The sequence below is a fragment of the Saccharolobus solfataricus genome (assembly GCF_900079115.1).
Classification (GTDB): domain Archaea; phylum Thermoproteota; class Thermoprotei_A; order Sulfolobales; family Sulfolobaceae; genus Saccharolobus; species Saccharolobus solfataricus.
Map to the genome: position 1 here is coordinate 1,412,979 of NZ_LT549890.1, position 461,373 is coordinate 1,874,351.

Sequence of the window (461,373 nt, forward strand, 5' to 3'; positions counted from 1 at the left end):
GTTAGTAGGATGGCAGAAATAATTGGACGATTAATTAACGCTAACCCATTTCTAGCTATACTTCTTTACCCACTAATTTATGGTACAATATCATTAATTAGTGCGCTATTATTCTATTATATAATTAGAGTAAGTAAATAAATAATGTACTCTTGTTGGCTTTACGATAATCGTTTCTTTTTGTCTTATTTGGTGTTGTAGTAGTATTTTCTTACATAACCTATCTGTTATTCTCGTAATTTCTCACCTCTCCTTATCCCAAGGATGTGAAGAGGGAAGACTTTTACTCGTCCTTTTATTTATAACATTAATATCAGAGGATAATTCTATTAAAATAGAGAAAACGCTTAATAATATTACTGATTTATTTTCAAAAGGATGATTTTGGGTCTACCAGTGAGGGCGGAGTAGTTCACTAATATTGAGTACAATCAGATCAACGAACATATAATTAAGGGATTACGCTGAGAAATGCCTAAAGCTAGTTTGCCTTACTATTCCGAAGTGTTGATAGGAGTTAGGAAATGTATGAACGTTTTAGTTACCAAGAGTTTGGTAGAGGTTAGAGAAACTGAAGACTACTCACTACTTTTCTTCCTAGGTGCATTCTTCGGAGCTTTCCTAGTATTGTTTGAAGCTAGAATTGCAAATTGCTGTACGTTTGGTCACATACTGTCCGGAAACCTACAGATGGTGATTTCGAGTTTCGCATTCCTAATTGCAGTAATGTTAGGAGTGTGGATAACTTTAAGCTTAGTGTTGAGACTGAGAATTAACAGCATAGGATATAGGTGAACTACTATATAGATGATAAGGGATACTTTCTCTCTTTATGGAAATATATATATAGCAATATCTTTTTTCCTTTCACTTTTTCCTATTCTCATGTGCTTTCACTTCCCTTAACGTTTCATACACTAAAATTCCTATAAATAGCGTAACAACACCTATTTCCAAAGAGTTTAAGCCGAGTGAAATCATGAATAGTGCTGAAAGTATTATTGCGAAAACTTGGATTACTGGAAAAGCGGGAGATCTGAAACTTCCCCTTAGACCTTTCCTTCTGACAATTATGACTTCCAGACCAGTAAGCATATAGGAAAATATGATCCCGAAATTACTGGCTAACGCTATTGCCTCCACGTTCCCTAATAGTAGCGATGCTAACATTATCCCACCTACAACTAATAGCTCGTGTTTTACTGGTAATTGGAAATCCCTTGACAATTGCCTTAAAGTCCTTTCACTGGCAACAATGATGGATAAGGTTACGCTAATAGTTGCTAGGATTGCTGATATTGAAGTAATTAGGAACAACCATGTGGGAGCGTGAATTTGGGATAGGGCTAAGGAGAGAGGGGCTGAAGTTTGACCGTAATAGTACCAAGGCATTGCGTCAACCATGGAGAATATAACTGAGATATAGATTATTGAGGTTATTATTAACGACATCACAATCGCCCTTGGGATTACCTTTTCACCGTTTTTAGTTGATGGCGTTAGTGTGACAATTGTGTTAAAGCCGGAATAGGAGAAAAAGGCCAAATTCGACGTTGTCAATACTCCTTGTATTCCATGGGGAAACAACGGTACGAAATTATGTACTTTTATCCCTACTATAATGGGGATTGTTAATGAGAAGAGTATTAGACTTGAAATGTTTATTATCACAAATATCGTATCGACTTCAGCAACTGTCCCTATCCCGAAATAGTCCAAAACCAGTAAGATTACGATGAGTATCACAGCTAAAGTGTAGTAAAGCGTTTTGGGTAGACCAAATAGTAGGAGATAGCCCGAAAAGCCTAGAGCAGTTGCAGCTCCGCCAATTACATATGATATTACCCTAAACCAACCCACTAGGAATCCGGACATTTCCCCTAAGGTCTTTAAGGTAAAACTGTAAACTCCTCCTTCAACGTCAGTGAAAATCGAGGATAATTCTGCACTATTTAATCCAATTGACATTGCGAAAATTGCAGTAAATATAAAGGCTATTATTGCTCCAGGCCCAGCGACGCTTATCGTCGAACCCGCCATAACGAATATACCAGCTCCTATTATGTTTCCTAAACCAATGAATAAAGCTTGCCAAAAGGTCAGTAGTTTCTTTTCACTCATTGGTTTAACTAGTTTTCTCCAGTTTTAAATATCCATCTTTCAATTTTATATTAGATTTGGGAAAAAGCTTAAAAAAGGGAAATATCTTCCTTTAAATCGATAAAAATGAATAAATATATTTTAGTTTCTGTATTATTAATCTTGGTAACTGTAAGTGGAGTTATAGGTTACCTAGTGGGAAGTACAAACCACGAAACTACGCAAACTATAGTACAAGGGCAAAAGATAATAGTATATCCACAGAGTGATCCTGCGAATTTAGGAAATGGTGAAGACTACCTAATAAACCCAGTATTTCCATATCACACGATAGCTGCACAATATGCCTATGTTACTCCAGGTGAAGGTTTAGTATTTATAGGAAATCCCTACATTTCTGGTAATGGCTATTTAGCAGGTGCTAAAGGGGCTGCAGTAGTTTCCTCAATGTTAGCCTACCAACCCTTAACTAGCTATAACTATTATCTGTATATTAATTCTCCGAGTTGCATTAACGTGGGTGGTGCAGTAAAGACTGATTCCGCTACAGTTATGTATTTAGCATCAATGCTAAATGAACAATCTTCATTAAATAAGTCGTTATACTTCTTAGGGGATGTTGGCTTAGAAGGTTACATGTACTCAACTGGTGTTGTATACCAAAGGATTGTACAATTGTATGAGGGAGGAATTTATTACTTGGTAGTTCCTCAAATGATGGCTCTGGCTGAGGGTCAAAATTACCAAATGGCATTACAATTCGCTAAAGAGCATGGAGAAGTTTTGTATACAGTCTCATCAATACCACAAATTTATCAAATAGTAACACAATCACAATTACCCCAACAAAAAGGTTACATTGATTTCCCAATCAATTTCAGTGCTGGTTTTCAGTACTTAAGCCAAATTTACAGTACGTTGTACAATGGAAGTATTAATGCTACTGCAAAGGCTATGGCTCAAAAGTATTGGAGTGAAGCTGAGAGTTTAGCAAAGAGTGGAAATTATACCACCTTTTACTTCTTACCGAACCCCGCAGTTAACGCAATTGAATTACTTTATCAGAACAATTATAATTTATCAGCTGAAGTTGATAAGGCAATTTTAGAAGCAAGTAATTTGAGCAATTTGTGGAAGATCGAAACTGCTAGCGAAGCTGCATATTTATTTACCGGTAATTTATCAGATAAGATATTGGCTAACGCTTGGGCTTCCTTGAGTTTGTCCATAAATGTAGGATCGTCCATTACACCCTATGGTTTCTATCGGGGATTGTATAATGCGTTTATAATTGATTTATACGCAGCTGAGTATGTTGATAGTGTTACCAACTCTCAATATGGTAACATTTCGCTACTATTACAAACGTATAGAAATCCTAACGTGATATATGACTTTGGTTTCTTCTCCAACTACTACGCTAAGATGAGTATAAAGTTTAGAGATTACTTCTTAAAGCAGTTGAACACTACGGATCAACAAGTAGTGTTGAATTCAATTTACTCATATATGGCAAACGAGACTCAAATACTTGAGAACGCAGCAGCCTATTACGATGGACCTTCAGTTGTCGGCTATTTAATGATGAGTCATGGAATGCAGACTCACAATTTGGCTCTACTTTACTATTCAATGCCCTTCACGAGGTTTGTCATGAATATGGAGGAGCTAACTTGGCAACTAGGATAAGGTAAGATTCTCTTTTTTATTTTTATTTGTTAATATAAATTCTATTGATAACTTTATTCCCCTTATCATAGTATCTAAACTCATGGATGGAATAGATCGTTGTATTCTCGCGGCATATGACTCGTGTAAGGGAACGTGAATGAAACCACCTAAGCTATTGTACTTTCTAGCTTCCCTAATTATGATGTACATTGCGTTATTACAAAGATAGCTACCAGCACTTAAGCTTAATTCAGCTGGTATTCCGTTTTCATTTAATAAGTCTACAAGGTCCTCTACTGGTATATTCGTAAAGATACCGTCTTGCCCTAAGGGGTCAATCTTCTCTCCCCTATACTTCTTTCCAGCGTTATCTCCTTCCCTTGAATACCTATAGTTTATGGCTATCTTCTCTGGAGTTATCTTCGCTCTACCCGGGGCTAAACCAATTCCCAAAGTTAATATTGGTTTCGTCTCCCTAATTTTCGTAACTATCACATCCTCTATCTTCTTATACTCAACTGGCAGTATCACACCTTTGACCTCTTCCTTTAATATGGTACTTCTATTTAAGGCTTCAACAATTAACTGAGATGGATTTTCCTTGTATTCCAAAAAGGGTTCAAAACCAAACAAGAGAACTGTCATACTAATCTCTTTAACGCTCAGACTATTAACTTTATTTTTTTTTCTTTTCTCTCTCCTCTTACGAAGGTTGGGGAGAGTTTAGAAAAGACCTTTCTCTAGCATTTTGGAAAAGTTCTTAGACTATGATCTAGTGGTATATCCTTTGCCTATAAGCCATAAACTTTCTGAAAGCACTATCGTTAAGCCGGAACATTCAGCAATTGCAGTTGCAAGTAGAAGTGTTAACAGTGGTGTTTCACCAAATTATTTCATTTGAAAGATATAATATTAGTCCTTTCAAAAAGAGATTGATATAGAGAAAAACAATAAAATTATTATGAAACATAACATGTTAAGGTAATTTGCAAAAAATATAGCGTACAATTCTAATAATAAGAGGAGAATTCTGAATTTTTCTCACGTGGTGAAAACGACGTGCATAGTCTCCTCTGAACACCGAGAAAGTTAGAGAAGCTTGACGAATGAATCGAAGGACAAAACCTTCTTACACGTGGACTTGAAGTTAAAGAGAAGATGATTCACTAGATTCCACGCAGAATCCAGAACCGTGTAATAGAGGAACAAGAAGATCTTGTTACTCAACTTCCTAACATACCTTATCCTTGCCTTCCTAACCTTAAAACCCTCCTCAACCTGCCACCTCAACCTATAGAGTTCAGCCAGTTCATAGGGATCTCCCTCGAAGTTCGTCACGAACATAAAGTGCCTCGGCTTTCCCTTAACGTAAACCACATCGTAATAATAAAGCCCTTCAAATTTCAAGACCCTATACGCAACGTAAACCTTGTCCTTAACCTCGTATCTCTTCTCAACTAATGGAACGTTAGATAGTTCCTTGAATCCCTTCAAGTTCGACTTTCCTCTCACAATGGTCTTCACGGGCATTTCCTTGATGACCCCTAGGTTCAAGAATCCGGCGTCAGCTACAACGTAATCTATTTCCATGTATTGGCTTACTTCCCTCACGCTCCTGAGTAGGAACTGTGATGGACTGTCGCTTCTCAAATCTGCTACCTCCACTAGGAGGGGTAACCTTAAGGGATATACGAGGTCCAAGGATCTCATCTTTACTCCTTTTCTCTTCCAGTTGTAGAGTAGAAAGCCCTCTGCTTTTTCTTGTTCCTTTTCTCCCACGGTTAATCCGGTCTCATCTACAGCGACTACGTTGATCTCTCCCTTTACTTCTCTGTAGATTGGGTAGAACTTGAAGGTTCTCTGACCTTTACTAATTACTTTCTCGCCTCGTCTTACTACCTTCAAGTAGTATTTTCCTCTGTTTCCGGTTAGCAAGGATGGTGCTGCTTTCACTATTTCCGGGTCTAGATCTTGAGAGATAACGTTAATATTGTTTGTTGCTAAATTTATAGCGAGGGACTTCAGCTCCGTTTTGGATACTTGTATGGTTTGCATAACGGAGTTATGGAGTCCCTCGCTTTAACCTTTTCTTGTTCATCTCGTCCTTCCACCTACTTTCCTCTATTGATAATACTAGACAAATGGTATTACTCTTTATATATAAACTCGTTTTCTGTTAGTTTCTTCAACAAATATGAAAATTTTTTGCTTCTTGTGTTGAAATAAGCCGATTTTTCTAACTCCGCTCTGATATTTTTCTCTTCCATAGAAATTGTATCATTTTGAGTAAAATTGGTGAAACACCACTGAAGTGTTAACGTTTTATCAACTCCCATGATGATTGTCTTTATGGAAAACGTCTTCATGGAGTTGGTACAAAAATATTTAAAAAAGGGGAAGACAGCTGTAGGCTATCGCGTAGACGTTAAGCACTTAATGTCAGTTGGTATTGGTAAGGAAATAAGAGTGAAAGCAACGCTAAAAGAGGTTAATGGTAGAAGGTTTAAGTTCGAGGTTGAAGCCTTTTACGAAGACAAGAAAATTGGTGAGGGATTTCATGAGAGGGTAATAATTTATGAGGTTGAATTCATGAAGAGGGTTTTATAATATTTCTCAGAACCTCTGCTTTGTGGACTTGTTGAATTTTTAGCAAACGTTTAAGATATCTTACAGGCCTAAATTGTAGACCTTGAGATTAATTGAAAGGAAGATAATAGCGGTTTAGTTAGAAATATTCAACAGATCAACTAAGCACAGAACCTCTAAAACTTATGTGTAATTATATTTAGTATCTGACGTTTCAACGTTTACTGTTAGTAAATCCTCAGTATTATAACTGATCTTAGCTACGTCTTTTCTCTCAAGTTCTAAGTATAAGTCTTTCCTAATTCCCTTATTGAAACTGTGTTAGGGGTAATAGCTTAAGCAATGTAAGAAATCACCAATATCGTATTGTTGGGAGTGTTCTCATGCAGTCATCTTATTCGAACGGATTTCTATTATTTATTACGAGGCTTTATGTCCTAACCCATTTCTTTCGTCTCTTTATTAAGTAGCTTAATGAAGATATTAGTCCACAATCTTTACTAAAAGTATCTAACGGATCTTACAAAAATTACTCGAACTTAATCATAGTCGTAGAGATCAACATCTTCTTTTAACTCGGTAGGTTAATAGGAATCATTCAAGAAGGAACCTGTATAGCGGTAGTACTTCTATATTAACTCCTTCTACTTGGATTTTCTCCTCTAGATCCCAAGTGATTATTAGTAATTTTTTAGCCTTAGTTAGTCTATAACCTTCAATGAGCCCTCTAATTTCCCTATTTTCAATTTTATCACTAGTATAAGTTACTTGTATTAACCTAGAGTTCTTTTCGTCATAAAAGTCAACCTCATAATTATTCCTCATATAATATAATTTCTCCTCACCTTGTAATTCCCTCAAGAGTTTTATAGCTACTAGATTCTCTATTATCCTTCCTTTATCCTTCCCTTTTATTGCTAAGTTTGAAACTATCCCAACATCAACCACATAAACTTTCTTGTTATAAGTAAGTCTTTGCTTCAATTTTTCACCGTATCTAGGTATAAAAAAGGTCAAGTATGCTTCTCTTAACCCGCTCGCCCATTTCTCTACAGTCCTCTTATTTAATCCTAATATCTTTGCGATACTCGAAAGTGAAATCTCATTAGAGTAATAAGAGATTACAGTCCTCGCAAACTCTCTGAACTTCTCTATCTCCCTAATTTTATACCTACTTACAATATCTTTAAAGAGGATGTCATTGTAAATTACATTCACTTGTTCTTTCCCCAACATTAATGCTTCTGGAAAACCTCCAACTTCTGTGTATTTTTCCAATTCATTTTTTAACGTCGAAATAACCCTAGTTGAAAAGTATTCTACTTTCACCTCTTTATACTTTAAATATTCCTGAAAAGAAAAAGGGAAAAGGATATAATCGCTATGCCTACCAGTTAAATACGTAGCTAATTCTCCAGAAAGCATTTTAGAATTACTCCCAGTAATTATAAGCTTTTTAACATCCCTTAACCTTGAGACAAAAAGCTCCCATCCTTTTACGTTATGAATCTCGTCTAAAACTATATAATCTACATCAACACCATAAAGTTCGTAAATTGCTTGTAAAACCTTATTAAGATCGCCGATGTTAAGGTTATAAAATCTCTCATCGTCAAAGTTTACATAAGCGAATTTCTTTCTCTTGAGAAGAAGTAGGGAAAGTGTCGATTTCCCGGATCTTCTTACACCTAAGATTGCTAAAGCGTTTGGCACTTCTAAATACTTTAATAAGTTCGGTACGTCTCTTTCAACTAACTTCCTACTCATTTTCTCTTCTAAGACATCCCTCTGGTCACTAAGAACTCTCTTTATTTCTTCAATATACATGGTATATTATACTGCACCAAGTTATTTAAAAGTTGGTATATTATACTGCACCAAATTACCTCTTCCTACCAGTAGGAAGATTATGATAATAATTCCCATAGCCATGCCTATAATTGATCCTACAACCACGTAGTTAATACTTTCCACTAATGTTTCTTGAATAAGTTGATTAACAATTACAAATATCCAGAGCCAATTCAAAAGTATGGTAATATGGAAAGTATCCATATTATGTTATAATGGCAATTTTTTAATATTATCATCAAAGTTATTATCAGATTCTATCTTGTTCTTATCAATTTTATCAAAAATTTTAGATGCTATATAGTAAGTTCCTAAGGAATGTTCAAATCTTGTATGCCTTATGGATGGAAATACCATGTATGCCATTCCATTCTGAATTATATGCCTTAACCTCTGAAAATAAGGATTGTCACCTCACTTAGACTCAATTTTTATATTCCCATGTATAGGATCATTAATATACTTATACTTCTCCATATTCTTACCTTATAGATATATTAATTTTTAAATTAGGTAGGGGAGTGTTCTCATGCAGTCATCTTATTCGAGAAGTATTAGTAAAATTATATCATGCTAGAAACTTTTCACAATTAGTCGTTTCGATCGAGATGCAGCCAATGAATTAGAACATGAAAACAGCCTCTGAAAAAGGTTTATTTGCGAGGGTTATGAGATCTTTTGCAGTAGTATTAGAATGGATCTCTAAAACCCTTGCACATAAGTTTTTCTAAAATATACTTGCTTATAGTCTGAAGGGCAACAACATTTCTAAAACTACACAAGACCTTTCCGTATGATAGGAATAGAGTCTTGCCCTTTAAAGTCTCAGAAAGTATAATGTCTTTGTTCAGATTTCTATATCTTAAACGTTAAACGAGCGTTTTTCCATACTACTCCAATATTTTTACAAACATTTTTTGAATCTCATGACTGTTTGAGAACACTCCCCCAATACTTTATATCATAAACCTCGAGGGAAGGAAGGATAACAACAAGAAGCTTAACTAAAAAGAGATTATAACTTAATGAATAGATGCCATAATTTTTTATGGTAACGGAACATAAATTTCTTCATAGAATTATACTAAGCTAGACAATATTACGATTGACAGAAGATACTTAAATCCCCTCTTTACACCAAGTTACGCTGTTTATTCTTCACTTCTTCAAAAAAAGTTTCGTAGAAGAGGAAAAGCATAACTACTTGATCACATGAGAAGCTATAACTTCTACCCCTTCCTCTTCAAGTTTCTTCTTCACTTTCTCATCCACAAAGTTCGCCACAACAAATATCTTTATCTTCTTATTCTTATACTTTGCAGAGAATAGCTTTTTTCTAACAATGATTTGATCATATGTCCCCTTATCCGCAAAATTCTTTATCTCAAACACATAAACATACTCATTCGTTTCATAAAAGTCTACCTCAAACACTTTACCCTTCTCTATTACTCCCTCATCATCAACTATCTTACCGTGAGCCACCTTCTTAGGGTCAACACTATGAAGTTCTAAAGATTTTCTATAAAGCTTTAGCATGGCCTTCTCCATGCCCTTTCCTGCCCTATTAGTAAAACTACCCAACTCTATCGAAAGTTTCTTAACTTCCCGACCCAATCTAAGCACAGCCTTTTGTAATGCTTCAATGGCTTCTCCCTGCTTTTTGACCGCCTCTTGTAAGGACTGAATAGCCTCGGTATGCTTATTCACAGTCTCTTGTAAGGATTGAGTAACTTGCTGTAGTGCTTGAATAGCCTTCCCTTGTTCTTTGACCGCCTCTTGTAAGGACTGAATAGCCTCGGTATGCTTATTCACAGTCTCTTGTAAGGATTGAGTAACTTGCTGTAGTGCTTGAATAGCCTTCCCTTGTTCTTTGACCGCCTCTTGTAAGGACTGAATAGCCTCGGTATGCTTATTCACAGTCTCTTGTAAAGCCCTTATAGCTTCACTGTTTTCTTCTAATTTCTTTATCACAATTTCGTCTTTAAGCCTGCCGTAAATTTTTTCAGCTAATACTGAAAGCAACTGAGGATTATTAAGTAACTCGTCAATAATTTTCTCACTCATATTTGATTACTTTAAAAATGAGGATTATAAACCATTCGGAGCAATCAGAGGATTATTCTCTGTCAAGCTTTTAGACGACAAGATATTCCCTTTAGGTCTCATATTAGCTTAGAGAGGCAGTAGACTTGCATTTAGACTGGGTTGAGGTTGATACTGTTGATTCATTTCAAGGTGGGGAAAAAAATTTAGTAATGTTTTAGTGTTACTGCTACTAATCCTTAAATTCACTACAAATAAGCGTGTAGATTAAGCGTAGCTTTCACACGACCAAAGTACAAACTAATTGTTCTGGGAAATGAGGAGTATATACTAAATTTAAAGGACGATAATTTAATCAAAACGTTTGTTAAGTATGCTTATAGTGAAAACAACGTATGGAGTTTTGATAAGGATTTTATACGTAATGCTTTGTTGAATACTTCAATTTTCTAAGAGGTTAAGCTCATCAATTTTTCTTAAATTCGAAATCAAGCGTTGATTTAAAAGTAAACTCCACTAGTATTTTGGAAAAGTTCTTAGACTATAATCTAGTGGTATATCCTTTGCCTAAAGCTATAAACTTTCTGAAAGCACTAACGTTATCTCAGATAAAAATTGAAGAGATCCACAAAGCATATACGTAAATAACGTTTAAAGTATCAACCCTTTCTTGTCTTGATTTAACTTATTTAATTTCGTTATACAGTTTGAGTGATAACTCATATACGTACTTTGCTGATTCTAATGCTTTTCTGCAATAACTTTCAGTATAAAGCTCTGTAGGAGGTATTCCTTCAACTTCGTCACCGTACATTGATGGTTCTCTCTCAGCCCTTAACCATCGTGAGATATAAGCTATATTTTCAGCTTCCTTTTTTAACCATGATGGTAATCTATCCATATTTTCAACTAATATCTTACCCGGATCGTGGATCTTTCCATACTCAATTCCCAATAAGCGTAAAATTGCTTTTATAGACAATTCAACTATTTCTTGTGAAGCTCTAACACAAAAAGCGTAATCCTTATCCTCATTAAGGCTAAGTTCCGCATACTTAATCCTTATTTTAGCTTCTCTTAAATAACCTTCAGCAATTTCCTTACTATTCATACTTTATAACCTCTCCAGGTTTTACCTTAGTTAGTATCACATAATATATTCTCCCTTTCTTCTTCCTCACTGCACCTAGCTCCTCAAGTCTTTTTCTAACTCTCTCAAAAGTGTTTTTCATAACATCGTTTTTATCATAAAGTATCTTAGCATCAAACACTATGTCAATGTATAGTGGTCTAAACTTAGTAGCTTTTTCAACATCAAGGAAAATTGGCGAAACGTAGGGATTATAACCCTTTTGCCTTAACTCCTTATATACAGTGAGATCTAGGATCTTTTCTACTTCAAAGAATTTTTTGAATACTTCATATCTATCTTCAATTTTATCAAGAACTATAAGCAAATCAATGTCACTATCTTTCCTCTGATCCCCTCTAGCATAAGATCCAAAAAGGACGATGGAGACTAAGTTGTCACCGTAAACTTTCAGAAATGCTTCAACAATCTCTTTTTCCATAGTAAAAGAGTACTGATCTACTAATTTTATTTTTATTGCCTTTGTAGTAGTTGAGTGCGATTCATGTGTCTTCTGCGAATTGTAATTTGTAAATAATACGTTGTAAAAATGTTAACATTTGGTAAGCATGTTTCTCTACTAATTAGTTATCTTCGTTTAGTTAATTTCGTAGCTTCTTTGAAATAAAGTGAGTTCGCAATCAGTGGTGTTTCACCAATTTTACTCAAAATGATACAATTTCTATGGAAGAGAAAAATATCAGAGCGGAGTTAGAAAAATCGGCTTATTTCAACACAAGAAGCAAAAAATTTTCATATTTGTTGAAGAAACTAACAGAAAACGAGTTTATATATAAAGAGTAATACCATTTGTCTAGTATTATCAATAGAGGAAAGTAGGTGGAAGGACGAGATGAACAAGAAAAGGTTAAAGCGAGGGACTCCATAACTCCGTTATGCAAACCATGATATTACCCAAAACGGAGCTGAAGTCCCTCGCTATAACTTTAGCAACAAACAATATTAACGTTATCTCTCAAGATCTAGACCCGGAAATAGTGAAAGCAGCACCATCCTTGCTAACCGGAAACAGAGGAAAATACTACTTGAAGGTAGTAAGACGAGGCGAGAAAGTAATTAGTAAAGGTCAGAGAACCTTCAAGTTCTACCCAATCTACAGAGAAGTAAAGGGAGAGATCAACGTAGTCGCTGTAGATGAGACCGGATTAACCGTGGGAGAAAAGGAACAAGAAAAAGCAGAGGGCTTTCTACTCTACAACTGGAAGAGAAAAGGAGTAAAGATGAGATCCTTGGACCTCGTATATCCCTTAAGGTTACCCCTCCTAGTGGAGGTAGCAGATTTGAGAAGCGACAGTCCATCACAGTTCCTACTCAGGAGCGTGAGGGAAGTAAGCCAATACATGGAAATAGATTACGTTGTAGCTGACGCCGGATTCTTGAACCTAGGGGTCATCAAGGAAATGCCCGTGAAGACCATTGTGAGAGGAAAGTCGAACTTGAAGGGATTCAAGGAACTATCTAACGTTCCATTAGTTGAGAAGAGATACGAGGTTAAGGACAAGGTTTACGTTGCGTATAGGGTCTTGAAATTTGAAGGGCTTTATTATTACGATGTGGTTTACGTTAAGGGAAAGCCGAGGCACTTTATGTTCGTGACGAACTTCGAGGGAGATCCCTATGAACTGGCTGAACTCTATAGGTTGAGGTGGCAGGTTGAGGAGGGTTTCAAGGTTAGGAAGGCAAGGATAAGGTATGTTAGGAAGTTGAGTAATAAGATCTTCTTGTTCCTCTATTACACGGTTCTGGATTCTGCGTGGAATCTAGTGAATCATCTTCTCTTTAACTTCAAGTCCACGTGTAAGAAGGTTTTGTCCTTCGATTCATTCGTCAAGCTTCTCTAACTTTCTCGGTGTTCAGAGGAGACTATGCACGTCGTTTTCACCACGTGAGAAAAATTCAGAATTCTCCTCTTATTATTAGAATTGTACGCTATATTTTTTGCAAATTACCTTAACATGTTATGTTTCATAATAATTTTATTGTTTTTCTCTATATCAATCTCTTTTTGAAAGGACTAATATTATATCTTTCAAATGAAATAATTTGGTGAAACACCACTGGTTCGCAATGGATATCTGAATCTCCCTCATTAACACTTCAGAAAAAAGTAAGATTCAATTACCCATTAATTAGATACTCCTCTCAACGTCTCTATACATATCTATAATCTGAATTAGCTGGTCCTTAGTAATTAGTCCTTTGTAATACATATCTATCGCATCTGCTATCTTAATTGATACACTTCTTATTCTCCGTCCTCTAGTTGCAAAATAAATTGGAACAAAGAATCCCCACCCTAAGACCATACCCCTGCTATTATGTAACCATAGATGTCGGAGATGCTTGCAATTCCAGTTACCACTAGTTTACCCTCTACGAAAGAAAAATATAGATCCACTATTAGCGTCCCTACTAACCCTGCTATTAGTATAGTAATAAGTATTAGAATAATCCTAATTAACGGGTCTTTGATGAACTCTTTTGATAAAGGAAAGGCAAGCCTCGCCTCTTCTAGGGGCGGGGTAAAGCTTTTAAACTCAGAATACTTTAAAGTGTTGTGGAACTAAAATCTACAAGACATACAAAGTACCTATGCAACTACCATTTCGTATGGATACCAAAACATCGTAGAAACACATTAGTCAACGAAATCGCCGAGTACACTAAAGAGGTACTGAAGTCCATTGCAGAAGAACTCGGTTGCGAAATAATAGCCCTTGAAGTAATGCCAGATCACATACACCTCTTCGTAAACTGCCCACCAAGATACGCACCATCATATCTAGCAAACTACTTCAAGGGGAAATCGGCAAGACTTATCTTAAAGAAATTCCCACAACTGAATAAAGGGAAATTATGGACTAGAAGCTATTTCGTGGCAACAGCCGGTAACGTATCCAGTGAAGTTATCAAGAAGTACATAGAGGAACAGTGGAGGAAAGAAGGTGAAGAGGAGTAACACTGTTAGGCTAGTAGTATCTAAAGAGCAACATGAAGTGTTAAAGAGGCTTGGTATAGCTACGGCTAAGTGTTGGAATGAGGTTAATTGGTTAAGGATGAAACAGTACAAGGAAGGAAAGAGAGTAGATTTTGGAATTACAGAGAAGGCAGTGTATGAAAAGTATAAGAGTGTGCTGAGGGTTAATGCGCAACAAGTAGCTAGGAAGAACGCCGAAGATTGGAGGAGCTTCTTCTCATTAACCCGTGAGAAGAAAGAGGGAAAACTACCCAGTTGGTTTAAACCGAGACCACCGGGTTATTGGAAAGATGGAAGATTAATCGTAATTATCAGAAATGATAGGTACACTGTGGATGAAAGGAATAGGGTGGTTTATCTTAAGGATTTTAATCTCTCATTGAAGTTTAAGGGTAGGTTAAAGTGGCATGGGAAACAGGGTAGGCTGGAAATAATTTACGACGAGGCGAGAAAGATCTGGTACGCACATATACCAGTTGAAGTTGAAACTGAGAAAGTTAAGGAAGGAATAAAGGCATCTATTGATTTAGGTATTGTGAACCTAGCCACGGTTTATGTTGAGGACGGCTCGTGGTACTTATTCAAAGGTGGATCTGCTTTATCTCATTACGAGAACTACAGTAAGAGAATTACTATAGTTCAGAAGACTTTGCATAGACATAGGCAGAGGAGGAGTAGAAGGCTTAAGTTGCTTCACGAGAAGAGGAGTAGGTTCCTCAAACACGCCTTGAACAGTATGGTGAGGAGGATAATGGAAATACTGAGGGAGAAAAACGTTGGTGAGGTGGTTGTAGGTTATCCTAAAGAAATAGCTAAACATCATGGGAATAAGCTGACTGTTAACTTCTGGAATTATTCGTATATAATAAAGAGGCTTGAGGATATTGGTGAGGAGTTGGGGATAAAAGTAATAACAGTGGACGAGGCATATACTTCTAAAACGTGTTCCTTGTGTGGGGAAGCCCATGAGGATGGACGTGTGAAAAGGGGATTATTTGTGTGTCCCCGCACAAGGAAGGCAATAAATGCGGACTTAAACGGAGCAATAAATATTCTACATATCCCCGAGTCCCGAGGAAGCGAGGGCAACTTCCACAGAGGGATAGGGGTAATTGGGCTGAAGACCCAGCCCGTGACGTTGTCCGATTTGAGCAAAATTAAAAACCATTATAATTACAGCATTTCTGATTATACTATTCTTCATTATATTCAGCCATAAAGAATAATATAATATGTATTAATAAGGGAAAATACAGATAATTGTACAATCTTGCAATAAAATTTGCCATAACAATAAGTAAACACGTAAACGAACCTCGTTAATTAACGAGTACCTTCGTCCTAATCCTCGTCGAAAGAATTTCGAGATCACGATAGAAGTTAAGGAAGAATACCTCCATAACCACTCCCCTTAAAGTTGTAGACGAAGCCTTACCTTCCCTAATCTCAACACCACTACCCTCAACCGGAAGTCCAGCACTACCAACACCCTTAACTAAGACGTCCTCCCTAAAAATCCAAGCCCTATCAGCCATTAACTTAACGTTATCAAATGAAAAGGCTAGATCACTTAAATTGGCCAATCCAACCTTGAAGTCCCTAACGAAATTAGTCCTCCTTTCCACAAGATTACAGACCTTAAACCCGAAGTAGGACTTACCGTGCTTCCTACCCCAACTACCCTTATACTTCCTAAAGGCTGTGAAGTTCTTGAGCTTGGAAGTAGTATAACCCATGAGGAGAAAAACGTCATTGAACCCCATCTCCTTAAGGTCAAGTGAGATCTTCTCAAGACCGTTTTGAAGACTCCTCTTTCCGGGGTAGGCCTCACGGAAGAATGTGTCAATTATGTGGTAGTCCTCGAACCTATCGTTTTTTCTCTCCCAACTTCAAGTTCAAAGCCCTTTTCCCTATACTCGCTGATCACCTTGTCCAAAGCCTTGTTTAACTCATCCATCAGTGTTGTTCTCATCGTCTCGCCCTCTTGAATAACTGTTTGTTGAAGTTTCTTGTAGAAGAAGAATACTGTGCTCTTTGGTGGAACTTTCCCGCCCAAGAAGTCCATAAACCTCTTACTGTCCCTAATTTCTCCCTCCAAGTTATTCCAAGAGATGTCGAAAACGAACTTGATTAGGAGGACTTTGAGGAGTAAGATGACGTCCCACTTGGGCTTCTTGGAGTAAAGGGACTTAAGCTTACTCCTAAACGTTTCCCAAGGGAAGGATTTATCCACCTTGAGTAAGAGGTCCTTTTCAGTTGAAATTGCCTTTACCATAATATTATCTCATCCTAATTTCTTATTAATATTACTCATGAATTGCCATTTTAATCAACTTGGATAACGTCCCGTGGTCTACCGCTGGACGAACAGAGTGGGGTGGGTGTCGAAAGCACTCACTAGCTATGAAGTGATGAGAATGAAGGCGGTAAACCGCAAACCTATGAACCGCTCTAAGGGAACCATTGCCCTTTACGGTAGACCCAAAATCACCTCCATAAAAATAAATCTATAGTATTAATAAGTGTTTCCTCAAGATTAAATATAAAATCCTTTAGATCAGATAAATCGTCTAGAAAGCAGAGGATGAGCAGCAATCTAAACTCCTCTCTTGTCATGACGTTCTTAAACACGGTGTAAAGCGAGTAGAAGATCATGGCCAGCACGAAGATCAACTCGCGGAAGATGAACTTGGTGGAGCTCGTGAAGGGAAGGAAGGCCTTGATGTTCCTGTAAGACGTCTCAATGGGACTCCTAACCTTGTTGTACAACTTCAGCACTTCCCTCTTGGGTAGGTCGAGGTTGGTCGCCCTCGCGAAGTACACCACGGTCTTCTTCCTCTTCTTAACGATTTCCTTACCATACACCAGGAGTCTGAACTTGACCTGCTCTTCCTTCTTATACCTCTTACTGTTTGTCGTGTACTCTCCGTCGAACTCCTCGTAGATCTTCACGTCCCCCACAGGGACTCCTATCACGAACTTGAACTGCGATATGAACTTGAGGACTTCCACGGTGTAGAATCCCGCGTCCAAGGTTACGAGCCCCACCTTGAGGCCCATTCCCACAATTTGCTCCATGAGAAGCTTCACGATCTCATCCTTGCTCATCCCGTTAACTTGGGGAACGAAAGCTAGGAGGAGCACCATATTCTGATACTTCGTGATCGCGGTAGCGTAGTTCCACGAGTTCCCCTTGGCTGAACTACCCAGTCCCTCCACCGGCTTACCATACCACGTCTTGGTTGTCCAGTCTATGGAGATGTCGACTTCCTTCACTCCCTTGAGTATCTCCATGGAAATCCTCCTCATGGACTCTAATAGCTTCTCGATCACCTCAGTTCCCTGCTCCTCCACGTAGTTCCTCACGGTCTGTGGTGACACGTGAGAGTGTCCGGAATGTAATTATCTGAACGAATAGATAAACAGAATGATAAATATTAATATTGCCAGAAGGGTAGGACCTGGATCACCGAGAAAAACTTTATAATGGAAAAATATCAAGACGAGAGGATTTACCTATCGCGCATAGCGTTGCTTGATCGCGAGGAGGCGCGTCTCAGAGCTGAACGGCTCTACGTCCTGGAGGAGTCCTCCGTTGGATCGCGAGGAACATCTTGATGTTGTAGATCACTCCCAGGACGTGAAGGAAGACGTCGTTCCTCCAGGTCGTGGTCCCGTAGGGCCTCCAGAACGCGTTCAGGTAGGTGCCGAAGAACTCCACGTGGGCCCTCAGGGTAGTGAAGGGCTTCTCCCGCGCTATGAGCTGTGTCGGGGAGGGAGAGAATCCCCTGTCCGCGATCTTAATCCCCTTGAGCGGTGACTTGAACCTCTTGTCCGAGAAGTTGGCCGGCTTCACCGTGATGGACCTCACGAAGAGGGAGACGGAGATCACGGCTATGGCCTTGAGCCCGTAGTGCGAGACCCCTCTCTTCTTGGTCCACCTTCCCTCGAACCTCCTCTTGGTTCTCCCCAGGGAGAGCAGCTTCCTGGCCCTCTCCAGGTTACCTTCCCTCCTCTCCAGCTCCGCCTTCTCCCGAAAGGTCTCCACGCTCCTCTTCCCAGGAGGTAAGTCCAGTAGGAAGGAGTCCACTAGCCACGCCATGAAGTCCACGAGATGCGCGCTCGCAGGGAGGTAACTGGGTAGGCACTTCTCCTCAAGCTTGAAGGAAATCTCCAACAACTTCTTCCTCACCCCGTACAACCTGCCCACGAAGTCGTGCAGCGTGCTCTTCCCCACCTTCCTCCCCACGAACCAGGCCACGACCACGTTCACGTTAACCATTTTCACCGCGTCCCTATAGGAGCAAGAGTAGAGCACCATGACGATTAACAACTTCAAGTAAACCAGCGCGCCCTCGCCCAGAACCCTCTCCAAATCCATGGCGTCCAGCACGGGCTTGATCTCCGTTAACCATTTTTCCCTCCACGGCATATCCTCTATTGGGGGAAGAGGGTAGTACATCAGGTTTGGTATGTGTCTTAATGTTCTTGCCATGGTACTACCCTCTACTCCCATAACTTAAGTGTTACTCCAATTTAATCCAAGATAATGCTAAAAACCAATTTATTCTTGCCAATAAAAATTCAATTTTTTACATTCCGGACACTCTCACGTTATACCCTTTGGACTTGCTTTCCACGGAGTCGTTCCACAAGCACGCGGAGACCAGAACTCTCGATACCTCCTCAGCCTTTCTTCCCTTGAAGCTCAACATGGAAAGTAATTTATACCCTACTTGTTGTATATTATTTTGGTGGGGAAGACCAGGTGTTATCACCTTGTCTTCACCACGTGATAATACCGGCTTCCTCACCTTAAATCTTTCTTCAATTAGTTGCGTTCTTGTTAAAGCTATAAATTCTATTATTTTTCAGAATCTGATATTACCCAACCAAAATTATTTTTTGTAAAATGATTTTGGGTCTACCGTTTAGGGCGGTGAGGAGGTCAGATTATGACCATTATATATTCTATATTCACAAACATATAAGCACAGGAGGTCAGATTATGACCATTATATATTCTATATTCACAAACATATAAGCACAAAGGAAAGTTCAATTTCTGAACCGTATTAAATAACGTAACGGCAGTTATCTTATTTTTCCTTAGTAATAATGGAAAAACGTCAATATCTAGAAAGCTTTTTGATGCAATTCTGGAGCGATATATATCAAGATCTCTGACCCTGCATCATAACTACTAGAAAGATTTATATATTACTTACACCTAAAATTTACTATGGAAAGAATGATATCTAAGGTCACCAGGAACTTTCAAGTCACAATTCCTTATGAGATTAGAAAAGTGCTAGGAATAAAAGAGGGAGACTATATTGAGTTCGCAATAGAAAACGGTAAGGTCATGATAAAACCTGTTAGAAAAGTTTGGTCAACTATTAGACTTGGAAGAGAAGTTACAGTGGAGGAGATTGAGGAAATCGCAAGTAAGGCCTTTAAAGATGATAGTAGTTGATACGAATGTCCTAATTTACGCCACTCTTGAAGACAGCGAATTTCATACTCAAAGTCTAGAGATAATTGAGGGATCAGACATAATAGTTCCCCAAATTGTAGTCTTCGAATACATAAAGGTACTATCTGAAATTGTACAGAACTTAGATTTCATAAAAACAAAAATCTCAGAGTTAAACAATTTTGTCGTTGTTTGCGAAGACCTTAATACTATAGCACTAGCGTTGAGACTATTAGCAGAGTTAAAACTTTCACTGAAAGACATTAACGATATGATAATCTTAACCGCAGCAATTAAGACAAACAGCTCCATAGCCACATTTGATCAGAAGCTTAGAAAGATTGCAGACAAGAAGGGAGTTAAAGTTTTGCCTTGATTATTTTTTAAAGTAACAGTCATTAAGCTTTGTGGGATTGTTGAATATTCATAAAGGGTTATGAGATGTCAATCTGAATTGTGCATCTTATCATTAATTGAAAGGAAGATAATAGTGGTTTAGTGTAAAAATATTCAACAGATCAACTAAGCACAAGGATCGAGTCTGGGACAAATTAGTATAATGGGTTTCCAAATTTATATAGCATTTCGGGATTTTTAATCTAGCGCTTTAGACCACAGTAGATCGTGAATCGCGACCCTCGCTAAGACCGTCAAGTGGATCCTCTCTTCCCTGACCTTATTTATGATCCACCCTGTCCTCCTTTTAATGAAGATCAGAGCCTCTCACGCTTAAAATACTCCTCCAAATACTCCAGTGGGTTCTTCATGAACTTCAATATCATCTCCCTCCACCTTTTCCCTCCCTTGATCGTAGCGTTAGGGTATCAAGTTCTCAGAATCAGGGAAGTCATCCAGTATAGACTTGCTATAGTACTTGTCAGCCCTCAAGGAGTCAACCTTTACACCAAGATCCCTCAGGACCTCGAGGACCATCTCATAAGCCTCCCTCTCACTCTTAAGCGAATAACCGTAAGCGACAATCAAGTTACTACCCAAGTCAAAGATGAAGAAGGAGTACGCGAACTCCTTCCTTCACATCTTCCCCAGACTTCTCCCTTTCACTCCTTTAATGCTTGGTTACTACTAGGGAATAACCTGTCCTGTCCATGACCACCTTGAGGCCACTAGCGGTCTTTGAGAGTAGGTTGTAGAGGATGACGAAGATGTGGGGTGGGAGTATAGTCTCTCTACTGTCTTGTGGCTTATCTCCTCCTTCGTTAGGTTCAGTAGTAATGCTAGTTCTGCGGTTTCCCTGTTGGATAAGCCTAGATATTCCTTGATTATCAGTATGTATGCCTTCTCTTGTGGGGTTAGTTTGCTTTTTCTCCCTTGTTCTTTCTTGATCTTGACGAACTTTGCCTCCTCTAAGTCTTAACTCTCGACCGAATCTTCTTAATCTGGCTAACCTCTCTTCTTCGCTCTCCTTATTGTTCTCTATCTTACTGAGCCTACTTTCCTTGTGCAACTTGATCAAGTCCTCTATTGACTCCTTGAAATTGTCGAAGTCTTTCTGAGTTAACTTCTTATTCATGTGTTCATGATACAAAATAAGGGGTATCTAAAGTTTTTGTCCCAGAGTCACAGGGATCAAAAAACTTTTTATAAAAATGACATGCTGTTGCTAATAACAAATTTATAGAGGAATACGGAATTAATTATATTCAAAAGAATTAGCTTCTCCTTATGAGCAGTATAACCAAACCTGCTAGGAAAGAGAATAGTGCCATCATGTAGACTCCATCTATAAAAGATCCAGTGAATGACTTCAGAAATCCCACTACTATAGGTCCCACAATTCCTCCTAAGTTACCTACTGCATTTATAAGACCTATTGCTGCTGCAGCTGCATCACCATGTAAAAACTTCTGTGGAACTGCCCAAAATGTAGCTATAAAACTGTATATTCCAATTGCAGCTATTGCGAAGAAGATAAACGATAGAACAAATATATTCTGCGTTAATGCACTTAAACCCAAGCCGACACCAGCAATTATAAATACTATGGAGGTAATAGATCTGTGCCTTTGGGTTCGATCAGCTAAATGCGCTATAAATATTAGTGAAATTGAAGCTATTACATATGGTATTACCGATAAGAAGCTTGCAACAGTCGCGTTAACTTTTCCAAATGAACTTATAATAGATGGAAGCCAAATAGAATAACCATAAAGACTTGTTACTCCTAGAAAATATACAATAGCAAGGATTATTACATCCCTATTAGTTAACGCCTTGGTCCATTTAACGTTTACCTTTTCCGTTTCTTCCTCTTTAAACGCATTTTGAATAGCAATTTTTTCCTCATTACTTAACCATTTTGCATCTTTAGGAAAGTCAGTTAGAATAAAATATGCTAATATCCCACCAATAATTGCTAATATACCTTCATATATGAAAAGGTACCTCCAACCAGGGTAATCGCCATATGTTGCAAATATGGCACCAGCTATTAGTCCACCAAATATTCCAGAAACGGGAATTGCTGCAGTGAAAAAACTATTAGCTGTAGCTCTCTCCGGCTTTAAAAACCACAGACTAAGATAAAACATAACGCCAGCAAAGAAAGGTCCTTCAGCTATTCCAAGTAAAAATCTTAATACGTAAACTTGTGATACCGAGGAAACAAATCCTGTCAATATGGTAATTATTCCCCAGACCGTAAATGCTGCTAGAAATATTTTTCTAACACCATACCTATTGATACCCAAGTTAGAGAAAATTTGAGGAATGAAATACCCTATAAAGAATAGGGATGATGCGAGAGAAGCAATTATACCAACTTGTCTAGTTGGGACACCTAAATATTGGAACATATGAGCATCTATTGCATATGAAATATTTACTCTGTCTAGGAAGTTTACAATATACAGGAAAAAGAGAATTGGAAGGATCCTAAGATATCTTTTATGTCTGGAACTCTCAACAAGGGACTTCATATTTTAAAGATTGTTAAAACTGGTTAATAATCTTTATGATAGATATAAGTGCTATTCTTAAGTTTAAATTAATATTCTGCTCAAAAGATTTAATTATTTAGAATCTTTTCATGATAATTGCAAAGAGGACCATGAGTACTAGAAATTTTTGTAATATTGGTTTAATTGTGAATAATAAATTCTAGTTTCCATAATATTGCTTATATATTCTCTGTTATTTCTAAGTAAAGCATTGCTTTTCTTGCATCGGGGGAATTCAGATACCAATTGTGAACTCACTTTATTTCAAAGAAGCTACTAAATTAACTAAATGAAGACAACTAACTATCAGAGATGCATGATTACCAATATTAACATTTTTACAGAAAAGTTATTTACAAATTACAATCCATAAAGAAGACTTGAATCACCCTTACCAATTCTAAGGGAGGAGATTAATAAATATGAAAGATAATTTTTACAAAAATGAAAAGCCTTTAGAGCGAGGTCAGTTGTTGAGCCTTTTCCCACTTAACTGTTACGTACTCTCATTATCAATTAACCTCAAGGTGTACAGTTTACGTTTGTAATGATCCTTAGATGCTCTCAATAACCCAATAAATCGTCAAACTGTATAAAGAATAAAAATAATTTTCTCGGTCACTTTTGAATAAGATAGAAATTGCAAACGTTCAATGAGGTTTACGCAGATTAGTAAGATAGTCATTCTCGGTATCAGACACGCTTTGTCTTTATAGCGGAAATCATAATTATTTACTCTTAAAAAAAGGAATGTAGGTGCTTTGTTGAATACTTCAATTTTTTAAGATGCTAAGCTCATCAATTTTTCTTAAATTCGAAATCAAGCGTTAATTTAAAAGTAAAATCCACGTTAACTCAGATAAAGATTGAAGAGATCCATAAAGCAAGAATGTAGGAGTTTTCTCGTTATATTATACTTAACTACCTTATAACAGACGGGGGTTCAAAGGGAGCGGAAAACTTCTCTTTGAGGCGGATCCCTTTGTAGAAAAGTTAAAAATAGGAAAATAACGAAATACACATCAATGCCCACCTTAGGGTTTCGCTTCCGTGCATACACTGACGAACAAACCCTTAGGGCGTTAAAGGCCCAGTTGAAGTCAGCGTGCAAAATCTACAACACCTTAAGGTGGGCAGACATATACTTTTACCAAAGGGATGGGAAAGGACTAACACGAACTGAGTTAAGACAGTTGGCTCTAGATCTGAGAAAACAAGATGATGAGTATAAGCAACTCTACTCGCAAGTAGTTCAACAAGTAGCTGACCGTTACTACGAAGCTAAGAAGAGGTTCTTTGAAGGTTTAGCACATTTCCCGAAAGAAAAGAAACCTCACAAGCACTACTCCCTAGTCTATCCCCAGTACGGTTGGAAAATACTTCAAGTTAGAGAAATAAGAAAAGGAAGCAAGAAGAAACTAATAACGCTTAAACTATCAAATCTTGGTACGTTCAAGGTAATAGTTCACCGAGACTTTCCCCTTGACAAAGTAAAGAGAGTGGTAGTGAAGCTAACAAGATCTGAGAGGATTTACATCACTTTCGTAGTTGATCACGAATTCCCCAAGTTACCTAACACGGGTAAGGTAGTGGCGATAGATGTTGGTGTAGAAAAGTTGATCGTAACGTCAGATGGTGAGTATTTTCCTAATTTGAGACCTTACGAGAAAGCGTTATGGAAAGTGAAGCATCTACACAGAGAACTTTCAAGGAAGAAATTCCTCTCTCATAACTGGTTTAAGGCTAAGGTTAAGCTTGCTAGGGCTTATGAGTATTTGAAGAATCTAAGAACGGATCTTTACATGAAGTTGGGTAAGTGGTTTGCTGAGCATTATGACGTTGTAGTCATGGAGGGTATTCATGTTAAGCAGTTGATAGGTAAGTCATTAAGGTCTCTGAGGAGGAGATTGAGTGACGTCGCGTTCAGCGAGCTTAGAGATTTGATTAAGTATCAGTTGGAAAAATACGGAAAGAAACTCATCCTGGTCAACCCAGCATACACTTCCAAAACTTGTGCTAAGTGCGGGTACGTAAAAGAAGATCTATCACTTTCTGATCGTGTTTTCGTTTGTCCCAACTGTGGTTGGATTGCAGATCGTGACTATAATGCTTCTCTTAACATCTTACGTGGATCGGGGTCGGAGCGACCCTTAGTGTGGAGCTCCGCCCTCTACCAGTACTCTGGCATGGCAGAGCTGTGAAGCAGGAAGCTCCCTCATTTATGAGGGGGTAGCTCACCTATCCTTCGTGAATCTTAACTTTATCAGGGAATAGTTTCATAAATTTTTTTACTTTAGGGCTTATAACTAATCTACAGTAAGGATTGTACTTATGTTTGTCATAGAAATCGTGATGATAATCCTCTGCCTCGTAAAATACTTCGAAAGGCTTTAGTTCAGTCACAACTTTCTTTCCTATCCTTTTCTCAACCTCTCTTATCATTTCCTCAGCTATTTTCCTCTGCTCTTCATTATGGTACAATATTATGGACCTATATTGTGTTCCAACATCGTTTCCCTGCCTATTAAGCGTAGTAGGATCGTGAATCTCGAAGAAGATTTCCAGAATTTCCCTATATGAAATAATAGAGGAATCAAAGGTTATCTGAACTACCTCCGCATGTCCAGTTGTATCTGTGCACACATCCTCATATGTAGGATTAGGTACGTGACCACCAGAATAGCCTGGCTTAACACTTATCACTCCCTTAACTCTCTTATATACTGCTTCTGTGCACCAAAAGCAACCTCCTCCTAATGTGGCAACTTCCATAATAATACTAACGAAAACTAACCTTTTAACTTATGTTAAAAAAATCTAATGTGGCAGTTCTTCTTCTTTCACCATTGAAAAAGGAAGAGAGGGTTAGAAGGAAAAACGCTACCATACCGACATTTTCTGAAGATAAGATAAATTATAAAATATTCAAGCAGATTCGGTGTAAGATATATAATATTTAGATTATACATTCTTTAATATTTATAACTAGCGTAGTCTAGTGGAGGAGAATTTACGTAAATATTTAAGGCTTAAGGAATTTAATGAAAATCACGTAAAGTGTTACAGCATTTCAGACAAAAGATCAGAAGTTCTTCCTCATATGCATTAGTAATGAGATATACTTATTGTTGAAACTGTTGAGGTTTAAGCTTTATAGGAATGTTTACATAAAGTCTTACTATTGACAAGAACATGAACAAAATTAATAAAGTATGCTTAGTTGATATATTGGATATTTTTAAACTGGACCTATGTTATTTTCCTTTCAAAAATCTCAAGGAGTTAATTTCCGTTTACAAATCTCTTAAACCGTTGTGAAAACTCAAGAACTCACAAAGCATCTCCGACAATACGATATTGATACTTGATGAGGCACAGAATCTTAAGCAAGGGACAATTCACCTACTCTCAGTCTTTTACGAAAACTCTTAAACTATTACTCTACACTTCTCAATTTCTTAAATTAAATTATAGGACTCCAGTGAATTTGATGGATAGTAATGTGATAATAAATGCAAGCATTTCAAATGGACGATAATGTTATCAGTGTTTATGACCATACCCTAATACGTAAATTCTGTTTAAGAGAGCTTACTTATGAGAAGTAATTCCCCTACTATTATTAATTTCACTATTAGATAAGACTGAATTAGAACGCTGGTGGAACGACTACGATTTTTCTTCTTCTTTTTCCTTCCCCACTAACAATTTTATGATCAAGTTTAGATCATTCTTTAGCTCATTGAATTTTGAATCCATATCTGAACGTAAGTCGTTAAACCTGGTATCCACGTGCTCAAATTGCTTATCTACGTACTCTTTAAACTTAACAAATTGAACATCAGTGTAAGCCCTTGACTCTTCGAATTTCTTGTCTGTATATGTTCTTAGTTCTTGAAACTTAGTGTCAACGTAGTTTCTAAGGTCTTCAACTTTCTTATTAGTTTCCTCGAATTTCTTGTCTGTGTAGACTCTAGTTTCCTCGAATTTGTTATCGACATAGTGTCTGAGATCCTCAACTTTCTTATTAGTTTCCTCGAATTTCTTGTCTGTGTACGCTCTCGACTCGTCAAACTTCCTCTCCGTATAGTCTCTAAGGCCTTTTATGTCTTCCTTGACACTTATGATTTCAGCCTTAGTATCATCAAATCTCTTATCAACGTAACTCTTGAGGTCGTCAAACTTCTTATTCATATCTTGCCTTAAGTCATCAGTTCTTTTACTGTTCAAGTACATCATTAGAAATAGGTAATCTTGCTCAGATAACTTCTTACCCTGCTTTGATTTCTCCACTAAACTCTTAGCGTACTCAGTAACAGCGTCACTAAGCATTTGTATGAAAACGTCAGCCATGAATATAAGTTCGAAAAACTGCTATATAAGTATAGAGATCAGCGAAAGTAACAACTTTAGGGGGTTCGCGTTGAGGCTATTCCTTATAGAGGTTTGAATTTCAAATGAATTCGATACCAGTTCATAAAATGTGGATAACACTGAAATATAAACGTTTATGGAGAAATTATACATCGTTGAGTTGAATCAAAGAACATTCTAGGATTCCAACAGTTATAGTTAAAATCTATTTTTGACACTTTATTATAACATGAGGGAAATTCTCAAAGTCAGTGAGATCAGAAGATTGATTAGGAGAAATAAGGCATTGATTGGAGGTCTCCCCTTTAGTGGTAAGACTACGATGATAAAAAAGGCTTGTGAGGGTTATTGCGAAGAGAACGGAATACAATTTATCGAACTACCTAAGAAGTTTGTCAGTATTGAGGAGTTAAACCAATGGAAGGAAAAGGTTAAAGGAGTGGAAAAGGCTATTATAGAAGGGAGAAGTTATGTAATAGAACTTTTATTAGGTAAGGTTTCTATAGCTGATACGCCATCCCTTCAGTCCTTGAACTTGGATTTAACGGGAAAGGTAGTTAGCATGAAAAGTTTAGATGCAATTAAAAAGATATATAATAGCGGTATAAGGGACGATAAAGCTGTTTCAAAAATTTTGATGTATTCCACTGTTGCCGTGCCTAATTATTATACTGTTATACCCAAGCTAGTTAACGAGGGCATTGAGCTATATAACCAAGGTAAGCTGGACAAAACACTGGAGTTTGTCTTAGGGTTAAAGAGGTTGTATTATTCTTTTCCTAAGGGAGATGTAAGCGGGGAGGATAGTGTTATATTTGCCTTGCAACAAGTTGTACCGAGGGATATAGATTTTAAGACTGCGTGGGATGAGTTAAGCGAAACTTGGAAGGAGTTGGTATATTACAGACTCGATTCTGTTCTCAAGCTTTTGCCTGGTTCTGCAGAGAGAATGATTAATCAGAAAGAGATAAAACCCATGGGAGATAAGGTAAACATTTCTGATATAGACCCCTTTTTCGTTGGCTTAGCTGAAGAAGGAGTGTCAATACTCCTTAGCGGAGAGAATCTTTGTATTGTTGGTCCTATACGATCTGGTAAGTCTACTTTAGCAAACTACGTTTACTCGATGGCTAATTTAGGGAATATTGAGGTTGTAGACTATAATAATTATGACTTACTTGGACTGAAGCAGAAACTATCTTCGGAAAGTAAAAGGTTTATTGCAGTCCTAACAGAAGATATTTACATTTCCCTACCTTTAACCTGTAAAGTAATAAACTTAAATACTTATATTAATGACTTCATCAAGTATCAATATTTAAAGGAAAACAAATATATAAGGGTCGGCACCTATGAGATACCTCGTTATTACTATAGTCTCTATAAATTAAAGTACAATATGAGTGATGACCAAATTATTGATGAATATAAGTCAGATATGACTAAATATATTATAAACACAATTTTCGGAAACAATAAAGAACTGATAGATAATTACCTCCCTCTTCTAGTTCTAGGCAAGAGATATTTGCCTTTTCCTCCAAGGGTAAGTGAGATAATACTTAAGTACTTTAATAGGCAAATAGACGAGACCTTTGTTAAATGGTTCTCTGCATTCGATTTTATGGGTTATAAAATAGAGGAAAACAAGGAAATAAAAGCTAAGGAGAATGAGGTTCTTCGAAAAGTTAGGGATGAGCTCATCAAAGAGGTTAAGGAGAAGAAGCTCGAAGATGACTTATTGAAAGTATTTTTTCACAATCTAATGGCCTTTAAGGTCGCTATCGCCAATTTAAATGGTTTTATAGCTACTGCACAAGGTAGATATTCTCCTATTGTAGAGAAACTACTCTATAAGCCGGATATAGTGGATAAATTGGATCTTGATTTGGACAGAAGACTGCCTGAAGTGTGCAACTCTTTAAAGAAAATTGAGGATGAATTTGATAAGAAAAAAGATAAAATTACTATAGCCGGCTTTCTCCTACTACCAGAAAAATTAAAGGAGGAAAAATTAACCTCTTACCGCTTAAGTATAGATTATTACGCTTCTATTTACCGGATATTGTCTTCAAAAGGTGCTGATATAGAGTGTTTGAGGAGAGCGTTTAGGGTGCTTAAACTGTTCGAAACGTATTTCAGTGATATTTTCACATACTCTAAATTCGAAAACAAGATATACAGCACTGCACTGACGACTAGAGATGAGGAACTTATACGCGACTATCTGAAAATAACTTTTATGCACTTTGTCCGTTACAGTATAGCTTATATTAATAAGGAACATTTGGAAAGGATTGCTGAAATTTCGGACTATGCCAAATTAGGAGTAAAGCCGATACTTATACCATATGAGATTTTAGCTGAGGACTTGCCGATTGAAAAAATAGGAGACCCGGTGGACATCTATGCTTCTTTAATCACCTTCCTCTATATAGAGAAATTATATTCAGAGATTCAGAAAATCGATTTATTTAGCCGTTCCTATCAATATATAGAGATTCTATATGAAAAATTTACCAAATCCCAAAGAAGTATTAGCGATAAAATCCTTTCTACTATATTCGACGTTGCATTTTCTATGTGGTGGGATAGGAGAGATCTAATATTAAAATATATAAACGACCTTGTCGGATTTTGCGGGATAAAGGCTGGCATTTCAACGTTTTACAGTTATGGCAAAAAGAGCGATTTTGAGAAAGCTTTAGAGTATGTAAATATGATCATTAATAGTAGATACGCAATTATTAGCAAAGAAGGGAAAAATACGGAAGAAATAACGAAAATGTTATTCGATATATATAAGGTGAGACTAGCCAGTGCACTTCTCGCATCAAGGTATGAATATAAGACAGTACTGCAGGATATTATGGAATTGCAGTCTAAGGCTAATATAATAAATGATAGGTCAATAAGAGAGAACATAAGGTTAGCATATCTCATATCTAAGTTGTTATTATATAAGGAGGTTGAGGAAACTATCCCCATGTCGCGAAAATTGATTCTTTACAAAGCAGCCTTGGCGTTAATGGGTGGTGAGAAGGAAAAGGAGGAATTCTTTAAGGAAGTTGAGAGTAGACGAATAGGACGTAGACCTATTACGGATATAGAACGCGTACTACCAAGGCTATTAACAAAGGAGTACTTAATACCAGTTCTTAAAGCCTACTTTTACTTGAAAGGGAAAGGAATAGAGATGACAGAGTTAGACGACTACTTAGAAAACGAAACAATAGGGATACCGATGCTTGTAACAAATAAAATATTTGATAAAATTTACGCTAAGGAAAACAGAAACAAGTTCATCGCATCGCTTATACTTTTTATATGAGTAAAATAGGGAAGAGGGGTTTGGGCTTCATTGAATTTTCATGAATTTGTATCCAATCCTCAGCCCTTGGGCTTCACCAAAGTCACGGACGTTCATCCCTCTCCGCCCCATTAGCGGAATAACCCCAACCCCACCCTCACGGATGTGAGGGAATCCGCACATCTTGAGGTATATGTTTAGAGAAGCATTCAATTGCCTATCCAACTTGAACCCACACCTCTCACACTCAAAGGTCTTACCAACCTTTCGGGATACAAACCCACATCTGGGGCAAGACCTAGATGTAAAGCGTGGGTTCACTTCCTTCACGAAGGAGCCGTAAAGCGGAGCCTTATACCTCAACACTCTGTGTATACTCCCCCAAACCGTTAAAGAAATCTTCCTCGAAAGAGACTCATTAGCATCTACAAACATACCCTCCTTATCAAGCTTTTCAACAGCAAAAAACGTCATGGGGTACAAGTCCAGTAACGCATTTACAAACTTGTGAACAAAATCTAAAACGCGATTCCTCTCCCTATGTGAATACTTCCTTAACAACTCTCTCCCCCTCTTCGTGTGCTTAGATGCAAACGATTGCACCTTAGCCCTCTTCACCTCCATGGAGTACTTAAGGGAGTACAACTGCTTCAGAGAGATTGTAACGAATTTCTCACCATCATAAGCATCTAGAGTATAAAGGTTGGAGTCAATGGCCAGGAAGTTCACTGGTGTTGCCCAAGGTAACTTGTAACGAAATGACAAATACACTTTCTCCTCCTTAATTACAGGTTCACCAAGTTCCAACTCCCTAACCCTTCTTGAGAACCATGACTTACTCCACGAGAAGGTGATGTACTCATAAGGTCTTACCGTTATTCTAACGCTTTCCCCAACAACCTTCCTCAGAGTCGTCTTTATCCTAACGTAAGCCTTCTTCACCCTTGGTTTTCCAATTGATGCCCTCCCCTTTATGGCCCTTTTCCTCCACGACTTCAAGATCGAGAATGCGTCATTAATTGCCTTATCGACGTAGTGTGACGCGAGGTGATTGATCTTCTCCAACTCTTCCCTAAGTGGTTTATACACCTCCCTCTTCTTCGGTAGTGTTATCTTGTAATTACCGTTCTTTCTTACTTGTATTTTCGTTAAATTCCACAAGTAGTCAATTGCTTTCTGTAGTAGTGTTCTGTATTCTTTAATTAATTCTTTGCTCTTCTCCCTCTTGTCGTTCTTGATGGAGTACGTGAAGTATGCGTATTTCTCTTCCGGTTCAAATTTTCTAATTCTTAAGTTCTTCAACACATTTCTTCACCTTTTCGTACTTGTGACTTCTCATGCCATACAGTTTTCCGCTGAATGAGAACAGAATGGAGATTAGGTCTTCAATCATCTCCTGTTCTGGTGTTTTGTCCTTCTGGTTTAGTACTACTATTTCGCAGTTGTGTGCTTTGCACACTTCCTCTAAGATTTCGAAGCCTAACAAGTCTGTCTGGGTAGGCAACAACTACGCGTGATACTTCGTTGTTTAATATCATTCTCAACAGCTTCAAGAACCCCTTTCTCTTCATGTTTAACCCGGAACCTATGTCACTAATTACTTGATCATATTCTTTGACTTGTTCCTCTAGATATTTTACTTGGTTTACTAGTTCGTCTTTTTGTGTGGAAGATGGTACTCTTGCGTATAATATTACTTTTCTTTTTCTAATAATTCCCATTAGTCTCTCTATGTCTTCTTCTCTGAATCTTTGTTTTCCGCTCTGTAGTATAATTGGTTTTATGTATCCTTTCTTTACGTAGTTCTGTAGTGTGCGGTAGGATATTCCCAGTCTTTGGCATACTTCCTTATGGCTTTAACATTATAATTAAATATTCATACAAAGTATATAAATTTCACGGTTTAACGGAAACTGTTAGCACCGGCGATTCAAGTGTCTTTTGCGAATTGTAATTTGTAAGTAATGTGGTTGTAAAAATGTTAACATTGTTATTTGTGTGTCTCTGCTAGTTAGTCGCCTTCATTCAGTTAAATTCGTAACAATCTTTAAATAGCATTTATCGGAAAATCCTTGCAGTTTGAGGAGACCTTAAAAACTTTTAAAAATTAACCAAATAAATTATCGTGTGGATAAAATTCCGGCAATACAACTCTTACTACAGTAAAAGACTTGAGGGCAAACGAGGCCTACGTAGTAACAATAATACCGTATATACCACAAAAGGTTGTTGAGGTGTTAAGGGAGAGGAAGTTGAGTTTAAGACCAAAATACAAGAATACTTGGAAACTTTGCCAATGCTCGAGAAGGAGTTTAGTGTTGTATGCAAGGTTTTTGATTCTTGATACGTTAATTCCAAAGCTCTCTTAAAGGATACTGTGGGGGAACTCAAGTCCAACGCGCGGGTCAACGAGGGTGGTAGATCCGTGCCCGTTGGCGAGTTCCCCCAAGGGGAATACCTAGTTGAGTATCTAGGTGTTCCCATAAAGTTACTTGTAGTAGATGATTATAAGGGTTTGGGTAAGAGGTACTTCTTCTCTACTAATGTAAATGATACTTCAGAGGACATAATAACTTCATGGGAGAGTCGTTGTTGGGGTTTTGATTAGGGAGTTAAAGGCGTTGGGGTTGGATAAGGGTTCTTTCCTCACTTGGGTTAGGAATAAGGGTTTTGTGACCTTGAAGGTCCTCTCTTGGTCCTCTCGTTCAAGTACTCCCTTGGTTTGAAGTTAGGTGCCAAGAGGATATCAAGGTTGATAAAAAATATTTATCAGTCTTTGGGTGGGATTAAGAAACTGTTTAAGAGAAGGAAAAATACGTAAAATGCCATTCAGTTATTAGAATATATCTAAATAGAAAAAAGTGGCAAAAATATTATTTTTTATAAAATTTTATATATTAGTAAAACCTACTACCAACCAAATATATAAAAAATTAATCACTTAAAGTGAAATTCTAGAAATATTACTAAAAGAACCGATAATCTGAGAGTGTTCTCATAAAGTCATCTTATTCGATATCAAATATCAAAATTATATCAAGTTCTCTAACATACTCTACCCCTTTCAAGTGGGATTTTCTTATTCTTTTGTAAAAGACTAAAGATAATCAAGATAACAAACTTAAAGATTGAAAGAAAATACCTCCTCACCATCCTCATATACTGTAATTTTATCGTTTTCTAATATTCCATAACATTTATAAGTTTGAGAACTATCAACTCTAAGATATTATGTCCCTGAAGGGAATTGGTAATATGAATAACAACCTGCTGTCATGTGCCCATTAAAGAATAATCTAGGTTTTAAATATTCCACTGCATCAAACATTAATTCGTTATATTCATCTTTTTTCATTTTAGGGTATATTTCAGGGATATATGGAGGTTGATGAGCTATCAAAATATCTACTTTTATTCCAGAATTTTTTATCTTATAAATTGCATTCATAAATTCTGTAGGCTTAGTTAAAGGTACTCCTTTTGAACTTCTTTCACCAATAAGCCCATTTATTCCAGCAATTTTTAAACCACAAATATCGAAAACTTTACTATTAGGCATAGCATAATTCATTATTACTGGGAAATTCTCATGATTACCATAAATAGTTAATAGCTTAACTTTAGAACTTATTCTCCTAAAGTCCTCCAGTGTCATTCCTTCATCCCAATCCCCTGCTGAAATAAGTACCTCGGGTTCAGTCTCACTTATAACTTCTAATAACCAGTCCACTGCAACTGACTCATCGTGTCCTCTAAAAAAGTTAAAAGATTTGTGAATATCACTAACTAATAGGAATCTCACGATTTTTATGTATAGAGGAGTCCTTAATTAACCTTACTTTAACTTCTTCCTTAGCAACTTGATTAACCGCTATGAATAAGTCTTTAATTGAAAGTCTTACTAGGTAGACTACTTCGTCCTCACTAATGACCCAAAATCATTTTCCTAGAATAATACTTGTCAGCTAAAGAGGATAATAGAGTAAATTGCATAATAAGAATTAAAGGTGAGGAAGCTAGTATTATGTGTTTGAACATCATGTTATCTTTAAGGAGATGATTTTTTGGGTCTACCGTAAAAGGTGAGTCCTTCAGCAGTTACCGATATAGACCCATTTTTCATTGGCTTAGCTGAAGAAGTGTCAATAGGGGAGAGAATCTTTGTTCCTATACGATCTGGTAAGTCTACTTTGGCAAACTGTGTCTGAGTGTGGATAACAATTTTGTTTTAATATAATAAAGTAAAAATTTATTTTCAACTTATGATTAGATTTATCAGATGGTAATAAAGAATGCTACAATTTTAATCTATGTACCAGAGATAGAAACGTTTATATTTCCCGTATACGTGTATTATAATATGAAAACCGTATACAGTTTAAGGTTAGATAAGGAATTACGTGAGGAGATGGAGAAATATAACGTCAAGTGGAATGAGGAGATAGAGAGCTTTATAAGAAAGAGAATTGAGGAATTGAAGAAAGAGGAGATCTTAAAGAAGATTAATGAAATCCTCCAAACAATGCCAGAAACTAAGTCAAATAGTGCAGATTTGGTGAGGGAAGATAGGGATAATAATTGACGCATCTGTCCTAGCTAAATTTGTAACTAAGGAGAAAGGATGGGAGAAGATTAGAGAGATTTTGAAAGACGCTGAGACATTAGACTTCGCATTAGTGGAAGTATCTAACGTAGTATGGAAGAAAGCTGTATTAACTGGGGAATTAACTGGGAAAGATGTAATTAAGGCAATTACTATTGTTAAAGAGTATTTACCACAACTGCTTACAGTTAACAAAAGCATTGACTTAATTGAAAGAGCTATTGAGATTTCCGTTAACGAGAAAATCACAGTATATGATTCACTTTATATTGCACTGGCTGAATGTAAGGGGAGTAAATTGGTAACGGGGGATAAGAAACAATACGACGTAGCTAAAAAGTACGTCATCTCTGAGCTCATATAGACGAAACAGTTTAGAGCCTATGCTTAAAGAGCTCCATTACCTCTGAGCTTATATAAGTACGATAAGGTCATAGAGGTATTTCTGCGTCGTAGTTGAACTATAGAAGAGGTAACTTGAGTTTGTAGCTACGTGAGGAACTATCTCTTTAATAAACCTTGAGAACAGTCTCATATATACTTAAATTTCCCCTTTACAGAAGGTATAACTATGAGTATGATTGTTTACACTACTGTAATTGATGGGGAAATAAACGTTAAGAACCAGCAAAAATTTTTCAGCAATCTAGCTACAGCAGTTAACGTTATTTCTCAGTCATTTGATGTGGAACCTTTGAAGTCCCTCCATGAGAAATACAGCGATGTTACAAAAGGGCTAGATGAAGTGGAGCGTAAGGACGGTGCATTCTATGCTTCCTATTTATTCCACAAAGTGTTCGACGACTACTTTAATAACGGCAGGCTAAAGGCACTATTAGAAGAGGTAAAAGAATCCAATATCGAGAAAAAAGTTAAGGAAGTTATTAAGAGAAGTGAGGAAGAGGCTAATGATGAGGTCGACGATAACTTACCTGTCGTTTGGTCTTTCAAGACTCCAGATATATTCAGTGTATTTAAAAAAATTGATTCTGTGTCAGGTAAGGAGTTCGAAACGGAATATTTAGGAATAAAGGTCTACCTTACGATAAGACCCTATTCGGATGAACTGGGCTATTATGCCCCTTTCCTTTTCTTTACAAAGAATAAGCCTAGGCTTGGAGTAAAATTCGGTGATATTTCAGTAGACCCCTACGAGATTAGAGTCCTTCAGTTAAATGAGGAAAGAGAGAACTTCGTACTAACCTTTTTAGAAAAGATATTGGGCAACCTAACTTTAAAATCAAAGACCAGGTTAGAGATTAGGGAGGTTTCACAGTTCTCAAATACGGAGTATTTATTAATAGCGTTGAGATATACACATTGGCTATTAAGGAGAACAAAGCTGACTTTAGAAAAGGCTGTTAACTATTTCCCATTTCTTCTAGCATCCGTAGATAAACCTGTAAGGTTTGTACAGAATATAAAGGACCTCTATCATAGAATAGAAAAGGATGGGGTAGATTTAGATACAATAAGGAAAGAAATTGAAAATTTGGGTTGGTATAATATAACCTTACCCAGTAAAGTAAACATACAGCAAGTTAAGGGGATTAATAAAATCGATGAGTTGCTTAAAATAGGTATGAAATTAGGAAATCCCATAATGATGATAGTGTACGTTGGTATGTCTATAATTTATGTATATAAAGTTAACGGATACGACTTTGACAAAGTGCTTAAAGTCTAAAGCCTTACGGTATAGCGATTTTTGATTGATTAGTAGTTGTTCTACTTTAACGTAGCTTAAACATTTTCATCAGATCCGGTGCACCACCTAAATGATTTTCAACGAATCTGAGGAGCTCCTCCACTAGTATTTCCAGAAAGTTCTTAGACCTCAATTTTATCTAATCCTAAGTATGTTATTGCATTAAGATTAAATCTATACTTATTTTCTTCAAAGAACTGTTTAATACAGTTTTTAACGTCTTCTATCGTATAGAATATTTTATTGCTCATGTAGTTCTTGAGGGACTTGAAGACCGCCTCAGCCATATTAAGCTCAGGCGAGTAAGGAGGAGTAAACACGGGATGAATACCCTTCCTGCAACAAACCTCAAGCGTACCCTTAGTCTTGTGAGGAGAGTAATTATCCATGACCATGTAAACCCTACCACTACCCACACGCCTCTTAAAGTACCTCAAGAAATACTTAACAGATTCAGAGTAGCATTTATAGGAAAATCGTTACACTTTTACGTTACGTTAAAAATATATAACGAATCTTTCCTGGTTAGATGAGAAATGTTTATTGATAAGCTATAATATTAAGAAGTACAATGAAAGATATTTATAAATACATGGATAAATATTTTGACTTTTTATGATAAGGGAATTTCCTAAAACTACTATCAGAGTTAGGCCTTTTAGCAAGAGAAACCACTACTTCGCCAGTCCAAGCGTTTATAGAGTAACATAGATTGAGGAAAAACCTATATTGACGCGCATTACGGGCTTACTGCCAACCTTAGCTAGAACTTTCTTAATTGACGTTAGTATTTTGGAAAAGTTCTTAGACTATGATCTAGTGGTATATCCTTTGCCTAAAGCTATAAACTTTCTGAAAGCACTAGGGAACTATATACCTTGGCTGGAGATAACAAGTATCTTAGCTCTGCCCAACCAATAGTTAATAGTGGTAAACTTGGGAGGTTGACTTTCGCTTATCCCACCCCTAGAAGGGGTAGGGCTTTCGGTCTTTTGTAATTAGGGATTATATAGCGAAAGCTTAATCAATCACAGCCTACACTACTTGCACAGAGTTCTAGACATCCTGCATAACATGCTGCATCTGTACCAAGGGGGTAAACTTCAACTTATGGTACAAGCATCTTCACAACCTCCGTCAATACATATTTCAGTTGTCCATTCATCTAACCCAGCCATCATTACGTCACCTTATGAAAATTAGTTTTCTTTACAAGATCTGTAAGCCCTGATGATCCATTTACTTCCAAGAACCTAGAGAACATTTCGTTCTCAGTACCTTTAGTTATAGCCTTCAATAACACCTCTTTTTCTTCACCCGGGTTAGACTCAATCAACGGTGATTTCACTTCTGCAGGTCCACCTTCAAATATTTCTACGTTATCCCCCTTAATATTTATGTAAATTCCCCTACTCTTAATTGTGTAAAACCCTTGTTCATCCTTATCTCCGACTACCTTATACATGAAAAGAGTAATTCTTAGTGATCCGTCATCGCGTTGTGTAACTGTAGTTATTACTTTAGTATCATCTAACGAAGTTTTTATTTTATGAAGTAAGCTATGTGTTAAAACATGCCTATCTTCCATTACGTAGTATCCATCCTTAAGCTGTACTTGCTTCAGCACTTTAACATCTGATTTTTCAACTAACTCCTTATAACTCTCTTTTTTTGACATCGTTATGCTGTTCAAGTCTTGCTTTATAAACTTTGTGGTATATACCTACTTTGTTGATTCGTTCAATTTGTCTCATTAAAACGATATTGTATAACACTAATTTTTCAGTAATTAATATTTATTTCAACGTTCTTCTCAAGCTTACACCCTAATGCCCGGAGCCCTACCGACTACAGAATTCGCCAAGTTAACCATCCACGCTAGTATTTTGGAAAAGTTCTTAGACTATGATCTAGTGGTATATCCTTTGCCTAAAGCTATAAACTTTCTGAAAGCACTAGCGTAAGCCCAGAACTTGAGCTTAGCCTCAACTACTTGCCCAGCAAAACTTGTCTAACCGATTCCCCAAAAGTACGCTTCACCGCAGAGAACAAGGACTCGACCCGCCACCTAACGCCATAACCCTTCTCCTCCTTCCAACGATCATAACCCAACTTCCTAAACTCCCGCACAGCCTTACGTCTAGCAAGATGGCGTTTAGTAGAAGCGTTCTTCTTGGGAGGAACTACAACCTCAACTCCGGTCTTGTAAACCTCATTGGCGTCATATGCCTTATCTCCATAAAACTTCTTGACCTTCTTTCCCTTATCTTGAAGATCCTTAACTGTTTTTACAGCACTTTCAACCTCGTTGCTAGTGACCTCAGCGTTTATCACGTTGAATTCGTTATTGTCCATTACTATCTCGATCTTGAGGAATTTTGAATCCCTAGTCTTACCCCACTTGGCAACAATGTATTGTCCTCCCGTGTTTGTGCTAATGCCGGTAGCGTCTGCAATTACTTCAAGTTCGTCACTTGTCTCGGGGAAGGTTATGTTCATGTTCCTCACTCTCTCCCATATTGTTGAGTAGTCGAGGCTTGTGGGGATGATCTTCAATTGTTCTAAGGCTCTCAATACTCCTTCTATTGCTCTGTAAGGTAGGAAGATGTGTAAGAATGCTAGGAATTCGTTGAACTCCTTCGGAGCTTTATACTTTGTCCTAGCGTTCCTGTTCTCCTCTGCTAATAAGTCCCACCAATGTTCGAATACGTAGAAGGGGAACATCAACTTATATCTAGTTATGACGTTCTCGTCGTACTTGCTCCAGTCCCTCTTGTACTTACTCTTTTCCATAGGTAATACTTAAACGAATAATTTATAAACTTTTTGTACAATTCTGAAGCAATCCACAAAGCAGGTATATACTTGGACTCTGGGACAAAAACTTTAGATACCCCTTATTTTCTATCATGAACACATGAATAAGAAGTTAACTCAGAAAGACTTCGACAATTTCAAGGAGTCAATAGAGGACTTGATCAAGTTGTACAAGGAAAGTAGGCTCAGTAAGATAGAGAACAATAAGGAGAGCGAAGAAGAGAGGTTAGCCAGATTAAGAAGATTCGGTCGAGAGTTAAGGCAAGACTTAGAGGAGGCAAAGTTCGTCAAGATCAAGAAAGAACAAGGGAGAAAAAGCAAACTAACCCCACAAGAGAAGGCATACATACTGATAATCAAGGAATATCTAGGCTTATCCAACAGGGAAACCGCAGAACTAGCATCACTACTGAACCTAACGAAGGAGCTTCCGGTATAAAAACCTTTCCGTGAAAATCGAGCATAGTACACACTACTTATTCAAGTGATGTCACCTGCTTTACTCGCTAGCATCAAAGGGCTTATTATAATACAGCACAGCCCAAGTAATAACAGCAAGCTTCCTGGCACAAGCAGTAATCAACTTTTTACCCTTCAAATTCCCCTTGTGCTCCTCATAAAACCGCTTAATAATAGGATTAACCTTGATAGCAGTTAAAGCTGCAAGATAGAAAGCCCTCCTCAAAACAGCATCACCCCTCCTAGATATGCCTCTCGATACAACACTCTTCCCACTGGATTCAACAAGAGGATCGAGACCACAATAAGCGACAAACCTCTTCTTGTCACCAAAACGCTTAACATCACCAACCCTTGCTAAAATTATACAACCCAACGTTCTGCCAATACCCGGAATCGTGAAGATCAAACTATCCTTAGGAACAAGATCCTCAAGCTCTTCCTCAATCTCCCTCTTCCTAACCTCAAGCCTCTCCAACTCATCCAAGAGGAACCTAACCTCAGATAATACTATATTATCCTCCCCCCTCAATACCTCATTCAAGTTCTTCTTGGACAAACTGTCCTTATAGCCTAGAAGTATTAAATCTCTCCTTAGCCTATTCTTAACCCTAACAATGCTCCTTGTGATAAAATCCCATTGGCTTGTTAACTCCTTAGCCTCACTCGTTGTAAACTCACTGCCCATACTTATAACTAGTTCAGCGAGCTTTTTAGCGTCATTCTTATCACTCTTCTTACCCCTAATGTCCTTGAACTTCTTGAGTATGAGGGGATTAATAATCCTCACGTCGTACTCCTTACCCAAGTACTTAGCCAAGTTGATGTGGTAAATTCCAGTACTTTCTATAGCAACTTTACAACCCTTTGGCAAGACTTGCTTTACTCCTTCAAAACCTTGCTTATTATTTTGAAATTCATAGTATTTACCTTGGAAGTACACTACTAATTTATCTTTTGAAACATCTATTCCGGCGACTGGGGCCTCCATGTATACTCACCCTTATGTTTTATTCGGGCTTCAAGCCCAACTTCCGGTCCGAATTGGAGGAGGCCAAGCTCCCTCTCGAGCTCTAAGCCCAAGGAGATCAACGGCCTCAACCCCAGTCAGATCTGTAATACGCAGATCTGACTAATATGTTTTATATAAGGAGATAAGCCACAAGACAGTAGAGAGACTATACTCCCACCTCACGTCTTCGTCATCCTCTACAACCTACTCTCAAAGACCGTTGATGACCTTAAGATTGACGCGACCATGGACGGGCTGTTCCCCAGTAGTGACCAAGCATTACAAGAGTGAAAGAGAGAAATCCAAGGAAGAGATAAAGGAAGGGAGAACTTCGTGTACTCCTTCTTCATCTTTGACTTGGGTAGTAACTTGATTGTCGCTTACGGTTATTCGCTTAAGAGTGAGAGGGAGGCTTATTAGATGGTTCTCGAGGTCCTGAGGGATCTTGGCGTTCAAGTGGACTCTTGAGGGCTGATAAGTACTATAGCAAGTCTACACTGGATGATTTCCTTGATTCTGAGATCTACTTGATACCCTAACGCTACGATCAAGGGAGGGAAAAGGTGGAGGGAGATGATATTGAAGTTCATGAAGAACCCACTGGAGTATTTGGAGGAGTATTTTAAGCGTGAGAGGCTCTGATCTTCATTAAAAGGAGGACAGGGTGGATCATAAATAAGGTCAGAGAAGAGAGGATCCACTTGACGGTCTTAGCGAGGGTCGCGATTCACGATCTACTGTGGTCTAAAGCGTTAGATTAAAAATCCCGAAATGCTATATAAATTTAGAAACCCATTAGACTAATTTGTCCCAGACTCTCAAAATTTTCTTAGACCTTGGCTGTAAGAGCTGGGTCAGTACCCTCGGGACTGGGGGATCTTAAGCCTGTGGAGAGAAAACCCTCCGTAACCTCTCTTTCACACGGGGTATTAGAGAACGATTCCGTTCGATGGAACCTCAGCTGTGGGTGAAGGGGGATCGAGGTTTCTCTGAGAAGCAGGAAATCTTCACCGCGAGGTGGAGATACCCCGCCCTTAGCGGTAGACCCAAAATCACCTCCATAAAAATAAATCTATAGTATTAATAAGTGTTTTCTCAAGATTAAATATAAAATCCTTTAGATCAGATAAATCGTCTAGAAAGCAGAGGATGAGCAGCAATCTAAACTCCTCTCTTGTCATGACGTTCTTAAACACGGTGTAAAGCGAGTAGAAGATCATGGCCAGCACGAAGATCAACTCGCGGAAGATGAACTTGGTGGAGCTCGTGAAGGGAAGGAAGGCCTTGATGTTCCTGTAAGACGTCTCAATGGGACTCCTAACCTTGTTGTACAACTTCAGCACTTCCCTCTTGGGTAGGTCGAGGTTGGTCGCCCTCGCGAAGTACACCACGGTCTTCTTCCTCTTCTTAACGATTTCCTTACCATACACCAGGAGTCTGAACTTGACCTGCTCTTCCTTCTTATGCCTCTTACTGTTTGTCGTGTACTCTCCGTCGAACTCCTCGTAGATCTTCACGTCCCCCACAGGGACTCCTATCACGAACTTGAACTGCGATATGAACTTGAGGACTTCCACGGTGTAGAATCCCGCGTCCAAGGTTACGAGCCCCACCTTGAGGCCCATTCCCACAATTTGCTCCATGAGAAGCTTCACGATCTCATCCTTGCTCATCCCGTTAACTTGGGGAACGAAAGCTAGGAGGAGCACCATATTCTGATACTTCGTGGTCGCGGTAGCGTAGTTCCACGAGTTCCCCTTGGCTGAACTACCCAGTCCCTCCACCGGCTTACCATACCACGTCTTGGTTGTCCAGTCTATGGAGATGTCGACTTCCTTCACTCCCTTGAGTATCTCCATGGAAATCCTCCTCATGGACTCTAATAGCTTCTCGATCACCTCAGTTCCCTGCTCCTCCACGTAGTTCCTCACGGTCTGTGGTGACACGTTATACCCTTTGGACTTGCTTTCCACGGAGTCGTTCCACAAGCACGCGGAGACCAGAACTCTCGATACCTCCTCAGCCTTTCTTCCCTTGAAGCTCAACATGGAAAGTAATTTATACCCTACTTGTTGTATATTATTTTGGTGGGGAAGACCAGGTGTTATCACCTTGTCTTCACCACGTGATAATACCGGTTTCCTCACCTTAAATCTTTCTTCAATTAGTTGCGTTCTTGTTAAAGCTATAAATTCTATTATTTTTCAGAATCTGATATTACCCAACCAAAATTATTTTTTGTAAAATGATTTTGGGTCTACCGTTAGGACGGGGTAGTTCACCGTAAGAATGTAACGATTTTCTAAAAAGTTTATTGGTGGTTTCTCACTCACCATGACACTTCACGTCCATCTCCTTTATATCTAAACTTCCATATCCTCTAGTTACTTTTCTCCCCCAGCCTATTCTCATTGAAAAAATCATAGTCTTAAGTAATAAATATAAGGAATCCTTTCCACACTCATTCAACTCTTTATTATCGAAAGCTAAATACGTCTTGAACGTAATACCCTTATTTATAGCTAAGAACTTTATAGGAATTGGTTTAACATTGTATTCGTCTTTAGCTCCATTATAATGCGGAGTTATTATATCATACGTTAAGACGTTCTTACCATCTATGGGGTATGCGTTGAAGAAAATCACCTTTCCCATCTTTCCTTCATCACCGTATAAACAAGATTCTACTTTATCGTTACTGGTTACTTCTTTAAAATAATTCTTCACAATCCCCTTTATTTCGGATCCGGCAATATAAGGAGTATCTAGTATCATATCCCATGCTAGTGGAACTTCTGTTATGAAATATATTGGACTCCAACCCGTTAGCAATTTACTTAGAGTTATAAAGGTAATTTTCACATAACACAATCCCGATCTATCTAAAGCTCTTTCCACATCATCGAGGTAAGATTTTATAAGATTGTATCGTGGTGTGAAATTTACTAAATTCTCCATTGTATTGTCTTTCGCTAACTTCTGTCCTTTTTCTTTAAGATTAGTCATATATTCAGATATTATTCTAAGTAACTGATTACCTCTTTGTCTTTCCATAATTATCGACACTCTTTCATTATATTATCCTTTAATGCAGTAGTATAAACTTGAATCAATTTGCTCACATTATCTGGGAAGGATAGATCCTTGTTATTTATAGCAAGCTCTTTTTCTTTGTCGAAGAGATAACTATCAGCTTTATTCATGCTAATTATTTCCTTTAACGGTACTATGTGAATTGTTCTACCATCATGTATGCCTATGTGTACTAAGTTATCGAGGGCTTCTTCGTTATCCTTAAGAGACAAGAACGGCAATATGGAAATGGTGTAACTGTTATTACTTGTTCTTATCGGTGAAATGATAAACATTGATTCTCTTTTAACGTCAGTAAGTTTAGAGCCTTCCAGTTTATAATATCCAGAAGGAGAGCGTAAATAATGCACTTGTTTATTTGCCCTTTTATCATATCTTTCAATAATTTTGATGTTACCGCTTTTCTTTAAATTTTCGAAGAGATCTTCAATTTCCTTTCTAACGTTATTCTCTCCCACCTTTTCCTTTATTTCGACATCGCGTATATCTGTTAGCGTAGTGGATACCGTTATACTTGCGTTCCTCGGCAATCCGTAAATCCATGTGTGTATGTGAGGTGCAGGATCTCTGATATTAGATTTAAAGGAACTCTTTAGGACAGATTTATGTATGACGTTAAGTACATCGATGATATCGTTTTTATTACAAGCCTCTATAATTTGAATTCTGTCTGGGCCGTTGCTTTCAGTTAAAGGAGCCAGAGGAACGTGAGATTCCTCCCAACCATTTATCCTATTACAACCTTTTTCTATTTCGCGGAACTTCTCATAAAACTTATTGAATGCATCTATTATTTTACCTTCTATAACTGAACTACATATATCCTTAGCTACAGTATCATTACATTCAGCCGGAATAAATCTACCGAAACCCCTATTGGGGCTAAATCCTATACCCAAAAAGGCTATGGTGATTAAAACTCCTCCGACTACTATTTCGTCATATTTAGGATCGTCATTACTTCTGAAGATTTCTAGCGTGAAATTCATATCTCTTGGAATTAAATTTTCCTGCTCTTTGCCTCTAATTATAACGTTTACTCTGTTTAACTTTTCATATTTCTTGTTAGGTATTGATCTAGAGTCACTTACTTTGAAAATATAGAGCGATTTTCGATTTCCAGAGCCTAAATATTCAAAAACGTAACTATCGGCTTCATCATAACTATTCAAATTCTTGACGCAAAACCTATTGTATACAGTTCTCAAGAACCACCTGAGCTTACCTACAATTCCGTCCTCATCTACGTGATCTGACGTATAACCCCTATGATCCCTTCCCCACCAAGGGGTTACTCCAACGAAATTAATTCTAGCAACTCTTTTACTCCTAATTAACTCTTCTACTTCTTGTTTTAACTCATCTAGATTAACCATATGGTAACGCCTCCAATACCTTTTTTATCTCATTTAAGTATGGAAGAATTAGCCTTTCTTCTTTAGACCCAACGCTAGAGGCTACGTCTAGTAATGAATAATATATATCCTTAGGGTCATCTCCTATCCTTATCCGTTTACCTATATTATTTAATACCAAGAGTATAATTGCTACGTAGCCAGCATAACCCGAACCTTCTCTTTTATCCAACTCCTTGCAAATTGAGGCAGGATTTCCTTTACCGCCTGATAGATAATTGTAAATGTCCTTAAAACGATTGTAATCCTCTATTTTTGAAATGTAGAATGTAAATGCAGGAGAAAACCCTATACCTAACATTAGTGATGGAAAATCTGCGGATCTCCTAAGCAATCCGGGTTTAGAAGGCCCGGATTGTATTTTACATTGGGCTGAAACTATTCTCTTACCTATCTCTGTAGCGAATTTAACGTATTCTGATTCCAAACCTAACTCACCCTTTTTAATTTAATCTTAGTTAATCCCTTACCTATGCTCTCCTTACCACCTATAAATACTGAAACATTATCAATCAATTTTAAGAATTCATTGTCTATATTAACATTATTTCTATTTAATTCCTCACAATAACTATTACTTATTTCTCTTTCGAATATCCCGCTAAGCAATATCGTACCTTGAGGTATATATTCCTCAGACCATATGTTTTTCGAAGTCTTCGTATTATCATCTAATTCAGTTCTAGTAACTCTTGTTAAAGCGGATTCGACGGCCGATAATCCTATACTATTATCTAAAACGTAGACTCTATTTTTATCTTTGATTAAATTACCTAAAGATCTCACCTCATCACTTAACTGAAGAGATAATTCAGTACTGATTTTGCCCAGAAATATCCTTACCTCGCTCTTCTCCTTACTTTCTTTGTATAAACTGCCTATACCCAGTCTACTCATCAAATCTTCGATATGATTTATTAAATATCTGGTGGTAATATAAATGTATCCTTCATCAATACTTGAAACGGGATAAAATACTGGAATGAGGTCAGTGAGTACGTATTTACTCGTTAAAATATTTTCCTCCTCTGGCTTTCCGCCGAAAACGCATTTTGCTAAACTTTCATTTTTCGCTATTAAGAACGACTTTAATGAGCCTTTAAGACTTGAGCCGTAAACTATGGGATAACCGATAGAGTCTCTTACAAGGGGCGAATCAACTACCCCAGTAGAGGATTTCCCTGCACCTACGTGTATGGGTGTTATTGCATACGCCAATACTAGATATTTAGGAACCACATTTTATCTAATCTGAAGATAGCTTATAAATATATAGTTTCAATAGCTGATTGTACTTTCATGTAGTGTGAAGGACAAGAATATCTCTAAAGCCTCAACTCTCACCAATAGTTTAGGAAACCTCGCCCTTTACGGTACTCCTAAAATCATCTTACAAAAATAATTCTGATTGAGCAATATAGAATTTGTTGAACACAACCAAGTTTATAACAATATTAAGAATTCAACAAATTGAAAAAAGGTTTAAAGCGAGGGAATCGGTATTACCATAAGGGCTCACGATATGCCAATTCCCTCATTAAACATTCAACAAATAGGGTATAAATTACTTTCCATGATTATAGCCTTTTTCCTAATAGATGCGAAGTAGAAATTAATATTTCTCAATACAAAATATAGAAGAACACTCGAATAAGTCTGAATAGTTAATGAACTAAACTTGATAGAACTTGAGAATAAATAATAAAGGAGAATCGATAAAAACTTTTTCATACTAACCTCTTCCTCCAGTTTCTCGAGCACGTCGCGAAACTTATCAACCCAATAGCTCGTATAATCATGCGTCAAAAGTGAATAATAGAACTCCTTCTCCATTGAATCAAGGAGAATAGCTAGGAAAAGATTGAAAATCCCCTACATATAACAAGAAGAGGCCCTTTAACGCAGATAACATCTTGAGGGATAGACTAAAGGGTGTTATTAAGAAGGGTGTTAAGGTGTTTTTCACGGATGAGTCCGGTATTCATCACAATCCTTCTAGGAGGCCCCGTATATCACCCCTCTCCCCTTAATTATTAATAGTCTGAAGACTAAGTTTTTAGCCAGATTGCTAACACTTTGAATAGACTACGAGGTAAACTATTTCCCTATTATATTTATTACATTATCCAACATTTCCTTAACTTTTCTTAAATGTTCACTAATGTCTGCAGTTGAAAGCTTAGCCTCATGAAATCCCCATACGTGAAGAATATAGGCAGAATTCCAACCGTTTAAAACCCAATCTCCTAAATCTTTAGCTAGTCTATTAACTGCTGAAGCTAACCAATAAGTATACCACCTTCCCTCTTTCAATGCTTGTTGATATTCTGGAATATTGAACTTCTCTGCTAGTGCTTTAACGATCTCTTCAGCAGTTTTATAAGCCTTTTCCGAGGCTTGTACCGCATCACCTTTCTTCAAATAGTCTTCTGTTTCTGTAATGTATTTCTTTGCTAGCTCTATTCTTAAGTTAATTGCCTCCTTAGGATCTTTCCTTGAAATAGCGTCAATTATTAAGTCGTTAATATCAATGTCGTACTCTTTAGCCTTTTTAATTAGTTCCTCCATGCTTAGAGTATTATATCATGCAGTTTTAAGTGTTATTATAGTATACTTCAATTCTCTTTAACCAACACGGTATAGTTAGGACTTTAAAGAAAAGTTAATTAATCTGATAGATCGTGATCTTGTTATAGTCAATTTCTTAGTAAGTGTGAAGAGTAATAGCTTTTGTCTATACAAAATATAGCCAGTTAAACTCCTTAACTTACTCATTCCCAACATTCCCCCATTTAATAGCCCTTTTTACTCCTTTGCAATTATTATGAAAATTATTATGAAAAAGATTATAAAAAATTTGTAGAAATTCAAAGACAATTTATAGTTTATGTGAATATTCTAATTACTGTGGTTGACGTTATGCTCGTATAGCATTTATCGGAAAATCCTGGCAGTTCAAGAGGCCCATAAAAACTTTTTAAAATTAGAGCCTTTAATTTTAGTATGACCAAAGAATTGACGAGGGAGGAGTACTATAAGGCATTGGAAAAGGCAGTTAACGAGGTCATACTATCCATGACTGGAACGAGGAAGGATGTTGCCAAGAGGCTCGTCCTGGGGGCGGTTGTGGGAAGAAATGCTACCGAGATAGCTCAGGAGGCCGAGATGGACTACGAGACCGTACTGAATAACTTGGACAAAGCAGCTCAAGCCAAACTAATCGAGGTCGTGAAGAAGTTAGTCGGGGATCATCCTGTCCTTCTCATAGTGGACGACACCCACGACCACAAGCTCTACGCTAGGGCCATGCCGGTCTCCAGAAACGGGGCGCAGATCTTCTACTGTAGGGCGCACAAGAGGTTCGAGTCCGCGATCCAACTCCTTGTGATTGGCGTCAAGGATCTGGTGAACAACCAGATCTACGTGATCCACATAATTGCCTACATACCCCGAAAGGTGGAGGAGGAGCTCAAGCGTAGGGGTGAGGAGGTGAAGTTCAAGACCAAGATAGATGCCCTCTTGGAGTTTCTGTCCTCCCTCTCAGGTTTGAATGTGAAATCCAAGGTCTTCGACTCGTGGTACGTGAACTCGAGGACTCTCCAAGGGAATACTGTGGGGGAACTCAAGGCCAACGCGCGGGTCGTCGAGGGTGGCAGATCCGTGCCCGTTGGCGAGTTCCCCCAAGGGGAGTACTTAGTAGAATACTTGGGTACTCCCATAAAGTTACTTGTTATAGATGATTATAAGGGTTACGGGAGGAGGTATTTCTTCTCCACCGACCTTAACGACACGGCTGAAGATATTATAACAACTTGGGAGAACCGTTGGGACATCGAGGTCTTGATTAGAGAGCTCAAGGCCTTGGGACTCGAGGGTGGGTCCTTCCTTACCTGGGTTAGGAACTCAGGTTTCGTGGCCTTGAAGGCTCTCTCCCTCCTCGTTGTCCAATACTTCAAGTACTCCACGGGTCTGAGGCTCGGGGCCAAAAGGTTGGCCAGGCTGATAAAAAGTATTTATCACGAGGTGGGTGGAATCAAAAAACTGTTCAAGAGGAGGAGAAAACCGTAAAGTGCTACTCGTAGCCTACAAGTTTTCAAAAACTTTTTATGTAAACCCTCTACGGATTAATTATGAGTGTATTTAGAAATTGCGAATTCTCATTTCTCTCCATCTCATTTATAATTTCATTTTCATTACAATTAATGGGTGCTTATTTAATTTTATGGTTTTATAGTATAGGATTGACTTTCACTAGTATTTCCTGAAAGTTCTTAGACTTCAATTTTATCTAATCCTAGGTATGTTATTGCATTAAGATTAAATCTATACTTATTTTCTTCAAAGAACTGTTTAATACAGTTTTTAACGTCTTCTATCGTATAGAATATTTTATTGCTCATGTAGTTCTTGAGGGACTTGAAGACCGCCTCAGCCATATTAAGCTCAGGCGAGTAAGGAGGAGTAAACACGGGATGAATACCCTTCCTGCGACAAACCTCAAGCGTACCCTTAGTCTTGTGAGGAGAGTAATTATCCATGACCATGTAAACCCTAACCCACACGCCTCTTAAAGTACCTCAAGAAATACTTAACGGATTCAGAGTTAGGCCTTTTAGCAAGAGAAACCACTACTTCGCCGGTCCAAGCGTTTATAGCTAGAATAACATAGATTGAGGAAAAACCTATATTGACGCGCATTACGGGCTTACTGCCAACCTTAGCTAGAACCTTCTTAATTGACGTGCTAATTACTGTCCTACACTCGTCTAGAAAGAACAGTGCCTTTCTTTCCAATTTCTTTATTTTTTTTTTAAAATCTTCCCACTTGTCCTTTTCTGCTTGGATGTTGGTAGGTCTGGGTTTTACTAGGTTGTATCCTAGTTCGTGGACTAGTTCGTATAGTCTGGATTTCTTGTATTCTATTCCTTATTCTTGTAGTGCTATCTTGAGTGTTTTCATTGTCCAATATTCTTGTTGTATTCCGTATTTTTGGGGCTTATCTTCCAGAATTTGTTTTATCTTTTCCTCTTCTACTTTTCTGGGTCTTCCTGATCTGGGCTTGTCCTTTAGTCCATCAAGACCTTCTTTCTTGTACTTGCCAATCCACAATTTTATCGTGGAATAGCCCTTGTTAAGCATTTTCGAAACTTCTTTCTCCGATTTACCATCAACTACGTGCAGCTTCACCGCAAGAATCCTCTCCTTAATTCTCGCGTTCTTCTCTTCCTTATAAGCTTGAACCAAATCTTGCATAGTTCAATCTGGTAATACTAATCTATAAACTTTTCGGAAACACTACCGTATACTGCTCTCCAAATCTCTCTGCTAATATTTTCCCTTAACTTTATTTATCTCTTTTTCTATCGCATAAATTCTCTTTCTTCTCCTTAGGTTTATAACGAAAAGCATATAACGCCTCGATAATAATTAAGACGGCGTAAAATTAAATTTTAACTAGATGGGTCCTTTCACACTCTTAACCTCATCAAGTTAAATCAGTTTTAAGAATCTTAAGGTAATTCTGAAAACAGCATTAACTGCAATTTCCCTTCTTGCCTTAATCAATTCCTCTTGCTTATGCAGTTCTATTAAAGGCATATCTGAAATTCGTAATACTGCAACAGCTCTTTTACCGTAAAATCTAGACATCTTATAAAAAGCACTGACTTCCATATCTATCGTAGAAACGCCGATATTTAATAAGTAGTTTAGGAACTCAGTAGTTTCGGAATAAGGGAAAAGTAGTGTTGCATGTAAGGTTGAGTGGGTTTTAACTCCAGTTTCCTCAGCGTACTCATAAACTTCGTTCAGCAACTTTTCATCAGCTTGTGGAATTGCTATGGTAGGATCAGCGTAAAAATCACTTACGTTTTCGAATGGGATGGCGTATTTTGGTATATTTAGATCTCCTATTAATATTTCATTAGATAACGATCCTGCAGTACCAATAAATAATATATCTTTAATGCGCGAAACTGTAGCTAAAATCCTTATCCTCTCAGTGAAATCTATCAGACCTCTGCCTATGAACGCAATAAATCCTCTATTACCGTCTTTTTCAAGCAATAAATTTCCTCCGAATTGTCTAAGTATTTGGTCTTCCACTTTTAACCTATTTACTTTAATTCCTAAGTTAGTTAAAGTATCTTCAAAGTTTTTAGGAAATTGAGTATTAAATGGCATAGGTGTTACAACTACCCTTTCCGGGATTTCGTCTTCTTCTATCCCAAGTTCTTCCTTTGTAATTCTTTTTCTTACCTCTTGATTTCTAATGAAATCACCATATACCATGGAACCATTTTCTAAAAATGGCACATATAAATATTTTCTTTCAATATACTTTGTTTAATCCTTCAATTTTCTTAGATAGACATTAAACTAGTTAAATTTTCTTAAATTTAAAATTAACAGTAAACATTTGACTTTTCATTATAAATTCATTATATTTCAAAAATTATGACGAATTCAATTAAATGAAGATGGTTCATAAAGGGAATACATGCTTAATCGTGTTAACACTTTTTATTCACAAATTACAACTATCAGTGTATTCCTGAATCCCCTTGCTAACGGATAAATCTTGTGGTGAATCGAAACTAGATTTATACCATTTATGATTTATACTGAATTAACAAAATTGTTACCTATATGCTGATACGATTCATTAAAGATATCTAATTTGGACATGTTTATATTCGATATTTATTAAAGAAGGATAGATTTTCACGTAACTACTTATAAAGAATTATAGAGTATAGGAATTCTTCGCCAAATGCTACATATGAAGCTTCCCTCAATTTTTTATAAAAAACTATTTTCCCTCTATTTCCAACTATACTTGTGAGTGGAAATAGGGTTAGATTACTTAAAAAGAGAGCGTTACGCTTTTTAGATGAAGCAAAAAGAGATCTTAACGAAGGGTATTATGATATAGGTGCCTTTCATGTGGAGCAAGCATTACAATTATATGTTAAAGCTTGTGATCTTTGAACTTTTCGGAAAGGAGTATGAAGGACATGGAATAAGAGAATTGATAAGCTATTTATCAAAGCTACTTAAGGAAAGCGAATATGAAGATTTAGCCAAAAAGATTAACGAATTAATTGGAGAATATAGGCAACAGTTGATAGCTATTGAGGATGCTTATATAGATTCTGGGTATGAGAATATCGAATATGAAAGTGAGGATTTAAAACACTTAATTGAAGTCACAGAAATTATAGTAAAATTCTTGGAGAAGGTGATAAAGATTGTCAAGCTGGGTTTAAGTTCAGATTTTCGCATTTAAGGGGTAGATTCTCTAGAGTGTATAAACCCACAGTGTGGTTAACACCAAAGCTAAGTTACTCAATAAACTTTGAAAGAATGACTGTTAGGATTGCAAATGTTGGTGAACTACCAATCCTAGGTTATCCAAGTAACCTCTCCTTCTACAAGGACTGGAAGATGAAGGAGGCTAGACTTGTAATTAAAGATGGTAAAGCATTCCTTAAGGTTGTTTTCGAGAAGAAGCCGGTAAGGGTTGAAGCTAAGGGTAGTGTTGTTGTTGATATTAATATTGGCGAGATAGTTGTAGGGAAAGATGATACTCATTACGTTAGGATACCAACCCGCTTATCTGAGGTTCATCACTTGAAGTCTTTAGCTGAGGGTTTGCAGAGAAAGTATCCAAGAAGGTGGAGGGAGAATAAACACATTAGAGCAAGGATTTCTCATTTTCACGCTAAGGTTAAGCGTATTATGGAGGATTTTGCCAAGAAGGTTGGCAAGTGGGTTGTTGAGATTGCTGAGGATTTTAATGCTAATGTTACCAAACTGGAAAGGTTGACTAACTTGATTAAGCGTTAGTGCTTTCAGAAAGTTTATAGCTTTAGACAAAGGATATACCACTAGATCATAGTCTAAGAACTTTTCCAAAATACTAGTGTGAAAGATCTGCCTTCAGAGTTTAGGGATAAGTTATATTTGATGCAGTATCGTAGGGTTCGGTATTGGGTTGAGTGGCAAGCTAAGAAACACGACTTGTTGGTTCAATACGTTAATCCAGGTTATTCTTCCGTCTCATGTCCTAAGTGTGGGAAAAGGATGGTTGAGGTTTCTCATCGTTGGTTTAAATGCGGTTGTGGTTATGAGAATGATCGTGACGTTATTGCAATTACGAATTTGAATGGGAGGGGGTCTCTGATCCTCTCGACTGCCCTCAAATGAGAGATGTAAGAGCGAATCGATGAGGGAAACATCCGCCATTTATGGTGAAGGAAGTCAGATTGGACTTTAAATATTTTAACTAGTTTAACTAGTTAAACTATATGAAAGTACTTATAAAAGATGTTGATGAAAAGCTTTACAGAATGTTAAAGGCTAAAGCGTTAATTGAAGGTATTTCCGTAAGTGAGGCAATAAATGAGGCAATAAAACTTTGGTTAATAAATAAAGATTTAGATAGAATTATGGTAATAAAGAGTAAGGACTTTTGGGACGCTGTAAATGAGGGAAAGTATGCGTTATTCTGTGATAATAATTTCATAGGCAGTTTTGAAAACGAGGATGAAATGATAAAAGAGGCTAGGAAATACAAGAAGTGTTACGCTTTAAGCGAAAAGTGGTTAGTTGGAGAGGGTGAACTCACTGGAGTGTTTTGATATAAATGAAAAGCCTTTACTTCACGTAAAAGTATCTGACTTCAAGAATGAAAATTCTGTTGAGATAGATGCACTAATTGACACTGGATTTTCTGGTTGGTTACTCCTCAACTACGAAATTTATACGAAACTTAACTCTCTGGAGATTCCTATTACTAGGAAATATAGAAGCATTTTAGGTAATATTGAAGTTTTCATGTCCAAAGCAAGTATTACCATTAATCGTTTAAATATAGATGCATTTATTGAGTCCTCTCCTTATATAGAAATGAATCTACTAGGGAGAGAAATATTGAAGAAACTAAATATATGTTTCTATAGAATGAATAAAGTATGCATTCTGCTCTGACGTCTTCCCGTCCTGTACGGTACTCCCAAAATCATTTTACAAAAATAATTCTGATTGAGCAATGTTAAATTTATTGAACATAATCAAGTTTATCCTAATATCGTGAATTCAATAAATTGGAAAAAGAGGTAATAATAACGATAAAGAAACAGAAGAATGATTCAATCATAATATTGAATATACAAGCGAAAGTAGAGGAAGAAGAGAGCGAAGATATCGTATAGCATTTATATTCGAGAAATTGAAGAATAATATTATGAAAGTTGTAATAATTGGTGCAGGTCCAGCAGGAGTTTACTCAGCATTAACCTTATCCAAACACGCAAAAGTTACACTTATAGAAAGGGAAGAAAAACTAGGGGGTACTTGCGTACTTTACGGATGTATACCCACAAAATCCATACTAAGCCAGCTTATCATATCTAGGCAAGCATCCAATATGAGTTTAAATACGCTCAGAGAATACGCATTGACTTCAATAAATACTATAAGTAAGAGTTTAGAACACTTGCTAAATAGTCATGGGATAGAGGTTATTCATGCTAATGGCTTTCTAAGATCGTCTATGGTTCACGCTTCAAATACTTCACTTGCGGCTGATAAGGTTTTAGTTTCAACCGGAACCAGAAGAGAAAGATTAGGAAAGGTAAAATTCACAGAGGATTTAGCCTATACTAATGAGGATTATAATAAGGTGGTTATAGTAGGAGGAGATGCAGGTGGGATAGAATTAGGTTGGATGATGAAGAAACTGGGTAAGGAGGTACATCTTATAGACAAGAACGATTTACTTTTACAAAACATTGATAGGACCCTCTCTGAGATAGTTACAAATTTTCTAAGTCAGATAGGGATTAAATTATACTTAGGTAAAAAGGTCTCTAAAATTGACGAAACGTCTGTTACTCTTGAAGATAATCAAAAGATCTCTGGCGATGCTGTATTCGTAACCTTCGGTCGTAAACCAAATATTGAAGGATTCGAGGAAATTCCCCACGAGAAGTACATATACGTTGACGAATATTTGAGAACTCAAATTCCTAACATCTATGCAGCAGGGGATATAATAGGTACGTTTACTGCACATGAAGCCATATATGCTGGTATTATAGCTGCGAAGAACATGTTAGGCGAAAAAAGGGAGTTCATCGTAGAAGGAATACCGAAGGTTATATACATTTACCCACAAATAGCCTATGTAGGTACTACTAATGGTAATTGTGTTACTTTTAACACGTTAAATTTAACTAGAACAATAGTAGAAAGGGAAAGTGAAGGATTCTTAAAGATATGCGAGAGAGATAACAGAGTAATTGGGGCGGTAGCGTTCATGCCCTATGCAGAAGACGTAATTTCTCTTATTTCGGTATTAATACGATACCAAATAAGTTTGAAGGATACGATAGATCTTGTTATGCCTCATCCTTCTTATCTGGAAGCAATTACTGAGGCTTTAAATATGTTACAAAGTAAAGGGTAAAGAAATGTTCATTGCTGAGTGGAACTCATAGTTTCATTATTAACCTATTTTTGTATTACGAGTATTAGGACGTAATCAAGTATTCCATTGCCCTAGTCTTGCGGAACAAATCGCTAATCCTTGAGTTTATTGGTCAATAATTACACTATAATATGTTGTACGTCATTTAGAGATTGAAAGCAGATCCATATAAGTTTTTTATATGAATTTTTAGGGGTGAGGTTCACTACTTAACAATAAAAGCATATTTTACGATTTATCAAATAGCAGTATTTTTAGAGAAATTTCAAGGAATTAATGATCTTTATGAAAATATCGATAAAAATTTTAGAGTTTCTAATTTGAGACCCATTATTTGCGTTACTGACTTAAAGAGAAGTATAAATTTTCTCATGACTATTCATTGGAATCTTTAAATTTAACGATTTTCTGATACCGCAAATCTAAAATTGCTTGCAACAACGACGTTTTACCCTCTCATAGCTATTTTGTTAACATTTAAATACTTCAATTTTAATATACTTTTATTGAGATAATGTTTCAAGATATCCCTAAAAGTAAATTATTAGACATGTATAAAAAGATGCTATTAATTAGATACCATGAGCTTACTGCTAAAGAGCTCTTCGCATCTGGTAAGATTCCGGGATTTGTGCATCTCTATGTAGGTGAAGAGGCTGTAGCTGTAGGGGTTATGAGTACGCTAAGAGATGATGACTATATAACTAGTACGCATAGAGGACATGGGCATTGTATAGCTAAGGGTTTAGACGTAAAGAGGATGTTAGCAGAGATAATGGGTAAGAAAACTGGAGTGTGTAAAGGAAAAGGTGGATCGATGCACATTTTTGATTATAGTAAAGGTATGTTAGGCGCAAACGGTATAGTTGGTGGAGGAGCTCCTCATGCTGTAGGCGCGGCATTAGCGTTTAAACTTAAAGGTTTGGATCGTGTAGCTGTGGCATTTATTGGAGATGGGGCTATGAATCAAGGTGTGGTTTTGGAGTCTTTAAATCTCTCTGCTATATGGAAACTTCCAGTAATATTTGTAGTAGAAGATAACATGTATGCGATGTCAACTAGAAGTTTAGTACCTGGTAAATTACAGCCTAGGCATTCAGCTGCTAAAAGTTATGTTGAGAGGGCCTTAGGTTTTGGAATACCAGCTGTAGAAGTGGATGGGATGGACGTACTAGCAGTTTATGAGGTGGCTAAAGAAGCTGTTGATAGGGCTAGAAGAGGAGGAGGCCCATCCTTATTACATTGTAAGACTTACAGATTCTTTGGACACTTTGAGGGAGATCCTTTAGTTTATAGAGATAAAGAGGAGGAAGAGATGTGGAGAAAGAGGGATCCTATTACTCTATTTAGAGATAAACTTGTTTCAAATAATATTATAAATTCAGAGGAATTGGATAAGATAGACAGAGAGGCTAAAGCGGAAATAGAGCAAGCATTGAAATTTGCTGAGGAAAGTCCATATCCAGAAGTAGAAGAAGCTCTCACTGACGTTTTTACAGACAACTCGTATTAGGGTGCATGTAAATGAGGCAGATAACGTTTACTGAAGCAATAAATGAGGCCTTAAGGCAAGAAATGGAAAGAGATCCCTCAGTCATATTAATAGGGGAAGATATAGGTGTTTATGGCGGAGCTTTTGGAGTAACTAAGGGTTTAATTGAGAAATTTGGCTCCGATAGAGTTATTGATACTCCAATATCTGAGGCTGGGTTCATAGGTGCAGCAGTAGGTGCTGCATTAGCTGGCTTAAGACCAGTAGTGGAGTTAATGTTTGTAGATTTCTTTGGAGTTGCAATGGATCAGATCTATAATCAAATGGCTAAATTAAGGTATATGTCTGGAGGGCAATTGAAAGTACCCCTTACTTTAAGAGCACCAATAGGTGCGGGAATAAGTGCTGCAGCTCAACATTCGCAAACCCTTTACTCAATTTTCGCTCACGTACCTGGTTTAAAGGTAGTTGTACCCTCTACTCCTCACGATGCTAAAGGTTTGTTAATCTCATCGATACGTGATGATAACCCAGTAGTATTCTTAGAACATAAGGTGTTATATGGGATAAAAGGTGAAGTACCGGAAGAAGAGTACACTATACCTCTAGGTAAGGCAGAGATAAGAAGAGAAGGAGATGACGTAACAGTAATTGGAATAGCCAGAACAGTATGGCATAGTTTAGAGGCTGCGGAACAACTGTCTAAGGAAAGTATAAGTGTGGAGGTTATTGATGTGAGATCAATAGTTCCTTTCGATAAGGAGACCGTTATTAAATCGGTTAAGAAAACGGGGAGGGTTGTAATTGTGGATGAGGATTATGACAGATGTGGCTTCGCCTCATGGGTTTCTTCCATAATCGCAGACGAAGCCTTTGAATACTTGGATGCGCCAATAAAGAGAATAACTACTCCTAACGTCCCTATACCCTTCAGTCCTCCCTTAGAGCAATATATATTACCAGATTCTAAAAAGATTGTTAATACAGTTAAATCAATATTGGGGTAAATTTTGATTGCCGGCTGTAGGAATTATTGTTAACCCTGAATCTGGAAGGGATATTAGAAGGCTAGTTGCAAAAGCTACCTTTGTCTCTAACTACGCTAAGATAGATACAATAAAGCGTTTTCTTTATGGGCTAAACATAACTAACTCTGTCGATGAGGTCGTATTTATGCCAGACTTTTACGGAATTTCCTTAGATATAATAAGTGATATTAAGGATGATGTTAAGTTTAAGTTAAGTACTCTAGATATGAGGGTAGAGAATACCGCAGATGATACTATTAACGCTTCAAAATACATGATAGAGAGTGGAGTAGATGTCATAGTAAGCGCTGGTGGGGATGGCACTCTACGGGCAGTATACAAAGGGGCAGGGGACAAGGTACCAATACTTGGTCTCTCCTTAGGAACAAATAACGTCTTAGGTGCCTTATACGAACCAACAGTTTTAGGGATGATGTTGGGGTTCCTCCTTAAGGAGAATAAGGCTATCTCAAATGTAGTTGAAAGAATAAAGACCATAAAGCTTTTTGTTAATAATGAATTTAAAAATCTGGCATTAGTGGATTTAACTTTTATGAGCGGTTGGTATGTAGGGGCTAGAGCGATATGGGATGAGTACTCATTAAGGTATGCTTTTATATCCAAGGGTGAATTAGGTGATATTGGAATACCTTCAATAGCCAGTCTCATTAGACCCATAACTTTTCAAGATGATTTAGGTCTAATGGTGAAATTCGGGTTAGGTAAGATTAAGGTCGCTGCAACACTTGCGCCAGGGTTGGTAAAAGAGGTATTCATAGACGGAATTAGTATACTTAAACTGGGACAAGAGGTACACTTACCTAGTGGTAGCTACGTTATTGCATTTGACGGTGAAAAGGAAATGGTAGTGAATTCCAAAGATGAGGCAATGGTTAGAATTGATAGAGATGGTCCTCTCTTAGTTAGTATACCTAAGTCTTTAAATTATATAAATAGTTATTATAGAGAGGAGATGGGTGAACTAAGATGGGCAAAGAAGTATTAATGCCTAAGTTAGGCTTAACCATGACAAAAGGGAAAATAGTTCAATGGAAGAAAAAGGAAGGTGACAGAGTTCAAGAAGGAGAGGACTTAGTAATAATAGAAACTGAGAAAATAACAACTACAGTAAAATCACCAGTTAGTGGTATCCTACTTAAGATTTACGCTAAGGAAGGTGAAGAGGTACCCGTTGGTCAAATAATAGCGTACATAGGCGAAATTGGAGAACAACCTCCACCCTCACCTACTAAACCCGCTTTAGCTACTCAACAACAACAAGCGCAACCAATTCGAACCGAAGAGGTAAAGGTAATAGGCGAAGTAAGAGCTTCACCTAGGGCTAGAAGACTTGCCAAAGAAAAAGGAATAGATCTAAGTAAAATTAGGGGGACAGGACCAGGCGGTATGATAACGGAAGATGATGTAATTAGAGAGCTGGAAAATATCGAAAAAGGAATGAAATTCACCGCAACTGGTCTTAGGGTTAAAGAAGTGATACCAATGAGTGTAATAAGACAAGAAATAAGTAGAAGAATGGTTCAGAGCCTTCAGACAATGGCCCAAGTAACACTAAGTATTGAGATTAATGCAAATTCGTTAGTTAAAATGAAAAATGAAATAGAGTCTAAGTATAGCATGAAAATTACCTATACAGATATTCTAGTTAAGGTAGTAGCTAAACTCCTCAGGGACCATCCATATTTAAACGCAACATTAGAGGGAGATCAAATAAAGATAATTGAAGAGGTTAATATAGGAATAGCTGTGGCTTTGGATCAAGGATTAATAGTACCAGTAATAAGGAACGCAGATACTAAGCCAATTACTGAAATAGCGAAAGAAAGTCATGAACTCGCTGATAAGGCCAGAGAGAATAAGTTAAACCCTGATGAAGTATCTGGAGGCACGTTTACGATAAGTAATTTAGGAATGTACGATATAGACTCATTTACACCAATTATAAATCCTCCTCAAACTGCCATATTGGGAGTAGGTAGGATAAGAAGGGCACCAGTAGTAGTAGGCGATAACATCTCAATTGGTTATATTATGTGGCTGAGTTTAACGTTCGATCATAGAGTGATGGATGGACATACTGCAGCCAAGTTCCTAAAAGAGCTTACTGAAATATTAGAGGATGAAAACAAATTGAGAACGTTTCTAAGTTAGGGGAGATTCAGTTATCCATTGTATATTCACTTTATTTTAAAGAAACTACGAAATTAACTAAATGAAGGCGACTGATTAGCAGAGATACATGATTACTGATATTGACATTTTTATAAGCACATTATTTACAAATTACAATTCGCAAAGGAGAATTGAGTAGCACAATCATTAACTAAAACGAAAATAATAGTGGCTCAGCACAGAAATATTCAATAGATCAACTATGAATCACTGGCCGAAAAAATTATTAATGTTCTTCAAGATTATGTTTTAATGCAGGAGTTTATAAATGAAATTCAGAGGAATTTTTCAAATTGCGTAGTGGAAGACTTAGATAAGTATAAAAGGGACTGGACACCACTCTTAATTCTAGAAGAACATTTAGGAAAAAATTTAGGAAAACCGTTGTTAGTTCTCTCTCCATCAACTACCGAGGAGGTTTCAAATATTGTTAAGTTGGCTAATAAGTATTATGTCTGCATCGTTCCTTACGGAGGAGGTTCTAGCGTAGTGGGTGGGTCTTATCATAATAATTGCGTAATCCTTGATTTATCTAAACTAAACAGAATAATAGAGTTCAATGAGGAAGACCTAAGCGTAACAGTTGAGGTAGGAATAAAAATTAAGGATCTTGAAGAATGGTTAAATAAAAGAGGATATACTCTGGATTATCATCCTCAATCCTTTTATCTAGCTACCATAGGTGGGGCTATAGCTCATAAAGGATCTGGATCACATAGTAGTAGTAACATAGAGAATTTAATATTGTGGTTAGAAGTGATTTTGCCTAACGGTAAAGCAGTTAAAGTCGGTAGTTCCATAAGAACTTCCATGAGTCCAGATCTTGTAAGGTTATTTATAGGCTCCGAGGGAACTTTAGGAGTAATAACTAAGGCTAAACTGAGAATATTCCCTCTTGCACCATATCATACTGACCTTTCCTTTCTCTTTCCTAATTTTCATAATGCAATAAAGTTTACTAGGGAATATGTTTTGAGGACCTCTCCTCCACATAGGATAGTAGTTCACGATAAGGAAAGCAGTGAAATGATGTTGAATATCCCTTATAATATTGCATTAATAAGAGTTAGGGGATATGACGAAGATTTAGTTAACGTGAATGAGAAGATAATTAGACAGCTTGCTATGAGACATAACGCAAATGAGGGCGACAGAAGTCTGATAAGAAGCTGGAGAGAGGTCTTTGCTAGAAAGTATGAAGAGCAAATGACTAAGATAATTTCACAAGGTTTATGGAATGACACATTAGATTTAGGTGCTACTTGGAGTGCGATGCCTAAGCTTTATGATAAGCTAAAGGAATCCTTAAACTCCATGAAAGGTATTAAAAATGTTCTGTCCAGAGTGACTCATGTCTATACTAACGGTGCCTCACTATATAACGTGGTGGTTATGGAACAAGACCTTGAGTTATTAAAAAGAGTTTGGGAGACTGCTGCTAGAGTTATAATGCAATTAGGTGGTACAATTTCCCACCATCATGGAGTTGGCATTTTAAAGAAAAATTGGGTTAAGGAAGAATTAGGCGAGCAATACGACTTATTGCTTCTAATTAAAAGAATGATTGATAGTAATAACATAATGAATCCAGGTAAAGTGTTTTCATAAATTTCTTTTTCTCTAAATCATTATTTTATTAGCCTTAATATTAACATCCATAACTGCGATACCTTTCATATTTTTTTAAATTATATTAATTTTAGATATTCTAGTATTTGAGAACGTTTATAATGTACAAATTTCTAACAATATACATCTATTATCCTTAAGAAAAGCTCATAACTTTATACTGGTATTATATTAAAACTAGAAATGAAGTTGTAGCTAAAAGAAATGCGTTATAAGCTATTACAGAGCTATGCTACTTTATTGACCCATTAAATTTTTGCGGGAAATATAAGAATTATTTCGAACTTAATTTATACATCTTTACATTAATAGGAAATGCAAAGATAATAGCGGTTATGTTCAGAAATATCCAATTAGATCAACTATGAATCACATACTACTTTCTTTAAATTTGCATGATATTTACATTATTCTACACTTTAGCTCTCCAAAAATCAGACAGTTATTGGAAAATTGTTTTTTTTTTTATTTAAAGATTATAATGAATAGTTATGACAAACTCTATACTTCCTATAAGTCAATAATAGCAAATATTGGGATAGGATTAAATACTTTAAAATCCATATGTTATTTTCAGAAATATTATTGATTCCTTGAAATATCCTAAAAATACTAATCTAGGAGTATAACGATTACACTAAATCGCTATCTAAATTTACGTTATAAAGTCAAGCTCTATACCTCTCTCTTCAAGAAGTTTAGCTACTTTCTCTCTAATATTAATAAGGATATCTTGTATCAAAGCTAACGGCTTCATACCGTAATCTACTAGGAACATTAATCTATTAACCTCTGTTAATTTCCATATTTTATAGATCTGATTTGCGACATCCTCTGGACCTCCGAGTAATAGTAGTCCACTGTTATAAAGGTCGTCTAACGTTCTCCTTTTTGCATAAAGCCTAGAGAATACATATCTATGTAAATATTCTTTACTCTCCTCTACTGCATCGTGAAATGACTTAGAAATGTGTGTATGAAAGGCTAAAGAGATCTCGGCATTAGTGTTTTCTTTCAGCCCTTGTTTATACGAATCTGTTACTGGTTTTACATCATCGATTTTATCTACTGTAGCATAGGGTATCATCATTAAATTAAATCCCTTCTTTCCAACGTGATATGCAGCCTCAGCCCTTAGTACGGCAATCCAAATTGGTGGATAGGGTTTCTGCAAGGGCAGAACATTTATTTTTATATTCTCATATTTGAAATATTTACCATTAACTGATACACTTTCTCCACTCATCAGCTTCAGAATTATGTCTAACGCCTCGTCGAAAATCTCCCTCTTAGCCTCTTGAGGTATGTTAAATCCCGCGAACTCATGCTTTAAATACCCGCTTCCCATGGCTAGATTAAGTCTCCCATTTGATAGCGTATCAAGTAGTGAATATTCTTCAGCAACTTGTATGGGATTCTTAAATACTATTGTTGCGACTGCAGGGCCAATTCTAATATTCTTTGTCCTAGATGCTATGTGAGATAAGTATACTGATGTCGATGGGACTATACCATAGTCAATAAAATGATGTTCTGCAATCCATACTCCCCTATATCCTAACTTTTCCGCAAATTCTATTTCTTTTGCGACTTGTTCATAATACTCCCTTTTAGTAAGTCCAGATTCTGAGTAATAATCCATAACCCAGAACAGTTCAGGTTTTATCTTATTTTCGACCATATATATTCCTAGCTGAATTCCATAAAATAAACTTTACATGGAAACTTTTCCATTATACGCTTAAATATTTCTTTTACCCTTTTATATTATTGATAGAGTATGGTATTTTATCATAGACAAGGTGAATTGCCTAAGAAGAGGCATACTGTATTCATGAAAGATGGGAAGTTAATGAGGGAGGAAGTATTTGGGCTTAATGGGTTTAATGGGAGATATTCCCTTCTCTATCATTTAAATCCCCCCACAAGGATAATGAAATTAGGGGAGTGGAAAAGTAATACAATAGGGGAGTGGAAGGACGCTGAGTATAGACACCATAAACTCTCAACCTCAAAATTAAGGAAAAGTAGCGATGTTTTCCTAGATCGTATAGCTCTAATATTTAATGATAATCTCATCATATCCTTTTCAAAAGTAGACGAGGGAGATACTAAATTGTTTTACAGAAACGCCGATTTTGATGAGATATATTACGTACACTCAGGGGAAATATTATTTAAAAGCGTATTTGGGGAAATAGAGGTAAAAGAGGGAGATTATTTAGTAATTCCCAGGGGAACTACTTATACACTCTCCTTTAAGAAGAACGCAGAGCTTTTTATTATCGAAGGCAAGCAGATAGAAGTGCCTAAAGACTACAGAAATGAATATGGACAATTAGTTGAGGGCTCCTTCTATTATAATAGAGATCTAAAATTACCTGTTTTAAGAACTTATGACGAAAATGGTAATTACAAGCTAGTTATCAAAACAGTTAATGGTTTTCAACTGGTAGAGTTAGATACGCATCCTTTTGACGTTGTTGGTTGGGATGGTTATCTTTATCCTTTTGCCTTAAGTGTTTACGATTTAGAACCCATTACCGGTAAACTACATCAACCACCAACAGCCTATACTACTTTTGCAGCTGACGATTTTGTTGTATGTACGTTTGTGCCTAGATTATTCGATTATCACCCCCAGTCTGTTCCGATATCTTATTATCATAATAATATTGATGCTGAAGAGATAATCTTCTATTCCTCTGGACAATTTATGAGTAGAAGAGGAATAAATAAGGGTGACATAACCCTACATAGGGGAGGCCATATACATGGACCACAGCCAAGTGCAGTTGAGGCAAGCCTTAACAAGAGAGGTACATATAACGATGAGGTAGCCATTATGGTAGAGACACAGAAAAGAGTGAAAGTGTCTATTTACGCAAAAGAGATAGATGATCCAACATATCCATTATCATGGTATACCTCATAGGGACATTTTGTGGAATTCATCAGATAATAATATTTCATTTAGCTTAGATCTATTTTATTGTTTTTAATTTTAATAAGTAAGAATGTGAAGGGATTTGGGCTTCATAGGATTTCACGATATTTAATCCTCAATCTTTTGACTTCACCAAAGCCAAACCCGTTCATCTTTCTTCGCCTCATTAGCGGAAAGTCCCGAGTAAGATAAACTCCCTTTTACTAGTCATGAAAAACTTTATAGACTTTACTGTTCGTCTGAAACTGCTGACCACAGCTTAAAAACTAAAAAATGAAAAGTTAATTTTCGTCTCAAATTCAGTCTAGCTTTCATTACTTAAGCATAGGTTGTAGTAGAGGGTCTTTCCCTTATCCTAGTCGCTAAGATAGTCACTAAAACAGTTGTAGCCATAGAGATTAAAAATGCATATTCAAAGGCCAATCTGGAAGGAACAAATGCAAATATCGGTATATTATTTAAATACCCCTCAAATATTGGAGTCTTAAATGTATCCTCTAATGACCCAACAACTATTGGACCTAAAGTATTACCCATTAACCTCATTGAAGTATTAGTTCCAGTTAAGGTGCTCATCCTTTCTCTTTTTGATGAAGCGATTAGCAAAGTTACCCTTGTCACATTCATTCCAGAGATAAAAAACAAGATTAATGACAAGAAGCCCATTAATTCTAAAACGGAAATTCTAAGGGAAATTATATATGCGAGGAAAAGTAAAAGGAAAGATGAGACTGAAGACGAGGTAAGGATTACTTTCATATAGCCAATCTTTGTGACTAATCTTCCAAAGAAGGGACCAGCAATTAGAATTATTAAAGCAATTGGTGCCATTGTCTCTCCCGTCTGTAAAATAGTCATACCGTAACCTATTGGAGACGGGAGTTCAAAAATGAAGACTAAAGACTGGAAAGTTAAGAATAAGCCAAAACCAGTAATAAACGAGGAAATAAGTGGGACAGCAACATTAGGATTCTTAAAATCATAAGGGTCAATTATCGGGTTTCTACTTTTGCTTATATGAAGTGCAAAGAGGTAAAACAGAAGAATTGAGAGAAGTAAAGAGGTGAAGAACTGTAAAGATGTCCATCCCCATGTAGGAGCTTCGGTTAAACCAATACCAAGGATTAGGAAAGATAGGGAAAGAAGAATAACTCCCACATCGTCTATTTTCCTATCACTACCCTTTGACTCGGATGAAGGTAATATCACATAGATAATTATAGTAGAAAGAATTAAGAGTGGTATTGCTGTTTCGTAAGCGAATTCCCATGAGAAATATTGTGAAATGTAACTACCAATAGGAAGTGCTACAGCTGCACCTATCGCAAATGTTGATGCAATTATACCTTGGGCTATTGGTAGTTCTCTATCCGGTATTCTTTCCCTTAGTATCGTATAAGCTATTGGATTTATACTTAAACCTATCCCTTGTATGCTCCTTGAAATTAAAAGGATGGAATAGTTTGGTGAGATCGCAGTTAAGAATACACTTAGTATATATACAACTAGGATCGAAATTAAGACCTTTTTCCTTCCATAACTATCAGCTAATTTTCCTAAGAAGGGAGCTAAGGTCATACCAGCTAATGTTTCAGAAGACAAGACCCATGATGCTTCTGATGATGTTATTGAGAATTGGTTTTCTATTTCTGGTAAAGAAGGCAAAATTACCATTTCTACATACATTGTCATTATTGTTATAAATGCTAGGATAGGGACATATCTCAGAAATGCTCTCTCCATAATAGATATATCTACTTGATGATACTAAACTTTTACTCCTCAAATAGAGTACTTTTACGATCATTAATCGTACAGTATAAACGAAAAGTGAAATATTATTCATCTACTACGTAGAGTTAACATCATATTGTAAAATATTACCTCGTAAGTTAATAAAAACCACCAAGCACATCAGTGATGTTTCACCAATTTTACTAGAAATGATATATTTTATTGAAGAGAAAAAGGCGGAGAAAGAGGAAGTGGAAAATCAGAGAAGACGATTAGAGAAACTAATGGGCATATGGTAAGAATTGATTGATGTATGCTTAGTTGATATATTGAATATATTTTACGTTAAACTGGTATTATATTCCTTTCAATTAATGATAAGATACGCTATTTAGACTTATGATGTCTCTTAACTCATTTGCGGAAACTCGACATATCCACAAACCATCATATAGAAGAATATTTTTATTCTTTAATCTATTAAAGTAATTTATGGAAAAGCTGTCATTAATATCTGCAGATCTCGTACATCCTGATTGTTGGACTGAACGTACTGAAAAATACCTCGTCAATGTCAAACTATTATCTCAGCAATTCAGTGACGATAAGTTTTTCGTCTCCAAAGTTTTGATTTTAGGCAAAGATTCCAGAAACCTAATTGACGAGCTTAAGAATTTTAAAGGGGTTAAAATAAATAAATTATATTGCTTGGATGAAGATTCTTTTGTAATGGACTTCATTTATCCTAGATACAATTCTGTTTCTAGCTTATTTTATGATACCAATTCCATAGTTATATCTCATAGAATAGTTGATGGTATAGAAAAATGGAAGATAATTGCTAGCTCCTCAATGGTAAGTCACATATTGGAGAAATTAGAGAATACCACTAATTTGATAGATTTTAAAGAAATAAATCTAAAGAAATTGGAAAGACTATTGGATAAGTTAACGGATAGGAATTTAAGTTTTCTTAAAATTGCCCATAAGCAAGGTTTATTTGATTATCCTAAGCGTAAAACTCTATTATCCTTGAGTAAGGAGCTAGGAATCAAACCTAATACGCTTCTCTATCATATAAGAAAGTCTGAAAGTTCGTTGTTGGAGATCTTGATAGATGAGTACTATAGTTTATTATAGTAAATTTTTTAAATAACAAGAAACTTGTTTATGATATGAGTGTAAGTAAAATTTACCTTTTAGATCACGGAAAAATTAGCGCAGATCTAGCGTGGTTCCTTCCGAATCCAATGACAATAGAGGACATGAAGAATCCTAAACCTCGAAATTGGGTTGACGTAAGTGTAATGAGTGCAGTAATTGAACATAAGGATGGCGTAATACTCTTCGATACTGGAATACCAGATAATGTAAGTGGGAAATGGCCTCAGATTGCGTTGAGTGTATTTCCAGTTACTAAATATTCAGAAGAAAATAAAATGGAAAATCAGTTAAAGAAAATTGGGTATAAACCAGAAGATATACACTTTATAATACTTTCTCATTTACATTTGGATCATACTGGAAGTCTAGAGCTATTTAAGAACTCTAAACCTGATGTAATTGTTCACGAGAAAGAATTAAAGTACGCATTACTAAATTTGTGGTTAAATAAACCTGTTCCTTATCTATTAAGAGATTTAGAGATCTTACGAGAAATGAACATTGTCCCAATGTCTACCGAGTATTTGGAAATACTGCCCGGCGTTGAATTGCTCTTGATTGGGGGACATACACCTGGGTCAATATTGCTAAAGGTAAGAACGCAAAATGATAACAATTATATATTTACTGGAGATTTCATACATGTCCCAGAAGAATTAAGCTTTGAAAGTAAAGGCTGGTTATTGGGCAATGCAGAAGAATACTATACTAGAATAAGGCTTCTTAAATCAATGCAAAAGTTACCTAGAACGAATATAATAATCTCACATGATCCGAAACTATGGGAGAAGTATCCAAAAGCTCCAAAAGAACTAAAATAGTTCATAAATTAGACTAGAGGATTATGGAATTTCCAGAGAAAATGAAAGAGGAAATTTAAGCCTTGTGAATCTATTGAATATTTTTTACAGAATTTCTATTATCTCCTTTTCAATTAATCTCAGAATTTACAATTGGTGTTTGTAATACCCCTCAATTCTTTGTAAAAATTCGATAAGTATATAAAGTTAGAAATTTACTAATTTTTAAAAATCTTCAAACACGTTTGCAGTATTTATTTCGTCTTATTGGATAGTTCTAATACTAATAGTCCTAAAACCTTGATGGAATCCAGTAGGTCCTTCACATATATGTACTCATCATTAGCATGAGCTAGCTCAATTCTTCCTGGACCGTAATTAATACTTTTTATCCCTTCATTAATAGTGAATCTAATATCAAATGTCCCTGCTGATAATACGGTTCTAGCCTCAACTCCTCTTACCTCTCTAATCTTTTCCCTCAATGCACTTATTAATCTCTCATCATCGCAACGCATAGTATTTACCGCATAAAATTCGTCATATTCGTACCTTACTCCAGTACTTTTACTTATGTTATCCAAAACCCTAATTATGCTATGTCTCACCTCCTCTAAATTTTCCTCTGGGATTAGCCTTCTTACTATACTAAATTCACAATAGTCCGCTACCGTATTTACCCATGTTCCGCATTTAACCACGCCAACTAATATGGTAGGCTTTTTACCCGACTCTGGAGATATCTCGTATTTAGATACAATATCGGGAATTGCCTTATAAAGCTCTTCTATCATTAGGGAGGTAGCTTTAACCGCATCGATTCCCAACTGTGGAAACCCACCATGACTTTTCTTACCATAAACCCTTACAATAGCCCATATTGCACCCCTATGACCATTACACACATTATCTGGCCCAGTAGGCTCAGTGAATATGACGTAATTTACATTCTTAAATATACCCTTTTGGACCAAATAATAAGTTCCTGCATTCCTATTACCGACAGTTTCCTCATCTGGAACAATTGTTTGAATCACTTGGATATTTGATGGTAACAGTTTAGCTCTCCTTAACATCTCTATTGCGTAAATTTGCGCAACTATACCAGACTTCATATCTGAGGCACCTCTCCCGTAAATTTTACCGTCCTTCTCTATTCCTTTATAGGGATCTACACTCCATCCCTCTCCTGCAGGGACTACATCGTAATGAGCGTTAAAGGCTATTCTATTGTTACCATTACCTAAATATCCAACTAGATTAGGTCTTTTACCATAACCAAATCTAATCAGACTTTTCAACTCTTCATCAGTGGGCTCTATTACTTGAGTTTTATAACCAAATTCATCCAATTTATTTTTTATAACATTAACAATTTTCTCATAATTCAATCCAGGGGGATTCTCAGTGGGGATTCTTATCAACTCCTTTAAAAAATCGACTATCTCCCCTCTTAGTTCTTCAATAATCTCATCAATTTTTGACATATATTTAATTAAAAATTTCCCCTTAATAATGTTTTGCGGGCAAAACTTTAGAAGTATACAGAAATTTATAATTAATCATTAGTATTTTGGAAAAGTTCTTAGACTATGATCTAGTGGTATATCCTTTGCCTAAAGCTATAAACTTTCTGAAAGCACTAACGTTAAGGATGCTCTGTGAACTTGTTGATTTTTCTTGAGCCTTTGAAGGTATTTTTAAACATAAATTGCACATCTGATCATTAGTTGAAAGGAAGATAATAGTAATTTAGTGGAAAATGTTCAACAGATCAACTAGGCGTTAAAAACATGCTTTGTGGACTATTTCAAATTTTATAGGGATCAACGCTAAACCCATTTTCAAATCGACGTCGAATTTTGAATTTAGGAGTATACAATGAGTTTAACATATTATAAAATTGAAGTGATCCACAAAGTTTTAAAAACAGAAAAATTTTTAAATTGTTTATATTAGTATATATTGAAGATACAAAGTGGTATACGGCCTAAATAAACAACAATGGCTAGCAGTGTTCTCTACATGGTTAGGATGGTTAATGGATGGTTATACTTCTATAGCTTATGCTCTAGTTGCAGTTACTATTTCGAAAATATTTTTCCCTTCAACCATAGGAATTCTAGGTTTAATAGCCACTTTTGGAGGATTCGCAGTTGGTGCATTAGCTAGGCCCGTAGGATCTTTAGTGTTTGGAAATTTCATAGGAGATAAGATAGGTAGGAAAAATATGTTAGTTCTAACGATTTTAGGTTTTTCCTTAATAGCCTCTTCTAAAGCCCTATTACCTTCATACGAAACCGCGGGAATTTTAGCTCCACTATTTCTTTACATCATATTATTTGCTGAGGGCATGTTTGCAGGTGCAGAATATGGAGGAGGAACCACATTGGCGTTAGAGTCTGTACCTGTAGGCAAGAGAGGATTTATTGGCTCTTTTGTGCAAAGTGGTTTTGGTACAGGTTATTTCGTAATATCGTTAGTATACTCAGCTCTGTATAGTATGTTTGGGAATGAAGGATTCCAAACTTTAGGATGGAGAGTCCTTTTTGCAACTTGCATATTGCCTGGATTAATTACGTTAATAATTAGAAAAATGACAGACGAAAGTCCAATCTTTAAGGATATGAAAAGTGGGAATGAAGTGGTCAAGATACCTATAAAGGAGTTGTTCAAAATGTCTTATTCCTCAGTATTAATAGGGTTAATGATAACAAGTGGATTGTTATACATAAACACTGCTACCTTTTCTTTCTATCCTACAGTGTTGACTATTCAAGGAATACCAGGGACAATTGTGGGATTAAGCGTTGCTATAATAAATTTGGTTTCCCTTTTTGGAGTTTGGTTTGGCGGATTTCTAGCTGATGTCATTAAAAGGGGAAGAAAAGTTCCAATGCTAATTTATTCAATAATATTCATTTTCACCGTATACCCAGTTTTGTATCTGGGATTGCTAAAGAACGTGTATTTATCCACTATCGTATTTAGCTTACAAGCATTTTTAGAAGCTATGATATTCTCCACTTTACCTGCATTTCTTGCAGAACAGTTTAGTAAAAAATATAGAACTACGGGAGTAGGATTTACATATAATGGGGGAGCAATAGGAGGTGGTTTTGCTATATCTGCTACTTTAGCGTTATCAACGTACTTAGGCTTACTTTACTCATGGTCGATAAACATTATTATAGCTGGGATAATAATGATAATGGGTATTGTCTTAGCAAAAGAAACTTATACTGGAAAAGAAGATCCAATTTTGAGGTGAGATTTTGAAAATAGGTATAAATGGAATAAAAGTAGGTGGATATACTGATGAGAAGTCCAAGTCTGGAGTTACAGTAATATTAAGCGAGATTGAAAATAATACTGCAGGGATTTCTCAAAGAGGAGGGTCACCTGCAACTTTGGGTACAGATTTGCTAAGACCGAAACATAGAGGTAATCAATCAGTAAATGCAATAGTGTTAACTGGAAGAAGTGTTTTCGGAATAAGAGTAGTTGATGCGGTTTTAATGAAGTTGTTTGAATTGGGAGTAGGGTTTAAAATATCTCAAAACCTAAAAATTCCAATCGTGGTCTCGGCATCTATATTTGACTTTTACGATAACACTATTATGCCTACTCCGGATTGGGGATATAACGCCATGAGCAATTTAGGCTATGACATACCGATAGGTAGATATTGGGCTGGTAGAGGTGCAACAGTCGGAAAGCTTAAGGGAATAAAATATGCTAAACCATCTGGACAAGGCTATTATGAGATAGAAAACAACAACTTAAAAATAGGTGTTATTTCGGTGGTGAATAGTATAGGTAATATATACGATGAAAAGGGGGAATTATTAGTAGGAGAAGAAACCGAAGAGTTCAAAATCAATACTCCGGGAACTACGTTAGGCGTTGTAATAACTAACTCAAAGTTAAATAACTCAGACGCTTGTAGAGTTGCCAGCAGTGCAGAAAATGGATTTTCCTCAGTGATAAAACCATATAACCTTTCTCTTGATGGAGATACAGTATTCACTATAGCAACTAATGAAATGGAGGTCCCAGTGGACAAAGTAATAGCACTAACCTACGAAGCATCTAGGGAATCAGTACTCTCCATTTTCAAGTGATAAGAATGGAACTATTTTCACTGAAAGGTAGAACTGCTGTAGTAATAGGAGCTGGAAGCGGAATTGGGAAGGCTATAGCCAAACTATTTACAGATTTAGGAGGAAAAGTAGTCGCTAGTGACGTAAAAGGCTTAGAGGATCTCCAAAGCACATATGACACATTCAAGGCAGATATAACTAATGTTAATGATGTGAGACAATTAGTAGAATTTAGTCTAAACAAACTAGGTGAAATTTACGCTCTATATATAACCCCTTCCATTAACATTAGGAAACGAATAGAGAATTACACATTGGATGAGTTCGATAGAGTTGTCAATCTAAACCTTAGAGGAAACTTCATAGTATTAAAGGAATTTCTAAAAGTTATGAAGGAAAACAAAAACGGAGGCAGCATCGTACTCTTTTCATCGATAAGACATCTAGTTACGGAACCTGGACAAGCAGTATATGCATCAACTAAAGCTGCAATAGTCCAGTTAGCCAAAACAGCAGCTGCAGAATATGGTAAATACGGGTTAAGAGTTAACGTTATAGCACCAGGGGTTGTCGATACTCCATTTACACAACAGATAAAGAATAATCCTGAATGGTATAGAGCATATACTGAGAAAACAATTCTCAAGAGATGGGCTGATCCGATGGAAATAGCAAGTGTCGCAGTGTTCCTAGCTATGCCAGCCTCATCTTACATAACGGGTACAGTCATTTATGTAGATGGAGGATGGACCGCCATAGATGGAAGATATGAACCAGATATCTAAAATCACAGTAGAAATATTATTTTAACGTAGTTTAAAGATTTCCATCAGCCCGCTACCGGTCATTTTACAAAATGTTGAAAGCCTCGTCCCTTCTCAATAGACCCAAAATCACATCCCTAAAAATAAATCTATAGTATTAATAAGCGTTTTCTCTGGCTTAAATAGAGAATTTTCCAGATTGAATAAATCATCAGGAAACAAAAGGATAAGCAATAACCTAAACTCCTCCCTCCTCACCACACCCTTAAATAAGGAGTAAAGAACCATAGCACGAAGATCAACACGCGGAAGACGAACCTAGTGGAACTGGTGAAGGGAAGGAAAGCCTTTATGTCCCTGTAAGAGGTCCCTATCGTACTCCTTACCTTGTTGTACAACACCTCATTCTTCGGTAGGTCAAGATTAGTCCTCCTAGCGAAGTAAACAACCTCCTTCTTTCTCCTCTTGATCTCCCTACTATAGACCAGAAGCCTGAACTTAACTTACTCATCCTCACTATGCCTCTTACTATTCGTAACATATTCACCATCAAACTCCTCATAGATCTTGACATCGCCAACGGGAACTCCAAATTATATAATTGAACCTAAATGAAGTTGAGCACATCAACTGTGTAGAAGCCATCAAGAGTTATCAACCTTATCTTGAACCCCATTGCAATTGCTCCACGAGGATCTTCACGATATTATCCTTGGTCATCCCGTTCACTTGTGTGACGAAAGCCAGTAGGCCATCATGTGTAGTAGTATAGTTCCACGAGTTTCCCTTTTCTGAGTCCTTTCACCGGTTTTCCGTACCAAGTTTTAGTGGTCCAGTCTATTTCCTTTTCTCCTTTCATCGTCTCCAAGGATTCCTCACTTGTTTCAAGAGTTTCTCAACTATCCACTCCTTGCTCCTCCGCGTAGTTTCTCACGGTTTGTGGTGATATGTTGTACGCGCTTGACTTGCTCTCTATGGAGTCGTTCCATAAACATGCTGAGATTAATGTTTTTCTAGGTTTTCTGCCTTTTTCCCTTGGAAGTTTAACATGGAAAGTAATTTATATCTTGCTTGTTGACTATTTAATGAGGGAATTGGTATTCTCATGAACCCTCATGGTAATACCGATTTCCTCGCTTTAAACCTTTTTTCCAATTTATTGGATTCTTAATGTTGTTATAAACTTGATTATGTTAAATAGATCTAATATTATTCAATCCAAATTATTTTTATAAAATGATTTTGGGTCTACCGTTTAGGGCAGGCAGGAGTCAGAAAAACGATTAAGAAAAGGCTAAACTAATTAGAGGCTCTGAAGGGCAATATTTTTCACCCTCCTTAATTATCCATGAGTGTTTTGTTAATTGTGTTAAATAGTTATAAATTTCTGAGTCAGATATTTCTATTCCCTCTTCCAATTCCAAAGCCCTCTTGACATCACTCCATTTACCGCATTTTGATAAGGTCCTCATTATATTTAAATACCTCTTTCTAGCGATTTCTCTGCCATGTAGAAAATTCTCAAATTCCTTTAAGATAAGCTTTTTAGCGTACTCCAATGTTTGATTTATTGCAAAATCTAAATTCTTATTATCTAAATAGATAAAACCAAAGTAGGTTAGCCAACCTGGTATTCCTCCAATTTTCTCATAAACGACTTCGTAATCCTTAAAATCAATATCTGCCTCTTGAAAACCTCTCCTCAAAAACTCTATAGCTTCTTCTCTAGAAAAGGGCTTTAATTCAACCGTTGAAAAGGCTCTCCCGAAAAGCGGACTTTCTGGATCTTCAACTCTTAAGTAATCGTAAAGCAAACCCATCTCTGAACCACTCATAATAAATTTAATTCGCTTTAAATTATCATACGCATAAGCTAGTGCTGGTAAAAGATTAACTCCTCTTAACTTAACCAGCTCCTGAGCCTCATCAAGGACAATAATCACATTATCCTTTGATGCCTGCTCAAAGCTCTCCAATAAATTCGCAAAACTTAACCTATCCTTCCTATTCCAATTGAACTTAATTTCATTTCCCATTATCACAATCCCTTGAATGTTTTTTAGCGCCTTCAGTAATGAAGGAAGTCTTTTTACCAACTTGTTAATCTCCTTTTGAAGTTCAAGTAGGAAATCCTTATAGGAAATGTAATTTCTCTCTTCGAATTTTCTTAGATCCAGATAGATGTAAGGGAGATTTAACTCATTTATTCCTATCTTTATTATGGATGATTTCCCTGTTCTTCTCAATCCTAAAACTAAGGTTATTGGCGCCCTCAATCCTTTCAACTTCTCAATTTCTTTTTCTCTATCAAAGAAATCTTTTCTGTTATCCTTAGGTGAAGTATCGAATAGCACTTCTACCCCCAGAAGTAACTTCTACCCCCAGAAGTTAAAAAACTTCCCTCGACTTTTTTGGCTTTACCAGCAACTCGTTAAGTTGGTTAATCGGTTTCCCAGAAGATACTCGAATAGCATTTATAGGAAAATCGTTACACTTTTACGTTACATTAAAAATATATAACGAATCTTTCCTGATTAGATGAGAAATGCTTATTGATAAGCTATAATATTAAGAAGTACAGTTGTGTTTCACCAATTTTACTAGAAATGATGTAATTTCTATGGTAGGGGAAAATATCGAGTTATGGTTGTGAAAATCGGCTTATTTCAACATGATTATCAAAAAATTTTTAGATTAAACGAGAAGCATGGTTAAAAAGGAGTTTGTATATAGAGGGTAATATCATCTGTTTAGCATTATCAAGCGGGGAGGGGAGGTCTAGGGAGGAGGTGAACAGGAAAGGGTTAAAGCGAGGGACTCCATGACTCCGTTATGCAAGTTTATGAAACGGGATTCAAAACGGAGTTGAAGTCCCTCGCTAGTTATTTCATCGTCAATAATCTTAACGTTATCTCCCAAGAGTTGGACACGAGGATCGCGGACGCAGCTCCGTTCCTGTTGACAGGGAACAGGGAAAAGGAGTACTTGAAGGTCGTTAGGGAAGGAGAGAAGGTGATGAGTCAAGGGGAGAGGAGCTTCAAGTTCTACCCTCACGTGAAAGTTGAGGGAAAGACTACAATCGTTGCAGTGGACGAGACCGCGATAACCGTGGGAGAGAAGGAGTCGAGGAAGGTGGAAGGATTTCAACTCTACAACGGGAAGAGGAAGGGAGTTAAGTTGAGGTCCGTGGACTTGGTGTTCCCCTTGAGGTTGTCCCTCCTCGAGGAGATAGCTGACTTGAGAAGCGATACTCCCTCCCAGTTCCTGATGAGGGCCGTGAGCGAAGTTGCTCAGCACCTCAAGATAGACTACGTTGTTGCTGACGCGGGTTTCCTGAACTTGAAGGTAATCAAGGAGATGCCTGTGAAGACCGTGGTAGGAGGTAAGACCAACCTGAAGGGCTTCAAGGAACTCTCCAACGTCTCTCTAACCGAGAAGAAATGCGAGGTAAATGACAGGGTTTACGTTGCGTATAGGGTCCTGAAGTACAATGACCTTTACTACTATGAAGTGATATACGTCAAGGAGAAACCCAGGCACTTCATCTTCGTTACCAACTTCAATGGAGATCCCTACAAGCTAGCTGAGCTCTACAGGTTGAGATGGCAGAGCGAAGAGGGCTTCAAGGTCAGGAAGGCCAGGATAAGATACGTTAGTGCTTTCAGAAAGTTTATGGCTTATAGGCAAAGGATATACCACTAGATCATAGTCTAAGAACTTTTCCAAAATACTAACGAATATAGGTGTGACACAAGGGTAGGGGTAATTGGAATAGACGTATCAAAAGAACACTTGGTAACAAGTAAGGGGAGGGTGAGGAAATTCACAAACAACGAGAAGGGCTACGAAGAAATACTAACCATGAAGCCAAACATCATCGTAATAGAACCCACAGGAGTATACTCAACAAGACCTTGCCAATACTTCAAAGAAAGAGGAGTGAAAGTCCTACTAGTCAGCCTTGTTATGGAAAGAAAAGGACGTAAGGGGAAAGAAAACAGATTTTTACGACGCAGAAAAACTTGAAAACATGGTAAATAAGGCTAGAGAATACGTTAACAACCCCTTAAAAGAATTAGTATCACTCTACCTCTTCATGAAGGATGTGCAAACGAAACAAGAGAACAGGTTAAGGAGAGCTCTCTTCCTCGTGAGCGACGAGGAGAAGTTGAGCGAGGAGAGATTGGAGAAGTTCTCTAAGGGAGACTTCTCTGACGTAAAACTGTATCAACTGGAATACACTGGTACAGTACTACGTGAGATTCAAGTCCTAGCGAGAACACTACTTCAAACGCGAGAAGAGTTGAAGGAGGTGAGGAAAATGATAGAGGGTAATGTGCCTCAAGACCACGTGTTACTCACGATTCCCGGAATAGGGAAACTGGCAGCTGGGATTATAATTGGGATTGTGGGTGATATTAAGCGCTTCCCAAGACCTGAATCCTTCGTTGCTTATTGCGGTTTAGACCCGGTAGTTGAGAGGAGTGGTAGGATTGAGGTTAGAAAGGGTATCTCTAAGAGGGGTAACAAGTATTTGCGTAGCTTGTTTTATTTCCTCGCCGAGACTCAATATTCGCGTAACCCAACTCTCCTTAAGTTCTACGAAGCTCACAAGGATAAACTGAAGGGTAGGAAACTGTACACTGCCTTAGCTAGGAAGTTGGCTAGGATAGTGTGGAGTGTTTGGTATAATAATAAGCCTTATGAGGTGAAGTGACCCTCCCCTAATCGCCACGCGGATTGAAAGAGTCCGCGTGGCAATAGTAGCTGATACTATGCTCAAAATTTGACCGAAAGATTTATTACTGAACGCCCTCGCACATAAGCTTTTTCAGAGGCTGTTTTCATGTTCTAATTCATTGGCTGCATCTCGATCGAAACGATTAATTGTGGAAATTTCTAGCCTAATTTAATTTTACTATATGATATCGAATAAGATGACTGCATGAGAACACTCCCCAAATGATATTAGAACGTTTTCTAAGTGTAGTCAGCGATATTTAGCTTAGCGGGTACACTATGGACATACTCAAAGTAAAAAGCTAACATGAAGTAAATTGTCTGAGAGGCTACGCAGTTTTTATTGCTTAAACACATTCTTAAACACCCACAAGGCGAGGACAATATAACCAAGTAAGAGTTCTGAGACGACTATCACAACGTCCTTTTGTCCTACCAATAAATCCAGAAAAGACAACAAAATATTCCCCAAAGCACCGAAAATACTGCCTAAGGTCGCGAGTAGGCCGTTATAAGACGCAATAATTTCTTTAGGTAACTTCATCTGGAAAATAGGACTTGCAAATGAGCTGTAAAGGGTCAAGGAAAGCCAATAAAACACTATAAGGATTAAAGAAAACTGAGGCTGGACAAAAGCCAGAGAAACCAAAAGTATCGCGGGGATAAGACCCCTGAAAAATATAAAGATATAATATAGATTATTTCTGTATTTTTCTACCTTAATTTTAGTAAAAATTAGAAGTGAAATACTACTGTACGCGATTGTCATCGAGTAGTAGATCATGTAGTTGAGGACGAAATAGGACTGTGGAAAAAACACTAGAAAGGTCGGAAATAGACCGCCTATAAAGTTTGCGAAAAGTGTATCTATGAGGAAGAACGTTATCGCCCGATCCTTTTTAAACGCTGAAATTGAAAGGGAGAAGAGGAGTTTAGCATTACCAGTGCCTTTAGGGTATTTAATCTTGAAAATTAAAGGAGTATGTATTAACAACATGAATAAGCCGAGGACTAAAAGCAGTGATCTTAAGCCGATTATGAAAAAGGTTAGGTACAAGAATACGATCGCCGAAGCCGTTCTTACAATGTTTACAGTAATCCACACCACTCTGTACTCTGATGCAGAATTTACCAAATTCCTTAATACCTTTACGTGGTTTGTCCCCTTAAAAGAGTGTATGGTGACAATCACAGTATAAGCTAGGAAAATAAAACCTAGTTCAAAACGGTAAAGGAAATAAAATAGTAAAAAAGAAGTCCCGCTTAACAGTGAAAGTATTAGATCGTACCTCCTAGTGTTTACTATATAATCTGTTAGGAAACCTGATATACCGCTCAAATGCCCCAGAACGTAAGAAATGCTGAGTAAAGCTCCTACCAGTAACGGGTTTTTAGTCTGTAAGAAAAGGTAAGCCGGAAATACTGCCGAGATGATTATTACAGGCTGTAGAAAGTGCTGTAAAAGGTAAAACTTGACGTTAGTATTAGATAGTATTTTACTCGGCTTCGACTCCAACAACTTCACCTAACTCATGTAATCTAGGACACCCCCTACTCAACGGTGAAAGGATATATTTAGCCCATCTGTTGATTTTACTTTCATCAAGTACTATGCTTCCATCTTCTTCTATGTGGCCTACTGACTCATCATCTATCATTACAGTTAGAGGACATTTAAATAATTTACCATCATTTCTTATAATTATAGAAAACGGATACAGCGCTTGACATAAATCATCCATCGCTGGAACACCATCAATTTGAAGTAACGTGTCTTTATCTGGAATATTCAAGCCTAGTTGCGTAGCATACATATATAATTCTTGAATTATTTCCATTCTTTTTTTAGGTTCTATGACTTTTAGGTTTTTATCGTTGTCCCCACCAGATCTAGTCACGGGGAAAAAAGTAAAGTAATATCTTCTATCTCTGCTAAAGTAATTCGACGCTAAGTCTAAGAATTTCTTAATTGAGTCTAAATTATCTGGCATTACGTTTGATCTTATAAACATAAAGAAATTATCAGTTACATTTCTTGTTTGAATAAGATTTTCGAATATTTTATCAAACGTAGGCTTACCATTTAATAATGGTCTAAGCTTATCATGAGCATCTTTATAACCATCTATTGTCACCTGAAATATCTTTACACCTTTTTCTAATAAGATCTTGAATTTTACTATATCTAAGAGGTAACCATTAGTTATAATCTCACCAATTATATCCGTTTTATACGTTTTTCCTATCGAATTAGTGAAATCCATAATATCTATAATAGTTTTAAAATCTAGTAACGGCTCTCCTCCATACCATCTGATGTGAACTTTTCTGAAAAAGCCAGTTTTAATATTATTTTCTAAAAATAATTTTATTCTTTTTGTCATTTCTGATGTAGTTATCATATTTTTAATTTTATAATGGTCATTCTCGTAGCAGTACACACATCTAAAATTACACCAACTAGATGGAATGATAGTTATCGAAAAAATTTTCTTATCTTGTATTTTTCCTATCATCCCACTCACCTAACTTACATATATGTATTATTAGGTTTCGGAATTTCGAAATCTTGTATGTGTCAGCATGCACTATATAAATCTGAACCTCCTCCTGGCCCAGCTTCACACACTATTTCATTCGCTGCTCTTATTTCTGGATGGCGATATATTTCTTCATATATTGGCTCTATTTGTAGTACATTCTCCATAGATTTTATTCTTTTAGCCATCGTTATTTAACTTAGAATTCGTCCTTTTTATTTTTTACTATTATAATACCTTATATGTTTTTAGAAATAATAATGATATAAATTTTAAGTATCTTATATAAAGCTGGTTTATGATCTGATAAAAATAAAAAAAAGTTTTTATCGTTTCCTATCTACTGTAATCAGGGCTATTCACGGATCCATCGCGATTTCAATTTGTTTCTCTAAATATAGTACTGCTTCTTAAGTAATACATAAATATTAAAGTATTTAGTAAGATTTTTACTTTAAATTTTAGCTAGTTGTCAGATAGTTATAAACTTTAATTGCTTAATTTCTATAATATTTCGAAGTGGATTATTTCTGGAAATAGATTTTGGGTCTACCGATATACAACTGATAACGGGATTGAATGTATGAGGAGTACCTAGAGTAAAATTCCTCTTTCGTTAGACCTACCCTCTCTAATGTCCTTTAACGAGGCAATTCCCATGGGATTTTTAACTTCCTCAAACACCTTATCGAAATCTATCTCTATGGATTGGCCTAACTTTTGAAGAATAATGTCCAATTTTTTATTAATCTCTTTCAGTAGTGATGTAATTTCTGAACTATCACTTTTCCCCTTCTCTTCTTCAGACTGCTGCGCACTATTGGTGCTATTTCTTTCCTGAATACCTTTATCTAATAGTTGGATACTACTACCATTTGACCTTCTTATAACACTTATTATCCCTTCTTTTTCTAGCTCATTTAGTAGTTCCTCAGAAGCCCATTTAACTTTAGATCTCGCTATTTTTCCTCCATGATCCCTTAAATACTTAATTAGTTTCTCCTTACTATTCACAATATAATAAATATAAATGGAGATTTTTAACTTAATGGGGTTTGCCTTTAGGAGACTAAGATGGCGAAAGTCCATTCTTGGAACTGCTATCTTCATTACCTTCATTTCAATTAACACTACATGGAGTTAAGGGGGTGAAAGTCCACTTCCGTGAGAGATGAATAACCCCTTATAGAAACGTTTTTACATAGTCTTTTTCATATTAGGCACTACATGCTCCGCCTCTAACAAAGTGACCGTAGCAGATCGGGATTCTCTGCCACCGTAGGAGATGCGAAGGGGGACTGGAAGGGATTATTAAACTTAGTGGGGAGATGCTGGAAAATGGACGTGCTTAGAACACTAAAAAGGAGGATCAGAAAGCTGATCGAAAAGAAGCCCAAGAACCTAAACGAAACCAAAGCAAGAGGAATATTACTATACTTGAAATGAAAACTAAAAAATAGCCGAGATACTACAAGTACACTTGAGCACAGTTTACAGATGGATCAACCAATTCGAGAAAGAAGGAGAGAAATGCCTATTCTACAAAGAGAGAAAAGGAAGAAACAAGAAGATAGACGAAAAGGAGATAAAAGTAGAAGAACTTCAAGGTAAAACCATATGGGAAGCAAAGGCTTATATAGAGGAGAAGTTTCACGTTAAATTAAGCTACGTAACAGCTTGGAGAATAGCTAGGAAAAGATTGAAAATCCCCTACATATAACAAGAAGAGGCCCTTTAACGCAGATAACATCTTGAGGGATAGACTAAAGGGTGTTATTAAGAAGGGTGTTAAGGTGTTTTTCACGGATGAGTCCGGTATTCATCACGATCCTTCCAGGAGATTGGGGTTGTATAATGTTCCCGTTGATTATCCCAGTAGGAAGCTTAATGTTCTCGCTTCTATTCCCTTGTTTGGCGGTGTTCCTTGTTTCATGTTCACCTATTCCAATGTTAATTCCGAGATCTTTGCTGAGTTTCTTCGCTTGTTTAGGAATTCCGGTCCTATTGTGTTGATCCTTGATAATGCTAAGTTTCACAAGAATGCTTATGTTTTCTCCGTTGCTTCTCAGCTCGGCATTATCTTGCTTTTCTTGCCTCCGTATTCTCCGGATTTAAACCCTATTGAGTTTGGAAGGACTTGAAGCGTTGGGTTAATACTTATTATAATCTTGAATACACTCTTGATTCGATGGAGGAGGAGTTCTATTATTTGTTTTTGACGCGTGATTATACAAGCTATTGGGTTAATAAGTTTCGCGACGTGCTCGAGAAACTGGAGGAAGAGGTTAGTATGAAACAATTTTTATCGATTCTCCTTTATTATTTGTTCTCAAGTTCTATCAAGTTTAATTCATTAACTATTCAGACTTATTCGAGTGTTCTTCTATATTTTGTATTGGGAAATATTAATTTCTCCTTCGCATCTCCTACGGGGAATTCACGCAAAACTAGAGAACGAGTAAAACCAAGTATTACAAGAGAAAAACAAATAAGCAAGGAAGGAGAAAAACAACATAAGCCCAGTCGCAACATGGGGATAAAAACCCCAGCTAATAGGCTGGCTGTGAAGCCCCTAGAACGATCTAACAAGAGGGGACAAAACCCCGAGTAGGAGTGCGCAAGTAAATTTTTCTAGGGGCTGAAGGTAGTTAATATTATGCGAGAAAAACGTGGTATTATGATAGTAAAGAATATCTCGCATACACGAGCAATATTCTATCATGGAAAGTGAGATTAAGACAAGGGGTTTCGCAATAGACGTTTCAAGGGACAAGTTGACGGTAGCGAAAGCTGAACTTGTAATAACGCAAGAGAAAAGGGAAGTAGAGGTCAACGAGGTGAGGGAATTCAAGTACGACAACGAGGGAATAGAAGAACTAATCAAATTCCTTGGCGAATATAAGGAAGGGATAATGGAGTCAACCGGACCGTACTTCTTCTACCTACACGAAGAACTAACAGAAAAGGGATATAAGGTAACATTAATAAATCCCTTACACTTGAAGGAAGTATTCGGAAAGAAGACCGACAAGCTAGACGCGCAAAGACTGGCAAAAGCCTTCATCCTGGGAGCAGTTAAGGGGTCATACATACCGACCGGGGAAATAAGGGAATTGAGGGAGTTAACGAGGTATAGGGAGAGTTTGATGAGGAAGATAACACAAGTAAAGAACGAGATAAGGAAGTTTCTAGAAATGGCGGGATACAAGATAGAGCCCTTTGATAAGAGGGGAATAGCGTTGCTGGAGAAGTTAAGTAGGGGAGAAGGGCTGAGCAAGGAGGAAAGGGACGAGTTGAAGGAGAAGTTAGGGAGAAGTTTGAATGATGCTGAGAAGCTAGCTTTGAAGCAGCTGGTAGACTTACTGAAGAGCTTGGAGGCTATGGTTAAGGAAGTTGAGGACATGATAATTTCTAAGATTCCTCAGCCTGTGGTCGAGTTGAGCCGGGAGTTGGTTTGATCAGTGCTGCAACCATTTACGCTGAGTTCGGTGATGTTTCTCGTTTTTCCAGTTCTAAGGCTGCAAGGGCTTATGCTGGTTTTGCTCCCAGGACTAAGCAGAGTGGTGAGAGCGAGTCTCACTCTGGTATGGGTAATAAGTATTTGCGTAGGGCTTTTTTCTTGGTTGCTAGGGTTGCTAGGAAGTCTGAACGTTTTAAGGAGTATTACGATAGGCTTGTCTCCAAGTGGAAGAGTGCTACTAAACTTGTGCTCTTGGTGGGAAGCTTGCTTGTATTTGTTATCACGTTATAAAGGATGGTGTTTACAAGGGCGATGTTAAGAAGAGTTTTAGGGCACCTAGGGGGAAGGACGTTAACGTTCAAGATGTTGATGTGGGTGATGTGCTGGACTCGTTGTCCCAGTAGGTTTGTTAGAGGCGGAGCATGTAGTGCCTATTAAGAAAAAGACTATATATAAAGGCTTAAATTTTTAACCTATAAGTGGAACATATTGTCTTTTATGATTGAGGGGCGGTTTAGGGTAAAATATTGAATAAGCCAATTTAACATATAATAAGCTAAGCTTTATATTCCTATTTTCGCTCTCTGTAATATGAAAGTGGGTTTCATTGGCTTAGGAATAATGGGTTTCCCAATGGCAAGTAATCTACTAAAAGCTGGATACGATTTAACGGTTTATAATAGAACAATTGAAAAAGCGGAAAAATTAGGAAAAATGGGTGCAAAAGTTGCTCACTCACCAAAAGAAGTTGCTGAAGTCTCGGAAATTGTCATATCAATGGTAACCGACGCTCCAGATGTCGAGGAGGTGCTATTTGGAGAAAACGGAGTTGTGAAAAGTAATAAGAGGGGTTTAATTTTCGTTGATATGAGTACGAATTCACCGGAGTTTGCCAAGAAGGTAACTAAAAGGTTAAGCGAATATGGAATGGAATTCTTGGATGCTCCAGTTACTGGAGGGGATAAGGGGGCTAGAGAGGGAACATTAACCATAATGGTGGGAGGAAAGGAAGACGTATTCAAACGAGTCGAACCCATATTTAAGGCAATGGGTAAGAATATAATTCACGTAGGAGATGTGGGATCTGGGCAGGCGTTAAAACTATGTAACCAGGTCGTTGTAGCATTAAATATGGTATCAGTAGTGGAGGGTCTATTGTTGGCTAGATCATTGGGGATAGATGATGATAAATTATTTTCTGTACTTTCTACCGGAGCAGCTAATTCATTTACAGTACAGTATTATTTACCTAAGATAATGAAGGGCGATCTAAATCCTGGATTTAAGGCTGCACATTTAAAGAAGGATCTGAAATACGCAATGGAAATCGCTAACTCGAAATCACTTCCACTTCTAGGGACTTCCCTAGCGCTACAGTTATACAATGCAATGGTGTCCTTAGGAATTGGCGAATTGGGTACTCAAGGTTTAGTAAAGGTTTATGAAAAATTGGTTAAATGATGTTTTATTGATCTATTTTACACTAAACTGCTATTATCTTCCCTTCAACCAACGTTAGGGTGATTCAGGTCTCCTTTGTGAATTGTAATTTGTAAATATGTGTTTATAAAAAATGTTAATACTGGTAATCATGCATCTTTGCCAGTTAATCGTCTTTGTTTAGTTAATTTCGTAGAAATATTCGAAATAAAGTGAATTCACAATTGATAACTGAATTGCCCTTTAATCTGAAGATAGTTACGGGATTAGAAAGTGAAAGGACTGACAGAAAAACTCATGTGAGAGGTTTTTGTGAGGGTTAGCAAGACGGATCTAGTAACCCTCGCACATAAACCTTTTTCAGAGGCTGTTTTCATGTTCTAATACCTTAGCTACATCTCGATCGAGACGATTAATTGTGAAAATTTCTAGTCTGATTTAATTTTACTATATGATATCAAATGAGATGACTGCATGAGAACACTCCCGTCAAATTCCAATCATTTACTATAAGTTTGTACACAAAATTAAATGTAAAATAAAAATTTTAAAGTTTGACGCAAGATAATTAAGAGCGATAATTTTTGGGCATTGAATTAGAGGACATAAGAGAAGCAATTGAGAGGGCTATCGTTAAAGAGTGAATAGCATTTATATTAGAAAATTATTGCACTTGATAATTTTTAATGAGCACTTTCCTTAAGATTCAGACTTATTTCAAGATGGACAATATGTACTAACAGTCTTACTATAAAAATATTATGATTTTAAACATAATTTTATTAAAAACTATCTAATCCTAGGATTTTACGTAAAATGCTAAGTGAAACATTTGACTTTCCTGGAATCTCGCTTTTTCTGTCAATTCTTCCGGAAAAGTTGATAGCATACTGTCAAAATTTATTTAAATCTTGACACTAACTATTGTTGTGTCATACATTTCACAGATGAGCTTCCAAAACCCTTGGTGGGTTGATAAGAACAGGATACTTGAAGATGAACACGTGAAAAGGGCAAGGGTCATAGTACCACCAATCGATGAGAGTGCTTTGATATTAGGACCTAGGCAAGTGGGTAAAACTACTTACCTAAAGACTACCATAAAGACCTTGCTTGAGAGGGTAGACTCTAGGTCAATTCTCTTCTTCTCTTGTGATGCGTTTTCCAAGAAGGAGGAGTTAATAGGTTTAGTTAACGAGTACAGAACGTTAGTCAATAGGGAGGAAAGTGCGTACATATTTTTAGATGAAATAACTTCAGTGAGCGATTGGAATACAGCTTTGTTACACTTGTTCAATGCTGGTTACTTTAACAACTCATTGGTTTACGTCACTGGTTCTTCCTCTATAAATTTGAGGAAAGAGATGCTACCGGGGAGACCCATAAAGAAGTACGTGTTTTATCCCTTGAATTTTAGAGTTTATTTCGACAGTTTTTATAAAAAATTAATACAAGATCACGTGAAAGTTGACGAAAAGGATGAGCTTTACGAAAACGCTTTGAAGCTTTTACCATATATTTCAGAATTAAACAAGGCCTTATTGGAATACGTTAGGCGAGGGGGTTTCTTCGCGACTTCATTTTCCGAAAACCCATTATCGCTTTACGAGACTTATAAGGACGCTATACTTTCAGAGTTTTTAAAAACTGAGAGAAAGGAGAGCGTGTTTAAGGTAATTATTAGGAAAATAATTGAGAGCTATGGTAGTAGGATTTCTGAAAACACTAGTGCTTTCAGAAAGTTTATGGCTTATAGGCAAAGGATATACCACTAGATCATAGTCTAAGAACTTTTCCAAAATACTAACTATTGCTAAAGACGTTAATGTTTCCCACACCACTGTTGGCGACTATTTAGACGTTTTGGAGAAGTTGTTCATTATAAGGACTTTTAGGAAGAGAGAGAAAGGGGGAAAGACTAATTATAGGAGTTTGAAGAAGGTGTATTTCATAGACCCCTTCTTCTTTAGGGTAATGAAGATTTATAGTGTTGGCAAAGACGTAGATGACAATGAGATACCTTTGATCATTGAGGGAATTGTTGGTGAGCATTTGGCAAGGGAATACAAAGAGGTTGGCTATTTACACTTCAAGAGCGGAAAGGAGGTTGACTTCTCTGTTGGTAATGTAAAAGTTGAGGTTAAGTGGAGAGAGAAAGAGAGGAAGAGATATAACAACGTTAACTACGTTTTAACTATTGATGAGTTTAAGAAAAGCGATGAGCAACTAACTTTGCCAGTCTCAATTTTCCTCTATTTAATCTCCTCTAACAAGACCTTTTATGAGTTAACGTAATATCTTCGCAATACTTTCCTTTTTATCCAATTCTTTATGGCGTTCCATATAACGTGATACTGCTGTCCTAATGGCGTATGCTTCATTTCTGGAATTATGTATAGCTTACAATCACCACCGTGGTTCTTTATCATTTCACAATTCTCTAATTAACTCTTTACTCTTCTCCCTCTCACTATTCTTGATGGAGTACGTCAAGTGCACGTTACTACTTCCAGTAAGTCTATAGTCTAGTATTATTTTATAAAATATTATTGAAAATAATTCCATTGTATTGGCCTTAATGAATACATAAAGCTTATCAACTTGATTAATTGATTCCTTGTTATCACTATTTATAAGAAACTTATTAATGAATTATAAAGTATAACAAATTTCTGGAAACAGTAGTGTTCTTCATCTGGTTCAAATTTTCTAATTCTTAAGTTCTTCAGCACATTTCTTCACCTTTTCGTATTCATGACTCCTCATTCCGTGTAGTTTCTCGCTGAACGAGACTAGTACTGATATTAGGTCTTCAACTAGTTCTTCCTCTTTCTCCTCTTGGTTTAGTACTACTATTTCACAGCCATGTGCTTTACAAGTCTCCTCTAGGATTTCGAAACCGAATCTGACTAGCCTATCTGGGTAAGCAATAACTACGCGTGATACTTCGTTGTTTAATATCATTCTCAGCAATTTCAAGAATCCCTTTCTCTTCATGTTTAACCCGGAACCTATGTCAGTAATTACTAGGTCGTATTCTTTCACTTGTTCCTCTAAATACTTTACTTGGTTCACTAGCTCGTCTTTTTGTTTTGATGATACTCTAGCGTAAAGTACCACTTTTCTCCTTTTTACTATTCCCATTAATTTCTCTACGTCTTCCTCATTGAATCTCCACTTTCCGCTCTGCAATATGACCGGTTTTATGTATCCTTTCTTCACGTATTCCCTAAGTGTTGGGTAGGATATTCCTAGTCTTTGGCATACTTCCTTTGGTCTTAGCATTATATAAAAAATTTATAATGAACTAATATAAACTTTACGCTCAATGCGAAACTGTTATCCACGGCGGAATGATTTGCTAAAGGTAGTAGTCGTTTTTATTAAATAGGGGCTTATTAACGTTAAAAGATTAAAAGGAAAAAATTAGGTAATTATATGACCTTCCTAGCCGTATAAGATATAATCTCGTTCGTAGATGGATGTTGCTCAGCGAAACTAGCAAGTTGTTTAGCGTTTAGTCCGTAAGCTACTGCCAATCCCAATTCGTTAATTAAGTATTGAGAGTGGACTCCAATCATCCAAGCCCCGATTAACCTCATACTTCCCCTTTCAAATATTAGCTTAAGTACGCCCTCTTTCTGTCCGTAGATTTGCGCTGACACATCCTCTTCCATGTTGTATTCCGCCTCAACTATCTCAATGCCCATTTTTCTAGCCTTGCTAGGTAATATTCCAACATAGGATAGTGAAGGAATCGTGTATATCGTTACTGGTATGCTCTTAACGTCCACATAATCCACTGGCATTCCATTAGCCATTATGTTGTTTGCTGCAGCTATACTCATTCTCACTGCAGCGTGATAATATGGGGCTAAACCATTTGCGTCTCCTGTCGCGAAAACATTTGGAATGTTAGTCTTCATTGTCTCGTCGACAACTATCCCAGTCTTGCTTATTGAAAGTCCTATTTCCCTTGCCCCTTCTGGGATAACCGGTCTTCTCCCAGCAGCTAACACTACAGAGTTTGTGAAAATGCTCTTTTTGGAACCATCTTTGGTCGAATAAATTACTTCGTACTCATCATCCTTAATTTTCTTAACTTCAGTTACGGGAGAGTTGAACTTTATGTTAAGTTTAAGTATTGATAGTAAAGTATTGACGATATCTTGATCCTCAAGCGTTATTAAGGCTCTATCTAGCATTTCTATAATGTGAGTTTGTACACCCATTAATCTAAAGATTGACGCAATTTCGAGTCCTATATACCCAGCTCCTATGATCACCATGTCCTGAGGTAGCTTTCTAAATGACGTCTTATACCCAAATATATCGTCGCTTGTTAAACAGTATTCAACTCCAGGTAACCTCAGTTTAGCGGTTTCAGCACCACTGGCTATTATCATATACCTAGTCTCAGCCTCAATTTCCTTTCCCTCATCCGTTTTAACTATCACGTGGGTTGGGTCCTTAATCTTAACGTATCCCTTATAGAAGGTTAGAGTTTCGTATTGGGACATGTTCCTCTTATGCTGCTTGAATCTCAACTCTTGAACGTAATCTTTGCGATCTTGAACGGTTGAAAAATCTAGGGGGATCTTTACGTTAGCTATGTTTGTAAGTCTCCAGGCAGTTTGTATCACTTCTCTAACTGTCTTAGATGGTACACATCCACTATACAAGCAATTCCCTCCTAATTCACCTTTGGGATCAGCCATCAATACGTTGTATTTTGCCTTTGCAAGCCTGAAGGCCCCATGATATCCTGCTCCTCCAGCTCCTATAACAACTACATCATATTTCATAATTATAACTATTAGTTATCAAAGTATTTATTATTTTTTCTTGTTTAACAGTATCTAATAACATTCAAACTATGATGAGATTAAATACTTATTCTTCACGTAGGAAAAACGTTGTATAACACTAGAATATATGGGTCTTAGCATAGATGAATATGCGTTTAGTCAATATTTTTACGCAATTACATTTACTTATTCATTATAACACGAGAAAAATTATTAGACTCTATTTCCATTTTAGGTATTTCGCACACGTTAGACCTCATCGACTTTATCATTATTATTATAGAATATTTTATCTTTTTAATTAGTACTTCATAATACTGGCTAAATGCTGTCAATTACGCTAATGGTTCTCTTTTTCAATATTAAGTTTAAATGTAATTAATCATATCTAGCCTATCGGGTGAAAAAATGGAGGCAATCCTACAGACCAAAAAGATAGTTGTAATAGAGAGGAAATATGGTAGATGTGGATATTCTCCAAGCTGGGGAGACTGAGGTTATCTCCCCATGGCTCTCTCTAAATTCAACCTTTTTATTGGCGATATTCTTTTTAATACCCTTACTGGGTACGCGATTAAGCTGGAATCATGGGAAATTGAGAAGTTAAGGAAAGGAGTTGTGCCAGAACATTTAAAGGATATAATAGAGGAAGGTTTCTCCGCTACGGATGAGGACTTAGATGAGGAAATTGAGAAGTTTTTAAGGAAGCCCGTTCTAGAACCTACTCTCGTATTAACTTATAATTGTAATTTTGATTGTATCTACTGTTTCCAAAAGGGGTTTAGAAAAAACATTTCGGTATCGGATAAGGTTACAAGGGGATTCGTAAACTACATTAGGAAGAACGAGAAAGGTAGGAAGGTAAGGGTAACTTACTTCGGTGGAGAACCAATCTTACAGCTTAGGAAAATAGAGGAGATATCTAGGGAATTATCTGACTTAAAGTACTCGTTTAGTGTAGTAACTAATGGTTCTCTTTTGACTAGAAAGATAGTAGAGAGACTGATTCCACTAGGACTAACTCACGTCCAGATAACGTTAGATGGACCAAAAGAAGTTCACGATAAGAGGAGGTTCTTTGTTAGCGGTGAGGGTACGTTTGATGTGATTGTGAAGAATCTAAAGGAGATACAAGATATGGTAAAGGTTGTATTGAGGATAAACATTGATGTGAAGAACTTGAACGAAATAGGGGAGTTATTAAACGAATTGAAGATGGAGGGAATAAATAGAGTGAGATTAGATCCTCATTTGGTTCATTCAAATGTGTTCAGAAATGAGTGGTGGGATTTCACAATATCTAGTAAGGCTGAAGGAGATGTTATGGTTAAGTTCTGGGAGATTGCTAGGAAGTATGGATTTGAGGTTCCACAAGACGTGCTTAGATTAGGGTTATGTGTAGCTTATTCAAGTGAAGACATTGTTGTTGACCCAGAGGGAAACATTTATCCTTGCTGGGCTTTCACTGGAAACCCCCTTTACGTTAAGGGTAAGCTGGAAGAGGATGGGAGTGTTAAAGTAACTAATAAGTCGTTGTGGTGGAAGGTTAAAATTGAGGATAAGTGTAGGGAATGTCCATTTTTGCCGTTATGTATGGGTGGTTGTAAGTTCTTAGCAACTATTAATGGAGATGATTGTAAGAGAGAGGCGTATGAAAAGATAGTTAGGTCAATACGTTGGGTGATGGGCTAATGGTTAAGGTAGGTAAGGTTAGGATAATGGAGTTATTGGAGCCTGAATTTTTCGGTACTGTACTTAATCACAATATATCTGTTATCGAAAATGGTCCTTGTGGGGGATTAATGATGATTGATACTGGCTTACCGGGATATCTCGATCAGATTGAATCCTATCTTAAGGCATGGGGTTATTCCTTGGAGGATATTTCAGATATCGTAATAACGCATTGGCATCACGATCATGCAGGAAACGCCATGGCAATAAAGAGGATAAGTGATGCTAAGATATACGCCCACGTGGATGAGTTAGGGGATTTGGAAAATCCTCCAAAATACAGCACTATATATAGTGATGAATTAGGGGTTTCTTTACCAGTGTTTAAGAGGACCATGGAGAGGATTAACAAGTTACACTATGAACCAGTTAAGGTTGATTTTGCATTAAAAGGTGGTGAGGATTTGGGAGGGTTTAGGGTTATACATGTTCCGGGGCATACAAAGGGACATATTGCCTTATTTGATGGTAAGTGTTTAGTAGTTGGCGATGCTGTTAGGAACGTTAGAAATAAATTATCTCCACCCCTTAGAATATTCTCTTGGAATTACGAATTAGCAGTGAACTCGTTCAATTATTTAATATCACTTCCCTATACTGTACTAATACCATTTCACGGTGATATCGTAATTAGGAATTTTTAACCTTGATGGGGGTTAAGGGATGAAAATCCACTTCCATGAAGGTAGACCCAAAATCTTTTATAAAAAAAATAATGCTAGTTAATTAATATCCAGCTTATAAAGAATAATAGAGTAAATTGAATAGTAAGAATTCAACAAATTGAAAGGAAAAATTTTAGGTGAGGAGATCTGTGTTACCAAGAGTGAATTCCAAATGATAATACTCAACTTTCCCCACCCCAATTCATCAAATAAGGGAAGAAAGGGAGAAGAAGTAGCCAAAACACTCGTCACAGCCGTGGAACGGCTCAATCGAGAACAAGTCAAAGATGTTCAAGACCTCAAGCCAAACAGTGAGAAACTACGCCGAGAAAAAAGAAGTAGCCGAGAAATTACTCGAGCGAGTGAAGCAACTATCCCTTGAAATGCTAAAAGCAGTGAAGAAAGTAAACATATCAATAGATTGGACCACGATAAAGTACCAGACCAATAGAGAGGTTAGGTAGCTCAGAAGATGGATACTCATGGAACTACGCAACTGCAACGACAAAACACAACGGGAAAATACTAGCATTCATTGAACAAGAGAAAGGGATGACAAAAGACCGCATAGTCAAGCTACTTATTGAATAGATCTCAGTAAACTTGATAACACTTAACGCGGGATTCTACTCAGCAGACGTGTTGAACTTCATCTCCAAGTTCAAGTTGCAGTCCCAGTAGGTACCTTGAAAATCCACAACGATTTCGATGAAGGTGAAGAATAGCAAGAGACATAGGAGGTAAAAGCAGGTGAAGTTCAAGTCAATTGTTCAAGATAGGGATTAGGAGGAAGAATTGAGTACTTCGCTAGGGCCACAAACCTAGATCTACCCAAGGATGTGGTGTTTAGGCTTTACAACAAGGTGAACCCAATAGAGACTTCCTATAGGAATATCAAGTCGTTTCTCCCGGTTATAAGCTCAACCAAGTTAGCGTTTCGTAAGCTGATGTTCATGATAGCTCTCTACTTCCTCCTCACCATATTCAAGGATGTGAAGAGGGAAGACTTTTACTCATCCTTTTATTACATTAATACCGGAGGATAATTCCATATAAAACAAAGGAAACGCTTAATAATCTTACAGATTTATTTTCAAGGGGGTATTTTGGGTCTACCGGTGAAGGCGGGCTAGTTCACCGTGCTGTCCATGCTTTGAATATTTATATTAGAAAAATTTAAACTTTTTTATTTAATTAAAAGACTTTAACAGTGTTAAATAGCATTTAGAGTAGTTTAAGATGGTTAAGTATTTATTGGAAAAAGAAGATTAGTATTGTATATGTGTCTCCTTATAATCAACAATGTTACAAGGCCAATAATTTCAAATGACATTGTATTACTTAGGGATAACAGTTTCAGCAAGGTAAAAGATTACTTAAGGGTTTTAAGCAGTGATAAGAGGGACGGGGAGATAAGTAAGAGTTATTTCTATTTTATCGTTGATAGACTAAGGAGGATGGAATTACTAATAGATAATGCAATCGGTTTTAAGGCAATACTTCCCTTTACGGTAAATAACAAAGGGATAAGTTTGAAGGAGGGGATAATGTATATCACTAACGATAAACAGTTGATATATTTTAACTATTACGATGCTACATATCAATGTGATAGGTGTTCTATTACAACTTTTTCATGCGTTCCATCACTGAAGAAGATTGCTCGTGAGTTAGACGTTAAAATAAGGAGCGATATTCCGGGTATAGCCTGGTATGAGTTATTGGAGGATATTCAACATTATCTTCTCGAGGCATCCATATCTTTAAGAGTAAAGATAAGTGAAATTGGGAAATCGTTTGAGGCGATTAAAGTTGGTGAATATGCGAGAGATTTATAAATATTCAATTTTTAGTATCATCATAATGTTTTTAGCATTCTCATTTGGGCTAGTTAGGGCAATGTATGATACTGTTCAAAATACTTTCTCAACTAGCATATTAATATTTCACATTATCTTTGCAGGGCTCACTGGAGGATTTGGAGTTTACCTTTACGTTTTAGCTAATAAGACCGGTTTACTATTCCCAAAATTCATTGGCCTAGGCAATTTAGTGTCAATTGGAATAGCTGGGTTTAGTGGTTTAAGTTACTTGTTAACAAATTACGAGTGGCTCACAAGATTAATGCTTTACGGGTTTGAGTTTTCTTTAGCTTTAACTTCAATGCTTATAGGTTACTTATATTGTTTTATGAGATATCGCTAGATTTTTTAATTACAATCTTTATTTTCACCTATGGTTGACTATTTGGTTTCAAATGTTAAGGAAGTTAAGATGGATAGAGTACCAGTTAATGGTTCTAAAAATGCGTTTATTCAATGGTTAGTTACGAAAGAAAATGGTGCTAATTACGCTGTAAGAAAGTTCACCCTATTGAAGGATGGAATTATACCAATGCATATTCATAAGTACCAAGAGACTGTTATTGTAACTAAGGGGAAATGTAAGGTATGTGTAAGCGATAAAGTTTACGAGCTAAGGGAGGGTGACTACATTTTTATAAACTCTAACGTAAAACACGCAATTATTAATGAAGGGGATCAGTTGGAGTTTTTCTGTATAATTGATTATTCAGATGATATGAGGATAATTACATTAGATGAGGATTGCAATAGGTAATAGAGGGTTAATTTGAGTCAAAGTACGTCTTTATCAAGTTTTATCCCTTTTTATTTCTAAAACCTTTCAATTGGCATAAATTCCTTTACAACGGGCGATTTAGGTCTTCTTTGCAACTTGTAATTTGTAACTAATGTAGTTGTAAAAATGTTAATATTGGGAATCGTGTTTCTCTACTAATTAGTCGTCTTCATTTAGTTAATTTTATAGCTTCTTTGAAATAAAGTGAATTCGCAATGGATATCTGAATCACCCGATTTAACTTAACTGGGAATTACCTTACGGAAGGTAATAACTCAAAATATGGATTAAAAGAGTTTAAAAAAGAAGTAATTTATCTTTTATATTTTGATCTTGTAAGATTTAATTACACCCTTGAGCGTGTAAATTATAATTACAGTAGCAGCGAAACCTGCGACTATATCGCCAACTATTCTAAGCCAAACTATCAAATTTAGAATAGGTTGTAGATAGAATAGTGTACCTTTAGCCGCCCAATAACCTACCCTTAAAACTGTAGCTAATTGAACCGCGCCCAAGGCCCATAAGTCTATTCCTTGAAGTATGAAACCGATAGCGTAAATTAATATCATAATTCTTAACGTCTTTAGCTCGTTTTCTTTAATCCCATTGGAGAGATATAATGCTGCAATCCACATTAGAATAGCAGTTAAACCCCACACTAATGGGAACGCAAGATGCGCATGGGCCATGGTAAATTGTAACCCATGGACATAATAGTTTATTATTGGAGCGTTCAATATTGAAGCTCCGCCGATAATCGCACCTACAAATCCCCCTCCAATGGCTGAAATTAAAGTTGTAGCTACTAACGTCTTTTGAAATTCGGTCTTAGCTTCACCTCTTCTCCACAGCAAAAATGCGTAATAAGTTAAGAAAAGAATAGGGACAACCTCTAATATGGCTGCTGATGCTCCCAAATACATCCAGAATACTGGTTCACCTCCAAAATAATAGTGATGCGCAGTACCTATCATACCTGAAAGTATTTCGCTAGCGGAATCTATACTCGCTGCCATCGTAGCTAGACTTGGTGGTACTAAATTGTTGACAACTAAAAGTATTAATACTACTGGTATTACTATAGAGGGCCAGAATCCCTCAACGAACGAGTGTATCATAATCCATAAGAAGAACTGGTCTTCGGTGAAGTTAGGCCATGGAGCAATTATTGGTAATGATCCGAAGATTGCACCTATTCCAGATCCCAAGAGACCTATTGCAGTAATTCTCGTTAATGGTCTTAAAGGTTCCGCGGTTGACTTTGAAGCTTTGAAGAATAATGAAGAGGCTAGAAGGAGTATTAGCGCAACTAGGAGCAACCAGAAGGTACCTTGATCAGCGTCATTTGGCCTTCCTTGAGCACCGAAAATGAACCAATAGGGTGATGGGATCAATTCATTATAGGAGAGCAATATTCCTAGAAGCAGACCTACTCCGGCAAATAGCGTTAAGCCTAAAATTGCAAATGAGAGCTTTCTGGATAAGGGAACACCCAGATATGGTAACGCAAAGATTGAAAAGGCAATCCATGTAAGTGCTATCCACACCACTGCCATGTTTAAGTGTAAGGCCCTAGTAATGTTAAAAGGTAGGAAGTTTATTAAACCTAATATTCCCTCTGGGTCTACGTAATAATGCATAGCCAAATATCCTAACAAACCTTGTATACCCGCGAGGACTGAGGCGAAGAATACTCCTATTAAACCTATCCTTTGTGATGCAGATGGTGGAGGAAGGGGGACAGATATTCTAGGATCTCTCCAATGGTCAAGTATTTTTAGACTAACGTAGCTCACCATTGAAACTAAGACCGCTAAAAGGACGATTACCATTATCCACGTTGATAGACTAACGTTTACGGATGGTTGAGTTTGTTGAGGTATGTAGGGAAAACCATTAGTATAGCCTAGGAGAGAAATCATAGCACCCCATGCAGTGGTGTTTCACCAATTTTACTCAAAATGATACAATTTCTATGGAAGAGAAAAATATCAGAGCGGAGTTAGAAAAATCGGCTTATTTCAACACAAGAAGCAAAAAATTTTCATATTTGTTGAAGAAACTAACAGAAAACGAGTTTATATATAAAGAGTAATACCATTTGTCTAGTATTATCAATAGAGGAAAGTAGGTGGAAGGACGAGATGAACAAGAAAAGGTTAAAGCGAGGGACTCCATAACTCCGTTATGCAAACCATACAAGTATCCAAAACGGAGCTGAAGTCCCTCGCTATAAATTTAGCAACAATCAATATTAACGTTATCTCTCAAGATCTAGACCCGGAAATAGTGAAAGCAGCGCCATCCTTGCTAACCGGAAACAGAGGAAAATACTACTTGAAGGTAGTAAGACAAGGCGAGAAAGTAATTAGTAAAGGTCAGAGAACCTTCAAGTTCTACCCAATCTACAGAGAAGTAAAGGGAGAGACCAACGTAGTCGCTGTAGATGAGACCGGATTAACCGTGGGAGAAAAGGAACAAGAAAAAGCAGAGGGCTTTCTACTCTACAACTGGAAGAGAAAAGGAATAAAGATGAGATCCTTGGACCTCGTATATCCCTTAAGGTTACCCCTCCTAGTGGAGGTAGCAGATTTGAGAAGCGACAGTCCATCACAGTTCCTACTCAGGAGCGTGAGGGAAGTAAGCCAATACATGGAAATAGATTACGTTGTAGCTGACGCCGGATTCTTGAACCTAGGGGTCATCAAGGAAATGCCCGTGAAGACCATTGTGAGAGGAAAGTCGAACTTGAAGGGATTCAAGGAACTATCTAACGTTCCATTAGTTGAGAAGAGATACGAGGTTAAGGACAAGGTTTACGTTGCGTATAGGGTCTTGGAATTTGAAGGGCTTTATTATTACGATGTGGTTTACGTTAAGGGAAAGCCGAGGCACTTCATGTTCGTAACGAACTTCGAGGGAGATCCCTATGAACTGGCTGAACTCTATAGGTTGAGGTGGCAGGTTGAGGAGGGTTTCAAGGTTAGGAAGGCAAGGATAAGGTATGTTAGGAAGTTGAGTAATAAGATCTTCTTGTTCCTCTATTACACGGTTCTGGATTCTGCGTGGAATCTAGTGAATCATCTTCTCTTTAACTTCAAGTCCACGTGTAAGAAGGTTTTGTCCTTCGATTCATTCGTCAAGCTTCTCTAACTTTCTCGGTGTTCAGAGGAGACTATGCACGTCGTTTTCACCACGTGAGAAAAATTCAGAATTCTCCTCTTATTATTAGAATTGTACGCTATATTTTTTGCAAATTATTTTAACATGTTATGTTTCATAATAATTTTATTGTTTTTCTCTATATCAATCTCTTTTTGAAAGTGCTAATATTATATCTTTCAAATGAAATAATTTGGTGAAACACCACTGCACCCCATAAAATAAATGCCGTTATATTTCTCAAATCATTGGGACTAACCAAGTTAGGCTTAAGTCCATAGTTGGAGGAATTGTTGTACAAAATATTGCAAAGCTCATTGTAAAGCGTGTTGTAAGCTTTTACGTAATTGTTGGACACTACCCATCTACTTGTCTCTGAATCAGTTATGGAGGAGTAAGCTGGACCGTCTACCTTTATCGTAGGTGGATCTGTAGTTTGATTTATAACTTTTAAGGCTAGAGCAGTAAAATCGGTTCCATAATAACCTCCGAATCCCCAAAAGCTACCGTAATCGAATAGTCCATATTTCTGCATTAGTACCTTTCCGCTTATGACTTCACCTCCCGTAAATAATACAGTACCGTTTTCGGTTTCAACTACTGATGGAATTGGAGGTAAATGCGTTAACGTATAACCAGCTAACGCAATGTAAACTACGTATACAAGGACTGTCGCGACCAACACTAAGTTTGACCATACGTCACCCTTAATTCTTTTAGCCATATTTTCCTCCTCAAAGATAATAAAAGGAAATTTGTTGATATATCCTGAACCCCTAATAACTTAGGCACATCAAGAAATAAAGTGTAATATCGTTTAAATAGGATTTTTTAAATCTTGTAAAAAGGTAAATAATCAAAGATAAAAATTTATTATACATTTAAAAGAAAATAGAACTATCTATTGACTACAAAGATAGTTTGTATTGTGTAATCTAAGAATTGCTTAAGCGCTATACCTAACAGTTTTGTATACTCCCCTTTACTGTTTGCTAGAATATCCTCAATTAATTTGGGAACCCAGCTTACTATATGCTCTTTTATAAACTTTCTAGCTTCGTCTTCTTGTTCTACGAACAAGAGGAATGATGTGAATTCCAATTCTGTAGATATGTGATCAGCTAGTTGTTTCTTTGGATAAATACCATATTTGATGTACTCTTCTAATACTCTTTGTACTGAAATGCCATACACAGTTCTCTCCCTATACCACGATTCGTAAGGTGGGCATTTAACGTGTTTGTAATCATTTATAAAACATGAAGTGAATTCTGTAGCTACCTTATCATAGTTACTTTCTGCCAATTGAATTATTTGTTTTAATGTATTATAATATGGCTTATCCTTTATCTCCTCTACAAGCCCTTTAACCTCTTTAATATATCTAGGACTTAGAAATAAAAAGGAAAAGATCTTGAAATCCGTAGAGAGAGACTTTATCGTAGATCACCTCTAGGTTTAAATCTTGCATTAAATGAAAATTGTTTCTGAAACGCGTACTCTGCCCTATGCTTAGGGCATCTCTCCAACCATTCATCTTCACAAGAAGCCCCCTTTTCAATCATTATTTTCTTAACATGATTAAGACTTTTCCTCGAACCTATTGGTGCTCCACAAACCCTACATCTAACTAATTCATCGCCCACTAATTTCCTTACCTCTTTGTTAACGCTTTTACTCTTTTCCACCTTAATAACCTTAGTAAGAGATGCTATATTTGGAGGAATCTCACTTGTTTTACCTTCTTCTAATTTGCACGATTCTGGGCAAACATTGACGCATATATTACAGCCTATGCATTTCATGGGATCAAAGTCTATTTCTTCCACTCCACTACTCCTTCTGAGCATTATTGCTGATGTGGGACACCAATTAACGCAGCTTTCACATAAAGTACATCTGTTATTATCAATACTCACATCAAATAATATGTATGGCAATTCATCACTTATGTTCCTTCTAGCCTCAGCCCTATTGTAAAATGATTGTGGAGTAGTATTTAGTTCCTTTGTCTCTTTTGCCTCAATTTTTTCAGATGGGGAATAAAAGCTGATTCCTCCTATTCTCTCATTATATTCCTTGATCACTTCAATGAAATCTTTTAGATTATCTTGTAATTCACACCCTACGCATTCAAAGGTTAAATTCCCACTGCCTCTCAATAATACTATGTCTACCTCCGATAGCATTGCTAGACAAGGTATCTTGACTCCTCTATTTTTAGTATTTCTATAGCATGTAATCCTCTTTTCCCCTTTTACCTTTGCTAACTCAAAAATCGAATTTTGAGAAAGTGATGGAAATTGTATAGCACTAACTGGGCATGAAGCAACACATAGACCACAAGACGTACATTTTGTGTAATCAATATTTACTCCAGTTTTCTTATCAACTTTAATAGCGTTGTAAGGACATGAAAACTCACATACATTACATGCCTTATATAAGCCATTACAATATTCGCTAAGGTAAATTGGCTTGTCAACCTTTTTAGCCTTTTTTACTTCTCCGCGTAAAAGACTTCGTCTATCAATGGATTTTATCTCTTCAACTGGAGCTAAATCTGCTAGCCAAGCGTTTTCTAGAACTACTTTGTTGTATTCTACCTCTTCCTTACTACTATCCTTGCCAACTATTCTTACCAGCAAGGGGTTTAGCTCTAGATCTTCTGAAATTTTTTCCCTATTAATTCCATCTCCTATAACGACTAAGGCTTTGGTATTAATGTTTTCCTTTTTCAACTCAGATGAGGGCAAAACATCTACTCGGTATTTAATAAGGGGTGAATAAAAAAGGGATGTCATATGACTTCACTTGAATATAAGGTGTCTTGGCTTTTCATCTTCTTCTAATGGTAATAGTATTACGCCCAATGTGTAAATCCCAAGTAATAGTAGTACTGAGCCAATGAAGAACACTATATCGTAGAACGATATATTAAATGGCAGGTGCGTCCACGATGGACCGTTATTGAAAATGCTGCGCAATTCGTAAACCCAGTTGGAATTTGATGGAGATATTGGTGAGACTGAATAATACCACGTTATTGATTGAGGTATAATATCAGCAATCGTAATTATCGAGAACATTCCAAGTAATGTGAATATCGAAGATGTTACTAACATATGGCTACTTCCCCTCTTATATACAAGCCCGTAAAGGATTATTGGAATTATCACACCAACTAGTACTCCACCTATTAGAAAGACTACACTATATGGCCCAGAAATCATAAGCTCTGCCCAAGCTGAAGTTTGCTGATTCGTTGCTGTTAACCATAACCACCACAGTAGTGAAAAACCTACTGCTATCGTAGCTAATACACCGTCTCTTCCTAGTATTTTATACATTTCATGTATACTCAAACTATTCGGATCTTCTTTAACTTTTCTAAATCTATTATATAACGGAGTCATAAATGATAACATCGCAATACCGGAATAGAATGATAATATGACGAATAACATTGACATGAATGGACCGAACTCGTAGACCCATGTTGATAAGTAGCCGAATACTGAGCCTAAGTTCGCATCCAGTATTAACTCCATTAGTATTGCATAGCCAACTATTAATATCAATACTGATTTAGATGATAGCCAAGCCAAGAGTCTACTAATAGGGTCCTTATATTCCCTTCTCTTCTCCCCTATTAATGCTAGTATTTCTAGAATTATACCAATACCCACAAGTGCGTACAATAAACCGTTCCAAGCTATTCTTGAGGTATCTCTAAAGCTCGTGTAAATATAGACAGCTTCTCCAGGCTTATAAGTTGATGCAAAGACCATAATCCAGCCCGGTATTAGTACAGTTAGTGCTATCCACTCGTTTCTTAATGAGATATTCTTAAACGGATTCTTTTCTGGATGATTCTTATTAAACAGTTCATATAGTGAATTGTAAGTGCTAACGCCAGTACCTATAACTCCGAAAAACATATAGCCAATTACTAAAAGTCCCCAAGGTATTGGCTCGTCATTAGGCTCAGTAAATGTCACTAGGCCATTAGCCCATGACATGGGATTAAAGCTCATACCGTAAAGTAATATCCCTCCTCCAATTATTATGAATATTATAGTCCAAGCTAATAGGAATTTATTCATGAGTTACCACCTCCTCCCCTACCCAACTGCCTATTAAACACGTAAAAAACTTTAGGTTGAACGTTTAATTCCGGATTCAACACTACTGCTTGCCCAGTATTAACTAATATACTAACCTCACTATTAGGATCATCAAGACACCCAAATACTCTGGCATGACCCGGACAAGTTCTTACACATGCAGGAGTATAAGTGCCTTCTGGGGCTGTACCGTAGCAGAAAGTACATTTATCTACGTGAGGAACCACGTGAATTGAATTCAATCCAAAATACTCCTTGGACTTCTCAATATCCTCGTAAGTGTAGAAGTATCTAGCACCATATGGACATGCCTCAACACAGTAAAGACATCCCATACATTTATACTCGTCAACCACTACAATACCTCCAGCAACAATTTGGGTAGCGCCAGTTGGACATACATAATAACATGGCGGGTTTTCACATTGCATACACAATCTAGGTACGAAGACTCTCTGAGTGTTGGGATATTCTCCTAATTCTAGATCTTCAACATGAGTTCTAAATAGACCTCGCCAGAATGGCGTTTGATTCTCTATTGTACACGCAGCAACACAAGCATCACAGCCTAGACATTGGTCTACCTTAACCACGAATCCCCAGTGTTTACAAGGTTGAGTATTCCCAAATTGTATATATGGGTTTGAAACTTGTGTGGACATGAGGGATCACCCTAATGTGGAAACATTACCGTATGAGACGTATTGTTGCCAATCATTTTGAGAAGCGGAATTGTTAGGAGTGGTAACTTTAGCCTGCTGTGAAGGTAATGTGTCTGGAGTTTGCACACTTGCCAATTGTGTTGCAGCTTGAATCTCATCAGACGTCGCTTTTCTAACCCTAACAGTGAATTGCTCATTCATGTGATAACCACCTAAAGGATTTCTACCTGGTGCCCACATTACTGATACTGGCTGATTGCCAAACTCGTTTACAGCTTTGGTTGCAGTAGTTAATGCTGGGTTCCTTTGACCAAAAGGCTCTGGTACTCCTATTGTATCTGGTCTTATCCACTGAGTCAAATGGGCCCTAACAATTAGTTTAGGTATGCTACCATCTGGGTTTGGTAATTTCCATCTTTCGATAGCGATCCAATCTCCTTCGTTAATTCCTAATTGTGCTGCAGTAGTTGGATTTATCCAAGCCCTCATTAAGATATCTTTATGATAACTATTAGAAGTAATAGCCATCAACAGCGGATTGTCAGCGCTAGACGTGTAAGCGAATTGTGGGATCTTATACTCTATGAAGAAGAGTTCTGGTGGTGTTGGTTTAAACGTTGGATAGTTATATGGTGTTGGTGGTGAGAGATAAACGCCATCTTCAACTGCATAACCTCCATTCCAATTTGGTGGTATTTCAGCTATTATTGGATCCCATACTGGGTCATATCCATAATTCTGTATAACGTAATAGTATAATATAGTTGAATATATCTCAATTCTACCAGTTGGAGTTGCAGCTGGTAAGTCCCATGGTATTCTTTCATGGTTTGCAAAATAATCATCAACAGTCTTAATTACAATCACACCATTATTTCTTAAGGTTTGCAATATTTGCTCTTTAGGCATGTTTAGTTCCTCTGACAATACGCTAAGTTGAGCCTCTCTCCACGCTTTAGCTGTGAAACTACCCCATTGTGGATAACCGTTATTCTTCATTAAATATTGTTGATAATTGGGCATCTCTTGTTGTATAACTGACTTTAATATATCTAAAGGTACCCCAGCGAACCTAGCCATCCATTGTATATAGGCGTCTCCAGCTTGTGGATTTAACATGTACGCAAACATTATGAATAAATCCAAACCATTTGCGGTATTAGGCCATAACACTGGTATTGTTTGCCATCTGCCCCTAATTGCCCTATCCATGGCTGGGCCATCATCCCAGAAGAATTCATCTCTTTCTAGATAAGTTACATCCGGTAAAATCACATCTGCATATAAACTAGCCTCTGTCGGTAGTATATCTATCATAATGTAGAATGTGGTCTCCAACACTTGTTTATACTCATCCCATTTGAAGTTAAATGGTGAACCTCCATAGGACATTGCAACTTTAGGTTTATAGGGTTGGCCATTCCAAGTAACTTGTCCCTTAATTGCGGCATATGATCCCGATTCTTCAAATAACGTATAAGCTCCAGCTGGTTTCTTCCCTTGTTGCTTTAGAACTTGATTATAGGCATAGCTAAGTGCTGGAACACCAGTTATCCAGAATGAAGGGTTGTTATAAACATATATGATAGGAAACATGGCGAAGAAAGCTCCTGGTAATTCATTGACTGGTAGTTGTTCCAATACCTCAGGCCTTTGTAATAATATACCAGGCTTCGTCTTCCCACTACTGACCATGTTATTATAAGCATTTACCACTTTCTTAATACCTTCTCTATAAACTGCAGAGTACACCCAACCTCCTCTAATGTCTATGTTACCAGTTAACGCCATTATAGTTGCGTAAGCTTTTCTAAATTGTACAGCTTGATCGTTGAAGAAACCTTTTAACCCGGTAATTATCGTCATTGGTTTCATTGTTGCAATTCTAAATGCTAACTCTTGAAGTTGTGATAGGGGAACGTCTGCAACTTGAGCCGCGTATTCGAGCGTATAATTACTAACTTTTTGTGCTAGGAATTGGAATACTGTTTGTACTTGTTTACCATTATAAGTTAAACCTTGAGGAGCGTTTAATGCTGGCTTGATAAAATTACCATTAACGTCGTATTTATTAGTATTTGTAAACGGTGGTACCTCTATAATTTGCCCACTTATCTCATCGTAAACGTAATATGCCTTTACAGTACCATCATCATAATCTTCCTCTAGTAATTTAACAACATCGTTTTCTTTATAGGCTAAGAAGGGAGCATTAGTGTAATACCTTACAAACTCGTCATCATAATAGTTATTTTGGATTAAGTAGTTAATAATAGCCATGGCAATATAAAGATCAGAACCAGGTTTTGCTGGAATCCATAGATTAGCCTTAGATGCGGCTTCAGACATCCTGGGATCGATTGCTATAACATACGCACCGTTTTCTATACCTTTTGCATACCTTATTGCCCTATTTACGAATATTCCTGCAGGGATTCCACTGGTACCCCACGCAACTATTAAAGAAGAATACGTCATATCATCCATCATATCAGTGGCATGTAGATCGAATCCACCTATTACGAAACCTATTGGCACTTGATCACTAAATAAGCACGTTTGCATCGGAGTACCATTTATATTAGGTATTTGTGTACCTAGAGTAAACGGAATGAAATAGGGCTTATAATTTGCACATGGTATTCCACCCCCAATTAAAAGGAATTCGTATGGTTGTGGATTCAATTGTTTTATGTTCTGCATTATGTAATTAATTGTCTCCTCCCAAGTGGCCTCTCTAAAACTCCAAGTACCTTTTGGACCAGTTCTAATTAGTGGTGTCTTAAGCCTATCTACATTGTAAGTTCTGAAAATCCCAGCTCTTCCTCTAGGGCAAACTTTACCCTCATTTAGAGGTGAAAGGGGATTACCATCGATTTCGAGAGCTCTCATATAACCATTTATATATTCAGTTTCCACTAAAATGTCACAAGTTGACGAACAAAACGCGCATATACTGGGTACATAGGAATACTGCCAACCCGGTTGTAACTCTTCATCATTTACGGCATCCCGTGTGACGAATATGTTAAAATTATATTTTGATGCAAAATAACCAAGCCCCATTACAAGACCGGCTGCGGCAGAAGCTTTCAAGAAGTCCCTTCTATTCAGTCTAAGACCTTTATTTTCTACCATTATGTTACTATCGTAGTTCATACTTAAAAATTTTTAGAAAAAATGAGAAAAACGATAATTACAATAATTAAATAAGACCATTAGATCGAAAATTCTTAAAAAATTGAATTATCTATATAAATTAAATTTCATATAAAAGATTAAATTGATCAGACGTCATTAATGTAGGAAATTTAATTCATACATTAGATTTATTTTGATGCTAAATTGCTTAAAAGTGAAAAATAGTACTATAATATTATTTTTCCAATGTTATTTCAAGTAAAACTTAAATTTTTGAAACTTGAATAGACCATATGGAATATGAGACTATACTCAAGTTGTTCTCTCTTGTTTACATTATTATAATGATGACAATTGATTTTTGGATATTTGGTTTGATTTTAAGAAGAGAATACGTAAGGGTTAAGGGTTTGTTAATAATTCTTTCGATAGTATTGATGATGGGTTTGGAAAGTTTAGCGTTAGCTCAGCTTAATGTATTACTTTTCATATCTGGAATGCTTCTAGTATTGATACCTCTGTTTATATCATTCCTAATAAAGGACCATAGTATTAACGTTAATAGAAATTGGAAATATGGGTTATTATTATCATCGGTTATAGTTTTCGATGAGTTAGCAATGGGTTATCTTTATGGTAATTACTTCACTCCCTTACCTAATCCTTTACTTACCGCGATTAATAATCCAGCCTATGGTGCCATGATGTTAGGTGATGCGATTTTCTTCCTCTATATATTGAGGAGAAGAAGCATTATGGAGTTCGCTATAACCACATTTGCCATTTCCATGGCTTTCATGCCCTCCCTTTATTTGATGGATAGAATGCTTGAGTTCATAATGTCAATTTTGACCTCACTTTTTATGATAGTAAACATCGTGTTGTTATACTTAACAGAAATGAGAATGTTAACATTTCAAGGACAATTAGTTGCGATCTCTCTATCCTTGTTCAATCTCCTAATGATGCTCGGTTTAACCTTTTTTGCTTCACTTAGCAACTTATATTTCCTTACCCTATCTATGATTGCGTCAATGGTTTGGTACTTCTTTTTGATATTTTACAATGTTCCTGCTAAGAAAATCTCACCTAAACCTTTCCTCTTCCTTGTATTAGTAAACTTAACAGAATTGGCAATGGGTTTTGGAGAGAGTGTATTAGGGTTTAATCTGACTAACTCACTCTTCGTTAATACGATGAACTGCGAGATGATGATAGGTTCACATATGATGAGATCGCCTTTCAATAATCCGTTTTGGTGGTTATTCCCAATTAATCCTTTAACAATGATTACTATGACAATAATGAAGTACAATTTACTTGGTAAACTAGTGATGGTACCATTCATGACTATAATGACAACTACCATGGCCCCATTTTACGTAATAATGATGGGCGCTGAGATGAGTTATTTAGTTTATGAGAGGTTTAAGAAAGTTAAGACAAGATATTTAAAGGCGTGGACTTTAGGTATTCTAACCGGGATACCAATATTCGTAGTTTTGATCCCTTACTATACAAACTATTATATTTTCGGAATGAGTGGTATGATATTTCCCGTGACTTTAGCACCTTTCGTAATTTCCCTAGTCGTTATTGCATTATTTTCAACATTATTTGGCAGGGGTGTTTATTGTAACCTTGTTTGTATGTCCGCTCACATGTGGTCTAATGTGTTCTATGAACAATTTTCAGCTAAGAAAAACAGTAAGTTTTGGGACTACTTGAGGTGGATTTTTCTCGTGCCATTGATCATCGCATTTTACCTTTTCGTGATGATGGGTTTAGGGAAAATTAAGCTTCCTATTGATCCCTTAGACTTTTACGGTATGTTTACGTTAAACTACATATGGTGGTTCTTTTACTTTTTAACTCCAATTTTTGGAATATATTCATGTGCTAGGCAAGGCTGGTGTGGTTTCGGCACTTTCAATGGAATATTTAACAAGGTGTTGTTTAAGATTAGGGCCAAAGACGTTAATACTTGCAAAGAATGCGTTAGTAAGGAATGTGATACTTCTTGCCCAGTTAAGATACCTATTAGTAACGATATTTTGAAAAAAGGTTATTCTAATAGGATAAGTTGTATTGTATGTGCTAGGTGTGTCGATGCTTGTGACAATGTTGAAATTGTTAATGTTGTAACTATTCTGAAAAATAGAGAAAGTAAAAGTTTTTAAATTAGTAATTAGAATATCTTATATGTCACAACAGAATACGGAATTGGAAGGAATAGGAAAATTAAGGAGCGGCTCCCTCTTTATGATACTTGCCGTGTTACTTGCCGCAATAGGAATTCTAGTAATTATATCTGCAGGTATGCTCGGTGGTATGTTTTCCGCTGCGAGCGGTAACGTTAGCGGAGTAATCGCCAGTGGTATTGGCCTTTTAGTAGGAATTGCTATAGTAATACTAATTGGCGCTATTATAGGGCTAATAGGTATATTGAGAATAAGGAGTGGTTTCGGTATTTTGAAAAGCCTAGGTAGAGATGTAGGAATAGGTGAAATTGGAACTACCCTCTATCTAGTGGGACTAATTATTATCATTATTGGAGCATTGCTTACAATTGTATTGATAGGATTCCCAATATTGATTTTAGGAGAAATAATAGCGCTGATTGGTGGGATATTAATTGGTATAGGGTTTTACAAGGTTGGTGAAATATATAATGAGGGATTAGTTAAGATTGGTGGGATATTAATAGTAATACCCATAGATCTTATTAATTTCGTCGGCTTTATTTTGGCATATGTAGGTCTAGGTAAAGTAAGACCGTTACCAACTGTTGCACAGCAACCTTTAGTTCCCCAAGTTTATCAAGTGGGTCAAGGGACTATAAGGAATAATGGCTATGCTTATATTACATTATACTCATCAACCCCAGCTAGCATTATATCTGCGAAAATTGAGGGTGCGAATATTATGTCAAGTGCAATAAATCCTACTGTATTGCAAATCGGTAATAATGAGGTAACAATATTCTTTGGAAATGTTCAATCATTAGCTCCAAATACTACTTACATTATAACACTAACGATAAACATTGGAGGGAATATAATTAACATATCTACAACAGCCGTTTATCAACCATAATTTAATAAATAAGTGGAATTTTTAATTTTTTACGTAATGAATTCCTGATACAAATCCCTTTAGCCAATCTCTTTCAATATGATATTTGGATAAAGCTTATTAAATCAGCACATGAAATTGCTATAGCCATGAGACCTAAAATGTTACTCTTAATTCCTATACTCCTTTCCCTACCAACACTTGCTCTTGCTGCTAACTCTTCATCACCTTCACTCTACGTAATGTATCAACAATATTCATCAACACTCCAGATTACCCCATCTCATATAACGTACAAATACTCGTCAAGTTTTTATAACACTACAACGTCCTCAACCAATGACGAGAGGACAATAAAATACAATAGTAACTCATTTAATGTAAATGTAGGTCCCTTAACTAATTATACGGGAAAAGTAAGCGTAAATGTAAGCCCGTTCAGTATAAGTATTACATCACAAATACCGCAATTAGCTAGAGTGTTACTAATTGAACCAGGGTTAATAGAAGAGGTAGTATGGGCTGGTTTTACAAATACTACAACCACGGTGAAGGGACTGACGTATTTTAACAATACTGCAACTCTAGTATTACAGTTCCTAAATGGTAGTAATTTCGCCAATATAACATTTACAATATCACACACTCAAACAACGTATCAAAAGGCGTTAACGCTATTATTACATAAGGTTAACTTAACGATGACTGGAGAATATCAGCTTACTTTAACTATACAAGGAACACAACCGCAGAGGTATAGTAAGATGGAGTTCAATTATGAAGGGATAAGGGCTCAAGCACCTTACAATACTTCAATAGCCTATTATAATGGGACCTACGTTCCCGCAATGATATGGAGTAGTAAAGCCAGTGGACTTTTGGCTACTGAGCTTACGAATTTACAAGGTATTGTGGAGTTCACTGATATTGAATTCTTTGGTGTAAATGGTAGTGTTGTAGGATCTCTGGATAATACTTTCTCCTCAATCTACTTTACTCATCAAGGTTTTATATTAAACATAACGTATAATAGTTTAAATTCTAGAATAAAAATTGTTATTAATCCAAATGCAGAGTACGCTAAAGCCTCAGTAGCTACTACTGTCTTAGTCAACGGAAATCCTGCAGTTGTAGTTATTACTGATCAAGGAGTAGAGAGTACTGCAACTGTTAACTTATACCACAAGGTTATGGTATTTGGCCCAACAACCCTAATTTACGTTAATACTACATCCAGTGGAGCATATATTACCATATTCCCTAATGGATCTTACGAGTATGTAAGCCAAGTAGAGCCTAGTGTTACAGTTTCAAATATTACTTTAGGAGGAAAAACCTATACTACACAGATCGTTAACATTAACAATAGTTCAAATTACGTGATATTTAACGTTAGTATGGCAAAGAATGAGACGTTTGCCGTTTTTAAACAAGGTAGTAATGGAATGGTTGAATTGAATCCAAATAATTATTTTATCTATAACGGAAAGATTGTGGTGTTTGACGATCCTTCAATGACTTATTACATAGTATATGGATATCAACCATCTTCTCAGTCATTTAGTATCTCCAGTAATCTACTTCTTCCCATAATTATTGCGATAGTATTTATAGTAGTTGTAGCGATATTAGCATTAAGGAGAAGATAATTTTTATTTCCTATTTATTATGAATTTTAGTCATAACAGATTTGGATCGTATTTAAAGATTTGGGATTACATCTCTCATCTGGTGGGCAGTCGAGTGGATCAGAGATCCACTCCCATTCGAATAGGGGACTTTCATCCATAACGTCTAGTCCCTTAAGAGATACTAGATACTCCTCCCACAGTCCCATTAAGCCCTCAATCGAGCTGGGGAGGAGCATCATTAACATCACTAAAAGAATTTCAGAAAAAAGGATTATTTAAATATAAGGGGGCTATCCATCCCCGCTGGCGAGGCTTTCCGCCCCTTAACCTCCAATTTTTGTAAAGCATTAAGCTAATGTATACAAGGTATCAATTAGATCCTCCATCTTCACTGAATACACTTCCATCTTACCTTGTCCTTTGGCGGAAATTATCAGAGATAATGCCTCAAAACCCGCTTTTACATTACTATCGGATCTGCAAATCGCCCTTTTCATGTCCTTATTTTGAACTATAATGTTACAATTTACTTTACCAAAGTTTACCTTAATGAGACCTAAATCTAGCTGAGATACCATCTCGTTAATCTTACTTAATATACTAGTAGCATCTCCACTGAACTCAAATAATGGTGTTAGCGATAATCCTTGTGTCGTTTTTTCTTTATCAGTTTCTTTATTAGTTAAACTCCTAATAATGTCTCCATATAATGATGGGAAATATACTCTTGCGTAAGTTGCGAAATGGTCTTCTACTATATGCTTTGCGAAATCAACGGCTGACTTTCCTAACATTTTATCTAATAGCGAATCGTTATACTTTACATTCGTCGCAACGTATAGCCTTGTCTGAGTATCTCCTAAACTTTTTGGCATAAATTCTATTGTAAACTCCAATTTTCCATCATCAGACATACCAGAATATTTTATGCTTTGCATGGTAACTTTCGGCCCATTGAAAATCCCCTCAGTGTATTTGAAGTCTTTATTGGTTCTCAATAATATGTACAGAGCTATGAACTCGTCTGTGGGTGCTGATAATTCCCTAATTCTATCTCCCATGATATACTCATCCTTTTGTTTATCCTTAAATTTTAAAATGGAAATATGTCCACTAACTCCACTAATAAACAGAGGATCCATAAGGAATTTTCTCACGATCCAAATAGGGGAATTTAATGTCAATTCTGTGCTGTACATTCATGGTCATCACAACTTCTTAATATGTCTATTTAAATCTTTTCCAGTTTAGTTTTCGACTTATTTTTAATTTTTATAGAAAGTTTATCGATAAGCTATAGAGTCTTTTTCGATAGGTAGATATATATTGTTAGGAATTTATACATTTCTACCGATCTCAAATATTATGATTTTTAAATTAATATAATATAAGAAATATTATAGCAATTATTGTACTAATAGGTGTTAATATTAAGGTGGATTTCACTATGATTTCTGTGCCAAAACCATAAACTCTAGCCCAAACCACGTTTGTTATTGCTGGAGCCATAATCGCTGTTACCATAACTTGCTCGATAATTATCTTGGAAGTGATACCTAGAGAAATTAAGATAAGAAATATTAGGATTGGGCTAATAAGAATTCTTGATATATAAATTATCATGTAAGGCTTTGACGTAACATCTTTAATCCTCATTTCACCAATTACTCTTCTTATTTGATAACCGAATTCATAAAGTACTATTAAGATGAGAATCAAATTTATTGTATTAACGATGTCAACGTTTATAACTGAGCCTACAACATAATGTAAACTACCACCTATTAGAAAAGTTATTACAGGGAGATATCTTGAAAGATTTGTTCTTATTATTGAATTATTTGTAGTATTGTGTATCACGCTTATACCCTTGTTTAAATACGTAAAAATTATCATCACTATCGGTAGCCTTAATGTAGCCATCGCCACTGCAACCGTTGCAGAGATTTCATAATTCCCCCTAAACGCTAGGAGTATTGAGAAAGGTAAATTAATTGTATTCATGAAGATTGAGTTTATTAAAACAGACCCTCTACTAAATGGTTCGATTTCTCTGGTTAAGTATAAAACTATCACAAACATTAAGAAATTATAAATTACAGAGGTTAGGAAAATCTTAGCGTCACTTACCTCAAAACCCCTCTGAAGATATGTGACGAGAAATATCAAAGGTAAGTTTATCCAGTTGTTTACAAAACTTACTATTCTCACGGATAACCTATTGTGAAGGAAATACCCTAAAATTGCTGACAACACTAGAAAGAGGCCTTGAAGCTGAAATATATCCACTTTATAGGTACAATAGCAACAACTTTTATTTTTTATCTCAATAAGGCTAACGGATGTCCTTACACAATAAGAATGTGTAAAACATCAGAAAAATACCGCAATACTTCAAGTTTTAACGTAAACCATATGTAGTTCACTAAGGGGAAGTTGACTAGAAGTCATTATAACGTAGTAACATTAAACTATCCAAGAGTTCACATATACCGAATCGGAAGCGCATATAAAGAGAAGAGATAACGAAAATAGTTGAGTGTATCGAAAGTGTCATCATTAAGCTATTTATATTTATATATTGAGTATTACTTATGGATAGGAAACCCGTAACTAGCAGGATATTTCTTGCCCCTCTTGTGGTTCTCATCATGTAGTTAAGTGTGGTAGGCCTTTGGGTAGGCAGAGGTATTTGTGTAGAGATTGCGGTAGGTACTTCTTGGTGGGTGATACTTCTAATCATCATTATCATGAAAAGCCTAGGGAGGAGAATTTGAGGATGCTAACGGTATGAGTATGAGGGCTATTTCCGCTTTAAACGTTCCCTTGGATACTGTGTTCACTTTGATTAAGCATCATGGTAGAAAAAGGTATAAGAAGTTAGTCCAGTTATGGAGTAAGGCTAAGGAGTTGGTCAAAGGTAGAAGTACTGGAAAGATTGTAGTTGAGATGTGGACTTACTTGTTTACGAATACTAGGGCTTTTTATAAGTGGGAGTTTAGTGATGGTTAAGTACTCACTAGTCCTAGTATTGTGAGATAGGGCTATCCCTAAATTTATAACATAATGACGACACTATGAACACACTCAAATAGTTTCAAGTTAAACTTTTAAACTCATTCTGATATAGTTGTTATATGACAAATATAACAATTCGAATAGACCTCAACTCCAAAAAGCAGATCTACGAACAGATAGCTAATCAAATAATTGAACTAATAGCTAAGGGAGTATTAAATCCTGGAGATCCTTTACCCTCAGTTAGGGAAATGGCTGCAATGTTAAGTGTGAATATGTTAACCGTGGAGAAGGCATACAAATATCTGGAAGGTGAAGGATTTGTAACCGTTTACAAGAAGAGATTCGTAGTCAAGACTGATATAAGGGATGAGAAGTGGAAGGAATTGATGAAAGAAGCCGTTTATAGGGCTTTGGCTGGTGGCGCTAAAAGGGATGAGATTCTCTTCTTTATATCAGCTTTGTTGAGGTGAAAAACATGACACTTTTAGATATAATCATTTACGTGGAGTTCACATTTCTCTTTATCAATTTATTCCTATTACCTAACTTACAACCTCCAGATATCCTCCTTGGGGCCAGGGTAACTACGGAGTTTAAAAAGAATAAGGGCAAGGATATAGTTAATAAGTATAGATTATCCCTAATTGGTTTAACGTTGCTATCCCTTTTGCTTTATTATTTCGTAAGCTTTATTTCAGTTTTCATTTACGTTATTCTCCTTTTATTAAACGTTGTTTATTGGAGGAGGATTGTGATAAGACGTAGGGGGAGTCTACCGGTGGCTTCTTCCAGATATGCTGTAATTGACACCAAAAAGAAGGAAAGTAGAAAGTGGATAATTACTTTCATAGTAGCGTGGGGGATCTTGATATTTACATTGGTTTTTGGATCCCTAGTATACTCCTCTGCACCTAAATTACTTCCTACTCACGTTGGTCCTACTGGTACAACTTTTCTCGTTAAGACTCCATTAAACTTTTATAAGGTCGAAATAATTAATACTGTCGTTTTAGGGTTATTAACAGTACTGGGAGTCTTCATTACAAGAACTACTAACGTAATTAACCCAGCATATCCAGATAGAAGCTATTACGCATTTCTTAAATTTAAGGAAGAAGTAGGAATTATTGCAGGGATTGTTGGAGTCTTTATGACTTCACTATATACTACAATATCGCTCTTCATATGGACAATAATAAACTTAAGCGAACTTGAAGTTTTTATAATCTTTCTCATATCTATGCTCTTCACAGTTATCATAGTTTACGTGCTTAGAATTGGTATTGAAGGTGCTAGATATCTAAGAGATGTTATAGCTAATGATAACTTACTTAATGACGATAAATATTGGAAGGGAGGAATAATATATGTTAACCCAAAAGACCCGAGAATATGGGTTCCAAAAAGAAATGGTTTAGGTTACACATTAAATTTCGGTCATGGAATTTCAATTTTGATTATCCTAGCCGTAGTTTTTGCTGTAATAACTACAATAATCCTTGTTAGGTGATGGAGAATGAGCTTTGATCCAATATATTTCCTAACTCCCATAATAGTGATGGTGTTCTCTTTCGGAATGGTATATAAGCTAGTTAAGTCTATCAAAGTATTAATGTTTTCTGCACTAGCTTATTTCATAGCTATCGTATTAAAGGTTTTAGTACAATTTTTTACCTTAGGTTATTTAGCATCAATTAATAGTTTAGCAGTTTTAGGTTTATATTATGGGTTGCAAACTTCCATATTTGAAGTCGGTCTAGCTTACGTCTTTGCACTATTGGGGAAGTTAAAGAATGGTTGGGGTTATGGAGTGTCTTTAGCGATGTGGGAAAACGGAGTATTAATATCAATACCCACGCTCTTTATATACATAGCCTATTACTTTTTTCCGTTAATACTATCTACTCCCTCACAACTAGAATATCCAATTACACAAGCACTACCACTCATCGGGCTTAGCATACTTGAAAGGGTCTCGTCACTTCTAATTCATTCATCATGGGGATATCTCTCAGTATTAAGCGTTATTACGGGGAGAAAAAGATTGATCTTAGTGGCTTTTCCAATGGGTTTCGTGGACTTTCTAGTACCATTCGAGAAGTACCTCGGAATATTGACATTTGAGTTTATTTTCTTCTGTATTGGATTAATTTGTTTAGTTATGGCTTGGTCTTTGGGAAAATATTATCGTTCAACCTCCTCTAAGGATACGTAATTCGTATCTATACCTTTAAAGTACCATATTATTGTAGCAATACCTCCAATTAGCCACAGTATCGTGTTATACAATATGTAATTAGTTAAATTAAAGGATTGAGTAACATAAGTTGAGATCGCATATGCGGTAATTGGAACGAGCCTAATTAGGCCTATCATGAACGCCCTCAACTTCTTTGGCATTAACACAGGTTCGTATATCGTCCTAATTGCCCAGCTAAATTCACTAAACAACATATTGACAATTAGTAATGAGTAAAACATTCCGAAGTTGAAGTTAGTGGTTAGGTATAGAATTGGAATCATACTAAGACTACCTCCCACATATGATATTAACGCGAAGATTCTGGTCCTTATCTTGTTCGCAATATACGCTGCTATAAAACCAGAAATTGAAGCCCCTAAATTTGCTATGAAGATAATGAAAGGGGTTTGTGACGAGGAGAAATAATAGTCTGCGACCACAAATGCCATTAAGCCATAGGTTAAATATTGAGAAAGTCCTATTATAGCTAGAAATGCGTATCTAGAACCTAAACTTAGCTTTTTGTTCACATTAACTTCTTTTGCTTCTGTTGTACCGTCTTTTACAACCTTGCTAGCCTCAATTTTTGCCTTATTTATATCTCCTTTAGTTGCCAACCATCTTACAGATTCTGGTAACAATAGCCTTATTATCACTGCCGTAACAATGCCCAATATTGCGACAACGGTAAGGGCTAAGAGTTCTATTATGAAAGAATTTGAAAGGCTATACGTTAAATACCCAACTAGAGCAGCTACCATTGCGCCAATATTGTCGAAATTTGGAGCCAATACTAACATCATATCTCTGTATTTGAGAGGCATCATCTCTGCAGTATATGATAGCATCACTGGGACTTCACCCTCAACTCCAAATATTCCTAAAACTATTCCTAAGATTATTAGAATTAATGAAGGGAATTTTGCTAGATTATCTGTACTGAAACCAGCTAAGACTGACGCTAAAACTAGTAATATGGTTCCAACAGAATATAGTGACATTGTAATGAAGAAGGTGGTCTTCCTACCCAACTTCTTATCTGAAAATAATGAAAGTGCTAAGTTACCTGCTAGTGTTGCAAATGTTGGGGTTAGTAGGAATAATACACTATTTATATTAGGATAAATTAAGGGAGCAATAGAAGCAATTACTCCCCACATGAAGTAACCTATTGCAAGTGAGGCAAACATTAGCGAATGTATTGAAGTCCACTTTGCCGTATCGATTAGTCTCTCAATACTCTTCTCCATATGTAAAAATGATAATTAGTAACTTATAAAGTCACTTATTTTGAATTTTTAATAGACCATCACCAAATCAGCCCTGAGACCACTCTTCACCTCTCAAGTCCTGCCCACTCATTCCTCTTCAACGAAATATAAAAACCTAATCGTCTCCTTTAAATAATAATTCAACAATAGTGTTTCTAATATCGTAGGCTATCTTTTTACCTAATTCAGTACCTGGGCCTATGAAATATTCGTTTCCAGGTAAAGAGCCAACTGCAATTGCATCACTTACAGTACCCGTAAACTTATATCCCAAATCCCTTAAAGCTCCAGCCTTAGCCTCTGTTACTGTTCTTATTAAGTCAACTAATCCATTAATGTTTAACCCTTTATCAACAAACACCCCAATATTAATAGTACAACCTGCATCCTCACCGCTTCTCCCAATTCCAGCACTGATGAAAAATTTACCCCAATCAGTTTCTTTAAAAGTGTAATTCTTTGCAGCAGTCATGAACATTATGGCAGATTTAGAGGGACACCAGTTAATTACATCTCCCCAAGGGTTACCACTACAATAACTTTTATCAACGAAAATACTACAAATTTGGTTAACTCTAATTATTCCTTCTGGATATAAAGCTGAAGTTAAAATTATGTACTCTTTTCCAAGATCAAACCTAACAATTTTTGGCTCCATTAATCAAAGGTTTATTATCAATCTTTAAATTAATTTAGGTTGAAACAACTATAGAGGGGTTTTTTGAATGTTTTTAACAAAATTAAAAATCGAACTTATAGGTATGACTACTCGAGGTAAGTTTCCCTTGAAAACGAATTTATAATTTTTTAAACTCTTTAAACATTAGAAGATTGATGTCTTCAGTTAAAAACGAATACGATGCAATTCATAGGGAATTACGAGAACAAGGTTTTATTAGAACTGATTATCCCCCAAATCCATCTGAAGTGTTATGGAATAAGAAGATAATGACAATGAAAAGAGAGGAAATCGATAAGTTAAAGACGTTTAGACTAAGAAGGATTATAAAGTGGGCATGGGAAAACATTGAGTTCTATAGAAGGTTTTGGAAATCTAAAAACTTCGAACCAGACATGATAAAGGACTGGAGGGATATCGCTAAAATACCGATATTGAGAAAAGATGAAATTAGGAAAGACCTACAGCAAAATCCTCCATTTGGTACAATTTTCCATCCAGAATTGGCTAATCACATAAGATTTGTTGGAGCGACTTCTGGCTCAACTGGATTACCTACCTTCCAAGGATGGGGGGCTTTGGAAATGGACTACTTCCAAGAAGCCCAGGCAAGGTACTTGTGGACTTTTGCCGAAGTTAAGCCAACTAAGGTTTACGCAAACTACCTAAACATGAGTGGCTTTTATAGTTGGGGGCCTCCGGTTGTTGAGACCGCAATGTGGAGATGTGGGGCAACTGTCATAGCTGGAGGTGGTGAGACATACTTCTCATGGAAGAATAGACACAACCTGATCTTCAAACTATGGAAAGTTGACGTATTCGCCACAACTCCTTGGCTACATAGATTAGTAGGAGAGGAGGCTAAAATTGAGGGTTGGGAAACTCCCTTCAAGGTTTTGCTACTTCACGGTGGTGCAGCTGCTGAAAACACTAAAAAGAAATTATTCAAGGTTCATCCAAATGCTGAATTAGCTATAAGTGTTTGGGGAACCACTGATGGACATATGGCTATTGAAGTTCCAAGCTTAGAAGGACAATTAGTAGTTTGGGAGGACATGGAGATATTTGATATTGTAGACCCTAAGACTGATGAACCAGTATCTGGGGGAGAAAGAGGTGAACTGATAGCGACCTTGTTAAATCACTTTACCATGCCTTTAATACGCTATAGTTTAGGAGATTACGTTAAGAATGACTTCCTGACCGATCCGGATCCTAAGTATGGTATAACTCACATGAGATTTGCTGAGCCAATACCAGGTAGGGTTGAGTGGATGTTCTTCGTTAAAGGGAAACTATTATTGCCAATTTACGTTGAGGACGCTGTGAATGAAATTCCAGACACTACTGGAATGTTTAACATTTTCATTTACGATAATAGTATGGATAAATTGAAGATTAGAATAGAGACAAGGAGGGAACAGGTTAATTCTACTTACGATAAGCAAGCCAGAGAGATATTAGCGAGCAGGATTGGGATTAACCCAGATGACGTTGAGATAGAGTGGGTAAAGCCTGGAAATACAATATGGACGGGCTACAAGTTGCAAGTGTTTGTTGACCAGAGGAAGAAGAAATAATTTTTCTTTTTACTTATTACTTTATTATACTAGAAATCAAAAATAATAATAGAAAAGTTCTTATGTAAATAGGCTCCGCCCTAATATAGATGGTACGATGTTTCTATCTGAAAGATGTTTTCAAAAATCGTCTTTTCACCACCATTTATAAGTTATAGTATTTTCATGAAATTACATCCTATTATCACCATTTAGTTCTCTCTTTTAAAACTTTTTTGTTAACCTTTCCAGTGCTGGTTAGGGGTAAATCATCTACAATAACTATATCATCTGGAACCCACCATTTTGGTATCAAACCTTGAGTTGAAGCACTTCTTAAATGGCTGATTATGTTTTCTTTTAAATTTGATCCCTTACCTTTGACTAATGCTATAGGTCTTTCTCCCCATTTTTCATCTATTCTACCTATTACAGCAACGAGATCTACTCCACTTACTTCAGATATTATTGACTCAATTATACTAGGTATTATCCACTCTCCTCCACTCTTTATTAAGTCCTTCTCCCTATCCAAGATTCTTATAGTATGGTAGTCATCTATAATCATAGCTATATCTCCAGTTTTGAACCAACCATCCTCGTAGGAAGATTTAGTATTCTCTAGATCGTTAAGATACTCACCAGGTAGCCAAGGTGTTTTAACCCATAAATGTCCTATCTCTCCTACTTTAGCCTCTTTACCGTCTGGCTTAACTACTTTCAATTCCACGAAAGGAAGAGGATGAGTATATACTCTCGCGTAATCTTCGATGCTTTGTATATTGGTATTTGCGGGAATGATAGTAATTGAAATTGCTAACATATCTGTTCCACCATATATTGATGCAAAAGATACTCCACTTTCTTTTAACTTCTTAGCCAGATTAGATGATATTGGAGAACCACCTATCAAAGTTTTTAAGCCATTTAGTTGCCCTTGTTTGGCTGCGCTTAGTAACATATACATCATTGTGGGGACAGCGTTAAGCCAGGTTACCTTTTCCTTTTCTATTATTTCCAATGTTTTTATTGGCTCAAATTTTCCACTTGTGACGTATTTAGCGCCTAGGTAAGTAGCGTGAAATAGTGAACCCCATGACCATAAATGATAATATGGTATAAGACCTAATATGATATCGTTGTTCTTCAACGAAGAAGGGCTATTGTAAAGTGATAGCTGGTGCACCATACCTATTGCTCCATGAACCGTTTTTTCATTAGTATACATAACCGCTTTAGGTAACCCTGTTGTACCTGACGTAAATAAGATAGAGTATGGATCACTTCCTTTAACGTAAATTTCGGGTTCCTTAACTAGTTTTCTACTTACCAAATCATCATAAGTTATCTTAGTATCATTGGAATCTATACTAATAATTTTCTCCTTAGTGAAGTCCTTAAATAAGAATATGAAATCTTTTGAAGCGAATAACCATTCTACCCTAGCGTGTTTAATTGTATAAAGTAATTGATCGTAGGGTAGTTTGACATTAACTGGATATATTATTGTACCTATTAAGCTAGAAGCGAATAATAGCTCAACGAATTTAAGGGTGTTATAATCTGCAACCCCTATTATACTTCCCTTAGATATTCCAATCGATAACATTGAGTTAGATATACCTATTATTCTTTCATAAGTCTCCTTATATGACTGTCTAACATTGCGAAAAGGATCTACTATTTCCTTATCTGGCGCCATAGTTACAGCCCTTTTAAGAAGCGAGAATACGGTAAAACCCTCTTGCATTTCCAAAACCTCTATTTCATCTCTTCCATATTTATGAGCTCACGTATCTCAGATATATAATCTCGTAGAATGCTTCTACCCATTAGAAATCTCTCATAGTAGATCTTCGACAACATTGTGAATCGCTCAATACCCAACTTACGGCCCATATGGGATAGTAATATCACGGAAATACCATGCCCTAAAGTTAATAGTAAATCTTTTGAGTAAAACTGCATCTCATATTCTCTGTAAGTTAGGAGCGTGGTGGCCTTATCTTTGATGAAATCAAGCGTTTTGGAAGCTATCTCATCCTTTGCTTCATTTACAATCCCTTCCAAGTCCCTTATTAGTTGTCTATGTGCTTCCTTCTTCACCATGGCTTCGAGCATCTCTAAAGCCTGAATGTTTCCAGTCCCTTCCCAAATTGGAGTTATAAGCGCTTCTCTGTGAAGTCTTTCTATAGGAAACTCTTCGAGAAATCCAATTCCTCCATGAATCTCCATTGCCATTCTTGATACTTGAGATGCTATTTCAGCTGTAATATGCTTAGAAATATGAGTCAATAGACGCGCATAATGGTACTGCTCATTGTAGAAAGGTGGCATAGCTTTCCAAGATTTTTGGAACTGATCTATTGCCTTAAAAGTTACTACCATACCTCCTTCAATCATGAGCTCCATTTCAAGTAAATCTTTCTGAATTAGGGGATGTTCAATTAATGCCTTACCAAAAGCTTTTCTGGATTGCGAATAATAATAGGATTCGAGAAAAGACTTCCTCGCTATACCTAAAGCCCCTACAGCATTGGATAATCTTGATACCATAAGATCCTCAGTTATGTAATATATCCCATATTCCTTTTCTCCTATAAGATAAGCCTCTGAACTGTTAAACTCCACCTCTCCAGTTGGCACACTGTTTGTTCCACTTTTTCTCTTAAGTCTTCTTATCAAAAAATTCTTTTCACCTTTATTGTTCTTTTTAGGAACTAGGAATAGGGAAAGGCCTTTAGCCCCACTCTTACTTCCCATAGGTCTAGCACTTACTAACGCTAAATCAGCCAACCCGACACCGCTAGCGAAATATTTAGTATTTCCTTTTAATAGCCAATACTTACCGTTAAATTCAGCCTCCACTAAATTAGATCCTAAGTCACTTCCACCTTGAATCTCAGTGAACCACGTAGCTCCGAAAAGCAACTCATCTGAATCTCCTATTAGATAGGGAACGTATTTCTTTAGTTCCTCGCTACCGTATTTATAGAGAGCGTATGCGGTCTGATTGGTAATTGTAAGTATGCATGCTATACCTGGATCAGAAACTAGATATATTGAAGCGTAGTGCTTATGCCAATTTTCCTCTTTATATGGAAATTTATTAATATCGAAATCTTTGATTAGCCTTTTAATAGCTGCCCTTAGAGAAGGATCAATCCATACTTCATCTACTCTCTCCCCATTTACGCTCCACATTACGTGTATGGGTCTAGCTCTCTTATCTACATGTTCCGCAATTTCATATAACTCTCCCCCTGCAAACTCACCTAATTTTGAGAAGTCTGCTTTCACATCAAAATATTCCAAAATCTTTTGTAATGGTTTATCAATATTAAAATGATTTTTGCCATACGCACTAGATATATATGAGAAAGGACTATTACCCTTACTCATAGTCTATATTTATTCTTATATAACTTATAAGCGTATAGTACTTTAGGAATGTGAATTACCTCACCCTCATGGTAGACCCAGAAATTACTTCTTAAAAATAAATTTGTAATATTAGTAATCCACTTTACCAGTAGTGAAGAAAGGCGTACCATCAGTTAAGGCGTTCCACATCCAAAAGTTTTCCCTCTTAGGACAGTGCCTAACATAAGTCTAACTCTCGCCAAGAACAATAAATTTTGCAGTAAAATTCCTTAATTGATCTTGAAGAATTGATAGACTTTCCGCTTCCTCCGGAATTCTCTCCCTAAGAGTGAGGTTAATTACACTGATGATTACTCTGTTCATCAAGTTCTTGATAATCGTGTTGCGAGTAAGAAATACGCTATCGAGAGTTATAATTCTTATTGTAGGTCCCACTTTGCTATATTAGCTAGGGATACTAAGGTCAATAGGGTGAGAGGATTGTTGATTATAGTCTTGTTGAACGTCATGTACCTTGTTCAAGGTAGTCTTCTCCCTTGACGGTAGACCCAAAATCATTTTACAAAATACTTTCGATAAGGTAATATTAGTTTTGCAGAAGATAAATGGAATTTATAACAATATAAAGAGTTCAACAAATTGAAGAAAGGCTTAAGGTGAAAAAGACTGTATTATCACAAGATGAACCACGATGATAACACTTGATCTTCCCCACCAAAATAACACTCAACAAATAGGGTATAAATTACTTTCCATATTAGACTTCCAAGGGAAAAAGGCAGAGAACCTAGAGACGCTGAAGGGAGAGAAGGAAATAGACATTTCAATAGACTGGACCACCAAAACCTGGTACGGGAAACCGGTGGAAGTAAGCTCGGAAAAGGGAAACTCATGGAACTACGCCACTGAAATGACTAAACATAATGGGAAAGTGCTCCTACTGGCTTTCGTCACACAAGTAAACGAGATGACCAAGGACTACATCGTGAAGATCCTCGTGGAGCAGGTTACTGCAATGGGGTTCAAGATAAGGTTGATAACTCTTGACGCAGGTTTCTACACAGTTGATGTGCTCAATTTCATTTCACAGTTTAAGTATATAATTGCTGTGCCTGTTGGGGACATGAAGGTTTATGAGGAGTTTGATGGAGAGTATATGACAAATAGTAAGAGGCATAGGAGGGATGAGCAGGTTAAGTTCAGGCTTTTGGTCTATGGTAGGGAGAAGATTAAGAGGAAGAAGGTTGTTTACTTTGCTAGGGGGACTAATCTCGACCTACCGAAGAAGGAGGCGTTAAAGTTGTACGACAAGGTAAGGAGTCCCATAGAGACTTCTTACCGGAACATCAAGGCCCTCCTTCCCTTCACCAGTTCCACTAAGTTCGTCTTCCACATGTTGATCTTCGTTTTAGCCATGATCTTCTACTCCCTGTACACCGTATTTAAGGGTATGGCGAGAAGGGAAGAGTTCAGGTTATTACTAATTCTTTTGTTTCCTGGTGATTTATTCAATCTAGAAAATTCTCTATTTAAGCTACTAGAAACACTTATTAATACAATAGATTTATTTTTGTAAAATGATTTTGGGTCTACCGCAGAGAGGCGAGGCTTTCCGCCCCCTTAACCTCCAATTTTAGTAAATAAGCCGTTAGCTTCTCCTCCAATTACTACCACTGTAGTTCTCATTTTCATAGGATTACATCTGACTGATATTTATTAACGTTATCCTAAATTTTATTTATGGAGAATGCATTGTATCATCTTTATAAACTTAACTTCACAATTAAATATTAAAATTTAAATATATGTATACATAAATAATGAATACTATGTCACATAAGTTTGTTCTAGCCCTAGATGAGGGTACTACAAGTGCTAGGGCTATACTCTTCGATAGTGACTTAAACATAGTAAACATAGGGCAATATGAATTCCCGCAGTACTATCCTCAACCTGGCTATGTGGAACATGACCCTGAGGAAATATGGGAAGCTCAAATGTTAGCCGTAAAAAAGGCTATAAGTAAAATAGATGCTAAACAAATAGTAGCAATAGGGATAACAAACCAAAGGGAGACAACGGTATTATGGGATGCTAAAAGCGGTAAACCGGTTTACAATGCAATTGTATGGCAGGATAGAAGAACTTCTCCAATAACGGACTGGCTAAAAGCAAATTACTTTAAAATGATAAAGGACAAAACTGGGTTAGTTCCAGACCCTTACTTTAGTGCATCTAAGATAAAGTGGATACTTGATAATGTGCCCAATGTTAGGGAGAAAGCAGAAAGAGGAGAAATTAAGTTCGGGACCCTAGATACTTATTTAATCTGGAGGCTTACTAACGGAAAAGCTCATGTAACTGATTACTCTAACGCTTCTAGAACAATGCTTTTTAATATAAATAAATTAGAATGTGATAGAGAAATCTTAGAACTTCTAAAAATACCCGAATCTATATTGCCAGAGGTTAAACCATCAAGTGAAATTTACGGTTACAGTGAGGCGTTAGGAAACTTAATACCTATATCTGGGGACGCAGGAGACCAACAAGCAGCTTTATTCGGTCAAGTAGCGTTTAACGTAGGTGAGATAAAAGCTACTTATGGTACCGGTAGTTTCATTTTAATGAATATAGGCAATAACCCAATACGATCAGAAAACCTCTTAACTACAATAGCTTGGGGTCTTGAGAAGAATAAGGCAACGTATGCATTAGAGGGGAGTATATTCATAACTGGTGCAGCTGTACAATGGTTTAGGGACGGCTTACGGGCAATAGACGTTTCAGATGAGATTGAACCTTTAGCCTCAAATGTGGAAGATAATGGCGGTGTCTATTTCGTTCCAGCTTTTGTTGGATTGGGAGCTCCTTACTGGGATCCATATGCTAGAGGTCTCATAATAGGCATAACTAGAGGAACTACTAAAGCTCATATAGCTAGGGCTATTTTAGAATCAATGGCCTATCAAACTAGAGATGTAATTGAGGTAATGCAAAAGGAATCCGGCATCAGTATAAATTCGCTTAAGGTTGACGGAGGTGCAGCTAAGGATAACCTTTTAATGCAATTCCAAGCTGATATATTAGGTATTAAGGTAATCAGACCTAAAGTTATGGAAACTACTTCTATGGGAGTTGCAATGCTAGCAGGTTTAGGTGTAGGCTTATGGAACTCTTTAGAGGAATTAAGGAGCATATGGAAGGTTGATAAGGAATTCATTCCAAGTATGAGTGAGGAGAAAAGGAGGGCATTGTACTCTGGGTGGAAGGAGGCTGTAAAGAGAGCTATGGGATGGGCTAAAGTTGTAGGAGGTCAAGTTTAAATGTCTGTGGTTTTGAAGGACTCTTTATGGAGATATTTCGCTGAATTTGTAGGAACTTTCATACTAATACTATTCGGAGATGGTGCTATAGTAGCCTCAACACTAAGTAGCCAACCCAGTTTCGGATTTATTATGGTAAGCTGGGGATTTGGAATAGTGTTAGCGATTTATGCTGTTGGTCCAATTAGCGGAGCTCATATAAACCCTAATGTAACGTTAGCGTTTGCTGTAACTAAGCGTATTAAGTGGGTTGATGTGATTCCTTACATCGTTTTCCAGATTTTAGGGGCTGCTGCAGCTACAAGCGTATTATTGGTATGGTGGGGAGATGTAATAACCAGAATAGATCCCCCACCTTTTCTATACGCTGATATAGGAGCGGCTTTCTTTACTCAATATCCTGAGCCCGGTTTTTGGCCTCAATACTGGCCTAAAAGCTATTTACCTAACGTTAGTAGCGCAGGTATTTTATACTCTCAAGTAAATCAAATATTTCCCTTATGGAAGGGAGCCTTTGCTGAGGCATTAATGACCTTTTTGTTACTGTTGATAGTAGTAGCAGTTACGGATCCAGATTCACCCTTCTATAGCCAGTCATTAGCTCCGTGGGCAATAGGTATTGGATATGTAATGCCCTTCTTACTTTTCGAAGCTCAGTTAACGGGAGGGATGATAAATGAGGCTAGAAGTTGGGGACCTATGCTTGCTTTATATCTATTCGGTTATAGAACTGGTGCATTTAACTTTAGGGGAGAGTACTTCTATGTTTATGGTATTCCAGATTTTATAGGGGGCATACTTGGAGCTCTGTTCTGGGACCATGTATTAAAGCCTTATCTTAGGTTCGTAAAAAACATTAACAAAAAGTAGTGATTTTTATCAGTATAATAATAAGACTTTTTTTAACTCAGTTCTATGCTTAGCAGTTTATGTTTTTCTCTTACGTTTAAACAATTTCTTTATCTCTCCAGATGCTTGGTAAATACTTTTTATCAATCTAGCAATTCTCTTGGCCCCTAGGTTTAAACCCGTGAAGTACTTGAGCAAGAGAACAACCAACAAGGAAAAAGCCTTCAAAATTATAAAACCCTTGTTCCTAAACCAAGTTAAGAAAGAGCTCTTCTCCATACCCAAGGCCTTAAGCTCCCTAATCAAAACCTCGATATCCCGTCTATTCTCCCGACTAGTGATAATATCCTCTCAGTATCATTAAGGTTAGTGGAGAAGAAGTACCTCTTACCCAAACCCTTATAATCCTCCACTACAAGCAATTTTATGGGAATACCTTGGTATTCCACAAGGTATTTCCCTTTGGGGAACTCACCAACTGGCACGTGTCTGCCACCCTCGACAAGACGTGAGTTAGCCTTGAGTTCCTATATAGGTTTTATTAGTCGGGGAGAGTAATACTCTCCTCGGCTGGGGAAACATGGTCGAGACACTATCTGAAGCAAAGTCTTCGGGTGGGGGCGTGACTCACCCCTACCGTCGGACTGAACATTATGATAAAATTCACGGATATAGGCATTACATGCCATGCCTCTAACAAGCCTACGTTTGCAACCGTAGGAGGTGTGACAAAGAGGTAGGGGTAATAGGAATAGATATATCAAAGGATCACCTAATTACAAGTAGGGGGAGGGTGAGAAGATACGAGAACAACTTGAAGGGTTATGAGGAAATCCTCAAGATGAAACCTTGTACAATAGTCCTAGAGCCTACCGGAGTATACGCAATAAGATCTAGCCAATACTTCAAGGAGAAAGGAATAAAAGTACTACAAGTAAGCCCAAACATGTTATCAAGAGAAAAGGAGTTTAGGGGAAAGAAAACAGATTTTTACGATGCTGAAAAATTAGAAAACATGGTTGATAAGGCAAAGGAATATGAGTATAACCCCTTAAGAGAACTAGTAACACTTTACCTCTTCCTCAATGACATAGAAGTAAACTACAGGAACAGGCTAAAGAGGCACTATTCCTAGTAAGCGACAACAACAAGATAAGCAAGGAAAGGTTAGAAAAACTCGCAATGGGTGACTTTACACAAGAAGAACTATACCAACTAGAATACACACCAATAGTAGTTGAAGAAATCAAAGTCCTAGCAAAAACACTCCTAGAAACGCAAGAGAGATTGAAAGAAGTTAGGAGGATGATCGAGGAACAAGTACCGGATAATCACGTTTTATTAACAATCCCGGGAATTGGGAGGCTTGCAGCTGGTATTATTATTGGTATTGTTGGTGATATTAGGCGTTTTCCTAAACCAGAGTCCTTTGTGGCTTATTGTGGTTTAGATCCCGTAGTTGAGAGGAGTGGAAGAGCTGTAATAAGTAGGGGGATTTCCAAGAGGGGTAATAAGTACTTGCGTAGCTTGTTCTACTTTTTGGCAGTGAGGAATTATTCTAGGAACCCTACTTTGCTGAAGTTTTATGAGACACACAAGGATAGGTTGAAAGGTAGGAAGTTGTATGTTGCTTTGGCTAGGAAGTTGGCAAGGATTATATGGAGTGTTTGGTATAATAATAGGCCTTATGAGCCTAAATAAGTAAGCCCTCCCCCGAATCGCCACGTGGGTTGAAAGGACCCACGTGGCAATCTTAGTTGACACTATGCTTGAAGTTTGGCCGAAAGGTTTATTACTGAACGCCCCCGTAAAGTTAAATCCCGCTAATAATAATGTAACAGTGATCTTTCCTCCATTAAGTGGAATGATTCCTAAGAATAATTACAATTTAATCCTAACATTGTCTAACGGACAGAGTATAAAAATCGTGGTGATATATAAAATTTGATAAAATTTTGAAATTTTAGGTAAACATATTATCATTGGGAAATTTGATAGCGGCATTTTTGAGGTAAAAATTATTTTCATGTAAAAATGTATGGATTATAGTTCTTGACGCTGAAGATTACGCCAATTCATGAAAGTATTATTTGTAGTTTATGACAATATTATTAATGTTAACAATAATTTTGCTACTCCAGTATAAATCATACAAAGTATTAATTCAGTTTACATTTGTGATAAAATTTATTCATTGCTAAAGAGAGAATTTTATAATTTTTTAAATTTTATATGAAATAAAACATTAAAGGGAACTATTTCAGAGGAATCTAAACTAAATTTTAAATGAATATAATTGCTCAAGTTATACATAGTGCCATCACTGAGCTACAAATTAATTAGATTAACAGATCTTCATAAAGAGAAGACGTTAAACTGACATACTTATATACGTTTGGAATATTAGAAAGAAAATTTATAGCTTAATGTCAGACTCTATGATCCCTTAAGGGGTGCCGTAGCGGAATTGAAAGTAATTAAAAGTAAGGAGAAGTTACGGCACGGGTAAACTCCTATCTTTTGATAATTCATTTTAAGCTTGATTCATCCATATTCTGAACATTTTATAGTTGATATTGAACCCTATATCATTTTTTAAATTTTACTCTGAACTAATTTAATGTTACCATTATCTAATACAACGTAGCCCCTATCATTGTATAAATTGATTACATTAGACAAAGTACCTGCATTTACGCAATTAATCGTCTTAAAAAATCTTAATGCATGAGAGTGACCTAATATAATCGTGTCTTTGAAATTTCTAAGCATAATTCTAAAAAATATACAGAAGAGTAAAGGTGGAATATTATCGTTCATTTTCTTTAACACTTTAGCTAGACTATATTCATTATTTTCGTTAAAGTATTGATGACCATGAAGTAGAATGAAACGCTTACCATTATTCTTAATCTTAATCAAATCAAAATCTCCTCTAAACTTGTCTTCGTCGCCTTTAACGTAGATTATATTCTTTCTAATTTTTAACTTGTCAATAAAGTTCCTATAATCCTCACTTTTAGAGACAATTATATCCCCTAAAAGAACTGTTAGTGAGGGTCTCTCAGACAGCATTATTTTATTTATCTCATCGATATCGCAATACGGATAATGAATGTCAGATAGCACCAAAATCTTACCGTCCCATTCAATGGAAATTTTTCTCAAACTTTTTATCCCTATGGTATGATTATAATCTGTGGTAAAAAAATGAAAGTATATTTAGAAGATATATACATTTCAGCCAAGACTACGACACCATAAACATGACTCTCACTAAAAAACCCCCACCACATTACAATCCTTCCTATTCAATATTATGAGATAAGATCCAGAATTATGCTTCGCACACAAGAAGCTACCCTACCTCACTCCAGCGTACTTAACATCCACTGGCTTTAGCTTTATCTACCTCCACATTATTTATAAGCCTTTAAACGAAACGATTAAATATGAGTGGAAAGATTGCCGATGAGATCCTTAACAATCCACAATTACTTTCAGCCTTAGCTGATAAAATATATGACAAGCTTAAGGATGAAATAGTTATAAAGAAATTAGAAGAAACGATTGCTAACGTAAAAGCCTTACAAGAGGAAGTTAAGAGACAAGGAGAAGCAATATCTTCGTTACAGAACACGGTGAATAAGCATACGGAAGCAATAACATCACTTCAAGAAGCTGTCAAAAAGCAAGGAGAGGCAATTCAATCTCTCCAAGAAGCAGTAAAGTCATTACAAGAGACGGTGAATAAGCATACGGAAGCAATAACATCACTTCAAGAAGCTGTCAAAAAGCAAGGAGAGGCAATTCAATCTCTCCAAGAAGCAGTAAAGTCATTACAAGAGACGGTGAATAAGCATACGGAAGCAATAACATCACTTCAAGAAGCTGTCAAAAAGCAAGGAGAGGCAATCGAAGGTCTGCAGAAGGCAGTACGCAAATTACAAAGAGCCGTTATGAAACTTTCAGTAGAAGTGGGAAGTTTCACTAATAGGGCGGGAAAAGGAATGGAAAGGACAATGCTAAAACTTTATAAAAAGGCTTTAGAGCTACACGGAGTTGATCCTAAGAGAGTAGTACATGGTATGATAAAAGATGAAGAGGGAGTAATAGAGAAAGGCAAGGTGTTTGAGGTTGACTTTTACGAAACCAATGATTACGTTTACGTATTTGAAATAAAGAATTTAGCAGACAAAGGGGCTTACGATCAAATTATCATAAGGAAAAAGTTGTTCTATACTAAGTATAAGGATAAGAAGATAAAAATATTCCTTGTAGCAAACTATGTAGACAAAAAGGTAAAGAAGAAGCTTGAAGAGGAAGGGGTAGAAATTATAGCTTCTCACATAATAAAATGATCTAGACTTTTCAAAACCTTCATAAGGGTATTTCAATAGTCAAAAATAACACAAACTTCACAATTTACTGTAAACTGTTGACAACGACAACTAGGAGAAGGTAAGATTCTCTTTTTTATTTGTTAATATAAATTCCATTGATAACCTTATTCCCCTTATCATAGTATCTAAACTCATAGATGGAATAGGTCGTTGTATTCTCGCGGCATATGACTCGTGTAAGGGAACGTGAATGAAACCACCTAAGCTATTGTACTTTCTAGCTTCCCTAATTATGATGTACATTGCGTTATTACACAGATAGCTACCAGCACTTAAGCTCAATTCAGCTGGTATTCCGTTTTCATTCAATAAGTCTACGAGGTCCTCAACTGGTATATTCGTAAAGATACCGTCTTGCCCTAAGGGGTCAATCTTCTCTCCCTTGTACTTCTTCCCAGCGTTATCTCCTTCCCTTGAGTACTTGTAGTTTATGGCTATCTTCTCTGGAGTTATCTTCGCCCTACCCGGGGCTACACCAATTCCTAAAGTTAATATTGGTTTCATCTCTCTAATTTTCGTAACTATTAAATCCTCTATCTTCTCATACTCAACTGGCAATATCACACCTTTGACCTCTTCCTTTAATATGGTACTTCCATTTAAGGCTTCAACAATTAACTGAGATGGATTTTCCTTGTATTCCAAAAAGGGTTCGAAGCCAAACAAGAGGACTGTCATACTATCTCTTTAACGCTTAGACTATTAACTTTATTTTTCATTTTCCCTCTCTTCTCTCATTAAGGTTGGGGAGAGTTTGGAAAAGGTCTTTCTAATTAGGCAAGAACATTCATCAGTTGTAGTTGGAAGTGGTAACGTTAACGTTTTATCAACTCCCTTGATGATTGCCTTTATGGAAAACGTGGCCCTTGAGCTAGCTCAAAAGTATTTGGAAAAGGGGAAGACTACTGTGGGATATCACGTAGATGTTAAGCACTTAATGCCCATTAGTATTGGAAGAAAATTAAAGAGGGCAACTCTAATTGAGGTTTTTAATGGTAAAGAGTCGAAATAGAAGGTTAAGGCCTTTTACGAGGATAAGAAAATGGTGAGGGACTCACGAGAGGTCAATTGGTGAAGAAAGCTAGTTCATGAAGAGGGTTTTATGATGCTTTTTAGCCTCTAAAACTTTGGCGTAATTGTATTTAATATCTAACGTCTCCACGTTTACTGTTAGTAAATCCTCAGTGTTATAACTGATCTTACCTACGTCTTTTCCCTCAAATTCCAGGTATAAGACCTTTCTAAAACCCTTATTGAAACTGTATTGAGGGTAATAGCTTAAGCAATGTAAGAACTCACCCGTATCGTATTGTTTATTCGTAACTCTCTAGCGTTATTGTTTTCAAGTTTAACGAAATGTTTGAAGCCAGGTTTTTATCCATTGTAACTAGAACTACGTTATTTGGTAGGGCCGACTTAAGCTTTTTAACTTCATTCATTACTTCAACGTCTCCAATTTTACTCAATCTCTCCTCAAGTTGCGGTATTAGGGCTAAGTGAACGCTTTTGAAAGTAGTCATACCTTGAACTTAATCACGGAGAGGATTAGAACGCTGAAAATTGAGACATGTGCTAAAGTACATACTATACACATGTGTCCTAACAAGAATATTTCAGTATATATTAAATAAACCGATATGATGGAGGCTATAATACTCAGTAGGGAAATTACGTAACCAATTATGTTCTTTACTGTCCCCTTTACGACAAGTAATGAGAGTACTATTATGGCTGAAAAGTAGGCCATTCCGTAGTAGTACAATTTTATCCCTAGAAACGTTGAGTATATGCTGTTTTCCACTGATGAGCAACTTATCACGGAATTTATGGTACAACTGTTCCTACTTATCACGTCTAAGCTAAAGGATAGGTAAGAGTAGATCATTGTGCTTAGTCCTAAGAGACCAAAGAGGAGAAATAGATAATCGATTTTGTTACCTTTCAAGATAATCACAGTAAGTATTAGCTAAAAAAGTAATTAAAGATGCGTTCGAATTAGTTGAAAATAATCTTTTATGAGACTGATTCTAGAAATACAATAGCGTTTTGTTATTAACAATAGCTCTTGGTTTAGTGGATTGATAATTTAAGAGCGTTTAGCTAGTATTAATTACAATTTTGAAGCGAATTATAAAAAAGTCCAATAGAAACACAAAAATTAAAAACACTCTTCTTAAAGTTAAAACTTTTGTTAACTCTGGCCTCTCTTGATGCTTCCTCTAAACTTTTACCTTTAGTCTCTGGGATGGAATGTGGATTAATGTAGCTCCGGAACCTATAAATGCAGTTGCGGGGCATTCTTCGGCAACAGACGTAGGCGGTACGACACCTATACCATCATATTATGCAGAAACCGGTTTAACATTATTCCATAACGTGTTCATAAACTATTGGTATAACCCGTATGCATGGTATTTCAGTATAGGGACTCCACAAGATTATAGTGCTCATGGATTAAACTATAAACAGTTATCTGAGGGACAGAGTTATAATACAATAAACGGTCTAAACTACGCTTTGTATTGGATCTCACCATAAGATATTTTAAGTTAACCTATTTTTTTAAACATGGAATTCCTTTCGCTTCTAATTTTCGTTTCCGGAATAATCGTGGCTTTCTTAACTCTTTATTTCTCACCGGATTTTGGAAGGGTAAAACCAAATAAAAGAAGCCTATCGACCATATTTTTATCAATAGCCCTTACGGGAATAGGTTTATGGCTCTATTCCATCGACCATTCAACATATTTTTGCCCAAATATTAACGCCCCCCAAATACATTTGGTATATTTTGTAGAGGGTATGAGATCCCGCCACCTTTGTACGCTAACTTATGGCCATTCACAATCGCAATAGGCTTAATCATACTTATAATTCCAATGATTAGACCCAAAAATTAGACCATTTATAAAGTCACACAATTTTTTATCGCTTAATGAAGTGGGAATTATAGGCCCTTACGTTTGTCCCCTCTGTCTCATGCCCTTTAATTCCTCAGTTAGTCTGAAACAACACATCAGATATACTGAGCATACAAAGACTTGTCCCATATGCAAAAAGGAGTTTAGAAACACTGATTCAACCCTAGACCATGTTTGCAAAAAACATAATATATCTGCGTTAGTTAGGTGAACCTTGATGAAGTTAGGGGTGAGGAGTCTTTGGTTAATTATCGTTATTTGTAACACTATTGACCTCCTTTACAGCTACGAACTATGGACTGGTTATATCGCAATAACTGGAGGGTTTATTGAACTAAACCCTTTGGTTAACTTAATTGAGACCATCGGAGGTAATTACGTGTTTCCAGACTCAATTAGCCTCAAAATTATAGGATTAGCCGCTATGTATTGGACAACAAAATTTTTGCCATACCGTTTGAAAATGTTAGCGCTTAAAGTAGTTGCATCAATCTTCTTAGTTGTTGTAATATATGAATTATTCATTTTACCTTTACTGTCTATGGCCCTTTAAAAAGTCTTAACTTTTTGTTCTCTTAACATGAAGTCAGTCCTAGTAACTTTAGGGATATTAACTATATTCTTAATGTCATTAGTAACACCAACGTCTGCACAAACGTATCCTAATACATGGGTTATAGCGTTCTATCGGGCTCATACCCTTCTGGGTCATCAGAGAGTAGCTACCAAAGCTTTGCCGTAAACTTTTCAAATTCATTTTTATAGCTCTTTATTCCTCATATTATTTAGGTTATGTAGAGACGTTGACTCTTAAGTCAAATATAGGAACTCTAGCAATTCAGCTTTTCCTAGTGTTTGTAGGCTCCAACGTCGTGTCATCTAATTTTATTACTGGAACTGGTGGTGAAGATACGTTTATCTACAAATATTATCATCGGGGACTTTGTTATATTATACATAAATGAATTAGTGCTTGATCCTACTGGCGAAGTATTCCTTAACATAATTGTATTACCTATTTAGTATGTTCAGTGTATCGTATGTGTTGCTTCAGACTAACTGATGAAGAAAATGACATTAAGCAAAGGGGACAAACGTAAGGGCCTATAATTCCCACTTCATTAAGCGATAAAAAATTGTGTAAGTTTATAAAGGGCTTAGTCTATTAAATGCCGTAGTAAGTCTATTACTGCCTTACGAAATTTGGGGCTTAAGTACATTGCAATCCCTAAAGAGGCTAAAAAATTGCTAAGGCAATTTCTGGAGCGTATTGAACATACCAAGGTGTTGTATTCGGGAAAATAATTTTCCCATCTGGTACACTTATGTTTTCTTCACCCGGTGTACAATATATACAAGATGTCATATAAATGAGGTAAAAAAAGGATTAACTTATAAGTCTTTTCGTTATACTAGGAGTCCTAACGGTGTCTCTGTATAACTTAGTTGCAAGTTTCCATAAACTTGTGCACTACTACTTTATGTGTAAGCATTTGCTGAGTAACTGTTTCCGTTATAAGAAGAACTGACGTGGAAGAACTATATGTCCTTTCTTAATATTATTCGCTTTAGTTTACTAATGATTCTTAATTCATGAAAAATGGTAAATAATAACGATATGGAGGCTAGGGAAATAAGTATTAAAGATATTAAAAGAGGAAAGTAGTCTACGTTTCGAGGAGTAAAATGAACTGGGCCAAATGCGGGAACTAAAGATTGATTTGTAACAGATGTAGATGTAGCCATTAAAAAAGGATGTACTTTTGATTTAAAAATCTTATCACAATTTTAGATAGGTACGTATTGAGTATTGTAGTTTAGTCCATTTATTGTATTATAACTCTGTCCCTCAGATAACTGTTTATAGTTTAGTCCATAATGCTGATATGTATAACTTCATCCAATGCTGAAGTACCATACATATGGGTTCGTCCAAACACCAAGAAACTCATTATGGAACAATGTTAAACCGCTTTCAACAACATATGATGGTATAGTTGCCGTATCGCCTACGCCGGTTGCTGATGAATACCCAACAACTGCATTAATATACGTAACCCATTGACCGTTAATGAACATGCCATACCAACCAGTTGACCATAATGATATTATATTAAATAATTTGAATAGATCAGTGTAAGTTCCTTCAAGAGCAAAAGAGGGATTAACTGATCCGCCAAAATCGCTATTGGCGAAAATTACTGGAGTACCACTATATAAGAACTGACGTGGAACGGGAATCGTATATGTGTTACCATTAAAGGTAAGGAATCCTTCTGCACAATATGAATTATTAACCAATAAAACTTGATTACCGCTAATTTTAACTTGCATGCTAATCATAGCACATATAATTTTCAGAGATTACATAAAAAGTTCTTGTCTCTTTAAGAAGCATAAGGTTATTTGTAGCTGCAGCTTATAGAATCGTGTAATTTATAATCATCATGAAATATTATATCTAATTATAACTCATAAACTAAGGAGGCTAATAATTTTTCACTATTAGCAAGTAATATCTCTAAATTATAAATATTTCCCGGAACAAACGTTACTCCAGATAGAGCAAATTTTATATATATTCTATTTTCTCCCGCCATAACTGTTTTGGGATTGATTTGTAATGCTTGAAAATTGTAGCCCATAATTTGGGCTGAGATTATTTCAGAGGACTCTTTAGAATAAACGACTACGTTTGCATCTCCGTTGCTTTTTAAAATTCCGTAACCTATACTCTTGTCGCTAGGAACTATTAGTAGCTTTTCTTCCCTAGGGGCTTGAAGCATTTTTCTCATAACTTCATCAGAAGCAAAGTAGGAAATTATGTAACCTATGAAAGAGGTTATAGATATCATTACCAGAATTCCTGCAATTTTCTCTGTATTTACTTGAAATCTCTGTCCTATCTTATATATAGTATACCCTATCATTACGTCACCTATAAATACTAGGGAACCTCCTATATAAATTAAAATCGGTAAAATAGCACCGAATAGCAATGCTACTATGCCGATAATAAATATGTTAACTCCAGTTGTGCCTATGTATGTATTTATCGTTTTCGATAACTGGAAAAATCCAGTTCTCATTCTTGAAAATCCTATTAGCAATATGCCATATGCGACTAACTCAAATATTAAGACGAAAAAGCTATTAGCCAGTGAGTTTTCTCTCAATATAACTACTTCTGTTACCAAAGCTATAATTATTGCTAAAAAGTAATATAGTGAACCTGTTTTGATGTTTTTTAAAGCTTGAATACTTGATTCCATAGTTACAGTTTAATTTTAGGGTAAAAATAAGTGACTCATGAGGAAGTTGGTAGTATAGTCAATGAGATATAATATGTTTCTTGGACTAGGAAAAATACTTTAATCATTTTATGATTTAAGAATCGAAATATCCTACTAAATACTTTAATTTTCTCAGATGCTATGCTATTAAGTTTCTTAAATTCCAAACCGAATAACTAAGAATAAGTTTAACGTAGCTAAAAGATAAAATTTGATAGATATCTCATATTCTAACCATTAAGCTGTAAATTGTTTTCCTAATCTTCCAAACGTATATAAGAGTATCAATTTTAATAGCTTCACTTTATGAAGTCTAGTCAGCTTAATTAATTTGTAGCTCAGTGACTATACCATAATCTCGTGAGAGTGTCCGGAATGTAAAAAACTGAATTTTAATTTTTGAGAATAAATTGATTCTTAGCGTTATCTTGGATTAAATTGTAGTAATACTTAAGTTATGGGAGGAGAGAGTAGTACCATGACACGTACACTAAGACGCATCCCAAACTTAGTGTACTATTCTCTCCCCCCAAGAGAGGATATGCCGTGGAGGGAAAAATGATTAACGGATATCAAACCCGTGCTAGAGAGAGTGTCCCAAGCGCAAATAATTGAATAAATATAGTATGATAGAAAAATAATTTTATAATTAATTAAGAATAAAATATAATTATATCTTTCAGTATAACGAGAGATTAAGCTTATATTGTAATGGAAAATAATCAAGTATAGAGAAAAACAGAATTTCCAACATAGTCCACACTACCTTGATCAACTCTCGCGGTACAAGTTAGTGGGCGAGTTGACTCTCCGGAACACGCGATAACACAGAAGTGTAGATGTAGGAGTTGTAAATCAACGCGATAACGTAGACAAAGAACTCGACCATACCCTTTTCAGTAGCGTAAGGCCTCCAATACCTCCTCAAGAAGATCCCAAAGAACTCCACATACCTCCTGAAACTAGAGAAACCTATCAACCAGGTCGAGGACTTCCCCACGAAGCCCCTATCCACTACCTTATAACCGCTGCGAGAGAAGCCAACCTTATTGTCCGGAAAATTGGCCAGTTCCACTTGAATCTCGTGAACTATCATTGTTGGCGACATGAGGTTGAAGACCTTGAAGCCGAAGTAACTCCTGTTCCTCTTCTTTGTAAACTCTCCCTTGAACCTCCTCCTCGCTTTGCACTTAATGTAAAAGAAGAGCGTGTTAGCCGCCTCCCTGTACTTCCTCTGCCTTAGGTCTAGCTCAAACTTCTTCTTCAATGTTTCCTTGTTCCTCTTCCCGAAGGGTACCTCGATTAGGAAGGAATCCACGATCCACAGCTTTCCAACCTTTCCGTATAACGCACTGCTAGGTAAGTAGTCGGCAAGTCTACTCATCTTCCCCTCCAACTCCTTGGCGTACTCCTTGAACAGAGTCTTTACCTCTCCCCTAAATTTCTTTGCCCTCCTATGGATCTCCGACTTAGACTTGTACTCGCCTAGGAACCACCTTACCACCACGTCTGACTCGTAGTAGCTCCGCACGTCCCTGTAGGAGCACGTCCACACAATCATTACTATTAACGCTCTCAATATGAAGAGGTCAGAGAGACGCGACAGCACTTCAGACGTGATCAGCATGTAGTTCATTTTCACAAGTGTTTTATGCCTTGCTGATAAATGTTCATAGGGAACCGGGCCGTTGTAGTATTCTATCCAATGCTTCATGTGAATCGGTACTACATCGTCCCGGTTCCCTTTAAGTATTACGCGACTTTTTGCTTCAAGCGAAAATTCAAAATTTCTCAGTAATTCACGATATCTTTTGAATTATTATCTATAAACCTTTACATAGATTTATTCAATTATTTGCACTTGGGACACTCTCTCGAGTTTTTTACCAGGAGCAAATCCATTGTTTAACATTAAAGATAATTACATGGAATTTACATATAAGGATAAACGTTTAAGATTTTATGGCTTCCTTCTAAATGGACATGTATATAATCAATTTATAAGTTTTGAGTATGGAAAAATTGATTTTAAAAATAAAACTGTTATAGATATTGGGGCAAATATAGGAGACTCATCTATATACTTTGCTATAAACGGAGCTAAAGAAGTTTATGCTATAGAACCTATGCCCAAATTGTTTAACTACTTAACTGAAAATATTAGATTTAATAATATTACTAATATTATACCTTTAAATGTAGCAATAGGTAATGAAGAAGGATTAATAAAAATACCAAATATAGATGTAGGTTTAGATGCTTATACCAAGAATTTCCAAAATTCAGAAAACGGTAATATTATTCCTGTAAAAACCTTAAGAAGTATAATTAGTGAATATGTTATATCAGAAAACATTGTTCTTAAGATAGATTGCGAAGGTTGTGAATATGATGCTATCTATAGCTTAGATAATACTACCTTAGATAAAATAAGTCAAATAGCACTAGAATATCATTATGGACCTTATAAATTATCTGAGTTCCTAATAGAAAAAGGATTTAAGGTTGAATACACAAAGCCTAAAAGATATAATGAACACGAAATTGGAATTTTATATGCGTTTAAATAATAGGATTTTAATAGAGTAATATTTTTATAAAAATAATTTTAATATATTATCTATTATTTTTTGTTTATTAAAAATATCATATGCTTTTCTTCTTATTTCTTCTCTAATTAGATAATATTTTTCCTTGTTAAGTTTATATTGGTTATAAAAATCTAAAATAGCTCTAGCAAAGTCTTCAGTATTAAAGGGTCTAACTAATTTACCCAATATTATATTATCCCTTATCTCAGGCAAATCAAAAGCCACAATTGGTAAACCGTGAGATTGAGCTTCAAGTAATACATATCCAAAGGTCTCGTATCTGGAAGTAAGAATAAATAATGAAGCTCTCGCATACTCTTGGCTCAAAACTTCGTCATTAACTTCTCCTAAGTACTTTACGTTAGTTTGCTTTTTAGCTAACTCTTCTATGACGTTTTTACCTTCTCCATTACCTATTATATGGAATTCTATGTTAGTTTTTAACTTCAATATTATATCAACTAATAAATCTATTCCTTTGTGATTTATATCTAACCTACCTACAAATAATACGATAAACTTATTACATCGTATAATCTCAGAAGAGTTAGAATATATAAAGTTAGGAATCAAGAAAATTCGCTTACATCCAATCTTCTCCATTAAGTTTTTGTCATATACATTTAGCACATGAACCGTTTCATGTTTTGCTACGTTCCTAAATATTTTCCCTTTAATACCATTATCTCTCTGAATAAAACCGTGTAGCCCGAATATAATTTTCCTTCCAAACAATTTTAAGATAAAATATATTAATAAAAAGAATGGTAGTGATGGAATATCTACAAAATATACAGAATTACATTTAAGTAATTTAGCTATATTTCTTAGATTTGAAAATGTGGGTAATATAATATAAATACTTCCAATTTTTGCAATTTTAATTAAATACTGATTTTTCTGAAGTGAATTACTTTTTCCGAAATAAAATAAGGATAAATCTGGAATAGCTTTTTGAACTTCTAAAGCCCATCTAACAGTACCAGTTTTAGATTCAATTATATCTCCCTTTAACAATAAACAAGGCATCAGTTTAGCTATAGTGAACTCTATTTAAAAACTTATAACGAAATATGCATTACTATTCGTTAGACAAATTAAGGAAAGACACTAATTGGCCTATGAAAAAACTTATATTTAATTACAAGACGATAAAATAAAATGATTAGGTTTATAGGTAATAATAGGCGTAACCTTATTACTGCTTTGATACTTTACCTACTTACGTTAGTTCCTATTTATGTATTTCTATTTAGCAATGGATATTTGAACTTCTATGGCCCCAATTTGCCACTCTTCTCTGGAAAAGAAGTCGAACACTTACTAGCCGCATCAATATATAACCCTGAATATGGATTTTCTGTAAATGACGGTATTTATTTTTTATATTTACTTATTTTTACATCATTAGGTATTTACAATATTATTATATTATACAAGATTTTTCTTATTATCACCTTTTCTATAACATTTTTGTTATTATATACAATGATAAATAAAGCAATAAATATTTTTAAAATTAGTAGATATAAAAGCTTATCACTAATAATTGGAGTATTATTCTTTTTACTTAATCCTTTATATTTAGAGTACGTTGCGTTTAATTTTTATAACCTTATATGGGGAGTTATAATATTTTCTTACATCTTAATAAAACTAATTGATATTGTAGTAAATGATAAAAACGTGACTAAACTTGACATATTAAAATCTGGTATAGCCCTAGGTTTTTCGGGATTAATGGATCCAAGACTTTATATTTGGGGCTCATATATTCTAATATTGACATTTATAATTGTCATTATAATTAAGCCCAGATTAATATTAAAGTTAATAAAATATCTTTCATTAACTTACATATCGTCATTACCTATAATCGCTTACATATATTATTTATTCGTTTATCCTTCATTAATAACACAAGCAAGCACAATAAACGCTATAACAGTACCAGCTTATAGGCCAGATACTTATTCTTATATCGCAACGTGGTCTGAGAATTCTTTACTCTTTAACGTCTTTGCTTTCATAAATTCTGAGTGGACTTCTATAGTATATGCTCCACCTTCAATTCTCTTTTATCCTAGAACACAATGGTGGTTCTTTCCGCATTTCGGTAATAATTCCTTAATATTGCTGCCGCCTGGCATAATAACTTATATTTGGTTGGCATCTCTCTACATTTTCTTCATAGTAGCAGCACTAGCATTATTTGATAGAAAAAGAACACTTGCCTCTTCTTTGTTATTCATTCCAATGTTACTCATTATTTCATTATCTGCAGGAACAAACGTTCCTATTAAGGAATTTGTATATTTGCTAGAGATAGATCCTTCAAAACTACCTATTGTTGGAGGAATATTTGCCACAACTTTTGCAATTCCTTATTATGCTGAGGTCATGGCTCTGCCTTTTGCAAGTTATCTTTCCATACTTGGTACCAATTATTTATTAAATAGAATTAATAAGGAGATTCTAAAGAAAATTGCGGTTAGTATAATAATTGTGCTAGCAGTGTTTGCCAGCTGGCAATACTTTAACGGTACTCTATACCCGTCAGAAGTCACCGGATCTTTCCCTGGTAATAGTATATCCTTAGAAGGATATTATTATCCTTTAAATCCTCCACCTCAATGGGTTCACGTAATGAATCTCTTATCAACCTCTAACGCAGGAGTAGCTTACGTGAGAGTGTCCGGAATGTAATTATCTGAACGAATAGATAAACAGAATGATAAATATTAATATTGCCAGAAGGGTGAAACCCGGATAACCGAGAAAAACTTTATAATGGAAAAATATCAAGACGAGAGGATTTACCTATCGCGCATAGCGTTGCCTGATCGCGAGGAGGCGCGTCTCAGAGCTGAACGGCTCTACGTCCTGGAGGAGTCCTCCGTTGGATCGCGAGGAACATCTTGATGTTGTAGATCACTCCCAGGACGTGAAGGAAGACGTCGTTCCTCCAGGTCGTGGTCCCGTAGGGCCTCCAGAACGCGTTCAGGTAGGTGCCGAAGAACTCCACGTGGGCCCTCAGGGTAGTGAAGGGCTTCTCCCGCGCTATGAGCTGTGTCGGGGAGGGAGAGAATCCCCTGTCCGCGATCTTAATCCCCTTGAGCGGTGACTTGAACCTCTTGTCCGAGAAGTTGGCTGGCTTCACCGTGATGGACCTCACGAAGAGGGAGACGGAGATCACGGCCACTGCCTTGAGCCCGTAGTGCGAGACCCCTCTCTTCTTGGTCCACCTTCCCTCGAACCTCCTCTTGGTTCTCCCCAGGGAGAGCAGCTTCCTGGCCCTCTCCAGGTTACCTTCCCTCCTCTCCAGCTCCGCCTTCTCCCGAAAGGTCTCCACGCTCCTCTTCCCAGGAGGTAAGTCCAGTAGGAAGGAGTCCACTAGCCACGCCATGAAGTCCACGAGATGCGCGCTCGCAGGGAGGTAACTGGGTAGGCACTTCTCCTCAAGCTTGAAGGAAATCTCCAACAACTTCTTCCTCACCCCGTACAACCTGCCCACGAAGTCGTGCAGCGTGCTCTTCCCCACCTTCCTCCCCACGAACCAGGCCACGACCACGTTCACGTTGACCATTTTCACCGCGTCCCTATAGGAGCAAGAGTAGAGCACCATGACGATTAACAACTTCAGGTAAACCAGCGCACCCTCGCCCAGAACCCTCTCCAAATCCATGGTGTCCAGCACGGGCTTGATCTCCGTTAACCATTTTTCCCTCCACGGCATATCCTCTATTGGGGGAAGAGGGTAGTACATCAAGTTTGGTATGTGTCTTAATGTTCTTGCCATGGTACTACCCTCTACTCCCATAACTTAAGTGTTACTCCAATTTAATCCAAGATAATGCTAAAAATCAATTTATTCTTGTCAATAAAAATTCAATTTTTTACATTCCGGACACTCTCACGTAGGTGAAGTAGGATTTAGTGAAAAGTGGGCACATTTTCAATTTATATCACATTCTCCTCCTTTAATGCCTGGTTACGCTACAATTTCTCCTCCACCTACTACTAACGTTAACCAAGCTCCTTTGGCTTACGATATAGCAGGGATAAAGTACTTATTCATAGACAATACGTCTTACATCCCATTAAGCAATTCTTTCATTTATTCCTATCTAAACCACTCTGGGCTTAAGGTAGTTTACGCAAATGCCGATGTTTACTTACTTGAACAGCCTAACGCTTCAGTGTTTAGGGAAGCTAAGATGGGCATTTATTTCAATTCATCTAATGAAACAATTTTATTTAAGGCCGAGTGCTTACTCTATCCTCTACTTAACTATACTCCAGCCATAATTACACCAGTAAAAACTAGCAATACTGTGACAATGCTGCTTAATCCATCAATAGTTGATGAGAATAACATAGAAATATTTAATGAGAGTAAAAACGCGACCATCCTTCAAGGGTCTTATATAATAGATCATAACGGAAGCATATCAACTTTTAGTCTATCTGGCGAAGAAAATATTAGCATAAAACCATGGACTATAATTATTCCAAACGATATTAACATTCGCGAGTTTGAATCCATACCCATCAATTTCTCCTTTAACCAATTTATGGCAGAATTTAGCGTTAATAATAACCCCGGATATTTAGTCGAAACTTCATTACCTTTACCTTACGGTGGAATAATAGTGAATAACGGAAAAGCTTTGGGCGTAAACGGCTTTGGGCAATACGTTTTTACGTCAGACGGTAAACTAACGATTTCAATAAAATTAGGTTTTATAACTGATTTACTAATGACTGCTGTAGATATTTTCTTTTACGCATTATTTATATACTTTTTCGTTTACAAGAATATTTTTAAAGGTCTAGGTACTGAGGTTTTTAGGAATGTTATCACTAGGATTAGCAGACTCAAGAGCTATAAGTAAAGCTAACAGTGGTTCGGAAAGGCATGTAAGGGAAGTTATTAAGAGGCTTTCCTTAAGATATAAACTTTACTACTTACCTACTACTCACGCTTTTTTAGACGCAATATCTGAAGATCAGTTAAAAGAGATAAAGAAATTCGCCAAAGTTCCCTCATTTTTTGAATATTTATTGGATAAAAAATTAGGCAAAGTTTCACTATTAAGAGAATTATTTACCTTTTCCCCTTTAGCCAAGGAGCTCGTGAGAGAGTATGAAAGGGAAATAGGTATATTAGATTTCATTTATGTTCCTCATACTTATAGAATTCAATTAATGCCATCTATTCTATTTTCAAAATTAAGCCGAGGAAAGTACGGAATGTTATTAATGACCGATCCTCACAACTCTTTATTAGAAAAGGAGTCCTTTTTTAAATGCGTAAATGTCTGGAGCAAAATATGGTTTTCAAGAAAGAGTGCAATCGAGTTCTGTAGTTTTCAAAGATTACAAAACATAGCATTTTTACTGAAGGCGATAAAGACAAAGCCCAGTTTTATAAGCGTAATGAACAAATGTGCTTTAAATTATACTGGTCTGCCGAAATATTTTAATACAAAAGTTCTATCTCCTCCCCACGCTTTTAACAACCTAGCCTTAAAGTACAGAAATTTTGATAAAGAGGACTACCTAGTATTTCTAGGAAGAATAAATACTGCCAAAGGAGCAAACGAAGCTCTGGAAGTAGGAAAACATGTAAAATTAAAAATGATAGGCTACAAAGAGCAGGAGTTTATAGTAAAGCAAGCAAGAAGCTTTGGAATAGAAGTAATTGAAAACGTTTCTGAAGAAGAAAAATTCGAAATACTCTCAAAGGCAAGGGCTTTAGTTCTACCTTCACACCAAGAATCTTTTTCTGTAACCATACTTGAAGCACTGGCGGTAGGGACTCCAGTAATAACTTATGATTTACCTTCTTTAACCTCTACTTATAATTTTAAGCCAGTATTTTTTGTAAAGGAATTCGACGTTAAAGGTTTAGTAAACACTGCTTTAGAAGTATATAATATGAAAAAGATTGAAGAAATGTTTAATGATGAGAGGTTGGAGGAATTTATTAAAATGCACTCAAGTTGGGATAACGTAAGTAATGCAGTTGATAAATTAATTACTGAAGCTATTCAAGAATGACGAAATTTGTAACTAAATATATACGGATTAAAAAACATCTCATTATTAATTATAGGAAATAGATATATTTTATTACTATCTCTAGTAATGTCACCATAGAGCTATTAAAGGTTAAATACGCAAAAATTTTATACTATTTACTTTCCATTATTTTATAGATTGCTTTCTTCTCCATTTCAGCTGCTTTTTCCCAATTTAGGGTTTTAGCTAATTCCCTACTTTTCTCTCCTATAGACTTCCTTAGCTTCTCATCCTTTAATAGTTTAACAACTTCTTCAGCAAAAGAGCTGATATCAGGGTATGTTACTCTTATTGCAACTGGATATCTTTCACTCCATTTTAAATCCCAAGTAACTACTGGTAAATAAGCTGATAAAGCCTCAGTAACTGCTAAGGCAAAGCCTTCATACAAAGAGGGGAAAACAAAGACTTTAGACTTTGCGAGCAAATCAATTTTCTCTCTTTCAGTAACGAAACCGTAATAAACGGAATTTTTAGGAATTTCGCTCCATCCTTTTCCTATAATACATAGTTTAGCGTCAATTTTCTCATTAACTTTATCCCATATTTGAAATAAATACCTTGATCCTTTCCTCTCGCCGTAGTTCCCTACAAAAATTCCGTCGCATATTTTCTCCTCTGACGTGTAATAATCCTCGACACTAACGCCATTAGTTGAAGTTAAAATAACCTTGTTAGGAAAGAGACTTTTAAGTTCTTCATATACTTCAGGATTATCTAGGCAAATGATTCCCTTACTTCTTGCAATGACAGTACGCAAGAATTTGCTTCCTCTAATCTCTTCAGTAACATGATGAACTACCACAATAAAAGGCTTCCGCGAGAAAAGGGATAATAACCACGTATAATAAACGCTTAATGAATACTCACTATAACTTATTAAGACGTCTACTTTCCTAGCGTATTTAAGGCAATTTAAGAATCCTTTCAAGTAGGTTTTCTTATCAGTACTTGAGGAACTAACTAAGTGAAATTTTGAAAGCAAAGGAGATATTTCTGGATCTACTTGTGGCAAAGTTCTTTCGTCTACACATAAATAAACTTCCTCTCCCATTCTGCTGTAAACTTCTAACGTTCTCCTCATTCCACCAAGGAATTCCTTACCAAACCTCATCGGAGGTGATATTAAAATCCTCATTGGTATTGTTTCTAAGTTACAATATAATAAGAATTCTGTCTTCTTTACGCATATCTTTGCTCATCAATAAGCGTACTTATCTACCGCGGATGACATCTTCTAAAATGACGCATCAGTAATCTCATCTTGTAAATTTATTTTAGTCTTATGTACGTGAAGCTAACGAATTAATTCAGCGCCAACATAATACAACTAATCTAGTTTAAGATCGGTATAAAATAAAATGCATATATAGCTCTTAAAATTGCTTACAAGTCTTTATGGTGTATAAAAGTCAGTTACTGCTAGACACGTTATTTTACATCTATTTGTTGGTTTTCTTTCTATAGAGAATAGAACATTATTAACTTATTTATTTAGTGAGCATTTTATAATTTTTGCAACGTTTTCTGCAACATTATCCCAATTATGAAACTCAATAAACGAGTTAACTCTCTTATCATATATTGCCTCTTGTAAATTTCCGGTTTTAAGTTCATTTTCTACCTCATCAACGAATTTTCTTATATCTCCTTCTTTTACAAACTTTACTGCAGGTATATCTTTGAATACAGAATGCACAGTAGGTATAGAATACGCTATTACTGGAGTCCCTAATGCTAATGACTCTAAAATTGTAATAGAAAATCCGTCGGCTAAAGAAGGATATATAAGAAGTTTAGCTTTAGATACCGTAACGTAAAGTTCTTTCCTATCTAAAAAACCCAAATATTCTACGTCTAACCCATTATCTCTTATGTAGTTAAAGAATAGTCTCTTAAACTTATCATAAATAAACTTCCCTGAAACTTTTGCTCTTACTGATATACCTCTCTTCTTAAGTAAATTGATTATATAGAGAAAGTTTAGAATACCCTTAGGTGGAATTAAAGTAGTCCAGAAGATAACATAGTCCTCCTTCTTAGTAGTCCTATATTGCAATAACTCTTTATCAACTCCATTTCCAGGGTATAGGATGTACTTCTCTGAATTTTTTATTTTCACAGAATCTAGCGTGCCTTTACTTACTGCAGCTATGAAGCTTAAGTATCTCGATTTACTTATGTAATTAGCTTTACTTCTAGTTAGCAAATAAAGTCCTATAGACCTCTTTAGAAAATAGTCTAAGGATTGCAAAAAGAACGGACGTAGAGTATAATATGTGTAAAATATGGATTGAGAAAAGGAGTATAACGGCTCGTGAAGCGTTAAACCTAAAGGTATTCCTACCTTGTTCGAGATGAATATACTCTCTGGAGTAGTATAATCTGGATCGTAAATAAAATCAGAATCTACTTTCTTTACTCTTTCTGCGTATTCATTATACACGGAGAGAGAATAAGGCAAGAATGAAGGTTTCAAATTACTAAATTTCGATAGAAAGCTAATGAAGTCTGGGATTTTTATACCGAGTTTTTTTATATTCTCGATCTCCTCATTTATCCTATCATTATTTATAAAAAAACTTATGGAAGGAATAAATTCTACCTCAAAGTACTTCGTAAGCCTTCTAACAACATTATTAACGTGAACGCTTCCTCCAGAGTAATTTGACCTCAATCCCGAGGTTACTACTGTTATCTTCACAAATGGCTTTATTGTTTATAAAAACTAATAAACTCGATGAGAGTACTATTAATAGCAGGCAAAGATGATTTCAATGAAGACGTGAGTAAAGTCACTGGAATAGGAAGATACGTTAGAGAAGTTTACGAAGGACTAAAAAAGCAAATAGACGTAGAAGCATATCCTCTTTTTGACTACTCTTCAATCTTCTCCTCTATCAATAGTATAATCAAAGGGACTTTTCATGATTACTCTAGTTATGATATAATTCATTTACTTTCACCTAAACCTTTCTTCCCTCTAAGAAAAGGTAAGGCTAAATGGATAACCACAGTCCACGATCTCTTTTTCCTTAAATATAATGAATCAAAGCCTTCACCTTTTATGCAGAAGATCTATCTAAAGAGTATACTAAGCTCAGATGCAATAATCGCTGTGTCTAGTTTAGTTAAAGAAGACGTAGAGAAATTAGGTTATAAAAAGAAGATTTTTGTAATAAATCCAGGAATAGGAGAAGAATTCTTCACATCTCCTAAAAAACCAGAGAAAAAAGATGTGATAAAGATTGGATACATAGGAAGACTTGATAGCGAAAGAAAGGACTTAATTAGGGGGATAGAAGTATTCAGAAAAATAAAGGAAAAGAACGTTATATTCGAGCTTTGGGGGAATTATAATCCTGATAGTGAGATTTTTAAGAGAATAAAAAAAGAAAGCGAAGAAGACCCAAGAATAAGGATCATGGGACCTGCACCAGATGAGAAATTAGTTGAAATCTACGATTCATTTGACGCATTCTTCTTCCCCACAAAGGAGGAAGGCTTCGGATTACCTATCGTTGAGGCGCAAGCGAGAGGAGTTCCGGTAATTGTATTTAAAGACGCTAGGATTCCAGAAGAAGCATGCAATTACTGCATAAGAATAAATGAGGAGTTTCCCCAAATAGATTACATTAAATCTTTTAAAGAAAAATATAATGATGCGCTAAGAAAATACGCCAGTAAATTCTCTTTGGGAATCTCCGTTAAAAATATATTGAACTCTTATGGTAGTATAATGCTAGAATTATAATGATTGTTACTAAAAATTTATCTCTTAATAGTTATCTATCGTAAAGGCACAAATTATAAAATTTTAATACTCAAACAAAAATATATGGAGATAATTAGTGAAAAGCCAGTAAATGTACGTATTGGCAAGCACGTTATCATGCTACCCTTATCAGCTATAAGAGAATTCTTGCTATATGCAGGAAAAATAAGGTAAATAAACTGTACATAGATAACGATGAAAAATTTATAGTGATAAATTCTGACAAAATATCTATAAATGAAATATGAGGAATTGGAGCTTATATCGAAGGCTGGAAATACGAAAATGACCTCTGGGCTTATAATGATGTTAAATTTCCTGAAATTAAATCTGTTTTCATTATGTAAGGAGAGATTTGCCCTTGTTAAAAGAATTATCTCTTAATGAGTAAAATTAGCTAAATATTGCTGAAGATAAGAAATCTTTTTATTTATATACAATAAGCTATCTCATCATGACTAATATGTTAAAGATCAGAGCTCCAAATATTTTTATGAAAGATTACGTAGGTGGGGCTGAATATGTTACGCTTAACTGGTTAAAAAGGTTCAAAAAGATAGAGTATGAAATTGTACCGGACGTAGATTTGGTCTATCTAGATTTATGCATGAATAAAAAAGTTCAAAAAGATAATATCTTAGAAATTATTGATAAATTAAAGTTACATGTAGATAATGTAGTATTAGATTACTATCTGGATTGCAAATTGCATAATAATACTGATATATTTAAAAAAATACTAGACAATGAAATTATACTGGACATGAAGATTGGTACAAACGTTAATATATCTCAATTCTTTAATAAACATATTTTAGAATTTATAAATGGTAGACCGGTAGGATATGATTTTTTATATTATTCATTAAAATATTCTAAGAAATATATTGGTATACTTCAACATCTTGGCGATATACCCATAAGTTTAAAATTCTATATTTATCACTTTAAAGAATTACTAAATTATCTTGAAAGCCTCGCAGAGTTGATGTACTTATTAGCTAGCGTTATAAGGGAAAAAACATGGGTACAAGCTTTAATACATAATAAAGATAAGGTACATCTTTTAACTCCTTCAAGAGGAGCCATTAAGAAAGCGGGATTAGACAAGTTAAATTATACAGTAATTTTTCCTTATGTAGGATTAGATAGCACAATTTTAAATTATTCATGCAAAAACAAAGATAATTATGCAGTATTTTTTGCAAGACCTTATAGGACTAAGGGAATTCTAGAAGCCATTAAGATTTTCAAATTGGCTAGAAAAAAAGGATACTTACAGAGGTTATATATTATCGGGGGTAATATAAATGATATTACTTCAAAATATAATAATAAATCCGATATAGTAAACCTTGGACGAATCAAAGATAAAAACGAAGTATATAAAATCCTAAGTAAAGCACAGATGAACATTTATCCATCTATATCAGACGCATTTGGTATAACTATCCTAGAATCTTTAGCTGTTTATACTCCAGTAATAATGTATTATAATGAGGCTAATTATGAATATTTCTCAAAGTCTAAACTCGTAAAAATAGTAAAATTATTTAATAAATACGAATTTTTAAATAAAATAAATGAGATTATAAATAATAATTTGGAAATAGATGAATATACATATAATCTTATTCTATCTCATTTAGACTGGAACAAAATTGTTAATAATATAGAAGAACACTTGCTTAATATTATAAATGATATTAAATAATTTCACAAAATACTTGCTTGTCATATTTCATTTTTAGAAAATTAGACATTAATAATTCTTATATATTATTTTTATTGTTTTTGATTTTACTGTCATTACTAGTTCTAAGAGTAACCGCTATAAGACTATATTTAAATCTTAGTCATGAAGAAGTATACTTAATGAAAGTGATAAATAAATCCAGAGAGACCCTTTATAATATTTATTATACACTATATAAGATTAATGTGTACAGGAAGATATTCTCCAACTGGTTTTATGTTATCCATAAACTCAGAAAAGGAGAAAAAGACATAGACGTCGTCCTAAAAAATGGGAGTAAAGGAAAGTGCAACATAAAATGTATATTGACATTAACTACAATAATATCAGAATTTAGCTCTATTAATTCAAGAAAATTTAATTTTGATGATAATAATAGATTATACTATGATAACAATTTAATAATTCAAGAAAATAATACCACATGGTTATTATCAATTGGAGGATTTATTAAAAATAATGATTATTGGTTCTTTCCTAAATATAATGTAAAATTTAATACGATAGGATATGGCATATTTGAAACCTTCATAATAGAACAATATTATACTGAAATACAAGGTGAAGTAATAGATATAGGTGCTAATATAGGCGATTCTGCAATTTATTTTGCCTTAAAAGGAGCTTCTCATGTATATGCTTTTGAGCCTTTGCCATTAGTTTACAAAGCAGCATTACAAAATATTAAGTTAAACAATTTAGAAAACAAAATTACTCTGATTAATGGCGCAGTTGGATCTAAAGAAGGAAAGGTTAAGGTTCCTCTTAATATTAATCTAGAAGATTCAGGAGGCTTTTATATAACTAATCAAGGTGATGTTGAGGTTCCACTATTTTCATTCGATGATATTGTAAAAAATATGGTTAAAGATCCATATCTTTTAAAAATGGATTGTGAGGGGTGTGAGGCAGATATAATACTTAACTCTGATAGTATATCTTATTTTGAGAAGATTTTAGTAGAATCTCATCCGCATATAACTAAAGTTTCTGATAAAGCATTATTATCAAAACTAAGAAAGCTTAAGTATAAATGTGAAGAGAGATATAGAGTAGGTAAAACAAAACTGTTTTATTGTTCAAAAATCAACTAGTCTTTCATTTTAATATTTTATTCGTATAGAGCTAAGAATAAAAATATAATTAAGATAAGAAGCATTCAAAGTAATAGACGTATTAATAGAAAGCCTTATTATCATTAACATAAAGATAACCCTACATCTCAGCTGTGTTTTACTCTATATTTAAACTGTAACTATGTGTAATCAAAAAGCTTTAATATTTTCCTTTTAAAGAACTAAACTGAATGAATCCTATAAAGAACACTTTAAAGAGTCTTAGTGTAACTACTACCAACGTCATAGTTGCTTTAATCTTCTTCATCATTACAGCTAAGATTACTAACCCAGAATTCTTCGGAAAAGTCGCAATAATTCAACTTCTCGAAGTAGTAACTTCTGCCTTCTTTTACTTTATTCCCGGACAAATAATAACGAGAGAAATTTCTTACCTTTACGCAAGGAAAGAGATAAGCAAGAGCGTAATAGGTAAGTTTCTTTCTTTCCCTTTCCTCGTCTTACCGCTTTTTCTTATTCTCCTCCTTTTCCCTAATTACGTTAAGTTGACAATACCTTACCTTTTCCTTTACTTGCTTAATGGTGTTATGGGCTCTATAATGGTTGGAATGGACATGTTCACTGAGACAGCGATAACGGGGAACATCTTCCTAATAATAAGGTGGGGAATCTCAATAATTGCCGTCCTCTCTCACAACATTTACCTTTTCATTGAAATATGGACTTTAGGAGGGATTATCTCAGTCTCCATGAACTACGCTTTTCTAAGTAGGAAAGTGGGGTTAATATTACCTTCTTTTGACTTTGCTTTTCTCTTTAAGCACTTCAAGGAAGGCTTACCTCTTTATCTATCTTCTTCAGCAACTTTCCTCTCTTCACAAGGTGACAGAGTTACAACTGCTTATCTGCTAGGTTCCTACTACCTAGGTTTATACCAGTTTTCTGCTTTAGTAGCTGGAGTACCTTCAATGGTTTTAGGAGCTTTAGGAGGAGTTCTCTTACCTACAGCATCATTTTACAAGGCTTTGGGAAAAGACGAGAAGAAAATGTCTTCTATCTCCTTCCGCGTGCTGTCTTTAATTACCTTTCTCGCTGTCATTATTTCAATACCTACAGCCGTTTTGGTCGTTGAGAAATTCTTCCCTGCTTATATTTCCGGAATTAAAGTTCTGATCCTCCTCCTTTTAGCTACTACTTTGCCTTTCCCCATAGGCTCTTTAACGAATTTCATTATAGCAGCTAAGAAGTCGTTGAGGCCTTTTCTCATCCTTTCACTACTTAACGGAGGTCTGGTTTTATTAACTTCTTTCCTCTTAATTCCTAGAATAGGAATAATTGGTGGAGCGATTTCTCAGGCTATCGTATCGACAATCTCCTCTTCCTTCGTCTTAGTTTACGCTTTAAAGGAAGATACTTTCGTTTTGGGCAAGAGGGAGAGTGCCATATTGTTCATGATGCCTTTAATAGCTTTTTATGAGGTTTTTGTAGACCCTCCTTATCTTGACTTTCTTTTACTTCTCTCCGTTATACTCCTTTTTAAGACATTTAGGATAATTACTGCTGAAGACATGAAATTGATAGACTCTTTTTTGCCATCTAAATTGAAGTTCATTATCTCGTTAATGAAGGCAATCAGTTAGTAAATAAATTATTGGAATTCTTCTAGTTAACTGAGAGATTTTAGTGTCATAACATTTTTATCTCCTACAAGAGAGGAATTTTGTATTACTTGCTTAAAGATTTAGTAAAAACTTAACGTGTAGTAGTTTTTACGGAAATTTCTCTTACTTAAATATCCTCATTCTTTTATACATCAATAAATCTTATTTATTTTAGATGATAATATTTTAGGCTTTACAGTAAATAATTTAACTTCTCTTTCATTTTATAAAATTATTTTTAACGTTACATAATTACTGTAAGGATTTTCGTAGAAACCGTGGCGTAACTTTTCCTCTAATTCCACCACGGGCTAAGGGATCATACACACTCACCCTTCGAGGGAAACACCTATATAGGTTATATTAGCCGGGGAGAGTAATACTCCTCGGCTGGGGAAACGTGGTCGAGAGGGAAACTGAAGTAAAATCTTCGGGTAGCGGCGTGACAAGCCCCTACCGTCGGACTGAACATTGTGATAAAATTCACGAATATAGGTGTGACAAAGGGGTAGGGGTAATAGGACGTATCAAGAGATCATTTAATTACAAGTAGGGGGAGGGTGAGGAAGTACGAGAACAATAAAGAGGGTTATGAAGAAATCCTCAAGATGAAACCTTGTACAATAGTCCTAGAGCCCACTGGAGTATACGCAATAAGACCTTCACAATACTTCAAGGAGAGGGGGATAAGAGTACTACAAGTTAGTCCAAACATACTATCGAGGGAGAAGGAGTTTAGGGGGAAGAATCTTATCATCGACATCAAAAATAAACGGTGTATAAAAATCTATTAATGGTGTATTATACTTATCCTTCGGTAAATCATTAGCAATTCTTTCTATAGCATCATTAAGACTTACATTTGCTAATTTTCTTAATAAAGAATCATTTAAATAATATAAAAATATTTTAGTTATAGCATAAACTCCCTCTAAATCCTTTAGGGTCTTATAATCAGAATAAAACGGATTATACAAGCGAATTAATACAACATTATCCAGTAAAGCTAATAAAGCACCTCGCAGATGAGCATGTATACTTATATCGTTTGCAGAGATCCAGCTCCTTTGAGCCATAAACCTATTAGCGTCTATTAATGCAACGAATTCATCACTACTTAAGTTCTCACATTTGTTAATATTCTCTTTAGCACATCTAATAATTTTCTCTTTAATCCTATCATATATTTTGTTTCCGTATTTATAGTTTAGAAAGTACTTCACATATTCCTCGGCTTGTTTCTCAAATTGTTCTGTAAAATTAACAACAAAAAGGTTTCCCTCACTATCTATATAAAATATCGGAGATAAGGTGATCGGATTTAAAATTATTGAGGGTAGTTTTTCAAGACTGTCTCTAAGACGCACGTTTTTTTAGCAAATTCACTAGTTTGCTCACTAATACTAGCTGTAATATCACAGTCTCTTCTCTCTTGTCCACCCCTCACTATAATACTTTTAAAGAGATCATGAAGATAACAAGATAAATAATTATTATTAATAAATTCCTTAAGATATTTTCTAAGTATCTCATCATGATTAATACTTCCCATGTAAATATATAACTGGGTTTAATGTTTAAAAGGATTAACAACTGATATAGAATGCCAATCATACGAAGAACTTCATAATTTAATGTTTTTCATGTCACTCTTTTTATGTCCAATAATGTTCATTTATTTGAAATTACCTTAAAACTGCTCGTCAGTATGAGAATCTCTTTTTTCACGTAAAAAACGAGATGAATAAAATACATAAAAATTCTGGTTTATGCTAATTTTTGGAGAAAAGTTTGAGACCGTGGAGTTAAGCTAACTTTTCCATAATTTCCGTTAGCTTAATTGCGTGGTTTCTCCAAGAGTATTTCTTACCTGTTTCTAAAGCGTTAATTGAAAGACTTCTTCTAAGCTTATGATTCTCTAAAACCTCGTTTATTCTGTCTACAGCCTCCTTCCAGTCTTTTACCACATAACCGTTTTCCCCTTCAATTACGAACTCCTTTCCTCCTATTCCGTCATTTACTATTACAGCCGTACCATTACATAGGGACTCCAAAACAGCCATACCAGGTCCTCTTTCATCGAATCCAAAGCGTATAGTTAAGGACGCTTTTTTATAAAGTTCCCTCAGTTTATCTTCACTAATCCTACCAGTTACTATAACTTCTGGGTATTTTCTTTTAAACTCCTCCATAGTATCCCTTCTTGCCCAGGATCCCGCCATTATTAACCTTCCCTTTATTCTTTTAGCTATCTCACCGTAAATTTCTGGTCTCCTCCCCTCATCCCACATTGATACCGCTAAAACGAAATTTTCCTTATCTTCTTCAACCTCATCTATTGTGTAACAACCTGGATATAACACTTCAGCTCCCATACCTTTATCCTCTAGAACTCTTTTGTTCCATTGTGAATTTGTAAGTATGATTTTAGCACCTTCTAATACTTTTCTTTCCATTACCTTAGGTATTAGATATTTAATACCCTTTAAAGTTAAAGAAGTCTCATGAAGATATATCGCGTAATCTTCTCCATGAAATACCTTACGTAAATAACCAGTAATCCCAGCAAATTGATCGTGAAACAACGCGGGTTCCTTAATAATTCTAGATGCCTTAACTATAAGATCTAAATCCACAGTTGCTTCATCACCCCTATTTTTAGCGTAAATTTCCGTTATCTTCCTAAAGAGAGGTGTGAGGAATCCTTTCTCTCCTTTCCTTCTCAAGAACTCAACGTATATTCCACTGAGATCGTAATTGTAAAAGGATTCTCTATATACTAATAACTTAGCCTTAGCGTTCCTAGCCTGTTCCACTGCAATTCTGGCAACTCCTCCGTTCCATAAAACCCTTAAAGCGATAGTAAACATTACATATTATTTAAAAAAGGGCTTAAATATAAAAGTTAACGTAAACTAACTGATAGGTTTTACGGCTTCCTCACGTCTTAAAAGGGCTAAGATTTCCTCCAGAGAGCTTATCGCCCTATCATCAATTCAGCTTTTATTTGGTGGTAGACGAGATGGTCACTGACTTTCTCACCGCCCTGAACGGTAGACCCAAGATCATATTAGAAAAAAATATTTCTGGTAGGATAATATCGAATTTATAAAAGATAAAGAAATTTATAAGAGTATTAAGAATTCAGTTGAAGAAAGGGTTTAAGGTGAGGGAGATGTGGTATTACCACGTGAGTAAGTGAGATGGTAACACCCGGTCTCCCTCACCAAACATTCAACAAATAGGATATAAATTACTTTCCATGTTGAACTTCCAAGGGGAAAAGGTAGATAAGGTAGCAAAAACTCTCATCTCCGCGTGTTTGTGGAACGACTCTGTAGAGAACAAGTCCAGAGCGTATGACGTATCCCCACAGACCGTGAGGAATTACGTAGAGAAACAAGGGATGGAAGTGATTGAAAAGCTATTGGAAAGAGCTAGGAAAATATCCTTGGAGATATTAAAGGGGGTAAAGGAGATAGATCTTTCAATAGACTGGACAACCAAGACGTGGTATGGGAAACCAGTGAAAGGGAGCTCTGAAAAAGGAAACTCGTGGAACTACGCAACAACCAAGTATAAGGGGAAAGTACTTTTACTTGCCTTTATTCCGCAAGTGAACGGTATGACTAAGGACGAGATAGTGAAGGTTCTTGTGGAGCAAGTAATGGCAATGGGATTCAAGATAAGGTTGATAACTCTTGACGCTGGTTTCTACACAGTTGATGTGCTCAATTTCATTTCACAGTTTAAGTATATAATTGCTGTGCTTGTTGGGGATGTTAAGGTGTATGAGGAGTTTGACGGGGATTACACAACTAATAGTAAGAGGCATAGGAGGGATGAGCAGGTCAAGTTCAGGTTTCTCGTGTACAGCAAGGAAGAAGTGAGGAGAAAGAGTCTTGTTTATTTTGCTAGGGCTACTAACCTAGACCTATCCAAGAGGGAAGTGTTGGATTTGTATAATAAGGTAAGAGGTCCCATAGAGACCTCTTATAGGAACATTAAGGCTTTTCTTCCATTTACTGGTTCTACTAAGTTTGTTTTCCGCACGTTGATCTTCGTGCTGGCCCTTGTACTCTACTCCTTATATACCATATTCAAGGGGGAGGTGGGGAGAGAGGAGTTTAGATTATTATTAATTCTTTTATTTCCTGATTTATTCAATCCAGAGAATTTTACATTTAATGCAATTGAAACACTTATTTACACTATAGATTTATTTTTAAGGAGGTGATTTTGGGTCTACCGCAGAGAGGCGAGGCTTTCCGCCCCCTTAACCCCATTTATTTGTAACGTTATAGTTTAACTATTTTCTACTAAACAAAATATATAAAAATCTCATTTCGCCCTTTACTTATCTCTTAATAATAACACCACATGGGCCTCATGAATTTTCATTAATTTAAATAATCATGTAGAATGTGCTTTATAGGAAAATCGTTCCGTAGACCTTATTTATATATTTCACAAAAGATGATAAAAAATTACTATAGTGATGAGAAACTCAAAAATATTAAAGAAGCGTTATTGCTATTAACTTATTTTCAGTCATTTCAAGCATTGTCTCTCTAACTCCTTCTCTCCCTATACTGCTTTTCTTAAATCCGCCGAATGCTAGTGAGTCCCATCTCAATCTCGTACTATCATTTATGATAACAGCACCAAACTTCAACTCTCTACTTAACTTTAAAGCCCTATTTACATCATTAGTAAAGATTGCAGACTGTAAGCCATACTCGGTTGAATTAGCTATTCGTATTGCCTCCTCATCACTCTTAACACTCACAATTGGTACTATAGGCCCGAAGACTTCACTCTTTAGGACTAGCATATCCAGTGAGGGATTGGTTACCATAGTTAGTGGGAAGAAACTTCCACTCTCTGGACCCTTATTGAGGATTTCAACCTTTCCACCCTTAGCTTTAGCGTCTGCTAATACACTGTTTAAGTTCTCAACGCTCTCTTTGTTGATTACTGGTCCAACGTCGGTAGTTTCATCCAAGGGGTCACCTACCTTTAACGCTCTAGCCTTATCGTTAAACGCCTTTACGAACTTATCGTATATCTCCTCCCTAACTATAATTCTCTTGCCAGCATTACAGTTCTGACCAGCGTACTCAAACCTAGCTCTAACAGCTATTGAAGAGGCTCTCTCTATATTGGCATCTTCTAAGATGATTATGGGATCAGAACCTCCCAACTCCATTATTATTCTCTTCCCTAAGGAAACAGCTTTAGAGGCTATTTTAAGACCTGTTTGTGTGGAACCGGTTAACGTAATTAAGCCGACTAATGGGTGAGTAATTATCTCATCCCCGATTTCACTACTATAACCAGTGACTACTCTAACTGCACTATCGGGTAATCCAGCCTCAACCAATATTTTCTTCATTTCTATGGCGGCTAGGGGTGTATTTATACTTGGCTTAACCACTACTGAATTTCCTACTGCTAAAGCTGGAGCAACCTTATGGGCAAAGGAGTTTATGGGGAAGTTGAAGGGTAAAATTGCAGTTACAACACCTATTGGTTCCCTAGTACTTACAACTATTCTATTCTCATTTCCAGGAGGGTACTCATAAGCGTCCACTCTATAATTTTTACCTTCTAAAACCATTCCGACTTCTTCAGCAGCATGTCTAAACAATCTGGAAGCCCTTAATACTTCAACCCTAGAATCCCTAATCGGCTTACCGGCTTCCATCGCAAGTAGTTTAGCTAGTCTCTCTTGTTCTCTTTCCAAAATTTCCGATACTTTTCTCAATATAGCTGTCCTTTTATAGAGGGGCATCTTTGATATTATTTCAAATCCCTTATATGCCTCCTCTATTTCTCCTCTAACCTCATCTTTATGCATTCTTTTCACAGTTCCAATTACATTAAGATTGGAGGGCGAACGAACTTCAATAACCTCTTGACTCATCAAGTATGTATTTGTATTAGAAGTTTTTAAGTAATTATGAAATACTTAATCCAATTTTTAAACCTATAATACTTATAACATTTTTATAAGCACATTCATCTTTAGTTTAAAATAATTTAAAATAAAAGCGTATTAGTATGGACACATTGGGTCTTCTGCAAATGGGTTATTATATACTGCAAAAGCCCTAGCCCTACTCCCCCCACAAATATTATTGTATTTGCATATGCCACATTTCCCTTCGAACCTACTATCCTTTATTTTTTTCAAAACCTCGGACTTTCTATAAATATCGACTAAACTCTCCTTCTTAACATTACCTAAATACAATGGTAAGAAGCCACTAGGATAGACATCACCATTATAACCTATGAAGATAACGCCAGCCCCGTCCCTAGTAGGCAAAATGCTCTTATCAGCTTCCTTTACTGGTTCACCTAATAATTCGCGTAATGTAGAAACCAGCTCATTATCGTTAGTAGTAGCTGGAGTATACTCAAGTTTAGCTCTCCTAAAGAAAGGTGCCTCAACAGTTCTCACAATTAAATCATATCTAGTGGCTTCAACTAGAAAATCTATAACATCTTTATATTTATCTCTAGGAATATCCAATTCAGTAGTTCCTCTACCCACTGGAATTAGAAAGAACACTTCCCAAATCTTTACCCCCATCTCTTTTAGCAATTTGACTACGAAAGGTAATTCACTATAACTCTTCTTCCAAACTAGGGTATTGACTTGAACTTGTATCCCGTATTTTAATCCAAGCTCTATTCCTCTTAAAGCGTATTTATAACTACCAAGTCCCCTTAACCAGTCATGAGTTTGCGAAGTAGCTCCGTCTAGGCTAATTGACATGTATCTAGCATAATTGCTTATTATCTTCATGGTCTCATCGTCTAAACGGTGAGAAGGAGAGGGTGCTATTGAAACTACTAATCCTAGCGACTTAGCGTATTCCATTAGTTCGAAAATATCACTTCTACTTAACGGATCACCACCGGTGAAAACTATAACAACCTTTCCAAATCTCGCTATATCTTCTAATAATTTTCTACTCTCTTCAGTATTAAGCTCACCTGGCAACGGCTTATCTATAGCGTTAGCTCTACAGTGTTTACAAGTTAATGGGCAAGCTTTAGTTACTTCCCAGAAGACTAAATGTGGAGCGTTTTCAAAGGGCATAATGGGTCATCTCCATAAACATCTCCATTCCAATAATACGCTCTAGCTCTATCTCCTCCTTTACACGCCGATTTATATTTACATTTATCACAATATTCCCCCCTCAAATACTTGTCCGTATTTATGAATAGGTCGGGAATATTCTTAATTATCTCCTTAAGCGGTTTTTCCCTAACGTTACCTAATTTGTAAAAGTCAATGAATTGACAAGGATAAACGTCACCATTTGGATATATTGATATCATCTTCCTTCCACATCCTCCACTATTTTCAACAAATTTCATGTACTTTTCAAGTTCTTCCTCATCTCTAGCCAACTTTTTAGCTATGTAAACTCCATCGAATTGTCCCAAGGTAGTCTCAATCTCTATCTTTCCACTTAGCTTAATTGCATAGTCAATCATTTTGTTTATGAAACCAACATATTCTTCTGGAGTATACATCCACTCCCTTAATTCCTTACCCCTCCCACTAGCTGATAAATGATAAAACGTTATTCTCTTAACTCCCAGTTCCAGGGCCAATTTCACGTATTCGTCTATCTGATGAATGTTTCTAGCCGTAATAGTAAATCTAAGTCCAACGTTTAGTCCAACGTTTATTGCATTTTTAATTCCCTTTACTGTCATGTTAAAGGCTCCATTTAGACCTCTAAATCTATCGTGAAATTCTGGATCGTAACTATCTAAACTTATACCTACGTAAGAGAAATCCAGTTCTTTTAATTTCTTCGCAACACTCTCGGTAATCAATGTGCCATTTGTAGATAAGGCTAATTTTATTCCCTTTATCCTAGCATATGATGCCAATTCAAAGAAATCCCTTCTCATTAATGGCTCTCCGCCGCTCATTATAATTAATGGAATTCTCATTTCAGCCATTTCGTCTATTAGCCTTAACGCCTCTTCTGTAGTTGACCCATCCTCACCTTCTGGTGACGCGTTAATATAACAATGAAGACATTTCAAGTTGCATTTCCGCGTGAGATTCCACGTTACCACTGGTCTAAATACGTCGCTGAATTTACTAGGTCTATCCTTATTATACTCACCTTTAATGTGAAATGAAACTGTACCAGCATTAGTTACTAGAACGCTTATTGGAATCATAATAATAAAAAGATATCTTAGTCATAAAAAAGTGATCCCTAATCTTTTAGCAATTATTTTCTTAAACGGGGTTGTTTTGCACAATTATCTTTTTAACTCTCCTACACTTCTGCAATAGTTTTAACTTATTAATATTTGGTGGTATTATAAGCTCATCAACATCACTTATTTCTTGGATGTATTTCTCCACATCATCATCCGAAATATTAACTAGGCTTAATTTCTTAATACCTTTAAATGCAATAGGCTTACTCGTTTGCATCATCTCTTCCTTGTTTACTGATAACTCGTCTATATCGGAAATTATTATTAAATTGCCTATTCCTTCCTTAAATCCTTCAATGAACGTTTTACCACTTTCAACTACTCCACTTGCAGTTCTTTTGGCAGCATCTGATAAATCTAAGAATGTTCTAAACGCTTGGTTCGTAACTTCCCCAATAGTCTTACCAGAAGATCTAGCAATTTCTGTTAGCTTTCTATATATTTTCTCATCAACTCCTCTTATTGTAATTGTTTTCTTTTTGTTTTCATTGTTTTCTTGACTCATGTGTTAAACATGTATTACAGACTTATAAATTCTTCCCAATTTGTTTGCTTTGTTGAATTCTTCGATTGAGTACTTACCTTGATATTTGCTCTTACTTTAATATAAATAATGGGATTTAACAGCCTTAATATAAAAATATTATGATCTTGAATATAATTCTTTTAAAAACTATCTAACCCTAGGATTTTAAATAAAATGCTTATTGTACTTAATAAAAATATAATTTCTAATCTAAATCTAGGATTTCAGTATGGTATGAGAAAGGATTAAATTCATTGAAGGCAAAGATAGATTGAAAGCTGAAAACTTTTATGAGAATGCGAAGAATTATTTCCTACAAATAACAGAATTTTAAAAAATGAATTTCTAAGTCTCTTTATTAGAGGACTACTCATAAACGTGTGTAGAGATAATATAAACGTTTTCATTTATTCTTCTCCGAAAGATAGGCGGAACTTTTAGGTGTGAGAGGTGTGTGGGTTCGCTCTTGACAGGCAATTAAACGCATCCCTTAATATTTTCCTCAAGATGTGTGAGTTTCCCCACATTCGTGGAATATCAAGGATGTGAGTTATCCCGTTAAAGGTACAGGAGTAATGAATGAGGCGATGCTTGGGACTCTGGTGAAGCCAAAGGGCTGAGGATTGATATTAAATATCATGAAATCCTATGAAGCCTAAACCCCTCCATATTATTATATGATACTTGAGAGATTAAAAAGAACGACATCTTAGTTGTAAGAGATAGAATGGGCTATGCGATAAAATTCGCATCTGATTAACACTACCCACATATCAGAAGCTTATTATACTTCTGCTTACTCAATACCTAATCTTGGGTAATTCAACAAAGAGATTACGCAGAACAAGGATTCACAACAACAAAACACAGAATATCATCAATGGACAAGCACTTCCCTGGAATTCAAATAAATTCACGATTACCCGTTGGCTCTCGACGTTCTTCTTGATATATAACCTATTTACACTCCAGTATATTTACTAGACAAAGAAGTGATAATAGATGTAAATATTCCAATTGAATGAAATTATTGTTCACACTCTTGTTGGTGATATTAAGCGCTTTTCAAGGCCGAGTCCTTTGTAGCTTATTGTGGATTAGACCTTGTTGTGGAAAGAAGCGGTAGGGCTGTGATAAGTAAGGGAATTCCCAAGAGGGGTAATAGATACTTGCGTAGCTTGTTTTATTTTCTTGCAGAGATGAATTACCATAGGCCCCAACCTTGCTGAAGTTCTACAAGTCCCACAAGGTTAAGCTTCACAGTAGGAAATTGCACACTGCTTTGGCTAGAAAGTTGGCTAGGATTATATGGAGTGTATGGTATAATAATAAGCCTTATGAGCCCAAATAATTAAAGAAACCCTTCCCCTTAATCGCCACGTGGGTTGAAAGGACTCACGTGGCAACCTTAGTTGACACTATGCTTGAAGTTCAACCGAAATATTTATTACTGAATACCACAAGGCAATTACCATAATAAAACTTTAATAAGAATAAGGGAATAGGTAATTGTGTGATAGATCCAAAATTAATAATAAAGTTATTAGAAGATAGACAGAGACCTAGAGGTAGTAAGATAAAGGATGAAGACTTAAAGAGACTGGCCAAATTTGGAGAGGAGAATATGAAATTGCTGGAAGTGTTAGGCTGTTGGAAAATGGAAGGTGATATAATATATTACAAGACTGGTTGCTTAGGGAATTACTTTCAAGAATAAGTGAGCTGAAAGGTAGTGAAACAGATCGCTTTCTAAAATTTCTAGCAATTTTAAATACTCTTCTAGAAGATAAGGGTCTTGGTAGGATTATTATCGTTGGAGGTTTTGCTGTAGAATTATATTCTGGTAGAAGCTATAGAACAGGCGATGTGGATGTGATAGTAGAAGGTATAGCGGAAAACTTAGTACGGCAAGTATTAAAGGAGATATCGGATTTTGGGCTAAGAATATACTTACCTAAGATAAGGGAAATATCGGAAAAGGGAATTGACATAGTCGATAACGTTTATAATAAACGTAAATCTCCGCTTAAAGTACAAGTTGACTCTTATTACATCTATATTACTCCGCCGGAAGAGGTAGTATTAACTTACCTAGAAGCATGGAAATTCTGGAACAGTATTGAGGATAGAAATAAGGCTGTTCTTGTTTATTGCGCCCAACGGAACAGAATTGACGTTAATTACATAAATCTCGAAAGTGAGAGAAGAGGAGTAAAAGATTTCCTTGAGAGAGTGAAAGACTATTGTTAAATGAGTTATTAAGAATTGCTCCCTAATCTGCTTTGCTGAATACTTCAATTTTCTAAGATGTCAGACTCATCAATTTTTCTTAAATTCAAAATCGAACGTTGATTTAAAAGTAAGTTACACGTTAACTCAGATAAAAATTGAACTAATCCACAAAGCACCACTTATAAAAATGTTTAAATACTCCTTTTATGAGAGTGGAGATGGTGTCGCTATTAAGCTATTTATATTTGTATAACGAGTATTACTTATGGGTAGGAAGGCTGTAGTTAGGCAAGACGTTTCTTGTCCATCTTGTGGTTCTCATCATGTAGTTAAGTGTAGTTAGGTAGGCAGAGGTATTTGTGTAGGGATTGCGGTAGGTACTTCTTGGGTGATGCTATTTACCATTCTAGGGAGTTGAGGGAGGAAGCTTTAAAAATGTATTCTAATGGTGTGAGTCCTAGTCTTATGGGAGAGAAGGTTAATTTCATAATTTATAACATAATGACTACGCTATCACACATTCAGATATTTTTTGTAAAATGAATTTAAGGTCTATCGTAAAGTACTACATGATTTCTTAGAGAATTATGGGATTGAATAGAGTGAAAACATAGTTTCGTCTCAAGGAAATTAGGATATGTATAATAATAGGTTTATCAAATTAATTTTTAAGATTAACATGATTTATTAGATATATTCTTACGAAAAAATATATAATCATTCTCCTCACCCTTTTCACATATGAAAGCAACACTCTTAATACCACTCTTGCTAATTAGTTTCTTTGCTTCTCCTCAACTCTTTCCTTCAAATGTTAGTTATGTTTTTGTTACTAATAATCTAATAGGAGTAGTGTATCATATTCAAAACACAACACAACTTTTCTTAATGAATTTAAGTGGTTATACGATTAAGTTACCTTTAGAGGGGATAGCACATCTTTACTCTTACTCTAACTACTTGCTGGTTTTTGTAGAACCTTATTTTAATGTAGTCTCAAATTTCATGACGTCTTTTCTTTTAAATGGTACAACAGTTTATGTGATAAATACATTAACCATGAAATACTATAAGCTAAATCTTAAGGAGTTAAGTGTAAATGTAAATAACTTTTATGGTGACAATGATGGAATTTATGCTTTTAATGTAGCAAGCAAAATCTTATCAACTACAAATGAAGAAGTTTACGGTTACACAGTAGTTATACCTAAAGTTGAAATAATCATAAATGCATATAACTTAATAACCAATTCTACTAGAACAATATCATTTGTTACAACTGGTCTACCGTTGTCCTTTGAGAAGGATGGCGAAAATTTCACAGGCAAACCCTATGCTGTTCTCAACCCTAATAATAACTTCCTCTATATCATAACGGCAAATAATAACCTCCAATACATTATTAACGTCATAAATCTAACTTCTGGTGGAGTAAGCGAGTTTAATGTTAGTTTTAATGGGGAGATAGCAGATTTAACTCAAGACTACCTAACGTTCTATAATACCTCTGAAGTAATGCTCTATAATCCTATAAAGAATATTACTATTTCATATCCATTCTTATCTCCAGGATTAATAAGTATTTCTTGTGTTCCATCTACACCAAATCTTTATCCGCTAATAACTTACACCAATAAAAGCAATAATACCCTTGTCTCAACAATATTATCTTTTACCAATGGTGGAAAAAACATTTCCATAGATAATATTCCCCTTATATTATTATGTCCAGCAATTACAGTAAGCGAATTAATTGATACGAACAGTCTTAAAATACCTTTTTCCACTACCCCCAATGAAATTAAATTAAATTCAGTTCCAGTAAGTATTAACGGAAATGTTGTGCCATCAGTATCTGAGATTTACATCTTCGAATCTTCAGTACTTCTAAAAACCTCAAATGGCTATTTAGTTTATAATGATGGAAAATTAATTAATGGTCAAGTAGTATCCGGCGTGGTTATTACCAACAGTAGCAACGTGAATTATGCCTACGAAAATGTTTTAGGGGTAAACCAGCCAATTATTTTAATGAGTACGATCATAATTGGAGGCAAACCTTATTATATACCTGGGGGCAAATACATTGTCGGAAACATAGGCAATAATGTAGTTCTTTATGGAAATGGAGAGATAAGCGTTATGCAAGTTAATGAATCAGAAAGTGGAATTCATGTTAATACACCAGAACTATGGCTTAATATTGGAATAACTGCATTCATAACACTCGTATTATTAATAGTGGTAATTCCGCTTATTAAATTATTAAGAAAAAAAGGTGGTAAGTAAGGAAATGAGAAACTTCTATAACATATAATCTTTTTTCCTGATAAACATGAAGGAGATTAGAAGAAAGATCCGAAACAATTTTAGTGGAGATATGTCTGGAATAACAAGAAAAATTTTTATCAATTTTAGTTTATTATTTGTTATTGAATTCTATAAAAATTAATCTGTTAGCTAAAGACTATATCATTTATTCAGCCTAACTATATAATAAAATAGTAGAGCACTTATTAATGATATTGTACCGTAAATTAGTGGGTAAAGAAGTACAACTAGAAATGGGTTAATTCCAATTAGTTGTCCAATTATTTCTGCTATTTTACTAACAGCGTTTATAGGGTAAATTAGATATAGGGAAAGTGAGGATAAGAATCCTATGAGAAAACCTCCTATCGCTGAATACTTTCTGCTTAATAATCCTAAGGGTATTCCTATAGCTACTGCTGTAAATGGATACAATACAAAAATTTGCATTATATATGCTAATAGTATTGACGAAATGATAATGTAAATCGTATTTGTACCTTTCATTACTATTACGCCTCCAATGTTATTTTTGCTATTATGGTATAATTATATCCTGAATAGGAAATATATTTGAAGGATAACCATAGGGGTAATTGATTCTCTCTAAACGCGCTAACTAGACTCTCTGAAGGACCACCTGGGAATATTCCATAGAATTGTGAAGAGTAAGGTGAAGCTATAAACCTAAGCGATGAACCTATTGTTACATAAGGTAAAGGAACTGTGGGAATATAAGGAGTTGAACCAACTGCAAGCGTATGAGGATCACCAAATATTGGAATAGGTCCAACGGAAAGTGCCTTTAATCCCAATGGGTTGTAAATTTCTAAGAAATGTACTCTTCCCCAATACCATTGACTTATATTGTCTCCTAAATTCTGTTCTAATAACGAGATCGCTTTAACAAACGATTGCCTAACTAAGTTAGTGAAGTTTCCATTAACCCAAATTGATGTAGGATCGTATTGTGCAATATATATGAAGTCAGGTACAATATAAGGTATACTAGCTATATCTAATATGTCTAAACCCATTTTATTAAGTATTTTCGCAATGCTATTATTCACCATTTCGGCAACAATATAAGTATATATTGTAGGCGCTACCTCGTTTTGGTAAAATGTGAAGTTCCAATTACGTAGATAGTTAAATGCAGTTCCTTGAATACTGCCATTCGTGTTATTGACCATAGCCTTTATTATAAGGGGAGTAAGTAATGATGCCCAATAATCGGTAACGTTGGATTGCAATTTCATCATATCACTAATGTTAACACTTCGTTGATACTCTAAATAATGATAAATATCTTCAGCTCTACCACCGGAGCTCCAGAATCCACCAATAAATGGAAATGGATAATTTATCCAAACAGTGGGTTGATTAGGTGCAAAGGCGAACCCCCTTACAGGGTCAAATGTCTGCGGCAAGTATTTGAAGGGTATATAACCAATTGGTTCGTACTTCGTAACAGTACCGTTTAATGGCGTTCTTGCACCCACTACCAATACGCTTTTACCATTAGGTAAAGTCTCATTTATAAGTGGATACAGCCCAGCTACAATTATTCCTGCATGATGCTTACTTACAATTGCCAAGTTCTGTGGGGGAATTACCCAATACTTTGCTGCATTTATTAAATCATTAAAGGACGTTGAATTATCTAAAAGAAGTATGGAAATTACTGTAAGAATCGGCTCTTTCCACGCAGACCAATACAGACTTATTCCGTAGTTCTTATACCTAGCTACTAGTGGTCCATTATTAGTATAGTAAACGGTATACGTTCTGCCCATTAATGTGTAATTATACTCATTCATTTGATACCATTTACCATTATAATAATACTGACTTCCATTCACTATTTCCAGATAAGCGTCTGAAGAACTCCCTTCTGGTGTCGTTAATCCCCATGCAGTGTAGGCGGTATGTCCTATTAGAACCCCTGGTATACCAACCAATGACCAACCGGTTACGTTAAACGCAGGGGCTATAAGTTGTAATGGAATCCAGACTGATGGATCAAATAAAGGTAAATGCGGGTCGTTAGCCAGTATCGGACCTTGAGTGGAAAAATCAGAAGTTATAACCCATGAGTTGCTTGCAAATTTCGGAAACAAGATAAAAGGATCTGAAATGTTCAGTATGGCATACTTCATTAGTGGTACTAGATCTTTAAACTCATCTTTATTTATGCCAGTAGCCCATGATTGATACCAGTTTAGCGACCATAAATACTGAGGTGAAATCCCTTGATCGGTTAAATTATAACCGTTAACTGTACCATCCCCAGGGATGACAGTAAGATTTCCATCTATGAAATGAGGATAATATGGATTAATTTCGTTGATTTCTGAATAGTTGAAGTATGTGTAAAGTAGTGCAGATTTAAGTTCATCATTAAATCCTGAAGTTAAACTCCAACCCATATATTCCCCAAAAGCTAACGAATAATCTGGTGACCAATAATAAGGTCTAACATTTAATAACTTGAACTCTAAGGGTAAATCCCTATAGTTTAAAGTATTTATATAATCATTAACACCTTGAGAGAAGGCTTCCAGATATGAGTAAATTGTTGGATAGTTGTGCTTTAAGTATTGAGCACTCATTATTGCATTCTGCGGTATTCCTATTAAATGCATCGCGATATCCGAGGATAACGCTTTCGCACCAACCCAAGAGCTTAAATTTCCCATAGCTAAAAGGCCAAATAATTCTATTTCAAATAATCTTTGACTAGCTTCGTAATAACCTTCAGCGAGAAAGAGATCATGAAGATTGTTTGCGTAAATATGAGCTATTCCATTACTATCTATGTATATATTTACGTTACCACTTAAGCCAGGGATGGAAACGATTTCGTTTAGCATATTTACGTTACCAGAGGAGTACCAAATCCCAAGAAAGGGATTTAAAATAGATAAAGATGTCGTAAAAATAGAAAGAATTACTAATAAAGTCACTAATGCACCTATCATGAGGTAATTATATCCCTTCAACTACTACACCTCCTTCTTATCATACTTAAATTATGTAAATTCCATAAAAAAGTTTCCACAATAGAGGTGTGTGTTTTTGCATTAACCTTGCATTTTGCAAGTTTTCAAATCTCTTTAAGAGGCTTCACAGCCAGCCTCTCAAATGGGTTTTTATCCCATTAGTGTCCCTGGGCTTATCTTGTTTTACTCCTTACTTGTTTATTTCATTTTCTCTTGTAATACTTAATTTTGTTTATAATCTAGTTTTGCGTGAATTCCCTATATAGGTTTATTAGTCGGGGAGAGTAATACTCTCCTCGACTGGGGAAACATGGTCGACGTGAGTTCTGAAGCAAAGTCTTCGGCTACGGGCGTGACTAACCCCTACCGTCGGACTGAACATTGTGATAAAATTCACGAATATAGGTGTGACAAAGAGGTAGGGGTAATAGGAATAGATATATCAAAAGAACATTTAATAACTAGCAGGGGGAGGGTGAGAAGATACGAGAACAGTAAGAAGGGTTATGAGGAAATCCTCAAGATGAAACCTTGCGTAATAGTCCTAGAGCCTACCGGAGTATACGCAATAAGGCCTTCACAATACTTCAAGGAGAAAGGGATAAAAGTACTACAAGTCAGCCCAAACGTGTTATCAAGAGAAAAAGAGCTTAGGGGAAAGAAAACAGATTTTTACGATGCAGAAAAATTAGAAAACATGGTTAACAGGGCTAAGGAGTAAGATTACAACCCCTTAAAGGAAATGACAACACTCTACCTCTTCCTAAAGGACATAGAGACGAAATACAAGAATAGGTTAAAGAGGGCATTATTCTTAGTAAGTGATAACGATAAGGTAAACAAGGATAGGTTGGAAAGACTTGCGAAAGGAGATTTTACACGAGAAGAGCTCTACCAACTTGAATACACGCCAATAGTGCTTGAGGAGATCAAAATCTTGGCTAAAAACCTCCTTGAGATTCAAGAGAGGTTGAAGGAGGTTAGGAGGATGATTGAAGGGCAAGTTCCTCAAGATCATGTCCTATTGACTATACCAGGTGTTGGGAAGCTTGCAGCTGGTATTGTTGGTGATATTAGGCGTTTTCCTAAACCAGAGTCCTTTGTGGCTTATTGTGGTTTAGATCCCGTAGTTGAGAGGAGTGGAAGAGCTGTGATAAGTAGGGGGATTTCCAAGAGGGGTAATAAGTACTTGCGTAGCTTGTTCTACTTTTTGGCAGTGAGGAATTATTCTAGGAACCCTACTTTGTTGAAGTTTTATGAGACACACAAGGATAGGTTGAAAGGTAGGAAGTTGTATGTTGCTTTGGCTAGGAAGTTGGCAAGGGTTGTTTGGAGTGTTTGGTATAATAATAGGCCTTATGAGCCTAAATAAGTAAGCCCTCCCCCGAATCGCCACGTGGGTTGAAAGGACCCACGTGGCAATGTTAGCTAGTACTATGCTTGAAGTTTGGCCGAAAGGTTTATTACTGAACGCCCCCGTTAAGTTAAAAAGATAGTCCGATCTCTTTTGCTAAGTCCTTTAGCCTCTTAGCTTCTTTTTTCATTTGTTTAACGAAAAGAGATGCAGAGTCATTCCATTCCTCGGGAGTAAAAGCAAAGAATTCTACGCGTGCTTTCAGGTACTTTCCGAGTTTTTCAAGTCTATCAATATACCTTAAGCCTTTAAAGTCTCGCGATATTATGACTAAATCTATGTCACTTGTCTCTAAGTAATCTCCTCTGGCCCTAGAACCCACTACGTATATATCTTCAATTTTAATTTCATTACTTATATCATTAATAAATTCTATTGCGACTTTTACCAATTCAACTTGACTTTTTAATGCAGATTTCGCTTTACCCATTCTATCACCTTTTCCGCTTTTTTTACTAACTCCTCAGCATCTTCCTTACTATATAACGAATATGGTATAGTATTTGCAGCATCAGGATATCTAGAGATAGTATAATGTAAAGTAAGTTTGATTACTTCACTTCTTATCTCCTCTACGGATAATCCTATCTCTTCCTTTATTATCTCTAACAACTCATTTAAGTCATGAGTCCTCTCGATCTTTCCTCCCGCTATTAAGAGTGCTTTTAGAGCTTTCTCAGCAGCTTGTTCGGCCCAAAAGGCTGAAGCATAATAATGACCAGTTGTGATAGTATCTTTAGCAGTTGCTAAATCTTCTAAGGCTTGTCTCAACCATTTTTCTGCTTCTTCTCTCATCAGTTTAGATTAGCATCTAGGCCTTTTAATCATAACTATCCTAAAAAGGAGTGTAAAGGGAGATGGCATCTCATGTGAAAATTGCGACCTTTTTGTGTATAACGATTTAAATGAAATGTCCTTACAAAAATTGGAGGCGTTCAGTAATAAACCTTTCGGTCAAACTTCAAGCATAGTGTCAACTAAGGTTGCCACGTGAGTCCTTTCAACCCACGTGACGATTCGAGGGAGGGATTCACCTATTTAGGCTCATAAGGCCTATTATTATACCAAACACTCCATATAATCCTAGCCAACTTCCTAGCCAAAGCAGTGTGCAATTTCCTACTGTGAAGCTTAACCTTGTGTGCTTCATAAAACTTCAGCAAAGTAGGTTAAGGGGATGAAATTCCCTTCCGTGAGGGTGGGTTGAGTTCACCGAGCTTTCCCAATAAACTCTTATAAGGCTCTTTCACGGGTTGAGTATTTGTTAATAATAATAAAAACCTTATCTTATTTGGTGAGGAAAACTTGAAGTTATCACCAGTGGTGTTTCACCAATTTTACTCAAAATGATACAATTTCTATGGAAGAGAAAAATATCAGAGCGGAGTTAGAAAAATCGGCTTATTTCAACACAAGAAGCAAAAAATTTTCATATTTGTTGAAGAAACTAACAGAAAACGAGTTTATATATAAAGAGTAATACCATTTGTCTAGTATTATCAATAGAGGAAAGTAGGTGGAAGGACGAGATGAACAAGAAAAGGTTAAAGCGAGGGACTCCATAACTCCGTTATGCAAACCATGATATTACCCAAAACGGAGCTGAAGTCCCTCGCTATAACTTTAGCAACAAACAATATTAACGTTATCTCTCAAGATCTAGACCCGGAAATAGTGAAAGCAGCACCATCCTTGCTAACCGGAAACAGAGGAAAATACTACTTGAAGGTAGTAAGACGAGGCGAGAAAGTAATTAGTAAAGGTCAGAGAACCTTCAAGTTCTACCCAATCTACAGAGAAGTAAAGGGAGAGATCAACGTAGTCGCTGTAGATGAGACCGGATTAACCGTGGGAGAAAAGGAACAAGAAAAAGCAGAGGGCTTTCTACTCTACAACTGGAAGAGAAAAGGAGTAAAGATGAGATCCTTGGACCTCGTATATCCCTTAAGGTTACCCCTCCTAGTGGAGGTAGCAGATTTGAGAAGCGACAGTCCATCACAGTTCCTACTCAGGAGCGTGAGGGAAGTAAGCCAATACATGGAAATAGATTACGTTGTAGCTGACGCCGGATTCTTGAACCTAGGGGTCATCAAGGAAATGCCCGTGAAGACCATTGTGAGAGGAAAGTCGAACTTGAAGGGATTCAAGGAACTATCTAACGTTCCATTAGTTGAGAAGAGATATGAGGTTAAGGACAAGGTTTACGTTGCGTATAGGGTCTTGGAATTTGAAGGGCTTTATTATTACGATGTGGTTTACGTTAAGGGGAAGCCGAGGCACTTCATGTTCGTAACGAACTTCGAGGGAGATCCCTATGAACTGGCTGAACTCTATAGGTTGAGGTGGCAAGTTGAGGAGGGTTTTAAGGTTAGGAAGGCAAGGATAAGGTATGTTAGGAAGTTGAGTAATAAGATCTTCTTGTTCCTCTATTACACGGTTCTGGATTCTGCGTGGAATCTAGTGAATCATCTTCTCTTTAACTTCAAGTCCACGTGTAAGAAGGTTTTGTCCTTCGATTCATTCGTCAAGCTTCTCTAACTTTCTCGGTGTTCAGAGGAGACTATGCACGTCGTTTTCACCACGTGAGAAAAATTCAGAATTCTCCTCTTATTATTAGAATTGTACGCTATATTTTTTGCAAATTATTTTAACATGTTATGTTTCATAATAATTTTATTGTTTTTCTCTATATCAATCTCTTTTTGAAAGGACTAATATTATATCTTTCAAATGAAATAATTTGGTGAAACACCACTGGAAGAGATTCCAGTAATCGATTACCACGTCCACGTATGGAAGGCTAATGAGGAGAATTGGTTAAGACCAGATTTGGCAAAGGGTTGGATTGATTGTTTCTACGACTATCATAAGTCGTTAACTCCAGAGGATTACTTCATGGACTATAATACTTTCAAATATTACGGTTCAAATAGGATGATTGAGGATGTCTTCATTAACGGTTATGTTGACGTAGCGATAACTCAACCCCAATATTTGCAATACTTTTATCGTGAATCTTTTGGAAATACTGAGGAGTTTGGTAAACTAGCGTTAAATAATCCTAATAGGTTCGTTATAGGAACTAGATGGGATCCTAGGGATGGTGAGGAGGGTAAGGAAAAGTTAGAGGAAGATGTTAGAAGATATAGGGTTAAGCCTTGGCAGATGAGACATGTTAAATTGTATACTGCGGAGTGGAAGGACGTTAATGGTAAGCTATCAAGGGGATGGAGGTTAGACTCTAAGGAAGCATTTGAGTTTATAGAGTTCAGTAAGAGCTTAGGGATAGATATTTTAGTTGCACACAAGGGACCAACAGTATGGCCTTTGGATAAGGACGCATTTGACATAACTGACGTTGATGCTGCAGCGTCTTCTTTCCCAGAAATTAAGTTCGTAGTTACGCATATAGGATTGCCTAGATTAGACGATTTCGTATGGACTGCAGTTCAAGATAAGAACATTTACGCTGGGCTAGCAGTTGCCTCAGCCTTCATACATAAGAGACCTAGATACTTCGCTCAGATTATGGCAGAATTGCTATTTTGGTTAGGTCCGGATAGGATTTTAATGGGTTCAGATTACGCAATTTGGAATCCAAAGTGGATATTGGAAGAGTTCGCTAAATTTGAGCTACCCGAAGATGTGAAGAAAGAATACGGTGTGGAACTAACGTTAGATATAAAGAAGAAGATCCTTTTTGAAAACGCTTCTAAACTATGGGGAATTCCACTACCTCCCAGAGATGATGAAGTTGGTAAGAGAGCTAAACCACTCATAGTAAAGGTGTAAAGTAATGCTTGAGGATGTGATCGACCCAGAAACCAATTACTCCATAGTGAAAATGGGTTTCATAAGAAATATAGAGATTGAAGAAGGCAAGATAAAAGTTACGTTATCTCCTCCCACTTTCTGGTGTCCTCCCCTTTTCCTATATATGATCTTAGAGGATGTTAAACGAAAACTGAGTGAAAGTTATAATGGCGTATTAATTCAAGTGGTAGATCACCATGATGCTGAGAAGTTAACTAGTTGTATAAATAATGGGAAGAGTTTTGAGGAGTGCTATAAGAATGAAGTTGAGGGAAACAGTTATGAGGCGATAAGGGAAAGATTTAGGGTAAAAAGGGAGAGGGATGATAGGCTAAGTAAGCTAACGCTAAGTATAAATGGCGAGTTTTGTAGACTAATATATGAGGCTAAAAGAAAATGAAAGCAGTTAGAATTCATGAATATAATAAACCTTTGTCCTTAGATGAGGTTAATAAACCTAGGGTCTCTGGACCATATGATATAGTAGTTAGAATTAGAGGAGCGGGAGTCTGTAGGACTGACTTGCACATTATCGAAGGAGTATGGAAAGACGTACTAAATCCTAAGTTACCATTTACCATAGGTCACGAAAACGTCGGTATAATAGAGGAAAAGGGTAATGCCGTAGACTGGTTAGATGTGGGAGATCAAGTAATATTACATCCCTACATTACTTGTAGACATTGTAGAGCGTGTAGGTCTGGAAACGATATGCATTGTCCATATGGGAAATTCCCTGGATTAGACGGTACTGATGGCGGTTATGCAGAATATTTAAGGACCTCAGCTTTCTCTGCCATAAAGATCCCCAAGGGGATTGATATAATACCAATGGCACCCTTAGCTGATGCCGGAATAACTGCATACCATGCCGTAAAGAAGATTTCTCAATACCTCTATCCTGGAAGCATTGTAGGTGTTATTGGTGTTGGTGGACTAGGCCATATTGGTATTCAAGCCCTTAAGGCAATCACTCCAGCTAGAGTTATTGCAATAGATATAAGTGAAGAGAAGACTAAGCTAGCTAAGGAATTGGGTGCTGATGAAGTAGTAATAGCGGGAAAGGATAGTGGCGTTAGTGATGTCTTGAAATTGACCGACAACATAGGTGTTGACGCAATCATAGATTTTGTCGGGGAACACTCCACTCCTCAAAATGCCTTAAGGATGATAAGGAAGGGAGGAATATACTCAATTGTTGGCTATGGCGGAGAATTTAAAAATAGCACTTTAGATTTCATAAATAGGGAGATCATGGTGGTTGGTAATCTAGTGGGTACTTATAATGAGTTAAGCGAGTTAGTAACCTTATACGTTCAAAATAAGGTAAAATTAAAGGTAAAGACGTTCCCCTTAGAGGAGGCTAATAGCGCACTTGAGGAGTTGAAAGCTGGAAGGATTTTAGGAAGGGCAGTCTTAGTGCCTAGCTAATCTAATTTCCAGCAATTTTCTCTTATCATCTTCGAATAACCATTTCAAATCGTTTTTTATATCCCTTGATTCCTTAGCCTCAAATCCATAGGCTAATGCAACTTTCCAAGGCGAAGTTGATGGAAACAGCCAATCTGCCTCCACACCATGCCTTGACAGTGACGCATATCCCTCGTTATTAATTACAATCACTTTTAATCTAGTACTGTATTTTACGGCACTCCATAATGCTTGAGGAGTATAATTGAAACTTCCATCTCCAATTATTGCCAAGACTTTAGCCCCATTTATACTATAACCTACCAATGCAGAGAGTGCCCACCCTAATAATCCAGATCTCGTTATGTAGAGAGAGGATGGTTTTAGTTCAATAATCTTTATTAAAGTATCCCTATAAGTAGGAATTTCTGCAAATATTGTATATTTATCCAAATAACCTTTCATTTCTTTGAAAACTTCGGTGATAAAATCACCTTGTAACTCTAGATCCCTATTCTCACGTTTAATAATGTTTTTGTTTAGACCTTTATATAACATATTGTAAAGCTTGATGAGGAAATCTTTTGGATTACAGACAATAGTATCCCATTTCCTCTTTGACGCCTCTTTAAAGTCACTAGTTACCTCCACTATATTCAACCTTATATCCACGTCTGGGAATACAACGTAATTTAACCATCCACCAATGACTAAAACAAGATCATATTTTTCTAATTCCTTCACTACATCAGAAGCCTTATATCTGGATAGGGGGCCTTTAAACAAAATATTAGAGGAGTCAATTGGAAATATACTCAAATATGGTTCAGTGTAAATTGGAGCGTTAAGTTTCTCAGCTAATCTAACTAACTCCTCATGAGCGCTAAATATGGAAACTTCATATCCAGCCACTATTGCAATCGAGCTAGCGCTCTTTACTTTATCTAATACAAATTCTATTGCAGACGTATCACATGTGCCACTTACAAAATATTTGGGTATATCTACTTTCTCTCCTTCACTCACTTCCATATCTGGAATGTCTTGAGGTAAGGATATGAGCACTGGACCATATGGAGGAGTAATACTCTCCTTATAAGCTCTGATGAACGTTTTTATTGCGTCTTTTTCACTTCTTATCTCATATGCTGATTTAACGACTCCTTGAGAGATCTTTATAAAATCGCCGTAGAGGACTGGTTCATCTATCAATCTATACAAGTACTGTTGCCCAACCAATACGATAAGGGGAATTCTGCTAATAAGAGCCTCATATATAAAACCCATAGCGTTGGTTAATCCCGGTGAGGAATGTAAATTAACTATTTGAGGTTTTCTCGTTGCAAAGTAATAACCCTCAGCCATTCCTACCGAAATCCCGTCATGGAGCGCTAGGTAGTAGTTGAAGTCTTTTGGCATGTGTTTTAGAAAGCTAAGTTCTGTAGTACCAGGGTTTCCAAATACTTGCCTAATTCCTAATTCACTCATCAGCTTAAACAACGCATTTCCTACTTTCATGGCTAAATAATACGAGTTAATAATTTTAAAAGTGAATTATATTTCCCTTTTCGGTGAAACGACTTGCCACAAGGATTTAAATCTTCTTAGCGTACCGTCTTTCTCCCAAATAGCTGAGAATTTATCCAACGAAATTGTTCTGTAAATATAAAAATGGGAGAGGAACTAAGGATTGTCTAGTCGGGAGTGTGGGCGATTCATGTTTCCATTGCGAATTGTAATATTCTCTATGAATTAGGATAATTCAATGAAGAAATTATTGTGTATATTTCTAATAAAGTGAGAAAAATAAGATACACTGTAATATTATTACAATGATGAGAAAACAAGTTAATAGATTATAATTGTTAGCTATGGTTCGGGCGATCTAGAGCATCCTCCAAGGGGAGTGAAACTTACCGAACCTCCGCCTTTCCAAGAGAGAGTTGAAGGACTCGATCAAGTTATTGGATTTGAATCACTTCCAGAGTTCCTTGGGAACGGAGAGATAACTTAAGAGCCTCGGACAAGTCTCGTGCTTAATTTCACCACTCTCGGTAGATGAGATGATCTTTAACGCCTCTCTCTCCTCCTTAGACGCGTTGCGCTTGAGGTGAACCAAGCATCCTTGCCTTCTTACTTGAAGTTCGGCGAGAGAGATCTTGTCCAACGCCTTAGTTCCATCAACTACCACCAGGACGAAGCTATACTTCTTCCAAACCCTAACCAAGAACCTCCAATAACTCATGACGTCCTTCTCTACACTTAAGGTTATGTCCAGAACGGCCCTCTTGCCTTCCGGAGTCGCACCAATCGCCGAGAGAAGGACCCCCTTTCCTCCCTTGAGCTTCACGTACTTCCCATCAACTATTACATACTTGAAATTACCACTCGCTTGGATCTCGGGCATCCACAGCTTGGCGCTCAACTTACCTCCTAGTACAGATAGCATTTATCGGAAAATCCTGGCAGTTCAAGAGGCCCATAAAAACTTTTTAAAATTAGAACCTTTAATTTTGGTATGACCAAAGAATTGACGAGGGAGGAGTACTATAAGGCATTGGAAAAGGCAGTTAACGAGGTCATACTATCCATGACTGGAACGAGGAAGGATGTTGCCAAGAGGCTACTCTTGGGGGCGGTGGTGGGAAGAAATGCTACCGAGATAGCTCAAGAGGCCGAGATGAACTACGAGACCGTACTGAATAACTTGGACAAGGCAGCTCAGGTTAATCTAATCGAGGTCGTGAAGAAGTTAGTCGGGGATCATCCTGTCCTTCTCATAATAGACGACACCCACGACCACAAGCTCTACGCTAGGGCCATGCCGGTCTCCAGAAACGGGGCGCAGATCTTCTACTGCAGGGCGCACAAGAGATTCGAGTCCGCGATCCAACTCCTTGTGATTGGCGTCAAGGATCTGGTGAACAACCAGATCTACGTGATCCACATAATTGCCTACATACCCCGAAAGGTGGAAGAGGAGCTCAAGCGTAGGGGTGAGGAGGTGAAGTTCAAGACCAAGATAGATGCCCTCTTGGAGTTTCTCTCCTCCCTCTCAGGTTTGAATGTGAAATCCAAGGTCTTCGACTCGTGGTACGTGAACTCGAGGACTCTCCAAGGGAATACTGTGGGGGAACTCAAGTCCAGCGCGCGAGTCGTCGAGAGTGGCAGATCCGTACCCGTTAGCGAGTTCCCCCAAGGGGAGTACCTGGTAGAGTACTTGGGGACTCCCATAAAGTTACTTGTTATAGATGATTATAAGGGTTACGGGAGGAGGTATTTCTTCTCCACCGACCTTAACGACACGGCTGAAGATATTATAACAACTTGGGAGAACCGTTGGGACATCGAGGTCTTGATTAGGGAGCTCAAGGCCTTGGGACTCGAGGGTGGGTCCTTCTTGACCTGGGTTAGGAACTCAGGCTTCGTGGCCTTGAAGGCTCTCTCCCTCCTCGTTGTCCAATACTTCAAGTACTCCACGGGTCTGATGCTCGGGGCCAAAAGGTTGGCCAGATTGATAAAAAGCATTTACCGTGAGGCGGGTGGGATCAAAAAACTGTTCAAGAGGAGGAGAAAACCGTAAAGTGCTATACAGAATAGATGGTCATCAGAGCCTTGAACACCTTCTCCTCCCTTAATAACATTTCCTCCACTTGAGTCTTCACCCTTCCCTTATTGTACAGTACGGGTAGTTCCACCGAGATCCACTCTAGCTTGTAAATGACTTCTCTCCCTTTTAACATGATCTTGAATCCCTTGAGGAATCTGTACTTTGTATAATCTTTCCTTCTTATACCCCTCACGTGCTTTGGGCTAGTCTTGTCAGTATCTTCTAAGGCTATTTTCTCGATCTCCTTGACCGATTTGTTTAATGAGGCCTCTTCAGATAGTATATTGGGGACGAGCGTGAGGTTTCCGTTGAGATGTGTAAGCTCTTCTATGACCTCACTTGGCTGAGTGAGGTTGTAGAGGGTTTTCTCGTCAATTGTTATAGTTTCCATGATATTACCTCACGCTTGTCTCTTATTAGTATTATCGAAAATGTAGAATCAATTATTCTTATCTGTTTTTAGAGAAACAAATTGAAATCGCAGTGGATCCGTGAATCACCGTACGTGGTTAAAAGGTTGCTTATTAATCATAAAAGTTAATAATTCATATTCAAGAATTAAAGTAATACACTAAGTACTATAAATTCTCGATAAATATTAAATTATTAAACTTCTTATCCTTTAACTCTTTTTCCATTTTAAATAATGCAGAAATTCCTAACGCTTTAGCTGTTGCAATGACAGAGGCGTCAATTATAGATAGAGAATTATTACATTTTATTTCAACTATATTCTCAGCAAAATCAAATGCATTCACCACTTCAAAGTAATTTGAATCTAACAACTTCTTAACAAGTTCCCTAGCCTTGTCTATCCCATATTTTCTACATATTATGTAGGATAATTCAATTAATGTTAAATTAGTAATTATAGGTTCTATTTTTCCACTATCCACTAGTTGAATGAACTTTTCTCCCAATTTAGAGCCTTCTAAAACTTCAACTAATACTCCCGTGTCAGTCACTACTTTCATCTTCTATCCTAGACCTCTCAAATTCTTCCCTAATTCCTTTAGCAGAACCTAAAAGTGATAGTAGTAACTCTGAGTTCTTGTTACTTTTCTTCTCCTCATAAAGGGTTATTAAATATTTTATTGTGTCGTTTAAACTAACCCTTTTACCTTCACTTAACTCTAATTCAGCAGAAATTTTAACTAACTTCTCTTTTACATCTTCACTTACTCTTATAATTTTACTCACAAATGTAAATAAGTGTGTATGTATATAAAGTTTACTTTGTATACTGCTTTGTGGGTCACTTCTGAAATTTATAACTAATTACGCCCATCCCTCATTCCACTGGGGATGACGTCGTTAACATCACTTGCAATCAAGAAGTGAGTATGTGAACTACCCCGCTATAAACGGTAGATCTAAAATCACTTCTCTAAAAATAATAGCTATTCGTTAATATTATTGTGAATTATGTATAGCATTTTAGGGAAATATATAGGGCTAGATAGTTTTCATATACTCAAAATTTTAGGTTAGGGATTTTCTACTACAATTCTGCCTTATAACAGACGGGGGTTCAAAGGGGGCGGAAAACTTCTCTTTGAGATGGATCCCTTTGTAGAAAAGTTAAAATAGGAAAATAACGAAATACACATCAATGCCCACCTTAGGGTTTCGCTTCCGTGCATACACTGACGAACAAACCCTTAGGGCGTTAAAGGCCCAGTTGAAGTTAGCATGTGAGGTATATAACACCTTAAGGTGGGCAGACATCTATTTCTATCAGAGGGATGGGAAAGGACTAACACAAACTGAGTTAAGACAGTTGGCTCTAGATCTGAGAAAACAAGATGATAAGTATAAGCAACTCTACTCGCAAGTAGTTCAACAAATAGCTGACCGTTACTACGAAGCTAAGAAGAGGTTTTTCGAAGGTTTAGCACGTTTCCCGAAAGAAAAGAAACCTCACAAATACTACTCCCTTGTCTATCCCCAGTATGGTTGGAAAATACTTCAAGTTAGAGAAATAAGAAAAGGAAGCAAGAAGAAACTAATAACGCTTAAACTATCAAATCTTGGTACGTTCAAGGTAATAGTTCACCGAGACTTTCCCCTTGACAAAGTAAAGAGAGTGATAGTGAAGCTAACAAGATCTGAGAGGATTTACATCACTTTCGTAGTTGATCACGAATTCCCCAAGTTACCTAACACTGGTAAGGTAGTGGCGATAGATGTTGGTGTAGAAAAGTTGTTAGTAACGTCAGATAGTGAATATTTCCCCAATTTGAGACCTCTTGAAAAGGCGTTATGGAAAGTGAAGCATCTACACAGAGAACTTTCAAGGAAGAAATTCCTCTCTAATAATTGGTTTAAGGCTAAGGTTAAGCTTGCTAGGGCTTATGAGTATTTGAAGAACCTGAGGAGTAATCTTTACATGAAGTTGGGTAAGTGGTTTGCTGAGCATTATGACGTTGTGGTGATGGAGGGTATTCATGTTAAGCAGTTGATAGGTAAGTCATTAAGGTCTCTGAGGAGGAGATTGAGTGACGTCGCGTTCAGCGAGCTTAGAGATTTGATTAAGTATCAGTTGGAGAAATACGGAAAGAAACTCATCCTGGTCAACCCAGCATACACTTCCAAAACTTGTGCTAAGTGCGGGTACGTAAAAGAAGATCTGTCTCTATCTGATCGTGTTTTCGTTTGTCCCAACTGTGGTTGGATTGCAGATCGTGACTATAATGCTTCTCTTAACATCTTACGTGGATCGGGGTCGGAGCGATCCTTAGTGCCTGTGGAGCTCCGCCCTCTACCAGTACTCTGGCATGGCAGAGCTGTGAAGCAGGAAGCTCCCTCTTTAGGAGGGGGTAGCTCACCGTATAGGTGATTTTCCTATAAATGCTACTTGAGTTGTTGGATCGGGAGGTATTGTGCAGTTTAAGAGACGGAAGGGGTCGGATTAGGGAGTTCCCAGGGGAGGTGTTTCCTCTTTAGTCCACGATAGGGAGTGTTCTCATGCAGTCATCTTATTCGATATCATGTAGTAAAATTAAATTAGGTTAGAAATTTTCACAATTAGTCTTTTCGATCGGGATGTAGCTAAGGAATTAGAACGTGAAAACAGCCTCTGAAAAAGCTTATGTGCGAGGGTTATGAAATCTTTTTGTGGTAGTACTAGAATGGATCTCGTAAACCTTGCACATAAGCTTTTCTAAAATAATGTCTTTGTTCAAATTTCTATATCTTAAACGTTAAACGAGAGTTTTTCCATACTATTCCAATATTTTTACAAATGTTTTTGAATTTCATGACTGTTTGAGAACACTCCCAAACTACTATTATATCCTCATTTCAATTAATCTAAAGATATACGATTTAGGTTTGCATTGCCCCTTAGCTCTTTGTGAAAATTTAACTAATCCACAAAGCAATATCTTGCGAAAAATATTTAATTAGTAATTTACCAGTCTTTCATAAGTATTATGTGGATAGTCCATGGCGTATGGGACGGAAAGAGATTCGGTATATGGGCTGAGAACAATGAGTATTATAGATTTGCCAGTGTAAATGATCTGTATAGTTTAGCAGAAGCTCTTGATTTTTATCCAGAATTTAAAAATGAGAATATCATATTTCCAGTAGATAGCAATGGCAACCCGGTGTTTTATGATTATAGTTCGGCGTCTGGAGTATCCTCCTTTGAGGTAACCGTAGCTAAAGCCCGTTTAGATGAAGTTTTTAAAATACTTAGATTAAAGAAAGTGAAAGACGTATTGTATTCTTCATCCATGTTTTTCTGGCGTGATCTGTTGAAGACAACACTTGAACTTGTAAAGTCTGGAGATATAGTTCCTACCTTAAATGTAGCTAGAAAGAGAATTGATAATTCCCTTATGCGGGAAACGAGTCTCTACAAGCAAGAAATCATTTGGAAACCTCTAATTGAGGATAATGATATAATAAACGTAGCTAATAAGGCTCCGCCTGATGCTTTTTTGGAAAATTCAGAAAGGCTCGATTTAATTAAATCTTTTATACAAGAAATTATTCATTATATAGTTTCAGAATCGTTAAGTGAAAACTATAACATAATATTATCGTCCATACTTAAAAGGAGAACTATAGATCCGTATTCACTAATTCAAGATGTTAAAAAATCTAATTATACACTGTACTTTGCTCTTCTTTATAATGACGAGGGAGGGAAGATAATATCTGGATTATTCAATAAAGATGAGAATACTATAATTACATTTGATGTTATTCACAATAATGAATACTTAAAGCGGATATATTATGATCTTCTCTCCTCCACGACTAATATGTACTATAAACTGAATGGATTGTTTCTTGGTGAAGTTAACCTTGATGCAAAGGAGCTCGATGATTTTCTCGAAATAGTTCCTAAACTTAGGCATAGAGGTTTTAAGGTATTTACAAAGATAAAGAGAATTAGGCCGATAATAAGAATAAACAGTGACTCGTACGGTGTATTTTCACGTAATATGCTGTCCGATTTTGATTACAAGATATCGATAGGTGATAAGGACATTTCTGAAGAAGAGTTCATGAAATTAGTAAGTGAGAATAGAACAATTGTTGAATTGGGAGGAAATCTTGTAGAGATAGACGAGAAATCGTTGCAGAAGATTAAAGATTTATTATATAAAATAAAATCTAAAAAAATCGATAAAATAGATATTCTGAGGGAGTCTCTACTGGGAGATATTGAAATTAATGACGAATTATTGGATAGACTTAGGGGGAATAAATCCTTTCAATTATTGGAGCCCTATAATATAAAGGCTAACCTAAGACCATATCAAATTAAGGGATTTTCTTGGATGAGGTTTATGAATAAATTGGGTTTTGGTATTTGTCTGGCAGATGATATGGGATTAGGTAAAACTTTACAGACCATAGCGGTATTTTCAGACGCCAAGAAGGAGAATGAGTTGACCCCCTCACTTGTCATATGTCCTTTATCAGTTTTAAAGAATTGGGAAGAAGAGTTGAGTAAGTTCGCTCCTCATTTAAGGTTCGCAGTATTTCATGAAGATAGATCTAAGATTAAATTGGAGGATTACGATATAATACTCACCACATACGCCGTTTTGCTGAGAGATACAAGATTAAAAGAGGTTGAATGGAAATATATTGTAATAGATGAGGCACAGAATATTAAAAATCCCCAAACTAAAATTTTTAAAGCTGTCAAAGAGTTAAAGTCTAAATACAGAATAGCTCTTACGGGGACGCCAATAGAGAATAAAGTTGATGATTTATGGTCGATAATGACTTTTCTCAATCCTGGGTTATTAGGGAGTTACAGTGAGTTTAAGAGTAAATTCGCCACACCTATCAAAAAAGGAGATAATATGGCTAAAGAGGAGTTAAAGGCAATAATATCCCCTTTTATTTTAAGAAGAACTAAATACGATAAGGCAATAATCAACGATTTACCAGATAAAATAGAGACAAATGTATATTGTAATTTAACTCCCGAACAAGCTGCTATGTACAAAGCTGAAGTGGAAAATTTATTTAATAATATTGACTCTGTTACAGGAATAAAGAGAAAGGGTATGATTTTATCTACTTTGCTCAAATTAAAACAAATCGTGGATCATCCTGCACTACTGAAAGGAGGCGAACAGTCTGTACGAAGATCTGGGAAAATGATAAGAACTATGGAAATTATTGAGGAAGCGTTAGATGAAGGAGATAAAATAGCTATTTTCACACAATTTGTAGATATGGGGAAAATAATAAGAAATATTATTGAAAAGGAGTTGAATACTGAAGTTCCTTTCTTATATGGAGAACTATCTAAAAAAGAGAGAGATGATAGGGAGTGTTCTCATGCAGTCATCTTATTCGATATCATATAGTAAAACTATATCAAGTTTTCTCTAATATACTGTACTCCCTTCAAGTATGTCTCATTTAAGGGAGTTCTCTCCTTTGAAAATACGTGAGGGTACATTACATTCAACAAGGCCAAACTGTACTCCGCCATCCTCCCACTCCTAGTAACAGCTTTAGTATCCCTAGCCAGCCTCGCCAAATGAGACCTACACCAAGAATTATGACTCTCCACAAGATAAGTATACTTCTTACTCGCTACACGATTATCGAGAACTTGATAAACACAATAGTAGTCAGTATAGTTTACCTCACTCCTAGGTAACCAACCCAAGAGATAACGAAAAGTCCCGTAACTCCTATCCCCAAACTCATAGAAAGGCACACCATCAGCAAGAGCAGTCCAAATCCACAAATCCTCCCTTATCACCCCATGCCTAACACGGAAATAAGTCCAGAACTCGTCAAACACTGTAGACTTAGCTGTGAAATTCTTGAGCTCACCCTTCAAGATCGTTAGATTCGTAAAGGCCCTTATCCCAACCCTCCTCACTAGGCTGTAAACAGTAGTCAATGGTTTACCTTCAACTCTTGATATTGCCCTCATGCTCATCCTGTTCAAGTACTCCTTTAAGATTCTCTCCCTCTGTTCCCTATCCATTCTATGACTTGTGACGTCGTAAAACGTCCTTCCACACGCTTTACACTTGTATTTTGCTTTCCCTCTAGATGAACCGTTCTTCACTACTCTGTTAGAGTTACATGATGGACATGTTGGTCTGCTTTCTCCTCTCCTCCTTATCCCTACTTTCCTCAAGTAGTAGTATAGGGTTGATGGTGGGATTCCCGTTTTCGTGATTTGAACTCCCAAGGAGTAGGCTGCTAATGCTAATGCAATATCCTTTAGCTCGTACTTTCTCGGCTTAAGATTTAAATTTCTTAGAATCATAAGTATTAATTGTGCGAGGGTTACGAGGTCCATATTGGTAACCCTCACAAAAAATCTCGTAACCCTCGCACATAAGCTTTTTCAGAGGCTGTTTTCATGTTCTAATTCATTGGCTGCATCTCGATCGAAACGACTAATTGTGGAAATTTCTAGCCTGATTTAATTTTACTATATGATATCGAATAAGATGACTGCATGAGAACACTCCCAGATGATATAATTTCAAAGTTTCAGAACAACCCATCAGTGAAATTTATAGTTCTCTCCGTTAAGGCAGGAGGTTTCGGAATAAATCTAACTTCTGCCAATAGAGTTATTCATTTTGATCGATGGTGGAATCCAGCAGTCGAGGATCAAGCTACAGATAGGGTTTACAGAATAGGGCAAACTAGGAACGTCATTGTCCATAAACTGATAAGCGTAGGTACTTTAGAGGAGAAAATAGATCAACTATTAGCATTTAAAAGATCGTTATTTAAGGATATAATATCTTCTGGAGACTCGTGGATTACTGAACTAAGTACAGAGGAATTAAGGAAGGTGATAGAACTCTCTGTAGGTGGATATTAATGAAAAGAGGGTGGTTGTTTGACTTCGGAAAGAATATAAGAGAAGAAATTGATGATGGTAGAGCCAGTAGGGGAAGAGAATATGTAAGAAATGGTGCGGTGAGAAAGATAGAGATAAACCCTGGAAAAATAGCAGCCCAAGTTTCAGGCACAAAGTTATACGATGTTAATATATATGGTAATACTCTTTCTGAAGAAGATAAAAGAAAAGTGATAAATATAATTAATAAAAAAGGTTATTTATCGTCTCTGCTTTCCTATAAGTTTCCTACATCCATAATTGACGATTTAGATGAAGAAGGTATCGAGTTAATTCCAAGAAATTTATCTTATGAATGCACTTGTCCAGATTACCAAAGACCTTGTAAGCACATATACGCCGTATATCTTACTGCATATGATATAATTAGTAATAACCCGCTTCTTTTATTTAAGTTTCTTGGTATAAATAAAGAGGAATTAATTTATGAGAAAGGACAGAAAATAATGCAGGAAATTTCAGTAAAAGACTTCCAGAGGAAATATGAATTTCCAAGTATAAAATTCGTGAACGCTAAGCCATGGAATAAGTTTGGCAATGATAAGGAAGTTGTAAAACACATGTATATGCTGATCATGAAAACTGCTGAGAGAAAAATAGACGAACTTAAGTAACGTCCTCCCGCTTAGTTAGTCTGTTGAATATTTTTAAATTAAATCACTATTATCTCCCTTTCAATTAATCTCAGGGTGTACAATTTAGGCTTGCGAGATCTCTCAACTCTTTGGGAAAATTCAACAAGTCCACAAAGCAGATTGAGAAAAAGTCATAAGTTTGTATATATAGAATATAAGACGTTATTCTTCTAAAAGAAGTATGTAAATATTATTTAAGCTTATCTTGAAAGATAGGAACACAAGGAAAGGCGAGTAACTATAAAGACCTAAGGACTTAAGTTATATGTATATAGGACAAAGCAGTTGTTTGAGAGAATAATGAAATCTGCAAGTGAAATACCTAGTGATTGTACAATTTATTCATGATCAGTTAAACGTTACTGTTTCCAGAAATTTGTTACACTTTATAATTCATTAATAAGTTTCTTATAAATAGTGATAACAAGGAATCAATTAATCAAGTTGATAAGCTTTATGTATTCATTAAGGCCAATACAATGGAATTATTTTTAATGATATTTTATAAAATAATACTAGACTATAGACTTACTGGAAGTAGTAGTGAGTTTAGATACTAAAATATCAAGGAGCAAAAAGGGAATTAGTAAACTACCCAGCTTTACGACGGGGCATCCCCACCTCATGATTCTCTGCTTCTCTGAGCAATCTTTATCCCCCATAGTAGAGGTTCCATTGAACCTTCTATAATATATGGAAGAGGGGTTACGGCGAGTTCGCTCTACACAAGCACTAAGGGCAGACCCATGATCCAGCTCTTTCTGCCAAGGTCTGATTCATTTTTATCACTTTTTTGATAATAAACTTTTCTAAAAGGGTGCTATTCATCCAATGGTACGGGACTTTCGCCCCTCAACACCCGATAAGGTAAGGACGGCGTTATCACTACTTTGAAGTTCAGATAGCATTTATAGGAAAATCGTTACACTTTTACGTTACGTTAAAAATATATAACGAATCTTTCCTGGTTAGATGAGAAATGTTTATTGATAAGCTATAATATTAAGAAGTACAATGAAAGATATTTATAAATACATGGATAAATATTTTGACTTTTTATGATAAGGGAATTTCCTAAAACTACTATTCAGATTACAAAACTATCTTTAGCGTACTTGAGGAGAGAAGTATGTAAGAGATCTTGATGTAAATTTGCTGGCCTAAGAATAACTTCATCTTTATCTTAGAAAACTTTATATATTACTATAACTAGTTCCTAATAATGGAAGAGGTTAAGGTAACGAGGAATTATCAGATTACCATACCTTATGAAATAAGGCAAAAATTAGGAATAAAAATAGGTGATAAGCTAATTGTGACAGTTGATGGAGACAAAATAGTTATTGAAAAGAAGAAGGGAAATATATCTTCTCTAAACTTAACTTTAGGTAAGAAAATAACTGATGAGGAAATAAATGAGACAATAAATGAGGCTGGAAGAGAAATTGCAGACAGTAGTTGATACAAATTTTATAATAGCCATAATTTTTAGGGACCATGAGAAACATGAAGAAGCATTAAAGGAATGGGAAATTATTGAAAAAGCTTACTTGCCCCTAATTTCACTATCAGAACTCTCCTATTTTCTAATAAAAAACGGCGTGAATCTTGAAGTAGTAAATGAGGTAATAAGCGATCCGAAAATTGAGATAGTCCCAAATACAATAGAGGACGTTCGTTTTGCGTTAGCTAACAAAGAGAAAATAAAGGGATATGACGATTTTAACGACTTCCTAATACTCTCAACAGCTAAAAGGCTCGATCTACCTTTACTTACTTTTGATAAAAAACTGAAAATGAAAAGTTAACCGTATTCCAGAATCTGGGAGTGTTTTTACGCTGGCCTCATTTGATATTGACTAGTGGCAAAATTATACCGCATTATCGTAATATACTGTTTTCTCTTCAAGTAGATCTCGTTCAAGTGAGTTCCTCTCTTGAAGTAGGGATACATAACGCCGTGGATAACAGTTTCGCATTGAGCGTAAAGTTTATATTAGTTCATTATAAATTTTTTATACAATGCTAAGACCAAAGGAAGTATGCCAAAGACTAGGAATATCCTACCCAACACTTAGGGAATACGTGAAGAAAGGATACATAAAACCGGTCATATTGCAGAGCGGAAAGTGGAGATTCAATGAGGAAGACGTAGAGAAATTAATGGGAATAGTAAAAAGGAGAAAAGTGGTACTTTACGCTAGAGTATCATCAAAACAAAAAGACGAGCTAGTGAACCAAGTAAAGTATTTAGAGGAACAAGTGAAAGAATACGACCTAGTAATTACTGACATAGGTTCCGGGTTAAACATGAAGAGAAAGGGATTCTTGAAATTGCTGAGAATGATATTAAACAACGAAGTATCACGCGTAGTTATTGCTTACCCAGATAGGCTAGTTAGGTTCGGTTTCGAAATCCTAGAGGAGACTTGTAAAGCACATGGCTGTGAAATAGTAGTACTAAACCAAGAGGACAAGACACCAGAAGAAGAATTGGTTGAAGACTTAGTCTCAGTACTAGTCTCGTTCAGCGAGAAACTGTATGGTATGAGAAGTCATAAATACGAGAAGGTGAAGAAATGTGCTGAAGAACTTAAGAATTAGAAAATTTGAACCGGAAGAGGAATACGTATATTTCACGTACTCCATCAAGAATAGTGAGAGGGAGAAGAGCAAAGAGTTAATTAAAGAATACAGAACACTACTACAGAAAGCAATTGACTACCTGTGGAGCTTAACGAAAATACAAGTAAGAAAAAAGAACGGTAATTACAAGATAACACTACCGAAGAAGAGGGAGGTGTACAAACCACTTAGGGACGAACTAGAGAAAATCAATCACCTCGCGTCACACTACGTCGATAAGGCAATTAATAACGCATTCTCAATCATCACATCATGGAGGAAAAGGGCCATAAAGGGGAGAGCTTCGATTGAAAAACCTACGTTAAAGAAGGCTTACGTTAAGGTTAAGTCTACACTTAGGAAGGTTGTTGGGGAAAGCGTTAGGATAACTGTAAGACCTCATGAGTACATCACCTTCTCGTGGAGTAAGTCATGGTTCTCAAGAAGGGTTAGGGAGTTGGAACTTGGTGAACCTATAATTAAGGAGGAGAAGGTTTACCTACCATTTCGTTACAAGTTACCTTGGGCAACACCAGTGAACTTCCTGGCTATTGACTCCAACCTTTATACTCTAGATGCTTATGATGGTGAGAAATTCGTTACAATCTCTCTAAAGCAGTTGTACTCCCTTAAGTACTCCATGGAGGTGAAGAGGGCTAAGGTGCAATCATTTGCATCTAAGCACACGAAGAGGGGGAGAGAGTTGTTAAGGAAGTATTCGCATAGGGAGAGGAATCGCGTTCTGGACTTCGTTCACAAGTTTGTTAACACTTTGTTGGACTTGTACCCCGTGACGTTTTTCGCTGTGGAAAAGCTTGATAAAGAGAGTATGTTTAAGGATGCTAATGACTCTCTTTCGAGGAAGATTTCTAGGACTGTTTGGGGGAGTATACATAAAGTGTTGGAGTATAAGGCTCCGCTTTACGGTTCTTTCGTTAAGGAAGTGAACCCGTACCTCACCTCGAGGTCTTGCCCCAGATGTGGGTTTGTATCCCGAAAGGTTGGTAAGACCTTTGAGTGTGAGAGGTGCGGGTTCAAGTTGGATAGGCAATTGAATGCTTCACTGAATATTTATCTCAAGATGTGCGGATTCCCTCACATCCGTGACGTTCCACGGGTGTGGGTTGGGGTTATTCCGCTAATGGGGCGGAGAGGGATGAACGTCCGTGACTTTGGTGAAGCCCAAGGGCTGAGGATTGATATTAAATATCATGAAATCCTATGAAGCCCAAACCCCAGCGACCAACTCGAAGTCATAGCTGACTTGAATAAACACCACAAAGGGAGGACAGTAAATTATTGCCAAAAGGGGAAAACAAGAGACTCAAAATTCCTCAAGAAGCAATAGAGAAGTACACCATAAACGGCATCAACTTTGAAGTCACGGACAACAAAGTGAAGTCCACAACGAATACCATAAAGGAATTAAAGGAGAAGGGAAAGATCGTCAAGAGGTTCTACTATAAGGACTATGACGCCAACGAGATTTACGAGACTGTGGATGAGGTAGTTATTTCCCCTAGAAAGAACGCTTCTACTAGACTCGCTTCAAGGCGAAAGGCCGTTCTCGAGTTCTTAAGGTTGGGTTAAAATAGTTGGAAAGACGAGAAGGGTTACGGCTATAGATGATTCGTGGAGTCGATTTTCTCAACGGTTAAGCGGACCTTTGGTGAGACGGTTAAAGTGACGAGTTTTTCTGGTTAGGTATTGGAGGTTATGTCCAGTTGGGCTTGGATGACCCACATGGCCAATCCGTCGTAGCTAGGGCAAAGGAGATTATGGTCAAGGGTTAACCTAATAAAATACTATAAAAACTGTTTATTCTCTATAAAAAATATAAAAAATGATTGCTCTACAATGCCATTCTATTGATGTTTATTGAACAGTCCCACTAAGTATCTTAGATCTTCGCATAATATTTCTTAAGTTTAATGTCTTATCGTAGTTTACTTTGCCGTTTTCAATTACTACACCATAAACTTTTTGTGCTATATCATGTGTAATATATTCATTTTTTACGTCTTGTAGAACTAGTTCCGGGTCTCTATCTAAAGGATCTCCCCAACCTCCTCCTCCCGCACTATGTAAACTTACTTTGTCCCCATACTCTAATTTTATCGCTGCTATCTTTCTGGCAACTCTGGGTTTTTCTCCTTTCTTATAAATCACTGCATAGTTTGGAGGACCACTAAATCCTCCATTAATTCCCCAGGGTGGAAATTTGGATCTTCCTATTGAGACTGTAAAGTATGCCTCTTTAGATAATACTACGTAATCCTTAATAATTCCCAGACCTCCCCTATATTTTCCGTGACCGGGACCGTCTTCTGTATTTAGACTTTCTCTTTCAACTAAAATGGGCATTTTTCTTTCATAAACCTCTGCAGACGCTATATATGTTTCTCCATCACCGCTAGCTACTAGTGCGCTTTCCCCATCTTGATCATTACATCCTCCCCAACCGCCTGGTTGAGGTTCTACGATTGCAAAGGGTTCACCAGTCTTTTCATCATATCCTCCTAAGATTGTAGCTAATATTGATAAAAAGTGTCCAGCAGATAATTTATCTGGTATATAGGGAGCTAGTGCTTTCCATACTAAATCTGTTGCGTATGACATTGACTCCCAGTATGTTGACGTCGGAGCTGGTTTTCTGGGATTGAATATACTTCCCTCCGGTGCTATCACTTTTAGAGGTGAAAAGAATCCTGCATTAGGTAAAGCATGAGGATCCGTTATAGCCATGTACGTCTCTCTAACTGCAGAAACAGTTGCAGGTAAAGGAGAATTTATAGGCCCATTGACTTGATTAGAGCTTCCGGTGAAGTCGACAATGAATTCGTTATCAGTTATGGAAACCCTTACCTTGACATAAACGGGGTTGTCGGAAATTCCATCATCGTCAATATAGTCTTCCGCTTCAAATTTACCTTTAGGTAATTTCGCTAGTTTCAACTTGCTTAATTTGACCCCATCTTCTATGAGCTTATCCATAGCTTCAATTACGTTATCTAAGCCATATTTCTCAATAAGTGTGTTTATTCTCCTTGCTGCAATTTTCATAGAAGCGATCTGGGCTTCCATGTCCCCTAATGTAGCATTAGGCATTCTGGAATTAGCAGATATTATATCAATTACGTCTCTATTGGGTTTTCCTCCAATGTATAATTTAATGTTTGGTAATTGAAGCCCCTCTTGGAATATTTCCGTGGCATCTGAACTCCAACTGCCGAAGTGCATTCCCCCAATTTCACTCCAATGCCCTTTATTTACTATGAACCCGACTAACGTATCCTTAGTGAACATAGGCATAATTAATGCGACGTCGTTGAGATGCGTACCTCCAGAATATGGAATATTAGTAGCTATCACATCACCGGGATTTATATCGCTTTTCCACTTTCCTAATACCTCTCTTATCGTAAAGTCTAAAACCCCAGAGAACCCTGGTACTCCTGGTGCTTGCGCCACCAAACCTCTCCCCTTAGAATCAGTTATTCCAACAGCGTAATCCAGTACCTCATATATAACCGGACTTTTAGCGGTTCTTCCGAAAGCGTAAAACATTTCCTCAGACGCCACTACAAGGCCATTCTTTATAATTTCCAATGTAAATGGGTCTACCATTATTAATCCCTCTCAATAATTAGATTGCCATAACTATCTAACATTCCCGTTTGCCCTTCTAATACTAACGATGTAGAAGTAGGATCTTCTATAATTGCTGGACCAACTATTTGATAATTAATAGGTAAATATTCTTTATTATACACATTCCACTCCTCATATTTTCCATCATAGAATACCTTTCTTTTTCCGACCAACGCCTTATCAATACTTGAATTATCCCTCTCTATCCTCTTTAATACAATAGTCTTAGCTTTTACTATACCACTCACATGAAAGTTTACTATTTCGATTGGACTATCTAAGGTAAACGCATATGCGATTTCGTGAGCTTCATGGAACCTTCTTTCTATCTCCTCCAATTCCCTATTCCCAATTTCCCCTGGCATTACACTCACTTTTACAGTATGTTCTTGGCCATAATATCTCATCTCAGCGTATCTTAGCATTATGATATCTTTCTCTTTGAATCCCTCCGATATTAATATGGACCTTATTTTGCTCTCTAATTCATTAAATTTTTCATTTATCAAATCTACACTACTTTCCTTATCAATCCTCAAAGGATAGGATAAAACAAGGTCATGCCTAATGTCTGAAACAAGCATACCCCATGCGGAGAATACTCCTGCTGGGAGAAATGGTACTATTATCTTCTTTATGTCTAATTCTTCTGCAACAAATGGAGCAAACATAGGGCCAGAGCCACCGTATGCTACTAGCGTAAACTCTCTTGGATCATATCCTCTTTGAACTGATATTAACCTAACTGCATTTACAGCATTATCATTAGCAATTTTAACTATACCATAGGAGACTTCTTCAATAGACATGTTATAGTATTTAGCAATATTTGAAATAGCCTCCTCAGCAAGTCTTTTATTAACCTTTATTTTCCCTCCAAGTAGTTCCTCTTGATTTAGAAATCCACATACTATGTAAGCATCTGTCACAGTAACATCTTTACCTCCTTTCCCATAAGCTACTGGACCTGGGTAAGCACCAGCTGCTCTGGGTCCTACTTTTAAGTTACTTGTTTCATCAATCCGAGCAATACTCGTTCCACCATTACCTATTTCTACTATATCCAATGTTGGAACTTTTACTGGATACCCTGGGTTGTACTTATCTCTTCCAACATAGTAATCAGTATTTATATTGGGTTCCAGATTTCTCACTAGACTAGCCTTAGTTGTTGTACTTCCACCATCCATTGCTATAATGTTTTTTTCTCCTAATATGTCGCTTATCTTAATTGCCCCAATAACTCCTGCTACTGGACCAGATTCTAAGGTATATATTGGAAATCTTTTAGCGTAGTCGAATGTGGCCATACCTCCGTTGGAAAGCATAGCGAAATAATTCCCTTTAAAACCTCTATTTTTAAATTCATTTTCAAGTTTACTTAAGTATTTACTCATTTTTGGCATAACGTATGCGTTAAGTACAGCGGTACTAGTTCTCTCGTACTCTCTCCACTCTCTAGTGACCTCATGAGATAACGTTACTATAATATTAGGATCAACTCTCTTAATAATCTCTCCTACCTTAAGTTCATGTATGGGATTAACGTAAGAATTGATAAAACTTACAGCAATGGCTTCTACGTTTTCCGCTTTTAGTTTTTTAATCGCCTCAACAACCTCGTTTTCGTTTAGAGACGTCAAAATATCGCCATTACTCTTTATCCTCTCGGTGACCTCTAGTCTTAAATACCTCGGAACAAAGGGAGTAGGTTTCTTATATCTGAAATTGTACATATCTCTTCTATTAGCCCTTTGGATTTCTAGGATATCTCTAAAGCCCTTAGTTGTGATTAGACCAACCTTTGCTCCTTTCCTTTCTACTATTGTGTTTATGGCTAATGTCTGACCGTGAATTATAGTATTTACATAACCTAAATTTACTTTGGCTTCATCTATTGCCTCCAGAACGCCGTTTGACGGGTCATCTGGCGTGGTTTCTACCTTTGCCCAACTTATTTCTCCGTTTTCTTCGTTATAGACCACTACGTCAGTGAAAGCGCCTCCTATATCTATGCCCACTCTTATCATTGATTAAGTTGTATTGTTTTAAAGATATTAAGCAGTCTAATAGTCTTCTGTGTCAGCAAGATATTTTTAAAAGACTAAATAACACATGACGATATCCTTTCTTATTACCATAATATGCTTATTGTCAGACAATGATAGATTAGTCGAAAGAAAATTATAAATAACAGTCATTTTTATATGTTTTATTATGTTGAGAAATGTCATGGGAAGAAGTATTTCGAAATTATCTTGATGATAAAGATATAAGGATTTTGAAACTTTTAAATCAGGACGCAAATATTTCTGACGCTAAGCTTGGAAAATTAGTGGGACTATCAAAGACCGCTGTGAGATTAAGAAGAGTAAAGCTGCAAAATTCTGGTATTTTGAAAATAGTTGGCGTGGTAGTTTTACAAAACTTAGGTATTCCGTATGCAGACCTCTTGGTAAAGTTGAAGAATGATATAGTACTAAGGGAGCAATTTATAAACAAACTAATTGCTAATGATCTAGTATATGAAGTGACTGAATACATGGGAGATTGGGATTTACTTATAAGATTATTTCATAACAATATCGCTAAGTTGAAGGACGAATCATTAAAAATTATTAGCGATAAGGCTGTTCAAGATTACAGAATTAGTTATGTAGTAAAAACTTATAAGGCATGGGGAAAATCGATTCTTTCTAGTATATAAACCTTACTTGAAAACTCATAGTCTGATAGACTATATCTTCATAATTTTTTGGAATAGTAATAGTGTAGCAGTTGACAAAATAGTAGCGTTAATAATAGTTATTTTCCTAAAAAACCATTTCTTCTGAACTATCATAATGCTTTTATTTCATATTTAAACATTAGAAAATATGACTGGAAAGGAGGAAATTAGCTCAAAATACGACGATTATTCACTGAAGGAAGTTCCTAAAGATTCCAGATACGGCTTCTTTAACGTTTTTCTAGTATTTTCATCTGTATATGGTGCAATAGCTGTAATATGGGCTGGAGGAGCACTAGGTTACGGTCTCACATTTTCTCAAGCTATAATTGCAGTATTGTCGGGAACAGTAGTATTAGGCATCTTAGGTTCATTGACTGCAGCTGTGGGAGCTTATAGTGGCCTTTCCACTTATGTTATGTGGAGACATCCTTTAGGAAGATGGGGAGGTAAAATTGCTGGATTGTTACTGATAACTATAACCACGGGAATAGGGTGGTATGCAGTAGAAACATGGCTATTTGGTATAGTAATGAGCGAGATATTCCCAAATAATCCATTCTTTTCAGTTGGGGTAGCTGCGATTTGGGGAGGAATTTTGATGACAATAATGACATATGTAGGGTATAGAATGCTGTCTTTCCTAAGTTACTTTACAATTCCATTTCATATATGGCTGATAGCAATAGGAATAGCAATAGTGTTAGCACTAAAAGGGGGATTCCACACAGTTATGGCTGCTGTCCCAACAAGCCATATGAGCTTGCTTGACGGTATATCTGCTACCATAGGACTATATAGCGCTGGGACTATAATTTCTCCCGATATCTCCAGATTTGCCAAATCAGCTAAGGACGCTGGATATGCGTGGTTTGCTCACATTATTTTCCTATATCCATTCTTAATATTGGGGGGAGTTGCAATAGTGTTAGCAACTGGTTCCTATTTAATAACTAACGCAATGTTAGAGTTAGGTATGGGAGTTGGTGTTTTACTAATTATAGTCTTTGGTCAGTTCATAATAAACACTGATAATCTATATAGTGGTTCCTTATCTTTAGTTAACCTAATTCCAATGAGGCGTGAAATCGCCTCTGTGATCAACGGTGTCATAGGTACTGCTATTGCTGCATACGTCGGATTCTCAGCAGGTTCATCCATAACCCCCTTTGAGAACTTTATCTCTTTACTAGGAGACTTTCTACCAGCAATGGGAGGAATTGTACTAGCCGACTTCTACATTGTGAAGAAATATGTTAATAAAATCCAAGATCCTCATAAACGGTATGAATTCGTACCAAATAATAAGTATTACAATATAAATATTGCAGGAATATTAGCTCTAGCATTAGGTTCAATAATAGGTTACTTCGTAAATGCAGGTATACCCGCCATAAACTCCTTAGTTACTGGCTTCCTATCCTACATAATAATATATTACATTATCAAAGCAATGGGTAAGAGTCCAGAAATATTGCCGTTTAACTATGAAGGGGGGATATTAAGATGAAATTATCTGATAACTACAGAATATTTACTATATCTAACATTATAGTGGGATTAATCTTTAGTATTCTGTATTTCATTACAAGTGGATTTATACAATACTACAACTTAGTCTATGGTATCCTTACGTTAGGAATAGCCATATGGGGAATTGGGAGATATTATTTCAAAAAAATAGAAGATGATAAAATAAGAGCAGGAGTTCAAACAGCGTGGCTAATAGTCTCTTTCGCCTTAGGTTACATATCAATAATTTATGCCCCTGTTCTGTTCACTAAGTTAGAAATAATAGTGATTGAGTCTATTCTGTCAATAATACAAGTTCTGTGGGGTTCAGCATTATTGGCAATTTCATATAGGAAAGGATACTCAGTGATAAAGGTGTAACTACGTGGAAACATATTTCATTGAAGAGAGAGATTTACAAAACTTAATTACTGGAGCGTCTTTTTTAGGTACAGGAGGTGGAGGGGATCCATATATAGGAGGACTTATGTTAAAAAGGGAATTAGAGATTGTAAAGAAGATAGAAGTAGTAACTGGAATGAAGTACTCAAATAGTAAATCCTTTGTGTTAGGTAGTGCAATGATGGGAGCTCCTATAGTTATGATAGAAAAAATACCTAACAGCTCTGAAGCTAAAAAGGCTCTTGAAGTTTATTCTAAATTTACCGATAATGAAGTAGAATACATCACACCACTGGAAATGGGCGGAGTTAATTCCACGATCCCATTAATAACATCAGCTAAGACCGGTATTCCAGTAGTTGATGGAGATGGTATGGGGAGGGCGTTTCCAGAACTGCAAATGACTACCTTTTACTTTTATGGTGTTCAACCTTCTCCGATCGTGATATTCGATGAAAGAGGTAATGTGAGTATAGTACAAGGTATAGACGGTTATTGGTCTGAGAAAATAGCAAGAATTATCACTGTAAGATACGGTGGAAGTGCATATATTGCACTGTACGGTACGTCATTACCAACTTACTTAAATACTGCCGTACTAGGTACACTAAGTTTAGCCTTGGAAATAGGCAAACTATTAAATCAAATGCGTCTTGACGATCTCTTAGACCTTTTAAAGGCAATAATAATGTTCAAGGGTAAGGTGGTAGATGTACAAAGAAGAGTAGAAAGAGGATTCTCTAAAGGAAATGTGATTATAGATGGTATAGAAAACTACAGCGAAAAAACTATGAAAATTGATTTTCAGAACGAATTCTTAGTGGCAAGGATTAATAATGACATAGTGACTACTGTGCCAGATCTCATTACAGTTCTAGATCTATTTACGTTAAAACCAATCACAACGGACAGAATAAAGTATGGTCAAAAAGTCATGGTTATCGGTATACCTTCAAGTGGGAAGCTCAGAACTAAAGAGGCGTTAAGGTATGTAGGACCTAGAGCCTTTGGATATGATGTGGATTTCATACCACTTGAAGAAAGGTGGAAGAAGGTTGAGAATTAGAATAGGTATTGATATTGGTAGTACTCATACAGATGCAGTAGCATTAGAAGGTAAAGAGCTAATAGTAGCTGACAAAGTAATGACTACACCAGACCTAACTACTGGACTTTTAAATGCCATAAGTAGAGTGATGAAAAAGCTTGGAGAAAGGAAAAACGAAGTAGATACGCTAATGATAGGAACTACTCACGGTCTGAACGCCTTACACCAGGGTAAAGGCTTAAATAGAGTAGCGACCATTAGAATTGGCTTACCTGCAGGAGAGGGAGTTCCTCCAGTATTTGACTGGCCAGAGCAGTTATCAAACTTTGTCACCTATAGATATATGGTAAGAGGAGGCCATGAATATACCGGGGAAGAAATAGTGGAGTTAGATGAGGGCAAAATAAAGGAGATTGCTGAAGCCATAAATGGTAAAGTTGATGCCATAGCTATTAGTTCAATATTTTCAGTTGTAAATTCGTCACATGAGATTAGAGCGAGGGAGATTTTAAGAGAGAAAGGAATTAATGTGCCTATAGTACTTTCTCACGAAATTGGTGGAATAGGACTGTTAGAGAGGGAGAACTCAGCGATCCTAAATGCGTTAATACTTAAAATCTTCGATAACTTAATAAGCAAAATCAAACAGTTACTTTCTTCTTTAGGTATAGAAGATGTGAGACTATTCTTTGCACAGAATGATGGGACTGTGGCCTCTGAAGATTTCATCAAAAGCTATCCAATATTCACTGTAGCTGGACCAGTTTCAAATAGTATTAGAGGAGCGCATTTACTGACTGGGATAAAAGATGCAATAGTAATGGATGTAGGAGGGACTACAACAAATGTGGGTGTTCTCCATGAGGGATATCCTAGAGAATCCTCATCTGTAGTAGAAATAGCCAAAATAAGGACTAATTTTAGAATGCCCGACATTTATACGATGGCATTGGGAGGAGGCACCATAGTTAATAAGGAGAAAATAGGACCAGAGAGTGTGGGTTACGCACTGATAAATAAGGGAATATCATGGGGAGGTGATACTTTAACCGCAACAGATGTAGCTATGATAGTGAAAGGAATAACAATAGATGGTACAAATCCGAAGCTAGTAAACAACAAATTCCCTATGGAGTACTTATTTAGCGCATACACTAAAATGGTGGAAATGTGGGAAGACGCCATAGACTTAATGAAAACTTCAAAGGATGACGTAACGGTAATTGTTGTGGGTGGGGGAAGTATAATGGTCCCAGAGAAGCTAAAAGGTGCGATGGAAGTTATAAGGCCACGAAATGCCCAATACGCTAATGCCATAGGTGCGACATTAACTAAAGTTGGTGCAACGATAGAAAGGACATTCTCTTATGATCAAATAACTAGGGAAAATGCAATAAAGAGTCTAATTAATGAGGCTAAAAGTTTAGCCATAAGAGCTGGGGCCTTAAATACAACGATAGAAGTTAGAGAAATAGAAGAAATACAAATACCTTATCTACCTGGAAATTCAGTGAAAGTAAAAGTTAAGGTAGTTGGTGAATTTTCTTAATTTCTTTAACTACCATTTCCTTAATCTTCTCATATCCCCCAACTTCTTTCCACTTATTACTTACAGGGATTTCTAATACTCTCACCTTTACCCCGTATCTAAGGGAGTCAGAAGTCACTATGTTGTTATTATAATCAATTAAATTGATAATTTCAGGTGATATTGACAGAATCTTTCCTTCTTTGAGGAAGCCTAAATACTCATTTTTGAATATAATTTCAGAATTTTCACCCCTATATTCTTCAAGGCCGTCAATTTTAGCCATACCAATTGCAAATCCTCCTATGTTAAATCTCTTTACGTCAACTATTTTACCTTCGAAAATTATCTTACCTCTAGCTAAGTTAATCATTTCATCCAATCCTTGTTCTGTTAACGTTTTACCTAACTCCAAAGCTAGGCTTACTGTACCCAAGATAGCTCCATTAATATATTCTTTACCAGATGCTGGGTAAAGCGAGATGTAACCCCTTCCACCAAATCCCACAGTTATACTTCTTGCAATACTCTCCGCCCGGAAATTATCAACAGTCTCTATAATAACGCAATTTTCACGCTCGTCACATATACTCAAAGGTGTTGCCCTATATCCTGCAAAATGCATAGTGGTCATATATAATTCTGGAAAAGCCCTACCCTCGTAATCTCCATCTATTAATGGTTTCTTACTCATTAACGATGCCATAAATGGGACAACTGAGTTTATACCACCTATTTCAATAGAAGTTATTTTAGTAACTTCTTTTCTCAAAAATTTAGTTAAGGTCATTAGAGATCTATAATATTCATGACCTGCGGGTATCTTCTCTATACCTATCAATGGCGATCCCATACCGCCTACTCCTATTATGAAATCCCTATCCTCATCAACTTCATCAGTGTATTCAACATAATCAATATTCATCTGAAGCATTTTTGCTTTAACAATTTTATATCCTAAAAACGGGTTTCCACCACCACCAGAGCCTAATATTGAACTCCCTATTGCGAGATTGTATAGGTCATTAACAGAGATTCTCATGTTTTCTTGTGAGCTACCCCCTCATAAATGAGGGAGCTTCCTGCTTCACAGCTCTGCCATGCCAGTACCGAAGTGCTGGTACTGGTAGAGGGCGGAGCTCCACACTAAGGGTCGCTCCGACCCCGATCCACGTAAGATGTTAAGAGAAGCATTATAGTCACGATCTGCAATCCAACCACAGTTGGGACAAACGAAAACACGATCAGATAGAGACAGATCTTCTTTTACGTACCCGCACTTAGCACAAGTTTTGGAAGTGTATGCAGGATTAACTAGGATGAGTTTCTTACCGTATTTCTCCAACTGATACTTAATCAAATCTCTAAGCTCGCTGAACGCGACGTCACTCAATCTCCTCCTCAGAGACCTTAATGACTTACCTATCAACTGCTTAACATGAATGTCCTCCATGACTACAACGTCGTAATGCTCAGCAAACCATTTACCCAACTTCATGTAAAGATCCGTTCTTAGATTCTTCAAATACTCATAAGCCCTAGCAAGCTTAACCTTAGCCTTAAACCAATTATTAGAGAGGAACTTCTTCCTTGAAAGTTCTCTGTGTAGATGCTTCACTTTCCATAACGCTTTCTCGTAAGGTCTCAAATTAGGAAAATACTCACCATCTGACGTTACTAACAACTTTTCTACACCAACATCTATCGCCACTACCTTACCAGTGTTAGGTAACTTGGGGAATTCGTGATCAACTACGAAAGTGATGTAAATCCTCTCAGATCTTGTTAGCTTCACTATCACTCTCTTTACTTTGTCAAGGGGAAAGTCTCGGTGAACTATTACCTTGAACGTACCAAGATTTGATAGTTTAAGCGTTATTAGTTTCTTCTTGCTTCCTTTTCTTATTTCTCTAACTTGAAGTATTTTCCAACCGCTTTGCGTATAGACAAGGGAGTAGTACTTGTGAGGTTTCCTTTCTTTCGGGAAACGTGCTAAACCGTCGAAAAACCTCTGTCTAGCTTCGTAATAACGGTCAGCTATTTGTTGAACTACTTGGGAGTAGAGTTTCTTATACTCATCATCTTGTTTTCTCAGATCTAGAGCCAACTGTCTTAACTCAGTTTGTGTTAGTCCTTTCCCATCCCTTTGGTAAAAGTAGATGTCTGCCCACCTTAAGGTGTTGTAGATTTTGCACGCTAACTTCAACTGGGCTTTTAACGCCCTAAGGGTTTGTTCGTCAGTGTATGCACGGAAGCGAAACCCTAAGGTGGGCATTGATGTGTATTTCGTTATTTTCCTATTTTAACTTTTCTACAAAGGGATCCGTCTCAAAGAGAAGCTTTCCGCCCCCTTTGAACCCCCGTCTGTTATAAACCCGCTAGTAATATAAAGTTTAAAGTTTTGCTAGTTATCGTTTAGGAAAGTTCTCATGCAGCCATCTTATTCGATATCATATAGTAAAAATATATCAGATTAGAAATTTTCACAATTAGTCTTTTCAATCGAGATGTAGCTAAGGAATTAGAACGTGAAAAACGGCCTTTGAAAAAGGTTTATGTGCGAGGGTTATGAAATCTTTTTGTGGTAGTACTAGAATGGATCTCGTAAACCTTGCATATAAGCTTTTCTAAAATAATGTCTTTGTTCAAATTTCTATATCTTAAACGTTAAACAAGCGTTTTTCCATATTACTCCAATATTTTCACAAACTTTTTTCAAATTTCATGACTGTTTGAGAACACTCCCTTTTTTCCAATTTATTAGATTCTCAATGTTGTTATAAACTTGGTTATGTTCAACAAATTTAATATTGTTTAATCAGAATTATTTTTGTAAGATGATTCTGGGAGTACCGTTCAGGGCGGAGAGAAGGTGGTCAGAGCAAAACAAATCCTTTCTCTCTCTTCCAAAAGAGCACTTTATCCTTAACCCTATCTTTCTCCCCCTCATCCAACACAATATAATCAACATTACCTCTAATGAACCTGGAAACCATGTACATTCTATCAAATACATTCATCTCCTTAATCCCCTTAAATACAAACAGTATGTCTATATCACTAGTGTCTAAGTAGTCTCCCCTAGCTCTTGACCCAAAAATGTAAACCTCCTCTAGATTGGGGAAAGAACTAGCTACCTCTTCAACGATCTCCTTAGCAAGTTTAAGCATTCTTATCTGGCTTTCTATTGCAGATTTCCCTTTACCCATCCTAACACCTCCTTAGCCCTTCTATATAGATCCTCCGCCATGTTTTTAGTGTATTGTCTAGCTGGAACACCATTTGCAGCATCAGGATATCTAGATATGATAAAATGAGGTGATATAACCATTAAATCCTCCATTATATTTTGAGGAATCTTAAGTCCTTCATTCTCTATCATGCTAGCAAGCTCTGTTAGAGAGTGGGTTTTCCCCGGATCTTTTCCTAAATGGATTAACAGAGATTTCAATGCTTTCTCTACAGCTTGTTGAGAGTAAAAAGTTACTGCAAAATATTTACCAGCCTCTAATAAGACTCTAGCCACATCCAAGTCCTCCTCAGCTTGAATCATCCAGTCAGTGTATCTCATAATACTATTCCCTCTACAAAGTTTAAAAATAAGACTGTCCTTTTCACCATTTTAAAGGATTACACTCTAGGTAGTTATCCACTCCCACTGGAACAGTGAGCAGTCAGTGACCGACCCCTTACATATTAGTCAGATCTGTGTAATACTGATCTGACTGGGGTTGAGGCCATTCACTTTCTTGAGCTCAGAACTCGATGGTGAGCTTGGACTCCTAAGCCGCCCGAAGTGGACTTTCGCCCCTTAACCCCGTTAAATTAAATATTTAAAAACAATTTCTACAATATATTCTTATGGGAACTGAGTGTAATTACAATCAACCAGAAAGGACTTCAATAGAAGGTTGGAAAAAATATGTGAGTAATTGTTTAGTTCCAGTTTATGAGAAACTAAAATTGTTACAAAAAGTCGGTGAGTATTTAGAGCAAAATACTTTAAACCGAAGTTTAGATAAGATTGACCCTCAATTATTACCTTACTTTTTAGGAGGAGTAAATGAAAATGGAGATTATATAAAGGGCTCTCTAGCTAGACTTATTACTTACATGTATGGTGTAGGGGTAGATACGAAAAAACTAGCTAATTCTATCAATATTGGAGTGAAAAACCCATATTCGGAAGCATATGTGGGAAAAGTAAATAACTTGGTAATCGGTTTTTTTACTTTTACTGATGTACTTAATGCGACGGCTAAACAACTAGAATTATTATTCAATAAGCTAAATGTAAGTATTAATTCTCCATCCTTTGCTGAAATAGAGAGTAATGCAAGAAATGTAGATAAGTTCATACAGACAGTTAATGATTATATTTATAGAGCAAAATTAATCTTACCAATGTACAATTATTATTCTTTTCTAATCGTAACTACTAGACATCTTCCTGCATCAATATTTCTAGATTCTTATCCTGAAGAGTTTACAAAGAATCCCAACTTAGGGTATGATTTTCTTGGGATAGGCATCCTTCATATTCCTTATATTAGCGATAAAGAACAAAGTGCTAGACTGGGACTAACTGGTCATAATCGTAATACTGTTTCTGACCTCATATTTAAGATTATAAATAATAATTTATTTATGATTAATAAATTATATGATGTTATAGAGAATAGAGAAATATATGATAGAGAACATTTTACAGAAGAATATTATCAGTTTATGACAGATGTATTAAGAAAGTCTTCCATAATAGTTGACGCTTCTAATTTAAGGTATAATTATTATATGGAGATTCACTATTACCAAAATCTTTCAGTCAGAATATGTTATGCCTCATCTCCTTCTTATTGTGAGTATGGGAGGACGGATCGGGCTACTTTTAAGTATTATAGTACTATATCCGATATGTATAATGATCCTGAAATTATATCGATATTATTTATGAATGGGTATATAAATATTAATATTAAGGAAGATGCAGGCCTCAATATTTATTTTAGGGGTCAATTTGGAACAGAGGTGATATTAAATTGAGTGAGAGTCAACAAAGGAGAGATCTCCAGAAAGATAGAGAATATGAATCAAGAAGACAAAATAAAGAAACTAAGCCTGAAGAAAAAACTGATAAGGATGTTAGTGTACGTGAATCTTTTAATCCTCCTACAGTATTCACCAAAACCAAACCAACAAGTACCTTTAGACTTGAATTTTTTAGTCCTCCTACAGTAACGCAAGACGCTCAAAGAAAGATTGATTATACAGTACACTACACTCCCAAAGAATCGAATATCACCATAAATAGAGGGGTTGAAAACATTGAACGTAAGCCTCATCTTTCACTACCTAAATTAAAAATTCCCTCTAGTTTCAATGTTCCATCAAAAGAAGTACTTAAACTCAATTATACTATCAACCTTAAAAATAACGCTAGCATCAACGTTTCGTCTCAACGTAAAATCAAATTAATTATTCCGCACCGTTTTTGGGAAGCTAAAAGAGATAATCTAACGATAGTCACTGAAATAAAATTAATGAATATAGCGAAAGAGGTGAGTGAAAGAAAAGTAATGAAACTTATTCCGACAGAATTTTGGAAAGCCTTTGAAGAAAAGCTGTTTATAAATCCTACTATTTATCTTCCCGTCTCTAATAAAATCAAGCCTATTCAAAATACTCGTGAGATTGTTCAGTTAGAACCAACTCCAGAAGAGGTTTTGCCTACTGAAGACTTTGAAGAAGATGAAGTGTTAAGAGGCTTATCTAAGTTTCAATGTCATGGTTCATTAGTAATGGTTTATGACGAAAAGAAACAGAAAATTGAGGACAGTTTAGCGACATTGGGTGTAGAAATGAGTGCAATTTGTGGTGAAGAACTAAATGAAGTTAAGATAACTAATTATAGTTACGAATTATCAAGAATTAAAATTGATGAAGGCGTATTTGTTCTGGAACAGGATATCTGTGAAGAGATTACTGACGAGGTCGTAAAAAAGGAAATGGATGCTGTTATATCTAGCCTAACAGGGTACAAATTAACTATTCTCGTTATTCCCAATTGCTTATATGAAATGTACAAACATAAGCTAGTAATGGTGGTAAAGGAGAATTTCACCAGAGATAAAATACTAACGTTAGCCTATTTAGCATCTGGTCTTGATAAAGACGTTGTGAGTGTATTGAATCCCTTTGAATCTCTCACCGCTGTATTTCATAAATATCAAGAGGATGTACTTTCACGAGGATTAAATTTAGTTTTAAAAAGTGATCTCTCACCACTATTAAAACCGGGTGAGAATGAATCTTCAGTCCATAAGAGTCTAAAGGCAATAATACTTCTACATTTAGTAAAAAATATGAATATCGATAAAAAATTTATTAAAGTGGAGGAAGAGATCAATGGCTACATTCCAGACGTTTATGTGGAGAATGAAAAGATGGTTTACGATGCTAAAACGAGTTTTGAAGTCCATCCTGATGATGAAATTAGAAACGTAGTGACAAAGTACTCTAGTTTCGCAAGTAAGATTATTGTAGTAATGAGACCATTACCAGTCTTAATTAACTTACCCATTATTGTTAATTTGTTAAAGGAATATAGGAAACAAAACATTAAAGTTGACGTACAAATTCCAGTTAAGGAAGGAGATAAGATAGTTCTAATGCCATTAAGCGAATTCATCAAAAAAGGTAAGGAGTTTCAAAAGAGAGGGAAATAAATCTTGTAAATAGGTTAGGGAGTATATCTTTTTTATCTACAAATGCTTTATACGGGCGATTCAAGTTTCCTTTGCAAATTGTAATATTCTCTGTGAATTAGGATAATTCTATGAAGAAGTTATTGTGTATATTTCTAATAAAGTGAGAAAAATAAGATACACTGTAATATTATTACAATAACGAGAAAATAAGTTAATAGATTATCAGTTGTGTTTCACCAAATTATCTCACTTGAAAGATATTGTGTTAGTTCTTTCAAAAGGGAATTGATATAGAGAAAGATAGTGATATTATAGTGAAATATAGCATATTGACATTATTTGGAATAAACATAGCGTGTAGATTCAGATTAAAGAGAGATAATCTGAATTTTTATCACGTGGTTAGAACGGCGTGCAGAGCGTCCTCTGCACGCCGAGGAAGTTAGAGAAGCCTGACGAAGGAGTCGAAGGAGAGAGGCTTCCTTTTCGTGGACTTGAAGTTGAAGAGGAGGTAATTCACGAGGTTCCACACCGAATCTAGGACAGTGTAATAGAGGTAGAGGAAGATCTTGTTGGTTAACTTCCTCACGTACCTTATCCTGGCCTTCCTGACCTTGAAGCCCTCTTCGCTCTGCCATCTCAACCTGTAGAGCTCAGCTAGCTTGTAGGGATCTCCATTGAAGTTGGTAACGAAGATGAAGTGCCTGGGTTTCTCCTTGACGTATATCACTTCATAGTAGTAAAGGTCATTGTACTTCAGGACCCTATACGCAACGTAAACCCTGTCATTTACCTCGCATTTCTTCTCGGTTAGAGAGACGTTGGAGAGTTCCTTGAAGCCCTTCAGGTTGGTCTTACCTCCTACCACGGTCTTCACAGGCATCTCCTTGATTACCTTCAAGTTCAGGAAACCCGCGTCAGCAACAACGTAGTCTATCTTGAGGTGCTGAGCAACTTCGCTCACGGCCCTCATCAGGAACTGGGAGGGAGTATCGCTTCTCAAGTCAGCTATCTCCTCGAGGAGGGACAACCTCAAGGGGAACACCAAGTCCACGGACCTCAACTTAACTCCCTTCCTCTTCCCGTTGTAGAGTTGAAATCCTTCCACCTTCCTCGACTCCTTCTCCCCCACGGTTATCGCGGTCTCGTCCACTGCAACGATTGTAGTCTCTCCCTCAACTTTCACGTGAGGGTAGAACTTGAAGCTCCTCTCCCCTTGACTCATCACCTTCTCCCCTTCCCTAACGACCTTCAAGTACTCCTTTCCCCTGTTCTCTGTCAACAGGAACGGAGCTGCGTCCGCGATCCTCGTGTCCAACTCTTGGGAGATAACGTTAAGATTATTGACGATGAAATAACTAGCGAGGGACTTCAACTCCGTTTTGAATCCCGTTTCATAAACTTGCATAACGGAGTCATGGAGTCCCTCGCTTTAACCCTTTCCTGTTCACCTCCTCCCTAGACCTCCCCTCCCCGCTTGATAATGCTAAACAGATGATATTACCCTCTATATACAAACTCCTTTTTAACCATGCTTCTCGTTTAATCTAAAAATTTTTTGATAATCATGTTGAAATAAGCCGATTTTCACAACCATAACTCGATATTTTCCCCTACCATAGAAATTACATCATTTCTAGTAAAATTGGTGAAACACAACTGATAGATTATAGTTGTTGGCTATGGTTCGAGCGATCTGTAGTATCCTCCAAGGGGAGTGAAACGACCCGAACCTCCTCCTTTCCAAGAGAGAATTGAAGGACTCGATCAAGTTATTGGATTTGAGCCACCTCCAGAGCTCCTTGGGAGTGGAGAGGTAACTCAAGAGCCTCGGACAAGTCTCGGGCTTAATCTCTCCACTCTCTGCAGAGAAGATGACGTTTAACGCCTCCCTCTCCTCCTTAGTCGCGTTGCGCTTGAGGTGAACCAAGCATCCTTGCCTTCTTACCTGAAGTTCAGCCAGAGAGATCTTATCCAACGCCTTAGTTCCATCAACTACCACCAAGACGAAGCTATACTTCTTCCAGACCTCAACCAAGAGCCTCCAATAACTCATGACGTCCTTCTCTACACTTAAGGTTATGTCCAGAACGGCCCTCTTGCCTTCCTCTGTCACACCAATCGCAGAGAAGGACCCCCTTCCTCCCTTGAGCTTCACGTACTTCCCATCAACTATTACATACTTGAAATCACCACTCGCTTGGATCTCGAGCATCCACAGCTTGGCGTTCAACTTACCTCCTAGCACAGAATAGACGGTCATCAGAGCCTTGAACACCTTCTCCTCCCTTAATAACCTTTCCTCCACTTGAGTCTTCACCCTTCCCTTATCACTGTACAGTACGGGTAGTTCCACTGAGATTCGCTCTAGCTTGTAAATGTCTTCTCTCCCTTTTAACATGATCTTGAATCCCTTGAGGAATCTGTACTTTGCGTAACCTTTCCTTCTTATCTTCTTACCCCTCACGTGTTTTGGGCTAGTCTTATCAGCCTCTTCTAAGGCTATTTTCTCAATCTCCTTGACCGATTTGTTTAATAGGGCGTCTTCAGATAGTATATTGGGGACGAGCGTGAGGTTTCCGTTGAGATGTGTAAGCTCTTCTATGACCTCACTTGGCTGAGTGAGGTTGTAGAGGGTTTTCTCGTCAATTGTTATAGTTTCCATGATATTACCTCACGCTTGTCTCTTATTAGTATTATCGAAAATGTAGAATCAATTATTCTTATCTGTTTTTAGAGAAACAAATTGAAATCGCAATGGATCCGTAAATCACCCTCGGCTTTAAGGTCTTCACTCTCATTCTACAATGTTACTTCATGATATTGAAGTGGAATTGGCTAACTGACAACAAGGTTGGCTTCTCAGTTGGCGGTTACAAGGTAGTTGATAGGGGCTTCCTTGGTAAATCCTCTACTTGGTTGATTGGTTTCTCGGATTTTAGGAGGCATGTGGAGTTCTTCGGAATTTTCTTGAGGAGGTATTGGAGGGCCTTATGCGACGAGTAAGGAGATGGCAGAGCTTTTCGTTTACGTTATTGCCTTGATATACAACTCCTTGATCTACACGTCTGTTTTATCGAGAGTTCCCGAGAGTCAGCTTTCCAGTTGACTCTCGTAAGGAGTTAGCAAGGGTAGCGTAGGATATGTCAAAAATTCTGTTTTTATCTATACTTGAATGTTTTCCGTCATAATATAAAATTAATCTTCCGTTGTATTGAAAGATATAATTATATTTCTCTCCTATTATCGTTATTCAATTATTTGCGTCTGGAGCACTCTTACGAGAGGTTGAAGATGTTCGTTAAAAATAATTTAGATGAGGCGATGGGTCTGATGAAAATCTTAAAATTCTCTTAAAGCCTCATAACTGTTGCCCTTATTCCACGACCATCTAAGAAAAATTTTAAGTAACAGGGGTGTAACTTAGTAACAGGGGTGTAACTTTGCTATTTAGCGTAGAGCCTAAAGAATCTTTAAAAGATTTATTCAATAGGGAAGAAGAAGTAAAGAAATTTCTTCAGTGTGTAAATAATGAAAGAATGATAATAGTGACGGGGCTAAGAAGAGTAGGAAAATCAAGCTTAGTATTAGCTGGATTAAATTCCTTAAACAGAGGTTATATATTAGTAGACCTAAGAAAAATATTTGATAACGTATCGAAGAGAATAACTCCAGATAAACTTTATGAGGAAATACACTTTAACCTAACAAAAATTAACAAAATTTATCTTGATGGGGGTTAAGGGGGCGGAAGACCCTTCCTCAAGGGGATGGATAGCCCCCTTATATTTTAAATATAAGAACGACAGATATACAATTAATGCCTAACGTAGGATTCCCCTTCCATGCTTACACAGACGAACAGACGTTGAGGGCGTTAAAAGCCCAGTTGAGGCTAGCATGTGAGGTATATAGCACCCTACGTTAGGCAGATGCGTATTTCTACCAAAGGGATGGGAAAGGACTTACACAGACGGAGTTAAGACAGATGGCCCTTAACTTAAGAAAGCAGGACGAGGAGTACAAACAACTTCACTCACAAGTTGTTCAGCAGATAGCAGATCGTTTCTACGAGGCTAAGAAGAGGTTTATGGACGGGCTAGCACGCTTTCCAAGAGAAAAGAAACCGCACAAGTACTACTCGCTAGTTTACTCAATCGGGATGGAAAGTGTTGAGCTTAAGGGAAATAAGAAGAAAGAGTAATCACAAGAAGAAGTTAATGAAGCTCTACCTATCTCATCTAGGAGTCTTCAACGTTAGTGCTTTCAGAAAGTCTATAGCTTTAGACAAAGGATATACCACTAGATCATAGTCTAAGAACTTTTCCAAAATACTAGTGATAGTACACAGGGACTTCCCTCTAGATAAGGTGAAGAGAATCATAGTGAAGTTAGAGCCGTCTGGGAGAATATACATCATTTTCGTGATTGATTACGAGTTCAAGGCCCTCCCATTTACTGGAAAAGTTGTCGCGATCGACGTGGGAATTGAGAAACTCGTAACTACCTCCGATGGTCAGTATTTCCCTAACCTGAAGCCTTTTGAGAGGGCCTTAACCAAGGTAAGGGAACTTCATAGGTCTCTTTCGAGGAAGAGATTTCTCTCTCATAACTGGTTCAAAGCTAAGGTTAAGTTGGCTAGGGCTTATGAGCACTACTACTTCCAGTAAGTCCATAGTCTAGTATTATTTTATAAAATATTATTGAAAATAATTCCATTGTATTGGCCTTAATGAATACATAAAACTTATCAACTTGATTAATTGATTCCTTGTTATCACTATTTATAAGAAACTTATTAATGAGTTATAAAGTATAACAAATTTCTGGAAACAGTAGTGAAGAACTTGAGGAGAGATATTTACATGAAGCTCGGTAAGTATTTTGCAGAACACTACGATACCGTGGTAATGGAGGATATTAACGTTAAGAAGCTGGTTGGTAAGTCTCTCAAGGTAATGAGGAGGAGGCTTCACGATATTGGTTTTTACGAGTTTAGGACGATACTGGAGTATCAACTAATAAAATACGGTAAGAAGTTCACCCTCGTCGATCCAGCATACACGTCGATGACTTGTGCTAGATGCGGATACGTTAGGGAAGATTTAACGGGAGTGTTCTCATGCAGTCATCTTATTCGATATCATATAGTAAAATTATATCAAGTTCTCTCTAATATACTGTACTCCCTTCAAGTAAGTCTCATTTAAGGGAGTTCCCTCCCTTGAAAATACGTGAGGGTACATTACATTCAACAAGGCCAAACTGTACTCCGTCATCCTCATACTCCTAGTAACAGCTTTAGTATCCCTAGCCAGCCTCGCTAACCTACACCAAGAATTATGACTCTCCACAAGATAAGTATACTTCTTACCCGCTACACGATTATCGAGAACTTGATAAACACAATAGTAGTCAGTATAGTTTACCTCACTCCTAGGTAACCAACCCAAACGAAAAGTCCCATAACTCCTATCCCCAAACTCATAGAAAGGCACCCCATCAGCAGTCCAAATCCACAAATCCTCCCTCATCACTCCATGCCTAACACGGAAATAAGTCCAGAACTCGTCAAACACCGTAGACTTAGCTGTGAAATTCTTGAGCTCACCCTTCAAGATCGTTAGATACGTGAAGGCCCTTATCTCAATCCTCCTCACTAGGCTGTATTCAATGGTTTACCTTCAACTCTTGATATTGCCCTCATGCTCATCCTGTTCAAGTACTCCTTTAAGATTCTCTTCCTCTGTTCCCTATCCATTCTGTGCTTTAACGCGTCGTAAAACGTCCTTCCACACGCTTTACACTTGTATTTTGCTTTCCCTCTAGATGAACCGTTCTTTACTACTCTGTTAGAGTTACATGATGGGCATGTTGGTCTGCTCTCTCTTCTCCTTATCCCTACTTTCCTCAAGATAAGGTTGATGGTGGGATTCCCGTTTTCGTGATTTGAACTCCCAAGGAGTAGGCTGCTAATGCTAATGCAATATCCTTTAGCTCGTACTTTCTCGGCTTAAGATTTAAATTTCTTAGAATCATAAGTATTAATTGTGCGAGGGTTACGAGGTTCATCCTGGTAACCCTCACAAAAAATCTCGTAACCCTCGCACATAAGCTTTTTCAGAGGCTGTTTTCATGTTCTAATTCATTGGCTGCATCTCGATCGAAACGACTAATTGTGGAAATTTCTAGCCTGATTTAATTTTACTATATGATATCGAATAAGATGACTGCATGAGAACACTCCTGATTTAACTCTCTCCGACCGCGTGTTTGTTTGTCCTAAATGCGGTTGGATAGTAGACCGTGACTATAATGCTTCCTTCAACATCCTACACAGATCGGGGTCGGAACGACCCTTAGTGCCTGTGGAGCTCTGCCTTCTACCGCTGGCAAGGTGGGGGTATGAAGCAGGAAGCCCTGTCCGTTAGGGCAGGGTAGTTCACTTTGGAAAACTCCACCTAAAGAAGAGAAAACCAGACGTCATACATGAAGTTAAAGAATTAGGATCTAGACTCGTGATGGAGGAGCTAAAAGAATTATTTGCAAAAAGCCAATACTACTCCCTTATAATGAAAGCTATGGGCGATTCATGGATCCATTGCGAATTGTAATTTGTAAATAATACGTTGTAAAAATGTTAATATTGATAATCGTGTATCTCTGCTAATTAGTCGTCTTCATTTAGTTAATTTCGTAACAATATTCGAAATAAAGTGAATTCGCAATGGATAACTGAATCTCTCAAAGCTATAGCAACCTTAGAAAATGCCAGATGGAAAAACATAATGGATTACGTAATAGCAAAAACTGAAAGAAAAATCAGTAACACCACACTTTCCAGAGATCTAAGAAAACTAATGAAAATGGGGTTTATAGAGAAAGAAAACGACGAATACAGAATCCCAGATCCAATTACGAGGTACACATTGCTAAAAGACTTTCCTTAATTTTCAACATATTATACTCTATTTTAATCTAGATTTACGCTGTGCTTTGTGGCTGACTTCCTTATATAAAACATATTAGTCAGATCTGCGTAATACAGATCTGACTGGGGTTGAGGCCGTTGACTCCTTTGGGCTTAGAGCTCGACGGTGAGCTTGGCCTCCTCCAATTCGGACCGGAAGTTGGGCTTGAAGCCCGAATAAGGGTGAGTACACATGGAGGCCCCAGTCGCCGGAATAGATATATCAAAAGATAAATTAGTAGTGTACTTCCAAGGTAAATACTACGAATTTCAAAATAATAAGCAAGGTTTTGAAGGAGTAAAGCAAGTCTTGCCAAAGGGTTGTAAAGTGGCTATAGAAAGTACTGGAATTTACCACATCAACTTGGCTAAGTACTTGGGTAAAGAGTACGACGTGAGGATTATTAACCCCTTCATACTCAAGAAGTTCAAGGACATTAGGGGCAAGAAGAGTGACAAGAATGATAAAAAGCTTGCCGAGCTAGTTGTAAGTATAGGCAGTGAGTTTACAACGAGTGAGGCTAAGGAGTTAACAAGCCAATGGGATTTTGTGACAAGGAGCATTGCTAGGGTTAAGAATAGGTTAAGGAGGGATTTAATACTTCTAGGATATAGGGATAGTTTGTCCAGGAAGAACTTGAATGAAGTATTGAGAGGGGAGGATAATGCAGCGTTATCTGAGATTAGGTTTCTTTTAGGCGAACTGGAGAGGCTTGAGGCTAGGAAGAGGGAGATTGAGGAAGAGCTTGAGGATCTTGTTCCCAAGGATAGTTTGATCTTCACGATTCCAGGTATTGGCAGAACGTTGGGTTGTATAATTTTAGCAAGGGTTGGTGATGTTAAGCGTTTTGGTGACAAGAAGAGGTTTGTTGCTTATTGTGGTCCTCTTGTTGAATCCAGTGGGAAGAGTGTTGTATCGAGAGGCATTTCTAAGAGAGGTGATGCTGTTTTGAGGAGTTCTATCTTGCAGCTTTAACTGCTATCAAGGTTAATCCTATTATCAAGCGTTTTTATGAGGAGCACAAGGGTAGGCTTAAGGGTAGGAAGTTGATTATTGCTTGTGCCAGGAAGCTTGCTGTTATTACTTGGGCTGTGCTGTATTATAATAAGCCCTTTGATGCTAACGAGTAAAGCAGGTGACATCACTTGCATAAGTAGTGTGTACTATGCTCGATTTTTCACGGAAAGGTTTTTATACCGGAAGCTCACCGCCCTAAACGATACTCCCAAAATAGTCTTACAAATATAAATTCAGCTAAGATTATCGTATTGTTTCTTCAAATGTAAGAAAACATATCCCATTGTACTTATCATTAATAACCTAAAATACAATTATACCCATCTAACAATATAAATAAAATGAAATTTCTTTGAATCTAATGTTATTTTTGATACATGTTCATACCCAATAACCATGGGCATTTCACCAATTTTACACTTTTTAGGTAAACAATTATAAAAAATATTATTATAGAGCTGGATTTTTCTATAAATTTTGATATAATTAAATAAAATAGTCATATAATTCATGATCATTAGTTATAAACAGAAAGCAATTGTTTTTAATAATACGATTTTGGGAGTACCGTAAAAGGGCGAGGCTTTCAGCATTTTGTAAAGGACAAAGGCCTTTTCGTGGAAAAACTAACATAAAAAGGACAAATAATAAACCATTTTTACAAAGTGTATCGACCATAAAACTTTATACGCCCACTAAGACTATTTAAAAATAGAATGTGTAGAATGTTAGCATACTACGGACGGGATAAGGATTACCTTAAAAAATTAGCCAATTGCTTAGTTAGGGCATCTCAAAAGGATCCCCTATCAGATGACATTCACGGAGATGGATGGGGGGTTGCAGCACTGACTACAAATAAGTTAGTATACTATAGGAGTCACTTACCCATTTTTGAAGATAAGGATAACCTAGAGAGTATAATAGACTCATTAGACGGTGAAGTGAAAGTAATTATCCACGCTAGACAGGCAAGTGATAAAAACTTAGTCTCTGTATACTATTCTCACCCCTATTTAGAAAGTAATCACGAACGTTTACTTTTTCTGGCACACAATGGAAGTGTTGATAAGTATAAACTAGGTGAAATGATAGGGATAGACCCTACACTGATGGTGGATTCTGAATTAGTTGCAAAGTATTTATCTATTTATGGGATTAAGGAAGTTGATAAGCTCAGAGACGTTACACAATCTGCGTTAAACTTACTCCTATTGGAGATAAATAGAAAAGATAGATCTTCTCATCTATTCTATTATAACTATTATAGAAAGGATAAGATACGCAGAAAAGAGGACTATTACAAGCTGTATCTTCATAACGGTGCAGTATATTCATCCTCATTAGCATATACTGGATGCGAAAAAGGAGAGGAAGTAGAGTTAGGAAAGTTGTTAGTGTTAAATGGTTAATATAGTACTTAGGATTCTCTGGAGTGGGGAAGTTACTAGGGTAGCGTTGGAGGAAGCTAGAAATATGAACGCTAAGTTAATAGTCTATAGGAACGCGGGACAAAGTACGACTAGCATTTATAGGAAAATCGTTACACTTTTACGTTACGTTAAAAATATATAACGAATCTTTCCTAGTTAGATGAGAAATGTTTATTGATAAGCTATAATATTAAGAAGTACAATGAAAGATATTTATAAATACATGGATAAATATTTTGACTTTTTATGATAAGGGAATTTCCTAAAACTACTAACTCTGCAACATCCCCTTGTACTTCTTGTACATCTGGGCCTTGGCAGATATGACGAAGTCCAAGCCCAACTCCAAGAGGTATCTAATCACTTCGTTCACTGCGAACTCCCTGTCCGCGAAGACCATGACGAGCCTCAGCTTGTCCTCCTCCAACTCCTTCACGATTACCTCCATCACCGCCTTGAAACCTTCAGCTATGTTCTTCACGGTCACTGGGATCACGTCCAAGAAGCTCCTCGTCCTCCCCAGGAGGAAGATCGCAGCTTGAACCAGTCCCCACGACGTCCCCTTAGTTGGCTTTATCCTACTCAAGAAACTCTTGTTAGCGTGGTATTGAGGTATGGCATGGAAGTCCACTGCTACCCTCCTGTCCCTGACTCCCCTTAACGTCATCCTCCCCATCTTCCTCAACGCATCCCTCACGTCCTCAACTTGAACCGCGTTCAACTTTCTCAACGCTCTTCTCCCATCTTTTCCCAACCTGCTCAAGTAGCTCCCACTCGCCTTAAGCAAGGCACTGAGGAGTTCCTCAGGGAAAAGTATTTTAGTGAGGACCGAGTAAATTATCTTGAGGGCAGACCTGGCGAAGTCCCGGTTGAACTTCGCCGGTTTAGTTGTATTCTCATGCTTCAAACATTCAGGTTCGCCCTCGTATATACAAACTTTTCTCCAGAAATTCTCATCCTCTCAACTTTTTCTGTATTTCATTCATCTCGTTTTTTACGAGAAAAAAGAGATTCCCATACTGACGTGTAAGAAGGTTTTGTACTTCGATTCATTCGTCAAGCTTCTCTAACTTTCTCGATGTTCGGATGAGACTATGCACGTCGTTTTCACCACGTGAGAAAAATTCAGAATTCTTCTCTTATTATTAGAATTGTACGCTATGTTTATTTGAGATTATCTTAACATGTTATGTTTCATGATATGTTTATCGTTTTTCTCTATATCTATCTCTTTTTGAAAGGACTAATATTATTTCTTTCAAATGAAATAATTTGGTGGAACACCACTGTTTTAAATACCTATATGGAAAAACTATACTTATGGAATTAGAGAAGTACGCTAAATTCCTTGAGGATTATGCTAACTTTGTGAAGAATAATAAACCTATCATTAACATACCATTATCTCCTGAGGAGTTGTTATCTGAGGCTTCCAGGATTAGAGCATTGTCAAGGGTTAAGAGGGAGAATGGTTTAATTATTGTCAAGTTGGCTGAGGGTAATGCCGAACATTGGGCACACTTCGAAGGAGAAGTAATCATGACTTTTGATAACTTGTACAGACCATTAAAAATAGAAATAGAGATAAAAGACACAATGGATAGTGAAAAAGTGTTAAAGGATGCTAACCTTATCGGCACATCTTAGGAAGCATTTAGAGGATATAAATAATTATCTGAAAAAATTCAATAATACTATAGATCCATTAAGTGATAATGTACTTTCTTTTTTAGCTAATTTAAAGGGAACTCCTCAAGTACCGAATAAAATTTTAGGCGAAAGTGAAAGGTGGAGAGTGTCATTCTTCATTTTAAACCCTGTGCAAAAAATAAGGTATGTTATAGCTAAGAGAGGAGAAGAGCTAATTTTGGTTACTGCACATCCAGATCCTGACGCTGATAAGTTCGTAGAATTTCAAGGTTAAAACGTTTTATAATCATTTTATAAATCTTACGGAAGGTCTTGCTTTGTGGACTTGTTGAATTTTAGCAAACGTTTAAGAGATCTCACAAGCCTAAATTGTGGACCTTGAGATTAATTGAAAGTAAGATAATGGTGATTATTGTAAAAATATTCAATAAATTGACAAAGCTTTGGATAAAGAAAAGTTTTTAAACTGTGCAATGATTGTTAAAAATGGTATGAAAAAAAAGCTCGATAAAAATTTTACTGTTACAACTCTTAAGACCGTAAGAGTTTCTAAGAAGTTAGTAGAAAAGTTGGATAGTATATTATACAAACAAAACAAAAACTTTAATCAACTTATTAATGAATTTATAGAAGAATACGTTAATTATAGAAATAAATTAGAACAAATAACTCGAGAAAAACCAATAATTATCTCTTCTAGATTCTTTAAACATTTAATCGATTTACTAGGTGAGGATTTGGAAAAAATAAAAGAGAAATCCTACAAGCTAGGAAAGGAATGGGGAAAAGAGTATCTCCTATTATGGAACAATTCTAATGTTTCCTCCACCACGTTAAATGATATAAATATCTTTATAAAATATCTTAAAGATATAGCAGAGTACTCCGGTCTATATAAGTTAGATATTATTGAGAAAAAAGGAAGTTTAACGGTAATATTTCACCACGATTATAGTAATATTTTCTCTGCACTATTAGCTTTTTATTACAAGGGAATATTTGAAGCCTTCTATGATAATTATGAAATATCAGATATCGCAATCAACCAAAATAACTTTATTATTTCAATAACTATGAAAAATTTAGATCATCTATGATATTGTAATATTAACAGAATAATCATCAAATACATTAAAAACATAATAAAGATATGAATAATTATAACGAAAAATTTGGAGTTCCTTAACCTTCTTATAATACTTGTTATTAGCTTTCTACTATATAGCATAGAATTCACTAGTTATCATCTATTTATTAATGACTCTTGTGCTCCCTATGTAGAGGTTGTCCATTGATTCTCAGTTGTCTAGGTAAATAGATAGTAGGATTCTTATCAAAGAACCCGTCTGGTATAAGTCGGAATCCCGCCATTTCAACAGGCATCACTGGCCAATCCTCTATTCTTACTACGTGCTCTACTCCTAATGTATACCATATCACTAGATCCTCATCTACGATAGATCTTTTCTTTAATATGTATTTAGGAAGGCCATCGTTAGCTCGCAAATAAGGATAGTCTCCACTAGCGTATCTCTCCTCTTCATTGTATGGAGTTACCCACAGATGATAATTTATGTAAGCACCACGTCTTCTTACATAGGAATCGTCCGGTAGTGGAGGTAAAACATTATGTCCCGGTACTAGTCTATAGGCTACCGGTAAACCCAGATAGTTTTTCTTTTGTATGTTCACTATTTTCCAATATCTCCCAGTTTGAGGATTTACATGTCTTCTGGCATCAGCTTCATTCTCCAATAAATTCTCCTCTGCGAAAAATGCATTACCTACTGGGTTCTTTTCAGTTATAGGTTCTCCTCTTAGATTTACTTCATAAATTCTATTCCTTAAACCATCAACGTTTATATTTAACCTTATGTTAAAGAAATGTATATGAATTGGGGCATAAACCTCTGGTGTAACTCTAGTGCCATATTTTGGTGTTGGGTCTTTTTCGCTTATACTATCATCGTTTATTATTCCAGTTAGTTTTACTAGAAATTCGATACTGCCATCCTGGTAAAAATACCAGAAGAATCCATAATCGTAATTAGCTAACGTCGCCCAAAATGAGACAACAAGCCTTCTGTTTCTTCTTACCTCGGACTTACCACTTCTTAAATCGGTATGCCTCCATAAGACTCCAAAGTCCTCTTCATGAACACAAATAGCTTTCTTTATTTTAATAGGAGTCCCATTAGAACTAACCCTTGTCACATCTAAATGATATATAACTTCTCCAAAACAATCACAGTTATATAGATCATAGTTTCCGTGTGATAATGGCACAATAAAGTTTCCCAACCCATAATCACCTGCATCCAACACCATTTTTTTATTATGGAATGGAGAGGGATCTCCGTAAGGTACCATTAAATCCACTACAGAAGCCCTATATAATATCATTCTTTCTCGATTATTTTCATCAATATATCTAACATCATAAATAACTAAACCCTCTCTAGGTGTATAACCAATTCTTAATCTCCATCTATACCAACTTATCTCCCAACCATTAATTTTAATACTTGAGGATAATGGTTGTCTTATCTCAATAGGCTTCAGATCGTCGCCAAATATCTTACCTAGCTTTTCAGGCGTATAATTAGCATCTTGTAATGGGAGAGGTGAAGTTCCATGATCGTCTATTCTGATAACCTCCATTTTATCTAGATCAACCCAAGGCATAAGCCCATGAACTGGCCTACCATATCCATTGTCCTCTATATCTTTTTTTACCCACATATACCCTATTGCTACCCTTCTACCTCGCAACTCCTCGTCAACATGACCGGGAGCCCAACAGTCAACCATTAGCAAGTTCAAATCGTTTATTAAGATTCCCCTTTTAGTCAAAGCCTCTTGTACTCTTTTGTCATTTCGAACTGCTTTTTCACATTCTCCAAATTCATCTAACGTAATAGGTGGATAAGCGGCATCAATACTTCTTATTTCCTTCACTACGTTATTATCTAAGGATATTATTGCTTCATAAACCTTTCGGTCTTGAAAATTATAGTATTTAACTAATGATTCTCTCTCTATTTTAATATTTTTGTTATTTCTCCATTCCAAATATTCTTGTTTTTTAGGCTCTTTCAATTCCACTGAGAAGAATTTAACTACTTTAGCATCTAAATTTAACTGTCTTTTTAAAACTTCCACGCTCTTTCTTATCTCTTCTTCATTTAACGGGTCTAACGGGGATTTAGATATAGCTACTTGTTCCTCCTCGACCATGATTTTTACACCATCTATATTTATCTCTCTATTTTATATATTTAAATATAATTTGTACAAATATATATTACTAGGTAATACATAGAAATATCAAGTATTTCTTAAAAATACTAGTTATATTTATTTTTTATGATTTCTCTTATAACTGCTAGTGGAAAAAATGGGAAAGGAAACTGAAAAAAATACGCAACAAGGATTAGCTAAAGGTGTGGTAGGCTACAGAGAGGTGTTAGCTCAAGGCATTGCATCAGGGGCTCCTGCCGCTGCTACTATTGGAACATTAACTGGTGCAGCTGCATTCGCTTATGGCGCTCTTCCACTAGCTGTAGCAATAGCATTAATAATGGTTTTATTGGATGCCACTAGACTATCTATAATAGCGCGCTATGTTCAGAGTGCGGGAGGTATCTACGCTTTTATTGAAAGGGGTTTAGGTAAGAAGGTTGCCTTTGTCGCTAGTATGGCATATACAATATATATATTTGCGGTGATTATCTTTGTATATTTAATCATGGGCTTAATGGTACCTACAGGGATTGAAGAACTTGGAATAAATTTGCCATCGTGGATTTGGATACCTTTAGGACTAGTTAACGCTATAGTAAGTGTTATAATTTCATACTTAGGTATAAGACCATCCTTAAAGTTCACCTTAATCATGAGTATAGCTGAAATAACTGGCATAATAGCTACTTCAATTCTTATATTTTCCAAAATCCCGCCCGATATCAATACCTTTACGCTTGCTTATGTACCACCCCCAAAGATATCAAATTTAGGTTTAGGAGTTTCCTTTGGAATTCTGGCTTTTACGGGTTATGAAACTGTATCAGTATTGGGTGAAGAGGCTAAAGATCCAAGGAATAATATAGCAAAAGGAGTTTTTACAGCAGCCCTTCTATTAGGTATCACATATATAGTGGGTTCAGAAGCGTTTACCGTGGGATGGGGAGTTAATAACATGAGTACATATTTTAACTATTTAGCACCGGGATTAATATTGGCTAAAACCTTCGGAGGTACAATACTACTAATAATCCTAACAGCCCTTCTAATAAATAGTAACCTTGCTTGTGCAACCGGATTTACTAATTGTGTGACAAGAGTTATGTACGCTATGAGTGTGGACAAATTATTACCATCTAAATTGAGTTCAATACATCCGAAAAGAAGGACTCCGCATATTGCCAGTCTTTTCACCTTCATTTTTACAGCTTTATACTTCATTATAATGTCTCTGATATTCTCACCTTCCAATATTTTTATAGCTACTGGAATTACTACTACGTTCGGATTTTTAATAGCGATATTTGTAGTAAATATAAGTATGTTAATTGTAGTGAAGAAGAATAACGCATTAAATATAGGAAATATACTTATTGTAGCAATTGTTGAAGCGATAATTGGCTATGTATTTTATGCGACTGTTATAACGAGTGCAATCAATGTGCCGGTATTAATTGGAGTTTTAACGTTAGTTTTATGGGTGGTTGGGGGCATAATTTATCTTACGCTTAAAAGGTTTTTTACCCAAAAGTAAATCTCTTTTTATTTCATTTTTGATGAGTTTATCTTTATTTAATCCTTTAGTTTTCAATTTTTGCTTAACAGTTGCATGATTTTGAGGGATGTTCTCATACAGACATCTTATTTAACAACCATCAGTAAATGATACGAGATTATCCTAATACAATACTGTATTCTCTTCAAGCGTACCTCGTATCAAGATTAGCATTTTACGTATTTTTCCTTCTCTTAAACAGTTTCTTAATCCCACCCAAAGAGTGATAAATATTTTTTATCAACCTTGATATCCTCTTGACATCTAACTTCAAACCAAGGGAGTACTTGAACGAGAGGACCAAGAACAAGGAGAGGACCTTCAAGGTCACAAAACCCTTGTTCCTAACCCAAGTGAGGAAAGAACCCAACCCCAACGCCTTTAACTCCCTAATCAAAACCCCAACAACGACTCTCCCATGAAGTTATAGTCTTTTTCTTAATAGGCACTACATGCTCCGCCTCTAACAAAGTGACCGTAGCAGATCGGGATTCTCTGCCACCGTAGGAGATGCGAAGGAGAAATTAATATTTCCCAATACAAAATATAGAAGAACACTCGAATAAGTCTAAATAGTTAATGAATTAAACTTGATAGAACTTGAGAACAAATAATAAAGGAGAATCAATAAAAATTGTTTCATACTAACCTCTTCCTCCAGTTTCTCGAGCACGTCACGAAACTTATTAACCCAATAGCTTGTATAATCACGCGTCAAAAACAAATAATAGAACTCCTCCTCCATCGAATCAAGAGTGTATTCAAAATTATAATAAGTATTAACCCACGAACCAAGTCCCTCCAGACCAACTCAATCGGATTCAAATCCGGAGAATACGGAGGTAAGAAAAGCAAGGTAATGCCGAGCTGAGAAGCAACGGAGAAAACATAAGCATTCTTGTGAAACTTAGCATTATCAAGGATCAACACGATAGGACCGGAATTCCTAAACAAGCGAAGAAACTCAGCAAAGATCTTGAAATTAACATTGGAATAGGTGGACATGAAACAAGGAACACCGTCAAACAAGGGAATAGAAGCGAGAACATTAAGCTTCTTACTGGGATAATCAACGGAAACATTATACAACCCCAATCTCCTGGAAGGATCGTGATGAATACCGGACTCGTCCATGAAAAACACCTTAACACCCTTCTTAATAACACCCTTTAACCTCCCCCTCAAGATGTTATCTGCATTAAAGGGCCTCTTCTTGTTATATGGTTTTATGTAGGGGATTTTCAATCTCTTTCTAGCTATTCTCCAAGCTGTTACATGGCTTAATTTAACGTGAAACTTCTCCTCTATATAAGCCTTTGCTTCCCATATGGTTTTACCTTGAAGTTCTTCTACTTTTATCTCCTTTTCGTCTATCTTCTTGTTTCTTCCTTTTCTCTCCTTGTAGAATAGGCATTTCTCTCCTTCTTTCTCGAATTGGTTGATCCATCTGTAAACTGTGCTCAAGTGTACTTGTAGTATCTTGGCTATTTTTCTAGTGTTCATTCCTTTCAAGTATAGTAATATTCCTCTTGCTTTGGTTTCGTTTAGGTTCTTGGGCTTCTTTTCGATCAGCTTTCTGATCCTCCTTTTTAGTGTCCTAAGCACATCCATTTATCTTTAATACTTCTTTTTATCTAATTGGGGAGATGCTGGGTTAAACGAGTAGTGTCCTAAGCACGTCCATTTTCCAGCATCTCCCCACTAAGTTTGATAATCCCTTCTAGTCCCCTTTGTAACTCCTACGGGGAATTCACGCAAAACTAGAGAACGAGTAAAACCAAGTATTACAAGAGAAAAACAAATAAGCAAGGAAGGAGAAAAACAACATAAGCCCAGTCGCAACATGGGGATAAAAACCCCAGATATTAGGCTGGCTGTGAAGCCCCTAGAACGATCTAACAAGAGGGGACAAAACCCCGAGTAGGAGTGTGAAAGTAAATTTTTCTAGGGGCTGAAGGTAGTTAATATTATGCGAGAAAAACGTGGTATCATGATAGTAAAGAATATCTCGCATACACGAGCAATATTCTATCATGGAAAGTGAGATTAAGACAAGGGGTTTCGCAATAGACGTTTCAAGGGACAAGTTGACGGTAGCGAAAGCTGAACTTGTAATAACGCAAGAGAAAAGGGAAGTAGAGGTCAACGAGGTGAGGGAATTCAAGTACGACAACGAGGGAATAGAAGAACTAATCAAATTCCTTGGCGAATATAAGGAAGGGATAATGGAGTCAACCGGACCGTACTTCTTCTACCTACACTAGTATTTTGGAAAAGTTCTTAGACTATGATCTAGTGGTATATCCTTTGCCTAAAGCTATAAACTTTCTGAAAGCACTAACGAAGAACTAACAGAAAAGGGATATAAGGTAACAGTAATAAATCCCTTACACTTGAAGGAAGTATTCGGAAAGAAGACCGACAAGCTAGACGCGCAAAGACTGGCAAAAGCCTTCATCCTGGGAGCAGTTAAGGGGTCATACATACCGACCGGGGAAATAAGGGAATTGAGGGAGTTAACGAGGTATAGGGAGAGTTTGATGAGGAAGATAACGCAAGTAAAGAACGAGATAAGGAAGTTTCTAGAAATGGCGGGATACAAGATAGAGCCCTTTGATAAGAGGGGAATGGCGTTGCTGGAGAAGTTAAGTAGGGGAGAAGGGCTGAGCAAGGAGGAAAGGGACGAGTTGAAGGAGAAGTTAGGGAGAAGTTTGAATGATGCTGAGAAGCTAGCTTTGAAGCAGCTGGTAGACTTACTGAAGAGCTTGGAGGCTATGGTTAAGGAAGTTGAGGACATGATAATTTCTAAGATTCCTCAGCCTGTGGTCGAGTTGAGCCGGGAGTTGGTTTGATCAGTGCTGCAACCATTTACGCTGAGTTCGGTGATGTTTCTCGTTTTTCCAGTTCTAAGGCTGCAAGGGCTTATGCTGGTTTTGCTCCCAGGACTAAGCAGAGTGGTGAGAGCGAGTCTCACTCTGGTATGATTAGGGGTAATAAGTATTTGCGTAGGGCTTTTTTCTTGGTTGCTAGGGTTGCTAGGAAGTCTGAACGTTTTAAGGAGTATTACGATAGGCTTGTCTCCAAGTGGAAGAGTGCTACTAAGGCTACTTGTGCTCTTGGTGGGAAGCTTGCTTGTATTTGTTATCACGTTATAAAGGATGGTGTTTACAAGGGTGATGTTAAGAAGAGTTTTAGGGCACCTAGGGGGAAGGACGTTAACGTTCAAGATGTTGATGTGGGTGATGTGCTGGACTCGTTGTCCCAGTAGGTTTGTTAGAGGCGGAGCATGTAGTGCCTAATATGAAAAAGACTATATTTTGGTGGGGAAGACCCGGTGTTATCACCTTGTCTTCACCACGTGATAATACCGGGTTCCTCACCTTAAACCTATCTTCAATTAGTTGCGTTCTTGTCAAAGCTATAAATTCTATTATTTTTCAGAATCTGATGTTACCCAACCAAAATTATTTTTTGTAAAACGATTTTGGATCTACCGTTTAGGAGGGGGTAGATCACAGAATTAAATGACTTCATGAGAGCACTTCCAGTTATTGTTAATATTTTGTGATGATATTGTTCTTTATTTCCTTATCTTATTTTTAGCTTCTAATATTTCATTATCAAGGCTCAATATTTCACTATCAAGAATAATGCTAGCGGAGAGGTGAAGTAAATCTAGTGTCTTTAATTTCACTTTACTAGATATTTTAATGGCGAGATCTATCACTTTGCCAAGATCGACTTCTTCAATCTCACATCCGCACTTACTAAGAGTGTAATTAACTATTGCCTCTAATTCCTCGTCAGTGAGATTTAATTTTCTAGAGTAAACTGAATACATTTCAGCTAAAACTATTTTGCTTATTACTTTCTTACCATCATTAGGATAGGTCTTTAACGCAACCTCATGGTTAGGGTCTTTCTCATTAACTAGTGCTATTGCAAGACTTGTATCAATATAGTATTTCACTCTCTATCCCTTATTACATCATTTGAGGTTGGCAAATCAAAGAGTAAGCCTTCTTTTAACCACTTCTCTGTTAATTCCTTAACTTTCTTCTTTCTCTCAATCTCTTCCATAGCCTTACTCAAACCATAAGATATAATCAAGTTAAAAGCCTCATTCTTTGATTTAACTATACCTAACTCAACCATTTGCTCTGCAATACTATAATACTCATCCTTTACCTTTATTGTTACTATCCTCATACTATTATATTACTTAAGTAAAAGAATATATAAAGTTAGCGTGTTGCGAGTTACATCAGAATTATACAAAAGTTTATAGTTAATTACGTCAGTATGGGAATCTCATTTTTCTGATATAAATGATAATATATGTAAGATTGAACCACACCAGTTTTATTCAAATATAACTGCATATATTTTATGAAAATGACAGTTAATAAGTCAGTTTTCAATAGCAGAATATAAATATATAGAATTAATTTCACGTAGCTGGAAGGAGGTGCATAGGGTTAGCTGGAGTTTAGGGGAATGGCGTCTTCACTTCACGGAACGCGCGTCCTTGTTCCACTCTTACCTCCCGATCGAGGAGATTCGAGAGGGAGACCGAGAACTCCCACAACTTTACCTTCCTCCAAGAGCGGATCAAGAACCAGACATTCAAGAGAAGATAGGAAAGCAGAACGAGAACCAGTTCCTTCCTCACGTCACAAGTCCTAGTCCTGATCCTGAACTCCTCAAGAGAGCGGAAGGCGTTCTCTATCCCCCACCTCTCCCTGTACATCTCGGCAAGGACTATGGCATCATAAAGATCCATCTCCCTCCTCACGAGGAAGGCAATAATCTTGCCGTCTTCCTTCCTCAGGATAATGAGATAAGCTCCACTCCCATATCTCACGCAGAGAAATCCAGTATATCTAACTCCGCCAAAACTCACATCCACATCCTGCAACATTCCCTTGTACTTCTTGTACATCTGGACCTTGGCAGATATGACGAAGTCCAAGCCCAACTCCAAGAGGTATCTAATCACTTCGTTCACTGCGAACTCCTTGTCCGCGAAGACCATGACGAGCCTCAGCTTGTCCTCCTCCAACTCCTTCACGATTACCTCCATCACCGCCTTGAAACCTTCAGCTACGTTCTTCACGGTCACTGGGATCACGTCCAGGAAGCTCCTCGTCCTCCCCAGGAGGAAGATCGCGGCTTGAACCAGTCCCCACGACGTCCCCTTAGTTGGCTTTATCCTATTAGTAGTTTTAGGATATTCCCTTACCATAAAAAGTCAAAATATTTATCCATGTATTTATAAATATCTTTCATTGTACTTCTTAATATTATAGCTTATCAATAAGCATTTTTCATCTAACCAGGAAAGATTTACTATATATTTTTAACGTAACGTAAAAGTGTAACGATTTTCCTATAAATGCTACTCGTACTTTCTCGGCTTAAGATTTAAATTTCTTAGAATCATAAGTATTAATTGTGCGAGGGTTACGAGGTTCATATTGGTAACCCTCACAAAAAATCTCGTAACCTATATATAGGTTAATTAGCTGGGGAGAGTAATATTCTCCTCAGCTGGGGAAAAATGGTCGAATGGGAAATTGAAGCAAAGTCTTCGGGCGAGGGCGTGACGAGCCCCTACAGTCGGACTGAACATTGTGAAAATATTCACGAATATAGGTGTGACACAAGCGTAGGGGTAATTGGAATAGACGTATCAAAAGAACACTTGGTAACAAGTAAGGGGAGGGTGAGAAAATTCACAAACAACGAGAAGGGCTACGAAGAAATACTAACCATGAAGCCAAACATCATCGTAATAGAACCCACAGGAGTATACTCAACAAGACCTTGCCAATACTTCAAAGAAAGAGGAGTGAAAGTCCTACTAGTCAGCCTTGCTATGGAAAGAAAAGGACGTAAGGGGAAGAAAACAGATTTTTACGACGCAGAAAAACTTGAAAACATGGTAAATAAGTCTAGAGAATACGTTAACAACCCCTTGAAAGAGTTAGTATCACTCTACCTCTTCATGAAGGATGTGCAAACGAAACAAGAGAACAGGTTAAGGAGAGCTCTCTTCCTCGTGAGCGACGAGGAGAAGTTGAGCGAGGAGAGATTGGAGAAGTTCTCTAAGGGAGACTTCTCTGACGTAAAACTGTATCAACTGGAATACACTGGTACAGTACTACGTGAGATTCAAGTCCTAGCGAGGACACTAATTCAAACACGAGAAGAGTTGAAGGAGGTGAGGAAAATGATAGAGGGTAATGTGCCTCAAGACCACGTTAGTGTTTCCGAAAAGTTTATAGATTAGTATTACCAGATTGAACTATGCAAGATTTGGTTCAAGCTTATAAGGAAGAGAAGAACGCGAGAATTAAGGAGAGGATTCTTGCGGTGAAGCTGCACGTAGTTGATGGTAAATCGGAGAAAGAAGTTTCGAAAATGCTTAACAAGGGCTATTCCACGATAAAATTGTGGATTGGCAAGTACAAGAAAGAAGGTCTTGATGGACTAAAGGACAAGCCCAGATCAGGAAGACCCAGAAAAGTAGAAGAGGAAAAGATAAAACAAATTCTGGAAGATAAGCCCCAAAAATACGGAATACAACAAGAGTACTGGACAATGAAAACACTCAAGATAGCACTACAAGAACAAGGAATAGAATACAAGAAATCCAGACTATACGAACTAGTCCACGAACTAGGATACAACCTAGTAAAACCCAGACCTACCAACATCCAAGCAGAAAAGGACAAGTGGGAAGATTTTAAAAAAAAATAAAGAAATTGGAAAGAAAGGCACTATTCTTTCTAGACGAGTGTAGGACAGTAATTAGCACGTCAATTAAGAAGGTTCTAGCTAAGGTTGGCAGTAAGCCCGTAATGCGCGTCAATATAGGTTTTTCCTCAATCTATGTTATTCTAGCTATAAACGCTTGGACCGGCGAAGTAGTGGTTTCTCTTGCTAAAAGGCCTAACTCTGAATCCGTTAAGTATTTCTTGAGGTACTTTAAGAGGCGTGTGGGTAGTGGTAGGGTTTACATGGTCATGGATAATTACTCTCCTCACAAGACTAAGGGTACGCTTGAGGTTTGTCGCAGGAAGGGTATTCATCCCGTGTTTACTCCTCCTTACTCGCCTGAGCTTAATATGGCTGAGGCGGTCTTCAAGTCCCTCAAGAACTACATGAGCAATAAAATATTCTATACGATAGAAGACGTTAAAAACTGTATTAAACAGTTCTTTGAAGAAAATAAGTATAGATTTAATCTTAATGCAATAACATACCTAGGATTAGATAAAATTGAAGTCTAAGAACTTTCCGGAAATACTAGTGTTACTCACGATTTCCGGAATAGGGAAACTGGCAGCTGGGATTATAATTGGGATTGTGGGTGATATTAGGCGCTTCCCAAGACCTGAATCCTTCGTTGCTTATTGCGGTTTAGACCCGGTAGTTGAGAGGAGTGGTAGGATTGAGGTTAGAAAGGGTATCTCCAAGAGGGGTAACAAGTATTTGCGTAGCTTGTTTTATTTCCTTGCCGAGACTCAATATTCGCGTAACCCTACTCTCCTTAAGCTCCACGAAGCTCACAAGGACAAACTGAAGGGTAGGAAACTGTACACTGCCTTAGCTAGGAAGTTGGCTAGGATAGTGTGGAGTGTTTGGTATAATAATAAGCCTTATGAGGTGAAGTGACCCTCCCCTATCACGCGGATTGAAAGAGTCCGCGTGGCAATAGTAGCTGATACTATGCTCAAAATTCGACCGAAAGATTTATTACTGAACGCCCTCGCACATAAGCTTTTTCAGAGGCTGTTTTCATGTTCTAATTCCTTAGCTACATCTCGATCGAAACGATTAATTGTGAAAATTTCTAGTTTAATTTTATTTTACTATATGATATCGAATAAGATGACTGCATGAGAACACTCCCTATAATTTAGAGAGTGTTATTTGGAAGTTTGCCTTATATCCTTTAACACATTTTCTATTTCCTTGAATAGTTCGTCAATAGCCTTTTCTATGCAGTTATCTTTTATCTTTTTTAACTCCTTTTTATATTCTTGACAGCATCCTCTGCCTCTAAATTCTTTTATCTGCTCATTACAAATTTTTAAAATAAAGTCCTCAATACAGCAATAATATCCGAGAAAGACGAAGTACATACGAAATTTTTTACTTCCTACTGAACATGAAAATCTATAAATATCATATTCATTGTTAAGCTTTATCACGTCAGATGTGTATATTCCGTAATCTTTTGCAGTTTCCTTTACGCATTCTACATAATCTAAGGTACAGTGTTCCTTATCTATAAATATTATGTAGTTCAAGGAGAATCTCTTAACATCGTTTTTAACAAACTTAAGTACACTCTCAATCCCAATACCTATAGGCAAACTTTTACCCTTAGCACCGCTCTCCGGAATAAACAGTAATAGCTCACAGTATTTATCCTTGTTCTTCTCAAGAGCGTTTCTGACAATCTCCCTATCAAAAGATCCGTCTCCAAAAACTATTTCGGTTGTAGCATTACTGCTGAATTTCATCAGTGTATTTTTAATGCAGTATATCTTAAATCTTCATAGTATAGCCTATCCAAAACCTCCTCAGATGTAAGAACTTCATATTTATCATCGTTAATTAATATAAACCTAACCTTATCCGACCGCTTTTCAGCTAAATACGCGTAAATATCACTGCTTTGTGTGGTAATAAGTATTAAGTCAACGTCTATTTTCAGTAGAAGATCATAGAACATCTTAAGCAAATCCGGATGCAATGCGAAGCCCTCCAGATCATCTATCAGAATAATTCTCGGCTGGTAAATTACATATAGCAAGATGAAATTCAATAAGCTCTTATAACCATAACCAAGTTCGTTGATTGACACATCAGTTCTGTCATTAAAAAGCACCCTAAGTTCATTCCCAGAAGATAGATAAACGTAGAATATGTTAGGGTCAAATGAGTTCAATAATTCAGTAACTTTACGTAAACTTGATTTCACGTAAGGGAGTACCTTATCGTCAATCACAAAGTCAATATCGTGGGAGTATATTAAGAGTACGTTCACATCTGCAGACCTATTAACTTGTGAGTAGGAAAACTCAGCCTTATAGTAGGTGTAGTTTACAAACAGTTCGGTTTCAGCAATTTCTGTTGAGATATTCCCTCTGAACTTCCTTATCTTATCCTCATTTTTACCTAACATTGCTATAGCTTCCAATATGGTTGTCTTCCCTACGTTATTCTTACCCAGAATTACCCCTATTTTAAACTCTGGAAAAATCATCTTGAAATCCCTAAACCTTCTAAAATTACTTATCCTAATTCCAATTCCCAGGCTTGACAGTCGTTCCGGTAAGCTTAATATATACTGAGTGTTTACATAAGGAGAGTCGTAAAGCCTGACAAATGCTCCTTTACCGTATTTGTAAATCCAGGTGGAATAAAGCGTGTAAGGATGGCTCTTTACTATACTTATGGGTATTAACAAGGGATGAGGTTCAACGGGTCTCCACGAATCTTTAGGATCATATTTTAACATTTCACCCACTATGGAATTTTCACTCTTCTCAGACAGAGGTTTATGTCCCATTACGCTTATAGGCTTAAAAGGGAAAGGATTTCCCTTACTAAAGAGCTCCTTTTTTATACCATCCTTCTCGATGTAGAAAAAGGGGACATCGCCAGTCCAAATTACAACACCTCCTCTTTCCATAAATTTAAATAGCGGGGTCTCATTTACGGGTATTTTAGGATATTCATATAGGGAATATGGAATAACGTCCGTACCGAAAATTAGGAAAGCCCTCTCTTTTTGAGAGTTAACCCAATCAACTACTGAATTATAATCTACGACTTTTACCTCCTTAAGTGGCTTACTGCAAAGTTCGTTTGCCCAACTGTATGTTTTACCGCAATAGATTGCCATTTCCATAATCTAGTTTACTCAATTCGGTATAAAAAGGACTCACTTAGTATCAGCGAGATACTCGTTTGTGAAATTCTAAGTTAGGTTATAAATTTTTCCTCATCAGCTATGCTGGACCATTCATGTTTACATTTTGAATTCATTATATTTCAAAAATTATAATGAATTCAATTAAGTGAAAACGGTCAAAAGTATTAGTAAAATTAAATTAAACTAGAAATTTTCACAATTAGTCGTTTTAATCGAGATGTAGCTAAGGAATTAGAACGTGAAAAACGGCCTCTGAAAAGCTCATGTGCGAGGGTTATGAAATCTTTTTGTGGTCGTACTAGAATGAGCCTCGTAAACCCTTTCACATAAGCTTTTCTAAAATAATGTCTTTGTTCAAATTTCTATATCTTAAGCGTTAAACAAGAGTTTTTCCATATTACTCCAATATTTTTACAAATATTTTTCGAATTTCATGACTGTTTGAGAACACTCCACTCTAACAATTCTTTAATCTTACTCTCATCATAATTAACGTATATTTTGCCATTTTTCTTCTCTATAATTACATATTCCTTCAAAAGACCCGCATGAGCTATGAAATTCCTCTTTAACTCCTCTTCCGACAATTGTTTACTTCTTCCTTCCTCATCTTCGCTGTAAATTTCACTATATTGCTTTCTTTCTCCCTCTTTCAGATCTTTTGCCAAATTATAAATAATATTAATCTCCCTACTTATTAACGGTCCGGCGTTCATAGAAAACTTTTCTAAAATCTTTCCAAACTCCTCAATCTCCTCTTTAGTGTTATCCTTAACCTTACTACATACATAATCACATATAACATCAACCCAGGCACGATCTGGGTAAAGTTTCTCATTTATCTTTATTTCTTTACCTTCAATTTTCACATTATTTAGGAAATACTGATAGTAATCATTATTAAACTCCTTTTTCTCTTTACATTTTTCAATAACCATTAGGGGGCATTTAACTTTAACGACTTAATTATAATCCTCTTTATAGGATCATCGCTTAACCCAACATTTATCTGAGTTAAATCAAAAGTATTCTTTTTCTCTTCCCTCTTAAATATCTCCATGTAAGTATACTCTTTATAGAGATTCGTTGGTACATAATTTATTACCTTAAATTTAAGATCTAATAATGAAGTGAGATTATACAAAACACGAAAAACTATTATTGGCAAATAATTTACTCCATGTGTAGTATCTAAAACTATTTCATCATCATCAGCATCCTTCAATTCCTCATAAAGCTTCTGAACTAGAAGTGTTTCTACAATATAAGCATAAAGGTATGAAGGTAACTCCCTTTCTTTTAACTCGATCTTACCGTAGTTAAAATCATTTATCTTACCTACAGCTGGAATCACTATGATACGCGTTTTATTAGCAGCTTCCTTATTAAGAGCATTTTCCACTATACAACTTATGTATTCTTTCACTTTATTTACCCAGCTTTCGTAGTCAGATGGTGTTTTCAGCTTTGAACAATTCTCAGCAACTTTATTCTTCGGCTTAGACTGTGGAGTAAGGACAGAATCTTGCACTATTAGAATAATTTTTGAAGCGTTGTCGTAAGTAGATATCGTGCTAAAGCTTTTAATCTCCTTATCAGGACGCTTATATTCTACTTCAAACCAACCTGAAGGATCACCCCACGTGGAAACGTAAACTACCATATAAATAAACTAGAATAGCGAAAAATAAATATTGTACTGTCAAGAAATTGCGTATTACTGATAGTGAGCTTTACCTTTCATGAAACAGTCCCTGCTCATTTTCTCTCCATAAGTTTTATTTGAGCGAATTGAGGGAAATGCTTACTAATACTACAAGCTTGGAGTACCGTTTATGGAGGAGGTTATGTCAGAGTAATCATTAAAAACTACTTTTGTTTATAGTCCTTTATATGAATTACGAAAGGTAATTCTTTGACTTTTCTAATAAGTCTTTCATCAGCAGTATAAACTTTCTCGTTGAGAACCTTACCCAATGCTATATATGCTGCATCATATATTGTTATACCGTATCTAAGAGATAAGGAAACCATTTCGTCCAATATATTTTCGAATCCGTAAAGCGTTATCTGAAAATCGGATAAAATTTTCCCTACCTCTTCCAGTTCCTTTTCTCCCAGACTATAAGTATACTTTAACCCGTTTAGCACTTCAAAGGGAAGAATACAAGGTGCTAGTAAATCCTCTAAGCCTTTCACATATGCCTCCTTAAGAATTAACGCTTCTTTACTATAATTCTCATTAACAAACCATTTTATTACAACTGAAGCATCTACAACTGCCAATTCTTGTCTCTCCATTCCCTTATAATTTCTTCCGAACTCTTACCGCCATAATTTAAGAAAAATTCATAAGATCTAACTGAAGCCTCAGCAATCTTCTTATAATCTTTTCTTTTTCCTTTTCTCTTCTCTTCTTCTTCCTCAATTACCTCTTCTATCTTTCTCCTTATTATCTCACTCCAATTTATATAACTCAACTCATCCATCTTCTTCTTCAACTTCTCATCTATTCTTATACTAATTATAGGCATATGTAAAAAATATGACATTCGTATATTATAAAATTTACGTATGCGTAATAAATGTATTATAACTGCTTAAGATTTCGTCTTCTTGCAATTACACAACATTTACAAAAGGTAGGAAAGCATAGTCCCTTCAAGCAGAGAATTCCCGCTATAAAAATCTTTCCGTATTTATGCATAAGGTAACTCTAGCTTCTCACTTTCGCTAAAGGTTTGATAAGGGGTTAAGGGTGAAGGTAAGGAGTCAGGATAACGGGCTGGAATATAAACCTTAGAAAGGGAATAAAGACTGTAACACATTTGCATAATTTTTAAATACTTTTAATCATTTCACAATATGATCTTTATTATGATTATGTTTATATATTATTTCCTCTACATTATAAATTGATGAACTCCATACTGATGACGGGCTATGCTCACGAGAGTAGGGGTATTAAAGTAGTTAAGGTTACTGCTAGGTATTTGGACGCTGGCGACGTTTTATTAGAGAGGGATTCGATAGCACCTCTCAACTTAGCGACAAATACGGATGAGAGGGTAGTGGTGTTTCCCTCGACTAGCCCCAATGAGTTGAGGGTGAGTGTGTATGAGCCCTCAAGAGGGGTGCCCGTGACGGAATTAGAAGTGGTTAAAAGTAAGCAGAAGTTACGCCACGGGTAAACACTGATTTAAATAACTGTAAGATTTTCTTTTCAGTTAGACCTAACAGTAATCAATGGGACAGAAGAAGTATAACAGATCGCAATTACAACGAGATTAAGGATTATAAACTCAAAATAAAAGCGGCTTCACGCAACGCTAATGGTATAGAATTGTCCTATAGAGTTAAGGAGTTTATAAAGGAATGTATTAATTATTATAAAAAGACAAATAAGGAAGAAGAAAATCGATAAACCTACTTAGTTTCTATCTCAACTCAAAAACCAACTACATATACACCTACTCCTCTATTCTCCTATTTTTTCTTCCATCAATTCCTTAATCCTCATTGCATGATTCTTCCAACTTAACTCCTTAGCTATCTCCCAAGACCTAATACTCATTTCCTTCCTCAATTTCTCGTCCTCCAAAATTTCATTAATCCTATCAACAGCTTCTCCCCAATCCTTAACAACGTATCCATTATCCTTAATCAGTTCCTTACTCCCTAAACCATCATTTACTATAATTGGCAAACCATAAGACATAGCCTCTAAAACCCCATACCCGGGCCCTTCTCATTAAATCCAAACCTTATTAAAACAGATGCTCTATTATAGAGATTTTGCAACTCCTCCTCCTTTAAAGGACCAGTTACAATAACGTCTCCGTATTTTCTTTTAAACTCCTCCAGTGTATCTTTCCTAGCCCACGAACCAGCCATTATAAGTTTCCCCTTAATCCTCTTAGCTATTTCTCCGTAAATTTCCGGCCTTCTTCCCTCATCCCATAATGATACGGCTAGAACAATCCTTTCCCTATCTAAGTTTATTCTCTCCTTAGGATAACACCCCGGGTAAACAACCTCAGCTTTAAAACCGTGAGATGATAATATTTCAGCATTCCACCTACTATTAGTTATAATAACCCTACTGTGAGACAAAACAATCTTCTCTAAATATCTGGGTAAAAACCACTTAACACTCCTTGAGTCTAAGGAAGTCTCATGAATGTAAACACCATAGTCCTCTTTATATTTCCTCCAACGCAAATAACCAGTTAAACCAGAAAATTGATCATGAAACAATGCCGGGCCTTTAATTAAATCCCTAGCCTTAATTATCCTATCTAAATCTACAGTAGCCTCATCACCCCTATGACCAGCGTAAATAGACGTTATGAAACGATATATTGCCTTAGATTTACCTTCAAAGAGAACTTGCAAATTAACGTTAGATAAATCGTAATATGTTCTAGCCCTCCTATAAACAATAAGCTTAGAGCCCGGTATATTCCTAGCTTCTTCTAATGCAACCCTTGTTACTCCGCCAGTCCATAAAATCCTAAGAACAATATCCATTAAAAAGATAAAAGAACCGGGCCTTAAATTTTCTATTGCTTACGTGGTTATTTAAATTCTAATACACAGACCTTTTATTAACCATTCTACACAGGAGAGAAGAACAAATTGTATTGATAGTCTCAGTTGATACTTTACTAATTCAACTTATATTGCCATCAAAACTCTCTATGAGCAGCATGATATTTTAACATATTTATTAACATGAGCAATACGTCACAACTATTTTCTTGGTCTAATTTTTTAATCTCATCTTCTATTTGCTCATATTGAAGGTATATAACCTCAATTTCATTTAACTCCTCAAGATTAACTTTTACATTAGAAACATTAATGAGATAACTATAGTCTTTTTCATAATAATTGCAAAGGAGTAAAAGGGTTATTAATGGAGGAATGTTGGAAATAAGTGGGTTAAGGGATTTAACTGGCTATTCTTTGTATAGACAAAAGCTATTTCTCTTCGCACTTATTAAGAAATTGACTATATTTCTTAGTCTTAACCATGTTGACGATTGAGTCTTAATCTTTTCAATAATTGTTGTAGCTATGTCATTAACAGAACTAGGAATTATCACATAATAAAGTGCTAGGAAAAATTGATACTTAATAAGATGATCATTGTAAATTCTACTTCTAATATCTTAGCTGAGGATTATTGCATTTGTCTAATAAAATTTCAATAAGACATTTACTTATCTCTTCAATTGCGGAAAGAAGCAAGAAAACTAAAAGATTGTTACTGATATTAATCTTCTTTTTTCCTTCTTGGTAGAGTTTATAAAAATCTTCACTATTCTTTTTTATCCTTTTTCTTAAATCCTTACCCATCTTCCGTTCCTTTTCTCACAAGAAAGGAGTATAGCCTCACCTTTCTCAATGAGTTTTCCGACAGAATAACCTGCTAATCCAGAAAGAACTGCTATAAGCAAACCTACATCAAGCCTCTTAGTTGATCCTCCACCTACTATACCTCCCACTGTTGCACCTACTCCAGCTCCCTCATACTCATAAGTAATAACACTTGAAACGATTATTCTTGTAACCATGACTCCTATTCTTGAGAGTAGTTCGTCAATTTCCTCACACTGCATTATTCTAACATTATCAGGAGTTCTGAATGAGAGTGAAATCTTATAACCTTTCTTGCTTACTCTAACATCGTCATCCAGATTGCTTAAAAGAGACTTTAAGACATTCTTAATATCAGCTTCTCTCAACGTAGAGTAACCATCAATAATATACCTTATATGTTTTTTCACATTATTTTTTCTTCTTTCCTAGCTTAAATATATTCATAAACTTAAACGAGTCATAATCTTCTGAGAACTCTATCAAGTCTATAATGCGACTGACTTTGTATTGCCTTAGCACTTAAATTAGTCATCCAAGAATGTACGAAACTTGAAACTAAATATTCTTAATTATGATTATCAACTAAAAAGAGGTATTTTTAACGTAACGTGAAAGACTGAAGGTATCTTCATATTGAACTTATTAGCACTTATCAAACGCCTAATAACTTTTGTTAACTACTAATCAGTCAGTATGAGAATTCTGCTGATTGGTGCATCGGGACAACCTGGAGTCGAACTTTCAAACATAACTCTCTAAAAAGTACGAGGTTATAAAAACTTACAATTCTTCTGAAATTCAAGGTTACAAATTAGACATCACTGACTTTCCACATCTAGAGGACTTTATAATAAAGAAGAGACCAGATGTAATAATAAATACTGCTGCAATGACTGACGTAGATAAATGCGAAATAGAAAAAGATAAGGCTTACAAAATTAATTCACAAGCAGTGAAACACATTGTAAGGGCTGGGAGGGTAGTTGATTCATACGTAATTCACATAAGTACTGATTACGTATTTGATGGAAATAAGGGAAATTATAAAGAAGATAATATACCTAATCCCATAAACTATTACGGCTTAAGTAAGCTTTTGGGAGAAATATTTGCCTCATCATATGACGAAAGTTTGATAATTAGAACTTCTGGAGTATTTCGAAACAAAGGATTCCCAATCTACGTCTATAAAACACTAAAAGAAGGTAAAACAGTGCTTGCCTTTAAAGGCTACTATTCCCCAATCTCCGCGAGAAAACTAGCTCTTGCAATAGATGAGCTTTTAGATTTGAGAAAGACAGGAATAATCCACGTAGCTGGAGAAAGAATATCCCGTTACGAATTAGCTATAAAGATTAAGGAAAAGTTCAACCTACCCGGAGAAGTTAAGGAAGTTGATGAGATAAAGAGCTGGATAGCTAAGAGACCCTACGATTCCTCATTAGACATTTCTAAGGCTAGGAAATTACTTACAATAGATTTTTACACACTGGATTTAGAAGGGATGATTTAAAAATGGAGGCAGTAATCTTACACGGAGGACAAGGAACTCGTTTAAGACCATTAACTCATACTGGTCCTAAGCAATTAATAAAAGTTGCAGGAAAGCCAATATCCCAGTGGGTTTTAGAACAAATTAGGGATTCTGGAATTAAAGATATATTACTAATTTTAGGAGATAATACTCCTACACGTGTTGTAGATTACTACGGTGATGGGAGCAAATTTGGAGTAAACATTACTTACGTTTATCAAGGGAAAGCAAGGGGTTTGGCTGACGCAGTATATAGGGTTAAGGATTTGGTATCTGAGAAATTCCTAGTGTACTTAGGTGATAACTTAGTCTTTTATGATCTGAGGAAGTTTCTATCCTTTAAAGGATCGGCATCAATTCTTTTAGCTAAGGTTGATAATCCTAATCGTTTCGGAGTTGCAGTAATAAATGAGAATAAAGTGATAAGATTAGTTGAAAAGCCTAAGGAAAAAATTTCCGATTTAGCTTTGGTAGGGGTTTACGGTTTTACAGATGAAATTTTCGAAGTAATTGAAAAACTAAAACCTAGCTGGAGAGGAGAATTAGAAATTACTGACGCAATTCAAGGTTTGATAAATGAAGGTAAGGAAGTAAACTACGAAATTATACAAGGTTGGTGGAAGGATACTGGAACTCCTAAGGATATCTTAGAAGCAAACTCCTTCTTACTGGATAGGTATGCTGAAAGGAAGATTGAAGGTGAAGTAGAAAATTCGACAATAGACGGTAGAGTTATATTGGAGAAAGGAGCTGTAGTAAAAAACTCCGTAATTAGAGGCCCAGCTTACATAGGTAAGGATACTAAGATAATTAATTCTTACATAGGACCTTTCACTTCAATAGGGGATTTAAGTGAAATATCCGGCAGCGAGATTGAGTACAGTGTAATCCTCGATAACGTTAGGATTAAAGGTGTTTCACTAATGGATTCTCTAATTGGAAATAATTCAACTGTAGAAAAGGGTACTAAATGGCAAAAGTTGATAATAGGTGAGAACTCATCGGTGATAATATGATAATTATAGGCGGTGCTGGTTTCATAGGTTCAGCGTTTGTAAGGGAGGTTAATAAAAGAGGAATTAAACCAATAGTAGTGGACTTATTAACTTATGCTGGAAGGAAGGAGAACCTCATAGGTACGGAACATGAGTTTATAAGGGCTGATGTGAGAAGTGAGGAAATTCATGATATAGTTAAGAATTCTGATATAGTTGTAAATTTTGCAGCCGAAACTCACGTTGATAGGTCTATTTATAGGCCTCAGGATTTCGTAACTACTAATGTGTTAGGAGTAGTGAACTTACTGGAGGCTGCTAGAAAATATGATTTTAAATATGTTCATATTTCAACAGATGAGGTTTACGGTGAGGAGTGCGCAGATGAGGATTCGCCTTTACAACCTTCTTCTCCTTACAGTGCCTCAAAAGCTTCTGCTGATTTATTCGTTAAGGCTTACGTAAGGACTTACGGAATTAAGGCAATTATTGTAAGACCTTCTAATAATTACGGACCTAGACAGTTTCCTGAGAAGCTTATTCCAAAAGTTATCATAAGAACTTTTCTAAACATGCACGTTCCAATTTACGGTGATGGTAGAGCTGAGAGAGATTGGATTTACGTTGAGGATACTGTTAGAATAATATATGATATTATGGAGAGAAGTGAGTGGAGGGGAGAAGTATACAATATACCCGGAGGGCAAAGGTATAGCGTTCTTGACGTGATAAAGATCATAGGGGAGATAATGGGGAAAGAGGTTAAAGTTAAGTTCGTTGACGATAGGCCGGGACATGATAAAAGATATTGCATGACTACGAAGCTTAAGTATGAGGTTACACCGTTAAAGGAGGGGTTGAGAAAGACTGTGGAGTGGTATTTGAATAATAGATGGTGGTGGGAGGATTTAATAAAGGATAAGTTCTTTACTGAGGATGAACCTTGGAAGAAATAATTTACTTTACATCAAGTGATTGTGTTGAGTAATGATCAGTCTTTTTCTTAGTTAATGTAAAAAGAAAACTGTACTTGCTAAAATATATCTGTTTACTTCCATTGTTAGTTCATTTTTTAACGTCTTAAATTATACTTTCCGAGATTTAAAAGGGCAAGATTTCCTCCTAGTAATTTTAGAAACGTCTCATTTTAAACCATAACTAAGTGTTTAATTAGAAATTTTACGTGTTGGCTCAAAGCCAGAAGATAATTGTTTTGTTCATTATTTCAATTTTCTCAGATCTTAATCTTGTTAAATTTAAAAATTAAGCGCTGATTTAAAAGTAAGCTTAACGTATTCTCAACTAAAAATTGAAGAAATCTATCAAATATCAAACCAGATAACATATATATGTTCAGTATATATGCCCGTCTTTTTCACTGCGTAATAAAAATTCTTCTCGTTTCCCAAGATCTGTGAACTATATTCGTTTCAAATTATTCTAATATGCTATGATTTTGTGAATCTCATCTCAATTATTCAATTTCTTGTTAAATAGTCTATAAGATATCTTTCCTAGAAATAATTTGGTGTAAATTTTATTTGCTAAAGATTTATGAGCACTCCCTTTAACCAAAACATTTTATGTATTAACTTCCTTTAGTTAGCCTAAAATATTCCAAAAATTTTGAAGTTAACAGAAATATAAGAAGACACTAAATTACGTTAGTTTACTTAAAATTTTCGACACGAATTTTAACCCATGTGGCAAGAAACCTTCAATTATTTTAACGTCCTCTTCAGTGATTATTTTAAACAGTTTAAACACTAAAAGTATAAGAAGAATTAGGAGAAAATCTAGAAACGGAGGATCTATAGCCTCATAAATTCCTACTACGGGTATGAGGAAAAGTAAAATTATTTCTTTCCTTCCAGTTGAAAATACCGATGTTCTTATAGAGTAAAATATGATAAAGAGAGAAGAAATTGTAGCTACTATAACTTGAGATATAGCACCACCCATTATTCCTATCCTCGGAATTAATAAATAGGAAGTAAGTAAGACTAAACTTCCGTTTAAAATTGAAAGGATAAGGAAAGGTCTTAAGTTTCTCTTGAACGCTACAATAAAATTCGTAAGAGAACCTATAGGAAACGGAAGAGTAGCCGAAATCAAGAGTAACACGAATACTTCTAATCCCTCTTTATAATTAGGAAAGAAATGAATAATTATGATCTCACCTATCGGAATAGAAATTATTACTGTTAGAAAAGTTAAAAGCGAGAGGAATATAAAAGAAAGAGACGACATCTTCTTTTCATCCTTCCCTAAAGCCTTATAAAATGACGCGGTAGGTAACAAAACCCCACCTAAGGCACCTAAAATCATTGAGGGAACACCAGCAACTAAAGCTGAAAACTGATAAATGCCCAGATAATAAGAACCTAGCAAATACGCAGTAGTTACCCTATCCCCTTGGGAGGAAAGAAAACCAGCAAAAGAAGATAAATAAACAGGTAAACCTTCCCTAAAATGCCTAAAGAGAAAGGCAAAGTCTGGCGTAGGAAGTACTAACCCAACCTTTTTGCTAATAAATGCGTAATTCATAGATACTGAGAGAATTCCTCCCAAAGTCCAAATTTTAACGAAGAGATATATATTGTGGTAGAGAACAGCGATTATTGCTATCCCCCATCTTATGACTAGAAAGAAGTTTCCAGTAATTGCAGATTCTGTAAACATATCCATTCCTATCATCACTGCTGTCATTACGCCATTAAGGAGGTAAAGGAAAAGATAAGGTATTGCTAACTTAACGTAATCTGGAAAAATAAGAAGGATGAGGAAAATCGGTAAAACTAGAAAAGGAAATGAAAGGAATTTTCCTACTACCTCTTTAGTTATCTCTTTTTTAGCGTAAAGATAAGATATTTCCCTAGTTATTATTTGGCCTGGAATAAAGTAAAAGAAAGTCGACGTTACTATCTCAAGTAATTGAACTATCGCAACTTTTCCGAAGAATGCTGGACTAGAAATCTTAGCTGTAATAACGAAGAAAATTAAAGCAATTATTACATTAGTTGTTGTGACGCTTAGGTTCTTCAATGCATTCTTAATGGGATTCATTCAGTTTAGTTCTTAAGAGAAAAATATTAAAGCTTTTCTTATAGCCTTACTTTATGGATTGGTCAAAGGTATTACTACTTTATGGATTACTTCAAAATTTATCTAAACTAACGATAAATTTATTTTCAATTTAATGTTAGATTTAGAATTTAAGAAAGCTTAACGAGACTAACATTTAAGAAAATTGAAGGATTCGGGCTATTCAAGTGCCTTTTGCGAATCGTAATTTCTAAATAATCCTGTTGTAAATTGGTAATCGTGTTTCTCTGCTAATTAGTCACCTTCATTTAGTTAATTTTGTAGCAATTTTTGAAATGAAATGAATTCGCAATGGATAACTGAATCGCCTGGAAAACTCTACAAATTCACACAGTACTTGGCAGATCATTGATAAACTATTCTAGAATATTTTATAATATTAGTAGTAAAGTACGTTTATAATACTAAAACTTTATAATTCCAGAAAAATGCTCCATAGGAATGGAATAATATACAAAGCAATCAGTTGTGTTTCACCAATTTTACTAGAAATGATGTAATTTCTATGGTGGGGAAAATATCGAGTTATGGTTGTGAAAATCGGCTTATTTCAACATGATTATCAAAAAATTTTTAGATTAAACGAGAAGCATGGTTAAAAAGGAGTTTGTATATAGAGGGTAATATCATCTGTTTAGTATTATCAAGCGGGGAGGGGAGGTCTAGGGAGGAGGTGAACAGGAAAGGGTTAAAGCGAGGGACTCCATGACTCCGTTATGCAAGTTTATGAAACGAGATTCAAAACGGAGTTGAAGTCCCTCGCCAGTTATTTCATCGTCAATAATCTTAACGTTATCTCCCAAGAGTTGGACACGAGGATCGCGGACGCAGCTCCGTTCCTGTTGACAGGGAACAGGGGAAAGGAGTACTTGAAGGTCGTTAGGGAAGGAGAGAAGGTGATGAGTCAAGGGGAGAGGAGCTTCAAGTTCTACCCTCACGTGAAAGTTGAGGGAGAGACTACAATCGTTGCAGTGGACGAGACCGCGATAACCGTGGGGGAGAAGGAGTCGAGGAAGGTGGAAGGATTTCAACTCTACAACGGGAAGAGGAAGGGAGTTAAGTTGAGGTCCGTGGACTTGGTGTTCCCCTTGAGGTTGTCCCTCCTCGAGGAGATAGCTGACTTGAGAAGCGATACTCCCTCCCAGTTCCTGATGAGGGCCGTGAGCGAAGTTGCTCAGCACCTCAAGATAGACTACGTTGTTGCTGACGCGGGTTTCCTGAACTTGAAGGTAATCAAGGAGATGCCTGTGAAGACCGTGGTAGGAGGTAAGACCAACCTGAAGGGCTTCAAGGAACTCTCCAACGTCTCTCTAACCGAGAAGAAATGCGAGGTAAATGACAGGGTTTACGTTGCGTATAGGGTCCTGAAGTACAATGACCTTTACTACTATGAAGTGATATACGTCAAGGAGAAACCCAGGCACTTCATCTTCGTTACCAACTTCAATGGAGATCCCTACAAGCTAGCTGAGCTCTACAGGTTGAGATGGCAGAGCGAAGAGGGCTTCAAGGTCAGGAAGGCCAGGATAAGGTACGTGAGGAAGTTAACCAACAAGATCTTCCTCTACCTCTATTACACTGTCCTAGATTCAGTGTGGAACCTCGTGAATTACCTCCTCTTCAACTTCAAGTCCACGAAAAGGAAGCCTCTCTCCTTCGACTCCTTCGTCAGGCTTCTCTAACTTCCTCGGCGTGCAGAGGACGCTCTGCACACCGTTCTAACCACGTGATAAAAATTCAGATTATCTCCCTTTAATCTGAATCTACACGTTATGTTTATTGCAAATAATGTTAATATGCTATATTTCACTATAATATCACTATCTTTCTCTATATCAATTCCCTTTTGAAAGAACTAACACAATATCTTTCAAGTGAGATAATTTGGTGAAACACAACTGCAAAGCAATTTTGAAAGAAAAGGTTAGCGGAAAGACACAAGGGGGATTGATTTCCCATATAAGTTCTAGAATTCCTCAATGTCACCTAATTTTTCAAATGAAATGATCGCTATAAATATAACTTATCTCCTAAGTTTTCCTATTTTCGTGCTTCTATTACACCATTAATTGAAAGATCAAATGGTAATTCATTGTGTTTATAGATCCTTATTTTAGTAAAACCGTAACTTCGTAATTTTTCAATCAAATAAGTAACATCTCCTAACTTTTTATTGTCAATAACAGTATTGTATTCTATCCTAACTATAGAAAATTTCTGAATAGATTTATCGTTAATAACGCGGAATTCGCCCCCCTTTATATCTAAATCTAGGATATCAGGTTGAGAGATGTTAAACTCTTCTAAAACAGTAGATATGCTTACACTTCTTACTCTTATTCTATCTTTATAACTATCGAAGTAGGAAGTTCCTCCATTACATCTGGTATTAGGAAATTCTATTTCACCATCTTCTCCAATCGCCCAATTTCTTAATACTACTCTACTAGCTAATTCTGGATTTAGTTTAAGATTAGTAAGAGCAATATTGTAACAGTCCAGTTGGGGCTCAAAGGCGTAAACATAAGCTCCCCGTTTTGCATAATATAATGCAGTCTCACCAACGTAAGCTCCAGCTTGAATTATTTTTTTATTTTCTAAATTATAATCTATAAAATGTATATCATACAAAAAGGTTTCAGAAAAAATTACTGGATCGAATCCCTTTATTGAGAATTTTATTCCAGATGGCGTAATTAAAATATTATATTTTTCATCAAATTTCCAATTACTTCCAATATCTACACCATATTTATAAGAGAAAAGATAAAGATTTAAAATATCATGAAAGTTATCCCTATCTGTTTTAATACTGAATCCATTAGGAAAAACCAATTTACCTCTTTCTCTTAGAAAAGTTAAAAAATTATTAAACCTATTTCTTTTACTATGTAATAGGAAGAAATTGAAATATGTTAAATAATCACGTCAGTATGGAGATCTCATTCTTCTGAGATAAATGAGGATATTACTTAAATTGAATTTGATCGGTATTATTCAAATAGCATGATATATATTTTGTGAAAATAATCGTTAATAAATCAGTTTTACACCATAGAAGTTAAATATTAGGAATTAATTTCACGTAGCTGGAAGGAGGTGCATAGGGTTAGCTGGAGTTTAGGGGAATGGCGTCTTCACTTCACGGAACGCATGTTCTTGTTCCACTCTTACCTCCCGATCGAGGAGGTTCGAGAGGGAGACCGAGAACTCCCACAACTTGACCTTCCTCCAAGAGCGGATCAAGAACCAGACATTCAAGAGAAGATAGGAAAGCAGAACGAGAACCAATTCCTTCCTCACGTCACAAGTCCTAGTCTTGATTCTGAACTCCTCAAGGGAGCGGAAGGCGTTCTCTATCCCCCACCTCTCCCTGTACATCTCGGCAAGGACTATGGCATCGTGAAGGTCGATCTCCCTCCTCACGAGGAAGGCAATAATCTTGCCGTCTTCCTTCCTCAGGATAATGAGATAAGCTCCACTCCCATGTCTCACGCAGAGAAATCCAGTATATCTAACTCCGCCAAAACTCACATCCACATCTTGCAACATCCCCTTGTACTTCTTGTACATCTGGGCCTTGGCAGATATGACGAAGTCCAAGCCCAACTCCAAGAGGTATCTAATCACTTCGTTCACCGCGAACTCCCTGTCCGCGAAGACCATGACGAGCCTCAGCTTGTCCTCCTCCAACTCCTTCACGATTACCTCCATCACCGCCTTGAAACCTTCAGCTACGTTCTTCACGGTCACTGGGATCACGTCCAGGAAGCTCCTCGTCCTCCCCAGGAGGAAGATCGCAGCTTGAACCAGTCCCCACGACGTCCCCTTAGTTGGCTTTATCCTACTCAAGAAACTCTTGTCAGCGTGGTATTGAGGTATGGCATGGAAGTCCACTGCTACCCTCCTGTTCCTGACTCCCCTTAACGTCATCCTCCCCATCTTCCTCAACGCATCCCTCACGTCCTCAACTTGAACCGCGTTCAACTTTCTCAACGCTCTTCTCCCATCTTTCCCCAACCTGCTCAAGTAGCTCCCACTCGCCTTAAGCAAGGCACTGAGGAGTTCCTCAGGGAAAAGTATTTTAGTGAGGACCGAGTAAATTATCTTGAGGCGGACCTGGCGAAGTCCCGGTTGAACTTCGCCGGTTTAGTTGTATTCTCATGCTTCATATGTTCAAGTCCGCCCTCGTATATACAAACTTTTTCTACAGAAATTCTCATCCTCTCAACTTTTTCTGTATTTCATTCATCTCGTTTTTTTACGAGAAAAAAGAGATTCCCATACTGACGTGGGATAGGTCCAATTTACAAACCTCAAGATTTTGTCTCAACGAACGTCTTTGGGACTGTAAATCGTATTAGAGGCTGCTAAAGAATGGTATAACTTTAAGTATGTTCATACTCTCCACTGATGAAGTATACGGAAGTGAGTGGCCAAGACGAGAACTCATTCCGTAAAACCCATCATCTCCTTATTAGGCGCATCTTTTAAAAAAGCGTCAGCTTTGATCTATTCGTAAAATCCTACATTAGAACGTTATAATGTTGAGGCATTAATAGTTAGACCTTCAATAACTATGGACCTAAGACAATTTCCAGAGAAATTTATTCCAAAAGGCTATAATTCGGTACAATTCTAGGAATTTATGTACCAATTTATTTAGTAAGGGAACAAGAGAGGGATTGGATTTACGTAGGAGGATACCTGCTAGGGTAATTTCGATTTGATCGAAGTGCAGAGTGGAGAGGTGAAGTGTTATAATATTCCGAGGGATAGGGTTTAAGAACATTCAATTAATAATGGACTGTGAGAGGGTAATCAAAAAAGAGATTAAAGTTAAGTACGTTTCGGATAGGACCTGGACATGATAGAAGATATTGCATGATAATATACTAACACTAAATTACACTACAACTCCCCTAAGGGAGGATTAAGGAAAACGTATGATTGCGTACGGCTAATAATAATTGGTGGTGGAGTCGCTAGTTAATGATGAATTTTTCAAATCTGATGAACCCTGGAAGGACCTTACGAAGATAAAAGAATACTAACGCACACCACTTTTGAACCCTTTTAACTTCCCCTCTCTAACCAAATAGCAACGGCAATTTTTCTGGAGAATTGTTCTCATGACCTTATTTAAGTTGTTTAAATATGAATTATTATAATATTGATGATAGTTATTCGATTTTACTCAAATTGGATAGGGCGATTCGGTTATCGATCGCCCGAATTCATTTTATTTTTAAAAATGTTACGAAATTAACTAAATGAAGATCGAAGTAACTGGCGGACATACATGATTACTAATTGTTAGCATTTTTTATTAAACAATTATATTTAAAATTACAATTCACCAAAGAAAATCCCGACGAATCGCCCTGACTTGTATGAAAGTATTCTCCCGACAAATTGTTTAGCTAAATTCTAGAATAAGATACAAGATTTAGCTAACTTATTCTAATAAAATGAATTTAGCTAACTTACTTCTAATTTTATCCTTCCCAATAATCTTTTAATTGTCCATTAACGAAGATTCTTTGGATATATAAAGTAGACACATTATCTGATAACAAAAAGATTTAAATTAGAATTTTATCTTTTCTTTCTTCACATAAGGGATAATTTTACCCATCTTTCTTTTTTCTCATACTCTTAATTAATTTCGTCAATATTTTCTTCTTGTACGCCGGGTAACAGTTCGTTTAATAAAGTCTCGGATAACCAACCCTTATAGTCTTCATCTCGACCTATAACAATTAGAGGTTATAAACACCTATCATCTTCGCATTTTTGGATATATGGGGGATTTGCTTCCGTATTTGGGGACTCCTTGGCGATATCAGTCTGGTCTTTAATCTTTTATAACCTTCTTCGTTCTCCATCAAATAATTAAGCATACATTACCTTCTCCTCTCGGTCACTTTTTTCTTTTATAGTTTCAATTATATACTTTTTCATAGAAACTGAAATTTTTTCTCATCATACCCAAAATTCCTTTTAATAGCTCTTTTTCAGTTTGACCTTCTACAATTATAGCAGATGGGGGTCAAAGGGGGCGGAAAACTTCGCCTCTTTGAGGCGGAGATGGATAGCCCCCTTTGTAGAAAAGTTTAAAAATTCTGACATAGATACACTTTTGATGACAGTTACTGACGGAGTAAGCGTCACCGAGGCACCTCGGTTAAAGCGAGGGTCTATGAGGTACGCCTCTGCTCCAGACAATGATGGCACAGACGTTAAGTACCATGCGGGGTGGGAGCCACCCTTAGTGCCTGTGGAGCTCCACCCTCTACCAGTTCTCTGGCAAGGTGGGGCTGTGAAGCAGGAAGCTCCCTCCTTCAGGAGGGGGTAGCTCACTTTACTACACTCACTATATATCATCTCTATATGTATCCCACCCAACTTAATGGTTCGTCTATTTCACTTATTTCTGAAAGTTTGTACTCCCTTGACGTACCTCTCGTAGATAAATATATTATTTTGGCATTACTATCATCAAAGACTTTCGTCATCATCTTTATAACCTCATTCGAGTGTGTTGTGAAGACAATTTGTGAATTTTTGCCTTTATCTTTCATTACGTTAAAAATCTCTAAGAGTAAGTCGGGGTGAAGAGAGTTCTCAATCTCGTCTATTAGAAGAAGATTAGAATATGTTAGGCTATCAATGATTAACTCCTTTTTTAGTAAACCTCTTCCAATTACATATGCTGGCTTAGTTTCGTTTTCCTTAACATAATGCACTTTATATAAACCCATCTCATCTGGCAAAATTTCAAAATCTGACTTAACTCCTTTTTTCTTTGCAGAACCTATTATCCTTTCTGGATAGTCATAAAAATCGAAATAAACTGATAGATACACTGGTAAAAAGTGTTCCATAATTTTATGTCTCTTGATTAACTTAACTTCTGGTACACGTATAGGAACAGAGATTGTTTCCTTAGCTAGGATTCCACTCGATAAAGATATTGAGGCTATCTTCTCATCTTTTTTAGACTCATCTTTTAATAAATAAATATCAATTTTTTCCTTCTCTTTTCTTCTGAACGATAATTTAATTCTCTCTCCGCCATGAAGTCCTAATTCAACTTCAGAATCTGTTAACGATAAAAATGCTGAAATCATGTCACCTCTGCTGTTAAATGCGTAAATCATTAATGAACTAATATCACTTTCGCTATAGTCAGAGAGGAAAAGCGAGGAGAAAAATAATGCTTCTAAAAATGAAGTTTTTCCGGTTCCGTTCCTACCTATTATAGCATTAATTCTCCCCAAATTAACATTAAGTTTCAGACCCCTAAAATTGCCAATCGAAATATTTTCAATCATTACTAATGATTTATTTTCTTGCTATAAAAGCATAATGCCTAAAGCTGGGGGTCGGACTTTCATTGAGATTTCATGAATTTGTATTCAACCCCTCGTCCTCATACCCCTTATTTTCCTCCCCATGCCGTCTACGGGACTAACTCCCTTCAAGGACATGAGGAGTTTCATCAGGTACCTTCCTCCCCCTCACATTGCTCACAGAGTTCATTGTGGCACCCTCTAACTTAATGTTAGCATGAAAGTTTATAAATTTTAATGCTTCTAACATTCATATTAAATGACATGAACTTCACGACTTATCGGAAACTGCTGACAACGGCGATTCAAGTCTCTTTTATGTACTGCAATTTCTAGATAATACGTTATAAAAACTTAACGTTAGTAATCGCGTTCCTGCTAGTTAGTCGCCTTCATTTAGTTAATTTCGTAACAATATTCGAAATAAAGTGAATTCGCAAAAGAAGCCTGAATTGTCCCGAGTCCCTAATATTGCGAGGAGAGGATGTGATAACTGCAGTTAATTTATTTTACCCAAATCCTTTCTATTCCATTAATTTTATCGAAATCTGAATCCTCACTTACTATCTTTTTTATTGAATTATTTATCATTACAGCTACGTGGAAAGCATCAGACGGTTTTAAAGTCTTACTTATCATTATCCCCTTTGCTTTTTCATAATCATGAGAGTTGATTGGCAGTATAATTGTATAAGGAAGTATTATCTTATCTAAGAAATCAATTGTATCCTCAAATTTTACATTATACTTCTTTTTTGATAATGTAAATAACCTCATCTATAATCAAAGGGTCGATAGATAACCTATCTTCATTCAATAACTTAAGATAAAATTTCTCCACTTCCTAAACTCCTAAATTTAAGTATATTAAGAAATTAGCATCGAGGAAAATCAATTATCGAATTCCTCCTCTAAACTAACGTTAATTAAATCTCCAAGTTTAGCCTTATTTGCATATGAGATTTTAGCACTATGTTCCTCCATCTTCTTTTTTAAGTCATCAAAACTTACCTTTCTTTCAGGCTCAAGAACAATTTTACCATCTTCGACTCTTAGGATTAATATATCTCCCTCCTTTATTTCAAGAAGATCCCTAACAGTCTTAGGGATTATTATATATCCTTTCTTTCCAACTTCAATCTTTAGGGTCAAACTCTACTCACTTGAGCTAAACTAGCCAAACTAATATATAAACTTCTCATTCAGTGGTGTTTCACCAAATTATTTCATTTGAAAGATATAATATTAGTCCTTTCAAAAAGAGATTGATATAGAGAAAAACAATAAAATTATTATGAAACATAACATGTTAAAATAATTTGCAAAAAATATAGCGTACAATTCTAATAATAAGAGGAGAATTCTGAATTTTTCTCACGTGGTGAAAACGACGTGCATAGTCTCCTCTGAACACCGAGAAAGTTAGAGAAGCTTGACGAATGAATCGAAGGACAAAACCTTCTTACACGTGGACTTGAAGTTAAAGAGAAGATGATTCACTAGATTCCACGCAGAATCCAGAACCGTGTAATAGAGGAACAAGAAGATCTTATTACTCAACTTCCTAACATACCTTATCCTTGCCTTCCTAACCTTAAAACCCTCCTCAACTTGCCACCTCAACCTATAGAGTTCAGCCAGTTCATAGGGATCTCCCTCGAAGTTCGTTACGAACATGAAGTGCCTCGGCTTCCCCTTAACGTAAACCACATCGTAATAATAAAGCCCTTCAAATTTCAAGACCCTATACGCAACGTAAACCCTGTCCTTAACCTCGTATCTCTTCTCAACTAATGGAACGTTAGATAGTTCCTTGAATCCCTTCAAGTTCGACTTTCCTCTCACAATGGTCTTCACGGGCATTTCCTTGATGACCCCTAGGTTCAAGAATCCGGCGTCAGCTACAACGTAATCTATTTCCATGTATTGGCTTACTTCCCTCACGCTCCTGAGTAGGAACTGTGATGGACTGTCGCTTCTCAAATCTGCTACCTCCACTAGGAGGGGTAACCTTAAGGGATATACGAGGTCCAAGGATCTCATCTTTACTCCTTTTCTCTTCCAGTTGTAGAGTAGAAAGCCCTCTGCTTTTTCTTGTTCCTTTTCTCCCACGGTTAATCCGGTCTCATCTACAGCGACTACGTTGATCTCTCCCTTTACTTCTCTGTAGATTGGGTAGAACTTGAAGGTTCTCTGACCTTTACTAATTACTTTCTCGCCTCGTCTTACTACCTTCAAGTAGTATTTTCCTCTGTTTCCGGTTAGCAAGGATGGTGCTGCTTTCACTATTTCCGGGTCTAGATCTTGAGAGATAACGTTAATATTGTTTGTTGCTAAAGTTATAGCGAGGGACTTCAGCTCCGTTTTGGGTAATATCATGGTTTGCATAACGGAGTTATGGAGTCCCTCGCTTTAACCTTTTCTTGTTCATCTCGTCCTTCCACCTACTTTCCTCTATTGATAATACTAGACAAATGGTATTACTCTTTATATATAAACTCGTTTTCTGTTAGTTTCTTCAACAAATATGAAAATTTTTTGCTTCTTGTGTTGAAATAAGCCGATTTTTCTAACTCCGCTCTGATATTTTTCTCTTCCATAGAAATTGTATCATTTTGAGTAAAATTGGTGAAACACCACTGCTTCTCATTCAATAAGTGTTGTAGGTCAACCCTTGAATTATAAAACTCAGATAGTACTTTACGTAAATTCACCTTAAATCATTTAAACCTTAAATCTAACATAGATTCTCTTCAAGAAGATTTAAATAATCGCAAATACTTCAAGCGTATATAGTATAAATATTCCTTAAATAAATCCTACATTGGAAAAATTAAACGTTATATATTATACGTTATTCTCAAGAAACTACTACGATAGTGTTTGATGAGTTCTGGACTTACCTTCATGTTAAGCATAGGAAGAGGATGAAGGATTTATGGGTTTGCTAGATGGGATACTTTTATTGGGTCTGGGGATAGGAATTATAAGACCTTCATAGGGTTTCACAATATATTAATCCTAAGCTCTTAGGCTTCACCAAAGTGATGGGCAAAAACCATTTATCCTTCTTTGCCCCGTTAGCGGGAAAACCCCAATCGGTGGGTAACCTATATATAGGTTAATTAGCTGGGGAGAGTAATACGCCTCAGCTGGGGAAAATGGTCAAAAAGGTAACTGAAGCCAAGTCTTCGGTCTAGGGCGTGACAAGCCCCTTATATAAAACATATTAGTCAGATCTGCGTAATACAGATCTGAATGGGGTGTAGGTGTTACCACTAGTATTTTGGAAAAGTTCTTAGACTATGATCTAGTGGTATATCCTTTGCCTAAAGCTATAAACTTTCTGAAAGCACTAACGCTAATGAGGCGGAGATGGAAGAACGAGTTTATCCGTGACTCTGATGAAGCCCAAGGGCTGAGGATTAAATATCGTGAAATCCTATGAAGCACAAACCCCAGATTGACAATCTTCAATTGGATAGATTCACTGGCGACTATGAGGTTTTTTGGATGAAAGCTTAAATTGCGGAATTCAAGGTTTTATATATGGCAGATGATATATTGTATAGGACTTTGGGGGAGTTATTAAGTAATTACGTTAAAACTTTACTAGAGAAGAGTGGTCAAGGAAAGAGGTTGAGTGAGCAGGAATACTTGATTTTAATGAACTATTATAATAGTAAGAACATGGATTACGTATTTACAGAGTTAAGAAATATTAGAAACGAGTTGAGAGGAATTATGGAAATTATAGATAGGAAATCTAAAGAGGCTATTGACTACGCTGATAAGAGCAGAAAGGAAGCCATGGAGTATGCTGAGAAAAATAAGAAGGAGGTAATAGATTACGTAGATAAGACTAAGAAAGAAATGTTGGATTATGTGGATAAGAGATTTGAGGCAATAGATAAAAGATTTGAGGCAATAGATAAAAGATTTGACGATTTGAATAATAGAATTGACGATTTAAGGGAATTGATTTTAACGTTGGCTAAGAAGACATAACTATATTAATTATTATCTAATTACTTCTGACCCCTCTCCGTCCTAAACGGTTAGACCCAAAATCATCTTACAAATATAAATTCAGCTAGGATTATCATATTATTTCTTCAAATATAAGAAAATTTTCTCTATTTTTCTTATTATCAATAATCTAAAATTTAATTATATGTATCTGATGATATAAATAAAATTGGATTTCTTTGAATTTAATGTCATTTTTCATATATGTTCATACTCAAGGGCAATTCACGCTTCTTTTGCGAATTCACTTTATTTCGAATATTGCTACGAAATTAACTAAACGAAGGTGACTAGCTAGCAGAGACGCACGATTACCAGTATTAACATTTTTATAAACACATTATTTACAAATCACAATTCGCAAAGGAAACCAGAATCGCCCATACTCAATTAACACTTTTTATATTAGCTATTATAAAAAATATTACTATAGGATTGAAATTTTCTATAAATTTTGGTATAATTGAGTAAAATAATCATGTAATGCATGATAATTGGTTATTAACGGAAAGCTATTATTTTTAATAATACGATTTTGGGTCTACCGATAAGGGGCGAGGCTTGCCTTTCCTTTGTCAGTCTTTCACTTTCTAATCCCGTAATTATATTCAGATTAAACGGCTAGTTATAAAAACCTCTAGTCTGATAATATTTTTACTAAAGACTTTTCGAATAAGAAGACTGTATGAGAACAGTCCCCCTTAACCTATATGGGTTAAAAAAGTAGTTATGTATTAACTACAGTGAACTTAGCTAAAGCTTCACTTGAAGGCCCTATGGCTGGAGTATACAACTTTACGTAATATGTACCTGGTGATAGATGAATTGGTATTAATAGCTGGAACTGTGCCTCACTTCCTAATATCACTACGAAACCGCTATACCAGTTTACATAGTCTTTCTTATTATTGTTCCATGGTGCTTGTATGACTTTTACTGTGTAGTTTGATATCTGTGAGGAGTTAAGATATATATGCCAACTTGAGTTGTAAATCTCCATTAGAGGAGCTGAAGCTGGATACGCATCTGGTCCGTCTACATCAGTAATATTTAGTATTAGTAACGTACTAGAATTCTCTGGGGATGCACTTATGTATGTTATTTCAAGTTTTGGAAGCTTAGAGTTATTAAATAGAGGTCCTACAACGTTTCCATATGCCCACTGCCCAGTACCTAATATCCATCCAATTGTTATAATTGCAAATATAATTCCAATAACTATAGTTTTGTCCATTCCAATCACCAGAACTTTATTAGGTTCAATAACGGTATCTTTTTAGATAAGGACCAATCACCAAACTTCTTATATAAGTAATAATCTACTCCCCAAACTCTTCCAGCTGCGGTTAGCATTAGTACTATTGCTCCAGCAGTTAAAAGTGAACCAATTTGCCACTCATCCTCACATGTTGAACCTAACCAATACGCAGGTGCCATGCCTATGGCCATTACCGCTGCCCCAAATGCTGAAAGTCTTGTTAAGAACCCTATTATTAAGAATAAACCGACTAAGATTTCTACATAGCTGAAGATTGTTAGGAATGTTACATCAAATGTCCTATTTTCTAAAGTCATGAGCAGAAAATCCTTAAATGGACCCGCGTGAGGTAAAAAGTTCACTAACTTTCCTCCTACAAAGGAACTGGAGTTTGGATCCAGTTTAGCCGGTTTTAATATAGCTTTTCTTATACCTCCATCGAAGAACATCCAACCTACTGCGAACCTTATAGGGAACAAGTATTCCTTTCTAGTTAGGTTATCTACGACTTGTTTATTTGCCATCTTTCCCACCTGTTATATGTATATAATAAAGTTAAAACTAGTTAAAATATTTTTCGTTAAAACTAGTTAAAGCAGTTTTAAATAATAGGTTTTTATTTAAAGTATAATTAAAATAATCATATTTTATAAATTAAAATAAAGTATATAACAGAAAGGATTAAAAATTATATCCTATAAGAGAGCTTCTGGTATAAAAACCTTTCCATAGAAAATACTTTGTTGATTCGTTCAATTTGTCTCATTAAAACGATATTGTATAACACTAATTTTTCAGTAATTAATATTTATTTCAACGTTCCTCTCAAGCTTACACCCTAATGCCCGGAGCCCTACCGACTACAGAATTCGCCAAGTTAACCATCCACGCGTAAGCCCAGAACTTGAGCTTAGCCTCAACTACTTGCCCAGCAAAACTTGTCTAACCGATTCCCCAAAAGTACGCTTCACAGAGAACAAGGACTCGACCCGCCACCTAACGCCATAACCCTTCTCCTCCCTCCAACGATCATAACCCAACTTCCTAAACTCCCGCACAGCCTTACGTCTAGCAAGATGGCGTTTAGTAGAAGCGTTCTTCTTGGGAGGAACTACAACCTCAACTCCGGTCTTGTAAACCTCATTGGCATCATATGTCTTATCTTCATAAAACTTCTTTCCCTTATCTTGAAGATCCTTAACTGTTTTTACAGCACTTTCAACCTCGTTGCTAGTGACCTCAGCGTTTATCACGTTGAATTCGTTATTGTCCATTACTATCTCGATCTTGAGGAATTTTGAATCCCTAGTCTTACCCCACTTGGCAACAATGTATTGTCCTCCCGTGTTTGTGCTAATGCCGGTAGCGTCTGCAATTACTTCAAGTTCGTCACTTGCCTCGGGGAAGGTTATGTTCATGTTCCTCACTCTCTCCCATATTGTTGAGTAATCGAGGCTTGTGGGGATGATTTTCAATTGTTCTAAGGCTCTTAATACTCCTTCTATTGCAAGGTAGGAAGATGTGGAGGAAGGCTAGGAAGTCGTTGAACTCCTTCGGAGCTTTATACTTTGTCCTAGCGTTCCTGTTCTCCTCTGCTAATAAGTCCCACCAATGTTCGAATACGTAGAAGGGGAACATCAACTTATATCTAGTTATGACGTTCTCGTCGTACTTGCTCCAGTCCCTCTTGTACTTACTCTTTCCCATAGGTAATACTTAAACGAATAATCTATAAACTTTTTGTACAATTCTGAAGCAATCCACAAAGCACATAGAAAATCAAGCATGGTTAGTAGTTTTAGGAAATTCCCTTATTATAAAAAGTCAAAATATTTATCCATGTATTTATAAATATCTTTCATTGTACTTCTTAATATTATAGCTTATCAATAAACATTTCTCATCTAACCGGAAAGATTTATTATATATTTTTAATGTAACGTAAAAGTGTAACGATTTTCCTATAAACGCTAATAGTACTTTTTAAATAAGATGACTGCAAGAGATCTTCCTTTGGTCTGTATATCTTTATGAAAAGTTTATAAAGTGGGAATACAAAATCAACTTATGGGATATATAGTCACAGTTGATGAAAGAGGAAGGATTGTAATACCGAAGGATATTAGAGAGAGGCTTAACTTGAAAGAAGGAAGTAAAGTTGAGATAAGTGTGGACGAAAAGGGAAGGATTATTATTATTGTAAGGAGGATAAGTGTGGACAATATTTATGGAATTGCAGGAAGGGAAAGAGTTAGTATTGAGGAGATTGAGGAGGCTTTAGGATTTGAAGATAATGATTGATTCTAACGTATTTATCTATGTTCTATTTTCTGATCCATCCTATGGGGAAAGAGCTAAGGAGTTATTAAATAAGGCTGAAAATGAAGATGCTTATTCATCAACTCTCATAATTTCCCAAGTCCTTGCACACTTAGAGAGGAGGAGAAAATCTGAAATTATCCCCGTTTTTATAAATTATATTCAACAATCTGGAATAAAAATATTAGAAACCAGGTGGGAAGACGTAATTGAAGCCATAAAGCTTTTGAGGAATATGAATCTGAGCTATAATCTTTGGGATGATGCAATAATTTCAGCCCAAATAAAGAGGGAAAAGATAGACATAATTTTCTCTAACGATAAAGATTTCGACATTCTTCAAGTTAAAAGAGAATTCTAAGAAAAAGCTGGAAAAATGGGTTAAAATTATTCTCACTTAGTAGTTTTAGGAAATTCCCTTATTATAAAAAGTCAAAATATTTATCCATGTATTTATAAATATCTTTCATTGTACTTCTTAATATTATAGCTTATCAATAAACATTTCTCATCTAACCGGAAAGATTTATTATATATTTTTAATGTAACGTAAAAGTGTAACGATTTTCCTATAAATGCTACCTGGAGAGGGCCAGGAAGCTGCTCTCCCTGGGGAGAACCAAGAGGAGGTTCGAGGGAAGGTGGACCAAGAAGAGAGGGGTCTCGCACTACGGGCTCAAGGCAGTGGCCATGATCTTCGTCTCCCTCTTCGTGAGGTCCATCACGGTGAAGCCAGCCAACTTCTCGGACAAGAGGTTCAAGTCACCGCTCAAGGGGATTAAGATCGCGGACAAGGGATTCTCTCCCTCCCCGACACAGCTCATAGCGCGGGAGAAGCCCTTCACTACCCTGAGGGCCCACGTGGAGTTCTTCGGCACCTACCTGAACGCGTTCTGGAGGCCCTACGGGACCACGACCTGGAGGAACGACGTCTTCCTTCACGTCCTGGGAGTGATCTACAACATCAAGATGTTCCTCGCGATCCAACGGAGGACTCCTCCAGGACGTAGAGCCGTTCAGCTCTGAGACGCGCCTCCTCGCGATCAGGCAACGCTATGCGCGATAGGTAAATCCTCTCGTCTTGATATTTTTCCATTATAAAGTTTTTCTCGGTTATCCGGGTTTCACCCTTCTGGCAATATTAATATTTATCATTCTGTTTATCTATTCGTTCAGATAATTACATTCCGGACACTCTCACGTAAGGGATCTATAGTCTTTTTCTTAATAGGCACTACATGCTCCGCCTCTAACAAAGTGACCGTAGCAGATCGGGATTCTCTGCCACCGTAGGAGCTGCAAAGGGGACTAGAAGGGATTATCAAACTTAGTGGGGAGATGCTGGAAAATGGATGTGCTTAGGACACTACTAGTTCAACCCAGCATCTCCCCAAAACATATTAGACAAAAAAAAAAGAATTATTAAAGATAAATGGATGTGCTTAGGACACTAAAAAGGAGGATCAGAAAGCTGATCGAAAAGAAGCCCAAGAACCTAAACGAAACCAAAGCAAGAGGAATATTACTATACTTGAAAGGAATGAACACTAGAAAAATAGCCAAGATACTACAAGTACACTTGAGCACAGTTTACAGATGGATCAACCAATTCGAGAAAGAAGGAGAGAAATGCCTATGCTACAAGAAGAGAAAAGGAAGAAACAAGAAGGTAGACGAAAAGGAGATAAAAGTAGAAGAACTTCAAGGTAAAAACATATGGGAAGCAAAGGCTTACATAGAGGAGAAGTTTCACGTTAAATTAAGCTATGTAACAGCTTGGAGAATAGCTAGAAAGAGATTGAAAATCCCCTACATAAAACCATATAACAAGAAGAGGCCCTTTAACGCAGATAACATCTTGAGGGAGAGGTTAAAGGGTGTTATTATACTTCGTCAGACTTTAAAGGGCAAGAAAACTTCACTCAGTATTGACGTCCAAAGGTTCACCGCACCTCTTCACACTATACGTAAGGTCATTTACTCTCTTGGATATGGAGCGTAGGAACCTCGTTGCATCCCACATTAAGGTCTCGAAGTCCGTGTAAATCTTCGAGTAGAGCCTTTTCTTGAGGACTGCCCACGGCCCCTCCGCCGGACTCTTATCCGGAGAGTAAGGCGGCAGATAAACAAACTCCACCCCATTTTCCTCAAGGAATTCCCTCACTTCATTACCGTGTATTCTAGCATTATCCATCACTATCACGGTCTTCTCGTCCTTTATTACCTTCCTCAAGTAGAGTATAATATCTTTTGAGTTCAGCGAGGGCTTCTTGTATGTCGAATAGGAGAAAGTTATTCCCTCTTTACTAATCGTTATCCCGCCTACTACTGCAAACCTCTTCCTCTTAGGGTTGACCTTTATCCCTCCTCCGACCTTCATCCAGCCTTTACCCTTGTTTATGTAGGACACGTACGACTCATCGAAGATGTGTACCTTGTACCCTTCTCTTATTTTTTTAAAAGCTTCTCCCCTTGTTCCTTCACCCACCTTTCTACAGCGTTATCGTCTCTAACGTAAGTTCTCTTTCCTTTCTTGTACTTGAAGCCTAACTTCTTGAGGACTGGGCTTAAACTCCTCGGGTTGTACTTTATCCCAAATTCCTTGTCAAGTATATACGCTATGAGCTTCAAGGTCCAGAAATCGTAGTTCAAGCCGAAATCTCTTGGGCTCTTTTCTAAGATTCGGACGAGCTTTTCCTCGTCCTTCAGTTTCGTGGGTCCCTTCCTCGGCTTAGCGCTCAGGTCACCTTTCCTCAACCACTTGTACACGGTAAAGATGGAGACGTCATACTTCTTGGCAACGTCCTTTATACTCATCCCGTTCCTCACATCTTTTACAGCGTTAATCCTCCTCTCTTCCTCTTGTTTCTTGTTGAGCCTTATACCGTGCATTCTGGATTTCGGCATAACAATTTAGTATTACTCATGAAATATAAATCTTGCTCTTTAAAGTCTGACGAAGTATAAGAAGGGTGTTAAGGTGTTTTTCACGGATGAGTCAGGTATTCATCACGATCCTTCCAAGGTTAGGAGATTGGGGTTGTATAATGTTCCCGTTGATTATCCCAGTAGGAAGCTTAATGTTCTCGCTTCTATTCCCTTGTTTGACGGTGTTCCTTGTTTCATGTTCACCTATTCCAATGTTAATTCCGAGATCTTTGCTGAGTTTCTTCGCTTGTTTAGGAATTCCGGTCCTATCGTGTTGATTCTTGATAATGCTAAGTTTCACAAGAATGCTTATGTTTTCTCCGTTGCTTCTCAGCTCGGCATTACCTTGCTTTTCTTACCTCCGTATTCTCCGGATTTGAATCCGATTGAGTTGGTCTGGAAGGACTTGAAGCGCTGGGTTAATACTTATTATAATCTTGAGTACACTCTTGATTCGATGGAGGAGGAGTTCTATTATTTGTTTTTGAGGGAGTGTTCTCAAACAGTCATGAAATTCAAAAAACGTTTGTAAAAATATTGGAGTAGTATGGAAAAACGCTCGTTTAACGTTTAAGATATAGAAATTTGAACAAAGACATTATTTTAGAAAAGCTTATATGCAAGGCTTTTCGAGATCCATTCTAGTACTACCACAAAAAGATTTCATAACCCTCGCAAATAAACCTTTTTCAGAGGCCGTTTTTCACGTTCTAATTCCTTAGCTACATCTCAATTAAAACGATTAATTGTGAAAATTTCTAGTTTAATTTTATTTTACTATATAATATCGAATAAGATGACTGCATGAGAACACTCCCTCATGTTGTAACCTTATTCTCTAATTTGTAATAAAATTATATCGTATCGACAGTTCTCTCAATTACTTGTTTTTAGAGGTAGCTAATAGAAATAAGGGCGATTTAAGTCTCCTTTGCGAATTGCAATTTGTGAATAATATAGTTGTAAAAATGTTAATATTGGTAGTCGTGCATCTCTACTAGTTAGTTATCTTCATTTAGTTTATTTCATAGCAATCTTTAAAATAAAGTGAATTCGCAAAAGAAGCCCGAATCTACCCTTAACTCTGTGTGAAAGTGCAACAGATCCATGAAGCACAATATTGGACCCAGTGACGTTGTCAAAGTTAGGTAGGATCGAATAATTATCATAACTATAATATTTCATATCATACTATTATACGCTAAATTCAATCATAAAGAACAATATAATATATAATAAAGATCGAATAGAGATAATTGTACAGATTCACAATAAAATTTGCCGAAATCGTAACTAAACAATTAAACAAACCAATCAATAAGCGAAGACCCTAATCCTAGTCAACAAGACCTCAAGGGCATGAAAGAGGTCAAGGAAGAAGACTTATATAGGTGGCTAATAGTAAGCTTAAGATTCACCGTAAGATTTGGTACCAAACGCACAAATTCTTCCATTTAGTGTAACCTATTTGGATGAGAGTTTGATTTATAAGGTCTTATGTCCATATAAACATATATGAGTAGTGAAAGATTGATTGACGAGATCTTAAAGAACCCACAGCTTATCTCAGCACTGGCCGATAAAGTTTATGAAAAATTAAAGGACGAGATTGTAATAAGAAAATTAGAGGAAAACACAAAGAGCATTCAAGCCCTACAAGAGGCTATAAAGAGACATGGGGATGCGATAGTTTCACTCCAAGAGGCTGTAAAGTCCTTACAAGAGGAGGTGAAGAGACAAGGTGAAGCCATTGTATCACTCCAGAAGACTGTTGAAAAACAAGGTGAAGCCATTGTATCACTCCAAGAAGAGGTGAAGAGACATGGGGATGCGATAGTTTCACTCCAAGAAGAGGTGAAGAGACAAGGTGAAGCCATTGTATCACTCCAGAAGACTGTTGAAAAACAAGGTGAAGCCATTGTATCACTCCAAGAAGAGGTGAAGAGACATGGGGATGCGATAGTTTCACTCCAAGAGGCTGTAAAGTCCTTACAAGAAGAGGTGAAGAGACAAGGTGAAGCCATTGTATCACTCCAAGAAGAGGTGAAAAAGCATTCTAAAGCTATTCTTAGGCTTGCTAAGAGTCAAAAAAGACTTTCGATTGAGTTGGGTAGTTTCACTTCGAGGGCTGGTAAGGGGTTGGAAAGAGCCATGCTAAAACTTTATAAAAAGTCTTTAGAATTGCACGGTGTAGATCCCAAGAGAGTTAAACATGGCAATATTGTCGATACTGTTGGTATCATAGAGAAGGGTAGGTCCTTTGAGGTTGACTTTTACGAAACTAACGACTACATCTACGTTTTCGAGATAAAGAACTTCTCTGATAAGGACGTTATTGACCAAGTTTTCGTAAGGAAGAAGTTGTTCTCGGTCTTGTATAACAAGCCTCTAAAAGTATTTGTTGTTACTAATTACATAGAGAGGGATGTTAAGGAGAAGCTTGAAAAGGAGGGAGTAGAGATTATTGCCTCCCACGTTATTGACTAATTTTTGTTGTAAATTATGAGGGAGAATGTTAATACTAAAGATTTAAAGAATAGGTCGAATTACTATTTCCATTAAGTTTATAGTCTAGTATTACTATGTAAAAACAATATGAAAATTACGTCTATTGCAATGACCTAATAAAGCATATGGATCCTACAACTAATCATTCAATTTTCTTTTTAATCTAAGCTTATAAGTAACTTATTGATGGATGATGAGGTATAATAATTTTCTGGAAACACTACGGTCTCCCTTAAGTAATACTCTCCAGTTTTACTTCAAGAGAAAATTCAAAATTTCTTGGTATCTTATCTTTTTTAATTTTTGAATAATTTTCTATAGACTCGTCCATAGATTCATTCAATTATTTGCACTTGGAACACTCTTTCTAGTGAAGAAGTGCATGAGGGATTTGAGCAAATACTATGAGAACTCAATAGCGGGATATGAGTTAATGTTTGTTTCTACGTCATATTTATAGTATACTATCCATAGTATACTACATGAGTGAACTAATCTCCGTTAGGTTAAAAAAGGAAATAGTAAAGGAAATTGATGAGATAGTATCTAGAGGGATTTTTCCATCCAGAAATGAAGCGCTAAACTTTCTAATGATACTAAGGTTTAAATGAAGTTAATAAATGGAAAAACGTTGTAAAAAATCTAAGGAGGTTAAATTCCCAACAATTGAAAAAAGCTTGGAAGACTTCCTTTCAGAAAGGGATAGGTATTGAAATATAGGGAAAACTTGATGTAATTTTACTATATGACATCGAATAAGATGACTGCATGAGAACACTCCCCACTCTTTAACTGAGAAATTTGAATCAGAACACAAATGAGTTGGGGGCAACATTTTCATTCATTTGAAACCTAGTTTAAATCCCCTTATATCGCTTTCGCCAAATATTTTAATTGTGTAGTGTTGATATATATTATTATATCCCTATATTGAAACTTGGACCACCTTGTTGACCTTGAGGTAAGTATGGCCTTAATGACGCTGCCAACTGTTCAACTGTCAATGTGTGTAACCATACTTTCCCTGGCCCTTCGATATCTACGAAGAACAGGCCTTCTCCAGAGAATAATATGGACTTTATTCCTCCAACCCGCTGAATGCCATATCTCATACCTTCTTCAAATGCCATTAAATGAGCAGCTTCAACTTGCAACCTCTCTCCGGGGTCAAGGTATCTCTCAATTAAGCCTCCGTAGGCGTGTAGGAATACATTCCCAGTTCCCCTAAACTTGGCCAAAAATATACCTTCTCCTCCCAACCATCCTACACTTAGCTTATTTAAGGTAGCATCATAATTTACACCGTTTTCCGCACATAAGAAAGAATGGGACTCCGCTAAAATTCCATTACCTTGTAGTTGTATTTGGACTATTGGGCCCGGGAAGACACCAGATAAGTATACTTCTCCTGGACCATAAAGTTCAGTTACAAAGAACGATCCGCCAGTTATCTCCCTCTTTAACGCACCGAAAAATCCGCCTCTCATAGTCGTCTTCATTGTTACTGAACTTTGTTTTGCGATCATGTGCCCAGCATCCACGTAAATTGCTTCACCTTCACCTAACATTACTTTTAAGTACTGTAAATCTTTTCCAAGAATTTCATACTGTGGCATGATCTCTACTCATATTAATAGTATATAAATTTTGATGAATCAACGATTTTTATCTCCTATTTTAGAAGTGAATAAACTCTTTAAACTACTTACATATAGTAAGTCTTATTTTTCCCGGTAATACCGAAGATCTTAAAAATTATTACTATAATTCCATTCTCCAGGAGGATTCAGACATCCATTGCGAATTCACTTTATTTCAAAAATTTCTACGAAATTAACTAAATGAAGACAACTAATTAGTAGAGAAACACGATTATCAATACTAACATTTTTACAACGTATTATTTACAAATTACAATTCTCAAAGGAGACTTGAATCGCCCTTTCTCCAAGAGTTTGGGTAAAATCAAGTATTACAGTATTTTGAAAAGATGTGGGAAGAAAGCTGAATGGAAATTTGAAGTTCCTCTTATGTAGTGTTAATCGTAATCACAAGCTGCTTAGTTGGTCTATTGAATTTTTTTCACTCAACAACTATATTATCTTTATTTCAGTTAATGTTAAATGTTTAAGTTGGGTTTGTAAAGAGTCTTAAAACCCGCAAAAATTCAGTAAGTTTAGGAAACAATCATAAACTAAAAACCTATAAGTTACTAAAAATGAAGAATCATTCCAACAGTTCCTTTACCTCTCGAAATGTAGAGGGATTTCCTAAAACTACTAGTTGCTCTCCAATATTTAACTCTGTTTCCTTAGTGAAGAATGGATCTATCCTATTTCCTCTTATTATGGCTAAGGGTACTACGCCATCTGGTAAGTCCTTAATTCTCCTCTTTTTCGTAACGTGGAATATCCCTATAATCATGTCTCCAGATCTTTCTGGAAATATCAAACCTGCTATGTTTGTAGAGACTGCTGCACTTGCAGCTATTCTCCCAATTATATCTTCTCTGGATATTACTAAATCAGCCCCTGCCGTATTAAACAAATCCCTTAACGAGTCATCCCTAATTGCGACAATAACTTGCAATGGTGGATTAAGTTTTTGTAATTTAAGCGTAACCAATAACGCTTCCATATCGTCTTCTAGCATGACTATTGCATTCTTAGCTTCTTTTACACCAGCACTTAGTAGGGTATTATCATCCTTGGGATCCCCTAATATTACGTTATCCCCTTTAATTTTATCTGCAATATCTTTAGACGTGGTCAAAACGATGTAATCTATACTTAATCTATTTAATCTTCTTACGGCACTTAATAATTCACTGCCATTCCCTATTAGAATTGTATGCCCTTTCATATGTTTTCCCCTCCATCTTGCTTTTACATCATTCCATGTGGATCTGCTTATAAGTGTAGCTATTATACTTTGAACAATACTAGTATATAATCCCACGGCTAGAATAATCGTTAACGTTAGTATTATCTTCTCGTTTGAGGGCATTTGATATATATTTGGAGAGTATAGTCCTACAGTAGTTACAACGTTAACACCAGCGTAAATTGCTGAAATCCAATCTAAATGTTGATAAGTTATGAAAACTACAGCATTTATGAGGACTGCAACCCCTAAAAGGATGATTTGAACGTAAATCCTTCTAACAACAGAATACGGTGCGACTAAATTTTCTAAAAGGGGTATTATAATCCTATTCCAAACTCTCTCCTTGTTCATAGCATACTTCCTCTAGCAGAAAGTGATATGCAAGTAGGAAAGATTTTTGAGAAAGAGCGAGAACCACTCTTTTTATGCATAAAACCTCTAAGGTATTCTAAACTAAAAAAATTTTAGGTACTAATCGTTTAAATGTCTAAGCGTAGATAACAAGTTCATTTATTTAAAATTAATTTAAACTCCTCTAGTATCGCCTTAGCTAAACGCATTAATTTTAATGAAATTTTGAAAAAGGATTTTAAAATTACTACATCTTCTCCTCGTTAAAGCTAACCTATCGTTTAATTGAAAATTAACTAATACTTTATATGATTTATACTACATTAACAAAATTGTTGCCCTCATCCTTTGCATTTATGGGTAATTATTACTACGTTCGGACTATTAGGGGTGTTGTGACTATGATTATTCCTTTCTTCACGATAGCTTGAGGAATGGTTTTCACGTATTAATAGTCCTGTTAACACGAGCGGTGTTGAGGAGATTGCGAGTAGGTACTTTAGAAGTAGGGTAGTTTATTTGCACGATGGTTTACCAGTTTACAATGCCTTTGACTGGTTTAATGTTTGGCATAAGAGGGTTACGTTTGGATATAACGCTGAACAAGGATTTAGGACCTTAAAGCTTAGGCTCACCTCAATGACCTTTCCTTTGGAGTTCCAATAGGTTAACCAATTTGCTCAGACCTTCTTCCTAATCTACAACCTTCTTTACTCTCAAGTGTATTTAGTGGATAATGGAGTAATAATAAATAAAATATTTCAAATGAATGAAATTGTTGACTACACTCCTGCATACTTTAAAATATTGAGGAACGAATCAATAAGGTGTGGGGAACATTAGAATGGCGTAGGGTTGCTGAAGTGTCCCCGTACTATCTACATATCCTCGAGTTCTATAAAGGCGGGGGTGAGGAAATCACAGAGGGATAGGTAGGGGGGAATTGGACTGAAGATCAAGCCCGTGGTCTACTACTGGATGAATGGAGCGGAGTGGGTTAATCTCAATAGCTATGAAGTGATGAAGATGAAGGTAAACGCCAAACCTGTGACCCATCCTAAGGGAATCCTTTAGGGTGGGGAAGAAATCAATACAATGATAGACACTGAATACTTCTGTTAATAAGACGTTAATCGACAACATATGAGGCTATAATCTCAACTCCCTCCTTCTCAAGCTTCTCTTTAACTTCCCTTTCTATATAGTTAGTAACTACAAATACTTTTAAAGGTTTGCTGTAAAGTGCTGAGAATAACTTCTTCCTTATGAAAACTTGATCAATAACGCCCTTATCTGAGAAGTTCTTTATCTCGAAGACGTAGATATAATCATCAGTCTCATAGAAGACGACCTCAAATGACCTGCCTTTCTCTATGATACCAACAGTATCAACGATCGTACCGTGTTCAACCCTCTTAGGATCTACACCATGAAGTTCTAAAGCTTTCCTATAAAGTTTTAACATTGTCCTTTCAAACCCTTTACCGGCCCTAGAAGTAAAACTACCTAACTCAACTGAAAACTTCTTTTGACTCCTAACTAGTCTAAGAATGATCCTGGAATGTCTTTCAATTCCTTTTTGGGAGAGAGACTATTGCTTCTCCTTGCTTTTTGACTTCTTGCTGTAATGACGTAATAGCCTCACTGTGCCTCTTAACCTCTTCTTGCAAGGATCTTATTGTCTCTTGTAAAAGCTGAATGCTTTTAGTATTTTCTTCCAATCTCTTTATCACTATTTCATCCTTTAATTTTTCATAAACTTTATCAGCTATTGCAGAAATTAGATGTGGGTTTCTAAGGATTTCATCAACGACCTTCTCACTACTCATATATTTTTGTATATGTAAAAGAGTTTAAAAATCAATCTTTGACAAATGAGTATTACTAGTAGTTTCTTGAAAACAGTGCGTAACATATATACCATTTTTTATACTAGTCATCAGTGAGCTACCCTGCCCTCACGGAAGGGGACTTTCGCCCCCTTAACCCCCATTAAGATAAAAGTATCTTATGAGTAACGAAGAGATAATTGATACTATAATTAAGAGCCCCCAACTAATATCAGCGTTAGCTGAGAAAGTTTATGAAAAACTTAAGGATGAAATAGTGATAAAAAGCTTGAAGAGAACACTCAAGCAATAAAACAATTACAAATAACAGTAGTTGAATCGCAAAAAATATTAATGAACACAATAGGGTTTTAGGAGAATATTCGAAAGCTATACAAGAATTGCAGAAAGCGGTAAATGAGCATTCTGAGGCAATAAGAGGTTTACAGAATGCAGTTATTGAGCATTCGAAAGTAATACAAGAACTAGTTTACGAACATAGGAAGCTCTCGGTAGAAATAGGAGTTTTACTAATAGGGCTGGTAGAAATATGGAGAAGACTATACTAATGCTCTATAAGAAGGCTCTAGAACTACACTACTGTTTCCAGAAATTTGTTATACTTTATAATTCATCAATAAGTTTCTTATAAATAGTGATAACAAGGAATCAATTAATCAAGTTGATAAGCTTTATGTATTCATTAAGGCAAATACAATGGAATTATTTTCAATAATATTTTATAAAATAATACTAGACTATAGACTTACTAGAAGTAGTAACGCTAAACTCCGTTAAATAACTTCTCGTAAGGCTTATCTTAGCTAATCTTATTTCGAATGAAAAGTTTAATATCCTATGAAGTTGGTAGTTGCGACAAATTTTGATGATTCCTTGTTAGAAGGATTAAAGAGGTACCCGGATGTTAAATATATTTTCGGTAGTTTTAAGAGGACTATAACAGGACATGGTAGGGCTGGTTTTATTGTACCCCATATTAAGGAAGAACAATTCGAGACTCATATTAGTTTAGCGCACTCCTATGGTATAAAATTTCTTTACACAATGAATACTAACACGTTATTAGGCAAGGAATATGATACGGAATTTATTGGTAAAGTAATGAAAGAGGTTGACAAGTTAGTAAATTTCGGAGTTGATGGTTTTATAGTTGCATTGCCGTTTCTGATAAGACTTATAAGAACTGAATACCCTGACTTGGAAGTTTCTGCGTCTTCCTTTTCTAGAATTCGGAACGTAAGGGAAGTTGAGGAGTATACGAATTTAGGCGTTAACACTATAATTATGCATGAGGATGCAAATAGGGATTTCAAATTACTGAAAGAAGTGGCTGCATTATCAAGAGCTAATAGATTTGAAATAGAATTAATACTTAATAATTCTTGTCTTTATGGATGTCCATTTAGACTTACACATGATAATATTTCCTCAGTCACTTCAATGGTAAACGGAGTAAATGACGTTTGGTTTGAGTACCCCGTACTGTTATGTGCAACCGATGTTTTAAACGACCCAGCGAATTTGATAAGGAGTAGGTGGATTAGACCAGAGGATATAAAATACTATGAGGAGATAGGGATAAATAGATTTAAAATTGCAGGTAGAAATAAAAAGACGGATTGGATATTAAGAGTAGTAAAAGCTTATGCTGAGAGGAAGTACGAAGGAGATCTCTTAGATCTCGTTAGCTATCCTCAAGGGAGAGCAGCTACTAAGGCAGTTCAGATGGTTAATGGACCTTCATCCTACTTTATACTGACTTCGGTAAGGATAGATAATACTAAGTTCCCTAAGGGATGGATAAAGTTCTTTTTCACTAACGATTGTGATACGAGAAGCTGTAAGGAATGTAAATATTGCGATATCGTAGCTGAAAGAGTAATGACTGTAAATGGAGAACCGTTTAAGAGCAGTGAATGGAGCATAAGGCAACCTTATCCGATCAATATAATACCGAAATTTAAAGAAAGAAAATAATAGTTTTTCCCTTTTAAATAAAAAAGAACAACAATAATTAGTTATCCTCTAAGATTATTTCACTCTTTTTATTAATATTCTTGTTACTCCTCCTTGTTGTTGTATATCTACTATTTGGTTTCCAGTCCTTCTAGCCCAAGCCTCAATATCTGGCTTAGCTGCTGGATCAGTAGCCAATATCTCCAAAACCTCACCAACATTTATTTGTTTAATTGCCTTAGCTGTCTCCAAAACTGGACCAGGGCAATACATACCCCTAGCATCTAACGTTTTCGCAATCCTAACCTCTTGAGACATAATATAGAGTACTTCTTAAGGTTTATAAAACTTGTCATATATGCAATTTTTTCCATTTTATACCTATTATCCCACTACTCAAGCTCTCCTCTGCTTTCTTTAACAAGGGAAAGACAAGTCTAGCGTTTTAACGATAGAAAAGTGTCTTATACGAGACGTTGTCCGATTTGAGCAAAATTAAAAACCATTATAATTACAGCATTTCAGATTACACTATTCTTCATTATATTCAGCCATAAAGAATAATATAATATGTATTAATAAGGGAAAATACAGATAATTGTACAGTTTTGCAATAAAATTTACCATAACAACAAGTAAACACTAGTGCTTTCAGAAAGTTTATAGCTTTAGGCAAAGGATATACCACTAGATCATAGTCTAAGAACTTTTCCAAAATACTAACGTACTCTTTCCCTGGTTGGAATGACTTAAGCCTTAAGTTCTTCAACACATTTCTTCACCTTTTCGTATTCATGACTTCTCATACCATACAGTTTCCCACTGAACAAGACTAGTATTGAGACTAAGTCTTCAACCAATTCTTCTTCCGGTGTCTTGTCCTCTTGGTTTATTACTACTATTTCACAGTTGTGTGATTTGCACACTTCCTCTAGGATTTCGAAGCCGAATCTAACAAGTCTGTCTGGGTAAGCAATAACTACGCGTGATACTTCGTTGTTTAATATCATTCTCAACAACTTCAAGAACCCCTTTCTCTTCATGTTTAACCCGGAACCTATGTCTGTGATAACTTGGTCGTATTCTTTGACTTGTTCCTCTAGGTACTTCACTTGGTTTACTAGATCGTCTTTTTGCGTGGAAGATGATACTCTGGCGTAAAGTACCACCTTTCTCCTTTTCACTATTCCCATTAATTTCTCTACGTCTTCTTCTCTGAATCTCCATTTTCCGCTCTGTAGTATAACTGGTTTTATGTATCCTTTCTTAACGTATTCTCTAAGTGTTGCATAGGATATTCCTAGTCTTTGGCATGCTTCCTTAGGTCTTAGCATTGTATAAGAGTTTGTGGCAAAATAATATAAACTTTACGGTTTATCGGAAACTGTTGGCAAAGGCGTGAGGAAGTCAGATTGGGAATACTATTGAGAACGTATAGGTTATAGCTAATAGTGCCACAAAGAGCATATCCCTCTTTGAGCCTCTCTTACCTAAATCCTTTATTTCCTTAGTGGATTTCAACTTTTCTCCCGGTATTAGATATCTGGTTGACGGCTCTAGTAACGTTATTAGGGTGATTGGATTCTTTAAACTTAACACTATTAGCGAAACTAATGAGATGATCCAACTTATCTGTACGATTCTTTTATTTAGCCTTCTAAACGGTATCTTGTATTCCACGTACAATGCCCCAACAAAGATGTATAGTAACCAGTATATTGAGGGTATGAGGAATAGGAAGTTATGGACGAATAATCCCCATACTATCGATATGGATGCTTCAAACGCAGTACCTATTACGTTTCCCCACATGGTATATTTTGCAAGATATAACGTGAATGTAAGTAACATTAGTGCTAATGGTATTAAAATGTAAATTGATTGCTCATTATACGGAAGGAACACATAGGGAATAATTGGAGGTATCATTAGTAGTATGTCCTTATATCCTATCTTTAGGGACATGACTTTTGGTTGTAAATATTCCATTATTGGTAGAGTATAAATTATTATTGGAGCAAGTATTAATGTTCTCACTAGATTAACAGTAAGGAATGGTATTAGAGCAACTACGTAAGTGAGGACTCCTAAAAAATACAGCGCGTGATTTCTAACCTTACCTCTGTTCATTTAGCCATCACCACTTGTTTAAGTGTTAGTGCGAAAAATGAGAGTATTCCAATTCCTTGTAACGGGGCAGACAATAAAAGGATTGGTATTGACAACCCAAAATCGTACAAAAACCTCATTATTAAGCCGAGGTTTACTAGGACGAAAGGAACATAAGATGGCTTAATACGTACCCTTCTTTCAAAGGCATTAACAAACAAGTCCATCAATACTACATCTACTCCAAATACCGTGTTAAAGAGGAAACCGACTGCCAATGCGTGAATATATACGTCATAATTGAAAATGAATATTGACGCAAGTAAAAGGTATATCCACGCAGTTGTTAGGTGGAGAATTGGATATTTTCTCCCCTTAAATCTGTATAACCCAGAAGCGTGAAACGACAAGATCCAAGCTATAATCATTAAAATACTGCCATTAGGATAAACCCCCATCCCTATGACTAATAATATGAAGGCTAAAACGTTTTCCCAATGTCTAGCTATCTTTATTCCAGTAACAAGCGCTACATCCCTATCCATTACAGCCAAAATCATACTAGCTGGGAATATTAGATTTACATAAGGTATTGCATATCCTAATCCCAGTTGAAGTGCCACTATTGCAGTTGATATCATAATTGAGTAAAACAGTAGCCAGTTGTAAGTTGTAGGTTGTAAGCCTAACCTTGAAGTTCCCAAATATTCTCGTGAATAATAAAGAAGGATTGCCATTCCTAATAAGGTAAAAATAAATCCCAACTGTTGGCTAATGAAAAGAAATGAGATTGAGGCTAAAATTATAGACAATAAATAGATTACTATTAACTTATTATCAGCAGTTTTTCCACTCCATTCGACACTTAGAGCTACCAGTATCTCGTTTCCTATCAAGGCACCGAAGAATCCGTAAATCATTATAAACCAGTGTGCTGGAAATAGGGAGGCTGTAGGATCTAAGAAGAACCCTTGCATGTCCATGAATTCAAATACTGCCGGTATACCTCCAAGTAGTAATAATAGTATTCCAACGATCATTAGTAAAAGTGGTAATCTCATATGCTTTTTCCCTTAAAATAAGGATTTATATGAAGCACCTAAGGTATTAGGTAATTGCGTGGCATTTCCAATCTCTTGGAGGTTCTGCTAATGCTATGTCTTCCAAGATTAGCCTAGCTTGTTCCTCATCTGATAGAGACTCTAAAAACTGATATATACTTCCCTCCTCAGCACCATCATGCTCCAAAAGTACTCTCATGAACTCGCGTATTTTCTCCCTTGCTCCTTCAATCTCATTAGATCTTAATAGCTCCTCTGTTTGTTTTAGTAGTATCCACATACTTCCATGTTCAGTCTCCAAACCTCTTATAATGGCAAGTAAAGATGTGTCTGTAACCCTTTTAAATAGAATTTCCTCTTCCCAATAAATGTGATTTTTATATGCTTTCCATATTACGCCGTAAAGAGAAAGATTGGGATTTGCCAATAATTCATCTATTAAACCCTCAAGTCTTCTGTGGTCTAATGTTAAAACAAGTGATAGCATATTATCACTAATACGAGCACCCTAATTATTATTTATACTGCTTATAGTAAGGTATTATCTCCACTATACCGTTTCTCTTTCCGTCTGGAAGGTAAAGGTTGTAATAGAATCCTATCTCTATGATATCCCCAATTAGAACGTAAAATTTCCTCTTCTCAATATTTTTCTTCTCATCTAATCCCAGTTGAATGTCATCAATCTTGGACACGGTTTTGCTAATTACCTTAGCTAACTCTATGGTTTGATTTACGAACTCCTTCGTTAAGTCTTTCAACATGAGTAGTTCGGGTTCCCAATAGCTTGACCCGTTTATGTAGATTATTCCACTTATTTCACTAACGTATACCATTGGATTGTCTGGAATATCAAAATAAAACATGGAACCGCCAATGGGTAACTCAATCGTCTTAGCTATTCCTAATTTTTTCTTTGCTTCTTCCTCTTCCCTTATCTGCTGAGGGGTTATCATTTTTCTCGCTATGGTTATACTTGTTTACCATCAAAATAAGACATAGCCCTTACATTTTAGTCAAAAAATAACCAAGTCATTAAAAATACCTAAAACATTAGGTGAGTTCTATTTTAGCAGTTTACAATACAATGTAACTTGGTGAGGCAGTGTGGGCATAGATCCTAACTACAGACAAAGTAGACAAGTAGTAGGAGAGCACGAAGGTCATAAGATATATGGACCAGTTGATGAGCCTAAAGTCCTAGGCGTTCATGGTACTATTGTTGGTGTTGACTTTGACGTATGTATTGCGGACGGTTCGTGACGTTGTCCGATTTGAGCAAAATTAAAAACCATTATAATTACAACATCTCAGATTATACTATTCTTCATTATATTCAGCCATAAAAAATAATATAATATATATTAATGAGGGAAAATACAGATAATTGTACAATCTTGCAATAAAATTTGCCATAACAATAAGTAAACACGTAAACGAACCTCGTTAATTAACGAGTACCTTCGTCCTAATCCTCGTCGAAAGAATTTCGAGATCACGATAGAAGTTAAGGAAGAATACCTCCATAACCACTCCCCTTAAGGTTGTAGACGAAGCCTTACCTTCCCTAATCTCAACACCACTACCCTCAACCGGAAGCCTAGCACTACCAACACCCTTAACTAAGACGTCCTTCCTAGAAATCCAAGCCCTATCAGCCATTAACTTAACGTTATCAAATGAAAAGGCTAGATCACTCAAATTAGCCAATCCAACCTTGAAGTCCCTAACGAAATTAGTCCTCCTTTCCACAAGATTACAGACCTTAAACCCGAAGTAGGACTTACCGTGCTTCCTACCCCAACCCTTATACTTCCTAAAGGCTGTGAAGCTCTTGAGCTTGGAAGTAGTATAACCCATGAGGAGAAAAACGTCATTGAACCCCATCTCCTTAAGGTCAAGTGAGATCTTCTCAAGACCGTTTTGAAGACTCCTCTTTCCTGGGTAGGCTTCACGGAAGAATGTGTCAATTATGTGGTAGTCCTCGAACCTATCGTTTTTTCTCTCCCAACTTCAAGTTCAAAGCCCTTTTCCCTATACTCGCTGATCGCCTTGTCCAAAGCCTTGTTTAACTCATCCATCAGTGTTGTTCTCATCGTCTCGCCCTCTTGAATAACTGTTTGTTGTAGTTTCTTGTAGAAGGAGAATACTGTGCTCTTTGGTGGAATTTTCCCGCCCAAGAAGTCCATAAACATCTTACTGTCCCTAATTTCTCCCTCCAAGTTATTCCAAGAGATGTCGAAAATGAGCTTGATTAGGAGGAGTTTGAGGAGTGAGATGACGTTCCACTTAGGCTTCTTGGAGTAAAGGGACTTAAGCTTACTCCTAAACGTTTCTCAAGGGAAGGATTTATCTACCTTGAGCAAGAGGTCCTTTTCAGTTGAAATTGCCTTTACCATAATATTATCTCATCCTAATTTCTTATTAATATTACTCATGAATTGCCATTTTAATCAACTTGGATAACGTCACGATCGAAACGACTAATTGTGAAAATTTCTAGCCTGATTCAATTTTACTAATACTTTTCGAATAAGATGACTGCATGAGAACACTCCCTAATAAAAAGAGTTTATTTTAGCTAACTTATAATATGAAACATAGTTATTTATCATTATAAACTAAACTTTTGGTCTAAGATGACTTTTTAGGCTTTATGACAGTTAAAAAAAACTGGTTAGTACTATATACTTACTTGAGTGAAAATGTGGGTTGAACTAGATTTAAATCCTATACTCGATAAAGATCTTGATTTAAAGAGACAAGTTAAAGAAGAAATACAAAAGGAAAAAATAGATTCGACCATAACTATAGATCTTATACGGTCACTGAATAAAGATATACTTGATGTAAACGCTCTTGGCCTAGAAGATAGAGATTATAATTTATATATATGGTCTCTCATAGATTCATATTTTGTTACTGGAAATAATAAGTCGTATGAGCTAGTTAACGAATTGTTATCAAAGAGAAAAACATTACATTCATCTCTCTTTCAGTTAAAAGTATATGATATTACTAAAGACAAGTCAATCCTTACAAGCGTATCCGATACGATATTTAAATTAGATGAATATTGGGGAGAGGACTTATTGGCCTTAGCTAAATTATCATATATAACGCAAGATCTCAAAATTGTTAAAAGATCTACGGAAATAATGCTAAATAAACTAGAGGAGATAGAGAGACAAGGTGGAATAAAAAGTGAAATAGATGTGGAAATGGGTATGGGAGCACTAAAAGGGCTTTCTTTAATAAATATTAATTATAGTAAATATCCAGACATATTAGAGAAAATTAAATATTATGATGATAAATATTTTGTCCCTATGTTTGAATTCATAGGTAATAAACCTAATATTCCAGAGTACTTGGATTCACTTCAAGTTATTCCAATGCTAGCCTCATCTAAAGAGTTCACTGTGTTTGCTGCTACAAAAGATATAAAGTATTTGAAAGGTACTATAAAATTATATAAATATTATCAAGAGTATTTAAATACTATAGGGATTACTAAAACCTCGTTAAGGCAAAAATTGTGGGGATTGATTGCTCTTAGCAGAATAGTATATTTCATTGAAAAAGGAAAGATTTTAGATTAAAGTACTGTAAACTAATTTGGTGATACAAAAAATGAAAAGAACTGAAAGAGAAATTTATTTTTTATTGGTCTTAGTCTCAATTGCTTCATCACAACAATTTTACATTCCAGTATATTTCGAAAGAATATATGGTGATGCTGAACTGGCTTTCATACTTTTCACTATTGCAGTAGCGTTAAGAGCATTTTTAGCACCTTTCATAGCTCAAATATTAAAAAATTTTATTAAACTGAATATAATTGTAGCGTTCTCCTTCCAAAGTTTATTCTATATACTTCTATATTTAAAGATACCCATCAATTTTAAACTAGCATTTATTTTAGGTGCATTTTACGGTATAGCATCTTCCCTAATTCTATTTCTTAATGCGGTTTACTTTTCATATTCTGAACCTACATTTAGTTCTAGATATAAAAGCGCCAACTTTTTCATATCCTCTAAATTTATCGGTTATACAATAGGAAGCACAATATCAGCCATCATACTTTTCTTCTATAACTTAGCAGATATACTTATAATAGCTTCTATATTTTGGTTGTCTTCAATTCCGTTAGTTTTCACTCTAAACGTAGAGAAAACAGAAGTTAAGAAGCCAAGTCTAGGGAAAGTGAAAGAGTCTCTCTTCTTGGTTCCTCTACCTCTCCTTATATCATTTGTATTTAGTATGTCATTAGCGTCTGTAGGAGGAATAATTGAACCTTTAATTTTCAACAAGATTAATGCTGGTTGGTTTAGCATATCCTTTATCTTAGCTAATATTGCAAGTTCTCTAGTTCCCATTTATTTCCCTAAAAATAAAATAAAATTATCCTTAGCATTAGGCACTTTTCTAGCAGTTATTACTGAATTTCTCTTTCCTTTAACTCCGTTCCTCTATCTTCTCATAATTTACGGAATATTATCTCAAGTAGGTAACTCGTTAGTGTGGCCAGTGGCAATAGGCAAGATAGTTTCTAAGTCTAAATTCCCAGTAGTAGAGAGTGGCGTTTTAATTACTTTAACTGATATATCGTCCTTGATCGCTGATGGTTATGTTTCCTTATCCTTCCCCCTAATTAACGTTTTATCTCTTAGCCTATTCTCTATAATAGATTTATTTTCATGGTTACCTCTGCTGTTAAGCAAAATAGATGTCCAATAGTTAGCTAAAAATAAACTAACTGCGTCACTATTGAGTTAAATACTCAGAGATTCATAAGTGTTGTTATAGTCTTTTTCTTAATAGGCACTACATGCTCCGCCTCTAACAAACCTACTGGGACAACGAGTCCAGCACATCACCCACATCAACATCTTGAACGTTAACGTCCTTCCCCCTAGGTGCCCTAAAACTCTTCTTAACATCGCCCTTGTAAACACCATCCTTTATAACGTGATAACAAATACAAGCAAGCTTCCCACCAAGAGCACAAGTTTAGTAGCACTCTTCCACCTGGAGACAAGCCTATCGTAATACTCCTTAAAACGTTCAGACTTCCTAGCAACCCTAGCAACCAAGAAAAAAGCCCTACGCAAATACTTATTACCCCTAATCATACCAGAGTGAGACTCGCTCCCACCACTCTGCTTAGTCCTGGGAGCAAAACCAGCATAAGCCCTAGCCTTAGAACTGGAAAAACGAGAAACATCACCGAACTCAGCGTAAATGGTTGCAGCACTAATCAAACCAACTCCCGGCTCAACTCGACCACAGGCTGAGGAATCTTAGAAATTATCATGTCCTCAACTTCCTTAACCATAGCCTCCAAGCTCTTCAGTAAGTCTACCAGCTGCTTCAAAGCTAGCTTCTCAGCATCATTCAAACTTCTCCCTAACTTCTCCTTCAACTCGTCCCTTTCCTCCTTGCTCAGCCCTTCTCCCCTACTTAACTTCTCCAGCAACGCCATTCCCCTCTTATCAAAGGGCTCTATCTTGTATCCCGCCATTTCTAGAAACTTCCTTATCTCGTTCTTTACTTGTGTTATCTTCCTCATCAAGCTCTCCCTATACCTCGTTAACTCCCTCAATTCCCTTATTTCCCCGGTCGGTATGTATGACCCCTTAACTGCTCCCAGGATGAAGGCTTTTGCCAGTCTTTGCGCGTCTAGCTTGTCGGTCTTCTTTCCGAATACTTCCTTCAAGTGTAAGGGATTTATTAATGTTACCTTATATCCCTTTTCTGTTAGTTCTTCGTGTAGGTAGAAGAAGTACGGTCCGGTTGACTCCATTATCCCTTCCTTATATTCGCCAAGGAATTTGATTAGTTCTTCTATTCCCTCGTTGTCGTACTTGAATTCCCTCACCTCGTTGACCTCTACTTCCCTTTTCTCTTGCGTTATTACAAGTTCAGCTTTCGCTACCGTCAACTTGTCCCTTGAAACGTCTATTGCGAAACCCCTTGTCTTAATCTCACTTTCCATGATAGAATATTGCTCGTGTATGCGAGATATTCTTTACTATCATAATACCACGTTTTTCTCGCATAATATTAACTACCTTCAGCCCCTAGAAAAATTTACTTGCGCACTCCTACTCGGGGTTTTGTCCCCTCTTGTTAGATCGTTCTAGGGGCTTCACAGCCAGCCTATTATCTGGGGTTTTTATCCCCATGTTGCGACTGGGCTTATGTTGTTTTTCTCCTTCCTTGCTTATTTGTTTTTCTCTTGTAATACTTGGTTTTACTAGTTCTCTAGTTTTGCGTGAATTCCCCGTAGGAGTTGTAAAGAAGTAAAAAGGACTATTAACTGAGGGAATGCTAGGAATTGCTGAGTTAAGGATTTAACTGGCTATATTTTGTATTGACAAAAGCTAATTCTCTTCGCATCTACTAAGAAAAAGACTATATAAATAAATATCATAATTAGAACTACGTTGGGTCATTCACGTATCCTTTGCGAATTCAGCTTATTTAAAGAACCGTAATGAATTTAATTAAATAACATTGCACTGACTAAGTGAAGATCCACGCTCAGCTGTTTACTTTATTAGATCCATCTTATTCATAAATTACAATTCACAAAGGAGACCTAAATCGTCCACTACGTCGGTATCTAGTTTTCTAATGAAGTATAAACAACTCTATTTACAATAAGACCTATTATACCTATTAAAGAAAGTAGAGTAAAGCTTACCTCATAGTCATGAATAGAAAACAGATAAGCTGTAACTGAAGTAGAAAAGGCTCTTCCAAGTCCTTCTGCCATCCTAGTAAATCCCATTGCCATACCTATTTCTTTACTATGATATTTATATGATACTATATAAGAAATTGATAAAATTATTGGATTTAAAATAATTTCACCTAATGATATAAATATTATAAATAGTGTCAATCCAATTATATTTCCAAGATAGAAAATACTTAAATACGACATAGAAAAGACAAATGAACCTAAAATATACATGTACTTCAAATTTAATTTTATCATATATCTTCCTATGGGTTCTTGAAATAAAGCACTTAATAAACTATTTAAGGAAATAAAATAACCTATTAATAAACTAGGAATTTTAAGAATATTAGTAGAATAAACCGTAAAGCCAAAGAGTATTTGTGAAGCTACAAACGCAAATATGAATTGAACTAGAATAATCTCCATTAAATATTTAGATGGTTTAATGAAGTATTTTCTATTAACTACGTTATTAACGCTTTTTCTATTATCTAATTTATAAACTATAGGTATAGAAATTAAATTTCCTAAACTACCTAAAAGAAGAATAAAATTCCATCCAAGATAGTAATATAATAAACCACCTATTATAGGTCCGATGACCCAACCTAAATTTATCCCTGCTCTAAATCTAGAAAAAGATAATAAAAGATCTTTTACAGAGGGAGAACTCAAATTACCAGTAGCTGTAGAAGATGAAGTAATGTATAGCGAATTAAGAAATGCCTGAATACTTAATATTATTATTCCGCATACACCATTAGTTAAAAAGAAGCCTAAAAATAATACTATAGACGTTAAAAATAATGAGACTACAATAGTATTTTTTGTTCCTATACTGTCAGCTAGATAACCAGCTAAAATATAGGATATTACTAATATAGGATAACCAAGAGAATAATATATAATGACTAATAATGATGATAAGTGATAAAAATCATAAAGAGCTATACCAGTATAAGTCCATATTGCGGTTAATGATGAAAATCTTATAATATTTACAGAAAAAATAATTTTATCTTTCAGAAAAGTTCACCCAATGGATGATGTATGAATTTTCCAAAAAATATTTCGCAAAACTGTTTATATAATATAGTATGAAGAATAAACAGATGGAAATACATGTCTACTACACCACTTGGTGCTGCATAATTCAATTCCTTTCCACCATATGCTATATTTAGAGCCATCCATTTTTTAAATTCTAACTCTATTCTTTTTACTATATTATTATCTAGTTTACCAAAATGTGCTATTAATGGAAATCTTTGTTCCGGCACAAATTTAAACTCATCAATAGTATGAAGTAAATTTTCTGATATAGGTGATAGGTCTAATCTTTCAAGCATGAGTACTCGATCTAAAGTCTTATCATCCAACGATTCTAAAGCCTTTTTAGGTAATATAGTTATTTCGTTTACATTATCAGGTTTTAAATTAAATCTTAATCTGAAACTATTATCATCATTATTTAATAATTTCTTTAATAAAACATTATCATATCTAGGTATTCCCCAAACACTTTTGCTAAATTTTTCGTATTCCTTTGTATGAAGAATAAGAAAGTGCCAATATAGATCCACAGCGCCACTTGCAGTAAATAACCTTTTAGGGAAAACAATCGTTAATGCTACAAATCGCCTAAATTCTTTTTCAATCTTTTCAGCTAATTCTCTATCCGCTTTCCCATAATAAATTTTTATAGGCCAAACTTGTTCTGGAGAAAATCTGCGTCCTTTCCATATGAAATTTGATGTAATATATGATAGATCATATGTGTCTAAAATTTCTAGCCTCTCTTTTACTTTATCTAATCTTTCTTCTGGAACATATTTACGTAATTTCTCATCATTAATAATACTCACAAAATCACCTCTAGAAAAAAATATTTCTCAAAAAATTATTCAAATGGATCTTTATACTCTTCTTCTGGATATTTCTTTTCGTCATAATCCACAAATGCACCGCTATACGAATCCCCACATGTCATTGGAGTTTCTGGCCATATGCTAGTATCAATATTTCCAAAAATCTTTATATATAGTTCCCTAGTCTCTTTATATGCATCCCTAGCTATTGATCTTGTTCTACTATTTGCCGGTATGTGTTCTATTATTTTATATTCTTCGACTTTACTCATTTTCCCTCTAAATATAGCTTTGCTAGGCATTTTTTTTTAACTATCATAATACATTGAAACTTTTTAGAATAGCATTTTACATCTTTTTCCTTCTCTTAAACAGTTTCTTAATCTCACCCAAAGACTAACTAATACTTTTTATCAGTCTAACCATCCTCTTGGCACCCAACCTCAAACCCAAGGAGTATTTAAACGAGAGAACCTATATAGGTTTTATTAGCCAGGGAGAGTAATACTCCTCAGCTGGGAGTATGGTCGAGCCTTTGACTGAAGCGAAGTCTTCGGTAAGAGGCGTGACAACCCCTACAGTCGGACTGAACATTGTGAAAATATTCACGAATATAGGTGTGACACAAGGGTAGGGGTAATTGGAATAGACGTCAGTATGGGAATCTCATTTTTTGCGTAAAAAATGAGATGAATGAAATACAGACAAAATCGAGAGGATGAGAATTTCTGTAGAAAAGTTTGTATATACGAGGGCGAACTTGAACATATGAAGCATGAGAATACAACTAAACCGGCGAAGTTCAACCGGGACTTCGCCAGGTCCGCCCTCAAGATAATTTACTCGATCCTCACTAAAATACTTTTCCCTGAGGAACTCCTCAGTGCCTTGCTTAAGGCGAGTGGGAGCTACCTAAGCAGGTTGGGAAAAGATGGGAGAAGAGCGTTGAGAAAGTTGAACGCGGTTCAAGTTGAGGACGTGAGGGATGCGTTGAAGAAAATGGGAAGGATGACGTTAAGGGGAGTCAGGAACAGGAGGGTAGCAGTGGACTTCCATGCCATACCTCAATACCACGCTGACAAGAGTTTCTTGAGTAGGATAAAGCCAACTAAGGGGACGTCGTGGGGACTGGTTCAAGCTGCGATCTTCCTCCTGGGGAGGACGAGGAGCTTCTTGGACGTGATCCCAGTGACCGTGAAGAACGTAGCTGAAGGTTTCAAGGCGGTGATGGAGGTAATCGTGAAGGAGTTGGAGGAGGACAAGCTGAGGCTCGTCATGGTCTTCGCGGACAGGGAGTTCGCGGTGAACGAAGTGATTAGATACCTCTTGGAGTTGGGCTTGGACTTCGTCATATCTGCCAAGGCCCAGATGTACAAGAAGTACAAGGGGATGTTGCAAGATGTGGATGTGAGTTTTGGCGGAGTTAGATATACTGGATTTCTCTGCGTGAGACATGGGAGCGGAGCTTATCTCATTATCCTGAGGAAGGAAGACGACAAGATTATTGCCTTCCTCGTGAGGAGGGAGATGGATCTTTATGATGCCATAGTCCTTGCCGAGATGTATAGGGAGAGGTGGGGGATTGAGAATGTTTTTCGCTCTCTTGAGGAGTTCAGGATCAGGACTAGGACTTGTGACGTGAGGAAGGAACTGGTTCTCGTTCTGCTTTCCTATCTTCTCTTGAATGTCTGGTTCCTGATCCGTTCTTGGAGGAAGGTAAAGTTGTGGGAGTTCTCGGTCTCCCTCTCGAATCTCCTCGATCGGGAGGTAAGAGTGGAACAAGAACGCGCGTTCCGTGAAGTGAAGACGTCATTCCCCTAGACTCCAGCTAACCCTATGCACCTCCTTCCAGCTACGTGAAATTAATTCTATATATTTATATTCTGCTATTGAAAACTGACTTATTAACTGTCATTTTCATAAAATATATGCAGTTATATTTGAATAAAACTGGTGCGGTTCAATCTTACATATATTATCATTTATATCAGAAAAATGAGATTCCCATACTGAAGTCAAACATCATCGTGATAGAACCCACCGGAGTATACTCAACGAGACCTTGCCAATACTTCAAAGAAAGAGGAGTGAAAGTCCTACTAGTCAGCCTTGCTATGGAAAGAAAAGGACATAAGGGGAAAGAAAACAGATTTTTACGACGCAGAAAAACTTGAAAACATGGTAAATAATGCTAGAGAATACGTTAACAACCCCTTGAAAGAGTTAGTATCACTCTACCTCTTCATGAAGGATGTGCAAACGAAACAAGAGAACAGGTTAAGGAGAGCTCTCTTCCTCGTGAGCGACGAGGAGAAGTTGAGCGAGGAGAGATTGGAGAAGTTCTCTAAGGGAGACTTCTCTGACGTAAAACTGTATCAACTGGAATACACTGGTACAGTACTACGTGAGATTCAAGTCCTAGCGAGGACACTACTTCAAACACGAGACGTTGTCCGATTTGAGCAAAATTAAAAACCATTATAATTACAACATCTCAGATTATACTATTCTTCATTATATTCAAGTATAAAAAATAATATAATATGTATTAATAAGGGAAAATACAGATAATTGTACAATTTTGCAATAAAATTTATCATAACAACAAGTAAACACGTAAACGAACCTCGTTAATTAACGAGTACCTTCGTCCTAATCCTCGTCGAAAGAATTTCGAGATCACGATAGAGGTTAAGGAAGAATACCTCCATAACCACTCCCCTTAAGGTTGTAGACGAAGCCTTACCTTCCCTAATCTCAACACCACTACCCTCAACCGGAAGTCCAGCACTACCAACACCCTTAACTAAGACGTCCTCCCTAAAAATCCAAGCCCTATCGGCCATTAACTTAACGTTATCAAATGAAAAGGCTAGATCCCTCAAATTAGCCAATCCAACCTTGAAGCCCCTAACGAAATTAGTCCTCCTTTCCACAAGGTTACAGACCTTAAACCCGAAGTAGGACTTACCGTGCTTCCTACCCCAACCCTTATACTTCCTAAAGGCTGTGAAGCTCTTGAGCTTGGAAGTAGTATAACCCATGAGGAGAAAAACGTCATTGAACCCCATCTCCTTAAGGTCAAGTGAGATCTTCTCAAGACCGTTTTGAAGACTCCTCTTTCCTGGGTAGGCTTCACGGAAGAATGTGTCAATTATGTGGTAGTCCTCGAACCTATCGTTTTTTCTCTCCCAACTTCAAGTTCAAAGCCCTTTTCCCTATACTCGCTGATCGCCTTGTCCAAAGCCTTGTTTAACTCATCCATCAGTGTTGTTCTCATCGTCTCGCCCTCTTGAATAACTGTTTGTTGGAGTTTCTTGTAGAAGGAGAATACTGTGCTCTTTGGTGGAATTTTCCCGCCCAAGAAGTCCATAAACCTCTTACTGTCCCTAATTTCTCCCTCCAAGTTATTCCAAGAGATGTCGAAAATGAGCTTGATTAGGAGGACTTTGAGGAGTGAGATGACGTTCCACTTGGGCTTCTTGGAGTAAAGGGACTTAAGCTTACTCCTAAACGTTTCTCAAGGGAAGGATTTATCTACCTTGAGTAAGAGGTCCTTTTCAGTTGAAATTGCCTTTACCATAATATTATCTCATCCTAATTTCTTATTAATATTACTCATGAATTGCCATTTTAATCAACTTGGATAACGTCGCGAGGCTTTCATTGGTGAAAGAGCGAACAAGAGAAGAAAAAGAATTTGAAATAACTCCCCAGTTTACTGAGAAAAAATTCTATTTAACCTTCTTTTCTAACTCCTCAACTCTCTTCTTTAACTCTTGAAGTTCTTTGTTGACTTCCTCTAAACTTATTTTATTTCCTTCTTTTTCCTTCATGTAACACTCAAAAGCGTCTTTTAGCACTTCATAAACGCTTACTTTCCTTTTCTCAGCTTCATCAACTATCTTCTTCCACAGTTCCTCATCTGGGAAATAAACAGATTTGTAACCAGGTCTTGGCATCTTACCTCAATATACTTTATTGTACTTTAATATAAAAACTTTAATGTACCGCAAATTACCACAAAATTTATATATGTTAAAGTACAATATGGTACATAGCGGGGTCAAATGATGAGCGACTGGCGGGCTGAATCCTGATGAACATGTTACGAACTGACCCCGCTATGTACTTCTTTGCGCTTTATAACTAATAACTTTAATCCTGTCTGGATCCCAAAAATTTTCGGTGAAAGAGCTGGCTCCCACGTGAGAGTGTCCGGAATGTAATTATCTGAACGAATAGATAAACAGAATGATAAATATTAATATTGCCAGAAGGATAGGACCTGGATCACCGAGAAAAACTTTATAATGGAAAAATATCAAGACGAGAGGATTTACCTATCGCGCATAGCGTTGCCTGATCGCGAGGAGGCGCGTCTCAGAGCTGAACGGCTCTACGTCCTGGAGGAGTCCTCCGTTGGATCGCGAGGAACATCTTGATGTTGTAGATCACTCCCAGGACGTGAAGGAAGACGTCGTTCCTCCAGGTCGTGGTCCCGTAGGGCCTCCAGAACGCGTTCAGGTAGGTGCCGAAGAACTCCACGTGGACCCTCAGGGTAGTGAAGGGCTTCTCCCGCGCTATGAGCTGTGTCGGGGAGGGAGAGAATCCCCTGTCCGTGATCTTAATCCCCTTGAGCGGTGACTTGAACCTCTTGTCCGAGAAGTTGGCCGGCTTCACCGTGATGGACCTCACGAAGAGGGAGACGGAGATCACGGCCACTGCCTTGAGCCCGTAGTGCGAGACCCCTCTCTTCTTGGTCCACCTTCCCTCGAACCTCCTCTTGGTTCTCCCCAGGGAGAGCAGCTTCCTGGCCCTCTCCAGGTTACCTTCCCTCCTCTCCAGCTCCGCCTTCTCCCGAAAGGTCTCCACGCTCCTCTTCCCAGGAGGTAAGTCCAGTAGGAAGGAGTCCACTAGCCACGCCATGAAGTCCACGAGATGCGCGCTCGCAGGGAGGTAACTGGGTAGGCACTTCTCCTCAAGCTTGAAGGAAATCTCCAACAACTTCTTCCTCACCCCGTACAACCTGCCCACGAAGTCGTGCAGCGTGCTCTTCCCCACCTTCCTCCCCACGAACCAGGCCACGACCACGTTCACGTTGACCATTTTCACCGCGTCCCTATAGGAGCAGGAGTAGAGCACCATGACGATTAACAACTTCAGGTAAACCAGCGCGCCCTCGCCAAGAACCCTCTCCAAATCCATAGCGTCCAGCACGGGCTTGATCTCCGTTAACCATTTTTCCCTCCACGGCATATCCTCTATTGGGGGAAGAGGGTAGTACATCAAGTTTGGTATGTGTCTTAATGTTCTTGCCATGGTACTACCCTCTACTCCCATAACTTAAGTGTTACTCCAATTTAATCCAAGATAATGCTAAAAATCAATTTATTCTTGTCAATAAAAATTCAATTTTTTACATTCCGGACACTCTCACGTGAAAGTAAACAGGATTAACAAATATGTTAATCTTGAGGGGAGGGGTTAAGCAAAAGAATTTTTGATTGCGTTTAAGGATATGTACAGTTCTGTTAATCCTACCTAAGGTTTATTAATGAGATTTTTACGATAAAATAATTGTGCAAAAACTTCAAAATACTGAGAAAATATTGATAATATTATCTCATGGATGTGCTACTTTAGAGCGTTTAGAGGAAAAGACTGGAATACCAAGAGAAGAGCTACTAGTTTACCTGACCAGACTGTATAATAGGGGGTTAATCTATAGAAAGTGGCAAAAATATGGAGGGAAAAAGTTCAGGGAATATTGTTTAAAAAACAGAGATGAGATTTTACGTTAACCGGGGAGTTAACGGAGAAACCCTCTTTCCTTTCAACTAGAACTTGAAATTCCATTTTACATTACTCATTTTTTGCATTATTATAAACAAGTAAACCGGAAAACTTGACGAGTTTCCAAAACGTTTCTGAGAAAACAAAACAGCTCTCTCGAGCCCGTGACCTGGGTTCAAATCCCGGCCGCGGCACTAATTCCTCATAAATAGACCGCCTACATAGCTAGGGAAGGTTAGCGTCAGTAAATGTTAAGAATAAGCGCAATTTAGCTATCCACCTTTCCTAAAAAATTGTTTAGATACAACGAAATGACGAGTATGAACTCTTGAATTTTGAATATGCTATTACGTTCTTACCTACTAGAACTTTTTACATTGATCAAGAGTAAAGGAAAAAAAAAGGTGTTTAAGATAAATCTAATTGAGGAAAATGGGGAAAAAGTTTAAAGTTAATATTATAGGATTGATTGTCATAGCAAGTTATTACGCGGATACGGGTAGTAGTTGTTAGAGGTGTTCGTAGTGTTTATTGACGACCCAACCTTCTATTATTGGTTGGTTTTACAATCGTTGATTAATTATATAAGTGGTACAATAGTTTTTGTACCAATATATTTTAAACTAATGCAGGAAAATTACCAGAGAAACTTAAGAATAGTAGCTTTAGGATGGTATGGTATAAATACGTTATTAGGTATCTTTGGATTTTTAATATATAAATACTTCTATCACCAGATCGTGCCACTATACGTCCTATTCGGGATCACCCTAAGTACTATAGCATTTTTTGCTATTTTAGGTTTCATGTACTCTGGTATTAGTTTCGACTTCTTCAACAATCCCCACAAGTTAGAAACAAAAAGAGTTATAATCGGCATGATAATTTCTGTAATAGGGATAATATTAACTGTCATCCTATTTCTTTGACCAATATCATAGTTATTCAATTTTTAATTGGTTGGCTCTCTTTATCCAAATTAGTATTTTCCGTACACCACAAATTCATTATTCCGAAATTAACTAAAAGAATATTATATCAAGAGATCCAAAGTGTATAATTATAGAACTAGCATGGGGAGATGGAGCTACTTCTAAGCCTAATGAGTGGATTGAACTGCTAAGACAGAAGGGATTTAAAATATTTTTATTCAGATTAACTGCTAATAGAAAAGATATTGAAGAAAGAGTTAGGGAAAGGTATGAAAAAACTCATGAAGGACCTACCGTTAATAGTGCTCTTGAAATTTATGATTGGTATATGAATAAAAAATGTTTTATCGATTTTCCTAAAAAATGTGGATTGAACGAGACGTTATCCAAGTTGATTAAAATGGCAATTCATGAGTAATATTAATAAGAAATTAGGATGAGATAATATTATGGTAAAGGCAATTTCAACTGAAAAGGACCTCTTGCTCAAGGTAGATAAATCCTTCCCTTGAGAAACGTTTAGGAGTAAGCTTAAGTCCCTTTACTCCAAGAAGCCTAAGTGGAACGTCATCTCACTCCTCAAACTCCTCCTAATCAAGCTCATTTTCGACATCTCTTGGAATAACTTGGAGGGAGAAATTAGGGACAGTAAGATGTTTATGGACTTCTTGGGCGGGAAAATTCCACCAAAGAGCACAGTATTCTCCTTCTACAAGAAACTACAACAAACAGTTATTCAAGAGGGCGAGACGATGAGAACAACACTGATGGATGAGTTAAACAAGGCTTTGGACAAGGCGATCAGCGAGTATAGGGAAAAGGGCTTTGAACTTGAAGTTGGGAGAGAAAAAACGATAGGTTCGAGGACTACCACATAATTGACACATTCTTCCGTGAAGCCTACCCAGGAAAGAGGAGTCTTCAAAACGGTCTTGAGAAGATCTCACTTGACCTTAAGGAGATGGGGTTCAATGACGTTTTTCTCCTCATGGGTTATACTACTTCCAAGCTCAAGAGCTTCACAGCCTTTAGGAAGTATAAGGGTTGGGGTAGGAAGCACGGTAAGTCCTACTTCGGGTTTAAGGTCTGTAATCTTGTGGAAAGGAGGACTAATTTCGTTAGGGACTTCAAGGTTGGATTGGCTAATTTGAGTGATCTAGCCTTTTCATTTGATAACGTTAAGTTAATGGCTGATAGGGCTTGGATTTTTAGGGAGGACGTCTTAGTTAAGGGTGTTGGTAGTGCTGGACTTCCGGTTGAGGGTAGTGGTGTTGAGATTAGGGAAGGTAAGGCTTCGTCTACAACCTTAAGGGGAGTGGTTATGGAGGTATTCTTCCTTAACCTCTATCGTGATCTCGAAATTCTTTCGACGAGGATTAGGACGAAGGTACTCGTTAATTAACGAGGTTCGTTTACGTGTTTACTTGTTGTTATGGCAAATTTTATTGCAAAATTGTACAATTATCTGTATTTCCCCTTATTAATACATATTATATTATTTTTTATACTTGAATATAATGAAGAATAGTATAATCTGAGATGTTGTAATTATAATGGTTTTTAATTTTGCTCAAATCGGACAACGTCTCGTGTATAACTGCATGTCCAGTAAACGTTTTCAGATGGTTTGATACTCCGGGAAATCCAGTATCTGAAAAGAAAGCTGATCCGTTCAATGAGCAAGCTTGCATATTCTGTATGGCATGTGTTAACGTTTGTCCAGTAGCTGCAATAGATGTGAAACCACCGTAATTCCGACATAAGAAAATAGCAGTAATAGAAAATCTTTTTCTTTTTAATTTATTCTCTAGTTATCAATTAGGTTTAGTTAGATACGTCTTTCTACCTATATTTATCAATCCTACTATTCCAACTATTTTTATTACATCCCCTATTACCGCAACTATTCCCAAGTTAGTTAGATATAGAGGCAATCCGATGGTAAATAATAGTGCACCCCAAAAGAATAACGAGGAGTAGATTTTGGAAAAGCTTAACGTATTTAAATAAATCGATATTCCAGCAATAGGTTCAAATATATACCCTAACACTATAACTTCTATCCCCAGGAAATTTCCCATATAAGCTAAGATCATCCCTATAAGCGTTATTACTATCGCAGGAATTGCAAAATAGTTCAAGATCCATTGTTTTCTTAACCCGCTTCTTCGATAGCTAAGATAAGATGGGATTGCCAAAATCCACACGAACGTAATTAGGATTAAGAATGTTTTGGACAAGGCAAAGTAGATACCATTTTCTAGAAGTAGAATTAGCCCATATAGTATGATTATTGAGGCGATAAAGCTAATTACATTCCCTTGGAGTAAGAATCTACCATTCATATTTATCTACTCGTTTTTGTCAAAATAAACTCTTGTTAAAAGGTTTTTATGAAAATTACTCTAATACGATTCTCACATCTACAGCAAAGGCACCGTTCTCGTTGACGAACAGAGGATTGATATCCATTTCCTTTACGTTCAAATCAACTATCATTCTTGATACTCTAGTAATTGCCCTTATTATTGAGCTCTCATCATATCCTCTCTTTCTTGCATTCAACATATCGTGAATCTTGCTCTCAACTAATAACTCTTGTGCCTCATCCTCGTATACTGGTGAAAGAGCATAAGCTACGTTCTTAAGCACTTCAACGTAAATTCCACCACTGCCTATTAATATTACATGACCAAATACTGGATCTTTCAAACCTCCTATAAATACTTCCAGTCCGTTTAATTGCTGTTGGATTAGTACTCTGCTAGTTATCTTTGACAATTCGCTATAAACTTTCTTAACGTCCTCTTTCTCAACGTTAACTACTACTCCCTTAAGTTCAGTTTTATGTAGTGGGGTATCTGGAGATATCTTCATCACTACCGGATAACCTATACTATCTGCAACGTTTTGTGCCTCATTCTCGTTATTGGCTAATCCCCATTTCGGAGTCCTAATCCCGTAAATTTCCATAAGTTTCAGAGCTTCAAAATCCTTGAGAGTCTTTTTCCCCTTAACTAATTCTAAAGCAGCCTCGATCGGCTGTACAGTCCTTATTTTCTTTCTGGGTGTTGGTCTAGAAGTGTAATATTTAATCGCTTTTACAGCATCCTCTGGAAAAGTATATCCTGGAATTCCGGTCGTTTCCAATATTTTTAATGCCATATCCTCATCTAAGCCCATGGTTACGCCAATCACTCCTTTCCCTTTGAAATTGGATATAACCCTAGCAACGTCACTACAACTTACCATGGGTAAGGACTGTACTATCACCAATTTAGTACAATCTAGACTGCTAACGATTTTCAACGCATTGTGATATCTCTCCCTATCGGCGTCTCCAGTTAGATCAAGGGGATTTTTAGGAAGGGATGTAGGTGGGAGTATTTTAGTTAGTTCTTTCTTCATCCATTCTGGGATTTCCACCAGTCTAAGCCCATTTTTGTCTATCTCATCAGAAACTAGTACACCATGTCCACCAGAGTTAGTTATAACTAAGAGTTCCTCACTTATCGGTTCAGAGTACATTAATATCTTAGCCAAGTTTAACATGTCGTGAAGGTTATCCACTAAGATCCCACCTATTGTATTAACAGCTGCTTTAAACACCTCAAATGATCCAGCTAAACTGCCAGTATGTGTTTTAGCAGCCGAAGCTCCGCTACTACTGACTCCTCCTTTCAAAAAGACCACAGGTTTTCTTCTAGTAGCCTCGGGTAGTTCTTCAAGGAAAGCATTTCCATCTGATACCCCTTCTAAATAAACGAATATTGCTCTAGTCTCAGCGTCCTTTGATAGGTAATTGATGACTTCATATTCCTTCACATCAGCTTGATTGCCTAAACTCACCATATAGCTTATCCCTATCCGATACTTCTGAGCCCAGTTCAACATATAAACTCCTAGCCCACCGCTTTGAACCACTAAACCTACATTTCCTCTCTTTACGTCGGTGTAAGTAAAGGTCGCATTAAATTCCGGTGTAATAATTCCAAAGGTGTTTGGTCCTAAAACCCTAATCCCTCCTTTTCGTGCGATACTTATTACCTCGTTTTCCAATTTTTCCTCGCCAACTTCCCTAAATCCGGCAGTAATTACTATGGAAGCTTTCACTCCTTTTTCTACAAATTCTTCCATTGTTTGAGGAACAACTTCTCTGGGAACAGCAATTACGCCTAAATCAATATCATCAGGGATTTCCTTTACGCTTTTGTAAGCCTTTACTCCCTCAACGTCTTCCGCTTTGGTATTAATTGGATATAATTTACCTTGAAATGTAGAGAGCAAATTTCTAAATATAACGTTTCCAACTTTCTCCTTATGCCTTGAGGCACCAACAACTGCAATGCTCCTAGGCTTAAACAAGTAGTTTAATTCGTCCATACTATCCCTTTATCACCTCTTTTCTTATATATCTTTTTAGTATTTGCAAGTGTAGGGAACAATTTCATGCATTTGAAATTTAGTTTAAATTCCTCTAAACCTCTTTCGTCAAATGCTTCAATTGTGTAGCAAAGTTTCTGAAAAAGGGTTTAAAAATCGTAACATCTTCTCCTTATCAACATCTAAATCATATGTTGAGTTGAAGATAAACGGATACTTTATACAATTTATGCTAAATAAACAAAACTGTTATCAATACTTGTATTTGTTGAATTGAAGCGATTCACTTGTTATAACTATCTCTCAAGTAAAAAGGGTAAAAATAGGAAAGAAAAAATATTATCTTTTATGGAGGATGTGCAAGATGAGCTGGGATAGTCTCAACTGCAATGAACGCACCTATAATCCCTGCAATTATAACAAATATCCAGAATAGTATGAAGAATGCGTACATCCATCCTTCTAGCTTTGGATCCTTAACTCCTTGTTGATCTCTAAGTCTGTCCAACGCTAAGGTTACTGGGTATCCTAGAATACCAGCTATTCCATAAGTAGTGTATAGGGCTAATAGTGCTAACGGTTCTTTAGTTAGTCCCAAGTTATAGCCTGAAGCACCATAGTATATAGTTATTAAGCCTACGAATAAGGCGAAAATTCCAGTACTCTGTAATCTCTTTCCCATGTATACGGTAACTGAATAGGAAAGGATCGTAATGCCCAGCAATAAGTACACGTCATAAAACAATATGTTATAGCTCCCTGGTAAAGTCCAAGAGAATTCCCCCCATAAGCTCAGTATTATAATTATCGTACCAAGAATTGCAGCCGGAAGTATTGAGTCATCAAGACTTCTCTTTATTGCCTCATAACCAGTCTTTCTAAATCCTATGAAAGCTTGAACTGTAGTATAAGCTATTAACACTGATACTAACGGTAATATAAATAACATTAAACCCAAGTTATCAATGAAAACCATTTAATCACCAAATATATACTTATCATGGTAAATATATATAGATGATATGTCTAAACATAAACAAAAGTTAAAATTTTTACACACGAGGTAGATTCAGTTATCCATTGCGAATTCACTTTATTTCAAAGGTTGTTACGAAATTAACTAAACGAAGACGACTAATTAGCAGAGAAACACGATTGCCAATATTAACATTTTTACAACCGCATTATTTACAAATTACAATTCACAAAGGAGACCCGAATAGCTCTCTAGCCACCTCTATTCTTGCAAAATCTACTCCTTAGGAAATCCCACTACGAAATAGAATAAATTTAACGCCCTTTCCTCATATACTTTGATGTCAATATATTTTTCGAAAATCCTTTTATGTTGAGAATTGGTGGGGACTCTCTCGTAAATATAATAAATATATTTGAAATCCCTCGCCTTAGCTCCTCCTAAGACTGCTATGTATGGCATAATATACTTTAGATATATACTCAAGTAAATCCTCCTTACCCAACTGTCAGGTTTCCCCATAGCTATAAATCCCACAATTTTTCTTGAAACTCTGGTGATCTCCCTTATTACATCCTCTATATTGTCAGATGCGTGTAAGGCAAAGCTACTCATTACAATATCGAATGTCTTTTCTCTAAACGGCAGTGCATCAAATGAGCAAAGTACCTTATCGTCTTTGATTAGCGCCATTTTAAGCATGTTTTCAGCATAATCCGATAGTATAATCTCGTAATTAGAGTTATCTTTGTAAATTTTCTTAAACGTATATGAGAGTTCGCCTTTTCCACTTGCGACGTCTAAGATTAGCTTTGGTCTCTTACAGTACTTCAGTATGGTCTTAACGAGATCTGCCCTCCATTTCACATCTTGATTAAAGGAAATAAACCTATTAGCCCTATCATAAGCTTTCGGTATATCGTTGTAAACTTGTTGCAGTTCTTCGTTTGTCGCCTTAATGGCTTTATTGGTCATTTCACTGGTTATTAAAAAAAGAACCTATTAAATTTTTTCGGTTATATTAAAGTTGAGTTTATTTGACTACAGAGTTTTATTTTCATTATTACGTATTAGATTATCTGGGATGAACTGATTGTGTTTAAAGTATAGAGATTCAGTTAAAACATATCTACTAATTTACTAAATTAAAGTTTTTCCACAATAATTCTCAACAATTTGGCATAAAATTTAATAATTATCGTTACTAACATTTACATATGGGGAATACTGAAATAATAGATAGAGCTAAAAGTAAATTAGAGCGATTTCTCGGATTTTCCTTTCCAACTCCGCTCGTAATCGAGACCAGTATTCCCTTTTATGGATCCTATAGATACGATGTAGTGATAATAGGCTACTTTGATAATGATGAAGATGCGTTGGAGAGAACATTAATACACGAATTAGCTCATTTCGTTCAAGATAAGATCTGTAAACCTAAGTTCCCTTATCTCCACATGTTAATTGAGGCTATTCCTTTAGCTTTCGGAATAGGAAAGGGGAAACTATTAAGGTATTTCCAATTTGTTGAGGGTTTCGCCACATGGATTGACGAGGAGATTATGGGTTATAGGGGAGATGAATACTGGTTTTCAGTACCAAAATATTACTTCAAGGTATATTATAAAGGAGCTGAAATATTTAGAAAAATGGGAAAGGAGAAAGCCATAGAATTCGGATTAACTAATAGGGAGTTCTGTAAGGAACCGCAAAGATACAAATCATTAAGAACTATCACCATCTCAAATTGATAGACTTTTAATGTCATAGACTTTAAATGCTTTATGAATGGTGTAGATATTTTATGGCTTGCTTATAAAGGTTTAATGGCAAGGAAAACTTTAGCCATAATATCTATAATAGCTATCATGATCGGTATTACAAGTGTTTCCTTTATCGAGGCTTTTAGTCAAGGAGTAGAACGGTCAGTAATTTCTACACTTTTTCAACTTAATCCTACAAACATTTACGTTTTTAACGAGATAGGTTATGTATCTCCTACGGACGTATCACTCATGAGTTCATTGCCCGGGATAGATGCAGTATATCCAGTGATTGAAGCCCATGGAGTAGTTCAAATAGGGGGGAGGGTTATTAATGTTTTAGTAGTAGGTGTGGATAATATATCGTCATTGCTAGGAAAAGTAGAACTTGAGAACGGTACGGTATATCCTCCAGTGACAGTACCATACGCAGTAATAGGGCATGATATAGCCCATCCTATACCAAACGTAACCGTTCAGCCTGGTTCCACTATAATTCTAAAACTCTCTAATGGAAATGCTTTACCATTAACAGTATATGGAATTTTGCGCCCAACCCAGTCTGTTGTAATAGGTGACACTTCCGATGTTATTTTCATTCCATTAGGTGAGGCTAAGGCATTGATAAATCCTCCCGGCTATTTTCTAGTAGTATTGCAAGGTAGTAGTATAAGTGAAGTTAATACAATTACCACTCTGTTAAACTATATTTACGGCAATTCATTAACAGTAACCACAATACAACAAGCAATATCCTCTGTTCAAGTTATAATAACCAGCTTCTCGTTCCTAGTAATATTAATAGGGTCTATCTCATTATTTGTTGGTGCTGTTGGAATAATGGGAATAACCCTAGCTAGAGTCTATCAGAGGACTAGGGAAATAGGAATAATGAAAACTGTAGGATTAACCACTAGGCAAGTCTTATTAGTCTTCCTATTAGAAGCGTTAATTGTGGGAGTAATAGGTGGGATAGTGGGGTTAACGTTAACTATAATGGGAACGTATATAATGGACATAAATGGTATACCATTTAATGCAGGATCCAGTAATGGTTCAAATCTAATTGTGGTCATACGTCCGTTTCTCTCAATGTCCGATGTCGCAATATCAATCCTAATAGCCCTAGTGACAAGCATTATAGCTGGGATATATCCGGCGTGGAAAGCATCGAAATTGACCGTTATAGAAGCGGTAAGAAAAGATTAGTTATTCTTGGTATAATCCATAACCAGTATACAACTTACCATCTTTAATGACATATGAGACATTATTAGGTTTCAAGTTCTCAATATCTCTAGTGGGGTCATCCTTTAATACTATTAAGTCAGCCTTATATCCTTCCCTTATGTAACCCACCTTGACACCAAGACATTCTGAAGCTATTGATGTTGATGCTCTTAGTACTTCTAAATTACTCATATATCTAGATAGGAGAACGGACTCTCTATAATTCTGTCCATGAGGTCTTTTCTTAGATCCCACATAATCCGTACCGGTAGCTATTTTCACCCCGTGGGAAACAGCAATCCTAATGTCCTCACTAAAATGTCTCTTGACAAGCTCTTCTCTGTAAATCCTAACCTCAGGATCCCTTACCTCAAATGGTACTTCATAAGTAGCTAATGTTGGAATATAGCAAATTCCCCTCTCTTTAATCATACTTGCAGTCTCATCGTCTAACCCTAAACCGTGTTCTATTGTATCCACACCAGCTAGAATGGAGTTCATAATTGCCTCTTTTCCATAGGCATGAGATGCGACTTTTAAACCAAATCTGTGAGATTCGTCAACTATAGCCTTGAGCTCATCCAATGCAAATCCAGGCAGAATTTTTCCACCTTGGGAAAAGGCTCCAGACGCGTAAACTTTTATTACCCTAGCCCCTTGTCTAATTGCCATTCTCACAGCTTTTCTACACTCATAAGGAGAATCACAGTAAAATGAATATGAGAGCCTCTGCGCAATATCTATTGGCAAATCCTTTGGATCATCATTACCGCCAGTGATTGCTAAAGAGTATCCAGAGGCAATGACGGTCGGTCCCAATATCTCTCCCCTTCTCTGAAGGTAATCTAGCCTTACAGCAACCTTACTTCCTAAATCCCTAACTAGAGTGAACCCGGAACGTAGCAGTCTCTCCATGTCTCTAGTACTCCTTATTGCTACATCAATTTCGTTTACTATATTCCAGGAAAGGACGTTATCCTCTTCAACTCCGAAGAAATGCAAATGGGCATCAACTAAACCAGGCATTATGAAATTAGCTTGAATTACTTCACTTCCTTGCGGGATATCAATTCCTTCACTAACTCTTTCGATTTTATCATTCTCTATAACTACAGTACCTTGTTCAATAATTTTTTCTCCGTCGAATATTTTCCCTACGAGAGTTATCATCTTGTTAAAATAAGAGATGAAAGTATAAAAGTCATTACATAAAAAAAGATATAGTTTATCTAGTGTCTTAGATCGACTTCTGCAATACCATTCATAGCTGCTTTCATTACCTTTTCGTGATCTTCTGGTGAGGGACTTGGTACAACTATGTGAATGGCCTCCATATAAGTATCAGCTTTGACTCCTCTCTTAATACCTCTAGGTACTATTACGATCGAACCCTCATGCACTTCATATTCCCTATTGTCTACGCTAACTTTTCCTTGACCTTGTAATACGTAAAAGATCAGATCTGAATCTGGTGCATGTATTGGGATATATTGTCCAGGCTTAAAAAAGACTAGAATAACACCATATTCATCTTTCCTAAGCACCGGAATTGGAGTAAAGACGTCTCCAGTCTTTCTAAATTCAGAGATATGCGAAATTATCGCTTTATTAGTACTTCCCTTCTTTTTTGTAAGCTTTAAGACGAAATCACCATTCGCAGTTTCTTCAACCTTATACTTCTCAATATAGCCGGATAATAGTTGTATTAAATGAGATGGATAGTGGTCAGCTATTACTGTTAGTTCCTCTCCTTCTTTTAACTTACTGAAGCTTTCTAACACTAACTTATGTCTATATTCTGGTTGTATGGGTCTCAGATCTAATTCCATGGGATAGTGTATTATCTTATGTTATAAAAAATGGTGCACTAAAGTATTAGGGTTACTACGTTTTTAGAATACCTTCTCATAACTGCGAATAGATTCAGAGGTATGTTATCAAGTGATAGAAGGCATTTAAAGTTAAGGATAAAGGCGTATTTGGTGTAAGTTTAAGTAAAGGATCGCATTTCAGTAGAGTTCTCTAAATTCCTTTATCGATAAGGGATAAGTGTTGATAACAGTTTTGTTAGTTTAGTATAAAATCACATAAAGTATCCGTTTATCTTCAATTCAACAGATGATTCAGATGCTGGAAAAAAGAAGATGCTGTAATTTTTTAACTGTCTCCAAAAATTTTTGTTGTCCAATTAAAGCAGTTGGCTAGATTGTGCTTTGTTGAATACTTCGATTTTCTAAGATGTTAAGCTCATCAATTTTTCTTAAATCCGAAATCAAGCCTTGATTTAAAAATAAACTCCACGTTAACTCAGATAAAAATTGAAGAGATCCACAAAGCAGCTAGATTGGTATTAGGTGATTTTTAACTAAGTTTCAAATAAATGAAATTATTGTCCACTCTCTCATAAGATTTCACGATATTTAACATCAATCCTCAGCCCTTAGGCTTTACCAAAGTCGCGGAAGAACCCGTTCATCCTTCAACCCCCTTATTTTTGTATCAACTTATATGTTAGGTCTTCATTTTATATTATGAAGAAGAGGTAATTTCTTGTGATGATAAGGTATATAATTGACACTAGAGTTTTAGAACTCCCCCATTACGAGATAATTGAAAGGAAGATTGACGAGATAAGAGAGAGTGAAGGTATAGTAATAATTTCAGAGGTTGATCCAATTAGAGTACTTGCAAGGTTAAAAATTCAGAAAAAGGTTGACATTATAGTAAGACTCATACATAAAAATAATCAAGAAGAAAAGAAGTGGATAATATATTTGATTAAGTCTTCTTACCGCTAGTAAGTGCTAGGATTCCAGCGATCAACAATAGGATAAATGATATTACTCCGATCAATCCCATTGCAGGTATCGAAAGTACCGAGGCCAAAATTAATAATACGCCAGCTACTGTTTTATCTGAAATTAATGAGCCAACAATACCCAAAACAAACGCAGGTATTACCAAAAATCCCATAAAGCCAAAGAACATCATTCCTCTACCCATCATTCCGTATCCATTAGCGCCCATCATCCCATAACCTGGATAGTAGAAAGCGAAAGGAATAGCTATTCCAACAATTAGAAGTAAGGAGCCAATTAATCCCAAAATCTGATAATTTTCCATTTTCTACACCACTATTATTTTTCCGTACATTCCCATTTCAGCGTGTCCTGGATATTCACAAACATAATAATATACAGCTGGCTGGCTGAACGTGAGAGTGTCCGGAATGTAATTATCTGAACGAATAGATAAACAGAATGATAAATATTAATATTGCCAGAAGGGTGAAACCCGGATAACCGAGAAAAACTTTATAATGGAAAAATATCAAGACGAGAGGATTTACCTATCGCGCATAGCGTTGCCTGATCGCGAGGAGGCGCGTCTCAGAGCTGAACGGCTCTACGTCCTGGAGGAGTCCTCCGTTGGATCGCGAGGAACATCTTGATGTTGTAGATCACTCCCAGGACGTGAAGGAAGACGTCGTTCCTCCAGGTCGTGGTCCCGTAGGGCCTCCAGAACGCGTTCAGGTAGGTGCCGAAGAACTCCACGTGGGCCCTCAGGGTAGTGAAGGGCTTCTCCCGCGCTATGAGCTGTGTCGGGGAGGGAGAGAATCCCCTGTCCGCGATCTTAATCCCCTTGAGCGGTGACTTGAACCTCTTGTCCGAGAAGTTGGCTGGCTTCACCGTGATGGACCTCACGAAGAGGGAGACGGAGATCACGGCCACTGCCTTGAGCCCGTAGTGCGAGACCCCTCTCTTCTTGGTCCACCTTCCCTCGAACCTCCTCTTGGTTCTCCCCAGGGAGAGCAGCTTCCTGGCCCTCTCCAGGTTACCTTCCCTCCTCTCCAGCTCCGCCTTCTCCCGAAAGGTCTCCACGCTCCTCTTCCCAGGAGGTAAGTCCAGTAGGAAGGAGTCCACTAGCCACGCCATGAAGTCCACGAGATGCGCGCTCGCAGGGAGGTAACTGGGTAGGCACTTCTCCTCAAGCTTGAAGGAAATCTCCAACAACTTCTTCCTCACCCCGTACAACCTGCCCACGAAGTCGTGCAGCGTGCTCTTCCCCACCTTCCTCCCCACGAACCAGGCCACGACCACGTTCACGTTGACCATTTTCACCGCGTCCCTATAGGAGCAAGAGTAGAGCACCATGACGATTAACAACTTCAGGTAAACCAGCGCACCCTCGCCCAGAACCCTCTCCAAATCCATGGTGTCCAGCACGGGCTTGATCTCCGTTAACCATTTTTCCCTCCACGGCATATCCTCTATTGGGGGAAGAGGGTAGTACATCAGGTTTGGTATGTGTCTTAATGTTCTTGCCATGGTACTACCCTCTACTCCCATAACTTAAGTGTTACTCCAATTTAATCCAAGATAATACTAGAAACCAATTTATTCTTGCCAATAAAAATTCAATTTTTTACATTCCGGACACTCTCACGTGGTCGTAAAACTGAACTCGTATGCTTGTCCAGAATTGTAGTTTACATATGGTAACATTGGTGTCATTCCTACAGTATTCATTCTAATGTACATCATCGGATAATAGGGGTAAGGCGGCGGAACTGGTGTGATTGCAATATTATGTAACATATCCTCATCTAGATTAATGAATACAACTTGAACTGTAGCTCCTCTCGGAATTATGAGTGTTGGGTTAATTAAACCATAGATTACGAAGACATCGTGCTGTGCATAGGCTGGCGGTTGCTGTCCAGTTAAGTTAGTTGCCCTCTCATGACCCATTCCTAAGACTACTAATACTATATTTGAAGAAGTGAAAAGTAAAGTATTGTTATTAGGAAATACCTTAACATATGATGGTACATTTCTCATCATGGATATTGCTTCGCTTATTGTTATAGTATTCTCATACAGTGTAGCATAACCACCATAATAACCCATCATGTGATACGCTCCTCCACCTCCCATCATCCCTCCACCCATCATTCCGAAATTTCCTTGTGCATAATATCCCATGTACTGTAATTGTTGGTTGTAGTATGTTACGGAACTTTGTACCGGTAGATAGTAACTATAATAATAAGCATATCCTACTACACTTGCAACTACAACTGCAATTATCACACCTATTAATAGGAGTTTTTTGCTTTCCATAAGTATTATTTAGTATACGGCTTAAAAAATTTTTCTGATTAGTGTGACACACAAATTAAAAAGTTAATTTAAAAACTAGAAAAACTAGTTAACTAATTTATTCTTTTATCTTTCATTTGATTTTTTATTGATATATCTACCGTAAAGTGTGTCAATTAGTTCTATATATCTCTCGTGTCTTTCTTTACCGAACTCTTCTTCTATTCTCTCAAATTTTTCGTAAATTACTTTGTTCTCGTCATCAGATAGCAAACTTTCAGCTGTTGGAAATAGGACGTTATTTTCCTTATCAATATGACTAGCTAATAGCACAATAAGGCTATTCAAATCCTCTCGCAATTCCTCAAATTCATTGTATCTAGCCTCTATCCTATTTATTATATCCCTCAACTTGTTATGCTCATATACCATGACGTAAATTGGGCCTCCTACCATCCCTTTGTGTTCTAAAAAGTCGAATAGTACTTTCTCTTCCTTAACGTGATGACAATTATCCACGAAATTCTTTATGAAATCTATAATGATTTTAATATCTTGCATATTATTCTCGTTTATATCTATAACGTTAAGTATCTCTAACGCTTTTAGAATAACAGTATGTTCTTCCATTAAGGTCTTTATGGAATTTAACATCATTGTGTTTTTTCTCCTTTTACTATTATACTGGACACCTAATGGTTAAGGGATAATAGGGAATGTTAAGTAGTATGAAAATTAACAATAAAATATAAATACTAGTTTTTTCAAATAAAAATATATGAAAGTAGTTGTAGTGCATCAGTGGGAAGATAGTCAGAAGGAAATCGTAACAAACTTCTTTAACCAACTAGTTAGCATGGCGAAAGGTAAAAAACTTCCTAAAGGAATGAAATTGGAAAACATAAAGATTTCTCAGGATGCAAAGACTGCAATTTGTGAATGGGATGTAGAAAATATGGATTTGCTAATGCAAGCAGCAAAACAATTTAATATCTCATGGAAAATTACACCACTGGTCCCACAAACCTTATACGAGCATAAGTCTTTCTTCTAATACAAGAATATACTTCTTTCTTTTTTCCCACTTCCTTCTCTTTCTTTAAATATTCCGAGTGTGGATAACATTTTTTAATTTAGTATAAATCATAATAAAATATTAATTTGTTTTTCAACTCAACATGAGATTCAGATGTTGACAAAGAGAGATTCCAGAATTCTTAATCTTCTTCAAAAATTTTTGTTACACAACTGAAACATTTGGCGGAACTGGTATTAGAGGAATTTAAACTAAGTTTCAAATGAATGAAATTTGTTGCTTCCATTCAATATTCCAAACAAAAAATCTATCTTACCTTATCTAAGTAAAACTTGACAACTTTCCTTAAAGCCCTACGCAAAATCTCCTCTAAAGTTGGTGTAGAAATTCCCAATTGTTTTGCTAGCTCAGTTAAAGTAACCCTCCTATCGTCATCGAAATAACCCATCTTATACGCAAGCTTCAATATTTCCATTTGTCTATCAGTTAACTCATTACTACTTATTTCAGAAGTGCTTAGCACTGTAAACTCTATATCTTGACTTATGAGGCTTGCCAGAAATTCCTTAAGTGCCATCGTATTAGGGATTAAGAGAGTATAGAGCAATGTCCTCTCTCTTACTACCTTTATTTTCTCTACAACGACGTTTGAAGTATATAGAATCTTACATACTGCACATCCGTAAGTTCTAACCCATATCTTGTTATCGTTAAGCCTTAAAACCTTAGTACTATGCGATTTAAGCTTAATTAGATCATCTTTTTGGACCTCTTTTTCGAAAAGTACTATGTGATCGGTTGTATTATCTCCAAGTTTAACGTTATCAACAACACCTTTAAGCCCAGTACTAGATATTATCTTCATTACTTCACAAGGGTGCTCCTCAATTAGGATTGTTGCTTCAAATGGTGATTTTAACATCTAATAAAGAATCTCAACTATTGTTTTAATATCTTTTTTTCTAGATACTCCTTTAACGCTACTGCATTATTATACGGTGACTTTGAAGCGTAAAGTAAAGTAATATTTTCACCTTTTTTAATTAATTGTAATAGTACGCTTATCTTTGGATTAGCATCTAATTCTTCAAAATATTTCTTTTTGAACTCGTCCCATTTACTAGTATCGTGACTAAACCACTTTCGTAATTCATCACTAGGCGCTATGTCTTTGAGCCACAAATCGACTTTATCCTTGCCAATACCTCTTGGCCATAACCTATCCACTAAGATCCTTATTCCATCATCCCTTTCTATTGGATCGTAAACTCTCTTTAATTTAATCATAATTTAAACCTCTCATATTGGTTTAAAAAGGAAAACACTAATAGATTAGGTTTGCTAGAGTTTGAATCACTATTGAAGTTCCACTCTTAATGGCTTGTTAGTTATATGATGCAATCCAATGTGTGTAAGCATACTAGCAGCTCCTCTTCTCTTTTCATGGCAAACAGGACATTCATATCCATCTTCCCTTACCATCGGTTTATAGCTAGAGTGCTGAAGTACCTTATGCTGATAATATAGGGAATTTGAACTAAACGTTTCTCCGCACACTTCACATTTCAGAACTATACGCTTAACCATAATTATAATCTCCTTTTCTAATATATAAATATTCAGTACCTAATTACTTAGGGGTATCATATAAATTTTCTAAAAGCATAGAAGAAAAATGTATGAACAAGAAGGAAAAAGGTGAATGGAAGAAAAAGATAATTCAAGGATTACATGAGGTTTATGACCCTGAAATACCAATAGATATAGTTAACTTAGGATTAATCTATCAACTAGATATTAGTGATGAGGGAGATGTATACGTTAGGATAGGAGCTACTACACCAGCTTGCCCAGTTACAGAAGATTTGGAATATACTGTGGAGCAAGTAGTTAAGGAAAGTGTACAAGCTAAAAGTATAAAAGTAGAGTTGGATTTGGAGACAGAGTGGACGCCATTAATGATGACTGACGAGGGTAGAAAAGAGTTCATAAGAAAATTTGGGTATGATATAGTTAAGAGGTGGGCTGAGAGAATGGGCATAAAATTAGAGGAAGAAAAAGTTACTTAACAACTAATACTGGTATCTTGGCCTCATGGACAATTCTAGATGAAACACTACCTAGGAATATCCTCTTAACAGTTGATAATCCCCTACTTCCAGTGACTATTAAATCAGCTCCTGTCTTTCCAGCGTAGTCCATTATTGCAGCTGCTGGGTCTCCCTCAATGTTTACAGCTTCAACGTTTTTAACTCCACTATTTACAGCTTTTTCCTTAGCCTCTTCAACGTCTCTCTTAGCCTTATTATACATTTCATTTATTACCTCACCTGGAATTGGACCTAAACCCATTCCAGCAAGTACTGAAGTATCTATTACCTCTATTATAGTAAGTTTAGCCTCATATCGTTTAGCCAGATCTATTGCAACATCTAACGCTCTTTTAGCGTTTTGCGATCCGTCGTAAGCCACTACTATATTTTTAAACACCATATTTTAAGTCACCGAAATAATATAGACATACAAATATAAAAAACTTTATCCATGTGGTTAAGAGCCATACGATAGGAAAGAATCAAAATCATATTTAAAAGATTAAATAGTGTTTAGTCAAAGTATAAAAATTTCCTCCATACTTTTAAATGAATTGCTGAAACAGTATGAATCTGCTACAATATGAAATCTGGTCATGATGGACGAGTAAACACTTGACAAATGGTATAAAGTTTCTCATTTAAAGAGTGATTGTAGTGTGTATTGTTCTATTTAACAATTTTTTCCTCTTCACTTTGTGAACTTGTTGAATTTTCACTAAAAGTTGAGGGATATTACAAACCTAAAAACGTTAATTGAAAGGAAGATAATATCTTAGTTAAGTGTAAAAAACTAAATAGGTCAACAACGCCTTACTATCATTATCAAGATATATTCTCTTTTATAACTCTGAAAGCGTTCTTCCATAAAACTTCTTCCTCGTGTCCTTCTATTGCCTTGGTCAACTCCTTAACCTTCAAGATGTTCTCAAATCCCTTTGGAGCTTCACCTATGCCAAGGAAATCAGTCCCTATGGCGACGTAGTCCCAGCCAAATGATTCACCTAAGTATTTTATACTCTCAACTATACCACTAATGGACGCTTCTTTTAAAGTGGCAACAATTGCGGTAATGCCTATAACGCCTTTAGTCTTAACTATAGCTTCTATCTCCTCATCGTCCAAATTCCTCCTATGCTGTTTTAATCGGGTAAAGTTAGTATGAGAATCTATTACTGGTTTTTTAGAAGTTGACGTTACATCTAGAACAGTTCTCTTACCAGCATGAGCTAGATCGATTATTATTCCTAGTTTATTAGCTAATCTGACTAACTCCTCACCCTCTGAAGTTAATCCGTAATCCTTCTTAGACATACATGATGACGCGAACTTATTATCGTAATTCCAAGTTAGACCTAAGTTGAGAACATGAAGTTCTTTTAAGAGATATATATCGCTATAATCCCTTAATACATCAGCACCTTCTAGTGATAATAACAGTTTAACACCTTCTTTCTCAAGATCATTAGCACTTCTCACAATCTTCACCAAATTCTTTCTCTCTAAATAATAGTAAAACTTAACTTGATCTAAAAACAGTTCAATGGAAAAATTAGTCGATCTAGTGGGGTTTCCGTAAAGGGCAGTCAATCCCTCACTCCTCTCATCTAGGGTATCCACATGGGGGAAAATGGAAGCAAAGACTAAAGAGTCAAACTCCTTGAGCATTCTAATGCTAGACTGTCTATCACCTTCAATTACATCAATCCCTTGTTGGTTTGAGTAAGCTAGATCCTCGTGAAGGTCTATTAACTTCATTTTTACCTCCAAAGAATTTATAGTACATGTAAATATTTAAAGCCATTATGATCCCGGAGGCTAAGAATGGTACATCAATCTGCGATTCCGAGAATAAGTAACCAGTGAGACCAGTTGAACCAGAGGATGCTGCTAACCTAGTCACTTGATTAATTCCCATGGCTCTACCTACTTCATCTTGGCTCACCATTTCCGTCATAGCCCTTTGTTGTATGGGTAGCGCTAGCACTCTCATTCCCGGAAGTATAAGGTAAATTCCTAGGGATATTGGGAATACCCTTATGAGGGGCATTATAATTGAAAGAAGTGCTCCTATACCCCTAGTTATAGCTATACTCTTCAAAAATCCTATCTTCTTATCTAAAACCGGGGCCAAGAGGATTATTGTTGAGGCGATAAGACTACTAAGGAAAGTGTAGATTGACATTTCGGATTTTGGCGTGTGATATACGATAATGAAATACGGAATTAGGAATGGAGTTATTAGACCTACAGATATGCCATTTAATAACCCCGTAATTGAGAACTTCCCTATGACAACTTTACTTTTCAATGAGGCTGACCTAGCCTTTATGTTTTTAGCCCTTATTGGAAATAGTGCTAAAACTGACAGAAATCCTAGTATTATCGCAAACAGAAACCCTTGCTTTGAAGTAAAGAATCCAGCTACGAGGGAACCAATTGAAGCGGATATTCCAGATAAAAATGTGAATAGGGAGAAGTAAAATGTTCTATCCTCGTTATCAGTTAGCTCAGTAATTAGCGCGTTCTGAATTGGAGCTACTATTCCCCCAATTCCACCTCCGGCGACTGCACCAGTGGCGGAATACCCTCCTAAGGCTGAGGCAATAAAGAGCGCTATTAAGGAGTGATTTATGAAAATAAGTAATACACTTAAAGGCAGGAAAAGTGAAACTAGAATTAGGGAATTTTTCCTTCCATATAAGTCTGCAAGATAACCTACAGCGAGTCCAAGTATAGCTGTAGCAAATGTGCCAACGGTGTATATAAATCCTAGAATTAGCGATGAGTATTTCAATTCAACTAGAACCAAGTAGGGTAGGATTACGAATATTATACCTGCTGACAAACTTCTCAAAATCCTTGAGATTGTTAGGGAAAAAACGCTTATCTTATTCATAAGTTAAAAGTTATATTGTTTATTAAATAACTAACTCTACTCCTCCTCTTCTTTTCCCTCAACCTTAACCTCAACTTCCTTTTCGGCTTCTTCAACAGCTTTCTTCATCTGGCTAATCTCATTTTCTGGTAGGGGCTGAATTGAAACTGACCAATTGCTTATCTTCAAATACTTATCCCATTGTACTATAATTCCATTATCTGTTATATCCATTGGGTGTCTAACCATAGATATCTTAGTATCCCTCATCTTCCAAATTATAATTGACCTATACATTACGCCCTCAACTTCATCAAGGTCTAACCTTATTATACCATCAACTGCGTGTTCCACGCCTGGCCCACCAAATCCCCTTTCCCCAACTGAAACTTGACTTACGAAAATCGCAGTACATCCTAGACCGGAAATAACTCTCTTCAATTGCATTACAATACTCCTAGCCATCGCTGGTTTCGTTAAGTAAAGTGTACTTACTGAGTCCACAACGATTCTAGTAGCATTTATATCCTTTATTGCAGCTCTAATGTTTTCTGATAACTCCTTCACATCATCTATGCTTTTCACAACGTACTTCTCCCTTTGTGCGACATTACCAATTCCACCTGTAAATGTATCAATTATTGCGAATTTCCCTTCCCTTTCATATTTTCTCACATCCCATTTAAAGTGCTCAAAGCTTCTACGTACGGAGACGGGATGTTCCTCTAAGGCTATAAATACCCCTCCTTCACCCTTTGTTAGCCCGTTATATAGGAATTGTTTTCCTAGAATTGATTTACCAGTTCCCGGTCCACCCGAAACTAATACTATGTGTCTTTCTGGAATTCCACCGTAAAGGATTTCATCAAGCCCAGGTATATATGTCTTTACTCTTTTCATAAGATATTATAATTTGTAATGCATATAAAAGCTGCTTGATGATTGCTTCTTTGTTCATAACAAGTTACATTCCTACATTATAGCTTCTATATAATTTATTTGTCATATATATTATATGTAGATAAGGCTTATTTCCAAACATAAGACTTCTTACATATGAACTATATATTAATTGGCGTAATCCTAGGAATCGTACAAGGGATAAGTGAGTGGATACCAATAAGTAGTAAAACCCAAGTATTAATCGTCTCATCAACACTTTTAGGTCTTTCCTTCAACGTAGCATACTCCTTTGGTCTATTTATGGAAATTGGGACAATTGCTGCTGCAATATTCTACTTCAGAAGTGAGATTTCAGGATTATTAAAGGCACTTGTTAGGATGTCCTCCAGAAGAGAAGACTATTTACTCTTGAAGTTCTTAGTAATTGTAACGATAATTACTGGGCTTGTGGGAGTGCCCCTTTACCTTTTCGTCATCTCTTTACCAATTTTAGGGTTACCAATGACAGTACTAGGAGTAGTCTTATTAATTGACGGAATTGTAATCTACTTATCAAGGAAGAATTATTTCCCTAGAAAAGGGTTACACGACTTGAAGTTAAGGGATATAATAATCGTTGGGATCGCACAAGGGTTGGCAGCTCTTCCCGGAGTCAGTAGATCTGGAATGACCACATCTGCGTTAATATTGTTAGGGGTAAAGCCAGAGGAAGCGTTTAAACTATCCTTTATTTCATTAATACCAGCTGCATTAGGTGCCATAAGTGTGACTGTACTTTTCAGCAAGCACGAGGTTTCACAAGCAGTTCACTCGGTAAGCCTATCTGGTTTGCTAATTTCAATCGTAGTTGCTACATTTGTTAGTATCTTCTTCATCAACGCATTATTAAGATTTGCTAGGACTAATAAGGTAGTTTTACTCGTAATAATCTTGGGGATTATGGCAATTATTAGTGGAATCTTAAGTGATATTGCAAAAGGTTTTTATTAAAAGATATACAAGGTTTTATCATGGATGTAAGACAAAGGTTGATATCGAGCATGGTTATCTCGTTAGGTCTGACCATTATATCGGAGGGTATAGTATTGATTGGAATAGCTTCTCTACTTCATATATCTTTATTTTTTATATTTCCAGCTCTCGTAATTTTCTGGCTATTTCAATGGATTATATCTCCTTATGTAGTGGGAAGAGGTGGCTATGAAGTTTCTCCAAATGACCCACAGTACGGCTGGCTTTACAATTTAGTTAGGAGAATAGCTGAGGAGTCCAAAATTAAGCCCCCTAGAGTTTTTGTAATCGACGCACCTTATCCTAATGCATTTGCTTACGGTAATAGATTAGGCGGGATGAGAGTTGGAATAACTCTACCCCTCTTGAACATTCTGGACGTTGATGAGTTAACCGCAGTTATAGCTCATGAAGTAGGACACATAAAGCACAGGGACGTTGAGATAGGTATGACAATAGGTCTTATTCCTACAGTGTTAGGATATATAAGTACACTACTGATGAATTTCGGATATTTGGCATTATTCCTTGCAGCAGATGAAATTGAACTATTATTCGCCATAGCGGCTTTAGCAATAGGATTTGTCATATTCGTAGTAACTTTCATCTTGCAAATTTTCGTCTTATGGTTTAATAGGCTGAGAGAATCCTATGCAGATTATAATTCTTTTCTAGTATTAGGAGAGGGGTCGAAGGCTTTAGCTACTGCGTTAGCTAAGATTGAAATTTACATGCAAAACATTAGGATTGACCCATTCACTGGAATTATAGTGACAGCTCCACCAGTTAAGGTGGAAGAGAAAGATCCTCACTTGCTAGTCGAACAGTGGTTGAGAACTAAGGTTAGTGCATTTAAGGACATTTTATCAACTCATCCCTATCCAGCTAGAAGAGCTCAAATGATTTATCGATTAATATATGGTAGTAATATATAGTCTACATGCTTCTAAATATAATATAATTTCTCTATACGGAATCTTTATAAAATGATTAATGAAGTGTATAATATGGGATTCAATGGGATAAAATTCGATACATCAGTTCCGGGAATGATACCATGGGAAATAGTAGTTGCTTATTTTATACTAACGCCTTTAGTAGTTTACGGATTGAGCAGAAGACTAGTTAAGTCATCTTTCACAACAATTGACTTCGTGTACATTTCAATTGGCGGAGCATTTAGTGTAGTCTGGGAATTCTATGTAGGGAGTTTCATAGCGAGGTTCTTTCCTAGCTCTCCATTTCTAGGTATTGGATTCTGGGGAAGGCTTTTCATACTTCTAATAGTCGCATCGCTGGTCAGAAAACCCGGAGTCGGTGCAATGAGTTTAACGATTTATACATTGTTGGCAGATTTGTTCCATTACGGCTTTGCTGGCCAGCCATTATATTTTATTTATGAGGCATTTACTTACGGTCTTTTCATAGATGCTGTGATTATAGCTACTAGGGGTAACCTATTCAACATTAGGTATAGCGATAGCATTGGAACTTCACTCAAGATAAAAAGAGTAGTATTGATTGCAATTGAAGGTGCCATAATTGGTATACTATGTGCTATTCCAGACCCAATATTTTACCTAGGATTTCTAAATCCTTTAATACATGGTGCTATAGTGAACTGGGCTACTATACAGTTCGACGTATTAGCTTCTGTACCTGGAGATGCAATTGTGGGTATCTTAGGAGCTTTCGCTGGGCAGAGGGTAGCTAGGGCAGTTGGTCATTAATACTTATATTTCTGTATTTCCTTATTTTTTATTCACATGAAGATACTAGCAGTTTACAATCATCCAGTAGAAACGTTAGGAACGTTAAAGAAATTCCTACCTCGCGTTAATGAAATAATGGCTGAGGAACTTAAGGGAGATGAGCAATTTGAAGCTTTAATAATAATGGGAGGCCCAATGGGAGTTTATGAAAGGGATAAATATCATTTTTTAAAAGTTGAAATAGATTTAATAAAAAAGGGATATAAGGAAAATAAGAGGATTTTAGGAGTTTGTTTAGGCTCTCAATTAATTGCAGAAGCCTTGGGTGGTAAAGTGATAAAAGGTGGTTTCGGGCAAGAGATTGGTATACAAAAGGTAAAGTTATTAGGGGAATTGAAGGATTTCATGAGAGAAGACGAACTTTCAGTGTTCCAATGGCATGGGGATACTTTTTCGTTACCGCAAGACGCAGTTCTCTTAGCTTATAGCAATAACTACTTCCAGGCCTTTAAGGTAAAGAGAGCTTTAGGTGTACAATTCCATTTGGAAGTTAATTCAGAAATGGTTAGTCAATGGATTAAGCTTTATGGTGGAGATGAAAGTGTGGCGAACTATGTGAAGAGATTTGAGGGAGAACTTGAAGATGCTGCATTTAAGTTGATACAGTACTGGATGCAGTTATAACATTTTTATTAACTCTGAACTTGGCATTGCCCTTTTTCAACAAGTCCTTATCATCATTTACTAGTATTATACCATAACTTTCTACTTAGGTAAAGATATACCGCATCGTAATAGGTTAGGTTTTCTTCTATACTTAACTTCACAACTTTTTCATTTAATCTAACCTCTCCATTTCTATAAACTTCAACACGTTTATAAAGAGTGTAGTAAGCCTCTCTAATTTCCTCTTCCATAAGAAGTTTTCTATTTCGTATACAGCTAAATCTGCAGTTATACTCCTCTTAAAGGGGTCTATTGCTTTCTCACCTAATAACTCAGTCAACGGTATTATGGAGCTTGCATCTAATACGTCAGTATGGGAATCTCTTTTTTCTCGTAAAAAACGAGATGAATGGAATACAGAAAAAGTTGAGAGGATGAGAATTTCTGGAGAAAAGTTTGTATATACGAGGGCGAACTTGAATATATGAAGCATGAGAATACAACTAAACCGGCGAAGTTCAACCGGGACTTCGCCAGGTCCGCCCTCAAGATAATTTACTCGATCCTCACTAAAATACTTTTCCCTGAGGAACTCCTCAGTGCCTTGCTTAAGGCAAGTGGGAGCTACTTGAGCAGGTTGGGAAAAGATGGGAGAAGAGCGTTGAGAAAGTTGAACGCGGTTCAAGTTGAGGACGTGAGGGATGCGTTGAGGAAGATGGGGAGGATGACGTTAAGGGGAGTCAGGGACAGGAGGGTAGCAGTGGACTTCCATGCCATACCTCAATACCACGCTGACAAGAGTTTCTTGAGTAGGATAAAGCCAACTAAGGGGACGTCGTGGGGACTGGTTCAAGCTGCGATCTTCCTCCTGGGGAGGACGAGGAGCTTCTTGGACGTGATCCCAGTGACCGTGAAGAACGTAGCTGAAGGTTTCAAGGCGGTGATGGAGGTAATCGTGAAGGAGTTGGAGGAGGACAAGCTGAGGCTCGTCATGGTCTTCGCGGACAGGGAGTTCGCAGTGAACGAAGTGATTAGATACCTCTTGGAGTTGGGCTTGGACTTCGTCATATCTGCCAAGGCCCAGATGTACAAGAAGTACAAGGGGATGTTGCAAGATGTGGATGTGAGTTTTAGCGGAGTTAGATATACTGGATTTCTCTGCGTGAGACATGGGAGTGGAGCTTATCTCATTATTCTGAGGAAGGAAGACGGCAAGATTATTGCCTTCCTCGTGAGGAGGGAGATGGATCTTTATGATGCCATAGTCCTTGCCGAGATGTACAGGGAGAGGTGGGGGATAGAGAACGCCTTCCGCTCCCTTGAGGAGTTCAGAATCAAGACTAGGACTTGTGACGTGAGGAAGGAATTGGTTCTCGTTCTGCTTTCCTATCTTCTCTTGAATGTCTGGTTCTTGATCCGTTCTTGGAGGAAGGTAAAGTTGTGGGAGTTCTCGGTCTCCCTCTCGAATCTCCTCGATCGGGAGGTAAGAGTGGAACAAGAACGCGCGTTCCGTGAAGTGAAGACGTCATTCCCCCAGACTCCAGCTAACCCTATGCACCTCCTTCCAGCTACGTGAAATTAATTCTATATATTTATATTCTTCTGTTCAAAACTGACTTATTAACTGTCATTTTCATAAAATATATGCAGTTATATTTGAATAAAACTGGTGTGGTTCAATCTTACATATATTATCATTTATATCAGAAAAATGAGATTCCCATACTGACGTACCATGAGTCGAAGACCTTGGATTTCACATTCAAACCTGAGAGGGAGGAGAGAAACTCCAAGAGGGCATCTATCTTGGTCCTGAACTTCACCTCCTCACCCCTACGCTTGAGCTCCTCCTCCACCTTTCGGGGTATGTAGGCAATTATGTGGATCACGTAGATCTGGTTGTTCACCAGATCCTTGACGCCAATCACAAGGAGCTGGATCGCGGACTCGAACCTCTTGTGCGCCCTACAGTAGAAGATCTGTGCCCCGTTTCTGGAGACCGGCATGACCCTAGCGTAGAGCTTGTGGTCGTGGGTGTCGTCTATTATGAGAAGGACGGGATGGTCTCCAACTAACTTCTTCACGACCTCGATTAGTTTGGCTTGAGCTGCTTTGTCCAAGTTATTCAGTACGGTCTCGTAGTCCATCTCGGCCTCTTGAGCTATCTCGGTAGCATTTCTTCCCACAACCGCCCCCAAGAGTAGCCTCTTGGCAACGTCCTTCCTCGTTCCAGTCATGGATAGTATGACCTCGTTAACTGCCTTTTCCAATGCCTTATAGTACTCCTCCCTCGCAGACTCTTTGGTCATACCAAAATTAAAGGCTCTAATTTTAAAAAGTTTTTATGGGCCTCTTGAACTGCCAGGATTTTCCGATAAATGCTATCTGAACTTCTGCGATTTCCTTAGCGCTTCTCCTCGCCTCCTCCTCCCTTTTCCTTATTTCCTCCTCTAAAGCCTTTCTTAAAACTTCAGAGACGTTTATTCCGTATTTCTTAGCCTTTTCTAGTACATCCCTTCTGACTTTCGTTGATATTGTAAACCCAACTCATACCAATTTTATACTGTGAGCTACCCCCTCCTAAAAGAGGGAGCTTCCTGCTTCACAGCTCTGCCATGCCAGTACCGAAGTGCTGGTACTGGTAGAGGGCGGAGCTCCACACTAAGGGTCGCTCCGACCCCGATCCACGTAAGATGTTAAGAGAAGCATTATAGTCACGATCTGCAATCCAACCACAGTTGGAACAAACGAAAACACGATCAGATAGAGACAGATCTTCTTTTACGTACCCGCACCTAGCACAAGTTTTGGAAGTGTATGCAGGATTAACTAGGATGAGTTTCTTACCGTATTTCTCCAACTGATACTTAATCAAATCTCTAAGCTCGCTGAACGCGACATCACTCAATCTCCTCCTCAGAGACCTTAATGACTTACCTATCAACTGCTTAACATGAATGTCCTCCATCACCACAACATCATAATGCTCAGCAAACCACTTACCCAACTTCATGTAAAGATCCGTTCTTAGATTCTTCAAATGCTCATAAGCCCTAGCAAGCTTAACCTTAGCCTTAAACCAATTATTAGAGAGGAATTTCTTCCTTGAAAGTTCTCTGTGTAGATGCTTCACTTTCCATAACGCTTTCTCGTAAGGTCTCAAATTAGGAAAATACTCACCATCTGACGTTACGATCAGCTTCTCTATGCCAACATCTATCGCCACTACCTTACCAGTGTTAGGTAACTTGGGGAATTCGTAATCTTCTACTACGAAAGTGATGTATATCCTCTCAGATCTTGTTAGCTTCACTACTACCCTCTTTACTTTGTCAAGGGGAAAGTCCCTGTGTATAATTACCTTGAACGTACCAAGATTTGATAGTTTAAGCGTTATTAGTTTCTTCTTATTCTTCTTGCTTCCTTTTCTTATTTCTCTAACGTGAAGTATTTTCCAACCGCTTTGCGTATAGACAAGGGAGTAGTATTTGTGAGGTTTCTTTTCTTTCGGGAAACGTGCTAAACCTTCGAAAAACCTCTTCTTAGCTTCGTAATAACGGTCGGCTATTTGTTGAACTACTTGCGAGTAGAGTTGCTTATACTCATCATCTTGTTTTCTCAGATCTAGAGCCAACTGTCTTAACTCAGTTTGTGTTAGTCCTTTCCCATCCCTCTGATAGAAATAGATGTCTGCCCACCTTAAGGTGTTGTAGATTTTGCACGCTAACTTCAACTGGGCTTTTAACGCCCTAAGGGTTTGTTCGTCAGCGTAAGCACGGAAGCGAAACCCTAAGGTGGGTATTGATGTGTATTTTGTTATTTTCCTATTTTTAACTTTTCTACAGAGGGATCCATCTTGAAGAGGCGAAGTTTTCCGCCCCCTTTGAACCCCCGTCTGTTATAAAATATGTAGTAAAAGATTTTACCACTTAAAGTAATGTGATAGCAATTAACTTATTTTCAGTCATCTCCAGCATTGTCTCTCTAACTCCTTCTCTCCCAATACCAGTCTTCTTAAATCCGCCAAAGGGTAACGAGTCCCACCTCAGCCTAGTACTATCATTTATGATAACAGCACCAAACTTCAATTCCCTACTTAACTTCAAGGCCCTATTCACATCGTTCGTAAAGATTGCTGATTGTAAACCATACTCAGTTGAATTGGCTATTCGTATTGCCTCCTCATCACTCTTAACGCTCACAATTGGTACTATAGGCCCGAAGACTTCACTCTTTAAGACCAGCATATCCAGTGAGGGATTGGTTACCATAGTCAGTGGGAAGAAACTTCCACTTTCTGGCCCCCTATTGAGGATCTCAACCCTTCCTCCCTTAACTTTAGCGTCTTCCAATACACTGTTTAAGTTTTCAACACTCTCCTTGTTGATTACTGGTCCAACGTCAGTAGTCTCATCCAAGGGTTCACCTACCTTTAATGCTTTGGCCTTCTCGTTAAACGCCTTTACGAACTTGTCATAGACCTCTTGCCTAACTATAATTCTCTTACCAGCATTACAGTTCTGTCCAGCATACTCAAACCTAGCTCTAACAGCTATTGAAGAAGCCCTCTCTATGTTGGCGTCTTCTAAGATGATTATGGGATCTGAACCTCCCAACTCCATTATTATCCTCTTCCCTAATGAAATAGCTTTAGAGGCTATTTTAAGACCAGTTTGCGTAGAACCAGTTAACGTAATCAGACCAACTAATGGATGGGTGATTATCTCATCCCCGATCTCACTACTATAACCAGTGACCACTCTAACTGCACTATCAGGTAATCCAGCCTCAACCAATATCTTCTTCATCTCTACGGCTGCTAGAGGCGTATTTATACTTGGCTTAACCACTACTGAATTTCCCACTGCTAAAGCTGGGGCAACCTTGTGGGCAAAGGAGTTTATGGGGAAGTTGAAGGGTAAAATTGCAGTTACAACACCTATCGGTTCCCTAGTACTCAAAACTATTCTATTCTCATTCCCAGGAGGGTACTCGTAAGCATCTACCCTATAATTCTTGCCTTCTAGAACTATTCCCACCTCTTCAGCGGCTTGTCTAAACAGTCTAGAAGCCCTTAATACTTCAACTCGGGAATCACTAATCGGCTTACCGGCTTCCATTGCAAGTAGTCTAGCTAATCTCTCCTGCTCTCTTTCCAAAATTTCCGATATTTTCCTCAATATAGCTGTCCTCTTATAGAGGGGCATTCTGGAAATTATTTCAAATCCCTTATATGCCTCCTCTATCTCTCCCCTAACCTCATCTTTACTCATTCTCTTCACAGTTCCAATTACCTTAAGATTGGAGGGTGATCGAACTTCAATAACCTCTAAGCTCATCAAGTATATATTTACATTTGAAGTTTTTAAGCGATTATGAAATACTTAATTCGATTTCTAAACCCATAGTACTTATAAGAGTTTTTTAAACACATTCATTATTAGTTTAAAATAATTTAAAATAAAAGCGTATTAATATGGACACATTGGATCCTCTGCAAATGGATTATTATACACTGCAAAAGCCCTAGCCCTACTCCCTCCACAAATATTATTGAATTTGCAAACACCGCATTTTCCGTCAAACCGTCCATCTTTTATAATTTTCAAAACCTCTGATTTTCTATAGATATCGACGATACTCTCCTTCCTAACATTACCTAAGTACAATGGTAAGAAACCACTAGGATAGACATCGCCGTTGTAGCCGATAAATATGACACCAGACCCATCCCTTGTAGGTAAAACACTCTTATCAACATCCTTTACTGGTTCACCTAACAGCTCACGTAATTTTGAAACCAGCTCGTTACTTTTGATAGTGCTTGGGGTATACTCAAGTTTAGCTCTCCTAAAGAATGGAGCTTCAACTGTTCTAACGACTAAATCGTATCTTGTGGTTTCGACAAGGAAGTCTATAACGTCTTTATACTTCTCTTTAGGAATATCTAGTTCTATTACACCTCTCCCTACTGGAATCAAGAAGAATACTTCCCAGACTTTCACTCCTAATTCTTTAAGCAATTTTACTAGAAAAGGTAATTCGCTATAGCTCTTCTTCCAAACTAGGGTATTAACTTGAACTTGTATCCCGTACTTTAATCCAAGCTCTATTCCCCTTAAAGCGTAGTTGTAACTACCAAGTCCCCTTAACCAATCATGGGTTTGTGAGGTAGCTCCGTCTATGCTGATTGACATGTATCTTGCGTAATTACTTATCATCTTCATGGTCTCATCTCTTAAACGATAAGAAGGGGAAGGTGCTATTGAAACTATTAATCCTAACGATTTGGCATATTCCATTATTTCGAAAATATCACTCCTACTTAACGGATCACCACCAGTGAAAACTATAACAACCTTTCCAAATCTCGCTATATCTTCTAATAATTTCTTACTTTCTTCAGTACTAAGCTCCCCTGGTAATGGCTTATCTATGGCATTAGCTCTACAATGTTTACAACTCAATGGACAAGCTTTAGTTACTTCCCAGAAGACTAAATGTGGAGCGTTTTCAAAGGGCATAACGGATCATCTCCGTAAATGTCTTCATTCCAATAATACGCTCTAGCTCTATCTCCTCCTTTACAAGCAGATTTATATTCACACTTATCACAATACCTTCCTTTCAAATACTTGTCCGTATTTATGAACAAGTCTGGAATATTCTTAATTATCTCCTTAAGCGGTTTTTCCCTAACGTTACCCAACTTGTAAAAGTCAATGAATTGACAAGGATAAACGTCACCGTTTGGATATATTGAGATCATTTTCCTCCCACATCCCCCACTATTTTCGACAAATTTCAGGTATTTTTCAAGTTCTTCCTCATTTCTGGCTAACTTTTTAGCAATGTAAACTCCATCAAATTGCCCTAGTGTAGTCTCAATTTCTATCTTCCCACTTAGCTTAATTGCATAATCAATCATTTTGTTTATGAAACTAACATATTCCTCCAGAGTATACATCCACTCCCTTAATTCCCTACCCCTACCACTGGCTGATAAATGGTAAAACGTTATTCTCTTAACTCCCAGTTTCAAGGCCAATTTCATGTACTCGTCTACTTGATGGATGTTTTTAGCCGTAATAGTGAATCTAAGTCCAACGTTTAATCCAACGTTTATTGCATTTCCAATTCCCTTAACTGTCATGTTAAAGGCTCCATTTAGACCTCTAAACTTATCGTGAAATTCCGGATCGTAACTATCTAAACTTATACCTACGTAAGAGAAATCCAATTCCTTCAATCTCTTAGCCACACTCTCGCTTATCAATGTTCCATTAGTTGATAAGGCTAATTTTATTCCCTTACTCCTAGCATATGATGCCAATTCAAAGAAGTCCCTTCTCATTAAAGGCTCTCCACCACTCATTATAATTAATGGGATCTTCATTTCAGCCATCTCGTCTATTAGCCCTAGTGCCTCTTCTGTAGTTAACCCATCCTCACCTTCTGGTGATGCGTTAATATAACAATGAAGACATTTCAAGTTGCATTTTCTTGTGAGATTCCACGTTACAACTGGTCTAAATACGTCACTGAATTTACTAGGTCTATCCCTATTATACTCGCCCTTAATGTGAAATGAAACTGTACCAGCATTAGTTACTAGAACGCTTATTGGAATCATAATAATAAAAAGGCATCTTAGTCATAAAAAAGCGATCCCTAATATTTTAGCAATTATTTTCTTAAACGGGGTTGTTTTGCACAACGACTCTTTTTACCCTCCTACACTTCTGCAATAGTTTTAACTTATTGACACTTGAGGGTATTATAAGCTCATCAACATCACTTATTTCTTGAATATATTTTTCTATATCGTCATCTGAAATACCAACTAGGCTTAATTTCTTTATGCCTTTAAATGCAATGGGTTTACTTGTTTGCATTATCTCCTCTTTGTTTACTGATAGTTCATCTATGTCGGAAATTATTATCAAATTACCCATTCCTTCCTTAAATCCTTCGATAAACGTCTTACCACTTTCAACTACTCCACTAGCAGTTCTTTTGGCAGCATCCGAGATGTCTAGAAATGTCTTGAAGGCTTGATTGGTAACTTCCCCGATGGTCTTACCAGAAGATCTAGCAATTTCTGTTAGCTTTCTATATATTTTCTCATCTACTCCTCTTATTGTGATTGTTTTCTTATTGTTTTCATTGTTTTCTTGACTCATATGTTAAACGTGTATTACACACTTATAAATTTTTCCTAACCTAATGCTTTGTGGATTGCTTCAGAATTGTACAAAAAGTTTATAAATTATTCGTTTAAGTATTACCTATGGGAAAGAGTAAGTACAAGAGGGACTGGAGCAAGTACGACGAGAACGTCATTACTAGATATAAGTTGATGTTCCCCTTCTACGTATTCGAACATTGGTGGGACTTATTAGCAGAGGAGAACAGGAACGCTAGGACAAAGTATAAAGCTCCGAAGGAGTTCGACGAATTCCTAGCCTTCCTCCACATCTTCCTACCTTACAGAGCAATAGAAGGAGTATTAAGAGCCTTAGAACAATTGAAGATCATCCCCACAAGCCTCGATTACTCAACAATATGGAAGAGAGTGAGGAACATGAAAATAACCTTCCCCGAGGCAAGTGACGAACTTGAAGTAATTGCAGACGCTACAGGCATTAGCACAAACACGGGAGGACAATACATTGTTGCCAAGTGGGGTAAGACTAGGGATTCAAAATTCCTCAAGATCGAGATAGTAATGGACAATAACGAATTCAACGTGATAAACGCTGAGGTCACTAGCAACGAGGTTGAAAGCGCTGTAAAAACAGTTAAGGATCTTCAAGATAAGGGAAAGAAGGTCAAGAAGTTTTATGGAGATAAGACATATGACGCCAATGAGGTTTACAAGACCGGAGTTGAGGTTGTAGTTCCTCCCAAGAAGAACGCTTCTACTAAAAGGGGCCATCTTGCTAGACGTAAGGCTGTGCGGGAGTTTAGGAAGTTGGGTTATGATCGTTGGAGGGAGGAGAAGGGTTATGGCGTTAGGTGGAGGGTCGAGTCCTTGTTCTCTGCGGTGAAGCGTACTTTTGGGGAATCGGTTAGGGCAACAAGTTTTGCTGGACAAGTAGTTGAGGCTAAGCTCAAGTTCTGGGCTTACGCGTGGATGGTTCACTTGGCGAATTCTGTAGTCGGTAGGGCTCCGGGCATTAGGGTGTAAGCTTGAGAGGAACGTTGAAATAAATATTAATTACTGAAAAATTAGTGTTATACAATATCGTTTTAATGAGACAAATTGAACAAATCAACAAAGTACTAACCTAATGCTTTGTGGACTTGTTGATTTTTAGCAAACGTTTAAGAGATCTCACAAGCCTAAATTGTAGACCTTGAGATTAATTGAAAGGAAGATAATAGTGGTTTGGTGTAGAAATATTCAACATATCAACTAAGCATTAACCTAAAAGTTGTGAATTACTTCAAGATTATGCAAAGATTTGTAATTAATTCCATCTAGTCTTATCGATTGGAAAGAAGAAATGTATGAGGAATTTAGAATATGATAAAAGGAAGACAAGCCTCGCCCCTACTAGGGGTATAGCCTTTTAAACTCTGAATACTTTAAAGTATCGAGAAACTGAAATCCACAAGACATACTAAGTACCTATGTAACTATTATTTCGTATAGATGCCAAAGTATCTTAGAAGCACATTAGTCGATGAAGATGTGGAATACACTAAAGAGATTCTAAGATCTATTGCAGAAGAACTTAGTTGTAAGATAATATCCCTTGAAGTGATGCCAAACCACATACATCTCTTCGTGAATTGCCCATCCAGATATGTACCCTCATACCTAGCAAAAACTACTTTGCGGTTATTAGTTACGGTACAGATAAATATGGGAACAAGAGGTATGGGATAACGATACCTGCTAAGCTAAGAGAAAAGGGAAAAATATACGGAAAAGAGGTGATAGTAACTGTCATCTTACCAATTATGAATAGAGTGATAGTGCCAAGGAAGCATTAGAGAACTTCCAGTTCGTAATAATAAACGGTAGGGTGGAGTTTAATGATATACCTAGAGATCTCATCTTGATTGTATCAAAAGATGATTGATTGAGAAACTATCTTTACCAGCTCTACAGCTCCATATATTCCCAGAGCTTTCCTTTTCTCTTGAATTTTCTTCTAATTTCACTATATTTTTTGAGAACCTCTTTTTTGAATTCCTCGTCTCCGCATAATATTTTCCCATCCTCTATGATTTCTAGTATAAACGTAGAACCTCCTTCTAACTTCTTTAGGAAAACTTGAGTATTCATAGCTATTGGCATAACCTTTGGAAATTCTATGCTATAAGTTATTGCAAAACCTTTTCTAGGATCACGTGGAAAGACGTCGGAAACTATTAAAACGTCAATATCACTCTGATCAGTATAGTCTCCTCTAGCATAAGAACCAAAGATAACAACTAGCTTAGGAGTAAACTTAGAATATATTTCACATAGACGTTCCAACAATTTCTTTCACCCAAGCTAAAATTTTCCTAGCACATTCTAAACAAGACGTAGCATCATCTTTGCTGTAATAATCTAATGGAGCCCCTTGATCGTACACATCAGGATATCGAGAAGGAATATAATTCTTATCAAGCTCTTGTGCACATTTTAATATCCAGTCGGGAATAGATATAGATGAGAATTGTAAAAGAAAAGTAATAGAGTGTCCTCTCATCTCCTTATGGAAATAACTTAGCAAGGATTTAACGGATTTTTCAGCAACTTGTTGTGCTTCATAGCAAGTTTCTTCATAAATTCCATTTTCGAAATTGAGTTCTGCAGACTTAAGGTTTCTCTCTGCTTGCCTCAGCCAATCATAATATCTACTTACCACTGAGTAATAATATAACCTAAGAGCTTATTAAGTTTAGCACTCTACTGTTTTCATTAAGTTTATAATCTAGTATTAGTTGATAAAAATAATATTAGAATATGTCTATTCTATTATGATGATCTCCGTAAGCATATCGATCTTGTGAGCTACCCCCTCCTAAACGGTAGACTCAAAATCATTTTACAAAAAATAATTTCGGTTGGGTAATATCAGATTCTGAAAAATAATAGAATTTATAGCTTTAATAAGAACGCAACTAATTGAAGAAAGATTTAAGGTGAGGAAGCCGGTATTATCACGTGGTGAAGACAAGGTGATAACACCTGGTCTTCCTCACCAAAATAATCTACAACAAGTAGGGTATAAATTACTTTCCATGTTGAGCTTCAAGGGAAGAAAGGCTGAGGAGGTATCGAGAGTTCTGGTCTTCGCGTGCTTGTGGAACGACTCCGTGGAAAGCAAGTCCAAAGGGTATAACGTGTCACCACAGACCGTGAGGAACTACGTGGAGGAGCAGGGAACTGAGGTGATCGAGAAGCTATTAGAGTCCATGAGGAGGATTTCCATGGAGATACTCAAGGGAGTGAAGGAAGTCGACATCTCCATAGACTGGACAACCAAGACGTGGTATGGTAAGCCGGTGGAGGGACTGGGTAGTTCAGCCAAGGGGAACTCGTGGAACTACGCTACCGCGATCACGAAGTATCAGAATATGGTGCTCCTCCTAGCTTTCGTTCCCCAAGTTAACGGGATGAGCAAGGATGAGATCGTGAAGTTCCTCATGGAGCAAATTGTGGGAATGGGCCTCAAGGTGGGACTCGTAACCTTGGACGCGGGATTCTACACCGTGGAAGTCCTCAAGTTCATATCGCAGTTCAAGTTCGTGATAGGAGTCCCTGTGGGGGACGTGAAGATCTACGAGGAGTTCGACGGAGAGTACACGACAAACAGTAAGAGGCATAAGAAGGAAGAGTAGGTCAAGTTCAGACTCCTGGTGTATGGTAAGGAAATCGTTTAGTAGTTTAAGGATATTCCCTTACCATAAAAAGTCAAAATATTTATCCATGTATTTATAAATATCTTTCATTGTACTTCTTAATATTATAGCTTATCAATAAACATTTTTCATCTAACCAGGAAAGATTCGTTATATATTTTTAACGTAACGTAAAAGTGTAACGATTTTCCTATAAATGCTAATCGTTAAGAAGAGGAAGAAGATCGTGGTGTACTTCGCGAGGGCGACCAACCTCGACCTACCCAAGAGGGAAGTGCTGAAGTTGTACAACAAGGTTAGGAGTCCCATTGAGACGTCTTACAGGAACATCAAGGCCTTCCTTCCCTTCACGAGCTCCACCAAGTTCATCTTCCGCGAGTTGATCTTCGTGCTGGCCATGATCTTCTACTCGCTTTACACCGTGTTTAAGAACGGCATGACAAGAGAGGAGTTTAGATTGCTGCTCATCCTCTGCTTTCTAGACGATTTATCTGATCTAAAGGATTTTATATTTAATTTTGAGGAAACACTTATTAATACTATAGATTTATTTTTATGGAGGTGATTTTGGGTCTACCGGTTAGGGCGGGGTAGCTCACGAAACTCTTAATTCCATTAGAATAAGATGACTGTATGAGACCTCCCATTATCTATGTGTTTTTAAAGTCTTTACCTAATTTAACTCTGATTCCCTCAATTATTATTCCCTTATTTTTCATCGTTTTTAGGTATGCAGCGTATTCTTCTCCTAAATCTTCTCTAACCTTATCTAAGGTCGTTTCTCCTCCCGCAGTTATTAAATAATTTATCAGTTCCGCTTCAATTTTATCTGGAGTCAGATTCTTTTTTTCTTCTATCTTTTCAATATCCTCTTCGTCTTCATCTTTTGCTAGTTCCTTACTTCTTTTATACTGTTCATACGAAAGCTCGTCCAGTTTAGCGTAAATTCTAACATGCCTCCTATAAGCCTCTATTATCCTGTATGCTATATCTAAGGCCTCTTGATCAGATAATCTAATTATTTTGTCACTTTTATCGTCACCAATTCTTATAAAAAACCCACCATCAATTACATTTCCCTCCTTTATCACTGGAGGAGATTCGCCTATCCTAATCCAAACAGTACTTCCATCATCCTTTTTATGAACTTTCCTAACTATAATTGGCATACCTAATAATATATAGAGTTGCCACTTTAAAAATCATTTTTAACTGAGATCAAGTATTACTTTTGTTGATAAACTAACGTAGCCGTTGCCAACAGTTTCCGATAAACCGTAAAGTTTATATTATTTTGCCACAAACTCTTATACAATGCTAAGACCTAAGGAAGCATGCCAAAGACTAGGAATATCCTATGCAACACTTAGAGAATACGTTAAGAAAGGATACATAAAACCAGTTATACTACAGAGCGGAAAATGGAGATTCAGAGAAGAAGACGTAGAGAGGCTAATGGGAATTATTAGAAAAAGAAAAGTAATACTTTACGCCAGAGTATCATCTTCCACGCAAAAAGACGATCTAGTAAACCAAGTGAAGTACCTAGAGGAACAAGTCAAAGAATACGACCAAGTAATTACTGACGTAGGTTCAGGGTTAAACATGAAGAGAAAGGGGTTCTTGAAGTTGTTAAGAATGATATTAAACAACGAAGTATCACGCGTAGTTGTTGCTTACCCAGACAGACTTGTTAGATTCGGCTTCGAAATCCTAGAGGAAGTGTGCAAAGCACATGGTTGTGAAATAGTAGTACTAAACCAAGAGGACAAAGAAGAAGAATTGGTCGAAGACTTAGTCTCAATACTAGTCTCATTCAGTGGGAAACTCTATGGCATGAGGAGTCATAAATACGAGAAGGTGAAGAAATGTGTTGAAGAACTTAAGAATTAGAAAATTTGAACCGGAAGAGGAATACGTGTACTTCACGTACTCCATCAAGAATAGTGAGAGGGAGAAGAGCAAAGAATTAATTAAAGAATACAGAACACTACTACAGAAAGCAATTGACCACCTGTGGAATTTAACAAAAATACAAGTAAGAAAGAACGGTAATTACAAGATAACACTACCGAAGAAGAAGGAAGTGTACAAACCACTTAGGGAAGAGTTGGAGAAGATCAATCACCTCGCGTCACACTACGTCGATAAGGCAATTAATGACGCATTCTCGATCCTCACATCGTGGAGGAAAAGGGCTATAAAGGGGAGAGCTTCGATTGAAAAACCAAGGGTGAAGAAGGCTTACGTTAGGATAAAGACGACTTTGAGGAAGGTTGTGGGGGAAAGCGTTAGAATAACTGTAAGACCTTATGAGTACATCACCTTCTCGTGGAGTAAGTCATGGTTCTCAAGAAGGGTTAGGGAGTTGGAACTCGGCGAACCTATAATTAAGGAGGAGAAAGTGTATTTGCCATTTCGTTACAAGTTACCGTGGGTAACACCATTAAACTTTCTGGCCATTGACTCCAACCTTTATACTCTAGATGCTTATGATGGTGAGAAATTCGTTACAATCTCACTAAAGCAGTTGTACTCCCTTAAGTACTCCATGGAGGTGAAGAGGGCTAAGGTGCAATCATTTGCATCTAAGCACACGAAGAGGGGGAGAGAGTTGATGAGGAAGTATTCGCATAGGGAGAGGAATCGCGTTCTTGACTTCGTTCACAAGTTTGTTAACACTTTGTTGGACCTGTACCCCATGACGTTTTTCGCTGTGGAAAAGCTTAACAAAGAGAGTATGTTTAAGGATGCTAATGACTCTCTTTCGAGGAAGATTTCTAGGACTGTTTGGAGGAGTATACACAGAGTGTTGAAGTACAAGGCTCCGCTTTACGGTTCTTTCGTTAAGGAAGTGAACCCGTACCTCACCTCGAGGTCTTGCCCCAGATGTAGGTTTGTATCCCGAAAGGTTGGTAAGACCTTTGAGTGTGAGAGGTGTGGGTTCAAGTTGGATAGGCAATTGAACGCTTCACTGAATATTTATCTCAAGATGTGCGGTTTTCCTCACATCCGTTCACGGGTGTGGGTTGGGGTTATTCCGCTAATGGGGCGGAGAGGGATGAACGTCCGCGACTTCGGTGAAGCCCAAGGGCTGAGGGTTGATATTAAATATCATGAAATCCTATGAAGCCCAAACCCCTTATACACTAGGTATTAACACTTCGTGATAATATCCGCTTATTTTAGGAAAAACTTGTTGCTTCCTTTTTTAGTGAAGTATGAGAAAAAGTTTGGTGTTAAGACTCCCTAGGAACGGTCCAGCTTGTGAAAATTCAACAAATCCACAGAGCATCATCGAGATAAAACTTTAAAGTGAACCTACTTTAGTTTAAGTAAAATGGAAAAGTTCAGAGAAGAGGCGATTCTTGGAACTTTACTATTCCTTTCCTCATTTCTGCTCCATAATCAATATTTCTATTTATCAATTATATTGGTCTATGCCCTAGCCTCTTATCTAGGTTTAAAATACATCCCGCCTATTGTCTCCTCGATTCTCTTGATTTTTTCATCATTACATGCGTTCCTTGTACTAATTCCTTATCCTCTTTTATTCCTAGATAAAAGATTTACAATATCCTTTTTACTCTCCACATTCTTCGCAATGCTTACAGAAAATTACCTTATATTGTTATTAGCATTTGCCTTGGATAGGAGGGGGTTGATCTCTTCGGGTTTGTTTCTCTTAATATTGGGAGGGGTCTTCATGAATGTTGAGTATGGTAATGCTGCCTTTTTCCTAATAGTTGCTGGTGTAATTTCAACCTTAATAGAGACTAAAATTAAAATAGACCATAAAACTTCAGCAGTAGTATATCTCTCATCGCTCCTAATCTTCTATAAAATTCCTTACTTAATTCCACTCTTATTATGCTTCTCTCCACTAACGTCTTTACTTTTCTCATGGGTAATCCATTTTTTGCTTTAATTAGTACAAAGTATATTGCAAAACGGTTTAGTAAGGTAAGGATATTAGATGTGTTTACCCGTGGCGTAACTTCTGCTTACTTTTAACCACTTCTAATTCCGCCACGGGCACCCCTCTTGAGGGCTCATACACACTCACCCTCAACTCATTGGGGCTAGTCGAGGGAAACACCACTACCCTCCCATCCGTATTTGTCGCCCCCAATACCTCGTGAGCATAGCCCGTCATCAGTATGGAGTTCATCAATTTATAATGTAGAGGAAATAATATATAAACATAATCATAATAAAGATCATATTGTGAAATGATTAAAAGTATTTAAAAGTTATGCAAATGTGTTACAGTCTTACCTACTGTGTTGTCTTTTCTTTACCCACCACTTAGCTTATCGTCTTCTTATGATATGATAAAAAATAATGATAAGGGAAGATTCTTGACAATTTTGTACTACACGAGACGTTATCCAAGTTGATTAAAATGGCAATTCATGAGTAATATTAATAAGAAATTAGGATGAGATAATATTATGGTAAAGGCAATTTCAACTGAAAAGGACCTCTTACTCAAGGTGGATAAATCCTTCCCTTGGGAAACGTTTAGGAGTAAGCTTAAGTCCCTTTACTCCAAGAAGCCCAAGTGGGACGTCATCTTACTCCTCAAAGTCCTCCTAATCAAGCTCATTTTCGACATCTCTTGGAATAACTTGGAGGGAGAAATTAGGGACAGTAAGAGTTTTATGGACTTCTTGGACGGGAAAATTCCACCAAAGAGCACAGTATTCTCCTTCTACAAGAAACTCCAACAAACAGTTATTCAAGAGGGCGAGACGATGAGAACAACACTGATGGATGAGTTAAACAAGGCTTTGGACAAGGTGATCAGCGAGTATAGGGAAAAGGGCTTTGAACTTGAAGTTGGGAGAGAAAAAACGATAGGTTCGAGGACTACCACATAATTGACACATTCTTCCGTGAGGCTTACCTTGGAAAGAGGAGTCTTCAAAACGGTCTTGAGAAGATCTCACTTGACCTTAAGGAGATGGGGTTCAATGACGTTTTTCTCCTCATGGGTTATACTACTTCCAAGCTCAAGAACTTCACAGCCTTTAGGAAGTATAAGGGTAGTTGGGGTAGGAAGCACGGTAAGTCCTACTTCGGGTTTAAGGTCTGTAACCTTGTGGAAAGGAGGACTAATTTCGTTAGGGACTTCAAGGTTGGATTGGCCAATTTGAGTGATCTAGCCTTTTCATTTGATAACGTTAAGTTAATGGCCGATAGGGCTTGGATTTCTAGGAAGGACGTCTTAGTTAAGGGTGTTGGTAGTGCTAGGCTTCCGGTTGAGGGTAGTGGTGTTAAGATTAGGGAAGGTAAGGCTTCGTCTACAACCTTAAGGGGAGTGGTTATAGAGGTATTCTTCCTTAACCTCTATCGTGATCTCGAAATTCTTTCGACGAGGATTAGGACGAAGGTACTCGTTAATTAACGAGGTTCGTTTACGTGTTTACTTGTTGTTATGGCAAATTTTATTGCAAAATTGTACAATTATCTGTATTTTCTCTTGTTAATACATATTATATTATTCTTTATACTTGAATATAATGAAGAATAGTATAATATGAGACGTTGTAATTATAATGGTTTTTAATTTTGCTCAAATCGGACAACGTCACGAGGTGGCGACACAGGGTCTTCCTCACCAATAGTATATCACCAAGAAAGAGAGTTCTTATCTCCGCGTGCTTGCGAATAGCAACAAGGTACTGGAAGAGCAAAGAATTGACGTGATCGAGAAGTTATTAGAGTCCATGAGGAGTGAAGGAAGTTAACATCTCAATAGACTGAACAGTTCAGCCAAGAGCAACTACGCGACTGTGACCACGAAATATCAAGGAATGGTGTATAAATATCTCATGTAGCATTTGTTTAATGTGAGGTGCTAGTGTAAATGGCACGCTTAAAATTATTTATATACATGTCTCTTGATAAAGATATATGGAGAAATATATTAAAGATCCTATATATGGTAATATAAAGGTCGAGTCTAAGCTTATCGACAACCCTTATTTTCAAAGACTTAAACATATTATTCAGAACGGAATGGCGTATATGATATTCCCGTCAATGAGGCATACAAGGTTTGAGCACTCCTTAGGCACTTATTATATAGCATCTAAAATGATTGATAGAATAGAAGGAAATATTGATAGTGATTTTAAAGAGATTATCAAAAAACTGGCGCTATATCATGATATAGGCCATTTTCCATTTTCCCACACGTTTGAATTTGCTTTAGACGTCCTTAAGTATTTGAATGATGATAAATATAAAGAAATAATTGGACTTACAGAGTATAAAGGACAACTACATAAATTTCATGAAATGATGGGAATAAAGATATTAAAAGATGGATTAGGCGAAAAGGAAGTTGCTGATCTTATGGAGAACGTATACACAAGTAGTAACCCGTTAGATGATAAGATAAAGATTGCTAAACTTATAGTTAATTCAGATTTAGATGCTGATAGGCTAGACTATTTGCAGAGGGATTCATATTATTCCGGAGCAAAATTCGGAATTATAGATCCAGAAAGAATAATTATTACAATGACGATTACTCCGAAAGGGTACATATTTCCACCAAAGGCAATTGATGATCTTGAACATTTCTTTCTAGCAAGATTTCACATGTATAGTTCTGTTTATAATCATCCTGTGATTGAAATTTATAATAGAGTTATGTCATATTTTATTGCTTTTGCAATACATAAAGGTCTTCTGAAGATTCCTTCAAACTTAGAAGAGATTAAGACATTTACTGACGAACAAGTATTTTTAGCGTTGATTAATGCTAAAAATGATAATGAGCTTTCTCACTTTTATTTCTCTTTAGTGGAAAGGAGGAAATATAAAAGAGCTGTTTTGCAAGGATCTGAAGCACGTACTTTGCATAAATATTTAACTGAAGACGAAGATGCAAAAGAATTTTACGAGTATATCTTAGGGTATAAAGGAAAGGTAGTAATAGGTTCTACAGAACTGAAAACTAGTATAGATAACATACAAATAAAGGAAAAACTAGGTAAATATGAGTATCTTAATAACCTCAAAGAAGAGAGTAGTGTAGTTAAACCGCCAGAAAGATTTAGGGTTCATATAGGCGTTTATGACGATAACGTTGCAAAAGAAATATCTGAATACTTTAGTAAGAATTTTTCCATTACCCTAGATTTTAGAAATTTAGAGTCTAATCCCTAACTGTGATAGGAGTTTTTTCTCTTCGTCAGTAAATTCTACTTTCTTATTCGCATAATAATGCCATAATTTAAGGCTAGCACTTTTTATAATATCTTGTTTGTATGAAGAGAAAAGTTTAACATATTCCTCGCATCTCCCCTTTACATCAGTTATTAATTCTTCAGTGTATATAATGCAGTCTGTGTCTGGAGCAAAAACATATAAACTATCTCCTTTAGAAGCAGCTATTAAGAATGCCATAGAACTTACTAATTTATTATCATTGAAATAGTCTTTCAAGCAATTTATGTATGAAGACGCCCTCCATTTAGTTAGAGAAATCATATATATAGTATTGTAGGGTAATATTCTAAAGCCTTGTATCTATATAAGTGGAAATAGAGAGAGAGCAGACCGAAACTAAAAATAGCGTTCTCGTATTATGGTAATAAAAGCCTAAAATCTTTAATACCGTATAGCATTCATAGTAAAATCCTTGCACTCTTGAAAAGATGGGAGAAGAGCGTTGAGAAAGTTGAACGTGGTTCAAGTTGAGGACGTGAGGGATGCGTTGAGGAAGATGGGGAGGATAACGTTAAGGGGAGTCAGGGACAGGAGGGTAGCAGTGGACTTCCATGCCATACCTCAATACCACGCTAACAAGAGTTTCTTGAGTAGGATAAAGCCAACTAAGGGGACGTCGTGGGGACTGGTTCAAGCCGCGATCTTCCTCCTGGGGAGCTTCCTGGACGTGATCCCAGTGACCGTGAAGAACGTAGCTGAAGGTTTCAAGGCGGTGATGGAGGTAATCGTGAAGGAGTTGGAGGAGGACAAGCTGAGGCTCGTCATGGTCTTCGCGGACAGGGAGTTCGCGGTGAACGAAGTGATTAGATACCTCTTGGAGTTGGGCTTGGACTTCGTCATATCTGCCAAGGCCCAGATGTACAAGAAGTACAAGGGGATGTTGCAGGATGTGGATGTGAGTTTTGGCGGAGTTAGATATACTGGATTTCTCTGCGTGAGACATGGGAGTGGAGCTTATCTCATTATCCTGAGGAAGGAAGACGGCAAGATTATTGCCTTCCTCGTGAGGAGGGAGATGGATCTTTATGATGCCATAGTCCTTGCCGAGATGTATAGGGAGAGGTGGGGGATTGAGAATGCTTTTCGCTCCCTTGAGGAGTTTAGGGTCAGGACTAGGACTTGTGACGTGAGGAAGGAACTGGTTCTCGTTCTGCTTTCCTATCTTCTCTTGAATGTCTGGTTCTTGATCCGCTCTTGGAGGAAGGTAAAGTTGTGGGAGTTCTCGGTCTCCCTCTCGAATCTCCTCGATCCGGTAGACCCAAAATCACCTCCATAAAAATAAATCTATAGTATTAATAAGTGTTTCCTCAAGATTAAATATAAAATCCTTTAGATCAGATAAATCGTCTAGAAAGCAGAGGATGAGCAGCAATCTAAACTCCTCTCTTGTCATGACGTTCTTAAACACGGTGTAAAGCGAGTAGAAGATCATGGCCAGCACGAAGATCAACTCGCGGAAGATGAACTTGGTGGAGCTCGTGAAGGGAAGGAAGGCCTTGATGTTCCTGTAAGACGTCTCAATGGGACTCCTAACCTTGTTGTACAACTTCAGCACTTCCCTCTTGGGTAGGTCGAGGTTGGTCGCCCTCGCGAAGTACACCACGGTCTTCTTCCTCTTCTTAACGATTTCCTTACCATACACCAGGAGTCTGAACTTGACCTGCTCTTCCTTCTTATACCTCTTACTGTTTGTCGTGTACTCTCCGTCGAACTCCTCGTAGATCTTCACGTCCCCCACAGGGACTCCTATCACGAACTTGAACTGCGATATGAACTTGAGGACTTCCACGGTGTAGAATCCCGCGTCCAAGGTTACGAGCCCCACCTTGAGGCCCATTCCCACAATTTGCTCCATGAGAAGCTTCACGATCTCATCCTTGCTCATCCCGTTAACTTGGGGAACGAAAGCTAGGAGGAGCACCATATTCTGATACTTCGTGAGAGTGTCCGGAATGTAATTATCTGAACGAATAGATAAACAGAATGATAAATATTAATATTGCCAGAAGGGTGAAACCCGGATAACCGAGAAAAACTTTATAATGGAAAAATATCAAGACGAGAGGATTTACCTATCGCGCATAGCGTTGCCTGATCGCGAGGAGGCGCGTCTCAGAGCTGAACGGCTCTACGTCCTGGAGGAGTCCTCCGTTGGATCGCGAGGAACATCTTGATGTTGTAGATCACTCCCAGGACGTGAAGGAAGACGTCGTTCCTCCAGGTCGTGGTCCCGTAGGGCCTCCAGAACGCGTTCAGGTAGGTGCCGAAGAACTCCACGTGGGCCCTCAGGGTAGTGAAGGGCTTCTCCCGCGCTATGAGCTGTGTCGGGGAGGGAGAGAATCCCCTGTCCGCGATCTTAATCCCCTTGAGCGGTGACTTGAACCTCTTGTCCGAGAAGTTGGCTGGCTTCACCGTGATGGACCTCACGAAGAGGGAGACGGAGATCACGGCCACTGCCTTGAGCCCGTAGTGCGAGACCCCTCTCTTCTTGGTCCACCTTCCCTCGAACCTCCTCTTGGTTCTCCCCAGGGAGAGCAGCTTCCTGGCCCTCTCCAGGTTACCTTCCCTCCTCTCCAGCTCCGCCTTCTCCCGAAAGGTCTCCACGCTCCTCTTCCCAGGAGGTAAGTCCAGTAGGAAGGAGTCCACTAGCCACGCCATGAAGTCCACGAGATGCGCGCTCGCAGGGAGGTAACTGGGTAGGCACTTCTCCTCAAGCTTGAAGGAAATCTCCAACAACTTCTTCCTCACCCCGTACAACCTGCCCACGAAGTCGTGCAGCGTGCTCTTCCCCACCTTCCTCCCCACGAACCAGGCCACGACCACGTTCACGTTGACCATTTTCACCGCGTCCCTATAGGAGCAAGAGTAGAGCACCATGACGATTAACAACTTCAGGTAAACCAGCGCACCCTCGCCCAGAACCCTCTCCAAATCCATGGTGTCCAGCACGGGCTTGATCTCCGTTAACCATTTTTCCCTCCACGGCATATCCTCTATTGGGGGAAGAGGGTAGTACATCAGGTTTGGTATGTGTCTTAATGTTCTTGCCATGGTACTACCCTCTACTCCCATAACTTAAGTGTTACTCCAATTTAATCCAAGATAATACTAGAAACCAATTTATTCTTGCCAATAAAAATTCAATTTTTTACATTCCGGACACTCTCACTTCGTGGTCGCGGTAGCGTAGTTCCACGAGTTCCCCTTGGCTGAACTACCCAGTCCCTCCACCGGCTTACCATACCACGTCTTGGTTGTCCAGTCTATGGAGATGTCGACTTCCTTCACTCCCTTGAGTATCTCCATGGAAATCCTCCTCATGGACTCTAATAGCTTCTCGATCACCTCAGTTCCCTGCTCCTCCACGTAGTTCCTCACGGTCTGTGGTGACACGTTATACCCTTTGGACTTGCTTTCCACGGAGTCGTTCCACAAGCACGCGGAGACCAGAACTCTCGATACCTCCTCAGCCTTTCTTCCCTTGAAGCTCAACATGGAAAGTAATTTATACCCTACTTGTTGTATATTATTTTGGTGGGGAAGACCAGGTGTTATCACCTTGTCTTCACCACGTGATAATACCGGCTTCCTCACCTTAAATCTTTCTTCAATTAGTTGCGTTCTTGTTAAAGCTATAAATTCTATTATTTTTCAGAATCTGATATTACCCAACCAAAATTATTTTTTGTAAAATGATTTTGGGTCTACCGGATCGGGAGGTAAGAGTGGAACAAGAACGCGCGTTCCGTGAAGTGAAGACGTCACTCCCCTAGACTCCAGCTAACCCTATGCACCTCCTTCCAGCTACGTGAAATTAATTCTATATATTTATATTCTGCTATTGAAAACTGACTTATTAACTGTCATTTTCATAAAATATATGCAGCTATATTTGAATAAAACTGGTGCGGTTCAATCTTACATATATTATCATTTATATCAGAAAAATGAGATTCCCATACTGACATCAAAAGGATAAGCGAGATCTCTCCTAAAACTAAGTTATACTCGCTTCTTTTACATCCGGACCAAGCTGGTAATTCACCTTTAGAGATTTTAATAAAGGCTCTAGCTCTAGATAATAAAGTATATAACGATATTGAGAGAGGCAATGTAGAAGACCTTGTTAACAATGTTAAAGAACTTGAAATAAAACTTGGTGAGTTGAAGTCAGTAATGAACAAGATAGATAAAGACGAAGCGTTGGAGCTATATAGGTTAACGAATTTTATAAATAGTGAAAATTTAATTACCAGTTTAGAGAAAAGGTTAGATAATTACAAGTTATATTTGGCTAATTTGCTGTATAATAATTATAGCCCTAATGAGGATTTAAGAAGTGCTTTAAAATTGCTTGATAGTTTAACTTTGAGCAGATGTCAATTCTTAATTGGCCACAAAAAATTCCTATTCATGGAAGATGATATTAATGACCTTCTTTTCTGCTATAATATAAAGTTAGCTAAATCATTAATAATGGGGAATAAATACGATTATAAGATTACCCGAAGCGACATAATTGAATTATCGGATATTTACGAGGATTTTAATTTTATACAAAATAATGCAATTATTGCGAAAATAGCACTAGGATACAAGGAAGATTACTTAAAAAAGCATATTAATCTAACGCCCTTAGCGTTAGGAGCATTAGCATTAACTGGTGATGAGTTCCACAAGGACATATTTAATTCAATAATAGAATCAATTGTGGAAAAATATGGAGAGGAATCTCTTCTCTACACTACTGCAATGAGAGAGTCTTATATGATCTATTTACTACTACACGGTAAAGACATATCTAAAATTAAAATTAATGAAGCTTATCGTATGGATATCTCCTCTGTGTTAGCTCGCAAGTTCTTATTAAATTATAAACAAAGATACTTAGCATCATTAGTTCTTTTTTAATCATACATAATTTTTATCTATTTATATATCCGTGGTAGTGTTTAGTTGATCTGTTGAGTATTTTTTTACATTAAATCACTATTATCTTCCTTTCAATTAATCTCAAGGTCTACAATTTAGGCTTGTGAGATCTCTTAACTCTTTGGGAAAATTCAACAAGTCCACAAAGCATCGTAATAGTTATCAATTAAATACCTATTGTGGGGTCTTTGTGATAATACTTTTAACTTTTATAAATATAAGTATTCATAGGGTAAAGGAACGTGAGTGAAGAGATAATAAATGAAATCATAAGCAACCCTAGATTGCTTGATAAAATAACTTCGGTAATTTACGAGAAGATGAAAAATGATATAATTCTACAGCGGCTAACTAAGCTAGAAGAGACTGTTGCAACTCTGACGAGGACTGTGCAAGAAAATAACCAACAAATAGTGTTGATTTGGAAAAAATTGGATGAGATGGAAAATGAAATGAGAAAAAGAGATAGTATTCTAGAAGAACACTCAAAAAGAATAGAAGAACTAACAAAGAGAGTGGAGGAATTAGCTAAGAGGGTAGAAGAGCACTCAAAAATTCTAGAAGAACACTCAAAAAGAATAGAAGAACTTTCTAAAAGAATAGAAGAGCACTCAAAAATTCTAGAAGAACACTCAAAAAGAATAGAAGAACTAACAAAGAGAGTGGAGGAATTAGCTAAGAGGGTAGAAGAGCACTCAAAAATTCTAGAAGAACACTCAAAAAGAATAGAAGAACTTTCTAAAAGAATAGAAGAGCACTCAAAAATTCTAGAAGAACACTCAAAAAGAATAGAAGAACTAACAAAGGCTTTTTTGATGCTGAAAGTTAGTTTCGATTCTTTTACTTCTAGAGCTGGAATTTACGTACAGAGAACTCTCATGGAGCTTTATAAAGAGGCTTTGAAGTCACATGGCGTCGATCCTTCCAATGTTAAACATGGTTATATTGTGGACGATATTGGTGTTATTGAGAAGGGTAGGAGATTTGAGGTTGATTTTTATGAAACTAACGATGAGATTCGTCTGTTCGAGATAAAGAATTTGGGTGATATGGATGGAATAGAACAGCTGATTGTAAGGAGGAGAATTTTAGAGTCAAAGGGTAATAAGAAACAAATAAAGATGTACTTGGTTTGCAATTCTATACCGAAAAAGGTGTTATTAAAGGCGAAAAAAGAAGGAATTGTAGTTATTGCTGGGAACATTTTAGGTGAGAGAAGTAGTTATTAAGATTATGCGGAAACATGTTGTTGTCTCTAGCTTTTTCACCTCTTCTCTTAAAATTTTTAAGATTTAGTCTAATCTAGAATCTATTACGGCAAATCTGCTATTTCAAACGCATGAAACTATTAACTGCACCCATAATACATGTAAGTTAACTTAATATTCGCCTTGGCTGCGTGCGGTGACAATTTCATTTATTTGAAACTTGTTTTAATTCCTCCAATGCCACTTTCATCAAATCTTCAATTATATAGCAAAAATCTGAAAAAGATTAAGAATTATGATATCTTCTTCTTTATCAACAGTAAATTATACATTAAATTGACAATAAATGAATATTTTGTATAATTTATACTAAATCAACAAAATCGTTCTCTACATACTCTCGGCTTAAAATAATGGACTTTAACACTCACAAAAGTTTTTATACGAAACAAATATAAGGTTTGGGTAGAATGTAAAGGTAAAGGGTAATTTAAAAACTTTTCCTTAAGTGCAAAAGTTGCACAATTCAGTAGAGATATAAATGACAAATCTCAATATATACTAGGGATTTAAAGATGAGCCAAACTTTACAACAAGGCGTAATTGTAGATAATAAATGGGTATTAGAGCACTTAAAGGACCCTAATGTAAGAATTGTCGAAGTAGACTACGATCCAAACACGGCATATAACGTATGGCATATTCCAGGCTCAGTTCTCATAAGATGGAGGGAGGATTTAAGGCATCCTGTGTTAAGGGATTTTATAGAACCTAGTCAATTTGAAAAATTAATGGAAAGTAAAGGGATAAGTAACAATACAACAATTGTGCTATACGGTGACTACAATAATTGGTTCGCGGTCTATGCATTTTGGTTATTTAAGGCTTATGGACATGAGGATGTAAGAATATTAAATGGCGGAAGAACAAAGTGGGCTAAGGAGAACTTACCAACAGAGCAAGGACCTAAGGAAACTCAATACCCCAAGGGTAGCTATAAAGTTAAAAAAGTAGATTGGGGAAATCATAGGGCATTCTTCTGGGAGATCCTTCAAAAGGTTACTAAGGGAGAGATAGGGAAAACTACATTATTAATTGACGTGAGATCTCCTAAAGAATTTACTGGCGAAATTAGAGCCCCACCGGAATACGCTGATGAGCAAACTCAAGTAGGTGGACATATACCCGGAGCTATAAGTTTTCCATGGGCTCAAGCTGTTAATCCAGATACTGGAGAGTTTAAGTCCGTAGAGGAATTAAGAAGATTAGTAGAGAATGTAGGTATAACCTCAGATAAAGAAATAATAACGTATTGCAGAATAGGGGAAAGAGCTTCTCATACATGGTTTGTATTAAAGTATTTATTAGGGTATCCATCAGTTAGAGTTTATGACGGCTCTTGGGCTGAATGGGGAAATATAGTTGGAGCTCCAGTGAAGAAAGGAGCTGAACCATGAAGGTAATTGAGAAAATAAAATTGGATAGAACTGAGAGTTGCGGATCTAAAAGTCCATTATCAATAATGTTAGATGCAATAAGGAAAATAAAAGAATGCGATGAAAGTGTGGAAATTCTAATGAATGATTATGATTGGCTATTAAGCCTAAAATATATCTTACAAGTAAATGATAAGAAAATGAAAGTTGAAGAGAAAGGTAGTGAAGAACATTACCTAAAAGTAGAAGTGTCAATGGACTGTTCTCAATCTAATTGAGCCATATACAAATTCAATCTCAAATATTTTTTAATAATCTTGAATAATTAAGAACGGATTATATTATATTAGTAAAAAAATTTATTTAAAATTCTATCTTTTATACTATCTGTGACCTTCTCACCTCCCCTTAGGCAACTCACAAGTTTTACCTTCATCTTCATCACTTCATAACTAGTGGAATTAACTAACCTCACTACGCTCATCTTTGTTAATGGATAAAAAATTTACAACTAACACTTATGTCGTTCCCCTATGCTTAAATTGTATTGGATATAGCTTTTCTTTTATCCATGATCTTACGTCGTAAAATGTTATGTTATTGTAGGGACATACTTCCACGCAATCCCCAACGCCTACACATTTAAATGACTTGAATTCCCCTTTCTTTATGAACCACGCTCTCATATCGGTTAACCCAACTGGACAAGCATTGGCACAGTCAACTGTTTTACAGTTTAAGCACTGTTTTAGATCTCTAACTTTAAGTTTAAAAAACCCTAAATAACCGAAAAGTTGATTAAAAGATCCCCATGCGCATATTCCACTATTTACACACGCGTAATTTCCTAAAAACGGCATTAACATAAATTGGAAGTACCAGATCACATTAAAATATAAGCTAGTGTAAAACATTGTAGGATCATTACCTAAGATTGAGAATTTTAAAAATGATAAAACTGCTAGAATTATCAATGAAATCCACGTTATACTCATTACCCATTTATACCAAGAAGACATTCTTGACGTTAATGTTTTTCTACCGACTTTTGATGATCTATTATACTTCTTCATAGAATTAAGGAATGTATTTTGTAACATATAAGGAGCTGTGCACGTTACGGAGCATATTTGTCTCGAACCAAACATGAAAGAAAGAATTGCTGTAACCGTAAAGGTTCCTATAATACCATCAAGTAGGTAGGAAGATCTTACCGGTCCGTAAGTTCCTAAGCCGTTAAACCACATATAAGGAATATATTGCACTTCACTCTGTAGGGGTGAGAATGATGGTAGGTAAATACTATAGAACGCATAAGCAAACATCATTAGTAAATACCTTATTTTGTTCTCCAACTTATTATATTCTATTATTCTAAAAATGCCAATTACCCCAAGCCATATCCCCATGTCTATCATGAACCAAGGACTAGCTGTAATGGAAGCGAAAGCTGATATGAAATTCATGATAGCTAAAAAGGGATAGGAGAAATAGCCGAATTGGCCAAAAACAGAGAAGTTACCTTGGGTTAAATCTAAAAATCCACTGATAAACCAATTTAACAGAAAAGCTAGTAATAATAACGTAAAAGCTACTTTTGAATTTTGCAAGTAATTAGTCTTCTTTTTGATTATCCTCTTCAATCTATATAAAGAGAGAGAAATGATTATTAGGTAAGATAAAAAAACAATATCCGTTGCTTTCAATAGATGTGTAAAAAACTGAGCAGCGTAAATTAAGGACAACATGGAAAGTATCTCTAATACTATATAAGGACTATTTGTTGAACTCTGCCTTCTTAAATAAAGTCCTTGAAAGAGTAAACCCACAAATATGAGACTAATAAATGCGGAAATTATGGGAAAAATTAAAGATATAAAAATAATAAATAGAAGAAATATATAAGATCTATCTAAGATATAATGAAAAACAGTTACCTTTATATTCACTTTTACTCCCCTCTAATCGATATTAAATTGGGTATGGATAAACAGCTGGATCACTGAAGAATAATACCATATTGGAGTTAGTAGCAGTGAATAGCTGAGATGGTGAAGTTACACCAGGTACCACTACGTCTAATCCCGGTTTACCTAGTGCTTCCCATATGGGATTATTTGCATTGGCAGCTGCAACTGCACTATCATAAGTTCCCATTGCTTGTTCCAATGCGTTAATGTTATTTAAGCATAATCCAGTGGGATTGCTCTGATTAGAAGGCACTACTTGTTGACATTGTCCAGTTATTGGATTAGGAAAGATATTAGGGTTGAATACTAATACTACGACGATGTACCATGGTATTGAAGTATTAGTGGCAAAAGTTACTAAGTGATCGTGCGCTGGTGTAGGTAAAACTCCTTCTGGTAGTCCGAAAACTCCATTCTTTATGCCTAAGTATTGCTCGACTACAGTAAAAGCTGGAGAGTAAATTAAGCTCATATGGTCTGGACATGCAGTTTCAGTAAGTGCCGCACCACACTGGGTTATTATTGTGTAGTTTAGTCCGTTATAGTGGAATGTTGGAAATCCTTGAGGAGTCGCGCCTAGAGCTGGAACTCCAAATATGGATAAGCCAGCAAATGCTGGTACTAATACAAACACTGGTGCTGCTCCCTTAGGGAAGGCTGATATATTACCTGCACCTACTTCGCAACCCATAGCTACCTTACTTTGATTTACAGCATTAGGGAAGAATACAGTAGCATTAGGTGAGAGTGTCCGGAATGTAAAAAATTGAATTTTTATTGGCAAGAATAAATTGGTTTCTAGTATTATCTTGGATTAAATTGGAGTAACACTTAAGTTATGGGAGTAGAGGGTAGTACCATGGCAAGAACATTAAGACACATACCAAACCTGATGTACTACCCTCTTCCCCCAATAGAGGATATGCCGTGGAGGGAAAAATGGTTAACGGAGATCAAGCCCGTGCTGGACGCCATGGATTTGGAGAGGGTCCTTGGCGAGGGCGCGCTGGTTTACCTGAAGTTGTTAATCGTCATGGTGCTCTATTCCTGCTCCTATAGGGACGCGGTGAAAATGGTCAACGTGAACGTGGTCGTGGCCTGGTTCGTGGGGAGGAAGGTGGGGAAGAGCACGCTGCACGACTTCGTGGGCAGGTTGTACGGGGTGAGGAAGAAGTTGTTGGAGATTTCCTTCAAGCTTGAGGAGAAGTGCCTACCCAGTTACCTCCCTGCGAGCGCGCATCTCGTGGACTTCATGGCGTGGCTAGTGGACTCCTTCCTACTGGACTTACCTCCTGGGAAGAGGAGCGTGGAGACCTTTCGGGAGAAGGCGGAGCTGGAGAGGAGGGAAGGTAACTTGGAGAGGGCCAGGAAGCTGCTCTCCCTGGGGAGAACCAAGAGGAGGTTCGAGGGAAGGTGGACCAAGAAGAGAGGGGTCTCGCACTACGGGCTCAAGGCAGTGGCCGTGATCTCCGTCTCCCTCTTCGTGAGGTCCATCACGTTGAAGCCAGCCAACTTCTCGGACAAGAGGTTCAAGTCACCGCTCAAGGGGATTAAGATCGCGGACAGGGGATTCTCTCCCTCCCCGACACAGCTCATAGCGCGGGAGAAGCCCTTCACTACCCTGAGGGCCCACGTGGAGTTCTTCGGCACCTACCTGAACGCGTTCTGGAGGCCCTACGGGACTACGACTTGGAGGAACGACGTCTTCCTTCACGTCCTGGGAGTGATCTACAACATCAAGATATTCCTCGCGATCCAACGGAGGACTCCTCCAGAACGTAGAGCCGTTCAGCTCTGAGACGCACCTCCTCGCGATCAGACAACGCTATGCGCGATAGGTAAATCCTCTCGTCTTGATATTTTTCCATTATAAAGTTTTTCTCGGTGATCCAGGTCCTATCCTTCTGGCAATATTAATATTTATCATTCTGTTTATCTATTCGTTCAGATAATTACATTCCGGACACTCTCAGGTGTGCACATGAATTGGCTAGTGTATAGGAATGTTATTACCTTTCCGTTGTAAAATGCCCCACTTGCATTTACTGTAACTGGTCTAGTTATCACTTGAGTGGATGTTACAGTTTGTGTAGATGTCTGAGTAACAGTGGCTGTCTGTGTCGATGTCATAGTTTGTGTAGAAGTTTGAGTATACGTCAATGTAGTGGTAGATGGTGGTGTTGTTACAGTGGACGGTGCAGTGGATGGCTTTGTAGCGTATAATGCGAAGCCTACGGCTGCTATTATTACCAATACTATTACTACTCCCGCAAAAACCGCATTAGATACAGCTCTTGGTTCTTTTTTCATTTCTTGAATCACTAATACACTACTAAATTACAGAAATTTAACTATGCGTTTGAAAGTTTCTAACGCAAACTAATATTCAATTTTTAATTCTACTATTCTATGAGAAGGCAAACCTCAAGATACCTCTTGATTACTATAGTAATAATAGCAATTATTGTAATAGCGGGTAGTGCATTATCACAGCTTAGGAGTACTAGTTCACCCTTAATAGATAAACCAATAGCGGGTGATGTATATAATCAGTTAGTGGAAATAAGTAATCAAGGTTATAATATAACTGCATTACCTACAAATGACTTTAAAGTATTGCCACTTAACTTTTCATCTAATGGTAAACCTGCTATAATATATGTTGGTGCAGAGTGGTGCCCCTATTGTGGAGCTGAGAGATGGGCTCTAATCATAGCTCTTCTTAGATTTGGCAATTTCTCGAACTTGGAGTACATGGTTTCAAGTCCCACTGATGTATATCCCAATACTCCTACCTTCACTTTCGCTAACTCCACATATAATAGTCCCTATATATCATTCTATGGGATTGAATATCAAGATAGGAATTATCAACCGTTAGACAAAGTGCCGACTCCAATATATAACATGTGGGAGAATTATGGAAATCTATCTATTCCCTTCTTGATAATAGGATACTATTATAAAGTAGGAACAAGTATAGATCCGGGCCTATTATCTGGACACAACTGGACATATGTCTTAGATCAACTTCACAACCCAAATAGCCTAGTTTATAAAGAAATTTACTCCGAGGCGAATTTAATAACTCAAATGATTTGTAAAGTGGATGGATATAAGCCTTACAACGTATGCTCTCACTTTATGCAAGCTAGTGTTAATAGTGATAGCAGTCTATTTTATGTGAGTACAAGTCTAAGGATCAACAGTGGTGATGATTTATGATTAAAAAGATTGGTATAGGTTTTTCTTTAATTGGGTTGATAGATTCATTATACTTATTTATATTAACTAGGTTGGAAAAACCATTAATGTACTGTAATATATCAAGCTTAGTTAATTGTAGCAAAGTAGAATTTAGCCAATTCTCTACCTTTCTAGGAATACCTGATGCTCTCTTGGGAACAATCTTCTTCTCAATTATGCTGATTTTGTGGATATTAATGTTTACGGAGGAACTAAAATATTTATGGATTGTAGGCAGCGTCTTTACGATCTATCTAATTTATACTGAAATTTTAATAGGGAACATATGCCTATATTGTACGATAGCTCACTTATCTTGCCTAATCCAAGGATTCATAATATTCCACAGATCATAGTACAAATTATGGAAATTTAAGGGATTAACAAACCTGATAGTCCATAATGCGTAATCTGCTAGCCTTTTACGCTTCATCTGATACCGTGAGTAGAATTGATGTTTATTAAATAAATAAATAAAAAAAAGAATTTATCTTTTATCAATAAAGATGCACGCTGTTTTATAATGAAATCATATGCTAAGTGAACTTATATTCTTAGACAAGTACTTATCAACAAACACTTGTGGAGTTACCATTTTCTGTAATTCTTTTATGACTGCACTTGGTAATAGTCTACCAAGAATTCCTATATTAACCATCATTGAAGATAAAATAACCAATTGAGAGTTTTCCTCGTTTATTTTCCTTACTTTAAATCCGAAATTATATATTAGTTTATCTGAAGTAAATTTGTATTCAATAAGGTCGATGTTCAATTTCGGACCTTCTAGCTTTCCCACAATACTTCGCTTTAAAACTAGTCCCGTTTTATCTTTACTTAATGGTAAATATACTATAGCCTTATCTTGAATTGGGACAATTACATTCGATATTCCGAATAACAATTTCGGATTTCTCAAGATATTATACAAGACATCATTTCTTATTCTCAAGTTTAGGCTGTCTGAGTGATTAATCCTGTGCCAATACTTGCTTCTTATATGTTTTTTAAAATCTCTTTCTGTTTCAAATGTCGTCTCGCAGCACCTATATGCCATGTGCTTTTCTATAAAAATCTTACTTTAATTTTTGTGTTAGGAACTTTTTAATGCCTTATTAAGACTAAAATTACATATTACTGAAACATGTAATCATATATAATCATTACATCTGCTGTATTATCTATCTGCCTAGCTAGATCTATATATTTCCTGGCTCTCTCCATATTATCTGCATAACATACTGTTATTCCGGCATAGCCGTCAGTGAATTGCCATAATTTACATTCCTGCAATACCACTGATATCTCGTCTATGTTTTTAGAGAAAATTGAGAATATTATGATGTCGGTTTTACCTAAATCTATCTGTGGGGCTACTAGAATTAAACCCCTGTGCCTTAAATACCTTATGTGCTTTTCAATGATTCTAGAATTAACGTTGATTTTCTTGGAAATCTCAGAGGAAGATAATCTAGGATCTATCTTTAGTATTTCAACTATTTTTTGATCTAAATTAGATGCCCTAAATAGAGACTGCACAGGGAAGTAGGACAATACTGGGTCTCCTAAATTTTTGGTCATGTAACTAATTTTGTCCTTCAATTCAGTGTTATCTGAAGCGTATATTCCGTAAACGTTTAGCCATTCAAGACATTTCAGTTTGAACGATATCCAATCCGCATCTATATCGCTATAGTTTTTAAAAGCTATGAAAATTTGATATTTCCCAAAGAAATTGGGATTGACGTAAAGTTTAAAACCCTTTAGAATCCCACTATCCGTAAGTTTCTTAAATCTATAATTTAGACTAGCTGGCGTTAGATTTAACAGCGAGGCGATTCTCCTTTGCGATATTCTTCCGTCTTTTAAGAGGTAAAAGAGGATTCTCTTATCAATAATGTCCATGCCTTTTTCACACTTTCTTTATGTTTTGTTTTATCTTATTTTTTATATCATCTGAAATTTCTGTCATGTTATGAACATCCTTAGCGTGGATCTTTAAAATTTCTAGTACTTCCTCTTCCGAGCTCGCGCCTTTTACTTCAAAGCCACAATCCATACCAACACTTCCACAACTGAAGGCAAACTTTTTCTTCCTCCCTATACCAAATACCATTTTTATCATTATATAATAGGTAGAATTAGTATATAACAGTTAATTAGAAGAATTCTTACGCTTTTTTATATACTTAAACTGAAATAATAACATATGCCAAAATATACATTCAAATGTGAAGATGTAGGGATGGATTGCGGTTTTGAAATAAAAAATGCTGGGACTGAGGACGAGCTATTAGAAATGCTTAAGATTCACGCTAAATCTAGTCATGGAGTTACATCTATTCCACCAGATCTATTAAACAAGATAAAACAAAACATAAAAAAGGTAGGGAAGTACTATTTCAGTTGTGCTAGCGTAGGAATGAACTGTGGATTTGAAATCATGGGAGCCCAATCTGAGCAAGAACTATTAGATGAATTAGCGGTACACGCTAAGATGTCACACGGCATGTCATCTATTCCACAAGACACGTTAAACAAGATAAAACAAAACATAAAAGTAATGTAAAGGTAATTTTTCCCCTTTTATTTTTCCCCTTCACTTTAGATTTCTCCTTAAAAGCTTTCATAATTATAGGAGGCGCATCTACTCCTTAGTAGACTAATTCTGACCTCTTCCCCACACCAAGAGGTTCCTTTAGGATTGTTCACGGGTTTGCAGTTTTACCGTCTTTATAACTTCACAGCTAGTAGGATTAGCCTATCCTTAACCCTCTATATTTTCATTTCAATAACTTCATGTATATAAGTGTATGTAGGGAATTAGCACTCAATAACCTTATAGGTGGCTCATAATGGTCCTTTATATCCATATAAATATTTGAGAACCCATTAGAAATTCTACTACGCTACGAACATTTTAATTTATTAATTTATTACTTCTAAATGTTACTTATGAAAGTGATAACTCTTTTTCTATTTCTCTTTATAATTTTAATTCCTATTGTCAACGCTGGATATGACTATGGGTATGAGTTTGGATATGTTAATATGAATGGGATACAAGCTATAGTCACCCTTTACAATATCTCTCTTCAACCAGGATCTCCTCCTATTTCAATTCAACAAAACGTATGTCTTAATTTAAATGGTAGCGAAATTTTAGTTCAAAACGTTATTATTCCATTAATTTTAACTGCAACTAATCAATATGAGATCAATTGGGTTAATAGTGTTTTCTATAATGGTTCGTATCACACTTTCTCCTATAGTTTTGTGGTCGGTAATACTTTCAATTTAACGACAGTATGGGTAAATAGTAGCGATAAGCTTGTAATTACATTTTATCTTTCAAACTGCAGTACAAGTTTGAATAGGACTTATGTTTTATACGGGAATTATATAGGAGTAGTGTATTCTGGATATGACGCAGGGACTGTAATCGTAGGGTTTAGGAATGGTGCTACAGCTGATTTTGTAAAAGGCTTTAACGTATCTATACAAGAGTTTTACAGATACGATAATAGTTGGTACGTTCCACCGGTAGCGTATAGCGGGTATTCAAATACTGGTGAGAGCGCTACAAATGGTTACGCATATTTTTACGACGGGAAGGTTTGGGTGATCTATGGTAATGCCAGTACCCAAATGTTATATAATTTTAGCGTGATAATTGTTAACAACACAATTTTCACTTTTCCTAAGGGTAGTTTATGGTTATCAGATGGAAATTTCTTCACCGACTCTATACCTCTCAAGGGAAACTTAATTATTAGTCCATTTTATTACTTTAATTATTCATTTAGCACTAAAAAACAAATATTATTGAAATTCAACAATTACACTGTAGTGGATGGAATAAAGGGAAAGGCGTTTTATCTCCCATCCTCTGAGAACGTGTATATAAGGGAGAACGGTAAGTGCGTAATGGAGTTCATTAATCAAAGTAACGTAAACCAAAGAGAAGGAGCAAATCCAATGAAATTGTTATTTGTAATTGTTGTAATAATAGCTGGTATCTTAAGCCTATTGTATTACAAAATGATAAGAAAATGAAAGTTTGTGATTATTCTATATATTTAATCAACTCTCAGCCTAATTAGAGGTAAAGGGTTATCCACCTTATGGATACCTTGTAACGATAATATTAAATATTGAGGAGCTGTCAGACGCATTGCGAAGTTTAGCTGAGTACTTACGCTCCATAATGAATTAACAGAATAAGGTTATAGAAGCGGAATGATAAATGGCTAACTTTATCACCTCAATACATTAAATCTATATTGTGACATTTGACGACTTAAATAAGTTAATCAGAGAGAAACTTAGCGTAGAAACGTACCCTTATCAAAAGTACATCAGCGAAGAAATAGAGAAAAATCTGGACAGAAAGAGATTCATTATTATTTCAATGCCCACTGGTAGCGGGAAGACATTAATCGAACTATCCGTTGCCTATCATTTGACTAATAAGGTTAGCAACATAATTGTATTAGAACCCACTAGGCTTCTCTGCGACCAGATGTACCATAGATTCTGGAGGGAGGTCTTTGATGATGATGTTGGTGTAGAGTATGAGGGAGATTGTGAGTCCTTTGAGAAAGGCAAGAAAATAGTAGTGTCAACCCCATTTACAACAGCCAAATGTCTAGATAGAGCAGATGCAATAATAGTCGATGAAGTACATCATGCCTTTGGAGACGCGAGATATGAGGAAGTATTAGTAAATTTAGAGCCTAAATTCTTAATAGGCTTTACTGCCTTACTACCTTCTTATAAAAAGTATCTTATAGATCCCCGATTAATTAAGTTATTAGGTCAACCTGAGTATTTAGCGTATGATTTCAAGAGCCTCACTAAAATAGATCCATCTTTTAAGCTTCCTAAGGCAATAGCTGATATTTTCGATTCAGAGTTTAATAACTTAGAGGATTCTGTCTACGAGGCCTTCTTCAAGGGACTAATAAAAGGAAATAAGGAAACGGTCAAGTTCTTAGAACTCACGTTCTACACTTATGGCAAAGAGGCTTTCTGCGAAAGTTATAGAAGATTGATTGGGAAAGTAGAGGAGAGTCCTTACATTGATTCCATTTGCGATTCAAAGGATTTAAGCCACAAAGCTAGAGCATTAAAGAGCGTCTTAAACATTTATAGGGTTGATGAATTTAAACCAGTACTAATATTTACCTCCAGGAAGTCAACAGCATATGAATTCGAAAGGGCTATTTCTGATCTGGGGAAGGTGAAAGTAATAACTGGAGACTCACCTAGATATGAGAGGCTGAAAGTTGTACAAAATCTCAGAAAAGGGGAAATTGACGTTCTAATATCAACGATTGTGGGAGAGGAGGGTATTGATATACCCGAAGCTAAATTATTAATAATGACAGACGTTCCTCAAAGCCCATTGAGGTTCTATCAACGATTGGGAAGGTTAATAAGAGGAAAGGAGAAAGAGGAAGGAGAATCAGCTATAAAATATTTGGTTGTGACGTTGACCCCAAAGACTTCAGAATACGATAATCTAGATGAGGCGTTAAGGAATCTTTACTTAGAGGGAGTTGATGTGAGCTACCTTATTGAAAAGAGGGAAGATAAGGGGCCAGTTGCTAGAGTAATAGATATTATTAACAAAAGTGGAGGGAGAGTCCTAATTAATCAGATAGATGATACGAAAAAGAGAACTCTCTCGTTACTCTCACTCCTCGAATCAAATGAAAGTAGGTCTCACATAGACGAATACGTTGACAGAACACTGAGGGATGGTAAAGCGTTATATTATTACGATGAAGAGATGATGGGAAAGATAATTAGCCAAGTCCTATTGGGGAGTTATTGTAACATAGGTTTTGGAGAGACTTACATGAGGTTATGTAATAGTGAATATAAGAAAATTGGAGAGATTTTATGGAAGAAAAAAGGGAGTATAAAATTGGATAAGAAAAGTTCTCTTAGGCTTTTCATGAAGTTATTTCTCTCCAGTAATTTGGATGAGGTAATTAACGAGTTAAGTAGAAGGAAAAGTGAGTACGAGAAGGAGTTGGAGGGAAAAGATTATAGTGTTAAAGTCACTATGGGCAAAATTTGGAACGGCCTTATGGCTCAAATCCTCATCTCAGCTAGTGTTGATTCAGTTACTGTGAATCCTAAAGTTCAAATAAATTACTATGACCTCAAAGATGAAAAGCTAGCTAAATTAAATTCTCTTGTGATAGCCTATAATAGCTTGGTTAATTTTTATAAACTAACTTCTACTAGTAATGGTAAGGTAAACTCCAAATAGTGTTATTAACGATCCAATTATTTGAGGTAGCGTAGGAGCTACACCCAATACTGCGAAACTAGTAATATAAGCCATCACTGGCACTAATAAAGATCCAGTACTGGCATAAACAGTTCCCAATTCCCTAACTCCATTAAACCAGAAGTAGAACCCAAGTATTTGTGCTAGGATTGCCAATAGTAAAAGTAAGGATAGTGTAACTAAACTAAATCTGAAATAATAGTCAATCGGAGTAAAGGCTAGAACTATGGGAAGTGAGGTTAAGGTCATGAATGCGTTAAGTTTTACAATATCTTCCTTAGCTAAATTTCTGGAATAATAAATGGTACCTCCAGCCCACAGTATCCCAGCCAGCAATCCGAAAACTAACCCAATGTTAAAAGATAAAGTTGCTGAAGATATCACTCCCACTACTCCTAAAAGTACGCCGACAATCCCTTTAGGTGTGATCTTATGTCCCAGTAATCTCTCAATTATTAGAACGAATATCGGCTGTGTATAAATCATTACTGCTACCAAACCCGGATCTGGAGATAATCCAATTCCTAGATTTATGAGGATTAGGAAGAACGCGAAATTCATTAAACCGTTTATGAATTGCTTTTTACCTACTGATAGTCCTCTACCTAATATTAAAAAGAAAATTGCTGCTATCCCAATTCTAAATGCACTAATAATCATGGGAGATGCCGAGTATGCAATTATTTTAGTTAAGGGGAAGGCAAATCCCCAGAACAATGATAATGGAACTATCCATCTAAGGAACGAGATTGTGGTTCTCTGCATGTGGTAAAACAGAAAAGATTTAAAGATTAAAAAACTGAAGTCTCAATTTGCTTTTTGAAATTAATGATTTTTCATAAAGAGTTAATAGATGCCATTTTAAAACTAAATTGCAGACCTTTGGGGTTAAAAGAAAGAGAGGTAATAATCCCAATTTGGTGGAAAAATCTAATAGATTAGTAAAGCAGTCGATTTCATTTATAATAACATGTGATAGATAGATTGTTGCAGTGATAATGAGGGCGGAACTGCTCCACCTTTTCAGCAGAATAAGAAATGAATAAAGAATCGATGCTTTGCTATTTTATAGGATAGGCTAATTTATATGGTATATACTACTTTTAAAAAAGAAATGTATAACATTTATTGCTAGCTAACTTTATAAACTTATAATGAGATATAGTTTATGATGATAAATTATGGCGCAAGTCACGATAGAACAAACCCAGAAGTTTCTTCCCATGCTTAGAGTAACGTTAGGATTAATGTTCTTCTCAGCCTTCATTAGAAGAGCTATCAACGTACCGGCAAAACTTGACCCAAACAGTAGTGCCTACGTAGGAGGAAAATTAATAACGTTTTTGCCACATGCTTGGTCTCCAATAAAGGGAATGCTAGAAAGCATTCTGTTAAACCCTAGCTTACTCTACGACTTTATAATACTATTTACCGCAATAGAAGCGATTTTCGGACTTTTCATGATAATAGGATTTTTGACTAGATTATCCGGGCTCGTACTAGCCGGAATGGCTTGGGGAATTGGTTTAGCTGCTGGTTGGTTAGGTTCAACTTGTGTTGATGAATGGCAAATAGCCTCAGTAGAAGGTGCTGCAGCATTCATGTTCGTCTTCACTGGAAGTAGATGGCTTTCAATTGACTATATCTTAGCTAAAAAGTCGAAGGGAATCAAGATTGGTAAATACTACATACCCTTGTGGTGATAAAGGATGAACGGCAAGATTATAACACTAGTTGCAATTATTATGATAATATTTACTACCGGAGTTACATTAGGACTATATCAGATAAACTTTCAAGGACTAGGAAATTTGACCAACTACTCTAAAACTCCAGCCTATTCTCTAGTAGGTACTAGATTATACGAAAATGGTACATTGTTCCTACAAGTTGCTAGGACTGCCGGTCCAGATACTTATGGTGGTTTCGTAGTATTAGTCCAACTTCTATATTCCAACGGTACGGTATTGTACCAATGGACTGGCCAACAACTAGGTATGTTATCAAGCAATAATATAAAGAACGAATTCCCTTTACATCCATCTAAGCCGATCAAAATAGAAAATTATGGTGTTGGAATAGAAGTACCATTGGGGCAAAATTCTACAATAATCTTACAATTGCCTCACCCAATACCATCAGGGACTTATATTATAAAAGTTTGGGATGCTGATGGACAGTCAACGGCGTATGGGAATAAGTTCCAGATTACTGTAAAGGTAGATTCATAGCAAATTACTTTTTCTCTCTTTCCCCTCTTTTCCATTAATTTTAAATAGTTAGGTCCCATTATTTACTATAGTAAGAGTAGGAGATGCATTATTTAAGCTAATGAATGAGATAGAAATTAGACAAATATTTGGAAATCCCGGTACCACGCAGCTCAACTTTCTAAAATATATGCCAAAGAATTTAAACTATTATCTGGCACTACAAGATGGAATTTCAATAGGAATGGCTGAGGGCTATTACTTGGGGTTTGGATTTCATAGGATTTCATGATATTTAATATCAATCCTCAGCCCTTAAGCTTCACCAGAGTCACGGACGTTCATCCCTCTCCTCCCCATTAGCGGATGAGATTAGGTCTTCAACTAGTTCTTCTGATGTCTTGTCCTCCTTGTTTAGCGCAACTATTTCGTAGTTATGTACTTTAGAAACCTCCTTAAGTATTTCAAGACCAAATCTAACTAGTCTGTCTGGGTGTGCTATTATTACTCGTGATACTTCGTTGTTTAATATCATTTTCAGAAGCTTTAGGAATCCCTTATCTTTTCATATTCAACGCGGAACCTACGTCTATAATTACTAGGTCGTATTCTTTCACTTGTTCCTCTAAATACTTTACTTGGTTCACTAGCTCATCTTTCTGTGTGCTCGATGGTACTCTAGCGTAGAGTACTATTTTTCTCCTTCTCACTATTCCCATTAATTTTTCAACGTCTTCTTCTCTGAATCTCCACTTTCCATTCTGTAATATGACCGGTTTTATGTATCCTTTGTTCACATACTCCCTAAGTGTTGCATAGGATATGGCTAGTCTTAAGCATACTTCCTTTGGCCTTTAGAATTGTATAAAAATTTTTGACGAAATGATATAAACCTTATGATTTATCTGAAATTGTTGACCACGCCCATCAAAGTCCAAATACCAAGGAATGTGACTAGATAAAGGTAGAGTGCCTCTTCAGCTAATATTGATGCTATATCGTAAAAACCATGTTCAAAATCAAGTTTAGATGCTTGTAAGTGTTCTATTACCTACTTTGCTGAGATTTCTCATTATTTTTATTTTCTTCCCTTCCTATTTATAACTGTGAGCGGAAATAGAGTCAGATTGTTTAAAAGGAGAGCATTACGCTTTTTAGATGAAGCTAAAAGAGATCTTAATGAAGGATATTACGATATAGGCTCATTTCATGTAGAGCAAGCATTACAACTATACATTAAGGCCGTAATTTTCGAACTTTTCGGAAAAGAATATGAAGGGCATGGAATAAGGGAACTTCTTGGCTACCTCTCAAAGCTACTTAAGGAAAATGAATATGAGGAGTTAGCAAAAAAGGTAAACGAGAGAGTGTCCGGAATGTAATTATCTGAACGAATAGATAAACAGAATGATAAATATTAATATTGCCAGAAGGGTAGGACCTGGATCACCGAGAAAAACTTTATAATGGAAAAATATCAAGACGAGAGGATTTACCTATCGCGCATAGCGTTGCTTGATCGCGAGGAGGCGCGTCTCAGAGCTGAACGGCTCTACGTCCTGGAGGAGTCCTCCGTTGGATCGCGAGGAACATCTTGATGTTGTAGATCACTCCCAGGACGTGAAGGAAGACGTCGTTCCTCCAGGTCGTGGTCCCGTAGGGCCTCCAGAACGCGTTCAGGTAGGTGCCGAAGAACTCCACGTGGGCCCTCAGGGTAGTGAAGGGCTTCTCCCGCGCTATGAGCTGTGTCGGGGAGGGAGAGAATCCCCTGTCCGCGATCTTAATCCCCTTGAGCGGTGACTTGAACCTCTTGTCCGAGAAGTTGGCCGGCTTCACCGTGATGGACCTCACGAAGAGGGAGACGGAGATCACGGCTATGGCCTTGAGCCCGTAGTGCGAGACCCCTCTCTTCTTGGTCCACCTTCCCTCGAACCTCCTCTTGGTTCTCCCCAGGGAGAGCAGCTTCCTGGCCCTCTCCAGGTTACCTTCCCTCCTCTCCAGCTCCGCCTTCTCCCGAAAGGTCTCCACGCTCCTCTTCCCAGGAGGTAAGTCCAGTAGGAAGGAGTCCACTAGCCACGCCATGAAGTCCACGAGATGCGCGCTCGCAGGGAGGTAACTGGGTAGGCACTTCTCCTCAAGCTTGAAGGAAATCTCCAACAACTTCTTCCTCACCCCGTACAACCTGCCCACGAAGTCGTGCAGCGTGCTCTTCCCCACCTTCCTCCCCACGAACCAGGCCACGACCACGTTCACGTTAACCATTTTCACCGCGTCCCTATAGGAGCAAGAGTAGAGCACCATGACGATTAACAACTTCAAGTAAACCAGCGCGCCCTCGCCCAGAACCCTCTCCAAATCCATGGCGTCCAGCACGGGCTTGATCTCCGTTAACCATTTTTCCCTCCACGGCATATCCTCTATTGGGGGAAGAGGGTAGTACATCAGGTTTGGTATGTGTCTTAATGTTCTTGCCATGGTACTACCCTCTACTCCCATAACTTAAGTGTTACTCCAATTTAATCCAAGATAATGCTAAAAACCAATTTATTCTTGCCAATAAAAATTCAATTTTTTACATTCCGGACACTCTCACGAGTTAGTCCACAATTACAGACTAATAGATATTGAAACTGCTTATATAGATTCTAGATACGGTAATTTAGAATATGAAAGTGAAGACTTGAAATCACTAATTCAAGTTGCAGAGAATGTAATAAAATCACTAGAGGAGGTTGTAAAAGTTGTCAAGTTGGGTTAAGTTTAGGTTTTCTCACTTAAGGAGATGGAGAGAATACGCCGAAAAAATAGCAAAAGCCACTGCAGATTTAGAACCAGACTCAGAAGTTTATGTAATAGGTGGTGTTGCAGAAGATAGAATAACGGTTTTAAGCGATATTGATATACTAATACTAATAAAAAGAATAATCGATAGCAAAGAGAAAAAGAAGTTACGAGAGGTAATTCTTTTAAGGGCTATGGACTTCTATGGTTTGCCCTTTGATGCACCAGTTGAAATTCATATAGAAGATGAAGAGGGAGCTAAAAGATTTTTTGAGTTATCAAAGAAAGTGATAAAAATAATGTGAAAATCGCCTTACGAAAAATTACCAACCTTAGTTCTTAATCTTCTTATGCTAATTTTTTGTGAAAGATGACCTTCTGTAGACAATGTGAACTACTCTACGGGCGATTCAGGTCTCCTTTGCGAATTGTAATTTACAAATAATGTAGTTGTAAAAATGTTAGCATTGATAATTGTGTTTCTCTGCCAGTTAGTCGCCTTCATTTAGTTAATTTCGTAACAACCTTTGAAATAAAGTGAATTCACAATGGATAGTTGAATCTCCCATTAAATTTTTACTTGATAACTTTTCTTCTTTTTACTATTCAATTTTCAATGGAAAAAGATTTAATTGTTCAAAGATTATAACCACGAATTAATTGATTTCATGTTCCCATAAAATTTATTATGGCGAGAAAAGGTAACAATTTAATATGAATTTAAACAGTCACATACTACTAGCCTTGGCGTTTGGCTTAATTTTATTTCACAATGATATAGCCTTAGCTGTATTAGTAGGGATAGGAGCAGCGATACCTGACTTAGATAGGGAATACGTGTTCACTAAGAGGAAAATATTTGCTAAATATCAGTTACACAGAGCTCTCTTCCACAATATCTTTTTCGCATTAGCAGTAACTTATTTCAACCTATACTTAGGATTGGGAATATTTCTTCATATAGCCTTGGATCTACTCACCTCACCTACAGATAGGGGTGTAGAATTATTTTTCCCTTTAGGTAGACTTGTTAAGAACTTTGAGCTGGACTATGATGGAAACATAAGGCAAAGTAAAGGGATGATGTGGTATCTCGAAGACCCCGTGAGAATTATAAATAAGACAGCCGACCCTGGATTGAAAGTCGTTGTCAAAATGCCTTGGATAAGAATTTATGGTCCTTTTAAAAACAGTAGACTAGTTGATTGGATGATATTTTATTCCTCCTTTATTTTCATTCAATTGTATGAATTGAATAATCTAATTACATGGTGGGAGACGTTTCTATACACCGTTTTCGTAAAGTATGTTTTTATTGATATTGGAATAGTGCTGTTTTACGCTACGGGAGAATTGTGGAGGAGGAGATTACAGTTTCGGAATCTTAACAATAAGATGAAATATGTAATCATTGGAGTGATGACTTTCGGTCTATCACTCATTATATTTCAAGGTTTATATCTATATTCACCAATGAAGCCTATAATAAACCTTAATACATCATTGCTTATAATTGTCTCAATGCTTATCGGTCTATCTTTAGCCTATATCCATGTAAGAATTAGATTCAAAAAAATTACGTTATGATTTTTATCATCTTCTTCGCCTCAATACCAATATGGCAATTGCTACTACTGCTATTACTATTACTGCCACTATACCCATTAGTTCAGTATTGATGGATAATATTAAGGTCTCAACTATTGGCCCATTTACCGTTATAATGCTCCCTGGTGTTACGTTATAAGTCCCCGTAAATATGCCCTTTTCGTAAAAGGGAACGTTAGCACTTAATTGAATGGAGGAACCCGCGTTAATCCATACACTTCCATTCACTCTTTCACCATTTAAATATACGGGTAGATTGGAGTCTACTAAAACCCGATATTGTTTTATTGTGCTTAAGGTTATGTTTAAAGGTAGACTAACGTTGAATGACGATGACGGTAAAATTGATGATATTATGTACCTCTCATTGCTACCGTTGTAATATGTATAATTGAGTATGCTGATTTGAGTGCCTTGAGCAAACCAATCTGTACTGTTCAAAGTTATTTGTTTACCATTCACATTGGCAATAACTGGAATTTGTGAGTTTACTTTCACCAGATAGTAATATGTATAATTGGGAATAATATTCAAAACCTTAAACCAACTAACGTTAGGTTCTATTAGGCTGGGATAGTTTCCATTAAGCACTGCAAATGACGATGAGTTAATTGAATAGTTCTTAAAGAATCCTAATTTAATTTGGGTGGTAACGTAGCCGGAGAATGCATGTGAAAGGCTTTTATTTAGTAGAAATGGTATTTTGCTACTAATGTTTAAGTATAGGAAACTTGGATATGAAGGGTTAAATTTTGTAGTCAATAGACCAGGGTTCTGTCTGCCTATTGTAACGTAAGCATCACCGTTTTTACCTATCAAAACTTGCAAATTATTAGTGGATTCTGCGGTATCACTTCCGTAATTGTATACTTGTGAAAATGGAACCCATTCGCCACTTTTCATATAGAGTAATGCTAAGTAAGAAGACATGTTTAAGAAAGTTGTGCTTTCACCATTCCCAAATCCTCCCCATACTAACTCAGCATCTAAATAATTTCCCAGATATGTAACAATACCAAAATTCGCGCTGGGGGTGGTTTGATTAGCTATTATAATTGAAGCAAATGATAAATTTTGAATTGGAATGAAGACCGTATCGTAAAATATTGGGTTAGGTGGACTTATATTTCCGTTTTGAAGAATAACATAACCGAAACTAACATATACTCCTTGAGTATCATAGCTCTCATTTATTATAAGGTAGAACGAAAAGGGGAAATTATATTTAATATAATAAGTCCCATAAGCGTAGTATGAGGAATGAGAGAAAAAGTCTGAAGTAGAGTATATTTCACCTTTGCCAACTATATTGTTTATTCCAGCAAAGGGAGTAGTCGAGTTCCAAATATTGTCGCCAAAGAATACCTTACTCTCATTTGTAATGAAATCAGCTACATTTTGTAACCAGAAATAGTATTCTCCACCGCTAGTATTTACTTCTAACATAACGTTTAATTGAAGCGAAGCGCCATAAGGCGGAACTCCAAGCTGTGATGCAGAAGTGTTATAAGCCAACAGCGATGATATATTTGCATAACCTAGTACTTCATTTGTACATATAGGACCATTATAAGCTACTACTCCAGTTGGAAATGAAATGGCAACTAACGGTGTTAATAAGAGCAAAAGAAGGACTAACACTATATGCTTTAGCACGAAAGGGAAAATGAATTTTTAAAAATAAAAACGTTTTCCTAAATTGTACTTTGTTGATTTGTTCAATTTGTCTCATTAAAACGATATTGTATAACACTAATTTTTCAGTAATTAATATTTATTTCAACGTTCCTCTCAAGCTTACACCCTAATGCCCGGAGCCCTACCGACTACAGAATTCGCCAAGTGAACCATCCACGCGTAAGCCCAGAACTTGAGCTTAGCCTCAACTACTTGTCCAGCAAAACTTGTTGCCCTAACCGATTCCCCAAAAGTACGCTTCACCGCAGAGAACAAGGACTCGACCCTCCACCTAACGCCATAACCCTTCTCCTCCCTCCAACGATCATAACCCAACTTCCTAAACTCCCGCACAGCCTTACGTCTAGCAAGATGGCCCCTTTTAGTAGAAGCGTTCTTCTTGGGAGGAACTACAACCTCAACTCCGGTCTTGTAAACCTCATTGGCGTCATATGTCTTATCTCCATAAAACTTCTTGACCTTCTTTCCCTTATCTTGAAGATCCTTAACTGTTTTTACAGCGCTTTCAACCTCGTTGCTAGTGACCTCAGCGTTTATCACGTTGAATTCGTTATTGTCCATTACTATCTCGATCTTGAGGAATTTTGAATCCCTAGTCTTACCCCACTTGGCAACAATGTATTGTCCTCCCGTGTTTGTGCTAATGCCTGTAGCGTCTGCAATTACTTCAAGTTCGTCACTTGCCTCGGGGAAGGTTATTTTCATGTTCCTCACTCTCTTCCATATTGTTGAGTAATCGAGGCTTGTGGGGATGATCTTCAATTGTTCTAAGGCTCTTAATACTCCTTCTATTGCTCTGTAAGGTAGGAAGATGTGGAGGAAGGCTAGGAATTCGTCGAACTCCTTCGGAGCTTTATACTTTGTCCTAGCGTTCCTGTTCTCCTCTGCTAATAAGTCCCACCAATGTTCGAATACGTAGAAGGGGAACATCAACTTATATCTAGTAATGACGTTCTCGTCGTACTTGCTCCAGTCCCTCTTGTACTTACTCTTTCCCATAGGTAATACTTAAACGAATAATTTATAAACTTTTTGTACAATTCTGAAGCAATCCACAAAGCACCTAAATTGCAAGCAAGTTGTTGATTCTTTTAATCATATCAGCTTCTCTGAACGTGTAGAACGTTACTGCTTGACCTACTCTACCCATTCTACCAGTCCTTCCTACTCTGTGTATGTAAGTCTCCACATCTCTGGGAATATCGAAGTTTATTACCTTGTCAACGTCTACTATGTCGATTCCCCTTGAAGCCAAATCAGTTGCAACTAGAACATTGTATTTCCCTTTCTTAAATCCGTAAAAGTTCTTCAGTCTAACGCTTTGTGGCATATCCCCGCTTAAAAGTCCTACATTTACTCCCTTCCCCCTTAATAAGAAATACAGTTTCCTAGCCCTATCCCTAGTCCTAGCGAATACTAGAATTTTCTCACCACTAATCTCCTCAAGTAATTTCGATACCTTATCACTCCAATCATTTCTGACCTTTACGAATATCTGTTTAACCTCCTCTACTGGTTTATATTCATCTAGTACGATCTCTCTAAGATCCTTGGAGAACTCTTTGGCAAGGGTCATGATTTCATCTGGTATTGTAGCTGAGAAGAACCCTGTGATCTTGGCATTAGAATGGTTTAATATCATCCTAATATCGTCTATAAAACCCATATCCAACATTCTATCTGCCTCATCAACTATGATGACATCGTAACCGGAGAAGTCAATCTTGCCCTTACTCCACAGATCCAAAAGTCTCCCTGGGGTACCAACTACTATCCTAGATTGTCTTTGGCCATCGTAACTCATTCCACCTATTATCAAGCTAACATCGATTTGTTTATATTTCCCTAATTTCCTTATCTCATCTAGAATCTGCGTTGCCAATTCTCTAGTAGGTGATAAAATTAAAGCTGTACTATTTCTTTCTAGAATCGGAATAACATAAGCGGCAGTCTTACCAGATCCGGTCTTAGCTTGAGCTATCACACTTTTACCGTTTAGCAATTCCGGAATAACAACTTCTTGAACTTTGGTAGGCTTAATGTAACCAGCTTCACTCAAAGCCTTTCTTAAATCCTCACTTAAATTTTCAAACATATTGGGTTAGTGATCGTGCTGGTCTAATAAAGCTATGCTTATCTGAGCAATAAAAAATTAACATGTTTACTACTTTTGTAAGTAAGTTTAAATTTAAGTTGTCAACTACTTATATATCTACAATGGATAGCTCAAAACATTCATTAATTTACTCAGCCATAATCCTTGTACTGATGACGATCTCAGCTAGAGCTACAAATAACATGGTTACTACAACAGTTCCACTCTTAGCGAAATATAGTCTTCAGCTATCTAACTCTATGGTAGGCCTTTTATCAGCCTTATTATTTACATTCAACTTCATTGCCACAACATTTATTAATCCTGAACTTAATTCGAAGCTAAGAAAAAGGGCGTTCGTTATATCGAATATTATAATTTTACTTTCCTTACCACTCTATTATCTGTCTAACGTAATATCAATATGGATAATCTCAATCTTCGCTGGGATTGCTTTTGGTTTAGTAATGCCTAATCTAATAACAGCAGCGAGTTTAGCAAATGATAAGAAATCAGTTGAGAGACTACTATCCCTTTACTCAACTAGCCTTAGTACCAGTTTGATCCTAGGCCCTGCAATTGAAGTCTATTTACTAACTAGATATGACTATAGGGATGTATTTCTATGGTTTATTCCGATAGCAGTTATAGGTGTTATAATTGCTTCAAGAATTAGATTCCCAGATGTTAAGAGAGAAAGTAGTGGGATGTCAGTGATTAAAAATAAGGGTTTAATGGCAGCTTCCTTATCGATTACAACCTATAACGTGCCATTCGCTGCATTTACAACATTCTTGGCTATATTGGCTAAAGATAGATTCAACTTGCCGAGTTTTGATGCCTATTTTGTCTTTTTGCCATTCTATATAATGTCGTTCTTAACCAGACTCACAATGACAATAAGGCCTTTTGAAAACCTCAGAATGCCCATGTTAATTTCAATTATTATAACGATTTTAGGATTGTTTGGACTACTATACGCTCCCAACTATTCTATTTTCTTAGCAGTTATTGCACTACTGGGAATACCTCATGGTTCAATATTCCCCATGGCTACCATAATGATAAGTAGGGCTACGAGCATTGCTGAAAGGAATGCAGTAAATTCCTATTTTTCGGCATATAACAACTTATTATTCTTAATAGTACCAGCTATAATTGGATTTGTATCAGAGATAATTGGATTAACGTTCTCCATCTCAGCATTAGTAATACCAGTTGCCATTACTGCAGTAGTTTTCTTCAAGATGTTTTGGAATGATAATATTATGGTCAAGAGATGAAAATTTAAATAACTTCAAGGCTTTCCATATCCACATGGATAAGAAAGTCTTGATTTTTATAGTATTAATAGTTATAATATCTTTTGCTTTAATAATGGTATATCCCTCAGATAGCCTTTTGCTTTCTCCACAAGAGGCCGAAACTATTTTTGGCGGGAAATGGGGAGTTTTGCTTAACGACACAAATCTAAAGTCTGTCCACACGATAACAATATATCATGTTAATAGTGCAAATCTTACTAAACAACAGTCGCTAGAAGTCAAATCAATTGAGGAGGAAGTACTCGTGGGAGACGTAAATAGTACCAATGTGGAATTGACAATAGTTGTCGTAAAGTTTTCTTCAAACAATAGTTGGAGTGAAATTTTAGGCAATAATACTAATTATTATAAATACAACGGATATTATGTTACTTATTCCGCTACTTCCTTTACGTATCCTAAAACAATTATAATGGCTTATAATGGCTCAACGTTAATAGAGATAACTTTAGATGGGTACCAAGCTTCATTTACTCAAGTAAAGGAGATATTAAGCGATCTCAAAATTTAAGACTTTACGTAATCCATCGCCGTCTTCTGACGATTCCCAAAAATAATTTTTATAAAATCTCATTAGCTTCAACTCGCTGTAGCCTTATATGGGTTTATAAAGAAAAAATTAAAAAAAAAAAAGTTAAATTCCAACGTATGGTATTGTTCTCCCAAATCCAAGTAAATTAGCTAAAATTGCCATAACTATTAACGCTATAATTATTGCAACACCGTAATAGTCAACTCTTGTAAACTTAAGTTCTACTAGGCTAGTCCTACTTGGATAAGCCCTAAATCCTCTAGTATCAGCCGAAATCGCCAAATTCTTAGCTCCCCTAAACAAGTACACCATAGTCGGAATTATTGCCTCAAATATTGCATAAACTATTAGAAGTGAAGAAATTAATTTCGGTTTACCGTATCCTAAACCCCTCATGTACTGCATTTTTACTGAAGTGTCTAACAGTTCAAATATTCTAGGTATCATCCTTATGCCAACTAATACCGAAAACGTAATTGCAATAGGTATCTTTATTTTGGTGAACATCCTGAAAATATCAGATCCAGTAGTCGTAGTAATTAGCAGTAATGCTGATAATAGGACTGGGGCTATTCTAAATGAAGTTTGAAGACCATAGATTAGTGCTTGTAACGTTAACTGTTGCTCATATCCCATCACTTGGAAATAAGATGGAAAAGTCCAAACTACCGTAAACTGTTTTTCATTAGGAAATGCGAGTTGTAGTGTACTAGGAGGTGTATATGGTGCAACACTCCACGTTCCACCTAATATTGTGGAAAGGGTTAAGAAAGACACATATCCAAATTTCCTTACTCCTTCATTTAGAGTTAAATATGATAATAAGAGGATTAAGGTCAATATGGCACCTATCCACCATACTGTAGTAGCAGCTACAGTCATAACTACTATTGTGAGTATTACTTTTGTAACGGGATTTAACTTGTACATAAACGTATTTCCAGTCTCATAACGCGTTATTTCCTTTAAACCAGTTATACCTATCAAGAAGATTACTAACAATGCTGGGACTGCTGAGCCATAAAGCGCAATTATCCAACTTATTATTTGATCAACTAAACTGTTCATTTTTTATCAACCCACCCAATTCGTATTCTAATGGAGGTTCTATACCATGATTAAGTGATTTACTGAAAACCTCCTCTGGTTTTCCTTCTAAAACTATTTTCCCATCACTCATCACTAATAAATAATCTGTAAATCTATCAACAAATCTCGCATCATGAGTTACAACCAGTATCGTATATCCTTTATTCCTTAATTCCAAGAGTTCTTTCCCTAAGATTTGCCTATGATACCAATCTTGTCCACTTGTCGGTTCATCCATTAGTATAACCTTAGCTCCACCCGCTATCACTGAAGCCATTGCAACCCTTCTCCTTTGTCCCATGGAAAGGACTAAAGGATCTTCCGTTCTATAGGCATCTAATGAAAATATCCTCAAGATCTCCCCTAACCTCATCTCATCATATACGCCTCTATTCTTCATCGAGAATTTAACCTCATCCTCAACCGTCCTCTTTATAAACATAACATCGAAAAATTGTGGTAAATAAGCCAAATATTTTCCCCTTTCCACAAGTTTGGCCTTACTTAAATCTTTCCCGTTAACTATAACCTTCTCCTCCTCTACTATTAGCCTCTTCTTATCAATTAAACCAACAATAGCCTTCAATAAGGTAGTCTTTCCGGAACCGTTCTTACCCATTAACGCCGTTATAGTACCTTGTTTTAATGATATTTTAGTATTAATCAGATACTTTCCGCTTTTCGTCTTTACCTTTACGCTTGCAAAAAGTATTTCTCCTTTCCCCTCATTTCTCGAGGGTGGTTTATAATTATATGTTTTCCTTAAATATTCGTAATCTATTCTCCTAAAACCGCTTTTCTTTAAAAATAGCATATAATCTGGTATTTCAAGACCTAAAGAATGGAGAAGATCAGCCCTATCTATAATCTCATCTTTTTTAATATCCACTGCAATTTTTCCACTTTCTACTACAATTATTCTATCAATAAAGGGTAATACTCTCTCTATTTTATGCTCAACTAAAACTAGACTAATCCCCTCAGATCTAAAAGTCTTTACTAGCTCTAAAATTTCCCTAGTACCTTGTGGGTCTATATTGGAAGTGGGTTCGTCCAAAATCAGTGCCTTAGGTCTCATGGCTAGGACTGAAGCTAAAACAGTCCTTTGAAGTTCTCCCCCAGATAGGGTATTAATCTCCCTATCCCTTAAGTGTGAGATCCCACAGATCTTCATTGACTCTTCAACCCTGTTTATCATCTCCTCTCTACTTACCATGTAGTTCTCTACACCGAAAGCTACCTCATCTATCACAGTGTAATTAAAGGCTTGAGTGTCTGGATCTTGTAACAGTGTACCCACATATCTCGATATTTCGGACGTTGGTGTAGTCTTAATGTCCAACCCAAAGACCCTAACTTCACCTTTCACCTCAGCGTTAATGAGGTGGGGAATTACGCCATTAATCACACTTACTAGTGTAGACTTTCCACTCCCTGATCTACCAGTTATTAAAACAGACTCCCCTTCTTCTATATCAAGCTTATCTATAACTATACTTGGTTTTGTTTTCCCCATATAGGTTACTTGGAGGTCCCTAATCTCCACGAATTTCACTGTCCCACCGCTTTGGCTATCCTCTGCCCAGCTAATGCTCCCAAAATTCCTATTATTACGTCACCTGGTATAAAGGCTAAAAAGTCAAATTGGATAGTAGCCCAATTCACTATTGCCCCACTTATCAATGGTTTAAAGAAGCCTAGATAAAATATGGGATCTGGGATGGCAAACAATATACCAATTATTATCCCTTCTACTATAGCTAATCCCACAGTAGTTCTAGTTGCAACCGATGATCCATCAGCACTTTTATATCCAATACCGAACAATTTACCTCTACTACCGATGATCACAAGGTCAAGAAATAGTCCATAAGTCAAGGCTTCATAAATCGTATACATCGGCTCTCCACCAAAACCATAGAAAAATAGGTCTGATAATATGTTAAAAATTAGCAAACTTAGTATTCCAGTACCGGGTTTCCTAACTAAAGCCGCTACTATTAGGAGTATGAACATCCTTCCCCAGAATCCAACTCCTATGAAAGGCGTACTAGGTAAAAATCTCCCGATAAAACTGCCTATATAGAACTCCCAAACCACGCTAAAGGCAGCTCCTACTGCGATGTAAACTAAATCAATTGTTGTAAAACTCTTTAAGCCAAACCTCTTAGCGAAGTAGAATAATATTGCAAGCCCTATGATGAAGTATATTACAACTATTTCCCATGGCAACATGCCTGGAACTGAAGTATCGAACTTTATCCCATTGAATGTCATAATTAATTTTAGCTACAAATATTTAAAAGGATTTCCTATATTAGAATTATAAACTATATAGTTTACTTATGGTAATATCTACTTATAATTTAGAGATTTTTCATGATCGTTGGTATTATCTCCCGTAAATCCCTTACTTTTTCTTTTATCTCAGGATAAAAATCGTATCTATCCAGTAACACTGCATCTAGATAACTCCTTCTAGCTCCAATGTAATCAATCTCATATATATCCCCTATATGTAATGCAGGATATCCTCCCTTTGAAATGGCAATAGCGAAGATCTTTGGGTTGGGTTTAACAATACCAATTTCGTGGGATAAGACCAAATTATCGAAATATTTAACCAACCCTAACTCTTCCAACAACTTTTTAGTTCTAGGCGACGAATTGCTCACTAGGATTAACTTCAAATTAGCACTTCTGATGGTTTCTAAAAACTCAATCACTTCATCATACACAAACGCTTCACCATCTCTTATATCAGAACTCATTATACTATTGATCAGTTTCTCATCTGGAGGAATACTCAAATTGTATAAGAACTCCTTAATATCAGTTGGTTGCGCGTAGTTGTTAATAGCCATGGCTTTTACATACGCTCTGAAAACCTTTCTAATTTCAACATCATAACCATGTTCTTTAAGAATAATTTGCAATTTCTCATAAAATGCTGGTTTAAAACCCACAAGCGTGTTTCCGAAGTCTAAGAAAATTGCCCTATACACGTGATCTCACTAAATCTCTTAGGTTATATACTTTTGTTCTTCTTAAAGGCTAAGATTATGTACTTCATTATACTTCGTCAGACTTTAAAGGGCAAGAAAACTTCACTCAGTATTGACGTCCAAGGTTCACCGCACCTCTTCACACTATACGTAAGGTCATTTACTCTCTTGGATATGGAGCGTAGGAACCTCGTTGCATCCCACATTAAGGTCTCGAAGTCCGTGTAAATCTTCGAGTAGAGCCTTTTCTTGAGGACTGCCCACGGCCCCTCCGCCGGACTCTTATCCGGAGAGTAAGGCGGCAGATAAACAAACTCCACCCCATTTTCCTCAAGGAATTCCCTCACTTCATTACCGTGTATTCTAGCATTATCCATCACTATCACGGTCTTCTCGTCCTTTATTACCTTCCTCAAGTAGAGTATAATATCTTTTGAGTTCAGCGAGGGCTTCTTGTATGTCGAATAGGAGAAAGTTATTCCCTCTTTACTAATCGTTATCCCGCCTACTACTGCAAACCTCTTCCTCTTAGGGTTGACCTTTATCCCTCCTCCGACCTTCATCCAGCCTTTACCCTTGTTTATGTAGGACACGTACGACTCATCGAAGATGTGTACCTTGTACCCTTCTCTTATTTTTTTAAAAAGCTTCTCCCCTTGTTCCTTCACCCACCTTTCTACAGCGTTATCGTCTCTAACGTAAGTTCTCTTTCCTTTCTTGTACTTGAAGCCTAACTTCTTGAGGACTGGGCTTAAACTCCTCGGGTTGTACTTTATCCCAAATTCCTTGTCAAGTATATACGCTATGAGCTTCAAGGTCCAGAAATCGTAGTTCAAGCCGAAATCTCTTGGGCTCTTTTCTAAGATTCGGACGAGCTTTTCCTCGTCCTTCAGTTTCGTGGGTCCCTTCCTCGGCTTAGCGCTCAGGTCACCTTTCCTCAACCACTTGTACACGGTAAAGATGGAGACGTCATACTTCTTGGCAACGTCCTTTATACTCATCCCGTTCCTCACATCTTTTACAGCGTTAATCCTCCTCTCTTCCTCTTGTTTCTTGTTGAGCCTTATACCGTGCATTCTGGATTTCGGCATAACAATTTAGTATTACTCATGAAATATAAATCTTGCTCTTTAAAGTCTGACGAAGTATAACAAACTAACTACAATTGTATCTTCAACTAATATATGATGAGTAATTTAGGTTAGTAATGCCCTAACCCTTTATGAAAACTCAATAAGTTCTCAAAACAAAAAATGGGAAAAAATTTAATTAGTGGGGAATAAATGCAAATAATAATGAGTGAAAACGATAGGTACATTAACCCTCTAATTCTCGACAATCCTTTAAGATTTCTAGTCTCATCTCCTAATAAGATAATATCGAGATTTTCGGAATATCTTAAAGAGGACTATACGATAGTAGACTTGGGATGTGGCCCTGGGTTCTTCACAACAGTCCTTGCTAGGATGGTGAAAACGGTATATGCAATAGACCCGGATGAAAGAGCAATTAGCAAGCTAAAAGAGAAAGTTCAAAAATTATCTTTAAATAACGTTATACCTTACGTTGCGCCTGCTCAAAAGTTAGAATTTATTAGAGATAAAAGTATTGACTTTGTTTTCTCTAACTTAATGCTATGTTGTACTTCAGACCATGATGGAGCATTAAGGGAAATTAAGAGAATTCTAAAGGATAGTGGTTTAGCGTATATCAGCGTTACAAGGAGTTTTATCACGAAAGACAAAAAAGACGTTAGTGGAAAGGAATGGAAGGAAATACTTAGCCAGTTTAAAGTGGTAAAGGAAGGGAAGAGTTTATTGGAAAGATGGGCTATAGTACAACAAAAGACCCTTTAATTAACTTAGCCTTCTCCTTACCCTAAATAGTTACTATGGGGCGGGTTAATAGGTTGTTTACTAAGGGGTTTAGTATTCATAAGATTTCATGATATTAAGTCTGAGCCCTTGGGCTTCACAGAAGTGTTTACCCGTGGCGTAACTTCTGCTTACTTTTAGCCACTTCTAATTCCGCCACGGGCACCCCTCTTGAGGGCTCATACACACTCACCCTCAACTCATTGGGGCTAGTCGAGGGAAACACCACTACCCTCCCATCCGTATTTGTCGCCCCCAATACCTCGTGAGCATAGCCCGTCATCAGTATGGAGTTCATCAATTTATAATGTAGAGGAAATAATATATAAACATAATCATAATAAAGATCATATTGTGAAATGATTAAAAGTATTTAAAAGTTATGCAAATGCGTTACAGTCTAGGAGCTTTATCCCATTCATCCTTCTTCGCTCATTAGTAGATAATCTCTATCAGCGACTATCCTATAGGTGAACCGGCACTCATTAACATTTTCAGCACTAGCCTATCGAGGTAAATAGTCCATTTGCTGATGTCTTATCACGAGAACGTATAAGCTTTATAGTTTGTCTGAAACTGTTGGTCACAGTTTGTCGTTCTCTTATCATAAGTAAGCTAAATATATCATTATGATACCGACAATTATTGCTAGACCGTTAATTGCGGGATTATCGTATTTGAAATGAGCTAAGGCAAATCTCCTCCATTTCCCATACTTTTTAACGTAAATTCCCCTTTCAGTAAAAACGTCTAATAGCATGTGTGAAGGTCCCACAACTATACCGTTTAACAGTGTAAGTAATATTACCCTATTGTTGATGGAAAAGAGATAGTACTCATGATAGTTCAGCCCATAATAGTAAATTAATAAAAGGATAAAAATTGGTATTATGGATATAATTCCCCAGACCACACTTCTAGGAATTGTATGAGTCAATGGAGTCCTCATTGAGATGTAACCGTACCTAGTAATGATCTCCTTATGGCCAATCCTATCAATCAAGGAGTTCCCTATTACTGAAACTATTCCACACAAGATTAGAGTGTAATAAAAATATTCGTGAAAGATGCCAGAGTCTAGAAGCGTTAATAAGCCAGTCGAGAAGACGTAATGGGTTCTAAGCCTCACAAGATTTATACCCTTTTCTCGTTTATAAATTTCACCTTATTTCTAGCAATTGATATATGTTTACACTTTCCTCTAATTGCAAATCCCTTACAACTGCACGAATAGTTAATTACCCTTTCTTTTTCATCATACACTATTCTTATTAGATAAGACTCTAATGGGTTCCTCTCAGATTCCACGATAAAGTAGTAAGTATTTTTACTCACTCCAATTAAGTATGGGTACATTCTAATGCTTCTTTCTTAATAAAGAATTAGATTCAGTTCACTGAAAGTATTATCCATTGAAGATGGGAAAGTATTCCTAAGATTTTATATGTTTTAACTCTTTTAACTCATGTTAGATAAGTTTATAAATTAGAAGCAATATATATAGATAGGGTGAAATGTATGATAGGTCTCAAAATTAGTCACAAAAAAGATGATAAAAGGAATGATCATTCCGTTATTAACACTCCCATTACTTACGACATGGCAAGGCTCCCAGAGGAGTACTTAAGAAACGAGTTCCCAGAAGAATGGCGCTCATTGCAAAAAGAAAAGAAATCATATTATAGTTGGATCTGGTATTCCTAACCTTAACTGAAACCTTTTTAATTCCTAATCTCCTTCTAACTCATTCTTTTTGAACGCTTGTTATTTAGAATCTATATTTCTGAAAATTAGTTATATTCTTCTCTTAATAGATTAATCCTTTTCAGTCTTATGATATTACCTTAAGTTATACTTAAGTTATAACCGTAAAGTATATTTAAGAGAGTAACATAAGGATAACTTGAAGAAATATGGCAACAGTAAAGTTCAAGTACAAAGGAGAAGAGAAGCAAGTAGATATAAGTAAGATAAAGAAGGTATGGAGAGTAGGCAAAATGATAAGCTTCACCTATGATGAGGGTGGAGGAAAGACTGGTAGAGGAGCTGTAAGCGAGAAAGACGCTCCAAAAGAACTACTACAAATGTTAGAGAAGCAAAAGAAGTAAACTAATATAATTTTTAAGGAGTAATAAAAGCTAAAATTCCTTTTTGTTTTTACGTTCACTTTTTGATAAGTTATGAAGTCATTTGTATAGGATTTATGTTTAACAGCGTTAGTTTCTAAAAGCCACTCGTGATGACAATCTTCATGCTTATGAACCTTAACCTAATAAACTATTTCGACTTCTTGATAAAGATATTAATAGTGGTACTTTAGGTAGACATACCTTGAATTCCTTTTGCCTTAAATAATTACGCAAATTCTATTCAAGAAGATTTCAATAATCATAAATACTAAAAATGCGTAGACTAAATATTGGATATCTTGGATAGAACTAACTTAAACATCGTACACATCATTTTCACAAAACTGCTTTTATAGCACTAAATATATATCGTATCTCCCTAAAAGGAGTCTAGGAAACTATAAGGTATTTACGGTACACCCCTAAAAGCGATAAATGAAATTAAGTTTCTTAACAATCTCGTTCTTATGCTTTCTGATTTATTGAGCATTTTTCAACTGAATTTCTATATTATTATATCTTTATTTCAATTAGTCTCAAGGTGTTCAATTTAGGTTTTTGATACCTCTTAACTCTTTATGAAAAAACTCAACAACCTCCCAAAGCATTGTTCTTAATAAACTTTATATACAGAGTTAGTGAAACATATTACTTTGAATGATTAGAGTGGCCAGGACTGAAAAATGTGATGACATGTTTTTAATATGACTTAAAGCTCCTACCTAACCAGTAACCTCTTTGTATAGCTTTACCAATACTTGGCTGATCATCGACAATATCGTGTATCTCCACATCAAATTTGATACTGTTGCTTTCCTCTATAAACTTCACACCTACCTCACTTAACTCCTTTCTTAACAAGTACTCCCTAGTTCTATCCAGCCCCTTAAAGGACCTCTCAGTCATGTAAACTTCGTTATATTTGGCCAATTCGAAGGCATAGTCGTGATAAACGTAAAGGTTAGAATCTATTAGTACTTTCTCCCCCTTAACATCTGGCATTTTAGGTATTTCATAGTCCGGTATAGCCATTATACAGTCAGAACACTCCATCTTAACGTTAAGCTTAATCTCTACATTAAGTCTCCTTAACTCTCTCTCGTAGTAATCAATTAACGCTTGAAACTCATTAACCTTCCAAGGATCTCTGTAAAGTAGAAACTGCCCTCCCAACTTATTGTTTTGTTCATATAAGGTTACTGCAAAGCCCCTTAAGGCCAAAACCCTAGCAGCTTCTAAACCCATTACTCCCCCACCCACCACAGTAACTTCTCCTCTACCCTTCTCTAGCGGGGGCAGTAGCTCCCAACCTAACTCTGGATTAACATCACATCTTACTTCCTTATAGACAACTCCTCTACACGACTGATTACACCTAATACATGGCCTTATTGGCAAATCCCTTTTAGCTTTCTCAAGCCAATAGGGATCAGCTAATAATTGTCTCCCTAACACAACGACATCGGCAATTTCTCTGGCCTTAATCGCATCTTGTGGAGTTATTATAGACCCAACGAGAAATATTGGAATCTTGACCGTATCCCTCACTACCTTCGCCTCCTCAAGGAATGATGTTCTCTTATAATAATATGGCATGCTAGAACCTAAAGGACCATCTCTTCCAGCTGATAAGTGAATGTAATCTATTCCAGCCTTTTCTAACCTTTTACCTATTTCAGCCACAATTTCTGGAGTTAAGCCCCCATTGTCGAATTCGGTTACACTGATCCTTATACCTACAGTGATTCTAACTTTTTCCCTTATACCCTTGAGGATTTCCTCAACGAACTTTACACCGTCTTTGTATTCATCACCCCTTTTGTTAGTTGCAGGGGAAAGGAATTGTGCGATTAAGTATCCGTGAGCTCCGTGAAGTTCTATTCCGTCAAATCCAGCCCTCTTAGCCCTTATTGCTGCGTTTATGAAATCGTTTTTAACCCTCTCTATATCCTCTTTAGTCATTTCCCTTACTTCGTCCATTATTGGAATTGGTGAAGGAGCTATGGGTTTGTTACCCCAAATTATATCCTTCCTAGTCTTCCTGCCAACGTGAACTAACTGCACGAAAATCTTACTTCCCAAAGCGTGAATTAACTCAGTCAACCTCGTAAACTTTGGTGTTAGCTCATCTGAATACATCCCCAATTCGTTAACAGACCCCCTAGCATCTACGTGGTTAACGTAAGTGTACTCCGTTATTATTAACCCAACTCCTCCCTTAGCTCTCTCAGCTAAGTAAGCTATATGAGCATCGCTCGGGTAACCCTCAGGTGTACCTAGATTGCTAATCATTGGTGACATGGCTATTCTGTTCTTTAAGACCACATCACCAACTCTTATTGGAACCAGTAGCTTCGATAGATCCATGAAACTTATTAGAATGTGATAGTTAAAAAGTTAACTATAAGGTTCCGTATTTTCCTAGAATTACTAAATTTCAAATTAATATAATATATAAAGAGAGCTCTATTTAGCTAATAAGTGTTATGAAGATTTCTCGTATAAGAAATTTCCAATACTATCATAAGTTGTGTCGACCTTTGATAATTTAAATCCCTTACTTCGTAATAAATCGTCTATATTTCTCTCGAATTCCTTCCTAACTTCTATCAAAATTTTATCAGTTACATCTAAAGTATTCATGGCTCCTTTTAATACTTCCAACTCTGCACCCTCAACGTCAACCTTTAATAGATTTACCCTCTTTAAGTTGAGAGAGTCCAAAGCAATTGCATTAACGACAATCTTATTGCCCTTGTTATTATAGGCTGAAGTCATATCATTATTAGCAAATAGTTCGATTTTACCAGATCTACTCCATACCGCATTATTGAAAAGTTTAACCTTGCTTTCTATCTCGTTTTCCTTAACGTTAAGCTCTAGGATTTTAAAGGAAACAGGATTGGGTTCAAAAGCAATAACATTTGCACCCCTTATTCCAGCCCTTATGGTATATGAACCTATATAAGCTCCGACGTCAACGAATATCATATCCTTCTCGAAGCTAATCCACTTCCTAACCTCTGGTTCATTGTGAAGCAGTATAATCCAAATATCGTGGACAAGGTTTTCCTTCCTTACGTACCAATACATGCCATCATATTTTACCTTTAACAGTTTAGTATATCCTTCATTTATTTTAGGAAATCTGTTAAAATATCTCAAGTTAATGTAAGTTTTTAAGTAGATATAATATAAAAATAATCCGGATGAAAAGCCTAAAGGTTTAACCTTAAGGTATTCTTTAAGTGATGGAGGTTTAGGTTTTAACTCCTCTATCCTCAAATCAGATCAACCTCTTCCATTAACTCCCTTAATCCTTAAACATTAATTTTTTTTTTTCACCGACAAAGTCTTATTAACATCCCACGAGTCTAACTTCAATGGTAATTAAGGTGGAGAAAGTCTCCTTCCGTAAGGGTGAATAGCCCCTTAACCTATATAGATTAAAATCTCACGGTTACTATTCATCATAAGCGGAACTTGTAAAAGATGATAGAGACGACAATCGTTGATACTTTAGCTCCATTTATTTCTGAGATTATCCGCTTCCCAAAATCTCATACAGTTGGTTAAGATTCTCTACAAACTCGTTATTCTCAATCAAATTCTTTACTACTTGTACTTTTACTTCAAGGAAGGACATAATTTTATCTTGATTCTCTACCGCATCATCTAATAGTTCCTTTTCACTCTGCTTAGATTCGGACGAGATACTATATCTTGTTATCGTATTTAAAGGTTCTAAGTAGGATGTTATAAGAATCAAGTCTAAGAATTCCTTTATGAATATATCTACCATTATAAATGAGAAATTTACAACGTAAGGGTTTTCTACTAACTTTTTAAGTTGCTCATTATTAAGCCCTAGTTTCTCACATACTTCTAATTCTCCTCTAACGCATCTGCCAATTAACGTTTCGATATTTAATTCGAAAAAATTGATCTTTTCGCACTCTTTAATAATATTCCAAAGTTTTTCCCATCTTTTATTCTTAGCGCTACTCGTGATAAAGTCTTCTACTCCTTTAAAACATTTAGCTATATCGACCATTTTGAGGTATTTCCTATAGTTATGTTGAATAATTTCCAACAGCTTAGATAGGTTAGAGGCTTTTGTTCATAAATTCAAGGTAGTTGGAATCATCTATAATGAAATTTAGTTGAAAAGTATCTCGATAAAAATAACGAGACTTTTAGATTTTGTATTTCGTTTAACTAGAAACTTTTTGACTATATTGGAAAATTCTATTCATTTTCATAGATTAATGTTTAAGTTTTAATGAGTAAAAAACGATTAGTAAGATATGAAGGAAGAAACTAAAGTTCCAATCGCGGTAGTGACAGGCTGGGATAAAAACGTTAGAACACGGTACCTTACTTAAGGACGAGACGCTAAAGTTAATGAGGGAGATAACGTAACCTTAACCCCAACATTGACAATTCAAGAGTTAATATTCAAAAATGGTAAACAGATTGGAGTTGATGAGTAGAGACTTCAAAAGATCATTTCCGTAAGGGAGAGTATTGCAAATGTTGTTAGAAAGGCTAAGGAGTATGGGGTTGTGATAATAAGCGGTACTGATCTGGGCTTTGAGACCTGATTTGGAAGAGATTGATATGGGGAAGAATAGGATGGAGACTGTGTTCCTTGTTGAAAGAGGAGGACTGTCTCCAGTTGAGGCTTTAAGAGTTTCAACTTATGACGCTCGAAATAGCTATTGGAATCAACGTTGTTGGTATAGAGATTGGAAGAGATGCTGACATCATAATTATTAATAGCGATCCTACGCAAAATGTGAGGAAATATCTAAGGTAACTCGTGTAATTCAAAGCGGAAGATTGGTAGTGAAGAATAAGTTAATTAAAGATTAAGTTTATCTTCTCTTTTTATAAAGTCTTTTAAGTTTTGAATGTATAGTTAACCTATGGTGAGTTATGAAGAAGTTAGAAGGAGTTTTTCATGGAATGAGGTAATTAAATTTTTAGATAAGAACCCACTAGACGTGTTGACTTCTCACGATGGCATAGCAATTAAAAGGTTCACTAAGGACGTTGTAGAGGACATAAGCTTCTCAGATCTTAAAAGAAAGGCGTTAAGACTTGCCTTATATTTAAGAGAGTTCCATGACGTTAAGAAGGGAGACGTGATAGCTGTATTGGCTTCAAAGAAAATAGAACAAGTTATAGTACTTTTGGCAACGTTCTCTCTGGGAGCAATTTATCAGCCATTATTCACTGCATTTGGACCGGAAGCGATTAAGATGAGGACTAGGGATGCAAAGCCAAAAGTTATCTTTTACCAAGATGATCAAAAGGATAAGGTAAGTGACGCGATACCTTTCTCCAAGTTCGATGAATTATTAAGTTATGGTGAATTGAAGAATATTGAAAAGATAAATTGGGATGACCCAATAGTTTTACTATACACTTCTGGTACTACTGGAGCGCCTAAAGGAGCGCTAATCGCTAAGAGATTATTACTCAACACTTATGTTTACATGAAATATGGTATAGGTATTAGGGATAGTGACGTATTTTGGAACCCTGCAGATCCTGGATGGGCTTATGGATTGTATTATGGTATAATAGGACCACTGATGTTCGGAAAGACCGTTATTTTCCTTGACGAGCCGTTTAACCCGGAGAGGACAATGGAGTTTATGGAGGAGAAAAAGGTTACTAATTTTGCCTTCGCACCCACGGCATATAGGATGATAGCTGGAACGATTAAGAGGAAATATGATTTAGTATTAGAAAGAGCTAGTTCTGCTGGTGAACCACTTAACCCAGAAGTTATAAGATGGTTTATGGACAATTACAATGTTACTATCAAAGATCATTACGGACAAACCGAAGTTGGAATGGTTGTTTACAACGGCTGGGGATATGAAACAAAAATAAAAATAGGGAGTATGGGACTACCAGCTCCCGGTTATGAGATAGATGTAATAGAGGATACTATAGCTGTCAAAAGGGATTCACCGGGTTTTCACTTCTTAGGATATTTAAATAATCCTGAGAAGACCAAGGAGTCATTTAGAGGCGATTGGTACTTAACCGGTGACAACGCGTATAAGGATGAGGAAGGATATTTCTGGTTTGTTGGAAGGAAGGATGATGTGGTTAAGGTATCCGGTTATAGGGTTGGACCATTTGAAGTTGAGAGCGTACTTCTAGAATTTCCCGCAGTACTAGAGTCGGCTGTTGTTGCCGACGAAGATCCAATACGGGGACAGTGGTGTTTCACCAAATTATTTCATTTGAAAGATATAATATTAGTCCTTTCAAAAAGAGATTGATATAGAGAAAAACAATAAAATTATTATGAAACATAACATGTTAAAATAATTTGCAAAAAATATAGCGTACAATTCTAATAATAAGAGGAGAATTCTGAATTTTTCTCACGTGGTGAAAACGACGTGCATAGTCTCCTCTGAACACCGAGAAAGTTAGAGAAGCTTGACGAATGAATCGAAGGACAAAACCTTCTTACACGTGGACTTGAAGTTAAAGAGAAGATGATTCACTAGATTCCACGCAGAATCCAGAACCGTGTAATAGAGGAACAAGAAGATCTTATTACTCAACTTCCTAACATACCTTATCCTTGCCTTCCTAACCTTAAAACCCTCCTCAACCTGCCACCTCAACCTATAGAGTTCAGCCAGTTCATAGGGATCTCCCTCGAAGTTCGTCACGAAGATGAAGTGCCTCGGCTTCCCCTTAACGTAAACCACATCGTAATAATAAAGCCCTTCAAATTCCAAGACCCTATACGCAACGTAAACCTTGTCCTTAACCTCATATCTCTTCTCAACTAATGGAACGTTAGATAGTTCCTTGAATCCCTTCAAGTTCGACTTTCCTCTCACAATGGTCTTCACGGGCATTTCCTTGATGACCCCTAGGTTCAAGAATCCGGCGTCAGCTACAACGTAATCTATTTCCATGTATTGGCTTACTTCCCTCACGCTCCTGAGTAGGAACTGTGATGGACTGTCGCTTCTCAAATCTGCTACCTCCACTAGGAGGGGTAACCTTAAGGGATATACGAGGTCCAAGGATCTCATCTTTACTCCTTTTCTCTTCCAGTTGTAGAGTAGAAAGCCCTCTGCTTTTTCTTGTTCCTTTTCTCCCACGGTTAATCCGGTCTCATCTACAGCGACTACGTTGATCTCTCCCTTTACTTCTCTGTAGATTGGGTAGAACTTGAAGGTTCTCTGACCTTTACTAATTACTTTCTCGCCTCGTCTTACTACCTTCAAGTAGTATTTTCCTCTGTTTCCGGTTAGCAAGGATGGTGCTGCTTTCACTATTTCCGGGTCTAGATCTTGAGAGATAACGTTAATATTGTTTGTTGCTAAAGTTATAGCGAGGGACTTCAGCTCCGTTTTGGGTAATATCATGGTTTGCATAACGGAGTTATGGAGTCCCTCGCTTTAACCTTTTCTTGTTCATCTCGTCCTTCCACCTACTTTCCTCTATTGATAATACTAGACAAATGGTATTACTCTTTATATATAAACTCGTTTTCTGTTAGTTTCTTCAACAAATATGAAAATTTTTTGCTTCTTGTGTTGAAATAAGCCGATTTTTCTAACTCCGCTCTGATATTTTTCTCTTCCATAGAAATTGTATCATTTTGAGTAAAATTGGTGAAACACCACTGATACGGGGACATGTATTACACGCTTATATTGTACTTAAAAGTGGATATACGCCTAGTGAGGAATTGAAGAAAGAGATCATTAATTTCGTTAATAGCAAATACTCTAGACATGTACATCTTGAGAAGGTTGATTTTGTGGATAAGCTTCCTAAAACCGAGAGCGGTAAAATACAGAGATATTTATTAAGAAAGAAATAAAAATCCTTTAATTTGCCTTATTAATTTCGTATATGCATTATGTTATTCTCTTTTTCTCTAAACCTAAGTATATCATTAAACTCAAAAATAGTCCTAAATACCAGCCGTAGTCGTATAGCAAAGCTAACTGAGGAACTAGAAACCCTATTACTGGAACAGAAAACCCTATTACCATTGCAATTAATGCATTAATATTATAACCCGATACATACCAATACCTTCCATTTGGCTTAAATAGCTCTGCTAGTTTAATTTCAGTTTTTTCTAAAATCCAGTAGTGAGCTATCATAACTCCAGCGACAGAACCTAGTCCAGCACCAATTAAATTTATTACATTTTCTATACTTGAAGCATTGTTATACCATAACCATGGTGAGTAGAGTAAACCTAGAATTGCAGACACAATAGCAGATTTTGACCAAGTGTTTAGTCTCTTCGGGAATAAGCTTATCAAATCATAAACGGGTGATACAATGTTTGCGGCAACGTTTACTGAGATTGTCGCAATAACAAGACTAATTCCAAGAACTAACGTTATGTAAGGATTATTAGTAAATAGGAACATTATATTAACCGGATTAACGTAATTAATCGCCTCACTACTTGGAATATTGTAAATGTAAATTACTGCAGACGTTAAACCAACTGCTATGAAGCTGAAAAGCAACGTAAGTATAGGCAGACCAATAGCTTGTCCTATTAATTGATCCTTTTGGCTTCTAGAGAATCTCGTAAAGTCCGGAATGTTCAAGACCAAAGTTGCCCAAAATCCCGCCATTGTGGATATCCCTAAGGCTATATTAGGTAACGAAACGTTACTGGCCTTTATTTGAAACAATGGTGATAGGCCATTTGCAAGGGTAGCTACGTGAATCATTAGTCCCCCTAAAATTATTATTACCAAGGGACCAGCAATTAGTTCGAACTTCTTTATCTCATCCATTCCTTTAAACAAGACTAATACATTAAGTAACCAAAAGAGGAAGAACGAAAGCGCCATATGGAGTGGCATTCCTAAGAGGTTTACTGAGAACGTTGACCATAATGGGTAAAAGATTGAGATGAGAGCGTCTAAAATTAGACCACCGGCATAGGTCTCAACTGAGAACCAAAACAATGCTGAAATTGCCCTCATTATTACTGGTATTCTAGCACCCCTTATTCCAAACATTGGTCTAATTGACGAGGGAAATGGGACTCCCCATTTTACACCAATGTGCCCATTTAAATATAACGCTATTAGCAAAGTGAAATATGCTATTGCAATAACAGTTAAGGCTATTAGCGGACCGAACTCAAACGTTAATAACCCAGCAAGCATGAATGCAGGGACGTTATGAATCATCCCAGCCCATATTGTAGTGTAATTTACCCATGTCCACGTTTTTGAGTTTTTAGAGAGGGGCGCTATATTTGGATTGTAGTAGTTGTCTGGTACTACAGCTCTTCCTTGATTATATTCTGTTAGGTCCAAATTAACGTGATTTATTTCTTGATCTGACATCTTTCAGTATTGCTAAAGAGCGGTATATAAATTAAACTGATTAAAAGGTGAAGTATTTTTAATCTAATTATGAACTAGGAAATACCAAAATTCTCCAATATTCTTTAATTATATTTCCCTAATTTACTAGAATTGACGTAATTAGATAAGAGGGAAAAGGACTTATATGGTATTATATATACATTATTTATGCAGTATGTTTTTTGACATATAATAATTCTGAGAAAAAATTGAGAATCGGTACTAGTTCATCTCTCCATAGGTTGCCAGTTTATTAAGAATTCTATCGCACATTTGCGAATTACGAAATCATTACTCATTAAACTGTACGATTACAGTATGCTTCTTTAGATGTAACTATAAAAAGACCTTTCTTAGTTCGTAAATAAATGGTATGACAAGCGTTACCAACTCAGATAAGTTGCTAAGGAAAGAGTTAAGTCTCTTAGATCTGACCTTTTTATCTTTAAGTGCAATGATAGGTTCAGGTTGGTTACTAGCTTCCCTAAGCGTAGCATCCTTAGCTGGACCTTCTGGAGTTTTCTCTTGGACAATAGCTGGGATAATGGTAATGTTTATAGGGTTAGCTTACGCCGAACTCGGAAGTTCTATACCTAAAACTGGAGGGATAGTAAGATATCCATTTTATTCCCACGGAAGTTACACCGGATTTGTCATAGCGTTCCTATATCTTCTCTCGGCGATCTCTACACCTTCTATAGAGGCTTTGGCAACGATTGAATACTTGACTAGTGTGAACCCTACTTTGAGTAAATTGCTTACTAACTCAACAGTTGTTAACGGCACACAAGTTACTGTATTAACGCTTCCCGGATTACTTCTTTCAATCCTTCTATTATTTATCTATTTCGTAATAAATTATTATGGCATAAAGATCTTAGGGAAAACGAACTCGGCTATAACAGTTTGGAAGCTGATCATACCGGTTGTTACATTTATATTACTATTTTTTGCATTTAAATCAAATAACTTTACAAATTATGGAGGAATATTCCCACAAAGTGTTGCATCTAATTACGTAGGTCCAGTTGGTATGCTGTATGCGATACCCTCGGCTGGGATAATTTACTCATATTTAGGGTTTAGACAACCAATAGAGTACTCTGGAGAGGCTAAAAATCCAGAAAAGAACGTATGGAGAGCCATAATTCTCTCAATAGTAATTGCCATACTAATTTACACTTTCCTACAAATAGCCTTTATAGGTGCAATAAATTGGGAATCTGCTAGAATAACCCCCGGCAATTGGTCAGCATTGCTAAATAGTAAGTGGGCTAATAGTCCATTTTACAGCGAGCTGGAAGCTGAGGGCATAGCAGTGACTGGAGCCTGGGGATACGTACTATTAATAGATGCAATTCTATCTCCCACTGGAACTGGATTAGTCTATACTGGGACATCAGCTAGAACGCTTTATGGCCTATCAGCAGAAGAATATTTTCCATCAATATTTAAGAAATTAAATAGCTATAGGATTCCTATATGGTCCTTGGTTGGATCCTTAATAGCAAGTATAATATTCCTACTTCCGTTTCCAAGTTGGTATTTGTTAGTTGGATTCAACTCCTCAGCTACCGTACTTACGTATATTATGGGTGGAATAGGTTTACAAACGTTGAGGAAGACTGCTCCCGATTTAAAGAGAGGAATTAAGATACCATGGGCAAGTCTAGTAGCTCCAGTAGCTACAATAGTTTCATTGTTAATAGTGTATTGGGCAGGGTTTACAACATTGTTTTATATCGTATCAATTTTATTTATTGGAATTCCAATCTTCTGGGTAAATTATGCTGTAAAGGTTCTAGGACTAAAGAAGTGGGTTGGTGTTAGCTTGGGAATAACACAGCTAATTGTAAATATCGCATTAACCATTTTTGGTTATTATAACCTAGTTTTGAATAACGATAGTCCTATGTTATACTTCGTTTTATTCATATTGATGGAATTGGTGCCCTTGGTAGTAGCTTATCTAACTATAAACGATAATGGGAAAGTACACTTGAGGAGTGGATTTTGGCTTATGGGCTTAATTTTTACAATTTACATTATTAGTTATCTCAGTGAGTTTGGACCATTGGGTAGCTCTGCTCCTATAGAATTTCCTTATGATATTGCAATAATTTCGATAGTAGGTCTAATATTCCATTATCTAGCAGTTTTAAGCGGTTTCAGAACCAAGGAAATAGAGGAAATTATTGAGGATCAGAAGGAGAGAAGAGATTAATTGAAATAATGCTATTACGAATCCTAATGAAAACTTTTTAATCAAGAAACTATACCTTATTTTAGATCGATAAATCACACTGAAATAATGAAAAGTAGAAATTATTTATTATAATGGCTTGGACTTTATAAAACAATTTTCAAAAACACATAATAACTAAAAATCATTTATTACATTTTGCTAGCATATCAATTAATAAATTCCTTTTTTATATCGTTTTGACTTTTTCACCTAAAGAAAATTGTGAGTTAAGAAAATTTTAAAGCTGTGTTGGAATAAATTTTTATTCTGGGAAAACGAATTTATATTGATGGAAGAAGTTCTAAGTTCGAGTCTATATACTCAACAAGTGAAAAAGTTATATAAAGTCGGAGAGTTGTTGGGCCTTGATAATGAAACTTTAGAGACACTTTCTCAGCCCGAGAGAATAATTCAAGTTAAGATACAAATTAGGGGTTCTGACGGTAAATTAAAGACATTTATGGGGTGGAGGAGTCAACACAACTCCGCCCTAGGTCCCTATAAGGGAGGAGTGAGATATCATCCTAATGTTACGCAAGATGAGGTAGAAGCACTATCTATGATAATGACGTGGAAGAACTCGTTATTGTTATTGCCATATGGAGGAGGAAAGGGTGGAGTTAGAGTAGACCCCAAAAAGTTAACTAGGGAAGAATTAGAACAATTATCCAGAAAGTACATTCAAGCTATTTATAAATATTTGGGTAGTGAATTGGATATCCCAGCCCCAGATGTAAATACAGATTCACAAACCATGGCTTGGTTCCTGGATGAGTACATAAAGATAACCGGAAAAGTTGATTTCGCAGTGTTCACTGGGAAGCCGGTAGAGCTGGGTGGAATAGGGGTTAGGTTATATAGTACTGGACTTGGAGTTGCTACCATAGCTAAGGAAGCTGCAAATAAGTTTATAGGAGGGGTTGAGGAGGCTAGAGTCATAATTCAAGGTTTTGGAAATGTTGGGTATTATGCAGGTAAGTTCCTAAGTGAAATGGGAGCTAAAATAGTTGGAGTTAGCGATTCTAAAGGTGGAGTAATTAATGAGAAAGGAATAGATGTTGGAAAGGCTATTGAGATAAAGGAGAAAACTGGAAGTGTGATAAATTATCCTGAGGGAAGGAAGGTAACCAATGAGGAATTGTTAATATCGGATTGTGATATATTAATTCCAGCTGCCCTTGAAAACGTCATAAACAAGTTCAATGCTCCGAAGGTTAAGGCAAAGCTTATTGTAGAAGGTGCAAATGGTCCGTTGACAGCAGATGCTGATGAAATAATGAGACAGAGGGGAATAGCAGTTGTACCAGATATACTCGCCAATGCTGGTGGAGTTGTTGGGAGTTATGTGGAATGGGCTAATAATAAAATGGGAGAGATAATAAGCGATGAGGAAGCTAAGAAACTTATAGTCGATAGAATGAATAATGCCTTCAATACGCTATATGATTATCATCAGAAGAAGCTAGAAGATCATGACCTAAGAACTGCTGCAATGGCATTGGCAGTAGACAGAGTAGTAAGAGCTATGAAAGCTAGGGGCATATTATAACACTCTTTTTTATCCTTATCTCTTTCCTTTTACTCGTAACCTACTATTAAAAGTCTGTCCTTAAGCTTATAAGAATAAAGAATTGTAAAATTAAAGCTACTTTTAGCCATGGATATAAGTTCGTCTTTTACTTTATCGTTGTTTATATCAGCTGGCACTATCACTACGTAATACTTAGCAAACGGTATAAAGGTTTTGAAAAATTTTTGGGCATCAACTATCAGACCGGGACTAACGTACTTAACGAATTTCACACTTCCACTTTTACCTATCATTTCAATTAAGTTATCCTCAATGTATTCTGATAACTTATCAATTGGAAAAGCCGTCATTGCATATACAATAATTTTCTACAGTAATAAGCATTTATGTATAATCCATGATTAGGAATATGTATAATTTATACAATTTGTAGTGCAATCCTTAAATAGAAAAAATAAGTAGAAAGTTTACGCATGCTGCCCTGCCTTAATTACGTAATTTCTGGTGAATAGAGCCACTATAAGATTTAGGAACATTATACCAACTGCAGCAGTATACATGTAATGAAAAGCTGAATAAGACGGCACTTGAGCTACTGGTACAATTTGGTTATTAAAGTCATATATTATCCAAGTAGTATAAGTGTCCATAAACACAGTTGAGATTACTGGACCAATTGAACTTCCGATGGTTCTTATTAAAGTGTTCATACCTATTCCTATTCCCCTTTGCTCCTCTGGTAAAGATACGGCAACCATGTTAACTAATGGAATCATAATATTGACTAATCCTACAGCAGTTATCATGACATCAACTACCACCTCATATATGCTATACCTAAAAGTATCTAGAAGTAAATAGCCAACAATGCTAATTATAGAACCTATCATAAGTAATGGCTTAGGACCAATATTGTTAATTAACCTACCTACTATTGGTCCAACAATCATCATCACTAATGCTACCGGTGCCATTAAGAGCCCAGACTCTATTATTGATAAGCCTAGTCCATAAGGCTTAGGCAATTGAAGATAGTAAACTAGTCCCGTAAACATTAAAAACATTCCAGCTCCAGATATTAACCCAGCTATATTTGCGACCATTATATTCCTTATTCTAAATAGATCAAGTCTCATCAAGGGTTCGTTGGTTCTTCCCTCTACCCATAAAAATATGGGAAATGCTATTATTGAAATTACAATTAATAAGAATTGACTAGTTGAAGTCCAACCGACGTTAGGACCGTTAGATAAGTATACTAATAACGGAACCACTGTTAACATAAGGAACGTAGCTCCTAAATAATCTATCTTCTCCTTAGTCTTCTGGGGTATTTCGACTATGTACTTTGCGGAAACTATTACCAAAATTATCGATAATATAAACGCAGTATGAAATGCATAAGGCCATCCCAGATCTTGAACTATATAGGAACCAACTAATAGTCCTAAGGCTGGGCCGGCTGCAAGTGTAGCACTTAAAATACCTTGAGCCCAGGCTACTCTCTCTTTGGGAAATAGGTCAGTTATAATCGCTATCGCAAGAGGAAACGTTGCATAACCTAATCCTTGAATCGCCCTAGCGAAAATTAAAAAGTAGATGTTTGTTGAGAACCCAGCTAATAATACGGCTAGCGAATAAAAGCCAATAGATAAGAGATAAACTTTCTTCTTTCCATACCTATCACCTAGCTTTCCAAAAAGCGGCGATGCAATTGCACCAACTATAAGATAAGCTGATGTAACCCACGCAACAGTTGTTGCTGTGGTAGAGAACTGATCTTCAATTTTCGGTAACGCAGGTATAACCATTGTCTCTACGTAATTTACTAAAGTTAGCATGAGAGTGAGGGTAATTAAAGTACGCATGGTTCCTTTTGGATCCATAGAGTAAAGAACATTGTAAAGGCAAATAAATTTTTCGATATATCTTTTTCAATAGACGTTGAGAAATAGCTTACAAAAATGTGAAAAGATAGCTTTTAGGAGTTTAAGAAGCTAGATAGAATTTCCCAGTAAGAAATAGTCTAGTCGTAAGTCTCCATTATTACTAGAAACAACTAAAGAAGTTAAATTAATATATAACTTTAAACAGATTATACATGATGAAGAAGTTGAGTGTTAAAGAACTTGGAGACTATCTTGACGATGACTTATTAAAGCTTTTAAATAAAGAAGATATAAGACATATATACCTTATAAACGTGAAACTTATATCGAACTTCGAAAAATTCTTTACCACGTTCCTTCCGGATAGTATAAAATATTTCGTAGTAATCTCTTCTGATTTGCCGATTAAGCTAATTAAGGAGAGTTTAGCTAGGGCTAAGGACGCTTTAGAAGTCTCTTGCTATATCTCATCAAAGTTACCCCCGAAATCAATGATAGTAATCGGATTAAAATCGGTAAGTAAGAAAGAAGAAGTAAAGGAACCTTCCAGTTCCCTTGCCTAATCTTTTTTCCTTATTTTTTCTTCTTCCTATTTTGCAAAAGTATATATAGACCTAATGAAAATATTGCAACTAACACCATCACAATAACCCTATTATTATAAAAAGTGTTTAAGGTTAATGATGACGAATAAGTAGGTATTAATGAGATATTTGTAAGGCTTTTATCAAAATTGCCATTATCGTTAACTTGTACAGAGCTTATAGTAATATTTGCATAATAACTTCCATTATAAATTATTAAAAATGTACTGTTAATAATATAATAAGGTGCTATTATTTCAGAGAAATTCGTGCCATTCTTTATTGCTAATAATCCCCCAATTGTTTGAGGCTCTATTGTAAAATTCTTTACACTTATTATAAATTTTATACCAATCGTGGAGTTCTCAACATCTTGAACTAACGGAAAATTCTGGTTTACGTTAACGCGTATTATGTAATTGCCCAACATAAACGTTTTCGAAATTACTGCAATAATTGCTAGTATTAGAAGTAATAAAAATCTCATTATTGTTTCTACACTTTACTCCCCTTAATATAAGTTTTTTTAATATCCCAAGATTAATGAAAATTATGGATATAATAGAACTCCTTAAATTCGAACATGGTGTATTTAGGATAAGATTCTATTTTTTAGAAAAAATTGGCGATTTCTGGCAGGAATTGGAAGCCCTACATAACTTTATAGTTAATGTTCACGCTAAGATGGAGGACTTATACGTCTTTAAGGATATACCAGAAGCCAGGCCTTATTCGAATGATCATAAACTAATTGAGAAGTATGGGGACTCAATAATAAAGGAGAAGAGAAAAGATTGGGTACCCAGATATGTGAAGATAGTGTTAGATCATAACTTAAATGAGGAGAAATATATCTTTCCTAAGGTAAAGGAGAAAAAAGATCTAGTCTTGGATATAATTGAACAATATGGTTTTGAAAATTATCAAAAAGCCACTGGTATAGATATAAGAAATTTCTAAATGTTATAGACAAAATTGCACGTCATGCATCTATACAGCCTTTTCTTTTTATTAAGCAATATAGCTCTTACTGAACCACATCTAGGACAGAGTGAGATAGCAACTCTACCTTCTATGGTTTCGCCATCTGCAATTATTGTCTTATCATTTTCATGAGCTACATTCTCCTTTAATATTACTTTCTCTACATCATGATCAGAATACCCACACTTACTACAAACCATTTTGTTACCTTTTACCTTCAAGAAAGAACCACATTTAGGGCAAAAACGCATATCTAGAAATGAGTCTTTTAATCATAAAAGCTTGCGGCTAACATACTAACTCCGGGCCAAGGTGTGTCATATCCTAAAATCTCAGCCCTCTTCGGTTTAACAAACCCTAAGAGTATGTATAGAGTGTTTAAATTTCCTTCAGGCATAGCAGTTTGATATTCCTTAGGATATAGCTCGTTAATTCTTAATATTTTGTCAAATTCGCCAGATTTTATCATATCCATTAGTATGATATCGAAGTTTGTAGGTTTAGGAGTTATCTTGAAGTAGAATAGGTCTAGTCTGTGAGTTGGTGAACCTGTAGCTAGGAATAATACTTTTCTTCCTAATTTCTCTACCGCGTTTCTAATCTTTTCACCTATAGCATAGTGTGATTCTGGGCTATTGTCGGTAATGGATATTGTTACTACTTTTGGCTTATACTCGGGAAACATGAATAAAAGGGGAATCCACGCACCATGATCTAAACCCCATCTGTTATCCTCTTTTATGATTCCATCGGAAGCCATTACAATTTCGTTTACTAGTTCTACATCATTATATGCCTCATAACAATATTTGTAGGTCTCTTCTGGGAAACCGTAATAGTCTTGTATACACTCTAATTTCTCACTGTTTTCTATATAATAATCCCCAGACCATGATATAAAATGAGGACTAGATACGATTATTGTATCTGGCTTATATTTTTCCATAACATCCTTTCCTATATTTCTGAGTAGATCCTTCCACTTATTTTCCTCAGTAAGGATAGTAGGGGAACCATGAGATATAAATAACCCAACTGTCATCATCATATCCTCTCACTAAGTTAAAATAAAAATCTAAGTTAACTTATGGTAACCAAGACTGAATCTTTTTATGTTCATATATGCTTGTTTTCCTTATCCTATTTTTCCAATTTTTATCACAAATATTTATAAATTTTGCTATATATTGTTGTGAAGACGTTAGTTTTCATATCTCCAGTTAGCGTTTATAGGAAAATCGTTACACTTTTACGTTACGTTAAAAATATATAATGAATCTTTCCTGGTTAGATGAAAAATGTTTATTGATAAGCTATAATATTAAGAAGTACAATGAAAGATATTTATAAATACATGGATAAATATTTTGACTTTTTATGATAATGGAATATCCTAAAACTACTACTCCAGTCTTAAGGAAAATGTGGATAACAATTTCATTCCTTTGAAACTTAGTTTAAATTGCCCTAATCACTTTCGGCAAATGCGTTTAATTCTACAAAACTTTTGAAGAAGATCATAATTATTGAATCTTTCCATTGTCAACATCTGAATCTTATGTTGAATTTAGAGCAAATTAAGACTTAATCTAATTTGAAATTCTTACATTTTTATCGTAACTGTATAGTGATATTCGTCAGAAAATCTTTAATTAGGGAAAGATGAAATATTTTGAGATTTCTGGAAAGTTTCTAATCCCCCTTAATAGTTTTTCATCTGCAGTTAATATTACGTCTCCTACTTTCTTTGCCAAAGCTATTAATGAAGCGTCATAAGTTGTTAAGCTATACTTTAAGCTAATCTCATAAGCAGTCCAAGTTAATTCCTTTCCACTTACTATCTTACAAAGATCAATATAAGATAAAGCCCTAAGTAATATCTCATCTGCTTTCTCTCTACTTAGTTCATTCCTCACTATCCTTTTACGAATTACGTTAGGGAATTCATAAAATATTAGATCAAGAAAGTAACATTCCTCAACTCTTTCAATCTCTCTCCTTATAAAATCGGTCATTTTCTCTGGAAAGTAAATTGCAAATAGGGCAGAAGTATCAATGATAGCCATCTCTATCTTCTCTTACAAGTTCTGCTGAGGGCGAATAATATCCATGAGATTTTAAGAGTTCCTCTCTAATCCCGTTTGCCTCTCTTAATTCTCTCCTCATTTTTTCCTTCCTCACGACCTCCTCTAAATACCTTCTAACTAGCTCCGGATAATCTATTCCTAGCTCCTCTAACTCCTTCTTTAACCTCTCGTCAACTCTTATCGATATAACAGTGCTAGTCATAGTGTTTTCTTTTATTGTAAACATTTAAAGTTTACCCAACATTATTGGTGTAAAGAGAGATGCCAATCTCCTAACCTTGGAAGGATCGTGATGAATACCTGACTCATCCGTGAAAAACACCTTAACACCCTTCTTAATAACACCCTTTAACCTCTCCCTCAAGATGTTATCTGCGTTAAAGGGCCTCTTCTTGTTATATGGTTTTATGTAGGGGATTTTCAATCTCTTTCTAGCTATTCTCCAAGCTGTTACATGGCTTAATTTAACGTCAGTATGGGAATCTCATTTTTTGCGTAAAAAACGAGATGAATGAAATTCAGAAAAATCTAATTTTTGCTAATTTTTTGTAGAAAAGTTTGTATAAGCGAGGGCGGACCTAACTATATGCCACAAACTAAAGGTGTTAAGCAAGCTAATAGGGACTTAGTCAAGTCCGCCCTCAAATACAATACTAGCTCAAATACTTTTCCCTTATGAACTTGAACAACTACTGAGAACCCTGAAGTGGAGGTGGGCTAAGCTCCTCATCGAGCTTTAAGCCCAAAACGGCCTCACCCAGTCAGATCTGTATTACACAGGTCTGACTAATATGTTTTATATAAGGGCTGAATCCTTTCTCACGTTAATAGAAATCTTTTTATATTTATTTATTATCAACCAATTTTGTGGAGAGACTACTGAGACCTAAGGAGGCTTGCCAACTACTCGGCATTTCATACTCAACACTCCTACGGTGGATTAGAGAAGGAAAAATAAGGGTAGTAACGACTGAAGGAGGGAAGTATAGGATACCTTACAGCGAGATTAAGAAGTACTTAGAGAAGAGGGAGGAAACAAGAGCTGTAATTTATGCAAGGGTCTCCTCTACCGATCAGAGAGAAGACTTGGAAAGACAAATAAACTACCTAACGAACTACGCAACGGCAAAGGGTTACAAGGTAGTTGAAGTACTGAAAGATATAGCTAGCGGGTTGAACACACAAAGGAAAGGATTGCTTAAGTTATTCAAACTTGTTGAGGGGAGGAGTGTCGACATCGTATTAATAACATACAAAGACAGACTTACAAGATTTGGATTTGAGTACATTGAGGAGTTCTTCTCAACCATGGGAGTTAAGATTGAAGTAGTTTTTGGTGAGGAGCCCAAAGATGACGCACAAGAGCTAGTTGAGGACTTAATCTCAATCATTACCTCATTCGCTGGGAAAATTTACGGTATGAGGAGTCACAAGAAAACACTCCTAGTTCAAGGTGTAAAAAAGTTGATAGGTGAGTTAAGTGGAGAGGACAGTGAAGTTAAGGGTTAAGGTTGATTATAAAACTTACTCAGCACTTAAGGAGGTCGAGAAGGAGTACAGAGAGGTTCTAGAGGAGGCAATAAATTATGGGCTGTCAAACAAAACTACCTCCTTCACCAGGATTAAAGCGGGAGTTTACAAGACTGAGAGGGAGAAGCATAAGGACTTACCCTCCCATTATATTTACACAGCTTGTGAGGATGCAAGCGAGAGATTAGACAGTTTTGAGAAGTTGAAGAGGAGAGGGAGGAGTTACACTGAGAAACCGTCAGTGAGGAGAGTTACTATTCACCTCGACGATCATCTGTGGAAGTTCAACCTTGATAGGATTTCAATTTCCACAAAGAGGAGTAGGATTCTCATTTCACCAACCTTCCCTAAGATCTTCTGGAGATATTATAACAAGGGCTGGAGGATTGCGAGTGAGGCCAGGTTTAAATTGTTGAAGGGGAATGTTGTAGAGTTCTACGTCATTTTTAAGAGAGATGAGCCTAAACCTTATGAACCTAAGGGTTTCATCTCAGTTGATCTAAATGAGAATTCAGTCTCTGTATTAGTTGATGGAAAACCGATGCTTTTAGAGACTAACACTAAGAGGATTACTCTGGGCTATGAGTATAGGAGGAAGGCAATAACTACTGGTAAGTCAACTAAGGATAGGGAAGTGAGGAGGAAGTTAAAGAGGCTGAGGGAGAGGAATAAGAAAGTAGACATTAGGAGGAAATTAGCTAAGCTGATCGTTAAAGAGGCTTTTGAAAGTAGGAGTGTCATAGTTTTAGAGGACTTGCCAAGGAGAACTCCGGAGCATATGATAAAGGACGTGAAAGACTCTCAGCTTAGGTTGAGGATTTATAGAGCAGCATTTTCCTCAATGAAGAATGCTATTATTGAGAAGGCTAGGGAGTTTGGTGTCCCCGTGGTCTTAGTTAATCCGTCTCACACTTCCACTGTTTGCCCAGTTCATGGAACTAAGATCGTTTACCAACTCGATGGGGGCGATGCCCCAAGGGTTGGTGTTTGTGAGAAGGGGAAGGAAAAGTGGCATAGGGATGTAGTTGCACTGTACAACTTAGCGAGGAGAGCTGGAGATGTGAGCCCCGTGCCGTTGGGCTCGAAGGAGTCCCATGACCCACCTAAAAGGTGGTTGAGGGCTAAGTCCCTACACTCGATCATGAATGATCATAAAATGATTGAAATGAAAGTGTAGGGACAAACGGGTTATTGTTCGTGTTTAGGAGTAATTATTTTAACTTATACTAGAATGAAGTGGTTGTGGAGAAGGATCTTTATAGGGTTGGAGAGGATTACGTGGAGGCTAGGATAATTGAAAGCTTATCTGACCTTCTCCTATCTCTTACTCTATGGAAGGAAGGATATACTAGGAACTCTGCGGAGAAAGCTTTTAGTGCGGTAAAAGCGTTATTAAGCGCTCTCATAGTAACTAATGAAGAGAAGTTAATTAATTTAGCTAAAGATGGAAAGGAAATGGATTAAAAAGAAGGCCCACATAGTGCCTACACACGCCATGTACGGTTTAGCACAAGTACTAAAGGATATAGGAATTGACGTTATAAGCCTTGTGAACTATGCTCTAAATCTTCACGATTATCATTATAATGGTTTTGAACCTGGCTTTAGTAGATATAGTAAAAAAGAGGAAGTATTTAGGGATTTAATTACGTTAGTAAAGGAGACTAGGAAAGTGATAGACATTTATTACTCTAAGTACGAAGTTAAGGAAATATTGGGAAAGATTAACGAGCTAATAAAGGAATTAACAGAAGGTAATAAATAAGAGAGTTCAGCCTTGAAACAGTTGCTCTGATCGCTTTATTACCCCTCCTAGCCATTAAGGAAATTTAGAAGAACTCATATTTAAATATAAGGGGGCTATACATTCCCGCTGGCGAGGCTTTTTGCACCTTAACGCCCAATTTTTGTAATTTTGAATAAATCTCAAATAAATGAAATTATTGACCATACTCTAGATTAATATATCTGAATTTTTTTTCCTTTCTAAGTATTAAGAATCTTATACGTTTTATAATATATCTTTTCATTTTAAGTTCTATACCATTGTTCTAGCTTTTTGAGATCTATAAACTCAGCCTCTTCATTAGTTTTTGAAAAGCTTTTTGCAAATATTATGTATTTTTTAACGTCTAGTCCTAAATCTTCAACTTTTCTTTTTAATTCGTAAAGTACTTTCTCCCCATTTATTCCTTCACTCCACTTACATTCACCAGCTATTCCATCTCCATATATATCTATTTCCACATCCTTAAACCAGAGCCTTTCTACCTTAACCTTATATACGTCCTCCACGTACTCTCTAGCTATTTTCTCAAAAATTCTCCCTAAGTATACGTTATACTCGTCCTCTTTTATCTCATAAATTCCTTCCTCTATTAAGCTTAAGTTTGGATAAATGAATGTGAACCAGAACAGTGTAAAATTATCCTTAATATAATACCTAGCACCCTTCTTCATCTTATAGGGGAACTCCTTTCCTATTATTCCTATTTTCTCAAGTTTATTTAAATATGAAGAAACGTCTCCACTTATTCTAACAAAGTCCTTTATTTCCCCTAACGTATTTTTGCCAGAAGAAATTGCGTGCAATATTTCCTTATACGTACCAATCTCAGAAAACTCGTATCTTAACATAAAGTCTATCTCATCTTTTATAAAAGAGTCAACTTCTTTTAATTCTGCATTGATCCACTTTAAGAATGGAGTTTTAGCCTTTGTGAGGTAAAAAGGCACTCCACCGGCAAAACCGTAAACGTGTATCGCATCAATTAGAGAGAAATTAAATCCTTTCAGATCTTTAAATTTGAGCTCTTTTAATTCGATAGACGCAGTCCTCCTACCGTAAAGAGGGCTTTTATAGGATATTGCGTCTTCCATCATGGAAATGGAAGAGCCAAGTAAAATTAGCTTAGTTTTACTACCTTTTAGAGTCTCATCAACAATTTTTTGGAAGGTTGATAATATGCTCTCATCCTCTTTTATCATATACGGAAATTCATCTATTATGATAATCTTATCTCTCAAATAGTGAAAAATTGCCTCCCAATCTTCCTTTACGTATTTTATGTCTTCGTATTTACTTTCCGTCAATTCCTTGAATTTTCTTAAATTGTTTTTTTCTGTAGCTAAATAATATATGAAATCATAACCATTAACAGCGTTTATGATGAGGAAAGTCTTTCCTATTCTTCTCCTTCCGTAAATTATTATAAGCTCTAAATCATTTGATGAAAGCCTTTTCTTCAAGGCTTGTAACTCTCTTTCTCTATTTACCATATTCATAAATATCATATTCTAAAATATGATATTTAAAATTATGCTTAACGTCTAAGAATAGTAAATGAACAGTAGTTCACGGAAATTTCCTTACCATAAAAAATTATAATATTCGCTCATGAGGGGTCATTCATGCATCCTTTGCGAATTCAGTTTATTTAAAGAATCGTAATGAATTTAATCAAATACCACCCCACTGACTAGGTGGAGATCCACGCTCAGCAGTTTACTTTGTTATAGTCTTTTTCATAATAGCTGCAACGGGGGCTAAAAGGGAGTTAAATCTAGTGTTAGTAATGGAAGCTGTTGGGCTGAGTGTGCTAAGGACCTTAAAAAGGGAGATAAGGAAGCTAATTAGCAAGAAGCCCAAGAACCTAAACGAGACAAAAGCTAGGGCAATACTACTACACTTGGAAGGAATGAAAATTAGCGAAATAGCTAAAATACTACAAGTTCACAAAAGCACAGTATATAGATGGATCAACGAATTCGAAAAGGAGGGAGAAAAATGCCTATTCTACAAGCAAAGAAAAGGAAGAAAAAAGAAGGTAAACGAGAGGGAAATAAAGGTAGAAGAAATACAAGGAAAAACCATATGGGAAGCAAAAACATAGAGGAGAAGTTCAACGTGAAGATAAGCTACAGCTTGGAGAATAGCGAGAAAAAGACTGAAAATACCCTACATAAAACCCTACAAGATCAACAAGAAGAGACCAATAGATGCTGACTTAGGGAGAGGTTGAAGGGCGTTATTAAGAAGGGCGTAAAAGTGTTTTTCATGGACGAGTCTGGTATTAGTCATGATCCGTCTAGGGTTTGTATGTTGTTAGGGCTGATTATCCAAGTGTTAATATTCTAGCTTGTATTCCCTTGTTTGATGGTAAGCCTTGTTTTATGCTCATAATGTTGATTTTAGGGTTTTCGCTGATTTTCTTTACTTGCTTAGGGTTAGGAATTCTGGTAATGTCGTGTTGATTCTTGATAATGCTAGCTTTCACAAGTCTTCTTATGTTCTCGCTACTGCTTCTAGGCTTAACATTAATTTGCTCTTCTTGCCTCCCTATTCCTTGGATTTGAATCGTATTGAGTTTGGAAGGATTTGAAGCGTTGGGTTAATACTTATTATAACTTGGATTATGTTCTGGAGTTTATTGAGGATGAATTCTATTATTTGGTTTTTCAAGGTAATTACACTGGTTATTGGATTAACAAGTTTCACGATGTGCTTGAGGACCCTGAGGAAGATAGAAGTGGGGAGAAATTTTCTTCTATTTTGTTTATTATCTATTATCAAGTTTAATTTCACAATAATATAAGCTTTTCCCAATGTTTTTCTATATTTTGTTTTAAGAAAAGTATAAGCTCGTTGCATCTATTATGAAAAAGAACTCTGGTACTATAACTCAGAAACAGATATCTTAACAATTTTTTCTATGAGATCCCTCTTTTTCAATATGTCCTTATCGAAAGTGATAAAAGATTTCGCATTAAGTAATAGAGCTGAAGATATCTGAAGAACATCTAGTGTCTTTAGTTGCAATTTAGTGGAGAGCTCTAATGACTTTCTAAATAGCCTGTTCATATCTAGTTCGACAACCTTAACGTTACTGACTTTAAGTGCGTATTTTGTTGAGGCTTCTGCCAGAATTTCGTCCTTTAACTTTCTTGAGAAAAAGGAATACAGTTCTAGTACTGTAACCTCTGATGTCATTAGATCGTTAATTTCCCTAATTTTTAAGGCCTTGTTATAGTTCACATCTTGTTCCACAAAAGAAATTATGACGTTAGTATCAACAAATATGCTCATACTCTTTCTTCCCTTAAATCTGAAGTGTCTAAACCCTTATACGGGAAACCGTCCTTAAGCCACTTATTTATCAGTTCCTCAACTTTCTCCTCTTTGTTTATCCATTTCTCGATCTCATTTCTACCATACTCTATTAGCAAGTTTACGGCCTCGTTTTTGGTTTTAGCAATGCCTAAACTTATCATCTTTTCTATTAATTCTGAAATACGCTTGTCCACTTTAATCGTTATTACTACTGACATATAATATATTATATAGGTATACCAATATAAGTTTTTGTCTAACTAGCTACTTTGTTGATATCTTCAATTTATTTCATAAGTATGATACAACGTAAGGAGAATTTTTCAGTAATTAATATTTATTTCAACGTTATTATCAAACTCATACCCCTCTACCCGGTAGCCCCAGCCTCTCTCTCACTCTTAAGCGAATAACCGTAAGCTACAATCAAGTTACTACCTAAGTCACTTTCAACTGAGAAAGACCTTTTGCTCAAGGTCGATAAAGTATTTCCATGGGAAACGTTTAGGGGTAAACTTGAGTCACCTTACTCCAAGAAACCCAAGTGGGACGTTATATTACTCCTCAAAGTCCTATTAATCAAGTTCGTCTACGAAATCTCTTGGTTAGAGGGAGAAATTAGGGATAGCAAAATGTTTATGAAATTCTTAGGTGGGAAAGTCCACCAAAAAAGCATTCTTCTTCTACAAGAAACAGTTGTTGATGAGGGGGAGAGAATGTGGACAACTCTAATGACTCAACAAGGCCTTAGACAAGGTGATTAACGAGTATAGGGAGAAGGGTTTCGAACTTGGGGTAGGAAGAGAAAAAACGACAAATTCGAGAACTATTACATAATTGATACATTCTTCCGCGAGGGAAAGAGGAGTTTTCAAACCGGTCTAGAGAAGATCTCACTTGACCTTGATGAGATGAAATTTAACGACGATTTTCTCCTCATGAGTTATAGTGTTTCTAAGCTCAAGTACTTTACAAGCTTTAGTATAAGGGTGGTTGGGGTAGGAAGCATGGTAAGTCATACTTTGGTTTTAAGGTTTGTTGAAAGGAGGACTAATTTTGTTTAAGGTTGGGTTGGCTAATTTGAGTGATTTGGCCTTTTCCTTTGATGGTTTTAAGCTCTTGGCTGATAGGGCTTCTAGGAAGAACATCTTGGTTAAGGGCGTTAGTTCTGCTAGGCTTCCGGTTGAGGGATCAAGATTAGGGAAGGTAAGGCTTCAACAACGACTTTGAAGGGTGCTGTGATAGAGGTCTTCTTCCTCAACCTCTATCGCAATCTTGAAGTACTCTTAACGAGGATTGGGACAAGGGTAGGGTTAATTAACAAATTTCGCTTACTAGTTTTAGTTGTGAGTATAACAAATTTTATTGGAAAATTATACAATTATTTGTATAATACTTGTTAATATATATTATATAATCTTTTCTAGTTGAATATAATGAATAATTTTATAGCAAGAAATATTATATTCAAGATAATTTTTCAATTTTGCTCAAGCTTGATAACGTCACGTGAAAAAAATCGTAAAAAGCAACTAACGGTTGAAATAAAGAAGAACTGAGAAGTTAAACTCAATAGACAAGAATGTCGAATTTTTGTGAAAATCTTTATTAATGTCTACGGCTAATAGACACGTATGTCTACAGTGATAAGCGTGAGGATAAAGAAGGAGATAAAGGAGGAATTAGAAAAACATGGAGTAGACATTGATCAAGAGGTAAGAAAATTTTTAGAGGAACTTTACCTAAAGGTTAAGGCTAAAGAATACATAAATAAATGGATTGAAGACCTTAAGGACGTTAAACCTAGTGAGGAAGGGTTCTCATCAAATTCCGTGAGGGAAGATCGTGAGAGTCATTGACTCTTCTTCTTTAGTAAAATTTTTCTCTAAAGAGAAGGGTTGGGAAAAGGTTGTGGAAATTATATCTGAAGGAGTGATGACCTTGGACTTATCGATTAAGGAAGTTGCTAACTCCTTGTGGAAAAAGATCCTTTTAGGCGAAATGAAAGAGGACGTCGTAATTAAAATACTTTCTGACTTATTAAAAAGAGAGGCTCTATTGATTGTAAGCCAAGATGAATACTTGATTGAGGCATTTAAGATCGCTAATAGGAATAAAATAACTGTTTATGACTCCTTGTTCATCGCATTAGCTAAGTCGAATAACCTTGAGTTAGTAACGTCTGATAAAAAGCAGTACGAAGTTGCGATAAAAGAAGGAGTTAATACGCGATTAATATAAGGACTAAAAAAGGCAGTCCTTTTCCACTTACTTAGCTTGTTTAAGTTGAAATTATCGAGCACTTTATTTATGTCAATTTACCTCTTGTAGGCGAAATTATTACTAAGTCTTTAATGTTAAATTTCTCCTTAACTTTAGGCCACGCTTTAAATACTCCTCACCCTCAGCCATATACTTCTCAGCCAATTCAATTCTTAACTTAATGCTCTCTTTAGGGTCAATGCGGGACAAAGCTGAAAGTATTAACTCCTCGACGTCAATGCCTTTTTCCTCAGTCCTCTTTATTAACTCCTCCATAAGTTAAACTCTCCCAAAGAGATTAAAAACTGCAGAATATCAAATTTACAGAAGAAGGGAGTTCAAAGAGGCGGAAAGTCCCCTTATACTTAAATACTTCTTTTGCTGAAATTCTCTTAGTAACCTCTTAGTAACATTAAAGATGCTCTTTCCCAACTCTATGGGACTGTTGAAGGGTAATTAGAATCTCTTCCTATGGGAACTACTAATCTTAGCCAAAACCTTCTTAATTGACATACTAATAACTACTCTCGTCTAAGAAGAATACCAGTTTTACTTTCAATTCTTTTTAAGAGTCTTCCAATTTTCCCTTTCAGCTTGAACGTTTGTTGGTCTAGGAGTATTATACAGTACTATCGAGGAAGTTGGTTAATTATTCTCCTCCCTCACATAATGGTTTTTACGCTGTTGGTGAGACAAGGGTTAGGTTGGTTAATAATGTACTTTATTGGCAAAACGGGCGACAAGCCTCGCCCCTTCTAGGGGCAGGGTAAAAGTTTTTAAATTTTCAATTCGCTTTTTCCATCATATGTATACATATTTAATAAAAAATTAAAGAAAAATTATAATATTCCACACTTTTTATAATGAATTCCACGTTAGACTGAAAATTGCTATAATTTATTAAGATTAAATTAATAAAATTATTATTTATATTGAAAATTCATATAAGATATTTTATATTTACTAAAAGATTTTTATCATTTGTATTTTCTTATGCTAAAACTATCCCTTTAAAATCCAGTAAAAATACGATTATTAAGAATAGACGAAAATCTTGTAAATGATTACATTTCTCTTAAAGAAAATATAGGGAAAGAGTTCCCCCGTATACAATCGTTGTTTTCCTTATTCGCTAATTCGTTTTGGGCTAGGTTGTTATCCTAAATTCATTATCTTTATGAAGAATTCGTTAAAATCCCGGGAAAACCCGGGAATAGTAAAAAAGAGAACAAAAATAATAATAATACTAATGAAAGAAGGGAGAAGAAAAGATAAAATAGAGGGTTTAAAATCCTAAGATAATCTACTATAGAATTGAAAGATACTGCAAGCGAATTGGCGGAAAATTGGCAGCGACGTGGATAATCTACTATAGAATTGAAAGTTATCTAATTTTAATAATCAAGGAAATTCATTAACTCAAATAGATAATCTACTATAGAATTGAAAGCCCATTCATCTCTTTCTTTGCAGCTTTGTTCTAACATTAGATAATCTACTATAGAATTGAAAGTGGTAAATAGCTCTGTTAGGCCCAGTTATTCCATATTCTGAGATAATCTACTATAGAATTGAAAGATTTTCTAATATATCTAATTCACTCTGCGTATCATTATGGATAAGATAATCTACTATAGAATTGAAAGTTAGCCCAACAATTAACTAAAGATCCTGAAGCAGTCAAGATAATCTACTATAGAATTGAAAGAAATTTATCAAGTCGAAGATTGCACTAGAGTCAAAAGGTATCATTTCTTTCTTTCCTTCATTTCTTTAACTCTCCGACTACTTCATCAGTATTGATTTTTACTATCTCTTTAGATGCTAAATCCAATAATCTTCTTGCTTGCTCTTCTTCCTTCTTTCTAACTTCTTCTTCCAAATCCTTTCTTAAAACCTCACTTACATTAATCTTATATTCTTTTGCTTTTTCTAACATTTCTCTCCTAACCTTTGTCGAGGCAGCAACCCGTTCGCCTATAATGACCTTCTTGAATTATAAGGTAATAAATATTCTGTAGTAGAATGTTTTCTACCTTATGCTTTCTAGGCTTAAAATTTAAATTCTTTAGGATGATAGATATTAATTGTGGAATGATTTCGAGGCTTAGACTAACCATAAAAGAAACCTCATAATCTTTGTACATAACGTTTGTTAAACTGTATTTAGCCTTTACATTTCTAGGTTTTTCTGCATGAGTATCTTTAAAGAAGTAGTTTTGTATTATGCTAATAATTTTAAAGCAAATATAGAATAAGATAACTGCATAAGAACACTCTAAAATGCAGAGCCAACAGTATGTATTGCTATAGAGTAGCTTAATTAAAGACGTCTGCCTTTTCTAAGGGCGGGCACTGTGAGTCCTTATCGCTTATAATAAATTCCTTTATTGGCCAGTCTACATAAGAGTAATTTACGCATCTCTCGTCAGATTTAGAGTATTCGTTATGGGTTAGGAAGTAGACTACTATTGAATCTTCTAATGCTTGAAATCCATGGGCAAAACCCGGAGGTATCCATAGTATGTAGTGGTTCTCATCGTTAAGCTCAACTTTAACGTATTTCCCGAAAGTAGGGGATGATTTTCTTAGGTCTAAAGCAACATCCAATATTTTACCTTTAGGAACAAATACTAACTTACCTTGTTCCTTGGGAGTTATCTGATAGTGTAGACCTCTAACTACTCCTTTAAAAGAGAATGACATATTAGTTTGTACGATATTAGGAATTTCTGCTTTAGTGAAGTCTTCAGATTTAAATACTTCAAGAAAGAAGCCTCTTTTATCTGGGAAGACTTTCGGCTTTATGAGGACAATACCCATTCCTAAGTTTTCAAATTCAAACGGCATATGATTATATTATACACGATCTATAAAGAGCTATCTGAATGATTACGGGCTATCCATCCCTTAAGGAAGGAGGACTTTCATCCCCTTAACCTATACAGGTTTTATTAGTCGGGTAGAGTAATACTCTCCTCGACTGGGGAAACATGGTCGAGACACTATCTGAAGCAAAGTCTTCGGCTACGGGCGTGACTAACCCCTACCGTCGGACTGAACATTGTGATAAAATTCACGAATATAGGTGTGACAAAGGGGTAGGGGTAATAGGAATAGACGTATCAAAAGATTATTTAATAACTAGTAGGGGGAGGGTGAGAAAATACGAGAACAACAAAGAGGGATATGAAGAGATACTTGAAATGAAACCTTGTACAATAGTCCTAGAACCTATGGGAGTTTACGCAATAAGGCCTTCACAATACTTCAAGGAGAAAGGAATAAAAGTACTACAGGTTAGTCCAAACATGTTATCAAGAGAAAAGGAGTTTAGGGGAAAGAAAACAGATTTTTACGATGCTGAAAAAATAGAAAACATGGTTGATAAGGCAAAGGAGTACGAGTATAACCCCTTAAGAGAACTAGTAACACTTTACCTCTTCCTCAAGGACATAGAAGTAAAGTACAAGAACAGGTTAGAGAGAACACTATTCCTAGTAAGCGACAACAACAAGATAAGCAAGGAAAGGTTAGAAAAACTCGCAAAAGGAGATTTTACACAAGAAGAACTATACCAACTAGAATACACACCAATAGTAGTTGAAGAAATCAAAGTCCTAGCAAAAACACTCCTAGAAACGCAAGAGAAATTGAAAGAAGTTAGGAGGATGATCGAGGAACAAGTACCGGATAATCACGTTTTATTAACAATCCCGGGAATTGGGAGGCTTGCAGCTGGTATTATTATTGGTATTGTTGGTGATATTAGGCGTTTTCCTAAACCAGAATCATTTGTTGCCTATTGTGGTCTAGATCCCGTAGTGGAGAGGAGCGGGAAGGCTGTGGTAAGTAAGGGTATTTCGAAGAGGGGTAATAAGTACTTGCGTAGTTTGCTTTACTTCTTGGCAGGGAGGAATTATTCTAGGAATCCTAATTTGCTGAAGTTTTATGAGACACACAAGGATAGGCTTCACGGTAGGAAGTTGTATGCTGCTTTGGCTAGGAAGTTGGCAAGGGTTGTATGGAGTGTATGGTATAATAATAAGCCTTATGAGCCTAAATAGGTGAACCCTTCCCCTTAATCGCCACCTGGGTTGAAAGGACCCACGTGGCAATGTTAGCTAATACTATGCTTGAAGTTTGACCGAAAGGTTTATTACTGAACGCCTCTCGCTTGCATCTTCACAAGCGGTGTAGATGTAGTGTGAGGGTAAGTCCTTGTGCTTCTCCCTCTCAGTCTTGTAAACTCCAGATTTAATCCTAGTGAATGAGGTAGTCTTATTTACGAGTCCATAATTTATTGTGTCCTCTAGTATCTTTTTATACTCTTCTTCGACTTCCTTCAACTTCTGGTAGGTCTTATTGTCTACTTTAACCCTTAACTTCACTGTCCTCTCCACTTAACTCACCTATCAACTTTTTTACACCTTGAACGAGGACTGTCTTCTTATGACTCCTTATTCCGTAAATTTTCCCAGCGAATGATGTAATAATGGAAATCAAATCTTCCACAAGTTCTTGTGTAGCATCCTTAGGTTCTTCTCCGAGAACAACCTCAATCCTAACCCCCATCGTTGAGAAGAACTCCTCAAGGTACTCAAATCCAAAACGCGTTAGTCTATCTTTGTATGTTATGAGGATAATGTCGACGCTCCTTATATAAAACATATTAGTCAGATCTGTGTAATACAGATCTGACTGGGGTGTAGGCCGTGACGCTCCTTGGGCTTAAAGCCCGATGGGGAGCTTGGCCGCCTCCAATTCGGACCGGAAGTTGGGCAAAAAGCCCGAATAAAACATAAGGGTGAGTATACATGGAGGCCCCAGTTGCAGGAATAGATGTATCAAAAGATAAATTAATCGTGTATTTTCAAGGTAAACTCTACGAGTTTACTAATGATAGGCAGGGGTTTGAGGAGATAAGGAAGATCTTGCCTAGTGGTTGCAAAGTGGGTATTGAGAGTACTGGAGTTTACCACGTTAACCTAGCAAAGTACTTGAATAATGAGTATGATGTTAGGATTATTAATCCCTTTATACTCAAGAAGTTCAAGGGTTTTAGGGGTAAGAAGAGTGATAAGAATGATGCTAAAAAGCTAGCAGAAATAGTTGTAAGTATGGGTAGTGGGTTTGTAACAAGTGATGCTAGGGAGTTAACAAGCCAGTGGGATTTTGTTATTAGGAGTATTGCTAGGGTTAAGAATAGGTTGAGGAGGGATTTGGTACTTTTAGGCTATAGGGATAGTTTGTCTAAGAAAAACTTGGAGGAGGTTTTGAGGGGTGGTGGGGATAGTGTTGTCTTGTCTGAGGTTAGGTTTCTTTTGGAGGAGCTTGAGAGGCTTGAGGGTAGGAAGAGGGAGATTGAGAAGGAGCTTGAGGATTTTGTTCCCAAGGATAGTTTGATTTTCACCATTCCCGGTATTGGTAAAACCTTGGGTTGTATTATTTTGGCTAGGGTTGGTGATGTTAGGCGCTTTAGTGATAAGAAGAGGTTTGTTGCTTATTGTGGTCTCGACCCAGTTGTTGAGTCTAGTGGTAAGAGTGTTGTCTCAAGGGGTATATCCAAGAGGGGTGATGCTGTTTTTGAGGAGGGCTTTTTACTTGGCAGCTTTGACTGCTATTAAGGTTAATCTTATTATCAAGCGTTTTTATGAGGAGCACAAGGGTAGGCTTAGGGGTAAGAAGTTGATTGTTGCGTGTGCTAGAAAGTTGGCTGTTATTACTTGGGCTGTGCTGTATTATAATAAGCCCTTTGATGCTAGTGAGTAAAGCAGGTTTCATTGCGTAAGTAGTGTGAATTATGCTCGATTTTCAAGGAAAAGTTTTTATACCGGAAGCTTCCCTCAACCAGTTTGAAGAGCTTCAGCAATCCTTTCCTTTGCGTGTTCAATCCGCTTGCAATATCTTTTAGTACTTCAACTACCTTGTAACCCTTTGCCGTTGCGTAATTCGTGAGATAGTTTATTTGTCTCTCCAAGTCCTCTTTCTGGTCTGCTGATGAAACTCTTGCGTAAATTACTGCTCTTGGTTCTTCCCTCCTCTCTAAGTACTTCTTAATCTCGCTGTAAGGTATCCTGTACTTCCCTCCTTCAGTTGTTACTACCCTTATTTTCCCTTCTCTAATCCACCGTAGGAGTGTTGAGTATGAAATGCCGAGAAGTTGGCAAGCCTCCTTAGGTCTCAGTAGTCTTTCCACAAAATTGGTTGATAATAAATGAATATAAAAAGATTTCTATTAACACGAAAAAGGATTCAGCCCCAGTTAGGTCTGTATTACTCAGACTTAACTAATATGTTTTATATAAGGAAGTCAGACTCAAGGGTGCGTAAATTAAACATTAGATATTTTAACTAGTTTAACTCTATGAAAGTGCTTATAAAAGATGTTGATGAAAAGCTTTACAGAATGTTAAAGGCTAAAGCGTCAATTGAAGGTATTTCCGTAAGTGAGGCAATAAATGAGGCAATAAAACTTTGGTTAATAAATAAAGATTTAGACAGAATTATGGTAATAAAGAGTAAGGACTTTTGGGACGCTGTAAATGAGGGGAAGTATGCGTTATTCTGTGATGGTAATTTTATAGGCAGCTTTGAAAACGAGGATGAAATGATAAAGGAGGCTAGGAAATACAATAAGTGTTACGCTCTAAGCAAAAAGTGGCTAATTGGAGAGGGTGAACTCACTGGAGTGTTTTGATATAAATGAAAAGCCTATACTGCACGTAAAAGTATCTGACCCTAAGAATGAAAATTCTGCTGAGATAGATGTACTAGTTAACACTGGATTTTCTGGTTGGTTACTCCTCAACTACGAAATTTATACGAAACTTAACTATATGGAGATTCCTATTACTAGGAAATACAGAAGCATTTTAGGTAATATTGAAGTTTACATGGCCAAAGCTAGTATTTCTATCAATCGTTTAAATATAGATGCATTTATTGAGTCCTCTCCTTATGTAGAAATGAACCTACTAGGGAGAGAAATATTAAAGAAACTAAATATATGCTTCTATAGAATGAATAAAATATGCATCTACTCTGATGTAGTTTAACACTCGCAGAGACTAAATTTTCCTTACAAATTTAGAAGAGAGGAAAAAAGAAGAATATAGTTCTTGATTATAATAGACCTCTGGCCTTCATTGCCTTTACTACTCTATCCACAGCTAAAGCCATTGCCACAGTCCTCAAATCTTGATCAGCAAACTTCCTCTTATGAAAATCGTATAAAGTGTTAAAAGCGTTAGTCATTCTATCAATAATAAGTTTCTTAGCCTCCTCATCACTAATTATCCCACCAGACTTATTGTTAGCCCACTCCACGTAACTTCCAACGACTCCACCAGCATTAGCCAAAATGTCTGGTATAACAACTATACCACTTTGTTTTATTACATCGTCTGCATCTGCAGTCAATGGACCATTTGCACCTTCAACAATAAGCTTAGCCTTAACCTTGGGTGCATTAAATTTATTTATGACATTTTCCACTGCGGCTGGAATTAATATATCACAATCACTTATTAGCAACTCTTCATTTGTAACCTTTTTACCCTCTGGATAATTCACAACACTACCCGTTCTCTGAACAACTTCCAACGCCTTATTAACGTCTATTCCATTCTCATTAATTACCCCTCCCCCAATATCACTAACTCCAATTATTTTAGCCCCCATTTCGCTCAAGAATTTAGCGGTAAAAGAACCAACGTTTCCGAACCCTTGAATTATAACCCTTGATCCTTCAATTCCTCCTATGAACTTATTAGCAGCCTCTCTAGCAATTGTTGCTACACCTAACCCTGTACTGTATAATCTAACACCTATCCCTCCTAGTTCATAAGGCTTACCGGTAAACACTGCGAAATCAACTTCACCAGTTATCTTTATGTATTCGTCTAGGAACCAAGCCATAGTTTGAGGATTAGTATTAATGTCAGGCGCTGGGATGTCCACATTACTACCCAAATAGTTGTGAATTAATTGAATGTATTTTCTAGACAGATCCTCCAATTCCTTTAATGTTAGCTTCTTAGGATCTACTCTTATCCCACCCTTTCCTCCACCATAGGGTAATAATAACAAGGAATTCTTCCACGTCATAATCATTGATAATGCTATTACTTCTTCTTGTGTAACATTGGGACTGTATCTAACTCCTCCCTTATATGGGCCTAAGGCCGAATTGTGTTGACTTCTCCAACCCACAAACGTCCTTAACTTACCATCAGAACCCCTAATTTGTATCTTAACTTGTATAACCCTTTCCGGCTGGGAAAGGGCTTCTAGAGTATCAATATCTAAACCCAACAATTCTCCAACTTTATACAACTTCTTAACTTGTTGGACGAACAAATTCGAGGTAAGGAGTTCTTCCATCGCTTTAATCAAATACTTTAAGAATAAAAAATTATTCCAACTCAATTTTGAAAATTTTTAATATACAGTTCTCCTAAAGTGAGAAAGACAAATTGATATTAGAGGTCTTCTCAAAGTGCAGAAACTAAATATAAGGTTTTTAGCGACTCTTGAATACTTTTAAGTATACTTGAGGTAACAAGGACTTTCCTATAAGCACTTTTTTCGATCAAAAAGTTTAAATATTTACTCTACCAAAGTAAAGTTGAGTGAAGAAAAAATGAGTGAAGAAAGTCCATTTGATAAGATTATGCATATGCCTCTTGATAAAGTAAGAGAAATACTTAATAGAACAAACCTGGAGAGGCAAGTATTTAATGAAATTGTCGGAGATAACTGGAAGGTAAAAATCATAGAAACAAAAGTGAATAAAAATAATTATGAAACTATATATAGATTATATGGTATTTATCTCGGAGATAAATCCGTAGCAGTAAGTGTTACAAGTGACGGAAAACTTAGACATATAATATTAAATGACGTAAAAGTAGTTAGTGAAACAGACCAGACTGTAAAGAAGAAAAATACCATGCTATTACTGGACTATGAAAATCAGAGGGCGATATTTACTGAAGGTGAAATGGAACTATGGAAAGGTAAAATTGGTTTTGACGCAATTAAGTCAATTAATATCCTAAAGAACGAATCAAGGGACTTTCAATGAATATAAGTAGTCAGAATAAAATTTATACTGTGAAGAGAAATTTAATACTTGAATATTGCAAGACTCCTAAATCCTTCACGGAACTAAGGGATCTAACTGGGATGTCTGATGCGGGTCTATCTAAGGCACTAAACGACCTTATAAAGAAAGGGTACTTGCAGAAGACTTCGGATGGAAAATATGTGATAACCGATAAGGTAATGCAAAGCTATAAGGAGAGAATTGTTAATAGGATTTGGTTTAAATATCAAGGAATCTCAGATGAGAAAATTGAAAAAATAGCTGATCTTTTGAAGGACGAGGGAGAATTTTATATTCTAGCTTCTAAAGGCAAGGATAAGACAGACGACTTAACGCTTCTGCTACAATATCTATTTCTACTTACATACGAAATTGAGGGGTCAAAGGAGCTGAAAGTCACGCAATAGAATAGATAGCCAATTTTGTAAATTAACATACAATATAGCTATTAACCTAAAAATTCGTCACTTAGCTGATCTTCATAAAGAGAAGTCTTACACTGATATTCGTATATGTGTTTGAGATATAGAAATAAATAATATGATTATAAAATTAACTTTGACTCTTCCTCCAAGCACTATGGACGATTCGTTTTATTCTTTATGACAGAAAAAGATTAGATACTAAAGAGTTTGGACTTTATTTCGTGCTTAGCATTAGTTACTGTACTAAAATATAGATATCTTATTAAATTTCGATTAAGAACTGCCTTTATAGAATCTTAATAAGATGTAATTATAAAAACTTTTATAAAAAGATTATAATTCCTTTAATACTTCGGCCAAGCTTATTTCTTGATGAGATGTTATGACAATGCTATAATTATCTTGTTTATTTATCCCTATCATTACGAATAGGCTCCTATTGTAATAAGTTGCATTTATTGAATAGACTACAACAGTAGCATTCTTAAAAACGACTTTCCCGGCTACAGTAAAGTTACCTATGGTTATGTTAAAGTACTTTAAAAGTTTGGTCACACTACTAAAGTTACCGGTACTCTTCAATATTAGTTGGCTATTTGACGAGAATAATTGAAAACTACCATAAGTTGTATTGCCATATGCTATTACATTAATAGATGGTTGAGATGCAAAGATTTTCTGTGAGGTGTAAAGGTACTTTAGGAGAAAGAAAGTAGTGTTAAAACTTGCGTTATCCTTGACAATATAAAAGTAATGTCCATCAAATCCAAAAGCACTAGTGTTTTTATAATCATAAAGTAAGGTATTATATTGGCCGTATACAAAGCCGTGTTTCACTAAAGTTTTATTTATTATTGTGAAGGCAAATGATGACAAGGGACTAGAAGCCTTAAAATAGCCTATTATTGCGAAGGTGTTATTGAACGATATGAAATTTATTGTACCATTACCAATTATTTGAGATGCTAGTGATAATGCTAGTGTTGCATTAGTATTATTAACATAGTATGAGATGAAATTGGTTATGGGTGAAATATTATACGTATGTATTTCATCTAATGTGGAATAGTGGAATGTATCGGTTGTAGAACCACTCTCTTGAGTAGTTGGGTGTGTGCTGGCCAAGACGACGATAAACGCAGATATCAAAACAATAATTGTTAAAATAATGGGTTTTTTTGCATTCATACACTATAATCTTTTGGTTAACAAATAAACTTTTTGCAAACCCGTGCTTTGTTGAATACTTCAATTTTCTAAGATGTTAAGCTCATTAAGTTTTCTTAAATTCGAAATCAGGCGTTGATTTAAAAGTAAGTTCCACGTTAACTCAGATAAAAATTAAGTAACCCACAAAGCAGCAAACCCGCTATTATACACGCTTTTAAACAGGAATATAAATTATTATACAGTAAAATGATCGTTGTAAGCAGTATTGTCAAGAAATACGGCAATAAAATAGCATTGGATAACATCTCATTAGAGGTTAAGAAAGGGGAATTCGTCTCACTTATAGGCCCTAACGGTGCGGGAAAAACTACACTTATCCGAATCCTACTAACTCTAATGAAGCCAGATAAGGGGGAAGTGCAAATACTAGGAGAAAATCCTTTTAGAAACAAGAGAATCTTTAAGGCGATTGGCTACGTTCAAGAGATCCCCAATTACCCACCATTTCTTACTGGAAGGCAAGTGTTAGAACTTTCAGCTAAGATAAGAGGAGTAGATAAAAGTGAGGTGAAGAGGGTTTTAGAATTTGTTGAAATGGAGAACTACGCTAACAGTCCCATAATTAAATACAGTAAGGGAATGGTTCAGAGAATAGCAATAGCCGAATCCTTACTTGGGAATCCATCTATTCTAATAATGGATGAGCCGAACATGGGAATTGACCCTATTTTTTCTTTGAAGACAAGAGAGTTACTAAATAAGTTGAAGAGAAAAGATAACGTATCGATTTTGATGACATCCCACGAATTAGAGGATGTAAAGAAGTTATCTGATAGAATATTCATGATATATAAGGGGAAGATAGTTTTTAGCGGTACCGTTGAGGATATGATTAAGGAGTTTTTAGGTATACAAGTAATAGTTGAAACTGATGAAATTGAAAATGCTGAAGAGGCACTAAAGGGGATAGAGTATGTTAAAGGGGTATTCAACGATGGGAATAGGTTAATAGTTAAACTTAACGAGGATAGAAGAGAAGATCTGTTAAGGGATTTGGTTACAAGTGGTGTTAAGGTAAAGGGTTTCTATATTGACCTAAACTTGGAAGAGGCTTACATGAGGGCGTTGAGGAATGTTTGAGATAATGCTTTACGAATGGAGAAGGGCAATAGCTAGGAAGAAGGTTATAGTACTATCTATAATAACGTTTATATTTGAGCTTGGGATTTATTTAGCAATATACTTAGCACCTTCACACTCACTTAAGACCTTAATAATCCCTCTCTCTCCCTATTTATGGGCTCTTGGAGTATTATTACCACAAGTGCTCCTAATACACTTCTTAGCAATATCAATAGCTTCTGGATCGATGGCAGAGGAATATGAACAAGGAACAGTGGATTATTTCATATCAAAACCAATAACGAGGTTGAGGTTTGTTATGGAGAAGTGGCTTGGTTCATTCTCCTTACTTTTAATCATTTACCTATTCATGGTAGTGCTTGCCTTAATCCTTTCATCTCTTCTCTTTGGAGTACAAAGTGAGTTAATACTATTACCTGAGCTTTTCTTTTCGATAATATTCTCAACACTAGTTTTCCTCAACATTGCATTTGCAATAGGTGAAATACTAAGGAGGAGCAATCTATCCTTTACAATTAGTGGATTTATCTTAATAGCCTCAATAATAGTATCTGACGTACTTGTCTTCGTGTCTGTAATAACGCACAACAGCAACTATGAAACGATTTCTGAGTACTTACCAACCTGGGGTTCCACGGAGTTACCATTTATGCTATTACACAACTCTCCATTTTCAGCAATAGCTAGAGGACTGAACATTTTACCTTCCATAAGCAATAATGTGAGTTTAGCAATTGTGTCGATTGTTGTGTACTCCCTTATTCCCTTAGTTTTATCGATAATAAATTTTCTGGGAAGAGACATATCGAAGAAGGTAAGTTAGTAAGGTACTTTTTATATCATGAAAAACAATAATTTCTTGACCTCGGGGTTTGGGCTTCATAGGATTTCATAATATTTAATATCAATCCTCAGCCCTTGGGCTTCACCAAAGTCACGGGGCATTGCCCCACTCATACCCCTCCGCCCCTTTAGCGGGATAACCCCAACCCAACGGACTATCCGTTGGGGAAATCCGTACATCTTTGATTTTTATTGTCACACCTCGTCGTGACGTTGTCCAAGATGATAAAAATGGGAAATTGATGAGTAATATTAATAAGAAATTGGGATGAGATAATATTATGAAGACACTTTCAACTGAGAAAGACCTTTTGCTCAAGGTCGATAAAGTATTTCCATGGGAAACGTTTAGGGGTAAACTTGAGTCACTTTACTCCAAGAAACCCAAGTGGGACGTTATATTACTCCTCAAAGTCCTATTAATCAAGTTCGTCTACGAAATCTCTTGGTTAGAGGGAGAAATTAGGGATAGCAAAATGTTTATGAAATTCTTAGGTGGGAAAGTCCACCAAAGAGCACAATATTCTTCTTCTACAAGAAACAGTTGTTGATGAGGGGGAGAGAATGTGGACAATTCTAATGACTCAACAAGGCCTTAGACAAGGTGATTAACGAGTATAGGGAGAAGGGTTTCGAACTTGAGGTAGGAAGAGAAAAAACGACAAATTCGAGAACTATTACATAATTGATACATTCTTCCGCGAGGGAAAGAGGAGTTTTCAAACCGGTCTAGAGAAGATCTCACTTGACCTTGATGAGATGAAATTTAACGACGATTTTCTCCTCATGAGTTATACTGTTTCTAAGCTCAAGTACTTTACAAGCTTTAGTATAAGGGTGGTTGGGGTAGGAAGCATGGTAAGTCATACTTTGGTTTTAAGGTTTGTTAAGATGAGTACTAATCTTGTTAGGAATTTTAAGGTTGGCTAATTTGAGTGATTTGGCCTTTTCCTTTGATGGTTTTAAGCTCTTGGCTGATAGGGCTTCTAGGAAGAACATCTTGGTTAAGGGCGTTAGTTCTGCTAGGCTTCCGGTTGAGGGTAGTGGGATCAAGATTAGGGAAGGTAAGGCTTCAGCAACGACTTTGAGGGGTCCAATAGAGTCTTCTTATAGGAACATTAAGGCTTTTCTTCCATTTACTGGTTCTACTAAGTTTGTTTTCCGCACGTTGATCTTCGTGCTGGCCCTTGTACTCTACTCCTTATATACCATATTCAAGGGGGAGGTGGGGAGAGAGGAGTTTAGATTATTATTAATTCTTTTATTTCCTGATTTATTCAATCCAGAGAATTTTACATTTAATGTAATTGAAACACTTATTTACACTATAGATTTATTTTTAAGGAGGTGATTTTGGGTCTACCGGTGACGGTAGACCCAAAATCATTTTACAAAAAATAATTTTGGTTGGGTAATATCAGATTCTGAAAAATAATAGAATTTATAGCTTTGACAAGAACGCAATTAATTGAAGAAAGATTTAAGGTGAGGAAGCCGGTATTATCACGTGGTGAAGACAAGGTGATAACACCTGGTCTTCCTCACCAAAATAATCTACAACAAGTAGGGTATAAATTACTTTCCATGTTGAGCTTCAAGGGAAGAAAGGCGGAGGAGGTATCGAGAGTTCTGGTCTCCGCGTGCTTGTGGAACGACTCCGTGGAAAGCAAGTCCAAAGGGTATAACGTGTCACCACAGACCGTGAGGAACTACGTGGAGGAGCAGGGAACTGAGGTGATCGAGAAGCTATTAGAGTCCATGAGGAGGATTTCCATGGAGATACTCAAGGGAGTGAAGGAAGTCGACATCTCCATAGACTGGACAACCAAGACGTGGTATGGTAAGCCGGTGGAGGGACTGGGTAGTTCAGCCAAGGGGAACTCGTGGAACTACGCTACCGCGACCACGAAGTATCAGAATATGGTGCTCCTCCTAGCTTTCGTTCCCCAAGTTAACGGGATGAGCAAGGATGAGATCGTGAAGCTTCTCATGGAGCAAATTGTGGGAATGGGCTTCAAGGTGGGGCTCGTAACCTTGGACGCGGGATTCTACACCGTGGAAGTCCTCAAGTTCATATCGCAGTTCAAGTTCGTGATAGGAGTCCCTGTGGGGGACGTGAAGATCTACGAGGAGTTCGACGGAGAGTACACGACAAACAGTAAGAGGCATAAGAAGGAAGAGCAGGTCAAGTTCAGACTCCTGGTGTATGGTAAGGAAATCGTTAAGAAGAGGAAGAAGACCGTGGTGTACTTCGCGAGGGCGACCAACCTCGACCTACCCAAGAGGGAAGTGCTGAAGTTGTACAACAAGGTTAGGAGTCCCATTGAGACGTCTTACAGGAACATCAAGGCCTTCCTTCCCTTCACGAGCTCCACCAAGTTCATCTTCCGCGAGTTGATCTTCGTGCTGGCCATGATCTTCTACTCGCTTTACACCGTGTTTAAGAACGTCATGACAAGAGAGGAGTTTAGATTGCTGCTCATCCTCTGCTTTCTAGACGATTTATCTGATCTAAAGGATTTTATATTTAATCTTGAGGAAACACTTATTAATACTATAGATTTATTTTTATGGAGGTGATTTTGGGTCTACCGGTGAGGGCGGGGTAGTTCACATTTTTAGTATGAGCAACTAACTATTAGTCTAGCCTTACAATGATCAGTAAATTTAATAAATACGGTGCCGTAATTTATACGGTGCCGTATAATTGCTATTTAACACGAGACCCAAGGAAGATAGGAAAGACCTATACGATAGGGAGAAGGAAATTGAAATGATTAAGGATAGCATTGCAAGAGGTGAATGGATTGCCGTATTGGGCATGAGAAGGATAGGAAAGACAAGCGTTGTTAACGTTGCAGTAAAGGAAATTGGGGCAATAAAAGTCTCTATTAATCTTATGAGAATACACGATTCAAGAAAGAAGCAGTACCCAAAACACGTTTTAATAAGTTTGCTAATTGAGGAGATAAATGAGGCTATAAAGAACTACACAATTTTAGGCAAGGTTGCAAAATTACTTTCAAATATTTTAGGCGTTGAGGAAATACAAACTAATAAAGTTAGGGCTAAGTTAACGAAGATTAGGGGTACAGACATAACTTACATTATAAGAGAAATGGACTCAATTGCTAGGGATAATAAGAAACAACTTGTGATAATTTTAGATGAAGCTCAAGAGTTAGCAAAGGTGAATGGCCTAGACTTTCCCTCAATTTTTCACGACGTATATGACAATTGCAAAAACACTGTGATAATTTTTACGGGAAGTATGGTCAAGTTAATCGAAAAGACGCTGAAAAACATTGAATACACAGAACCATTCTTTGGGAGATACATTAGAAAGATTACACTAGGGAGATTTTTACCGGAACAAAGTAGAGAATTTCTAGAAAAGGGATTTGAAGAGGAGGGGATAAAAGTGGACGAAAGCGTTATTGACGAGGCAGTAAAGAGGCTAGATGGAATTCCAGGTTGGCTAACACTATTCGGTTCAGAATATACCTTTAGCGCTAAAATGGGTACTAAGCCTAGGATTGATGAAATTATAGAGAAGGCTATAAACGAAGTGAGAAATGAGGCTAGGAATTTCATATTTTCAACGCAATCTCCCTTAAGGTATTCAGCAGTGATTTTAGCGCTAGATAGATTAGGGGGTAAAGGTGAACTCCACGAAATTGTTAAAGTCTCAAGCACAATTTTAAACGAGAACATACCGGAACCTAGAGTCTACGAGATTCTCAACAGATTGGTTGAATTCGATTTCATAGAGAGAAGGGAAGATAATGAATATTACTTACACCAAGATGAACCAAATAGAAAAGGCTTAATTTTAGCAGCTAAAGACTCTCCGGCATCTTATAGTATATAATAATCTTTATAGCTTAGTTATATGAATATTTCTTATGGGCATCATAGATGAGGCAAAAAGGGGTCAGATAACAGATGAGATGAGGGCAATAAGTAAGCTAGAAGGTATACCAGTAGAGAAGGTCAGAAATAGGATAAGTGAAGGTAAAATAATGTTGATAAGAAATGCGAAGTACCCCAGTAGAAAACTTGTCCCAATAGGTAAGGGACTAACTACTAAAGTTAACGTAAACATAGGCACTTCAAGTGAGGTTGTAGACTTAGACATGGAATTACAGAAGGTAAAGGTTGCAAACAAGTGGGGAGATACTCTAATGGATTTATCAACGGGAGGAGACTTAGATGCCATAAGGAGGGATATAATAAAGGCATCAGATCTACCAGTTGGTACAGTCCCAGTTTACCAAATTTTCATAGAGTCCTTTAAGAAGAAGTCTGGAGGAGCGTATTTTACTGAAGATGAATTACTAAACACAGTGGAAAAGCACTTAAAGGATGGGGTTGCATTCATGACAATTCACGCTGGAATAACTAAGGATTTAGCTATTAGGGCGTTAAAGAGCGATAGGATTATTCCAATAGTCTCAAGGGGAGGGGACATGATAGCTGGTTGGATGATACACAATAACTCGGAGAACCCCTATAGAAAGAACTGGGATTACGTGTTAGAAATGTTTAAGGAATATGATGCTGTAATCTCTTTGGGAGATGCCTTAAGACCTGGAGCTACTGGAGACGCTCATGACGAGTTCCAAATTGGAGAACTATTGGAAACCGCTAGGCTAGTTAAAAGTGCGTTGCAAAAGGGTGTGCAAGTTATGGTTGAGGGACCGGGACACGTACCGCTGAACGAAATAGCTTGGGACGTTAAGTTAATGAAGAAGTTAACTGGTGGTGTACCATATTACGTTTTGGGTCCCTTGCCCATTGATGTAGGTGCACCCTATGATCACATAGCCTCTGCAATAGGTGCGGCAATATCATCAGCTAGTGGTGTTGACTTATTATGTTATCTAACCCCAGCTGAGCACTTAGGGTTACCAACTGTTAAGCAAGTTGAGGAGGGGGCAATCGCTTATAGGATTGCTGCCCATGCAGGTGATGTGGTTAAGTTAGGCAGGAAAGCTAGGAAGTGGGATGACGAGGTCAGTTATTATAGGGGGAAACTGGATTGGGAGAACATGATTTCTAAGCTAATAGATCCGCAAAGGGCTTATCAAGTTTACACTCAGTTTGGTACTCCTAAAGTGAAAGCTTGTACCATGTGTGGTGGATATTGTCCAATGATGTGGGCTATGGATCAAGTTAGGAAGATAGGTTCTTCATCATCCCTATAAGTACGGATTCGTATTTTTATTTTCAAACAACAACACTTTTTTATGGATAAAACAGTTTTAGACGCGAGTTTAGAACCTTTAAAGGGAAAGACAATAGCCGTAATTGGTTACGGTAACCAAGGGAGAGTTCAAGCTAATATTATGAGGGAAAATGGTCTGAACGTTATTATAGGAAACGTTAAGGATAGGTATTACGATTTGGCTATAAAGGAAGGGTTTGAAGTTTACGATATAGGTGAAGCAGTGAAGAAAGCTGATGTTGCCTTTCTCCTAATTCCAGATGAAATAATGAAGGAAATTTATGAAAAGAAGATTGCCCCAATTTTAGAAGGCAAGAAAGAGTTCGTATTGGACTTCGCCAGTGGATATAATGTGGCCTTTGGACTTATTAGACCACCTAAAAACGTTGATACTGTTATGGTTGCTCCCAGAATGGTTGGGGAAGGGATTATGGATTTGCATAAACAAGGGAAAGGTTATCCCGTATTATTGGGAGTTAAACAAGATGCATCTGGAAAGGCATGGGATTACGCTAAGGCAATAGCCAAGGGTATAGGTGCAATTCCAGGAGGGATTGCAGTTATTTCATCATTTGAGGAGGAAGCGTTATTAGATTTAATGAGCGAACACACTTGGGTGCCAATATTGTTTGGGGCAATAAAGGCTTGTTTTGACGTTGCTGTAAAGGAATATGGGGTATCTCCAGAAGCGGCGTTGTTGGAGTTTTATGCCTCTGGGGAATTGGTTGAGATTGCTAGACTAATTGCTGAAGAGGGTATATTTAATCAAATGGTTCACCACAGTACTACTAGTCAATACGGTACTTTAACGAGAATGTTCAAATATTATGACTTAGTCAAGGAAATTGTTAAAGATGAGGCAAAGTACATATGGGATGGTAGTTTCGCTAAGGAGTGGACATTAGAACAACAAGCTGGATACCCCGTATTTTATAGATTGTGGGAATTGGCTGTACAGAGCGAAATGGCTAAGGCTGAAAAGGAGTTGTATAAAATTCTAAGAAGAAAGGTAAGCGATTAAAAATTACGCTAAGACATTACAGCGTTTACCCGTTGCGTAACTTATCCTTACTTTTAATTCCGTCACGGGCACCCTATATAGGTTGAAAGGACCCACGTGGCAATGTTAGCTAATACTATGCTTGAAATATGACTGAAAGATTTATTACTGAACGCCACTTTTTAAGGGATCATGCACACTCACCCTTAAGTCATTAGGCCCTAGTCGAGGGAAACACCTATATAGGTTTATTAGTCGAGGAGAGTAATACTCTCCTCGACTGGGGAAACATGGTCGAGAGGGAAACTGAAGCGAAGTCTTCGGGTAGTGGCGTGACAAACCCCTACCATCGGACTGAACATTGTGATAAAATTCACGCATATAGGTGTGATAAAGAGGTAGGGGTAATAGGGATAGATGTATCAAAGGACCATTTAATTACAAGTAGGGGGAGGGTGAGAAGATACGAGAACAGTAAGAAGGGTTATGAGGAAATCCTCAAGATGAAACCTTGCACAATAGTCCTAGAGCCTACCGGAGTATATGCAATAAAGCCTTCACAATACTTCAAGGAGAGAGGGGTAAGAGTACTACAAGTCAGCCCAAACGTGTTATCAAGAGAAAAGGAGTTTAGGGGAAAGAAAACAGATTTTTACGACGCAGAAAAATTAGAAAACATGGTCGACAAGGCTAAGGAGTACGATTACAACCCCTTAAAGGAATTAGTAACACTCTACCTCTTCCTAAAGGACATAGAGACGAAATACAAGAACAGGCTAAAGAGAGCACTATTCCTAGTAAGCGATAACGATAAGGTAAGCAAGGACAGGTTGGAAAAACTTGCGAAAGGAGATTTCACACAGGAAGAACTATACCAACTTGAATACACCCCCTTAGTACTTGAGGAAATCAAAATCCTGGCTAAAAACCTCCTAGAAACGCAAGAGAGGTTGAAGGAGGTTAGGAGGATGATTGAGGGGCAAGTCCCTCAAGACCACGTCCTATTAACGATACCAGGTGTTGGGAGGCTTGCAGCTGGGGTTATTATTGGTGTTGTTGGTGATGTTAGGCGTTTTCCCAAGCCAGAATCATTTGTTGCCTATTGTGGTCTAGATCCCGTAGTGGAGAGGAGCGGGAAGGCTGTGGTAAGTAGGGGGATTTCCAAGAGGGGTAATAAGTACTTGCGTAGCTTGTTCTACTTTTTAGCAATGAGGAGTTATTCTAGGAACCCAACCTTATTGAAGTTTTATGAAACACACAAGGATAGGTTGAAGGGTAAGAAGTTGTATGTCGCTTTGGCTAGGAAGTTGGCAAGGGTTGTTTGGAGTGTTTGGTATAATAATAGGCCTTATGAGCCTAAATAAGTAAGCCCTCCCCCGAATCACCACGTGGGTTGAAAGGACCCACGTGGCAATGTTAGCTAGTACTATGCTTGAAGTTTGAGCGAAAGATTTATTACTGAACGCCACTACCCTCCCATCCACACTTTTATCACTTCCCAAACCTCGTGAGTAGTACCCGTCATCAGTTAGGGGGATCATCAATAAAAAATACATTAGTAATAATATATAGACATAAACTCACATCAAAACGATATTTAGAATTGATTAAAACTAACTAGTAGTTACGTAGAGGCGTTATAGTCTTTTTCTTGTTAGCTTAGTCAATTTCCATAAATCCAATTATTATGACCTTTTCGTTTTGGAAGGGTAAAGTTTGGCGAAAAGTGCCAATAGCTAATAATAGTCTCATTTAACACTGCTAAGCAGTAATTGTTTAAATATATATAAGTTAAGTATACAGTATGACCTTCTCAATAGTCATTTACGACCCAGAGGAAAAAGCTTGGGGAGTGGGAGTGGCAAGTAAATTCTTAGCTGTAGGAGCTTTCGTACCTTGGTTGAGACCGAATGTGGGTGCAATAGCTACTCAAGCCTTAGCCAATTTAACTTATGGTGTAAATGGTTTATCATTACTAGAAAAGGGCTATAGTGCATCAGATACCATAAGAGTTCTAACTGAGTCTGACCCTTTAAGGGAAAAGAGGCAAGTCGGTATTGTCGACACTAAGGGAAGTGCGGCAGCATTTACAGGAAAAGAATGCTATTCATATGCTGGACATATTGTTGGAAATAACTTCACTGTACAAGGCAATATATTGGCCGGAGAAGAGGTTCTAGAGAGAGTGTCCCAAGCGCAAATAATTGAATAAATATAGTATGATAGAAAAATAATTTTATAATTAATTAAGAATAAAATATAATTATATCTTTCAGTATAACGAGAGATTAAGCTTATATTGTAATGGAAAATAATCAAGTATAGAGAAAAACAGAATTTCCAACATAGTCCACACTACCTTGATCAACTCTCGCGGTACAAGTTAGTGGGCGAGTTGACTCTCCGGAACACGCGATAACACAGAAGTGTAGATGTAGGAGTTGTAAATCAACGCGATAACGTAGACAAAGAACTCGACCATACCCTTTTCAGTAGCGTAAGGCCTCCAATACCTCCTCAAGAAGATCCCAAAGAACTCCACATACCTCCTGAAACTAGAGAAACCTATCAACCAGGTCGAGGACTTCCCCACGAAGCCCCTATCCACTACCTTATAACCGCTGCGAGAGAAGCCAACCTTATTGTCCGGAAAATTGGCCAGTTCCACTTGAATCTCGTGAACTATCATTGTTGGCGACATGAGGTTGAAGACCTTGAAGCCGAAGTAACTCCTGTTCCTCTTCTTTGTAAACTCTCCCTTGAACCTCCTCCTCGCTTTGCACTTAATGTAAAAGAAGAGCGTGTTAGCCGCCTCCCTGTACTTCCTCTGCCTTAGGTCTAGCTCAAACTTCTTCTTCAATGTTTCCTTGTTCCTCTTCCCGAAGGGTACCTCGATTAGGAAGGAATCCACGATCCACAGCTTTCCAACCTTTCCGTATAACGCACTGCTAGGTAAGTAGTCGGCAAGTCTACTCATCTTCCCCTCCAACTCCTTGGCGTACTCCTTGAACAGAGTCTTTACCTCTCCCCTAAATTTCTTTGCCCTCCTATGGATCTCCGACTTAGACTTGTACTCGCCTAGGAACCACCTTACCACCACGTCTGACTCGTAGTAGCTCCGCACGTCCCTGTAGGAGCACGTCCACACAATCATTACTATTAACGCTCTCAATATGAAGAGGTCAGAGAGACGCGACAGCACTTCAGACGTGATCAGCATGTAGTTCATTTTCACAAGTGTTTTATGCCTTGCTGATAAATGTTCATAGGGAACCGGGCCGTTGTAGTATTCTATCCAATGCTTCATGTGAATCGGTACTACATCGTCCCGGTTCCCTTTAAGTATTACGCGACTTTTTGCTTCAAGCGAAAATTCAAAATTTCTCAGTAATTCACGATATCTTTTGAATTATTATCTATAAACCTTTACATAGATTTATTCAATTATTTGCACTTGGGACACTCTCTAGAGGCTATGGCAAAGGAGGCAGAAAGTAAGGGCAAAATTTACGAGAAAATTCTTAGAGCGCTAAAGGCTGGGGAAAGTAAGGGTGGAGATAGGAGGGGAAAGCAGAGTGCTGCAATCATTGTTGTTAAAACTGTTGATAAGAGCGAGAAGGAGATTGATCCCTTGATTGTAGGGAAGTATGTAGACTTAAGAGTTGATGATAGTCAAGATCCCTTAAAGGATCTGGAAAGGCTTCTGGACTTATGGGTAGCTACTTTTATAGAAGAGGAGATGGTTAACGTTAAGGATTATGAGAACCAAATAAGACAAGCATTAAACAAGTGGGGATATAATGATTTGAGAACTTGGGTTGAGATGAATAACTTAGAGGGAAAATATACGGGGGATAAGATAGGTAAAACGGTGTTGAAGATCTTGCTATCCAAAGAATAGGTAACTTACTACATTTATGACGAAAACTGATATTTTTATCGAATTATATAATATAAACACTAACAACATAATGAGATTATTAACTCAACTATTTTTTCCTTAAATCTATTAACTATCTTACTAGATGGCATTTCGTTCTATGTCGAAAGGTTAAGAGTTTAAAAATTAATCTTCTATATAATGAGAAATAAAAAGATTAAATAATTAAACATTCATCTTTTAATTATGCAGTATAAATGGATTGCCTTAAGCAATACGACAATTGGAGTGTTAGTGGCTTCAATAAATGGTACAATAATACTAATCTCATTACCGGCAATATTTAGAGACATTAGCATTAACCCTTTCACTTCCTTTCAATACTTATTATGGATATTAACGCTAATGAAATACTTAGGAATTTAGTAGACGAAATGTTAAGCGATGTGGAAAATATCCCAGAACTACTACAAGGTTTAAGTAAAATACTTTCTAAAATAGGAAGCTCCAAAGACTAGGACTGCCTACATAATGGTCTAGATAGTTAATTTCAGGCTTCCCAGTATAACAATTTATCCTGGACGGCTGATCCCATACCATACCGTTTCTCACCAAGTTATCCCATTCCTTCTTGCAAAAGCTTAGATCACCGACACCCTTCTTATAAGCTAACCAGCAAATGGCAAATACTAGTCTAGGCCAAGAGGAGTAAGTTTGAACACTCAAGTTAACAATCTTACCGTTTTCATCAACTAGATTGGGAACACAATAGGGAGAGGCATTACCATTAAGTCTTATAATACTTTCTAAAGCACTCTTTATCATATTTTCATCGACAATATTTTCCAATTCCAATAAAGTAGTAAACCACTCACCGTATAGTTGGGCAAGAAATGAAGCCTTATCAACACCGTCCCATGCCTTGAAATACTTACCGTTGAACATTTTCCTAAACGCTTCTCTAGCAACATTTAACTTTTCATTAATAAAACCAACATAATTGCTGTCGCCAACTAACTTTGCAATTTCTCTCATTGCAATTAAAGAAGCTATGAAAAGTGAAGAGGTGTAACTATCATGGCCCTTAATTATGGTAGCGTCAAATGCGTTATCCATTTCTCCTTCCATGAAAGGCAAGCCGTCTCTACACTGTCTTAACTCCCAATCCATGACTTTAACTATAGTTGGGTAAACCTCTTTCAAGAAGTCGATATCGTTAGTGAACTTAAAGTACCTATAAACCAATAATATTAAGCTAGGATTCATATCCTTCCACTTAGGAGGAGAAGTAGTGCCATCAATGGGAGAATCCAAGGAGTGAAAACCCAGATCGTGGGGAACATAACCATCATTCCTTACGTAACTAATCAATAGCTTTAAAAACAACTTCTCCAACTCTGGGAACATTAAAATCACTGGTAGGGAGCCAAACTCATAACAGGTACCAATTGTACCTAAATATGGACAATTCTGCGGGGCTTCATAAATTGCAAATCTACCCTTCTCATCTAACCAAGTATTGGAGGATAGAATGTATGAACTATTTATTATTGCATCCCTTAACCACTCCTCCTTCACATTTACAATATTGTGAAATATATCCTTTCTCAAGTGATCAAAGTTGTCCAAGAAATATTTCGCAATTTCTGAGGAATCCTTAAAGAAGTTCTCATAGTAATGCCCATAGGGGTAAAAGACGTGTTTACCATTGAAATACCATGCAAACACATATCTCATTTCCTCCCCTTCTGATATTATAATACTTGCTGGATCATCCCTATGACCAGTTACCTCGTGAGGATTGTCCTCAATTTCCTCTCCCCTATTCAATTTAACCCAAGGCTCCTCGTTTTCGTATTGTGATAGCCAAAAGTTCATCGTCTCACTTGGTTTCCTCTTAAGGTTGTATTGCGTTATAATATCACTCACGTTGTTTGATATTAACGTAGTATTTCCCTTTGCCGGATCGTAATCGTTTGCCTTTAAGTTCTTATGAATAACGCCATTCCTTATACTTTCATTTACCCTCCCAATACTCACACTACCAACAATGTTTGGGAAGGATATTGCTACCTTTCCCTCCTTAATACCCTTAACTTTTAAACTAATTCCTATTGCAGGTAAGGATGAGTTCTTCAAGTCATTGGGGATTATTGGCGAAAACGCTTCCAATTCCACTTCAACTTCATTACTCTTTCCCACTACTTTGACAACTGGATATTTTCCCTCATAAATAATTTCCCCTGGAAACTCACTTACCTTATATATTCCACCGTCCTTTTGGAAGATGAATCCCCTCTTGTCTTTAGGTTTTATGAATACGTGGAATCCTCTTAAAAGCTTAATGGGATTGCCCCAATTATTCCTTATCGTAACGTTGATTATTCTCACCTTGTTGTCGATTTCCAGTTTTCCAGTGCCAATTCCTCCCAGTGGAACTCCAGCCACTATCCTATCCTTGTCAGTGTATTTAACCATGTCTTGTTATTTGAATAATAAGGTAAAAAAGGTTTAGAGTTTTTCGTTATTAAAAAATTATTAGAGGAGAGTTTCATAGAAATTCGATATTGTCCATGAGAAGTAGGCTGTACCATTGGAAGTCATTGTTCCCCATTCCGTACCGAACTCCCAATCCGTTAAGTAATAGTTTGTAATGTTGTAGCTTGCGAAATTATTTAACGCTTTGATGAACAAGTTGGGCTCATATGCGACGTAACCATTTGTGACTTTCCAGCCATCTGGTCTAAATGCTATGTACTCCCAACCTCCCCATGGGACGTTCTTCATCTTCCACACTTGGAAAGTGGCGTTGACTAGAGTGTGATTAATATATATTGGGATTACTACTTCTCCAACTTGTTGCCCAGCAGGCTGTAAATTCTGACTAAATAACCAGACCATTATCTCAATGTCCCCATTACCTGGAGCAGTTCCGGGACTAAATGCTATTTGAGGCCTAACTATCCAAGCGTCAGACGCAATATCGAAATTTATTGACGGGTCTAGCTTAGTTAAGTTTATGTAAAACGATACCATAAACGGTGTCATATTGCCTATCCTCATTGGGAATATGTTACCTGCATATGAAGTATCCCAGGGTTTTCTGCCCACGTAAATTTCCGGATAGCCATTAGTCCACTGTAATGGATTAACTTGCGTTAAGTTGAAACTAACAGAGAGCGTACGAGTAAGCGGGTTAAAGACCATGGTATAGTTGCCATTCCAAGTTTTAGCATTCCACATGTTCACTTCAAGATAAAATGATGGTACAGTTGAGTTATTTAGATAAACTGGAGTTGGTGAACTAGCAGAGGATGTAACATAGATTAGCTGAGGAATAGAAGATGTAGTGGGCGTTACTGTTGTAGGTACGGTATTGGTTGTTATGCTCATTAAAGTTGTGGTTTCGTTAGTGGTGACAGTTATCGATGATGTTTTGACATTAGGTGACTGATGGTGTAGGTAAATAGCTCCACCAATTACACCCACAACTATTATTACAATTATCGGAACTATAATGATATATAATTTATTCATTATCATATATCACCTAGCTGACTTTCTCCCCGCCCTGAAAGGGCGATGGTTCCCCTTCCAGAGGGATCATCGTTCCCACCATCGATTCGGGTTTACATCTCTCATCTGGTGGGCAGTCGAGTGGATCAGAGATCCACTCCCATTCGAATAGGGGACTTTCATCCATAACGTCTAGTCCCTTAAGAAATACTAGATGCTCCTCCCACAGTCCCATTAAGCCCTCAATCGAGCTGGGGAGCTTCCGGTATAAAAACTTTTCCTTGAAAATCGAGCATAATTCACACTACTTACGCAAGTGATGAAACCTGCTTTACTCACTAGCATCAAAGGGCTTATTATAATACAGCACAGCCCAAGTAATAACAGCCAACTTCCTTGCACATGCAACAATCAACTTCTTACCCTTTAACCTACCCTTGTGCTCCTCATAAAAACGCTTGATAACAGGATTAACCTTGATGGCAGTCAAAGCTGCAAGATAGAAAGCCCTCCTCAAAACAGCGTCACCTTTTTTAGAAATACCTCTCGATACAACACTCTTACCACTAGACTCAACAACTGGGTCAAGACCACAATAAGCAACAAACCTCTTCTTATCACTAAAGCGCTTAACATCACCAACCCTAGCCAAAATAATACAACCCAAGGTTTTACCAATACCAGGAATAGTGAAAATCAAACTATCCTTGGAAACAACATTCTCAAGCTCTTTCTCAATCTCCCTCTTCCTAGTTTTAAGCCTCTCAAGCTCCTCCAAAAGAAACCTAACCTCAGCCAAGACAATACTATCCCCACCCCTCAAAACCTCCTCCAAATTCCTCTTTGACAAACTATCCCTATAGCCTAGAAGTACCAAATCCCTCCTCAACCTATTCTTAACCCTAGCAATACTCCTAGTAACAAAATCCCACTGGCTAGTCAACTCCCTAGCATCACTTGTTGTAAACCCACTACACATACTTACAACTAATTCCGCAAGCTTTTTAGCATCATTCTTATCACTCTTCTTACCCCTAAAATCCTTGAACTTCTTGAGAATAAAGGGATTAATGATCCTAACATCATACTCACCCATCAAGTACTTTGCTAGGTTAACGTGGTAAACTCCAGTACTCTCAATACCCACTTTGCAACCCTTAGGTAAGATCTTCCTTATCTCCTCATAACCTCGCTTATCATTAGTAAACTCGTAGAGTTTACCTTGAAAATACACGATTAATTTATCTTTTGATACATCTATTCCTGCAACTGGGGCCTCCAATTATACTCACCCTTATGTTTTATTCGGGCTTTTTGCCCAACTTCCGGTCCGAATTGGAGGCGGCCAAGCTCCCCATCGGGCTTTAAGCCCAAGGAGCGTCACGGCCTACACCCCAGTCAGATCTGTATTACACAGATCTGACTAATATGTTTTATATAAGGAGCGCCGTTAGCATCACTAAAAGATATCTCAACAAGGAAGTATTTAAATATAAGGGGCTATCCATCCCCGCTGGCGAGGCTTTCCTCCCCCTTAACCTCCAATTTTTGTAAAGTGAAAAGGTTTACGGTTAACTTTTATTAACGAATTAGCTTTTTATTCTTAGCTCACTATATCTCTTATGGATTTAGTTGAGAAGTTGAAGAACGACGTGAAGGAAATAGAGGATTGGATAATTCAAATTAGGAGGAAAATTCACGAGAATCCTGAACTTTCCTATAAAGAGTATAGCACCTCTAAACTAGTGGCAGAAACGTTAAGGAAATTGGGAATAGAAGTAGAGGAGGGCGTTGGATTACCCACTGCAGTAGTTGGTAAGATTAGGGGAAATAAACCCGGGAAGACAGTTGCCTTAAGAGCGGATATGGATGCCCTCCCCGTAGAGGAGACTAGTGACGTAGAGTTCAAGTCCAAGGTTAAAGGGGTAATGCACGCGTGTGGTCATGACACTCACGTAGCAATGCTCTTAGGTGGAGCTTATCTCTTGGTTAAAAATAAAGATTTAATCAGTGGCGAAATTAGGTTAATATTTCAGCCCGCAGAGGAGGATGGAGGATTAGGAGGAGCGAAACCAATGATCGAGGCTGGAGTCATGAATGGTGTAGATTACGTATTTGGTATACATATATCCAGTAGCTATCCATCTGGAGTCTTCGCAACTAGAAAAGGTCCAATAATGGCTACGCCAGATGCGTTTAAGATTGTGGTTCACGGAAAGGGCGGTCACGGTTCTGCTCCTCATGAGACCATAGACCCAATTTTCATATCATTACAAATAGCCAACGCAATTTACGGTATAACAGCTAGGCAAATCGATCCCGTTCAACCCTTCGTCATATCCATAACTACGATACATTCTGGGACAAAGGATAATATAATACCAGATGACGCTGAAATGCAGGGAACGATTAGAAGTCTAGACGAGAATGTTAGGAGTAAGGCTAAGGATTACATGAGGAGAATAGTTTCATCAATATGCGGAATTTATGGTGCAACTTGTGAGGTCAAATTCATGGAGGACGTCTATCCAATTACAGTAAATAACCCAGAAGTAACTGATGAGGTGATGAAAATTCTATCTTCAATATCCACAGTCGTTGAGACTGAGCCAGTTCTAGGAGCTGAGGATTTCTCTAGGTTCCTACAGAAAGCTCCCGGTATGTATTTCTTCCTGGGAACTAGAAATGAGAAGAAAGGTTGCATATATCCCAACCATAGCTCTAAGTTCTGCGTAGATGAGGATGTGTTGAAACTAGGTGCTTTAGCCCACGCATTATTGGCAATAAAGTTCAGTAACAAATAAAGGATTTAATAATTAAGTGATTATTGGAAATGGATAAGGAAAAGGTTCTAAATATTTTGAGGAATTCCTCAAACTTACCCTTAGATTTAATTAGGAGACTCCTTTCAGACAAGGATAAGGATATTAAACACGAAGCGTGGAATTACGTTATTTCGAACGTAAGGGATAAGGATTTCCTATTGGAACTTTTATCATTTCACGATACTGGGACTAGGTATAGAGCGTGGAATAGTGTTCCTGAGTTCGTAGAGAGGGGTATATTAACTTTGGAAGAGGTTATCAAAAGAAAAGAACATTTCCTTGAAATGCTAAAAGATAGCAATAAGGTCGTAAGGGCGCTATCTTGGTATGTTACGTTAAAACCCCTACTAGAAATGAATGTGGTAAGTCTAGGAGAAGTTCTTAGCTATTCGCCTTTCCTATGTGAGTTAATTAACTCAGAATTTCATGAAGTCGTAGAAGGAGTTATGCAGGAGTTTAAGATCACGTGCAAATTTATATAGAATAGAAGATGTGGTTATTCATATAAATATATGAAATTTATTTTCGTCTATTTTACTTATGAAATACCTTATATAAGTATTATAGATCTTTTCCCGAAATCCTTTTATTTCTAACTTATAATTAGCTGATTAGATTGATTTCAATTATCATACCGGCATTTAATGAGGAAAGAAGAATTGGTAGGACGTTGGAGAAAATATCGTCAACACTACCTAATGCTGAAATAGTGGTAGTATTTGATGGACATGATAATACGCCAGAGGTTGTTAAGAAATTTCCCGTAAAGCTCCTAATAAGTGAGAGCAGACTTGGTAAAGGGGGAGCGATAAAGAGAGGAATTAATGAAAGCAATTTCCAGAGAGTTTTGTTATTAGATGCCGATTTTCCCATAACTGAGGAGGAATTAGATAAAATCTTAAGCACTGACGCTGACCTAGTCATACCTAAGAGGAAAATTGTGGGGATGCCATTAAAGAGGAAGTTCCTACATAAGGGATTTATAATAATTACTAAGATACTCTTTCCGTCGCTAGCAAAATTTTCGGACTTCCAAGCTGGTGTTAAGCTAGTAAATAGGGAAAAGGTTTTAGATATATTAGACGAGTTAATAATTAACGATTTTTTATTCGACGTTAACTTAATTTACGGATTTAAACGTAGACATTATAAAGTTAAAGAAGTTGAAATAAATTATATTCATGATGAGAGTGATAGTAAGATATCTAAAAAGTTAATAAAAGTCATAATTCTAATGTTCCTCTCCTTGATAAAATTAAGAGTATATTATTCTCCGTTTAGGAAAATTCTATACACTAAAACTTACCTTAAAGCACAGGACTACATTTTACGAAAGCTTAGATAGCCTACTAATTATTATTCTTGAAATCAAGTTAAAGGTACCTGCAAAAAGGGCGATCCAGTAATAAGTTGTGGGATAACTTTCAACTAAAATTGTTACCATAACGTTTTTGTAAAATACAGTCATGTTCTGGCTCCCTATTATAAATAATGGATATTTCGTTGGAGTAACATACCCTACCACGTAATTAAATAATAAGTAAAATAAAAGAGGATCCAACAAGTAAAGATAGCTTATCCAAGTTATTAATAGGTAGTTATTGATTACGTCCTTTTTCAAGGCGAGATAAATGTAATAGAGGGAAACACTTATCACATAAAATCTAAATGCGAACAAAATATAGTTTATTATTATACCTATTTCCAACTCTTTACCTAGAAATTCTAGATAAAATGAGAAGAGGCTATCCTTAATTACTACCATTCCTCCAGCGGAATAATACCACCAATAACCTGGTAATAACGCTACAAGTACATTTAGTAACATGCTTATAGTCAATATTAACGTTCTTTTTGTAACTATCATATCATCTCACTTTGTGAAAAAGTTGTGTTGAACATCTTCATCACTATCGTCAAGTTATATGAATTATCGTGAATAGCCCTCTCGAACATTTCCAAATTAGTCACAACCACACTAATGTTCTTTACCTCATTAGGGTTAATTGTTACCGGTTTTGATAAGTAAGTGTAATCCCCAGTTACGTTTAGTAAGGTTATTGGGAAGTTGAGAGTATTGTTAAAAGTTAAGATTAACTGGTTATTGGAAATAACTAGACCTATTTTTGGTTGCGAAGTGAATAATATGAGTATGGTGGAGTTGATTTGGTTCAAAGTTGTTTGAAGTAAACCGTTGAAGTTATTAATCATGGCAAACTGAACAATTAGTACTGAAATGAACACTATTAAACCTATAATTTTACCTAAATCCACGTTTTAATATTATATGAAAACCACTATAAATGTTTCAAGGATAAAAGTGATATGATAGATATTATACACCCAACGTCCAAGGCTAACATTGATATAGAGAAGCTATGGGTCAAATACAGTGTCAAACCTACAAATGATGGAGCGATCATCGTCCCAATTTGGGATACGGCGTTGGCGTAACCTATTGAAGTTCCCGCACTAGATTGCCCAGCTATTCTCATTATTAGAGAATCAGTTGGAGGTCTATATGAGAACGAGAAAATCCCCAATAAGAAGGCCTCGGGTAATATATCGATGTTATTTGAGAAAATTATTGAAAACGTTAGTAAGATGAATCCTATCAGATTTATTAAGATAACGGTTCTATCGCCAAATCTTTCCACTAACCTTTCCACACTTAAAATCCCTACTAGCTGACCAACTCCGAAAAGAAGAAGAAATAGGGCTGATAAAGTCGGAGAGATGTTTCTATAAAGTACTAACATTGGGAAAATCCACGTTGTTGTACCCCACGTGGACCACAGCTCCCCTAATCTAATTAGCGTTGCAATTGTTATTTTTCTATCAAGGATTATCTTGAACGACCTCTTGATTTCAGTCCTATTGACATCTATCCTATTGAAATGACTGAAAATTGCAATTAGCCCGAAACTTATGGCCATGATTAGGTAAATAAATCTCCATAAATGCAACAGAAAACTTGCTATTATACCCAAGGTGATGATAGTTATTGGTCCTGCACTTTCCACTAAAGCCACGTAAAATGTGAACTTTGAGCTGTTGGAGTAACTAACTGCCACTATTTTCATGGCTGATGGAAATATGGCAGCTGTTATAAGTCCTTCTATGAGGTAGGCTACGAGTAGAATAGCGTAACTTGTAAGGAAGAGAAAGAGTAATAGATTCATTCCTACTAAGAGAATCGATGCGTACTCCACAGCACTACTTGGGCCTATTCTATCTATAATCAAACCCCAAGGGATTGAGGAAACTACATAACCTATGTAAAAGACTGTGGCAACTAGCCCAATCTGTATGGAGTTTAAGTGAAAAACTAAGGCTATTGGCAATGATATGACTCCCCAACTGAGCCTTAAAAACAACTGAAGAAAAGTACCAATCCAACTCACTATTATATTTCTTAACACAAAATGACAATGAGTTAAATCTCTCTTTTATGATTATCGTTCTAAAATATATTTAGCATAAAATAATTTTATAATCTCCTAGGCGTATATTCAATTATGCCAAGAGAGTTAACCCCCATTGAGCAGTTACAATTACTTTTACCAGGTTATAGGGGGTATAAAGCAAAAGATCTAATTAGACAAGACGATTTCCTAGTTAGAAGAGCAGTTATTGATAGATTAGAACAAACGATAAGGATAATCTCAGAAAAGGAAAGCTTTATTGCCTCAACCGATCCATTTTCACCCCAACTTAAGGTAATGGAGTTCTTGATCTCTAAAATCAGGGAGTTAATAAACAATATAATGTCAAGTCAGGGTGGAGGTGCGGATATTTACGCCAGGTGGAAAGTTACAACTGAGGAGTTGGATCAAATAGTTAATCACGATATGAAAATGATTGATATTGCTTCACAATTAGTGGAGCTTGCTAAGAATAATAGAATTGAAGAGTTCGAACCATTACTTAATGACCTAAGAGCAGTATTTTATGATAGAATGAAATTATTTTATCCTCCAGAACTTAGAAAATAGTTACGAAAAAATTTAAATATCAACACTAGAATAATTCTAATATATGTCTTTAACCATTAGAGGTCAAGTTATTTCGACAGAAAAAGAAGATGGATCGAGTTTTATGACAGCTGATGCTATAATTTTCAAATACCCAAAGGAGGCAATTACTTCGAAATCACTTATAATAGTACAACCCACAGAGAGAGCCATAGTTTTAATACAAGGACAAATTGTTGCAGATTTACCTCCCGGTAGTCATAATATTCAAACTCCAGGGAATCCGGTTTCAGCTTTTCTATCTAAGTTTAGGTATAACACGTTACCATATGATACTGTAGTTTATTTCATCTCGACCACCAGACATGAGGTTAGAGTAGCGGGTGTTAGCCAGACAGATGACCTAGTACCCTTAGAGTATGAGACCGCAATATACTTTAGAGTTCAAAACCCTGCAGCCTTAGTCACAAATGTCCAGTTCGGTTCCCTATATTTCAAAGACGCAGATCTAGCTCATTATATTTCACCAATTGTAGATCAAGAAGTTAGTTCAGTACTTAATCGTGTAAATCTAACTGATGTTTTCAAGAAGTTCTCTGAAATTTCTACTGCAGTTACGGCAGCGTTAAAGCAATTCCTAGCAGAAATAGGTGTAGACCTAATATCTGTAAGAATAACTAGACTTCTGCCTCAAGATCCAGAGCTGAGAAGAATAATACAATTAAGGGATATGGGAATACCATTAATGGATGCAGTTCGAATGGGTTTGGCTAGAATATTAGCTGAACAGCAGAACGCAGCAGCAGTCAATATGGCAATCGGAGTGCCGTATTATCCAAACCTATCAACAATAGTTAATCTACCAGATGGCCTAATAAGAGTAGGTATAGGTAGAAGGGGGCAACAACAGAGTGGTGGAGCACAACAGTAGAATTTTAGGTTATAATATTGCCACGTCAATTGGGTATTCTTTTATCCTAACTATAATTATGGCCATAGTATCGTTAATAGTTAAGGCATTTTATCCTCCAAGTACCTTTGATATTTCACCAATTGAAGCCATGATTCACTCCCCTGCGGAAGGAATAGTGCAGATTTTAATATTGGTAATATTAGTAGTATTTGTCTTCCCTACGAGAACAAATCTTGAAAAGTCGTCTTTAATTCAAGTTAGAAAGATAGCGTTAATCACTGCATCATCTTATTTGGTATTTTCCTTATTGCCATATGCCTTCCAAGTGTCTTATCCTCAAACGTACTTAGGATTAACGATAGCTTATAATTTATTAAACGGTACATTTGCTGGATTTATAAGTACCATCGTATGAATGCTAGTTTTCTCGTTATAGAGGAATAATCCCTATTCTTGTTAATCAATATTTAGGAGTCTACTCTATTATATTATGTTTATGAAATAAATTGAAGAGATCAACAAAGTACCTTGTTGGTTGTTCTCTTATTCAAGTACTTCACGGGTTTGAACCTCGGTACCAAGAAAATTGCTAGGTTGATAAAAAGTACTTATCAGACTTCTGAAGGGATAAAGAAATTGTTTATGCGGAGGAGAAAAACATACACTGCTAAACGGTATTTAAAAGCTCCTCAGAGTGAGATTAATGGCAAAACTTTTATTTTATTAAAAATAATTTTATAATTTGGAAAGATTTTCTATTTTGTTAGAAATATTTCTATAATTTAGTTTTTTATATAACCATAAAGAATTAACTGAGTAGAGCAACCATCATCCCAAAATAACTTGGGACTTGATATTCCATCAACTTAACGCTATACTTATTATAACTACTCTCAAGAATTCCGAGCATTATGAGCAATTGCCAATAGCTATCGGGCTTCGCCTCACTAATAACTTTATCATCAATCTTCATCAAATCCTCAAATCTTTCGCTCTTAAAAATATCTACAATAGTGGAATCGTAAACCGCAGCGTATTCTGAATAACCATAAGGTCCCTTAGGATCGTGGGTATGAGCGTGATCCGCACTAACTATTACTCCAACCCTTTTTCTATGATCTCTTAAAACTTCACCAATTACTACTCCAAACTTCCTCAATATCTCCCTTTTAACTCCCCTAGCTGGAGTCAACAATACAATTCTCCTCCTTTTCAAGAAGTAAAGAGGAATCGATGACCCCCAATCTAGCGCGATCTTTGACTCCTTTCCTTCTAAAGCCCCGAAATTAACACCAACCACCGGTAGGCCACTCCCTTTTGCCCTTTCATATATTTCGTAAGCCAATCCCCTATCACAAAGGTACTTTCTCTTGATTTTACCCCGCTTTCCTTCAGCGTATTGCGTTAATATTACCGCCATGTGATCGTCAATTCTTATATTATGGGGAGTAATTACGATGTACTTATCAGCCTTAACTAAACTTGCAGCTTCCCTCATTGCCTTATTTAACAACGATGATTTTTCATCTTTTGGATCAATTATCTCATCTCCATGAGGTGCTACTAAAATAAAGCTTATCACATTTAACTCTTGCTATTTCAAACTTTAAGTTTTGTACTGTGTATCGCATTTCAACAAGATCTCGTTAACTTACTGTAGTATAATATGGTAAGTTTATAAAGAGTTACTGTAGCATAGTACATAATGAATGTTGAGGAATTAAAGAGAGTTATTGTTAATCAAAGGGAAATTATAGAGGAGAAGAGGAATTTAATTTCACCTTAGGTCGTTACACGATATAAAGGTGAGATTACTTTCTTACTCTTGTCTATCTAATCAGCTCAATAAAAACTTGTACAAGGGGACGAGTTTTATCTTCTTACCCTCCCTTTCCTCTTCACCCTCAATATCGTAAGTGATCATTATTAACTCCTTAGTTCTTAACATTTCCTCAGCCTTTAGAAGAGATCTTATCTCCCTCTCTTCGATCTTATCTGAAGCGTAAGTCACTTGCAGCAGACGTGAGTTAACCTCATCATAAAAATCTATTTCGAAGTCCTTACCTTTAACGTAATATAGCCCTTTTAATTGGTTATCTCTTAACAGCTTTAAAGCAACTAAATTCTCCATAACCCTCCCCCTATCCTTAGCCCTCAGAGCTACTCTCGAAATTATGCCTTGGTCTACTACATATACTTTCTTATTAAACGTCAGCCTCTCCCTAGGCTTTTCACCGTACCTAGGCCTAAATGCCGTTGTCAATAGTTTCCGATAACCGTAAAGTTTATGTTATTTGATATCATTTAGCATTCCTAACTATCTTTTCACGAAGTTTATAAACTTTTATGTTAACGTTAGAATAGAGAGCACCACCATGAACTCTATGAGCAATGTGAGAGGGAGGAAGATGCTCAATGAAACCCCCATGTCCTCGAAGGGAGTGGTTTGACTACCGCTCCCGTAGACGGCACGGGGAGGGAAATAAGGGCTGAATCCTTTCTCACGTTAATAGAAATCTTTTTATATTTATTTATTATCAACTAATCTTGTGGAGAGACTACTGAGGCCTAAGGAGGCTTGCCAACTGCTCAGCATTTCATACTCAACACTCCTACGGTGGATTAGAGAAGGAAAAATAAAGGTGGTAACGACTGAAGGAGGGAAGTATAGGATACCTTACAGCGAGATAAAGAAGTACTTAGAGAAGAGGGAAGAGACGAGGGCTGTAATTTATGCAAGAGTTTCGTCAGCAGACCAGAGAGAAGACTTGGAAAGACAAATAAACTACCTAACGAACTACGCAACGGCAAAGGGTTACAAGGTAGTTGAAGTACTGAAAGATATTGCAAGCGGGTTAAACACACAAAGGAAAGGATTGCTTAAGTTATTCAAACTTGTTGAGGGGAGCTTCCGGTATAAAAACCTTTCCATGAAAAATCGAGCATAGTCCACACTACTTACGCAAGTGATGAAACCTGCTTTACTCACTAGCATCAAAGGGCTTATTATAATACAGCACAGCCCAAGTAATAACAGCCAATTTCCTTGCACAAGCAGTAATCAACTTCTTACCCTTTAACCTACCCTTGTGCTCCTCATAAAAACGCTTGATAACAGGATTAACCTTGATGGCAGTCAAAGCTGCAAGATAGAAAGCCCTCCTCAAAACAGCGTCACCTTTTTTAGAAATACCTCTCGATACAACACTCTTACCACTAGACTCAACAACTGGGTCAAGACCACAATAAGCAACAAACCTCTTCTTATCACTAAAGCGCTTAACATCACCAACCCTAGCCAAAATAATACAACCCAAGGTTTTACCAATACCAGGAATAGTGAAAATCAAACTATCCTTGGAAACAAAATCCTCAAGCTCCTTCTCAATCTCCCTCTTCCTACCCTCAAGCCTCTCAAGCTCCTCCAAAAGAAACCTAACCTCAGCCAAGACAATACTATCCCCACCCCTCAAAACCTCCTCCAAATTTTTCTTAGACAAACTATCCCTATAGCCTAAAAGTACCAAATCCCTCCTCAACCTATTCTTAACCCTAGCAATACTCCTAGTAACAAAATCCCACTGGCTAGTCAACTCCCTAGCATCACTTGTTGTAAACCCACTACACATACTTACAACTAATTCCGCAAGCTTTTTAGCATCATTCTTATCACTCTTCTTACCCCTAAAATCCTTGAACTTCTTGAGAATAAAGGGATTAATGATCCTAACATCATACTCATTATTCAAGTACTTTGCTAGGTTAACGTGGTAAACTCCAGTACTCTCAATACCCACTTTGCAACCCTTAGGTAAGATCTTCCTTATCTCCTCATAACCTCGCTTATCATTAGTAAACTCGTAGAGTTTACCTTGAAAATACACGATTAATTTATCTTTTGATACATCTATTCCTGCAACTGGGGCCTCCAATTGTACTCACCCTTATGTTTTATTCGGGCTTTTTGCCCAACTTCCGGTCCGAATTGGAGGAGGCCAAGCTCCCCGTCGAGCTTTAGGCCCAGAGGAGTCAACGGCCTACACCCCAGTCAGATCTGTATTACACAGATCTGACTAATATGTTTTATATAAGGAGTGTCGACATCGTATTAATAACATACAAAGATAGGTTAACAAGGTTCGGTTTCGAGTACATTGAGGAGTTCTTCTCAACCATGGGAGTTAAGATTGAAGTAGTTTTCGGTGAGGAGCCCAAAGATGACGCACAAGAGCTAGTTGAGGACTTAATCTCAATCATTACCTCATTCGCTGGGAAAATTTACGGAATGAGGAGTCACAAGAAAACACTCCTAGTTCAAGGTGTAAAAAAGTTAATAGGTGAGTTAAGTGGAGAGGACAGTGAAGTTAAGGGTTAAGGTTGATTATTCTACATACTCAGCACTTAAGGAGGTCGAGAAGGAGTACAGAGAGGTTCTAGAGGACGCAATAAATTATGGGCTGTCAAACAAAACTACCTCCTTCACCAGGATTAAAGCTGGAGTTTACAAGACTGAGAGGGAGAAACATAAGGACTTACCCTCCCATTATATTTACACAGCTTGTGAGGATGCAAGCGAGAGATTAGACAGTTTTGAGAAGTTAAAGAAGAGAGGTAGGAGTTACACTGAGAAACCGTCAGTGAGGAGAGTTACTATTCACCTCGACGATCATCTGTGGAAGTTCAACCTCGACACGATTTCAATTTCCACAAAGAGGAGTAGGATTCTCATTTCACCAACCTTCCCTAAGATCTTCTGGAGATATTATAACACGGAGTGGAGGATTGCGAGTGAGGCCAGGTTTAGGCTGATGAAGGGGAATGTTGTAGAGTTCTACGTCATTTTTAAGAGAGATGAGCCTAAACCTTATGAACCTAAAGCGTTTATTCCCGTCGACCTTAACGAGAATTCGGTCTCGGTGCTCATCAACAGTAAACCCTTATTGCTTGAGACTAACACTAAGAAAATTACTCTGGGCTATGAGTATAGGAGGAAGGCAATAACTACTGGTAAGTCAACTAAGGATAGGGAAGTGAGGAGGAAGTTAAAGAGGCTGAGGGAGAGGAATAAGAAAGTAGACATTAGGAGGAAATTAGCTAAGCTAATCGTTAAAGAGGCTTTTGAAAGTAGGAGTGCAATTGTCTTGGAGGACTTGCCAAGGAGAACTCCGGAGCATATGATAAAGGACGTGAAGGATAAACAGCTTAGGTTGAGGATTTATAGATCTGCATTTTCCTCAATGAAGAACGCTATTATTGAGAAGGCTAGGGAGTTTGGTGTCCCCGTGGTCTTAGTTAACCCATCTTATACTTCCACTGTTTGCCCAATTCATGGGGCGAATATCGTTTACCAACTCGATGGGGGCGATGCCCCAAGGGTTGGTGTTTGTGAGAAGGGGAAGGAAAAGTGGCATAGGGATGTAGTTGCACTGTACAACTTAGCGAGGAGAGCTGGAGATGTGAGCCCCGTGCCGTTGGGCTCGAAGGAGTCCCATGACCCACCTACCTTAAGTGGGTGGTTGAGGGCTAAGTCCCTACACTCGATCATGAATGAACATAAAATGATTGAAATGAAAGTGTAGGGACAAACGGTGTGAGGACGAGGGTTAATACGAAATACTATGAAACCCTATGAAAGTCCGACCCCTATCAAAAACCCTTCTCCTTTTTTATCCCTATCTCATAACTCGATTATGCAGGGACAAATTGAGAAGGTTAGTGAATTTCATTTAAATCCATATTCTCTTTATTTCTGCAACTTTATCTAACTCCTTATCTTCACTTAAGATCACGTTTATTGAATTGTTTAACATTACGGCAATATGAAAGGCATCAGATGGCTTAACTGAGTATTTTCTCATAATTTCTTTAGCCCTCTCATATTCCTTTATCGTGATTGGTAAAACTGTTAAGTACTTGAGCACTATTTCATCCAAGAATTCTATGGTATCGCAATACTTAACTCCATACTTCTTCTTAGACACGTATATTACCTCATCTATAACTAAAGGATCTGAAAACAAGCTTTCATATGTGAGGAGTTTTATATAATACTCTTTTACCTCACTTACACCCGAGTTTAAGTAGATTAAGAAATTAGCATCAAGAAAAATCAATCTTCAATTCCTCTTCAAGACTTATGTTCTCAAGTTCCCCAAGGCTTGCCCTTTTAGCATAAGATATCTTCCTCTCATGTTCTTCTAATTTTTTGACAACTTCTCGTATGTTAACCTTCCTCTCAGGTTCTAAGATTATCTTATCTCCAACGACTGTCAAAATTAAGATATCCCCCTCTTTTATTCCCACCAAATCCCTTACACTTTTAGGAATTATTATATAACCCTTCTTTCCAACTTCCACTCTTAGAGTCAAACTCATTCTACTATAGTTTAACTGGCTAAACTAATATTTAAAATTTAACGCTAATGAGCAACAACAAGTTTTATAATTTGTATAAATAATGTAGATTATGCTAAATTTTCAAAGAAAAATTTTATAAAAGAAGCTTTATAATCCATTTTACTACACAATTCGATACATTTTTGGTCATGTCATTATATTCGACAATTGTCTAAAACTTTCGAAAAAGACTGAATTAGTAAGGATTAAAAACGTTAATACTGAAGGTTAAATGGTTTTAAAGTATTGCTTTCCCTTCACCGAGAAATTCTTCAGTTATGTCAAACTTGCCTCATGGTTTAACTCTATTGTAAGTTAAACTTTAATAATCGTTAAATGAATATATCTCATGGAGGTAAAAGTTCACAAGAAAGGGATTATAGTTATCCCCGCTGAGGTTAGAAGGAGGCTTAATATTAAAGAGGGTTCTGTTATAGAGTTGGAAGTTGAGGGTGATAAGATTATTTTAAAACGTAAATTAACCCTCTTGGACGCTTACGGCATAGATAAAGAGATGGGAGATTCTGCTGTAAAGGAGTTGGAAAAGCTGAGGAAAGAGGAAGTTGAGAAGGAAAATTCTGTTTGACACCGGTTTTTTCCACGTATATTTTTCCGGGCTTAATGAAGAGGCTAAGAAAGCTGTGGAAGAAGTTTATACGGGTAAAAGTGTAGGTTATACTCTAGATCTTAATTTAGCGGAGTTCCTTTATACTTATGGCAAACTTAATGGGGTAGAAGAAGCTAATGTTAGACTCTCCTTAATTCTAAATTCACCAATAAAGATTGTTAGTACTAATAAGGAACTTGCTTTAAGGGCAGGTGAGCTCAAAGTTAAGTACCAAAACCTTTCCATAGTGGACTGTTTTCTAGTAGCCTTTGCTGAAAAAGAGAATACTGTAATATATACTACGGACTCTGAGATTAAAAGAGTATATAAAAACACAATAATTCTACATAGTTGAGAAAATTATCCTGAGCGTAAATAATTGAATAAACCTATGTCCAAGTTTATACAGTGTAATCAATAATTTCGTTCATTTGAAATTTGGTTAAAATTTCCTTAAAGTCGTATCATTTAAACTCTCTGATTTACAATAAAAATTTCGAACAAGGATAAAATTACAATACTATATTTTATTAACTGATAAATCTTGTGTTGAATTGAAATCACACTTTATATAATTTATACTGAATTAACAAAATTGTTTTCCACACTCGGTCTTTAGGCTAATTGTGACAAATTCTACTAGTTAAAAGTTGCTCATATGTTCTCTCTGAGAAAAAATTGTAGTAACCTACAAAGTATAAATATACGAAAGTTTTATATACGTATATTTCGTATACATATATATGTCAGACGTAATAAGCGTAAGGGTTAAGAAAGAGCTGAAGAAGAGGGCAGAGGAGTTGGGAATTAACATTAGGGAAGTTGTAGAAAAAGCTTTAGAAGAGGCCATAAGGGAGAAGGAGAAGGAAGAGCTTAAGGATATAGTTATGAGAATTAAGGAACTAATGAGAGATGTAAGTGAAGATGATTGGGTAAGGGCTGTTAGGGAGAGTAGGGATGAAAGATAAGGAATTCCTATTCGATGCCTCAGCTTTGTACTCGCTTTTAGATTACGTGGATAAAATAGACTTAAAGAAAATTCATATACTTACCCTAACTTTTTATGAGGTAGGTAACGTCATATGGAAGGAGTATTATATACATAAAAAGGTTAAAGATCCTATAACTCTTTCGATGCTTTTCCATAAATTAATGCGAAAACTTAACATAGTAGAGGATCCACCTCTTGAGGGAGTAATGAGAATTGCCGTAGAAAGGGGTTTGACTTACTATGACGCATCTTATGCATATGTTGCTGAATCTTTAGGGCTTATCCTAGTGTCTAACGATAAAGAGCTGATAAGAAAAGCTAATGCTATTTCATTAAAAGATTTGATAAAAAGTATGTGAAAGAACTGACTTCCTTATATAAAACATATTAGTCAGATCTGAGTAATACAGATCTGACTGGGGTGTAGGCCGTGACGCTCCTTGGGCTTAAAGCCCGATGGGGAGCTTGGCCTCCTCCAATTCGGACCGGAAGTTGGGCAAAAAGCCCGAATAAAACATAAGGGTGAGTATAATTGGAGGCCCCAGTCGCAGGAATAGATGTATCAAAAGATAAATTAATCATGTATTTTCAAGGTAAACTCTACGAGTTTACTAATGATAGGCAAGGGTTTGAGGAGATAAGGGAGATCTTACCTAAGGGTTGCAAAGTGGGTATTGAGAGTACTGGAGTTTACCACGTTAACCTAGCAAAGTACTTGATGGGTGAGTATGATGTTAGGATTATTAATCCCTTTATTCTCAAGAAGTTCAAGGATTTTAGGGGTAAGAAGAGTGATAAGAATGATGCTAAAAAGCTAGCAGAAATAGTTGTAAGTATGGGTAGTGGGTTTGTAACAAGTGATGCTAGGGAGTTGACTAGCCAGTGGGATTTTGTTATTAGGAGTATTGCTAGGGTTAAGAATAGGTTGAGGAGGGATTTGGTACTTTTAGGCTATAGGGATAGTTTGTCTAAGAAAAACTTGGAGGAGGTTTTGAGGGGTGGGGATAGTATTGTCTTGGCTGAGGTTTCTTTTGGAGGAGCTTGAGAGGCTTGAGGGTAGGAAGAGGGAGATTGAGAAGGAGCTTGAGAATGTTGTTTCCAAGGATAGTTTGATTTTCACTATTCCTGGTATTGGTAAAACCTTGGGTTGTATTATTTTGGCTAGGGTTGGTGATGTTAGGCGCTTTAGTGATAAGAAGAGGTTTGTTGCTTATTGTGGTCTTGACCCAGTTGTTGAGTCTAGTGGTAAGAGTGTTGTATCGAGAGGTATTTCTAAAAAAGGTGATGCTGTTTTGAGGAGGGCTTTCTATCTTGCAGCTTTGACTGCTATTAAGGTTAATCTTGTTATCAAGCGTTTTTATGAGGATCATAAGGGTAGGTTAAAGGGTAAGAAGTTGATTACTGCTTGTGCAAGGAAATTGGCTGTTATTACTTGGGCTGTGCTGTATTATAATAAGCCCTTTGATGCTAGTGAGTAAAGCAGGTTTCATCACTTGCGTAAGTAGTGTGGACTATGCTCGATTTTCAAGGAAAAGTTTTTATACCGGAAGCTCCCCACCCTGGAAGGGTCGAGGGTTCCCCTCATCGGTTCGGGTTTACATCCCTCATTTGAGGGGCAGTCGAGAGGGTCAGAGACCCCCTCCCATTTAAATTCATGATTGCAATAACGTCACGATCATTCTCATAACCACATGAGCACTTAAACCAACGATGAGAAACCTCAACCATCCTTTTACCGCATTTTGGGCATGAAACAGAAGAATAACTAGGATTAACAAACTCAACAGTCATTCCACGCTTCTTAGCTTGCCAAGAAATCCAGTACTGCAAACGACGATACTGCATAAGATACAACTTATCCCTAAACTCCTTAGATAGCTTTTCCACGCTCTTAATAAGGTTCTTAAGACTCTCCAATTTGATGACGTTAACACCCATTCTCTTTGCTACATCAACAACCCACTTCCCCACTTTCCTAGCAAAGTCCTCCATAATCCTCCTAGCCTTTAGATGGAAAGAACGAACTCTATACAAGATCCTCTTATTCTCCCTCCACCTCCTTGGATACTTCTTCAGCAACCTCTCGGCTAACGACTTCCAGTGGTGAACTTCCTCAAGGCGAGTTGGGATCCTAACGTAGTTCTTATCGTCCTTCCCTACAACTACCTCAGCCATGTTTATATCTACGGCAATACTTTCCTTTGGCTCAACCTTCTGCTCCTCTTTCTCAAAAACAACTTTAAGGAAAGCCTTATCATCCCTGATCACTAACCTAGCCTCCTTCATCTTCCAACCCATGTACTCCTTGAGGTTTCTAGGATAACCTAAGATTGAAAGTTCGCCAACACTCACAATCCTAACAGTCATTGCTTCGAAGTCCACATTATAACTTGCCCTCGGTGTTAACCATACCGTAGGTCTGTACACTCTAGGAAAACGTCCTCTTCTAGGATTATTATACCAACCCTTGTACGTCGCTAGAGCTTCCCTATAGCAATCCTCAGCAACCTTTGATGGTAGATTGTACTCCTCCCTTAACTTCTCGTACAACGCCTCGTGGACTTTCGAAAGCACTCCCTTCTCTTCCGGGTTCGGGACATTTTCTTTCAACCAAAATAGGGTGAAACGGAGTGCCTTAACGTAGTTGTTCACGAGGACTAGGAGGGGTTCAGAGAGGGCGATCTTCATTGAAACAGTTGCTCTGATCGCTTTATTACCCCTCCTAGCCATTAATGAAATTTTGACAAAGAAGTATTTAAATATAGGGGGCTATCCATCCCCTGGCGAGGCTTTCCGCCCCCTTAACCTCCAATTTTTGTAAAGAAATTAATAGTACAATGATATAACGACGATATTCACACAAAAGTACCTCTGGATTGAAATTATTTACCTAGAAAATATTCAGTAAAACTATGATAGAAAAAGAAGTCTAAATAGAAAATTTATAAAATATTTCCCTCTTTAAAGTATTTTGCTAACTGAAGCCTAAAGACGGTATAATAAATCCTAAGTAATTAGAGCGACTTTCAGTTCATTAAATTCGTCAGCTACTTTTAAAAAATCAGTATCCTTAGTCACTAGAGTTAAATCTCTATTGATAGCTTGGGCGGATATTAATATATCGAAATATCCTATCAACTTTCCCTTATCTCTTAATCTCTTGTATATCCTTGAAGCAATAATGGAATCTTTTTTATTAAGACCTATTACATTAAATGCTGACAAAAAGTCGAGGATTTTATTTTCCTCAACTTTGCCGAGTAATACTTCAAAAATTGTTAATGTACTAACATAAAAATCTTCAGAATTGGAAATAATTTCCTTTACCTTTGCATTACCTTTCAAATATTCAATAATTGCTGAGCTTTCTATTAATACTTTCATCAGTTATCTTCCTCACTTCTTTGATTTCTTTCATAATCTCTTCTGCTTCCTCTTCATTAAGAATTCCGAAATACTTCTCCAATTTCCTCCTCCTCAAGGTTAGAGATTCTTCTATAAGTTCCTCAATTATTTCACTAAAGCTTTTGTCCCCTTTTATTTCTACCAATTTCTTATAGACGTCGTCCCTTATCATTATCGTTTTCATATATGATGTATACATACTATAGGTAAATAAACCTTGTGGAGAATTTGCTTACAGAAAGTCTAGCCAAGTTGCATCTGACTTCTCTTCTAAATTCTCAATAATTCCAGCTCGACTGTGAGTAAAGCTTGTTATACTTCAGCCCTTGATTGAGGAGTAATTTCTAACAATTTTTCTAACTAGAGGAGAATTTCAAACTCAAATACATTCTATGCGTTATTAAGGAGGAAAAAATGAAAAAGATTTTCAACTACTTTTCTCCACTACAACCGCAGTTCCGTAAGCGATAATTTCGTCCATCGCCTCTGATAACTCGTTAGAGTCGAATCTAACGTTTACTACAGCATTTGCCCCTAAGGCTTTCGCATTATCAACCATTCTCTGTAAGGCTTGTAGCCTTGCTTGTTCCGCTAACTCTACGTACTCTTTAATTTCTCCTCCTAGAAGGCTACGCAAAGAGGCAATTATGTTTTTACCTAGGCCTCTAGACCTTACTGTTATTCCTACTACTAAACCCTTTATTTCCACAATCTTATACCCGGGCGATTGTTCGCCGTTAGTAACTAGGACATCTCCTTCTTTATAGCTCATAAGGTAGTTGACGAAATAGTAAATTTAGACTTTGCTTTCAAACATGAAAACAGCAGATAAGGACAATGCGTTCACGCTATTAGCATATTAAGATGCTCTTCAAAGATATCACCTTGCATTCGTGTTCTCGTTGAGACACTTAGACGTACGTAACCCTACCCTATTAGCTAAGATCTTGATCTTCCTATTGTCCAAAATTTACTGAACAGTCTCTTTCAAACATACATTAACGAATTTGGAAAAACGTGAAGCTTAGTAAGCATCAAAGAAAGAAAAGGAATACTGGATAAAAAAGGAGATGACTTAAATCATTCTTCTGTCTATAATTGGTAACATGGGAATGTTGAATTTAGGAGTCGCACTACTTGGGCTCATAGCTTTCACTACTATGTATATCGACGTATAAACGCTAACGTTATTCAACTTAACAGCAATCCAGCTTTTTAGACAACAATGAGCTTCAGTTTGACCGTGAGATATTAAAGTGAAGTATGTCGAAGGTTCTACTCCTATTAGTTCTAAGTTTTGGCTATATCTATATGCAGTAAAGCTTATGTTAATTATTGAGCCTGGTGAATAATACTTCCCTATTGTACAATAATATAAGCAACAAACCTTACCGCAAGGTAATTCGTATTTTATGTATACGTTAAAGACGTAAGATACTAGATGAGGAGTTAACGTTACGTTCACGTTGTCCATACAACATTTACAAGCGTAAACTAACTTTATAGGAGTCGACGAATTCGGAACTAGGAAGCTTATATAAGTACAGTATACTTCTCCAGTTACTAAATACTTGCAAAATCCGGGAGGTAAGAAGCAATAACTTTATCCCTACTGCTCACCAAATGGAGTCCAGAATAGATGGTGGAAACGATGATGACGTAACCCTCACCCTTCCCGGTAGACCCAAAATCGTATTATGAAAAATAATTCTGACAGAATAATATCGATTCATGATAGATAACAGGATTTATATGAGTATTAAGAATTCAGTTGAAGAAAGGGTTTAAGGTGAGGGAGATGTGGTATTACCACGTGAGTAAGTGAGATGGTAACACCCGGTCTCCCTCACCAAAATAACATTCAACAAATAGGATATAAATTACTTTCCATGCTGAACTTCAAGGGAAAGAAAGGGGAAGAGGTGGCGAGAACCCTCATCTCAGCGTGTTTATGGAACGATTCGGTGGAAAGCAAGTCGAGGGCGTATGGCGTGTCCCCACAGACCGTGACGAATTACGTAGAGAAACAAGGGGTGGAAGTTATTGAGAAACTCTTGGAAAGCGCCAGGAAGATATCCTTGAAGGTACTGAAGGGAGTCAAGGAGATAGACCTCTCAATAGACTGGACAACCAAGATCTGGTACGGGAGACCGGTGGGAGGGCTCGGGAGTTCGGAGGAGGGAAACTCTTGGAACTACGCAACTGCGACGACAAAGTTTAACGGGAAAGTGCTCCTACTGGCCTTCGTCACTCAAGTCAAGGGGATGACTAAGGAAGAGATCGTGAAGGCCCTCGTGGAGCAAGTCGTCGCCATGGGGTTCAAGATAAGGTTGATGACTCTCGACGCTGGTTTCTACACGATTGACGTGCTCAACTTCGTTTCGCAGTTCAAGTACGTAATCGGAGTTCCTGTTGGGGACGTGAAGGTCTACCAGGAGTTTGACGGCGAGTACGAGACTAACAGTAAGAGGCACAGGAGGGACGAGCAGGTCAAGTTCAGGCTCCTCGTGTACAGCAAGGAGAAGGTTAAGAGAAAGAGGAAGACTCTCGTTTACTTGGGGCTACTGGGTATAGTTGTGTGAGAAAATATGTAAGCAGAAGGTTAAAAGTCTTCATCAAGACTCACCTGGAACCTTGAAGCGTGGAGTTGTTTGAGATGATATGAGTAATGCCTTATCACCGACATGGGCCTGAACTTCCAACGCGAATTACTTTCATGGATCGAAACGTAGAGATAGACCTCCAAGGAGCGAAGAGAGGGAAAGTAACCTCCGAGCTCCTCCTCAAACCTAGCCAGGGTCAAGTTGAAACTCTCCGACGTGTTATTAGTGTAGAGGTAGTGTCTAATCTCCCTGGGGAAGTTGAGAAAGGAACAATACTTGTCAGCAGCGTCAAGAAGCCTCTTGGCTCGGGCTGGAGAAAAGGGTTGGACAAGTTGGCTGAGGGACAATATAGCCTTCCTTCCCTCCTCCACGTTCCTGGAGGACTTTAGATCCCTAACTCTAATCATTAGTTCCTCCTTCTCCTTGTCTGGGAGGACCCTCATGAGGTTCCTAACCATGTGTGTTATACAGAGCTGGTGTTGAGAGGAGGGAAAGAGCGTGGACACGACGCGATCGAGTCCAGAGAAGTCATCGCTCACGATTACGTCAACCCTACTGACTCCCCTGCTTACAAGTCCGCTCAAGAAGGACTTCCAACCGTCCAAGTCCTCCCTATCCCTAACTTCGTAGTCCAAGACGAACTTATTCCCTTCTAAGTCAACTCCTATGGCAATGTAAATGGCTCTCTCCATGATCGACTCGCTGATTCTGACCTTTACGATCTTCACATCGATGTAAAGGGCTAGGAGATCGTGAGGTAGTTCGCGGCTCTTGTATTCCTTGAGTTTGTTGGATATTCTCTCGGCAACCCGATTCATTACGATCTCACTATACGGTATTCCCTTGGCTGCTAACACGGCCTTGACTTGACTTGGAGTCATGCCTGATAGAACGAGCTGCTGGAGGAAGTCCTCGTAATCTGGGCTGGTCCTCTCGTACTTCTCCGGAAGGATCTTGGGTCTGAAGCCACCCTTTCTGGTTCTCGGTACTCTGAGTCTTAATACTCCGTCTCCGGTTCCCAGATATCTGAAGTAGGTCCCGTTCTTGTGGTCGTCCTCAACTTCTAGGTAGGCTTCCCTCTCTTCCATCATGGCCTCTTGCAAGATTATCTCCTCTATTTCCCTTAGGCTAACTCCTTCTTTGATTGCCTTTCTTATCTTTTCTCTTATTTCTTCCATTACCTTCATGGTATTACTCTCCCTTATGGTATTACCCCTTCCGGGGTTATTTTTACTTTTTGTCATTATTTTTCACCTTTTGCTACCACAACTATAACTGGTAGCCCCCGTTTACTTCGCTAGGGCTACAAACCTCGACCTACCGAAGGGGGAGGTGTTGAAGTTGTACAACAAGGTGAGGGGTCCCATAGAGACCTCTTATAGGAACATTAAGGCTTTTCTCCCATTCACCAGTTCCACCAAGTTCGTCTTCCGCACGTTGATCTTCGTGCTGGCCGTGGCCTTCTACTCCCTGTACACCGTGTTCAAGGGGGAGGTGAGGAGGGAGCAGTTCAGGATACTCCTAATACTCTTGTTTTCTGATGATCTATTCTATCTAAAAGATTTTCTATTTAAATCAATAGAACCGCTTATTAATAATATAGATTTATTTTCAAGGAGGTGATTTTGGGTCTACCGTAATGGGTGCGGCTTCCCTAGCCATCATCTCGGTGCTCACGCACATGGCATTCAAGAAGGAGGAGGAGAACTACCTCAAGGAGATCATTGAGTTGAGGGAGAGCCTTGAGAGGTTGAGGAGACGGGATGGCGAGTTTAATGAGTTGGGTAGGTTGTTGGTCTATAGGGTTGCCTACGCAATGGGGATGAGTTATGATGAGGCAAAGAAGGCACTAATGGACATAACAGGCTTGAGCATAGATGAGCTGGAGAGGAGGGTTAACGAGATTGAGAAGAAGATTAAGAAGCTTGAGAAGAAGATTAAGTTGTTCAGGCAGGAGGTGCCTGCGGGCATAGTCACGGCTGATGTTGGTGAGTTCGCGAAAGGTAGGATTTACCCAAACATCAAGGTTGAGAACGGCGAGTTGAGGGTTAGGGTTGAGGATGGGTACCACAGCATTGTTAGGGCAGGTAAATTCAACGAATTGGTTAACGAGGTTAGGGATAGGCTTTTGAAGCAGGGCTTCGTTGTAATCGTTGGACCCAAGGGTATTGGCAAGTCCACGCTAGCCGCAGCCGTGATTTGGAAGTTGTTCATGAACGGCGATATTGGGCTAGTTGCACGTGTTGAGGTGCTTGATTCGAAGAATTACCCGAAGTTTGTCACATTCGTTGAGAACTTCGGTAAGGAATTCGGCAAGTACTTCGGTAGGTTGCTCATACTCTACGACCCAGTGTCAACCGAAGCCTATGAGAGAGTGGACATTGATGTGAAGGCATTCATACAAACAAACATCAAGAGGACAATAAAGGACTTGATGAATGCCATAAAATCGATAAGCTCCGAAGCTTCGAAACCGCTCACACTCATCGTGATACCGAGCGATGTCTACAACGCATTGAGTGGGGAAATGAGGAATGCGTTAGAGGTATATAGGCTTGACGTTTCGCAGGGACTCATCAACACCGAATTCCTGGCTGAGTTGATTAGGGAGTACACGAGGACCAAGAGCAACCCCAACGGGTGTGCATTAAGTGATAGGGAACTTAGTGAATTAACCGGCGAATTAGCAAAGTTCGACTCCGGCCACGCACTAATAGCTAGGCTCATCGGCGAGGAACTGGCGAGGAACAATTGTAGTGCCCGTGAGATCAAGGAGTTAATCAGCAAAGCCAAGGGTAAAGCCGAGAAGTTCATAATACTACACATAAACGGATTATTTAAGGTCCATAAGAACACTAACACGGCCAATGCCTTGGTCGAAATCTTCGCATTGAGGAGGCCATTCGTTGATTCAGTAAGGCCAGGCGTCCCAATACTGACGCCAGGCATTATTGAGCTAATTGGCGAGAAAAAGGGATCGAGTTTGCTCCAGAGTGCTGAGGGTGGGGAGTTGAGGGGTTGGTTAGTTATTAGGCAGCACGACCTAATTGAGGAGGCAATAAAGAAGCTGCTTATATGCATCGTGAATAGGAGTAAGGAGTGCGAGGAACTTGGTGATGAGTTGGAGCCCTGGCGCCTAGGAACTGTTAGGAGGTCGTTAAGGGAGGTCTCGGAGAAGGTAAGGGATGTAAGCACTGCCGTTGAGTATTTCGTAGGCAACTACGGCAAGGATTTCACAGACGCACTAAGGGATTTCAGCAATGAGTGCTGGAAGAGGGCCGCGTTAATCATTGGGTATGCCTCGGCTGGGCGTGTTTCAGTGCCTAGGCACGAGGACTTACCTTAGAGCTTGAGGAGAGATGTTGATGAGTCCCTTGGTGATGCTTTAAGGGAATGCGATGTTGATTATTACCTACTCGTTGGTAACGAAATACCGCCATTAATAATAGGTCTAGTAATAATGGGTCTAGCTTATACACTTGCCTTGACCTTAGCATTCATCGATAGGTACAATGAGGCCGTTGCCGAGGTGAATAGGATCCTTAACATCGCCAGGGGTAGGGGCAGTATTTATGACGCTGAGAGTTTTTATGGTCTTGGGCTAGCCTCAATAATCGCCAACGCCGCCAGGTTAGGCAGGGATGTCAAGCCCGGCGATGCCGATATAGCATTGCGCATAGCGTCATTCACTATACAACGTGTTGCATCACCAGACCTCATTAAGTCAGTGCTAGGTGCCTTAGAACCGTTGCATGGTAAGGCACCACATAGGTACCTCGAACTACTAGCCGCCGCATTGAATATGGAGAACCTCGACCTTATCACAGTTAGGTACATATTTGATAAGCTGAATGAGATTTTAGACAATTACTGTGATGTGGTTAGGGGGTATGCCTGGTCCCTCGTACATGCAATAATTGCCTACGCCAACCTGCTTAGTAGATACTTTGGTCATTTCAATAGTGAGGAAGTTGGGGATATGGTTGGTAGGGTTGTTGATTTGCTCAATGAGTTGGGTAGGTTCAAGTCCAGCCTGGGCGTCATTGCTCGGGCGGATGCTTTAGCCCCAGCGTTAGATAGTGAGTATGTGAGGGGGCTTATGAAGGAGAAACTAGGCATTGATGTGGTTGGTAAGGCTAGTGAGATCCTTGAGGAACTAAACGATATGAGAGAGAGGGTTCAGGAGTTAATGGGCGATAAGGAATTCATGAGCTACATCGAATCCAGGTCCGTAAAGGCTGATGAGGAGGCAGTTAGGAGATCAATCCTTGAGGCAGCATCGCATCTCAAGCACGCATTGGTGTTTTATAGGCTTGATAATAATGAGCTTGATGAGGCGAGGGACCTATTTAACGAGGCAGCTGAGGAGCGTAGGGAGATCGGTGATTACGAAGACTACCTAGTTGCACGTAGTTTGGCATTGCGTGTTGAGGCGATTAAGGGCTCGTTGGTTGGCGAAAAGTTGGTTGATGGGTTTAGGCAATTGTATGAGGAAGCTTTTAATAAGAAGCGTTTCTCCATGCCCACGGCTAGGTATCTCAGTTTTGCATCGGGTATACTTGGTGAGTACCTCGTGTCCCTGGCCCTAACGGGTGATCACGAAACGATAAACAAGTTGCTTGAGGGGCATTTGTGGGTGCTGAACGCCGTTAGGAGCGTCTCGGTCCTGACTAGGCTTATGCTCAACGCCCTACTCAGTCCAAGGGGTAGGTTAAGCAGCGAGCTTAAGGGTAAGCTTAGCGTCAACCCTGAGGAGTTGATTTATGCCTTTGGATATGATAAGCTTCGTAAGTACCTGCCTGCGTTAAGGGTTGCCCTTGGTATTGCGAAGCCTGAGGTTGGAATTAAGTTGTGTGAAGAGTTTAACGATGAAGTTTGCATAGATTTCGTCTTGGCAGTTAAGGGAAACAGTGCTGTTGTTAAACAGTTAAGAGAAGGAGTAATTAATGCTTTTAACAATTCGCTTAAGGGATTTGGTTTTGACGTTGAGTCGTTGATTAATGAGTTTAGGGGGTTGGTGAGCGGGCTTGATGGCAGGTCCCTAGTCCAACTAATCGCCCCCTCAAACTCAATGGCTCAGTTAGCCCTAATGCTCCGCGCATTGATTAATGGTAATAAGGAACTAGCCAAGGCACACGCACTCTATGGAGCTATTTATTATTCCAGGAAGTTGCTCAGGAGGTTGTACCTTGAGGTCTATAAGGAGTGTTGCGACTTGGAGAGTGAGTCGTTTAGGCTTGCCTTAGCCAGGCTCTTCTTCTTCCACGTTTAGCCCTGGGGAGTCAGTCTCGGAGTTCTGGTCTGTTCTCATTGTCTAGTTGGCACGGCTTGTGTAATCGAGGTTGTAGTCAGGGTGGTGAATTGATGCTTAGATGATGAGCGTTAATGCATAAATCCTAGTGCTCGTTATTGCCTTACCAGCGCGGTTGTGGTTAGGGCTGGGTCTTGGTTGTATTGTGAGGTTGAGCATCTACCAGTGACCATGATTAGGGTGCCGAGAGACGCTTGGCGTGGTCAAACCCTGCATCCATCTCAGCAGTTGCTTGGTTTGTTTGGGCCGTAATGCTTAAAGGGTTTGTTTGTTTTGGTGGTGTTATGGGTGCGTTGAAGTACGTGGCCATTGGCGTTGTGGTTTTCGCCACCACTGTGTTTTACTACTACCGACACCGGGTGCCTGTGCAGTACGTGGGTTCACCCAGCGGTTATGAGGCATTTGTACCAAATGGTCAAGCAATAAATTATAATGGACATACAGATCCTGTGGTGATTTAATACTAAGTAATGGAACTATGATACAAAATGTGGTATGGGATGGACAATATGCAGGTACAATAATTCAAAATCATTACCAAATAGTTCAATTGAATGATGAATGGGTAGGAAGAACCGACCCAGTGAATAATCAACAATATGTAACTTTTCAAGATTTCTACGTGATCAAGGGTCAAGTACCAATTGAGAATGTAACAATAAATGGACAGACGTATTACGTGATAGATGCGGATAAAATAAACCCAGCGGACATCGCGGGATTTTTCACATACTGGAGATGGGTAAACAACTTCGTAACAGCAATAAACACACCAGGAACATATGCAGCAGTACTACCAGGGAACTCACCAGTATTCACCTGGGAAAACCTAACAGGAGCAGTAGCATATGAAACGCGCAGGAACGGAATTATGGGTCTCGATTGGGGAATTGTATTAACCCAATGGAACTATAATTCCATACGGTAGTGGTGGTATTGCTGGTTTAGCTCTCTTTAACTTTTCCGCTCCACAGCAATCATATAACCTTTCCAGCTAATTTTTTAGCAATATTTTTTAAGATACATTCACAACATAAGGCACGCCATATGTTACAATAATCCAAATTAAGTACATAAACCCTGACCCTCCGCCAGAACCTGCTGAAACAAACAAATAAGGTGTTCCTACATATACACCTGCATCATCTTGCAAGTAATTTATATAAAAACGTTGTGAAGGAGTATTATATTCTTCCTTATATCCAAAAGTTCCAGGTACGAAGTTACTATTTACATCACTATAAGTAAATTTATTATAATTATTCAAAGCTTTTTGATAATTTAGATTATAGCCCGAGGTTTCTTGATTAAACGCCGTATTATATGCGTTTATGTATGATTGTGCGAATATTGGTTCTCCAGTATTTGTAGATGCTGGTGGGCTTGGTGGTATTGCATATGCACTAAACGGAGAACATTCCAATAACCAACAATTAGAGTCCCAAATATATTGTTCTAAAGCGAGTGAATAATTGTATATGTTTCCATTTATTAAGAAGAATATATTCATATTATTATTTTCTGCCTGGAACCAATTATACAACCAAAACACTCCATATTGATAATAATTTTTATTCTTTTGTTGATCTGGTGGCATAAAAGCAAAATAATTTAATCCTTCATGTGGTGCTTAAAACCGCAAAAATTCAACAACAAATCCTCGGTGCAAATCTCAAGTACCATTTTCTAAGCTTCTCGTGCCTAGGGCTCCAGTAGCGAGCAATTAATATGCAGAACTCGCTGCTTTGCTGTGTAGTGTGTTCGCAACGCTCTCCGGCATGCTCATCCGCGTGTGAATGGCTCGTGGAGCTCGAGATCTGTGGGGTTAATACTGCCTTCGGAGTTTTCGATGAGAACGTTGATCAAGATAAAAGGAATCAAGTGTTTCTTAAGGGGCAGGATAATGATGATGATGAATGAATAAGTAATGAATAAAATTCTCAGCTCATGTTTTTGCTTTTATCTACTTGCTGGATGCGTAGAAAGAGATTTTTTCCTCCTCTTGAGCTTCTTACAAGTTCTAAATAAATAGGCCTCAAGACGTTTGCTGTCGAAAAGACCTTTCATGATTATTAAATTTCATTCATATATTGTAATATTAAGTTATTAATACTGAAGCTAAACTAACTTATTAATCTTTATCTTATATGGCAGTAATTGACCTCCTTTTTATCGTGATAAATTATATTTATAGAGATAATAACGAGAAAAATATCGTGGATAAAAGCGCGTAAGAACTTTTGTATTATGAATTATACAATATAAATATCCGATTCAATCAACTATTATTATGACTAGTGGAGCTGGATGGGAAGAGCAGGTATTTTTACCAATAACAAATTCTATTTCTTCTGAGGATAATAATCAAATAAAAATTGGAAGTAGTGTTTCAATAGAATATAATCAGAATGGACAACATGTCAGTCAAATCGATGATAAGGGGCTTCATAATATCTTAGTACTTACAGGTTATGCAATAGATGAAAGTACCGGCGAACTAGTACCTACTTTTGATCCTTGTGATTACGTAAAAGGAATTTTGATAAGTGGTAAAATTTTAAAAGGTAACCATTTTAAGATTATCGGCATTCCTTCAAACAAATTATATATAATTCGCAAGAAGGACGTGCATGGAAATATAACTTTTAGTCTTCCAATAAAAAACTTTAATACGGGAACCTATCAAGTAGATCTAAGAGATAAAGTCACATCGTTTGTAAGTTTAGACCGAGATGTCGCTAAGACAATTGTTGACAATGTTTTAGCGAAAATCTATGCGAAAATCTATAATAGTTTAAATAAAGAGCAAAAGGATAAGCTTTATAGGGATGTAGAAGAAATATTCAACTACTATTCAATAAAAAGTTTAAAATCGAATCCCTAAGATATATTGCTAAGTGATTATAATGACTTATTACACTTTTGTTAAACCTTTTTTTATTAAGGCAGTAACTCACTTGCATGTAAGTTCTGGAACATCTGTAGAAGAGGAAGTAGATTTACCTTTTCAAAGAGATGAGTTAAACTATCCCACAATATTTGCATCTAGTCTTAAGGGTGCAATAAAATCGTTCCTACTAAAGGAATATAGTAATGCAAGAGAAATAATTTATAAGGTTTTAGGTTCTGACGAAAATCCTGACGAAGCCTCTCTAGGATCTTTTTTGGATGCAGTTCTTTTTGCTATTCCTGCCAGAAGTATAGGCGTTAGCGGTCTCGATGAAGCATGGGTTTATGTTACCACGTATGAACTTCTCAGGAAGGTAAAATCACTTCTAGAATCGATGAACACTTTATCCGCTACACAATTTACCTCTCTTCTGGACGCTATTAATAACATTCTCCAAGAGAGTAAAAATTTGATAATTTCTGATAATGCGGCTAGTGTGATCTTAAACGAGGACTTTTACGTAGAATTGAGTAATATTCAAAACGAGTATATTCAGTCTCTTTTAGGAGACATGCTAATTGAGAATTCAACGTATAACCAGAGTAACCAAAATTCTCAGTCTCAAGGAAACCACTTAGTAAAGCCTTTAATAGTCCTTAAGGATTCAATAGGTAGGGAAGTGATTAATAGGTCATTAATAAGAGTGAGAAGGATAAAAATTAAGAGAAGTAGTAAAACCGTGGAAGAAGGTGGTTTATGGTCTGAAGAATATGTTCCAGTGAACTCATTGTTCTTTTCCTCTTTTTTAGCTAGAGGAAGTAAGGATACCGCATATTTTGCTGACTGTATTTTAAGGAAAACAAGATACTTAATTTTAGGAGGTAAGGAAACTATAGGTAAAGGAATTGTTGAATTGAGGTGGTTAAATGACTGAAGTACAAGAGGAGAAAGATTATAAACTAGCTATTGAGGCATTTAACCTAGTCTATAATGCTCTAGATAAGAAGGCTAGAGAAAAATTTAGGAGTAGGGCAAGGGATATGGTGGAGGAGATATATACTTCTGGGTTCATCCCCACGTTGTTTTACATAATATCAAAAGCTGGGTTAGAGAATAATAATGATAAACTAACCGCGTTATTAAATTCTCCCTCTTCAAAGAGCATTGATCTGGGCAGTAGCGATGAGGCTTCTTATATGGCCTATTTGTTTGTCATTCTGTACTATCTGTCTGAGAGAAACATTATAAATAAAGAGTTTCTAATTAATAAACTCAAGAATAACCGTTTAGAACTCATAGACAAGTTGTATGAGTTGTCTCCTATAATTTCCGCCAGGATAAAGAGGTATTTAATGGCAATAAAGAGATTGGCTGAGGCTTTAATAGAGGTGAGGTAAATGGAGGAGTTGTTAATGTCTTTTAAGCTAAAGGCTATTTATCCGTTAACCGGAGGTTATAATAGGCATAGTATAAACGAATTTTATGAAGAGAACGTTAGGCCTACTGAAATTAAGGGTTTATGGAGGTGGTGGAATAGGGTTTTATTCAATACAGTAAGTTATGTGAAAGAAGGAAAGCTTTACACTTACGACTCTATAGATAGGCTATTTGAGGACGTTTTCGGAAGTGAAAACAAGAAGTCTGCAGTAAGGTTAGAGGTGATAACTGATGAGGGAAGCGATAATCATTTTGAACTATCTAATGTTGAGTTAGATAATGTGATAGATTGCCTAAAGGCAAATAGGGAAGAAAAAGTGAATTTAGACTTTAGAGATAATACGCTAATTATTGAAATAGAAGGCTCAACTAAAATTCCCATTTCTTTTAAATCTAATTTAGATATAGATAAAATTAAGGATCTAGTATATAAGAATAAACTTCTTAGCTTTGAGCTCTTAGGTTTTAAGAGTATTAAAATAGATACAAAGATTTCTGATAAGGAAGTAATTAAGGAAAT

Annotated in this window: 408 protein-coding genes, 99 pseudogenes and 1 CRISPR repeat array (2 of these 508 running past the window's edge); of the genes and pseudogenes, 260 read left to right on the top strand and 247 right to left on the bottom strand. The window is 36.9% G+C overall.

Annotation, left to right across the window (positions count from 1 at the left end):
• Together SSOP1_RS07660 and SSOP1_RS07665 are read left to right on the top strand one after the other, a co-directional pair.
• Positions 1-141 carry the final stretch of a hypothetical protein gene (locus SSOP1_RS07660; protein ID WP_014511652.1) on the top strand. 201 nt of this gene lie to the left of the window's left edge, so only the last 141 of its 342 coding nucleotides appear in the window; the start codon falls outside the window, past its left edge; its stop codon occupies positions 139-141.
• Positions 142-471: 330 nt separating this feature from the next.
• Positions 472-795, top strand: coding sequence for a YeeE/YedE thiosulfate transporter family protein (locus SSOP1_RS07665; RefSeq protein WP_009989149.1), 324 nt, complete (start codon positions 472-474; stop codon positions 793-795).
• Between the two features lie 72 nt (positions 796-867).
• On the opposite strand, the gene SSOP1_RS07670 is transcribed toward SSOP1_RS07665, so the two are convergent.
• Positions 868-2,121: an APC family permease gene (locus tag SSOP1_RS07670; protein WP_009989151.1), complete on the bottom strand. Its 1,254-nt coding sequence runs from the start codon at positions 2,119-2,121 to the stop codon at positions 868-870.
• A 105-nt stretch (positions 2,122-2,226) separates the two neighbouring features.
• On the opposite strand from SSOP1_RS07670, the gene SSOP1_RS07675 reads away from it, so the two are divergent.
• Positions 2,227-3,789: a hypothetical protein gene (locus SSOP1_RS07675; protein ID WP_009989152.1), complete on the top strand. Its 1,563-nt coding sequence runs from the start codon at positions 2,227-2,229 to the stop codon at positions 3,787-3,789.
• Here the strand turns inward: SSOP1_RS07675 and SSOP1_RS07680 are convergent.
• Positions 3,781-4,416 carry a pyroglutamyl-peptidase I gene (locus tag SSOP1_RS07680; protein ID WP_009989153.1) on the bottom strand — a complete coding sequence of 212 codons (636 nt, stop codon included), beginning with the start codon at positions 4,414-4,416 and terminating at the stop codon, positions 3,781-3,783. The two genes, SSOP1_RS07675 and SSOP1_RS07680, sit on opposite strands and share 9 nt — an antisense overlap.
• Before the next feature lie 103 nt (positions 4,417-4,519).
• On the opposite strand from SSOP1_RS07680, the gene SSOP1_RS17000 reads away from it, so the two are divergent.
• Positions 4,520-4,672: a hypothetical protein gene (locus SSOP1_RS17000; protein WP_157861869.1), complete on the top strand. Its 153-nt coding sequence runs from the start codon at positions 4,520-4,522 to the stop codon at positions 4,670-4,672.
• Between the two features lie 188 nt (positions 4,673-4,860).
• On the opposite strand, the gene SSOP1_RS07685 is transcribed toward SSOP1_RS17000, so the two are convergent.
• Positions 4,861-5,826 carry an ISH3-like element ISC1439A family transposase gene (locus tag SSOP1_RS07685; protein ID WP_010923080.1) on the bottom strand — a complete coding sequence of 322 codons (966 nt, stop codon included), beginning with the start codon at positions 5,824-5,826 and terminating at the stop codon, positions 4,861-4,863.
• A gap of 273 nt (positions 5,827-6,099) precedes the next feature.
• On the opposite strand from SSOP1_RS07685, the pseudogene SSOP1_RS07695 reads away from it, so the two are divergent.
• Positions 6,100-6,378: pseudogene (locus SSOP1_RS07695) on the top strand (thioesterase family protein); the annotation flags it as partial.
• Between the two features lie 573 nt (positions 6,379-6,951).
• On the opposite strand, the gene SSOP1_RS07700 reads toward SSOP1_RS07695, so the two are convergent.
• The 6 genes from SSOP1_RS07700 to SSOP1_RS07720 all read right to left on the bottom strand — a co-directional run bounded on the left by SSOP1_RS07700 (position 6,952) and on the right by SSOP1_RS07720 (position 11,825).
• Positions 6,952-8,184 carry an ATP-binding protein gene (locus SSOP1_RS07700; RefSeq protein ID WP_009990770.1) on the bottom strand — a complete coding sequence of 411 codons (1,233 nt, stop codon included), beginning with the start codon at positions 8,182-8,184 and terminating at the stop codon, positions 6,952-6,954.
• Positions 8,185-8,205: 21 nt separating this feature from the next.
• Complete coding sequence (locus SSOP1_RS07705; RefSeq protein ID WP_231918245.1) at positions 8,206-8,385, bottom strand: hypothetical protein; 180 nt, start codon at positions 8,383-8,385, stop codon at positions 8,206-8,208.
• Between the two features lie 33 nt (positions 8,386-8,418).
• The gene (locus SSOP1_RS17630; protein WP_009990766.1) at positions 8,419-8,565 is read right to left on the bottom strand and encodes a hypothetical protein; all 147 of its coding nucleotides are present in this window, start codon (positions 8,563-8,565) and stop codon (positions 8,419-8,421) included.
• Positions 8,566-9,408: 843 nt separating this feature from the next.
• Complete coding sequence (locus SSOP1_RS07710; RefSeq protein WP_009993098.1) at positions 9,409-10,275, bottom strand: hypothetical protein; 867 nt, start codon at positions 10,273-10,275, stop codon at positions 9,409-9,411.
• Positions 10,276-10,939: 664 nt separating this feature from the next.
• On the bottom strand, positions 10,940-11,365 hold the full coding sequence (locus SSOP1_RS07715) for a HEPN domain-containing protein (RefSeq protein WP_009993099.1): 426 nt from the start codon (positions 11,363-11,365) through the stop codon (positions 10,940-10,942).
• The gene (locus tag SSOP1_RS07720) at positions 11,358-11,825 is read right to left on the bottom strand and encodes a nucleotidyltransferase domain-containing protein (RefSeq protein ID WP_009993100.1); all 468 of its coding nucleotides are present in this window, start codon (positions 11,823-11,825) and stop codon (positions 11,358-11,360) included. The genes SSOP1_RS07715 and SSOP1_RS07720 overlap by 8 nt, the downstream gene beginning before the upstream one ends.
• Before the next feature lie 454 nt (positions 11,826-12,279).
• On the opposite strand from SSOP1_RS07720, the gene SSOP1_RS07725 reads away from it, so the two are divergent.
• On the top strand, positions 12,280-13,245 hold the full coding sequence (locus tag SSOP1_RS07725) for an ISH3-like element ISC1439A family transposase (RefSeq protein ID WP_014511656.1): 966 nt from the start codon (positions 12,280-12,282) through the stop codon (positions 13,243-13,245).
• Between the two features lie 288 nt (positions 13,246-13,533).
• On the opposite strand, the gene SSOP1_RS17395 is transcribed toward SSOP1_RS07725, so the two are convergent.
• The gene (locus SSOP1_RS17395) at positions 13,534-13,710 is read right to left on the bottom strand and encodes a hypothetical protein (protein ID WP_009992702.1); all 177 of its coding nucleotides are present in this window, start codon (positions 13,708-13,710) and stop codon (positions 13,534-13,536) included.
• Positions 13,711-13,961: 251 nt separating this feature from the next.
• Between SSOP1_RS17395 and tnpA the strand changes: the two genes are divergently transcribed.
• A complete protein-coding gene (gene tnpA, locus SSOP1_RS07735) occupies positions 13,962-14,363 on the top strand; it encodes an IS200/IS605 family transposase (RefSeq protein WP_009992706.1) in 402 nt (133 codons plus the stop codon).
• Positions 14,350-15,516, top strand: a pseudogene (locus SSOP1_RS07740) (RNA-guided endonuclease InsQ/TnpB family protein); the annotation flags it as partial. The gene tnpA and the pseudogene SSOP1_RS07740, both read left to right, overlap by 14 nt.
• Before the next feature lie 184 nt (positions 15,517-15,700).
• Here SSOP1_RS07740 and SSOP1_RS07745 read toward each other — a convergent pair.
• From SSOP1_RS07745 to SSOP1_RS07765, 5 genes and pseudogenes are all read right to left on the bottom strand, one after another.
• Positions 15,701-16,144, bottom strand: a complete 444-nt coding sequence (locus SSOP1_RS07745) for a hypothetical protein (RefSeq protein WP_010923418.1) — start codon at positions 16,142-16,144, stop codon at positions 15,701-15,703.
• 83 nt (positions 16,145-16,227) lie between these two features.
• Complete coding sequence (locus SSOP1_RS07750; protein ID WP_010923419.1) at positions 16,228-16,656, bottom strand: transposase; 429 nt, start codon at positions 16,654-16,656, stop codon at positions 16,228-16,230.
• A 212-nt stretch (positions 16,657-16,868) separates the two neighbouring features.
• Positions 16,869-17,765 (bottom strand): annotated as a pseudogene (locus tag SSOP1_RS07755) (ISH3-like element ISC1225 family transposase); the annotation flags it as partial.
• 172 nt (positions 17,766-17,937) lie between these two features.
• Positions 17,938-18,897, bottom strand: coding sequence for an IS5-like element ISC1234 family transposase (locus tag SSOP1_RS07760; RefSeq protein WP_010923364.1), 960 nt, complete (start codon positions 18,895-18,897; stop codon positions 17,938-17,940).
• 94 nt (positions 18,898-18,991) lie between these two features.
• Positions 18,992-19,159, bottom strand: a pseudogene (locus SSOP1_RS07765) (DUF4322 domain-containing protein); the annotation flags it as partial.
• Between the two features lie 464 nt (positions 19,160-19,623).
• Between SSOP1_RS07765 and SSOP1_RS07770 the strand changes: the two are divergent.
• Both SSOP1_RS07770 and SSOP1_RS07775 read left to right on the top strand, forming a co-directional pair.
• Entirely contained in the window at positions 19,624-19,857 is a 234-nt protein-coding gene (locus SSOP1_RS07770; RefSeq protein WP_418344486.1) for an AbrB/MazE/SpoVT family DNA-binding domain-containing protein, read from the top strand.
• On the top strand, positions 19,844-20,233 hold the full coding sequence (locus SSOP1_RS07775; RefSeq protein WP_048054229.1) for a PIN domain-containing protein: 390 nt from the start codon (positions 19,844-19,846) through the stop codon (positions 20,231-20,233). The genes SSOP1_RS07770 and SSOP1_RS07775 overlap by 14 nt, the downstream gene beginning before the upstream one ends.
• A gap of 440 nt (positions 20,234-20,673) precedes the next feature.
• Here SSOP1_RS07775 and SSOP1_RS17005 read toward each other — a convergent pair whose 3' ends face one another.
• The 3 genes from SSOP1_RS17005 to SSOP1_RS07790 form a co-directional block, all read right to left on the bottom strand.
• Complete coding sequence (locus SSOP1_RS17005) at positions 20,674-20,841, bottom strand: hypothetical protein (protein ID WP_158011701.1); 168 nt, start codon at positions 20,839-20,841, stop codon at positions 20,674-20,676.
• Between the two features lie 82 nt (positions 20,842-20,923).
• A complete protein-coding gene (locus tag SSOP1_RS17010; RefSeq protein ID WP_231918247.1) occupies positions 20,924-21,388 on the bottom strand; it encodes a hypothetical protein in 465 nt (154 codons plus the stop codon).
• 139 nt (positions 21,389-21,527) lie between these two features.
• Positions 21,528-22,793 (bottom strand): MFS transporter, encoded by a 1,266-nt coding sequence (locus tag SSOP1_RS07790; RefSeq protein WP_010923438.1) that lies wholly within the window; start codon positions 22,791-22,793, stop codon positions 21,528-21,530.
• 1,046 nt (positions 22,794-23,839) lie between these two features.
• Between SSOP1_RS07790 and SSOP1_RS07795 the strand changes: the two genes are divergently transcribed.
• The gene (locus SSOP1_RS07795) at positions 23,840-25,015 is read left to right on the top strand and encodes an RNA-guided endonuclease InsQ/TnpB family protein (RefSeq protein WP_010923437.1); all 1,176 of its coding nucleotides are present in this window, start codon (positions 23,840-23,842) and stop codon (positions 25,013-25,015) included.
• A 37-nt stretch (positions 25,016-25,052) separates the two neighbouring features.
• Here SSOP1_RS07795 and msrA read toward each other — a convergent pair whose 3' ends face one another.
• Together msrA and SSOP1_RS07805 are read right to left on the bottom strand one after the other, a co-directional pair.
• Positions 25,053-25,586, bottom strand: coding sequence for a peptide-methionine (S)-S-oxide reductase MsrA (gene msrA, locus SSOP1_RS07800; RefSeq protein ID WP_010923436.1), 534 nt, complete (start codon positions 25,584-25,586; stop codon positions 25,053-25,055).
• 897 nt (positions 25,587-26,483) lie between these two features.
• Positions 26,484-27,167 (bottom strand): hypothetical protein, encoded by a 684-nt coding sequence (locus SSOP1_RS07805; RefSeq protein WP_009990164.1) that lies wholly within the window; start codon positions 27,165-27,167, stop codon positions 26,484-26,486.
• Positions 27,168-27,417: 250 nt separating this feature from the next.
• Between SSOP1_RS07805 and SSOP1_RS07810 the strand changes: the two genes are divergently transcribed.
• Entirely contained in the window at positions 27,418-30,519 is a 3,102-nt protein-coding gene (locus SSOP1_RS07810) for a P-loop NTPase family protein (protein WP_009990163.1), read from the top strand.
• A gap of 27 nt (positions 30,520-30,546) precedes the next feature.
• Here the strand turns inward: SSOP1_RS07810 and SSOP1_RS07815 are convergent, their stop codons facing one another.
• Positions 30,547-31,803 carry an RNA-guided endonuclease InsQ/TnpB family protein gene (locus SSOP1_RS07815; RefSeq protein ID WP_014511659.1) on the bottom strand — a complete coding sequence of 419 codons (1,257 nt, stop codon included), beginning with the start codon at positions 31,801-31,803 and terminating at the stop codon, positions 30,547-30,549.
• Positions 31,781-32,361 (bottom strand): annotated as a pseudogene (locus SSOP1_RS07820) (IS607 family transposase). Before SSOP1_RS07820 ends, SSOP1_RS07815 begins: the two are co-directional and overlap by 23 nt.
• 290 nt (positions 32,362-32,651) lie before the next feature.
• Between SSOP1_RS07820 and SSOP1_RS16360 the strand changes: the two are divergent.
• Positions 32,652-33,319, top strand: a pseudogene (locus tag SSOP1_RS16360) (ISNCY family transposase); the annotation flags it as partial.
• A gap of 408 nt (positions 33,320-33,727) precedes the next feature.
• On the opposite strand, the gene SSOP1_RS07835 reads toward SSOP1_RS16360, so the two are convergent.
• Positions 33,728-34,300 (bottom strand): metallophosphoesterase family protein, encoded by a 573-nt coding sequence (locus SSOP1_RS07835; RefSeq protein ID WP_010923431.1) that lies wholly within the window; start codon positions 34,298-34,300, stop codon positions 33,728-33,730.
• A 558-nt stretch (positions 34,301-34,858) separates the two neighbouring features.
• On the opposite strand from SSOP1_RS07835, the gene vapB (SSOP1_RS07840) reads away from it, so the two are divergent.
• The 3 genes from vapB (SSOP1_RS07840) to SSOP1_RS07850 all read left to right on the top strand — a co-directional run bounded on the left by vapB (SSOP1_RS07840) (position 34,859) and on the right by SSOP1_RS07850 (position 36,788).
• Entirely contained in the window at positions 34,859-35,080 is a 222-nt protein-coding gene (gene vapB, locus SSOP1_RS07840) for a type II toxin-antitoxin system VapB family antitoxin (protein WP_029552585.1), read from the top strand.
• A gap of 49 nt (positions 35,081-35,129) precedes the next feature.
• Positions 35,130-35,465: a type II toxin-antitoxin system VapC family toxin gene (locus SSOP1_RS07845; protein WP_231918326.1), complete on the top strand. Its 336-nt coding sequence runs from the start codon at positions 35,130-35,132 to the stop codon at positions 35,463-35,465.
• A gap of 207 nt (positions 35,466-35,672) precedes the next feature.
• Positions 35,673-36,788, top strand: coding sequence for a hypothetical protein (locus tag SSOP1_RS07850; RefSeq protein ID WP_009991657.1), 1,116 nt, complete (start codon positions 35,673-35,675; stop codon positions 36,786-36,788).
• A 143-nt stretch (positions 36,789-36,931) separates the two neighbouring features.
• On the opposite strand, the pseudogene SSOP1_RS07855 reads toward SSOP1_RS07850, so the two are convergent.
• The 3 genes and pseudogenes from SSOP1_RS07855 to SSOP1_RS07870 all read right to left on the bottom strand — a co-directional run.
• Positions 36,932-37,270, bottom strand: a pseudogene (locus SSOP1_RS07855) (transposase); the annotation flags it as partial.
• Positions 37,271-37,989: 719 nt separating this feature from the next.
• The gene (locus tag SSOP1_RS07865) at positions 37,990-38,487 is read right to left on the bottom strand and encodes a hypothetical protein (RefSeq protein WP_014511660.1); all 498 of its coding nucleotides are present in this window, start codon (positions 38,485-38,487) and stop codon (positions 37,990-37,992) included.
• Between the two features lie 141 nt (positions 38,488-38,628).
• Positions 38,629-39,602: pseudogene (locus SSOP1_RS07870) on the bottom strand (IS5 family transposase).
• 124 nt (positions 39,603-39,726) lie between these two features.
• Here SSOP1_RS07870 and SSOP1_RS07875 point away from each other — a divergent pair.
• Positions 39,727-40,065, top strand: a complete 339-nt coding sequence (locus tag SSOP1_RS07875; RefSeq protein ID WP_010923427.1) for a hypothetical protein — start codon at positions 39,727-39,729, stop codon at positions 40,063-40,065.
• 60 nt (positions 40,066-40,125) lie between these two features.
• On the opposite strand, the gene SSOP1_RS07880 is transcribed toward SSOP1_RS07875, so the two are convergent.
• The 6 genes from SSOP1_RS07880 to cmr4 (SSOP1_RS07905) all read right to left on the bottom strand — a co-directional run bounded on the left by SSOP1_RS07880 (position 40,126) and on the right by cmr4 (SSOP1_RS07905) (position 46,844).
• Positions 40,126-41,076 carry an IS110-like element ISC1190 family transposase gene (locus SSOP1_RS07880; protein WP_010923426.1) on the bottom strand — a complete coding sequence of 317 codons (951 nt, stop codon included), beginning with the start codon at positions 41,074-41,076 and terminating at the stop codon, positions 40,126-40,128.
• A 1,073-nt stretch (positions 41,077-42,149) separates the two neighbouring features.
• Positions 42,150-43,208, bottom strand: coding sequence for an ISH3 family transposase (locus SSOP1_RS07885; RefSeq protein ID WP_164497328.1), 1,059 nt, complete (start codon positions 43,206-43,208; stop codon positions 42,150-42,152).
• A 214-nt stretch (positions 43,209-43,422) separates the two neighbouring features.
• The gene (gene cmr6, locus SSOP1_RS07890; RefSeq protein ID WP_009990111.1) at positions 43,423-44,151 is read right to left on the bottom strand and encodes a type III-B CRISPR module RAMP protein Cmr6; all 729 of its coding nucleotides are present in this window, start codon (positions 44,149-44,151) and stop codon (positions 43,423-43,425) included.
• A 2-nt stretch (positions 44,152-44,153) separates the two neighbouring features.
• Complete coding sequence (gene cmr1, locus SSOP1_RS07895) at positions 44,154-45,566, bottom strand: type III-B CRISPR module RAMP protein Cmr1 (protein ID WP_009990109.1); 1,413 nt, start codon at positions 45,564-45,566, stop codon at positions 44,154-44,156.
• Entirely contained in the window at positions 45,559-46,032 is a 474-nt protein-coding gene (locus tag SSOP1_RS07900; protein ID WP_009990107.1) for a CRISPR-associated protein Cmr5, read from the bottom strand. Before SSOP1_RS07900 ends, cmr1 (SSOP1_RS07895) begins: the two co-directional genes overlap by 8 nt.
• A 2-nt stretch (positions 46,033-46,034) precedes the next feature.
• On the bottom strand, positions 46,035-46,844 hold the full coding sequence (gene cmr4, locus SSOP1_RS07905) for a type III-B CRISPR module RAMP protein Cmr4 (protein WP_009990106.1): 810 nt from the start codon (positions 46,842-46,844) through the stop codon (positions 46,035-46,037).
• 604 nt (positions 46,845-47,448) lie between these two features.
• Here cmr4 (SSOP1_RS07905) and SSOP1_RS17025 point away from each other — a divergent pair.
• Positions 47,449-47,608 (top strand): annotated as a pseudogene (locus tag SSOP1_RS17025) (IS630 family transposase); the annotation flags it as partial.
• 94 nt (positions 47,609-47,702) lie between these two features.
• On the opposite strand, the gene SSOP1_RS07910 reads toward SSOP1_RS17025, so the two are convergent.
• The gene (locus SSOP1_RS07910) at positions 47,703-48,173 is read right to left on the bottom strand and encodes a PaREP1 family protein (protein ID WP_009990105.1); all 471 of its coding nucleotides are present in this window, start codon (positions 48,171-48,173) and stop codon (positions 47,703-47,705) included.
• 435 nt (positions 48,174-48,608) lie between these two features.
• Between SSOP1_RS07910 and SSOP1_RS07915 the strand changes: the two genes are divergently transcribed.
• Together SSOP1_RS07915 and SSOP1_RS17835 are read left to right on the top strand one after the other, a co-directional pair.
• Positions 48,609-49,673, top strand: coding sequence for a transposase (locus SSOP1_RS07915; protein WP_010923443.1), 1,065 nt, complete (start codon positions 48,609-48,611; stop codon positions 49,671-49,673).
• A 62-nt stretch (positions 49,674-49,735) separates the two neighbouring features.
• Positions 49,736-49,870 (top strand): hypothetical protein, encoded by a 135-nt coding sequence (locus SSOP1_RS17835; protein WP_269454386.1) that lies wholly within the window; start codon positions 49,736-49,738, stop codon positions 49,868-49,870.
• Positions 49,871-49,876: 6 nt separating this feature from the next.
• Here the strand turns inward: SSOP1_RS17835 and SSOP1_RS16380 are convergent.
• Together SSOP1_RS16380 and SSOP1_RS07935 are read right to left on the bottom strand one after the other, a co-directional pair.
• Positions 49,877-50,858: pseudogene (locus SSOP1_RS16380) on the bottom strand (IS630-like element ISC1048 family transposase).
• Positions 50,859-51,095: 237 nt separating this feature from the next.
• Positions 51,096-51,896 (bottom strand): purine-nucleoside phosphorylase, encoded by an 801-nt coding sequence (locus SSOP1_RS07935; protein ID WP_231918249.1) that lies wholly within the window; start codon positions 51,894-51,896, stop codon positions 51,096-51,098.
• Between the two features lie 549 nt (positions 51,897-52,445).
• Between SSOP1_RS07935 and SSOP1_RS17640 the strand changes: the two genes are divergently transcribed.
• The 11 genes and pseudogenes from SSOP1_RS17640 to SSOP1_RS07990 all read left to right on the top strand — a co-directional run bounded on the left by SSOP1_RS17640 (position 52,446) and on the right by SSOP1_RS07990 (position 62,418).
• Entirely contained in the window at positions 52,446-52,595 is a 150-nt protein-coding gene (locus SSOP1_RS17640; RefSeq protein WP_231918251.1) for a HEPN domain-containing protein, read from the top strand.
• Positions 52,549-52,893, top strand: a complete 345-nt coding sequence (locus SSOP1_RS07940) for a HEPN domain-containing protein (RefSeq protein ID WP_231918255.1) — start codon at positions 52,549-52,551, stop codon at positions 52,891-52,893. Before SSOP1_RS17640 ends, SSOP1_RS07940 begins: the two co-directional genes overlap by 47 nt.
• A pseudogene (locus SSOP1_RS17645) lies at positions 52,893-53,836 on the top strand (zinc ribbon domain-containing protein); the annotation flags it as partial. The gene SSOP1_RS07940 and the pseudogene SSOP1_RS17645, both read left to right, overlap by 1 nt.
• Before the next feature lie 78 nt (positions 53,837-53,914).
• Positions 53,915-54,247: a hypothetical protein gene (locus tag SSOP1_RS07955; protein ID WP_010923448.1), complete on the top strand. Its 333-nt coding sequence runs from the start codon at positions 53,915-53,917 to the stop codon at positions 54,245-54,247.
• Positions 54,225-54,596 (top strand): clan AA aspartic protease, encoded by a 372-nt coding sequence (locus SSOP1_RS07960; RefSeq protein WP_009988972.1) that lies wholly within the window; start codon positions 54,225-54,227, stop codon positions 54,594-54,596. The genes SSOP1_RS07955 and SSOP1_RS07960 overlap by 23 nt, the downstream gene beginning before the upstream one ends.
• Before the next feature lie 256 nt (positions 54,597-54,852).
• The gene (locus SSOP1_RS07965) at positions 54,853-56,076 is read left to right on the top strand and encodes an FAD-dependent oxidoreductase (RefSeq protein WP_009988974.1); all 1,224 of its coding nucleotides are present in this window, start codon (positions 54,853-54,855) and stop codon (positions 56,074-56,076) included.
• A gap of 535 nt (positions 56,077-56,611) precedes the next feature.
• Entirely contained in the window at positions 56,612-57,610 is a 999-nt protein-coding gene (locus tag SSOP1_RS07970) for a thiamine pyrophosphate-dependent dehydrogenase E1 component subunit alpha (RefSeq protein ID WP_010923451.1), read from the top strand.
• 11 nt (positions 57,611-57,621) lie between these two features.
• On the top strand, positions 57,622-58,596 hold the full coding sequence (locus tag SSOP1_RS07975; protein ID WP_010923452.1) for an alpha-ketoacid dehydrogenase subunit beta: 975 nt from the start codon (positions 57,622-57,624) through the stop codon (positions 58,594-58,596).
• Positions 58,597-58,603: 7 nt separating this feature from the next.
• A complete protein-coding gene (locus tag SSOP1_RS07980; protein WP_010923453.1) occupies positions 58,604-59,623 on the top strand; it encodes an ATP-NAD kinase family protein in 1,020 nt (339 codons plus the stop codon).
• Positions 59,605-60,789, top strand: a complete 1,185-nt coding sequence (locus tag SSOP1_RS07985) for a dihydrolipoamide acetyltransferase family protein (protein WP_009989861.1) — start codon at positions 59,605-59,607, stop codon at positions 60,787-60,789. The genes SSOP1_RS07980 and SSOP1_RS07985 overlap by 19 nt, the downstream gene beginning before the upstream one ends.
• A gap of 273 nt (positions 60,790-61,062) precedes the next feature.
• The gene (locus SSOP1_RS07990) at positions 61,063-62,418 is read left to right on the top strand and encodes an FAD-binding oxidoreductase (protein ID WP_010923456.1); all 1,356 of its coding nucleotides are present in this window, start codon (positions 61,063-61,065) and stop codon (positions 62,416-62,418) included.
• Positions 62,419-63,094: 676 nt separating this feature from the next.
• Here the strand turns inward: SSOP1_RS07990 and SSOP1_RS07995 are convergent.
• On the bottom strand, positions 63,095-64,120 hold the full coding sequence (locus tag SSOP1_RS07995) for an LLM class flavin-dependent oxidoreductase (protein WP_009989859.1): 1,026 nt from the start codon (positions 64,118-64,120) through the stop codon (positions 63,095-63,097).
• A gap of 99 nt (positions 64,121-64,219) precedes the next feature.
• Here SSOP1_RS07995 and SSOP1_RS08000 point away from each other — a divergent pair, with 99 nt between their 5' ends.
• Entirely contained in the window at positions 64,220-65,374 is a 1,155-nt protein-coding gene (locus tag SSOP1_RS08000; protein ID WP_010923457.1) for a homogentisate 1,2-dioxygenase, read from the top strand.
• A gap of 330 nt (positions 65,375-65,704) precedes the next feature.
• Here the strand turns inward: SSOP1_RS08000 and SSOP1_RS08005 are convergent, their stop codons facing one another.
• Positions 65,705-67,129 carry an MFS transporter gene (locus tag SSOP1_RS08005; RefSeq protein ID WP_009992166.1) on the bottom strand — a complete coding sequence of 475 codons (1,425 nt, stop codon included), beginning with the start codon at positions 67,127-67,129 and terminating at the stop codon, positions 65,705-65,707.
• A gap of 483 nt (positions 67,130-67,612) precedes the next feature.
• Here SSOP1_RS08005 and SSOP1_RS08010 point away from each other — a divergent pair, with 483 nt between their 5' ends.
• A complete protein-coding gene (locus tag SSOP1_RS08010) occupies positions 67,613-68,260 on the top strand; it encodes a helix-turn-helix domain-containing protein (protein ID WP_010923458.1) in 648 nt (215 codons plus the stop codon).
• A gap of 35 nt (positions 68,261-68,295) precedes the next feature.
• Positions 68,296-69,105 carry an N-acyl homoserine lactonase family protein gene (locus SSOP1_RS08015; RefSeq protein ID WP_009992920.1) on the top strand — a complete coding sequence of 270 codons (810 nt, stop codon included), beginning with the start codon at positions 68,296-68,298 and terminating at the stop codon, positions 69,103-69,105.
• Between the two features lie 233 nt (positions 69,106-69,338).
• On the opposite strand, the gene SSOP1_RS08020 is transcribed toward SSOP1_RS08015, so the two are convergent.
• The gene (locus SSOP1_RS08020) at positions 69,339-70,571 is read right to left on the bottom strand and encodes a M20 family metallopeptidase (RefSeq protein ID WP_009992918.1); all 1,233 of its coding nucleotides are present in this window, start codon (positions 70,569-70,571) and stop codon (positions 69,339-69,341) included.
• 491 nt (positions 70,572-71,062) lie between these two features.
• Here SSOP1_RS08020 and SSOP1_RS08025 point away from each other — a divergent pair, with 491 nt between their 5' ends.
• The 3 genes from SSOP1_RS08025 to SSOP1_RS08035 are packed head-to-tail and all read left to right on the top strand — an operon-like array spanning position 71,063 to position 73,972.
• Positions 71,063-72,355 carry an MFS transporter gene (locus tag SSOP1_RS08025; protein ID WP_010923459.1) on the top strand — a complete coding sequence of 431 codons (1,293 nt, stop codon included), beginning with the start codon at positions 71,063-71,065 and terminating at the stop codon, positions 72,353-72,355.
• A gap of 4 nt (positions 72,356-72,359) precedes the next feature.
• Positions 72,360-73,208, top strand: coding sequence for a P1 family peptidase (locus SSOP1_RS08030; protein ID WP_009992935.1), 849 nt, complete (start codon positions 72,360-72,362; stop codon positions 73,206-73,208).
• The gene (locus SSOP1_RS08035; protein ID WP_173645077.1) at positions 73,208-73,972 is read left to right on the top strand and encodes an SDR family NAD(P)-dependent oxidoreductase; all 765 of its coding nucleotides are present in this window, start codon (positions 73,208-73,210) and stop codon (positions 73,970-73,972) included. Before SSOP1_RS08030 ends, SSOP1_RS08035 begins: the two co-directional genes overlap by 1 nt.
• 108 nt (positions 73,973-74,080) lie before the next feature.
• On the opposite strand, the pseudogene SSOP1_RS08040 reads toward SSOP1_RS08035, so the two are convergent.
• Positions 74,081-75,058: pseudogene (locus SSOP1_RS08040) on the bottom strand (DUF4322 domain-containing protein).
• A 176-nt stretch (positions 75,059-75,234) separates the two neighbouring features.
• On the bottom strand, positions 75,235-76,305 hold the full coding sequence (locus tag SSOP1_RS08045) for an AAA family ATPase (RefSeq protein WP_009993188.1): 1,071 nt from the start codon (positions 76,303-76,305) through the stop codon (positions 75,235-75,237).
• A 478-nt stretch (positions 76,306-76,783) separates the two neighbouring features.
• On the opposite strand from SSOP1_RS08045, the gene SSOP1_RS08050 reads away from it, so the two are divergent.
• Both SSOP1_RS08050 and SSOP1_RS08055 read left to right on the top strand, forming a co-directional pair.
• The gene (locus SSOP1_RS08050; protein ID WP_010923460.1) at positions 76,784-77,653 is read left to right on the top strand and encodes a transposase; all 870 of its coding nucleotides are present in this window, start codon (positions 76,784-76,786) and stop codon (positions 77,651-77,653) included.
• A gap of 30 nt (positions 77,654-77,683) precedes the next feature.
• A pseudogene (locus SSOP1_RS08055) lies at positions 77,684-78,668 on the top strand (IS110 family RNA-guided transposase); the annotation flags it as partial.
• Between the two features lie 363 nt (positions 78,669-79,031).
• Here SSOP1_RS08055 and SSOP1_RS17650 read toward each other — a convergent pair.
• The 4 genes from SSOP1_RS17650 to SSOP1_RS08070 form a co-directional block, all read right to left on the bottom strand.
• Positions 79,032-80,216, bottom strand: coding sequence for a hypothetical protein (locus tag SSOP1_RS17650; protein WP_010923462.1), 1,185 nt, complete (start codon positions 80,214-80,216; stop codon positions 79,032-79,034).
• On the bottom strand, positions 80,188-81,207 hold the full coding sequence (locus SSOP1_RS08065; protein ID WP_014511670.1) for a radical SAM protein: 1,020 nt from the start codon (positions 81,205-81,207) through the stop codon (positions 80,188-80,190). The genes SSOP1_RS17650 and SSOP1_RS08065 overlap by 29 nt, the downstream gene beginning before the upstream one ends.
• A 62-nt stretch (positions 81,208-81,269) precedes the next feature.
• Positions 81,270-81,419 carry a hypothetical protein gene (locus tag SSOP1_RS17400; protein ID WP_009992855.1) on the bottom strand — a complete coding sequence of 50 codons (150 nt, stop codon included), beginning with the start codon at positions 81,417-81,419 and terminating at the stop codon, positions 81,270-81,272.
• A 406-nt stretch (positions 81,420-81,825) separates the two neighbouring features.
• Entirely contained in the window at positions 81,826-82,350 is a 525-nt protein-coding gene (locus SSOP1_RS08070; RefSeq protein WP_009992856.1) for a hypothetical protein, read from the bottom strand.
• Positions 82,351-82,569: 219 nt separating this feature from the next.
• Here SSOP1_RS08070 and SSOP1_RS16385 point away from each other — a divergent pair.
• The 4 genes and pseudogenes from SSOP1_RS16385 to SSOP1_RS08100 all read left to right on the top strand — a co-directional run bounded on the left by SSOP1_RS16385 (position 82,570) and on the right by SSOP1_RS08100 (position 88,426).
• Positions 82,570-83,450 (top strand): annotated as a pseudogene (locus SSOP1_RS16385) (IS630 family transposase).
• A 501-nt stretch (positions 83,451-83,951) separates the two neighbouring features.
• A pseudogene (locus SSOP1_RS08090) lies at positions 83,952-85,095 on the top strand (IS110 family RNA-guided transposase).
• A gap of 187 nt (positions 85,096-85,282) precedes the next feature.
• Positions 85,283-86,152 (top strand): NAD(P)-dependent oxidoreductase, encoded by an 870-nt coding sequence (locus SSOP1_RS08095; RefSeq protein WP_009988658.1) that lies wholly within the window; start codon positions 85,283-85,285, stop codon positions 86,150-86,152.
• Between the two features lie 926 nt (positions 86,153-87,078).
• Positions 87,079-88,426: pseudogene (locus tag SSOP1_RS08100) on the top strand (ATP-binding protein).
• Here SSOP1_RS08100 and SSOP1_RS17050 read toward each other — a convergent pair.
• From SSOP1_RS17050 to SSOP1_RS08110, 4 genes are all read right to left on the bottom strand, one after another.
• The gene (locus SSOP1_RS17050; RefSeq protein WP_014511671.1) at positions 88,411-88,560 is read right to left on the bottom strand and encodes a hypothetical protein; all 150 of its coding nucleotides are present in this window, start codon (positions 88,558-88,560) and stop codon (positions 88,411-88,413) included. The pseudogene SSOP1_RS08100 and the gene SSOP1_RS17050 sit on opposite strands and share 16 nt — an antisense overlap.
• 1 nt (position 88,561) lies before the next feature.
• Positions 88,562-88,696: a hypothetical protein gene (locus SSOP1_RS17840; protein WP_009988659.1), complete on the bottom strand. Its 135-nt coding sequence runs from the start codon at positions 88,694-88,696 to the stop codon at positions 88,562-88,564.
• 144 nt (positions 88,697-88,840) lie between these two features.
• Positions 88,841-89,416: an IS607 family transposase gene (locus SSOP1_RS08105; RefSeq protein ID WP_010923471.1), complete on the bottom strand. Its 576-nt coding sequence runs from the start codon at positions 89,414-89,416 to the stop codon at positions 88,841-88,843.
• 149 nt (positions 89,417-89,565) lie between these two features.
• Positions 89,566-90,936, bottom strand: coding sequence for a dihydrolipoyl dehydrogenase (locus tag SSOP1_RS08110; protein ID WP_009989987.1), 1,371 nt, complete (start codon positions 90,934-90,936; stop codon positions 89,566-89,568).
• Positions 90,937-91,446: 510 nt separating this feature from the next.
• Between SSOP1_RS08110 and SSOP1_RS08115 the strand changes: the two genes are divergently transcribed.
• The 6 genes and pseudogenes from SSOP1_RS08115 to SSOP1_RS08140 all read left to right on the top strand — a co-directional run bounded on the left by SSOP1_RS08115 (position 91,447) and on the right by SSOP1_RS08140 (position 95,957).
• Entirely contained in the window at positions 91,447-92,631 is a 1,185-nt protein-coding gene (locus SSOP1_RS08115) for a radical SAM/SPASM domain-containing protein (protein WP_009989989.1), read from the top strand.
• The gene (locus SSOP1_RS08120; RefSeq protein ID WP_009989991.1) at positions 92,631-93,317 is read left to right on the top strand and encodes an MBL fold metallo-hydrolase; all 687 of its coding nucleotides are present in this window, start codon (positions 92,631-92,633) and stop codon (positions 93,315-93,317) included. Before SSOP1_RS08115 ends, SSOP1_RS08120 begins: the two co-directional genes overlap by 1 nt.
• A gap of 193 nt (positions 93,318-93,510) precedes the next feature.
• Positions 93,511-94,348, top strand: a pseudogene (locus tag SSOP1_RS16390) (DUF4322 domain-containing protein); the annotation flags it as partial.
• A gap of 270 nt (positions 94,349-94,618) precedes the next feature.
• A complete protein-coding gene (locus SSOP1_RS08130) occupies positions 94,619-95,176 on the top strand; it encodes a hypothetical protein (RefSeq protein WP_009993258.1) in 558 nt (185 codons plus the stop codon).
• Positions 95,160-95,543, top strand: coding sequence for a hypothetical protein (locus SSOP1_RS08135; protein ID WP_009993257.1), 384 nt, complete (start codon positions 95,160-95,162; stop codon positions 95,541-95,543). The genes SSOP1_RS08130 and SSOP1_RS08135 overlap by 17 nt, the downstream gene beginning before the upstream one ends.
• Before the next feature lie 30 nt (positions 95,544-95,573).
• Entirely contained in the window at positions 95,574-95,957 is a 384-nt protein-coding gene (locus SSOP1_RS08140) for a cupin domain-containing protein (protein WP_009993255.1), read from the top strand.
• Between the two features lie 341 nt (positions 95,958-96,298).
• Here SSOP1_RS08140 and SSOP1_RS08145 read toward each other — a convergent pair whose 3' ends face one another.
• Positions 96,299-97,903, bottom strand: coding sequence for a nitric-oxide reductase large subunit (locus SSOP1_RS08145; protein WP_010923475.1), 1,605 nt, complete (start codon positions 97,901-97,903; stop codon positions 96,299-96,301).
• A 265-nt stretch (positions 97,904-98,168) separates the two neighbouring features.
• Between SSOP1_RS08145 and SSOP1_RS08150 the strand changes: the two genes are divergently transcribed.
• A complete protein-coding gene (locus SSOP1_RS08150; RefSeq protein WP_010923476.1) occupies positions 98,169-99,134 on the top strand; it encodes an ISH3-like element ISC1439A family transposase in 966 nt (321 codons plus the stop codon).
• 148 nt (positions 99,135-99,282) lie between these two features.
• Here the strand turns inward: SSOP1_RS08150 and SSOP1_RS17055 are convergent, their stop codons facing one another.
• The 6 genes from SSOP1_RS17055 to SSOP1_RS08180 form a co-directional block, all read right to left on the bottom strand.
• Positions 99,283-99,867, bottom strand: coding sequence for a nitric oxide reductase subunit I (locus SSOP1_RS17055; protein WP_010923477.1), 585 nt, complete (start codon positions 99,865-99,867; stop codon positions 99,283-99,285).
• 173 nt (positions 99,868-100,040) lie between these two features.
• Complete coding sequence (locus SSOP1_RS08160; protein ID WP_014511673.1) at positions 100,041-100,583, bottom strand: TorD/DmsD family molecular chaperone; 543 nt, start codon at positions 100,581-100,583, stop codon at positions 100,041-100,043.
• Positions 100,580-101,947, bottom strand: a complete 1,368-nt coding sequence (locus SSOP1_RS08165) for a 4Fe-4S dicluster domain-containing protein (protein WP_010923478.1) — start codon at positions 101,945-101,947, stop codon at positions 100,580-100,582. Before SSOP1_RS08165 ends, SSOP1_RS08160 begins: the two co-directional genes overlap by 4 nt.
• Positions 101,948-101,953: 6 nt before the next feature.
• Positions 101,954-103,249, bottom strand: a complete 1,296-nt coding sequence (nrfD, locus tag SSOP1_RS08170) for an NrfD/PsrC family molybdoenzyme membrane anchor subunit (protein ID WP_010923479.1) — start codon at positions 103,247-103,249, stop codon at positions 101,954-101,956.
• Complete coding sequence (locus SSOP1_RS08175; protein WP_010923480.1) at positions 103,246-103,932, bottom strand: 4Fe-4S dicluster domain-containing protein; 687 nt, start codon at positions 103,930-103,932, stop codon at positions 103,246-103,248. Before SSOP1_RS08175 ends, nrfD begins: the two co-directional genes overlap by 4 nt.
• A gap of 6 nt (positions 103,933-103,938) precedes the next feature.
• Positions 103,939-107,070: a molybdopterin-dependent oxidoreductase gene (locus tag SSOP1_RS08180; RefSeq protein WP_231918257.1), complete on the bottom strand. Its 3,132-nt coding sequence runs from the start codon at positions 107,068-107,070 to the stop codon at positions 103,939-103,941.
• Between the two features lie 296 nt (positions 107,071-107,366).
• Between SSOP1_RS08180 and SSOP1_RS08185 the strand changes: the two genes are divergently transcribed.
• The 3 genes from SSOP1_RS08185 (at position 107,367) to SSOP1_RS08195 (ending at position 111,797) form a co-directional block, all read left to right on the top strand.
• Positions 107,367-109,253 carry a 4Fe-4S binding protein gene (locus tag SSOP1_RS08185; protein WP_010923482.1) on the top strand — a complete coding sequence of 629 codons (1,887 nt, stop codon included), beginning with the start codon at positions 107,367-107,369 and terminating at the stop codon, positions 109,251-109,253.
• Positions 109,254-109,275: 22 nt separating this feature from the next.
• Positions 109,276-110,169 (top strand): DUF973 family protein, encoded by an 894-nt coding sequence (locus SSOP1_RS08190; RefSeq protein WP_010923483.1) that lies wholly within the window; start codon positions 109,276-109,278, stop codon positions 110,167-110,169.
• 128 nt (positions 110,170-110,297) lie between these two features.
• The gene (locus tag SSOP1_RS08195) at positions 110,298-111,797 is read left to right on the top strand and encodes a hypothetical protein (protein WP_010923484.1); all 1,500 of its coding nucleotides are present in this window, start codon (positions 110,298-110,300) and stop codon (positions 111,795-111,797) included.
• A 26-nt stretch (positions 111,798-111,823) separates the two neighbouring features.
• Here SSOP1_RS08195 and SSOP1_RS17655 read toward each other — a convergent pair whose 3' ends face one another.
• The 3 genes from SSOP1_RS17655 to SSOP1_RS08210 all read right to left on the bottom strand — a co-directional run bounded on the left by SSOP1_RS17655 (position 111,824) and on the right by SSOP1_RS08210 (position 114,068).
• Entirely contained in the window at positions 111,824-112,027 is a 204-nt protein-coding gene (locus SSOP1_RS17655; RefSeq protein WP_048054233.1) for a hypothetical protein, read from the bottom strand.
• A gap of 99 nt (positions 112,028-112,126) precedes the next feature.
• On the bottom strand, positions 112,127-112,978 hold the full coding sequence (locus SSOP1_RS08205) for a hypothetical protein (RefSeq protein ID WP_010923485.1): 852 nt from the start codon (positions 112,976-112,978) through the stop codon (positions 112,127-112,129).
• Positions 112,979-113,156: 178 nt separating this feature from the next.
• Positions 113,157-114,068: a hypothetical protein gene (locus SSOP1_RS08210; protein WP_010923486.1), complete on the bottom strand. Its 912-nt coding sequence runs from the start codon at positions 114,066-114,068 to the stop codon at positions 113,157-113,159.
• A gap of 305 nt (positions 114,069-114,373) precedes the next feature.
• Between SSOP1_RS08210 and SSOP1_RS16395 the strand changes: the two are divergent.
• From SSOP1_RS16395 to SSOP1_RS08230, 4 genes and pseudogenes are all read left to right on the top strand, one after another.
• Positions 114,374-114,782, top strand: a pseudogene (locus SSOP1_RS16395) (transposase); the annotation flags it as partial.
• A gap of 134 nt (positions 114,783-114,916) precedes the next feature.
• A complete protein-coding gene (locus SSOP1_RS08220) occupies positions 114,917-115,270 on the top strand; it encodes a GntR family transcriptional regulator (protein WP_010923489.1) in 354 nt (117 codons plus the stop codon).
• A 5-nt stretch (positions 115,271-115,275) separates the two neighbouring features.
• Positions 115,276-116,310: a DUF1648 domain-containing protein gene (locus SSOP1_RS08225; protein WP_048054334.1), complete on the top strand. Its 1,035-nt coding sequence runs from the start codon at positions 115,276-115,278 to the stop codon at positions 116,308-116,310.
• Positions 116,311-116,316: 6 nt separating this feature from the next.
• A complete protein-coding gene (locus tag SSOP1_RS08230) occupies positions 116,317-117,015 on the top strand; it encodes a hypothetical protein (RefSeq protein WP_010923491.1) in 699 nt (232 codons plus the stop codon).
• On the opposite strand, the gene SSOP1_RS08235 is transcribed toward SSOP1_RS08230, so the two are convergent.
• The gene (locus tag SSOP1_RS08235) at positions 116,985-118,292 is read right to left on the bottom strand and encodes an MFS transporter (RefSeq protein WP_010923492.1); all 1,308 of its coding nucleotides are present in this window, start codon (positions 118,290-118,292) and stop codon (positions 116,985-116,987) included. The genes SSOP1_RS08230 and SSOP1_RS08235 overlap by 31 nt on opposite strands.
• Positions 118,293-118,428: 136 nt before the next feature.
• Positions 118,429-118,971, bottom strand: a complete 543-nt coding sequence (locus tag SSOP1_RS08240) for an adenosylcobinamide amidohydrolase (protein ID WP_010923493.1) — start codon at positions 118,969-118,971, stop codon at positions 118,429-118,431.
• Positions 118,972-119,147: 176 nt separating this feature from the next.
• On the opposite strand from SSOP1_RS08240, the gene SSOP1_RS08245 reads away from it, so the two are divergent.
• The gene (locus SSOP1_RS08245) at positions 119,148-120,572 is read left to right on the top strand and encodes an acyl-CoA synthetase family protein (RefSeq protein WP_012715641.1); all 1,425 of its coding nucleotides are present in this window, start codon (positions 119,148-119,150) and stop codon (positions 120,570-120,572) included.
• 184 nt (positions 120,573-120,756) lie between these two features.
• Here the strand turns inward: SSOP1_RS08245 and SSOP1_RS08250 are convergent, their stop codons facing one another.
• From SSOP1_RS08250 to SSOP1_RS18050, 3 genes and pseudogenes are all read right to left on the bottom strand, one after another.
• Positions 120,757-122,301, bottom strand: coding sequence for an AMP-binding protein (locus tag SSOP1_RS08250; RefSeq protein WP_009071333.1), 1,545 nt, complete (start codon positions 122,299-122,301; stop codon positions 120,757-120,759).
• 11 nt (positions 122,302-122,312) lie between these two features.
• Positions 122,313-123,953 (bottom strand): DNA alkylation response protein, encoded by a 1,641-nt coding sequence (locus SSOP1_RS08255; protein WP_009071332.1) that lies wholly within the window; start codon positions 123,951-123,953, stop codon positions 122,313-122,315.
• Positions 123,954-124,067: 114 nt separating this feature from the next.
• Positions 124,068-124,229: pseudogene (locus SSOP1_RS18050) on the bottom strand (IS1 family transposase); the annotation flags it as partial.
• On the opposite strand from SSOP1_RS18050, the pseudogene SSOP1_RS17660 reads away from it, so the two are divergent.
• From SSOP1_RS17660 to SSOP1_RS08270, 4 genes and pseudogenes are all read left to right on the top strand, one after another.
• Positions 124,230-124,448: pseudogene (locus SSOP1_RS17660) on the top strand (IS1 family transposase); the annotation flags it as partial.
• A gap of 178 nt (positions 124,449-124,626) precedes the next feature.
• Positions 124,627-125,511 carry a DUF4322 domain-containing protein gene (locus tag SSOP1_RS08260; RefSeq protein ID WP_010923496.1) on the top strand — a complete coding sequence of 295 codons (885 nt, stop codon included), beginning with the start codon at positions 124,627-124,629 and terminating at the stop codon, positions 125,509-125,511.
• Positions 125,512-125,755: 244 nt separating this feature from the next.
• Positions 125,756-127,261, top strand: a complete 1,506-nt coding sequence (gene glpK, locus SSOP1_RS08265; RefSeq protein ID WP_010923497.1) for a glycerol kinase GlpK — start codon at positions 125,756-125,758, stop codon at positions 127,259-127,261.
• Entirely contained in the window at positions 127,262-128,131 is an 870-nt protein-coding gene (locus tag SSOP1_RS08270; protein ID WP_010923498.1) for an MIP/aquaporin family protein, read from the top strand. It abuts the gene before it with no gap.
• 57 nt (positions 128,132-128,188) lie between these two features.
• On the opposite strand, the pseudogene SSOP1_RS18055 reads toward SSOP1_RS08270, so the two are convergent.
• Positions 128,189-128,637: pseudogene (locus SSOP1_RS18055) on the bottom strand (ISNCY family transposase); the annotation flags it as partial.
• A gap of 53 nt (positions 128,638-128,690) precedes the next feature.
• On the opposite strand from SSOP1_RS18055, the pseudogene SSOP1_RS08285 reads away from it, so the two are divergent.
• Both SSOP1_RS08285 and SSOP1_RS08290 read left to right on the top strand, forming a co-directional pair.
• Positions 128,691-129,811 (top strand): annotated as a pseudogene (locus SSOP1_RS08285) (IS110 family RNA-guided transposase).
• A gap of 64 nt (positions 129,812-129,875) precedes the next feature.
• Positions 129,876-130,058 (top strand): DUF973 family protein, encoded by a 183-nt coding sequence (locus SSOP1_RS08290; protein WP_231918327.1) that lies wholly within the window; start codon positions 129,876-129,878, stop codon positions 130,056-130,058.
• A gap of 647 nt (positions 130,059-130,705) precedes the next feature.
• On the opposite strand, the gene SSOP1_RS08295 is transcribed toward SSOP1_RS08290, so the two are convergent.
• Positions 130,706-131,278, bottom strand: a complete 573-nt coding sequence (locus SSOP1_RS08295) for a metallophosphoesterase family protein (protein ID WP_010923505.1) — start codon at positions 131,276-131,278, stop codon at positions 130,706-130,708.
• 284 nt (positions 131,279-131,562) lie between these two features.
• On the opposite strand from SSOP1_RS08295, the gene SSOP1_RS08300 reads away from it, so the two are divergent.
• Positions 131,563-132,471, top strand: a complete 909-nt coding sequence (locus SSOP1_RS08300) for a coiled-coil domain-containing protein (protein ID WP_012713519.1) — start codon at positions 131,563-131,565, stop codon at positions 132,469-132,471.
• Between the two features lie 90 nt (positions 132,472-132,561).
• Here the strand turns inward: SSOP1_RS08300 and SSOP1_RS08305 are convergent, their stop codons facing one another.
• Positions 132,562-133,191, bottom strand: a complete 630-nt coding sequence (locus SSOP1_RS08305; protein ID WP_010923507.1) for a pyroglutamyl-peptidase I — start codon at positions 133,189-133,191, stop codon at positions 132,562-132,564.
• Positions 133,192-133,267: 76 nt separating this feature from the next.
• Here SSOP1_RS08305 and SSOP1_RS08310 point away from each other — a divergent pair, with 76 nt between their 5' ends.
• Entirely contained in the window at positions 133,268-133,525 is a 258-nt protein-coding gene (locus SSOP1_RS08310) for a thioesterase family protein (RefSeq protein WP_010923508.1), read from the top strand.
• A gap of 301 nt (positions 133,526-133,826) precedes the next feature.
• Here SSOP1_RS08310 and SSOP1_RS08315 read toward each other — a convergent pair whose 3' ends face one another.
• Both SSOP1_RS08315 and SSOP1_RS08320 read right to left on the bottom strand, forming a co-directional pair.
• Complete coding sequence (locus SSOP1_RS08315) at positions 133,827-134,033, bottom strand: PIN domain-containing protein (protein ID WP_010923509.1); 207 nt, start codon at positions 134,031-134,033, stop codon at positions 133,827-133,829.
• The gene (locus SSOP1_RS08320) at positions 134,030-134,467 is read right to left on the bottom strand and encodes a vitamin K epoxide reductase family protein (RefSeq protein WP_010923510.1); all 438 of its coding nucleotides are present in this window, start codon (positions 134,465-134,467) and stop codon (positions 134,030-134,032) included. Before SSOP1_RS08320 ends, SSOP1_RS08315 begins: the two co-directional genes overlap by 4 nt.
• A 296-nt stretch (positions 134,468-134,763) precedes the next feature.
• On the opposite strand from SSOP1_RS08320, the gene SSOP1_RS08325 reads away from it, so the two are divergent.
• From SSOP1_RS08325 to SSOP1_RS08330, 4 genes and pseudogenes are all read left to right on the top strand, one after another.
• On the top strand, positions 134,764-135,051 hold the full coding sequence (locus SSOP1_RS08325; protein ID WP_010923511.1) for a hypothetical protein: 288 nt from the start codon (positions 134,764-134,766) through the stop codon (positions 135,049-135,051).
• Positions 135,052-135,081: 30 nt separating this feature from the next.
• Positions 135,082-135,413: pseudogene (locus tag SSOP1_RS16405) on the top strand (hypothetical protein).
• Positions 135,414-135,453: 40 nt separating this feature from the next.
• Positions 135,454-135,645 (top strand): C2H2-type zinc finger protein, encoded by a 192-nt coding sequence (locus SSOP1_RS16410; RefSeq protein WP_010923513.1) that lies wholly within the window; start codon positions 135,454-135,456, stop codon positions 135,643-135,645.
• Positions 135,646-135,651: 6 nt separating this feature from the next.
• Entirely contained in the window at positions 135,652-135,987 is a 336-nt protein-coding gene (locus SSOP1_RS08330; protein WP_012713056.1) for a hypothetical protein, read from the top strand.
• Between the two features lie 684 nt (positions 135,988-136,671).
• Here SSOP1_RS08330 and SSOP1_RS17845 read toward each other — a convergent pair.
• The 3 genes from SSOP1_RS17845 to SSOP1_RS08345 form a co-directional block, all read right to left on the bottom strand.
• Positions 136,672-136,800 carry a hypothetical protein gene (locus tag SSOP1_RS17845; protein WP_012952369.1) on the bottom strand — a complete coding sequence of 43 codons (129 nt, stop codon included), beginning with the start codon at positions 136,798-136,800 and terminating at the stop codon, positions 136,672-136,674.
• 530 nt (positions 136,801-137,330) lie between these two features.
• A complete protein-coding gene (locus tag SSOP1_RS08340) occupies positions 137,331-137,777 on the bottom strand; it encodes a hypothetical protein (RefSeq protein WP_010923514.1) in 447 nt (148 codons plus the stop codon).
• Positions 137,778-137,899: 122 nt separating this feature from the next.
• Positions 137,900-138,706 (bottom strand): DUF973 family protein, encoded by an 807-nt coding sequence (locus tag SSOP1_RS08345; RefSeq protein WP_010923515.1) that lies wholly within the window; start codon positions 138,704-138,706, stop codon positions 137,900-137,902.
• A gap of 478 nt (positions 138,707-139,184) precedes the next feature.
• Between SSOP1_RS08345 and SSOP1_RS17060 the strand changes: the two are divergent.
• Positions 139,185-139,286 (top strand): annotated as a pseudogene (locus SSOP1_RS17060) (IS5/IS1182 family transposase); the annotation flags it as partial.
• A 231-nt stretch (positions 139,287-139,517) separates the two neighbouring features.
• Here SSOP1_RS17060 and SSOP1_RS08350 read toward each other — a convergent pair.
• A complete protein-coding gene (locus SSOP1_RS08350) occupies positions 139,518-140,441 on the bottom strand; it encodes an IS5-like element ISC1290 family transposase (protein ID WP_010923140.1) in 924 nt (307 codons plus the stop codon).
• 187 nt (positions 140,442-140,628) lie between these two features.
• Between SSOP1_RS08350 and SSOP1_RS08355 the strand changes: the two genes are divergently transcribed.
• A complete protein-coding gene (locus tag SSOP1_RS08355; protein ID WP_010923516.1) occupies positions 140,629-141,297 on the top strand; it encodes an FkbM family methyltransferase in 669 nt (222 codons plus the stop codon).
• Positions 141,298-141,321: 24 nt separating this feature from the next.
• On the opposite strand, the gene SSOP1_RS08360 is transcribed toward SSOP1_RS08355, so the two are convergent.
• Positions 141,322-142,335, bottom strand: a complete 1,014-nt coding sequence (locus SSOP1_RS08360) for a glycosyltransferase (protein ID WP_158011702.1) — start codon at positions 142,333-142,335, stop codon at positions 141,322-141,324.
• 144 nt (positions 142,336-142,479) lie between these two features.
• Here SSOP1_RS08360 and SSOP1_RS08365 point away from each other — a divergent pair, with 144 nt between their 5' ends.
• Positions 142,480-144,024, top strand: coding sequence for a hypothetical protein (locus SSOP1_RS08365; protein WP_197653736.1), 1,545 nt, complete (start codon positions 142,480-142,482; stop codon positions 144,022-144,024).
• Between the two features lie 154 nt (positions 144,025-144,178).
• Here the strand turns inward: SSOP1_RS08365 and SSOP1_RS08370 are convergent, their stop codons facing one another.
• The gene (locus SSOP1_RS08370) at positions 144,179-145,138 is read right to left on the bottom strand and encodes an IS5-like element ISC1234 family transposase (protein ID WP_010924011.1); all 960 of its coding nucleotides are present in this window, start codon (positions 145,136-145,138) and stop codon (positions 144,179-144,181) included.
• A 163-nt stretch (positions 145,139-145,301) separates the two neighbouring features.
• On the opposite strand from SSOP1_RS08370, the gene SSOP1_RS08375 reads away from it, so the two are divergent.
• Positions 145,302-146,213 carry a hypothetical protein gene (locus SSOP1_RS08375; protein ID WP_063492817.1) on the top strand — a complete coding sequence of 304 codons (912 nt, stop codon included), beginning with the start codon at positions 145,302-145,304 and terminating at the stop codon, positions 146,211-146,213.
• Positions 146,173-147,381 (top strand): glycosyltransferase, encoded by a 1,209-nt coding sequence (locus SSOP1_RS08380; protein ID WP_010923520.1) that lies wholly within the window; start codon positions 146,173-146,175, stop codon positions 147,379-147,381. The genes SSOP1_RS08375 and SSOP1_RS08380 overlap by 41 nt, the downstream gene beginning before the upstream one ends.
• A gap of 133 nt (positions 147,382-147,514) precedes the next feature.
• Here SSOP1_RS08380 and SSOP1_RS08385 read toward each other — a convergent pair whose 3' ends face one another.
• Together SSOP1_RS08385 and SSOP1_RS08390 are read right to left on the bottom strand one after the other, a co-directional pair.
• A complete protein-coding gene (locus SSOP1_RS08385; protein WP_010923521.1) occupies positions 147,515-148,540 on the bottom strand; it encodes a glycosyltransferase family 4 protein in 1,026 nt (341 codons plus the stop codon).
• Between the two features lie 348 nt (positions 148,541-148,888).
• The gene (locus tag SSOP1_RS08390; RefSeq protein ID WP_010923522.1) at positions 148,889-150,106 is read right to left on the bottom strand and encodes a glycosyltransferase family 4 protein; all 1,218 of its coding nucleotides are present in this window, start codon (positions 150,104-150,106) and stop codon (positions 148,889-148,891) included.
• Positions 150,107-150,142: 36 nt separating this feature from the next.
• Here SSOP1_RS08390 and SSOP1_RS08395 point away from each other — a divergent pair, with 36 nt between their 5' ends.
• From SSOP1_RS08395 to SSOP1_RS17070, 6 genes and pseudogenes are all read left to right on the top strand, one after another.
• Positions 150,143-151,156 (top strand): glycosyltransferase, encoded by a 1,014-nt coding sequence (locus SSOP1_RS08395; protein WP_010923523.1) that lies wholly within the window; start codon positions 150,143-150,145, stop codon positions 151,154-151,156.
• Between the two features lie 258 nt (positions 151,157-151,414).
• Entirely contained in the window at positions 151,415-151,561 is a 147-nt protein-coding gene (locus SSOP1_RS17065) for a hypothetical protein (RefSeq protein ID WP_158011703.1), read from the top strand.
• A gap of 70 nt (positions 151,562-151,631) precedes the next feature.
• Complete coding sequence (locus tag SSOP1_RS08400; RefSeq protein ID WP_010923524.1) at positions 151,632-152,891, top strand: glycosyltransferase; 1,260 nt, start codon at positions 151,632-151,634, stop codon at positions 152,889-152,891.
• A 161-nt stretch (positions 152,892-153,052) separates the two neighbouring features.
• Entirely contained in the window at positions 153,053-154,027 is a 975-nt protein-coding gene (locus SSOP1_RS08405) for an FkbM family methyltransferase (protein WP_231918261.1), read from the top strand.
• Between the two features lie 212 nt (positions 154,028-154,239).
• The gene (locus tag SSOP1_RS08410) at positions 154,240-155,649 is read left to right on the top strand and encodes an oligosaccharide flippase family protein (RefSeq protein WP_010923526.1); all 1,410 of its coding nucleotides are present in this window, start codon (positions 154,240-154,242) and stop codon (positions 155,647-155,649) included.
• 421 nt (positions 155,650-156,070) lie between these two features.
• Positions 156,071-156,416 (top strand): annotated as a pseudogene (locus SSOP1_RS17070) (IS110 family transposase); the annotation flags it as partial.
• Here SSOP1_RS17070 and SSOP1_RS08415 read toward each other — a convergent pair.
• Entirely contained in the window at positions 156,387-157,037 is a 651-nt protein-coding gene (locus tag SSOP1_RS08415; protein WP_010923527.1) for a hypothetical protein, read from the bottom strand. The pseudogene SSOP1_RS17070 and the gene SSOP1_RS08415 overlap by 30 nt on opposite strands.
• 438 nt (positions 157,038-157,475) lie before the next feature.
• Positions 157,476-158,540 carry a glycosyltransferase family 4 protein gene (locus SSOP1_RS08420; RefSeq protein WP_010923528.1) on the bottom strand — a complete coding sequence of 355 codons (1,065 nt, stop codon included), beginning with the start codon at positions 158,538-158,540 and terminating at the stop codon, positions 157,476-157,478.
• 333 nt (positions 158,541-158,873) lie between these two features.
• On the opposite strand from SSOP1_RS08420, the pseudogene SSOP1_RS08425 reads away from it, so the two are divergent.
• Positions 158,874-159,907 (top strand): annotated as a pseudogene (locus SSOP1_RS08425) (ISH3-like element ISC1200 family transposase).
• 279 nt (positions 159,908-160,186) lie between these two features.
• Here SSOP1_RS08425 and SSOP1_RS08430 read toward each other — a convergent pair.
• From SSOP1_RS08430 to SSOP1_RS08445, 4 genes are all read right to left on the bottom strand, one after another.
• Positions 160,187-161,596 carry an aldehyde dehydrogenase family protein gene (locus tag SSOP1_RS08430; protein ID WP_048054234.1) on the bottom strand — a complete coding sequence of 470 codons (1,410 nt, stop codon included), beginning with the start codon at positions 161,594-161,596 and terminating at the stop codon, positions 160,187-160,189.
• Between the two features lie 132 nt (positions 161,597-161,728).
• Positions 161,729-162,781, bottom strand: a complete 1,053-nt coding sequence (locus SSOP1_RS08435; protein ID WP_010923531.1) for a TIGR04053 family radical SAM/SPASM domain-containing protein — start codon at positions 162,779-162,781, stop codon at positions 161,729-161,731.
• Positions 162,754-163,890, bottom strand: coding sequence for a radical SAM/SPASM domain-containing protein (locus tag SSOP1_RS08440; protein WP_010923532.1), 1,137 nt, complete (start codon positions 163,888-163,890; stop codon positions 162,754-162,756). Before SSOP1_RS08440 ends, SSOP1_RS08435 begins: the two co-directional genes overlap by 28 nt.
• Positions 163,891-163,951: 61 nt before the next feature.
• Complete coding sequence (locus SSOP1_RS08445) at positions 163,952-164,440, bottom strand: hypothetical protein (protein WP_010923533.1); 489 nt, start codon at positions 164,438-164,440, stop codon at positions 163,952-163,954.
• A gap of 439 nt (positions 164,441-164,879) precedes the next feature.
• Here SSOP1_RS08445 and SSOP1_RS18060 point away from each other — a divergent pair.
• The 7 genes and pseudogenes from SSOP1_RS18060 to SSOP1_RS08465 form a co-directional block, all read left to right on the top strand.
• Positions 164,880-165,113, top strand: a pseudogene (locus SSOP1_RS18060) (transposase family protein); the annotation flags it as partial.
• 174 nt (positions 165,114-165,287) lie between these two features.
• Positions 165,288-165,486 (top strand): annotated as a pseudogene (locus tag SSOP1_RS16420) (IS6 family transposase); the annotation flags it as partial.
• 4 nt (positions 165,487-165,490) lie between these two features.
• Positions 165,491-165,812: pseudogene (locus SSOP1_RS17075) on the top strand (transposase); the annotation flags it as partial.
• Positions 165,813-165,974: 162 nt separating this feature from the next.
• Positions 165,975-166,178, top strand: a complete 204-nt coding sequence (locus tag SSOP1_RS08450; protein ID WP_010923534.1) for a hypothetical protein — start codon at positions 165,975-165,977, stop codon at positions 166,176-166,178.
• Positions 166,151-166,711: a DUF6036 family nucleotidyltransferase gene (locus SSOP1_RS08455; RefSeq protein ID WP_010923535.1), complete on the top strand. Its 561-nt coding sequence runs from the start codon at positions 166,151-166,153 to the stop codon at positions 166,709-166,711. The genes SSOP1_RS08450 and SSOP1_RS08455 overlap by 28 nt, the downstream gene beginning before the upstream one ends.
• 247 nt (positions 166,712-166,958) lie before the next feature.
• Positions 166,959-167,200: pseudogene (locus SSOP1_RS17665) on the top strand (IS1/IS1595 family N-terminal zinc-binding domain-containing protein); the annotation flags it as partial.
• A 234-nt stretch (positions 167,201-167,434) separates the two neighbouring features.
• The gene (locus SSOP1_RS08465; RefSeq protein ID WP_010923536.1) at positions 167,435-168,982 is read left to right on the top strand and encodes a hypothetical protein; all 1,548 of its coding nucleotides are present in this window, start codon (positions 167,435-167,437) and stop codon (positions 168,980-168,982) included.
• A 183-nt stretch (positions 168,983-169,165) separates the two neighbouring features.
• On the opposite strand, the gene SSOP1_RS08470 is transcribed toward SSOP1_RS08465, so the two are convergent.
• Both SSOP1_RS08470 and SSOP1_RS08475 read right to left on the bottom strand, forming a co-directional pair.
• Positions 169,166-169,510, bottom strand: a complete 345-nt coding sequence (locus SSOP1_RS08470) for a hypothetical protein (RefSeq protein WP_010923537.1) — start codon at positions 169,508-169,510, stop codon at positions 169,166-169,168.
• A gap of 5 nt (positions 169,511-169,515) precedes the next feature.
• Positions 169,516-171,984 carry a penicillin acylase family protein gene (locus tag SSOP1_RS08475; RefSeq protein ID WP_173645078.1) on the bottom strand — a complete coding sequence of 823 codons (2,469 nt, stop codon included), beginning with the start codon at positions 171,982-171,984 and terminating at the stop codon, positions 169,516-169,518.
• A gap of 331 nt (positions 171,985-172,315) precedes the next feature.
• Between SSOP1_RS08475 and SSOP1_RS08480 the strand changes: the two are divergent.
• Positions 172,316-173,377, top strand: a pseudogene (locus SSOP1_RS08480) (IS110 family RNA-guided transposase).
• A gap of 112 nt (positions 173,378-173,489) precedes the next feature.
• Here the strand turns inward: SSOP1_RS08480 and SSOP1_RS08485 are convergent.
• The 3 genes and pseudogenes from SSOP1_RS08485 to SSOP1_RS17085 form a co-directional block, all read right to left on the bottom strand.
• On the bottom strand, positions 173,490-173,849 hold the full coding sequence (locus tag SSOP1_RS08485; protein ID WP_010923541.1) for a nucleotidyltransferase domain-containing protein: 360 nt from the start codon (positions 173,847-173,849) through the stop codon (positions 173,490-173,492).
• A complete protein-coding gene (locus SSOP1_RS08490; RefSeq protein ID WP_010923542.1) occupies positions 173,825-174,214 on the bottom strand; it encodes a HEPN domain-containing protein in 390 nt (129 codons plus the stop codon). The genes SSOP1_RS08485 and SSOP1_RS08490 overlap by 25 nt, the downstream gene beginning before the upstream one ends.
• 239 nt (positions 174,215-174,453) lie before the next feature.
• Positions 174,454-174,588 (bottom strand): annotated as a pseudogene (locus SSOP1_RS17085) (IS110 family transposase); the annotation flags it as partial.
• Positions 174,589-174,991: 403 nt separating this feature from the next.
• Between SSOP1_RS17085 and SSOP1_RS08495 the strand changes: the two are divergent.
• The 4 genes from SSOP1_RS08495 to SSOP1_RS08510 all read left to right on the top strand — a co-directional run bounded on the left by SSOP1_RS08495 (position 174,992) and on the right by SSOP1_RS08510 (position 178,663).
• The gene (locus SSOP1_RS08495; protein WP_010923283.1) at positions 174,992-175,957 is read left to right on the top strand and encodes an ISH3-like element ISC1439A family transposase; all 966 of its coding nucleotides are present in this window, start codon (positions 174,992-174,994) and stop codon (positions 175,955-175,957) included.
• A 234-nt stretch (positions 175,958-176,191) separates the two neighbouring features.
• On the top strand, positions 176,192-177,211 hold the full coding sequence (locus SSOP1_RS08500) for an amidohydrolase family protein (protein ID WP_048054235.1): 1,020 nt from the start codon (positions 176,192-176,194) through the stop codon (positions 177,209-177,211).
• Between the two features lie 4 nt (positions 177,212-177,215).
• Entirely contained in the window at positions 177,216-177,632 is a 417-nt protein-coding gene (locus SSOP1_RS08505; RefSeq protein ID WP_009990902.1) for a metal-sulfur cluster assembly factor, read from the top strand.
• Positions 177,629-178,663, top strand: a complete 1,035-nt coding sequence (locus SSOP1_RS08510; protein ID WP_009990900.1) for an NAD(P)-dependent alcohol dehydrogenase — start codon at positions 177,629-177,631, stop codon at positions 178,661-178,663. Before SSOP1_RS08505 ends, SSOP1_RS08510 begins: the two co-directional genes overlap by 4 nt.
• Here the strand turns inward: SSOP1_RS08510 and SSOP1_RS08515 are convergent.
• Positions 178,649-180,160 carry a thiamine pyrophosphate-binding protein gene (locus tag SSOP1_RS08515; protein WP_010923544.1) on the bottom strand — a complete coding sequence of 504 codons (1,512 nt, stop codon included), beginning with the start codon at positions 180,158-180,160 and terminating at the stop codon, positions 178,649-178,651. The two genes, SSOP1_RS08510 and SSOP1_RS08515, sit on opposite strands and share 15 nt — an antisense overlap.
• 271 nt (positions 180,161-180,431) lie before the next feature.
• Positions 180,432-181,085, bottom strand: a pseudogene (locus SSOP1_RS08520) (transposase); the annotation flags it as partial.
• Between the two features lie 75 nt (positions 181,086-181,160).
• Here SSOP1_RS08520 and SSOP1_RS08525 point away from each other — a divergent pair.
• Entirely contained in the window at positions 181,161-182,225 is a 1,065-nt protein-coding gene (locus tag SSOP1_RS08525; RefSeq protein ID WP_010923546.1) for a transposase, read from the top strand.
• 7 nt (positions 182,226-182,232) lie between these two features.
• On the opposite strand, the pseudogene SSOP1_RS08530 reads toward SSOP1_RS08525, so the two are convergent.
• From SSOP1_RS08530 to SSOP1_RS08540, 3 genes and pseudogenes are all read right to left on the bottom strand, one after another.
• Positions 182,233-182,643: pseudogene (locus SSOP1_RS08530) on the bottom strand (IS256 family transposase); the annotation flags it as partial.
• Positions 182,644-182,830: 187 nt separating this feature from the next.
• Positions 182,831-183,226 carry a type II toxin-antitoxin system VapC family toxin gene (locus SSOP1_RS08535; RefSeq protein ID WP_009992502.1) on the bottom strand — a complete coding sequence of 132 codons (396 nt, stop codon included), beginning with the start codon at positions 183,224-183,226 and terminating at the stop codon, positions 182,831-182,833.
• Positions 183,210-183,452, bottom strand: coding sequence for a hypothetical protein (locus tag SSOP1_RS08540; protein WP_009992503.1), 243 nt, complete (start codon positions 183,450-183,452; stop codon positions 183,210-183,212). Before SSOP1_RS08540 ends, SSOP1_RS08535 begins: the two co-directional genes overlap by 17 nt.
• Positions 183,453-183,864: 412 nt before the next feature.
• On the opposite strand from SSOP1_RS08540, the gene SSOP1_RS08545 reads away from it, so the two are divergent.
• Positions 183,865-185,091 (top strand): RNA-guided endonuclease InsQ/TnpB family protein, encoded by a 1,227-nt coding sequence (locus tag SSOP1_RS08545; RefSeq protein ID WP_010923548.1) that lies wholly within the window; start codon positions 183,865-183,867, stop codon positions 185,089-185,091.
• A gap of 595 nt (positions 185,092-185,686) precedes the next feature.
• On the top strand, positions 185,687-188,095 hold the full coding sequence (locus SSOP1_RS08550; RefSeq protein WP_010923549.1) for a DEAD/DEAH box helicase: 2,409 nt from the start codon (positions 185,687-185,689) through the stop codon (positions 188,093-188,095).
• Between the two features lie 5 nt (positions 188,096-188,100).
• Here the strand turns inward: SSOP1_RS08550 and SSOP1_RS08555 are convergent, their stop codons facing one another.
• Positions 188,101-189,051 (bottom strand): IS1 family transposase, encoded by a 951-nt coding sequence (locus SSOP1_RS08555; RefSeq protein ID WP_048054236.1) that lies wholly within the window; start codon positions 189,049-189,051, stop codon positions 188,101-188,103.
• A gap of 162 nt (positions 189,052-189,213) precedes the next feature.
• On the opposite strand from SSOP1_RS08555, the gene SSOP1_RS08560 reads away from it, so the two are divergent.
• The 7 genes from SSOP1_RS08560 (at position 189,214) to SSOP1_RS16435 (ending at position 194,477) form a co-directional block, all read left to right on the top strand.
• Complete coding sequence (locus SSOP1_RS08560) at positions 189,214-189,588, top strand: helicase-related protein (protein WP_010923551.1); 375 nt, start codon at positions 189,214-189,216, stop codon at positions 189,586-189,588.
• Complete coding sequence (locus SSOP1_RS08565; RefSeq protein ID WP_009991009.1) at positions 189,588-190,241, top strand: SWIM zinc finger family protein; 654 nt, start codon at positions 189,588-189,590, stop codon at positions 190,239-190,241. The genes SSOP1_RS08560 and SSOP1_RS08565 overlap by 1 nt, the downstream gene beginning before the upstream one ends.
• A gap of 1,243 nt (positions 190,242-191,484) precedes the next feature.
• Entirely contained in the window at positions 191,485-191,724 is a 240-nt protein-coding gene (locus SSOP1_RS08570; protein WP_009989998.1) for an AbrB/MazE/SpoVT family DNA-binding domain-containing protein, read from the top strand.
• Entirely contained in the window at positions 191,690-192,070 is a 381-nt protein-coding gene (locus SSOP1_RS08575) for a PIN domain-containing protein (RefSeq protein WP_010923552.1), read from the top strand. Before SSOP1_RS08570 ends, SSOP1_RS08575 begins: the two co-directional genes overlap by 35 nt.
• Before the next feature lie 214 nt (positions 192,071-192,284).
• Positions 192,285-192,866: an IS607 family transposase gene (locus SSOP1_RS08580; protein WP_010923553.1), complete on the top strand. Its 582-nt coding sequence runs from the start codon at positions 192,285-192,287 to the stop codon at positions 192,864-192,866.
• The gene (locus tag SSOP1_RS08585) at positions 192,844-194,112 is read left to right on the top strand and encodes an RNA-guided endonuclease InsQ/TnpB family protein (protein WP_010923554.1); all 1,269 of its coding nucleotides are present in this window, start codon (positions 192,844-192,846) and stop codon (positions 194,110-194,112) included. Before SSOP1_RS08580 ends, SSOP1_RS08585 begins: the two co-directional genes overlap by 23 nt.
• Positions 194,113-194,186: 74 nt before the next feature.
• Positions 194,187-194,477: a hypothetical protein gene (locus SSOP1_RS16435; protein WP_009990096.1), complete on the top strand. Its 291-nt coding sequence runs from the start codon at positions 194,187-194,189 to the stop codon at positions 194,475-194,477.
• A gap of 285 nt (positions 194,478-194,762) precedes the next feature.
• On the opposite strand, the gene SSOP1_RS08595 is transcribed toward SSOP1_RS16435, so the two are convergent.
• Both SSOP1_RS08595 and SSOP1_RS08600 read right to left on the bottom strand, forming a co-directional pair.
• The gene (locus tag SSOP1_RS08595; RefSeq protein ID WP_009990097.1) at positions 194,763-196,514 is read right to left on the bottom strand and encodes a hydantoinase B/oxoprolinase family protein; all 1,752 of its coding nucleotides are present in this window, start codon (positions 196,512-196,514) and stop codon (positions 194,763-194,765) included.
• Between the two features lie 2 nt (positions 196,515-196,516).
• Positions 196,517-198,568, bottom strand: a complete 2,052-nt coding sequence (locus tag SSOP1_RS08600) for a hydantoinase/oxoprolinase family protein (RefSeq protein ID WP_009990098.1) — start codon at positions 198,566-198,568, stop codon at positions 196,517-196,519.
• 197 nt (positions 198,569-198,765) lie between these two features.
• Between SSOP1_RS08600 and SSOP1_RS08605 the strand changes: the two genes are divergently transcribed.
• The 5 genes from SSOP1_RS08605 (at position 198,766) to SSOP1_RS08625 (ending at position 203,777) form a co-directional block, all read left to right on the top strand.
• A complete protein-coding gene (locus SSOP1_RS08605; RefSeq protein ID WP_010923555.1) occupies positions 198,766-199,245 on the top strand; it encodes an Lrp/AsnC family transcriptional regulator in 480 nt (159 codons plus the stop codon).
• Between the two features lie 169 nt (positions 199,246-199,414).
• Positions 199,415-200,776: a purine-cytosine permease family protein gene (locus tag SSOP1_RS08610; protein WP_009990099.1), complete on the top strand. Its 1,362-nt coding sequence runs from the start codon at positions 199,415-199,417 to the stop codon at positions 200,774-200,776.
• Positions 200,773-201,159: a hypothetical protein gene (locus tag SSOP1_RS08615; RefSeq protein ID WP_010923556.1), complete on the top strand. Its 387-nt coding sequence runs from the start codon at positions 200,773-200,775 to the stop codon at positions 201,157-201,159. Before SSOP1_RS08610 ends, SSOP1_RS08615 begins: the two co-directional genes overlap by 4 nt.
• Positions 201,160-201,163: 4 nt before the next feature.
• Complete coding sequence (locus SSOP1_RS08620) at positions 201,164-202,246, top strand: S-methyl thiohydantoin desulfurase family protein (RefSeq protein WP_009990101.1); 1,083 nt, start codon at positions 201,164-201,166, stop codon at positions 202,244-202,246.
• Positions 202,194-203,777, top strand: coding sequence for a hydantoinase/oxoprolinase N-terminal domain-containing protein (locus SSOP1_RS08625; protein WP_029552534.1), 1,584 nt, complete (start codon positions 202,194-202,196; stop codon positions 203,775-203,777). Before SSOP1_RS08620 ends, SSOP1_RS08625 begins: the two co-directional genes overlap by 53 nt.
• Here the strand turns inward: SSOP1_RS08625 and SSOP1_RS08630 are convergent.
• The 4 genes and pseudogenes from SSOP1_RS08630 to SSOP1_RS08645 form a co-directional block, all read right to left on the bottom strand.
• On the bottom strand, positions 203,752-204,798 hold the full coding sequence (locus SSOP1_RS08630) for an S-methyl thiohydantoin desulfurase family protein (RefSeq protein ID WP_009990104.1): 1,047 nt from the start codon (positions 204,796-204,798) through the stop codon (positions 203,752-203,754). The two genes, SSOP1_RS08625 and SSOP1_RS08630, sit on opposite strands and share 26 nt — an antisense overlap.
• 13 nt (positions 204,799-204,811) lie before the next feature.
• Positions 204,812-206,031 (bottom strand): annotated as a pseudogene (locus tag SSOP1_RS08635) (RNA-guided endonuclease InsQ/TnpB family protein).
• A gap of 601 nt (positions 206,032-206,632) precedes the next feature.
• The gene (locus SSOP1_RS08640) at positions 206,633-206,965 is read right to left on the bottom strand and encodes a nucleotidyltransferase domain-containing protein (RefSeq protein ID WP_009989132.1); all 333 of its coding nucleotides are present in this window, start codon (positions 206,963-206,965) and stop codon (positions 206,633-206,635) included.
• Positions 206,941-207,327, bottom strand: coding sequence for a HEPN domain-containing protein (locus tag SSOP1_RS08645; protein WP_009989131.1), 387 nt, complete (start codon positions 207,325-207,327; stop codon positions 206,941-206,943). The genes SSOP1_RS08640 and SSOP1_RS08645 overlap by 25 nt, the downstream gene beginning before the upstream one ends.
• A gap of 290 nt (positions 207,328-207,617) precedes the next feature.
• On the opposite strand from SSOP1_RS08645, the gene SSOP1_RS08650 reads away from it, so the two are divergent.
• Together SSOP1_RS08650 and SSOP1_RS08655 are read left to right on the top strand one after the other, a co-directional pair.
• Positions 207,618-208,799, top strand: coding sequence for a hypothetical protein (locus tag SSOP1_RS08650; RefSeq protein ID WP_009989130.1), 1,182 nt, complete (start codon positions 207,618-207,620; stop codon positions 208,797-208,799).
• A complete protein-coding gene (locus SSOP1_RS08655; protein ID WP_009989129.1) occupies positions 208,796-210,481 on the top strand; it encodes a hypothetical protein in 1,686 nt (561 codons plus the stop codon). The genes SSOP1_RS08650 and SSOP1_RS08655 overlap by 4 nt, the downstream gene beginning before the upstream one ends.
• A 424-nt stretch (positions 210,482-210,905) precedes the next feature.
• Here SSOP1_RS08655 and SSOP1_RS08660 read toward each other — a convergent pair whose 3' ends face one another.
• Both SSOP1_RS08660 and SSOP1_RS08665 read right to left on the bottom strand, forming a co-directional pair.
• Complete coding sequence (locus SSOP1_RS08660) at positions 210,906-211,871, bottom strand: ISH3-like element ISC1439B family transposase (RefSeq protein WP_010923559.1); 966 nt, start codon at positions 211,869-211,871, stop codon at positions 210,906-210,908.
• 228 nt (positions 211,872-212,099) lie between these two features.
• Positions 212,100-213,128, bottom strand: coding sequence for an IS256-like element ISC1257 family transposase (locus SSOP1_RS08665; RefSeq protein WP_010923560.1), 1,029 nt, complete (start codon positions 213,126-213,128; stop codon positions 212,100-212,102).
• Positions 213,129-213,267: 139 nt separating this feature from the next.
• Between SSOP1_RS08665 and SSOP1_RS08670 the strand changes: the two are divergent.
• The 4 genes and pseudogenes from SSOP1_RS08670 to SSOP1_RS08690 form a co-directional block, all read left to right on the top strand.
• Positions 213,268-213,572 (top strand): annotated as a pseudogene (locus SSOP1_RS08670) (IS5/IS1182 family transposase); the annotation flags it as partial.
• Between the two features lie 334 nt (positions 213,573-213,906).
• Positions 213,907-214,206 carry an ATP-binding protein gene (locus SSOP1_RS08675; RefSeq protein WP_009992612.1) on the top strand — a complete coding sequence of 100 codons (300 nt, stop codon included), beginning with the start codon at positions 213,907-213,909 and terminating at the stop codon, positions 214,204-214,206.
• Between the two features lie 77 nt (positions 214,207-214,283).
• Positions 214,284-215,118 (top strand): annotated as a pseudogene (locus SSOP1_RS16440) (RNA-guided endonuclease InsQ/TnpB family protein); the annotation flags it as partial.
• A 183-nt stretch (positions 215,119-215,301) separates the two neighbouring features.
• Positions 215,302-215,673: an IS200/IS605 family accessory protein TnpB-related protein gene (locus SSOP1_RS08690; protein ID WP_010923561.1), complete on the top strand. Its 372-nt coding sequence runs from the start codon at positions 215,302-215,304 to the stop codon at positions 215,671-215,673.
• Here SSOP1_RS08690 and SSOP1_RS16445 read toward each other — a convergent pair.
• Positions 215,620-216,535 (bottom strand): annotated as a pseudogene (locus SSOP1_RS16445) (IS1/IS1595 family N-terminal zinc-binding domain-containing protein). The gene SSOP1_RS08690 and the pseudogene SSOP1_RS16445 sit on opposite strands and share 54 nt — an antisense overlap.
• Positions 216,536-216,711: 176 nt before the next feature.
• Here SSOP1_RS16445 and SSOP1_RS16450 point away from each other — a divergent pair.
• The 5 genes and pseudogenes from SSOP1_RS16450 to SSOP1_RS17405 form a co-directional block, all read left to right on the top strand.
• Positions 216,712-216,894: pseudogene (locus tag SSOP1_RS16450) on the top strand (zinc ribbon domain-containing protein); the annotation flags it as partial.
• Positions 216,895-217,179: 285 nt separating this feature from the next.
• A complete protein-coding gene (locus SSOP1_RS08705; protein ID WP_009993095.1) occupies positions 217,180-217,413 on the top strand; it encodes a hypothetical protein in 234 nt (77 codons plus the stop codon).
• A 213-nt stretch (positions 217,414-217,626) separates the two neighbouring features.
• Positions 217,627-218,564, top strand: a pseudogene (locus SSOP1_RS08710) (IS110 family RNA-guided transposase).
• 603 nt (positions 218,565-219,167) lie between these two features.
• Entirely contained in the window at positions 219,168-219,863 is a 696-nt protein-coding gene (locus SSOP1_RS08715) for a class II glutamine amidotransferase (protein WP_010923566.1), read from the top strand.
• Complete coding sequence (locus SSOP1_RS17405; RefSeq protein ID WP_009993276.1) at positions 219,856-220,026, top strand: hypothetical protein; 171 nt, start codon at positions 219,856-219,858, stop codon at positions 220,024-220,026. The genes SSOP1_RS08715 and SSOP1_RS17405 overlap by 8 nt, the downstream gene beginning before the upstream one ends.
• 135 nt (positions 220,027-220,161) lie before the next feature.
• On the opposite strand, the pseudogene SSOP1_RS08720 reads toward SSOP1_RS17405, so the two are convergent.
• Positions 220,162-220,791, bottom strand: a pseudogene (locus tag SSOP1_RS08720) (ISH3-like element ISC1359 family transposase); the annotation flags it as partial.
• Between the two features lie 413 nt (positions 220,792-221,204).
• Here SSOP1_RS08720 and SSOP1_RS08725 point away from each other — a divergent pair.
• The 3 genes from SSOP1_RS08725 (at position 221,205) to SSOP1_RS08735 (ending at position 222,631) form a co-directional block, all read left to right on the top strand.
• A complete protein-coding gene (locus SSOP1_RS08725; RefSeq protein ID WP_009990200.1) occupies positions 221,205-221,531 on the top strand; it encodes a hypothetical protein in 327 nt (108 codons plus the stop codon).
• Entirely contained in the window at positions 221,506-221,808 is a 303-nt protein-coding gene (locus SSOP1_RS08730; RefSeq protein WP_009990201.1) for a hypothetical protein, read from the top strand. Before SSOP1_RS08725 ends, SSOP1_RS08730 begins: the two co-directional genes overlap by 26 nt.
• Before the next feature lie 217 nt (positions 221,809-222,025).
• Entirely contained in the window at positions 222,026-222,631 is a 606-nt protein-coding gene (locus SSOP1_RS08735) for a hypothetical protein (protein ID WP_231918266.1), read from the top strand.
• Between the two features lie 157 nt (positions 222,632-222,788).
• Here SSOP1_RS08735 and SSOP1_RS08740 read toward each other — a convergent pair whose 3' ends face one another.
• On the bottom strand, positions 222,789-224,771 hold the full coding sequence (locus tag SSOP1_RS08740) for a primary-amine oxidase (protein ID WP_009990204.1): 1,983 nt from the start codon (positions 224,769-224,771) through the stop codon (positions 222,789-222,791).
• A 160-nt stretch (positions 224,772-224,931) separates the two neighbouring features.
• Here SSOP1_RS08740 and SSOP1_RS08745 point away from each other — a divergent pair, with 160 nt between their 5' ends.
• Entirely contained in the window at positions 224,932-226,311 is a 1,380-nt protein-coding gene (locus tag SSOP1_RS08745) for an APC family permease (protein ID WP_009990205.1), read from the top strand.
• Between the two features lie 196 nt (positions 226,312-226,507).
• On the opposite strand, the pseudogene SSOP1_RS08750 reads toward SSOP1_RS08745, so the two are convergent.
• A pseudogene (locus SSOP1_RS08750) lies at positions 226,508-226,738 on the bottom strand (ISNCY family transposase); the annotation flags it as partial.
• Between the two features lie 308 nt (positions 226,739-227,046).
• Entirely contained in the window at positions 227,047-227,943 is an 897-nt protein-coding gene (locus SSOP1_RS08755; protein ID WP_010923671.1) for an IS630-like element ISC1395 family transposase, read from the bottom strand.
• A gap of 422 nt (positions 227,944-228,365) precedes the next feature.
• Between SSOP1_RS08755 and SSOP1_RS08765 the strand changes: the two are divergent.
• Positions 228,366-229,600 (top strand): annotated as a pseudogene (locus SSOP1_RS08765) (IS110 family RNA-guided transposase).
• Between the two features lie 312 nt (positions 229,601-229,912).
• Here the strand turns inward: SSOP1_RS08765 and SSOP1_RS08770 are convergent.
• The 3 genes and pseudogenes from SSOP1_RS08770 to SSOP1_RS08780 form a co-directional block, all read right to left on the bottom strand.
• Positions 229,913-230,302 (bottom strand): type II toxin-antitoxin system VapC family toxin, encoded by a 390-nt coding sequence (locus tag SSOP1_RS08770; RefSeq protein WP_009988987.1) that lies wholly within the window; start codon positions 230,300-230,302, stop codon positions 229,913-229,915.
• Positions 230,299-230,541: a hypothetical protein gene (locus SSOP1_RS08775; RefSeq protein WP_009988988.1), complete on the bottom strand. Its 243-nt coding sequence runs from the start codon at positions 230,539-230,541 to the stop codon at positions 230,299-230,301. Before SSOP1_RS08775 ends, SSOP1_RS08770 begins: the two co-directional genes overlap by 4 nt.
• 280 nt (positions 230,542-230,821) lie before the next feature.
• Positions 230,822-231,550: pseudogene (locus SSOP1_RS08780) on the bottom strand (IS4 family transposase); the annotation flags it as partial.
• A 342-nt stretch (positions 231,551-231,892) separates the two neighbouring features.
• Between SSOP1_RS08780 and SSOP1_RS08785 the strand changes: the two are divergent.
• From SSOP1_RS08785 to SSOP1_RS08800, 3 pseudogenes are all read left to right on the top strand, one after another.
• Positions 231,893-232,597, top strand: a pseudogene (locus SSOP1_RS08785) (IS110 family transposase); the annotation flags it as partial.
• A gap of 44 nt (positions 232,598-232,641) precedes the next feature.
• Positions 232,642-233,627, top strand: a pseudogene (locus tag SSOP1_RS16455) (IS630-like element ISC1048 family transposase).
• A 7-nt stretch (positions 233,628-233,634) separates the two neighbouring features.
• Positions 233,635-234,012 (top strand): annotated as a pseudogene (locus tag SSOP1_RS08800) (IS110 family transposase); the annotation flags it as partial.
• 254 nt (positions 234,013-234,266) lie between these two features.
• On the opposite strand, the gene SSOP1_RS08805 reads toward SSOP1_RS08800, so the two are convergent.
• From SSOP1_RS08805 to SSOP1_RS08830, 6 genes are all read right to left on the bottom strand, one after another.
• Positions 234,267-234,866 carry a hypothetical protein gene (locus SSOP1_RS08805; protein WP_009992505.1) on the bottom strand — a complete coding sequence of 200 codons (600 nt, stop codon included), beginning with the start codon at positions 234,864-234,866 and terminating at the stop codon, positions 234,267-234,269.
• Positions 234,866-236,260: an ATP-dependent nuclease gene (locus SSOP1_RS08810; RefSeq protein WP_009992506.1), complete on the bottom strand. Its 1,395-nt coding sequence runs from the start codon at positions 236,258-236,260 to the stop codon at positions 234,866-234,868. The genes SSOP1_RS08805 and SSOP1_RS08810 overlap by 1 nt, the downstream gene beginning before the upstream one ends.
• A 455-nt stretch (positions 236,261-236,715) precedes the next feature.
• Complete coding sequence (locus tag SSOP1_RS08815; protein WP_009992507.1) at positions 236,716-237,222, bottom strand: TM1812 family CRISPR-associated protein; 507 nt, start codon at positions 237,220-237,222, stop codon at positions 236,716-236,718.
• A complete protein-coding gene (locus SSOP1_RS08820; RefSeq protein WP_010923588.1) occupies positions 237,222-237,947 on the bottom strand; it encodes a CRISPR-associated DxTHG motif protein in 726 nt (241 codons plus the stop codon). The genes SSOP1_RS08815 and SSOP1_RS08820 overlap by 1 nt, the downstream gene beginning before the upstream one ends.
• 206 nt (positions 237,948-238,153) lie before the next feature.
• Positions 238,154-238,570, bottom strand: coding sequence for a type II toxin-antitoxin system VapC family toxin (locus SSOP1_RS08825; protein WP_009992509.1), 417 nt, complete (start codon positions 238,568-238,570; stop codon positions 238,154-238,156).
• On the bottom strand, positions 238,558-238,818 hold the full coding sequence (locus SSOP1_RS08830) for a hypothetical protein (protein ID WP_009992510.1): 261 nt from the start codon (positions 238,816-238,818) through the stop codon (positions 238,558-238,560). The genes SSOP1_RS08825 and SSOP1_RS08830 overlap by 13 nt, the downstream gene beginning before the upstream one ends.
• Before the next feature lie 378 nt (positions 238,819-239,196).
• Between SSOP1_RS08830 and SSOP1_RS16460 the strand changes: the two are divergent.
• Positions 239,197-239,475, top strand: a pseudogene (locus tag SSOP1_RS16460) (IS200/IS605 family accessory protein TnpB-related protein); the annotation flags it as partial.
• Between the two features lie 287 nt (positions 239,476-239,762).
• On the opposite strand, the pseudogene SSOP1_RS08840 reads toward SSOP1_RS16460, so the two are convergent.
• A pseudogene (locus SSOP1_RS08840) lies at positions 239,763-240,814 on the bottom strand (glycosyltransferase family 4 protein).
• A 363-nt stretch (positions 240,815-241,177) separates the two neighbouring features.
• Between SSOP1_RS08840 and SSOP1_RS17090 the strand changes: the two are divergent.
• Complete coding sequence (locus SSOP1_RS17090; RefSeq protein WP_157861870.1) at positions 241,178-241,333, top strand: hypothetical protein; 156 nt, start codon at positions 241,178-241,180, stop codon at positions 241,331-241,333.
• A gap of 296 nt (positions 241,334-241,629) precedes the next feature.
• Here the strand turns inward: SSOP1_RS17090 and SSOP1_RS08850 are convergent, their stop codons facing one another.
• The gene (locus SSOP1_RS08850) at positions 241,630-242,076 is read right to left on the bottom strand and encodes a hypothetical protein (protein ID WP_009989710.1); all 447 of its coding nucleotides are present in this window, start codon (positions 242,074-242,076) and stop codon (positions 241,630-241,632) included.
• Positions 242,077-242,362: 286 nt separating this feature from the next.
• Here SSOP1_RS08850 and SSOP1_RS08855 point away from each other — a divergent pair.
• From SSOP1_RS08855 to SSOP1_RS08865, 3 genes and pseudogenes are all read left to right on the top strand, one after another.
• A pseudogene (locus SSOP1_RS08855) lies at positions 242,363-243,182 on the top strand (SDR family oxidoreductase).
• Positions 243,183-243,184: 2 nt separating this feature from the next.
• Positions 243,185-244,219: a glucose-1-phosphate thymidylyltransferase gene (locus SSOP1_RS08860; protein ID WP_009990173.1), complete on the top strand. Its 1,035-nt coding sequence runs from the start codon at positions 243,185-243,187 to the stop codon at positions 244,217-244,219.
• Entirely contained in the window at positions 244,216-245,154 is a 939-nt protein-coding gene (locus SSOP1_RS08865; RefSeq protein WP_009990175.1) for a dTDP-glucose 4,6-dehydratase, read from the top strand. The genes SSOP1_RS08860 and SSOP1_RS08865 overlap by 4 nt, the downstream gene beginning before the upstream one ends.
• Positions 245,155-245,857: 703 nt before the next feature.
• Here SSOP1_RS08865 and SSOP1_RS08870 read toward each other — a convergent pair.
• Positions 245,858-247,264, bottom strand: coding sequence for an oligosaccharide flippase family protein (locus SSOP1_RS08870; RefSeq protein ID WP_010923582.1), 1,407 nt, complete (start codon positions 247,262-247,264; stop codon positions 245,858-245,860).
• A gap of 755 nt (positions 247,265-248,019) precedes the next feature.
• Between SSOP1_RS08870 and SSOP1_RS08875 the strand changes: the two genes are divergently transcribed.
• The gene (locus tag SSOP1_RS08875) at positions 248,020-248,985 is read left to right on the top strand and encodes an ISH3-like element ISC1439B family transposase (protein WP_010923581.1); all 966 of its coding nucleotides are present in this window, start codon (positions 248,020-248,022) and stop codon (positions 248,983-248,985) included.
• A gap of 358 nt (positions 248,986-249,343) precedes the next feature.
• Here the strand turns inward: SSOP1_RS08875 and SSOP1_RS08880 are convergent, their stop codons facing one another.
• The 6 genes and pseudogenes from SSOP1_RS08880 to SSOP1_RS08910 form a co-directional block, all read right to left on the bottom strand.
• Positions 249,344-250,138: an FkbM family methyltransferase gene (locus tag SSOP1_RS08880; RefSeq protein WP_009988671.1), complete on the bottom strand. Its 795-nt coding sequence runs from the start codon at positions 250,136-250,138 to the stop codon at positions 249,344-249,346.
• A 285-nt stretch (positions 250,139-250,423) separates the two neighbouring features.
• Positions 250,424-251,475, bottom strand: a pseudogene (locus tag SSOP1_RS08885) (ISH3 family transposase).
• 2,217 nt (positions 251,476-253,692) lie between these two features.
• Positions 253,693-254,640, bottom strand: a complete 948-nt coding sequence (locus SSOP1_RS08895; RefSeq protein ID WP_009990359.1) for an AAA family ATPase — start codon at positions 254,638-254,640, stop codon at positions 253,693-253,695.
• Between the two features lie 522 nt (positions 254,641-255,162).
• Positions 255,163-255,435 carry a type II toxin-antitoxin system VapC family toxin gene (locus SSOP1_RS08900; RefSeq protein WP_009990357.1) on the bottom strand — a complete coding sequence of 91 codons (273 nt, stop codon included), beginning with the start codon at positions 255,433-255,435 and terminating at the stop codon, positions 255,163-255,165.
• Positions 255,436-255,549: 114 nt separating this feature from the next.
• Positions 255,550-255,810, bottom strand: coding sequence for an AbrB/MazE/SpoVT family DNA-binding domain-containing protein (locus SSOP1_RS08905; protein ID WP_009990356.1), 261 nt, complete (start codon positions 255,808-255,810; stop codon positions 255,550-255,552).
• A gap of 270 nt (positions 255,811-256,080) precedes the next feature.
• Positions 256,081-257,046: an ISH3-like element ISC1439A family transposase gene (locus SSOP1_RS08910; RefSeq protein ID WP_010923029.1), complete on the bottom strand. Its 966-nt coding sequence runs from the start codon at positions 257,044-257,046 to the stop codon at positions 256,081-256,083.
• 898 nt (positions 257,047-257,944) lie between these two features.
• Between SSOP1_RS08910 and SSOP1_RS17095 the strand changes: the two genes are divergently transcribed.
• Together SSOP1_RS17095 and SSOP1_RS08920 are read left to right on the top strand one after the other, a co-directional pair.
• Positions 257,945-258,106, top strand: coding sequence for a hypothetical protein (locus tag SSOP1_RS17095; protein ID WP_009990355.1), 162 nt, complete (start codon positions 257,945-257,947; stop codon positions 258,104-258,106).
• 101 nt (positions 258,107-258,207) lie between these two features.
• A complete protein-coding gene (locus SSOP1_RS08920; RefSeq protein ID WP_009990354.1) occupies positions 258,208-258,666 on the top strand; it encodes a hypothetical protein in 459 nt (152 codons plus the stop codon).
• Positions 258,667-259,414: 748 nt separating this feature from the next.
• On the opposite strand, the gene doxA is transcribed toward SSOP1_RS08920, so the two are convergent.
• From doxA to SSOP1_RS08935, 3 genes and pseudogenes are all read right to left on the bottom strand, one after another.
• Entirely contained in the window at positions 259,415-259,921 is a 507-nt protein-coding gene (gene doxA / locus SSOP1_RS08925; RefSeq protein ID WP_014511696.1) for a thiosulfate:quinone oxidoreductase small subunit, read from the bottom strand.
• 5 nt (positions 259,922-259,926) lie between these two features.
• Positions 259,927-260,469 (bottom strand): thiosulfate:quinone oxidoreductase large subunit, encoded by a 543-nt coding sequence (gene doxD / locus SSOP1_RS08930; protein ID WP_009990352.1) that lies wholly within the window; start codon positions 260,467-260,469, stop codon positions 259,927-259,929.
• Positions 260,470-260,776: 307 nt separating this feature from the next.
• Positions 260,777-261,652 (bottom strand): annotated as a pseudogene (locus SSOP1_RS08935) (transposase).
• 360 nt (positions 261,653-262,012) lie between these two features.
• Between SSOP1_RS08935 and SSOP1_RS08940 the strand changes: the two are divergent.
• The 4 genes and pseudogenes from SSOP1_RS08940 to SSOP1_RS08955 form a co-directional block, all read left to right on the top strand.
• Positions 262,013-262,246, top strand: a complete 234-nt coding sequence (locus tag SSOP1_RS08940; RefSeq protein WP_009993269.1) for an AbrB/MazE/SpoVT family DNA-binding domain-containing protein — start codon at positions 262,013-262,015, stop codon at positions 262,244-262,246.
• Entirely contained in the window at positions 262,239-262,625 is a 387-nt protein-coding gene (locus SSOP1_RS08945; RefSeq protein WP_009993270.1) for a type II toxin-antitoxin system VapC family toxin, read from the top strand. Before SSOP1_RS08940 ends, SSOP1_RS08945 begins: the two co-directional genes overlap by 8 nt.
• Before the next feature lie 221 nt (positions 262,626-262,846).
• A pseudogene (locus SSOP1_RS16475) lies at positions 262,847-263,290 on the top strand (IS5/IS1182 family transposase); the annotation flags it as partial.
• A 406-nt stretch (positions 263,291-263,696) separates the two neighbouring features.
• Positions 263,697-264,149, top strand: a pseudogene (locus SSOP1_RS08955) (helix-turn-helix domain-containing protein); the annotation flags it as partial.
• A gap of 8 nt (positions 264,150-264,157) precedes the next feature.
• Here SSOP1_RS08955 and SSOP1_RS16480 read toward each other — a convergent pair.
• A pseudogene (locus SSOP1_RS16480) lies at positions 264,158-265,171 on the bottom strand (IS630-like element ISC1078 family transposase).
• A gap of 58 nt (positions 265,172-265,229) precedes the next feature.
• On the opposite strand from SSOP1_RS16480, the pseudogene SSOP1_RS08965 reads away from it, so the two are divergent.
• The 3 genes and pseudogenes from SSOP1_RS08965 to SSOP1_RS16485 all read left to right on the top strand — a co-directional run.
• Positions 265,230-265,680: pseudogene (locus tag SSOP1_RS08965) on the top strand (transposase); the annotation flags it as partial.
• 1,027 nt (positions 265,681-266,707) lie between these two features.
• Positions 266,708-267,679: a coiled-coil domain-containing protein gene (locus SSOP1_RS08970; RefSeq protein WP_014511697.1), complete on the top strand. Its 972-nt coding sequence runs from the start codon at positions 266,708-266,710 to the stop codon at positions 267,677-267,679.
• A 503-nt stretch (positions 267,680-268,182) separates the two neighbouring features.
• A complete protein-coding gene (locus tag SSOP1_RS16485; protein ID WP_009990005.1) occupies positions 268,183-268,311 on the top strand; it encodes a ribbon-helix-helix domain-containing protein in 129 nt (42 codons plus the stop codon).
• Positions 268,312-268,617: 306 nt separating this feature from the next.
• On the opposite strand, the gene SSOP1_RS08975 is transcribed toward SSOP1_RS16485, so the two are convergent.
• A complete protein-coding gene (locus SSOP1_RS08975; protein ID WP_009990004.1) occupies positions 268,618-269,316 on the bottom strand; it encodes a TIGR00266 family protein in 699 nt (232 codons plus the stop codon).
• A gap of 610 nt (positions 269,317-269,926) precedes the next feature.
• Positions 269,927-270,937, bottom strand: a complete 1,011-nt coding sequence (locus SSOP1_RS08980; RefSeq protein ID WP_010923573.1) for a potassium channel family protein — start codon at positions 270,935-270,937, stop codon at positions 269,927-269,929.
• 368 nt (positions 270,938-271,305) lie between these two features.
• Between SSOP1_RS08980 and SSOP1_RS17670 the strand changes: the two are divergent.
• Positions 271,306-271,690, top strand: a pseudogene (locus SSOP1_RS17670) (IS6 family transposase); the annotation flags it as partial.
• A 376-nt stretch (positions 271,691-272,066) separates the two neighbouring features.
• Here SSOP1_RS17670 and SSOP1_RS17675 read toward each other — a convergent pair.
• Positions 272,067-272,766: pseudogene (locus SSOP1_RS17675) on the bottom strand (hypothetical protein).
• Between the two features lie 181 nt (positions 272,767-272,947).
• On the opposite strand from SSOP1_RS17675, the gene SSOP1_RS17850 reads away from it, so the two are divergent.
• From SSOP1_RS17850 to SSOP1_RS08995, 3 genes are all read left to right on the top strand, one after another.
• Positions 272,948-273,079: a hypothetical protein gene (locus SSOP1_RS17850; RefSeq protein ID WP_009989060.1), complete on the top strand. Its 132-nt coding sequence runs from the start codon at positions 272,948-272,950 to the stop codon at positions 273,077-273,079.
• An 88-nt stretch (positions 273,080-273,167) separates the two neighbouring features.
• On the top strand, positions 273,168-273,335 hold the full coding sequence (locus tag SSOP1_RS17105) for a hypothetical protein (RefSeq protein ID WP_009989062.1): 168 nt from the start codon (positions 273,168-273,170) through the stop codon (positions 273,333-273,335).
• A 289-nt stretch (positions 273,336-273,624) separates the two neighbouring features.
• Positions 273,625-274,764, top strand: coding sequence for a peptidase U32 family protein (locus SSOP1_RS08995; RefSeq protein WP_009989064.1), 1,140 nt, complete (start codon positions 273,625-273,627; stop codon positions 274,762-274,764).
• A 54-nt stretch (positions 274,765-274,818) separates the two neighbouring features.
• Here the strand turns inward: SSOP1_RS08995 and SSOP1_RS09000 are convergent, their stop codons facing one another.
• The 7 genes from SSOP1_RS09000 to SSOP1_RS09025 form a co-directional block, all read right to left on the bottom strand.
• Positions 274,819-275,061 (bottom strand): sulfurtransferase TusA family protein, encoded by a 243-nt coding sequence (locus SSOP1_RS09000; RefSeq protein ID WP_009989065.1) that lies wholly within the window; start codon positions 275,059-275,061, stop codon positions 274,819-274,821.
• A gap of 229 nt (positions 275,062-275,290) precedes the next feature.
• Complete coding sequence (locus SSOP1_RS17680) at positions 275,291-275,515, bottom strand: hypothetical protein (RefSeq protein ID WP_014511699.1); 225 nt, start codon at positions 275,513-275,515, stop codon at positions 275,291-275,293.
• Positions 275,493-276,077 carry an IS607 family transposase gene (locus SSOP1_RS09005; RefSeq protein WP_009989066.1) on the bottom strand — a complete coding sequence of 195 codons (585 nt, stop codon included), beginning with the start codon at positions 276,075-276,077 and terminating at the stop codon, positions 275,493-275,495. The genes SSOP1_RS17680 and SSOP1_RS09005 overlap by 23 nt, the downstream gene beginning before the upstream one ends.
• A gap of 73 nt (positions 276,078-276,150) precedes the next feature.
• Positions 276,151-276,873 carry a hypothetical protein gene (locus SSOP1_RS09010; protein WP_009989071.1) on the bottom strand — a complete coding sequence of 241 codons (723 nt, stop codon included), beginning with the start codon at positions 276,871-276,873 and terminating at the stop codon, positions 276,151-276,153.
• Positions 276,870-277,913 (bottom strand): hypothetical protein, encoded by a 1,044-nt coding sequence (locus SSOP1_RS09015; RefSeq protein ID WP_009989072.1) that lies wholly within the window; start codon positions 277,911-277,913, stop codon positions 276,870-276,872. The genes SSOP1_RS09010 and SSOP1_RS09015 overlap by 4 nt, the downstream gene beginning before the upstream one ends.
• A 46-nt stretch (positions 277,914-277,959) precedes the next feature.
• Positions 277,960-278,400, bottom strand: a complete 441-nt coding sequence (locus SSOP1_RS09020) for a hemerythrin domain-containing protein (protein WP_009989074.1) — start codon at positions 278,398-278,400, stop codon at positions 277,960-277,962.
• A 28-nt stretch (positions 278,401-278,428) separates the two neighbouring features.
• Complete coding sequence (locus SSOP1_RS09025) at positions 278,429-278,869, bottom strand: hypothetical protein (protein ID WP_009989075.1); 441 nt, start codon at positions 278,867-278,869, stop codon at positions 278,429-278,431.
• 151 nt (positions 278,870-279,020) lie between these two features.
• Between SSOP1_RS09025 and SSOP1_RS17115 the strand changes: the two are divergent.
• A pseudogene (locus tag SSOP1_RS17115) lies at positions 279,021-279,173 on the top strand (4Fe-4S dicluster domain-containing protein); the annotation flags it as partial.
• Positions 279,174-279,359: 186 nt separating this feature from the next.
• Here SSOP1_RS17115 and SSOP1_RS09035 read toward each other — a convergent pair.
• Complete coding sequence (locus SSOP1_RS09035) at positions 279,360-279,800, bottom strand: hypothetical protein (protein WP_010923574.1); 441 nt, start codon at positions 279,798-279,800, stop codon at positions 279,360-279,362.
• Positions 279,801-279,883: 83 nt separating this feature from the next.
• Positions 279,884-280,234 (bottom strand): annotated as a pseudogene (locus tag SSOP1_RS09040) (transposase); the annotation flags it as partial.
• A 384-nt stretch (positions 280,235-280,618) separates the two neighbouring features.
• Here SSOP1_RS09040 and SSOP1_RS09045 point away from each other — a divergent pair.
• Both SSOP1_RS09045 and SSOP1_RS09050 read left to right on the top strand, forming a co-directional pair.
• Entirely contained in the window at positions 280,619-281,515 is an 897-nt protein-coding gene (locus tag SSOP1_RS09045; RefSeq protein WP_009992539.1) for a hypothetical protein, read from the top strand.
• A 31-nt stretch (positions 281,516-281,546) separates the two neighbouring features.
• Positions 281,547-282,656 carry a hypothetical protein gene (locus SSOP1_RS09050; protein WP_014511702.1) on the top strand — a complete coding sequence of 370 codons (1,110 nt, stop codon included), beginning with the start codon at positions 281,547-281,549 and terminating at the stop codon, positions 282,654-282,656.
• A gap of 111 nt (positions 282,657-282,767) precedes the next feature.
• Here the strand turns inward: SSOP1_RS09050 and SSOP1_RS09055 are convergent.
• From SSOP1_RS09055 to SSOP1_RS09070, 4 genes and pseudogenes are all read right to left on the bottom strand, one after another.
• Positions 282,768-283,914 (bottom strand): annotated as a pseudogene (locus tag SSOP1_RS09055) (IS110 family RNA-guided transposase).
• 630 nt (positions 283,915-284,544) lie between these two features.
• Positions 284,545-285,693, bottom strand: coding sequence for an MFS transporter (locus SSOP1_RS09060; protein WP_014511703.1), 1,149 nt, complete (start codon positions 285,691-285,693; stop codon positions 284,545-284,547).
• Entirely contained in the window at positions 285,690-286,532 is an 843-nt protein-coding gene (locus SSOP1_RS09065; protein WP_009988984.1) for a glycine-rich domain-containing protein, read from the bottom strand. The genes SSOP1_RS09060 and SSOP1_RS09065 overlap by 4 nt, the downstream gene beginning before the upstream one ends.
• A 35-nt stretch (positions 286,533-286,567) precedes the next feature.
• Complete coding sequence (locus SSOP1_RS09070; RefSeq protein WP_009988982.1) at positions 286,568-286,837, bottom strand: hypothetical protein; 270 nt, start codon at positions 286,835-286,837, stop codon at positions 286,568-286,570.
• Positions 286,838-287,058: 221 nt separating this feature from the next.
• Here SSOP1_RS09070 and SSOP1_RS17120 point away from each other — a divergent pair.
• The 3 genes and pseudogenes from SSOP1_RS17120 to SSOP1_RS16495 form a co-directional block, all read left to right on the top strand.
• Positions 287,059-287,192: pseudogene (locus SSOP1_RS17120) on the top strand (IS110 family transposase); the annotation flags it as partial.
• Between the two features lie 111 nt (positions 287,193-287,303).
• Positions 287,304-288,356 carry an ISH3-like element ISC1359 family transposase gene (locus SSOP1_RS09075; protein WP_048056752.1) on the top strand — a complete coding sequence of 351 codons (1,053 nt, stop codon included), beginning with the start codon at positions 287,304-287,306 and terminating at the stop codon, positions 288,354-288,356.
• Positions 288,357-288,532: 176 nt separating this feature from the next.
• A pseudogene (locus SSOP1_RS16495) lies at positions 288,533-288,992 on the top strand (transposase); the annotation flags it as partial.
• A gap of 173 nt (positions 288,993-289,165) precedes the next feature.
• On the opposite strand, the gene SSOP1_RS09090 reads toward SSOP1_RS16495, so the two are convergent.
• The 4 genes and pseudogenes from SSOP1_RS09090 to SSOP1_RS09105 form a co-directional block, all read right to left on the bottom strand.
• Positions 289,166-289,606: a hypothetical protein gene (locus tag SSOP1_RS09090; protein WP_010923596.1), complete on the bottom strand. Its 441-nt coding sequence runs from the start codon at positions 289,604-289,606 to the stop codon at positions 289,166-289,168.
• Between the two features lie 83 nt (positions 289,607-289,689).
• Positions 289,690-290,040 (bottom strand): annotated as a pseudogene (locus SSOP1_RS09095) (transposase); the annotation flags it as partial.
• 229 nt (positions 290,041-290,269) lie between these two features.
• Complete coding sequence (locus SSOP1_RS09100) at positions 290,270-290,497, bottom strand: hypothetical protein (protein WP_009992863.1); 228 nt, start codon at positions 290,495-290,497, stop codon at positions 290,270-290,272.
• Between the two features lie 421 nt (positions 290,498-290,918).
• Positions 290,919-291,878, bottom strand: coding sequence for an IS5-like element ISC1234 family transposase (locus SSOP1_RS09105; protein WP_010923598.1), 960 nt, complete (start codon positions 291,876-291,878; stop codon positions 290,919-290,921).
• Positions 291,879-292,117: 239 nt separating this feature from the next.
• Here SSOP1_RS09105 and SSOP1_RS09110 point away from each other — a divergent pair, with 239 nt between their 5' ends.
• From SSOP1_RS09110 to SSOP1_RS16500, 5 genes and pseudogenes are all read left to right on the top strand, one after another.
• Positions 292,118-292,339 (top strand): ORF80 family leucine zipper DNA-binding protein, encoded by a 222-nt coding sequence (locus tag SSOP1_RS09110; protein WP_009989358.1) that lies wholly within the window; start codon positions 292,118-292,120, stop codon positions 292,337-292,339.
• Between the two features lie 516 nt (positions 292,340-292,855).
• Positions 292,856-293,260: a hypothetical protein gene (locus SSOP1_RS09115; protein ID WP_014511706.1), complete on the top strand. Its 405-nt coding sequence runs from the start codon at positions 292,856-292,858 to the stop codon at positions 293,258-293,260.
• 530 nt (positions 293,261-293,790) lie between these two features.
• A pseudogene (locus SSOP1_RS09120) lies at positions 293,791-294,141 on the top strand (transposase); the annotation flags it as partial.
• A gap of 83 nt (positions 294,142-294,224) precedes the next feature.
• Positions 294,225-294,665, top strand: coding sequence for a hypothetical protein (locus SSOP1_RS09125; protein WP_063492821.1), 441 nt, complete (start codon positions 294,225-294,227; stop codon positions 294,663-294,665).
• A 185-nt stretch (positions 294,666-294,850) separates the two neighbouring features.
• Positions 294,851-295,015: pseudogene (locus tag SSOP1_RS16500) on the top strand (4Fe-4S dicluster domain-containing protein); the annotation flags it as partial.
• A 62-nt stretch (positions 295,016-295,077) separates the two neighbouring features.
• Here SSOP1_RS16500 and SSOP1_RS09130 read toward each other — a convergent pair.
• From SSOP1_RS09130 to SSOP1_RS09145, 4 genes are all read right to left on the bottom strand, one after another.
• Positions 295,078-295,608: a hypothetical protein gene (locus SSOP1_RS09130; protein WP_009992016.1), complete on the bottom strand. Its 531-nt coding sequence runs from the start codon at positions 295,606-295,608 to the stop codon at positions 295,078-295,080.
• Between the two features lie 55 nt (positions 295,609-295,663).
• The gene (locus SSOP1_RS09135; protein ID WP_009992015.1) at positions 295,664-297,646 is read right to left on the bottom strand and encodes an acetate--CoA ligase family protein; all 1,983 of its coding nucleotides are present in this window, start codon (positions 297,644-297,646) and stop codon (positions 295,664-295,666) included.
• Between the two features lie 346 nt (positions 297,647-297,992).
• The gene (locus SSOP1_RS09140) at positions 297,993-298,622 is read right to left on the bottom strand and encodes a DUF981 family protein (RefSeq protein WP_010923603.1); all 630 of its coding nucleotides are present in this window, start codon (positions 298,620-298,622) and stop codon (positions 297,993-297,995) included.
• 276 nt (positions 298,623-298,898) lie between these two features.
• The gene (locus SSOP1_RS09145; protein ID WP_009991471.1) at positions 298,899-299,597 is read right to left on the bottom strand and encodes a class I SAM-dependent methyltransferase; all 699 of its coding nucleotides are present in this window, start codon (positions 299,595-299,597) and stop codon (positions 298,899-298,901) included.
• A 242-nt stretch (positions 299,598-299,839) separates the two neighbouring features.
• Here SSOP1_RS09145 and SSOP1_RS09150 point away from each other — a divergent pair, with 242 nt between their 5' ends.
• Both SSOP1_RS09150 and SSOP1_RS09155 read left to right on the top strand, forming a co-directional pair.
• Complete coding sequence (locus SSOP1_RS09150; protein WP_009991469.1) at positions 299,840-300,373, top strand: hypothetical protein; 534 nt, start codon at positions 299,840-299,842, stop codon at positions 300,371-300,373.
• Positions 300,374-300,406: 33 nt separating this feature from the next.
• Complete coding sequence (locus SSOP1_RS09155) at positions 300,407-301,594, top strand: ABC transporter permease (protein WP_009991468.1); 1,188 nt, start codon at positions 300,407-300,409, stop codon at positions 301,592-301,594.
• Here the strand turns inward: SSOP1_RS09155 and SSOP1_RS09160 are convergent, their stop codons facing one another.
• Both SSOP1_RS09160 and SSOP1_RS09165 read right to left on the bottom strand, forming a co-directional pair.
• Positions 301,595-302,785: a metal-dependent hydrolase family protein gene (locus SSOP1_RS09160; protein ID WP_009991467.1), complete on the bottom strand. Its 1,191-nt coding sequence runs from the start codon at positions 302,783-302,785 to the stop codon at positions 301,595-301,597.
• A 59-nt stretch (positions 302,786-302,844) separates the two neighbouring features.
• Entirely contained in the window at positions 302,845-303,444 is a 600-nt protein-coding gene (locus SSOP1_RS09165; protein WP_009991466.1) for a DUF2249 domain-containing protein, read from the bottom strand.
• Positions 303,445-304,170: 726 nt separating this feature from the next.
• Between SSOP1_RS09165 and SSOP1_RS09170 the strand changes: the two genes are divergently transcribed.
• On the top strand, positions 304,171-304,413 hold the full coding sequence (locus SSOP1_RS09170) for a hypothetical protein (protein ID WP_009988456.1): 243 nt from the start codon (positions 304,171-304,173) through the stop codon (positions 304,411-304,413).
• On the opposite strand, the gene SSOP1_RS09175 is transcribed toward SSOP1_RS09170, so the two are convergent.
• The 5 genes and pseudogenes from SSOP1_RS09175 to SSOP1_RS09190 form a co-directional block, all read right to left on the bottom strand.
• Entirely contained in the window at positions 304,394-304,738 is a 345-nt protein-coding gene (locus SSOP1_RS09175) for a hypothetical protein (RefSeq protein WP_009988458.1), read from the bottom strand. The genes SSOP1_RS09170 and SSOP1_RS09175 overlap by 20 nt on opposite strands.
• A 3-nt stretch (positions 304,739-304,741) precedes the next feature.
• A pseudogene (locus SSOP1_RS16505) lies at positions 304,742-304,837 on the bottom strand (plastocyanin/azurin family copper-binding protein); the annotation flags it as partial.
• Positions 304,838-305,004: 167 nt separating this feature from the next.
• A complete protein-coding gene (locus SSOP1_RS09180; protein ID WP_010924011.1) occupies positions 305,005-305,964 on the bottom strand; it encodes an IS5-like element ISC1234 family transposase in 960 nt (319 codons plus the stop codon).
• Positions 305,965-306,060: 96 nt separating this feature from the next.
• Positions 306,061-306,738, bottom strand: a pseudogene (locus tag SSOP1_RS09185) (cupredoxin domain-containing protein); the annotation flags it as partial.
• Positions 306,739-306,843: 105 nt separating this feature from the next.
• A complete protein-coding gene (locus SSOP1_RS09190) occupies positions 306,844-307,371 on the bottom strand; it encodes a hemerythrin domain-containing protein (protein WP_029552487.1) in 528 nt (175 codons plus the stop codon).
• A 124-nt stretch (positions 307,372-307,495) separates the two neighbouring features.
• On the opposite strand from SSOP1_RS09190, the gene SSOP1_RS09195 reads away from it, so the two are divergent.
• Positions 307,496-307,771 (top strand): hypothetical protein, encoded by a 276-nt coding sequence (locus SSOP1_RS09195; protein ID WP_009988461.1) that lies wholly within the window; start codon positions 307,496-307,498, stop codon positions 307,769-307,771.
• 289 nt (positions 307,772-308,060) lie between these two features.
• On the opposite strand, the gene SSOP1_RS09200 is transcribed toward SSOP1_RS09195, so the two are convergent.
• The 3 genes from SSOP1_RS09200 to SSOP1_RS09210 form a co-directional block, all read right to left on the bottom strand.
• Positions 308,061-308,675: a helix-turn-helix domain-containing protein gene (locus SSOP1_RS09200; RefSeq protein ID WP_009988462.1), complete on the bottom strand. Its 615-nt coding sequence runs from the start codon at positions 308,673-308,675 to the stop codon at positions 308,061-308,063.
• 17 nt (positions 308,676-308,692) lie between these two features.
• Positions 308,693-309,040: a DUF488 domain-containing protein gene (locus SSOP1_RS09205; RefSeq protein ID WP_009988464.1), complete on the bottom strand. Its 348-nt coding sequence runs from the start codon at positions 309,038-309,040 to the stop codon at positions 308,693-308,695.
• 69 nt (positions 309,041-309,109) lie between these two features.
• Positions 309,110-309,340 carry a C2H2-type zinc finger protein gene (locus SSOP1_RS09210; protein ID WP_009988466.1) on the bottom strand — a complete coding sequence of 77 codons (231 nt, stop codon included), beginning with the start codon at positions 309,338-309,340 and terminating at the stop codon, positions 309,110-309,112.
• Between the two features lie 92 nt (positions 309,341-309,432).
• On the opposite strand from SSOP1_RS09210, the gene SSOP1_RS09215 reads away from it, so the two are divergent.
• The gene (locus SSOP1_RS09215; RefSeq protein WP_009988467.1) at positions 309,433-309,822 is read left to right on the top strand and encodes a metal-sulfur cluster assembly factor; all 390 of its coding nucleotides are present in this window, start codon (positions 309,433-309,435) and stop codon (positions 309,820-309,822) included.
• Here the strand turns inward: SSOP1_RS09215 and SSOP1_RS09220 are convergent.
• The 4 genes from SSOP1_RS09220 to SSOP1_RS09235 form a co-directional block, all read right to left on the bottom strand.
• The gene (locus SSOP1_RS09220) at positions 309,815-310,246 is read right to left on the bottom strand and encodes a universal stress protein (RefSeq protein ID WP_009988468.1); all 432 of its coding nucleotides are present in this window, start codon (positions 310,244-310,246) and stop codon (positions 309,815-309,817) included. The genes SSOP1_RS09215 and SSOP1_RS09220 overlap by 8 nt on opposite strands.
• A gap of 425 nt (positions 310,247-310,671) precedes the next feature.
• Entirely contained in the window at positions 310,672-311,604 is a 933-nt protein-coding gene (locus tag SSOP1_RS09225; protein ID WP_009988516.1) for a dipeptidase, read from the bottom strand.
• Positions 311,549-312,745 (bottom strand): MFS transporter, encoded by a 1,197-nt coding sequence (locus tag SSOP1_RS09230; RefSeq protein WP_009988517.1) that lies wholly within the window; start codon positions 312,743-312,745, stop codon positions 311,549-311,551. Before SSOP1_RS09230 ends, SSOP1_RS09225 begins: the two co-directional genes overlap by 56 nt.
• Positions 312,746-312,781: 36 nt before the next feature.
• Entirely contained in the window at positions 312,782-313,624 is an 843-nt protein-coding gene (locus SSOP1_RS09235; protein WP_009988518.1) for a KaiC domain-containing protein, read from the bottom strand.
• Positions 313,625-313,780: 156 nt separating this feature from the next.
• Here SSOP1_RS09235 and SSOP1_RS09240 point away from each other — a divergent pair, with 156 nt between their 5' ends.
• From SSOP1_RS09240 to SSOP1_RS09255, 4 genes are all read left to right on the top strand, one after another.
• The gene (locus SSOP1_RS09240; RefSeq protein ID WP_009988521.1) at positions 313,781-314,617 is read left to right on the top strand and encodes an undecaprenyl-diphosphate phosphatase; all 837 of its coding nucleotides are present in this window, start codon (positions 313,781-313,783) and stop codon (positions 314,615-314,617) included.
• Positions 314,618-314,637: 20 nt separating this feature from the next.
• Positions 314,638-315,573 carry a zinc metalloprotease HtpX gene (locus tag SSOP1_RS09245; RefSeq protein WP_009988523.1) on the top strand — a complete coding sequence of 312 codons (936 nt, stop codon included), beginning with the start codon at positions 314,638-314,640 and terminating at the stop codon, positions 315,571-315,573.
• A gap of 72 nt (positions 315,574-315,645) precedes the next feature.
• Entirely contained in the window at positions 315,646-316,368 is a 723-nt protein-coding gene (locus tag SSOP1_RS09250) for a hypothetical protein (protein ID WP_009988525.1), read from the top strand.
• Positions 316,369-316,404: 36 nt separating this feature from the next.
• A complete protein-coding gene (locus SSOP1_RS09255; protein WP_009988526.1) occupies positions 316,405-317,034 on the top strand; it encodes a type 1 glutamine amidotransferase in 630 nt (209 codons plus the stop codon).
• Positions 317,035-317,188: 154 nt separating this feature from the next.
• Here the strand turns inward: SSOP1_RS09255 and SSOP1_RS17685 are convergent, their stop codons facing one another.
• Entirely contained in the window at positions 317,189-317,509 is a 321-nt protein-coding gene (locus SSOP1_RS17685) for a hypothetical protein (protein ID WP_231918267.1), read from the bottom strand.
• On the opposite strand from SSOP1_RS17685, the gene SSOP1_RS09265 reads away from it, so the two are divergent.
• The gene (locus tag SSOP1_RS09265; protein ID WP_063492822.1) at positions 317,501-318,592 is read left to right on the top strand and encodes an ISH3-like element ISC1359 family transposase; all 1,092 of its coding nucleotides are present in this window, start codon (positions 317,501-317,503) and stop codon (positions 318,590-318,592) included. The genes SSOP1_RS17685 and SSOP1_RS09265 overlap by 9 nt on opposite strands.
• Before the next feature lie 148 nt (positions 318,593-318,740).
• Here the strand turns inward: SSOP1_RS09265 and SSOP1_RS09270 are convergent.
• The 7 genes and pseudogenes from SSOP1_RS09270 to SSOP1_RS09295 all read right to left on the bottom strand — a co-directional run.
• Positions 318,741-319,325 (bottom strand): annotated as a pseudogene (locus SSOP1_RS09270) (ISNCY family transposase); the annotation flags it as partial.
• Positions 319,326-319,347: 22 nt separating this feature from the next.
• Positions 319,348-319,551: a type II toxin-antitoxin system CcdA family antitoxin gene (locus SSOP1_RS16510; RefSeq protein WP_080514982.1), complete on the bottom strand. Its 204-nt coding sequence runs from the start codon at positions 319,549-319,551 to the stop codon at positions 319,348-319,350.
• A gap of 67 nt (positions 319,552-319,618) precedes the next feature.
• A complete protein-coding gene (locus tag SSOP1_RS09275; protein WP_231918268.1) occupies positions 319,619-320,749 on the bottom strand; it encodes an RNA-guided endonuclease InsQ/TnpB family protein in 1,131 nt (376 codons plus the stop codon).
• A 196-nt stretch (positions 320,750-320,945) separates the two neighbouring features.
• Positions 320,946-322,355 carry an aldehyde dehydrogenase family protein gene (locus SSOP1_RS09280; RefSeq protein WP_009992722.1) on the bottom strand — a complete coding sequence of 470 codons (1,410 nt, stop codon included), beginning with the start codon at positions 322,353-322,355 and terminating at the stop codon, positions 320,946-320,948.
• 132 nt (positions 322,356-322,487) lie between these two features.
• Positions 322,488-323,540: a TIGR04053 family radical SAM/SPASM domain-containing protein gene (locus SSOP1_RS09285; protein ID WP_009992721.1), complete on the bottom strand. Its 1,053-nt coding sequence runs from the start codon at positions 323,538-323,540 to the stop codon at positions 322,488-322,490.
• Entirely contained in the window at positions 323,513-324,649 is a 1,137-nt protein-coding gene (locus SSOP1_RS09290) for a radical SAM/SPASM domain-containing protein (RefSeq protein WP_010923620.1), read from the bottom strand. The genes SSOP1_RS09285 and SSOP1_RS09290 overlap by 28 nt, the downstream gene beginning before the upstream one ends.
• 61 nt (positions 324,650-324,710) lie before the next feature.
• The gene (locus tag SSOP1_RS09295) at positions 324,711-325,199 is read right to left on the bottom strand and encodes a hypothetical protein (RefSeq protein WP_009992717.1); all 489 of its coding nucleotides are present in this window, start codon (positions 325,197-325,199) and stop codon (positions 324,711-324,713) included.
• A 107-nt stretch (positions 325,200-325,306) separates the two neighbouring features.
• On the opposite strand from SSOP1_RS09295, the gene SSOP1_RS09300 reads away from it, so the two are divergent.
• From SSOP1_RS09300 to SSOP1_RS17690, 3 genes and pseudogenes are all read left to right on the top strand, one after another.
• Complete coding sequence (locus SSOP1_RS09300) at positions 325,307-326,206, top strand: IS5-like element ISC1058 family transposase (protein WP_010923619.1); 900 nt, start codon at positions 325,307-325,309, stop codon at positions 326,204-326,206.
• Between the two features lie 468 nt (positions 326,207-326,674).
• Positions 326,675-326,848: pseudogene (locus SSOP1_RS16515) on the top strand (transposase); the annotation flags it as partial.
• A complete protein-coding gene (locus tag SSOP1_RS17690) occupies positions 326,839-327,018 on the top strand; it encodes a hypothetical protein (protein WP_048054350.1) in 180 nt (59 codons plus the stop codon). The pseudogene SSOP1_RS16515 and the gene SSOP1_RS17690, both read left to right, overlap by 10 nt.
• A 112-nt stretch (positions 327,019-327,130) precedes the next feature.
• Here SSOP1_RS17690 and SSOP1_RS09310 read toward each other — a convergent pair whose 3' ends face one another.
• Together SSOP1_RS09310 and SSOP1_RS09315 are read right to left on the bottom strand one after the other, a co-directional pair.
• Positions 327,131-327,511, bottom strand: coding sequence for a nucleotidyltransferase domain-containing protein (locus SSOP1_RS09310; protein WP_009992714.1), 381 nt, complete (start codon positions 327,509-327,511; stop codon positions 327,131-327,133).
• The gene (locus SSOP1_RS09315) at positions 327,492-327,884 is read right to left on the bottom strand and encodes a HEPN domain-containing protein (protein ID WP_009992713.1); all 393 of its coding nucleotides are present in this window, start codon (positions 327,882-327,884) and stop codon (positions 327,492-327,494) included. The genes SSOP1_RS09310 and SSOP1_RS09315 overlap by 20 nt, the downstream gene beginning before the upstream one ends.
• A 313-nt stretch (positions 327,885-328,197) precedes the next feature.
• Here SSOP1_RS09315 and SSOP1_RS09320 point away from each other — a divergent pair.
• Both SSOP1_RS09320 and SSOP1_RS09325 read left to right on the top strand, forming a co-directional pair.
• A pseudogene (locus tag SSOP1_RS09320) lies at positions 328,198-328,893 on the top strand (DUF4322 domain-containing protein); the annotation flags it as partial.
• A gap of 193 nt (positions 328,894-329,086) precedes the next feature.
• Positions 329,087-329,446 (top strand): annotated as a pseudogene (locus SSOP1_RS09325) (ISH3-like element ISC1225 family transposase); the annotation flags it as partial.
• A gap of 85 nt (positions 329,447-329,531) precedes the next feature.
• Here SSOP1_RS09325 and SSOP1_RS09330 read toward each other — a convergent pair.
• The gene (locus tag SSOP1_RS09330; RefSeq protein WP_009992461.1) at positions 329,532-330,050 is read right to left on the bottom strand and encodes a hypothetical protein; all 519 of its coding nucleotides are present in this window, start codon (positions 330,048-330,050) and stop codon (positions 329,532-329,534) included.
• Positions 330,051-330,195: 145 nt separating this feature from the next.
• Here SSOP1_RS09330 and SSOP1_RS09335 point away from each other — a divergent pair, with 145 nt between their 5' ends.
• From SSOP1_RS09335 to SSOP1_RS09345, 3 genes are all read left to right on the top strand, one after another.
• Entirely contained in the window at positions 330,196-330,774 is a 579-nt protein-coding gene (locus tag SSOP1_RS09335) for an IS607 family transposase (RefSeq protein ID WP_014511714.1), read from the top strand.
• On the top strand, positions 330,752-332,011 hold the full coding sequence (locus SSOP1_RS09340; RefSeq protein ID WP_010923615.1) for an RNA-guided endonuclease InsQ/TnpB family protein: 1,260 nt from the start codon (positions 330,752-330,754) through the stop codon (positions 332,009-332,011). Before SSOP1_RS09335 ends, SSOP1_RS09340 begins: the two co-directional genes overlap by 23 nt.
• Before the next feature lie 210 nt (positions 332,012-332,221).
• Positions 332,222-332,809 carry a hypothetical protein gene (locus tag SSOP1_RS09345; RefSeq protein ID WP_010923614.1) on the top strand — a complete coding sequence of 196 codons (588 nt, stop codon included), beginning with the start codon at positions 332,222-332,224 and terminating at the stop codon, positions 332,807-332,809.
• A 54-nt stretch (positions 332,810-332,863) separates the two neighbouring features.
• On the opposite strand, the pseudogene SSOP1_RS17920 reads toward SSOP1_RS09345, so the two are convergent.
• Positions 332,864-333,058: pseudogene (locus SSOP1_RS17920) on the bottom strand (hypothetical protein); the annotation flags it as partial.
• Positions 333,059-333,335: 277 nt separating this feature from the next.
• On the opposite strand from SSOP1_RS17920, the gene SSOP1_RS09355 reads away from it, so the two are divergent.
• The 3 genes from SSOP1_RS09355 to SSOP1_RS09365 all read left to right on the top strand — a co-directional run bounded on the left by SSOP1_RS09355 (position 333,336) and on the right by SSOP1_RS09365 (position 336,063).
• The gene (locus tag SSOP1_RS09355; protein ID WP_010923613.1) at positions 333,336-333,764 is read left to right on the top strand and encodes a transposase; all 429 of its coding nucleotides are present in this window, start codon (positions 333,336-333,338) and stop codon (positions 333,762-333,764) included.
• 83 nt (positions 333,765-333,847) lie between these two features.
• Positions 333,848-334,291 (top strand): hypothetical protein, encoded by a 444-nt coding sequence (locus SSOP1_RS09360; protein WP_010923612.1) that lies wholly within the window; start codon positions 333,848-333,850, stop codon positions 334,289-334,291.
• A 509-nt stretch (positions 334,292-334,800) separates the two neighbouring features.
• Positions 334,801-336,063: an HD domain-containing protein gene (locus SSOP1_RS09365; protein ID WP_010923611.1), complete on the top strand. Its 1,263-nt coding sequence runs from the start codon at positions 334,801-334,803 to the stop codon at positions 336,061-336,063.
• Here SSOP1_RS09365 and SSOP1_RS09370 read toward each other — a convergent pair.
• A complete protein-coding gene (locus SSOP1_RS09370; protein ID WP_231918269.1) occupies positions 336,046-336,303 on the bottom strand; it encodes a hypothetical protein in 258 nt (85 codons plus the stop codon). The genes SSOP1_RS09365 and SSOP1_RS09370 overlap by 18 nt on opposite strands.
• Before the next feature lie 247 nt (positions 336,304-336,550).
• On the opposite strand from SSOP1_RS09370, the pseudogene SSOP1_RS09375 reads away from it, so the two are divergent.
• A pseudogene (locus SSOP1_RS09375) lies at positions 336,551-337,402 on the top strand (ISH3 family transposase); the annotation flags it as partial.
• Here the strand turns inward: SSOP1_RS09375 and SSOP1_RS09380 are convergent.
• The 3 genes and pseudogenes from SSOP1_RS09380 to SSOP1_RS09390 form a co-directional block, all read right to left on the bottom strand.
• Positions 337,391-338,086, bottom strand: a pseudogene (locus SSOP1_RS09380) (transposase); the annotation flags it as partial. The pseudogenes SSOP1_RS09375 and SSOP1_RS09380 sit on opposite strands and share 12 nt — an antisense overlap.
• Positions 338,087-338,238: 152 nt before the next feature.
• Positions 338,239-339,198: an IS5-like element ISC1234 family transposase gene (locus SSOP1_RS09385; RefSeq protein ID WP_010924011.1), complete on the bottom strand. Its 960-nt coding sequence runs from the start codon at positions 339,196-339,198 to the stop codon at positions 338,239-338,241.
• Positions 339,199-339,294: 96 nt separating this feature from the next.
• Positions 339,295-339,684: pseudogene (locus SSOP1_RS09390) on the bottom strand (DUF4322 domain-containing protein); the annotation flags it as partial.
• Positions 339,685-340,302: 618 nt separating this feature from the next.
• Here SSOP1_RS09390 and SSOP1_RS09400 point away from each other — a divergent pair.
• The 4 genes from SSOP1_RS09400 to SSOP1_RS09415 all read left to right on the top strand — a co-directional run bounded on the left by SSOP1_RS09400 (position 340,303) and on the right by SSOP1_RS09415 (position 343,980).
• Positions 340,303-341,037 carry a hypothetical protein gene (locus SSOP1_RS09400; protein WP_009990195.1) on the top strand — a complete coding sequence of 245 codons (735 nt, stop codon included), beginning with the start codon at positions 340,303-340,305 and terminating at the stop codon, positions 341,035-341,037.
• Positions 341,038-341,300: 263 nt separating this feature from the next.
• Complete coding sequence (locus tag SSOP1_RS09405; protein WP_010923607.1) at positions 341,301-342,287, top strand: hypothetical protein; 987 nt, start codon at positions 341,301-341,303, stop codon at positions 342,285-342,287.
• 554 nt (positions 342,288-342,841) lie between these two features.
• The gene (locus SSOP1_RS09410) at positions 342,842-343,723 is read left to right on the top strand and encodes a sulfurtransferase (RefSeq protein ID WP_009992891.1); all 882 of its coding nucleotides are present in this window, start codon (positions 342,842-342,844) and stop codon (positions 343,721-343,723) included.
• A complete protein-coding gene (locus SSOP1_RS09415) occupies positions 343,720-343,980 on the top strand; it encodes a hypothetical protein (protein ID WP_009992890.1) in 261 nt (86 codons plus the stop codon). Before SSOP1_RS09410 ends, SSOP1_RS09415 begins: the two co-directional genes overlap by 4 nt.
• Before the next feature lie 240 nt (positions 343,981-344,220).
• Here the strand turns inward: SSOP1_RS09415 and SSOP1_RS09420 are convergent, their stop codons facing one another.
• Both SSOP1_RS09420 and SSOP1_RS09425 read right to left on the bottom strand, forming a co-directional pair.
• Positions 344,221-345,651, bottom strand: coding sequence for a 4Fe-4S binding protein (locus SSOP1_RS09420; protein WP_009992886.1), 1,431 nt, complete (start codon positions 345,649-345,651; stop codon positions 344,221-344,223).
• 22 nt (positions 345,652-345,673) lie between these two features.
• A pseudogene (locus SSOP1_RS09425) lies at positions 345,674-346,459 on the bottom strand (hypothetical protein); the annotation flags it as partial.
• A 51-nt stretch (positions 346,460-346,510) separates the two neighbouring features.
• Here SSOP1_RS09425 and SSOP1_RS09430 point away from each other — a divergent pair.
• Positions 346,511-347,470, top strand: a complete 960-nt coding sequence (locus SSOP1_RS09430; RefSeq protein WP_010923922.1) for an IS5-like element ISC1234 family transposase — start codon at positions 346,511-346,513, stop codon at positions 347,468-347,470.
• 167 nt (positions 347,471-347,637) lie between these two features.
• Here the strand turns inward: SSOP1_RS09430 and SSOP1_RS09435 are convergent.
• A pseudogene (locus tag SSOP1_RS09435) lies at positions 347,638-347,982 on the bottom strand (hypothetical protein); the annotation flags it as partial.
• Positions 347,983-348,081: 99 nt separating this feature from the next.
• On the opposite strand from SSOP1_RS09435, the gene SSOP1_RS09440 reads away from it, so the two are divergent.
• The gene (locus SSOP1_RS09440) at positions 348,082-348,897 is read left to right on the top strand and encodes a DUF929 domain-containing protein (protein WP_010923634.1); all 816 of its coding nucleotides are present in this window, start codon (positions 348,082-348,084) and stop codon (positions 348,895-348,897) included.
• Positions 348,894-349,274, top strand: a complete 381-nt coding sequence (locus tag SSOP1_RS09445) for a vitamin K epoxide reductase family protein (protein WP_009992687.1) — start codon at positions 348,894-348,896, stop codon at positions 349,272-349,274. Before SSOP1_RS09440 ends, SSOP1_RS09445 begins: the two co-directional genes overlap by 4 nt.
• 173 nt (positions 349,275-349,447) lie before the next feature.
• Here the strand turns inward: SSOP1_RS09445 and SSOP1_RS09450 are convergent, their stop codons facing one another.
• The 3 genes from SSOP1_RS09450 to SSOP1_RS09460 all read right to left on the bottom strand — a co-directional run bounded on the left by SSOP1_RS09450 (position 349,448) and on the right by SSOP1_RS09460 (position 351,034).
• Complete coding sequence (locus SSOP1_RS09450) at positions 349,448-349,975, bottom strand: hypothetical protein (RefSeq protein WP_009992688.1); 528 nt, start codon at positions 349,973-349,975, stop codon at positions 349,448-349,450.
• Between the two features lie 77 nt (positions 349,976-350,052).
• Positions 350,053-350,823 carry a winged helix-turn-helix transcriptional regulator gene (locus tag SSOP1_RS09455; RefSeq protein ID WP_010923635.1) on the bottom strand — a complete coding sequence of 257 codons (771 nt, stop codon included), beginning with the start codon at positions 350,821-350,823 and terminating at the stop codon, positions 350,053-350,055.
• 7 nt (positions 350,824-350,830) lie between these two features.
• Positions 350,831-351,034, bottom strand: a complete 204-nt coding sequence (locus SSOP1_RS09460; protein ID WP_009991424.1) for a DUF1059 domain-containing protein — start codon at positions 351,032-351,034, stop codon at positions 350,831-350,833.
• A gap of 93 nt (positions 351,035-351,127) precedes the next feature.
• Here SSOP1_RS09460 and SSOP1_RS09465 point away from each other — a divergent pair, with 93 nt between their 5' ends.
• From SSOP1_RS09465 to SSOP1_RS09475, 3 genes are all read left to right on the top strand, one after another.
• Positions 351,128-351,487, top strand: coding sequence for a DUF1059 domain-containing protein (locus SSOP1_RS09465; RefSeq protein ID WP_009991423.1), 360 nt, complete (start codon positions 351,128-351,130; stop codon positions 351,485-351,487).
• Between the two features lie 386 nt (positions 351,488-351,873).
• A complete protein-coding gene (locus SSOP1_RS09470) occupies positions 351,874-352,974 on the top strand; it encodes a hypothetical protein (RefSeq protein WP_009991422.1) in 1,101 nt (366 codons plus the stop codon).
• A 229-nt stretch (positions 352,975-353,203) separates the two neighbouring features.
• Positions 353,204-355,201 carry a DEAD/DEAH box helicase gene (locus SSOP1_RS09475; RefSeq protein WP_009991421.1) on the top strand — a complete coding sequence of 666 codons (1,998 nt, stop codon included), beginning with the start codon at positions 353,204-353,206 and terminating at the stop codon, positions 355,199-355,201.
• Here the strand turns inward: SSOP1_RS09475 and SSOP1_RS09480 are convergent.
• Entirely contained in the window at positions 355,163-355,987 is an 825-nt protein-coding gene (locus SSOP1_RS09480) for a DMT family transporter (RefSeq protein ID WP_009991420.1), read from the bottom strand. The two genes, SSOP1_RS09475 and SSOP1_RS09480, sit on opposite strands and share 39 nt — an antisense overlap.
• Before the next feature lie 416 nt (positions 355,988-356,403).
• Between SSOP1_RS09480 and SSOP1_RS09485 the strand changes: the two genes are divergently transcribed.
• From SSOP1_RS09485 to SSOP1_RS16520, 3 genes are all read left to right on the top strand, one after another.
• Positions 356,404-356,925 (top strand): DoxD domain-containing protein, encoded by a 522-nt coding sequence (locus SSOP1_RS09485; RefSeq protein ID WP_009991418.1) that lies wholly within the window; start codon positions 356,404-356,406, stop codon positions 356,923-356,925.
• Positions 356,926-356,931: 6 nt separating this feature from the next.
• Complete coding sequence (locus SSOP1_RS09490) at positions 356,932-357,453, top strand: TQO small subunit DoxA domain-containing protein (protein WP_009991416.1); 522 nt, start codon at positions 356,932-356,934, stop codon at positions 357,451-357,453.
• A 100-nt stretch (positions 357,454-357,553) separates the two neighbouring features.
• Positions 357,554-357,724 (top strand): thiamine pyrophosphate-binding protein, encoded by a 171-nt coding sequence (locus tag SSOP1_RS16520; protein ID WP_009991415.1) that lies wholly within the window; start codon positions 357,554-357,556, stop codon positions 357,722-357,724.
• Positions 357,725-357,799: 75 nt separating this feature from the next.
• Here the strand turns inward: SSOP1_RS16520 and SSOP1_RS09495 are convergent.
• A pseudogene (locus tag SSOP1_RS09495) lies at positions 357,800-358,256 on the bottom strand (IS607 family transposase); the annotation flags it as partial.
• Positions 358,257-358,538: 282 nt separating this feature from the next.
• Between SSOP1_RS09495 and SSOP1_RS09500 the strand changes: the two are divergent.
• On the top strand, positions 358,539-358,814 hold the full coding sequence (locus SSOP1_RS09500) for a HEPN domain-containing protein (protein WP_010923638.1): 276 nt from the start codon (positions 358,539-358,541) through the stop codon (positions 358,812-358,814).
• Between the two features lie 154 nt (positions 358,815-358,968).
• Here SSOP1_RS09500 and SSOP1_RS09505 read toward each other — a convergent pair whose 3' ends face one another.
• Entirely contained in the window at positions 358,969-359,928 is a 960-nt protein-coding gene (locus tag SSOP1_RS09505) for an IS5-like element ISC1234 family transposase (protein ID WP_010923364.1), read from the bottom strand.
• Positions 359,929-360,055: 127 nt separating this feature from the next.
• On the opposite strand from SSOP1_RS09505, the gene SSOP1_RS16525 reads away from it, so the two are divergent.
• The 3 genes from SSOP1_RS16525 (at position 360,056) to SSOP1_RS09515 (ending at position 361,800) form a co-directional block, all read left to right on the top strand.
• Positions 360,056-360,190, top strand: coding sequence for a HEPN domain-containing protein (locus tag SSOP1_RS16525; RefSeq protein ID WP_269454401.1), 135 nt, complete (start codon positions 360,056-360,058; stop codon positions 360,188-360,190).
• A complete protein-coding gene (locus SSOP1_RS09510; protein WP_009991002.1) occupies positions 360,174-360,518 on the top strand; it encodes a nucleotidyltransferase domain-containing protein in 345 nt (114 codons plus the stop codon). Before SSOP1_RS16525 ends, SSOP1_RS09510 begins: the two co-directional genes overlap by 17 nt.
• 409 nt (positions 360,519-360,927) lie before the next feature.
• On the top strand, positions 360,928-361,800 hold the full coding sequence (locus SSOP1_RS09515; RefSeq protein ID WP_009991000.1) for a metal-dependent hydrolase: 873 nt from the start codon (positions 360,928-360,930) through the stop codon (positions 361,798-361,800).
• Positions 361,801-361,806: 6 nt separating this feature from the next.
• Here the strand turns inward: SSOP1_RS09515 and SSOP1_RS09520 are convergent, their stop codons facing one another.
• The 3 genes from SSOP1_RS09520 to SSOP1_RS09530 all read right to left on the bottom strand — a co-directional run bounded on the left by SSOP1_RS09520 (position 361,807) and on the right by SSOP1_RS09530 (position 365,614).
• A complete protein-coding gene (locus SSOP1_RS09520) occupies positions 361,807-363,477 on the bottom strand; it encodes a thermopsin (protein ID WP_009990998.1) in 1,671 nt (556 codons plus the stop codon).
• A gap of 141 nt (positions 363,478-363,618) precedes the next feature.
• The gene (locus SSOP1_RS09525) at positions 363,619-364,518 is read right to left on the bottom strand and encodes an IS5-like element ISC1058 family transposase (protein WP_010923619.1); all 900 of its coding nucleotides are present in this window, start codon (positions 364,516-364,518) and stop codon (positions 363,619-363,621) included.
• A gap of 64 nt (positions 364,519-364,582) precedes the next feature.
• Positions 364,583-365,614 carry a DEAD/DEAH box helicase gene (locus tag SSOP1_RS09530; protein WP_009992772.1) on the bottom strand — a complete coding sequence of 344 codons (1,032 nt, stop codon included), beginning with the start codon at positions 365,612-365,614 and terminating at the stop codon, positions 364,583-364,585.
• A gap of 122 nt (positions 365,615-365,736) precedes the next feature.
• Here SSOP1_RS09530 and SSOP1_RS09535 point away from each other — a divergent pair, with 122 nt between their 5' ends.
• Both SSOP1_RS09535 and SSOP1_RS09540 read left to right on the top strand, forming a co-directional pair.
• Positions 365,737-366,897, top strand: a complete 1,161-nt coding sequence (locus SSOP1_RS09535; protein WP_014511718.1) for an MFS transporter — start codon at positions 365,737-365,739, stop codon at positions 366,895-366,897.
• Entirely contained in the window at positions 366,872-367,450 is a 579-nt protein-coding gene (locus tag SSOP1_RS09540) for a hypothetical protein (RefSeq protein ID WP_009992770.1), read from the top strand. Before SSOP1_RS09535 ends, SSOP1_RS09540 begins: the two co-directional genes overlap by 26 nt.
• A 123-nt stretch (positions 367,451-367,573) precedes the next feature.
• On the opposite strand, the gene SSOP1_RS09545 is transcribed toward SSOP1_RS09540, so the two are convergent.
• The 5 genes from SSOP1_RS09545 to SSOP1_RS16530 form a co-directional block, all read right to left on the bottom strand.
• Positions 367,574-368,539 (bottom strand): energy-coupling factor transporter transmembrane component T family protein, encoded by a 966-nt coding sequence (locus tag SSOP1_RS09545; protein ID WP_009992768.1) that lies wholly within the window; start codon positions 368,537-368,539, stop codon positions 367,574-367,576.
• Entirely contained in the window at positions 368,523-370,115 is a 1,593-nt protein-coding gene (locus SSOP1_RS09550) for an ABC transporter ATP-binding protein (RefSeq protein WP_009992766.1), read from the bottom strand. The genes SSOP1_RS09545 and SSOP1_RS09550 overlap by 17 nt, the downstream gene beginning before the upstream one ends.
• The gene (locus SSOP1_RS09555; RefSeq protein WP_009992765.1) at positions 370,112-370,837 is read right to left on the bottom strand and encodes a hypothetical protein; all 726 of its coding nucleotides are present in this window, start codon (positions 370,835-370,837) and stop codon (positions 370,112-370,114) included. Before SSOP1_RS09555 ends, SSOP1_RS09550 begins: the two co-directional genes overlap by 4 nt.
• An 89-nt stretch (positions 370,838-370,926) precedes the next feature.
• Complete coding sequence (locus SSOP1_RS09560) at positions 370,927-371,565, bottom strand: HAD family hydrolase (RefSeq protein ID WP_009992764.1); 639 nt, start codon at positions 371,563-371,565, stop codon at positions 370,927-370,929.
• Positions 371,566-371,642: 77 nt separating this feature from the next.
• Positions 371,643-372,656 (bottom strand): IS630-like element ISC1078 family transposase, encoded by a 1,014-nt coding sequence (locus SSOP1_RS16530; RefSeq protein ID WP_010923639.1) that lies wholly within the window; start codon positions 372,654-372,656, stop codon positions 371,643-371,645.
• Positions 372,657-372,848: 192 nt separating this feature from the next.
• On the opposite strand from SSOP1_RS16530, the gene SSOP1_RS09575 reads away from it, so the two are divergent.
• Positions 372,849-373,421 (top strand): class I SAM-dependent methyltransferase, encoded by a 573-nt coding sequence (locus SSOP1_RS09575; protein WP_009992763.1) that lies wholly within the window; start codon positions 372,849-372,851, stop codon positions 373,419-373,421.
• Positions 373,422-373,548: 127 nt separating this feature from the next.
• On the opposite strand, the pseudogene SSOP1_RS17925 reads toward SSOP1_RS09575, so the two are convergent.
• The 3 genes and pseudogenes from SSOP1_RS17925 to SSOP1_RS09590 form a co-directional block, all read right to left on the bottom strand.
• A pseudogene (locus SSOP1_RS17925) lies at positions 373,549-373,743 on the bottom strand (hypothetical protein); the annotation flags it as partial.
• Positions 373,744-374,043: 300 nt separating this feature from the next.
• Positions 374,044-374,568: a DUF1286 domain-containing protein gene (locus tag SSOP1_RS09585; protein WP_009992018.1), complete on the bottom strand. Its 525-nt coding sequence runs from the start codon at positions 374,566-374,568 to the stop codon at positions 374,044-374,046.
• 5 nt (positions 374,569-374,573) lie between these two features.
• Entirely contained in the window at positions 374,574-374,795 is a 222-nt protein-coding gene (locus SSOP1_RS09590) for a hypothetical protein (protein ID WP_009992019.1), read from the bottom strand.
• A gap of 162 nt (positions 374,796-374,957) precedes the next feature.
• Between SSOP1_RS09590 and SSOP1_RS09595 the strand changes: the two genes are divergently transcribed.
• Both SSOP1_RS09595 and ssh7a read left to right on the top strand, forming a co-directional pair.
• Positions 374,958-375,143 carry a hypothetical protein gene (locus SSOP1_RS09595; protein ID WP_014511720.1) on the top strand — a complete coding sequence of 62 codons (186 nt, stop codon included), beginning with the start codon at positions 374,958-374,960 and terminating at the stop codon, positions 375,141-375,143.
• Between the two features lie 209 nt (positions 375,144-375,352).
• Positions 375,353-375,547 carry a chromatin protein Ssh7a gene (ssh7a, locus tag SSOP1_RS09600; RefSeq protein WP_009992021.1) on the top strand — a complete coding sequence of 65 codons (195 nt, stop codon included), beginning with the start codon at positions 375,353-375,355 and terminating at the stop codon, positions 375,545-375,547.
• Between the two features lie 720 nt (positions 375,548-376,267).
• On the opposite strand, the gene SSOP1_RS09605 is transcribed toward ssh7a, so the two are convergent.
• From SSOP1_RS09605 to SSOP1_RS09615, 3 genes are all read right to left on the bottom strand, one after another.
• Positions 376,268-377,935 carry an oxidoreductase gene (locus tag SSOP1_RS09605; RefSeq protein ID WP_009992022.1) on the bottom strand — a complete coding sequence of 556 codons (1,668 nt, stop codon included), beginning with the start codon at positions 377,933-377,935 and terminating at the stop codon, positions 376,268-376,270.
• Positions 377,936-378,052: 117 nt separating this feature from the next.
• Positions 378,053-378,853, bottom strand: coding sequence for an FkbM family methyltransferase (locus SSOP1_RS17695; protein WP_009992023.1), 801 nt, complete (start codon positions 378,851-378,853; stop codon positions 378,053-378,055).
• A gap of 256 nt (positions 378,854-379,109) precedes the next feature.
• The gene (locus tag SSOP1_RS09615) at positions 379,110-379,622 is read right to left on the bottom strand and encodes a hypothetical protein (RefSeq protein ID WP_009992024.1); all 513 of its coding nucleotides are present in this window, start codon (positions 379,620-379,622) and stop codon (positions 379,110-379,112) included.
• Between the two features lie 290 nt (positions 379,623-379,912).
• Here SSOP1_RS09615 and SSOP1_RS09620 point away from each other — a divergent pair.
• Both SSOP1_RS09620 and SSOP1_RS09625 read left to right on the top strand, forming a co-directional pair.
• Positions 379,913-380,443 (top strand): annotated as a pseudogene (locus tag SSOP1_RS09620) (amidohydrolase family protein); the annotation flags it as partial.
• Positions 380,444-380,496: 53 nt separating this feature from the next.
• The gene (locus SSOP1_RS09625; RefSeq protein WP_010923641.1) at positions 380,497-381,870 is read left to right on the top strand and encodes an acetate--CoA ligase; all 1,374 of its coding nucleotides are present in this window, start codon (positions 380,497-380,499) and stop codon (positions 381,868-381,870) included.
• 153 nt (positions 381,871-382,023) lie between these two features.
• Here the strand turns inward: SSOP1_RS09625 and SSOP1_RS09630 are convergent, their stop codons facing one another.
• Positions 382,024-382,989, bottom strand: a complete 966-nt coding sequence (locus SSOP1_RS09630; protein WP_063492824.1) for a transposase — start codon at positions 382,987-382,989, stop codon at positions 382,024-382,026.
• A 254-nt stretch (positions 382,990-383,243) separates the two neighbouring features.
• Between SSOP1_RS09630 and SSOP1_RS09635 the strand changes: the two are divergent.
• A pseudogene (locus tag SSOP1_RS09635) lies at positions 383,244-383,441 on the top strand (AMP-binding enzyme); the annotation flags it as partial.
• Positions 383,442-383,478: 37 nt separating this feature from the next.
• On the opposite strand, the gene SSOP1_RS09640 reads toward SSOP1_RS09635, so the two are convergent.
• On the bottom strand, positions 383,479-384,945 hold the full coding sequence (locus SSOP1_RS09640) for an NCS1 family nucleobase:cation symporter-1 (RefSeq protein WP_009988993.1): 1,467 nt from the start codon (positions 384,943-384,945) through the stop codon (positions 383,479-383,481).
• Between the two features lie 394 nt (positions 384,946-385,339).
• On the opposite strand from SSOP1_RS09640, the gene SSOP1_RS09645 reads away from it, so the two are divergent.
• Positions 385,340-387,190, top strand: coding sequence for an APC family permease (locus tag SSOP1_RS09645; protein WP_009988995.1), 1,851 nt, complete (start codon positions 385,340-385,342; stop codon positions 387,188-387,190).
• Between the two features lie 310 nt (positions 387,191-387,500).
• A complete protein-coding gene (locus tag SSOP1_RS09650) occupies positions 387,501-388,760 on the top strand; it encodes a Glu/Leu/Phe/Val family dehydrogenase (RefSeq protein ID WP_009988997.1) in 1,260 nt (419 codons plus the stop codon).
• A 29-nt stretch (positions 388,761-388,789) separates the two neighbouring features.
• Here the strand turns inward: SSOP1_RS09650 and SSOP1_RS09655 are convergent, their stop codons facing one another.
• On the bottom strand, positions 388,790-389,092 hold the full coding sequence (locus tag SSOP1_RS09655) for a DUF4898 domain-containing protein (protein WP_009988998.1): 303 nt from the start codon (positions 389,090-389,092) through the stop codon (positions 388,790-388,792).
• A gap of 117 nt (positions 389,093-389,209) precedes the next feature.
• Positions 389,210-390,628 (bottom strand): MFS transporter, encoded by a 1,419-nt coding sequence (locus SSOP1_RS09660; protein ID WP_009988999.1) that lies wholly within the window; start codon positions 390,626-390,628, stop codon positions 389,210-389,212.
• 215 nt (positions 390,629-390,843) lie between these two features.
• On the opposite strand from SSOP1_RS09660, the gene SSOP1_RS09665 reads away from it, so the two are divergent.
• The gene (locus SSOP1_RS09665) at positions 390,844-391,194 is read left to right on the top strand and encodes a DUF4898 domain-containing protein (protein WP_010923645.1); all 351 of its coding nucleotides are present in this window, start codon (positions 390,844-390,846) and stop codon (positions 391,192-391,194) included.
• Positions 391,195-391,204: 10 nt separating this feature from the next.
• Here the strand turns inward: SSOP1_RS09665 and SSOP1_RS09670 are convergent, their stop codons facing one another.
• On the bottom strand, positions 391,205-391,702 hold the full coding sequence (locus SSOP1_RS09670) for a hypothetical protein (RefSeq protein ID WP_009989002.1): 498 nt from the start codon (positions 391,700-391,702) through the stop codon (positions 391,205-391,207).
• A gap of 65 nt (positions 391,703-391,767) precedes the next feature.
• Between SSOP1_RS09670 and SSOP1_RS09675 the strand changes: the two genes are divergently transcribed.
• Positions 391,768-392,175: a hemerythrin gene (locus tag SSOP1_RS09675; RefSeq protein ID WP_029552505.1), complete on the top strand. Its 408-nt coding sequence runs from the start codon at positions 391,768-391,770 to the stop codon at positions 392,173-392,175.
• On the opposite strand, the gene tfs4 is transcribed toward SSOP1_RS09675, so the two are convergent.
• The 5 genes and pseudogenes from tfs4 to SSOP1_RS09700 form a co-directional block, all read right to left on the bottom strand.
• Positions 392,172-392,450: a transcription factor S4 gene (gene tfs4 / locus SSOP1_RS09680; RefSeq protein WP_010923647.1), complete on the bottom strand. Its 279-nt coding sequence runs from the start codon at positions 392,448-392,450 to the stop codon at positions 392,172-392,174. The genes SSOP1_RS09675 and tfs4 overlap by 4 nt on opposite strands.
• Positions 392,451-392,467: 17 nt before the next feature.
• Positions 392,468-393,241, bottom strand: coding sequence for a DODA-type extradiol aromatic ring-opening family dioxygenase (locus SSOP1_RS09685; RefSeq protein ID WP_009989007.1), 774 nt, complete (start codon positions 393,239-393,241; stop codon positions 392,468-392,470).
• Between the two features lie 610 nt (positions 393,242-393,851).
• Complete coding sequence (locus tag SSOP1_RS09690) at positions 393,852-394,265, bottom strand: type II toxin-antitoxin system VapC family toxin (RefSeq protein WP_009992973.1); 414 nt, start codon at positions 394,263-394,265, stop codon at positions 393,852-393,854.
• Positions 394,252-394,488 carry a type II toxin-antitoxin system VapB family antitoxin gene (gene vapB / locus SSOP1_RS09695; RefSeq protein WP_029552629.1) on the bottom strand — a complete coding sequence of 79 codons (237 nt, stop codon included), beginning with the start codon at positions 394,486-394,488 and terminating at the stop codon, positions 394,252-394,254. The genes SSOP1_RS09690 and vapB (SSOP1_RS09695) overlap by 14 nt, the downstream gene beginning before the upstream one ends.
• Positions 394,489-394,563: 75 nt before the next feature.
• Positions 394,564-394,755: pseudogene (locus tag SSOP1_RS09700) on the bottom strand (IS630 family transposase); the annotation flags it as partial.
• Between the two features lie 398 nt (positions 394,756-395,153).
• Here SSOP1_RS09700 and SSOP1_RS09705 point away from each other — a divergent pair.
• The 3 genes and pseudogenes from SSOP1_RS09705 to SSOP1_RS09715 all read left to right on the top strand — a co-directional run bounded on the left by SSOP1_RS09705 (position 395,154) and on the right by SSOP1_RS09715 (position 397,581).
• Complete coding sequence (locus SSOP1_RS09705) at positions 395,154-395,795, top strand: IS607-like element ISC1913 family transposase (protein WP_010923649.1); 642 nt, start codon at positions 395,154-395,156, stop codon at positions 395,793-395,795.
• Positions 395,767-396,993 carry an RNA-guided endonuclease InsQ/TnpB family protein gene (locus tag SSOP1_RS09710; RefSeq protein ID WP_010923650.1) on the top strand — a complete coding sequence of 409 codons (1,227 nt, stop codon included), beginning with the start codon at positions 395,767-395,769 and terminating at the stop codon, positions 396,991-396,993. The genes SSOP1_RS09705 and SSOP1_RS09710 overlap by 29 nt, the downstream gene beginning before the upstream one ends.
• Positions 396,994-397,058: 65 nt before the next feature.
• Positions 397,059-397,581, top strand: a pseudogene (locus SSOP1_RS09715) (PaREP1 family protein).
• A gap of 266 nt (positions 397,582-397,847) precedes the next feature.
• Here SSOP1_RS09715 and SSOP1_RS09720 read toward each other — a convergent pair.
• A complete protein-coding gene (locus SSOP1_RS09720; protein WP_009990344.1) occupies positions 397,848-399,110 on the bottom strand; it encodes an ATP-binding protein in 1,263 nt (420 codons plus the stop codon).
• A gap of 296 nt (positions 399,111-399,406) precedes the next feature.
• Between SSOP1_RS09720 and SSOP1_RS16535 the strand changes: the two are divergent.
• Positions 399,407-400,273 (top strand): annotated as a pseudogene (locus tag SSOP1_RS16535) (IS630 family transposase); the annotation flags it as partial.
• Positions 400,225-400,395 (top strand): hypothetical protein, encoded by a 171-nt coding sequence (locus SSOP1_RS17305; RefSeq protein ID WP_009990339.1) that lies wholly within the window; start codon positions 400,225-400,227, stop codon positions 400,393-400,395. The pseudogene SSOP1_RS16535 and the gene SSOP1_RS17305, both read left to right, overlap by 49 nt.
• A gap of 96 nt (positions 400,396-400,491) precedes the next feature.
• Here the strand turns inward: SSOP1_RS17305 and SSOP1_RS09735 are convergent, their stop codons facing one another.
• Together SSOP1_RS09735 and SSOP1_RS09740 are read right to left on the bottom strand one after the other, a co-directional pair.
• Positions 400,492-400,902: a type II toxin-antitoxin system VapC family toxin gene (locus SSOP1_RS09735; protein ID WP_009990338.1), complete on the bottom strand. Its 411-nt coding sequence runs from the start codon at positions 400,900-400,902 to the stop codon at positions 400,492-400,494.
• Positions 400,899-401,144 (bottom strand): hypothetical protein, encoded by a 246-nt coding sequence (locus SSOP1_RS09740; RefSeq protein ID WP_009990292.1) that lies wholly within the window; start codon positions 401,142-401,144, stop codon positions 400,899-400,901. The genes SSOP1_RS09735 and SSOP1_RS09740 overlap by 4 nt, the downstream gene beginning before the upstream one ends.
• 249 nt (positions 401,145-401,393) lie before the next feature.
• Between SSOP1_RS09740 and SSOP1_RS09745 the strand changes: the two genes are divergently transcribed.
• The 4 genes from SSOP1_RS09745 (at position 401,394) to SSOP1_RS09760 (ending at position 403,167) form a co-directional block, all read left to right on the top strand.
• A complete protein-coding gene (locus SSOP1_RS09745) occupies positions 401,394-401,690 on the top strand; it encodes a transposase (protein WP_010923653.1) in 297 nt (98 codons plus the stop codon).
• A gap of 292 nt (positions 401,691-401,982) precedes the next feature.
• The gene (locus SSOP1_RS17130; protein WP_012713150.1) at positions 401,983-402,156 is read left to right on the top strand and encodes a hypothetical protein; all 174 of its coding nucleotides are present in this window, start codon (positions 401,983-401,985) and stop codon (positions 402,154-402,156) included.
• A gap of 404 nt (positions 402,157-402,560) precedes the next feature.
• Positions 402,561-402,785, top strand: a complete 225-nt coding sequence (gene vapB, locus SSOP1_RS09755) for a type II toxin-antitoxin system VapB family antitoxin (RefSeq protein ID WP_009988442.1) — start codon at positions 402,561-402,563, stop codon at positions 402,783-402,785.
• Positions 402,772-403,167 (top strand): type II toxin-antitoxin system VapC family toxin, encoded by a 396-nt coding sequence (locus SSOP1_RS09760; RefSeq protein WP_009988444.1) that lies wholly within the window; start codon positions 402,772-402,774, stop codon positions 403,165-403,167. Before vapB (SSOP1_RS09755) ends, SSOP1_RS09760 begins: the two co-directional genes overlap by 14 nt.
• Positions 403,168-403,269: 102 nt before the next feature.
• Here SSOP1_RS09760 and SSOP1_RS09765 read toward each other — a convergent pair whose 3' ends face one another.
• The 3 genes from SSOP1_RS09765 to rfbC form a co-directional block, all read right to left on the bottom strand.
• On the bottom strand, positions 403,270-403,464 hold the full coding sequence (locus SSOP1_RS09765) for a hypothetical protein (RefSeq protein WP_009988445.1): 195 nt from the start codon (positions 403,462-403,464) through the stop codon (positions 403,270-403,272).
• Between the two features lie 1,021 nt (positions 403,465-404,485).
• Positions 404,486-404,896: direct repeats of the CRISPR family, unit length 24 nt; unit sequence GATAATCTACTATAGAATTGAAAG.
• 57 nt (positions 404,897-404,953) lie between these two features.
• Complete coding sequence (locus SSOP1_RS16545; protein WP_009988449.1) at positions 404,954-405,127, bottom strand: type II toxin-antitoxin system CcdA family antitoxin; 174 nt, start codon at positions 405,125-405,127, stop codon at positions 404,954-404,956.
• 380 nt (positions 405,128-405,507) lie between these two features.
• A complete protein-coding gene (gene rfbC, locus SSOP1_RS09770) occupies positions 405,508-406,038 on the bottom strand; it encodes a dTDP-4-dehydrorhamnose 3,5-epimerase (RefSeq protein WP_009988450.1) in 531 nt (176 codons plus the stop codon).
• A 143-nt stretch (positions 406,039-406,181) separates the two neighbouring features.
• Between rfbC and SSOP1_RS09775 the strand changes: the two genes are divergently transcribed.
• Entirely contained in the window at positions 406,182-407,255 is a 1,074-nt protein-coding gene (locus tag SSOP1_RS09775) for an IS110-like element ISC1229 family transposase (RefSeq protein ID WP_009988451.1), read from the top strand.
• A 102-nt stretch (positions 407,256-407,357) separates the two neighbouring features.
• On the opposite strand, the pseudogene SSOP1_RS09780 reads toward SSOP1_RS09775, so the two are convergent.
• Together SSOP1_RS09780 and SSOP1_RS09785 are read right to left on the bottom strand one after the other, a co-directional pair.
• A pseudogene (locus tag SSOP1_RS09780) lies at positions 407,358-407,591 on the bottom strand (hypothetical protein); the annotation flags it as partial.
• A pseudogene (locus SSOP1_RS09785) lies at positions 407,563-407,847 on the bottom strand (recombinase family protein); the annotation flags it as partial. The pseudogenes SSOP1_RS09785 and SSOP1_RS09780, both read right to left, overlap by 29 nt.
• Positions 407,848-408,005: 158 nt before the next feature.
• On the opposite strand from SSOP1_RS09785, the pseudogene SSOP1_RS09790 reads away from it, so the two are divergent.
• Positions 408,006-408,960, top strand: a pseudogene (locus SSOP1_RS09790) (IS110 family RNA-guided transposase).
• A gap of 70 nt (positions 408,961-409,030) precedes the next feature.
• On the opposite strand, the pseudogene SSOP1_RS09795 reads toward SSOP1_RS09790, so the two are convergent.
• Positions 409,031-409,387: pseudogene (locus tag SSOP1_RS09795) on the bottom strand (IS607 family transposase); the annotation flags it as partial.
• Between the two features lie 168 nt (positions 409,388-409,555).
• On the opposite strand from SSOP1_RS09795, the gene SSOP1_RS09800 reads away from it, so the two are divergent.
• Entirely contained in the window at positions 409,556-409,888 is a 333-nt protein-coding gene (locus SSOP1_RS09800) for a hypothetical protein (RefSeq protein ID WP_010923658.1), read from the top strand.
• A complete protein-coding gene (locus tag SSOP1_RS09805; protein WP_009992182.1) occupies positions 409,866-410,246 on the top strand; it encodes a clan AA aspartic protease in 381 nt (126 codons plus the stop codon). Before SSOP1_RS09800 ends, SSOP1_RS09805 begins: the two co-directional genes overlap by 23 nt.
• Positions 410,247-410,313: 67 nt before the next feature.
• Here the strand turns inward: SSOP1_RS09805 and SSOP1_RS09810 are convergent, their stop codons facing one another.
• Positions 410,314-411,573 carry a Glu/Leu/Phe/Val family dehydrogenase gene (locus tag SSOP1_RS09810; protein ID WP_009992183.1) on the bottom strand — a complete coding sequence of 420 codons (1,260 nt, stop codon included), beginning with the start codon at positions 411,571-411,573 and terminating at the stop codon, positions 410,314-410,316.
• Positions 411,574-411,832: 259 nt separating this feature from the next.
• On the opposite strand from SSOP1_RS09810, the gene SSOP1_RS09815 reads away from it, so the two are divergent.
• On the top strand, positions 411,833-412,276 hold the full coding sequence (locus SSOP1_RS09815; protein WP_048054356.1) for a hypothetical protein: 444 nt from the start codon (positions 411,833-411,835) through the stop codon (positions 412,274-412,276).
• Positions 412,273-412,704 carry a MarR family transcriptional regulator gene (locus tag SSOP1_RS09820; RefSeq protein WP_009992186.1) on the top strand — a complete coding sequence of 144 codons (432 nt, stop codon included), beginning with the start codon at positions 412,273-412,275 and terminating at the stop codon, positions 412,702-412,704. Before SSOP1_RS09815 ends, SSOP1_RS09820 begins: the two co-directional genes overlap by 4 nt.
• Before the next feature lie 351 nt (positions 412,705-413,055).
• Here SSOP1_RS09820 and SSOP1_RS09825 read toward each other — a convergent pair whose 3' ends face one another.
• Positions 413,056-413,910, bottom strand: a complete 855-nt coding sequence (locus SSOP1_RS09825; protein WP_009992187.1) for a hypothetical protein — start codon at positions 413,908-413,910, stop codon at positions 413,056-413,058.
• 228 nt (positions 413,911-414,138) lie between these two features.
• Here SSOP1_RS09825 and SSOP1_RS09830 point away from each other — a divergent pair, with 228 nt between their 5' ends.
• Positions 414,139-415,032: an ABC transporter ATP-binding protein gene (locus SSOP1_RS09830; protein ID WP_010923662.1), complete on the top strand. Its 894-nt coding sequence runs from the start codon at positions 414,139-414,141 to the stop codon at positions 415,030-415,032.
• Complete coding sequence (locus tag SSOP1_RS09835) at positions 415,025-415,858, top strand: ABC transporter permease (protein ID WP_009992190.1); 834 nt, start codon at positions 415,025-415,027, stop codon at positions 415,856-415,858. Before SSOP1_RS09830 ends, SSOP1_RS09835 begins: the two co-directional genes overlap by 8 nt.
• A 56-nt stretch (positions 415,859-415,914) precedes the next feature.
• Here the strand turns inward: SSOP1_RS09835 and SSOP1_RS17705 are convergent.
• Positions 415,915-416,061 (bottom strand): annotated as a pseudogene (locus SSOP1_RS17705) (RNA-guided endonuclease TnpB family protein); the annotation flags it as partial.
• A gap of 98 nt (positions 416,062-416,159) precedes the next feature.
• On the opposite strand from SSOP1_RS17705, the gene SSOP1_RS17710 reads away from it, so the two are divergent.
• From SSOP1_RS17710 to SSOP1_RS09875, 8 genes and pseudogenes are all read left to right on the top strand, one after another.
• Entirely contained in the window at positions 416,160-416,429 is a 270-nt protein-coding gene (locus SSOP1_RS17710; protein ID WP_158011705.1) for a transposase, read from the top strand.
• Positions 416,430-416,962: 533 nt separating this feature from the next.
• Positions 416,963-417,229: pseudogene (locus SSOP1_RS17475) on the top strand (IS4 family transposase); the annotation flags it as partial.
• A gap of 170 nt (positions 417,230-417,399) precedes the next feature.
• Positions 417,400-418,458 (top strand): ISH3 family transposase, encoded by a 1,059-nt coding sequence (locus SSOP1_RS09850; protein ID WP_164497324.1) that lies wholly within the window; start codon positions 417,400-417,402, stop codon positions 418,456-418,458.
• Positions 418,459-418,585: 127 nt separating this feature from the next.
• Positions 418,586-419,749 (top strand): AAA family ATPase, encoded by a 1,164-nt coding sequence (locus SSOP1_RS09855; RefSeq protein ID WP_009992596.1) that lies wholly within the window; start codon positions 418,586-418,588, stop codon positions 419,747-419,749.
• 34 nt (positions 419,750-419,783) lie between these two features.
• The gene (thiC, locus tag SSOP1_RS09860) at positions 419,784-421,085 is read left to right on the top strand and encodes a phosphomethylpyrimidine synthase ThiC (protein WP_009992597.1); all 1,302 of its coding nucleotides are present in this window, start codon (positions 419,784-419,786) and stop codon (positions 421,083-421,085) included.
• A 42-nt stretch (positions 421,086-421,127) separates the two neighbouring features.
• Positions 421,128-422,126: a ketol-acid reductoisomerase gene (gene ilvC, locus SSOP1_RS09865; RefSeq protein WP_009992598.1), complete on the top strand. Its 999-nt coding sequence runs from the start codon at positions 421,128-421,130 to the stop codon at positions 422,124-422,126.
• Between the two features lie 269 nt (positions 422,127-422,395).
• Positions 422,396-423,469: an IS110 family RNA-guided transposase gene (locus SSOP1_RS09870; protein WP_010923665.1), complete on the top strand. Its 1,074-nt coding sequence runs from the start codon at positions 422,396-422,398 to the stop codon at positions 423,467-423,469.
• Positions 423,470-423,909: 440 nt separating this feature from the next.
• A pseudogene (locus tag SSOP1_RS09875) lies at positions 423,910-424,299 on the top strand (DUF1028 domain-containing protein); the annotation flags it as partial.
• A gap of 189 nt (positions 424,300-424,488) precedes the next feature.
• On the opposite strand, the gene SSOP1_RS09880 reads toward SSOP1_RS09875, so the two are convergent.
• Complete coding sequence (locus SSOP1_RS09880; protein ID WP_010923140.1) at positions 424,489-425,412, bottom strand: IS5-like element ISC1290 family transposase; 924 nt, start codon at positions 425,410-425,412, stop codon at positions 424,489-424,491.
• 111 nt (positions 425,413-425,523) lie between these two features.
• On the opposite strand from SSOP1_RS09880, the gene SSOP1_RS09885 reads away from it, so the two are divergent.
• Both SSOP1_RS09885 and SSOP1_RS09890 read left to right on the top strand, forming a co-directional pair.
• On the top strand, positions 425,524-426,006 hold the full coding sequence (locus tag SSOP1_RS09885; protein ID WP_269454402.1) for a DUF1028 domain-containing protein: 483 nt from the start codon (positions 425,524-425,526) through the stop codon (positions 426,004-426,006).
• Between the two features lie 225 nt (positions 426,007-426,231).
• Positions 426,232-426,384, top strand: a pseudogene (locus tag SSOP1_RS09890) (permease); the annotation flags it as partial.
• Between the two features lie 93 nt (positions 426,385-426,477).
• On the opposite strand, the gene SSOP1_RS09895 reads toward SSOP1_RS09890, so the two are convergent.
• The 4 genes from SSOP1_RS09895 to SSOP1_RS09910 all read right to left on the bottom strand — a co-directional run bounded on the left by SSOP1_RS09895 (position 426,478) and on the right by SSOP1_RS09910 (position 430,783).
• Positions 426,478-428,463 carry a GH116 family glycosyl hydrolase gene (locus tag SSOP1_RS09895; RefSeq protein ID WP_009989082.1) on the bottom strand — a complete coding sequence of 662 codons (1,986 nt, stop codon included), beginning with the start codon at positions 428,461-428,463 and terminating at the stop codon, positions 426,478-426,480.
• A gap of 60 nt (positions 428,464-428,523) precedes the next feature.
• Complete coding sequence (locus SSOP1_RS09900) at positions 428,524-429,528, bottom strand: GH12 family glycosyl hydrolase domain-containing protein (RefSeq protein ID WP_009989083.1); 1,005 nt, start codon at positions 429,526-429,528, stop codon at positions 428,524-428,526.
• 7 nt (positions 429,529-429,535) lie between these two features.
• Complete coding sequence (locus SSOP1_RS17935) at positions 429,536-429,736, bottom strand: hypothetical protein (RefSeq protein ID WP_014511727.1); 201 nt, start codon at positions 429,734-429,736, stop codon at positions 429,536-429,538.
• Between the two features lie 96 nt (positions 429,737-429,832).
• Complete coding sequence (locus SSOP1_RS09910) at positions 429,833-430,783, bottom strand: IS110 family RNA-guided transposase (RefSeq protein WP_010923668.1); 951 nt, start codon at positions 430,781-430,783, stop codon at positions 429,833-429,835.
• 340 nt (positions 430,784-431,123) lie between these two features.
• Between SSOP1_RS09910 and cpsA the strand changes: the two genes are divergently transcribed.
• The 3 genes from cpsA (at position 431,124) to SSOP1_RS09925 (ending at position 433,671) form a co-directional block, all read left to right on the top strand.
• Entirely contained in the window at positions 431,124-432,305 is a 1,182-nt protein-coding gene (cpsA, locus tag SSOP1_RS09915; protein WP_009991759.1) for a carboxypeptidase CpsA, read from the top strand.
• A gap of 29 nt (positions 432,306-432,334) precedes the next feature.
• The gene (locus SSOP1_RS09920; protein WP_009991758.1) at positions 432,335-432,808 is read left to right on the top strand and encodes a HEAT repeat domain-containing protein; all 474 of its coding nucleotides are present in this window, start codon (positions 432,335-432,337) and stop codon (positions 432,806-432,808) included.
• 134 nt (positions 432,809-432,942) lie between these two features.
• Positions 432,943-433,671 carry a glycosyltransferase gene (locus SSOP1_RS09925; protein ID WP_009991757.1) on the top strand — a complete coding sequence of 243 codons (729 nt, stop codon included), beginning with the start codon at positions 432,943-432,945 and terminating at the stop codon, positions 433,669-433,671.
• Here SSOP1_RS09925 and SSOP1_RS09930 read toward each other — a convergent pair.
• Genes SSOP1_RS09930 through SSOP1_RS09940 form a run of 3 tightly spaced genes read right to left on the bottom strand, consistent with a single transcriptional unit; the run spans position 433,654 to position 435,748 of the window.
• Positions 433,654-434,193 (bottom strand): hypothetical protein, encoded by a 540-nt coding sequence (locus SSOP1_RS09930; protein WP_009991755.1) that lies wholly within the window; start codon positions 434,191-434,193, stop codon positions 433,654-433,656. The genes SSOP1_RS09925 and SSOP1_RS09930 overlap by 18 nt on opposite strands.
• Positions 434,190-434,600 carry a hypothetical protein gene (locus SSOP1_RS09935; RefSeq protein WP_009991754.1) on the bottom strand — a complete coding sequence of 137 codons (411 nt, stop codon included), beginning with the start codon at positions 434,598-434,600 and terminating at the stop codon, positions 434,190-434,192. Before SSOP1_RS09935 ends, SSOP1_RS09930 begins: the two co-directional genes overlap by 4 nt.
• A gap of 23 nt (positions 434,601-434,623) precedes the next feature.
• Complete coding sequence (locus SSOP1_RS09940) at positions 434,624-435,748, bottom strand: MFS transporter (protein WP_009991753.1); 1,125 nt, start codon at positions 435,746-435,748, stop codon at positions 434,624-434,626.
• A gap of 96 nt (positions 435,749-435,844) precedes the next feature.
• Here SSOP1_RS09940 and SSOP1_RS09945 point away from each other — a divergent pair, with 96 nt between their 5' ends.
• From SSOP1_RS09945 to SSOP1_RS17715, 4 genes and pseudogenes are all read left to right on the top strand, one after another.
• Complete coding sequence (locus SSOP1_RS09945) at positions 435,845-436,321, top strand: hypothetical protein (RefSeq protein ID WP_009991752.1); 477 nt, start codon at positions 435,845-435,847, stop codon at positions 436,319-436,321.
• A 43-nt stretch (positions 436,322-436,364) separates the two neighbouring features.
• On the top strand, positions 436,365-437,231 hold the full coding sequence (locus SSOP1_RS09950) for an SPFH domain-containing protein (RefSeq protein WP_009991750.1): 867 nt from the start codon (positions 436,365-436,367) through the stop codon (positions 437,229-437,231).
• Positions 437,212-437,628, top strand: a complete 417-nt coding sequence (locus SSOP1_RS09955; protein ID WP_010923699.1) for a hypothetical protein — start codon at positions 437,212-437,214, stop codon at positions 437,626-437,628. The genes SSOP1_RS09950 and SSOP1_RS09955 overlap by 20 nt, the downstream gene beginning before the upstream one ends.
• Positions 437,629-437,738: 110 nt before the next feature.
• A pseudogene (locus SSOP1_RS17715) lies at positions 437,739-437,873 on the top strand (ISNCY family transposase); the annotation flags it as partial.
• Positions 437,874-438,021: 148 nt separating this feature from the next.
• Here the strand turns inward: SSOP1_RS17715 and SSOP1_RS09960 are convergent.
• Together SSOP1_RS09960 and SSOP1_RS09965 are read right to left on the bottom strand one after the other, a co-directional pair.
• Complete coding sequence (locus SSOP1_RS09960; RefSeq protein ID WP_009991748.1) at positions 438,022-438,795, bottom strand: DODA-type extradiol aromatic ring-opening family dioxygenase; 774 nt, start codon at positions 438,793-438,795, stop codon at positions 438,022-438,024.
• Between the two features lie 255 nt (positions 438,796-439,050).
• The gene (locus SSOP1_RS09965) at positions 439,051-439,344 is read right to left on the bottom strand and encodes an ATP-binding protein (RefSeq protein ID WP_029552588.1); all 294 of its coding nucleotides are present in this window, start codon (positions 439,342-439,344) and stop codon (positions 439,051-439,053) included.
• A 418-nt stretch (positions 439,345-439,762) separates the two neighbouring features.
• Between SSOP1_RS09965 and SSOP1_RS09970 the strand changes: the two are divergent.
• Positions 439,763-440,119 (top strand): annotated as a pseudogene (locus SSOP1_RS09970) (IS607 family transposase); the annotation flags it as partial.
• Positions 440,120-440,194: 75 nt separating this feature from the next.
• Here the strand turns inward: SSOP1_RS09970 and SSOP1_RS09975 are convergent.
• A complete protein-coding gene (locus SSOP1_RS09975) occupies positions 440,195-441,145 on the bottom strand; it encodes an IS110 family RNA-guided transposase (RefSeq protein ID WP_010923701.1) in 951 nt (316 codons plus the stop codon).
• A gap of 158 nt (positions 441,146-441,303) precedes the next feature.
• Between SSOP1_RS09975 and SSOP1_RS09980 the strand changes: the two are divergent.
• Positions 441,304-441,588: pseudogene (locus SSOP1_RS09980) on the top strand (IS607-like element ISC1913 family transposase); the annotation flags it as partial.
• Positions 441,572-442,792, top strand: coding sequence for an RNA-guided endonuclease InsQ/TnpB family protein (locus SSOP1_RS09985; protein WP_014511730.1), 1,221 nt, complete (start codon positions 441,572-441,574; stop codon positions 442,790-442,792). The pseudogene SSOP1_RS09980 and the gene SSOP1_RS09985, both read left to right, overlap by 17 nt.
• 147 nt (positions 442,793-442,939) lie before the next feature.
• Here the strand turns inward: SSOP1_RS09985 and SSOP1_RS09990 are convergent, their stop codons facing one another.
• Entirely contained in the window at positions 442,940-443,326 is a 387-nt protein-coding gene (locus SSOP1_RS09990; RefSeq protein WP_009991912.1) for a type II toxin-antitoxin system VapC family toxin, read from the bottom strand.
• The gene (locus SSOP1_RS09995; protein WP_009991915.1) at positions 443,313-443,588 is read right to left on the bottom strand and encodes an AbrB/MazE/SpoVT family DNA-binding domain-containing protein; all 276 of its coding nucleotides are present in this window, start codon (positions 443,586-443,588) and stop codon (positions 443,313-443,315) included. Before SSOP1_RS09995 ends, SSOP1_RS09990 begins: the two co-directional genes overlap by 14 nt.
• Positions 443,589-443,958: 370 nt before the next feature.
• Between SSOP1_RS09995 and SSOP1_RS10000 the strand changes: the two genes are divergently transcribed.
• From SSOP1_RS10000 to SSOP1_RS10020, 5 genes and pseudogenes are all read left to right on the top strand, one after another.
• Complete coding sequence (locus tag SSOP1_RS10000; protein WP_009991916.1) at positions 443,959-444,195, top strand: AbrB/MazE/SpoVT family DNA-binding domain-containing protein; 237 nt, start codon at positions 443,959-443,961, stop codon at positions 444,193-444,195.
• The gene (locus SSOP1_RS10005; RefSeq protein WP_009991918.1) at positions 444,173-444,571 is read left to right on the top strand and encodes a type II toxin-antitoxin system VapC family toxin; all 399 of its coding nucleotides are present in this window, start codon (positions 444,173-444,175) and stop codon (positions 444,569-444,571) included. Before SSOP1_RS10000 ends, SSOP1_RS10005 begins: the two co-directional genes overlap by 23 nt.
• Before the next feature lie 388 nt (positions 444,572-444,959).
• Positions 444,960-445,184: a type II toxin-antitoxin system CcdA family antitoxin gene (locus SSOP1_RS10010; RefSeq protein WP_009991920.1), complete on the top strand. Its 225-nt coding sequence runs from the start codon at positions 444,960-444,962 to the stop codon at positions 445,182-445,184.
• A complete protein-coding gene (locus SSOP1_RS10015) occupies positions 445,174-445,566 on the top strand; it encodes a type II toxin-antitoxin system VapC family toxin (protein WP_009991922.1) in 393 nt (130 codons plus the stop codon). The genes SSOP1_RS10010 and SSOP1_RS10015 overlap by 11 nt, the downstream gene beginning before the upstream one ends.
• Before the next feature lie 173 nt (positions 445,567-445,739).
• A pseudogene (locus SSOP1_RS10020) lies at positions 445,740-446,685 on the top strand (IS110 family RNA-guided transposase).
• A gap of 103 nt (positions 446,686-446,788) precedes the next feature.
• Here SSOP1_RS10020 and SSOP1_RS10025 read toward each other — a convergent pair.
• From SSOP1_RS10025 to SSOP1_RS10045, 5 genes are all read right to left on the bottom strand, one after another.
• Positions 446,789-447,937 (bottom strand): RNA-guided endonuclease TnpB family protein, encoded by a 1,149-nt coding sequence (locus SSOP1_RS10025; protein ID WP_010923706.1) that lies wholly within the window; start codon positions 447,935-447,937, stop codon positions 446,789-446,791.
• Positions 447,938-448,213: 276 nt separating this feature from the next.
• Entirely contained in the window at positions 448,214-448,591 is a 378-nt protein-coding gene (locus SSOP1_RS10030) for a type II toxin-antitoxin system VapC family toxin (RefSeq protein ID WP_009989379.1), read from the bottom strand.
• On the bottom strand, positions 448,557-448,811 hold the full coding sequence (locus SSOP1_RS10035) for an antitoxin VapB family protein (protein ID WP_009989377.1): 255 nt from the start codon (positions 448,809-448,811) through the stop codon (positions 448,557-448,559). The genes SSOP1_RS10030 and SSOP1_RS10035 overlap by 35 nt, the downstream gene beginning before the upstream one ends.
• Positions 448,812-449,039: 228 nt before the next feature.
• On the bottom strand, positions 449,040-449,384 hold the full coding sequence (locus SSOP1_RS10040) for a YbjQ family protein (protein ID WP_009989373.1): 345 nt from the start codon (positions 449,382-449,384) through the stop codon (positions 449,040-449,042).
• A 303-nt stretch (positions 449,385-449,687) separates the two neighbouring features.
• Positions 449,688-450,086: a hypothetical protein gene (locus tag SSOP1_RS10045; protein WP_009989371.1), complete on the bottom strand. Its 399-nt coding sequence runs from the start codon at positions 450,084-450,086 to the stop codon at positions 449,688-449,690.
• 352 nt (positions 450,087-450,438) lie between these two features.
• Here SSOP1_RS10045 and SSOP1_RS10050 point away from each other — a divergent pair.
• Positions 450,439-451,167, top strand: a pseudogene (locus SSOP1_RS10050) (DUF4322 domain-containing protein); the annotation flags it as partial.
• Positions 451,168-451,214: 47 nt separating this feature from the next.
• On the opposite strand, the gene SSOP1_RS10055 reads toward SSOP1_RS10050, so the two are convergent.
• Positions 451,215-452,459 carry an IS256-like element ISC1332 family transposase gene (locus SSOP1_RS10055; protein WP_010923708.1) on the bottom strand — a complete coding sequence of 415 codons (1,245 nt, stop codon included), beginning with the start codon at positions 452,457-452,459 and terminating at the stop codon, positions 451,215-451,217.
• A 43-nt stretch (positions 452,460-452,502) separates the two neighbouring features.
• Between SSOP1_RS10055 and SSOP1_RS10060 the strand changes: the two are divergent.
• From SSOP1_RS10060 to SSOP1_RS10075, 4 genes and pseudogenes are all read left to right on the top strand, one after another.
• A pseudogene (locus SSOP1_RS10060) lies at positions 452,503-452,838 on the top strand (ISH3 family transposase); the annotation flags it as partial.
• Positions 452,839-452,854: 16 nt separating this feature from the next.
• Positions 452,855-454,561, top strand: coding sequence for a hypothetical protein (locus tag SSOP1_RS10065; RefSeq protein ID WP_009990957.1), 1,707 nt, complete (start codon positions 452,855-452,857; stop codon positions 454,559-454,561).
• Between the two features lie 3 nt (positions 454,562-454,564).
• A complete protein-coding gene (locus SSOP1_RS10070) occupies positions 454,565-456,487 on the top strand; it encodes a hypothetical protein (RefSeq protein ID WP_010923710.1) in 1,923 nt (640 codons plus the stop codon).
• A 517-nt stretch (positions 456,488-457,004) separates the two neighbouring features.
• Positions 457,005-457,454, top strand: coding sequence for a DM10 domain-containing protein (locus SSOP1_RS10075; RefSeq protein ID WP_009993005.1), 450 nt, complete (start codon positions 457,005-457,007; stop codon positions 457,452-457,454).
• A gap of 87 nt (positions 457,455-457,541) precedes the next feature.
• On the opposite strand, the gene SSOP1_RS10080 is transcribed toward SSOP1_RS10075, so the two are convergent.
• Positions 457,542-458,123, bottom strand: a complete 582-nt coding sequence (locus SSOP1_RS10080) for a hypothetical protein (protein WP_009993004.1) — start codon at positions 458,121-458,123, stop codon at positions 457,542-457,544.
• A gap of 693 nt (positions 458,124-458,816) precedes the next feature.
• Here SSOP1_RS10080 and cmr7A point away from each other — a divergent pair.
• The 4 genes in view from cmr7A to cmr1 (SSOP1_RS10100) are tightly spaced (at most 22 nt apart) and all read left to right on the top strand, a layout consistent with a single transcriptional unit that may run on beyond the window.
• Positions 458,817-459,410 carry a CRISPR system CMR subunit Cmr7A gene (cmr7A, locus tag SSOP1_RS10085; protein WP_009993002.1) on the top strand — a complete coding sequence of 198 codons (594 nt, stop codon included), beginning with the start codon at positions 458,817-458,819 and terminating at the stop codon, positions 459,408-459,410.
• 22 nt (positions 459,411-459,432) lie between these two features.
• Positions 459,433-460,350 (top strand): type III-B CRISPR module RAMP protein Cmr4, encoded by a 918-nt coding sequence (cmr4, locus tag SSOP1_RS10090; protein WP_048054248.1) that lies wholly within the window; start codon positions 459,433-459,435, stop codon positions 460,348-460,350.
• Complete coding sequence (gene cmr5, locus SSOP1_RS10095) at positions 460,343-460,813, top strand: type III-B CRISPR module-associated protein Cmr5 (protein WP_009992995.1); 471 nt, start codon at positions 460,343-460,345, stop codon at positions 460,811-460,813. The genes cmr4 (SSOP1_RS10090) and cmr5 overlap by 8 nt, the downstream gene beginning before the upstream one ends.
• On the top strand, positions 460,814-461,373 hold the start of the coding sequence (cmr1, locus tag SSOP1_RS10100; protein WP_009992994.1) for a type III-B CRISPR module RAMP protein Cmr1. The gene runs 844 nt beyond the window's last position; 560 of the gene's 1,404 nt are visible here — the first part of the coding sequence; it begins with the start codon at positions 460,814-460,816; its stop codon lies off the right edge, out of view. It begins immediately after the preceding gene.

Excerpts from the sequence above, each read along its gene's own strand:
- SSOP1_RS08775 (WP_009988988.1), bottom strand. The coding sequence starts at position 230,541 with ATGAGGATAGTAACAATAAAGGTAAAGGATGAGTATTATAGTATTGCA.
- SSOP1_RS08380 (WP_010923520.1), top strand. The coding sequence starts at position 146,173 with ATGTTATCACTAGGATTAGCAGACTCAAGAGCTATAAGTAAAGCTAAC.
- SSOP1_RS09010 (WP_009989071.1), bottom strand. The coding sequence starts at position 276,873 with ATGAACAGAGGTAAGGTTAGAAATCACGCGCTGTATTTTTTAGGAGTC.
- SSOP1_RS08400 (WP_010923524.1), top strand. The coding sequence starts at position 151,632 with ATGACTAATATGTTAAAGATCAGAGCTCCAAATATTTTTATGAAAGAT.
- SSOP1_RS07670 (WP_009989151.1), bottom strand. The coding sequence starts at position 2,121 with ATGAGTGAAAAGAAACTACTGACCTTTTGGCAAGCTTTATTCATTGGT.
- SSOP1_RS09025 (WP_009989075.1), bottom strand. The coding sequence starts at position 278,869 with ATGATAACCCCTCAGCAGATAAGGGAAGAGGAAGAAGCAAAGAAAAAA.
- cmr5 (WP_009992995.1), top strand. The coding sequence starts at position 460,343 with ATGACTGAAGTACAAGAGGAGAAAGATTATAAACTAGCTATTGAGGCA.
- SSOP1_RS07675 (WP_009989152.1), top strand. The coding sequence starts at position 2,227 with ATGAATAAATATATTTTAGTTTCTGTATTATTAATCTTGGTAACTGTA.
- SSOP1_RS17630 (WP_009990766.1), bottom strand. The coding sequence starts at position 8,565 with ATGGTATTTCCATCCATAAGGCATACAAGATTTGAACATTCCTTAGGA.
- SSOP1_RS09205 (WP_009988464.1), bottom strand. The coding sequence starts at position 309,040 with ATGATTAAATTAAAGAGAGTTTACGATCCAATAGAAAGGGATGATGGA.
- SSOP1_RS08640 (WP_009989132.1), bottom strand. The coding sequence starts at position 206,965 with ATGGGTAAAGGGAAATCTGCAATAGAAAGCCAGATAAGAATGCTTAAA.
- SSOP1_RS09870 (WP_010923665.1), top strand. The coding sequence starts at position 422,396 with ATGGTCGAGAGGGAAACTGAAGCGAAGTCTTCGGGTAGTGGCGTGACA.
- SSOP1_RS08560 (WP_010923551.1), top strand. The coding sequence starts at position 189,214 with ATGAGAACACTCCCAGATGATATAATTTCAAAGTTTCAGAACAACCCA.
- SSOP1_RS08420 (WP_010923528.1), bottom strand. The coding sequence starts at position 158,540 with ATGTTTACTATCGCTTTAAGGGTTTTATGGAACGGAGGAGTTGCCAGA.
- SSOP1_RS08010 (WP_010923458.1), top strand. The coding sequence starts at position 67,613 with ATGGAAAAGCTGTCATTAATATCTGCAGATCTCGTACATCCTGATTGT.
- SSOP1_RS09830 (WP_010923662.1), top strand. The coding sequence starts at position 414,139 with ATGATCGTTGTAAGCAGTATTGTCAAGAAATACGGCAATAAAATAGCA.
- SSOP1_RS08305 (WP_010923507.1), bottom strand. The coding sequence starts at position 133,191 with ATGACAGTCCTCTTGTTTGGCTTCGAACCCTTTTTGGAATACAAGGAA.
- SSOP1_RS09440 (WP_010923634.1), top strand. The coding sequence starts at position 348,082 with ATGAGAAGGCAAACCTCAAGATACCTCTTGATTACTATAGTAATAATA.
- SSOP1_RS09190 (WP_029552487.1), bottom strand. The coding sequence starts at position 307,371 with ATGTTAAATTCCATAAAGACCTTAATGGAAGAACATACTGTTATTCTA.
- SSOP1_RS09525 (WP_010923619.1), bottom strand. The coding sequence starts at position 364,518 with ATGGGAAAGAGTAAGTACAAGAGGGACTGGAGCAAGTACGACGAGAAC.
- SSOP1_RS07710 (WP_009993098.1), bottom strand. The coding sequence starts at position 10,275 with ATGAGTGAGAAAATTATTGACGAGTTACTTAATAATCCTCAGTTGCTT.
- SSOP1_RS08755 (WP_010923671.1), bottom strand. The coding sequence starts at position 227,943 with ATGGATGTGCTTAGGACACTAAAAAGGAGGATCAGAAAGCTGATCGAA.
- SSOP1_RS08020 (WP_009992918.1), bottom strand. The coding sequence starts at position 70,571 with ATGTCAAAAATTGATGAGATTATTGAAGAACTAAGAGGGGAGATAGTC.
- SSOP1_RS09465 (WP_009991423.1), top strand. The coding sequence starts at position 351,128 with ATGCCAAAATATACATTCAAATGTGAAGATGTAGGGATGGATTGCGGT.
- SSOP1_RS08110 (WP_009989987.1), bottom strand. The coding sequence starts at position 90,936 with ATGAAATATGATGTAGTTGTTATAGGAGCTGGAGGAGCAGGATATCAT.
- SSOP1_RS08470 (WP_010923537.1), bottom strand. The coding sequence starts at position 169,510 with ATGAAAGGTACAAATACGATTTACATTATCATTTCGTCAATACTATTA.
- SSOP1_RS10000 (WP_009991916.1), top strand. The coding sequence starts at position 443,959 with ATGGAGGTAAAAGTTCACAAGAAAGGGATTATAGTTATCCCCGCTGAG.
- SSOP1_RS08820 (WP_010923588.1), bottom strand. The coding sequence starts at position 237,947 with ATGGTAGTTTACGTTTCCACGTGGGGTGATCCTTCAGGTTGGTTTGAA.
- SSOP1_RS09335 (WP_014511714.1), top strand. The coding sequence starts at position 330,196 with ATGCTAAGACCTAAGGAAGCATGCCAAAGACTAGGAATATCCTATGCA.
- SSOP1_RS09825 (WP_009992187.1), bottom strand. The coding sequence starts at position 413,910 with ATGAATGCAAAAAAACCCATTATTTTAACAATTATTGTTTTGATATCT.
- SSOP1_RS08715 (WP_010923566.1), top strand. The coding sequence starts at position 219,168 with ATGTGTAGAATGTTAGCATACTACGGACGGGATAAGGATTACCTTAAA.
- SSOP1_RS09765 (WP_009988445.1), bottom strand. The coding sequence starts at position 403,464 with ATGGAGGAGTTAATAAAGAGGACTGAGGAAAAAGGCATTGACGTCGAG.
- SSOP1_RS10075 (WP_009993005.1), top strand. The coding sequence starts at position 457,005 with ATGATACAAAATGTGGTATGGGATGGACAATATGCAGGTACAATAATT.
- SSOP1_RS09210 (WP_009988466.1), bottom strand. The coding sequence starts at position 309,340 with ATGGTTAAGCGTATAGTTCTGAAATGTGAAGTGTGCGGAGAAACGTTT.
- vapB (WP_029552585.1), top strand. The coding sequence starts at position 34,859 with ATGAAAACCGTATACAGTTTAAGGTTAGATAAGGAATTACGTGAGGAG.
- SSOP1_RS07790 (WP_010923438.1), bottom strand. The coding sequence starts at position 22,793 with ATGAAGTCCCTTGTTGAGAGTTCCAGACATAAAAGATATCTTAGGATC.
- SSOP1_RS09140 (WP_010923603.1), bottom strand. The coding sequence starts at position 298,622 with ATGGTTTTCATTGATAACTTGGGTTTAATGTTATTTATATTACCGTTA.
- SSOP1_RS08165 (WP_010923478.1), bottom strand. The coding sequence starts at position 101,947 with ATGACATCCCTTTTTTATTCACCCCTTATTAAATACCGAGTAGATGTT.
- SSOP1_RS08895 (WP_009990359.1), bottom strand. The coding sequence starts at position 254,640 with ATGATTGAAAATATTTCGATTGGCAATTTTAGGGGTCTGAAACTTAAT.
- SSOP1_RS09995 (WP_009991915.1), bottom strand. The coding sequence starts at position 443,588 with ATGAGTTTGACTCTAAGAGTGGAAGTTGGAAAGAAGGGTTATATAATA.
- SSOP1_RS09300 (WP_010923619.1), top strand. The coding sequence starts at position 325,307 with ATGGGAAAGAGTAAGTACAAGAGGGACTGGAGCAAGTACGACGAGAAC.
- SSOP1_RS08495 (WP_010923283.1), top strand. The coding sequence starts at position 174,992 with ATGCAAACCATGATATTACCCAAAACGGAGCTGAAGTCCCTCGCTATA.
- SSOP1_RS09355 (WP_010923613.1), top strand. The coding sequence starts at position 333,336 with ATGGTAAAGGCAATTTCAACTGAAAAGGACCTCTTACTCAAGGTGGAT.
- SSOP1_RS08550 (WP_010923549.1), top strand. The coding sequence starts at position 185,687 with ATGTGGATAGTCCATGGCGTATGGGACGGAAAGAGATTCGGTATATGG.
- SSOP1_RS09035 (WP_010923574.1), bottom strand. The coding sequence starts at position 279,800 with ATGGGGTTCAATGACGTTTTTCTCCTCATGGGTTATACTACTTCCAAG.
- SSOP1_RS08610 (WP_009990099.1), top strand. The coding sequence starts at position 199,415 with ATGACTGGAAAGGAGGAAATTAGCTCAAAATACGACGATTATTCACTG.
- SSOP1_RS07720 (WP_009993100.1), bottom strand. The coding sequence starts at position 11,825 with ATGGAAAAAGAGATTGTTGAAGCATTTCTGAAAGTTTACGGTGACAAC.
- SSOP1_RS17685 (WP_231918267.1), bottom strand. The coding sequence starts at position 317,509 with ATGCTTCATATATTCAAGTTCGCCCTCGTATATACAAACTTTTCTCCA.
- vapB (WP_009988442.1), top strand. The coding sequence starts at position 402,561 with ATGTCTACAGTGATAAGCGTGAGGATAAAGAAGGAGATAAAGGAGGAA.
- SSOP1_RS09105 (WP_010923598.1), bottom strand. The coding sequence starts at position 291,878 with ATGGGAGTAGAGGGTAGTACCATGGCAAGAACATTAAGACACATACCA.
- SSOP1_RS09090 (WP_010923596.1), bottom strand. The coding sequence starts at position 289,606 with ATGGGGTTCAATGACGTTTTTCTCCTCATGGGTTATACTACTTCCAAG.
- SSOP1_RS10025 (WP_010923706.1), bottom strand. The coding sequence starts at position 447,937 with ATGGCTAGGAGGGGTAATAAAGCGATCAGAGCAACTGTTTCAATGAAG.
- SSOP1_RS09595 (WP_014511720.1), top strand. The coding sequence starts at position 374,958 with ATGATAGGTCTCAAAATTAGTCACAAAAAAGATGATAAAAGGAATGAT.
- SSOP1_RS09900 (WP_009989083.1), bottom strand. The coding sequence starts at position 429,528 with ATGATAATGAATAAATTATATATCATTATAGTTCCGATAATTGTAATA.
- SSOP1_RS08995 (WP_009989064.1), top strand. The coding sequence starts at position 273,625 with ATGAAGTTGGTAGTTGCGACAAATTTTGATGATTCCTTGTTAGAAGGA.
- SSOP1_RS09155 (WP_009991468.1), top strand. The coding sequence starts at position 300,407 with ATGAATGGTGTAGATATTTTATGGCTTGCTTATAAAGGTTTAATGGCA.
- SSOP1_RS08535 (WP_009992502.1), bottom strand. The coding sequence starts at position 183,226 with ATGAAAGTAGTGACTGACACGGGAGTATTAGTTGAAGTTTTAGAAGGC.
- SSOP1_RS09480 (WP_009991420.1), bottom strand. The coding sequence starts at position 355,987 with ATGCAGAGAACCACAATCTCGTTCCTTAGATGGATAGTTCCATTATCA.
- SSOP1_RS07880 (WP_010923426.1), bottom strand. The coding sequence starts at position 41,076 with ATGGAGGCCCCAGTCGCCGGAATAGATGTTTCAAAAGATAAATTAGTA.
- SSOP1_RS08255 (WP_009071332.1), bottom strand. The coding sequence starts at position 123,953 with ATGAGTAAGGGTAATAGTCCTTTCTCATATATATCTAGTGCGTATGGC.
- SSOP1_RS08555 (WP_048054236.1), bottom strand. The coding sequence starts at position 189,051 with ATGGACCTCGTAACCCTCGCACAATTAATACTTATGATTCTAAGAAAT.
- SSOP1_RS09505 (WP_010923364.1), bottom strand. The coding sequence starts at position 359,928 with ATGGGAGTAGAGGGTAGTACCATGGCAAGAACATTAAGACACATACCA.
- SSOP1_RS08070 (WP_009992856.1), bottom strand. The coding sequence starts at position 82,350 with ATGAAGGTAATGAAGATAGCAGTTCCAAGAATGGACTTTCGCCATCTT.
- SSOP1_RS09820 (WP_009992186.1), top strand. The coding sequence starts at position 412,273 with ATGAATATAAGTAGTCAGAATAAAATTTATACTGTGAAGAGAAATTTA.
- SSOP1_RS09630 (WP_063492824.1), bottom strand. The coding sequence starts at position 382,989 with ATGCAAACCATGATATTACCCAAAACGGAGCTGAAGTCCCTCGCTATA.
- SSOP1_RS09225 (WP_009988516.1), bottom strand. The coding sequence starts at position 311,604 with ATGAAGTTAATAGACCTTCACGAGGATCTAGCTTACTCAAACCAACAA.
- SSOP1_RS07810 (WP_009990163.1), top strand. The coding sequence starts at position 27,418 with ATGAGGGAAATTCTCAAAGTCAGTGAGATCAGAAGATTGATTAGGAGA.
- SSOP1_RS07865 (WP_014511660.1), bottom strand. The coding sequence starts at position 38,487 with ATGTCAAAAAAAGAGAGTTATAAGGAGTTAGTTGAAAAATCAGATGTT.
- SSOP1_RS08145 (WP_010923475.1), bottom strand. The coding sequence starts at position 97,903 with ATGATTTCTCTCCTAGGCTATACTAATGGTTTTCCCTACATACCTCAA.
- tfs4 (WP_010923647.1), bottom strand. The coding sequence starts at position 392,450 with ATGCGTTTTTGCCCTAAATGTGGTTCTTTCTTGAAGGTAAAAGGTAAC.
- SSOP1_RS10045 (WP_009989371.1), bottom strand. The coding sequence starts at position 450,086 with ATGGACAACGTGAACGTAACGTTAACTCCTCATCTAGTATCTTACGTC.
- SSOP1_RS09170 (WP_009988456.1), top strand. The coding sequence starts at position 304,171 with ATGATAAGGTATATAATTGACACTAGAGTTTTAGAACTCCCCCATTAC.
- SSOP1_RS08345 (WP_010923515.1), bottom strand. The coding sequence starts at position 138,706 with ATGGAATCAAGTATTCAAGCTTTAAAAAACATCAAAACAGGTTCACTA.
- SSOP1_RS07745 (WP_010923418.1), bottom strand. The coding sequence starts at position 16,144 with ATGGGGTTCAATGACGTTTTTCTCCTCATGGGTTATACTACTTCCAAG.
- glpK (WP_010923497.1), top strand. The coding sequence starts at position 125,756 with ATGAATACTATGTCACATAAGTTTGTTCTAGCCCTAGATGAGGGTACT.
- SSOP1_RS08505 (WP_009990902.1), top strand. The coding sequence starts at position 177,216 with ATGCTTGAGGATGTGATCGACCCAGAAACCAATTACTCCATAGTGAAA.
- SSOP1_RS07770 (WP_418344486.1), top strand. The coding sequence starts at position 19,624 with ATGGAAAGAATGATATCTAAGGTCACCAGGAACTTTCAAGTCACAATT.
- SSOP1_RS08975 (WP_009990004.1), bottom strand. The coding sequence starts at position 269,316 with ATGCCACAGTATGAAATTCTTGGAAAAGATTTACAGTACTTAAAAGTA.
- SSOP1_RS08525 (WP_010923546.1), top strand. The coding sequence starts at position 181,161 with ATGACCAAAGAATTGACGAGGGAGGAGTACTATAAGGCATTGGAAAAG.
- SSOP1_RS08440 (WP_010923532.1), bottom strand. The coding sequence starts at position 163,890 with ATGATTCCAATAAGCGTTCTAGTAACTAATGCTGGTACAGTTTCATTT.
- SSOP1_RS09515 (WP_009991000.1), top strand. The coding sequence starts at position 360,928 with ATGAATTTAAACAGTCACATACTACTAGCCTTGGCGTTTGGCTTAATT.
- SSOP1_RS09895 (WP_009989082.1), bottom strand. The coding sequence starts at position 428,463 with ATGGTTAAATACACTGACAAGGATAGGATAGTGGCTGGAGTTCCACTG.
- SSOP1_RS09070 (WP_009988982.1), bottom strand. The coding sequence starts at position 286,837 with ATGCCTAGCAAAGCTATATTTAGAGGGAAAATGAGTAAAGTCGAAGAA.
- SSOP1_RS08190 (WP_010923483.1), top strand. The coding sequence starts at position 109,276 with ATGTCACAACAGAATACGGAATTGGAAGGAATAGGAAAATTAAGGAGC.
- SSOP1_RS08115 (WP_009989989.1), top strand. The coding sequence starts at position 91,447 with ATGGCTCTCTCTAAATTCAACCTTTTTATTGGCGATATTCTTTTTAAT.
- cmr7A (WP_009993002.1), top strand. The coding sequence starts at position 458,817 with ATGACTAGTGGAGCTGGATGGGAAGAGCAGGTATTTTTACCAATAACA.
- SSOP1_RS08000 (WP_010923457.1), top strand. The coding sequence starts at position 64,220 with ATGGTATTTTATCATAGACAAGGTGAATTGCCTAAGAAGAGGCATACT.
- SSOP1_RS08050 (WP_010923460.1), top strand. The coding sequence starts at position 76,784 with ATGCAAGTTTATGAAACGGGATTCAAAACGGAGTTGAAGTCCCTCGCT.
- SSOP1_RS08290 (WP_231918327.1), top strand. The coding sequence starts at position 129,876 with ATGCTTGAAGTTTGGCCGAAAGGTTTATTACTGAACGCCCCCGTAAAG.
- SSOP1_RS09330 (WP_009992461.1), bottom strand. The coding sequence starts at position 330,050 with ATGCCAATTATAGTTAGGAAAGTTCATAAAAAGGATGATGGAAGTACT.
- SSOP1_RS09445 (WP_009992687.1), top strand. The coding sequence starts at position 348,894 with ATGATTAAAAAGATTGGTATAGGTTTTTCTTTAATTGGGTTGATAGAT.
- SSOP1_RS09285 (WP_009992721.1), bottom strand. The coding sequence starts at position 323,540 with ATGCCCTTTGAAAACGCTCCACATTTAGTCTTCTGGGAAGTAACTAAA.
- SSOP1_RS09175 (WP_009988458.1), bottom strand. The coding sequence starts at position 304,738 with ATGGAAAATTATCAGATTTTGGGATTAATTGGCTCCTTACTTCTAATT.
- SSOP1_RS09920 (WP_009991758.1), top strand. The coding sequence starts at position 432,335 with ATGGATAAGGAAAAGGTTCTAAATATTTTGAGGAATTCCTCAAACTTA.
- SSOP1_RS08150 (WP_010923476.1), top strand. The coding sequence starts at position 98,169 with ATGCAAACCATACAAGTATCCAAAACGGAGCTGAAGTCCCTCGCTATA.
- SSOP1_RS09250 (WP_009988525.1), top strand. The coding sequence starts at position 315,646 with ATGGGATTCAATGGGATAAAATTCGATACATCAGTTCCGGGAATGATA.
- SSOP1_RS09625 (WP_010923641.1), top strand. The coding sequence starts at position 380,497 with ATGGTGAGTTATGAAGAAGTTAGAAGGAGTTTTTCATGGAATGAGGTA.
- SSOP1_RS08225 (WP_048054334.1), top strand. The coding sequence starts at position 115,276 with ATGACACTTTTAGATATAATCATTTACGTGGAGTTCACATTTCTCTTT.
- doxA (WP_014511696.1), bottom strand. The coding sequence starts at position 259,921 with ATGGACAAAACTATAGTTATTGGAATTATATTTGCAATTATAACAATT.
- SSOP1_RS08015 (WP_009992920.1), top strand. The coding sequence starts at position 68,296 with ATGAGTGTAAGTAAAATTTACCTTTTAGATCACGGAAAAATTAGCGCA.
- SSOP1_RS16530 (WP_010923639.1), bottom strand. The coding sequence starts at position 372,656 with ATGCCGAAATCCAGAATGCACGGTATAAGGCTCAACAAGAAACAAGAG.
- SSOP1_RS08595 (WP_009990097.1), bottom strand. The coding sequence starts at position 196,514 with ATGGTAGACCCATTTACATTGGAAATTATAAAGAATGGCCTTGTAGTG.
- SSOP1_RS08665 (WP_010923560.1), bottom strand. The coding sequence starts at position 213,128 with ATGGAAACTATAACAATTGACGAGAAAACCCTCTACAACCTCACTCAG.
- SSOP1_RS09835 (WP_009992190.1), top strand. The coding sequence starts at position 415,025 with ATGTTTGAGATAATGCTTTACGAATGGAGAAGGGCAATAGCTAGGAAG.
- SSOP1_RS09295 (WP_009992717.1), bottom strand. The coding sequence starts at position 325,199 with ATGAGTCAAGAAAACAATGAAAACAATAAGAAAACAATCACAATAAGA.
- SSOP1_RS08660 (WP_010923559.1), bottom strand. The coding sequence starts at position 211,871 with ATGCAAGTTTATGAAACGGGATTCAAAACGGAGTTGAAGTCCCTCGCT.
- SSOP1_RS09280 (WP_009992722.1), bottom strand. The coding sequence starts at position 322,355 with ATGAGCTTAGAGGTTATTGAAGTTCGATCACCCTCCAATCTTAAGGTA.
- SSOP1_RS07955 (WP_010923448.1), top strand. The coding sequence starts at position 53,915 with ATGAAAGTACTTATAAAAGATGTTGATGAAAAGCTTTACAGAATGTTA.
- SSOP1_RS09690 (WP_009992973.1), bottom strand. The coding sequence starts at position 394,265 with ATGGCTATCATTGATACTTCTGCCCTATTTGCAATTTACTTTCCAGAG.
- SSOP1_RS07760 (WP_010923364.1), bottom strand. The coding sequence starts at position 18,897 with ATGGGAGTAGAGGGTAGTACCATGGCAAGAACATTAAGACACATACCA.
- SSOP1_RS09150 (WP_009991469.1), top strand. The coding sequence starts at position 299,840 with ATGGGGAATACTGAAATAATAGATAGAGCTAAAAGTAAATTAGAGCGA.
- SSOP1_RS08315 (WP_010923509.1), bottom strand. The coding sequence starts at position 134,033 with ATGACTACTTTCAAAAGCGTTCACTTAGCCCTAATACCGCAACTTGAG.
- SSOP1_RS07750 (WP_010923419.1), bottom strand. The coding sequence starts at position 16,656 with ATGGTAAAGGCAATTTCAACTGAAAAGGACCTCTTACTCAAGGTGGAT.
- SSOP1_RS09615 (WP_009992024.1), bottom strand. The coding sequence starts at position 379,622 with ATGGTCGATATAGCTAAATGTTTTAAAGGAGTAGAAGACTTTATCACG.
- cpsA (WP_009991759.1), top strand. The coding sequence starts at position 431,124 with ATGGATTTAGTTGAGAAGTTGAAGAACGACGTGAAGGAAATAGAGGAT.
- SSOP1_RS08430 (WP_048054234.1), bottom strand. The coding sequence starts at position 161,596 with ATGAGTCAAGAGGTTATTGAAGTTCGTTCGCCCTCCAATCTTAATGTA.
- SSOP1_RS09490 (WP_009991416.1), top strand. The coding sequence starts at position 356,932 with ATGAACGGCAAGATTATAACACTAGTTGCAATTATTATGATAATATTT.
- SSOP1_RS08940 (WP_009993269.1), top strand. The coding sequence starts at position 262,013 with ATGGGATATATAGTCACAGTTGATGAAAGAGGAAGGATTGTAATACCG.
- SSOP1_RS09810 (WP_009992183.1), bottom strand. The coding sequence starts at position 411,573 with ATGGAAGAACTCCTTACCTCGAATTTGTTCGTCCAACAAGTTAAGAAG.
- SSOP1_RS09130 (WP_009992016.1), bottom strand. The coding sequence starts at position 295,608 with ATGAATGGTAGATTCTTACTCCAAGGGAATGTAATTAGCTTTATCGCC.
- SSOP1_RS09650 (WP_009988997.1), top strand. The coding sequence starts at position 387,501 with ATGGAAGAAGTTCTAAGTTCGAGTCTATATACTCAACAAGTGAAAAAG.
- SSOP1_RS08805 (WP_009992505.1), bottom strand. The coding sequence starts at position 234,866 with ATGAAATTCAGCAGTAATGCTACAACCGAAATAGTTTTTGGAGACGGA.
- SSOP1_RS07685 (WP_010923080.1), bottom strand. The coding sequence starts at position 5,826 with ATGCAAACCATACAAGTATCCAAAACGGAGCTGAAGTCCCTCGCTATA.
- SSOP1_RS08815 (WP_009992507.1), bottom strand. The coding sequence starts at position 237,222 with ATGGTTATTGAAAAATGTAAAGAGAAAAAGGAGTTTAATAATGATTAC.
- SSOP1_RS08830 (WP_009992510.1), bottom strand. The coding sequence starts at position 238,818 with ATGCCTATAATTAGTATAAGAATAGATGAGAAGTTGAAGAAGAAGATG.
- SSOP1_RS09345 (WP_010923614.1), top strand. The coding sequence starts at position 332,222 with ATGGAAAAGTTCAGAGAAGAGGCGATTCTTGGAACTTTACTATTCCTT.
- SSOP1_RS10010 (WP_009991920.1), top strand. The coding sequence starts at position 444,960 with ATGTCAGACGTAATAAGCGTAAGGGTTAAGAAAGAGCTGAAGAAGAGG.
- SSOP1_RS08260 (WP_010923496.1), top strand. The coding sequence starts at position 124,627 with ATGATAACACTTGATCTTCCCCACCAAAATAACACTCAACAAATAGGG.
- SSOP1_RS17405 (WP_009993276.1), top strand. The coding sequence starts at position 219,856 with ATGGTTAATATAGTACTTAGGATTCTCTGGAGTGGGGAAGTTACTAGG.
- SSOP1_RS07700 (WP_009990770.1), bottom strand. The coding sequence starts at position 8,184 with ATGTATATTGAAGAAATAAAGAGAGTTCTTAGTGACCAGAGGGATGTC.
- SSOP1_RS10030 (WP_009989379.1), bottom strand. The coding sequence starts at position 448,591 with ATGAAAGTATTAATAGAAAGCTCAGCAATTATTGAATATTTGAAAGGT.
- SSOP1_RS16485 (WP_009990005.1), top strand. The coding sequence starts at position 268,183 with ATGAGTGAACTAATCTCCGTTAGGTTAAAAAAGGAAATAGTAAAGGAA.
- SSOP1_RS09945 (WP_009991752.1), top strand. The coding sequence starts at position 435,845 with ATGCCAAGAGAGTTAACCCCCATTGAGCAGTTACAATTACTTTTACCA.
- SSOP1_RS09965 (WP_029552588.1), bottom strand. The coding sequence starts at position 439,344 with ATGGAGAATTTAGTTGCTTTAAAGCTGTTAAGAGATAACCAATTAAAA.
- SSOP1_RS09485 (WP_009991418.1), top strand. The coding sequence starts at position 356,404 with ATGGCGCAAGTCACGATAGAACAAACCCAGAAGTTTCTTCCCATGCTT.
- SSOP1_RS09165 (WP_009991466.1), bottom strand. The coding sequence starts at position 303,444 with ATGGAATTAGATCTGAGACCCATACAACCAGAATATAGACATAAGTTA.
- SSOP1_RS09400 (WP_009990195.1), top strand. The coding sequence starts at position 340,303 with ATGAACAAGATAGATAAAGACGAAGCGTTGGAGCTATATAGGTTAACG.
- SSOP1_RS08510 (WP_009990900.1), top strand. The coding sequence starts at position 177,629 with ATGAAAGCAGTTAGAATTCATGAATATAATAAACCTTTGTCCTTAGAT.
- SSOP1_RS08005 (WP_009992166.1), bottom strand. The coding sequence starts at position 67,129 with ATGGAGAGAGCATTTCTGAGATATGTCCCTATCCTAGCATTTATAACA.
- SSOP1_RS07875 (WP_010923427.1), top strand. The coding sequence starts at position 39,727 with ATGAATAAGAAGTTAACTCAGAAAGACTTCGACAATTTCAAGGAGTCA.
- SSOP1_RS09645 (WP_009988995.1), top strand. The coding sequence starts at position 385,340 with ATGACAAGCGTTACCAACTCAGATAAGTTGCTAAGGAAAGAGTTAAGT.
- SSOP1_RS08740 (WP_009990204.1), bottom strand. The coding sequence starts at position 224,771 with ATGGTCGAGGAGGAACAAGTAGCTATATCTAAATCCCCGTTAGACCCG.
- SSOP1_RS08410 (WP_010923526.1), top strand. The coding sequence starts at position 154,240 with ATGAATCCTATAAAGAACACTTTAAAGAGTCTTAGTGTAACTACTACC.
- SSOP1_RS09415 (WP_009992890.1), top strand. The coding sequence starts at position 343,720 with ATGAAGGTAATTGAGAAAATAAAATTGGATAGAACTGAGAGTTGCGGA.
- SSOP1_RS09230 (WP_009988517.1), bottom strand. The coding sequence starts at position 312,745 with ATGAATAAGATAAGCGTTTTTTCCCTAACAATCTCAAGGATTTTGAGA.
- SSOP1_RS08340 (WP_010923514.1), bottom strand. The coding sequence starts at position 137,777 with ATGATTAGCATGCAAGTTAAAATTAGCGGTAATCAAGTTTTATTGGTT.
- ilvC (WP_009992598.1), top strand. The coding sequence starts at position 421,128 with ATGGATAAAACAGTTTTAGACGCGAGTTTAGAACCTTTAAAGGGAAAG.
- SSOP1_RS08270 (WP_010923498.1), top strand. The coding sequence starts at position 127,262 with ATGTCTGTGGTTTTGAAGGACTCTTTATGGAGATATTTCGCTGAATTT.
- SSOP1_RS09200 (WP_009988462.1), bottom strand. The coding sequence starts at position 308,675 with ATGTTAAAATCACCATTTGAAGCAACAATCCTAATTGAGGAGCACCCT.
- SSOP1_RS08970 (WP_014511697.1), top strand. The coding sequence starts at position 266,708 with ATGAGTAGTGAAAGATTGATTGACGAGATCTTAAAGAACCCACAGCTT.
- SSOP1_RS09775 (WP_009988451.1), top strand. The coding sequence starts at position 406,182 with ATGGTCGAGACACTATCTGAAGCAAAGTCTTCGGCTACGGGCGTGACT.
- SSOP1_RS07940 (WP_231918255.1), top strand. The coding sequence starts at position 52,549 with ATGTGGAGCAAGCATTACAATTATATGTTAAAGCTTGTGATCTTTGAA.
- SSOP1_RS08240 (WP_010923493.1), bottom strand. The coding sequence starts at position 118,971 with ATGGAGCCAAAAATTGTTAGGTTTGATCTTGGAAAAGAGTACATAATT.
- SSOP1_RS09050 (WP_014511702.1), top strand. The coding sequence starts at position 281,547 with ATGAAAAGAACTGAAAGAGAAATTTATTTTTTATTGGTCTTAGTCTCA.
- SSOP1_RS08490 (WP_010923542.1), bottom strand. The coding sequence starts at position 174,214 with ATGAGAGAAGAAGCAGAAAAATGGTTGAGACAAGCCTTAGAAGATTTA.
- SSOP1_RS09005 (WP_009989066.1), bottom strand. The coding sequence starts at position 276,077 with ATGCTAAGACCTAAGGAAGCATGCCAAAGACTAGGAATATCCTATGCA.
- SSOP1_RS16520 (WP_009991415.1), top strand. The coding sequence starts at position 357,554 with ATGAATGAGATAGAAATTAGACAAATATTTGGAAATCCCGGTACCACG.
- SSOP1_RS08350 (WP_010923140.1), bottom strand. The coding sequence starts at position 140,441 with ATGAAGCATTGGATAGAATACTACAACGGCCCGGTTCCCTATGAACAT.
- SSOP1_RS08095 (WP_009988658.1), top strand. The coding sequence starts at position 85,283 with ATGAAAGTGGGTTTCATTGGCTTAGGAATAATGGGTTTCCCAATGGCA.
- SSOP1_RS09665 (WP_010923645.1), top strand. The coding sequence starts at position 390,844 with ATGATGAAGAAGTTGAGTGTTAAAGAACTTGGAGACTATCTTGACGAT.
- SSOP1_RS10035 (WP_009989377.1), bottom strand. The coding sequence starts at position 448,811 with ATGTATACATCATATATGAAAACGATAATGATAAGGGACGACGTCTAT.
- SSOP1_RS17840 (WP_009988659.1), bottom strand. The coding sequence starts at position 88,696 with ATGGAATTATTTTCAATAATATTTTATAAAATAATACTAGACTATAGA.
- SSOP1_RS09240 (WP_009988521.1), top strand. The coding sequence starts at position 313,781 with ATGAACTATATATTAATTGGCGTAATCCTAGGAATCGTACAAGGGATA.
- SSOP1_RS08900 (WP_009990357.1), bottom strand. The coding sequence starts at position 255,435 with ATGAGGTTATTTACATTATCAAAAAAGAAGTATAATGTAAAATTTGAG.
- SSOP1_RS07795 (WP_010923437.1), top strand. The coding sequence starts at position 23,840 with ATGCCCACCTTAGGGTTTCGCTTCCGTGCATACACTGACGAACAAACC.
- SSOP1_RS08605 (WP_010923555.1), top strand. The coding sequence starts at position 198,766 with ATGTCATGGGAAGAAGTATTTCGAAATTATCTTGATGATAAAGATATA.
- SSOP1_RS17835 (WP_269454386.1), top strand. The coding sequence starts at position 49,736 with ATGAGTGTATTTAGAAATTGCGAATTCTCATTTCTCTCCATCTCATTT.
- SSOP1_RS07975 (WP_010923452.1), top strand. The coding sequence starts at position 57,622 with ATGAGGCAGATAACGTTTACTGAAGCAATAAATGAGGCCTTAAGGCAA.
- SSOP1_RS07995 (WP_009989859.1), bottom strand. The coding sequence starts at position 64,120 with ATGGTCGAAAATAAGATAAAACCTGAACTGTTCTGGGTTATGGATTAT.
- SSOP1_RS17710 (WP_158011705.1), top strand. The coding sequence starts at position 416,160 with ATGAAGACACTTTCAACTGAGAAAGACCTTTTGCTCAAGGTCGATAAA.
- SSOP1_RS09195 (WP_009988461.1), top strand. The coding sequence starts at position 307,496 with ATGAAAGTAGTTGTAGTGCATCAGTGGGAAGATAGTCAGAAGGAAATC.
- SSOP1_RS09015 (WP_009989072.1), bottom strand. The coding sequence starts at position 277,913 with ATGAGATTACCACTTTTACTAATGATCGTTGGAATACTATTATTACTA.
- SSOP1_RS07935 (WP_231918249.1), bottom strand. The coding sequence starts at position 51,896 with ATGGTATATGGTGATTTCATTAGAAATCAAGAGGTAAGAAAAAGAATT.
- SSOP1_RS07725 (WP_014511656.1), top strand. The coding sequence starts at position 12,280 with ATGCAAACCATGATATTACCCAAAACGGAGCTGAAGTCCCTCGCTATA.
- SSOP1_RS09265 (WP_063492822.1), top strand. The coding sequence starts at position 317,501 with ATGAAGCATGAGAATACAACTAAACCGGCGAAGTTCAACCGGGACTTC.
- cmr6 (WP_009990111.1), bottom strand. The coding sequence starts at position 44,151 with ATGGAAAGACAAAGAGGTAATCAGTTACTTAGAATAATATCTGAATAT.
- SSOP1_RS08875 (WP_010923581.1), top strand. The coding sequence starts at position 248,020 with ATGCAAGTTTATGAAACGAGATTCAAAACGGAGTTGAAGTCCCTCGCC.
- SSOP1_RS08475 (WP_173645078.1), bottom strand. The coding sequence starts at position 171,984 with ATGATAGGTGCATTAGTGACTTTATTAGTAATTCTTTCTATTTTTACG.
- SSOP1_RS09255 (WP_009988526.1), top strand. The coding sequence starts at position 316,405 with ATGAAGATACTAGCAGTTTACAATCATCCAGTAGAAACGTTAGGAACG.
- SSOP1_RS09180 (WP_010924011.1), bottom strand. The coding sequence starts at position 305,964 with ATGGGAGTAGAGGGTAGTACCATGGCAAGAACATTAAGACACATACCA.
- SSOP1_RS10040 (WP_009989373.1), bottom strand. The coding sequence starts at position 449,384 with ATGAGCTATAAAGAAGGAGATGTCCTAGTTACTAACGGCGAACAATCG.
- SSOP1_RS08865 (WP_009990175.1), top strand. The coding sequence starts at position 244,216 with ATGATAATTATAGGCGGTGCTGGTTTCATAGGTTCAGCGTTTGTAAGG.
- SSOP1_RS09075 (WP_048056752.1), top strand. The coding sequence starts at position 287,304 with ATGAAGCATGAGAATACAACTAAACCGGCGAAGTTCAACCGGGACTTC.
- SSOP1_RS09160 (WP_009991467.1), bottom strand. The coding sequence starts at position 302,785 with ATGATAACTCTCGTAGGGAAAATATTCGACGGAGAAAAAATTATTGAA.
- SSOP1_RS09360 (WP_010923612.1), top strand. The coding sequence starts at position 333,848 with ATGGGGTTCAATGACGTTTTTCTCCTCATGGGTTATACTACTTCCAAG.
- SSOP1_RS07990 (WP_010923456.1), top strand. The coding sequence starts at position 61,063 with ATGCAGGAGTTTATAAATGAAATTCAGAGGAATTTTTCAAATTGCGTA.
- SSOP1_RS08745 (WP_009990205.1), top strand. The coding sequence starts at position 224,932 with ATGGGAAAGGAAACTGAAAAAAATACGCAACAAGGATTAGCTAAAGGT.
- SSOP1_RS08105 (WP_010923471.1), bottom strand. The coding sequence starts at position 89,416 with ATGCTAAGACCAAAGGAAGTATGCCAAAGACTAGGAATATCCTACCCA.
- SSOP1_RS08365 (WP_197653736.1), top strand. The coding sequence starts at position 142,480 with ATGATTAGGTTTATAGGTAATAATAGGCGTAACCTTATTACTGCTTTG.
- SSOP1_RS09880 (WP_010923140.1), bottom strand. The coding sequence starts at position 425,412 with ATGAAGCATTGGATAGAATACTACAACGGCCCGGTTCCCTATGAACAT.
- SSOP1_RS08435 (WP_010923531.1), bottom strand. The coding sequence starts at position 162,781 with ATGCCCTTTGAAAACGCTCCACATTTAGTCTTCTGGGAAGTAACTAAA.
- SSOP1_RS08120 (WP_009989991.1), top strand. The coding sequence starts at position 92,631 with ATGGTTAAGGTAGGTAAGGTTAGGATAATGGAGTTATTGGAGCCTGAA.
- SSOP1_RS08185 (WP_010923482.1), top strand. The coding sequence starts at position 107,367 with ATGGAATATGAGACTATACTCAAGTTGTTCTCTCTTGTTTACATTATT.
- SSOP1_RS08385 (WP_010923521.1), bottom strand. The coding sequence starts at position 148,540 with ATGAGGATTTTAATATCACCTCCGATGAGGTTTGGTAAGGAATTCCTT.
- SSOP1_RS09815 (WP_048054356.1), top strand. The coding sequence starts at position 411,833 with ATGAGTGAAGAAAGTCCATTTGATAAGATTATGCATATGCCTCTTGAT.
- SSOP1_RS17010 (WP_231918247.1), bottom strand. The coding sequence starts at position 21,388 with ATGAATAAGAAGTTAACTCAGAAAGACTTCGACAATTTCAAGGAGTCA.
- SSOP1_RS09125 (WP_063492821.1), top strand. The coding sequence starts at position 294,225 with ATGGGGTTCAATGACGTTTTTCTCCTCATGGGTTATACTACTTCCAAG.
- SSOP1_RS08580 (WP_010923553.1), top strand. The coding sequence starts at position 192,285 with ATGCTAAGACCAAAGGAAGTATGCCAAAGACTAGGAATATCCTACCCA.
- SSOP1_RS07915 (WP_010923443.1), top strand. The coding sequence starts at position 48,609 with ATGACCAAAGAATTGACGAGGGAGGAGTACTATAAGGCATTGGAAAAG.
- vapB (WP_029552629.1), bottom strand. The coding sequence starts at position 394,488 with ATGACTAGCACTGTTATATCGATAAGAGTTGACGAGAGGTTAAAGAAG.
- SSOP1_RS08175 (WP_010923480.1), bottom strand. The coding sequence starts at position 103,932 with ATGTCCACACAAGTTTCAAACCCATATATACAATTTGGGAATACTCAA.
- SSOP1_RS09575 (WP_009992763.1), top strand. The coding sequence starts at position 372,849 with ATGCAAATAATAATGAGTGAAAACGATAGGTACATTAACCCTCTAATT.
- SSOP1_RS09470 (WP_009991422.1), top strand. The coding sequence starts at position 351,874 with ATGAAAGTGATAACTCTTTTTCTATTTCTCTTTATAATTTTAATTCCT.
- SSOP1_RS07715 (WP_009993099.1), bottom strand. The coding sequence starts at position 11,365 with ATGAATAGTAAGGAAATTGCTGAAGGTTATTTAAGAGAAGCTAAAATA.
- SSOP1_RS08910 (WP_010923029.1), bottom strand. The coding sequence starts at position 257,046 with ATGCAAACCATGATATTACCCAAAACGGAGCTGAAGTCCCTCGCTATA.
- SSOP1_RS07970 (WP_010923451.1), top strand. The coding sequence starts at position 56,612 with ATGTTTCAAGATATCCCTAAAAGTAAATTATTAGACATGTATAAAAAG.
- SSOP1_RS09220 (WP_009988468.1), bottom strand. The coding sequence starts at position 310,246 with ATGGTGTTTAAAAATATAGTAGTGGCTTACGACGGATCGCAAAACGCT.
- SSOP1_RS08300 (WP_012713519.1), top strand. The coding sequence starts at position 131,563 with ATGAGTGGAAAGATTGCCGATGAGATCCTTAACAATCCACAATTACTT.
- SSOP1_RS09045 (WP_009992539.1), top strand. The coding sequence starts at position 280,619 with ATGTGGGTTGAACTAGATTTAAATCCTATACTCGATAAAGATCTTGAT.
- SSOP1_RS08545 (WP_010923548.1), top strand. The coding sequence starts at position 183,865 with ATGCCCACCTTAGGGTTTCGCTTCCGTGCATACACTGACGAACAAACC.
- SSOP1_RS08065 (WP_014511670.1), bottom strand. The coding sequence starts at position 81,207 with ATGATAGGAAAAATACAAGATAAGAAAATTTTTTCGATAACTATCATT.
- SSOP1_RS17935 (WP_014511727.1), bottom strand. The coding sequence starts at position 429,736 with ATGGGACTGTGGGAGGAGCATCTAGTATTTCTTAAGGGACTAGACGTT.
- SSOP1_RS17845 (WP_012952369.1), bottom strand. The coding sequence starts at position 136,800 with ATGACATCTTGTATATATTGTACACCGGGTGAAGAAAACATAAGTGTA.
- SSOP1_RS09930 (WP_009991755.1), bottom strand. The coding sequence starts at position 434,193 with ATGATAGTTACAAAAAGAACGTTAATATTGACTATAAGCATGTTACTA.
- SSOP1_RS08375 (WP_063492817.1), top strand. The coding sequence starts at position 145,302 with ATGCCTGGTTACGCTACAATTTCTCCTCCACCTACTACTAACGTTAAC.
- SSOP1_RS08140 (WP_009993255.1), top strand. The coding sequence starts at position 95,574 with ATGGTTGACTATTTGGTTTCAAATGTTAAGGAAGTTAAGATGGATAGA.
- SSOP1_RS08445 (WP_010923533.1), bottom strand. The coding sequence starts at position 164,440 with ATGAGTCAAGAAAACAATGAAAACAAAAAGAAAACAATTACAATAAGA.
- SSOP1_RS17400 (WP_009992855.1), bottom strand. The coding sequence starts at position 81,419 with ATGGCTAAAAGAATAAAATCTATGGAGAATGTACTACAAATAGAGCCA.
- SSOP1_RS10055 (WP_010923708.1), bottom strand. The coding sequence starts at position 452,459 with ATGACAAAAAGTAAAAATAACCCCGGAAGGGGTAATACCATAAGGGAG.
- SSOP1_RS08245 (WP_012715641.1), top strand. The coding sequence starts at position 119,148 with ATGTCTTCAGTTAAAAACGAATACGATGCAATTCATAGGGAATTACGA.
- SSOP1_RS08180 (WP_231918257.1), bottom strand. The coding sequence starts at position 107,070 with ATGGTAGAAAATAAAGGTCTTAGACTGAATAGAAGGGACTTCTTGAAA.
- SSOP1_RS09545 (WP_009992768.1), bottom strand. The coding sequence starts at position 368,539 with ATGAACAGTTTAGTTGATCAAATAATAAGTTGGATAATTGCGCTTTAT.
- SSOP1_RS09660 (WP_009988999.1), bottom strand. The coding sequence starts at position 390,628 with ATGGATCCAAAAGGAACCATGCGTACTTTAATTACCCTCACTCTCATG.
- nrfD (WP_010923479.1), bottom strand. The coding sequence starts at position 103,249 with ATGAATAAATTCCTATTAGCTTGGACTATAATATTCATAATAATTGGA.
- SSOP1_RS08230 (WP_010923491.1), top strand. The coding sequence starts at position 116,317 with ATGAGCTTTGATCCAATATATTTCCTAACTCCCATAATAGTGATGGTG.
- SSOP1_RS08250 (WP_009071333.1), bottom strand. The coding sequence starts at position 122,301 with ATGCAAGAGGGTTTTACCGTATTCTCGCTTCTTAAAAGGGCTGTAACT.
- SSOP1_RS17850 (WP_009989060.1), top strand. The coding sequence starts at position 272,948 with ATGAGTAACGAAGAGATAATTGATACTATAATTAAGAGCCCCCAACTA.
- SSOP1_RS09555 (WP_009992765.1), bottom strand. The coding sequence starts at position 370,837 with ATGACATTCAATGGGATAAAGTTCGATACTTCAGTTCCAGGCATGTTG.
- SSOP1_RS09670 (WP_009989002.1), bottom strand. The coding sequence starts at position 391,702 with ATGAGATTTTTATTACTTCTAATACTAGCAATTATTGCAGTAATTTCG.
- SSOP1_RS16545 (WP_009988449.1), bottom strand. The coding sequence starts at position 405,127 with ATGTTAGAAAAAGCAAAAGAATATAAGATTAATGTAAGTGAGGTTTTA.
- SSOP1_RS09675 (WP_029552505.1), top strand. The coding sequence starts at position 391,768 with ATGGATATAATAGAACTCCTTAAATTCGAACATGGTGTATTTAGGATA.
- SSOP1_RS17050 (WP_014511671.1), bottom strand. The coding sequence starts at position 88,560 with ATGATAAAGAACCACGGTGGTGATTGTAAGCTATACATAATTCCAGAA.
- SSOP1_RS09640 (WP_009988993.1), bottom strand. The coding sequence starts at position 384,945 with ATGTCAGATCAAGAAATAAATCACGTTAATTTGGACCTAACAGAATAT.
- SSOP1_RS09145 (WP_009991471.1), bottom strand. The coding sequence starts at position 299,597 with ATGACCAATAAAGCCATTAAGGCGACAAACGAAGAACTGCAACAAGTT.
- SSOP1_RS09655 (WP_009988998.1), bottom strand. The coding sequence starts at position 389,092 with ATGACGGCTTTTCCAATTGATAAGTTATCAGAATACATTGAGGATAAC.
- SSOP1_RS09735 (WP_009990338.1), bottom strand. The coding sequence starts at position 400,902 with ATGAGCATATTTGTTGATACTAACGTCATAATTTCTTTTGTGGAACAA.
- SSOP1_RS08330 (WP_012713056.1), top strand. The coding sequence starts at position 135,652 with ATGAAGTTAGGGGTGAGGAGTCTTTGGTTAATTATCGTTATTTGTAAC.
- SSOP1_RS08485 (WP_010923541.1), bottom strand. The coding sequence starts at position 173,849 with ATGGGTAAAGCGAAATCTGCATTAAAAAGTCAAGTTGAATTGGTAAAA.
- SSOP1_RS09535 (WP_014511718.1), top strand. The coding sequence starts at position 365,737 with ATGGATAGCTCAAAACATTCATTAATTTACTCAGCCATAATCCTTGTA.
- SSOP1_RS08870 (WP_010923582.1), bottom strand. The coding sequence starts at position 247,264 with ATGAATCCCATTAAGAATGCATTGAAGAACCTAAGCGTCACAACAACT.
- doxD (WP_009990352.1), bottom strand. The coding sequence starts at position 260,469 with ATGGCAAATAAACAAGTCGTAGATAACCTAACTAGAAAGGAATACTTG.
- SSOP1_RS08465 (WP_010923536.1), top strand. The coding sequence starts at position 167,435 with ATGAAAGCAACACTCTTAATACCACTCTTGCTAATTAGTTTCTTTGCT.
- SSOP1_RS08135 (WP_009993257.1), top strand. The coding sequence starts at position 95,160 with ATGCGAGAGATTTATAAATATTCAATTTTTAGTATCATCATAATGTTT.
- SSOP1_RS09590 (WP_009992019.1), bottom strand. The coding sequence starts at position 374,795 with ATGTACCCATACTTAATTGGAGTGAGTAAAAATACTTACTACTTTATC.
- SSOP1_RS08630 (WP_009990104.1), bottom strand. The coding sequence starts at position 204,798 with ATGAGAATCTCTGTTAATGACCTATACAATCTCGCAATAGGGAGTTCA.
- SSOP1_RS09100 (WP_009992863.1), bottom strand. The coding sequence starts at position 290,497 with ATGCCAAGACCTGGTTACAAATCTGTTTATTTCCCAGATGAGGAACTG.
- SSOP1_RS09460 (WP_009991424.1), bottom strand. The coding sequence starts at position 351,034 with ATGGTATTTGGTATAGGGAGGAAGAAAAAGTTTGCCTTCAGTTGTGGA.
- SSOP1_RS09800 (WP_010923658.1), top strand. The coding sequence starts at position 409,556 with ATGAAAGTGCTTATAAAAGATGTTGATGAAAAGCTTTACAGAATGTTA.
- SSOP1_RS08945 (WP_009993270.1), top strand. The coding sequence starts at position 262,239 with ATGATTGATTCTAACGTATTTATCTATGTTCTATTTTCTGATCCATCC.
- rfbC (WP_009988450.1), bottom strand. The coding sequence starts at position 406,038 with ATGCCGTTTGAATTTGAAAACTTAGGAATGGGTATTGTCCTCATAAAG.
- cmr1 (WP_009990109.1), bottom strand. The coding sequence starts at position 45,566 with ATGGTTAATCTAGATGAGTTAAAACAAGAAGTAGAAGAGTTAATTAGG.
- SSOP1_RS17065 (WP_158011703.1), top strand. The coding sequence starts at position 151,415 with ATGAAATATGAGGAATTGGAGCTTATATCGAAGGCTGGAAATACGAAA.
- SSOP1_RS08810 (WP_009992506.1), bottom strand. The coding sequence starts at position 236,260 with ATGGAAATGGCAATCTATTGCGGTAAAACATACAGTTGGGCAAACGAA.
- SSOP1_RS08980 (WP_010923573.1), bottom strand. The coding sequence starts at position 270,937 with ATGAACAAGGAGAGAGTTTGGAATAGGATTATAATACCCCTTTTAGAA.
- SSOP1_RS09540 (WP_009992770.1), top strand. The coding sequence starts at position 366,872 with ATGATAATATTATGGTCAAGAGATGAAAATTTAAATAACTTCAAGGCT.
- SSOP1_RS09000 (WP_009989065.1), bottom strand. The coding sequence starts at position 275,061 with ATGTCTCAAGAGGTTAGGATTGCGAAAACGTTAGATGCTAGGGGTATG.
- SSOP1_RS07680 (WP_009989153.1), bottom strand. The coding sequence starts at position 4,416 with ATGACAGTTCTCTTGTTTGGTTTTGAACCCTTTTTGGAATACAAGGAA.
- SSOP1_RS09685 (WP_009989007.1), bottom strand. The coding sequence starts at position 393,241 with ATGACAGTTGGGTTATTTATATCTCATGGTTCCCCTACTATCCTTACT.
- SSOP1_RS09245 (WP_009988523.1), top strand. The coding sequence starts at position 314,638 with ATGGATGTAAGACAAAGGTTGATATCGAGCATGGTTATCTCGTTAGGT.
- SSOP1_RS17055 (WP_010923477.1), bottom strand. The coding sequence starts at position 99,867 with ATGGCTAAAAGAATTAAGGGTGACGTATGGTCAAACTTAGTGTTGGTC.
- SSOP1_RS07805 (WP_009990164.1), bottom strand. The coding sequence starts at position 27,167 with ATGGCTGACGTTTTCATACAAATGCTTAGTGACGCTGTTACTGAGTAC.
- SSOP1_RS10080 (WP_009993004.1), bottom strand. The coding sequence starts at position 458,123 with ATGCCACCAGATCAACAAAAGAATAAAAATTATTATCAATATGGAGTG.
- SSOP1_RS10065 (WP_009990957.1), top strand. The coding sequence starts at position 452,855 with ATGGGTGCGGCTTCCCTAGCCATCATCTCGGTGCTCACGCACATGGCA.
- SSOP1_RS09410 (WP_009992891.1), top strand. The coding sequence starts at position 342,842 with ATGAGCCAAACTTTACAACAAGGCGTAATTGTAGATAATAAATGGGTA.
- SSOP1_RS09235 (WP_009988518.1), bottom strand. The coding sequence starts at position 313,624 with ATGAAAAGAGTAAAGACATATATACCTGGGCTTGATGAAATCCTTTAC.
- SSOP1_RS09720 (WP_009990344.1), bottom strand. The coding sequence starts at position 399,110 with ATGATATTTATGAATATGGTAAATAGAGAAAGAGAGTTACAAGCCTTG.
- SSOP1_RS08565 (WP_009991009.1), top strand. The coding sequence starts at position 189,588 with ATGAAAAGAGGGTGGTTGTTTGACTTCGGAAAGAATATAAGAGAAGAA.
- SSOP1_RS08920 (WP_009990354.1), top strand. The coding sequence starts at position 258,208 with ATGGCAGATGATATATTGTATAGGACTTTGGGGGAGTTATTAAGTAAT.
- SSOP1_RS08650 (WP_009989130.1), top strand. The coding sequence starts at position 207,618 with ATGGGAACTGAGTGTAATTACAATCAACCAGAAAGGACTTCAATAGAA.
- SSOP1_RS09370 (WP_231918269.1), bottom strand. The coding sequence starts at position 336,303 with ATGGCATTCTTAATAGCTGCTTCTAAAGGAGATAGTTTATATGTTTTT.
- SSOP1_RS09290 (WP_010923620.1), bottom strand. The coding sequence starts at position 324,649 with ATGATTCCAATAAGCGTTCTAGTAACTAATGCTGGTACAGTTTCATTT.
- SSOP1_RS08600 (WP_009990098.1), bottom strand. The coding sequence starts at position 198,568 with ATGATAAGAGTGGGCATAGATATAGGAGGCGCTTTCACTGACGTAGTG.
- SSOP1_RS08615 (WP_010923556.1), top strand. The coding sequence starts at position 200,773 with ATGAAATTATCTGATAACTACAGAATATTTACTATATCTAACATTATA.
- SSOP1_RS08370 (WP_010924011.1), bottom strand. The coding sequence starts at position 145,138 with ATGGGAGTAGAGGGTAGTACCATGGCAAGAACATTAAGACACATACCA.
- SSOP1_RS08205 (WP_010923485.1), bottom strand. The coding sequence starts at position 112,978 with ATGTACAGCACAGAATTGACATTAAATTCCCCTATTTGGATCGTGAGA.
- SSOP1_RS09215 (WP_009988467.1), top strand. The coding sequence starts at position 309,433 with ATGAACAAGAAGGAAAAAGGTGAATGGAAGAAAAAGATAATTCAAGGA.
- SSOP1_RS09950 (WP_009991750.1), top strand. The coding sequence starts at position 436,365 with ATGTCTTTAACCATTAGAGGTCAAGTTATTTCGACAGAAAAAGAAGAT.
- SSOP1_RS09455 (WP_010923635.1), bottom strand. The coding sequence starts at position 350,823 with ATGGACATTATTGATAAGAGAATCCTCTTTTACCTCTTAAAAGACGGA.
- SSOP1_RS08735 (WP_231918266.1), top strand. The coding sequence starts at position 222,026 with ATGAAAAAAAAGCTCGATAAAAATTTTACTGTTACAACTCTTAAGACC.
- SSOP1_RS09385 (WP_010924011.1), bottom strand. The coding sequence starts at position 339,198 with ATGGGAGTAGAGGGTAGTACCATGGCAAGAACATTAAGACACATACCA.
- SSOP1_RS08860 (WP_009990173.1), top strand. The coding sequence starts at position 243,185 with ATGGAGGCAGTAATCTTACACGGAGGACAAGGAACTCGTTTAAGACCA.
- SSOP1_RS08325 (WP_010923511.1), top strand. The coding sequence starts at position 134,764 with ATGTGGATTAATGTAGCTCCGGAACCTATAAATGCAGTTGCGGGGCAT.
- SSOP1_RS09530 (WP_009992772.1), bottom strand. The coding sequence starts at position 365,614 with ATGTTTGAAAATTTAAGTGAGGATTTAAGAAAGGCTTTGAGTGAAGCT.
- cmr4 (WP_048054248.1), top strand. The coding sequence starts at position 459,433 with ATGACTTATTACACTTTTGTTAAACCTTTTTTTATTAAGGCAGTAACT.
- SSOP1_RS08730 (WP_009990201.1), top strand. The coding sequence starts at position 221,506 with ATGCTAACCTTATCGGCACATCTTAGGAAGCATTTAGAGGATATAAAT.
- SSOP1_RS08515 (WP_010923544.1), bottom strand. The coding sequence starts at position 180,160 with ATGAAAGTAGGAAATGCGTTGTTTAAGCTGATGAGTGAATTAGGAATT.
- SSOP1_RS09430 (WP_010923922.1), top strand. The coding sequence starts at position 346,511 with ATGGGAGTAGAGGGTAGTACCATGGCAAGAACATTAAGACACATACCA.
- thiC (WP_009992597.1), top strand. The coding sequence starts at position 419,784 with ATGGGCATCATAGATGAGGCAAAAAGGGGTCAGATAACAGATGAGATG.
- SSOP1_RS08645 (WP_009989131.1), bottom strand. The coding sequence starts at position 207,327 with ATGAGATACACTGACTGGATGATTCAAGCTGAGGAGGACTTGGATGTG.
- SSOP1_RS07910 (WP_009990105.1), bottom strand. The coding sequence starts at position 48,173 with ATGGAGGAACTAATTAAAAAGGCTAAAGAGTACGACATTGATATTAAC.
- SSOP1_RS08725 (WP_009990200.1), top strand. The coding sequence starts at position 221,205 with ATGGAATTAGAGAAGTACGCTAAATTCCTTGAGGATTATGCTAACTTT.
- SSOP1_RS10015 (WP_009991922.1), top strand. The coding sequence starts at position 445,174 with ATGAAAGATAAGGAATTCCTATTCGATGCCTCAGCTTTGTACTCGCTT.
- ssh7a (WP_009992021.1), top strand. The coding sequence starts at position 375,353 with ATGGCAACAGTAAAGTTCAAGTACAAAGGAGAAGAGAAGCAAGTAGAT.
- SSOP1_RS09740 (WP_009990292.1), bottom strand. The coding sequence starts at position 401,144 with ATGTCAGTAGTAATAACGATTAAAGTGGACAAGCGTATTTCAGAATTA.
- SSOP1_RS08625 (WP_029552534.1), top strand. The coding sequence starts at position 202,194 with ATGATGTGGATTTCATACCACTTGAAGAAAGGTGGAAGAAGGTTGAGA.
- SSOP1_RS09365 (WP_010923611.1), top strand. The coding sequence starts at position 334,801 with ATGGAGAAATATATTAAAGATCCTATATATGGTAATATAAAGGTCGAG.
- SSOP1_RS08570 (WP_009989998.1), top strand. The coding sequence starts at position 191,485 with ATGGAAGAGGTTAAGGTAACGAGGAATTATCAGATTACCATACCTTAT.
- SSOP1_RS09605 (WP_009992022.1), bottom strand. The coding sequence starts at position 377,935 with ATGGATCTATCGAAGCTACTGGTTCCAATAAGAGTTGGTGATGTGGTC.
- SSOP1_RS08220 (WP_010923489.1), top strand. The coding sequence starts at position 114,917 with ATGACAAATATAACAATTCGAATAGACCTCAACTCCAAAAAGCAGATC.
- SSOP1_RS08395 (WP_010923523.1), top strand. The coding sequence starts at position 150,143 with ATGAGAGTACTATTAATAGCAGGCAAAGATGATTTCAATGAAGACGTG.
- SSOP1_RS08235 (WP_010923492.1), bottom strand. The coding sequence starts at position 118,292 with ATGGAGAAGAGTATTGAGAGACTAATCGATACGGCAAAGTGGACTTCA.
- SSOP1_RS08195 (WP_010923484.1), top strand. The coding sequence starts at position 110,298 with ATGAGACCTAAAATGTTACTCTTAATTCCTATACTCCTTTCCCTACCA.
- SSOP1_RS09020 (WP_009989074.1), bottom strand. The coding sequence starts at position 278,400 with ATGCTATCACTTGTTTTAACATTAGACCACAGAAGACTTGAGGGTTTA.
- SSOP1_RS07665 (WP_009989149.1), top strand. The coding sequence starts at position 472 with ATGCCTAAAGCTAGTTTGCCTTACTATTCCGAAGTGTTGATAGGAGTT.
- SSOP1_RS08405 (WP_231918261.1), top strand. The coding sequence starts at position 153,053 with ATGAAAGTGATAAATAAATCCAGAGAGACCCTTTATAATATTTATTAT.
- SSOP1_RS09450 (WP_009992688.1), bottom strand. The coding sequence starts at position 349,975 with ATGGCATATAGGTGCTGCGAGACGACATTTGAAACAGAAAGAGATTTT.
- SSOP1_RS08130 (WP_009993258.1), top strand. The coding sequence starts at position 94,619 with ATGTGTCTCCTTATAATCAACAATGTTACAAGGCCAATAATTTCAAAT.
- SSOP1_RS07965 (WP_009988974.1), top strand. The coding sequence starts at position 54,853 with ATGAAAGTTGTAATAATTGGTGCAGGTCCAGCAGGAGTTTACTCAGCA.
- SSOP1_RS08575 (WP_010923552.1), top strand. The coding sequence starts at position 191,690 with ATGAGGCTGGAAGAGAAATTGCAGACAGTAGTTGATACAAATTTTATA.
- SSOP1_RS17395 (WP_009992702.1), bottom strand. The coding sequence starts at position 13,710 with ATGGTCTTAGGGTGGGGATTCTTTGTTCCAATTTATTTTGCAACTAGA.
- SSOP1_RS09135 (WP_009992015.1), bottom strand. The coding sequence starts at position 297,646 with ATGGACGAATTAAACTACTTGTTTAAGCCTAGGAGCATTGCAGTTGTT.
- SSOP1_RS07985 (WP_009989861.1), top strand. The coding sequence starts at position 59,605 with ATGGGCAAAGAAGTATTAATGCCTAAGTTAGGCTTAACCATGACAAAA.
- msrA (WP_010923436.1), bottom strand. The coding sequence starts at position 25,586 with ATGGAAGTTGCCACATTAGGAGGAGGTTGCTTTTGGTGCACAGAAGCA.
- SSOP1_RS07850 (WP_009991657.1), top strand. The coding sequence starts at position 35,673 with ATGAGTATGATTGTTTACACTACTGTAATTGATGGGGAAATAAACGTT.
- SSOP1_RS07775 (WP_048054229.1), top strand. The coding sequence starts at position 19,844 with ATGATAGTAGTTGATACGAATGTCCTAATTTACGCCACTCTTGAAGAC.